This is a genomic window from Rhodococcus sp. Eu-32 (genome assembly GCF_003336925.1).
GTDB classification, from domain to species: Bacteria; Actinomycetota; Actinomycetes; order Mycobacteriales; family Mycobacteriaceae; genus Rhodococcoides; species Rhodococcoides kyotonensis_B.
In genome coordinates this window covers 113,744-575,116 of the sequence record NZ_QGNK01000001.1, presented here as the reverse complement: position 1 = coordinate 575,116, position 461,373 = coordinate 113,744, and the positions used below count along the sequence as shown (strand labels likewise).

The 461,373-nt window shown below is 65.3% G+C and carries 450 protein-coding genes, 4 tRNA genes and 1 riboswitch (2 of these 455 only partly in view); of the genes, 165 read left to right on the top strand and 289 right to left on the bottom strand.

Annotation, left to right across the window (positions count from 1 at the left end):
• The 4 genes from dapD to DK926_RS02845 form a co-directional block, all read left to right on the top strand.
• Window positions 1-403, top strand: partial view of a 2,3,4,5-tetrahydropyridine-2,6-dicarboxylate N-succinyltransferase gene (gene dapD / locus DK926_RS02860; RefSeq protein WP_114328436.1) — the 3' end only. 551 nt of this gene lie to the left of the window's left edge; only the last 403 of its 954 coding nucleotides appear in the window; its start codon lies beyond the left edge, outside the window; its stop codon occupies window positions 401-403.
• A gap of 97 nt (window positions 404-500) precedes the next feature.
• Window positions 501-1,211, top strand: a complete 711-nt coding sequence (locus tag DK926_RS02855; RefSeq protein WP_114328434.1) for a hypothetical protein — start codon at window positions 501-503, stop codon at window positions 1,209-1,211.
• Complete coding sequence (locus DK926_RS02850; RefSeq protein WP_114328432.1) at window positions 1,190-2,557, top strand: cytochrome P450; 1,368 nt, start codon at window positions 1,190-1,192, stop codon at window positions 2,555-2,557. Before DK926_RS02855 ends, DK926_RS02850 begins: the two co-directional genes overlap by 22 nt.
• Window positions 2,554-3,567 carry a GAF domain-containing protein gene (locus DK926_RS02845; protein ID WP_114328430.1) on the top strand — a complete coding sequence of 338 codons (1,014 nt, stop codon included), beginning with the start codon at window positions 2,554-2,556 and terminating at the stop codon, window positions 3,565-3,567. The genes DK926_RS02850 and DK926_RS02845 overlap by 4 nt, the downstream gene beginning before the upstream one ends.
• Here DK926_RS02845 and DK926_RS02840 read toward each other — a convergent pair.
• From DK926_RS02840 to DK926_RS02825, 4 genes are read right to left on the bottom strand one after another with little or no spacing between them, the layout of a single operon-like run.
• Entirely contained in the window at window positions 3,564-4,001 is a 438-nt protein-coding gene (locus tag DK926_RS02840; protein ID WP_068427996.1) for a 6,7-dimethyl-8-ribityllumazine synthase, read from the bottom strand. The genes DK926_RS02845 and DK926_RS02840 overlap by 4 nt on opposite strands.
• 11 nt (window positions 4,002-4,012) lie before the next feature.
• A complete protein-coding gene (locus tag DK926_RS02835; protein WP_068427993.1) occupies window positions 4,013-4,435 on the bottom strand; it encodes a DUF1810 domain-containing protein in 423 nt (140 codons plus the stop codon).
• 2 nt (window positions 4,436-4,437) lie between these two features.
• Window positions 4,438-4,866, bottom strand: coding sequence for a PPOX class F420-dependent oxidoreductase (locus DK926_RS02830; protein ID WP_114328428.1), 429 nt, complete (start codon window positions 4,864-4,866; stop codon window positions 4,438-4,440).
• Window positions 4,867-4,877: 11 nt separating this feature from the next.
• Complete coding sequence (locus tag DK926_RS02825) at window positions 4,878-5,915, bottom strand: MerR family transcriptional regulator (RefSeq protein ID WP_207890717.1); 1,038 nt, start codon at window positions 5,913-5,915, stop codon at window positions 4,878-4,880.
• Between the two features lie 62 nt (window positions 5,916-5,977).
• Here DK926_RS02825 and DK926_RS02820 point away from each other — a divergent pair, with 62 nt between their 5' ends.
• Window positions 5,978-6,571 (top strand): CHAP domain-containing protein, encoded by a 594-nt coding sequence (locus DK926_RS02820; RefSeq protein WP_114328426.1) that lies wholly within the window; start codon window positions 5,978-5,980, stop codon window positions 6,569-6,571.
• Window positions 6,572-6,641: 70 nt separating this feature from the next.
• Here the strand turns inward: DK926_RS02820 and DK926_RS02815 are convergent, their stop codons facing one another.
• Window positions 6,642-8,042, bottom strand: coding sequence for an acyl-CoA synthetase (locus tag DK926_RS02815; RefSeq protein ID WP_207890716.1), 1,401 nt, complete (start codon window positions 8,040-8,042; stop codon window positions 6,642-6,644).
• Between the two features lie 17 nt (window positions 8,043-8,059).
• On the opposite strand from DK926_RS02815, the gene DK926_RS02810 reads away from it, so the two are divergent.
• Entirely contained in the window at window positions 8,060-8,452 is a 393-nt protein-coding gene (locus tag DK926_RS02810; protein ID WP_114328422.1) for a hypothetical protein, read from the top strand.
• Here DK926_RS02810 and DK926_RS02805 read toward each other — a convergent pair.
• The 7 genes from DK926_RS02805 to DK926_RS02775 form a co-directional block, all read right to left on the bottom strand.
• Window positions 8,424-8,801: a MerR family transcriptional regulator gene (locus DK926_RS02805; protein ID WP_207890730.1), complete on the bottom strand. Its 378-nt coding sequence runs from the start codon at window positions 8,799-8,801 to the stop codon at window positions 8,424-8,426. The two genes, DK926_RS02810 and DK926_RS02805, sit on opposite strands and share 29 nt — an antisense overlap.
• Before the next feature lie 15 nt (window positions 8,802-8,816).
• Window positions 8,817-10,307 (bottom strand): SulP family inorganic anion transporter, encoded by a 1,491-nt coding sequence (locus tag DK926_RS02800; protein ID WP_243636601.1) that lies wholly within the window; start codon window positions 10,305-10,307, stop codon window positions 8,817-8,819.
• 48 nt (window positions 10,308-10,355) lie between these two features.
• Entirely contained in the window at window positions 10,356-10,973 is a 618-nt protein-coding gene (locus tag DK926_RS02795) for a LysE family translocator (protein WP_114328418.1), read from the bottom strand.
• Window positions 10,974-11,011: 38 nt separating this feature from the next.
• Complete coding sequence (gene dapC, locus DK926_RS02790; protein ID WP_114328416.1) at window positions 11,012-12,115, bottom strand: succinyldiaminopimelate transaminase; 1,104 nt, start codon at window positions 12,113-12,115, stop codon at window positions 11,012-11,014.
• Window positions 12,116-12,117: 2 nt separating this feature from the next.
• The gene (fdxA, locus tag DK926_RS02785) at window positions 12,118-12,441 is read right to left on the bottom strand and encodes a ferredoxin (RefSeq protein ID WP_068427977.1); all 324 of its coding nucleotides are present in this window, start codon (window positions 12,439-12,441) and stop codon (window positions 12,118-12,120) included.
• A 108-nt stretch (window positions 12,442-12,549) separates the two neighbouring features.
• Window positions 12,550-13,320 carry a hypothetical protein gene (locus DK926_RS02780; RefSeq protein ID WP_243636600.1) on the bottom strand — a complete coding sequence of 257 codons (771 nt, stop codon included), beginning with the start codon at window positions 13,318-13,320 and terminating at the stop codon, window positions 12,550-12,552.
• Window positions 13,320-15,881, bottom strand: coding sequence for a bifunctional FO biosynthesis protein CofGH (locus DK926_RS02775; RefSeq protein ID WP_207890729.1), 2,562 nt, complete (start codon window positions 15,879-15,881; stop codon window positions 13,320-13,322). The genes DK926_RS02780 and DK926_RS02775 overlap by 1 nt, the downstream gene beginning before the upstream one ends.
• Window positions 15,882-15,954: 73 nt before the next feature.
• On the opposite strand from DK926_RS02775, the gene DK926_RS02770 reads away from it, so the two are divergent.
• From DK926_RS02770 to DK926_RS02760, 3 genes are all read left to right on the top strand, one after another.
• Window positions 15,955-16,443, top strand: a complete 489-nt coding sequence (locus DK926_RS02770) for a PH domain-containing protein (RefSeq protein WP_114328413.1) — start codon at window positions 15,955-15,957, stop codon at window positions 16,441-16,443.
• Window positions 16,444-16,505: 62 nt separating this feature from the next.
• Window positions 16,506-17,936, top strand: coding sequence for a PH domain-containing protein (locus tag DK926_RS02765; RefSeq protein WP_114328698.1), 1,431 nt, complete (start codon window positions 16,506-16,508; stop codon window positions 17,934-17,936).
• Window positions 17,924-18,661: a uracil-DNA glycosylase gene (locus tag DK926_RS02760; protein WP_114328411.1), complete on the top strand. Its 738-nt coding sequence runs from the start codon at window positions 17,924-17,926 to the stop codon at window positions 18,659-18,661. Before DK926_RS02765 ends, DK926_RS02760 begins: the two co-directional genes overlap by 13 nt.
• Here the strand turns inward: DK926_RS02760 and DK926_RS02755 are convergent.
• The 5 genes from DK926_RS02755 to typA all read right to left on the bottom strand — a co-directional run bounded on the left by DK926_RS02755 (window position 18,588) and on the right by typA (window position 23,837).
• A complete protein-coding gene (locus DK926_RS02755; RefSeq protein ID WP_114328409.1) occupies window positions 18,588-19,040 on the bottom strand; it encodes a hypothetical protein in 453 nt (150 codons plus the stop codon). The genes DK926_RS02760 and DK926_RS02755 overlap by 74 nt on opposite strands.
• Before the next feature lie 28 nt (window positions 19,041-19,068).
• Window positions 19,069-19,227, bottom strand: a complete 159-nt coding sequence (locus tag DK926_RS26550) for a hypothetical protein (protein WP_165839484.1) — start codon at window positions 19,225-19,227, stop codon at window positions 19,069-19,071.
• Between the two features lie 50 nt (window positions 19,228-19,277).
• A complete protein-coding gene (mshB, locus tag DK926_RS02750; RefSeq protein WP_114328696.1) occupies window positions 19,278-20,162 on the bottom strand; it encodes an N-acetyl-1-D-myo-inositol-2-amino-2-deoxy-alpha-D-glucopyranoside deacetylase in 885 nt (294 codons plus the stop codon).
• Entirely contained in the window at window positions 20,138-21,844 is a 1,707-nt protein-coding gene (locus tag DK926_RS02745; RefSeq protein ID WP_114328407.1) for an ABC transporter family substrate-binding protein, read from the bottom strand. Before DK926_RS02745 ends, mshB begins: the two co-directional genes overlap by 25 nt.
• A gap of 76 nt (window positions 21,845-21,920) precedes the next feature.
• Window positions 21,921-23,837: a translational GTPase TypA gene (gene typA, locus DK926_RS02740; RefSeq protein WP_068427950.1), complete on the bottom strand. Its 1,917-nt coding sequence runs from the start codon at window positions 23,835-23,837 to the stop codon at window positions 21,921-21,923.
• A 190-nt stretch (window positions 23,838-24,027) separates the two neighbouring features.
• Here typA and DK926_RS26545 point away from each other — a divergent pair, with 190 nt between their 5' ends.
• Complete coding sequence (locus DK926_RS26545) at window positions 24,028-24,204, top strand: hypothetical protein (RefSeq protein ID WP_165839483.1); 177 nt, start codon at window positions 24,028-24,030, stop codon at window positions 24,202-24,204.
• On the opposite strand, the gene DK926_RS02730 is transcribed toward DK926_RS26545, so the two are convergent.
• Window positions 24,182-24,580: a (deoxy)nucleoside triphosphate pyrophosphohydrolase gene (locus DK926_RS02730; RefSeq protein ID WP_114328405.1), complete on the bottom strand. Its 399-nt coding sequence runs from the start codon at window positions 24,578-24,580 to the stop codon at window positions 24,182-24,184. The genes DK926_RS26545 and DK926_RS02730 overlap by 23 nt on opposite strands.
• A gap of 14 nt (window positions 24,581-24,594) precedes the next feature.
• On the opposite strand from DK926_RS02730, the gene DK926_RS02725 reads away from it, so the two are divergent.
• The gene (locus tag DK926_RS02725) at window positions 24,595-24,891 is read left to right on the top strand and encodes a 4a-hydroxytetrahydrobiopterin dehydratase (RefSeq protein WP_068427939.1); all 297 of its coding nucleotides are present in this window, start codon (window positions 24,595-24,597) and stop codon (window positions 24,889-24,891) included.
• Here DK926_RS02725 and DK926_RS02720 read toward each other — a convergent pair.
• Window positions 24,833-26,053, bottom strand: a complete 1,221-nt coding sequence (locus DK926_RS02720) for a mannosyltransferase (RefSeq protein ID WP_114328403.1) — start codon at window positions 26,051-26,053, stop codon at window positions 24,833-24,835. The two genes, DK926_RS02725 and DK926_RS02720, sit on opposite strands and share 59 nt — an antisense overlap.
• Window positions 26,054-26,343: 290 nt before the next feature.
• Between DK926_RS02720 and DK926_RS02715 the strand changes: the two genes are divergently transcribed.
• Both DK926_RS02715 and DK926_RS02710 read left to right on the top strand, forming a co-directional pair.
• The gene (locus DK926_RS02715; RefSeq protein WP_114328401.1) at window positions 26,344-27,162 is read left to right on the top strand and encodes a hypothetical protein; all 819 of its coding nucleotides are present in this window, start codon (window positions 26,344-26,346) and stop codon (window positions 27,160-27,162) included.
• Between the two features lie 12 nt (window positions 27,163-27,174).
• Window positions 27,175-28,365 (top strand): MFS transporter, encoded by a 1,191-nt coding sequence (locus DK926_RS02710; RefSeq protein WP_114328399.1) that lies wholly within the window; start codon window positions 27,175-27,177, stop codon window positions 28,363-28,365.
• Between the two features lie 62 nt (window positions 28,366-28,427).
• On the opposite strand, the gene DK926_RS02705 is transcribed toward DK926_RS02710, so the two are convergent.
• Window positions 28,428-29,162, bottom strand: coding sequence for a DUF1906 domain-containing protein (locus DK926_RS02705; RefSeq protein ID WP_114328397.1), 735 nt, complete (start codon window positions 29,160-29,162; stop codon window positions 28,428-28,430).
• A gap of 184 nt (window positions 29,163-29,346) precedes the next feature.
• On the opposite strand from DK926_RS02705, the gene DK926_RS02700 reads away from it, so the two are divergent.
• A complete protein-coding gene (locus tag DK926_RS02700) occupies window positions 29,347-29,925 on the top strand; it encodes a TerD family protein (protein WP_068427926.1) in 579 nt (192 codons plus the stop codon).
• A gap of 108 nt (window positions 29,926-30,033) precedes the next feature.
• The gene (locus DK926_RS02695; RefSeq protein ID WP_114328395.1) at window positions 30,034-30,849 is read left to right on the top strand and encodes a hypothetical protein; all 816 of its coding nucleotides are present in this window, start codon (window positions 30,034-30,036) and stop codon (window positions 30,847-30,849) included.
• A gap of 4 nt (window positions 30,850-30,853) precedes the next feature.
• Here the strand turns inward: DK926_RS02695 and DK926_RS02690 are convergent, their stop codons facing one another.
• Together DK926_RS02690 and DK926_RS02685 are read right to left on the bottom strand one after the other, a co-directional pair.
• Entirely contained in the window at window positions 30,854-31,858 is a 1,005-nt protein-coding gene (locus DK926_RS02690) for an NAD-dependent epimerase/dehydratase family protein (RefSeq protein WP_114328393.1), read from the bottom strand.
• Complete coding sequence (locus DK926_RS02685) at window positions 31,858-33,252, bottom strand: wax ester/triacylglycerol synthase family O-acyltransferase (protein WP_114328391.1); 1,395 nt, start codon at window positions 33,250-33,252, stop codon at window positions 31,858-31,860. The genes DK926_RS02690 and DK926_RS02685 overlap by 1 nt, the downstream gene beginning before the upstream one ends.
• 58 nt (window positions 33,253-33,310) lie before the next feature.
• Between DK926_RS02685 and DK926_RS02680 the strand changes: the two genes are divergently transcribed.
• Window positions 33,311-34,594: a WS/DGAT domain-containing protein gene (locus DK926_RS02680; protein ID WP_114328389.1), complete on the top strand. Its 1,284-nt coding sequence runs from the start codon at window positions 33,311-33,313 to the stop codon at window positions 34,592-34,594.
• Between the two features lie 67 nt (window positions 34,595-34,661).
• Window positions 34,662-35,516, top strand: a complete 855-nt coding sequence (locus DK926_RS02675; protein WP_114328694.1) for a PE-PPE domain-containing protein — start codon at window positions 34,662-34,664, stop codon at window positions 35,514-35,516.
• On the opposite strand, the gene DK926_RS02670 is transcribed toward DK926_RS02675, so the two are convergent.
• From DK926_RS02670 to DK926_RS02650, 5 genes are all read right to left on the bottom strand, one after another.
• A complete protein-coding gene (locus tag DK926_RS02670) occupies window positions 35,505-35,969 on the bottom strand; it encodes an SRPBCC family protein (protein ID WP_068427912.1) in 465 nt (154 codons plus the stop codon). The two genes, DK926_RS02675 and DK926_RS02670, sit on opposite strands and share 12 nt — an antisense overlap.
• 13 nt (window positions 35,970-35,982) lie before the next feature.
• The gene (locus tag DK926_RS02665) at window positions 35,983-36,348 is read right to left on the bottom strand and encodes a VOC family protein (RefSeq protein WP_114328386.1); all 366 of its coding nucleotides are present in this window, start codon (window positions 36,346-36,348) and stop codon (window positions 35,983-35,985) included.
• A 160-nt stretch (window positions 36,349-36,508) separates the two neighbouring features.
• Complete coding sequence (locus tag DK926_RS02660) at window positions 36,509-37,462, bottom strand: alpha/beta hydrolase family protein (protein ID WP_114328384.1); 954 nt, start codon at window positions 37,460-37,462, stop codon at window positions 36,509-36,511.
• A 104-nt stretch (window positions 37,463-37,566) separates the two neighbouring features.
• On the bottom strand, window positions 37,567-39,450 hold the full coding sequence (locus tag DK926_RS02655) for an alpha-amylase family protein (RefSeq protein WP_114328692.1): 1,884 nt from the start codon (window positions 39,448-39,450) through the stop codon (window positions 37,567-37,569).
• Between the two features lie 17 nt (window positions 39,451-39,467).
• Window positions 39,468-40,196, bottom strand: a complete 729-nt coding sequence (locus tag DK926_RS02650; protein WP_114328382.1) for a VOC family protein — start codon at window positions 40,194-40,196, stop codon at window positions 39,468-39,470.
• A gap of 71 nt (window positions 40,197-40,267) precedes the next feature.
• Here DK926_RS02650 and DK926_RS02645 point away from each other — a divergent pair, with 71 nt between their 5' ends.
• Window positions 40,268-41,425, top strand: coding sequence for a winged helix DNA-binding domain-containing protein (locus DK926_RS02645; RefSeq protein WP_114328381.1), 1,158 nt, complete (start codon window positions 40,268-40,270; stop codon window positions 41,423-41,425).
• A gap of 84 nt (window positions 41,426-41,509) precedes the next feature.
• On the top strand, window positions 41,510-42,382 hold the full coding sequence (locus DK926_RS02640) for a helix-turn-helix domain-containing protein (RefSeq protein ID WP_114328379.1): 873 nt from the start codon (window positions 41,510-41,512) through the stop codon (window positions 42,380-42,382).
• A gap of 71 nt (window positions 42,383-42,453) precedes the next feature.
• Here the strand turns inward: DK926_RS02640 and ychF are convergent, their stop codons facing one another.
• Window positions 42,454-43,533: a redox-regulated ATPase YchF gene (gene ychF, locus DK926_RS02635; RefSeq protein WP_114328377.1), complete on the bottom strand. Its 1,080-nt coding sequence runs from the start codon at window positions 43,531-43,533 to the stop codon at window positions 42,454-42,456.
• A 101-nt stretch (window positions 43,534-43,634) separates the two neighbouring features.
• Window positions 43,635-43,967, bottom strand: a complete 333-nt coding sequence (locus DK926_RS02630) for a CD225/dispanin family protein (protein ID WP_068427891.1) — start codon at window positions 43,965-43,967, stop codon at window positions 43,635-43,637.
• A 188-nt stretch (window positions 43,968-44,155) separates the two neighbouring features.
• Here DK926_RS02630 and DK926_RS02625 point away from each other — a divergent pair, with 188 nt between their 5' ends.
• The 5 genes from DK926_RS02625 (at window position 44,156) to DK926_RS02605 (ending at window position 49,895) form a co-directional block, all read left to right on the top strand.
• A complete protein-coding gene (locus tag DK926_RS02625) occupies window positions 44,156-46,441 on the top strand; it encodes a carbon starvation CstA family protein (RefSeq protein WP_114328375.1) in 2,286 nt (761 codons plus the stop codon).
• Window positions 46,434-46,613, top strand: a complete 180-nt coding sequence (locus tag DK926_RS02620; RefSeq protein WP_174551458.1) for a YbdD/YjiX family protein — start codon at window positions 46,434-46,436, stop codon at window positions 46,611-46,613. The genes DK926_RS02625 and DK926_RS02620 overlap by 8 nt, the downstream gene beginning before the upstream one ends.
• Before the next feature lie 57 nt (window positions 46,614-46,670).
• Window positions 46,671-48,116, top strand: a complete 1,446-nt coding sequence (locus DK926_RS02615; RefSeq protein WP_114328373.1) for an AlkA N-terminal domain-containing protein — start codon at window positions 46,671-46,673, stop codon at window positions 48,114-48,116.
• On the top strand, window positions 48,113-48,610 hold the full coding sequence (locus tag DK926_RS02610; RefSeq protein WP_114328371.1) for a methylated-DNA--[protein]-cysteine S-methyltransferase: 498 nt from the start codon (window positions 48,113-48,115) through the stop codon (window positions 48,608-48,610). Before DK926_RS02615 ends, DK926_RS02610 begins: the two co-directional genes overlap by 4 nt.
• A gap of 160 nt (window positions 48,611-48,770) precedes the next feature.
• Complete coding sequence (locus tag DK926_RS02605; protein WP_240930833.1) at window positions 48,771-49,895, top strand: AI-2E family transporter; 1,125 nt, start codon at window positions 48,771-48,773, stop codon at window positions 49,893-49,895.
• On the opposite strand, the gene DK926_RS02600 is transcribed toward DK926_RS02605, so the two are convergent.
• Window positions 49,896-52,889, bottom strand: coding sequence for an SMC family ATPase (locus DK926_RS02600; RefSeq protein ID WP_114328369.1), 2,994 nt, complete (start codon window positions 52,887-52,889; stop codon window positions 49,896-49,898). It abuts the gene before it with no gap.
• Window positions 52,886-54,088 (bottom strand): exonuclease SbcCD subunit D, encoded by a 1,203-nt coding sequence (locus DK926_RS02595; RefSeq protein ID WP_114328690.1) that lies wholly within the window; start codon window positions 54,086-54,088, stop codon window positions 52,886-52,888. Before DK926_RS02595 ends, DK926_RS02600 begins: the two co-directional genes overlap by 4 nt.
• Before the next feature lie 86 nt (window positions 54,089-54,174).
• On the opposite strand from DK926_RS02595, the gene DK926_RS02590 reads away from it, so the two are divergent.
• Both DK926_RS02590 and DK926_RS02585 read left to right on the top strand, forming a co-directional pair.
• Complete coding sequence (locus tag DK926_RS02590) at window positions 54,175-55,341, top strand: DNA recombination protein RmuC (RefSeq protein ID WP_114328688.1); 1,167 nt, start codon at window positions 54,175-54,177, stop codon at window positions 55,339-55,341.
• A 92-nt stretch (window positions 55,342-55,433) separates the two neighbouring features.
• Window positions 55,434-56,237 (top strand): exosortase/archaeosortase family protein, encoded by an 804-nt coding sequence (locus DK926_RS02585; protein WP_243636599.1) that lies wholly within the window; start codon window positions 55,434-55,436, stop codon window positions 56,235-56,237.
• 85 nt (window positions 56,238-56,322) lie between these two features.
• Here the strand turns inward: DK926_RS02585 and DK926_RS02580 are convergent, their stop codons facing one another.
• A complete protein-coding gene (locus DK926_RS02580; RefSeq protein WP_114328366.1) occupies window positions 56,323-57,333 on the bottom strand; it encodes a 4-hydroxy-3-methylbut-2-enyl diphosphate reductase in 1,011 nt (336 codons plus the stop codon).
• Window positions 57,334-57,421: 88 nt separating this feature from the next.
• Between DK926_RS02580 and DK926_RS02575 the strand changes: the two genes are divergently transcribed.
• The 3 genes from DK926_RS02575 to DK926_RS02565 are packed head-to-tail and all read left to right on the top strand — an operon-like array spanning window position 57,422 to window position 59,429.
• Complete coding sequence (locus tag DK926_RS02575) at window positions 57,422-57,979, top strand: lipid droplet-associated protein (protein WP_068427864.1); 558 nt, start codon at window positions 57,422-57,424, stop codon at window positions 57,977-57,979.
• A 44-nt stretch (window positions 57,980-58,023) separates the two neighbouring features.
• Window positions 58,024-59,196: an exodeoxyribonuclease VII large subunit gene (gene xseA / locus DK926_RS02570; protein WP_243636620.1), complete on the top strand. Its 1,173-nt coding sequence runs from the start codon at window positions 58,024-58,026 to the stop codon at window positions 59,194-59,196.
• A gap of 8 nt (window positions 59,197-59,204) precedes the next feature.
• Complete coding sequence (locus tag DK926_RS02565; protein WP_068427857.1) at window positions 59,205-59,429, top strand: exodeoxyribonuclease VII small subunit; 225 nt, start codon at window positions 59,205-59,207, stop codon at window positions 59,427-59,429.
• Here DK926_RS02565 and DK926_RS02560 read toward each other — a convergent pair.
• On the bottom strand, window positions 59,426-59,995 hold the full coding sequence (locus tag DK926_RS02560; RefSeq protein WP_068427853.1) for a DUF4245 domain-containing protein: 570 nt from the start codon (window positions 59,993-59,995) through the stop codon (window positions 59,426-59,428). The two genes, DK926_RS02565 and DK926_RS02560, sit on opposite strands and share 4 nt — an antisense overlap.
• 125 nt (window positions 59,996-60,120) lie before the next feature.
• Between DK926_RS02560 and glpX the strand changes: the two genes are divergently transcribed.
• Both glpX and DK926_RS02550 read left to right on the top strand, forming a co-directional pair.
• Complete coding sequence (glpX, locus tag DK926_RS02555; RefSeq protein ID WP_068427851.1) at window positions 60,121-61,161, top strand: class II fructose-bisphosphatase; 1,041 nt, start codon at window positions 60,121-60,123, stop codon at window positions 61,159-61,161.
• Window positions 61,162-61,204: 43 nt separating this feature from the next.
• Window positions 61,205-62,608, top strand: coding sequence for a class II fumarate hydratase (locus tag DK926_RS02550; RefSeq protein WP_114328362.1), 1,404 nt, complete (start codon window positions 61,205-61,207; stop codon window positions 62,606-62,608).
• 160 nt (window positions 62,609-62,768) lie between these two features.
• On the opposite strand, the gene DK926_RS02545 is transcribed toward DK926_RS02550, so the two are convergent.
• Window positions 62,769-63,626, bottom strand: a complete 858-nt coding sequence (locus tag DK926_RS02545) for an acyl-ACP desaturase (RefSeq protein ID WP_114328360.1) — start codon at window positions 63,624-63,626, stop codon at window positions 62,769-62,771.
• 128 nt (window positions 63,627-63,754) lie between these two features.
• Between DK926_RS02545 and DK926_RS02540 the strand changes: the two genes are divergently transcribed.
• Entirely contained in the window at window positions 63,755-64,168 is a 414-nt protein-coding gene (locus DK926_RS02540; RefSeq protein WP_114328358.1) for a limonene-1,2-epoxide hydrolase family protein, read from the top strand.
• A gap of 30 nt (window positions 64,169-64,198) precedes the next feature.
• Here DK926_RS02540 and DK926_RS02535 read toward each other — a convergent pair whose 3' ends face one another.
• The gene (locus DK926_RS02535) at window positions 64,199-65,524 is read right to left on the bottom strand and encodes a PhoH family protein (protein WP_068427845.1); all 1,326 of its coding nucleotides are present in this window, start codon (window positions 65,522-65,524) and stop codon (window positions 64,199-64,201) included.
• A gap of 432 nt (window positions 65,525-65,956) precedes the next feature.
• On the opposite strand from DK926_RS02535, the gene gdhA reads away from it, so the two are divergent.
• Complete coding sequence (gdhA, locus tag DK926_RS02525; protein WP_114328355.1) at window positions 65,957-67,294, top strand: NADP-specific glutamate dehydrogenase; 1,338 nt, start codon at window positions 65,957-65,959, stop codon at window positions 67,292-67,294.
• Window positions 67,295-67,372: 78 nt separating this feature from the next.
• Here the strand turns inward: gdhA and glyA are convergent, their stop codons facing one another.
• Window positions 67,373-68,656: a serine hydroxymethyltransferase gene (gene glyA / locus DK926_RS02520; protein ID WP_114328353.1), complete on the bottom strand. Its 1,284-nt coding sequence runs from the start codon at window positions 68,654-68,656 to the stop codon at window positions 67,373-67,375.
• A gap of 59 nt (window positions 68,657-68,715) precedes the next feature.
• Entirely contained in the window at window positions 68,716-69,912 is a 1,197-nt protein-coding gene (locus DK926_RS02515; protein WP_114328686.1) for a DUF885 domain-containing protein, read from the bottom strand.
• Window positions 69,913-70,039: 127 nt separating this feature from the next.
• Between DK926_RS02515 and coaA the strand changes: the two genes are divergently transcribed.
• Window positions 70,040-70,963 carry a type I pantothenate kinase gene (gene coaA, locus DK926_RS02510; protein WP_068427837.1) on the top strand — a complete coding sequence of 308 codons (924 nt, stop codon included), beginning with the start codon at window positions 70,040-70,042 and terminating at the stop codon, window positions 70,961-70,963.
• A gap of 44 nt (window positions 70,964-71,007) precedes the next feature.
• Here the strand turns inward: coaA and DK926_RS02505 are convergent, their stop codons facing one another.
• The gene (locus DK926_RS02505; protein WP_068427835.1) at window positions 71,008-71,790 is read right to left on the bottom strand and encodes an isoprenyl transferase; all 783 of its coding nucleotides are present in this window, start codon (window positions 71,788-71,790) and stop codon (window positions 71,008-71,010) included.
• A gap of 127 nt (window positions 71,791-71,917) precedes the next feature.
• Here DK926_RS02505 and DK926_RS02500 point away from each other — a divergent pair, with 127 nt between their 5' ends.
• On the top strand, window positions 71,918-72,583 hold the full coding sequence (locus DK926_RS02500; RefSeq protein WP_114328351.1) for a hemolysin III family protein: 666 nt from the start codon (window positions 71,918-71,920) through the stop codon (window positions 72,581-72,583).
• Here the strand turns inward: DK926_RS02500 and DK926_RS02495 are convergent.
• The 3 genes from DK926_RS02495 to mca are packed head-to-tail and all read right to left on the bottom strand — an operon-like array spanning window position 72,580 to window position 75,722.
• Window positions 72,580-74,589: a thioredoxin domain-containing protein gene (locus DK926_RS02495; RefSeq protein WP_114328349.1), complete on the bottom strand. Its 2,010-nt coding sequence runs from the start codon at window positions 74,587-74,589 to the stop codon at window positions 72,580-72,582. The genes DK926_RS02500 and DK926_RS02495 overlap by 4 nt on opposite strands.
• Window positions 74,590-74,591: 2 nt before the next feature.
• Window positions 74,592-74,846, bottom strand: coding sequence for a hypothetical protein (locus tag DK926_RS02490; protein ID WP_068427830.1), 255 nt, complete (start codon window positions 74,844-74,846; stop codon window positions 74,592-74,594).
• Window positions 74,847-75,722 carry a mycothiol conjugate amidase Mca gene (mca, locus tag DK926_RS02485; RefSeq protein ID WP_207890714.1) on the bottom strand — a complete coding sequence of 292 codons (876 nt, stop codon included), beginning with the start codon at window positions 75,720-75,722 and terminating at the stop codon, window positions 74,847-74,849. It lies immediately after the preceding gene.
• Window positions 75,723-75,839: 117 nt separating this feature from the next.
• Between mca and DK926_RS02480 the strand changes: the two genes are divergently transcribed.
• The 3 genes from DK926_RS02480 to DK926_RS02470 all read left to right on the top strand — a co-directional run bounded on the left by DK926_RS02480 (window position 75,840) and on the right by DK926_RS02470 (window position 78,315).
• Window positions 75,840-76,262 carry a DUF4307 domain-containing protein gene (locus tag DK926_RS02480; protein WP_068427824.1) on the top strand — a complete coding sequence of 141 codons (423 nt, stop codon included), beginning with the start codon at window positions 75,840-75,842 and terminating at the stop codon, window positions 76,260-76,262.
• A gap of 210 nt (window positions 76,263-76,472) precedes the next feature.
• Window positions 76,473-76,967, top strand: a complete 495-nt coding sequence (gene greA / locus DK926_RS02475; protein ID WP_068429008.1) for a transcription elongation factor GreA — start codon at window positions 76,473-76,475, stop codon at window positions 76,965-76,967.
• A 91-nt stretch (window positions 76,968-77,058) separates the two neighbouring features.
• Complete coding sequence (locus DK926_RS02470; RefSeq protein ID WP_114328345.1) at window positions 77,059-78,315, top strand: acyl-CoA thioester hydrolase/BAAT C-terminal domain-containing protein; 1,257 nt, start codon at window positions 77,059-77,061, stop codon at window positions 78,313-78,315.
• Between the two features lie 9 nt (window positions 78,316-78,324).
• On the opposite strand, the gene DK926_RS02465 is transcribed toward DK926_RS02470, so the two are convergent.
• The 3 genes from DK926_RS02465 to ilvA form a co-directional block, all read right to left on the bottom strand.
• On the bottom strand, window positions 78,325-79,116 hold the full coding sequence (locus DK926_RS02465) for an ABC transporter permease (RefSeq protein WP_068427820.1): 792 nt from the start codon (window positions 79,114-79,116) through the stop codon (window positions 78,325-78,327).
• A complete protein-coding gene (locus tag DK926_RS02460) occupies window positions 79,113-80,081 on the bottom strand; it encodes an ATP-binding cassette domain-containing protein (protein WP_114328343.1) in 969 nt (322 codons plus the stop codon). The genes DK926_RS02465 and DK926_RS02460 overlap by 4 nt, the downstream gene beginning before the upstream one ends.
• Before the next feature lie 165 nt (window positions 80,082-80,246).
• On the bottom strand, window positions 80,247-81,461 hold the full coding sequence (ilvA, locus tag DK926_RS02455; RefSeq protein ID WP_114328341.1) for a threonine ammonia-lyase: 1,215 nt from the start codon (window positions 81,459-81,461) through the stop codon (window positions 80,247-80,249).
• Window positions 81,462-81,573: 112 nt separating this feature from the next.
• Between ilvA and DK926_RS02450 the strand changes: the two genes are divergently transcribed.
• From DK926_RS02450 to DK926_RS02430, 5 genes are read left to right on the top strand one after another with little or no spacing between them, the layout of a single operon-like run.
• Entirely contained in the window at window positions 81,574-82,014 is a 441-nt protein-coding gene (locus DK926_RS02450) for an Asp23/Gls24 family envelope stress response protein (RefSeq protein ID WP_068427812.1), read from the top strand.
• On the top strand, window positions 82,011-82,307 hold the full coding sequence (locus DK926_RS02445) for a hypothetical protein (protein ID WP_114328339.1): 297 nt from the start codon (window positions 82,011-82,013) through the stop codon (window positions 82,305-82,307). The genes DK926_RS02450 and DK926_RS02445 overlap by 4 nt, the downstream gene beginning before the upstream one ends.
• The gene (locus DK926_RS02440; protein ID WP_114328337.1) at window positions 82,304-82,483 is read left to right on the top strand and encodes a DUF2273 domain-containing protein; all 180 of its coding nucleotides are present in this window, start codon (window positions 82,304-82,306) and stop codon (window positions 82,481-82,483) included. The genes DK926_RS02445 and DK926_RS02440 overlap by 4 nt, the downstream gene beginning before the upstream one ends.
• Window positions 82,470-83,402, top strand: coding sequence for a DUF6286 domain-containing Asp23/Gls24 family envelope stress response protein (locus tag DK926_RS02435; protein ID WP_114328335.1), 933 nt, complete (start codon window positions 82,470-82,472; stop codon window positions 83,400-83,402). The genes DK926_RS02440 and DK926_RS02435 overlap by 14 nt, the downstream gene beginning before the upstream one ends.
• The gene (locus DK926_RS02430; protein ID WP_243636598.1) at window positions 83,399-83,953 is read left to right on the top strand and encodes a hypothetical protein; all 555 of its coding nucleotides are present in this window, start codon (window positions 83,399-83,401) and stop codon (window positions 83,951-83,953) included. Before DK926_RS02435 ends, DK926_RS02430 begins: the two co-directional genes overlap by 4 nt.
• A gap of 366 nt (window positions 83,954-84,319) precedes the next feature.
• Here DK926_RS02430 and tuf read toward each other — a convergent pair whose 3' ends face one another.
• From tuf to DK926_RS02350, 16 genes are all read right to left on the bottom strand, one after another.
• Window positions 84,320-85,510 (bottom strand): elongation factor Tu, encoded by a 1,191-nt coding sequence (gene tuf / locus DK926_RS02425; protein WP_068427803.1) that lies wholly within the window; start codon window positions 85,508-85,510, stop codon window positions 84,320-84,322.
• Between the two features lie 123 nt (window positions 85,511-85,633).
• On the bottom strand, window positions 85,634-87,736 hold the full coding sequence (gene fusA / locus DK926_RS02420; protein WP_068429005.1) for an elongation factor G: 2,103 nt from the start codon (window positions 87,734-87,736) through the stop codon (window positions 85,634-85,636).
• Window positions 87,737-87,864: 128 nt separating this feature from the next.
• Window positions 87,865-88,335 carry a 30S ribosomal protein S7 gene (gene rpsG, locus DK926_RS02415; RefSeq protein WP_003941856.1) on the bottom strand — a complete coding sequence of 157 codons (471 nt, stop codon included), beginning with the start codon at window positions 88,333-88,335 and terminating at the stop codon, window positions 87,865-87,867.
• Window positions 88,336-88,710, bottom strand: a complete 375-nt coding sequence (gene rpsL, locus DK926_RS02410; RefSeq protein ID WP_008714048.1) for a 30S ribosomal protein S12 — start codon at window positions 88,708-88,710, stop codon at window positions 88,336-88,338.
• Window positions 88,711-88,995: 285 nt separating this feature from the next.
• Complete coding sequence (locus tag DK926_RS02405; protein WP_068427801.1) at window positions 88,996-89,514, bottom strand: DUF3558 domain-containing protein; 519 nt, start codon at window positions 89,512-89,514, stop codon at window positions 88,996-88,998.
• Entirely contained in the window at window positions 89,511-90,026 is a 516-nt protein-coding gene (locus DK926_RS02400) for a DUF3558 domain-containing protein (RefSeq protein ID WP_068427797.1), read from the bottom strand. Before DK926_RS02400 ends, DK926_RS02405 begins: the two co-directional genes overlap by 4 nt.
• A gap of 25 nt (window positions 90,027-90,051) precedes the next feature.
• Complete coding sequence (locus tag DK926_RS02395) at window positions 90,052-91,014, bottom strand: antibiotic biosynthesis monooxygenase (RefSeq protein ID WP_114328333.1); 963 nt, start codon at window positions 91,012-91,014, stop codon at window positions 90,052-90,054.
• Window positions 91,015-92,421, bottom strand: a complete 1,407-nt coding sequence (locus DK926_RS02390) for a guanine deaminase (RefSeq protein WP_207890728.1) — start codon at window positions 92,419-92,421, stop codon at window positions 91,015-91,017.
• A 47-nt stretch (window positions 92,422-92,468) separates the two neighbouring features.
• On the bottom strand, window positions 92,469-93,098 hold the full coding sequence (locus DK926_RS02385; protein WP_114328329.1) for a TetR/AcrR family transcriptional regulator: 630 nt from the start codon (window positions 93,096-93,098) through the stop codon (window positions 92,469-92,471).
• 41 nt (window positions 93,099-93,139) lie between these two features.
• Window positions 93,140-93,901 carry an enoyl-CoA hydratase family protein gene (locus DK926_RS02380; protein ID WP_114328327.1) on the bottom strand — a complete coding sequence of 254 codons (762 nt, stop codon included), beginning with the start codon at window positions 93,899-93,901 and terminating at the stop codon, window positions 93,140-93,142.
• Entirely contained in the window at window positions 93,901-95,061 is a 1,161-nt protein-coding gene (locus DK926_RS02375) for an acyl-CoA dehydrogenase family protein (RefSeq protein ID WP_114328326.1), read from the bottom strand. Before DK926_RS02375 ends, DK926_RS02380 begins: the two co-directional genes overlap by 1 nt.
• Window positions 95,058-97,010, bottom strand: coding sequence for a biotin carboxylase N-terminal domain-containing protein (locus DK926_RS02370; RefSeq protein ID WP_114328683.1), 1,953 nt, complete (start codon window positions 97,008-97,010; stop codon window positions 95,058-95,060). Before DK926_RS02370 ends, DK926_RS02375 begins: the two co-directional genes overlap by 4 nt.
• A gap of 5 nt (window positions 97,011-97,015) precedes the next feature.
• Window positions 97,016-98,614, bottom strand: coding sequence for a carboxyl transferase domain-containing protein (locus tag DK926_RS02365; RefSeq protein ID WP_114328323.1), 1,599 nt, complete (start codon window positions 98,612-98,614; stop codon window positions 97,016-97,018).
• The gene (locus tag DK926_RS02360; protein ID WP_114328321.1) at window positions 98,611-99,759 is read right to left on the bottom strand and encodes an acyl-CoA dehydrogenase family protein; all 1,149 of its coding nucleotides are present in this window, start codon (window positions 99,757-99,759) and stop codon (window positions 98,611-98,613) included. The genes DK926_RS02365 and DK926_RS02360 overlap by 4 nt, the downstream gene beginning before the upstream one ends.
• Window positions 99,756-101,447 carry an acyclic terpene utilization AtuA family protein gene (locus DK926_RS02355; protein WP_114328319.1) on the bottom strand — a complete coding sequence of 564 codons (1,692 nt, stop codon included), beginning with the start codon at window positions 101,445-101,447 and terminating at the stop codon, window positions 99,756-99,758. The genes DK926_RS02360 and DK926_RS02355 overlap by 4 nt, the downstream gene beginning before the upstream one ends.
• Entirely contained in the window at window positions 101,444-102,241 is a 798-nt protein-coding gene (locus DK926_RS02350) for a TIGR03084 family metal-binding protein (RefSeq protein WP_114328317.1), read from the bottom strand. Before DK926_RS02350 ends, DK926_RS02355 begins: the two co-directional genes overlap by 4 nt.
• A 91-nt stretch (window positions 102,242-102,332) precedes the next feature.
• On the opposite strand from DK926_RS02350, the gene DK926_RS02345 reads away from it, so the two are divergent.
• Window positions 102,333-103,376 (top strand): endonuclease/exonuclease/phosphatase family protein, encoded by a 1,044-nt coding sequence (locus DK926_RS02345; protein WP_114328315.1) that lies wholly within the window; start codon window positions 102,333-102,335, stop codon window positions 103,374-103,376.
• A 378-nt stretch (window positions 103,377-103,754) separates the two neighbouring features.
• Window positions 103,755-105,827: an HNH endonuclease signature motif containing protein gene (locus DK926_RS26980; RefSeq protein WP_243636597.1), complete on the top strand. Its 2,073-nt coding sequence runs from the start codon at window positions 103,755-103,757 to the stop codon at window positions 105,825-105,827.
• Between the two features lie 106 nt (window positions 105,828-105,933).
• On the opposite strand, the gene DK926_RS02325 is transcribed toward DK926_RS26980, so the two are convergent.
• Both DK926_RS02325 and DK926_RS02320 read right to left on the bottom strand, forming a co-directional pair.
• The gene (locus DK926_RS02325) at window positions 105,934-107,940 is read right to left on the bottom strand and encodes a glycosyltransferase family 39 protein (protein ID WP_114328681.1); all 2,007 of its coding nucleotides are present in this window, start codon (window positions 107,938-107,940) and stop codon (window positions 105,934-105,936) included.
• Between the two features lie 190 nt (window positions 107,941-108,130).
• Window positions 108,131-108,526, bottom strand: a complete 396-nt coding sequence (locus DK926_RS02320) for a hypothetical protein (RefSeq protein ID WP_114328679.1) — start codon at window positions 108,524-108,526, stop codon at window positions 108,131-108,133.
• 61 nt (window positions 108,527-108,587) lie between these two features.
• Between DK926_RS02320 and DK926_RS02315 the strand changes: the two genes are divergently transcribed.
• Window positions 108,588-108,971: an HTH domain-containing protein gene (locus DK926_RS02315; protein ID WP_243636596.1), complete on the top strand. Its 384-nt coding sequence runs from the start codon at window positions 108,588-108,590 to the stop codon at window positions 108,969-108,971.
• Here the strand turns inward: DK926_RS02315 and DK926_RS02310 are convergent.
• On the bottom strand, window positions 108,952-110,577 hold the full coding sequence (locus tag DK926_RS02310) for an MDR family MFS transporter (RefSeq protein ID WP_114328677.1): 1,626 nt from the start codon (window positions 110,575-110,577) through the stop codon (window positions 108,952-108,954). The two genes, DK926_RS02315 and DK926_RS02310, sit on opposite strands and share 20 nt — an antisense overlap.
• Before the next feature lie 194 nt (window positions 110,578-110,771).
• Between DK926_RS02310 and DK926_RS02305 the strand changes: the two genes are divergently transcribed.
• The gene (locus tag DK926_RS02305) at window positions 110,772-112,289 is read left to right on the top strand and encodes an adenylate/guanylate cyclase domain-containing protein (RefSeq protein WP_114328310.1); all 1,518 of its coding nucleotides are present in this window, start codon (window positions 110,772-110,774) and stop codon (window positions 112,287-112,289) included.
• On the opposite strand, the gene DK926_RS02300 is transcribed toward DK926_RS02305, so the two are convergent.
• Window positions 112,264-113,550: an MFS transporter gene (locus DK926_RS02300; protein ID WP_114328308.1), complete on the bottom strand. Its 1,287-nt coding sequence runs from the start codon at window positions 113,548-113,550 to the stop codon at window positions 112,264-112,266. The genes DK926_RS02305 and DK926_RS02300 overlap by 26 nt on opposite strands.
• 66 nt (window positions 113,551-113,616) lie before the next feature.
• On the opposite strand from DK926_RS02300, the gene aroQ reads away from it, so the two are divergent.
• Genes aroQ through DK926_RS02285 form a run of 3 tightly spaced genes read left to right on the top strand, consistent with a single transcriptional unit; the run spans window position 113,617 to window position 115,411 of the window.
• Window positions 113,617-114,054 (top strand): type II 3-dehydroquinate dehydratase, encoded by a 438-nt coding sequence (gene aroQ / locus DK926_RS02295; RefSeq protein ID WP_207890727.1) that lies wholly within the window; start codon window positions 113,617-113,619, stop codon window positions 114,052-114,054.
• 59 nt (window positions 114,055-114,113) lie between these two features.
• A complete protein-coding gene (locus DK926_RS02290) occupies window positions 114,114-114,845 on the top strand; it encodes a thioredoxin domain-containing protein (protein ID WP_114328304.1) in 732 nt (243 codons plus the stop codon).
• A complete protein-coding gene (locus DK926_RS02285; protein WP_114328302.1) occupies window positions 114,842-115,411 on the top strand; it encodes a vitamin K epoxide reductase family protein in 570 nt (189 codons plus the stop codon). The genes DK926_RS02290 and DK926_RS02285 overlap by 4 nt, the downstream gene beginning before the upstream one ends.
• An 8-nt stretch (window positions 115,412-115,419) precedes the next feature.
• On the opposite strand, the gene DK926_RS02280 is transcribed toward DK926_RS02285, so the two are convergent.
• A complete protein-coding gene (locus tag DK926_RS02280; protein WP_243636595.1) occupies window positions 115,420-115,803 on the bottom strand; it encodes a RidA family protein in 384 nt (127 codons plus the stop codon).
• 192 nt (window positions 115,804-115,995) lie between these two features.
• Between DK926_RS02280 and DK926_RS02275 the strand changes: the two genes are divergently transcribed.
• Window positions 115,996-117,438, top strand: coding sequence for a bifunctional lytic transglycosylase/C40 family peptidase (locus DK926_RS02275; RefSeq protein WP_114328300.1), 1,443 nt, complete (start codon window positions 115,996-115,998; stop codon window positions 117,436-117,438).
• Window positions 117,439-117,467: 29 nt separating this feature from the next.
• Here the strand turns inward: DK926_RS02275 and DK926_RS02270 are convergent, their stop codons facing one another.
• The 6 genes from DK926_RS02270 to DK926_RS02245 are packed head-to-tail and all read right to left on the bottom strand — an operon-like array spanning window position 117,468 to window position 122,788.
• Window positions 117,468-118,070: an energy-coupling factor transporter transmembrane protein EcfT gene (locus DK926_RS02270; protein ID WP_114328298.1), complete on the bottom strand. Its 603-nt coding sequence runs from the start codon at window positions 118,068-118,070 to the stop codon at window positions 117,468-117,470.
• Complete coding sequence (locus tag DK926_RS02265; protein WP_114328675.1) at window positions 118,067-118,747, bottom strand: ABC transporter ATP-binding protein; 681 nt, start codon at window positions 118,745-118,747, stop codon at window positions 118,067-118,069. The genes DK926_RS02270 and DK926_RS02265 overlap by 4 nt, the downstream gene beginning before the upstream one ends.
• Window positions 118,744-119,871: a thiolase family protein gene (locus DK926_RS02260; protein ID WP_114328296.1), complete on the bottom strand. Its 1,128-nt coding sequence runs from the start codon at window positions 119,869-119,871 to the stop codon at window positions 118,744-118,746. Before DK926_RS02260 ends, DK926_RS02265 begins: the two co-directional genes overlap by 4 nt.
• On the bottom strand, window positions 119,868-120,968 hold the full coding sequence (locus DK926_RS02255; protein ID WP_114328294.1) for an AMP-binding protein: 1,101 nt from the start codon (window positions 120,966-120,968) through the stop codon (window positions 119,868-119,870). The genes DK926_RS02260 and DK926_RS02255 overlap by 4 nt, the downstream gene beginning before the upstream one ends.
• Window positions 120,965-121,555, bottom strand: coding sequence for a biotin transporter BioY (locus DK926_RS02250; RefSeq protein WP_243636594.1), 591 nt, complete (start codon window positions 121,553-121,555; stop codon window positions 120,965-120,967). Before DK926_RS02250 ends, DK926_RS02255 begins: the two co-directional genes overlap by 4 nt.
• Window positions 121,556-121,588: 33 nt before the next feature.
• Complete coding sequence (locus DK926_RS02245; protein ID WP_207890713.1) at window positions 121,589-122,788, bottom strand: MFS transporter; 1,200 nt, start codon at window positions 122,786-122,788, stop codon at window positions 121,589-121,591.
• A gap of 74 nt (window positions 122,789-122,862) precedes the next feature.
• Here DK926_RS02245 and DK926_RS02240 point away from each other — a divergent pair, with 74 nt between their 5' ends.
• From DK926_RS02240 to DK926_RS02230, 3 genes are all read left to right on the top strand, one after another.
• Complete coding sequence (locus DK926_RS02240; RefSeq protein WP_114328292.1) at window positions 122,863-123,753, top strand: LysR substrate-binding domain-containing protein; 891 nt, start codon at window positions 122,863-122,865, stop codon at window positions 123,751-123,753.
• Between the two features lie 358 nt (window positions 123,754-124,111).
• Window positions 124,112-124,591 carry a GreA/GreB family elongation factor gene (locus DK926_RS02235; protein ID WP_114328290.1) on the top strand — a complete coding sequence of 160 codons (480 nt, stop codon included), beginning with the start codon at window positions 124,112-124,114 and terminating at the stop codon, window positions 124,589-124,591.
• Window positions 124,497-125,480, top strand: coding sequence for an ANTAR domain-containing protein (locus tag DK926_RS02230; protein WP_114328288.1), 984 nt, complete (start codon window positions 124,497-124,499; stop codon window positions 125,478-125,480). The genes DK926_RS02235 and DK926_RS02230 overlap by 95 nt, the downstream gene beginning before the upstream one ends.
• Window positions 125,481-125,971: 491 nt before the next feature.
• Here DK926_RS02230 and DK926_RS02225 read toward each other — a convergent pair whose 3' ends face one another.
• Complete coding sequence (locus DK926_RS02225) at window positions 125,972-127,249, bottom strand: hypothetical protein (protein WP_125833361.1); 1,278 nt, start codon at window positions 127,247-127,249, stop codon at window positions 125,972-125,974.
• 785 nt (window positions 127,250-128,034) lie between these two features.
• Here DK926_RS02225 and DK926_RS26415 point away from each other — a divergent pair.
• Complete coding sequence (locus tag DK926_RS26415) at window positions 128,035-128,601, top strand: hypothetical protein (RefSeq protein WP_125833360.1); 567 nt, start codon at window positions 128,035-128,037, stop codon at window positions 128,599-128,601.
• A gap of 221 nt (window positions 128,602-128,822) precedes the next feature.
• Window positions 128,823-129,152 carry a hypothetical protein gene (locus DK926_RS02210; RefSeq protein WP_114328280.1) on the top strand — a complete coding sequence of 110 codons (330 nt, stop codon included), beginning with the start codon at window positions 128,823-128,825 and terminating at the stop codon, window positions 129,150-129,152.
• Window positions 129,153-129,217: 65 nt separating this feature from the next.
• Here DK926_RS02210 and DK926_RS02205 read toward each other — a convergent pair whose 3' ends face one another.
• Both DK926_RS02205 and DK926_RS02200 read right to left on the bottom strand, forming a co-directional pair.
• A complete protein-coding gene (locus DK926_RS02205) occupies window positions 129,218-129,676 on the bottom strand; it encodes a hypothetical protein (protein ID WP_114328278.1) in 459 nt (152 codons plus the stop codon).
• Between the two features lie 35 nt (window positions 129,677-129,711).
• Window positions 129,712-129,942 carry a hypothetical protein gene (locus DK926_RS02200; RefSeq protein ID WP_114328276.1) on the bottom strand — a complete coding sequence of 77 codons (231 nt, stop codon included), beginning with the start codon at window positions 129,940-129,942 and terminating at the stop codon, window positions 129,712-129,714.
• 424 nt (window positions 129,943-130,366) lie between these two features.
• Here DK926_RS02200 and DK926_RS02195 point away from each other — a divergent pair, with 424 nt between their 5' ends.
• Window positions 130,367-130,639: a hypothetical protein gene (locus tag DK926_RS02195; protein ID WP_114328274.1), complete on the top strand. Its 273-nt coding sequence runs from the start codon at window positions 130,367-130,369 to the stop codon at window positions 130,637-130,639.
• Between the two features lie 284 nt (window positions 130,640-130,923).
• Here the strand turns inward: DK926_RS02195 and DK926_RS02190 are convergent, their stop codons facing one another.
• On the bottom strand, window positions 130,924-131,511 hold the full coding sequence (locus DK926_RS02190) for a hypothetical protein (RefSeq protein WP_114328272.1): 588 nt from the start codon (window positions 131,509-131,511) through the stop codon (window positions 130,924-130,926).
• A 575-nt stretch (window positions 131,512-132,086) separates the two neighbouring features.
• Between DK926_RS02190 and DK926_RS02185 the strand changes: the two genes are divergently transcribed.
• Both DK926_RS02185 and DK926_RS02175 read left to right on the top strand, forming a co-directional pair.
• Window positions 132,087-132,578, top strand: coding sequence for a DUF2716 domain-containing protein (locus DK926_RS02185; protein ID WP_243636593.1), 492 nt, complete (start codon window positions 132,087-132,089; stop codon window positions 132,576-132,578).
• Window positions 132,579-133,227: 649 nt separating this feature from the next.
• On the top strand, window positions 133,228-133,704 hold the full coding sequence (locus tag DK926_RS02175; RefSeq protein WP_243636619.1) for a hypothetical protein: 477 nt from the start codon (window positions 133,228-133,230) through the stop codon (window positions 133,702-133,704).
• 193 nt (window positions 133,705-133,897) lie between these two features.
• On the opposite strand, the gene DK926_RS02170 is transcribed toward DK926_RS02175, so the two are convergent.
• Together DK926_RS02170 and DK926_RS02165 are read right to left on the bottom strand one after the other, a co-directional pair.
• Window positions 133,898-135,226, bottom strand: a complete 1,329-nt coding sequence (locus tag DK926_RS02170) for a hypothetical protein (protein WP_125833358.1) — start codon at window positions 135,224-135,226, stop codon at window positions 133,898-133,900.
• Window positions 135,227-135,393: 167 nt separating this feature from the next.
• Complete coding sequence (locus DK926_RS02165; RefSeq protein ID WP_114328264.1) at window positions 135,394-136,575, bottom strand: transposase; 1,182 nt, start codon at window positions 136,573-136,575, stop codon at window positions 135,394-135,396.
• Window positions 136,576-136,842: 267 nt separating this feature from the next.
• Here DK926_RS02165 and DK926_RS26410 point away from each other — a divergent pair, with 267 nt between their 5' ends.
• Window positions 136,843-137,025 carry a hypothetical protein gene (locus DK926_RS26410; protein ID WP_125833357.1) on the top strand — a complete coding sequence of 61 codons (183 nt, stop codon included), beginning with the start codon at window positions 136,843-136,845 and terminating at the stop codon, window positions 137,023-137,025.
• Window positions 137,026-137,168: 143 nt separating this feature from the next.
• Here DK926_RS26410 and DK926_RS02155 read toward each other — a convergent pair whose 3' ends face one another.
• Window positions 137,169-138,860: a hypothetical protein gene (locus DK926_RS02155; protein WP_114328668.1), complete on the bottom strand. Its 1,692-nt coding sequence runs from the start codon at window positions 138,858-138,860 to the stop codon at window positions 137,169-137,171.
• 98 nt (window positions 138,861-138,958) lie between these two features.
• Between DK926_RS02155 and DK926_RS02150 the strand changes: the two genes are divergently transcribed.
• Window positions 138,959-139,450, top strand: a complete 492-nt coding sequence (locus DK926_RS02150) for a histidine phosphatase family protein (protein ID WP_114328666.1) — start codon at window positions 138,959-138,961, stop codon at window positions 139,448-139,450.
• Between the two features lies 1 nt (window position 139,451).
• Here the strand turns inward: DK926_RS02150 and DK926_RS02145 are convergent, their stop codons facing one another.
• Entirely contained in the window at window positions 139,452-139,655 is a 204-nt protein-coding gene (locus DK926_RS02145; RefSeq protein ID WP_089251323.1) for a hypothetical protein, read from the bottom strand.
• A gap of 30 nt (window positions 139,656-139,685) precedes the next feature.
• Complete coding sequence (locus DK926_RS02140) at window positions 139,686-140,537, bottom strand: helix-turn-helix transcriptional regulator (RefSeq protein ID WP_114328260.1); 852 nt, start codon at window positions 140,535-140,537, stop codon at window positions 139,686-139,688.
• A 102-nt stretch (window positions 140,538-140,639) separates the two neighbouring features.
• On the opposite strand from DK926_RS02140, the gene DK926_RS02135 reads away from it, so the two are divergent.
• Window positions 140,640-141,635 (top strand): aldo/keto reductase, encoded by a 996-nt coding sequence (locus DK926_RS02135; RefSeq protein ID WP_114328664.1) that lies wholly within the window; start codon window positions 140,640-140,642, stop codon window positions 141,633-141,635.
• Here the strand turns inward: DK926_RS02135 and DK926_RS02130 are convergent.
• Together DK926_RS02130 and DK926_RS02125 are read right to left on the bottom strand one after the other, a co-directional pair.
• A complete protein-coding gene (locus DK926_RS02130) occupies window positions 141,614-142,585 on the bottom strand; it encodes an MsnO8 family LLM class oxidoreductase (RefSeq protein ID WP_114328258.1) in 972 nt (323 codons plus the stop codon). The two genes, DK926_RS02135 and DK926_RS02130, sit on opposite strands and share 22 nt — an antisense overlap.
• Before the next feature lie 41 nt (window positions 142,586-142,626).
• A complete protein-coding gene (locus DK926_RS02125) occupies window positions 142,627-143,130 on the bottom strand; it encodes an SRPBCC family protein (protein ID WP_114328256.1) in 504 nt (167 codons plus the stop codon).
• 145 nt (window positions 143,131-143,275) lie between these two features.
• Here DK926_RS02125 and DK926_RS02120 point away from each other — a divergent pair, with 145 nt between their 5' ends.
• Together DK926_RS02120 and DK926_RS02115 are read left to right on the top strand one after the other, a co-directional pair.
• Window positions 143,276-143,641: a VOC family protein gene (locus DK926_RS02120; protein WP_207890712.1), complete on the top strand. Its 366-nt coding sequence runs from the start codon at window positions 143,276-143,278 to the stop codon at window positions 143,639-143,641.
• Between the two features lie 167 nt (window positions 143,642-143,808).
• Entirely contained in the window at window positions 143,809-145,383 is a 1,575-nt protein-coding gene (locus DK926_RS02115) for a GMC oxidoreductase (protein WP_206030431.1), read from the top strand.
• A 54-nt stretch (window positions 145,384-145,437) separates the two neighbouring features.
• On the opposite strand, the gene DK926_RS02110 is transcribed toward DK926_RS02115, so the two are convergent.
• On the bottom strand, window positions 145,438-147,054 hold the full coding sequence (locus DK926_RS02110; RefSeq protein WP_114328254.1) for an alkaline phosphatase D family protein: 1,617 nt from the start codon (window positions 147,052-147,054) through the stop codon (window positions 145,438-145,440).
• A 110-nt stretch (window positions 147,055-147,164) separates the two neighbouring features.
• Between DK926_RS02110 and DK926_RS02105 the strand changes: the two genes are divergently transcribed.
• On the top strand, window positions 147,165-147,578 hold the full coding sequence (locus DK926_RS02105; protein ID WP_068427724.1) for a VOC family protein: 414 nt from the start codon (window positions 147,165-147,167) through the stop codon (window positions 147,576-147,578).
• Between the two features lie 96 nt (window positions 147,579-147,674).
• Here DK926_RS02105 and DK926_RS02100 read toward each other — a convergent pair whose 3' ends face one another.
• Complete coding sequence (locus tag DK926_RS02100; RefSeq protein WP_068427722.1) at window positions 147,675-151,631, bottom strand: DNA-directed RNA polymerase subunit beta'; 3,957 nt, start codon at window positions 151,629-151,631, stop codon at window positions 147,675-147,677.
• Between the two features lie 97 nt (window positions 151,632-151,728).
• Window positions 151,729-155,235 (bottom strand): DNA-directed RNA polymerase subunit beta, encoded by a 3,507-nt coding sequence (locus DK926_RS02095; RefSeq protein WP_068427720.1) that lies wholly within the window; start codon window positions 155,233-155,235, stop codon window positions 151,729-151,731.
• Between the two features lie 1,051 nt (window positions 155,236-156,286).
• On the opposite strand from DK926_RS02095, the gene DK926_RS02090 reads away from it, so the two are divergent.
• Window positions 156,287-162,733, top strand: coding sequence for a type I polyketide synthase (locus DK926_RS02090; protein WP_114328252.1), 6,447 nt, complete (start codon window positions 156,287-156,289; stop codon window positions 162,731-162,733).
• Entirely contained in the window at window positions 162,730-164,073 is a 1,344-nt protein-coding gene (locus DK926_RS02085; protein ID WP_114328250.1) for an aminotransferase class I/II-fold pyridoxal phosphate-dependent enzyme, read from the top strand. The genes DK926_RS02090 and DK926_RS02085 overlap by 4 nt, the downstream gene beginning before the upstream one ends.
• A 68-nt stretch (window positions 164,074-164,141) precedes the next feature.
• Here the strand turns inward: DK926_RS02085 and DK926_RS02080 are convergent, their stop codons facing one another.
• Window positions 164,142-165,131, bottom strand: a complete 990-nt coding sequence (locus tag DK926_RS02080) for a ketoacyl-ACP synthase III (RefSeq protein WP_114328248.1) — start codon at window positions 165,129-165,131, stop codon at window positions 164,142-164,144.
• Between the two features lie 191 nt (window positions 165,132-165,322).
• Here DK926_RS02080 and DK926_RS02075 point away from each other — a divergent pair, with 191 nt between their 5' ends.
• Together DK926_RS02075 and DK926_RS02070 are read left to right on the top strand one after the other, a co-directional pair.
• Window positions 165,323-167,491: an MMPL family transporter gene (locus DK926_RS02075; RefSeq protein ID WP_207890711.1), complete on the top strand. Its 2,169-nt coding sequence runs from the start codon at window positions 165,323-165,325 to the stop codon at window positions 167,489-167,491.
• Window positions 167,481-168,104 carry an N-acetyltransferase gene (locus tag DK926_RS02070; protein ID WP_068427712.1) on the top strand — a complete coding sequence of 208 codons (624 nt, stop codon included), beginning with the start codon at window positions 167,481-167,483 and terminating at the stop codon, window positions 168,102-168,104. Before DK926_RS02075 ends, DK926_RS02070 begins: the two co-directional genes overlap by 11 nt.
• A 65-nt stretch (window positions 168,105-168,169) precedes the next feature.
• Here the strand turns inward: DK926_RS02070 and DK926_RS02065 are convergent, their stop codons facing one another.
• The 13 genes from DK926_RS02065 to rplJ all read right to left on the bottom strand — a co-directional run bounded on the left by DK926_RS02065 (window position 168,170) and on the right by rplJ (window position 181,266).
• Window positions 168,170-168,955, bottom strand: a complete 786-nt coding sequence (locus DK926_RS02065) for a hypothetical protein (protein WP_114328246.1) — start codon at window positions 168,953-168,955, stop codon at window positions 168,170-168,172.
• Window positions 168,956-169,020: 65 nt separating this feature from the next.
• The gene (locus tag DK926_RS02060; protein ID WP_243636592.1) at window positions 169,021-169,752 is read right to left on the bottom strand and encodes a hypothetical protein; all 732 of its coding nucleotides are present in this window, start codon (window positions 169,750-169,752) and stop codon (window positions 169,021-169,023) included.
• Window positions 169,753-169,793: 41 nt separating this feature from the next.
• Complete coding sequence (locus tag DK926_RS02055; protein ID WP_114328244.1) at window positions 169,794-171,041, bottom strand: MlaD family protein; 1,248 nt, start codon at window positions 171,039-171,041, stop codon at window positions 169,794-169,796.
• Window positions 171,038-172,309 (bottom strand): MCE family protein, encoded by a 1,272-nt coding sequence (locus DK926_RS02050; RefSeq protein WP_165839480.1) that lies wholly within the window; start codon window positions 172,307-172,309, stop codon window positions 171,038-171,040. Before DK926_RS02050 ends, DK926_RS02055 begins: the two co-directional genes overlap by 4 nt.
• A gap of 14 nt (window positions 172,310-172,323) precedes the next feature.
• Complete coding sequence (locus tag DK926_RS02045) at window positions 172,324-173,604, bottom strand: MCE family protein (RefSeq protein ID WP_114328240.1); 1,281 nt, start codon at window positions 173,602-173,604, stop codon at window positions 172,324-172,326.
• Window positions 173,604-174,596: an MCE family protein gene (locus DK926_RS02040; protein ID WP_068427700.1), complete on the bottom strand. Its 993-nt coding sequence runs from the start codon at window positions 174,594-174,596 to the stop codon at window positions 173,604-173,606. The genes DK926_RS02045 and DK926_RS02040 overlap by 1 nt, the downstream gene beginning before the upstream one ends.
• Window positions 174,593-175,660, bottom strand: a complete 1,068-nt coding sequence (locus tag DK926_RS02035) for an MCE family protein (RefSeq protein ID WP_068427698.1) — start codon at window positions 175,658-175,660, stop codon at window positions 174,593-174,595. The genes DK926_RS02040 and DK926_RS02035 overlap by 4 nt, the downstream gene beginning before the upstream one ends.
• Window positions 175,657-177,018 carry an MCE family protein gene (locus tag DK926_RS02030; protein ID WP_114328238.1) on the bottom strand — a complete coding sequence of 454 codons (1,362 nt, stop codon included), beginning with the start codon at window positions 177,016-177,018 and terminating at the stop codon, window positions 175,657-175,659. The genes DK926_RS02035 and DK926_RS02030 overlap by 4 nt, the downstream gene beginning before the upstream one ends.
• On the bottom strand, window positions 177,015-177,875 hold the full coding sequence (locus DK926_RS02025) for an ABC transporter permease (RefSeq protein ID WP_068427695.1): 861 nt from the start codon (window positions 177,873-177,875) through the stop codon (window positions 177,015-177,017). The genes DK926_RS02030 and DK926_RS02025 overlap by 4 nt, the downstream gene beginning before the upstream one ends.
• Before the next feature lie 6 nt (window positions 177,876-177,881).
• Window positions 177,882-178,676, bottom strand: coding sequence for an ABC transporter permease (locus DK926_RS02020; protein ID WP_068427693.1), 795 nt, complete (start codon window positions 178,674-178,676; stop codon window positions 177,882-177,884).
• 5 nt (window positions 178,677-178,681) lie between these two features.
• Window positions 178,682-179,902, bottom strand: coding sequence for an ABC transporter ATP-binding protein (locus DK926_RS02015; RefSeq protein ID WP_279387055.1), 1,221 nt, complete (start codon window positions 179,900-179,902; stop codon window positions 178,682-178,684).
• Between the two features lie 317 nt (window positions 179,903-180,219).
• Complete coding sequence (gene rplL / locus DK926_RS02010) at window positions 180,220-180,609, bottom strand: 50S ribosomal protein L7/L12 (RefSeq protein ID WP_068427691.1); 390 nt, start codon at window positions 180,607-180,609, stop codon at window positions 180,220-180,222.
• An 81-nt stretch (window positions 180,610-180,690) separates the two neighbouring features.
• Entirely contained in the window at window positions 180,691-181,266 is a 576-nt protein-coding gene (rplJ, locus tag DK926_RS02005; RefSeq protein ID WP_068427689.1) for a 50S ribosomal protein L10, read from the bottom strand.
• 429 nt (window positions 181,267-181,695) lie between these two features.
• Here rplJ and DK926_RS02000 point away from each other — a divergent pair, with 429 nt between their 5' ends.
• Together DK926_RS02000 and DK926_RS01995 are read left to right on the top strand one after the other, a co-directional pair.
• Complete coding sequence (locus DK926_RS02000) at window positions 181,696-183,660, top strand: CocE/NonD family hydrolase (RefSeq protein ID WP_114328236.1); 1,965 nt, start codon at window positions 181,696-181,698, stop codon at window positions 183,658-183,660.
• Window positions 183,661-183,672: 12 nt separating this feature from the next.
• Window positions 183,673-184,575, top strand: a complete 903-nt coding sequence (locus DK926_RS01995) for an alpha/beta hydrolase (RefSeq protein WP_114328234.1) — start codon at window positions 183,673-183,675, stop codon at window positions 184,573-184,575.
• 217 nt (window positions 184,576-184,792) lie between these two features.
• On the opposite strand, the gene rplA is transcribed toward DK926_RS01995, so the two are convergent.
• The 11 genes from rplA to DK926_RS01940 all read right to left on the bottom strand — a co-directional run bounded on the left by rplA (window position 184,793) and on the right by DK926_RS01940 (window position 189,532).
• Window positions 184,793-185,512, bottom strand: a complete 720-nt coding sequence (gene rplA / locus DK926_RS01990; protein ID WP_114328232.1) for a 50S ribosomal protein L1 — start codon at window positions 185,510-185,512, stop codon at window positions 184,793-184,795.
• Between the two features lie 80 nt (window positions 185,513-185,592).
• Complete coding sequence (gene rplK, locus DK926_RS01985; protein WP_068099499.1) at window positions 185,593-186,027, bottom strand: 50S ribosomal protein L11; 435 nt, start codon at window positions 186,025-186,027, stop codon at window positions 185,593-185,595.
• 65 nt (window positions 186,028-186,092) lie between these two features.
• Window positions 186,093-186,923 (bottom strand): transcription termination/antitermination protein NusG, encoded by an 831-nt coding sequence (gene nusG / locus DK926_RS01980; protein WP_068429322.1) that lies wholly within the window; start codon window positions 186,921-186,923, stop codon window positions 186,093-186,095.
• Window positions 186,924-186,984: 61 nt separating this feature from the next.
• Window positions 186,985-187,440 (bottom strand): preprotein translocase subunit SecE, encoded by a 456-nt coding sequence (secE, locus tag DK926_RS01975; protein ID WP_114328230.1) that lies wholly within the window; start codon window positions 187,438-187,440, stop codon window positions 186,985-186,987.
• A gap of 65 nt (window positions 187,441-187,505) precedes the next feature.
• Window positions 187,506-187,578: transfer RNA gene (locus DK926_RS01970), tRNA-Trp, on the bottom strand.
• Window positions 187,579-187,736: 158 nt separating this feature from the next.
• Window positions 187,737-188,162: a (3R)-hydroxyacyl-ACP dehydratase subunit HadB gene (hadB, locus tag DK926_RS01965; RefSeq protein WP_068429316.1), complete on the bottom strand. Its 426-nt coding sequence runs from the start codon at window positions 188,160-188,162 to the stop codon at window positions 187,737-187,739.
• Window positions 188,149-188,634: a (3R)-hydroxyacyl-ACP dehydratase subunit HadA gene (gene hadA / locus DK926_RS01960; protein ID WP_174551472.1), complete on the bottom strand. Its 486-nt coding sequence runs from the start codon at window positions 188,632-188,634 to the stop codon at window positions 188,149-188,151. The genes hadB and hadA overlap by 14 nt, the downstream gene beginning before the upstream one ends.
• A gap of 209 nt (window positions 188,635-188,843) precedes the next feature.
• A complete protein-coding gene (gene rpmG, locus DK926_RS01955) occupies window positions 188,844-189,011 on the bottom strand; it encodes a 50S ribosomal protein L33 (protein WP_027498281.1) in 168 nt (55 codons plus the stop codon).
• Between the two features lie 60 nt (window positions 189,012-189,071).
• Window positions 189,072-189,144: transfer RNA gene (locus DK926_RS01950), tRNA-Met, on the bottom strand.
• 81 nt (window positions 189,145-189,225) lie between these two features.
• Window positions 189,226-189,298 (bottom strand) — tRNA-Thr (locus tag DK926_RS01945).
• 151 nt (window positions 189,299-189,449) lie between these two features.
• Window positions 189,450-189,532: transfer RNA gene (locus DK926_RS01940), tRNA-Tyr, on the bottom strand.
• A gap of 155 nt (window positions 189,533-189,687) precedes the next feature.
• Between DK926_RS01940 and DK926_RS01935 the strand changes: the two genes are divergently transcribed.
• Window positions 189,688-190,188 (top strand): YajQ family cyclic di-GMP-binding protein, encoded by a 501-nt coding sequence (locus DK926_RS01935; RefSeq protein ID WP_114328228.1) that lies wholly within the window; start codon window positions 189,688-189,690, stop codon window positions 190,186-190,188.
• A gap of 61 nt (window positions 190,189-190,249) precedes the next feature.
• Here DK926_RS01935 and htpX read toward each other — a convergent pair whose 3' ends face one another.
• A complete protein-coding gene (htpX, locus tag DK926_RS01930) occupies window positions 190,250-191,110 on the bottom strand; it encodes a zinc metalloprotease HtpX (protein WP_068429310.1) in 861 nt (286 codons plus the stop codon).
• A gap of 130 nt (window positions 191,111-191,240) precedes the next feature.
• Window positions 191,241-192,260 (bottom strand): polyprenyl synthetase family protein, encoded by a 1,020-nt coding sequence (locus DK926_RS01925; protein WP_068429308.1) that lies wholly within the window; start codon window positions 192,258-192,260, stop codon window positions 191,241-191,243.
• Between the two features lie 170 nt (window positions 192,261-192,430).
• Here DK926_RS01925 and DK926_RS01920 point away from each other — a divergent pair, with 170 nt between their 5' ends.
• Window positions 192,431-193,654, top strand: a complete 1,224-nt coding sequence (locus DK926_RS01920) for a geranylgeranyl reductase family protein (RefSeq protein WP_114328654.1) — start codon at window positions 192,431-192,433, stop codon at window positions 193,652-193,654.
• 63 nt (window positions 193,655-193,717) lie between these two features.
• Here DK926_RS01920 and DK926_RS01915 read toward each other — a convergent pair whose 3' ends face one another.
• Together DK926_RS01915 and DK926_RS01910 are read right to left on the bottom strand one after the other, a co-directional pair.
• Entirely contained in the window at window positions 193,718-194,410 is a 693-nt protein-coding gene (locus tag DK926_RS01915) for a demethylmenaquinone methyltransferase (RefSeq protein ID WP_114328226.1), read from the bottom strand.
• Window positions 194,411-194,423: 13 nt separating this feature from the next.
• Complete coding sequence (locus DK926_RS01910; protein ID WP_207890710.1) at window positions 194,424-195,560, bottom strand: glycosyltransferase family 1 protein; 1,137 nt, start codon at window positions 195,558-195,560, stop codon at window positions 194,424-194,426.
• 137 nt (window positions 195,561-195,697) lie between these two features.
• On the opposite strand from DK926_RS01910, the gene DK926_RS01905 reads away from it, so the two are divergent.
• Window positions 195,698-196,282 (top strand): TetR/AcrR family transcriptional regulator, encoded by a 585-nt coding sequence (locus DK926_RS01905; RefSeq protein WP_114328222.1) that lies wholly within the window; start codon window positions 195,698-195,700, stop codon window positions 196,280-196,282.
• Between the two features lie 71 nt (window positions 196,283-196,353).
• On the opposite strand, the gene DK926_RS01900 is transcribed toward DK926_RS01905, so the two are convergent.
• Complete coding sequence (locus tag DK926_RS01900; protein WP_114328220.1) at window positions 196,354-197,304, bottom strand: ferritin-like domain-containing protein; 951 nt, start codon at window positions 197,302-197,304, stop codon at window positions 196,354-196,356.
• 104 nt (window positions 197,305-197,408) lie between these two features.
• On the bottom strand, window positions 197,409-197,858 hold the full coding sequence (locus DK926_RS01895) for a DUF3592 domain-containing protein (protein WP_068429299.1): 450 nt from the start codon (window positions 197,856-197,858) through the stop codon (window positions 197,409-197,411).
• A gap of 58 nt (window positions 197,859-197,916) precedes the next feature.
• Between DK926_RS01895 and DK926_RS01890 the strand changes: the two genes are divergently transcribed.
• Window positions 197,917-198,435: a DUF2505 domain-containing protein gene (locus DK926_RS01890; protein WP_068429297.1), complete on the top strand. Its 519-nt coding sequence runs from the start codon at window positions 197,917-197,919 to the stop codon at window positions 198,433-198,435.
• Between the two features lie 40 nt (window positions 198,436-198,475).
• On the opposite strand, the gene DK926_RS01885 is transcribed toward DK926_RS01890, so the two are convergent.
• The 4 genes from DK926_RS01885 to menD all read right to left on the bottom strand — a co-directional run bounded on the left by DK926_RS01885 (window position 198,476) and on the right by menD (window position 204,562).
• Window positions 198,476-199,588, bottom strand: a complete 1,113-nt coding sequence (locus DK926_RS01885; protein ID WP_068429294.1) for an NDMA-dependent alcohol dehydrogenase — start codon at window positions 199,586-199,588, stop codon at window positions 198,476-198,478.
• A 28-nt stretch (window positions 199,589-199,616) separates the two neighbouring features.
• Window positions 199,617-201,116 carry an aldehyde dehydrogenase family protein gene (locus DK926_RS01880; RefSeq protein WP_114328652.1) on the bottom strand — a complete coding sequence of 500 codons (1,500 nt, stop codon included), beginning with the start codon at window positions 201,114-201,116 and terminating at the stop codon, window positions 199,617-199,619.
• A gap of 106 nt (window positions 201,117-201,222) precedes the next feature.
• Window positions 201,223-202,722, bottom strand: a complete 1,500-nt coding sequence (locus DK926_RS01875) for a helix-turn-helix domain-containing protein (protein ID WP_243636591.1) — start codon at window positions 202,720-202,722, stop codon at window positions 201,223-201,225.
• Window positions 202,723-202,951: 229 nt separating this feature from the next.
• Window positions 202,952-204,562: a 2-succinyl-5-enolpyruvyl-6-hydroxy-3-cyclohexene-1-carboxylic-acid synthase gene (gene menD, locus DK926_RS01870; RefSeq protein WP_114328216.1), complete on the bottom strand. Its 1,611-nt coding sequence runs from the start codon at window positions 204,560-204,562 to the stop codon at window positions 202,952-202,954.
• 73 nt (window positions 204,563-204,635) lie between these two features.
• Here menD and DK926_RS01865 point away from each other — a divergent pair, with 73 nt between their 5' ends.
• Window positions 204,636-205,232 (top strand): flavin reductase family protein, encoded by a 597-nt coding sequence (locus tag DK926_RS01865; protein ID WP_068429284.1) that lies wholly within the window; start codon window positions 204,636-204,638, stop codon window positions 205,230-205,232.
• A gap of 34 nt (window positions 205,233-205,266) precedes the next feature.
• Complete coding sequence (locus DK926_RS01860) at window positions 205,267-206,685, top strand: DUF2252 domain-containing protein (protein WP_114328214.1); 1,419 nt, start codon at window positions 205,267-205,269, stop codon at window positions 206,683-206,685.
• 51 nt (window positions 206,686-206,736) lie between these two features.
• On the opposite strand, the gene DK926_RS01855 is transcribed toward DK926_RS01860, so the two are convergent.
• Genes DK926_RS01855 through DK926_RS01845 form a run of 3 tightly spaced genes read right to left on the bottom strand, consistent with a single transcriptional unit; the run spans window position 206,737 to window position 208,831 of the window.
• Complete coding sequence (locus DK926_RS01855; RefSeq protein ID WP_068429278.1) at window positions 206,737-207,183, bottom strand: hypothetical protein; 447 nt, start codon at window positions 207,181-207,183, stop codon at window positions 206,737-206,739.
• A gap of 50 nt (window positions 207,184-207,233) precedes the next feature.
• Entirely contained in the window at window positions 207,234-208,205 is a 972-nt protein-coding gene (locus DK926_RS01850) for an o-succinylbenzoate synthase (RefSeq protein ID WP_114328212.1), read from the bottom strand.
• A complete protein-coding gene (locus tag DK926_RS01845) occupies window positions 208,202-208,831 on the bottom strand; it encodes a PaaI family thioesterase (protein WP_114328210.1) in 630 nt (209 codons plus the stop codon). Before DK926_RS01845 ends, DK926_RS01850 begins: the two co-directional genes overlap by 4 nt.
• 83 nt (window positions 208,832-208,914) lie before the next feature.
• Here DK926_RS01845 and DK926_RS01840 point away from each other — a divergent pair, with 83 nt between their 5' ends.
• From DK926_RS01840 to DK926_RS01830, 3 genes are all read left to right on the top strand, one after another.
• Window positions 208,915-209,808, top strand: a complete 894-nt coding sequence (locus DK926_RS01840) for a 1,4-dihydroxy-2-naphthoyl-CoA synthase (protein WP_114328650.1) — start codon at window positions 208,915-208,917, stop codon at window positions 209,806-209,808.
• Between the two features lie 83 nt (window positions 209,809-209,891).
• Window positions 209,892-210,962 carry a GGDEF domain-containing protein gene (locus DK926_RS01835; RefSeq protein ID WP_243636590.1) on the top strand — a complete coding sequence of 357 codons (1,071 nt, stop codon included), beginning with the start codon at window positions 209,892-209,894 and terminating at the stop codon, window positions 210,960-210,962.
• Between the two features lie 56 nt (window positions 210,963-211,018).
• Entirely contained in the window at window positions 211,019-211,405 is a 387-nt protein-coding gene (locus DK926_RS01830) for a VOC family protein (RefSeq protein WP_068429270.1), read from the top strand.
• On the opposite strand, the gene DK926_RS01825 is transcribed toward DK926_RS01830, so the two are convergent.
• Both DK926_RS01825 and DK926_RS01820 read right to left on the bottom strand, forming a co-directional pair.
• Window positions 211,406-212,677 carry an EAL domain-containing protein gene (locus DK926_RS01825; protein WP_068429267.1) on the bottom strand — a complete coding sequence of 424 codons (1,272 nt, stop codon included), beginning with the start codon at window positions 212,675-212,677 and terminating at the stop codon, window positions 211,406-211,408.
• 69 nt (window positions 212,678-212,746) lie between these two features.
• The gene (locus DK926_RS01820; RefSeq protein ID WP_114328648.1) at window positions 212,747-213,952 is read right to left on the bottom strand and encodes a hypothetical protein; all 1,206 of its coding nucleotides are present in this window, start codon (window positions 213,950-213,952) and stop codon (window positions 212,747-212,749) included.
• Between the two features lie 198 nt (window positions 213,953-214,150).
• Between DK926_RS01820 and DK926_RS01815 the strand changes: the two genes are divergently transcribed.
• Genes DK926_RS01815 through menE form a run of 5 tightly spaced genes read left to right on the top strand, consistent with a single transcriptional unit; the run spans window position 214,151 to window position 217,465 of the window.
• Window positions 214,151-215,317, top strand: coding sequence for an inorganic phosphate transporter (locus DK926_RS01815; RefSeq protein WP_114328206.1), 1,167 nt, complete (start codon window positions 214,151-214,153; stop codon window positions 215,315-215,317).
• A gap of 10 nt (window positions 215,318-215,327) precedes the next feature.
• A complete protein-coding gene (locus tag DK926_RS01810; protein ID WP_114328204.1) occupies window positions 215,328-215,639 on the top strand; it encodes a hypothetical protein in 312 nt (103 codons plus the stop codon).
• A gap of 17 nt (window positions 215,640-215,656) precedes the next feature.
• Window positions 215,657-215,983: a DUF3349 domain-containing protein gene (locus tag DK926_RS01805; protein ID WP_068429254.1), complete on the top strand. Its 327-nt coding sequence runs from the start codon at window positions 215,657-215,659 to the stop codon at window positions 215,981-215,983.
• Complete coding sequence (locus tag DK926_RS01800) at window positions 215,984-216,298, top strand: DUF3349 domain-containing protein (protein ID WP_114328202.1); 315 nt, start codon at window positions 215,984-215,986, stop codon at window positions 216,296-216,298.
• Between the two features lie 9 nt (window positions 216,299-216,307).
• Window positions 216,308-217,465 (top strand): o-succinylbenzoate--CoA ligase, encoded by a 1,158-nt coding sequence (gene menE / locus DK926_RS01795; RefSeq protein ID WP_114328200.1) that lies wholly within the window; start codon window positions 216,308-216,310, stop codon window positions 217,463-217,465.
• A gap of 46 nt (window positions 217,466-217,511) precedes the next feature.
• On the opposite strand, the gene DK926_RS26975 is transcribed toward menE, so the two are convergent.
• Window positions 217,512-219,656: an HNH endonuclease signature motif containing protein gene (locus tag DK926_RS26975; protein ID WP_243636589.1), complete on the bottom strand. Its 2,145-nt coding sequence runs from the start codon at window positions 219,654-219,656 to the stop codon at window positions 217,512-217,514.
• Window positions 219,657-219,819: 163 nt separating this feature from the next.
• Here DK926_RS26975 and DK926_RS01785 point away from each other — a divergent pair, with 163 nt between their 5' ends.
• Window positions 219,820-220,365 carry a hypothetical protein gene (locus DK926_RS01785; RefSeq protein ID WP_114328198.1) on the top strand — a complete coding sequence of 182 codons (546 nt, stop codon included), beginning with the start codon at window positions 219,820-219,822 and terminating at the stop codon, window positions 220,363-220,365.
• Between the two features lie 6 nt (window positions 220,366-220,371).
• On the opposite strand, the gene DK926_RS01780 is transcribed toward DK926_RS01785, so the two are convergent.
• Complete coding sequence (locus tag DK926_RS01780; RefSeq protein ID WP_114328196.1) at window positions 220,372-220,950, bottom strand: TetR/AcrR family transcriptional regulator; 579 nt, start codon at window positions 220,948-220,950, stop codon at window positions 220,372-220,374.
• Between the two features lie 77 nt (window positions 220,951-221,027).
• Between DK926_RS01780 and DK926_RS01775 the strand changes: the two genes are divergently transcribed.
• The 4 genes from DK926_RS01775 (at window position 221,028) to DK926_RS01760 (ending at window position 224,136) form a co-directional block, all read left to right on the top strand.
• Window positions 221,028-221,447, top strand: coding sequence for a VOC family protein (locus tag DK926_RS01775; RefSeq protein WP_068429241.1), 420 nt, complete (start codon window positions 221,028-221,030; stop codon window positions 221,445-221,447).
• 28 nt (window positions 221,448-221,475) lie between these two features.
• Window positions 221,476-222,249, top strand: a complete 774-nt coding sequence (locus DK926_RS01770; RefSeq protein ID WP_114328194.1) for a PIG-L family deacetylase — start codon at window positions 221,476-221,478, stop codon at window positions 222,247-222,249.
• Between the two features lie 118 nt (window positions 222,250-222,367).
• The gene (locus DK926_RS01765; protein ID WP_114328192.1) at window positions 222,368-223,315 is read left to right on the top strand and encodes an ATP-binding cassette domain-containing protein; all 948 of its coding nucleotides are present in this window, start codon (window positions 222,368-222,370) and stop codon (window positions 223,313-223,315) included.
• Window positions 223,312-224,136, top strand: coding sequence for an ABC transporter permease (locus DK926_RS01760; protein WP_114328189.1), 825 nt, complete (start codon window positions 223,312-223,314; stop codon window positions 224,134-224,136). The genes DK926_RS01765 and DK926_RS01760 overlap by 4 nt, the downstream gene beginning before the upstream one ends.
• Window positions 224,137-224,146: 10 nt before the next feature.
• On the opposite strand, the gene DK926_RS01755 is transcribed toward DK926_RS01760, so the two are convergent.
• Window positions 224,147-227,371: a BTAD domain-containing putative transcriptional regulator gene (locus DK926_RS01755; RefSeq protein WP_243636588.1), complete on the bottom strand. Its 3,225-nt coding sequence runs from the start codon at window positions 227,369-227,371 to the stop codon at window positions 224,147-224,149.
• A 162-nt stretch (window positions 227,372-227,533) separates the two neighbouring features.
• Here DK926_RS01755 and DK926_RS01750 point away from each other — a divergent pair, with 162 nt between their 5' ends.
• Both DK926_RS01750 and DK926_RS01745 read left to right on the top strand, forming a co-directional pair.
• Window positions 227,534-228,799, top strand: coding sequence for an Hsp70 family protein (locus DK926_RS01750; RefSeq protein ID WP_114328187.1), 1,266 nt, complete (start codon window positions 227,534-227,536; stop codon window positions 228,797-228,799).
• Window positions 228,800-228,859: 60 nt separating this feature from the next.
• Complete coding sequence (locus tag DK926_RS01745) at window positions 228,860-229,729, top strand: 1,4-dihydroxy-2-naphthoate polyprenyltransferase (RefSeq protein ID WP_114328186.1); 870 nt, start codon at window positions 228,860-228,862, stop codon at window positions 229,727-229,729.
• Here DK926_RS01745 and DK926_RS01740 read toward each other — a convergent pair.
• The gene (locus tag DK926_RS01740) at window positions 229,726-230,106 is read right to left on the bottom strand and encodes a phage holin family protein (protein WP_068429223.1); all 381 of its coding nucleotides are present in this window, start codon (window positions 230,104-230,106) and stop codon (window positions 229,726-229,728) included. The two genes, DK926_RS01745 and DK926_RS01740, sit on opposite strands and share 4 nt — an antisense overlap.
• A gap of 68 nt (window positions 230,107-230,174) precedes the next feature.
• Here DK926_RS01740 and pepN point away from each other — a divergent pair, with 68 nt between their 5' ends.
• The gene (pepN, locus tag DK926_RS01735; protein WP_114328184.1) at window positions 230,175-232,625 is read left to right on the top strand and encodes an aminopeptidase N; all 2,451 of its coding nucleotides are present in this window, start codon (window positions 230,175-230,177) and stop codon (window positions 232,623-232,625) included.
• An 86-nt stretch (window positions 232,626-232,711) separates the two neighbouring features.
• Here the strand turns inward: pepN and DK926_RS01730 are convergent, their stop codons facing one another.
• Window positions 232,712-233,800 (bottom strand): PLP-dependent cysteine synthase family protein, encoded by a 1,089-nt coding sequence (locus DK926_RS01730; RefSeq protein WP_114328182.1) that lies wholly within the window; start codon window positions 233,798-233,800, stop codon window positions 232,712-232,714.
• Complete coding sequence (locus tag DK926_RS01725; protein ID WP_068427461.1) at window positions 233,800-234,120, bottom strand: DUF4229 domain-containing protein; 321 nt, start codon at window positions 234,118-234,120, stop codon at window positions 233,800-233,802. The genes DK926_RS01730 and DK926_RS01725 overlap by 1 nt, the downstream gene beginning before the upstream one ends.
• Before the next feature lie 257 nt (window positions 234,121-234,377).
• Between DK926_RS01725 and DK926_RS01720 the strand changes: the two genes are divergently transcribed.
• Both DK926_RS01720 and DK926_RS01715 read left to right on the top strand, forming a co-directional pair.
• Window positions 234,378-234,590: a BldC family transcriptional regulator gene (locus DK926_RS01720; RefSeq protein WP_068427505.1), complete on the top strand. Its 213-nt coding sequence runs from the start codon at window positions 234,378-234,380 to the stop codon at window positions 234,588-234,590.
• 100 nt (window positions 234,591-234,690) lie between these two features.
• Window positions 234,691-234,891, top strand: coding sequence for a hypothetical protein (locus tag DK926_RS01715; protein ID WP_068427459.1), 201 nt, complete (start codon window positions 234,691-234,693; stop codon window positions 234,889-234,891).
• Window positions 234,892-234,930: 39 nt separating this feature from the next.
• Here the strand turns inward: DK926_RS01715 and DK926_RS01710 are convergent, their stop codons facing one another.
• The 8 genes from DK926_RS01710 to DK926_RS01675 form a co-directional block, all read right to left on the bottom strand.
• Entirely contained in the window at window positions 234,931-235,929 is a 999-nt protein-coding gene (locus DK926_RS01710; RefSeq protein ID WP_243636617.1) for a MinD/ParA family protein, read from the bottom strand.
• A 135-nt stretch (window positions 235,930-236,064) separates the two neighbouring features.
• Window positions 236,065-237,033: a c-type cytochrome biogenesis protein CcsB gene (gene ccsB, locus DK926_RS01705; RefSeq protein ID WP_114328177.1), complete on the bottom strand. Its 969-nt coding sequence runs from the start codon at window positions 237,031-237,033 to the stop codon at window positions 236,065-236,067.
• A gap of 3 nt (window positions 237,034-237,036) precedes the next feature.
• Complete coding sequence (locus tag DK926_RS01700) at window positions 237,037-238,698, bottom strand: cytochrome c biogenesis protein ResB (protein ID WP_114328175.1); 1,662 nt, start codon at window positions 238,696-238,698, stop codon at window positions 237,037-237,039.
• The gene (locus tag DK926_RS01695) at window positions 238,695-239,513 is read right to left on the bottom strand and encodes a cytochrome c biogenesis CcdA family protein (protein WP_114328173.1); all 819 of its coding nucleotides are present in this window, start codon (window positions 239,511-239,513) and stop codon (window positions 238,695-238,697) included. Before DK926_RS01695 ends, DK926_RS01700 begins: the two co-directional genes overlap by 4 nt.
• The gene (locus DK926_RS01690) at window positions 239,510-240,103 is read right to left on the bottom strand and encodes a TlpA disulfide reductase family protein (RefSeq protein WP_068427454.1); all 594 of its coding nucleotides are present in this window, start codon (window positions 240,101-240,103) and stop codon (window positions 239,510-239,512) included. The genes DK926_RS01695 and DK926_RS01690 overlap by 4 nt, the downstream gene beginning before the upstream one ends.
• Window positions 240,096-240,767, bottom strand: a complete 672-nt coding sequence (locus tag DK926_RS01685) for a histidine phosphatase family protein (RefSeq protein WP_068427452.1) — start codon at window positions 240,765-240,767, stop codon at window positions 240,096-240,098. Before DK926_RS01685 ends, DK926_RS01690 begins: the two co-directional genes overlap by 8 nt.
• An 8-nt stretch (window positions 240,768-240,775) precedes the next feature.
• Window positions 240,776-242,098: a glutamate-1-semialdehyde 2,1-aminomutase gene (hemL, locus tag DK926_RS01680; protein WP_114328172.1), complete on the bottom strand. Its 1,323-nt coding sequence runs from the start codon at window positions 242,096-242,098 to the stop codon at window positions 240,776-240,778.
• Window positions 242,099-242,150: 52 nt separating this feature from the next.
• Window positions 242,151-242,597 carry a DUF1707 domain-containing protein gene (locus tag DK926_RS01675; protein WP_243636587.1) on the bottom strand — a complete coding sequence of 149 codons (447 nt, stop codon included), beginning with the start codon at window positions 242,595-242,597 and terminating at the stop codon, window positions 242,151-242,153.
• A 145-nt stretch (window positions 242,598-242,742) separates the two neighbouring features.
• Between DK926_RS01675 and DK926_RS26405 the strand changes: the two genes are divergently transcribed.
• A complete protein-coding gene (locus DK926_RS26405; protein ID WP_125833356.1) occupies window positions 242,743-242,922 on the top strand; it encodes a hypothetical protein in 180 nt (59 codons plus the stop codon).
• A 19-nt stretch (window positions 242,923-242,941) separates the two neighbouring features.
• Here the strand turns inward: DK926_RS26405 and DK926_RS26970 are convergent, their stop codons facing one another.
• The 4 genes from DK926_RS26970 to DK926_RS01655 all read right to left on the bottom strand — a co-directional run bounded on the left by DK926_RS26970 (window position 242,942) and on the right by DK926_RS01655 (window position 246,724).
• On the bottom strand, window positions 242,942-243,514 hold the full coding sequence (locus DK926_RS26970; protein WP_243636586.1) for a hypothetical protein: 573 nt from the start codon (window positions 243,512-243,514) through the stop codon (window positions 242,942-242,944).
• Between the two features lie 114 nt (window positions 243,515-243,628).
• On the bottom strand, window positions 243,629-244,297 hold the full coding sequence (bioD, locus tag DK926_RS01665; protein WP_114328168.1) for a dethiobiotin synthase: 669 nt from the start codon (window positions 244,295-244,297) through the stop codon (window positions 243,629-243,631).
• Window positions 244,294-245,436, bottom strand: coding sequence for an 8-amino-7-oxononanoate synthase (locus DK926_RS01660; protein WP_114328166.1), 1,143 nt, complete (start codon window positions 245,434-245,436; stop codon window positions 244,294-244,296). Before DK926_RS01660 ends, bioD begins: the two co-directional genes overlap by 4 nt.
• A 19-nt stretch (window positions 245,437-245,455) precedes the next feature.
• Entirely contained in the window at window positions 245,456-246,724 is a 1,269-nt protein-coding gene (locus DK926_RS01655; protein WP_114328164.1) for an adenosylmethionine--8-amino-7-oxononanoate transaminase, read from the bottom strand.
• 72 nt (window positions 246,725-246,796) lie between these two features.
• Between DK926_RS01655 and DK926_RS01650 the strand changes: the two genes are divergently transcribed.
• Together DK926_RS01650 and DK926_RS01645 are read left to right on the top strand one after the other, a co-directional pair.
• Window positions 246,797-247,003 carry an inositol 2-dehydrogenase gene (locus tag DK926_RS01650; protein ID WP_068427444.1) on the top strand — a complete coding sequence of 69 codons (207 nt, stop codon included), beginning with the start codon at window positions 246,797-246,799 and terminating at the stop codon, window positions 247,001-247,003.
• 45 nt (window positions 247,004-247,048) lie between these two features.
• Window positions 247,049-249,013, top strand: coding sequence for an acyl-CoA dehydrogenase (locus DK926_RS01645; RefSeq protein WP_114328162.1), 1,965 nt, complete (start codon window positions 247,049-247,051; stop codon window positions 249,011-249,013).
• A 314-nt stretch (window positions 249,014-249,327) separates the two neighbouring features.
• On the opposite strand, the gene DK926_RS01640 is transcribed toward DK926_RS01645, so the two are convergent.
• From DK926_RS01640 to DK926_RS01575, 15 genes are all read right to left on the bottom strand, one after another.
• Window positions 249,328-250,497, bottom strand: coding sequence for a PQQ-dependent sugar dehydrogenase (locus DK926_RS01640; RefSeq protein WP_114328643.1), 1,170 nt, complete (start codon window positions 250,495-250,497; stop codon window positions 249,328-249,330).
• A gap of 92 nt (window positions 250,498-250,589) precedes the next feature.
• A complete protein-coding gene (locus DK926_RS01635) occupies window positions 250,590-250,793 on the bottom strand; it encodes a heavy-metal-associated domain-containing protein (RefSeq protein WP_243636585.1) in 204 nt (67 codons plus the stop codon).
• A 35-nt stretch (window positions 250,794-250,828) separates the two neighbouring features.
• On the bottom strand, window positions 250,829-251,110 hold the full coding sequence (locus DK926_RS01630; protein WP_068427494.1) for a metal-sensitive transcriptional regulator: 282 nt from the start codon (window positions 251,108-251,110) through the stop codon (window positions 250,829-250,831).
• Between the two features lie 16 nt (window positions 251,111-251,126).
• Window positions 251,127-251,375: a hypothetical protein gene (locus tag DK926_RS01625; protein WP_114328160.1), complete on the bottom strand. Its 249-nt coding sequence runs from the start codon at window positions 251,373-251,375 to the stop codon at window positions 251,127-251,129.
• Window positions 251,372-251,848 carry a hypothetical protein gene (locus tag DK926_RS01620; protein ID WP_114328158.1) on the bottom strand — a complete coding sequence of 159 codons (477 nt, stop codon included), beginning with the start codon at window positions 251,846-251,848 and terminating at the stop codon, window positions 251,372-251,374. The genes DK926_RS01625 and DK926_RS01620 overlap by 4 nt, the downstream gene beginning before the upstream one ends.
• Entirely contained in the window at window positions 251,841-252,281 is a 441-nt protein-coding gene (locus DK926_RS01615; RefSeq protein ID WP_114328156.1) for a hypothetical protein, read from the bottom strand. Before DK926_RS01615 ends, DK926_RS01620 begins: the two co-directional genes overlap by 8 nt.
• A 17-nt stretch (window positions 252,282-252,298) precedes the next feature.
• Window positions 252,299-252,478, bottom strand: coding sequence for a hypothetical protein (locus tag DK926_RS01610; RefSeq protein WP_114328154.1), 180 nt, complete (start codon window positions 252,476-252,478; stop codon window positions 252,299-252,301).
• An 86-nt stretch (window positions 252,479-252,564) separates the two neighbouring features.
• Window positions 252,565-252,690 (bottom strand): hypothetical protein, encoded by a 126-nt coding sequence (locus DK926_RS27200; RefSeq protein WP_261768920.1) that lies wholly within the window; start codon window positions 252,688-252,690, stop codon window positions 252,565-252,567.
• Between the two features lie 96 nt (window positions 252,691-252,786).
• Window positions 252,787-253,392: a hypothetical protein gene (locus DK926_RS01605; protein ID WP_068427435.1), complete on the bottom strand. Its 606-nt coding sequence runs from the start codon at window positions 253,390-253,392 to the stop codon at window positions 252,787-252,789.
• Window positions 253,389-254,363, bottom strand: a complete 975-nt coding sequence (gene hemB / locus DK926_RS01600; RefSeq protein WP_114328640.1) for a porphobilinogen synthase — start codon at window positions 254,361-254,363, stop codon at window positions 253,389-253,391. The genes DK926_RS01605 and hemB overlap by 4 nt, the downstream gene beginning before the upstream one ends.
• A 107-nt stretch (window positions 254,364-254,470) precedes the next feature.
• The gene (locus DK926_RS01595; RefSeq protein WP_068427431.1) at window positions 254,471-256,033 is read right to left on the bottom strand and encodes a bifunctional uroporphyrinogen-III C-methyltransferase/uroporphyrinogen-III synthase; all 1,563 of its coding nucleotides are present in this window, start codon (window positions 256,031-256,033) and stop codon (window positions 254,471-254,473) included.
• A 159-nt stretch (window positions 256,034-256,192) separates the two neighbouring features.
• Window positions 256,193-257,170, bottom strand: coding sequence for a hydroxymethylbilane synthase (hemC, locus tag DK926_RS01590; protein ID WP_114328152.1), 978 nt, complete (start codon window positions 257,168-257,170; stop codon window positions 256,193-256,195).
• Complete coding sequence (locus tag DK926_RS01585) at window positions 257,167-258,549, bottom strand: glutamyl-tRNA reductase (protein WP_114328150.1); 1,383 nt, start codon at window positions 258,547-258,549, stop codon at window positions 257,167-257,169. The genes hemC and DK926_RS01585 overlap by 4 nt, the downstream gene beginning before the upstream one ends.
• A complete protein-coding gene (locus DK926_RS01580; RefSeq protein WP_243636616.1) occupies window positions 258,546-259,367 on the bottom strand; it encodes a redox-sensing transcriptional repressor Rex in 822 nt (273 codons plus the stop codon). The genes DK926_RS01585 and DK926_RS01580 overlap by 4 nt, the downstream gene beginning before the upstream one ends.
• A gap of 226 nt (window positions 259,368-259,593) precedes the next feature.
• Window positions 259,594-259,875 (bottom strand): glutaredoxin family protein, encoded by a 282-nt coding sequence (locus tag DK926_RS01575; RefSeq protein WP_114328148.1) that lies wholly within the window; start codon window positions 259,873-259,875, stop codon window positions 259,594-259,596.
• Between the two features lie 288 nt (window positions 259,876-260,163).
• Between DK926_RS01575 and DK926_RS01570 the strand changes: the two genes are divergently transcribed.
• Window positions 260,164-261,093, top strand: coding sequence for an HAD-IB family hydrolase (locus DK926_RS01570; protein WP_068427487.1), 930 nt, complete (start codon window positions 260,164-260,166; stop codon window positions 261,091-261,093).
• On the opposite strand, the gene DK926_RS01565 is transcribed toward DK926_RS01570, so the two are convergent.
• The 11 genes from DK926_RS01565 to DK926_RS01515 form a co-directional block, all read right to left on the bottom strand.
• Entirely contained in the window at window positions 261,090-261,578 is a 489-nt protein-coding gene (locus DK926_RS01565) for a GNAT family N-acetyltransferase (RefSeq protein ID WP_114328146.1), read from the bottom strand. The genes DK926_RS01570 and DK926_RS01565 overlap by 4 nt on opposite strands.
• Before the next feature lie 26 nt (window positions 261,579-261,604).
• A complete protein-coding gene (locus DK926_RS01560; RefSeq protein ID WP_114328144.1) occupies window positions 261,605-262,651 on the bottom strand; it encodes a lysophospholipid acyltransferase family protein in 1,047 nt (348 codons plus the stop codon).
• Window positions 262,648-263,757 (bottom strand): NAD-dependent epimerase/dehydratase family protein, encoded by a 1,110-nt coding sequence (locus tag DK926_RS01555; RefSeq protein WP_165839479.1) that lies wholly within the window; start codon window positions 263,755-263,757, stop codon window positions 262,648-262,650. The genes DK926_RS01560 and DK926_RS01555 overlap by 4 nt, the downstream gene beginning before the upstream one ends.
• 210 nt (window positions 263,758-263,967) lie before the next feature.
• Window positions 263,968-264,069 (bottom strand): AURKAIP1/COX24 domain-containing protein, encoded by a 102-nt coding sequence (locus tag DK926_RS01550; protein WP_003402602.1) that lies wholly within the window; start codon window positions 264,067-264,069, stop codon window positions 263,968-263,970.
• A 262-nt stretch (window positions 264,070-264,331) separates the two neighbouring features.
• A complete protein-coding gene (locus DK926_RS01545; RefSeq protein ID WP_068427418.1) occupies window positions 264,332-264,568 on the bottom strand; it encodes a helix-turn-helix domain-containing protein in 237 nt (78 codons plus the stop codon).
• Window positions 264,569-264,695: 127 nt separating this feature from the next.
• Window positions 264,696-265,511 (bottom strand): pyrroline-5-carboxylate reductase, encoded by an 816-nt coding sequence (gene proC / locus DK926_RS01540; protein ID WP_068427415.1) that lies wholly within the window; start codon window positions 265,509-265,511, stop codon window positions 264,696-264,698.
• Between the two features lie 195 nt (window positions 265,512-265,706).
• Complete coding sequence (locus DK926_RS01535; protein ID WP_114328142.1) at window positions 265,707-266,537, bottom strand: thioesterase family protein; 831 nt, start codon at window positions 266,535-266,537, stop codon at window positions 265,707-265,709.
• Window positions 266,534-267,139 carry a MerR family transcriptional regulator gene (locus DK926_RS01530; RefSeq protein WP_114328637.1) on the bottom strand — a complete coding sequence of 202 codons (606 nt, stop codon included), beginning with the start codon at window positions 267,137-267,139 and terminating at the stop codon, window positions 266,534-266,536. Before DK926_RS01530 ends, DK926_RS01535 begins: the two co-directional genes overlap by 4 nt.
• 68 nt (window positions 267,140-267,207) lie before the next feature.
• A complete protein-coding gene (locus DK926_RS01525) occupies window positions 267,208-268,050 on the bottom strand; it encodes a sugar phosphate isomerase/epimerase (protein WP_114328140.1) in 843 nt (280 codons plus the stop codon).
• Window positions 268,051-268,059: 9 nt separating this feature from the next.
• On the bottom strand, window positions 268,060-269,169 hold the full coding sequence (locus DK926_RS01520; protein ID WP_114328138.1) for a hypothetical protein: 1,110 nt from the start codon (window positions 269,167-269,169) through the stop codon (window positions 268,060-268,062).
• The gene (locus DK926_RS01515) at window positions 269,166-270,119 is read right to left on the bottom strand and encodes a Ppx/GppA phosphatase family protein (protein ID WP_114328136.1); all 954 of its coding nucleotides are present in this window, start codon (window positions 270,117-270,119) and stop codon (window positions 269,166-269,168) included. Before DK926_RS01515 ends, DK926_RS01520 begins: the two co-directional genes overlap by 4 nt.
• Window positions 270,120-270,152: 33 nt before the next feature.
• Here DK926_RS01515 and DK926_RS01510 point away from each other — a divergent pair, with 33 nt between their 5' ends.
• Window positions 270,153-270,953, top strand: a complete 801-nt coding sequence (locus tag DK926_RS01510) for a hypothetical protein (protein ID WP_114328134.1) — start codon at window positions 270,153-270,155, stop codon at window positions 270,951-270,953.
• A 67-nt stretch (window positions 270,954-271,020) separates the two neighbouring features.
• On the opposite strand, the gene DK926_RS01505 is transcribed toward DK926_RS01510, so the two are convergent.
• The 17 genes from DK926_RS01505 to DK926_RS01420 all read right to left on the bottom strand — a co-directional run bounded on the left by DK926_RS01505 (window position 271,021) and on the right by DK926_RS01420 (window position 292,096).
• The gene (locus tag DK926_RS01505) at window positions 271,021-271,710 is read right to left on the bottom strand and encodes a response regulator transcription factor (protein WP_068427402.1); all 690 of its coding nucleotides are present in this window, start codon (window positions 271,708-271,710) and stop codon (window positions 271,021-271,023) included.
• The gene (locus DK926_RS01500; RefSeq protein ID WP_068427401.1) at window positions 271,707-272,876 is read right to left on the bottom strand and encodes an ATP-binding protein; all 1,170 of its coding nucleotides are present in this window, start codon (window positions 272,874-272,876) and stop codon (window positions 271,707-271,709) included. The genes DK926_RS01505 and DK926_RS01500 overlap by 4 nt, the downstream gene beginning before the upstream one ends.
• Before the next feature lie 137 nt (window positions 272,877-273,013).
• Window positions 273,014-273,769, bottom strand: coding sequence for a phosphoglyceromutase (locus tag DK926_RS01495; protein WP_068427400.1), 756 nt, complete (start codon window positions 273,767-273,769; stop codon window positions 273,014-273,016).
• Window positions 273,770-274,006: 237 nt separating this feature from the next.
• Window positions 274,007-275,482 (bottom strand): carboxylesterase family protein, encoded by a 1,476-nt coding sequence (locus DK926_RS01485; RefSeq protein WP_114328132.1) that lies wholly within the window; start codon window positions 275,480-275,482, stop codon window positions 274,007-274,009.
• A 31-nt stretch (window positions 275,483-275,513) separates the two neighbouring features.
• The gene (locus DK926_RS01480; protein WP_114328130.1) at window positions 275,514-276,596 is read right to left on the bottom strand and encodes a HoxN/HupN/NixA family nickel/cobalt transporter; all 1,083 of its coding nucleotides are present in this window, start codon (window positions 276,594-276,596) and stop codon (window positions 275,514-275,516) included.
• Entirely contained in the window at window positions 276,593-278,119 is a 1,527-nt protein-coding gene (locus DK926_RS01475; RefSeq protein ID WP_068427395.1) for a VWA domain-containing protein, read from the bottom strand. Before DK926_RS01475 ends, DK926_RS01480 begins: the two co-directional genes overlap by 4 nt.
• Window positions 278,120-278,125: 6 nt before the next feature.
• Complete coding sequence (locus DK926_RS01470) at window positions 278,126-279,349, bottom strand: MoxR family ATPase (protein WP_243636584.1); 1,224 nt, start codon at window positions 279,347-279,349, stop codon at window positions 278,126-278,128.
• Window positions 279,350-279,435: 86 nt separating this feature from the next.
• The gene (mdo, locus tag DK926_RS01465) at window positions 279,436-280,728 is read right to left on the bottom strand and encodes an NDMA-dependent methanol dehydrogenase (RefSeq protein ID WP_068427390.1); all 1,293 of its coding nucleotides are present in this window, start codon (window positions 280,726-280,728) and stop codon (window positions 279,436-279,438) included.
• 208 nt (window positions 280,729-280,936) lie between these two features.
• Window positions 280,937-282,526: an AMP-binding protein gene (locus DK926_RS01460; protein ID WP_114328127.1), complete on the bottom strand. Its 1,590-nt coding sequence runs from the start codon at window positions 282,524-282,526 to the stop codon at window positions 280,937-280,939.
• A 447-nt stretch (window positions 282,527-282,973) separates the two neighbouring features.
• Complete coding sequence (locus tag DK926_RS01455; RefSeq protein ID WP_114328125.1) at window positions 282,974-284,236, bottom strand: ABC transporter permease; 1,263 nt, start codon at window positions 284,234-284,236, stop codon at window positions 282,974-282,976.
• Window positions 284,233-285,477, bottom strand: a complete 1,245-nt coding sequence (locus DK926_RS01450) for an ABC transporter permease (RefSeq protein ID WP_243636583.1) — start codon at window positions 285,475-285,477, stop codon at window positions 284,233-284,235. The genes DK926_RS01455 and DK926_RS01450 overlap by 4 nt, the downstream gene beginning before the upstream one ends.
• On the bottom strand, window positions 285,470-286,969 hold the full coding sequence (locus tag DK926_RS01445) for an ABC transporter ATP-binding protein (RefSeq protein WP_114328123.1): 1,500 nt from the start codon (window positions 286,967-286,969) through the stop codon (window positions 285,470-285,472). The genes DK926_RS01450 and DK926_RS01445 overlap by 8 nt, the downstream gene beginning before the upstream one ends.
• 14 nt (window positions 286,970-286,983) lie before the next feature.
• Entirely contained in the window at window positions 286,984-288,081 is a 1,098-nt protein-coding gene (locus DK926_RS01440; protein WP_243636582.1) for a BMP family ABC transporter substrate-binding protein, read from the bottom strand.
• 112 nt (window positions 288,082-288,193) lie between these two features.
• On the bottom strand, window positions 288,194-288,694 hold the full coding sequence (locus DK926_RS01435) for a YbjN domain-containing protein (RefSeq protein WP_068427382.1): 501 nt from the start codon (window positions 288,692-288,694) through the stop codon (window positions 288,194-288,196).
• Entirely contained in the window at window positions 288,691-290,031 is a 1,341-nt protein-coding gene (mshA, locus tag DK926_RS01430; protein ID WP_243636581.1) for a D-inositol-3-phosphate glycosyltransferase, read from the bottom strand. Before mshA ends, DK926_RS01435 begins: the two co-directional genes overlap by 4 nt.
• 33 nt (window positions 290,032-290,064) lie before the next feature.
• Window positions 290,065-290,901 carry an alpha/beta hydrolase gene (locus DK926_RS01425; RefSeq protein ID WP_068427477.1) on the bottom strand — a complete coding sequence of 279 codons (837 nt, stop codon included), beginning with the start codon at window positions 290,899-290,901 and terminating at the stop codon, window positions 290,065-290,067.
• 31 nt (window positions 290,902-290,932) lie between these two features.
• On the bottom strand, window positions 290,933-292,096 hold the full coding sequence (locus tag DK926_RS01420; protein ID WP_243636615.1) for an ROK family protein: 1,164 nt from the start codon (window positions 292,094-292,096) through the stop codon (window positions 290,933-290,935).
• Window positions 292,097-292,511: 415 nt separating this feature from the next.
• Here DK926_RS01420 and DK926_RS01415 point away from each other — a divergent pair, with 415 nt between their 5' ends.
• Window positions 292,512-293,267, top strand: a complete 756-nt coding sequence (locus DK926_RS01415) for an SDR family NAD(P)-dependent oxidoreductase (RefSeq protein ID WP_068427378.1) — start codon at window positions 292,512-292,514, stop codon at window positions 293,265-293,267.
• Window positions 293,268-293,327: 60 nt separating this feature from the next.
• Here the strand turns inward: DK926_RS01415 and DK926_RS01410 are convergent, their stop codons facing one another.
• The 3 genes from DK926_RS01410 to DK926_RS01400 all read right to left on the bottom strand — a co-directional run bounded on the left by DK926_RS01410 (window position 293,328) and on the right by DK926_RS01400 (window position 297,347).
• A complete protein-coding gene (locus DK926_RS01410; RefSeq protein WP_207890708.1) occupies window positions 293,328-294,524 on the bottom strand; it encodes an Ig-like domain-containing protein in 1,197 nt (398 codons plus the stop codon).
• A 144-nt stretch (window positions 294,525-294,668) separates the two neighbouring features.
• Window positions 294,669-296,219, bottom strand: a complete 1,551-nt coding sequence (locus DK926_RS01405; RefSeq protein ID WP_114328117.1) for an MBL fold metallo-hydrolase — start codon at window positions 296,217-296,219, stop codon at window positions 294,669-294,671.
• Between the two features lie 72 nt (window positions 296,220-296,291).
• Window positions 296,292-297,347, bottom strand: a complete 1,056-nt coding sequence (locus tag DK926_RS01400; RefSeq protein ID WP_207890707.1) for a UDP-N-acetylmuramate dehydrogenase — start codon at window positions 297,345-297,347, stop codon at window positions 296,292-296,294.
• On the opposite strand from DK926_RS01400, the gene DK926_RS01395 reads away from it, so the two are divergent.
• The 3 genes from DK926_RS01395 to DK926_RS01385 are packed head-to-tail and all read left to right on the top strand — an operon-like array spanning window position 297,334 to window position 299,156.
• Window positions 297,334-297,837, top strand: coding sequence for a DUF2505 domain-containing protein (locus DK926_RS01395; protein WP_114328113.1), 504 nt, complete (start codon window positions 297,334-297,336; stop codon window positions 297,835-297,837). The genes DK926_RS01400 and DK926_RS01395 overlap by 14 nt on opposite strands.
• A gap of 37 nt (window positions 297,838-297,874) precedes the next feature.
• Complete coding sequence (locus tag DK926_RS01390; RefSeq protein WP_068427367.1) at window positions 297,875-298,381, top strand: DUF2505 domain-containing protein; 507 nt, start codon at window positions 297,875-297,877, stop codon at window positions 298,379-298,381.
• A complete protein-coding gene (locus DK926_RS01385) occupies window positions 298,365-299,156 on the top strand; it encodes a class I SAM-dependent methyltransferase (RefSeq protein WP_207890706.1) in 792 nt (263 codons plus the stop codon). The genes DK926_RS01390 and DK926_RS01385 overlap by 17 nt, the downstream gene beginning before the upstream one ends.
• Window positions 299,157-299,169: 13 nt before the next feature.
• Here DK926_RS01385 and DK926_RS01380 read toward each other — a convergent pair whose 3' ends face one another.
• Complete coding sequence (locus DK926_RS01380) at window positions 299,170-299,754, bottom strand: hypothetical protein (RefSeq protein ID WP_068427366.1); 585 nt, start codon at window positions 299,752-299,754, stop codon at window positions 299,170-299,172.
• Between the two features lie 110 nt (window positions 299,755-299,864).
• On the opposite strand from DK926_RS01380, the gene DK926_RS01375 reads away from it, so the two are divergent.
• Window positions 299,865-300,602, top strand: coding sequence for a DUF2993 domain-containing protein (locus tag DK926_RS01375; RefSeq protein ID WP_165839478.1), 738 nt, complete (start codon window positions 299,865-299,867; stop codon window positions 300,600-300,602).
• Between the two features lie 14 nt (window positions 300,603-300,616).
• Here DK926_RS01375 and deoC read toward each other — a convergent pair whose 3' ends face one another.
• Entirely contained in the window at window positions 300,617-301,273 is a 657-nt protein-coding gene (gene deoC, locus DK926_RS01370; RefSeq protein WP_114328110.1) for a deoxyribose-phosphate aldolase, read from the bottom strand.
• A 43-nt stretch (window positions 301,274-301,316) separates the two neighbouring features.
• On the opposite strand from deoC, the gene DK926_RS01365 reads away from it, so the two are divergent.
• Together DK926_RS01365 and purU are read left to right on the top strand one after the other, a co-directional pair.
• Window positions 301,317-302,165, top strand: a complete 849-nt coding sequence (locus DK926_RS01365) for a class I SAM-dependent methyltransferase (protein WP_114328108.1) — start codon at window positions 301,317-301,319, stop codon at window positions 302,163-302,165.
• A gap of 12 nt (window positions 302,166-302,177) precedes the next feature.
• A complete protein-coding gene (gene purU, locus DK926_RS01360) occupies window positions 302,178-303,065 on the top strand; it encodes a formyltetrahydrofolate deformylase (protein ID WP_068427364.1) in 888 nt (295 codons plus the stop codon).
• Window positions 303,066-303,082: 17 nt separating this feature from the next.
• Here the strand turns inward: purU and DK926_RS01355 are convergent, their stop codons facing one another.
• From DK926_RS01355 to DK926_RS01330, 6 genes are all read right to left on the bottom strand, one after another.
• Window positions 303,083-304,120 (bottom strand): alpha/beta hydrolase, encoded by a 1,038-nt coding sequence (locus DK926_RS01355; RefSeq protein ID WP_114328106.1) that lies wholly within the window; start codon window positions 304,118-304,120, stop codon window positions 303,083-303,085.
• Window positions 304,121-304,137: 17 nt separating this feature from the next.
• Window positions 304,138-304,881 (bottom strand): MerR family transcriptional regulator, encoded by a 744-nt coding sequence (locus tag DK926_RS01350; protein WP_114328105.1) that lies wholly within the window; start codon window positions 304,879-304,881, stop codon window positions 304,138-304,140.
• Between the two features lie 58 nt (window positions 304,882-304,939).
• Complete coding sequence (locus DK926_RS01345; protein WP_068429553.1) at window positions 304,940-305,242, bottom strand: DUF2516 family protein; 303 nt, start codon at window positions 305,240-305,242, stop codon at window positions 304,940-304,942.
• A gap of 155 nt (window positions 305,243-305,397) precedes the next feature.
• On the bottom strand, window positions 305,398-306,183 hold the full coding sequence (locus DK926_RS01340) for a heparin-binding hemagglutinin (RefSeq protein ID WP_068429555.1): 786 nt from the start codon (window positions 306,181-306,183) through the stop codon (window positions 305,398-305,400).
• Window positions 306,176-306,733, bottom strand: a complete 558-nt coding sequence (locus DK926_RS01335; protein WP_084423902.1) for a helix-turn-helix transcriptional regulator — start codon at window positions 306,731-306,733, stop codon at window positions 306,176-306,178. The genes DK926_RS01340 and DK926_RS01335 overlap by 8 nt, the downstream gene beginning before the upstream one ends.
• 107 nt (window positions 306,734-306,840) lie before the next feature.
• Window positions 306,841-308,109, bottom strand: a complete 1,269-nt coding sequence (locus tag DK926_RS01330; protein WP_114328102.1) for a DUF445 domain-containing protein — start codon at window positions 308,107-308,109, stop codon at window positions 306,841-306,843.
• Window positions 308,110-308,217: 108 nt separating this feature from the next.
• Here DK926_RS01330 and DK926_RS01325 point away from each other — a divergent pair, with 108 nt between their 5' ends.
• Window positions 308,218-308,955 carry a TetR/AcrR family transcriptional regulator gene (locus tag DK926_RS01325; protein ID WP_114328101.1) on the top strand — a complete coding sequence of 246 codons (738 nt, stop codon included), beginning with the start codon at window positions 308,218-308,220 and terminating at the stop codon, window positions 308,953-308,955.
• A gap of 1 nt (window position 308,956) precedes the next feature.
• Here the strand turns inward: DK926_RS01325 and DK926_RS26540 are convergent, their stop codons facing one another.
• The gene (locus tag DK926_RS26540) at window positions 308,957-309,112 is read right to left on the bottom strand and encodes a hypothetical protein (protein ID WP_165839473.1); all 156 of its coding nucleotides are present in this window, start codon (window positions 309,110-309,112) and stop codon (window positions 308,957-308,959) included.
• Between the two features lie 60 nt (window positions 309,113-309,172).
• On the opposite strand from DK926_RS26540, the gene DK926_RS01320 reads away from it, so the two are divergent.
• From DK926_RS01320 to DK926_RS01310, 3 genes are all read left to right on the top strand, one after another.
• Window positions 309,173-309,733: a type 1 glutamine amidotransferase domain-containing protein gene (locus tag DK926_RS01320; protein ID WP_114328099.1), complete on the top strand. Its 561-nt coding sequence runs from the start codon at window positions 309,173-309,175 to the stop codon at window positions 309,731-309,733.
• A gap of 8 nt (window positions 309,734-309,741) precedes the next feature.
• On the top strand, window positions 309,742-310,725 hold the full coding sequence (locus tag DK926_RS01315) for an iron-siderophore ABC transporter substrate-binding protein (RefSeq protein WP_114328098.1): 984 nt from the start codon (window positions 309,742-309,744) through the stop codon (window positions 310,723-310,725).
• Window positions 310,726-310,948: 223 nt separating this feature from the next.
• The gene (locus tag DK926_RS01310) at window positions 310,949-311,971 is read left to right on the top strand and encodes a lipase family protein (protein ID WP_243636580.1); all 1,023 of its coding nucleotides are present in this window, start codon (window positions 310,949-310,951) and stop codon (window positions 311,969-311,971) included.
• 93 nt (window positions 311,972-312,064) lie between these two features.
• Here the strand turns inward: DK926_RS01310 and DK926_RS01305 are convergent, their stop codons facing one another.
• Window positions 312,065-312,526, bottom strand: a complete 462-nt coding sequence (locus DK926_RS01305) for a PPOX class F420-dependent oxidoreductase (RefSeq protein ID WP_068429522.1) — start codon at window positions 312,524-312,526, stop codon at window positions 312,065-312,067.
• Between the two features lie 32 nt (window positions 312,527-312,558).
• Here DK926_RS01305 and DK926_RS01300 point away from each other — a divergent pair, with 32 nt between their 5' ends.
• Complete coding sequence (locus DK926_RS01300; protein WP_114328094.1) at window positions 312,559-313,431, top strand: polyphosphate kinase 2 family protein; 873 nt, start codon at window positions 312,559-312,561, stop codon at window positions 313,429-313,431.
• A gap of 91 nt (window positions 313,432-313,522) precedes the next feature.
• On the opposite strand, the gene DK926_RS01295 is transcribed toward DK926_RS01300, so the two are convergent.
• The 5 genes from DK926_RS01295 to DK926_RS01275 all read right to left on the bottom strand — a co-directional run bounded on the left by DK926_RS01295 (window position 313,523) and on the right by DK926_RS01275 (window position 318,306).
• Complete coding sequence (locus tag DK926_RS01295) at window positions 313,523-314,563, bottom strand: NAD(P)-dependent alcohol dehydrogenase (protein ID WP_068429478.1); 1,041 nt, start codon at window positions 314,561-314,563, stop codon at window positions 313,523-313,525.
• A 106-nt stretch (window positions 314,564-314,669) separates the two neighbouring features.
• The gene (locus DK926_RS01290) at window positions 314,670-314,945 is read right to left on the bottom strand and encodes a hypothetical protein (protein WP_114328093.1); all 276 of its coding nucleotides are present in this window, start codon (window positions 314,943-314,945) and stop codon (window positions 314,670-314,672) included.
• A 158-nt stretch (window positions 314,946-315,103) separates the two neighbouring features.
• The gene (locus DK926_RS01285) at window positions 315,104-315,979 is read right to left on the bottom strand and encodes a 3-hydroxybutyryl-CoA dehydrogenase (RefSeq protein ID WP_114328091.1); all 876 of its coding nucleotides are present in this window, start codon (window positions 315,977-315,979) and stop codon (window positions 315,104-315,106) included.
• 163 nt (window positions 315,980-316,142) lie between these two features.
• Window positions 316,143-317,432, bottom strand: a complete 1,290-nt coding sequence (aceA, locus tag DK926_RS01280) for an isocitrate lyase (RefSeq protein WP_114328089.1) — start codon at window positions 317,430-317,432, stop codon at window positions 316,143-316,145.
• Window positions 317,433-317,886: 454 nt separating this feature from the next.
• Complete coding sequence (locus tag DK926_RS01275; protein WP_114328087.1) at window positions 317,887-318,306, bottom strand: hypothetical protein; 420 nt, start codon at window positions 318,304-318,306, stop codon at window positions 317,887-317,889.
• Window positions 318,307-318,475: 169 nt separating this feature from the next.
• Between DK926_RS01275 and ramB the strand changes: the two genes are divergently transcribed.
• Together ramB and DK926_RS01265 are read left to right on the top strand one after the other, a co-directional pair.
• Window positions 318,476-319,888, top strand: a complete 1,413-nt coding sequence (ramB, locus tag DK926_RS01270) for an acetate metabolism transcriptional regulator RamB (RefSeq protein ID WP_068429492.1) — start codon at window positions 318,476-318,478, stop codon at window positions 319,886-319,888.
• Window positions 319,889-319,926: 38 nt separating this feature from the next.
• Entirely contained in the window at window positions 319,927-320,766 is an 840-nt protein-coding gene (locus DK926_RS01265) for a hypothetical protein (RefSeq protein WP_243636579.1), read from the top strand.
• Here DK926_RS01265 and DK926_RS01260 read toward each other — a convergent pair.
• Genes DK926_RS01260 through DK926_RS01240 form a run of 5 tightly spaced genes read right to left on the bottom strand, consistent with a single transcriptional unit; the run spans window position 320,753 to window position 324,436 of the window.
• A complete protein-coding gene (locus DK926_RS01260; protein ID WP_114328085.1) occupies window positions 320,753-321,850 on the bottom strand; it encodes an LLM class flavin-dependent oxidoreductase in 1,098 nt (365 codons plus the stop codon). The genes DK926_RS01265 and DK926_RS01260 overlap by 14 nt on opposite strands.
• A 13-nt stretch (window positions 321,851-321,863) precedes the next feature.
• Window positions 321,864-322,685, bottom strand: a complete 822-nt coding sequence (locus tag DK926_RS01255; protein ID WP_114328083.1) for an NADPH-dependent oxidoreductase — start codon at window positions 322,683-322,685, stop codon at window positions 321,864-321,866.
• A gap of 45 nt (window positions 322,686-322,730) precedes the next feature.
• On the bottom strand, window positions 322,731-323,720 hold the full coding sequence (locus tag DK926_RS01250) for an MBL fold metallo-hydrolase (RefSeq protein ID WP_114328081.1): 990 nt from the start codon (window positions 323,718-323,720) through the stop codon (window positions 322,731-322,733).
• 24 nt (window positions 323,721-323,744) lie between these two features.
• A complete protein-coding gene (locus DK926_RS01245; RefSeq protein ID WP_114328079.1) occupies window positions 323,745-324,227 on the bottom strand; it encodes a DUF2029 domain-containing protein in 483 nt (160 codons plus the stop codon).
• Window positions 324,224-324,436 carry a helix-turn-helix transcriptional regulator gene (locus DK926_RS01240; protein WP_068429501.1) on the bottom strand — a complete coding sequence of 71 codons (213 nt, stop codon included), beginning with the start codon at window positions 324,434-324,436 and terminating at the stop codon, window positions 324,224-324,226. Before DK926_RS01240 ends, DK926_RS01245 begins: the two co-directional genes overlap by 4 nt.
• A gap of 263 nt (window positions 324,437-324,699) precedes the next feature.
• On the opposite strand from DK926_RS01240, the gene urtA reads away from it, so the two are divergent.
• The 6 genes from urtA (at window position 324,700) to DK926_RS01210 (ending at window position 330,241) form a co-directional block, all read left to right on the top strand.
• Window positions 324,700-325,974 (top strand): urea ABC transporter substrate-binding protein, encoded by a 1,275-nt coding sequence (urtA, locus tag DK926_RS01235; RefSeq protein WP_114328077.1) that lies wholly within the window; start codon window positions 324,700-324,702, stop codon window positions 325,972-325,974.
• Window positions 325,975-326,066: 92 nt separating this feature from the next.
• On the top strand, window positions 326,067-326,951 hold the full coding sequence (gene urtB / locus DK926_RS01230) for an urea ABC transporter permease subunit UrtB (protein ID WP_068429505.1): 885 nt from the start codon (window positions 326,067-326,069) through the stop codon (window positions 326,949-326,951).
• The gene (urtC, locus tag DK926_RS01225) at window positions 326,948-328,033 is read left to right on the top strand and encodes an urea ABC transporter permease subunit UrtC (RefSeq protein ID WP_114328075.1); all 1,086 of its coding nucleotides are present in this window, start codon (window positions 326,948-326,950) and stop codon (window positions 328,031-328,033) included. Before urtB ends, urtC begins: the two co-directional genes overlap by 4 nt.
• Window positions 328,030-328,860, top strand: a complete 831-nt coding sequence (gene urtD / locus DK926_RS01220) for an urea ABC transporter ATP-binding protein UrtD (RefSeq protein WP_114328073.1) — start codon at window positions 328,030-328,032, stop codon at window positions 328,858-328,860. The genes urtC and urtD overlap by 4 nt, the downstream gene beginning before the upstream one ends.
• Window positions 328,853-329,545: an urea ABC transporter ATP-binding subunit UrtE gene (gene urtE, locus DK926_RS01215; RefSeq protein WP_114328071.1), complete on the top strand. Its 693-nt coding sequence runs from the start codon at window positions 328,853-328,855 to the stop codon at window positions 329,543-329,545. The genes urtD and urtE overlap by 8 nt, the downstream gene beginning before the upstream one ends.
• A gap of 12 nt (window positions 329,546-329,557) precedes the next feature.
• Window positions 329,558-330,241 carry a GntR family transcriptional regulator gene (locus tag DK926_RS01210; RefSeq protein WP_114328069.1) on the top strand — a complete coding sequence of 228 codons (684 nt, stop codon included), beginning with the start codon at window positions 329,558-329,560 and terminating at the stop codon, window positions 330,239-330,241.
• 4 nt (window positions 330,242-330,245) lie between these two features.
• On the opposite strand, the gene DK926_RS01205 is transcribed toward DK926_RS01210, so the two are convergent.
• Window positions 330,246-331,118, bottom strand: coding sequence for an iron-siderophore ABC transporter substrate-binding protein (locus DK926_RS01205; RefSeq protein WP_243636613.1), 873 nt, complete (start codon window positions 331,116-331,118; stop codon window positions 330,246-330,248).
• A gap of 218 nt (window positions 331,119-331,336) precedes the next feature.
• Between DK926_RS01205 and DK926_RS01200 the strand changes: the two genes are divergently transcribed.
• From DK926_RS01200 to DK926_RS01190, 3 genes are read left to right on the top strand one after another with little or no spacing between them, the layout of a single operon-like run.
• On the top strand, window positions 331,337-332,386 hold the full coding sequence (locus DK926_RS01200; protein ID WP_114328067.1) for a M48 family metallopeptidase: 1,050 nt from the start codon (window positions 331,337-331,339) through the stop codon (window positions 332,384-332,386).
• Window positions 332,383-332,721 (top strand): MmcQ/YjbR family DNA-binding protein, encoded by a 339-nt coding sequence (locus DK926_RS01195; protein WP_243636578.1) that lies wholly within the window; start codon window positions 332,383-332,385, stop codon window positions 332,719-332,721. Before DK926_RS01200 ends, DK926_RS01195 begins: the two co-directional genes overlap by 4 nt.
• Before the next feature lie 23 nt (window positions 332,722-332,744).
• Entirely contained in the window at window positions 332,745-333,278 is a 534-nt protein-coding gene (locus tag DK926_RS01190) for a carboxymuconolactone decarboxylase family protein (RefSeq protein WP_114328065.1), read from the top strand.
• Window positions 333,279-333,426: 148 nt separating this feature from the next.
• On the opposite strand, the gene DK926_RS01185 is transcribed toward DK926_RS01190, so the two are convergent.
• From DK926_RS01185 to DK926_RS01175, 3 genes are all read right to left on the bottom strand, one after another.
• A complete protein-coding gene (locus DK926_RS01185) occupies window positions 333,427-335,619 on the bottom strand; it encodes an HNH endonuclease signature motif containing protein (protein ID WP_243636577.1) in 2,193 nt (730 codons plus the stop codon).
• 144 nt (window positions 335,620-335,763) lie between these two features.
• Window positions 335,764-337,167 carry a dihydrolipoyl dehydrogenase gene (gene lpdA / locus DK926_RS01180; RefSeq protein ID WP_114328063.1) on the bottom strand — a complete coding sequence of 468 codons (1,404 nt, stop codon included), beginning with the start codon at window positions 337,165-337,167 and terminating at the stop codon, window positions 335,764-335,766.
• A gap of 74 nt (window positions 337,168-337,241) precedes the next feature.
• Window positions 337,242-337,886 (bottom strand): GAP family protein, encoded by a 645-nt coding sequence (locus DK926_RS01175; protein WP_114328061.1) that lies wholly within the window; start codon window positions 337,884-337,886, stop codon window positions 337,242-337,244.
• Window positions 337,887-337,922: 36 nt separating this feature from the next.
• Here DK926_RS01175 and DK926_RS01170 point away from each other — a divergent pair, with 36 nt between their 5' ends.
• Window positions 337,923-339,953 carry a prolyl oligopeptidase family serine peptidase gene (locus tag DK926_RS01170; protein ID WP_114328059.1) on the top strand — a complete coding sequence of 677 codons (2,031 nt, stop codon included), beginning with the start codon at window positions 337,923-337,925 and terminating at the stop codon, window positions 339,951-339,953.
• Here DK926_RS01170 and DK926_RS01165 read toward each other — a convergent pair.
• The 3 genes from DK926_RS01165 to DK926_RS26535 form a co-directional block, all read right to left on the bottom strand.
• Entirely contained in the window at window positions 339,943-340,782 is an 840-nt protein-coding gene (locus DK926_RS01165) for an alpha/beta fold hydrolase (protein WP_068422314.1), read from the bottom strand. The two genes, DK926_RS01170 and DK926_RS01165, sit on opposite strands and share 11 nt — an antisense overlap.
• Window positions 340,783-341,479: 697 nt before the next feature.
• Window positions 341,480-342,391: a polyphosphate kinase 2 gene (ppk2, locus tag DK926_RS01160; RefSeq protein WP_068422188.1), complete on the bottom strand. Its 912-nt coding sequence runs from the start codon at window positions 342,389-342,391 to the stop codon at window positions 341,480-341,482.
• A 108-nt stretch (window positions 342,392-342,499) separates the two neighbouring features.
• A complete protein-coding gene (locus tag DK926_RS26535) occupies window positions 342,500-342,640 on the bottom strand; it encodes a hypothetical protein (RefSeq protein ID WP_157105213.1) in 141 nt (46 codons plus the stop codon).
• Window positions 342,641-342,843: 203 nt separating this feature from the next.
• Here DK926_RS26535 and DK926_RS01155 point away from each other — a divergent pair, with 203 nt between their 5' ends.
• The 3 genes from DK926_RS01155 (at window position 342,844) to DK926_RS01145 (ending at window position 347,904) form a co-directional block, all read left to right on the top strand.
• Window positions 342,844-343,047 (top strand): PspC domain-containing protein, encoded by a 204-nt coding sequence (locus DK926_RS01155; protein ID WP_068422182.1) that lies wholly within the window; start codon window positions 342,844-342,846, stop codon window positions 343,045-343,047.
• 60 nt (window positions 343,048-343,107) lie between these two features.
• On the top strand, window positions 343,108-346,377 hold the full coding sequence (locus tag DK926_RS01150; RefSeq protein WP_165839477.1) for a BTAD domain-containing putative transcriptional regulator: 3,270 nt from the start codon (window positions 343,108-343,110) through the stop codon (window positions 346,375-346,377).
• A gap of 162 nt (window positions 346,378-346,539) precedes the next feature.
• Window positions 346,540-347,904 (top strand): FAD-binding oxidoreductase, encoded by a 1,365-nt coding sequence (locus DK926_RS01145; RefSeq protein WP_114328055.1) that lies wholly within the window; start codon window positions 346,540-346,542, stop codon window positions 347,902-347,904.
• A 63-nt stretch (window positions 347,905-347,967) separates the two neighbouring features.
• Here DK926_RS01145 and DK926_RS01140 read toward each other — a convergent pair whose 3' ends face one another.
• The gene (locus DK926_RS01140; RefSeq protein WP_114328053.1) at window positions 347,968-349,371 is read right to left on the bottom strand and encodes a glucose-6-phosphate dehydrogenase (NADP(+)); all 1,404 of its coding nucleotides are present in this window, start codon (window positions 349,369-349,371) and stop codon (window positions 347,968-347,970) included.
• A 36-nt stretch (window positions 349,372-349,407) separates the two neighbouring features.
• On the opposite strand from DK926_RS01140, the gene DK926_RS01135 reads away from it, so the two are divergent.
• Window positions 349,408-349,992, top strand: a complete 585-nt coding sequence (locus DK926_RS01135) for a hypothetical protein (RefSeq protein ID WP_114328620.1) — start codon at window positions 349,408-349,410, stop codon at window positions 349,990-349,992.
• Here DK926_RS01135 and DK926_RS01130 read toward each other — a convergent pair.
• From DK926_RS01130 to aspA, 4 genes are all read right to left on the bottom strand, one after another.
• The gene (locus DK926_RS01130) at window positions 349,989-350,561 is read right to left on the bottom strand and encodes an isochorismatase family protein (RefSeq protein ID WP_114328618.1); all 573 of its coding nucleotides are present in this window, start codon (window positions 350,559-350,561) and stop codon (window positions 349,989-349,991) included. The two genes, DK926_RS01135 and DK926_RS01130, sit on opposite strands and share 4 nt — an antisense overlap.
• 96 nt (window positions 350,562-350,657) lie before the next feature.
• On the bottom strand, window positions 350,658-351,518 hold the full coding sequence (locus tag DK926_RS01125; RefSeq protein ID WP_114328051.1) for an asparaginase: 861 nt from the start codon (window positions 351,516-351,518) through the stop codon (window positions 350,658-350,660).
• Between the two features lie 4 nt (window positions 351,519-351,522).
• On the bottom strand, window positions 351,523-352,950 hold the full coding sequence (locus tag DK926_RS01120) for an amino acid permease (protein ID WP_114328049.1): 1,428 nt from the start codon (window positions 352,948-352,950) through the stop codon (window positions 351,523-351,525).
• Between the two features lie 5 nt (window positions 352,951-352,955).
• Window positions 352,956-354,395 carry an aspartate ammonia-lyase gene (gene aspA, locus DK926_RS01115; protein WP_114328047.1) on the bottom strand — a complete coding sequence of 480 codons (1,440 nt, stop codon included), beginning with the start codon at window positions 354,393-354,395 and terminating at the stop codon, window positions 352,956-352,958.
• A 145-nt stretch (window positions 354,396-354,540) separates the two neighbouring features.
• Between aspA and DK926_RS01110 the strand changes: the two genes are divergently transcribed.
• On the top strand, window positions 354,541-355,236 hold the full coding sequence (locus DK926_RS01110) for a FadR/GntR family transcriptional regulator (RefSeq protein ID WP_114328045.1): 696 nt from the start codon (window positions 354,541-354,543) through the stop codon (window positions 355,234-355,236).
• A gap of 6 nt (window positions 355,237-355,242) precedes the next feature.
• Here DK926_RS01110 and ligD read toward each other — a convergent pair whose 3' ends face one another.
• The 3 genes from ligD to DK926_RS01095 all read right to left on the bottom strand — a co-directional run bounded on the left by ligD (window position 355,243) and on the right by DK926_RS01095 (window position 359,164).
• Entirely contained in the window at window positions 355,243-356,190 is a 948-nt protein-coding gene (ligD, locus tag DK926_RS01105; RefSeq protein ID WP_068422165.1) for a non-homologous end-joining DNA ligase, read from the bottom strand.
• Window positions 356,191-356,437: 247 nt separating this feature from the next.
• Window positions 356,438-358,063: a chaperonin GroEL gene (gene groL, locus DK926_RS01100; RefSeq protein ID WP_068422162.1), complete on the bottom strand. Its 1,626-nt coding sequence runs from the start codon at window positions 358,061-358,063 to the stop codon at window positions 356,438-356,440.
• Between the two features lie 225 nt (window positions 358,064-358,288).
• Window positions 358,289-359,164 (bottom strand): DMT family transporter, encoded by an 876-nt coding sequence (locus DK926_RS01095; RefSeq protein ID WP_243636576.1) that lies wholly within the window; start codon window positions 359,162-359,164, stop codon window positions 358,289-358,291.
• 182 nt (window positions 359,165-359,346) lie between these two features.
• On the opposite strand from DK926_RS01095, the gene DK926_RS01090 reads away from it, so the two are divergent.
• Complete coding sequence (locus tag DK926_RS01090; RefSeq protein ID WP_114328041.1) at window positions 359,347-361,218, top strand: BCCT family transporter; 1,872 nt, start codon at window positions 359,347-359,349, stop codon at window positions 361,216-361,218.
• A 128-nt stretch (window positions 361,219-361,346) separates the two neighbouring features.
• Here DK926_RS01090 and DK926_RS01085 read toward each other — a convergent pair whose 3' ends face one another.
• The 6 genes from DK926_RS01085 to DK926_RS01060 are packed head-to-tail and all read right to left on the bottom strand — an operon-like array spanning window position 361,347 to window position 366,467.
• Window positions 361,347-361,934 carry a DJ-1/PfpI family protein gene (locus DK926_RS01085; protein WP_114328039.1) on the bottom strand — a complete coding sequence of 196 codons (588 nt, stop codon included), beginning with the start codon at window positions 361,932-361,934 and terminating at the stop codon, window positions 361,347-361,349.
• A 2-nt stretch (window positions 361,935-361,936) separates the two neighbouring features.
• Window positions 361,937-362,614 carry a GPP34 family phosphoprotein gene (locus DK926_RS01080; RefSeq protein WP_114328037.1) on the bottom strand — a complete coding sequence of 226 codons (678 nt, stop codon included), beginning with the start codon at window positions 362,612-362,614 and terminating at the stop codon, window positions 361,937-361,939.
• Window positions 362,611-363,030 carry a DUF1801 domain-containing protein gene (locus DK926_RS01075; protein ID WP_114328035.1) on the bottom strand — a complete coding sequence of 140 codons (420 nt, stop codon included), beginning with the start codon at window positions 363,028-363,030 and terminating at the stop codon, window positions 362,611-362,613. The genes DK926_RS01080 and DK926_RS01075 overlap by 4 nt, the downstream gene beginning before the upstream one ends.
• Before the next feature lies 1 nt (window position 363,031).
• The gene (locus DK926_RS01070; protein ID WP_068422151.1) at window positions 363,032-363,382 is read right to left on the bottom strand and encodes a UBP-type zinc finger domain-containing protein; all 351 of its coding nucleotides are present in this window, start codon (window positions 363,380-363,382) and stop codon (window positions 363,032-363,034) included.
• A complete protein-coding gene (locus DK926_RS01065) occupies window positions 363,379-364,815 on the bottom strand; it encodes an ATP-binding protein (protein WP_068422146.1) in 1,437 nt (478 codons plus the stop codon). The genes DK926_RS01070 and DK926_RS01065 overlap by 4 nt, the downstream gene beginning before the upstream one ends.
• Window positions 364,812-366,467, bottom strand: coding sequence for an FAD-dependent oxidoreductase (locus DK926_RS01060; protein WP_114328033.1), 1,656 nt, complete (start codon window positions 366,465-366,467; stop codon window positions 364,812-364,814). The genes DK926_RS01065 and DK926_RS01060 overlap by 4 nt, the downstream gene beginning before the upstream one ends.
• A 386-nt stretch (window positions 366,468-366,853) precedes the next feature.
• Here DK926_RS01060 and DK926_RS01055 point away from each other — a divergent pair, with 386 nt between their 5' ends.
• From DK926_RS01055 to DK926_RS01025, 7 genes are all read left to right on the top strand, one after another.
• Window positions 366,854-367,651 (top strand): DUF1206 domain-containing protein, encoded by a 798-nt coding sequence (locus tag DK926_RS01055; protein ID WP_068422137.1) that lies wholly within the window; start codon window positions 366,854-366,856, stop codon window positions 367,649-367,651.
• Between the two features lie 64 nt (window positions 367,652-367,715).
• Entirely contained in the window at window positions 367,716-368,228 is a 513-nt protein-coding gene (locus DK926_RS01050) for a hypothetical protein (RefSeq protein ID WP_114328031.1), read from the top strand.
• Between the two features lie 138 nt (window positions 368,229-368,366).
• On the top strand, window positions 368,367-368,822 hold the full coding sequence (locus tag DK926_RS01045; RefSeq protein ID WP_068422298.1) for an SRPBCC family protein: 456 nt from the start codon (window positions 368,367-368,369) through the stop codon (window positions 368,820-368,822).
• Window positions 368,823-368,898: 76 nt separating this feature from the next.
• A complete protein-coding gene (locus tag DK926_RS01040; protein WP_068422131.1) occupies window positions 368,899-369,168 on the top strand; it encodes a GlsB/YeaQ/YmgE family stress response membrane protein in 270 nt (89 codons plus the stop codon).
• A 103-nt stretch (window positions 369,169-369,271) separates the two neighbouring features.
• Window positions 369,272-369,988 carry a phosphatidylserine decarboxylase gene (locus DK926_RS01035; RefSeq protein WP_114328029.1) on the top strand — a complete coding sequence of 239 codons (717 nt, stop codon included), beginning with the start codon at window positions 369,272-369,274 and terminating at the stop codon, window positions 369,986-369,988.
• An 8-nt stretch (window positions 369,989-369,996) separates the two neighbouring features.
• Complete coding sequence (pssA, locus tag DK926_RS01030; RefSeq protein WP_068422124.1) at window positions 369,997-370,857, top strand: CDP-diacylglycerol--serine O-phosphatidyltransferase; 861 nt, start codon at window positions 369,997-369,999, stop codon at window positions 370,855-370,857.
• On the top strand, window positions 370,854-372,992 hold the full coding sequence (locus DK926_RS01025) for an AAA family ATPase (RefSeq protein WP_114328027.1): 2,139 nt from the start codon (window positions 370,854-370,856) through the stop codon (window positions 372,990-372,992). The genes pssA and DK926_RS01025 overlap by 4 nt, the downstream gene beginning before the upstream one ends.
• Window positions 372,993-373,036: 44 nt before the next feature.
• Here DK926_RS01025 and DK926_RS01020 read toward each other — a convergent pair whose 3' ends face one another.
• Genes DK926_RS01020 through DK926_RS01005 form a run of 4 tightly spaced genes read right to left on the bottom strand, consistent with a single transcriptional unit; the run spans window position 373,037 to window position 375,037 of the window.
• Window positions 373,037-373,789, bottom strand: a complete 753-nt coding sequence (locus DK926_RS01020) for an isocitrate lyase/phosphoenolpyruvate mutase family protein (RefSeq protein ID WP_068422120.1) — start codon at window positions 373,787-373,789, stop codon at window positions 373,037-373,039.
• A gap of 51 nt (window positions 373,790-373,840) precedes the next feature.
• Window positions 373,841-374,236, bottom strand: a complete 396-nt coding sequence (locus DK926_RS01015; protein WP_346764459.1) for an NUDIX domain-containing protein — start codon at window positions 374,234-374,236, stop codon at window positions 373,841-373,843.
• Complete coding sequence (locus DK926_RS01010; RefSeq protein WP_114328025.1) at window positions 374,233-374,703, bottom strand: SRPBCC family protein; 471 nt, start codon at window positions 374,701-374,703, stop codon at window positions 374,233-374,235. Before DK926_RS01010 ends, DK926_RS01015 begins: the two co-directional genes overlap by 4 nt.
• Window positions 374,642-375,037 carry a metalloregulator ArsR/SmtB family transcription factor gene (locus DK926_RS01005; RefSeq protein WP_114328023.1) on the bottom strand — a complete coding sequence of 132 codons (396 nt, stop codon included), beginning with the start codon at window positions 375,035-375,037 and terminating at the stop codon, window positions 374,642-374,644. Before DK926_RS01005 ends, DK926_RS01010 begins: the two co-directional genes overlap by 62 nt.
• Window positions 375,038-375,294: 257 nt before the next feature.
• Between DK926_RS01005 and DK926_RS01000 the strand changes: the two genes are divergently transcribed.
• The 6 genes from DK926_RS01000 to mnhG are packed head-to-tail and all read left to right on the top strand — an operon-like array spanning window position 375,295 to window position 381,640.
• Window positions 375,295-378,138, top strand: a complete 2,844-nt coding sequence (locus tag DK926_RS01000; protein ID WP_068422110.1) for a Na+/H+ antiporter subunit A — start codon at window positions 375,295-375,297, stop codon at window positions 378,136-378,138.
• The gene (locus DK926_RS00995) at window positions 378,135-378,776 is read left to right on the top strand and encodes a Na(+)/H(+) antiporter subunit C (RefSeq protein WP_114328021.1); all 642 of its coding nucleotides are present in this window, start codon (window positions 378,135-378,137) and stop codon (window positions 378,774-378,776) included. The genes DK926_RS01000 and DK926_RS00995 overlap by 4 nt, the downstream gene beginning before the upstream one ends.
• Window positions 378,773-380,413, top strand: coding sequence for a Na+/H+ antiporter subunit D (locus DK926_RS00990; RefSeq protein ID WP_114328019.1), 1,641 nt, complete (start codon window positions 378,773-378,775; stop codon window positions 380,411-380,413). The genes DK926_RS00995 and DK926_RS00990 overlap by 4 nt, the downstream gene beginning before the upstream one ends.
• Window positions 380,410-381,054, top strand: coding sequence for a Na+/H+ antiporter subunit E (locus DK926_RS00985; protein WP_114328017.1), 645 nt, complete (start codon window positions 380,410-380,412; stop codon window positions 381,052-381,054). The genes DK926_RS00990 and DK926_RS00985 overlap by 4 nt, the downstream gene beginning before the upstream one ends.
• Window positions 381,051-381,308, top strand: coding sequence for a monovalent cation/H+ antiporter complex subunit F (locus tag DK926_RS00980; RefSeq protein WP_068422099.1), 258 nt, complete (start codon window positions 381,051-381,053; stop codon window positions 381,306-381,308). The genes DK926_RS00985 and DK926_RS00980 overlap by 4 nt, the downstream gene beginning before the upstream one ends.
• Window positions 381,305-381,640, top strand: a complete 336-nt coding sequence (gene mnhG / locus DK926_RS00975; RefSeq protein WP_114328016.1) for a monovalent cation/H(+) antiporter subunit G — start codon at window positions 381,305-381,307, stop codon at window positions 381,638-381,640. Before DK926_RS00980 ends, mnhG begins: the two co-directional genes overlap by 4 nt.
• Here the strand turns inward: mnhG and DK926_RS00970 are convergent.
• From DK926_RS00970 to DK926_RS00950, 5 genes are all read right to left on the bottom strand, one after another.
• Window positions 381,637-382,893, bottom strand: coding sequence for a phosphatase PAP2 family protein (locus DK926_RS00970; protein ID WP_243636612.1), 1,257 nt, complete (start codon window positions 382,891-382,893; stop codon window positions 381,637-381,639). The two genes, mnhG and DK926_RS00970, sit on opposite strands and share 4 nt — an antisense overlap.
• Window positions 382,894-382,979: 86 nt before the next feature.
• Complete coding sequence (locus DK926_RS00965) at window positions 382,980-384,119, bottom strand: glutamate--cysteine ligase (protein ID WP_207890705.1); 1,140 nt, start codon at window positions 384,117-384,119, stop codon at window positions 382,980-382,982.
• Between the two features lie 15 nt (window positions 384,120-384,134).
• Window positions 384,135-384,827: a superoxide dismutase family protein gene (locus tag DK926_RS00960; protein WP_068422090.1), complete on the bottom strand. Its 693-nt coding sequence runs from the start codon at window positions 384,825-384,827 to the stop codon at window positions 384,135-384,137.
• 88 nt (window positions 384,828-384,915) lie between these two features.
• Window positions 384,916-385,398, bottom strand: a complete 483-nt coding sequence (locus DK926_RS00955; protein WP_243636575.1) for a LytR C-terminal domain-containing protein — start codon at window positions 385,396-385,398, stop codon at window positions 384,916-384,918.
• 42 nt (window positions 385,399-385,440) lie between these two features.
• Window positions 385,441-385,770, bottom strand: a complete 330-nt coding sequence (locus tag DK926_RS00950; RefSeq protein WP_068422084.1) for a DUF3263 domain-containing protein — start codon at window positions 385,768-385,770, stop codon at window positions 385,441-385,443.
• Window positions 385,771-385,982: 212 nt separating this feature from the next.
• On the opposite strand from DK926_RS00950, the gene DK926_RS00945 reads away from it, so the two are divergent.
• From DK926_RS00945 to DK926_RS00935, 3 genes are all read left to right on the top strand, one after another.
• Window positions 385,983-386,573, top strand: coding sequence for a peptide deformylase (locus DK926_RS00945; RefSeq protein ID WP_068422291.1), 591 nt, complete (start codon window positions 385,983-385,985; stop codon window positions 386,571-386,573).
• Between the two features lie 4 nt (window positions 386,574-386,577).
• The gene (locus DK926_RS00940) at window positions 386,578-387,510 is read left to right on the top strand and encodes a GNAT family N-acetyltransferase (protein ID WP_114328010.1); all 933 of its coding nucleotides are present in this window, start codon (window positions 386,578-386,580) and stop codon (window positions 387,508-387,510) included.
• 81 nt (window positions 387,511-387,591) lie between these two features.
• Window positions 387,592-388,392 (top strand): exodeoxyribonuclease III, encoded by an 801-nt coding sequence (locus DK926_RS00935; protein WP_114328612.1) that lies wholly within the window; start codon window positions 387,592-387,594, stop codon window positions 388,390-388,392.
• Between the two features lie 88 nt (window positions 388,393-388,480).
• On the opposite strand, the gene DK926_RS00930 is transcribed toward DK926_RS00935, so the two are convergent.
• Together DK926_RS00930 and DK926_RS00925 are read right to left on the bottom strand one after the other, a co-directional pair.
• On the bottom strand, window positions 388,481-388,804 hold the full coding sequence (locus tag DK926_RS00930) for a GNAT family N-acetyltransferase (RefSeq protein ID WP_068422078.1): 324 nt from the start codon (window positions 388,802-388,804) through the stop codon (window positions 388,481-388,483).
• Window positions 388,805-388,878: 74 nt separating this feature from the next.
• Entirely contained in the window at window positions 388,879-389,211 is a 333-nt protein-coding gene (locus DK926_RS00925) for a GNAT family N-acetyltransferase (protein ID WP_068422076.1), read from the bottom strand.
• Between the two features lie 267 nt (window positions 389,212-389,478).
• Here DK926_RS00925 and thiD point away from each other — a divergent pair, with 267 nt between their 5' ends.
• Window positions 389,479-390,333, top strand: a complete 855-nt coding sequence (gene thiD, locus DK926_RS00920) for a bifunctional hydroxymethylpyrimidine kinase/phosphomethylpyrimidine kinase (RefSeq protein ID WP_068422075.1) — start codon at window positions 389,479-389,481, stop codon at window positions 390,331-390,333.
• Here thiD and DK926_RS00915 read toward each other — a convergent pair.
• The 7 genes from DK926_RS00915 to thiO all read right to left on the bottom strand — a co-directional run bounded on the left by DK926_RS00915 (window position 390,295) and on the right by thiO (window position 396,506).
• Window positions 390,295-391,101, bottom strand: a complete 807-nt coding sequence (locus DK926_RS00915; RefSeq protein ID WP_068422074.1) for an adenylate/guanylate cyclase domain-containing protein — start codon at window positions 391,099-391,101, stop codon at window positions 390,295-390,297. The two genes, thiD and DK926_RS00915, sit on opposite strands and share 39 nt — an antisense overlap.
• Before the next feature lie 32 nt (window positions 391,102-391,133).
• Complete coding sequence (locus DK926_RS00910) at window positions 391,134-392,612, bottom strand: M28 family peptidase (RefSeq protein WP_114328008.1); 1,479 nt, start codon at window positions 392,610-392,612, stop codon at window positions 391,134-391,136.
• A 25-nt stretch (window positions 392,613-392,637) separates the two neighbouring features.
• A complete protein-coding gene (locus DK926_RS00905; protein ID WP_114328006.1) occupies window positions 392,638-393,435 on the bottom strand; it encodes an ABC transporter permease in 798 nt (265 codons plus the stop codon).
• A complete protein-coding gene (locus DK926_RS00900) occupies window positions 393,435-394,379 on the bottom strand; it encodes an ATP-binding cassette domain-containing protein (RefSeq protein ID WP_068422278.1) in 945 nt (314 codons plus the stop codon). Before DK926_RS00900 ends, DK926_RS00905 begins: the two co-directional genes overlap by 1 nt.
• Before the next feature lie 135 nt (window positions 394,380-394,514).
• Complete coding sequence (locus tag DK926_RS00895) at window positions 394,515-395,267, bottom strand: thiazole synthase (RefSeq protein ID WP_068422049.1); 753 nt, start codon at window positions 395,265-395,267, stop codon at window positions 394,515-394,517.
• Window positions 395,260-395,457, bottom strand: a complete 198-nt coding sequence (thiS, locus tag DK926_RS00890) for a sulfur carrier protein ThiS (protein ID WP_068422047.1) — start codon at window positions 395,455-395,457, stop codon at window positions 395,260-395,262. Before thiS ends, DK926_RS00895 begins: the two co-directional genes overlap by 8 nt.
• The gene (gene thiO / locus DK926_RS00885; protein WP_114328004.1) at window positions 395,454-396,506 is read right to left on the bottom strand and encodes a glycine oxidase ThiO; all 1,053 of its coding nucleotides are present in this window, start codon (window positions 396,504-396,506) and stop codon (window positions 395,454-395,456) included. Before thiO ends, thiS begins: the two co-directional genes overlap by 4 nt.
• A riboswitch (TPP riboswitch) is annotated at window positions 396,505-396,617 on the bottom strand. Its footprint overlaps the gene before it by 2 nt.
• Window positions 396,618-396,643: 26 nt before the next feature.
• On the opposite strand from thiO, the gene thiE reads away from it, so the two are divergent.
• Window positions 396,644-397,336, top strand: a complete 693-nt coding sequence (gene thiE, locus DK926_RS00880; RefSeq protein WP_068422043.1) for a thiamine phosphate synthase — start codon at window positions 396,644-396,646, stop codon at window positions 397,334-397,336.
• On the opposite strand, the gene DK926_RS00875 is transcribed toward thiE, so the two are convergent.
• Window positions 397,325-398,173, bottom strand: a complete 849-nt coding sequence (locus DK926_RS00875) for an NUDIX domain-containing protein (protein ID WP_114328002.1) — start codon at window positions 398,171-398,173, stop codon at window positions 397,325-397,327. The genes thiE and DK926_RS00875 overlap by 12 nt on opposite strands.
• 88 nt (window positions 398,174-398,261) lie before the next feature.
• On the opposite strand from DK926_RS00875, the gene DK926_RS00870 reads away from it, so the two are divergent.
• The 3 genes from DK926_RS00870 to DK926_RS00860 all read left to right on the top strand — a co-directional run bounded on the left by DK926_RS00870 (window position 398,262) and on the right by DK926_RS00860 (window position 402,886).
• A complete protein-coding gene (locus DK926_RS00870; protein ID WP_243636574.1) occupies window positions 398,262-399,560 on the top strand; it encodes a hypothetical protein in 1,299 nt (432 codons plus the stop codon).
• Window positions 399,561-399,589: 29 nt separating this feature from the next.
• Window positions 399,590-400,534, top strand: a complete 945-nt coding sequence (locus tag DK926_RS00865; RefSeq protein WP_114328608.1) for a glutamate ABC transporter substrate-binding protein — start codon at window positions 399,590-399,592, stop codon at window positions 400,532-400,534.
• Window positions 400,535-400,597: 63 nt separating this feature from the next.
• Entirely contained in the window at window positions 400,598-402,886 is a 2,289-nt protein-coding gene (locus DK926_RS00860) for a serine/threonine-protein kinase (RefSeq protein ID WP_114328606.1), read from the top strand.
• 71 nt (window positions 402,887-402,957) lie between these two features.
• Here DK926_RS00860 and DK926_RS00855 read toward each other — a convergent pair whose 3' ends face one another.
• Together DK926_RS00855 and pta are read right to left on the bottom strand one after the other, a co-directional pair.
• The gene (locus DK926_RS00855) at window positions 402,958-404,139 is read right to left on the bottom strand and encodes an acetate kinase (protein ID WP_114328001.1); all 1,182 of its coding nucleotides are present in this window, start codon (window positions 404,137-404,139) and stop codon (window positions 402,958-402,960) included.
• A complete protein-coding gene (gene pta / locus DK926_RS00850) occupies window positions 404,136-406,214 on the bottom strand; it encodes a phosphate acetyltransferase (RefSeq protein ID WP_114327999.1) in 2,079 nt (692 codons plus the stop codon). Before pta ends, DK926_RS00855 begins: the two co-directional genes overlap by 4 nt.
• 60 nt (window positions 406,215-406,274) lie before the next feature.
• Between pta and DK926_RS00845 the strand changes: the two genes are divergently transcribed.
• The gene (locus tag DK926_RS00845; RefSeq protein ID WP_068422027.1) at window positions 406,275-406,784 is read left to right on the top strand and encodes a nitroreductase/quinone reductase family protein; all 510 of its coding nucleotides are present in this window, start codon (window positions 406,275-406,277) and stop codon (window positions 406,782-406,784) included.
• Window positions 406,785-406,890: 106 nt separating this feature from the next.
• On the opposite strand, the gene fgd is transcribed toward DK926_RS00845, so the two are convergent.
• On the bottom strand, window positions 406,891-407,904 hold the full coding sequence (fgd, locus tag DK926_RS00840; RefSeq protein ID WP_114327997.1) for a glucose-6-phosphate dehydrogenase (coenzyme-F420): 1,014 nt from the start codon (window positions 407,902-407,904) through the stop codon (window positions 406,891-406,893).
• Window positions 407,905-407,972: 68 nt separating this feature from the next.
• Window positions 407,973-408,356: a DUF202 domain-containing protein gene (locus DK926_RS00835; protein ID WP_114328603.1), complete on the bottom strand. Its 384-nt coding sequence runs from the start codon at window positions 408,354-408,356 to the stop codon at window positions 407,973-407,975.
• A 66-nt stretch (window positions 408,357-408,422) separates the two neighbouring features.
• Between DK926_RS00835 and DK926_RS00830 the strand changes: the two genes are divergently transcribed.
• Window positions 408,423-408,695 carry an ANTAR domain-containing protein gene (locus DK926_RS00830; RefSeq protein WP_114327995.1) on the top strand — a complete coding sequence of 91 codons (273 nt, stop codon included), beginning with the start codon at window positions 408,423-408,425 and terminating at the stop codon, window positions 408,693-408,695.
• 116 nt (window positions 408,696-408,811) lie between these two features.
• On the top strand, window positions 408,812-410,020 hold the full coding sequence (locus tag DK926_RS00825; RefSeq protein ID WP_114327992.1) for an acyl-CoA dehydrogenase family protein: 1,209 nt from the start codon (window positions 408,812-408,814) through the stop codon (window positions 410,018-410,020).
• Window positions 410,021-410,023: 3 nt separating this feature from the next.
• Here the strand turns inward: DK926_RS00825 and DK926_RS00820 are convergent, their stop codons facing one another.
• The 13 genes from DK926_RS00820 to DK926_RS00760 all read right to left on the bottom strand — a co-directional run bounded on the left by DK926_RS00820 (window position 410,024) and on the right by DK926_RS00760 (window position 425,355).
• Entirely contained in the window at window positions 410,024-411,298 is a 1,275-nt protein-coding gene (locus DK926_RS00820; RefSeq protein WP_114327990.1) for an NtaA/DmoA family FMN-dependent monooxygenase, read from the bottom strand.
• A 16-nt stretch (window positions 411,299-411,314) separates the two neighbouring features.
• Window positions 411,315-412,139 carry an LLM class flavin-dependent oxidoreductase gene (locus tag DK926_RS00815; protein ID WP_114327988.1) on the bottom strand — a complete coding sequence of 275 codons (825 nt, stop codon included), beginning with the start codon at window positions 412,137-412,139 and terminating at the stop codon, window positions 411,315-411,317.
• 33 nt (window positions 412,140-412,172) lie between these two features.
• Window positions 412,173-413,939 carry an ABC transporter ATP-binding protein gene (locus tag DK926_RS00810; RefSeq protein WP_125833355.1) on the bottom strand — a complete coding sequence of 589 codons (1,767 nt, stop codon included), beginning with the start codon at window positions 413,937-413,939 and terminating at the stop codon, window positions 412,173-412,175.
• A 13-nt stretch (window positions 413,940-413,952) separates the two neighbouring features.
• Complete coding sequence (locus tag DK926_RS00805) at window positions 413,953-415,776, bottom strand: ABC transporter ATP-binding protein (protein WP_114327984.1); 1,824 nt, start codon at window positions 415,774-415,776, stop codon at window positions 413,953-413,955.
• Between the two features lie 6 nt (window positions 415,777-415,782).
• Entirely contained in the window at window positions 415,783-416,802 is a 1,020-nt protein-coding gene (locus DK926_RS00800; RefSeq protein WP_114327981.1) for an aldo/keto reductase, read from the bottom strand.
• Window positions 416,799-418,142 (bottom strand): LLM class flavin-dependent oxidoreductase, encoded by a 1,344-nt coding sequence (locus DK926_RS00795; RefSeq protein WP_114327979.1) that lies wholly within the window; start codon window positions 418,140-418,142, stop codon window positions 416,799-416,801. The genes DK926_RS00800 and DK926_RS00795 overlap by 4 nt, the downstream gene beginning before the upstream one ends.
• 1 nt (window position 418,143) lies before the next feature.
• The gene (locus tag DK926_RS00790; protein ID WP_114327977.1) at window positions 418,144-419,055 is read right to left on the bottom strand and encodes an LLM class flavin-dependent oxidoreductase; all 912 of its coding nucleotides are present in this window, start codon (window positions 419,053-419,055) and stop codon (window positions 418,144-418,146) included.
• 165 nt (window positions 419,056-419,220) lie between these two features.
• A complete protein-coding gene (locus DK926_RS00785) occupies window positions 419,221-419,541 on the bottom strand; it encodes a rhodanese-like domain-containing protein (protein ID WP_114327975.1) in 321 nt (106 codons plus the stop codon).
• A gap of 101 nt (window positions 419,542-419,642) precedes the next feature.
• Entirely contained in the window at window positions 419,643-420,347 is a 705-nt protein-coding gene (locus DK926_RS00780; RefSeq protein WP_114327973.1) for a GNAT family N-acetyltransferase, read from the bottom strand.
• A 4-nt stretch (window positions 420,348-420,351) separates the two neighbouring features.
• A complete protein-coding gene (gene cysC, locus DK926_RS00775; RefSeq protein WP_114327972.1) occupies window positions 420,352-422,208 on the bottom strand; it encodes an adenylyl-sulfate kinase in 1,857 nt (618 codons plus the stop codon).
• A complete protein-coding gene (gene cysD / locus DK926_RS00770; RefSeq protein WP_114327970.1) occupies window positions 422,208-423,122 on the bottom strand; it encodes a sulfate adenylyltransferase subunit CysD in 915 nt (304 codons plus the stop codon). Before cysD ends, cysC begins: the two co-directional genes overlap by 1 nt.
• Window positions 423,119-423,922 (bottom strand): Stf0 family sulfotransferase, encoded by an 804-nt coding sequence (locus DK926_RS00765; RefSeq protein ID WP_207890702.1) that lies wholly within the window; start codon window positions 423,920-423,922, stop codon window positions 423,119-423,121. Before DK926_RS00765 ends, cysD begins: the two co-directional genes overlap by 4 nt.
• 86 nt (window positions 423,923-424,008) lie before the next feature.
• The gene (locus tag DK926_RS00760) at window positions 424,009-425,355 is read right to left on the bottom strand and encodes a sulfatase (protein ID WP_114327966.1); all 1,347 of its coding nucleotides are present in this window, start codon (window positions 425,353-425,355) and stop codon (window positions 424,009-424,011) included.
• Between the two features lie 34 nt (window positions 425,356-425,389).
• On the opposite strand from DK926_RS00760, the gene DK926_RS27195 reads away from it, so the two are divergent.
• Window positions 425,390-425,512, top strand: coding sequence for a hypothetical protein (locus DK926_RS27195; RefSeq protein ID WP_279387054.1), 123 nt, complete (start codon window positions 425,390-425,392; stop codon window positions 425,510-425,512).
• A complete protein-coding gene (locus DK926_RS00755) occupies window positions 425,512-426,264 on the top strand; it encodes an SUMF1/EgtB/PvdO family nonheme iron enzyme (protein ID WP_243636573.1) in 753 nt (250 codons plus the stop codon). The genes DK926_RS27195 and DK926_RS00755 overlap by 1 nt, the downstream gene beginning before the upstream one ends.
• Here the strand turns inward: DK926_RS00755 and DK926_RS00750 are convergent.
• From DK926_RS00750 to DK926_RS00670, 17 genes are all read right to left on the bottom strand, one after another.
• On the bottom strand, window positions 426,254-426,835 hold the full coding sequence (locus DK926_RS00750) for an FKBP-type peptidyl-prolyl cis-trans isomerase (RefSeq protein WP_207890701.1): 582 nt from the start codon (window positions 426,833-426,835) through the stop codon (window positions 426,254-426,256). The genes DK926_RS00755 and DK926_RS00750 overlap by 11 nt on opposite strands.
• A 25-nt stretch (window positions 426,836-426,860) precedes the next feature.
• Window positions 426,861-428,048, bottom strand: a complete 1,188-nt coding sequence (locus DK926_RS00745) for a PLP-dependent aminotransferase family protein (protein WP_114327962.1) — start codon at window positions 428,046-428,048, stop codon at window positions 426,861-426,863.
• A gap of 45 nt (window positions 428,049-428,093) precedes the next feature.
• Window positions 428,094-429,725: an ABC transporter ATP-binding protein gene (locus DK926_RS00740; protein ID WP_114327960.1), complete on the bottom strand. Its 1,632-nt coding sequence runs from the start codon at window positions 429,723-429,725 to the stop codon at window positions 428,094-428,096.
• Complete coding sequence (locus DK926_RS00735; protein WP_114327958.1) at window positions 429,722-430,585, bottom strand: ABC transporter permease; 864 nt, start codon at window positions 430,583-430,585, stop codon at window positions 429,722-429,724. Before DK926_RS00735 ends, DK926_RS00740 begins: the two co-directional genes overlap by 4 nt.
• On the bottom strand, window positions 430,582-431,565 hold the full coding sequence (locus tag DK926_RS00730) for an ABC transporter permease (RefSeq protein WP_165839475.1): 984 nt from the start codon (window positions 431,563-431,565) through the stop codon (window positions 430,582-430,584). Before DK926_RS00730 ends, DK926_RS00735 begins: the two co-directional genes overlap by 4 nt.
• Window positions 431,562-432,914: an NtaA/DmoA family FMN-dependent monooxygenase gene (locus tag DK926_RS00725; RefSeq protein ID WP_114327954.1), complete on the bottom strand. Its 1,353-nt coding sequence runs from the start codon at window positions 432,912-432,914 to the stop codon at window positions 431,562-431,564. Before DK926_RS00725 ends, DK926_RS00730 begins: the two co-directional genes overlap by 4 nt.
• Window positions 432,911-434,467, bottom strand: coding sequence for an ABC transporter substrate-binding protein (locus tag DK926_RS00720; RefSeq protein ID WP_114327952.1), 1,557 nt, complete (start codon window positions 434,465-434,467; stop codon window positions 432,911-432,913). The genes DK926_RS00725 and DK926_RS00720 overlap by 4 nt, the downstream gene beginning before the upstream one ends.
• A gap of 182 nt (window positions 434,468-434,649) precedes the next feature.
• A complete protein-coding gene (locus DK926_RS00715; RefSeq protein WP_114327950.1) occupies window positions 434,650-435,705 on the bottom strand; it encodes an aldo/keto reductase in 1,056 nt (351 codons plus the stop codon).
• Entirely contained in the window at window positions 435,705-436,742 is a 1,038-nt protein-coding gene (locus tag DK926_RS00710; protein WP_114327948.1) for an aldo/keto reductase, read from the bottom strand. The genes DK926_RS00715 and DK926_RS00710 overlap by 1 nt, the downstream gene beginning before the upstream one ends.
• Before the next feature lie 12 nt (window positions 436,743-436,754).
• The gene (locus DK926_RS00705; RefSeq protein WP_114327946.1) at window positions 436,755-438,071 is read right to left on the bottom strand and encodes an NtaA/DmoA family FMN-dependent monooxygenase; all 1,317 of its coding nucleotides are present in this window, start codon (window positions 438,069-438,071) and stop codon (window positions 436,755-436,757) included.
• Window positions 438,068-439,405, bottom strand: a complete 1,338-nt coding sequence (locus tag DK926_RS00700) for an LLM class flavin-dependent oxidoreductase (RefSeq protein ID WP_114327944.1) — start codon at window positions 439,403-439,405, stop codon at window positions 438,068-438,070. The genes DK926_RS00705 and DK926_RS00700 overlap by 4 nt, the downstream gene beginning before the upstream one ends.
• Window positions 439,402-440,583 carry an acyl-CoA dehydrogenase family protein gene (locus DK926_RS00695; RefSeq protein ID WP_125833354.1) on the bottom strand — a complete coding sequence of 394 codons (1,182 nt, stop codon included), beginning with the start codon at window positions 440,581-440,583 and terminating at the stop codon, window positions 439,402-439,404. Before DK926_RS00695 ends, DK926_RS00700 begins: the two co-directional genes overlap by 4 nt.
• Before the next feature lie 17 nt (window positions 440,584-440,600).
• Window positions 440,601-441,518 carry a LysR family transcriptional regulator gene (locus tag DK926_RS00690; RefSeq protein WP_114327940.1) on the bottom strand — a complete coding sequence of 306 codons (918 nt, stop codon included), beginning with the start codon at window positions 441,516-441,518 and terminating at the stop codon, window positions 440,601-440,603.
• Between the two features lies 1 nt (window position 441,519).
• Complete coding sequence (locus DK926_RS00685) at window positions 441,520-443,190, bottom strand: ABC transporter ATP-binding protein (RefSeq protein WP_114327938.1); 1,671 nt, start codon at window positions 443,188-443,190, stop codon at window positions 441,520-441,522.
• 2 nt (window positions 443,191-443,192) lie between these two features.
• Complete coding sequence (locus DK926_RS00680; protein ID WP_114327937.1) at window positions 443,193-444,080, bottom strand: ABC transporter permease; 888 nt, start codon at window positions 444,078-444,080, stop codon at window positions 443,193-443,195.
• Entirely contained in the window at window positions 444,077-445,054 is a 978-nt protein-coding gene (locus DK926_RS00675; protein ID WP_114327935.1) for an ABC transporter permease, read from the bottom strand. The genes DK926_RS00680 and DK926_RS00675 overlap by 4 nt, the downstream gene beginning before the upstream one ends.
• Before the next feature lie 7 nt (window positions 445,055-445,061).
• Window positions 445,062-446,744, bottom strand: coding sequence for an ABC transporter substrate-binding protein (locus tag DK926_RS00670; protein WP_243636572.1), 1,683 nt, complete (start codon window positions 446,742-446,744; stop codon window positions 445,062-445,064).
• A gap of 352 nt (window positions 446,745-447,096) precedes the next feature.
• On the opposite strand from DK926_RS00670, the gene DK926_RS00665 reads away from it, so the two are divergent.
• Window positions 447,097-447,306 (top strand): dodecin, encoded by a 210-nt coding sequence (locus DK926_RS00665; RefSeq protein WP_114327933.1) that lies wholly within the window; start codon window positions 447,097-447,099, stop codon window positions 447,304-447,306.
• Between the two features lie 61 nt (window positions 447,307-447,367).
• Here the strand turns inward: DK926_RS00665 and DK926_RS00660 are convergent, their stop codons facing one another.
• Entirely contained in the window at window positions 447,368-447,769 is a 402-nt protein-coding gene (locus DK926_RS00660; RefSeq protein WP_114328597.1) for a GNAT family N-acetyltransferase, read from the bottom strand.
• A gap of 80 nt (window positions 447,770-447,849) precedes the next feature.
• Window positions 447,850-449,127 (bottom strand): hypothetical protein, encoded by a 1,278-nt coding sequence (locus DK926_RS00655; RefSeq protein ID WP_114327931.1) that lies wholly within the window; start codon window positions 449,125-449,127, stop codon window positions 447,850-447,852.
• 120 nt (window positions 449,128-449,247) lie between these two features.
• Between DK926_RS00655 and DK926_RS00650 the strand changes: the two genes are divergently transcribed.
• On the top strand, window positions 449,248-449,727 hold the full coding sequence (locus tag DK926_RS00650; RefSeq protein ID WP_114327929.1) for a winged helix-turn-helix domain-containing protein: 480 nt from the start codon (window positions 449,248-449,250) through the stop codon (window positions 449,725-449,727).
• 81 nt (window positions 449,728-449,808) lie between these two features.
• Window positions 449,809-450,570, top strand: coding sequence for a DUF427 domain-containing protein (locus tag DK926_RS00645; RefSeq protein WP_114328595.1), 762 nt, complete (start codon window positions 449,809-449,811; stop codon window positions 450,568-450,570).
• 3 nt (window positions 450,571-450,573) lie between these two features.
• Here the strand turns inward: DK926_RS00645 and DK926_RS00640 are convergent, their stop codons facing one another.
• The 4 genes from DK926_RS00640 to DK926_RS00625 form a co-directional block, all read right to left on the bottom strand.
• Window positions 450,574-451,497, bottom strand: coding sequence for a sulfite exporter TauE/SafE family protein (locus DK926_RS00640; RefSeq protein WP_114327924.1), 924 nt, complete (start codon window positions 451,495-451,497; stop codon window positions 450,574-450,576).
• Window positions 451,498-451,691: 194 nt separating this feature from the next.
• On the bottom strand, window positions 451,692-452,621 hold the full coding sequence (locus tag DK926_RS00635; RefSeq protein WP_114327923.1) for a type IV toxin-antitoxin system AbiEi family antitoxin domain-containing protein: 930 nt from the start codon (window positions 452,619-452,621) through the stop codon (window positions 451,692-451,694).
• Between the two features lie 139 nt (window positions 452,622-452,760).
• Window positions 452,761-453,564, bottom strand: coding sequence for a TauD/TfdA family dioxygenase (locus tag DK926_RS00630; RefSeq protein ID WP_114327922.1), 804 nt, complete (start codon window positions 453,562-453,564; stop codon window positions 452,761-452,763).
• 68 nt (window positions 453,565-453,632) lie between these two features.
• Window positions 453,633-454,229 (bottom strand): ABATE domain-containing protein, encoded by a 597-nt coding sequence (locus DK926_RS00625; protein WP_165839474.1) that lies wholly within the window; start codon window positions 454,227-454,229, stop codon window positions 453,633-453,635.
• A gap of 376 nt (window positions 454,230-454,605) precedes the next feature.
• Between DK926_RS00625 and DK926_RS00620 the strand changes: the two genes are divergently transcribed.
• The 6 genes in view from DK926_RS00620 to DK926_RS00595 are tightly spaced (at most 31 nt apart) and all read left to right on the top strand, a layout consistent with a single transcriptional unit that may run on beyond the window.
• Window positions 454,606-455,685 (top strand): LLM class flavin-dependent oxidoreductase, encoded by a 1,080-nt coding sequence (locus DK926_RS00620; RefSeq protein ID WP_114327920.1) that lies wholly within the window; start codon window positions 454,606-454,608, stop codon window positions 455,683-455,685.
• Window positions 455,682-456,752 carry a 2-dehydropantoate 2-reductase N-terminal domain-containing protein gene (locus DK926_RS00615; RefSeq protein ID WP_114327919.1) on the top strand — a complete coding sequence of 357 codons (1,071 nt, stop codon included), beginning with the start codon at window positions 455,682-455,684 and terminating at the stop codon, window positions 456,750-456,752. Before DK926_RS00620 ends, DK926_RS00615 begins: the two co-directional genes overlap by 4 nt.
• A gap of 31 nt (window positions 456,753-456,783) precedes the next feature.
• A complete protein-coding gene (locus DK926_RS00610; RefSeq protein WP_114327918.1) occupies window positions 456,784-458,400 on the top strand; it encodes an ABC transporter substrate-binding protein in 1,617 nt (538 codons plus the stop codon).
• Window position 458,401: 1 nt separating this feature from the next.
• Window positions 458,402-459,346, top strand: a complete 945-nt coding sequence (locus DK926_RS00605) for an ABC transporter permease (RefSeq protein ID WP_114327917.1) — start codon at window positions 458,402-458,404, stop codon at window positions 459,344-459,346.
• Complete coding sequence (locus DK926_RS00600; protein ID WP_114327916.1) at window positions 459,343-460,218, top strand: ABC transporter permease; 876 nt, start codon at window positions 459,343-459,345, stop codon at window positions 460,216-460,218. The genes DK926_RS00605 and DK926_RS00600 overlap by 4 nt, the downstream gene beginning before the upstream one ends.
• Window positions 460,215-461,373 carry the 5' portion of an ABC transporter ATP-binding protein gene (locus DK926_RS00595; protein ID WP_114327915.1) on the top strand. 434 nt of this gene lie beyond the right edge of the window, so the window shows 1,159 of its 1,593 coding nt (coding positions 1-1,159); the start codon lies at window positions 460,215-460,217; the stop codon falls past the right edge of the window. The genes DK926_RS00600 and DK926_RS00595 overlap by 4 nt, the downstream gene beginning before the upstream one ends.

Below are 461,373 nucleotides of genomic sequence, written 5' to 3'. Positions count from 1 at the left end.
CGTCAACTTCAACGCCGGCACGCTCGGTAGCTCGATGGTCGAGGGCCGTATCTCCGCGGGCGTCGTCGTCGGCGACGGTTCCGACGTCGGTGGCGGCGCATCGATCATGGGCACGTTGTCCGGTGGCGGCAAGAACGTCATCTCGGTCGGCAAGAGCTGCCTGCTCGGCGCCAACAGCGGCCTCGGAATCTCACTCGGCGACGACTGTGTCGTCGAAGCCGGCCTCTACATCACGGCGGGCACGAAGGTCACCGGTCCGGACGGCACCGTCGTCAAGGCCGCGACGCTGACCGAGAAGAGCAACCTGCTGTTCCGTCGGAACTCGGTGTCCGGTGCCGTCGAGGTCGTGCCGTGGAAGGGTACGGGCGTCGAACTGAACGCTGCCCTGCACGCGAACGACTGAAACCGGACATATACTGACCCGGCGCTTCCGCCTGGAAGCTCCCCGCGGCTTGACGCTCGGCCCGGATGTTGCACCGTAGCTGTCGAAGAGGCGCGCAATGAGTGTGATGTTGGTGCTCGGGTCCTGCGGCGGGGCCGGAACCACGACGACGTCGGTCGGTCTGGCCAATGCAATGTCCCTGCAAGGTAATTCGGTCGTGGCCGTCGACGCCACGGTCGGTGGCGGCGATCTCGTCGATCGCGCCGCGGACCACGCCGTCACGGCGGCGACCGTCGAGTCGGGGTACATCGATGTGGACCTGTCCGTCACCAGCACCGGGGCTCAGGTGCTGGGACGGGCGTGGCCGGACGCCGACGACCCCGACTTCGGCCGGCTCGACTGGTATCTGAGCTGCACGGCCGATGCAGCGGTCTACGACTTCGGGCACCGCGGTTTCGAACGCGACAGCGCAAGCCCTCTCCGCAGCCAGCCGTGGGCGGCGTTGGTGCTCGTCGTCCCGGCTCGTCCCGATGCCGTCCGACGGTCCAGAACGGCCCTGCACACGATTCGACTGGCGGCAGGAGCGAAAGCGCTGCGCCGCACCACCGTCGTGGTGTCGCAGTGCGACCCGGGTCCGAGCGTGGTCGGAATCGACGACGTGCGGCGCGGCCTGGACAGCGTGTTCGACGTCCTCGAAGTCCCGTTCGACCCACATCTCGCGTCCGGGTCGACCGTCACCGCAGCAGATCTGTCACCGGCCACAGCGCGTGCCTACGAGCGGATTCTCGCGTCGAACATTCGGTCTGCGTGGGGCACAATGTCGGCGTGAATATACCCAAGCCCCGCTTCCGACTACCGGTGCTCGGTGACATTCTCAGCATCGACGCGGCGAAACCGACCCAGCGCGAACTGAAGATGGCGTCGGAGCTGGGTCCGATATTCGAACGTAAGATCCTCTCGCACAGGCTCGTCGTGGTCAGTGGCGCCGACCTGGTCGCCGAGCTCAACGACGAGTCACGGTTCACGAAGTTCCTCGCACTCCCGCATCGGAAGCTACGCGCGCTGGGCGGCGACGGCTTGTTCACCGCGTTCAACTCCGAGCCCAATTGGGGTGCGGCACATCGAGTTCTGATGCCGGGTTTCAGCCGCGACGCGATGCGGCGATATCACCACGTAATGCAGGACGTGGCCGGGGAACTCGTCGAGCATTGGCGGGCGCGTCCCGACCGGTTCGTCGACGTCACCGCGGATCTGAACAAGCTGACGCTCGAGAACATGGCCCGCGCCGGATTCGGCTACAGTTTCGATTCCTTCGAGCGTGACGACGACGCGTTCGTCGCCGCCATCGTTCGCATTCTCGGGCAGGTGAATCGAACATCGAACGACCTTCCCCTCACTCGGCTGTTCGACAAGAAGTCCCGACTGCAGAACGAGCGCGACATCGAGTACGTGCACGGCGTGGTCGACGACGTCATCGAGAAACGGTTGCTGGACAACGATATTCGTCACGACGACCTGCTCGACCTCATGCTGCACACACCCGATCCCGAGACCGGAGAACTACTGGACCGTGTGAACATCCGTCACCAGGTTCTGACGTTCCTCGTCGCCGGAAACGAAACCACCGCGGGCACACTGGCATTCGCGCTGTACTTCCTGGCGACGCACCCCGACGTCGCAGCCAGGGTGCGGGAGGAGGCCGACAACGCAGCGGACTCGGTGGCCTACGAGGACATCTCGAAGCTGCGCTACATCCGCAGCGTCGTCGACGAGACCCTGAGGCTCTGGCCGTCGGCTCCCGGTTACTTCCGCAAGGCGCGTCAGGACACGTCGTTGGCGGACGGGAAGTACCCCATGAAGGCCGGCGAGTGGGCATTCGTACTGACGCTCGGGCTGCATCGGGATCCGGTCTGGGGTCCGGATGCGGACGTCTTCGACCCGGATCGCTTCTCGTCGGCTCGCGCGAAATCCCGCCCGGCCCACGCGTACAAGCCGTTCGGCACCGGAATGCGCGGCTGCATCGGACGTCAGTTCGCCCTGCACGAATCGGTGCTGACGCTCGCACGACTCGCGCAGTCGTTCGACTTCGAACTCGACGACGGCTACGAGCTGGACATCCAGGAGTCGTTGACGCTCAAACCGCAGAACATGCGCATGAAGGTGCGGCAGCGGTGAGCACGTCACGTCCCGAGTGGATTCTGATCGAAACGCTCGTCCCCGGTGAGATGAACGTCGTCGCCAAAGGTGGTAGCCCGCGACGTTTCGCCGACGCCGTATCCCTGCAACGACTCGCTCCCGACTCGAAGATCGGCGTCGAACCGTTCCTGAAGCGTGCGCTCGAATCTCGTTCGCGCTACGAGGAAGTGGTCGATGTGCGCACGCGAGGCGGCGGGTCGACGAAATTCCGCCTGCTGACGCACCCGGTTCTCGGCCCGACCGGCGCGGTCCATGCGCTGCAACTGTGGATGGGTCCGTCGGACGCCGAGCCGGGCCCACCGCGCATCACGTCGGGAGTCAGCTGGCTGCTGGAGAAAGGCGTCATCGCGCAGACGCTGGAGGCGTCGATGATGTCGGGCGTCGAACCCGACGCGCACGTGCCCGAGCGGACGCCGGCGGAGTACTACGCGAAGTCGATACGGTTCGACGACACCGCGGGCTTGTTCACCCTGTGCCTTGCTCCGACCGCGGGCGGTACCTGGGAAGGCTCGTTCAGCGTGCTGCACGCCGACGGCCGCATCATGCGCTGGCACTGCCATGCCCGCGCGTGTCTGGAACCGGGCGAGGTCGGCGCGCGCGTTCTGTGGCACGACGTCACCGACACCGTCGAACCGGACAAGCCGCTGCTCGACGTGCTCGCCCGGCAACGCGGCATGGAAGCGCTCGGCATCTACCCCGCGTTGCTCGTCCCGGAACGAAGCCTGCTGACGATGTGGCTGTGCGAGAACCCGGCGCCCTGGGTGCAGTGGCGTGACGTGTCGTCGGGCTTCGAAGTGTTCCACGCCGACGATCGGCACATCATCGCGTCGGCACACGAGCGGGTGCAGGGCGGTGGGCACGAACAGATCGTCGTGCGAACCAAGGGCAGCCCGGGCCACGCACCCTGGATCCCGACGCACATGCGCATCTCGTCGTACCCCGGAGACCTGGGACGTCACCTCGCCGTGGTCGACATGTACCTGGACTAGCCGATCGACTTCAGAGAGTCCAGGGTGCGGACGACGGCACGCGCCGCTTCGGCGCCCTTCTTCTCCAGGTGATTCGAGAAGAACTCGATGTGATCGGCATGCTCGTGGAAGTGATGCGGCGTCAGGACGACGGAGAACACCGGCACGTCGGTGTCCAGCTGCACTCTCATGAGTCCGTCGATGACAGCCGTTTCGACGAACTCGTGACGGTAGATACCGCCGTCGACCACCAGCGCCGCGGCGACGATGGCCGAGTAGCGTCCGGTGCGCGCCAGCCGCTGCGCGTGCAGCGGAATTTCGAACGCTCCCGGCACCTCGAAGGTGTCCACGTCGGATCCGAATTCGGCGACGAACCCCTCACGGGCGCGGTCGACGAGCTCCTTGTGCCACGTGGCTTGGACGAAGGCAACGGTTCCAGACTGTTCGGTCGTCATGAACGTCGATGCTAGTCGCCGAGCAGATCGAGAGTTCGCTCGTCCGGCCTGCCGTCGAAATACTTCTCGAGAACATGCGCGAACACCTCGACGTCCGGTCCCGCGGCCGCGAACAACGTGATCGACGAGTGCAGCTTCAGGTTGTCGGGGTAACCGAAGATTTCGTCGACGGTCTTGCCTTGGACCTTCCGGACCAGATTCGACGCCTCCAACAGTCGTGAACCGAGGACGTCGTGCTCCAGATACAACTGGGCCTCGGTCATGTCCGCGATGGCGAAGTGTTGTGCCGTCGGACTGGATCCCAGCCCCGCCAATTGCGGGAACACGAACCACATCCAATGCGACACCTTGCGACCCGCTTTCAGTTCGGCGCGGACATCACGCCACACCGGGTCCTGAGCGTCGACGAACTTCTGAAAGTCGTACTCGGTCATGTCTACCGCTCCCCCGGCATGATCCAGCCGTAGAACTTCTCGACGTCGACATACAGGACGAGCCGCATGTCGGCGACCATCGCGGCCCGATAGTCGTCCCAGTCGGGATGCTCACCCTGAACCTTGCGGTACAGCGCGATGAGCTGTTCGACGGCGTCGTCGTCCGGTTCCGCCGCCACCGCCGACAACCGCGCGGTACCTTCGGCGACGCCGTACGCCGCACCCTGCTCGGCGTTGACGTACAGGCTGACCCGAGGGTCGCGTCGAATGTTCTTCGTCTTCGCCCGCCCGTCGGTGATCGAGATCGCGAACTGCCGCGCGTCGGCGTCGTAGTGGTAGGTGATGTTCGAGATCTGTGGGCGCCCGTCCCGCTTGATCGTCGACAGCGCAGCGAGGTTCGTCTCGGTGAACAGGTTCTCGATGTCGTCCATACGTCCCCACGCTAGCCGCCGACGAGGCTGGGTTCGACAGGCATGGCCGAAGTCAGCAGGTCCCCGTCGTCGGCGGACCGCACCAGAACCGGCATTGCCTCGCCGATGATGTCGAGCATGACATCGGGTCCGAGTCCCGACGCCACCGCCGGATACAGCGTCGTCACCCCGAAGGCCAGTACACACTGCGACCCGGTGACGGCCGCCGGCAGCTCGAGGTCGCCCAGCTCGATGTTGTTCTCCGCCACAACGACTTTCACGTACTCGTTCGGTTGTTCTTCCAGCCCACGGAGAAGCGCTGTCCGTGAGACGACGACCCGTGCCGTGGCGTCGGGCAAGCCGTCGAGCATGGCTCGGTAGTCGGGAAACTGCTCGGCGAGAACGCGGCAGGGCTGGGCGTCCCCGCCGTCGGCCATGAAGTCGACCGCGGACGACCTCATCTCGATGTGCACCCGATGAGTGCGTCGCACGAACGGCAGGGCGGCGCGGAGATCGACCCCGTCCAGGACACCCGTCCACTGTCGGCTCGACTGGACGGGCATGGTCCGCGTCGAGAGGCGGTAGCGATCCGTCGCAGTCAATGTCATTGTCGCCGAGTCGATTTCGAGGAATACACCCGACAGCACCGGGGCTTCGGGGTCGTGAGTCGTCGCGGTGATCACCTGCTCGACGGCGTTCGCGAAGACAGGTCCGTTGACTGTGATCATGAAGCGTTCCTCGTTCTCGATCGCGAAAGTTCTGTGTAGTGCCGCGGCGGTTCGGCCGGCCCGTCGCGCATCGTCGCCGAGCCGAGCCACGTGTCGGTCGATCGCGGCGGGATTCCCGGACAGCACATCGGCGACGGCGTCGAGTGGCATCCCGATGTCGCGCAACTGTCGAATGGTTACGGCGTGGTCGATCTGCGCCGCGGCGTAGTACCGGTATCCGGAGAATTCGTCGACCTCGGCGGGGGTCAACACTCCCGAGTCCGCGTAGAAGCGCAACGCTCCCGGTGTCAGTCCGGTGGTACGTGCGAATACTCCGATGGTCATCAGTTCGGTGTCGGTCACACGAATCATCCTGGGCCTTCGGGTAGGTCGAGAGTCAAGAGACCTCCCGGTACATTCGTCTCATGACCACCACGACACCGCCCCGCAACCGACGCCGCACCGCCGCCTGGCTCACGGGCATCGTGGCTGTCGTGGTCGTGATCGCCGCAGGTGTCCTGTGGTTCGCGCCGAGCCGATACCTCCCCTGGGACACGACGCCGTTCCCCGAGATCGATGCGTCGACCCTGACGCCGCAGCAGGCAACCGTCGTCGAGCTTCTTCGGTCCGAGCACGAGCAGCAACGACCGGGCACGTTCTATTCGGAGGGAGTCGAAGAAGCGTGGTGCGCCAACTTCGTCAGCTGGATCATGCGCGAGGCAGGACAGCCGCTCAGCAATCCGAACTCCGGTAGCTGGCGTATCCCCGGCGTGTACACGCTCACCGAGTACTACCAAGCGCAGGGCACATTCGAGCCGAAGGGCTACTCCCCCAACGTCGGTGACGTCGTCCTCTACGACAACAGCAGCTGGGTCGGACAGCACACCAACATCGTCGTGGCCGTCGACGGAGACACCGCGACGACGGTCGGCGGCAACGAACTCGGCAAGATTCGTGTGCACACCGTCGACGTCCGATCCGATTCCGCGATCGTCGGGTTCGGTCGCCTAGCGAACTGACCGATTGCGCATCGATTGTTCATTTGCCGACCGATACTGGTGCGCAAACGAATAATTCATCGGCAAACAGCTAGCCCAACAGCTTCTTCTGCACCTTGCCCATTGCGTTTCGCGGCAGGGAATCCACGACCCGAACCTCCCTGGGCCGCTTGTGGATCGACAGTTCCGACGCCACCAGGTCGATCAATTCCTGCTCGTCAACGCCACTTCCGACGACAAAGGCGACGATCCGCTGACCGAGATCGTCGTCGGGCACACCCACCACCGCGACCTCGTCGACCGACCCGTGCCCCAGAAGAACCGTCTCGATTTCGCCTGCGCCGACGCGATATCCGCCGGACTTGATCAGGTCGGTCGATGCGCGTCCGACGATGCGATGGAAGCCATCGGGTTCGATCACGGCGACGTCACCGGTGTCGAACCAGCCGTCCTCGATGAAGGACTCGGCCGTCGCGTCCGGGTTGTTCAGGTAGCCGTCGAACAGCATGGGTCCACGCACCTGCAGCGCGCCGATGGACTCCCCGTCGTGCGGCACGACAGAGCCGTCCTCCGCCGCCAAGCGTGTCTCGACGCCGTTCACCGGCAATCCCACCGATCCCGGGCGTCGCTCGCCGTCGAACCGCGTCGACAGCGTGATCAGCGTTTCGCTCATCCCATACCGTTCGACCGGCGCGTGGCCGGTCAACGAACGGATCTTCTCGAACACCGGCACCGGCAGCGGGGCGCTGCCCGACACCAACAATCGTGCGTCCGCCAACGCCCGCGCGGAGTCGGGATCCGCCGCGACGCGCGACCACACCGTCGGGACGCCGAAGTACAGAGTCCCCTTCGCGGCTGCGTACAGCGACGGCGTCGGCTTGCCGGTGTGAATCACCGGGCTGCCCACACGCAAAGGGCCAAGCAACCCGAGGATCAGCCCGTGCACGTGGAACAACGGAAGTCCGTGCACGAGTGTGTCTTTCCACGTCCACTGCCACGCCTCGGCGAGCGCATCGAGGCCTGCGGCGATGGCGTCGCGCGACAGCAACACGCCCTTCGGCGGTCCTGTCGTACCCGAGGTGTAGAGAACGAAGGCGATCGACGACGGGTGCGGATCCGGGTAACTGTGCCACGACCGCGCATGCTGCCGCACAGGGAGAACCTGCAGACCGGCCGTGTCGTCGGGCGCCTCGCCCAGCCACGCCTGAGCGCCCGAATCGAGAAGAATGTGCTCGCGTTCGGCAGGTCCCGCGTCCGGCGGAACCGGTACGACGGTCACTCCCGCGATAAGACATCCGACGACCGCCAGCACGGTCTTCACGGACGGAGTCGCCAGTACGGCAAGGCGTTCGGCCTGCGCGACGCGCTCGGCAACCGACGTCGCAGCACCGAGGATGTCACCACGCGACAGCGAGACGCCGTCGACGGTGACGGCGTCGGGAATGTCCTCCCCGCGCGCGACGGCGAGTGGATTCAATGAACGAAGCAGCACATGGTTACCGTACATACATGGATGCCGACGGAATCGACACCGGCGACTACGCCGAATACCTGACGGTCCCCGCTGGAGAGCTGCGGCCCGGCGTGTATCTGATCGGCACGGACGTCGGTGAGGACGAGGACACCGACGAAGAACTCGACGACGACGAGGACGAGGACGAGGACGAGATCGATCGCACCGCCGACAGTGCACCTCGTCTCGTGTACTCGGTCCAGTCGGACGACTTCTGGACACGGGTCGAACTCGCCGATCTCCGTGCGACGCAGATCTACGAGGAACAGCACGCTCGCAACCCGAACTCGAACGTCGAAGCGAAGCGTTTCACGACGGTCGAGGCGTTCGGCAGTAACGAGCTCGTCTACATCCTGCGTATCAGGCGCGGGGGGTGGGACGTCGGGTAGCGCCGAGCAGCTCGGTCAATTCCTCGGCGTACGACAGCTTTCGGCGCAGGTTCTCGCACGCCGCCTGGGCTTTGGCGTGGCATTCGTCGACGAACGCTTCCGCCTCGGCGACGCCGTCGCCGCCTGCTGCGATGACGTCGAGCGAGTCCAGCAGTCGACGCATCTCGTCGAGCGTGAATTCCAGAGGCTTCATTCGGCGGATGACGATGAGCCGCGTGAGGTCGACCTCGGTGTACAGCCGAAATCCACCCGCGCTGCGTTCCGACGGCGGTACGAGGCCGACGTCGTCGTAGTGACGCAGCGTGCGGATCGACAGCCCGGTGCGCTCGGCGATTTCACCGATCTGCATGAGATCCGGCACCGCTCAGCCTTCCCCACCCAGTCGGCCTGTCAGACGCTCGTGGCGTTCTTTGCTCGGTCCGTGCAGTCCCACGATGGAGACGGCCTTTCCTGCTCGGGCGTACTTGGTCGTCACGGCGTCGAGGGTAGCAACGGTCGACGCGTCCCAGACGTTCGCTTCGGTCAAGTCGATGACGATGTTCGACGGGTCGGCGGAGTAGTCGAACTGGTGGATCAAGTCGTTGCTGGACGCGAAGAAGAGCTGGCCCCGTACGCCGTAGACGCGGGTGTCGGCGTCGGGTCCGGGCAGCTCGACGACCTCGGTGACATGCGCGACGCGTCGCGCGAACAGGATCATCGCGACGACGACACCGACGATGACGCCGTACGCCAGGTTGTCGGTCAGCACCGTCACCGCGACCGTCGCGACCATGACTGCCGTCTCGCTGAGAGGCATGCGACGCAACGTCTTCGGCGCGATGGAGTGCCAGTCGAACGTCGCGAAGCAGACCATGATCATGACGGCCCCGAGTACCGACATCGGGATGCGCGCCACCACGTCGCCGAACACGACGACCAGAAGCAACAGGAACGCTCCCGCCAGGAACGTCGAGATGCGGGTGCGAGCGCCGGAGATCTTCGTGTTGATCATCGTCTGACCGATCAGCGCACAGCCGCCCATCCCGCCGAACGCTCCCGTGACGATGTTTGCGATGCCGAGGCCCGCGCCTTCGCGTGTCTTGCTCGACGGGGTGTCGGTGACGTCGTCGACGAGCTTGGCCGTCAGCAGTGATTCGAGAAGTCCGACGAGGGCCATGGCGAACGCGAACGGCGCGATGATCGTCAGTGTCTCCATGTTCCACGGCACGTCGGGCATGAACAGCGACGGCAACGACGACGGGAGTTCGCCTTCGTCACCGACGTTCGGAACCTGCAGACCGAAGACGATCGTCACGAGCGTCAAGGTGGCGACGGCGAAGAGCGGCGCGGGAATTGCCGTCGTCAACCGGGGAAGGACGATCATGATGACGATCGCGGCGGCAGCGATCGGGAAGACCAGCCACGAGACGTCCACGAAATAGCGAATCTGGGCGATGAAGATGAGGATCGCGAGTGCGTTGACGAAGCCGACCATGACGCTGCGCGGGATGAACCGCATCAACTTCACGGCACCGAAGGCGGTCAACGCGATCTGGATCGCCCCACCGAGCAGAACCGTCGCGACGAGGTAGTCGAGGCCGTACTGCGGAACGATCGGCGCGATGACGAGGGCGACGGATCCCGTTGCCGCAGAGATCATCGCGGTGCGACCGCCGACGATCGCGATGGTGACGGCCATCGTGAAAGCCGAGAACAGTCCGACACTCGGGTCGACGCCGGCGATGATCGAGAACGAGATCGCTTCGGGGATCAACGCCAGTGCGACGACGAGGCCGGCGAGGACCTCGGTCTTCAGTCTTCTCGGGGAACGCAACGCGGACAGAACAGACAGCGTGGTCGACACGTCATGGGGCACGTGGCACCACTCTACCCTCACGTGAGGGTAGAGTGCACGCGGTCGACGTCAGACCGATGACGCCACGGTCCCGACGCCCAGTGCCGCGAGGATTCCGGCACTGACGCGGTCGAGCCAGTCGGTGACCTTGGGCCGACGCAGCAACGCGACCGCGCGCGACGCCGCGATCGAGAACACACCCATCACCAGCGCCGCGACGACGACCTCGACGAGCCCCAGCGTCATCGCACCGCCGAACGTGACGACCGTCAGGAACTGTGGAACGACGGCAAGATAGAAGAGGCCGACCTTCGGATTCAGGGCACACGACAGCACGCCCGCCCCGAACGCGGACCGCATCGACGCCGCGACGGGAACCAGCGGCTCTCCCATCGCCTTGTTCTTCCGACGCGCCATGAAAGCTCGAACGCCCAGGTAGAGCAGGTACAAACCCCCGAGTACCTTGATGACGCGGTAGACCGTCGCCGATTGCTCGACGATCGCAGCGAGCCCCACTGCTACCAGTGCAGCCCACAGGAAACCGCCGATCGAGACGCCCATCGCCGCCGCGATTCCCGGCTTCAGTCCGCCGATGCTGTACCTCAGCACCAGAAACGAGTCCGGTCCCGGCAGGATCGCCAGCAGAAAGCACACACCGGCGAAGCCGAGCAACAGGCTGAAAGTCATGCGGAGAATGAAAGCACCCAGGCAGGGCGAACTTCAAACTAAATAGACAGCCTCGTAGCCGCGGCGCCGATGCGTTCGTCCGAAGCCGTCAGCGCGATACGGACGTGGCTAGCACCGGTCGGACCGTAGAACTCGCCGGGTGCGACGAGGATGCCTCGCTCGGCGAACCAATCGACGGTGTCGCGGCACGGTTCGCCGCGCGTCGCCCACAGGTACAGGCCTGCTTCGGAATGGTCAACAGTGAAGCCCGCGCCGCGGACCGCGTCGAGGAGTTCCTTTCGACGTGCCCGGTAGCGCTCACGCTGCAGGTTCTCGTGCTCGTCGTCCGTCAGCGCGGCAGTCATCGCAGCCTGAATCGGAGTGGGCACGATCATGCCTGCGTGCTTGCGGACCTCGAGCAGGTCCTTCACGAGCACCCGGTCGCCCGCGACGAAACCGGCACGGTAACTCGCCAGATTCGAGGTCTTCGAAAGCGAATGCACCGCAAGAAGATTCGTGTGGTCGCCGTCGCACACACGCGGGTCGAGGATCGAGACGGCCTCGGCCTCCCACGTCAGTCCGAGGTAGCACTCGTCGGACACGACGACCGCGTCGCGTTCACGAGCCCATGCGACGACCTTGCGTAGGTGGTCGATCCCGAGCACCTTGCCGGTCGGATTCGACGGCGAGTTGATGAACACGAGCGACGCACGCTCGGGTCCGAGTCGATTCAGGCCGTCGGCGCGCGTCACGCGAGCGCCGGCCAGGAGGGCGCCGACCTCGTACGTCGGGTACGCGACTTCCGGGATGACGACGAGATCTTCGTCGCCGAGACCGAGCAGCGACGGCAACCAGGCGATCATCTCCTTGGTTCCGATCGCAGGCAGGACCGCCTCGATGTCCAGGCCGGTTACTCCGTACCGACGCTGCAGCGCCGCAACGGCCGCTTCACGGAGCTCGACTGTGCCGATAGTGGTCGGGTATCCGGGCTCGTCCGACACCGATGCCAACGCGTCGCGAATCACCGGGGCGACGGGGTCGACGGGCGTGCCGACTGACAGGTTGACGATGCCGTCGGGATGCGCCTGCGCCTTCTCCTTGGCGCCGGTCAGAGAGTCCCACGGAAAGTCGGGCAGGCCTGAAGCGACCGATATACGAGCCAAGGTCAGTGCTCACCCATGGGAGGAAGTGCCTTGATGAACGGCGGGTCGTAGTCGACCTTGCCGAGCTTGGCTGCGCCGCCGGGCGAACCCAGGTCGTCGAAGAAATCGACGTTCGCGCTGACGTATCCGCTCCACTGCTCCGGCACGTCGTCCTCGTAGAAGATCGCCTCGACGGGGCAAACCGGTTCGCACGCACCACAATCGACGCACTCGTCCGGGTGGATGTACAGCATTCGGTTACCCTCGTAGATGCAGTCCACCGGGCATTCTTCGATGCACGCCTTGTCGAGCACATCGACACACGGTTCCGCAATCGAGTAGGTCACTGCTGCTCTCCCTCCCTTTCCGATAGGTCGACGCCGAGGTGGCACCTCGAACGCCCTGAATATCCTAGTATCGCGTCGTAAAAATCCGACAACCAGCGCAGGGTGTCCTCACTTGCGCGACGACGCGTCCGCATCCGACGTCGTTCGGGGGCCTACGTGCTTCGTCTCGGCGGCGTGGTCGGCGATCCACCGACGTCCCTGTTTCGCCGCTCGCGACAACGCCTCCCGCTCGCCGACGAAGCTGGCCAGGCCGCCTACCACCGGAATCGCGGAGATCACCCGAAACGGCAGCCGGCTGTGCGGACGTTTGGCCAGCTCGCCGGACACGTCACGCAGCACCGCCGCGACGTCCCACATGGCCCGCAGCAGCGCGAACGGTCCGGAGCCCCGAGGGCGTTCCTTGTCCTGGGCGGCGTCGCGTTCGGAGAGATCGATGTCACGTTCGCACAGCACGAACGCCAGCAACCGCACGTGCGTCTCCCGATCGGTCACTCCGCTCTCGCGCGCGACGGCGACGAGAACCATTGCCTGATTGGCGAACCCGAGGAGATCCTGCAGCGGCAACCGGTTGACGAGCACGCCGAATACACCGGGAAAAGCCACGGCGACAGTGTTCAACGCGCCGATCCGCGCGACCCACCACTGCGAGCGCGCGTCGGCACCGAGTTCCTGCCATCCCCGAGTTCCGGGGAAATCGGTGGCGTTCAGCGCCCAGGCCAGTGCATCGAAAGCCTTGTCGACGACGGTGTCATCGGCCGCGGGCGTCCGGAACGTGCGAGCTTTCAAACCCACCGGATCGCGGGTTCCGAGGATGTCGAGAACAGGGTCGATGATGGCGACGGCTCGTGTCAGAGCGGCCGCGACGGTGCGGTCTTCCATCAGACGAGTCCGAGCGCGGGCATGTGCTCGACGCGGTCGTAGGTGGTGGTGCGTTCGCGGGCGGGACGGCCGATACCGTTCGCGATCTCGTGCAATTCCGCGACGGTCTTCTCCGAACCGTTCTCACTGCCTGCCATACGGGAAATGGTCTCTTCCATCAACGTGCCACCGAGATCGTTCGCGCCACCGTTGAGCATCACCTGCGTACCGGTGATACCCAGCTTGACCCAGGAGGTCTGGATACTGTCGATCCGCCCGTGCAACATGATGCGCGCGAGCGCATGCACCGCACGATTGTCCCGATTGGTCGGACCCGGCCGCGAGGCCCCCGCCAGATACAGCGGCGATGACTGATGCACGAACGGCAACGGCACGAACTCGGTGAACCCACCTGTCCGATCCTGAATCTTCTTCAGCACGTTCATGTGCCCGACCCAGTGCGACGGGTTGTCCACGTGCCCGTACATCATCGTCGAGCTCGATCGCAGTCCCACCTCGTGCGCGGTGGTGACCACGTCGATCCACTCCGCTGCAGGCAATTTGCCTTTCGTGAGCACCCAGCGGACCTCGTCGTCGAGGATCTCCGCCGCGGTGCCCGGAATGGTGTCCAAGCCCGCCTCGCGCAGAGCCGTCAGCCACTCACGCACCGACTGCCCACCCCGCGAGGCGCCGTTGACGATCTCCATCGGGGAGAACGCATGCACGTGCATGCTCGGCACCCGCTCCTTCACCGCGCGCACCAGATCCGCATAACCGGTGACGGGAAGTTCGGGGTCGATACCGCCCTGCATGCACACCTCGGTCGCGCCGGCGACATGCGCTTCCCACGCCCGATCCGCCACCTCCGACGTCGACAGCGTGAACGCATCCGCATCACCCTTGCGCTGCGCGAACGCGCAGAATCGGCAGCCGGTGTAGCAGATGTTGGTGAAGTTGATGTTCCGGTTGACCACGTAGGTGACGTCCTCGCCCATCACCTGCTTACGCAGGTCGTCGGCGAGCGCCGCGACCGCATCCATGCCGGCACCCTCGGCCGTCGCCAACGCCAGATACTGCTCGTCACTGCACCCGGCCGGATCGGCTTCGGCCGCCTTCAGCGCCGCCATCAGATCCCGGTCGACGCGTTCGAGCCCGGCCAGATCGCGCACCTGCTCACGAATGGAATCCCAATCACCGAACGCGTTCGCCAGATCGCTCCGGGTGTCGGTGTTACGGCCGTGCGAGTCGATCTCGGTGTTCAGATCGATGCGGCCCGACGACTCCCACTGCTCGTCCGGTTCCTGCCACGGCAGGCCCGACGGCGTCACATCGGCCCGGGCCATCCCGGTCTCCGGATCCGCCAACGCATGCACGTGCGCCGAGATGCGCGGGTCGATCCACGGAGCCCCGGCGAGAACATATTGCGGCTGCGCGGCGGTCCGTTCCACCAGCGTGTATCCGCCGGCCCGGGACAGCTCGGCGAGGGTGTCCAAGTTCGGCCACGGCCGTTCGGGATTGACGTGATCCGGCGTCAGCGGCGACACCCCACCCCAGTCGTCGACGCCCGCCCGCAGCAATGCCGCGGTCTCCTCGGCCTCGACGAGGTTCGGCGGAGCCTGAATCCGCATGGCGGGCCCCATCAGAATCCGGGTCACCGCGATCGTCGCGAGGAATTCCTCCATGCCCGCGTTCGGTGCCGACCGCATCGCAGTGTCGGACTTGGCCAGGAAATTCTGCACGATGATTTCCTGAACGTGCCCGAATGCCTTGTGCACCTTGCGGATTTCCATGATCGACTCGGCACGGTCCCGGATGGTCTCACCGATGCCGACGAGAATGCCCGTCGTGAACGGAATGTTGAGTCGGCCCGCATCGGTCAACGTGCGCAGCCGAACCTCCGGATCCTTGTCCGGGCTACCGTAATGGGCCTGCCCCTTCTCCTCGAACAGCCGGCGCGACGTCGTCTCGAGCATCATGCCCATCGACGGCGCCACGGGCTTGAGCCGCGAGAGTTCCTGCCACGACATCACCCCCGGATTCAGATGCGGCAGAAGACCGGTCTCCTCCAACACCCGAATCGCCATGGCGCGCACGTAATCCAACGTCGAGTCGTAGCCGCGCGAATCGAGCCACTCCTTCGCCTCCGGCCACCGCTCCTCCGGCCGGTCACCGAGGGTGAACAGTGCTTCCTTACACCCGAGTTCGGCGCCTTTGCGTGCGACCTCGACGATCTCGTCCGGGTCCATGAACAACCCGTGCCCCTCGGCCTTCAACTTCCCCGGGACGCTCACGAACGTGCAGTAATGGCACTTGTCGCGGCACAACCGCGTGATCGGGATGAACACCTTCCGCGAATACGAGACCGTCTTTGCACGCCCCGCCGACTCCAACCCCGCATCACGCACCCGCGACGCCGACGCCATCAGATCGACCAGATCCTCACCGCGCGCATGCAACAGCACAGTGGCCTCGTCGACGTTCAAGCTCACCCCGTCACGAGCACGACGCAGCACTCGACGCATGGCGGACGGGGCAGGGGCTTTCTCGTCGTGTCGAACAGGTGCAGCAGGATCAGGCAGCATGGTCACCAGTCGATCATGCTCCTCCGACACGATCGTGTGCCACCGGGAGGTCCCCGAAGCTAGATTCGTAGCCATGATCACGATGACCGACCCGGCGTGGCGGCCGAGTCCCCGTGCGAAGCAGTTGTGGGCGATCAATGCAGCTCTGATGTGGATTCCGGTGTTCGTCGCGCAGATCGTGTGGGCCGTGATCGATGGTCGGTGGACGACGTGGCCACACGTAGCGGCGCTCGCCGTGACCGTCGCGTCGGCCGCCGCGCACATCGTGGGTGTGCCGCTGTGGCGCTACCGGGTGCATCGGTGGGAGATCAGCGAGACCGCCGTCTACACGCTGACGGGATGGTTCGACCAGGAGCGACGCATCGCACCGATTTCGCGGGTTCAGACCGTCGACACCGAACGCGGCCCGATCGACCGCATGCTCGGCCTGGCGACCGTGACCGTGACGACGGCGTCGTCGGCGGGCGCCGTGAAGATCACTGCCCTGGACAAGGACGTCGCGGACAAGACCGTCGCTCGGCTGACCGACATCGCCGGGCGCACACCGGGTGACGCGACGTGACCACCGAGACCGAGCTTCTCGTCGAGGAGGAGCAGAGGCCGTGGCTTCGACTCGACAAGCGCATGCTGCTGGTGCATCCGGTGAACGAGGGCGTCAAGGTTCTACCGGTCCTGCTGGTGTCGTTCGTCGTCGGTAGCCAGAGCGGCAATCACCTGTGGGGACTGATCGTCCTGGCGATCGTGGTCGTCTACGCGATCCTCCGCTGGTTCACCACGAGTTACCGCATCGGCCCGGTACACGTGCAACTTCGGACGGGCGTCTTCCAGAAGAAGGTGCTGTCGGTTCCACGCAGCCGCATCAGGTCGGTGGACATCGAGGCGAACCTGCTGCACCGCGTACTAGGGCTGTCCATCCTGAGAATCGGCACGGGACAGCAAGCAGGCAAGGGCGAGAAGTTCGAACTCGACGCCCTCGACGCGAATGTCGTTCCCGCGCTGAGGGAAGAGCTGCTGCACCGTGTCACCCGCGCCGGCATCGGTCCGGGTGGACCGCCGGTAGTCGAAACCGAGATCGCGCACTGGCAGACGTCGTGGGTGCGGTTCGCACCGTTCTCGTTCACGGGTGTCGTGACGATCGCGGCCGCCGTCGGCGTGCTGTTCCAGTACGGCCTCGGTCAACGGCTCGCCGAATCGTCGGTGATCAGCGACAGCATCGATTCCGCCGAACGACTGGGAATCGTCGTCGTGGTACTCGTCGGGCTGGCGCTCCTGCTGGTCGTCGCGAGCGTGTTCGCCTGCGTCCGCTACCTGATCACGTACGGCAACCTGACCGTCACCGACGACGGAACACGGATGCACGTGAATCACGGTCTGCTGAAGACCCGTTCGACGACACTCGACCGCAAACGGCTCCGCGGGACGTCACTGTCGGAGCCGTTGCTGCTGCGGGCCGTGAACGGCGCCCGGCTGGACGCGATCATGACGGGCGTCAGCGCGGAGAAGAAGGAGTCGTCGCTGCTGCTGCCCCAGGCGCCGGTCGACGAAGCGCTGCGGATGATGACCGTCGTTCTCGGCGAGGCGGGATTGACGTCCGACGCACAGAAGCCGCTGACCCCGCACGGACCGGTCGCGCGGCGTCGGCGCTACACCCGCGCGGTCGGACCCGTCGTCGTCGCGGCAGCCGCACTCGGCGTCGCCGAGGCACTGGGTGCGCCGATTCCGCCGCTCGCATGGGTTGCCGCCGTAGTCCTGCTGGTCGGTGCCGTGTTCGTCGCGTGGGACCGATACCGAGGCCTCGGACACGCACTTCTCCCCGGCTGGCTGATCACTCGGCATGGCTCTCTCGACCGACGGCGTCACAGTCTCGAAGCGGCCGGCATCATCGGCTGGACCGTCCGACAGACGTTCTTCCAGCGGCGAGCAGGCGTCGCCACCATCGTGGCCGCGACGCCTGCCGGCGTCGGCCATTACGAGGTTCTCGACGTCCCTGCGGACCAGGCGTGGTCGATCGTCGAGTCCGTGACACCGGGGGCCGGGGACATATGGGTGCGCTGACTCCCCGGAGCATCGACGAACTCGACGTCGCCGTCTCGTCGTGCCGTGCGTGCCCACGGCTGGTGCGCTGGCGCGAGAAGGTGGCCGCCGAGAAGAAGGCGGAATTCAGGGACCAAACATATTGGGGCAGGCCAGTTCCCGGCTTCGGTCCGGCAGATGCGTCGATGTTGATCGTGGGCCTCGCCCCTGCCGCGCACGGCGCCAACCGCACCGGCCGGATGTTCACCGGCGACCGTGCGGGCGACTTTCTGTACGCCGCGATGTACGAGGTGGGACTCGCGAGCCAACCCACCGCCACGCACGTCGGCGACGGCCTGGAACTGCACGGGGTGCGCATCACGTCACCGGTCCATTGCGCTCCCCCGGCGAACAAGCCGACGATCGACGAACGCGACCGATGCCGGACATGGCTCGACTTCGAACTCGGACTGCTGCGCCCGAACCTGCGCTCCATCGTCGTCCTCGGCGGATTCGGATGGCAGTCGCTGCTGCCCGTTCTACAGCGCAACGGCTGGGACATCCCGCGTCCGAGGCCGAAATTCGGTCACGGGGCAGAGGTCAGTCTGGCGGCACCGTCGGGTCGTTCCGCAGGCTCCACTCCTGGAAGCATCCGGCTGTTCGGGTGCTTCCACGTCAGTCAACGCAACACGTTCACCGGGCTCTTGACCCAGGAGATGACCCAGGACGTGCTGCGGGCTGCGGCGACCCATGCGGGGCTGTCGTGAGCGCCTTCAGCCGCCACGAGAACAACAGAATGCCGGGCGGCACCGCGCCGCCGACCAACAGAAGCGCTGTCCGCCAGTCGGCGAGGAGAAGGACGTCGCCTCCCGGTCCACCGAACATGCACAGCAGGACGCCTACCCCCCACCCGATCAGCGGCGACGCGATCGCCGCCGGCCGCTCGGCCACCTTGCGCGCTGCAAACAGCAACGCGACGTTCGCGACACCGGCCAGCAGCGCACTGACCGGAAACGGGATCGACCCCAGGTAGGTCGGCAGGAACAGCACCGAGAGGAGGCCGCACAGAAAGCCGTCGAAGATCAATACCGCGAGAGTCGCCCTCGAGACGAGTACGACGGCATTGGATGCGGCTTTCGAGATCATGACGCCAATAGTGACGTACGAGCAGGAATCAGGAGACCGGAGGGTATCCCAACGACGTCAGCAGGTTGCTCATGATGTTGGCGAAATCGGTGAGGCCTTGCTGATACAGCATTTCCTGACGCGGGAAGTCCGGCATCAGCGAGTTCACGAACGCGACGATGGCGTCCTGCACTACCCAGTTGTACATGTTCGTGATCCACCCCACATATCGGTGCCGACGTGATGCAGCACATAGTGTCACACGCCGGAGAACAAATCACCTTCGCGTCCCGACGCATCCACGTCACCGAGCTTGCCCCGCACCAGAACGTACTGCTCGTCGGCCAGAATGGGCTGAACGATGTTGTTGGACAGTGCGTACTCGACGCCCGACGGGGCCACCGTCACCTGCGTCGCGTGTGCGTTCAACGCCTCACGCTTCAGATGGAACACGCCGCGCACGTCGAGTGACGTCGTGACGATGTCCTCGGGGACGCTCGGCAGTTCACCCGGCTCGGGCATACGCCACCCGTCCGGAACGTCCTCGATCGCGGCGATGCCGTCGCGCAGCTGATCGGCGCCGGTGACGGTCCAGTAGAACTTCGACGGCGTCCACGGCGCGCCCGCATCCGGATACAGGTCGGATCCGGCGATGTCGAACGCTTCGGTGACGAGCGAGTGGGCCTGCTGGTGATCCGGATGGCCGTAGCCACCCTCCGGGTCGTAGCCGACGACGACGTGCGGCTTGACCGCACGCACGACCGTCAGCATGGCCGTCAGCGCTTCGTCGCGGTCGGCGTTGACGAACGCCCGTGGATTGGCGGCGGCAGCCGTCCCGGCCATGCCGGAGTCACGCCACCGCCCGGCGCCACCGAGGAAGTTCGGGGTCCCTGCGCCGAGAACGTCCAGGGCCCTGTGCAATTCGTGGATACGGTAGCCACCGAGCTGATCTGCCTCGTCGGCGATCAGGTGCGCCCATCGGTCGCCGATGACCTCGCCCTCTTCACCGAGCGAACACGTCAGAACGGTGACCTCGACACCCGCCTGCGCGTAGTGTGCGATGGTTCCGCCCGTCGTGATGGTCTCGTCGTCCGGATGTGCATGAACGAGCAGCAATCTCACTTGGTTCCGGTCCTCATCCATGTCGCTGCGTCGCCGAAGATTCCGACCTCGATCGGACCTGCGAGCGACACACCCTCGACGTCGTTGCCGACGGCAACGACGGACGAATCCTGCGAAATCGGTAGCACGGCCGACAGCGACCACAGCTGCGGCTCGGCTTCGGCTTTCAGTGCATCGACCGAGAGTTCGCCTGCCAGAGCACGATTCATCGAATCGGTCAGTTCTGGCACACACAGCCCGGACGTGTTGCTCGGCGCCACAGCCGGCATGTCGTCGGACGCGGGAATCGGGTCGACGGCGGCGCATCCGAACCTCGACGCCATCACCGTGGCCGCGTCGACGCCGACGCTCGTCCATCCCACGATCGCGTCGACCTGCCCCTCGGTCAGCGCGGTGCCGTAGAGCTCCTCTGCGGGCAGTGGTGTCACGGTCGCCGCGATTCCCGCACCTGCCAACTGATCGGCCGCCGTGTTGGCCACCGCCAACGCAGTGCTGTCACCCTCGACGGCACCGATGACGAATGTCAGTGGCACACCGGCCTTTCCGACGCTCCCGTCCGGAAGCGGTACGTAACCGCTGCGATTCAGCGACGCCAGCGCGGCGTCGCGACCGATCGGAGCGGGTGCAGTCGGCCCGTATCCCGGATCGGACGGGCTCGACAATTGTGCTCGCGCAGGATGATCCGCCGAGCCGCTTCCGGCCGCGACCGTCGACAGCAACGCCGGGTCCAGCAGCCCGAGAATGCCGCGGCGCATTTCGGGATCGGCGAGTTCCGGGGTACGCCCGTTGAGCGTCAGGTCGAGAACGCGCGGCTGGAACCTGATGTCGGTGCGCACACCGGGAATGGCGGCCAGCTGCGCTTGCGTCGCAGAACTGGCCCGAACCTGTGCCACCTGAGCATCTTTCGAGCGCAACGAGTCCGCGAGTTGAGCCGCGGTACCGCCGCGGCGGAGGAGAATCCGATCGGGAAGAGCGGGCTCGTCCCAGAACCGGTCGTTGCGTTCGAGCAGAATCTCGTCGCGACCCTGGTCGACGGATTTTATGTTGAACCGCCCACCCGATACCGGCACGTTGTCGGACAGACCACTCTGGAAACCACCCGGCGAATCCTTCAACAGGTGGCTGGGCAACAGATCGGTGAACAGACGCTGCCAATTCGGGTACGGCTGACGCATCGTCACGTCGACGGTCTTGCCACCGCCCGACGACTGGACGTCCTCGATCAGCGCGTAGCCGGCAGGGTCGACGACGCCTGGCTGCGAGATCATCTGCCGCCACAGGTAGCGGAAGTCCTCGGCGGCGATCGGGGCGCTGTCGGACCACTGCGCTTCGTTGCGGAGCTGATAGCGCACCGTGAACGGATTCTGCGACGTGACCTCCGCCGAGATCAGCAGAGACGGATCCGGCGTCCAGACGGTACGCGTGGGGTCGGCCGGATCGAGCGTCGGCCGGAACGGACTGGGCAGAACCAGCGCGCTGACGGCCGAGTTTGCGGGCGACTGATCCGACAACAGATGGGGATTGAATCCGTTGCCGACGTCGTCGATCGCGACGACGACCTGGTCACCCGTTTCGACGGGCGCGACGGGAGTGGTCGTCGTGGTCGTCGGAGCGCTCTCCACCGGTGGAGGCGGATTGGCGGTGCATGCTGCGAGCGCCAGGGCGACGAGTCCGATGCCCGCGGTGTGCAGTCGCTGCCGCAATATGCCACTCCTTCGTCGTGGCCCGTGCGTGCCCGGTCTCTACCCGACCGAGCACGCACGGGCGCGTCAGCGCACCTTACAGAGCAGCCTTGTCACGCGACTTCGCACGCGAACGCTCGCGTGCACGGTCCGTCTGCGACAGGTGCACCTTGCGGACGCGCACGGCCTCCGGGGTGACCTCGACGCACTCGTCGGCGGCACAGAACTCCATCGCGGCTTCGAGGGTGAGCTCGATCGGCTTCGCCAGTGTCTCCGTGGCGTCGGCCGTCGCGGAGCGCATGTTGGTGAGCTTCTTCTCCTTGGTGACGTTGATGTCGAGGTCTTCGGCGCGCGGGTTGATGCCCACGACCATGCCCTCGTACGTGTCGGCGCCCGGGTCGACGAAGAACGTGCCACGGTCGGCGAGCTGGATCATCGCGAACGGCGTGACCGAGCCGGTGCGGTCGGAGACGAGCGAACCGGTGTGGCGGGCGCGGATCTCGCCTGCCCACGGGCCGTATCCGTGCGAGACGGCGTTGGCGATGCCGGTACCGCGGGTCTCGGTGAGGAAGTCGGTACGGAAGCCGATCAGGCCGCGCGACGGGACGATGAACTCCATGCGGACCCAACCGGTTCCGTGGTTGGTCATCTGAACCATCTTGCCCTTGCGGTTCGCGAGGAGCTGGGTGATGGCACCGAGGTGCTCTTCGGGGGTGTCGATGGTCAGTTCCTCGAACGGCTCGTGCACCTTGCCGTCGACCTGACGGGTGACCACCTGCGGCTTTCCGACGGTCAGCTCGAAGCCTTCGCGACGCATCTGCTCGACGAGGATGGCCAGCGCCAGCTCACCACGGCCCTGCACCTCCCAGGCGTCGGGGCGTCCGATGTCGAGGACCTTGAGCGAGACGTTACCGATGAGCTCGGAATCGAGGCGGCTCTTGACCATGCGTGCGGTCAGCTTGTGGCCCTTGACGCGGCCGACGAGCGGGCTCGTGTTGGTGCCGATGGTGACCGAGATGGCCGGCTGGTCGACGGTGATGGTCGGCAGTGCGACGGCGTTCTCGGGGTCGGCGATGGTGTCACCGATCATGATCTCCGGGATGCCCGCGACGGCGACGATGTCACCGGCGGTTGCCACGTCACCGGGCTCACGGGTGACGCCGACGGTCTTGAGCAGCTCGGTGATCTTGACGTTCTTGACGCCGTCGGCGTGCATCCATGCGACGTTCTGACCCTTGCGCAGCTGGCCGTTGTGGATACGGACGAGCGCGAGGCGACCGAGGAAGTCCGACGCGTCGAGGTTGGTGACGTGCGCCTGCAGCGGCGCGTCCGCGTTGCCCTTGGGGGCGGGAACGTGCTCCATCAGCACGTCGAACAGTACGTCGAGGTTCTCGGTGTCGGGCGCGGCACCGTTCTCGGGCTGGTTCAGCGACGCCTTGCCCTCGCGGCCCGACGCGTACAGAACCGGAAGGTCGAGCAGAGCCTCGGCGGCCTGTGCCGCGTCGTCGTCGAGGTCGGATGCCAGGTCGAGGAGCAGATCCTGCGACTCGGACACGACCTCGTCGATACGTGCGTCGGGACGGTCCGTCTTGTTGACCACGATGATGACCGGCAACGACGCGGCGAGCGCCTTGCGGAGCACGAAGCGGGTCTGCGGCAGCGGGCCCTCGGAGGCATCGACGAGCAGGACGACGCCGTCGACCATGGACAGGCCGCGCTCGACCTCACCACCGAAGTCGGCGTGGCCGGGGGTGTCGATCACGTTGATGACGGTGACGGTGCCGTCGGCGTTGTGGCGGTGAACAGCGGTGTTCTTCGCCAGAATCGTGATGCCCTTTTCCTTCTCGAGGTCACCGGAGTCCATGACTCGGTCCACGAGTTCGGCACGCTCGGCGAACGCTCCCGATTGACGCAACATGGCGTCGACCAGCGTGGTCTTGCCGTGGTCGACGTGTGCAACGATGGCGACGTTGCGGAACGATGTGGTGGTCTCAGTACTGGTGGGGGCGCTCACGCGAAAAATTCTCCTGGGTCGAATGCGGGCTCTTGTTCGCTAGCGGGCTTATGTCGCTAGAGAAGCGCGCTGCACCGCGAGGTTCTCGCGACCGATCGAGTTTACCCGCTGCTACGAGGTGACCCACACCACGCAGTACTCTTGGCCTGAAGTTCACCGGATTGTTCTTCTCGAGCGCGGAGCGAAATACATGGGCAAGGTCAAGGCCAAGGACATCTCGGGTCTGAAGCCCAAGAAGAAATGTTGCCGCAAGAAGACCAGGTGCTTGAAGTGCCCTGTCGTCATCATGCGGATGAAGAAGCTGGAAGATCAGGGTGCGACGGGCAAGGATCTGAAGAAGGGCCTTAAGAAGGCCCGGGCTGCCTGAGCAGCTCGCTCAGTTCCGGTATCCAGGCACGGTCCGCGTCGACCAGATCGATCTCTCCCAGCCCGCGGGCATCGACCCACCGTAGATCCGAATGTTCCAGCGGCACAGGCGTTCCCGAGATCAACTCGACGAGGTAGGCGCGAAGGGTCAGCGCGCCGGACAACTCGACGTCACCCGCGAGCGGCTCCCCCACCGAGGTCTCCACACCCAGTTCCTCGCGCAGCTCGCGCACGAGTGCGTCCTCGGGCTTCTCACCGTCCTCGACCTTGCCTCCCGGCAGTTCCCATCGACCCGCGAGCTCGGCGGGTCGGGATCGCTGGGCCAGCAGAAGCAATCCATTCGAGACCAGTGCGCCTGCAACGACGAGTGTGCCCATGTCACCATCGATTCATGAGTGGGGATGACAAGCTATCGAATTCCGACATCGACGATGCTCTCACCGGTCTTCCGGGATGGACACTCGACGGGCAGGAGATCGTGCGCACCGTCGAGATGCCGACGTTCCCGGCTGCCATCGAGTTCGTCTCGCGCGTGGCCGACGCGGCAGAGGCCGCCGATCACCATCCCGACATCGACATTCGGTGGAGAAAACTCACCTTCAGGTTGTCGACGCATTCCGCGGGCGGCCTCACGAAGAAGGACGTGCATCTCGCTCACGAGATAAACGCACTTCTTCCCGACGATTGATCCGGCCCAGGTAGATCGTCCAGCCGTAGACGAGAAGAGCGCCGACCACGTCGACCGCGCCGAGCCACGCCAACACGCCGGGTCGGGACACGAGCCAGATCGAGTCCTGGAAGAAACTGAGAATCCACGGCACGCCGACGAGCGTCGTCGCCAGCCAGTAGGCGGCGACGAGCTTGGTGCCGAGGCCCTGCCGATCCTGTCCGTGCACCAACCACACGAGCAGCGGCATGACCCAGACCCAATGGTGGGACCACGAGATCGGCGACACCAGCAGACCGAACAGCTGCACCACGACGAGCGTGCCCAGTCGATCGTCAGTACGCAGCGCTCGCCAGGCGAAGAACGCCAGCACAGCGCAGATCGCGACGCCCACGATCCAGACGGGACCGGAGCCGACGTCGTGACCGGCGACGCGGCTCATCGCGCCGCGGAGCGACTGGTTCCACACCGATCCCACCGGGCCGATGCGATCGGCGTCGCCCAGTAGCGTCGTGAAATAGGTACCCGCCTGCTGCCCGAGGATCAGGTAGCTGAGGCCGACGGTCGCACCGAACGCGACGGCGGAGAAGATCGCGGCTTTCCATCTCCTGGTCGCGACGAAATACAGACCGGTGATCGCCGGCGTGAGCTTGATTCCCGCGATGATCCCGACGAGACCGCCTGCCACCCACCACCGCGAACTCCGAATCGCGACGAGTGCACCGAGGGCGAGGAAGACGTTGACCTGCCCGTAGTCGAGTGTCGTGCGGACCGGCTCGGTCCACAGCGCGATGGGCGTCCACAGCATGGCGACGCGTGTCCAGTGCGGAGACTGGGCCGTGTCGTCGCCCAGAACCAATCCGAGGCTGAGCTTGATCAGCAGGAACATCGCCGCCATCGTCGCGAGCTGCCAGCAGACGCCGACGAGGGTGAACGGCAGGTAGTGCAGCGGGAAGAACACCAGCGCCGCGAACGGTGGATACGTGAACGGCAGCGGGAAATCGGGGGTTTCCTCGGAGTACGTGAAGTCGTACAGGTCGTCGCGCAGCAACTCGGCGGAGCCGTCGACGTACACGTGCAGGTCGACGAGATTCATGCCGTTGGGCGTCAGGAACGCCCAGGCGAGTCTCGCGACGACCGACAGCACCAGCAGGATCGGGGCACATCGAACCAGACGGTTCACGTCTTCTCTGCTCCCGTTCGCATCATTCTTCGGCCGCCCCCGTTCGAGACCGACGCGGCGAGCTTATAGGGAACTCGTTCGGGGTTCACAAACGCACGTCACAGGATCGATGCGTTCCGATGCTGCTGGATCACAAATAACATTTGCATCACCAACCACACAGATCACTTCAGTAACAAGCTAGTCTGCGACGGTACGGGGTGGGCGGCACCGGCTGTACAAGGAAGGGTCCGATACATAGAGTGACCCCTCGAGCCAGCAACCGCCTCAGGGCGAAGTTGACGATCAGGATGGGGAAACTAGTGCTTCGTTTCGGGGTATCGCGCAGGGCTGTCACCGCCGTAGCCGTCGCAGCAGCCGCCGCGCTCGCCGTACCGACTTCCGCTTCGGCAGAGCCCGCACCACCCGAGCTGCCCGCACTGATCCTCCCCACTCCGGATCAGCCGCTCCCCGATTACGCAGAGGTCGAGGCGCTCGCGTCGTTCGCACCCGCGATTCTCGGTGCCGCAGCAGGTCCCGCCGACGCGGCCGCAGGCCCGCAGGCCGAAATTCTCGCCCAAGCGCGAGCACTGCTGGCGAACTCGGGACTTCCGGACAACGTCAAGAGCACTCTCGAAGCGGTCATCACGTTCCTCGACGGTTCGGGTGGCGGCGGACCGGAACTGCCGCCGTCCGACGGCCCGGTCATCGCGCAGTTCCTCTACCCCACCCTCGGCAAGGGCTGCATCTCGGACACCGCCGATTCCGTCGGTACCGCGCTCGCCGTCCCCGGCCCTGCGACGCTGCCGCCCCCCGGCCCGGCTGCAGGCCAGGCAGGCTTCGTGTTCACCGCCCTCGGCACTGCTCCGATCGCCGAGAAGCAGGAAGCGCCGCTGACCGCGACGTGGCTCAACCTCGACAACCGACGCAGCGGAACGGTCGATCTCAACGGCGCGTCGCGCATCAACCCCGACGGACCGGCGACGATCTCGGCCATCGCCGACACCGGCCCCGGCCGCGTCCTGTCGGTCATCTCGGGATCGATCACGACGCAGTCGAAGGAAGATCCGTCTGCAGCTCCGCGCACCTGCTCGTTCCTCCCGACGATCGGCACCTTCTTCGTCGCCTAGTACGGTCTGCTCGTGAGCAGACCCTTCGCGTTCGTCGCGACCACCTACGCGTTCGCAGTCGGAATGATGGGCACGACGATGCCCACCCCGGTGTATTCGCTGTATCAGGCCGAGTTCGGATTCTCGGTTCTGGTCATCACGGTCATCTTCGCCGCGTACGCGCTCGGTGTTCTCGCGGCACTGCTCGCATTCGGCCGATGGTCCGACACACTCGGCCGACGGCCCTTGCTCCTCGGCGGCATCGCGTTCGGCATCGTCAGCGCGCTGGTCTTCGTGTTCGCGGGCAATCTCGCTGCACTACTCGTCGGACGTGTGCTGTCGGGGCTGTCCGCGGGCATCTTCGTCGGCACCGCGACGGTGACGCTCGTCGAACTGGTTCCGGACAAATGGAAGGCCAAGGCACCCGCGATCGCGACGGCTGCCAACATCGGCGGTCTCGGCCTCGGCCCGCTCGTCGCAGGCCTCCTGGTGCAGTATCTTCCGGAGCCGACTCATCTGACGTTCGTCGTCGATATCGTGCTGCTGGTGATCGCTGCGGTAGCGGTGTTCCTGGTGCCCGAGACCGTCGACGTACAGCCCGGTGCCACGCCGCACATGCAGCGACTGTCCATCCCCGCCGAGATTCGCGGAACGTTCGCACGCGCGGCGATCGGCGGGTTCGCGGGCTTCGCCGTCCTCGGCCTGTTCAGCGGTGTCTCACCTGGATTCATGACGACGGTCCTCGGCGTCGACAACCACGCCGTGGGAGGAGCCGTCGTGTTCCTGATCTTCGCGGCGTCGGCCGCGGCCCAGATCGGGCTGCGGGGTCTCGACGCGGCGTTCGCTCAGCGCGCCGGCTGCATCGTGCTTCTGGTCGGCGTCGCGGCACTGGGAGCGTCGCTGTTGCTCGCGTCGTTCCCGCTTCTCGTCGTCGCCGCGGTGGTGTGCGGTGTCGGACAAGGCATCACGTTCAGCAAGGGAATGGCCTCGGTCACCGCGGAACTGCCTGCAGGCAGGCGTGCCGAGGTGACGTCGACGTTCTTCGTCGTGCTCTACGTCGCGATATCGATCCCGGTGATCGGCGCGGGTGCCGCGGCGAACGCGTGGGGACTGGTGACGGCAGGCGTCGTGTTCTGCGCCGTGGTGGCGCTCCTGGCCGTCGTCGCGTTTCTACTCCTGACCGTGTCCGGGCGTCAGGACGAGAAGGAATCCGAGAAGAGCTGATAGAAGTAGCCGGCGATCGTGTACAGCACGTCGATGAAGTCCATGATTGTTCCTTTTCTGTCTCAGGCCAGCGACCACTGGCCGTAGTCGGGTTTCAGAACGACGTTGATGTCGACGCCGATTCCGTCGACCTTGTCCTTGTCGATTCTGATCTGTTGCAGATGCGCCTTCGGGTGTCGGAAACCCTTGGGCGTTCCCCAGTTGTGCTGCCAGTACCACTGACCGAGCCCGGCGATGGACGCCAGTTCGATGGTCGGCGAGTTGGCGTAGATTCCGGTGTTCTCCGGGCCGACGACGGACTGCCAGCCGAGGATGTAGGGCGCGATCATCGTCGCGAACTCGATGGCCGTCGGGTTGTCGTCGATGGACGCGTAGATCGGCCGGTTCTCCGGACCGCCTGCGGCACGGTGCAATTCGAGCCCGCGGTTCGCATGCTTCACACCCGCCGCATATGCGCCGCGCCAATCCGACGTCGTTCCTTTGCCGTACTGGTAATTGGAGACGACCTCCAGTCCGGCCTCGGTCAGTGCGTCCGCCTCGTCACGCTTCATCGGTTTGCCCAGCATCCACTCGGCTCCGGGACGACGGTCGGACACGTAGCGCACGGCTCCGAGATGGCCTGCCGCTTTGATGGATTCGGGCGACGGAACACCCGCCGCGTAGTCGATCAACGTTCCCAGGCCGTCGGCATGCGCCGACTGCGCACCCACGGCCGCCAGTCCGACTGCGGCAGCCGACCCCACGGCCGCGTACTTGAACAGATCGCGTCGCGATACGTGCACGGTTTTCCCCCACATTCGGTGTCCCACGGCGTGTCGTCGATCCCGCGGGCATCGACGCTGTTACTTTTTGCAGTTTGCGTATTGCACCACATTCACATCCGTATCGCCAGTCACCTGACTCTCGCCAGCCACATCCGCCTCGTCGGCGATTCCCTTACTGTGGAGACCAACCGGTTCTGCATCACCGAAGGAGAAAGACATGGGCGTCACCCTCGCCAAGGGCGGAAATGTCTCGCTGTCGAAGGAAGCACCGAATCTCACCGCAGTCACGATCGGCCTCGGCTGGGACGTGCGCAGCACGACGGGCGGCGACTTCGACCTCGACGCCAGCGCGATCGGACTGAACTCGAACAAGAGGTCCGTGAACGATCTGTTCTTCGTCTTCTACAACAACCTCCGCTCGCCGGACGGCGCGATCGAGCACACCGGCGACAACCGCACCGGCGAGGGAGAGGGCGACGACGAGAGCATCGACATCGATCTCACCGCCCTGTCGCCCGAGGTCGAGTCCATCGTTTTCCCTGTGTCGATTCACAACGCCGACGCGCTCGGCCAGAACTTCGGTCAGGTCGTCAATGCCTTCATTCGCGTCGTGAACAAGGCGGACGATCGTGAGCTCGCGCGCTTCGATCTCAGCGAGGATGCGTCGACCGAGACGGCAATGGTGTTCGGCGAACTCTACCGTCGCGGTTCGGAGTGGAAGTTCCGCGCGATCGGCCAGGGATATGCGTCGGGCCTCGAAGGAATCGTGCGCGACTACGGCATCAACGTGGGCTGACGCATAACGATTGAACAACCGACGAGTCCTGGACTTGAGAACGAACGAGAACCTGTGGTCCGATCTTCTCATTCGTAACATTCGCCTCATGAGTCACAGGAGTCACACATGTCTCGTCGGTTCAGTCGTGTAGCGGGAACGGTCGCCCTGTCCTGCGCAGCCCTGCTGGCTCTGCCTGCAACTGCGGCAGCGGATCCTGCGCCGGCTGATCCGCTGTCGCAGGCGTTGACGACACTGCAGCAGCAGGGCGCCGCGGCAACCGATCCGGCGCTGGCCGCAGCCACGGCCATCGCCGATTCCCGCACCGACGTGGCCGAGACGACGGACTCGAACCCGCTCGCCGCACTCGACGCCGCCAACGAGATTCTGACGAAGCTCGGCATCACGCCGTTCTTCTACCCGACCGCCTCGATCAACTGCGCTGCAGTGCCGGGCCTCCCGCTCGACATCGCACCGGCCGTCGCAGGCGCGGCGGGTGGACCGTGGCCGAACATCGGGTTGCCGTCCCTCCCCCTTCTGCCTCAGCTGCCCGCGCTGAACGCCGTCGAGAAGGGCGAGACGATGTTCGCGTTCGTACCGGCAGGCATCGTCGACGACTCGGGCGACAAGGCCGGTATGCAGGTCGCATGGTTCAACGTCAACACGCTGAAGGGCGGCTTCGCCGACATGGGCGGCGCGACGAACACCCTCGTCGACTCCATTCTGGCGAACGCGAACCTGGATCCGATCACGACCGAGATCGCTCGCGGTGCGCTGACCAACTTCGTCGCCGGCCTGCCCGCAGCGGGCGCTCGCCTCGCTCCCGTCGAAACCGGTTCGGGCACAGTGCTTGCCGCGGTGTTCGGCAACGTCACGCACAACACCCCGACCGGCGAGAAGAGCTGCTTCTTCTTCCCGACCGTCGGACTCGTCAACGTCGCCTGACGCGTCATAGCCGACCGACCGACCGTAGACCCGCCACCGTCGCCTCGAACGTCTCGTGGGGTAGCCGATACCTCACTCCCAGTTCGGCTTCGGTGGCGGCGTCGTCGGACGGCGGCATCTGCGTGTAGTACTGCATCGCCGCCTCCGACATCGGCGAGCGCGACACCGGTGTCTCGAACGGCACCACCGAACCGAGCAGATCCGTGGCCTTCCCGACCACGCGCAGGGCCGCGTCGGGAACCGGGACGGGCACGACCGTCACACCGGCGACGTCACGCAGAATGCGGGCGATCGCGTCTACCGGCAGTCGTCGTCCACCGGCCATGAAACGCCGTGGCCCACAACCCGGTTCGAGCACGGCCGCGTGCATCGCCGCAAGGTCTCGTACGTCGACGACCAGCCACGCCGCACTACGCCCCGGCAGCACCCGCATTGTCAACGCCGCTTCGACGCCGTCGGCGGCCTCGCCGAACTGATCGCCCGCGGGCGGTCCGAGCACCATGCCCGGGTACGTGATGACGACCGGCGCTCCCCCGTCCTGCATTCCGCGCGCGTAGACGTCGACCTGGGCTTTCGAACGCCCGTACGCGTCCGTGCCGCCGACGACGGGAAGTCCGGCATGCAGCAACTCGAGACCCGGGTGGAACAGCGCGGTGAAACTCGAGACGTGCACGATCGGGTCGAGCCCGAGCATGGCCGCTCCGCCGAGAACGTTCTCCGCGCCCGCGACGTTCGTCGTCAGCACCTCGTCGGCCCGGCTCGGATCGGTCGCGACGACGGCCGCTGCGTGGACGACGCTGTCACATCCGTCGAGTGCACGGACGACGGACTCGCGGTCGGTGATGTCGCCCAACCAGATGTCGTCGGGATCGAGTCCGATGCACGCGGCACTGGTCTCGAGGCGCGCCGGACTGCGGACCAGATACCGGACCTCGTGTCCGGCGTCGACGATCGCTCGGGCCGTCCACGCTCCGACGAAACCCGTCGCTCCGGTCACGAGAACACGCATCAGCCCTCCCCCGCCCGTGTGGCCGCGGCGCCCAGAAGTTCGTCGAGCGACGTCGACATGGCGTCCGCCAGTGCCTGCAGATCGGGCGCCTGTTCACGACACGCGATGATGCCGACGTCCAGGCGGCCGTCGCCGGACATGACGGTGATGTTGAGGCCCGCGCCGTGCATGATCGGCCCGAGCGGGAACAACCCCGTCACTCTCGCTCCCAGGAAGTACAACGGGAGCTGCGGGCCCGGCACGTTCGAGATCACCAGATTGTGGACGACGGGATGCCGCTCCGCGAGGTCGAGCGCGGCGTACGCGCGCATTGCGACGGCAAACGTTGCCGGAGAGGCGATTTGGGCCCAATCCTGCAACAGCGTCGCACCGATTTCACGGTTGTGGTCCTTGCCGACCTCGTGGCTGAAGGAGATCACGCGCAGTCGTTTCACCGGATCGGCGATATCGGTGGCGAGCGAGGCGAACATCGCCGAGACCTGATTGGTGCCCGGCCTGCCGCTGTTCTCGTGCACCGAGACCGGGACGACGCCGACGAGCGATGCATCGGGCAGACCGTCCCGATCATCGAGGTACATACGTAAAGCCCCGGCGCACATTGCCAGTACGACGTCGTTCACCTTGGCTCCGAAGGCGTTTTTCACCGTCTTGACGTCGGCGAGACGCAGACTGGTGAACGCGACGGTTCGGTGCTCGGTCAGCGTGCCGTTGAACATGGTTCGTGGCGCGACGAACGGCGGCGGCATCGCCTCACCACGCCTCGAACGGCCGATCCAGCCGGTCAGAATGCGGACGGTCGCAGGCAGAATGGCCACCATGTGCAGTGGCCTGGTCGCCATCGAGAAGAGCCCTGCCACAGCGAGATCGAATCGATGGGCCGCACCGACGCCCTCGACCGGCTCAGGAGGTGGTGCGTCACGGTCCGGACTGCACAGCTGCGAGATGATGTTGGCCCCGGACACTCCGTCGACGGTGGAATGGTGCATCTTCAGAAAGATCACCATTCTGCCGTCCGCGGTGCCGTCGAGAGCCCACATCTCCCACAGTGGTCTCGATCGGTCGAGTCGCTGGGCCGCGAGATACGCGCAGGCCTCGGCGATCTCGCGATCTCCTCCTGGTTGCGGCAACGTCATGTGATGGAAGTGCCGGTCGAGATCGAAGTCCTCGTCCTCGATCCATACGGGATGATCGAAGTTGAACGCACTGTCGTACAGCTTCTTTCGTAGCGCGGGGATCGCGGCGATTCGACTCGACAGTTCTCGCTTCAGTGAGTCGGCGTCGTACCGGACGTCGTCGTCCGCCGGTTCGAGCTGCACGATCCCGCAGACGTTGAGGGGCTGCGTCGACGTCTCGAGATACAGGAAGCTTGCATCGAGTCCGCTCAACCGCTCCATCGCACCAATACTAGAACCTGTTCCAATTTCACGTCGGCGATTGCGCTATCCTTGGCCGATGCTCGGACGTCTGCACCCGACCGATGCCCAGACGTACTGGATGTCTTCCGTCATCCCGAACGACCAGTTCCTGCTGTTCTGTTTCGAGTCGTCGGCCGCGGCCGACGGGGTGCTGGGCCAGTTGGTCGATGCAGCTCGGGGCATCGACGAGCTGAACCTACGCATCGAGGAGTCGCGTCTCGGTTACCCGCATACGGTCCGAACTCCGGCCGGCGTCGATGGCGTCGTGCACCACGGCTGTCCGGGCGGATGGGATGCATGCCTGTCGGCAGTGGCCGCACTGTTCGCACATCAGGTCGACGCCTCCCGAAAACCATGGCGGATACACCTTTTCGAGAGTGTGTCCGACGCGCCTCGCTGCGCGGGGCCAGCTCTCGTCGTCGTGCTGCAGTTCTCGCATGCCCTCGGCGACGGCCGCGTCGCGTCGGCTCTCGCACGACGCCTGCTCGGCGATCGGGAGCAGCGACCGATATCGATTCCGCCGCACCGGCGACTCGGGCCGGTGGAAATTCTGACGCGAGCCCGTCGAGCCCGGGAGTTCGAGCAGCTTCTTCGTGACGACACTGCGGCGGGTCGGGTGCCACCGCAGGCTCCCGGGCGGCCGAGAACGCGTGTCAACACGGCACCGAGGGGTACGACGTCGGTACGCACGGTCGTACGGAACCGCACCGACCTGGCGCGCGGTCCGATCACCGTCACCGTCGGGGCGCTCACGGCCGTGTCGCTTGCGCTGTCGCGTTACCTCGCGTTGCACGGCGACGCGGTCCCTGCCGAACTCGGCGCCGAAGTGACTCTCGCCAAGAGTGGTGAACGGCACGCGCACAACCACTTTCGCAACGCAGGCGTCGACCTGTTTCCCGATGTCGACGACTTACGCGTCCGGGCGCGACGCATCGCCGAGTCCCTCGATGCCCGACGCGTCCGCGCGGAGCATCCCGCGATGGAAGCGCAGGCCCGTGCGACGGAGATGGTGCCCGCGGTCCTGCTGCGCTGGGGCATCCGACAGTTCGACGCCACCGCCGTGCCCGAGTCGGTCACGGGAAACACCGTCGTCTCCTCCGTTGCGCGCGGACCTGCCGACCTGACACTCGGCGGTGGTCCGGTGCGCTTCACCGCGGGATTTCCTGCACTGTCCCCCGTCATGGGTCTGACGCACGGCGTGCACGGCATCGGCGACGTCGTGACCTTCGGCGTCACGTCGTCGGAATCCGCGGTACCGGACCCTGATACCTATGCGTCACTGCTCGACGAGGCCGTCGACGATGTGGCACGGGCGCTCTGACGGTTGCCAGAGTCTTCTCAGATTCGCGCACGTGCTCGTCTCAGATTCGTCGGCCAGGATCGTGTTCATGACGCAGATGACAGTTCTGGCAGTGGGTGGGACCGGCGAATCGCATCCAGCCGACCATCGCACGGCCGTGACCGGCATTCTGCGCTGCGTCACCGACAATTTGGACAGCCGGTTCACGTCACGGTGGGTCGGCTACCCGGCGTCGTACGGTCCCGTTGCGGTCGGCGGATTGAGCTACGGCCAGAGCACGCAGGCGGGCGTGCGCCGGTTAGTCGCCGCGATCGAGGCAACCGACGGACCCATCGCTCTGATCGGCTATTCGCAAGGATGCTCGGTGGCGCGTGAGGTGCTGGGCCGGATGGCGTCCGGCGAGATCGACACGGGTTCGGTGGTCGCGGCCGGTCTGATCTCCGATCCGCAGCAGCCGGCAGGCGTCGTCGCCGAGTGCGACGGCAGTGGCGTCGCAGGCGCGGGTCCGGGCCTTCCCGACGGCGTGTCCGTGATGTGGGTCGGTCATCCGAAGGACATGATCTGCAACGCCAGCGCCGACAGCTACATTCGCGACATCGCCGACCTGACCCGTTACATGTCTTTTCGTACACTGAAGACCTGGCTGCGCGCGCTGTGGATTCTGCTGCGCAGCAACGGTTTTCAGAACGCAGGCCGCACCCGAGTGTCACCGCGGCAATGGATGCGGGATGTCCGACGCATCCGCACGGCCACCGACGAGCTCAGGGGGTACCTGCCGTGCACACTGACGTGGCACGGCATCACGGTGTCGAACCCGTCCGGCAATCGCCACATCGCCTACGCGACGGAGCCGTTCGACAGCAGCGGCCTGACGGGGTGTCAGATCCTCGCGCAATGGCTGCAGGTACAGGCCACGTTCTGTCAGTACGAGTTAGCTGCTTGACTCGGCCTGGGCCTTCAGCTGAGCGAGCCCCTTCTCGAAATCCTTGCCGACGACCTTGTCCATCGGGAAGACCTTGCCGAGCAGACGGAAGAACAGGTTGTTCTCACCCGTCATGGCCCAGGTGACCTCGGATCCGTTCGGCCCTGGATCGATGGTGAACGTGGTGACGTTGGTGGCCTTGAACGGCTTGGTGAACACCAGATCGAGCTTGACGATCTGTCCCGGCTTGGAGTCGGTGATCGTCATGCTGCCCGCGCCGGCCTTGCGGTTGCCGACCCACGCGTACGACGAGCCCACTCCCCGCTCGGGCCCGGCGTAGCTGCGTTGCAGATCCGGATCTGCACCCTCCCACGGAGACCAACTCTTCCAGTTACGGAAGTTGTCGATCAGTTCGTGGATCTTCTCGGGTGACGCGCTGATGGTGGTGGTGCGCTCGACCAGGAAGGTGCTCATGCGCGAATGATAATCAGTCGCGCCGACACAGGCAGAAGATGTGGCCGACCGGATCGCGGAACACCGCGAATCCCGGATGGTTCTCGTTGCCTTCCAGTTTCGTCGCTCCCAGTCCGAGCACGTACTTCTCGCTCGCTTCCATGTCGTCGACGACGAGATCGAGGTGAATCTTGATGCCGTCCGACGGCCAGTCGAGCGGAGTGAAGTCGGGCGCCTTCTGGAATGCGAGCCGTAGCTCGCCCGGACCTTGCAGTACCGCCCAGCCACCGTCGTTTCTGGCGATCTCCCATCCGAGTACCTGGGCGTAGAACGTGGCGAGCGCTTCGGTGTCGGGGCAGTCGAGGACGGTGTAGTCGACGTCGATCTTGGGTGCGGTCATGGCCTCTACCCTGACGGCATCGATGGTCCGTGGCAACCGTCTATCGGTTGTGGTGTGCCATCGATGCGGAGGCGGCAACCGACCCCAACGCATCGATGGTCCGTAGCAGCCGTCCAACGGTTGCCACGGACCATCGATGCCAGGAATGCCGGCAGAAGTCCTACTGCCCGAACGCCGGTGCGAACGTGGTAAACCAGGCGTCGTGCAGGTGCTCTTCCCAGAAGTTCCACCAGTGTGTGCCGGTGCCCGTGATGCGAACCTCGGGGTTGTTGCCTGTCGCGCGGAGGGCTGCGACGTAGGCGCGGCTGCTGAGGCCCGACGCCGTTTCGAGCGGAACCATCTGCGCGAACTTGACCGGGTCGAACTGGGCACTGACCGGGTTGACGGTCGGATCGGTCAGCGGCGAGCCGGTGCCTGCCGAGACGAAGACCGAGGTGTTGCGCAACGCGCCGACGTTACGCAGCGGGTCGTTGTAACGCCACGCGTCCGACGGCCATGCGCCCCACATGTTGCGAGCGTTGCCGCCCATCTCGCCGACCGAGACCTGGATGCCCTGCGCGTAGCCGGGGCTGCTCGCCGACGGGTAGCCGCTGAACGACGCGACTGCCTTGTAGAAGTCGGGGTGGTGGGCTGCCAGGTTGAGCGCGGACGTACCGCTCATCGACAGGCCCGCGACTGCGTTGTTCACGCCGTCGCTGCCGAACTGCGCAGCCATGACCGGGGGCAGTTCCTGCGTCAGGAAGGTCTCCCACTTGACGACGCCCAGCTTGGGGTCGGGCTGCTGCCAGTCGGTGTAGAACGTTCCGCCACCACCGAACGGGATGACGACGTTGACGTGCTTGTCCGCGAAGAACTGTTCGACGTCGGTCTCGATGAGCCAGCCGTTGTTGTCGTCGGGCGCGCGAAGTCCGTCGAGCAGGTAGATCGTCGGAGCCGGGCCGCCGCCCGCCGCCGTCAGAACCTTGACGGGGATGTCCTTGTTCATCGCGTCGGAGTGCACGTAGACGAGAGTGGAGTCTGCTTGCGCGACGCCCGTACCCACGAACACGGCACCGAACGCGGCGATCAATACGGCCACGAGTCCCAGCAACATGCTGCGGGCACGAGAGAACATCAGCAATCCCTTTTCGTCCGTTCCGACCGACCTTCGGGTGGGAGGGTAACAGGGAAATAACGCGGACGCCTCTCCGTCACCGACGCTGAGCAGGGCTAACGAATCTAGACGATCCACCATGCCGCATACGGCGGGATCCACAGCAGACCGTCGGACTCGACGAGTTCGTGCTGAGACAGCACCTCACGCGGGGCGACTCCGAGTTCACGTAACCGCGCTCCCGGGAACGGCCGATGCTCGCAGGTGACGTTGAACAGCCCGACGAGCGTTCCACTCGGATGCCGACGCGCGATCGCCAGCACACCGTCGTCGACATCGCTCAGCACTTCCACGGGCGCTTCGGCATGCAGCATGGGAAGCCCTGCGCGCACTGCCGCGATGCGGGCGATGCCGTCGAACACTCGCTGTGCGTCGGAACCCTCCTCGACACGACCGGCCCGATCGGTGTCGGTGACGCGCGGCCGGTGAATCCACCGATTGTCGTCCTCGTGTCCCGGCTCGCTCGCCCAGTCCACGTCGCCCGGAGACCCGATCTCGTCGCCACTCCAGACGACGGGGATACCGCCCCACGCGGCAACGATCGCGTGCGCGAGGAAGATTCGCGCGAATGCCCCGTCGGGATCCTTCCGCGACGGCCCGAGCCCGGTCAACCCAGCCGCAGTACCGCTGATGCGTCGATCACCTGTCGCTGGATTGTGCTGGAACACAACGCCTTCGGCCCAGGATCCCTCGAATTCGCCGGAGTACCAATCGGCCAGGAAATGCCGATGCCCCGCGCCGGTGATGCCGCGGCCCGCCGCGTCGCCGTCGTCGATGGCCCATCCGATGTCGTCGTGGCAGCGCACGTAGGTGACCCAGGTGCCGCTCGGCGGCGTCGGCGGCAGTGATCCGAGCGCGTGACGCGCGAGATCGGCGCTGCCCGACGCCAACATCGACCAGACATGCACCATCAGACTGTTGTGATACGCGATGTCGGAGACTTTCCCAGTGTGCCGCCCGAGACCCAGATACGGCAACAGATCTCGCGGCCCGACGATGGCTTCGGCCTTGAACAGTGTGGCGGGCGCGGCGATCCGCGCGGTGGCGCGCAGCGCCTGGGTGATCGCATGAACCTCGGGCTGGTTCTGGCAGTTGGTGCCGAGTCGTTTCCACAGGAATGCGATGGCGTCGAGCCGGAGCACTTCGACGCCGAGGTTCGCCAGATGGATGACGACGTCGGCGAATTCGAGCAGCACCGCCGGGTTGGACCAGTTCAGATCCCACTGCCATTCGTTGAAGGTCGTCCAGACCCACTGCCCGAGTTCGTCGTCGAACGTGAAGTTTCCCGGCGCGAAGTCCGGAAACACTTCCGGCAGCGTGGCCTCGAACGCGTCGGGCGTCGCGCGATCGGGATAGATGTGGAACCAATCACGGTAGGACGCGTCGCCGGCTCGCGCCTTCACCGCCCAGTCGTGTTCACGCGCAACGTGATTGAGCACCAGATCGACGACGAGGCTGATTCCCTTGCCGCGCAACGTCGTCGCAAGATCACGCAGGTCGTCGTTGGTCCCGAGATCCGGTCGCACCGAGCGGTAGTCCATGACGGCATAGCCGCCGTCGTTGTCTCCGGGACGCGGTTTCAGCAGCGGCATCAGATGCAGATAGGTGACGCCGAGGTCGGTGAGGTGACCCAGCCTGTCCCCCATGCCTTTCAACGTCTCCGCATACCGGTCGACGTAGCAGGCGTAGCCGAACATGTCGGGCCGCTGGAACCAGTCGGGCTGCAGCAGACGGCGATCGTCGAGCCGATGCAGATCGTCGGGACGCTGCACGAAACCCCGGGCCGCGACGGTCACCAGCGCGGCAGCCACGTCGTCGGGATCGGAATACAGGGTCGTCACGGCGTCGTGCAGATCCGGCCACCACCGCTCGAGACGGAGTTCGAACGTTGCGCGTCGATGGTCCGGCAGATCCGCAAGGATCCGGCGTGCCGTCTCGGGGAGAGCCACGTCATGAATCATAGGACTTACGGCGCGGTGACGACCCAGGCATGGCCGTCGGGATCGAGGAAGCGCCCCTCTCCGGTGGCCATTCCACCCGCCGCCACGGCTGCATCCACCAGCCACTGCGTGTCCGACGACGTCTCCACGCGAATCCCGAACACGACGCCCCGTGCGTCCGAACCGCCGTCGTCGACGCCGACGTCCTTCGCCAGTGCTTTCCGCTGCATCAGGCCGAGCCGGTAGCCGCCGGGGGCCGGCGCGAAATCGATGTACTTGTTGCCGTAATCGCGGTCCGTGGTGAGGCCGAGCGCCTCGTAGAACGATTTCGACGCCTTGGGTGAGTCGACAGCCAACAGGACCGCGGTCTCGGTCGGGACGGGCGGGTTCTGGGAGGGTCCGGTGTCCTTCTTCGTCGGCGCTGCAACTTTCCAGATCGATCCGTCGGGTGCGCGAAACACCCCGGAGAACGCCCCGAACAGCATCTTCTTGGCGGGCTTCAGGATCTCCGCGCCACCCGCTGCAGCAGCTGCAAGTACCGTCTCGACCTCGGTGGGTTGCTTCACGATGTACGACATCGTGTAGCCGCGGAAGCCCGTCGGCGGGGTCGTAGCGTCGCCGATCAGGATTGCGGCGGTTCCGTGCAGGTCGAGTCTGCCGTCCTTGGCCTCCGCGCCGAGCGCCGATGTGTAGAACGAGTGCGCAGCCGCAGTGTCCGCTGCGTCGAGCGTGATGTCGTCGAGGATGGTCGCCATGCGGATCAGGATAAAAGGGACACGGCTTCGAGTACTTCTCGATTCCTGATCGATGCCGTCACACTGTTCGGGTGAAGATCACCGATGCGCAGCGCCAGGCACGACTCGTCGCACGTCAGTTCGCCGATTCCGGGTCTCCGGAAGACGTGGTTTCCTCGTTGTTCGCTCTGCACGCAACGGACCCCGCGTCGGTGTATCTGTCGGTCCTCGCGCGTGCGCGGTCACTGACCGTCGAGGACGTCCGCGCCGCGATGTACGACCGGCGCTCGCTCGTCCGCATCATGGCCATGCGTCGCACGCTGTTCGTGGTCGCACACGACGACGTGCCGACCGTGCATGCCGCGGCCAGCGTCGGCGTCGCGAAGACGATGCGGGCACGCTTGATCAAGGAGGTGTCGACGCTCCCCACCGAGCCCGTCCTCGACGACGTCGCCGCATGGCTCGCGCAGACCGAAGAAGAGACGATGACGCATCTGCGATCGGTCGGATCCGCGACCGGTGCCGAATTGTCCAGTGCGGTAACGCTGTTGAAGACTGCCATTCTGCCCACGACCGACAAGACCTACGACGTCAAGAGGTACGTCACCTCCCAGGTGCTGACGATGATGGCGGCCGAAGGGAGGATGGTGCGCGTCGAGCCTCGGGGCGCCTGGACATCGCGTCGGCACGCGTGGGCGCCGATCGACGAGTGGTGGCCCGGCGGCATTCCCGACGTCGACGAGGCACAGGCCCGCCGCGATCTCGCACATCGGTGGCTCGAGGTCTTCGGTCCCGCGACGGTGGACGACCTGCAGTGGTGGACCGGGTGGAACAAGACCCAGACACGTGCTGCGCTCGCGGGACTGGACACGGTGGACGTCGCACTGGAAGCGGGTGACGGAATCATGCTGTCGGACACTGCATTCGACGAGGACGCGTCGGGAATCATGCTGTTACCGGCCTTGGATCCGACGCCCATGGGGTGGAAGCACCGCGACTGGTACCTCGGTGAGTACAAGAAACCGCTGTTCGACACGTTCGGCAACATCGGCCCGACGATCTGGTCCGACGGCCGCATCGTCGGCGGTTGGGCAGTCACGCCTGCGGGTGAGGTGGTGACGGAGTTGTTCGAGGACAACGACTCTCGTGCGATCGACGCCGAGGCAGGGCGTATCACCGATCTGCTCGACGGGGCCGCGGTCGTTCCGAGCTTCCCGACGCCGTTCGAGAAGCGCCTGCGCGGGAAGTAGCCGACTGTTCGCGGCGAGAATTGTCGAGAACTGCCGGGCTCGCGCTCCTATCGTTGTCGGCAGAACGAAGGAAGGTGATCGGACGTGCTCGAACGTTGGAACGACGCACTCGCCTACATCGAGGACAATCTTGCGGGCGAGATCGATCCGGAGCAGCTGGCCCGCATCACGCTGACGTCGGAATACCATGTCCGACGCGTCTTCTCGGCCCTTGCCGGCATGTCACTGACTCAGTACATCCGCGCGCGCCGAATGACGTTGGCAACAGCGGACATTCTGAGCGGGAACGGAATTCTCGATGTCGCGGTCAGGTACGGGTACTCGTCGAGCGATGCCTTCGGTCGAGCGTTCCGTCAGATGAACGGCATGACGCCGTCGCAGGCTCGTCGTCCGGGCGCCGTCCTTCGTTCGCAGCAAGCACTGTCGTTTCACCTCACCATCGAAGGACGGAGCACCATGCGATACCGCATCGTCGACCTACCCGAATTCCACATCGTCGGCCGGAGGACCCGAATTCCGTTGGTGTACAGCGGATCGAATCCCGCCATGACGGAGTTCCACCGAACCCTGCCCGAGGGCACCAAGGCACGGCTGAAAGCGTGTGCCGACGTCGAAGAACTCCCTGAAATCCTGTTCGTCAGCACCGCATTCGAATCCGACCGCGCCGACGGCAGTTTGTTCGACTACTACTTCGCCGTCGCGTCGACGACGACGAACCACGACGACTGGGACTCGCTCGCAGTGCCCGCGTCGACGTGGGTGGTGTTCGAAGCGCACAGCGAGAACGAGTTTCAGCTCGCGCTGCAGCAACTGTGGGCCGACGCCTTCGGCGAATGGTTTCCGTCGAACCCGTACGAGGTAGTGCCGGGCCCGGAGATCCTGACGGTCACCCAGGCGAGCGACGACTGGACCTCCGGGACAGGGGAGCTGTGGATTTCCGTGAAACGGAGTTCCTGACGAGAATTCACCCTCCCGTTGTGCGGTTCAGCAGGGATTTCCCGCACAACAGGAGGGTAAATTTCGGACCGTCAGACGTTGAAGCGGAACTCCACGACATCCCCGTCGACCATGACGTAGTCCTTGCCCTCCATGCGCACCTTGCCCGCGGCCTTGGCCGACGCCATGGAGCCCGCTTCGATGAGATCGTCGAAGCTGACGATTTCGGCCTTGATGAAACCGCGCTCGAAGTCGGTGTGGATGACGCCCGCCGCCTGAGGTGCGGTGTCGCCCTGGTGAATCGTCCACGCGCGCGCCTCTTTCGGGCCTGCGGTGAGGTAGGTCTGCAGGCCGAGGGTGTGGAAGCCGGCGCGAGCCAAGGCGTCGAGACCCGGCTCGGTCTGTCCGACGCTCTCCAGCAACTCGGCAGCCGACTCCGCGTCGAGCTCGAGCAATTCCGACTCGATCTTCGCGTCCAGGAAGACCGCATCGGCCGGGGCGACGGACTTGGCCAGCTCGGCAACCTTGACGTCGTCGGTGAGCACGCTCTCGTCGGCGTTGAAGACGTACAGGAACGGCTTGGTCGTCAGGAGCTGGAATTCCTTCAGCAGATCGAAATCCAGCTTGTCCTTCGCCGAGAACAGCGTCTTGCCGTCGTTGAGCACGGCCTGAGCTGCGATCGCGGCGTCGAGCGCGGGCTTGCGATCCTTCTTGATCCGCGCTTCCTTCTCGACGCGCGGGATCGCCTTCTCCAGCGTCTGAAGGTCGGCGATCGCGAGCTCGGTTTCGATGACCTCGATGTCGGCGGACGGGTCGACACGGCCGTCGACGTGCACGACGTCGTCGTCGGCGAACACGCGCACGACCTGGCAGATGGCGTCGGCCTCACGGATGTTCGCGAGGAACTTGTTTCCGAGACCGGCGCCCTCGGAGGCACCCTTGACGATTCCGGCGATGTCGACGAACGACACGAGCGCAGGAACTTCCTTCTCGGAACCGAACACCTCGGCCAGCTTGCCGAGCCGTGGATCGGGCAGCGGAACGACACCGACGTTGGGCTCGATGGTCGCGAACGGGTAGTTCGCAGCCAGCACGTCGTTCTTGGTCAGCGCGTTGAACAGGGTGGACTTGCCGACGTTGGGCAGTCCGACGATTCCGAGGGTGAGGCTCACGGTCTATGGAGTCTACTTCCCTGGTCCAACCAGCCCGACACCCGTCGTGCGCGCGAATGTACAGCCGGCTGTACATTCGCGCGCACGGGTCGCGAAGCGACCTACCAGTTGTTCGACGCGCTGGCCAACGTCGCGAAGAGCACGATGTAGAAGACGACGAACAGAGCCATGAATCCGACCCAGATCCACAGGGCGATCTGACCGAGCTTCTTCGCCCTGTCCGACGCGTACTGCGCCCCCTGGAAATCGCCCATCGCCCATCTCGGGTAGACGTTCGACGAATGCGTGAAGGCCGAGAATGCGAGCGGCCAGAAGAAGATGACCGCGGCCACCGCCCACCCGGCGTTCGTCGGGGGCGGTGGCGGCGGCGTGTACTGCGGGTACGTCTGGCCGGGGTACGACTGGCTTGTATAGGACTGGTTCGGGTCCGTCATGCAGGCACTGTAATACGGGCAAACGACGTTTTCGCGCGCTACATCCCGAACGGTTCGTTTCTGCTGCGAACCATTCGGCGCATCGTCGCCACCTTTGAACGCAGCGGCCTCCGCCCCTTCGCGAACTTGTCACCCGCCAGGTCTACAGTGAGCTCGATCACAAGCACGTCTGCGAGGAGCGCTTTTCGATGACAGCAACCGCGTCCGAAAGTCCACACATCGAGCTGTTGAAGACCGACGACGATCTGCCGCCGGTCGGCGTCGTCGACAAGACCCCGATGACCGCGGCCAAGCGAGTTCTGTTCGTACTCATCGGTTTACTCGGCGGTGTGGCATGGACGATCGTCGCCATCGTCCGCGGTGAGAATCCGAACGCCGTCTGGTTCGTCATCGCCGCGGTGTGCACGTACATCATCGCGTTCCGGTTCTACGCCAGGCTCATCGAGAACAAGATCGTGCATCCGCGCGACGACCGTGCCACTCCCGCGGAGATCCTCGAGAACGGCAAGGACTACATGCCGACGGATCGTCGCGTGTTGTTCGGCCACCACTTCGCGGCCATCGCAGGAGCCGGCCCTCTCGTCGGACCCGTCCTCGCAGCTCAGATGGGCTATCTGCCGGGCACGATGTGGATCATCATCGGCGTCGTCTTCGCGGGTGCAGTGCAGGACTTCCTCGTCCTGTGGATCTCGACGCGTCGCCGCGGCCGCAGCCTCGGTCAGATGGCGCGCGACGAGCTCGGCGTCGTCGGCGGTATCGCCGCGCTGATCGGCGTCTTCGTCATCATGATCATCATCATCGCGGTGCTGGCATTGGTCGTCGTCAACGCACTCGCCGAGAGCCCGTGGGGCGTCTTCTCCATCGCGCTCACCATCCCGATCGCCCTGTTCATGGGCGTCTACCTTCGCTTCCTGCGTCCGGGGAAGGTGTCCGAGGTGTCGATCATCGGCGTCGCACTTCTGCTCTTCGCCATCGTTTCCGGCGGCTGGGTGGCCGAAACCGATTGGGGCGCAGACTGGTTCACGCTGTCCAAGGTCACCGTCGCGTGGTGCCTCATCGCGTACGGGCTCGCCGCGTCGATCCTCCCGGTCTGGCTGCTGCTCGCACCCCGCGACTACCTGTCGACGTTCATGAAGATCGGCACCATCGCCCTTCTCGCGGTCGGCATCCTGATCGCACGTCCCGAGATCCAGATGCCCGCGATGACGTCGTTCGCCACCGAGGGCAACGGACCCGCGTTCTCCGGATCGCTGTTCCCGTTCCTGTTCATCACGATCGCCTGCGGCGCGCTGTCCGGCTTTCACGCTCTGATCTCCTCCGGCACGACGCCGAAGCTGCTCGAGAAGGAAAAGCAGATGCGGATGATCGGCTACGGCGGCATGCTCACCGAGTCGTTCGTCGCGATCATGGCTCTCATCACGGCGTGCGTGCTCGACCAGCACATCTACTTCGCACTCAACGCTCCCGCGACGCTCACTGGCGGCACCCCGGAAACGGCTGCCGACTACGTCAACGGACTCGGCCTCAGCGGCGGTGACATCAGTGCGGGCGAGCTCAGCCAGGCCGCGGCCGACGTCGGCGAGGAATCGATCATCTCTCGCACCGGTGGCGCCCCGACGCTGGCATTCGGCATGTCCGAAGTGCTGCACCAAGTGTTCGGCGGCGAAAGTCTGAAGTCGTTCTGGTACCACTTCGCGATCATGTTCGAGGCGCTCTTCATTCTCACGACGGTCGACGCCGGTACCCGTGTCGCGCGGTTCATGTTGTCCGACAGCATCGGAAACCTGCCCGGTTCGGCGGCCAAGAAGTTCAAGGACCCGTCGTGGCGTCCCGGTGCATGGCTCTGCTCGTTCATCGTCGTCGCGGCATGGGGTGCCATTCTGCTCATGGGCGTCACCGATCCCCTCGGCGGGATCAACACCCTGTTTCCGCTGTTCGGCATCGCGAATCAGTTGCTCGCCGCCATCGCACTGACCGTGGTCCTGACGATCGTCATGAAGCGTCGCTTGTTCAAATGGGCGTGGATTCCCGGTGTTCCGTTGGTGTGGGACCTCATCGTGACGATGACCGCGTCGTACCAGAAGATCTTTTCCGACGTCCCGGCCATCGGCTACTGGGCACAGCATGCGCAGTTCGTCGACGCGAAGAATCAGGGCCTCACCGAATTCGGCACCGCCAAATCCGCCGAGGCGATCGACGCCGTCATCCGCAACACGTTCATCCAGGGCACGTTGTCGATCATCTTTGCGGTGCTCGTACTGATCGTCGCGGTCGTTGGACTTCTGGTGTGCATCAAGGCGGTTCGTGTCGACGACCTGCCTGACAACGAGGAACCGGCCGTCCCCTCGAAGATCTTCGGCCCCTCGGGTTTCATTCCCACCGCGGCCGAGAAGGAAATCCAGAAGGACTGGGACAAGCTGATCGCCGACGGCACCGTCCGCGCTCCCGGCGCCGCACACGCGGGGCATCACTGACATGCGTGGACTCTGGTGGTGGCTCACGTCGGTCATGGGCGACCGTGACTACGAGCGGTTCGTCGCGCACATGCGTCGAACACACCCGGGCGAGCCGATCCCGTCGGAACGCCAGTACTGGCGGGACCGCTACGCGGAAGCCGACGCCAACCCAGGCGCCCGCTGCTGTTGACGCTGATGGCGGATTTCCGCTAGCGGCGACGGTTCCACCGGTGACACAGTGGAACCCATGGAGTTGGACTTCGATCGCTGCTACCGGGCCGTCTCGGCACGGGACACCCGCTTCGACGGGCAGTTCTTCACGGCCGTGCGCACGACGGGCATCTACTGCCGCCCGTCGTGCCCGGCTACCACGCCGAAAGCGAAGAACGTGCAGTTCATGCCGACGGCCGCCGCCGCGCAGCAAGCTGGATTTCGTGCGTGCCGACGCTGCCAGCCCGACGCCACCCCCGGCTCACCGCACTGGAACGTCCATTCCGATCTGACGTCGCGCGCGATGCGGCTGATCTCCGACGGGGCTGTCGAGCGTGGTGGCGTCGACGCGGTCGCGGACGCTCTCGGCTATTCGACGCGACAGTTGACGCGGGTACTCGGTGCCGAGATCGGCGCAGGGCCACTCGCCCTCGCACGAGCCCATCGCGCGCACACGGCCCGCACGTTGATCCAGACGACGGCGATGTCGATGACCGATATCGCCTTCGCCGCAGGATTCTCCAGCGTCCGGCAGTTCAACGACACCGTGCGTGAGGTCTTCGCCGCCAATCCGACGGAATTGCGAACCGAAGCGGAGAAGCGAACGACGTTGTCCAGCAATGGAACCGTCACGCTCCGACTCCCCTACCGCCGCCCGCTCGATCGAACCTGGCTGAACTGGTTCCTGAAAGCACACGTCGTACCGGGTATCGAAGCATGGGACGACGGCGTCTACCGCAAGTCCCTGCGTCTGCCCCACGGCCACGGCATCGTCGGACTGCGTATCGAGGACGGGTACGTCGACACGACGCTCGGCCTGCAGGACATGCGTGACCTGTCCCCTGCCGTCGCGCGCATTCGGCACCTACTGGATCTCGACGCGGACCCCGAGGCCGTCGACGCTGCCCTCGCGGAGGATCCGCACCTGCGTCCGCATGTGGAGGCTCGGCCGGGCATCCGCGCGCTCGGCTGCGCCGACGGTCCGGAACTGTTGCTGCGCACCATGATCGGGCAACAGATTTCGTTGCGTGCCGCCGCGACGCACACTGCGCGACTCGTCGACGCACTCGGCACGCGGATCGAGGATCCGGCGGGCGGTACCGTGACGCGCCTCTTTCCTGATGCCGACGTCATCGCCGAACGTGGTCACGAGGTTCTCACCGGTCCGAAGAACCGGGTCCGAGCGATCATCGGGGTGGCCGACGCGGTGGCGTCGGGCAAGATCGTTCTTCATTCCGCGCGAGCAGCCGACGAGCTCGAACGAGAACTGCTGGCGCTGAGAGGAATTGGACCGTGGACAGCGCGCTACGTCGTCATGCGCCTCCTGGCCGACCCCGATGTGCTGCTGGACACCGATCTCGTCGTCCGTCAGGGCGCCGACGCGCTCGGTGTCTCACTGAAGGATTCGGAGCGTTGGTCGCCGTGGCGCTCGTACGTGTCGATGCATCTCTGGAACGTCGCACTCGAAAGAAGAGGACTATGACCGCGCTTTCCGCCATCACGGACACCCCGATCGGCCCGTTCACCACCATCGTCGACGACGCGGGCGTGGTACTCGCGTCCGGATGGACCGCGACCGTCGACGATCTCGTGCCACTCATCCATCGATCGTTACGACCGGTGGACATCCGGCCGGCCCCCACGCTCGGCAGTGTCACGAAGGCCGTGGACGAGTATCACCGCGGCGATCTGGCAGCTGTCGACGACGTCCCCGTCGCCCAGACGTCCGGTGAATTTCTCGTGCATGCGTGGAAAATCCTCCGTACCGTCCCCGCAGGCTCGCCGGTCACCTATTCCGAATTCGCGGCGATGTCCGGACGCCCCACTGCGATCCGGGGAGCGGCGTCGGCGTGCGCGCGCAATGCTGCGGCACTGTTCGTGCCGTGCCACCGGGTGTTGCGCATCGGCGGCGCGCTCGGCGGATTCCGTTGGGGCCTGCCTGCGAAGGAATGGTTGCTCGCCCACGAGCGGGGTTGACCCTGGCGCAGGTGGGTAGGCGCCTGACCGAAGACATTAGAGTCACACGTGTAGCAACAGTGACTGCAGCCGGGGAAAAGGACTTACCGACGTGACGGAACAGGCAGCGCCCACACCGAGGACCGGGCGCGATCGGGGCGATCTCATCGGCGTCGGCGGAATGTGGCTGGCCAAATGGTCACTCATTCTCGTCTCCGTCGCGGCGGGTGCATGGGTGCTTGGCTGGCTGATCTCGGCGCTGTGGGTCGTCATTCTGCCCGCGCTGCTCGCGATCATCGTCGCGACGGTCCTGTGGCCGCCCACCAAGTGGATGCTGCGCGTCGGCTTCCCTGCCGCGCTTGCCGCAACGCTGTCGCTCGTCGTGTTCTTCCTCGTCATCGGCGGCATCATCACGTTGATCGTGCCGTCGGTCGTCGACTCCGCTCCCGAGTTGGTCGACAAGGCGTCGGCAGGTGTGTCCCAGGTGCAGGACTGGCTGAAGGGCCCGCCGGTCAACTTGCAGGACGAGCAAATCGACAACGCCGTCTCCGCCATCACCTCACGACTGCAGGAGAGCGGCACGGCGATTGCGTCCGGCGTGTTCACGGGAGTGTCCGCTGCAGGTTCGATCCTCGTGACACTCGCACTCGTGCTGGTTCTGACGTTCTTCTTCGTCAAGGACGGCGTGAAGTTCATCCCGTGGTTGCACGGATTCGCCGGCGGTCGCGCCGGAAAGCACCTCGCCGAAATCCTGGCCCGCATGTGGGCGACGCTCGGCGGATTCATTCGCACGCAGGCAATCGTCAGCCTCATCGACGCCTTCTTCATCGGACTGGGACTCGTCATTCTCGGCGTCCCCTTGGCCCTCGTGTTGGCCACGATCACGTTCCTCGGCGGCTTCATCCCGATCGTCGGTGCGTTCGTCGCAGGCGCCCTCGCGGTTCTGGTCGCTCTCGTGGCCAACGGACCGACGACCGCCCTGATCGTGCTGGTCATCATCATCGCGGTGCAGCAACTCGAAGGCAACGTGCTGCAACCGATCCTCCAGAGCCGCAGCATGAACCTGCACCCGGCGATCGTGCTTCTCGCGGTAACCGGCGGCGGTTCGGTGTTCGGCATCATCGGCGCGTTCCTCGCCGTTCCCGCTGCGGCCGTCGCTGCCGTCCTGATCCGCTACGTATCCGAGCAAATTGACGAACGCTCCGTCGAAGCCGACCGCAGCCAACTCGAGGACGAGGCACCCGACACCGAGGACCTCGTCACCGACGAGGACGGCAACAACAAGGACGCGAAGATCGACAAATAGTCAGGACGCCGCGAACAACTCGATTCGCGACCCTACTCGCTCACGGACCACGTGCAGCCTGCTCGGAATGCGTTGCCGCATCTCGTCGACGTGACTGACGATGCCGACGACGCGTCCGCCTGCCCGTAGTTCGTCCAGGACGCCCATCACCGATTCGAGTGTGTCCGCATCGAGTGTGCCGAACCCTTCGTCGATGAACATCGTGTCGAGTACGACGCCGCCCGACTCGGCTGCGACGACGTCGGCCAGGCCGAGGGCGAGTGCGAGCGAGGCGAGGAACGATTCGCCGCCGGACAGCGTCTTCGCAGACCGGACGACGCCTGTGTAGTCGTCACGGATGTCGAGGCCCAATCCTCCACGACGACCGCGCGATTCCGCTTCGTCGGAGTGGACGAACTCGTAGCGCCCACCCGACATGCGATGCAGCCGGATCGACGCCGACTCGGCGACGTCTTCGAGCCGCGACGCCAGCACATACGACCGCAGCGACATCTTGCGCGCGTTCTGCCCGCGACCGGCGACGACGTCGGCAAGTGCGGCGAGTTCGTCGTGCTTGGCACGCATGGGAGCTGCGCGATCGACGGCGGCCCACAGCTGAGCTGTCAACTCCTCGACCTGTTCGGTCTTGCGTCTGCACTCGGCGTGCACGGCGACCGCGGCGTCGAGTTCCTCGGCTGCGCGGACAACCGCTGCCCGTGCCGGCTGGGTGTCGACGGGTTCGGTGCCGATCACAGCGGCGATGGCCGGCTCGGCCAGCACCTGTTCCGCGTGCGCGCGAATGTCGTTGGCAGACAGCAGCCGCTGCTCGATGTCGGCTGCACGCCGAGCGGGGATCACCGCGTGCTCGGCGTCTTCTGCCGAGGCGAACCCCGACTCGGAGACGAGATCGTCGAGTTTGCGGGAGAGCGTTGCTGCGGCGGCTGCGGCATCTGCGGAGGCAACGCGCGCGTCGAGCAACGCGGTCGAGCGACGGATCAGCTGGTCCAAACGATGGGTGCGCTGGTCGATGCTGTCCCCGCCTGCACCGATCGCGGTCGCGACTCTGGCCCGCATCTGCGCGACGGCCTGCACGATCTGCTCCCGCCTCGCGACGAGTGCCGCGGCCTCCGATCGCTGTTCCGCGACGACGGTCGCGATGCGCTGATCCTCCGATCGGAGTTCGTCGAGGCGTGCACGTCGCGGCGCCAACGCATCGGCTTCGCGTCGCGCTGCGGTCAATGCGGTTGTGACCGAGTCGAGTTCGGCTGCGAGGCCTGCACTGTCGCGATCGCCCGACGCCTGAACCAGGCCGTCGATCGTGCGGTGGAGAGTCGCGACCTCTGCGGCGCACGAGTCGACGGTGGCCGCCGTCGCGCGCTCGTTCTTCGCTGCGGCGTCCTCGTCGGCTTCGGTGACGGTGGTCTCGGCACTCTTCGCTGGATTCGGATGGGCCGTCGAGCCGCACACACCGCACGCATCACCGTCGATCAGCGATGCAGCCAGTTCTGCGGCCATGCCCGTCAGGCGGCGCTCCCGCAGGTCCAGCCACAGTTCGCGAGCGTCGTTGTGCGTCGTGCGTGCGGCATCGAGCACCTTCTCCGACTTCGCCAACGCAGCGCGTTTCTTCTTCAGTTCGATCGCCGCGCGTACTGCCTCGGCGACGCGCGCCGATGCACTCTCGAGCGTCGCGATCTCGGCCGATGCGTGCACGGCCGAGTCCACGGCGCGCTCGGCCGTCTCGATAGCCTCGGGCAGCGCGTCACGTGCGCGCTGGAGCTCGTCGATTCGCCGTTCGACGGCGTCGTGCTGCTGCGCCAACTGGTCGGCGATGCGTTCGTCTGCGTCCGCGCGCCGTTCGACGGACCGCAGCTCGTCGAGGACTCCGACCTGGGTTGTCCACTCACGCACGGCACGTGCGACGACAGTGCGCACGGCGGCGAGGTCCGAAGTATCCGAATCATGCTCCGCGAGAACGATTTCCGAGCCTGGCACCGCCGACAGCGAACGACCCGCCTCGACGACCGAGCGCATCGCCTCGGCATGCGCGGCTGTGGCCGTCGCACACTCTTTCGCCAGTGCTGCAACCGGACCGGCGGCCGCGGACAGTTCGACCTCGCGGCGCATCGATTCACGCTCGGCTGCCGTTGCCTGGAATTCCGACAACTGCCGCTGTGCGACGTCGCGTCGCCGCTGCGCTGTTGCCGTGGATTCGAGACGGCCCAGAGCTGCGACGGCAGCGTCGGACGTGGCGCGGGCGGACGCGAGAGCTGTCGCAGCCGATCGAAATGCGTCCCTGCTGTTCTCGAGAATCTCGGTTGCCCATTCGACCGGCTGCCGATCGAGTTGCTCGGGCTCCCCCGCGGCGGTGGAGATCTTGCCGACCAACTTGTCGATCGCGATGGACGACGATTCGAGCTCGGCCGCGCTCAGCCGACGCCGCTCCGCGAACCACTGCTCGACGTCGCCGAATCGAGCGGTGTCGAACAATCGCTCGAGCAGATTGCCGCGCTCGTCGCTGTCCGCGCGCAGAAAACGGGCGAACTCTCCCTGCGGCAGCAACACGACCTGGAAGAACTGGTCTGCGCTCATTCCCAGCGCCGCACCGACTGCCTCGCCGATCTCGTCGAGACGCGTCAGGTTCTGACCACTTCCGTCGAGCCAGGTCAGCGACGCCTTCGCGTTCTGCTTGGTGGTGCCGGTTCCGCGCTTCTTCGCCCGGAAGTACTCGGGACTGCGGACGATCTTGACGCGTCGGCCGCCGAGTGTGGCTTCGAGCGTCACCGACGGCGCGGTGCCGTCCGCCGCGTGATCCGACAGCAGTCTCTTGCCGTCACGGCGCGCGCCGGGAACCGTGCCGTAGAGCGCGAATGCGACCGCGTCGAGAATAGTTGTCTTGCCCGCGCCGGTCCGACCGTGCAGGAGGAACAATCCGTCCGCGCCGAGCGCGTCGAAGTCGACGCACTCGGTCCTGCCGAACGGACCGAAGGCAGTGATCTCGAGCCGGTGGAGCCTCACGCGGAACGCCCGAACAACGCGTCGTGGTCGACGCTGGAATTCTCGTCCTTGGCTACGTCGTCACGCTGCACGGACGCCAAAGCGCGCTCCAGCAAAGCGATTTCGCGCGAGGTCGGCGCGCTGCGCATATCGGCGACGAACGACGTCGCGATGTCGATGTCGGTGCGCCCACGAACTCGGTCACGGTAGGTGAACTCAGACGTGTTCACCGGGCGAACCCATTCGAGATGGACTGCGTGCGGAAAACGAGTACGCAGCGACCGCATGGCATCGACGGGTCGCACCAGATCGGTGAGAACGGCAGACACGTAATGCTTTTCGGCATCTGCGAACTCGTCACTGCTCAGCAGCTCCTCGACGGTGCCCTGAAGTTGACTGAGGCCACGCACGATCGGAAGGTCGACCCGCTCGACGGTACCGAGACCGGCGGCGTCGAGTTCGAGAATCCAGACCGCCTTGCGGTGACTGCGTTCGCCGAACGAGTACGGCAGCGGAGAACCCGAGTAACGCACGCGCTCGCTCAGCGTCTGCGGAGAATGTAGGTGGCCCAGCGCCACATAGTCGACGCCGTCGAACGCCGACGCAGGAGCGGTTTCGACGCCACCCGACGAGATGGTGCGCTCGGATCCGGTCGCTTCACCACCGACGATGAAAGCATGTGCGAGAACGACGGATCGGACAGCGGACCCGTCGGCGCGACGCCGATCCAGATCGGTGCGAACACGGATCATCGCGGCGTCCAGTACCTCCGCGTGCGTGCGCGCCGCGGGAACGTCGAGTTCGAGGCGAGTGGTTTCCGGTTCGAGGTAAGGAATTCCGTAGAACGCGACGGGTCCGAAGTCGTCGTCGAGCACCACCGGCCGGTCGACGTCACCGACGCGCGTCATCAAGTGCAGGCCGCCCGCAGCGGCGAAAGCTGCACCCGCACCGAGGCGGGCGGGCGAATCGTGATTGCCCGACGTGGCCACGATGACCGCGCCTGCCGCTCGAATGGCCTCGAGCCCCCTGTTGCACACCAGCACCGCGTCGGCACTCGGCACCGCGCGGTCGTAGATGTCACCCGGAACGACGACGACGTCGATGCCCTGCGCGGCAACCAGTTCCGCGATCGCGCTCAGCGCCGCAGCCTGGTCGGCGAGCAGATCGACGCCGTGGAACGTGCGTCCGATGTGCCAGTCCGAGGTGTGCAGGATCTTCATGGGAACGACGGTATCGGCTGCCACCGACAAACTTCGGGCGGCGCTCCGAGCCGAACCTGTCGGTGCCCCGGTGCATCATCGTCGCCATGAACGTACTCACCGCACTGGGAATGGCTTTCGCCTTCGCACTCGGCGGCGCGCTCGGCTGGTTGATGCATGCGCAGCGCGTCGGTGATCGTGCCGTCCGTGCCGAGGCTCAGCTGGCCGCGCTGCGCGACAACGAGGCGCTGCTACGTCGCTCGCTCGCGGCCGTCAACGAGGATTCGGCACGCAGGCATTCCGGTGTCATCGGCCAGCAGGTGTCCAGCCTCGTGGAGCCGCTGCACGACGCGGTCGACGCTCTCACCGAGCACGTTCGTCAGGTCGAGCACAACCGCATTCGCGCCTACGCCGGGTTGACCGAACAGGTGTCGGGAATGCACCGCGCATCGGTGGACCTGTCGACGCAGACGTCTCAGTTGGTCACCGCGCTGCGTGCACCGCAGATCCGCGGCCGGTGGGGCGAGATGCAGCTCGAGCGGGTCGTCGAACTCGCCGGAATGGTCAAGCACTGCGATTTCGACACGCAGGTCAGCCGCGAGGGCATTCGACCCGACATGATCGTGCACCTGGCCGGCGGCAGGCAGATCGTCGTCGACGCCAAGGTCCCGTTCGCCGCCTATCTGGACGCGGCGCAGGAACAAGATCCCGACGCGCGCGCCAAGCAGCTGACGCGCCACGCTCGGCACCTGCGCACCCACGTCGATCAGTTGTCGGCGAAGGAATACTGGCGCTCCTTCGAACCGACTCCCGAGTTCGTCGTGCTGTTCGTCCCGGGAGACCCGTTCCTCGATGCTGCGCTCACCTCGGACTCGTCGCTCCTGGAATATGCGTTCACGAGAAACGTGATTCTTGCCACCCCCACCACATTGGTCGCGTTGCTCCGTACGGTTGCTTACTCGTGGAAGCAGGAGTCGCTCGCGGAGGACGCGGCACGCATCCAGCAACTCGGTCGCGAGCTCTACACCCGGCTCGGCACCGTCGCGTCGCATCTGGACAAGCTGGGAGGGCATTTGGGCAAGGCGGTGGAGTCCTTCAACTCGACGGTGTCGTCCGTCGACTCGCGTGTCGGAGTGACTGCCCGCAAACTTCACGAACTCGAGCTCTTCGACGGTGATGTCGTCGAGGTTCGACGCGTCGACGCGCGCCCCAGACTGTCCGATTCGTCGTACCCGAGCCGATCGTTCGGGCACGTCGACGACGCGGTGGGCTGAACAGCCGCTAACCTCGAGGGGTGTCTACCTCCCAACGTGCCCGCTCCGGGGTACCGCTGGATCAGCGTTCAGCCTTCGCGACCGTGCCCGGCGTGCCTGCGTGGGGGGCAGTGGCCATCGCCGGCGGCGCAACTTTCCTCGGCTTCGTCCTCGACGCGGCCCGCGGAACAGAGCTGACCTCTGCGTTCTCCAGCCTGTACATCATCGGTGTCGTCGTCGCGGCGCTACTCGTCCGCTATCGCGGCCTGTTCACCGCCATGGTGCAGGCGCCGCTGATTCTGTTCGTCGCGGTGCCGCTGTCGTACCAGTACTTCACCGAGAATCCCGGGACCAGCCTGAAGGACATCCTTCTCAACGTCGCCATTCCTCTCGTCAACCGATTCCCGGTCATGCTGCTGGGTACGGTGCTGGCGCTCGGCATCGGCGCACTCAGGGTGTTCCTCAAACGACAGAACTCGCACGCGCCCGCAGGTGCGGCCAAGCGCACGATGCGCGACCGCGCCCAGGAAACTCGCGACCGCGCGCGTGAGAACCGGGCTCGCATGGCTCAGGCCAAGCAGCGTCGCTCCGACGCGCCGACGGCGTCCGCGGCTGTTCCTGAGACGCGCTCGCGACGCGCGAATCGCAACGCCCCTGGCCGGAACGCGTCACGCGAACCGCAGCGCGACCACGTCGCGCCGAGAATCGACCGTCCTGCCGCGGATCCGTACCGGCCCGAGCGGGGCTACGCGTCGGACCCTGTTCGTCGCGCTTCACCACGGCCGCAGCAGCCTCGGGTCCCCCGGCCTCCGGAGGTCGACCCGTACTCGGCGCCGAGAACTGCCGCGCCCGTCAGCGCGCACATCCCGCCGCATCCGGTGCCGCAGGTGCGTTACCGGGACCGCGGAGACGCGTAGGACACGTAGGCCCGAAACATCGATGGCCCGCGGCAACCTGTAGACGGTTGCCTCGGGCCATCGATGCGTAGAAGGAGGAAGTGCTTCAGGCCCTCGCCGCTCGCAGTTCGCGCGGAAGCGAGAAGACCAGCGTCTCGTTGGCGGTCGTGACCGGCTGGACGTCGGCGAAGCCGTGTTCGGCGAGCAGATCGATGACGCCCTGGACCAGGATCTCGGGCACCGACGCGCCCGAGGTGATGCCGACGGTCTTGATGCCGTCGAGCCAGGCGGGATCGACTTCCTTGGCGTAGTCGACGAGGTAGCTGGCCTCGGCACCAGCGGTGAGTGCGACCTCGACGAGGCGGACCGAGTTGGACGAGTTCTTCGACCCCACGACGATGACCAGATCGCATTCCGGCGCCATGGCCTTGACCGCGACCTGACGGTTCTGCGTCGCGTAGCAGATGTCGTCGCTGGGCGGATCCTGCAAAGTCGGGAACTTCTCACGCAGTCGCGCAACCGTCGTCATGGTCTCGTCGACGCTCAGCGTGGTCTGAGAAAGCCAGATGACCTTGCTCTCGTCACGGACGGTGACGCCCTCGACCGCGTCGGGACCATCGACGAGCTGGACGTGATCGGGAGCCTCACCCGCGGTGCCCTCGACCTCCTCGTGGCCTTCGTGCCCGATGAGCAGAATGTCGTAGTCGTCACGGGCGAACCGCTTGGCTTCCTGGTGCACCTTGGTGACCAGCGGGCAGGTGGCGTCGATCGTGCGCAGGTTGCGCTCCGCGGCCGACGCGTGCACTGCAGGCGAGACGCCGTGCGCGGAGAACACGAGCAGCGCCCCCTCGGGAACCTGGTCGGTTTCGTCGACGAAGATCGCGCCGCGATCGGCGAGCGTCTCCACGACGTGGCGGTTGTGCACGATCTCCTTGCGGACGTAGACCGGAGCGCCATGCTTTTCCAGTGCTTTCTCCACCGTTTCGACGGCGCGGTCCACTCCTGCGCAGTAGCCACGCGGCTCGGCGAGGAGGACACGCTTGGCACCTGAGTAGGCCGCAGCACCGTCGCCCGCAGGTCGTGCGATACCGAGATTCAAGGGAACAGCCGAAGACATACCAACAGGATACGTGTGGAACGGCGGGCACTCCGCTCCCGAGCATGTCGGCTACCAAATTCATCCGTCTTCAGGCAGTCTGGTGTCCATGACTCGTGTCCCGTTTGCCGCACGCGTGGCCGCAGGTGTGGCCGTGACCGTCGTCGAAGAGGCGCGCAAGCTCCCCAGCACGGCCGTGACACTGCCGATGACCGTCATCAGCGAGATGCTGGCGACGACGATGCGCTTCCAGCAGCAGGTCACAGCCCTGGCGATCAAGGGTGACCAGGCGATTGCAGGCCTCCCCCTCCTCGGCACGCCGGACGAGGAACAGCCGTCGTGGGCGGTGTTCGACGAGGACGACACGAACGGTGAGGTCGACATCCCCGACCACGAACCGCCCGCAGCGACGGGCCGCTTCGCGCTGTATTCGACGCCTCCCGCCGAAGCCACCGAGGAGCCCGAACCCGCGGTGACGGCCGAGAAGCCCGACATCGTCGAACTCGTCGACTACGACACCCTTGCGCTCGCGCAACTCCGTGCCCGCCTGCGCACGTTGTCGCTCGACGACCTGGAGACACTTCTGACGTACGAGAACTCCACCAAGTCTCGCGCTCCGTTCCTGACGATGCTCGAGAACCGAATCACCACAGCGAAAGCCAAGTGACAGCGAGTACAGCCGAACAGCCATGGCCGGTACGCACGGTCGCGATGAAGGTCGCGGGCTGGATCGATCGTCTCGGCAGTATCTGGGTCGAGGGCCAGCTGACGCAGATCAACGCGCGTCCCGGTACGCGCACCGCCTTTCTCGTCCTGCGTGATCCTTCCGCGGACATGTCGCTGTCGGTCACGTGTTCGCCGCAATTGCTCGAACGCTCCCCCGTTCCACTCACGGAGGGCGCACGCGTCATCCTCTACGGCAAGCTGTCGTTCTACACCGGCCGCGGAACGATCTCGTTGCGCGCTACCGACATTCGAACAGTAGGCGTCGGCGAGCTCTTGGCACGCATCGAGAAGTTGCGTGCGTTGCTCGCCGCCGAGGGCCTGTTCGATCCCCGACTGAAGCGACCGCTGCCGTTCCTGCCGAAGCGGATCGGGTTGATCACCGCACGCGCGTCGGCTGCCGAACGCGACGTTCTCACCGTCGCGCAAAGACGGTGGCCTGCAGTGCACTTCGAGGTTCGGCATACACCGGTCCAAGGCCCGACGGCGGTTCCCGCGATTCTCGACGCATTGAAAGACCTCGAGGGCAGCGTCGACGTCATCATCATGGCCCGCGGCGGCGGAAGCGTCGAAGATCTGCTGCCGTTCTCCGACGAGGCTCTGTGTCGCGCGATCTCACGGGCGACGACGCCCATCGTCTCCGCGATCGGGCACGAACCCGACAGCCCTCTGTCGGATCACGTCGCCGATCTGCGTGCTGCGACGCCGACGGATGCGGCCAAACTCGTGGTGCCCGACGCCGTCGCCGAGCAGAATCTCGTCGCCGAACTGCGCGCGAGAACCGCGGCAGCACTGCGCAACTGGGTCGCCCGCGAAGCGCGCGGCATCGAGATGATCCGGCACCGGCCTGCGCTCGCGGACCCCATCGCCGGCATCGATCGACGCGGCGAGGAAATTCAGCGACTCGTCGACGCGGCCCGACGAGACGTGCTGCGCGAACTGGCGAAGCAGGACACCCTCGTCGAACATCTGCGTGCTCGTCTGCAGACGCTGGGACCAGCAGCCACGCTCGCTCGTGGCTACGCCGTCGTGCAGCGTATGGTCGCCGGCGAGGATCCCGAGGTGCTGCGTTCGGTGGACGACGCCCCACCCGGAACACAGATTCGTGTACGTGTGGCCGACGGTGCTGTCACCGCCGCGGTCATGGGCAAAGTTCGATAGGAGAGACCATGAGCGAAACACCCGTCGCGGAGATGGGCTACGAGGCTGCGCGCGACGAACTGGTCGATGTGGTCAAGGTGCTCGAGCAGGGCGGTCTCGACCTGGACGCGTCGCTGGCTCTGTGGGAACGCGGCGAGCAACTCGCGACCCGCTGCGAGGAGCACCTGGCCGGGGCGCGCACCCGCGTCGAGAACGCGCTGGCCCACATCGAGGAGAACGACGCCGACAGCTAGGGCGTCAGCGGCGTGGCGCTCGTCGTCGCGGTCGCGAGCTCGGTGAACTCCTCGTTCGACCCGCTGCCGGTCACGAGCAGGCGCACGTCACCGAGGTCGGTGACCCAGACGGGCTCCTTGTCGCTCTGCTCGTAGACGATCCATTCCTTGCCGTCGATCGACTGCGTGCCCGACGCATAGCGCGGCTCGCCCACGGCGAACGGCACCAGCACGTCCTCGGTCGCATTGGATTGGGTGAGCCTGATGTAGCGCCCGGCGCCGGAGATGAAGCCGACGTTGCTGACGTCGCCGCCCTGGTCGCCGGAGATCGACTGCCGGCTGCCCGAGTTAGGCGTCCAGTCCTCGGGAACCTTCGGGTTGCGGATCGGGAACGAAAGCTCGGACGCGTCGTACTGCAAGGCGGCGTCGACGTCGAAGTTCGGGATCGGCCCCTGCTTGGGACCGCCCGGGCTGAGCGTGCACTGGCTGGCGATCCCGGCGATCAACAGACACGCGATCACGAGCGGGATGAGAGACCACACCATGTCGCGGTTGTTGTTCAGAATCCGGGGTTTGCTGTTCGCCACGCAGTCCAGTATCCCCGCTGCTAGTCAGTGCTCGGTCGGCGCATGCCCTACGTCGCATGACGCGGCTCACGAATGAGATAATCGCGCCTGGGTACGACCCCCATCTACCAGGAGGCTACAAACCGATGACGGCCAGCACCGAGTCCACTCGCGCCATGGCGCCAGACCGCAACCTCGCCCTCGAACTCGTACGTGTGACCGAGGCCGGTGCGCTCGCGTCGGGCCGGTGGGTCGGTCGTGGCGACAAGGAGGGCGGAGACGGAGCAGCCGTCGACGCCATGCGTCAGCTGGTCAGCTCGGTCTCGATGCGCGGCGTCGTCGTCATCGGTGAGGGCGAGAAGGACGAAGCCCCGATGCTCTACAACGGCGAGCAGGTCGGCAACGGCAACGGCCCCGAGGTCGACTTCGCGGTCGACCCCGTCGACGGAACCACGCTGATGGCCAAGGGCATGCCCAACGCCATCTCGGTCCTCGCCGTCGCCGAGCGCGGTGCCATGTTCGACCCGTCGGCCGTCTTCTACATGGAGAAGATCGCCGTCGGCCCCGACTACGCCGATGTCATCGATATCACTGCACCGGTCAAGGAGAACATCGCCCGGATCGCCAAGATCAAGAAGGGCTCCGCTTCCGACGTCACGGTGTGCATCCTGGATCGCCCCCGCCACGCGGATCTCATCCAGCAGGTGCGCGACGCCGGATCCCGCATCCGCCTCATCTCCGACGGTGACGTCGCGGGCGCGATCGCCGCAGCACGTCCCGATTCGGGCACCGACATGCTCATCGGCATCGGCGGTACCCCCGAGGGAATCATCGCCGCCGCCGCGATGCGCTGCATGGACGGTGTGCTCCAGGGCCGCCTCGCCCCGACCGACGACGCCGAGCGCCAGAAGGCCATCGACGCAGGTCACGACCTCGACCGTGTCCTGACGACGCGCGATCTCGTCTCCGGCGAGAACGTCTTCTTCACCGCCACGGGCGTCACCGACGGCGACCTGCTCCGCGGCGTCCGGTACGCGGGCGGCGGCGCGCACACGCAGTCCATCGTCATGCGATCCAAGTCCGGCACCGTACGCATGATCGACGCCTACCACCGTCTCGAGAAGCTCCGCGGCTACAGCTCGGTCGACTTCGACGGCGACGAGAACGCGCACGCACCGTCGTTCTAGGCTGCATCCCAATCCGTGTAACCCGACTGGCAAAGTAAGGCTCATGACGCAGACAGACGATTCGCAGTACCGCATCGAGCACGACACCATGGGAGAGGTACGCGTCCCGATCGACGCGCTGTGGCGTGCTCAGACGCAGCGTGCGGTGGAGAACTTCCCGATCTCCGGCCGTCCGCTCGAGCGCACCCAGATCCGTGCGATGGGCCTGCTGAAGGCAGCCTGCGCGCAGGTCAACAAGGACCTCGGATTGCTCGACGCCGACAAGGCCGACGCCATCGTCGCCGCTGCCACCGAGATCGCCGACGGCAAGCACGACGACCAGTTCCCGATCGACGTCTTCCAGACCGGCTCGGGCACCAGCTCCAACATGAACGCCAACGAGGTCATCGCGTCGATCGCCAAGGCGAACGGCGTCGAGGTTCACCCGAACGACCACGTCAACATGTCGCAGAGCTCCAACGACACCTTCCCGACGGCTACTCACGTCGCCGCCACGGAAGCTGCCGTCACGTCTCTGGTTCCGGCTCTGAAGCACCTGCACGAGGCTCTGGCCGCGAAGGCGACCGAGTGGAAGACCGTCGTGAAGTCCGGTCGCACCCACCTCATGGATGCCGTGCCCGTCACGCTCGGCCAGGAGTTCGGCGGCTACGCCCGTCAGATCGAAGCCGGCATCGAGCGCGTCGAAGCCACCCTCCCGCGTCTGGGCGAACTGCCCATCGGCGGCACCGCCGTCGGCACCGGCCTCAACGCACCCGACGGATTCGGCGCCAAAGTCGTTGCGGAACTGGTCAAGTCGACCGGTATCGACGCACTGACCGCAGCGAAGGACTCCTTCGAGGCACAGGCTGCTCGTGACGGACTCGTCGAGATCTCCGGCGCACTGCGCACCATCGCCGTGTCGCTGACCAAGATCGCCAACGACATTCGCTGGATGGGATCGGGACCGCTCACCGGCCTCGGCGAGATCCAGCTTCCCGATCTGCAGCCCGGTAGCTCGATCATGCCCGGCAAGGTCAATCCTGTTCTGCCCGAGGCTGTTACGCAGGTCGCTGCTCAGGTCGTCGGCAACGATGCCGCCACCGCGTTCGGTGGTGCATCGGGTGCGTTCGAGCTCAACGTCTACATCCCGATGATGGCGCGCAACGTCCTCGAGTCGCTCAAGCTGCTCGCGAACGTGTCGGTTCTGTTCGCCGACAAGTGCATCGTCGGCCTGAAGGCCAACACCGAGCACCTCAAGACGCTCGCCGAGTCGTCGCCGTCCATCGTGACGCCGCTGAACTCCGCGATCGGCTACGAGGAAGCTGCCGCCGTCGCGAAGCAGGCTCTGAAGGAGAAGAAGACGATCCGTCAGACCGTCATCGATCGCGGACTCATCGGCGACAAGCTGAGCGAGGAAGAGCTCGACAAGCGTCTCGACGTCCTGGCCATGGCGAAGGTCAAGGACTAGTAGTCACCCGCCCTCTTTCCGCATCGATGGACCGCGGCATCCGCTAGACGGATGCGGTGGTCCATCGATGTTTTCGGGGACTGTCGGCCCGACAACATCGATGGCCCGTGGCAACCGTCTACAGGTTGCCACGGGCCATCGATGCGTAACAGGGCCGGCGTCAGGCCAGATGCGCCAACTCGTCGCGCGCCTTCTTTCCCTCGTCGCCGAGGTCGTCGCGGCCGAAGACGTTCCAGGTCGCGAGCAGTGGCTTGAACACTTTCTCGCGCTGTTGGTCGTCGTCGTAGATTCCCGCTTCTTTCAGCGCTTCGGTGCTGTTCGCCTTACTGGGCAGGTCGACGACCGGAATGGCGTAGCCGTTGATGCGGTCCGCGACAGCGCGCATCGTCTGGTCCGGTACGACGCCGAATCCCTCGGTGACGATGTTCGCGTAGAAGCGCGACTGCAGGACGTCGTCGGCTGCGATCTTCGTCAGGATCGTCGCGAGCACCTTGTCGCCGCCCAGTGCGACGGTGTTGGTGTTGCGCAGCGCCGCGGCGGACTCGTCGATCGCGAAGTGCGCGACGATGTCGAGCACGTGCAGGCTCGGCGCGGAGTAACCCCGCGTCATCTCCTCCATACGCACGCGCTCGAGCGCGACGGGATCGACCGCACGCGTCAGAACCAGGTAGTCGCGGAGCACGATCGCCTGACGGTTCTCCTCCGACGTCCAGCGACCCGTCCATTTCCACCAGGCACCGAGCCCGGTGAGTGCCCGAGCCAGCTCGCGGTGGTACGCGGGCAGGTTGTCGGCCACGAGCACCCCGACGGTGGCCGAGAGGATCTCGACGTCGCTCAGGTGGGACTGCTCGGGCGACCAGTCCTCACCACCGAGGAACGCGAAGTTCTTGCCCTCGTCCCACGGCGCGAAATCGTGGGGGTGCCAGTCCTCGGCTTCGTCGAGGTGGCGACGCAGGTTCTCTTCCACGGCGGGCTCCAACCGGAGCAACAGGTCGCCGTCCGTCATGTTCGTAGGCATCCGACAACCGTAGCGCCTCGTGGTGGACGACAGATGTCGTGCCCTGGACGTCTGTGAATTGTCCCAACGCCGCTGATAGCGCAGGTCTACGCTCGATTCGTCCGTGAAACGAGGGGGAGGAATTCGCCATGACCGAGACGATGCAGGCCACCGAAATGGTCGAGACCATGCTGCACGCACTACGGGATCGGAAGGTCGACACGGCCGTCGATCTGTTCGACGACGGGATCGTCTGGCACAACGTCGGGCTTCCCAAGGTGCGGGGACGCGACCGCGTCGGCAAGTACATGACGGCGCTCGCGAAACCAGATTGGGGTTTCGACGTCACGATCCACAACATCGCCGCGAACGGAAACATCGTGTTGACCGAACGCACCGACGCGATCATCTACCGGCGCCTGCGCGTCGATTTCTGGGTCTGTGGCACGTTCGAACTGCGCGACGGCAAGATCGCCGTGTGGCGCGATTACGGCGACGTCGCCGACATCTCGAAAGGATTCGCGAAGGGCGCGTTCCGTGCCCTCGTGAGTGGGAATGCATAGAGGGCTATACATTCCCACTCACGGGCGCCGCTAGGCGCCTGCGGGACCGAATTCTTCCAGCATCTCCGTCACCAGCGCGGCGATCGGCGAACGCTCACTGCGCGTGAGGGTGATGTGCGCGAAAAGCGGGTGCCCCTTGAGCTTTTCGATGACCGCGGCGACGCCGTCGTGACGCCCGACGCGCAGGTTGTCGCGCTGCGCAACGTCGTGCGTGAGGACGACGCGTGAGCCGCTGCCCAGTCGCGACAGCACCGTCAACAGGACGTTGCGTTCGAGTGACTGCGCTTCGTCGACGATCACGAACGAATCGTGCAGCGACCGTCCTCGAATGTGGGTGAGCGGCAACACTTCCAGCATTCCGCGGGCGATGACTTCTTCCATCACCTCGGGGCTCGCGAGGCCGTCGAGGGTGTCGAAGACCGCCTGGGCCCACGGACCCATCTTCTCGCTCTCGCTACCGGGGAGGTACCCCAACTCCTGACCGCCCACGGCGTAGAGAGGCCGGAACACAACGACTTTCCGATGTGTGCGACGCTCCAGGACCGCTTCGAGTCCGGCCGTCAGCGCCAGCGCCGACTTTCCGGTACCGGCCTTGCCGCCGAGCGAGACGATACCGACGCTCTCGTCGAGCAGAAGATCGAGCGCCACACGCTGTTCCGCGGACCGGCCGTGCAGGCCGAACGCCTCGCGTTCACCGCGGACGAGCTGAACCTGCTTGTCGGGTGTGACGCGCCCCAACGCGCTCGAACGACCACCGAGCAGACGAACTCCGGTGTGACACGGCATCTCTCGCGCACCGTCGAGATCGATGACACCCTCGGCGAACAGCTGATCGATGTCGCCGGGCTGCACCTCCAGTTCGGCCATACCGGTCCATCCCGACGGCACGACGTCGTGCGCGTGGTACTCGTCGGCACGAAGTCCGACGGCACCGGCTTTGACGCGGAGCGGGATGTCCTTGCTGACCAGCACGACGTCCTTGCCCTCGGCTGCGAGATTGAGTGCGCAGGCGAGGATTCGCGAGTCGTTGGAATCGGTTCGAAATCCCACGGGAAGCACCGACGGATCGGTGTGATTGAGCTCGACTTGCAGTGTGCCGCCGTCGTTTCCGATCGGAACCGGCTGATCGAGACGGCCGTGCTCGACACGGAGATCGTCGAGCATACGTAGGGATTCCCGCGCGAACCATCCCAGTTCGTGGTGATGGCGCTTTCCCTCCAACTCGCTGATGACCACCAGCGGCAGGACCACATTGTGCTCGGCGAACCGGATGACTGCCCACGGGTCCGACAACAGAACCGAGGTATCCAGGACGAAGGTCCGAAGAGGGGCGGAAACGGAGCGTGAAGTGGTCACGTGGGGCTCCTATGTCTCGCGCGGCACCGCGCGGACTGTGTCGCTCGGCCGGTCGGTCTGACGTGTCAGATGACACGAGGACCGGGTGCCGGCCCTCTCGCGCTCACTAGCTCAGTCACGTATCAGAACCTCCCGCACAGACAACTTCCCCGCTGCCTGTTACTGCCGACGGTACAGGCGATTCCGACGATTGGCTCGGCGAGCGAAGGGCGTGTCGATGAACAACGCGTAAACCGATTTCAGCTGCTGTGACGGCGCGAAACGCGCGAAATTCAGGCGAGTCCGCGACGGTGTCGCGGCGCCCGGTGGGCACATTCGTCGTGCGAATGCGGCTGTCTGCATTCATACCATCCCGTCGGCCCCGAACTACCCCACTTCGATACCTGTCATTTGATTTGAAAGGATTACCTAACATACGAAAGGAAGACGATCGTGAACGCCAAGCTGGAGAAAGCACTCGCCGAAGTGGTCCGCCGCAACGCAGGTGAGCCCGAATTCCACCAAGCCGTCACCGAGGTGTTCGAGTCGCTCGCCGTCATCGTGGAGCGCTATCCCGATTACGCCGACGCGGCGCTCATCGAGCGGCTGTGCGAACCGGAGCGACAGATCATCTTCCGTGTTCCGTGGATAGACGACGCAGGCCAGGTCCACGTCAACCGCGGTTTTCGGGTGCAGTACAGCAGCGTCCTCGGACCCTACAAGGGCGGACTGCGCTTCCACCCGAGCGTCAATCTGTCGATCGTCAAGTTCCTCGGCTTCGAGCAGATCTTCAAGAACTCGCTGACCGGGCTCCCGATCGGCGGAGGCAAGGGTGGTGCCGACTTCGATCCGAAGGGGCGTAGCGACTTCGAGGTGCTGCGGTTCTGCCAGTCCTTCATGACCGAGCTGTACCGTCACATCGGCGAGTACACCGACGTGCCTGCCGGCGACATCGGCGTCGGAGGACGCGAGATCGGATACCTCTTCGGCCAGTACAAGAGACTCACCAACACGCACGAATCGGGTGTGCTGACGGGCAAGGGCTTGAGCTGGGGTGGATCCCAAGTCCGCAAGGAGGCAACGGGATACGGCCTCGCCTACTTCGTGTCGAACATGCTCGCCGCCGAGAACGACTCGTTCGACGGCAAACGCGTCACGGTGTCGGGCTCGGGCAACGTCGCGATCTACGCGATCGAGAAGGTCCAGCAACTCGGCGGCCTCGTCGTCGCCTGTTCCGACTCGAACAGCTACGTCGTCGACGAGGACGGCATCGACCTCGACGTACTGAAGGACATCAAAGAGGTTCGGCGCGGGCGACTTTCGGAATACACCGAACAGCGCCCGAACGCTCACGTCATCGAGGGCGGTTCGGTGTGGGACGTCGCGTGCGACGTCGCATTGCCGTGTGCAACGCAGAACGAGCTCGACGACAAAGCCGCCGAGATCCTGGTGCGAGGCGGGACGACGATCGTCGCCGAGGGCGCCAACATGCCGGTGACGCCTCGCGCAACCGCGGTCTTCGAGAAGGCCTCGGTACGTTTCGCACCCGGCAAGGCAGCGAATGCGGGCGGTGTGGCGACGTCGGCGCTGGAGATGCAGCAGAACGCGTCGCGCGACTCGTGGCATTTCGACTACACCGACCAGCGATTGGCGTCGATCATGTCCGACATCTTCGACCGGTGCCGCGACTCCGCCGACGAGTACGGCCGGCCCTACGACTATGCGCTCGGCGCGAACATCGCCGGCTTCACCAAGGTTGCCGACGCCATGATCGCGACCGGCGTGATCTGACCCTCCCCCGACAACATCGATGGGCCGCGGCAACCGTCTACCGGTTGCCGCGGCCCATCGATGCGGAAAGCGGGGCGTCTAGCCCAACAGGCCCCAGTCCTCGAGGCCGTCGTACAGCGGCTTGCTCTGCGCCAGCTTCACGACGCGTTCCTTCAGCGAATCGCTGGCCTCACCGGTTGCGAGGGCGGTGCCGATGATGTCGGCGACCTCGGTGAACTCGGCTTCACCGAAACCACGCGTTGCGAGGGCGGCGGTTCCGATACGCAGACCGGAGGTGACCATCGGCGGGCGCGGGTCGAACGGCACGGCGTTGCGGTTGACGGTGATGCCGACCTCGTGCAGCAGATCCTCGGCCTGCTGGCCGTCGAGCTCGCTGTTACGCAGGTCCACCAACGCCAGGTGAACGTCGGTGCCACCGGTCAGGACCGAGACACCCTTGTCGGCGACGTCTTTGGCGAGCAGACGATCGGCCACCAGCGAGGCGCCCAGCAGTGTGCGCTCCTGACGTTCCTTGAACTCGGGCGTCGACGCGATCTTGAAGGCCACGGCCTTCGCTGCGACGGCGTGCATGAGCGGGCCGCCCTGCTGGCCCGGGAACACGGCCGAGTTGATCTTCTTGGCCCATTCCTTCTTGGCGAGGATCAGGCCGGAACGAGGTCCGCCGAGGGTCTTGTGAACGGTCGAGGACACGACGTCGGCGTAAGGCACGGGCGACGGGTGGAGTCCGGCGGCAACCAGGCCGGCGAAGTGGGCCATGTCGACCCACAGCAGTGCTCCGACCTCGTCGGCGATCGCACGGAACGCCTCGAAGTCCTGGTGACGCGGGTAGGCCGACCAGCCTGCGATGATGACCTGCGGCTTGGACTGGACGGCCTGCTTACGCAGCTCGTCCATGTCGATGCGGTGGTCTTCCTTGCTGACGCCGTAGGACTCGACCTCGTACAGCTTGCCGGAGAAGTTGAGCTTCATGCCGTGCGTGAGGTGGCCGCCGTGGGCGAGATCGAGACCGAGGATCTTGTCGCCCGGGTTGATCAGCGCCATCAGGACGGCGGCGTTGGCCTGCGCACCCGCGTGCGGCTGAACGTTGGCGAACTCGGCGCCGAACAGTTCCTTCGCACGGCTACGCGCGAGATCCTCGACGACGTCGACGTGCTCGCAGCCGCCGTAATAGCGGCGTCCCGGGTAGCCCTCGGCGTACTTGTTGGTCAGAACGCTGCCCTGGGCCTGCAGAACTGCGCGGGGAACGAAGTTCTCCGACGCGATCATCTCCAGGGTGTCGCGCTGACGACCGAGTTCGCCCGCCATCGCCTCGGCGACCTCGGGGTCGAGTTCGGCCAGCGACAGGTTGTTGACGTCGGTCATTTCAAGAATCTCCAAGGGGAACGCAGTGGGATTGGCGTACCCAGTTTAGAAGATGCGGCTCACGCCTCTCGCAGCGCGCTCGGAATCAGGGGCTCGTCGAGAAGCCGTCCGAACAGGGCGGATCGTTCGGTGACCGTTTTGCCCTGATCGAGCCAGCTTCCCAGGAGCTTGTATCCCTCGACGTACGTGCTGATGTAGGCCCTCCACAGCGGCGACGACAGGAACTTCAGGCTCTGACGCGCCCGCTTCGGCGACGCCAGCGACCATTTCTCCAGGTAGGCGGCGACGTCGTCCTGGCTTCGGTGCTGATCGTGCAGCAACAGGGCAGCGTCCTGACGAACCCCGAGCAGCTGGCCCGACGCATTCGCCAGTCGCTCGGCTTTCTCGCCGTCGAAACGCAGACCGAGGTCGGCGTAGATCTCCTGCGCCCACAGACCCCATCCCGGTCCGACGATGGACTTCAGGGCGAGGTCGGCAAGGCCTTCGGCCATCAGGCACTGCGGGGTGTTGACGAGGAACAGCGTCTGCTCGAGCTGGCCCGACGATACGAGACCGGCTTCCTTGCGGCAGTGCTCGGTGTGGTGGCCCGGGTACGCCTCGTGCGCGATGAGGTGCGGCAGGTTCGCCATCTGTTGCTCGAGGTCGGAGTTGATCGCGACGGTCGACTTGTAATCGCCGAGGTAGTAGTTGAAGCCCGACCAGGGCTTGTCGCCGACGACCTCGTACGTGACCTGCTCGGTCTCGGGCAGCGTGTACTCGGCGCGGACCTTGTCACGCAGCGCGCTGGAGAACGCGTCGACACACTCCTGTAGGCGGTCGGCGGGAACGACGTCACTCGCCCGATGCGCGGCCAAACGCTCGGCGAGCGAGCCCGGACCGGCCAGGACCTCGTCCATGCGGCGGTGCGCCTCGCGGTACTCGTCCTGATCGCCCGCCTCGATGCGGACGTCGAAGTAGGCGAACACCTCGTCGACGAACCCGATGTCGTCGCCGGCGAACTTCCGCCCCGAGCATTCGAGCGCACGCAGGTGCACGTCGATGAATTCGGCCCGCTGCGTCGGCAACTCGGTGCCCTGCAGTTCTTCTCGCAGTTCCGCGGCCCGACGCGCCAGCGCGCGCGGTTCGGGAGCGGGGGCGTTCTCGACCTGTCGACGCAGCTCGGGATCGCCGGTGTAGGCATCGACGAAGCCTTCCTCCAGTCGATCGAAGCCGAGACCGAGGACTAGATATTCACGAACAAAACTATCGGCGTTCATGAGATCCGACGATAGGTGAGCCACCCCGGCCGTGCGAGCCGCCGTGGCACCGAGCACAATCTGAGAACATGGGAAGACCCTCGTGCGCCTTTTGCGTACTTTCCGGTACTCGAAAGGCTCACGAGCAGTGAGCGAATCCAGCCCGTACGTCGAGTTCGACCGCAAGCAGTGGCGGACGCTCCGCCAGTCGACGCCGTTGGTGCTCACCGAGGAAGAACTCGTCGGCCTGCGTGGTCTCGGTGAGCAGATCGACCTGGAGGAAGTGGCCGAGGTCTATCTGCCGCTTGCCAGGCTCATTCATCTCCAGGTCGCTGCGCGTCAGCGATTGTTCGCCGCGACGGCCACGTTCCTCGGCGAGAAGCACCCGGATCGGCAGGTGCCGTTCGTCATCGGCGTCGCCGGAAGCGTCGCCGTCGGGAAATCGACGACGGCTCGTGTTCTGCAGGCGTTGCTCGCCCGCTGGGACCACCACCCACGCGTCGACCTCGTCACGACCGACGGATTCCTCTATTCGACGGCCGAACTCATGCGTCGAGGCATCCTGCACCGCAAGGGTTTTCCGGAGAGCTACGATCGCCGCAAACTGCTGCGCTTCGTCACCGAGGTCAAGTCGGGTGCGGAAGAGGTTGCGGCGCCCGTGTATTCGCACGTGTCGTACGACATCGTCAAGGGTCAGCTCCACATGGTTCGGCAGCCCGACATCCTCATCGTCGAGGGGCTGAACGTGCTTCAGACCGGACCGCGCCTGATGGTGTCGGATCTGTTCGACTTCTCCATCTACGTCGACGCGCGCATCGAGGACATCGAGTCCTGGTACGTCAAGCGATTCCTCGCACTGCGTGAGACGTCGTTCGCGGATCCGGATGCGCACTTCCACCACTACGCGAATCTGTCCGATGAGCATGCGCGCATCGCCGCCGAGGATCTGTGGCACTCGATCAACCTGCCGAACCTCGTCGACAACATCCTTCCGACGCGGCCGCGGGCGACGATGGTGTTACGTAAGGACGCCGATCACACGATCAACCGGTTGCGGCTCCGCAAGCTGTAGTCGTGCGCGCGAATGTACAGCGGGCTGTACATTCGCGCGCACGACTAGACCCCGAACCGTCGATGCCGCGCGGCGTAGTCGCGCAGAGCGCGCAGGAAGTCGACGCGTCGGAATTCCGGCCAGTAGGCCTCGGTGAACCAGATTTCCGAGTACGCGCTCTGCCAGAGCAGGAAACCCGACAGCCTCTGCTCCCCCGACGTGCGGATCACGAGGTCCGGATCGGGCTGCCCGGACGTGTACAGGTGTGAGTCGATGGCGTCGACGGTGATCGACTGGACCAGATCCTCCCCGGACACCCCCTCCGAGATCTGTTCGCCGATCAGCGACTGCACGGCGTCGGCGATCTCCTGTCGCCCGCCGTAGCCGACGGCGACGTTGACGTGGGTTCCGGACCGACCTGCGGTGAGGTCGGCGGCTTCCTTGAGACGGCGTGCCGTCGCTGCCGGCAACAGGTCGAGCGTGCCGACTATCTTCACGCCCCAGTTCTGTTCCGGACCACAGATCTCCTCGACGACGTCGGTGATGATCTCGAGCAGAGAATCGAGCTCGTCGGGATCACGTCGCAGATTTTCGGTGGAGAGTAGATAGATGGTGGCCATCTCGATACCTGCCGCGTCGCACCAACCGAGCATCTCGGCGATCTTCAGCGCGCCCATCCGATGTCCGTGTGCGACGTCGGTGAAGCCGTTCTCACGTGCCCAGCGGCGGTTGCCGTCGCACATCACGGCGACGTGACGCGGATGCGCCACACCGTCGAGCTGAGTCAACAGACGTCGCTCGTACACGTTGTAGAGGACGCTGCGCACCTTGGTCGGGAGAATCTTCACCGAGACATCACCACTGCCACATCACCACGGGGGACAACCTTACGCCGACACGGTCGAACTACACGCCGGTACAGTGAGCAGCGAACCTACGGTTGCGTAGGTTCGGGCACGTGAGGAGGTCACGCCGATGACGATGTTCGGAATCGACGAACTGCCGGTCAAGCCGCGTATGCGGGGCTGGATTCACCTGTATGCGTTCGGATTCGCGGTCGTATCCGGAGTCGTGCTGGTCACCCTCGCGTTCACGCTGGTCTCGGTGAGCGCCGGCATCGCAACCGCGGTCTACGCGACGACGGTCTGCGGTGTGTTCGGTGTGAGCGCCACGTACCACCGCGTGCACTGGGACAACCCGACACATCGCATATGGATGAAGCGGGCCGACCATTCGATGATCTTTCTGTTCATCGCCGGCAGTTACACCCCGTTCGCGGTGCTCGGCCTGCCGACCACGACGGGGCGCACGCTGCTGATCGTCGTCTGGGCAGGCGCGCTGGGAGGCGTCGCGCTCAAGATGCTGTGGCCGCATGCGCCCCGGTGGGTCGGCGTTCCGCTCTACCTGCTCCTGGGATGGGCGATCGTTCCGGTCGCTCCGACGCTCATCGAGCACGTCGGCTACGCGCCGTTCGTACTGCTTCTCGTCGGCGGCGTCCTGTACAGCGTCGGCGCCGTTCTGTACGCCACCAAATGGCCCAACCCATGGCCGACGACGTTCGGGCACCACGAGTTCTTCCACGCGGCAACCGTGCTCGCAGCGATCTGCCACCTCGTCGCGGTGTGGCTCGTGGTCTTCTAGCGTCGCAAGGCGGCGATCAGGTCGTCTTCGGTGGTGACGGGCCGATCGCACACGAATCCGCGGCACACGTACGCCGCCTCCCGACCGTCGACGGTCGGTCGATCGGCGAGCAGAGGCGACGAATCGACGACGCCCGAGACGATCGTCGTACCGCCGGGTGCGTACCGGCGCGCCACCTCGAGCAGACGGCCGGACTCGCTGGCAGAGATGGCCACCTGCAACGGGCCTCGCACCGACGCTTCCGCCACCGCGAGCCAGTGGCCGCCCGATCGCGGTGCACGCCCCAGCACGACGGCTGCGCGCGCCAGACCGGCTGCCGCCAGCTCCCCGTACCGCGCCGACTCCGACGGCGGTACCAGCGCCTCGGCCGTCAGCAAGGCCTCGGTGATCGTCGACGCTCCCGACGGGGTCGCGTTGTCGAGGGGGTCTCGCGGACGGGTGACGAGAGTTTCGGCGTCGTCGGCGGTGTCGAACCAGCTGCCGGGGTTGTCCGCGTCGGCGAAGTGAGCGATTGCCGTATCGAGCACGGTGCGCGCGCGGTCGGACCAGACCGGATCCCCGGTGGCCTGGAACAGCGTCTGCGCCGCGACCGCGAGACTCGCGTAGTCCTCGAGCACCCCCGGTGCCTCGCCGACGTGGGATCCGAGCGACGCCCGACGCAGCCGGCCGTTCTCGTCGTGCGTCGCTAAGATCTGTTCGGCGCATTCGACGGCAGCATCGACCCAGTCGCTGCGGCCGAGGCCGGATCCGACTTCGGCGAGGGCGGTGATCGCGAGCCCGTTCCACGCGGTGACGACCTTGTCGTCGCGTCCCGGCTGAGGACGACGGTCGCGTGCGTCCTTCAGCGCTGCGCAGACACGGTCGAAACGTTCGATGTCGTCCGGGTCCTCCGGCAACTGCAGCACCGACATGCCTGCTTCGAACGTGCCCGTGGTGTCCACGACGAACAGGCCCGCGGCCCACACACCGTCCTCGAACCCGAGGACCTCGACGAGCTGTTCGGGTGTCCACGCGTACGTCAGACCTTCGACGCCTTCGGTGTCGGCATCGAGGGCGGATGCGAAACAACCACTGTCGGTGCGTAGTTCGTGCAGCATGAATCCTGCTGTCGCGGTGGCGACGCGCAGGGCCGTCGAATCGCCCGTGACGCGGGCGAGATGACCGTAGAAGCGAAGCAGCAAGGCGTTGTCGTACAGCATCTTCTCGAAGTGCGGGACGACCCATTCCGCGTCGACCGAGTAGCGCGCGAATCCGCCGCCGATCTGGTCGTACATCCCGCCACGAGCCATCGCCGACGCCGTACGCATCACCGTCGCCAGAGCTTCTTCGGACCCGGTGCGTTCGTGATGACGCAGCAGCCCTTCGAGCAACGGTCCCGGTGGAAACTTGGGTGCACCTCCGAAGCCACCCCGGTCGACGTCCTCGTCCCGCAGCACGGCGGCGACGGCGTCGGCGAGCAGGTCGGCGTCGACGGGTCGATCCGACGCCGGTAGCCCGCCCGAGTTCTGCTTCAAGGCCGTGACGACGGCAGCCGACGCGTCGAACACCTCGGTACGACGCGTCCTCCACGTGTCGGCGATGGCCTCGAGCAACTGCGTGAACGACGGGCTACCCGCGCGTGGTTTCGGTGGGTAGTAGGTGCCGCAGTAGAACGGCTCGGTATCCGGCGTCAGGAAGCAGGTCATCGGCCAGCCGCCCTGGCCCGTCATCGCGACCGTCGCGTTCATGTAGACCGCGTCGAGGTCGGGACGTTCCTCGCGATCGACCTTGATGCAGACGAAATGCTCGTTCATGACGGCCGCGGTGGCCTCGTCCTCGAACGACTCGTGTGCCATGACGTGGCACCAATGGCATGCGGAGTATCCGATGGACAGCAGGATCGGCACGTCGCGCTCGCGGGCGGACTCCAGGGCTTCTTCGGACCACTGCTGCCAGTGCACCGGATTGTCGGCGTGCTGCCGCAGGTACGGACTGGTCGAGTCCCCGAGTGCGTTGGCGCCGAGCATCGTCAGCTGTCGCGAGGTTCGGTCTCGGTCCGGTCGGTGTCTCGGACGGCACCGCGGTCGGTGCCCTCGTCGAATTCCCGGTCGGCACCCGGATCGTCCTTTTCGAAGGATTCCGGAAGCTTCTTGATCTGTTTGTTCATCGACCAGATGAGGAACGCGGTGCCGACGAGAAGCGCGACGATGATCACCAGACCGACCGGAGACGACTTACCGAACTCCGGCCCGGTCGGCTGCTGCGCCAAGATGGAGATGATCACTCAGGCGTCCTCGGGATCGATACCGGCGAACAAATCGGTTTCGGGGATCGACGTCTTCACGCGGGTGCGTGCGAGTTCGTATTCCTCGGTAGGCCACAGTTTACGTTGCACGTCGACCGGCACGGCGAAGAACGAACCGTTCGGATCGATCTGCGTGGCATGGGCGCGCAGAGCGTCGTCGCGCTGTTCGAAGTAGTCGCCGACGGTCACCTGCGTGGTGATGCGTTCCATGATCTCGTCGCGATCGGTGGTCCACCGCTTCAGCCAATCGACGAAGGGGCTTTCCTCGCCGCGGTCGATGAACCAGTCGTGGAACAGCTGCATCCTCTTACGCAGGAAGCCGTGCGAGTAGTAGAGCTTGAGCGGCGTCCACGGCTCGCCCGCGTCCGGGAACTTCTCCGGGTCACCCGCCGCCTCGAATGCGGCGACGGACACTTCGTGGCACCGGATGTGGTCGGGGTGCGGGTATCCGCCCTTCTCGTCGTACGTGGTCATCACGTGCGGCTTGAACTCGCGGACGACCTTGACGAGCGCTTCGGTGGATTCCTCGAGCGGGACCAGAGCGAAACACCCCTCGGGCAGCGGCGGCAGCGGGTCACCCTCGGGAAGTCCCGAGTCGACGAATCCGAGCCAGGTCTGCTGCACGCCGAGGATTCGTGCCGCCTCGGCCATCTCCTCGCGTCGCACCTCTTCGATGCGCTCGTGGATTCCGGGAATGTCCATCGCCGGATTGAGGATGTCTCCTCGTTCGCCTCCGGTCAGCGTGACGACGAGAACGTCGTTTCCCTCGGCCGCGTACCGAGCCATCGTCGCCGCGCCCTTGCTCGACTCGTCGTCGGGATGGGCGTGCACAGCCATGAGCCGTAGTCCGGACACGTTCTTTCCTCACCTCAGCGTCGCCTGCTTGGAACCTGCCCCTATAGTTCCACCTGACGCCGACAACACTTGCACCGGCTGCCGAAGAAACAATCCGATCCACCGACGAAGGCTCGAATGACTGCCACGCTCCCCGAAGGCCGGTATCCGAGGTCGACGCACCGCAGTATCGGCCGAGGCGTCAAGCTGGCCGTGATCGCGCTCGCGGTTGTGATCGGACTCGGGGTTGCGTTCGTCGCCTACCAGCGTTTCTCCGTCAAGGACGTCGAAGGAACCGCGCTGGCATTCGATCTGCTCGACGACGAAACGGTGTCGATTCGCTTCAGCGTCACGCGTGCCCACCCCGATCAGGAAGCCGTCTGCATCGTCCGCGCCAGGTCTCGTGACGGATCCGAGACGGGCCGACGCGAGGTACTCGTTCCGGGATCGGCGGACCGCGAGGTCGAGGTGGTCTCCGAGGTCAAGACGTCGCAACCACCGGCCGTCGGCGATGTCTACGGGTGCAGTCTGAATGTTCCGCAATATTTACGCGGAAGCTGACCGAACGCCTGCTCGTGGTAACATCTACCCGTACACGGTTCCGCACTGGGGCCGTGTATTGCTGCATTGACGGTCGATTGAGCGGACCGATCCGGGGGGACTCCGAGAGACAAGAGCCTCGTGGATCGATGCGTTCGTCAGCGCTCGCGCGTCCGTCCGCAGGCACACCAGAAGCCCGCTGCGGCTTCGACTTACAAGGGAGTGATCGAGATGACCGAGACGCAGGTGACCTGGCTCACCCAGGAGTCACATGACAGGCTCAAGAGCGAACTCGACCAACTCATTTCCAATCGTCCGGTCATCGCCGCCGAGATCAACGAGCGACGCGAAGAGGGCGATCTGAAAGAGAACGGCGGATACCACGCTGCGCGCGAGGAGCAGGGCCAGCAGGAAGCTCGCATTCGCCAGCTGCAGGAGCTGTTGAACTCCGCCAAGGTCGGTGAAGCACCTACCCAGTCCGGCGTCGCGCTGCCCGGATCCGTCGTGAAGGTCTACTACGACGGCGACGAGTCCGATACCGAAACGTTCCTCATCGCCACGCGCGAAGAAGGTGCACGCAACGGCAAGCTGGAGGTCTACTCCCCCAGCTCGCCCCTCGGCGGTGCCCTCATCGACGCGAAGGTCGGTGACACCCGTGAGTACACCCTGCCCAACGGCAAGACCATGAAGGTCACGCTGCTCAGCGCGGAGCCATACCACGAGTAAGCCCGCTCCAGCCGAAAGCCCCACCCGCCAGGGTGGGGCTTTTTGCGTTATACGGCCGACACCGGCGCGAGACGCGGCGCACACTTGACCGATGGAGCCCGTATCACTGCAGGTGGACCCGGTTTCCGGGCCCATCGACAGCCCCACGGTCTTTCGTGTTCACGGCGTCCGACCGGGTCTGCCGGTCCACCTCGACGTCGCCACCGTCGACGACGACGGTCACCACTGGGTGTCCCATCAGGACTACGATATCGACGCCGACGGGCGACTGAAGATGGCCGACCCGGACCGCCCGTGGTGGAACATGCAGTTCGTCGACGAAGGCGTCGCACCGGTGACGTTCGTCGGCTCCGAAGCAGGCCTCGACTACCGCGTCTCCGTACACGCTCACGAAGGATCGTCGAGCACGACGATCCGTCGCAGCTGGGGCGACGACGTCGTGCGCGAGGACCACGCCGGCAAGGGGTGGCGTCTGCGTGTCTACCTGCCGGACACGAGCGAGGACGTCACCGCGGGAGTTCTGCTGCTGCCCGGCACGATGGGCGCCCGACCCTCGACGCCGACCGCGGCATTGCTCGCGTCGCACGGTTACGTCAGCGCCGTCCTGTCCTACATGGGAGAACCCGGGCTGCCCGACGGCTTCGAGTCCATTCCGATCGAAGCGGTGGCTGCCGGGATCGCGGCCTTCGCGTCGCACGAACGCGTCGACGCCGACCGCATCGCGCTGCACGCCGCGTCGGTGGGCGCCTCCGTTGCCTTGTCCACCCTTGCCCGCACACCCGAGCTGACCGTGCGCTCGGTCGTCGCGCTCGCGCCGACACACGTCGTTCTTCAAGCGCTGTCCGACACCGGGCCGCCGCCGCGGGCGTCGTCGCTGACCGAGGCGGGTGAACCGTTGCCGTACATGCCGATTCGCGCCGAGAGACTCGTCGGGCAGATCGTGAAGAGGACCGTCGGACGGCTGTTCTCGCCGTCGCCGACGTCGCGCGCGCTGTCATTGCGACCCGCCTACTCCGCAGGCCTGCGCGACGACGAGGCCGTCGCGCGGGCCGTCATTCCGGTGGAGAAGATCGACGCGCCGATGCTCGCGATCGCGGGCGTCGCGGACGCGTCGTATCCGGCGGATCGGATGGCGCGAGCGCTGATTGCGCGACGCCATCGTGACACCGACCGACTTCTCGTGTTGCCGAACGCGGGCCATTTCCTCCGGCCGCCGGCAACGCCGACGACCGTGGACCGCAACAACTTCATCGTGTCCGGAGGCACGCCCGCCGGCACGGCCAAAGGCCAGCGACGGGCGTGGACGGAGACTCTCGACTTCCTGGCGGAAACCCTTGCCACCGAATGAGGTACGAGATCAGGCGGTCAGGGTCCGCTCGTACTTGCGCACCGACAACGGCACGAAGATCACCAGGAACAGCACGACCCAGATCAACGTGTACAGCACCGGGTTCTGCAGCGGCCAGACATCCGGCGGCGGAACCATGGGATTGGTGTTTCCGAACAGTTCACGCACCGCCTGGGTGACGGCCGAGATCGGATTCCACTCCGCGATCGTCTTCAGGACCGTCGGGAAACCGTCGATCGGCACGAACGTGTTGGCGATGAACGTCAGCGGGAAGATCACGATGAACGACGCGTTGTTGAAGATCTCCGGCGACCGCACCGTCAATCCGACGAAGGCCATGACCCACGAGATCGAGTACGCGAACAACAGCAGCAGAACGTACCCGGCGACTGCTTCGAAGAACGACGACGTGATGCGCCACCCGACGATGAGTCCGGTGATCGACATGATCGTGATGGTCACGATGTTGTTGCCGACGTCGGCTGCCGTCCGACCGATCACGACGGCCGACCTGGCCATCGGGAGCGATCGGAACCGGTCCATGACGCCCTTCTGCAGATCCTCCGCGAGCGACGATCCGGTGATCGATGCCCCGAAGATCATGGTCTGTACGAAGATGCCGCCCATGAGGAAGCTCTTGTAGTCGACCCCGGGAACGTCGATGGCACTGCCGAAGACGTACGCGAACAGCAGCACGAACATGATGGGCGACAGCGTCGCGAAGAACAGCAGGTCGGGAACCCGCTTGAGCTTGATCAGGTTTCGCTTGGTGACTATCAGCGAATCGTGTGCGACGGTCATTTCGCTTCCTCCACGGGTGCGTCGGCCTCGGTGACATGGCCGGTGAGCGTGAGAAACACGTCGTCGAGATTGGGCCGTCGCAATCCGACGTCCACCACCTTGACTCCGGCGTCCTTCAGCTGAACGAGAGCGGTGGTCAGGTCGTCGGCGCCGTCGCCCACGGAGACGGCGAGGCGACGCGCCTGCTCGTCGTACACCGGAGTGTCGACGCCGATCGGCGTCAGGATCTGCTCGGCGCGCTCGCGGTCGGCCGGGTCGATGAGCACGAATTCGAGCCGTTCGCCGCCGACCTGTTCCTTGAGCTGATCGGCCGTGCCCCTGGCGATGATCGATCCTTTGTCGAGCACGATGATCGAGTCGGCCAACCGGTCCGCTTCTTCGAGGTACTGCGTGGTCAGCAGAATGGTGGTGCCGTCCTTGACGAGGTCGGCGATGAACTCCCACATGGCAATTCGGCTGCGCGGGTCGAGGCCCGTGGTGGGCTCGTCGAGAAACACGACCTTCGGCCGCCCGATGAGACTGGCCGCGATGTCGAGTCGACGACGCATACCGCCCGAATACTGCTTCGCAGTCCGGTCGCGTGCGTATTCGAGATCGAACCGTTCGAGTAGTTCGTTGGCGCGGCGACGTGCCTCGGCCTTCTTCAGACCGAACAGCCGCCCGACCATCTCGAGATTCTCGTAACCCGTCAGATATTCGTCGACGGCAGCGAACTGGCCCGTGAGTCCGATCGTCTTGCGGACCTCGTTCGGGTGCTCACCCACGTCGACGCCGTGGACGCGCGCGGTGCCCGACGTCGCCTTCAGCAAGGTCGCGAGAATACGAACGGCCGTCGTCTTTCCGGCCCCGTTGGGACCGAGTACGCCGAGGACGGTGCCCTCGGGGACGGTGAAGCTGATCCCGGCGAGCGCGGTGTTCTTCCCGTACTCCAGTACTAGATCTTCGACTTCGATGGCATGTGCCATGGTGTGTAACCCCATTCCTGTGATGCATCCGTACTGCAGACTCGGAACGCGTCGAACATTAATCGGTGCCGCGGACACCTGCTGTCCTGAAGAAGTTTTCTCGTGAACGGCCCCCACGTCGCTCGCACCGCGGTCACCTTACGGTCTCGGACCGACACGCGCGGGCTAAGCGCGAACCGTGTACCCCGCCGATTCGAACGCGTCGAGCATCTCCTGCCGGTGTTCGGGTCCGCGGGTCTCGACGGTCAGCATGACCTCGACCTCGTCGAGCCCGAGTTGCCCGCCGGTGCGTGAATGCACGACGTCGACGACGCTCGCACCGAGATCCTTGACGACGCCGAGCAAGTCGAGCAGACCACCGGGTCGATCCGAGATGGTCACGCGCACAGCAAGATACCGACCCGCGGCGCGCAAACCGTGCGTGATGACGTGCGTCAGCAGCAGTGGGTCGATGTTGCCGCCGGACAGCACGGCGCAGACCGGCCCGTCCAGCGCGAGGTCGTCGCGCGTCATCAGAGCGGCGACGGCAGCGGCACCGGCAGGCTCGACGATGAGCTTGGCGCGTTCGATGCACATCAGCAACGCCCTCGACAGCGCGTCCTCGGAGACGGTCACGATGTCGTCGACCTGATTCACCACATGCTCGAACGGCACACTGCCCGGCAGTCCGACGGCGATACCGTCGGCCATCGTCGACATCGACCCCACCGCGACCGGATGTCCTGCGTCGAGCGAGGCCGGCCATGCCGCGGCACCCTCGGCCTGGACCCCGATGATTCGCACCGACGGCTTGTGCAAGCACATCGCCGCGGTGACACCCGCGAGCAGTCCCCCGCCTCCCGTCGGTACTACGACGGTGCCGACGTCCGGCATCTGCGCTATCAGCTCGGTGCCCAACGTTGCTTGTCCCGCAACGATATCCGCGTGATCGAACGGATGGATCAACACCGCGCCGGTTCGCTCGGCGAACTCGTGCGCGTGGACGAGCGCCTCGTCGACGGTGTGGCCGACGAGTTGCACGTCGGCCCCGTACGCCTTCGTGGCGACGAGTTTCGGCAGCGACACTCCGGTCGGCATGAACACCGTCGACGGAATGCCCAATTCCGTTGCCGCCCAGGCTACTCCTTGCGCGTGATTGCCTGCGCTCGCCGCAACGACCCCGTTACGTCGTTCCGACGCGTCGAGACGTGCGATGCGGTTGTACGCACCGCGGGGCTTGAACGACCCTGTGCGTTGCAGGTTTTCGCATTTGAGACGCACGTCGTGTCCGGTCAGATCGGACAGAATCCGAGACGCGACGACCGGCGTTCGCCGCATCACCGGGCCGAGGAGTGCCTCGGCGTCGGAGATGTCCGCGGCCGTGAGCAGCGACCCGGTCATGCGGGACCCACCGACGACGACACGCAGAAACTCACCACTGCCGCAGTATGCCAGGACGCCCCGACGGCGTTTACGTCGCCGCGTCGGGCCCGAAGTCACTACGATCGAGCGTATGAGTACTGACCCCAGCTTCGCCTCCGCGAGTTCCGCTGCGCTCACCACCACGCAGGGTCGAACGATCATCGCCGACGCCGTCGTCGCGAAGATCGCTGGCATCGCCACGCGCGAGATCAACGGCGTCTACGACGTCGGTGGCGGCACCGCGCGCGTCGTCGGCGCGCTGCGTGACCGCATCCCCGGCGCGCGGGTCAACCACAGCCAGGGCGTCGCGGTCGAGGTCGGTGAGAAACAGGCGGCCATCGACATCGGCATCGTCGCCGAGTACGGCGTCGCGCTGCACGAGCTGGCAGCAGGTATCCGCAGGAACGTCATCACGGCCGTCGAACGGATGACCGGCCTCGAGGTCACCGAAGTCAACATCACCGTCTACGACGTCATGCTGTTCGACGAGGCCGACGCGGCCCTCGAACCTGACGTCCGTCGCGTCCAGTGAGCGTCCTCCAGGAACACGAGCTCGCCGACGCGGTTGCTGCGGCCGCGTTGTCGGTGGCAGGAGTCGTCGCGCTGAACGGCGGTGAGTTCGGGGAGATCGCGACGTATCTGCCCGGACGCAAAGTCGTCGGCGTTCGGATCCATGCGGACGGATGCGACGTCCACATCACCGCCGAATATCCCAGCGACGTGCATGCGGTGGCACGCGGTGTACTCGCGGTCGTGCAGCCACTGATCACGGTGCCGGTGTCGGTGACCGTCGAAGATGTTCGCTTTCCTGGAGACAAGTCATGAACTACACGATCGTCGGACTGCTGACCGGTCTGCTGCTCGCGCTCGCCGGCATCGTCGGCGGGTTCAGTGGTTTCGTACTCGCCCTGTTCCTCGGTGCTGTCGGTGTCGCCGTCGGGGCACACTTCGACGGGCGGCTCGACCTGACGTCGTTGGTGCGCAGCCGTGGCCGTGGTTGACACGGACGGCGCGATCTCGAACGGAGGTCCCGGCAGTCTCGTCATCAAGGATCGAGCCGTAGCGCGTGTCGCCGTCGCCGCCGCGCTGACGGTTCCGTCGGTGGTTCGGCAGGTCGGAGGCATGACCCGGCTCACCGGCCGCGATCTTCCCCGCGCCGATGTGTCCGTCGGCGAGGAATCGGTGTCGGTGAATCTGTACGTCGCGCTCGCGTGGCCGTGCCGCATCTCGGAGGTGGCCGCGTCGGTTCACGACGAGGTCAGCCGCACTCTCGACAGCATCGTCGGGCTCCCCTTGCATCGGCTGAACGTGATGGTCGCGGCAACGACAGTCGGTGACGACGGTGACCACGTCGGCGCGTCCGAGCGTGTCGTCGCCGTACCGAGGCCGCGCCCGCCGACGGCCAGTCCCGCCGCGCTTCCCGTCGCTGTCGTGCTCGCGTTCGCGTTGCTCGGCGTCGCGTTCGTCGCGGGCCGTGAATTCTTGATCGTGCACGACACTTTCGGCGGAGCGCCGTGGATTCACAACAGCATCGATTGGATTGCCCAATTACGTTGGGCACCATGGATGGTCGCGGCGTCGGTTGCATCGATTGTCGTCGGCGTCGTACTCGTCGTGTTGGGACTGAAACCACGAACGAAAACCCATGCGGGCGCGGTATCTCCGACGTCGTCGTCACCGATGGTGTGGCTGCGTCCCACCGATGTCGCCCGCATGTGCAGCGATCGTGCGAGCTCGGTGCCCGAAGTGGACTCCGCGCGCACGACGGTCACGCGCAAGAAGATCATCGTCGACGTGCATCGTGCCGGTGACGGCAACGACGCCCTGAGCAATTCGGTGCGTGAGGCCGTGGCGCCGACACTCGCGGTGCTCGCGGAACCGCGGAAGATTCAGGTTCGGGTGAAGGACGTGCGCTCGTGAAGCGTGTGATGGCGGCAGTCGACCGCATTCTCGCCGTAGTGCTGGGAGTGGCGCTGATGTGCGCGGGAGCGTTCGCGCTCGCCTGGTACTTCGATGTTCCGTGGGCGGTGCAGAGATTCGCCACGTTCGACCGAGACATCTTCGTGTCCATCCCGAATCGGAACTGGTGGGAGGTGGCGCTCGCTGCCACTGCTGCGATCACGGCCGTCGTCGCGCTCGTGCTGCTGATCGGCAACCTGTCTCCGCGCCGAACCGGGACGGTACAGATCGCGTCGGACGAATCCCTCGCCGTCCGGGTCGACCTCGGCGCGCTGGCGCGGGGCGTCGCAGCCGATCTCGCGACGTTCCCGGGCGTCGTGAGCGCTGAGGGTCGGGCCATCGACGATCGTGGTGTCCCGACCCTGGCCGTCACGGTCCACACCACACCGGACGTCGACATCGACGCCTTCACCCGGGTCGCCGAGTCGCGGGCCGAGTTCGTCGCCGACACGTTGGAGAACGCCCCCGTCGCCCTGCGCATGCAGGTGCACGTGGATGCCGGGGTGCGCTAGCGCTCGGACATGCCGACGTGGGGCGTCCGACCACCATCCGCGCAGGTTCCAGCGAACGCGCAAGTTGCAACGTGCGCAGCTGCTGAAAGGTGCGCGCTAACGCTCGGGCATCCCGACGTGGGGCGTCCGACCACCGCCCGCGCAGGTTCCAGCCACCGCGCAGGTTGCAACCTGCGCAGCTGCTGAAAGGGGCGCGGAAAGGGGGTCCGCGGGCGCAAAGTCCGCCCCCTCCGTCGCATGAATGGACCACGGCAACTGTCTATCGGATGCTGCGGGCCATCGATGCCGAAACGAGCACACGAGAACGAGCACACGAAAAAGCGCCCACCCCCCGAAGGGGATGGGCGCTTCTCAGGTGGAGCTAGATCACTTGATGATCTTGGTGACGCGACCGGCGCCGACGGTACGACCGCCCTCGCGGATTGCGAAACGCAGGCCCTCGTCCATGGCGACCGGCTGGATCAGCTGGACGGACATCTCGGTGTTGTCACCGGGCATGACCATCTCGGTGCCCTCGGGGAGGGTAACGACGCCCGTAACGTCCGTGGTACGGAAGTAGAACTGCGGGCGGTAGTTGTTGAAGAACGGCGTGTGGCGGCCACCCTCATCCTTGGACAGGATGTAGGCGTTGCCCTCGAACTCCGTGTGGGGAGTCGTGGTGCCGGGCTTGATGATGACCTGGCCACGCTCGACGTCTTCGCGCTTGATGCCACGAACGAGCAGACCGACGTTGTCGCCAGCCTGGCCCGAGTCGAGCAGCTTGCGGAACATCTCGATACCGGTGACCGTGGTCTTGGTCGATCCGGGGCGGATGCCGACGATCTCGACCTCTTCGTTGACGTTGATCACGCCACGCTCGATACGGCCGGTGACAACGGTTCCACGACCGGTGATGGTGAAGACGTCCTCGACGGGCATGAGGAATGCCTTGTCGGTCTCACGAACCGGGTCCGGGATGGAGTCGTCGACAGCCTGCATGAGCTCTGCAACGCTCTCGGCCCACTTCGGGTCACCCTCGAGTGCCTTCAGTGCGGAGACCTTGACAACCGGTGCGTCCTCGTCGAAGTCCTGCGCAGCGAGAAGCTCGCGGACCTCCATCTCGACGAGCTCGATGATCTCGTCGTCGTCGACCATGTCGGCCTTGTTCAGGGCGACGAGGATGTACGGAACGCCGACCTGCTTGGCGAGGAGCACGTGCTCACGCGTCTGCGGCATCGGGCCGTCGGTTGCTGCCACGACCAGGATCGCGCCGTCCATCTGGGCAGCACCGGTGATCATGTTCTTGATGTAGTCGGCGTGGCCCGGAGCGTCGACGTGCGCGTAGTGGCGCTTGTCGGTCTGGTACTCGACGTGGGAGATGTTGATCGTGATACCACGAGCCTTCTCCTCAGGCGCCTTGTCGATCTCGTCGAAGGCCGAGGCCTCGTTGAGGTCCGGGAACTTGTCGTGCAGAACCTTGGTGATTGCTGCAGTCAGCGTCGTCTTGCCGTGGTCAACGTGACCGATGGTCCCGATGTTGACGTGCGGCTTCGTCCGCTCGAACTTCGCCTTCGCCACTGTGTGTCCTCCTGGACTGTTGGTGCTTGCTTCTTATGCAGCAGTGCGGTTGTCTTCGCAGTTCTTTTGAACTGCTCGGTCGTGCGGTGTTACTGATTCAGCGTGTCCAGCTCGCGGAGAAAACTATTCTCCGGTCGCCTTCGCGATGATCTCCTTGGCGACGTTCGCGGGAACCTCGGCGTAGGAGTCGAACACCATGGAGTAGTTAGCGCGGCCCTGAGTCTTCGACCGAAGGTCTCCGATGTAGCCGAACATCTCCGACAGCGGAACCTGTGCCTTGACGACACGTGCGCCGCTACGTTCCTCCATGGCCTGAATCTGACCACGGCGGGAGTTCAGGTCGCCGATGACCTCACCCATGTAATCCTCGGGGGTCGTGACCTCGACGGCCATGACGGGCTCGAGAATGACCGGGCCGGCCTTCTTTGCAGCTTCCTTGAACGCTTGTGAGCCGGCGACCTTGAAGGCCATTTCCGACGAGTCGACGTCGTGGTACGCGCCGTCGAGCAGCGTGACCTTGACGTTGACGAGCGGGTATCCGGCGAGAACGCCGTACTGCATGGCGTCCTGAGCTCCGGCGTCGACCGAAGGGATGTATTCCCTCGGCACACGACCACCGGTGACCTTGTTCTCGAACTCGTAGGTCGCGCCGTCTTCGCCCTCGAAAGGCTCGAGGCTGATGATGACCTTCGCGAACTGACCCGAGCCACCGGTCTGCTTCTTGTGCGTGTAGTCGAGCTTCTCGACGGTCTTGCGGATGGTCTCGCGGTACGCGACCTGCGGCTTACCGACGTTGGCCTCGACCTTGAACTCACGCTTCATGCGGTCGACCAGGATGTCGAGGTGGAGCTCGCCCATGCCGCCGATGACGGTCTGGCCGGTGTCCTCGTCCAGCTTCACCGAGAAGGTCGGATCCTCTTCGGCGAGCTTCTGGATAGCCGTTCCCAGCTTCTCCTGGTCGCTCTTCGTCTTCGGCTCGATCGACACCTCGATGACCGGGTCCGGGAAGGTCATCGACTCGAGGATGACCTGGTTCTGCGGATCGCAGAGGGTGTCACCCGTCGTCGTGTCCTTCAGACCGATCACGGCGTAGATGTGTCCGGCCGACGCCGACGCGACTGCGTTCTCCTTGTTGGAGTGCATCTGGAAGATCTTGCCCAGACGCTCCTTCTTGCCCTTGGTCGAGTTGATGACCTGAGCGCCGGATTCGACCTTGCCCGAGTAGACGCGGACGTAGGTCAGCTTGCCGAAGAAGGGGTGCGCAGCAATCTTGAACGCGAGAGCCGAGAACGGCTCGTCGGCGGACGGCTTGCGCGTGATGACCTGCTCTTCGTCGCCGACTGCGTGGCCCTGAACCGACTCGACGTCGAGGGGGGACGGCAGGTAGTCGATGACGGCGTCGAGCATGGGCTGAACGCCCTTGTTCTTGAACGCGGAGCCACAGAGAACCGGGTACAGCTCGCTGTTGACGGTCATCTTGCGGATGGCGCCCTTGATCTCCTCGATGGAGAGGTCTTCGCCACCGAAGAACTTCTCGAGCAGAGCTTCGTCGGACTCGGCGACGGTCTCGAGGAGTTCCTGACGGTACTGCTCGGCCTTCTCCTGAAGGTCGGCAGGAATGTCCTGAACCTCGTACTTCTCACCGAGCTTGGTCTCGCCGCTCCAGACCTTCGCCTTCATCTCGACGAGGTCGACGATGCCTTCGAAGTCGTTCTCGGCACCGATGGGGAGCTGGATGACGAGCGGCTTCGCGCCGAGGCGATCCTTGATGGTCTGGACGGTGAAGTAGAAGTCAGCGCCCAGCTTGTCCATCTTGTTGACGAAGCAGATACGCGGAACGTCGTACTTGTCGGCCTGACGCCACACCTGCTCCGACTGCGGCTCGACGCCTTCCTTGCCGTCGAACACGGCAACGGCGCCGTCGAGGACGCGCAGCGAACGCTCGACCTCGACGGTGAAGTCGACGTGGCCGGGGGTGTCGATGATGTTGATCTGGTTCTGGTTCCAGAAGCAGGTCACAGCAGCAGACGTGATCGTGATGCCACGCTCCTGCTCCTGCTCCATCCAGTCGGTGGTCGACGCGCCGTCGTGCGTCTCACCGATCTTGTAGTTCACCCCGGTGTAGAACAGGATGCGTTCGGTAGTGGTGGTTTTACCAGCATCGATGTGGGCCATGATGCCGATGTTGCGGACCTTGTTGAGGTCGGTCAGCACGTCCTGTGCCACGGAATTCATCCCGCCTTGTAAGTCGAAGAAGTGGGGCTGGTCGAGCTCGGAGGTGATGATGCCGACCAGGTACTAGGTCTAACGCCGGAAGGACGTAGAAAGTTTCACTACGTCCTTCCGGCCGGAAGTCACCAGCGGTAGTGCGCGAACGCCTTGTTGGCTTCAGCCATCTTGTGGGTGTCCTCGCGACGCTTCACAGCGGCACCGAGGCCGTTGCTGGCGTCGAGAAGCTCGTTGGCCAGACGCTCGACCATGGTCTTCTCACGACGAGCGCGCGAGAAGGTGACCAGCCAGCGCAGAGCCAGCGTGGTGGAGCGGCCGGGGCGAACCTCGACGGGCACCTGGTAGGTGGCGCCACCGACGCGACGGCTGCGGACCTCGAGGGCCGGCTTGACGTTGTCGAGTGCACGCTTGAGCGTGACGACGGGGTCGGTGCCGGTCTTCTCACGAGCCTGCTCGAGCGCCTGGTAGACGATGCGCTCGGCGGTGGACTTCTTGCCGTCGAGAAGGATCTTGTTGACGAGCTGCGTGACCAGCGGCGATCCGTAGACCGGGTCGTTGATCAGCGGCCGCTTGGGTGCTGGGCCCTTGCGTGGCATTTAGCTCTTCTCCTTCTTGGCGCCGTAACGGCTGCGTGCCTGCTTGCGGTTCTTGACACCCTGGGTGTCGAGCGAGCCGCGGATGATCTTGTAGCGCACACCCGGGAGGTCCTTCACACGACCACCGCGAACGAGCACCATCGAGTGCTCCTGCAGGTTGTGGCCTTCACCGGGGATGTAGGCGGTGACCTCCACCGAGCTGGTCAAGCGCACACGCGCGACCTTACGCAGAGCGGAGTTCGGCTTCTTCGGAGTGGTGGTGTACACGCGAGTGCACACTCCACGACGCTGGGGACTGCCCTTGAGGGCAGCGGTCTTCAGTTTCGCAACCTTGTCGGTGCGACCCTTACGGACCAGCTGGTTGATAGTTGGCATGAACCGGCTTTCTTCGTGTCGCGAGTCTCGTACTTGATCGAGACTCAGGGATCTAGCAGTTGGAGCAAGAGAACACTGCTCCTCACCCAGTGGAACCACCGCGGGTCTCTTGCACCCCGCGGTCGGGTGTGTCGCATACCCCCACACGTGCAGCCTGAGCTCGCTGTCGTATCAGCGGGCGCATGGCTGTACCTCGCATAGGCACACAAACGGACCGGCCAGGCCGGACACGACCCATAACGATACCCGGCGGCGCGGCCTCGGGTCAAAACGACCCAGGTTGTGCTACCGGGCCAGATTGATCGTCAGGTCCATCAACGCCGTCGCGGCCTCGCACGGGTCGGGGTGTGCCGAACCCGGCTGATACTGCACCCACCATCCGACGACACCCGAGTCCGGCGACCCTGCACTGACGCCGCACGACGCGGGGTCACCTGGCGGCTGCACCCGAATTGCCTTGCGGCCCTGCACGGTTATGTCGTCGACGGTGTACTCGAGCTGCTCGTTCGTCCGTCGCTCGACGTCGAGCGAGCCGTTCTCGAACCAGTTGAACGACACCTTCACCGTGCCGGACGGACCCGCGACGTCCCAGCGACAGATCGCTCCGAAGAAGGCGCGGGCGATGGCGTCGCCACCCACGGTCTTCGCGATCTGGTCGTCGGAGACGGCGTCGCATTCGGTGAGCAGTTTGCGTAGATCCGGGTTGCCCGACCCGTCGAACGTCGCCGCGGTCGGGGTGCCCTGCACGGTCGTGCTGCATCCGGCGAGGAGCAACAGGCTCGCGGCGGCCAGAGCGCGCCTCATTGCGCGCGCTCCGCGGTGAGCGTCGCCAACTGTTCGGCGACGTCGCACGGACTGGCCGTCGGCGGTTGATCGCCGTACGTGACGGACCAGTGCATGAAGTCCTTGCCGTACTGCACGCCGACCTCGCACAGATAGTTGTCGGTTGCCGCGGCGAAACCGTCGTGTCCGTCGATTTCGATGTTCTCGGCGGGGCGGCCGATCAGCTCCGAGCCTGCTCGCTCCCGCTCGATGGGGCTGCCGCGGTACCACGAGAAACTGACCGACGGGCCGGTGAAGCCGCCGACCTCCCACTCGCATCCGAGGGAATTGCGGGTGATGGCGGTGAACGCGGGAACGGCGAACGCGCTGCGAACCTCCTCGTCGGTGACCGAACCGCACGCACCGAAGAACGGTCCTGCCGCGCCCGGGTCCTCGCTCGCCGTCGTCGCGGACGGGGCCGCCGCGTCGTCACCTCTGCTGCATCCCGCCGACAGCGCGAGGAGTGCCACGCCGAGAACCACGATCGCTCGCATGTTCAGGCACCTTAGTCGAGGGGTGCTAGTCGAAGTAGTCCCAGAACTGCAGCCACTTCACCGACGCGAACAACGACAGCGTCGCCGCGTACACGGCCATCACCACCAGCGCGCCGACAAGCGAGACCTTGCGCGACGCCCCGTCGATCGGGTCGAGCCATCCACGGAACCAACCGGTCACTGCCGGCATGAAGAAGTACGTCATCAACCCGACGCTGCAGATCTGGCTCAGCCACATCGACAGCCACGGTGGTGCGCCGACGTCGTCGAGCAGAGGTCCGACGAACCGCGACAGCGTCATCACCGTCGGATACAGCACGAGCAGGACGAGCATCGCCGTCTTCCAGTCCGGCGTCACCTTGGCCTGACCGTCCTCGACGCGGACGATCGAGCCGAACGGCGTGCTGTGGGTGATCACCGAGAACTCGCCCGCGAGGTGTCTACGCAGTTCGGGAAGGGCCTTGGACCGGGTGTCGGACTGCATCCACTCGGACAGTTGGCGGTCGGTCCTGAACCGCAGTATCGAGATCCATTCGGTGTCGCTCGGGTCGGCAGGCCCGAGCAGGACCGCACCCTCGAATCCGGAGAAGCCGGAACTCAGCGCGACCAACTCTTCTTGCGACCGGCGGAAGTCGGCCAGACGGCCGTCGGCGACGTCGTGCGCGATGATGCCCACTCCCGTCGACGGCGCATGCCCGTCGACGATCAGCAGGTCCGTGCTGACGCGCGTGTGACCGTCCTTCTCCCCCGCATGCAGCAGCGCGGCGCGGTCGTCGCTGTCGAGCCAGGCGTGCAGGTGCTTCTCGGAATCGAACGACACCGACGACGCCCAATCGAATCCGCTTCCGACCGGAGTGGACACCGTTGCGGTCAAGAAACCAGGGCTCGAGGCGGCAGCCTCGTGCATCGTGCGAGTCCAGGCAGTGAAGCCGTCGTGCTCGCCTTTCGATCGGAACACACTGACGGCAGTCGCCGCGGACTCGGCCATCTAGGTCACGTCGATCCGACGACCCTGCACGTAGACCTCGGTGATTGCAGGTTCGCGCATGGCCATCAGCACTGCGAAGAGCGTCTGGTCACGAGCCATGGTCGGGTCGTCGGACCGCACGCCGTTGTCGATCACGCCCTGCAGCGGTGGCCACGCCCGCGGGTCGACGACGACGAAGTCCGCTTCCTTGCCGTCGTCGAAGTTGCCGATCCGGTCTTCCATGTCGAGCGCCCGCGCGCCGGCCAGGGTTCCGGTGAACAGCATCTCGGCCGGGTGCATCGAGATGCCGTCGTCGCCTGCCTCGGAGATGTGGACCTTGAACGCGTCGCCGAGAACCCGGGTCAGCAGGAATTCGTCACCGCCGCCGAAATCAGAACCGATGGCGACGTTGACGCCGGACGCGATGGTTCGCTTCCACGGCATCGTTCCGGAACCGAGGAACTGCTGTGACGTCGGACAGTGCGAGATCGAGGTGCCCGTCTCGGCCATGCGAGCGAGTTCGACGTCCTGGCAGTGGACCGCGTGCGCGAGGATGCTGCGTCGGCCGAGGAAGCTCTTGCCGCCGACGGCGGATCCGGGAAGGAACTTGCCGTCGTACGTGTCGAGGTAGGAGTCGACCTGGTACATCTCCTTCGTCGTCGCCACTTCACCGGTGCCGGGCCGATCGTTCTCGTTGAGGTGACTGTGGAAGTAGACGCCGCGGTCGCGGACCGAATCGTAGAGCTCACCGAGGTTCTTCAACGTCTCGGTGGTGACCGCCAGTGAGAACCGCGGTACGACGGCCACGTGCAACATCGCCGTGCGGACGTCCCCGGTGTCGGCGGCGTGCCATTTCTCGATCTCCTCGGTGACGAGTCGTACGGCGTCGTCTTCGCTGGTGATCAGGGCTGCGGCCGAGTCGGGTCCGGTGGTCTGCACTCCCCGTCCGCTGACGACGCGCAGGCCTCGACGCCTGGTCTCCTCGAACAGTGCGTCCTGCGCGTGCGGGAAGGCCGAGCCGAACACCATCGCCTGCGTCGTACCGGCCGCGATGCGTCGATCGCAGAACTTCACAGCGGCTTCCCGCGCGAAGTCCGGATCGGCGAACAGGCTTTCCGACGGGAAGATGCACGCGTTCAGCCATTCGAGCAGCTGGCCACCGCCGTAGGCGTCGCCGGCGAAGGTCTGCGGGAAGTGGACGTGCGTGTCGACGAACCCGGGGAAGATGAAGCCCGGGCGGTGGTCGACGACGTTCCAGCTCTCGTGGTCCTCGGGCAATCCGTCGAACGCGCCGCAGTAGACGATGCGTCCGTCACCGTCGACGACGAGCGCCCCGTCCTCCAGGTACTCGAGCGCGTCGGTCGCGCCGTGCACCGTGGGCGATCCGGCGACGTGGAAGATGTGGCCTCTGTGTACCTGGTTCACCAGCGAAGCGAATCACGCCGAGATACGCACCGCTTGCCGAACGGTCGAAATCATCCGTTCAGTACAGCGATTTCACCCTGTCGAATCTTCAACGAGCTGTCGAGGACGCCTGCCCAGGCCCGCACGATCTCTGCGCGACGACGCGAGTCGTCGCTCAGTACGTCGGCAAGTCCGAGGCCGCGCGCAAGATCCAGCGTGGCTTGGACGAGGCGGTGCGTCTGCGGATCGGAGTCGTCGGCACCGAGGTGTGCGACGGCCATTCGGTGCGCGACACGGCCGAACTTCTCCTCCAGAGGTAGAACCCGGGCGCGCATCTCGGGGTCGGCGGCCGCGGCCGTCCACACCTGCAGGGCAGCCTTGAACTGCGGTCCGGTGTAGTACTCGACGAGCCGTTCGACCACGGCCTTCGTCCGCTCCGGGCCCGGCGGCACCGGAGTCGTTTCCGCCTGGGCGTTCTCCATCCGCGTGTCGAACATCGAGTCCAGCGCCGCGGTGATCAGGTCCTCGCGCGTCGGAAAGTGGTGTTGTGTCGCTCCGCGGGAGACTCCCGCGCGTTCTGCGACGACGCCTACCGTCGTCGCCGCCCAGCCGTGTTCCGACAGCGAATCGATCGTCGCCTCGAGAAGCCGCTGGCGCGTGGCTCTACTGCGGTCCTGCTTCGGTTCACGCGCCGTCACCATCTCGTACTACTTCTCTCCCGGTATAGCGGCTGACCATCTGGTCATTCCGCAGGCTTCACTCCCGCCCACGATGGCGGACGCTTCTGCAGAAAGGACATCATCCCCTCCCGCGCTTCGTCCGATGCAAACAGCCTCGCCGAATGGGCCGAGAGCTCCTCGCCGCGGGCGTCGAAACCGGCGACAACAGCCCGCGTGGTCAGCCATTTCGACTCGGCCAGCCCCTGCGGCGACGCCTGTCTCAGCGAATCCAGGATGTCGACGACGGTCGACGCCGGATCCGAGCTGGCCTCGCTGATCAACCCGATCGCTTCCGCCTCGTGTGCCCCGAACTTCTCGCCGGTCAGGAAGTACCGGCTGGCCGCGCGCGAGTCCAGTCGCGGCAACACCGTCAGGGACACGATCGACGCGGCCAGTCCCAGCCGAGCCTCGGTCAGCGCGAAGGTGGCGGCAGTGCCTGCGACGGCGATGTCACACGCGGCGACGAGCCCCATACCTCCGGCACGCACGTGTCCGTCGATCTGTCCGACGACCGGTTTCGGAGTCTCGACGATCAGCCGCAACAGGCCGAGCATCTGCGACGTCCTGCTCTCGACCGACGACCCGGCCTCGGACAGGTCGGCCCCCGCACAGAACGTGCCGCCCGTATGGGTGAGCACGATCGCGCGCACGTCGGGGTCGTCGGCTGCGGCCTTCAGACCGGCTTCGAGCTCGTCGACGAGGATCGTCGACAGGGCGTTGCGGTTGTGCGGGGAATCGAGTGTCAGCGTGGTGACGGAGTTGTCCGTCGAACTGGTGACTGCCATCAGTAACTCTTCGGCAGACCGAGCGAGTGCTGCGACACGAAGTTCAGGATCATCTCGCGACTCACCGGTGCGACGCGGGCGATACGAGCCGCACCGAGCATCGCGGCCAGGCCGTACTCCTCGGTGAGGCCTGCACCGCCGTGCGTCTGGATGGCCTGATCGAGCGCCTTGATACTCGCTTCTGCCGCAGCATATTTCGCCATGTTGGCGGCCTCGGCTGCACCGAAGTCGTCGCCACTGTCGTACAGGACCGCGGCCTTCTGCATCATCAGCTTGGCCAGTTCCAGTTCGATCTTCACCTGCGCGAGTGGATGCGCGATGCCCTGATGCGCACCGATGGGCGACTTCCAGACGGTCCGCTCGTTCGCGTACTTCACGGCCGCATCGATCGCGTAACGCCCCATCCCGACGGCCATCGCCGCACCGAGAATCCGCTCCGGGTTCAGTCCCGCGAACAGTTGCATCAGGGCCGCGTCGGCCTCACCGACGAGAGCGTCCGCGGGCAGTCGAACGTCGTCGAGGAACAGCGTGAACTGGTGATCCGGTTCGATGATGTCCATCTCCATCCGGGTCTTCTGGAAGCCCTCGGAATCGGTCGGGACGATGAACAGCGCCGGCTTCAGCTTGCCGGTCTTGGAATCTTCCGTGCGGGCGACGATCAGAACCGCATCGGCCTGGTCGACGCCGGAGATGTAGATCTTGCTGCCGCGAAGGATCCAGTCGCTTCCATCTCGACGAGCCGTCGTCGTGATCTGGTGCGAGTTCGATCCGGCGTCGGGCTCGGTGATGCCGAACGCCATGATCTTCGACCCGTCGGACAGCGCAGGCAGCCACGCCTGCTTCTGCTCGTCGGTGCCGTACTTGCCGATGATGGTTCCGCAGATGGCAGGGCTGACGACGACCAGCAGCAGACCTGCACCGTGTGCCGCGAGTTCTTCCTGGACGAGCGCGAGCTCGTAGATGCCCGCACCCCCGCCGCCGTACTCCTCCGGTAGGTTGACGCCGAGGAAGCCGAGTTTGCTTGCCTCACCCCACAGTTCGGTCAGTGGTTCGCCCTTGCGAGCCTTCGGCAGGACGTAGTCGACGTAGTTGTAGCGCTTGCCCAGCGACGAGACCGCGGCGCGCAGGCCCTTCTGCTCGTCGGTTTCGATGAAGCTCATTCTTCTCCCTCACTGACAACGGCCAAGACCGTCCCGACTTCCACTTGCTGACCTGCACTGACGTTCAGTTCGGTGAGCACACCGTCCGCGGGTGCAGTCACGGTGTGCTCCATCTTCATGGCCTCGAGCCAGAGGATCGGCTGGCCTGCGGTCACGGTGTCACCCTGTGCTGCAGCAACTCTGACGACGCTGCCCGGCATCGGCGCGAGCAACGAACCTGCCGCGACTTCGTCGGTGGGGTCGACGAAGCGCGGTGTGCGTTCGAGGCGCACCGGGCCGAGTGGAGAATCCACGAAGACGTGCGAGCCGTACGTGCTCACCTGGAAAGTTCGACGGATCTTGTTGTCGTCGAGCACGACTCGGTTCGGCGTGTAGTCGACGAGGGTGACGCCGTCGAGTTGGTCCGTCTTCAGCCCGTAGCGGCCGAGGGTGTATTCGACGGTGATGTCGCCGTACAGTTTTCGCTGCGGTTGCGACGGGAGGTTGCGCCAGCCGCTCGGCAGCCCCTTGTTGACCGTCGCCCTGTCGCGGTTCGATGCCGCATCGGCCAACGCCGCCGCGAGTGCCGACATCCGGACGGCCCGCCCCTGCGCGATCGGCTGGGACAGAATGTCGAGGCCGTGCGTGTCGAAGAAGGCCGTGTCGGTGTCGCCGGCCAGGAACGCAGGGTGCTGCAGGATCGCGACGAGGAGGTCGCGGTTGGTCGTCGGCCCGTGAATGACGGCGCGTGACAGGGACTTCGCGAGAAGGTTCGCGGCCTGACCGCGCGTGGGTGCGTACGAGATGACCTTGGCGAGCATGGGGTCGTAGTGGGTGCTGATCGTGCTGCCACTCTCGACGCCGGAGTCGACGCGGATGCCCGACGCGGTCAGGACTTCGAAGTGCCTGCCGGGGATGTCGAACCGATGGACCGGCCCGCTCTGCGGCTGCCACTCCTGAGCCGGGTCCTCGGCGTAGAGCCTGACCTCGATCGAATGCCCCTGCGCCGACGGCTGTTCCGTGGGCAAAGGGTCCCCTGCCGCGACGCTGATCTGCAAGGCGACGAGGTCGAGTCCCGTCGTACATTCGGTGACGGGGTGCTCGACCTGGAGGCGGGTGTTCATCTCCAGGAAGAAGAAGTTGCCCTTCTCGTCGGCGAGAAACTCGACGGTGCCTGCACCCTCGTAACCGATGGCCTCGGCTGCTTTTCGCGCGGCGTCGAACAATCGGTCCCGCATGCCGTCGATGCGTTCGACGAGTGGCGACGGCGCCTCCTCGACGACCTTCTGGTGCCTGCGCTGGATCGAGCATTCGCGTTCGCCCACGGTCCAGACGGTCCCGTGGCGGTCGGCCATGACCTGCACTTCGATGTGCCGCCCGGTCTCGATGTAGCGTTCGACGAACACCGTCGCATCACCGAACGCAGACAGCGACTCGCGCCCAGCGGCTTCGATCTCCTCGTCGAGCTTCGCGAGTTCGCGGACGACGCGCATGCCGCGGCCACCACCGCCCGCCGAGGCCTTGATGAGCACCGGGAGGTCGGCGTCGGTGACATCCGCCGGAGTCAGACGGTCGAGAACCGGCACCCCGGCGTCGGACATGATCTTCTTCGACTCGACCTTCGAGCCCATGAGTTCGATGGCCTTGACGGGCGGTCCGATCCACGTCAGTCCGGCGTTCTGCACCTGCTGTGCGAAATCGGCGTTCTCGGAGAGGAATCCGTAACCGGGGTGGATGGCGTCGGCGCCGGTCTGGACGGCGGCCGCGATCACGAGCTCACCGCGCAGATAGGTGTCCGCCGACGCGGTGCCGGGCAGATGGACCGCAACGTCGGCATCGCGGACGTGCGGGGCATCCGCGTCGGCGTCGGAGAAGACGGCGACCGTGTCGATGCCTTCCTGACGGCAGGTCGTGAAGACGCGTCGGGCGATTTCGCCGCGGTTGGCTACGAGGACGCTCGTGATGGTCATGTCGCTCACATCCGGAAGACACCGAAGGTATCGGTGCCTTCGATCGGGGCAGAGGCGATGGCCGACAAGCACATTCCCACTACCGTACGGGTGTCACGGGGGTCGATGACGCCGTCGTCGTAGAGGCGTCCGGACAGGAACATCGGGAGCGATTCGGCTTCGATCTGGTTCTCGATCATCGCGCGCAATCCCGCGTCGGCCTCTTCGTCGAATGCCTGACCGCGGGCTTCTGCTGCCGCGCGTCCGACGATGGAGATGACGCCTGCCAGTTGCGCGCCGCCCATGACGGCAGACTTGCTCGACGGCCAGGCGAACAGGAAGCGTGGATCGAATGCTCGGCCGCACATGCCGTAATGCCCCGCACCGTACGACGCGCCGAGCAGGATCGAGATGTGCGGAACCGTCGAGTTGGATACGGCGTTGATCATCATCGAACCGTGCTTGATCATGCCCCCTTCCTCGTATTCCTTGCCCACCATGTATCCGGTTGTGTTGTGCAGGAACAACAGTGGCGTGTTCGACCGGTTGGCTAGCTGGATGAACTGCGTCGCTTTCTGCGATTCCTCGCTGAACAGGACGCCGCGTGCGTTGGCGAGAATACCTATCGGGTAGCCGTGCAGCTCAGCCCATCCGATGACGAGCGAGGAGCCGTACATGGGCTTGAACTCGTCGAAGTCGGAGCCGTCGACGATGCGGGCGATGACCTCGCGCGGGTCGAACGGAATCTTGAGGTCGGTGGGGACGATCCCCAGCAGATCCTCGGGATCCGCGAGCGGCTCGATGACGTCGGCGCGCGGCTCGGGCCCCTTCTTCTTCCAGTTCAGCCGCTTGACGATGCTGCGGCCGATACGGATGGCGTCCTGCTCGTCGACGGCGAAGTAGTCTGCGAGACCGGACTTTCGGGCGTGCATCTCGGCACCGCCCAGGGATTCGTCGTCGGAGTCCTCACCGGTGGCCATCTTCACCAGCGGTGGCCCGGCGAGGAACACCTTGGAGCGTTCCTTGACCATGACGACGTGATCGGACATTCCGGGGATGTACGCGCCGCCCGCGGTCGAGTTGCCGAAGACCAGTGCGATCGTCGGAATCCCTTTCGCGGACAGCTGCGTCAGATCGCGGAACATCCGGCCGCCCGGGATGAAGACTTCCTTCTGGGTGGGCAGGTCCGCTCCGCCTGATTCGACGAGCGAGATCACCGGGAGACGGTTCTGGGTCGCGATGTCGTTGGCGCGGAACCCTTTCTTCAGGGTCCACGGGTTGCTGGCACCGCCGCGCACGGTGGGATCGTTGGCCACGATCAGGCATTCGACTCCACTGACGACACCGATCCCCATGACCGTGCTTGCGCCGACAGGGAATTCACTCCCCCAGGCCGCCAGCGGGCACAGTTCGAGGAATGCGGAATCCTCGTCGATGAGAAGTTCGATGCGCTCGCGCGCCAGCAACTTTCCGCGCTTCTTGTGTCGCTCGACGTATTTCTCGCCGCCGCCGAGGAGCGCCTTCGAGTGCTCGGTGTCGATCTCGGCGAGTTTGGTGTTCATCGCCTCCGTCGCATCGGTGAATTGCTCCGATGCGGTGTCGAGAGTGGACTTCAGCACGCTCATGCCTGATACCCCAATCGTTTCGCTGCCAGTCCGGTCAGGATCTCGGTGGTTCCGCCGCCGATGCCGAGGATGCGCATGTCGCGATACTGGCGTTCGACTTCGCTTTCCCGCATGTAGCCGAGGCCACCGAAGAGTTGCACGGCTTTGTCGGCCACCCACTCCCCGGTTTCGACGGCGGTGTTCTTCGCGAAGCAGACTTCGGCGATCAGGTCGTCGTTGCTGTCGAGCGATCGCTCGACGACGTTGCGGGTGTAGACGCGTGCGATGTCGATCTTGCGCGCCATCTCGGTGACGGTCTTCTGCACGGATTGTCGTGCGATGAGCGGCTTTCCGAACGTCTCACGGTCGCGCACCCACTGCAGCGTCAGGTCGAGGCACCGCTGCGCACTGGCGTAGGCCTGGGCGGCGAGGGCGATACGTTCGGTCAGGAAGGCCTGCGCGATCTGCGCGAACCCGGAATTCTCTGCGCCGACGAGGTTCTCCACGGGCACTCGGGCGTCGGTGAACGACAGTTCCGCGGTGTCCGATGCGCGCCATCCCATCTTGTCGAGCTTGTTCGCGACCTCGAAACCGGGGGTGCCCTTCTCGACGACGAGTAGCGACACCCCGGCGGCACCGTCGCCGCCCGTCCTGACTGCAGTGACGACGAAGTCCGCACGGCAGCCCGACGTGATGTAGGTCTTCGCACCGTTGACGACGTAGTGGTCGCCGTCGCGCACTGCCTTGGTTCGCAGATGTCCGACGTCGGATCCACCGCCGGGTTCGGTGATGGCAAGCGAGCCGATCTTCTCGCCCGCGAGGGTCGGGCGGACCCACTTGTCGATCTGCTCGTCGTTCCGTGCTGCGACCAAGTGCGGCAACGCGATTCCGCTGGTGAACAGCGACGCGAACAAGCCTCCCGACGCACCGGCCTGGTGCATTTCCTCGCAGATGACGACGGCGTCGGCGAGGTCGCCACCGTCACCGCCCACGTCCTCTGGGAAGCCCGCGCCGATCAGGCCCAGTGCTGCGGCCTTCTTGTGCAGTTCGCGCGGTAGTTCACCGTCGGATTCCCACTGGTTCAGGTGCGGCAGAATGTCCTGTTCGACGAAGCCGCGAACGGTCTTCCGGAGCTGCTGCCGCTCCGGCGTCGTCCAGATCGTCATATGTCTCCTTGGAATGCGAGCGTTTCGGGAATGTCGATGTGGCGAGACCGAAGCCACTCGCCGAGCCCTTTGGCCTGAGGATCGAAACGTGCCTGTGACGCAACGCCTTCGCCCAGAATTCCGTCGATGACGAAATTGACGGCTCTGAGGTTCGGCAGAACGTGTCGGGTGACGGTGAGCTCGCGCGTCTCCGGCAGCATCTCTTTCAGCTTCGACTCCGTCAGTGCATGTGCGAGCCAGGCGAATTCGTCGTCGGTGCGCACCCAGACGCCGACGTTGGCGTTACCGCCCTTGTCGCCGCTACGGGCGGCCGCGATGGTGCCGAGCGGGAGGCGGACAGTGGGCTCGGCCGGACGCGTGCCTGGAAGCTCGGGATGATCCAGAGGTGCAAGCTCACGGGTCTCTTCGGCAGGGCGGATGTCGCGCCGCGTACCGTCCGGGAGTACCGCCGTATGCGGCACGGCGGCGATCGGTACGAAGCCGGCCGTGAACACACCGTACGGACCGCCGTTCGACGGCGGGGCCGTCAGCGAGAAGCCGGGGTAGCTCGCGAGTGCGAGTTCGACTGCCACTGCGGAGAATTGGCGGCCGACGACGTTGGGGTCGCTGTCGCGCGCGACGCACCGAAGCACGGCGCTTGCCGTTTCCTCGGTGTCGGCGTCGGGCTTGTCGCTGCGAACGAGGGTCCAGTCGAGCTCTTTCGGCCTCGTCGGCAACCAGGCTTCGAACTGTCGACGGGCGAGTTCGGCTTTCGCGTCGATGTCGAGTCCCGTCAGCACGAACGTGAATTCGTTGCGGAAACCACCGAGCGAGTTGAGCGAGACCTTCAGCGTCGGGGGCGGTGCTTCGCCGGTCACGCCGCTGATGCGGACGCGATTGCTCGATTCCTGTGTCAGTCGGGCCGTGTCGATCCGTGCGGTGACGTCGGGATTCGCGTACCGCCCACCGGTGATCTCGTACAGCAACTGTGCGGTGACGGTGCCGACGCTCACTGCGCCGCCGGTCTTCTCGTGCTTGGTGATGACCGAGGAACCGTCGGCCTCGATCTCGGCGATCGGGAAGCCGGGACGGGACATGTCGGCGATCTCGGTGAAGAAGGAGTAGTTGCCGCCCGTCGCCTGGGTGCCGCATTCGATGACGTGACCGGCGACGACAGCCCCGGCCAAGGCGTCGTAATCGGTTGGTGTCCAACCGAAGTGATGTGCGGCTGGCCCGACGATGACGGACGCGTCGGTGACGCGCCCGGTGACGACGACGTCGGCGCCCGATTTCAGGCATTCGACGATGCCCCACGCGCCGAGATACGCATTGGCGGTCAGTGGCGAGCCGAGGCCGAGTTCCTGTGCGCGCGGCAACAGGTCGTCGCCCTCGACATAGGCTATTTCGGCGCCGAAACCGAGCTTGTCGAGCGCGTCGACGAGCCCTTCGGGATTGAGTCCGCCTGCGTTGGCGACGATCTTGACACCCTTGTCCAGAGCGAGCCCGAGGCAGTCCTCGGCTTGGCGCAGGAAGGTTTTCGCGTAGCCGCGGGTGGCGTCCTTCATCCGGTCGCGGCCGAGAATCAGCATCGTCAGTTCGGCGAGGTAATCGCCTGTCAGATAGTCGAGTTCGCCGCCTTCGAGCATCTCGCGCATCGCCGAGAGACGATCGCCGTAGAAGCCGGAGCAGTTACCGATCCGCACGGTCATCGTTTGTCACGTCCCGATCCAGGTGGGCCCGCGAAGGCCTGAGCGATGGTGAGCCAGTGCTGTGCGTCGTCACCGACGGCCGTGAGATCGAGGTCGTCGCGGTGAGCACGCTGGGTCACCAGAAGGCAGAAGTCCGCCGCCGAGCCGGTGACGCGCTGCGACGCGTCCTCCGGTCCCCAGGTCCAGAGCTCGCCCAAGGGGGAAGTGAGCTCGACCCGGAACGGCTCGGCCGGCGGAGTCTGCTGGTTGACGGCGTAGGCGAAGTCGCGTGTGCGCACCCCGATGTGTGCCACGCCCTTGATGCGGTCGGTCGGCTCCCTGACGATGCCGAGTGCGTCGGCGACGTCCTGGCCGTGTGCCCACGTTTCCATCAATCGGGCTGTCGCCATGGACGCCGCGCTCATGGGCGGGCCGAACCATGGGATCTTCACTCGCGCAGGCACTTTGACGAGCGCATCGGCCATGGCGTGCCTGCGGGTGCGCCAGGTGGTCAGCAGGTCCGGCTTGGCGGCTTCCTCGTCGGCGGCGGCGTCGACGAATCCGGTGGGGTCGGCCCACGCTTGCTTCAGTGCTACGTCGAACTCGGCCGCCGCGTCGGCGTCGCCTGCTGCACCCGACGTCGTCCGCTCGGCGACGTTGTCTGTCCAGGACAGGTGTCCGATCTGGTGAGCGATGGTCCATCCGGCGGCGGGAGTAGGCGTCGACCATTGTTCTTGGTCGAGGTCGGCGACGAGCGCGTCCAGCGCATCGCCTTCCGCGCGGAGGTCATCGACGATCGAGTCGAGGTCGGCCATGTGGACAGCATTCCAGCGGGTTCGTAAAAAAGCAAGCGCGCCTGCTTGTTAATTCACGTGCCGTTCAGATGCAGCCTCTACGGTGCCGGGCATGAGGATTTTCGTCGGTGTTTGTGCTGTTGCCGTGTTGGCCGGGTGCGCGTCGCCCGCCGAGAACGAGGCGTCGACCATCAGGGTTGCGACGTTCAACGCGAGCATGAATCGAAGCGCCGCGGGCGAGTTGGTCGCCGACCTGCAGGGCGACGATACGCAGATACGTGCGGTTGCCGACGTCGTCGGGCAGAACGATCCGGATGTGTTGCTGATCAACGAGTTCGACTATTCGGGTCCCGATGCGGTGAACCTGTTTCGTGATCGGTATCTCGACGGCAAGTACGAATTCTCGTACACGGCGCCCGTGAACACGGGCGTCGACTCGGGGCTGGATCTGGATGTCGACGGCGCCACGGATGGCCCGGGAGATGCCTACGGGTTCGGTCAATTCGCTGGTCAGTACGGAATGGTGGTGTTGTCGAAGTATCCGATCGACACCTCGGGCGTGCGTACGTTCCAGAACTTCCTGTGGAAGGACATGCCGAATTCGCTGTTGCCACGCGACTACTACGGGGACGCGTCGGACGCGTTGCGCCTGTCCAGCAAGTCGCATTGGGATGTACCGGTGGATGTCGACGGCCGGACGCTGCATGTGCTGGCGTCGCATCCGACTCCCCCGTCGTTCGACGGCCCGGAGGATCGCAACGGCAAGCGCAATCACGACGAGATCCGACTGACGGCCGACTACATCTCCGGTGCGGAGTATCTGTACGACGACAACGGAGTTCGTGGCGGATTGGACTCCGGTGCATCGTTCGTCGTGGTGGGTGATCAGAACAGCGATCCGGTCGACGGCGATTCGGTGGCCGGGTCGATTCAGCAACTGTTGGATCACCCTCGAGTTCAGGATCCTGCGCCGACGTCGGAAGCCGGTAGTGGAACGGATACAGCGGATTTCGCCGATCCCGTGCCCGGCGATCTGCGGGTCGACTACGCCTTGCCATCGGACGACCTGACAGTCGCGGGCTCGGGTGTTCACTGGCCTGCCGGGGTGGAACACCCGTCGGACCACAGGTTGGTGTGGGTGGACGTGCAGATCTAGGGTCGCACGACGGCGTATGGCACGTATGCATTCGACGTCTTCTCCTCTCGGACGGCGTCTTCGAGCGCGGCGCCGGTCGACGCCGTGGCCAGACGTCGTCGACGGGGTTCGCGAATTGCGGCCGCCGAGGTCCTCGGCGGATTCGAGCACAGGGTCGGGGATATCCGGGATGTGCCGTAGGGATGTTTGGCGCCCGGGCCCGTTGATGCGTGACCCTGGTTGATGCGTGTCGCGATGCGCGCGGCGCGTTCTTGTCGGTGGCATGTGATAGCGCCTGTTCGATCGTAATGCGCTGCGGCGCAACCAGTTTCCTTGACATCCCGATCTTCGGTGGTATAGTCGAACACAAGTTCGAATCGAGTCGGGGGGCTTGAATCCATGCCGTTCACGGAGCGCAGCGCGTTCGCGAAATACGTCGGACCACAGAAGAAACCGGTCATCGACACCGACCTGTTGGGTGAACTGTCGCAGGTCGCGGTCCTGGAAAACCAGGCCTGCGCACGCAAAGTCGCTCTCGCAGCCCACATGTGGGATTCGTGCATCCACCAAACTATCCAAGTCGGGGACCTGATCACCGACGCCGGCAACTACGCCGCCTCCGAAACCGCGAAAATCCTGGGCTGCTCGAAAACCGTCGCGGACACCTTCGCCGAGATCGGCATGGATTTACGGCTACGACTGCCCGCGATCAAGAAAGCGTTCGACGCCGGCGAACTCGACCTCGCCCGCGTCCGCGCGATCTACCGGGTCACCTCCCCGCTGTCTTTGGATGCCGCCACCCGGATCGAAGCCGAAGTACTACACGCCGCTAGAAGGCTCTCGCCCGGACCATTGGCCACCGAAATAGCCGCCATCATCCAGCGCACCGCACCCGATGAAGTCGCCGAAACACGGGAAGACCTGAAAAAGCTCACCGGAGTGCGCTACCGCGACAAAGACCTGATCGCCACCATCGAAGCAACCCTCGACGCCGCCGACGCCGCCGCCTGCTGGCAATCGATCACCGAAATGGCCGCCACCGTATGCCCGCGCGACCCTCGTACCCGCAGCCAACGCCTCGCCGCCGCCTACACCGCATGCATGCGACGCGAAACCCATCTCGCCTGCACCTGCGACGTCGACGAAGACCACCCCTGCACCGCCAACCGGACCTTGCCCGACCGGCGCGTACCACTGACCTCGATCACCATCGACCTCGCCACCCTCGCCGCGTTGAACGATCTACCCGCCTACCTCGCTGGACACGGGTTGATCGACGCCGCCTACGCCCGCGAACTCGCCGCCAACAGCGACTGGCACATCGTCATCACCGAAGCCAGAAACATCGCCGACGAACTCCACATCACCCTCGACAACACCACCGACACGGCTAACGACGACGACGACGCGACCGCAGAAGACACCGACACCGTGACCGAAAGTGCCGAGCAGGACGCGAACAGCACGAACACTGCCGCCGACGAGGCCGGCGACCAAAACGAACGCAAAGGCGAAGGCGAACGCGAGGAAAACGACGACGACGCTGCCGGAGGAACGGCCGGTCACGACAGCGACGATACCGACACCGACACCGAAAGCGCCGAGCAGGAAGGTGATACCGGGGACGCCGCGACCGAATCCGAGAATGCCCCAGCAGCTACCGGACGCCCGACACCCGTCGATCATCTGACGTTCCACCCACTCGGACGCGGGCGACGCCGACGCGGACTACGCCTGCCGAAACCGGCTGTAGGCGCCGCTCGCGCACAGACCGTCCCCGCCGACACCGGCCCCTACCGCGGCTCCTACACACTCATCGCTGCCCTCGAGAAAGCGATCGCCGCCAACCCTGCTGTCGCCCAAGCGCTCTACCCCGACGGCCACGGCGGATTCATCGAACCACCCGCCGGAGCACTGCAGTACAAGCCCCGCACACAGCTCGCCGACCTGGTCCGCCACCGCGACCGCACCTGCCGATTCCCCGGCTGCGACGTCCCCGCAGCCAGCTGCGAACTCGACCACATCATCCCCTACCTCCACCACGACCCCGCCCGCGGCGGATGGACAATCCTGACCAACCTGCACTGCCTGTGCCGCTACCACCACTCCCTCAAAACCATGGCCGCCTGGCACACCACCATGCTCGCCGGAGCCATCGAACACTGGACATCGAACTCCGGCAGCACCGCCGTCACCCTCCCCGGAAACAGCGTCGGCGCAACCGATCTCACCGGCCACACACTCACACCACACATACCCCGCAAACGCAGACCCACATGCGACACGACATCACCCGAAACGGAACCGACGAAGCCAACGCCCGCCGAGCCCCACAAGACCAGCGAGCCCGACAAGACCGGCGAGGCCGAGAAGGCCAGCGAAACAACCACCCACGATCAACCCACCGACCCCTGGAACGTCGACATCACCGGCAAAGAAAGGGTAGACGCCGATGACCCAGCACCGTTCTGACACAGGCGATCCGACAACGACGATCCCCTGCCCCACCGTGATGGCAGGACAGGGGATCTACGCGTCATGGCCTGAAGTCGCGGGCCATGTCATGGTGCTGCGTGGCTCAGCCGGCGTAGGTGCTGAGGTCGTAGACGGTCGTGCCGTCGACAGTCGTGGCCGTGAAATTAGCAGCCACCCATTCGGCGATTTCGGACGACGTGCTGTCCGAGCTGCCGCCGGGACCGCCCTGTCCGCCCATGCCTCCGCCCTGACCACTCGAGATGTAGTACTTCACCTGATGGTCCGCGACATACGCGATGAACTGGTCGAGCGTCGGAGCAGGGTCACTGCTCCACCCACCGATCGCCATGACGGCCGTATCGGTAGCCAGCTCGTACGTTGCGGCCGACTGCGAACCGTTCACCGCAGCCGACCACGTGGTGTCGGCAGATTCGAGCAACTCGTTCACCGCATCGGACGATTGCGACGACATACCCGGGCCGCCGGACGGAGCGCCGCCGGACGGAATACCCGCCTGGGTGCTGTCGGACATCGACGCGCCGGGCTGCTGACCATCACCCATACCGCTGGGCACCTCACCGCCGGACATCCCACCGGCCGGCATCTCACCGCTCGGCATTTCACCACTGGGCGCCTGACCGTCACTCGGCATCCGCATGCCGCCACCCATGCCGCCGCCCATACCGGTATCGGAGACGGCACCGGTCGGACCAGCGGTCGGGATGGATCCACCATGCGCGGTCGCCGCCGTCGCGATGGCGTACGACGTCCCACCACCGAGTCCTGCCAGCGCCCCGACGATCAGCGCCACAGCCGCCAACTTCCGGATCCGACCGGCCACAAGCCAGAGTGCAGCTCCGACGACCGTGCCCACCAACAAGAGCCATTTCAATGCGGGCAGCCAATCGGCATTGCGGTTCAGCAAAACCCACGACCAGATTCCGGCAGCAAGCATCACCGTCGCCAGACCTGCTCTGCCGCAGATCGATTCACGGCGCAACCACAGTGCGTACCCGCCCGTACCGATCAGACCTGCGATCGCGGGCGCCAGAGCCACCGTGTAGTAGGGATGAATCGTGCCGGACATGTAACTGAAGATCAGGCCCGTCACGAGGAACCAGCCACCCCACAGCACGAGCGAGGCTCGCAGCAGATCCGTCCGCGGCGCACGACCGCGGGCAATCAACCCGAACACCAATGCGATCAGCGCAGCCGGAACGAGCCACGAAATCTCGATACCCATCTCGCTTCCGAACAACCGATCCAGGCCGGTGGCACCGCCGAAACTGGAACCCGCAGCGCCACCGCCCATGCCGCCGCCACCCCCACCACCGTTCCCGCTTCCTCCGAAAATGCGCCCGAGCCCGTTGTAGCCGAGCACCAGATCCATCACGGTGTTGTCCGTCGAACCACCGACGTACGGACGAGCATCGGCAGGCCACAACGCGACCGTCACGACCCACCACCCGGCACCGGCGATCAATGCCGCGGCAGCACCGACGAGATGCAGCAGGCGCGCACGCAGACGTGCCTGTCCCGCAACGAGATACGTCAGTCCGAACGCGGGCAACACCAGCAGGCCTTGCAGCATCTTCGTCAAGAACGCGAATCCCAGTGCGACACCGGCGAACGCGAGCCACATCGCAGCACGACGACCGACCGCAGTCTGCAACGACCGCACGACGAAGTACGCGCCCACCGACATCAGCAGCACCAGCAGCGCGTCGGGATTGTCGAACCGGAACATCAGAGCAGCAGCGGGAATCGTCGCCAATGCAGCACCGGCCAGCAGACCGGCAGTCGGATTCGCGACCCGCTTCACCGCGGCATACACCGTCGCTACCGCGCCGACACCCATGAGCGCTTGCGGGACGAGCAGGCTCGCGCTGGAGAATCCGAAGATCCTCGCGGACAGGCCCATCATCCACAGCGACGCCGGCGGCTTGTCGACGGTGATGAAGTTCGACGAGTCGAGCGAACCGAAGAACCATGCCGTCCAGTCCTTCGAACCCGCCTGCGCCGCCGCGGCATAGAAGGTGTTGGCGTAGCCGCTCGCAGTCAGATTCCACAGATAGAGCACCGCCGTGGCGACGAGCAGCGCGGCCAGCAGAACATGATCGCGGTTCGACGTGAAACGACGCGCGCGGCGGTGCCGAGACGCAGCGCGCGGCTGCGAAGTCGCTCGCGGTGGCAGAAGTGGTGTGGTCACGGTGGTCCTCCATCGACGATGTCTTGCGACCAGAGTGACCCCGCTACTTGCGTCCGGACTGGGAGCACGCTCGAGGAAAGCTGTGAACCGATCACACCCCATCCAGCGGCGTCGACACCGCGATACGACGCATCCCGTCCGCCCCCATGACGACTTGATAGGCGTTGCGTTCGACGCCTACCGGGTCACCATCGGCGCCGAGGTTCTCGAGCAGCAGGTGACCCACCCAGATTCCATCACCTTCGATCTCGGTCACGATGTTCTTCGCGCGCACCGCGTGAATGCCCCGCGAGCGGTAGAACTGTCGACCCTCGGTGAAGAAGTCGCGGGTCTGCTGCGGATCGGTGACGGCCAGACATCCGTGAGGTGACACCGCCAGCGCCGGATAGTTGTAGATGTCGACGAGTCCGTCGATGTCGCCGTCGGACAGGTAGCCGGTGTACCGGGCGAAGAAATTCTCGATCGTCTCTTGTTCGTCGATGCTCATGTTCGGCAACGTACGACGCATTACCGCCACGCCTGTGTCGGGGATCGGAAAGAATTCGTACGTGCCCCGCGACCTGAGCGCCAGCTCCCGTGACAACCACTTGACTCTGCGACGCGTCGCACGCCAGCAACGGCTGATCGAGATCCTGGCGGACTCGCCCATCCCGGCGTCCACGGAAGTGCTTGCCGCGAAGCTCGGCGTCAGCGTCCGGACCGCCGAACGAGATCGCCGACGCCTCGTCGAATCCGGCGTTCCGATCGTCGCTGTCCCAGGCAACGGCGGCGGCAGCCGATTACCCAGGCACGCGCGAGTTCGACCTGTGGACCTGACGTTCGAGGAGATCGCCGCCCTGGTCGCAGCGTTGGCGGCGCTCGGGCCGACCGAGACGGACAGCGCCGCGTCGGCCATGCGAGCCCTGGTGAACGCTATAACTCCTCACCCCTAGCCTCCGCCTCTCGCTCCTGACGCGCGGCCGCGATGCCGGACATCGTCCGCAGCGGCACCTCCTTGACGAATAGCACGAGCACGAATCCGACGACCATCAGAATCGACACCGCCAGGAACACGTAGTCCATCGCGTTCGAGAAACCGATCCGGAACGGCTCGGCCAGAACCGAGTCGATCTTCTGAATGAACGACGAGTCGGTCAGCGCACTCCCCGCGACCGAAGAATCGTGCGTGATCAGTGCGTTCGCGTAGCCGGACTCGAGCGGATCACTGCTGGTGGCAGCCGTCTTCACCGCCTCCTGGAAGTCGGGATCCGAACTGGCCGCCACGAGCGCATCCCCGGTCTTCGGCGTGAGCTGGTTGAACAGCATCGACAGAAACACCGCGACACCCAGCGTCGCCCCGATCTGACGGAAGAAGGTCGCCGCGGACGTCGACACACCCATGTCCTTCGGTGGCATCGCGTTCTGGATCGCCAACGTGAGGGGCTGCATCATCGACCCCAGTCCGATGCCGAACACAGCCATCACGATCATCGTCTGCCACAGCGGGGTGTCCGCACCCACGTAGTGGAACGCGAACATCGCAATCGCCATCAACGCGGTGCCGACGATCGGGAAGATCTTGTATCGACCGGTCTTCGAGATGACGCGACCCGACACGATCGACGCGACCATGAGCGCCCCGACGAGCGGAAGCGTCTGATACCCGGCGAGCGTCGGCGACGAGCCCTTCACGACCTGCAGATACTGCGGCAACAGCGAGATACCACCGAACATCGCCGCACCGGCGATGACACTGACCGCGATGCACAGCGCGAACAGACGGTTCCGGAAGAACCGCATGGGGATGAGGGCGTCGTCGCGCATCTTGATCTCGACCAGAACGAACAGCACGACGCCGACGACACCGATGGCGAAGCAGGTCGACGCACGCGCCGACGTCCATCCCCAGACGCGGCCCTGCTCGGCGACGATCAGCAACGGGACGAGGCCGATGGTCAGCAACACCGCTCCCCACCAGTCGACGCGCGCCTCCCGCCGATATACAGGCAGATTAAGCACCCGCCACACCACGACGAGCGCGATGATGCCGAGCGGAACGTTGATGTAGAAGACCCAGCGCCACCCGGTGATCCCGAGGATCGACGACTGGCCGGCCAACAGGCCACCGATGACGGGACCGAGGACGCTCGAGGTGCCGAACACGGCCAGAAAATAGCCCTGGTACTTCGCTCGCTCACGGGGCGGCACGATGTCACCGATGATGGCCAGCGCCATCGACATCAGACCCCCCGCGCCGAGGCCCTGCACGGCCCGGAACGCAGCGAGCTCGTACATCGACGTCGCGATCCCACACAGCATCGAGCCGACGACGAAGATCGAGATGGCCGTCATGAAGAACGGCTTGCGCCCGTAGAGGTCGGACAGCTTGCCGTACAACGGCGTCGACACCGTCGAGGTGATCAGGTACGCCGTCGTCACCCACGCCAGGATCGAGAACCCGTTGAGGTCGTCGGCGATCGTGCGCACCGACGTCGACACGATCGTCTGGTCCAACGCAGCGAGGAACATGCCGAGCATCAGCCCGGACAGGATCGTCATGATCTCCCGGTGGCTGTACTCGCCGGAATCGGATGCCGTCACGTCAGGTTGGGATACCACGCTTGGTCACACCTTTACGTTTTGTTTGCTTACGTCATGCAACTAAAAGCAGACCACCAGCATGCTCGCGGCCGGATGAGATTGCAAAGAGATTTCACCCGACCGGGCACGTGAGAAGAGCAGAATTCGACACCATGCCCGACAACCAGGTCCAGGTTCGCAGAGTTGCGGCGCACTACGGCATTTCGCTGATCGTCCTCAACGTCGTCGCCGCGGTCCAGGTCGGATTCGTCGTCGCTCTACTGGCCCGATCCGAGTCGACGTCGGTGGCAGGGGTCCTGACCGACCCGGCCTACAGCGCATTCCGCTGGATCGTGCCGCTGGGCATCACGACCGGCGCAGCGGCAGGTGTCCTGCTGATCGTTCCCACTCTGCGCTGGGTCGCGCGCGGGGACGTCCCGACGGCAGGACAGTCCCGGCACGCTGTCCGAACACCGCTGCGTCACACGATCTCCCACCTGGTGATGTGGCTCGTCTTCGGTTTCGCGCTTGCGTTGCTGACCCACGACACCGATCGCGACATCACCGTGCTGATCGTCGTCGGCACGGTCTTCGGCGCCGTGACGACGGCGGGCACGGGCTACCTTCTCACCGAGCGAGCACTCCGCCCGGTGGCCGCGCTCGCGTCGGCGACGGCACCGAGAACGCGGCCGGAATCATCCGTCCTCACCCGCCTCATCGGCACGTGGCTCGTCTGCACGGCGATTCCTGTCGCGGCGATCACGCTCATCGTCGTCGTCCACGCCACCGGTACGCCCTTGAAGATCGAGGCACCCATCGAGCTCCCGATACTGATCGTGTCGGCGATCGCGCTGGCCACCGGCTTGCGCGGGACGATACTCGTCGCCCGGTCGGTGTCGGAGCCCGTCCGTGAAGTGAGCTCGGCCATGACGGAAATCGAAGACGGCAGAACCGACGTCGCGGTCCCGGTCTACGACGCATCCGAGATCGGGACTCTGCAGCGCGGATTCAACAGCATGGCTGCCGGGTTGGCCGAGCGTGAGCGTCTTCGTGACCTGTTCGGTCGACACGTCGGCGCACAGGTCGCCTCGCGCGCGCTCGAGGAGTCGGACTTCCCCCGTGGCGACGTCCGCTACGCGGCGGTGCTGTTCATCGACCTCGTCGGGTCGACGTCTTTCGCCGTCGATCATCCGCCCGAACGCGTCGCCGAAGCATTGAACGAGTTTCTTGCGATCGTCGTCGAAACCGTCGACGACAACCACGGCTTCATCAACAAATTCGAGGGCGACGCGGCACTCGCGATCTTCGGTGCGCCGCAGCCCATCGATGACCCGGCAACGGCTGCGTTGCGCGCCGCACGCAATCTGCGCGTCGCGCTGCAGGCACTCGACTCGATGGATTTCGGAATCGGCGTCGCAGCCGGACAGGTCTTCGCCGGCGACATCGGTGCGAAAACACGCTACGAGTACACCGTCATCGGCGAGCCGGTGAACTGTGCGGCGAGGCTGTCGGACCTGGCGAAGACCGAACCGTCGCGGGTCCTCGTCGCGGCGGATGTCGTCGACGTCGCCGCGGCCGACGAGGCCGAGCAGTGGCATGGCACAGGGCACGTCACGTTGCGGGGACTGGCCGCGCCGACGGCCGTCGCGACGCTCGCGGGAAGCACTACCGGTCGCGAACGCGCTGAATGACCTCCCGCATCGTGTGCGGGTAGATGCCCTCGTCGGCCAGCTGACGACGAGTCTTGCGACGCGTCAGCAACACCCCGATGATCGCGACGATCCACACCGGGTACTGCGCGAGAAAGGCGACGCGGAACGCGTCGAACGTGTAACCGCCCAGCGCCTGCAGAATCCATCCGATCGCGGCGATCACGAGGAGCGACGCCGTGAACCCGCCGATGTTGACCATGCCCTGAGCCGTACCGAGGTTAGCGCTCGGGTTGAAGGTGCGGGCGTAGTCGAACCCGATCATCGACCCGGGACCACCGACCGAGATGACGACCACCAGCAGCACCAGCAGCCACAACGGCGCCGGGCCGGGCAACGCCAGCACGATGCCCCACATCGCGGCATTGCTGACCATGACGGCCAACACCAACCACGACCGACGCATCGGATACCGGCCGGTGAGAATGCCGAGGCAGATTCCCGAGAAGACCGACGACACCACCGAGATCGACAGCAACCCTCCTGCCGTCGACGCCGACAGACCCTGCCCGGACGTCAGGTACGGGATGCCCCACAGCAGCGCGAACACGGTGATCGAGAACTGCGTGCCCATGTGACTGAAGAATCCGAGCCGCGTGCCAGGGCGCTTCCACACCTGGCCGATCGATCCGAACGTCTCCCGCAGGGACGTCGTCGATTCGACGACGTCGGCGCCGGCAGGTGTGTCCCGAATCAGGGACAACGCGAGCACGAAGGCCAACAGGCCGAGCGACGCGGCACTGCCGAACGCGAACGTCCACCCGGGTCCCTGCAGCAGAATCAGGAACGGCACCGCGGACAGAATTTGTCCCGACTGCCCGATCAGACCGGTCAGCTGCGACACGATCGGCACCTGACGCGGAGGGAACCATCGCGGCACCAGCCGCAGCACCGAGATGAACGTCAGGGCGTCACCGATACCGACGAGGGCACGGGCCGCGACGGCCACCGGCAGCGACTCGGTCACGGCCAGCATGACCTGCGCCGTCGTCATCAGAAGCGCACCGAGCGCGATCATCTTGCGCGATCCGACACGGTCCAACAACAGTCCTGCCGGGATCTGCATCGCCGCGTACACGACGACCTGCAGCACGACGAACGACGACAACACCGCTGGGTTGATCGAGAAACGAGACGCCGCTTCGAGACCGGCGACGCCGAAAGCAGTGCGGTGAAGGATGGCGACGATGTACGCGAAGACGCCGACTCCCCACACCACCCACACTGTTTTCACTGTGAACATTCTGCCGGGTGGCCTGTGGAAGGATTCGACCCGGCGGCGCGAGGCGAAGAGAAAGTGAGCAATCCCATGACCGACGGCTACATCCTGGTGCTCAACGGACCGAACCTGAACATGCTCGGCACCCGTCAGCCCGACGTGTACGGTCACGAAACGCTCGACGACGTCGTCGCCCTGTGCGAGAAAACCGCTGCCGCGCACGGACGCACCGTCCGCGCCGAACAGTCGAACCACGAGGGCATGCTCATCGACTGGATCCACGAAGCCCGTGGGAAGGCGTCGGGCATCGTGATCAACCCCGGTGGTCTCACTCACACGTCCGTCGCACTCCGGGATGCGCTCGTCATCCCCGAGGTGCCCATCGTCGAAGTGCACATCAGCAACGTCCACGCACGCGAGGAGTTCCGTCACCACTCGTTCGTCTCCCCCATCGCCAGCGGAGTAGTCGCCGGACTCGGCATCGCGGGCTACGGATACGCCGTCGAGCGGATCGTCGCTCTTACGTAGCGCTCAGGTTCGCGCGCTTATCCTGGCCGAAGGACTTTTTCGGGTGAGCGAGGGAACCAGTGAGCAACAACAGCAAGAAGAAGGCACAGGCAGCCGCTGCCGCTCTGCAGGGCAAGAAGGACAAGCAGCGCCGCACACTGATCCAGATCGGTGTCGCCGTCGTACTGATTGCGCTCATCGCCGTCATCGGATTCTCGATCGCATCGAAGAAGTCCGACGACAGCACCGCAACACCCGCCGCCACCCCGTCGGCAGTCACCTCGGACGGCGCCATCCGCATCGGCGATCCGAACGCGGCCGTCGTCGTCACGGTCGTCGAGGACTTCCAGTGCCCGGCCTGCAAGCAGTTCGAAGCCATCAGCGGTGACACCCTCTCGGACCTCGTCGCCGACAACACCGTCGCGGTCGACTACAAGCCCATCGCGATTCTCGACCGCATGTCGTCGACCAACTACTCCACCCGCGCAGCCAACGCGAGCATGTGTGTCGCGGACGCGGACATCGCCGATTGGCCGGCGTGGCACACGGCCATGTTCGAGCAGCAGCCCGCCGAGGGCGGCAGCGGTCTGACCGACGACGAGCTCGTCGCCATCGCTGCCTCTGCAGGCGCGGACAGTGCCGAGGTGGCCGGCTGCATCACCGACGGCACCTACACCGACTACGTCACCAGCCAGACCCAGCAAGTGCTCGCCGGCGGCGTCACCGGCACCCCGACCGTCTCGGTGAACGGCACCGTGGTCCAGAACCCGACGCCGGACGGCCTGCGCGCGGCCATTTCCGCAGCACAGTGAGACCCGCGAGGGTCACCGCGTGGGTCCTGTCGATCGGCGGCGTCCTCGGACTCCTCGCCGCACTGACACTCACGATCGAGCGGATCAAGCTGCTCGAGGACGCGTCGTACGTGCCGTCGTGCAGCCTGAACCCGGTACTGTCCTGCGGCTCGGTCATGACCACCGAGCAAGCCGCGGTCTTCGGATTTCCCAATCCGATCCTCGGCATCGTCGCATTCTCGATCGTCGTCGTCACCGGCGTTCTGACGCTTGCCAATGTAGAACTGCCGCATTGGTACTGGCTCGGGCTGAGCCTTGGCACGCTCCTCGGCGAGGTGTTCATCCACTGGCTGATCTACCAGAGCCTGTACGAGATCGGCGCACTCTGCCCGTACTGCATGGTCGTCTGGGCCGTGACGATGCCGATCTTCGTCGTGTCGCTGTCGCAACTGGTCGATCGCCAGAACGCAGGCACGGCGGCCAGGCTCCTGCTCGAATGGCGGTGGACGATCCTCGCTGTCTGGTACGCGATCGTCGTCGTCGCAATCGGTATCCGCTTCTCGGATTACTGGGCGACGCTGATCTGACAGGCTTTCTAGAGCACTGCCACAGCGTCGATCTCGATCAGTAATTCGGGCATCGCCAAACGAGCTACTTCGACGACGGTCTGCGCGGGCCGTGTCTGCGGGAACAGCTCACCCAGGATTCTGGTGTACGTATCCAGATTGCCGATGTCGACGAAGTACACCGTCACCTTCACGACGTCGTCCAGCGTGCCGTCTGCGGCTGCGAGGATGAGCCGAATGTTCTCGAAGGCCAGCCTGATCTGCGCCTCGACGTCGTCGATACCGGCGAATCGACCGTCGGCGGTGATCGCCGTCTGTCCCGACAGATATAGGGTGCGCGAGGCGTTCGAGGTGACGACGCACTGCGACAACAACTGCTCACCCGGGTCCCAGACTGTGTCCGGTGACAGCACTTTTCTGGTGATGACGACCCCTCCTTGTGATCGGGGACAACTTTACTGCGAACCCAACACCGGCACGGCCGTACTAGAACTCGTTTCCGTTTCGGCCCGCGAATCATCTCGGCAAGGCATGATGTGTGAGTCAGCTCACGCGAAGGGGTTGGCGTGGCATGTCGGGGAGAGCTCGAGCACCAGGAGTTGTACATGGCAGGCGATCCGATCGCAGTGATAGTTGCCGTCATCGTGTCCGCCGCAGGCGCCGTAGCAGGAACCGATCTTCCCCAACCTGTTCAGGATGCGGCCGAGGATGTGGCTGCCGCAGCGGAGAACAGCGCGCCCGGGCTGACGCAGCAACTCGACGACTTGCTGAAATCGATGCCCGAGCCTGCGCGCGACGCGGCGAGCGCGGCACTCGACAACGGCGCCGCCGCCCTCGAAACCGCCACCGACCCACTGTTGCCCGAGAAGCCCGCCGAGCCGGAGGCGCTGCCGGCGCCGGAAGCCGGGGCCGCCCCGGCACCCGAGCCGCCGGTTCCGGAATCACCCACCCTGCCCACCACGGAATTGGCGGCGAGCGTTCCCGTCGCACCGAGTGCGTTCGCGCCGTCGCTGTTCCCGTCCGGTGCAGGCACGATGCAGTTCGGCTCACTCAGCTTCTCGCTGTCCGACCTCACCAACCAGACCGCGTTCATGCCTGCCGCCGAAGCCGTTCGCCGGGCACTGTTCCCGGGCATGCCCGCGACGTTCACCGGTGTCTCGCTGTCGCCGATCGGTGCGATCACCGCATTCGTCCCCTGGCTGACGCGCGCCGGATCGCTCTGCGAGGGCGTCACGGCCCCGACCATCGCTGCGCTGTACGCCGCGGAGAACGGTTTTCGCTACGGCCCGACGTCACCCGTGTCGAGTTCGGGCGCGCGAGGCCCCGGCCAGTTCATGCCGTCGACGTGGCGCAAGTACGGCAAGGACGCCGACGGCGACGGAGTGGCCGACATCAACGGCATCGCCGACTCGGTCATGGCGTCGGGAAACCTGTTGTGCGACATACATTCTCAGGTATCGAAATGGAAGTCCGACGGACGAGTCCAGGGCGACACACTGGATCTGACGATCGCCGGGTACAACGCAGGCGCCGGGGCCGTGCTTCGATCCGGCGGAATGCCGTCGGGAACACCGGATTACGAGAATCAGACGAAACCGTACGTCGCCAAGATCCGAGCGATGGAACCACAGTTCGCCGCGTTGCTGACGCCGTTCTCGGCGCTCGACCTCGCCGGAATCGGCGGCCGCGTCGTACAGCTCGCCATGGACTACCTCGGCCTGCCCTACGTGTGGGGCGGCGGCAACATCAACGGCCCGTCGGGCGGCGGGTTCGACTGCTCAGGACTGACGTCGTACGCGGTGTACAAGGCATCGAACGGCACGCTGAAACTGCCGCGCACGTCCGAGACTCAGTGGAACGTCGGCACCGAGATTCCGCTGTCGATGGCGCAGCCCGGTGATCTGTTGTTCGGTAACTGGCAATCCGGCGGCCCCGGCCACGTCGCCATCTACATCGGCAACGGTCAGATGGTGCACGCACCCACCACGGGCGACGTCGTCCGAGTCGCACCGGTGTTCGCGGGCATGAAGGCGCGGCACGTGCTCTGAGCAGCTACCTCCCGTCGACGGCGCCGGTGTCAGTCGTCGTCGACGCCGCGGGCCACGAGAGCGTCGCCCATGGCATCTGCGGTCCGCAGTGCCCGCACGAGAACCGGTGTGGCCAGTGCCGTCATCGACCACTGCAGACCGCGCGCCTTCCGTGCCTCCGCGACCTCGTGCACGATCGTGGCGAGCAGCGGAATACACCGGATCGCGAGCGCGAGCATCAGACCGACGCGCTCGGGGTCGACGCCGAACCGTCGTAGCGGCCGCAGTGCGCGGGAGACGGTGTCGAGCATGTCGCTGATCCGCGTCGTCAGCGTGAAGAGTGCGGCCAGCGCGACGGAGATCAGCAACAGCCCGCAGACGACGACGGCACGCTGCCACGACGTGATGATCACCTGGAACACACCGATGATCAGGAGCATCCAGACGATCGGACGTAATTGCGCAACAGCGACTTTCGCCGGAATGCGGGCTATCGCGAACAGTACTGCGACGACCACCGCGACTGCACCGACGGCTACTGGCGTGCGGACCAGGATCGTCGCGGCGAGGATCGCGACGATGAGCAGCACCAGTTTGACGCCCGCAGGCAGTCGGTGCAGCAGCGAGTTCCCCGGTCGATACAGCCCGATCACGCGACGAGCTCTCGATAGGCGGGAACGGCGTCGTCCGGGGTGCCGTCGAAGGCGACGCGACCGTCGTCGATGACGACGACGCGCTCGAAACCGTCGAGCAAGGCCAGCTGATGCGTCACGACGATCACTTGCTGATCCATCGAATTCAGTGCCTCGGCGACGACGCGTGCGTTGCGCAGATCGAGCAACGTCGTCGGCTCGTCGGCGATGACGACCTCGGGATGCCGGATCAGCACGGCACCGATCGCGAGCAACTGCTTCTGCCCACCGGACAGCAGATGCGACGGATGGTCGGCGTGGCCGTCGAGCCGAAAGCGCACCAGAATCTCCCGGACGCGTTCGGCGATCTCGGTCTTGCTCAGCCCGGATCGGCGTAGCGAGAACGCGAGATCCTCGGCGACCGTCGGCATCACGATCTGGGTGTCCGGGTCGGTGAAGACGAAGCCGACCTTCTTGCGGATCTGTGCGCCCTTCTTCGACGCGTCCACGCCGTCGACGGTGACGGTGCCCGACGTCGGAGTCAGCAGACCGTTGATCATCCGCGCCAGCGTCGACTTGCCCGATCCGTTGGTGCCGATGATGCCGACGCGGCGCTCGGTAATCGTCACACTGATGCCGCGCAACACTTCTCGGTCCCCGAACGAATGCCGCACCGAGTCGAACACGATTTCGCTCACCACGCACGCTCCACGATCATCGCAATACCTTGCCCACCGCCGATGGCGCAGGCCGCAAGCCCTACCTCGGGTCCGTCGCCTACAAGCATTCGAGCTGCCAAGCGTACCAACAGAATTGCGCCCGACGCGCCCCACGGATGCCCCATCGCAATGGCCCCTCCCTGCGGGCAGACGATGTTCTCGTCGATGCCGAGGCCGTCCGTCACCGCCAGGACGACCGACGCGAATGCTTCGGTGATCTCGACGATCCCGACGTCCGCCAGCGCGACGCCGGTGCGTCGTAGTACCTTCTCGATCGCAGGCACCGGACCGAGGCCCGGTAGCGCCGGATCCGACCCGGCCACCGCCGAACCCAGAACACGCAGTGCGGGAAGCCCTTTCGCACGCGCTTCGGTCGTCACCGCGAGAGCGGCTGCACCGTCGGAGATTCCGCACGAGTTGCCCGCGGTCGCGGTGCCGTCGGCCCCGAAGCTCGGGCGCAGGCGCGCGAGCCTCTGCTGGGTCATGTTGGGTCGAATTCGCTCGTCGCGAGAGAGGCCGACGATCGGGACGATCTCGTGGGAGAAGTCGGTGGCCGCGGCGCATGCATGCGACCGCGCGGCGTACGCGTCCTGCCGCTCGCGGCTGATTCCGAGCTTGCGCGCGAGATCGTCGGCGGCGACGCCCATGTCCGGGTCGGGAAAGCCGTCGGGCGCGAAGGGAGCACGGGTGTAGCGGACGGGAGTTTCATCGGATGCCGGTGGCCAGAAGCGCCACGGCGCGGTACTGGCCGACTCGACGCCACCGGCCAGGATCAGCTGGTCCTCGCCGCTGCGGACACGCATCGCAGCGTGCATGACGGCGTCGAGGCCCGATCCGCATTGGCGGTCGACGGTCACGCCGGGCACGTCGACGCCGAGTCCGGCGCGCAGGGCCGCGATGCGGGCCGGATCACCGCCCGGGCCCAGGCAGTTGCCGAGCACGACGTCGTCGACCTCGTCGGAGCATCCCGATTCGCGCAGCGACGTCACGACCGCGGACAGCACGGGCGCGGCAAGATTCGTCGTCGTCAGATTCTTGAAACCGTGCCCGGCGTTTCCGATCGGCGTCCGCCACGGCGCAACCAGAACGGGCATCGCAGTCATGACAGCGAGTCTTTCACCCGACCACGCGCGATCTTTCCGCTGCCCGTACGTGGCAACTCGTCGACGACCACCCAGCGGCGTGGAACCGCCTCTTTCTGCAGTCGGCGACGGGCGTGCTGTTTGACCGTGTCGAGGTCGCCGTCCAGCTCGACCACCGCGGTGACCGTCGCGCCGAGCACGTCGTGCGGTGTACCGATCGCGGCAGCTGCTCGGACACCGTCGATGGCGTCGAGAATGCGTTCGACATCCTCGGCGACCACGGTCGTGCCCCCGACGTCGATGACCGCATCGCCGCGGCCGAACACGGCGAGTGTGCCGTCGTCGGACAGCTCGGCCAGGTCGCCGACGCCGACCCACTCGGGCGTTCCGAGCGCGGCGTACGGGCTGCGGACGACGAGCAACCCGTCGTCCACTCGTGCCTCGACGCCGTCGAGAAGCCTCAGCGGTTCGGGCACCCTGCGCGCGGCAACGAGCGACAGCTCGGCGGCGCCGTAGTACTCGATGAGGTCGAGGCCTGCGGCACGCTCCTGCGCGCCGGCGTCGAGTGCGGTTCCGGCGACGACGACGGTCCGCAGCTGTGGGGCGTTGTGCACGAGCCGCCGCAGTACCGCAGGCACGGCGTGCGCGGCCGTCGCGATCTGCTCGTCGTCGGTGACGCACGCACCGATGTGCAACGCGTGGACGGCCGCGAAAAGGTGCATCGTCGCGTGCAGCGGACCGGTGATCAGGACCGTGTCCTCGGGCTTCAGACCCGTGACCGCGGTGAATGCATCGAAGCTGTCGGCCCACGACGCGACGGTGCGTGCCAGTGGCCTGGGGCGTCCGGTCGATCCGGACGTGGCGACGAGCAGCCAAGCTCCAACGGGAATTTCGCGGGACTCGGGCCTCGCATCGGGATTCTCGACGCGTACTGCTCTGCCCCGGCGAGCAGCGGCGAAGACGGCGACGAGGGCCGTCGGAACATCGAGTTCCGACGCGTCGCACACGGGCTCGTCGGGCCACGCGTCGATCGCTGCGTCGAACTCGGCATAGGTGACGGTCCGGCCGGCCCACCTCAGTGCCGGTGCGTCACCTACGCCGCCGAGCACTTCGGTCACGAACGGATCAGGCCCGGGTAGGCGCGGTGCACGCTCTTGGCGACGACGGTAGCGATGACGACCTTCAGCGCATCACCGGGCAGGAATGCGAAGTTGGCGGAGATGGCACCCCAGACTCCGATGTCGGTACGCAGCAGCAGGCCGAACGTGCCGAAGACGTAGATGACGAGGATGCCGCCGAGCGCGTTGATCAGCAGGCCGAGCACGACGGGATACTTCGGCAGAATGCGTGCCGTCAGCAGGCCGATGACCAAGGCGGCGGGAATCCAGCCGATGAGGTACCCGGCGCTGGGTCCGGCGAGAGCGGTCAGACCTGTGCGTCCACCCGACAGCAGGGGTAGGCCGATCAGCGTCAGTGCGATGAACACGACGACGGCCAGCGTCCCCTTGCGGGCACCGAGGATCGCTCCGGCGAGGATGACGCCGAGCGTCTGCAGCGTGATCGGAACACCACTGAAGCCGACGGTGATGGCGCCGGGCAGGCCGAGCGCTGCCAGCAACGCAGCGAATACAGCGATCTGAGCCATGTCACGGGCCGAGATACGGAACTTCGAACCGGCCACTGTCGACTCCTGTGCGCCTGCCATGATCACTCCTCGTGATGCGAACTTGAACGGCGTTCAAGGTAGCAGGTGGGAGCGGCGGTTCGAAAACGACTCGACCACCCACAGCACGAAACCGAGTGCGGGGAACGCGGCACCCAGCGCGCAGACTGCCGGCCATCCCGCCCACGTGTAGACCACGACGGACAGTGCACTGCCGATCGACCCCGCCAGGAAGTAGGTGGTCATGTAGGCCGTGTTGAGTCGGCTGCGGGCGTCGGGTCGTAGCGGGTAGAACAGGCTCTGGTTGCTGATGTGGGTGCCCTGGATGCCGAGATCGAGCAGCGCGACACCTGCCGCCAGAGCGAGAACGTGCTGCTCGCCGACGGCAAGGAGCAGGAAACTGAGCGACGTGACGAGGACGAACAACCCTGTCTGGCGCTGCGCGTAGCCACGATCGGCGAGCCGACCCGCGAACCGCGCCGCCAGCGCACCGGCGACGCCGACCAGCGTGAACAGCCCGATTCGCGCGTCGGACCAGCCATAGGCAGGCCCCGCGAGCAGGAATCCCACCGACGTCCAAAACACGCCGAACGACGCGTAGGTCGTGGTTCCGTACGCGATCCGCCACCGGAGAACGCGCTCCTCGCGTACCAATGCAACGACGGACGCCAGCAGACCCCGGTACGTGAGCGAAGCGTCGGGCGGAACCGGCGGCAGGGTCCGCACCAGCACGTATGCGAGAACCATCAACGACGCCGCGACCACGAAGACAGCCCGCCAACCGCCGACCTGAGCGATGAGACCGGCGACGACCCGCGACAACAGAATGCCCAGCAACAGCCCGGTCATGACGTTGCCGATCACGCGTCCGCGTTCGTCGTCGGTGGCCAACGACGCGGCCAGCGGCACCAGAACCTGACCGACCACGGAGCCCGCACCGGCTATCACGGCTGCGCTGGCCAGGACCTGCCACGATGGTGCTGCTGCCATGACCACGAGGGCCGCGCACGTCACGGTCAGCATGACCGCCAACAGCTTTCTGCGTTCGACGAGGTCACCGAGAGGGACGAGCATCGCCAGCCCCACCGCGTACCCGATCTGGCTCGCAGTGACGACCAGTCCGACATTCGTGGTCGACGCGTGCAGACTCTCGGCGATCGCGTCGACCAATGGCTGCGCGTAATAGCTGTTCGCGACCACGAGGCCGGAAATCAGTGCCATCACTGCGGTCAGGCGTGAGTCCAGTGGCGCGTCGGCAGTTGCACGTGTTCGCATCACTGCATCGTCGCGAGAATCGCTTCATCGATCCAACATATAATTTCTATCGTTTAGTTCGATAGAGTCGAACAATGGAACTGCGACAACTCGAACACTTCGTGGCGGTCGCAGACCTCGAGCACTTCACCAAAGCCGCAGAGCGACTGCACATTTCCCAATCGGCTCTGAGTTCGTCGGTGCGAGCCCTCGAACGTCAGGTGGGCGCGCAGCTCTTCGAGCGCACGACGCGACGCGTCCTGCTGACATCCGCTGGCGCCGTTCTGCTTTCACATGCTCGCCGCATCATCGGCGACGTGGCCGCTGCCCGTGACGATCTCCGAGGCGTGGACAACCTCGAATCGGGATCACTGGCGATCGGTGCCGTGCAGACGTTCACCGCTGTGGACCTCCCCGCCGTCCTCGAAACGTTCCATCAGGATTACCCGAGGGTGCAGGTCGTGCTACGCGAGGCAACCACGACGACGTTGCTGGACGCAGTCGAGGAAGGCTCGCTGGATTGCGCGTTCGTGGCCCTGGATGCGCAACCGGTGCCCACATCTCTTTTCGCACTGCGCACCTACGACGAGCCCCTGACGGCGGTGGTGGGCGCGAACCACCCGCTCGCCGACCGCCGCCGCGTCGCACTGTCGACGCTCGGCGAGTACCCCTACGTCGATTTCGAGGCGGGCGTCGGACTGCAAACCGTGGTCGACGCGTTGTTCGACGATTCGAAAGTGCTGCGCGACATAGCGTTTCGAGTCAGCGACATGCGTCGTCTCCTCGATCTCGTGGAACGCGGGCTGGGCGTCGCGGTCATACCCGTGGCCATCGCGCAGGAACGACCGACTCTGCAGCAGCTCGACATCGACGTCGTCCCCGCGCCTCGGCGATCGTTGGCGCTGGTAAGTCGTACGCGGCGTCCGGTCAATTCGGCTGCACGAGTTTTTCTCGACCGTATCGGCGCACACCGAAATCACGACTAGAAAAACGAAAAGGCCGATTCGCGTGGCCGTTCGACGTCAGCGACTGGCTTTTTATTTTTTCTGCGCTACAGTCAGCATCAAGACTTCGAGTGGAAAGAAGGTGTGGGCCGTGATCCCCGACGTTGCGCAGGTGGGTTAGCGTTTCGGCGCTTCACCACCTCGCGTGCGATCCGCGCATATTCCGACTGGATCGCCTGCAACGCAGATCATTTCGGCCTCGTCCGCTGAACATTTCGGACCATCCTCGTCCGAGGTTGCCCATTTCCGCGTCACTTTTTCAGTTGCAGGGCCAACCTCTCGCGCGACGAAGCATCATTCGCATCGTCGCCCCCAAAAAAACACTGCGCCGGGAGAAAATATGACTGTCATCGACAATGCGCCGATCGGCTCGTCGAATTCGGATGATCTCCGCGACGAGTTGACGGTCTTGATCGAGCGACGAACCGTGCTGTCGCACGACGTCGCAGTACATCGTGCGATGGGAGATCTCGACAACAACGACCCCTACCATCGCGCACTCGAGTCACTGCTCACGGTGGACCGTCGGATGGCCGAGCTGAACGCACTCATCGCCGGCAGCACCACCTGCACGCCGGTAGAGAACGGAACGGCCCACGTCGGTTCCGTCGTCACAGTGCGATTCGGCGACGACGACAACGGCGTCGAGACTTTCACTCTCATGAGTTCCGGCATTCTCGCCGATGCCGGCGTAGGTGATACCTGCTCGTCGACGTCACCATTGGGTGCGGCGTTGGTCGGCAGCAGGGCAGGCGACACACGCACGTACACGCTTCCGACGGGCTCGTCGTGCATGGTGCACGTCGTCGGAATTGCGTGACGTCCTGGTCGTCACCTTTCCGCCGACGATCGCCCTACTGTCCCGAGAAATCATCCCAGCAAACGAGGTGGATGTGACCAGCACATTCGCAGTGCAAACATCTAGGCCGCTCGGACCCGTCGGAAAGTTCTCATTTTCCCTCGCAGACGAGCGATGGCATTGGTCTCCCGACGTGGCCGCGTTGCACGGATACCCCGCCCAGGAAATGGCACCGACCACCGCAATGGTCCTTTCTCACGTTCACCACGCCGACCGCGGCCACGCTTTCGGTGTCATGGCGAAAATGGCCGAATCCACGACGCCGACTTCTCGGAAGATTCGTATTCTCGACACCCGCGGACATTGTCGACACGTCGTGCTGTTGGGTAGCCGAGCTGCGGGTTCGACAGCGGACGACCTGAAAACCTCCGGTCTTTACATCGACATGACCGAAACATACGACCACGATGTCGAACTGGCCGTCGCAGAGCGTGGTCACAGCGTCGGTACGACGCAGCCGCGCATCGATCGAGCTACCGGAATGTTGATGCTGATCTACGGAATTTCCGCCGACCAAGCGCTGAATCTGTTGATGTGGCGCTCGCACGACACCGGTACCGAAATATCCTCTATTGCAACACGATTGCTCGACGCCGTCGGTGAGTGCGGCATGGCGGAGCCACCGTTGCGCGAGCGCTTCGATCATCTGCTCCTCACCGCACACACCCCGCGTCCGTCTCTCATGGACCAACCGACAACAGTTCCAACTATCGAAAGGCCGATCTCGATGGCTGACCGGATGCCAGGAAAATCTCTTCGAAAACCGACGCAGTCACTGAAGGAGAAGCGCGCCGAAAAGCGCGCGAAAGCTCTCGACGATGCCTCGACGACGCGGAAACGTAAGCGTTGACAGCGATCGACCCAGCTATATCGCAGGCTAGGAAGTTGCGAACTCCCGACTGTCCAGGCGCAGAATCGAACGCACTGAACGCAACTTGGTGACTCGCTGACGCGGCTGCGAAACGTACTATACAACAATGCCATTCGCTTAAGAGCGCAAGAATTCGCCGCCGGATTACGGTTCGAAAGTCAACTCGAAAGGACGGGCCTGCCGACAGCGTGCGTTATGGGTAGGTCCAATCGAATTCGTGAAGCGAGGTACTCGTTGATAGGTGGTGCGGTGTCGAGTCGTCTGTGTAAGCTGCGGTGGCCTCTCTTAAAACGTCACACGCTTTTCGTCGGCGCTCTCAGCCCATACAAGATTCGCGAATGTGCGACTGTCGAGCACAGCACGTGCAGTAGTTTGCTGGTAGAGGTGCAGTATTCGAACGTGACATATTCGTCAGGCGGTGCGCGGCCGACGGTTTGCCGCCCGCCGGTGTGCGGTCGACGAACGGGCAGCTAAGAACCGACGCTGGTGCGTTGATCACTGGCTGCATTCGGTCTCGCTGCTGCCACACCGGCGACCATGATCGCCAGGGTCGCGATGAAGATGCCGATTGGCAGTGGTGACAGTGCGGCCACGGCCGGCAGCTGTGGTGGGCTTTCTGCTCCGTTACTCCAGTACAACGTCGCAGGCGCGGCTGGAGCAGACACCGAGAACAGGGCTACCGACAAAGGGATCGTCGACCCGAAGACGGCCGTCTCTGTCCCCTCGGGCACCGACGACGCGGCGCAGTATCCCACCGCGGCAGGCAGCACCACCGCGTACGCGATGGTGGGGATGATGTCGAACGAGGCACTACCGGAAAGCAATCCGCTGATCGTCACCGCTGCCAACAATGCAAATCCCAGCTTTGGGTGCCGCGTCCAGTTGGCCACGCAGATCCCAGCTGAAAGGGCCGCCACACCGACTACGAGGACCCACCATGAGCCCTCGTTCCATGCCAGCCCGCTGACGGACGCCGCTGCGACCCCGAAACCTACCCACACGACGGTGCGGTCGCGTTCGGGGAGCAACCATGTTGCGGTCATCGTCGCAGCAGCGACGATGACTACGCTCAGGATCCACATCGGCGTCGAGGACGTCTTCGACCCCAGGAAGACGTAAATGAGAAAGAAGACGCAGGACACCGCGAGCATGCCAGCGATCACGCGTCTGTCCGGACCAACGACTCCGATGTCGCCGCGAAGAGCTACAAGTGTGATGGCCACAGCGGTGACAACGAGAATGACCGGATGGACGGCGGCATCGACAGGATTGGGGCCTAGCGAGACCATCCACCGGTTCTCATCGAATGGTACGTACTGGTGAATGGCGCCCCAGAAGAGCACGCCACCGAAAACACCGGCCATCAAACACAGCCGCGCCCACCGATCCGACGCCGCCACCAACGCCGACGCAGCCAACAGAAGACCGCTGCCGACAGCCGTTACGGTCACCGCCTGATTTGCCATGATCGAAACCACGGACGGCGCAGCGATGACAGCCGCACCGACTAGTGCGGCCGCAATAGGCAACCATCGCCCACTATTGTTTCGCTGCACAAGAAGCGCGAGTAGTGCCATCACGACAACGACGAACCCAGACCACTGCGGGGTGACGAAGTTCCTGAACCACAGATCGCTCTGCTCGACCTGAGTCGAGTCGTAGCCCAACGACAACTTGGACGCCACCACTGCAACAAAGCTACCCAGCACCACAGCCACTGCGGATCCACAACGAGAGAGAACGTTCACCGGTCGACGTTATCGGATGCCCCCTGGCGCACGCCGAACCACTGCCGCCTCGATCTCGCCGGAGTCGGCGCTTCTGGCCAGAGTTGCCGAGTGGGGTATGCGCAGTGTTTGGAAGGTGTTCCCTTGGCCGAGTGCGCGGCCGCGAACGGGAGTAGCGATAGACACCTCCGGCACGTCGTCGCGATTGGACCCGTTCTCGCACAATCACTTCCAACATTTACCTACCTGGAGGTGAGTACTTCAGGTAGGCGACGACGTTCGAGGCGGGGCTGACAATGGGCCACCTCGTCCGTCACGGACACTCGGGCCGCTGATTGGGACAACGACGAAAGGAACTCTGTGACAGCACATCCGGAAGCAGTGTGGATCGGCATCGACATCGGCTAAGCCGCTCACCACGCAGCCGCGATCGACGACAGCGGTCGGCAATTGTGGTCGATCCGGGTCCACAACAACCAACACGCTATCGAACGCCTCCTCGACAAAGCGCGCGCGACCAACGGCCGCTCAACAGAGCTGCGGTGGGCGGTGGATCTGACTTCACCCGAGCCAGCTTTGCTGCTCGCAGTCCTCGTCGCAGCCGACCAGACGGTTCCCAACGACTCCGGCACCCGGTCTGGAGTCCTACACCGACCCAACCCATCGTCGACACAACGAGGACGGACGTAGCTGTTCCCTCAAAATGAGTTACGATTCGGCGTGCACGTGGGAAACAGCTAGGTAGTGCCATACTCAACCCGATGCTGCCCAGATACGACACGACCGAGGTGTTCATCCTCCAGGGATTGGTCACCGTAGCCGAAGCACAACGCATGCGATCCGCGCGCGAAAATGCCTCAGTAACGCGAGATCTTCGGGACAATCTTCTGATGCACCTGTGTGCCTACCCACTCGGTGAGGCCGCTCCCCGGTCCGGGCTTGCCGAGCTCGAGGTATTCGCTCGCGCGGTCGCCGCCGAAAGTCCGATGTGGGAAAGCGAACTCGATGACCGCGTCGGCCGGCACATGCTCGATGTGGCTGCCAACATCACCCGCGAGACCCGTGCACAAGGACGCTGGGATATGTTGCTGCCGCTCGGTGCACCATCGACCAACAGGTGGCAGGCAGCGATGAATGTTTACACCCGCGTCCTGAGCTCACGAGTGGTCGACGGTTTCCTACATCCCGTCGTCGCGACCGAGTGGTTGTCTACCTGGCCGATCCCTGACGCGTACGACGACTCCTCCATACCTGGAATCCGCATGATTCATTGCGCTACAGCACTGTTCAGTTCATGGAAGTACGATCGTGCGAACCGCGAGGACAGCGAGAGACAGATGACGGACATGTTTTGTGCAGGTACGTGGGAATGATTGCGGGCTGACGAGATTCGGCGCGTTCCGCTTCACCCTATGGAAGGGACTTCGATGTGATCGAGTACCGAAGTAGCTCTGTTGTCCGTACCGACTACCACCAATCCACCATTGTCATCAGGGCGCAGAGGGAACTTGATTTCACCGAGTACCCATAATTTGACCTCGCCGTATTCGCGAACCAAACGGTTGTCGTCTACACGGGATGCCGAGTGGGTCCAGTGAACCAAACCATCGAGATTCATGACGCACCCCCGGTCTACGATGCCGATCTCTGGGAGGACTCGGCCGAGGGTGACATGGAGTACGACGACCCGGATGGAGCGGCCGTCTGGCACTGGAGCCTGGACCAGGCCCTACCCGAGAATCGATCCCTGAAGCTCACCGCTGGAGGCCGGCATCGTTACCGTGTGCGCATCTACGCGCGGGGCCGTGCCATCGAGCACGACGGTCCAGTTCTTAAAAATCCTGTGGAGAACTATCTAATTCAGATGTGGCCTACTTCGGCGCCCCAGCCCGCGCGACAGACCAAGCATTTGTCCGGCGTGTAGATCCTTTCCCGCGCCGGCATCCCGGCCCCTACATTGTGAAGACTGCCGTGGTACTCGCGTTTGTCTCAGCCCCCGAACAGGCGGCGACGTGCTTCGTTTTTCATCCTCGCGTCGTCTGGCCATGTTGTATGACTTTCAGATGCGGCCCTGGGGTGTTTGCCGTTGTCGACGAGCCCCCATCTCAGGACGCCGTCGGTAGCTGTCGGGCGGAAGTTTCGGATGGGTGTCCCCGCTTCCAATGCGTCAGCGTGTGATTCGAGCATCGCGGCAAGGGAAAGCCAGACGGGCCCGCGACTGTCAGTGTCGGCGTGCGCGTAATCGGTGACACAGCCTGATTTCGGCCCTGGTCTGGTGTCGACGAAGTACATGTAGCCGTCTCGGCTCGTGAACGGAATGAACGGCGACAGGAACCAGTTCGCTATTGTTCCTGCATCCTGGCGTTCATACCCGCGTATGTACTTGGCGCCTTGCTCGGCACTCACGGTCGGATCGCTCGCCAGCAGTTCCTGGGTGACGGTAAGCATCCGTTGGCGGGTTTCGTGGATCTCGTCGAGACCAATCAGGTCGTGCGCCGGGAAATGCTTCCGGCGAACGCGCCAGTCTTGGGGTCTTCCCGCTCGATACCGTTCTGGAGCGGGTAGAACTCTCTGAGTTCATCGGTCCACGTTTCTCTGGATGCGGCGATGGCAGCGTCCACCGCCGCAGGTGTCTTGCCCGGGCGGAAGGCCCGTGCCGCAGCCGGGGCATTCGATGCGCACCAGTCGACGATGCGCCCCCATTGAGTTTCCATTGTCACGTCTCGAAACATTACGGGCATCGTCTGGCCACCTGTCCTAGGCGGGATACGTCTTTCGCGTCCTGGGGTCGCGTTCGCTCTGAGTCGGTTCGCCCCACACCGCGAGACGCGAAAGGCAAGATGTCACTATGGATCTCCATCTAACCGGGCGTATCGATCAGGTTCGGCCCCACTGGTTCACCGCGGCCTTCTGGGTGATCCTTCTCGCCTCGATCTACTGCTTGCCTTCCGATCGACGTGGGAATGGTGGCTTCTGCCAGCCGCGCTTGGGGGCGCGGCCAACTACTTCTGGTGGCGGACCCGTCGGCCGCAGAAGCTGCGTTGGTTGTGGGCGACCGCCTGCGGACTCATCGCAGTTGCTGCCCTGATGGTCGCCGGATATGCCTTGCTGAGCCCTTTTTCGATAGACACCGAAAGCGTGGGTGACAACAGAGTCGAATGCGGTTCGGTCATAAACCCGATTCCTGCCGATGAGCTGCGCGAGACCGACGGAACATCGGGCGAGCCCGTGGTCCGAGAGCGGCCGATTCCGCAGAGCGAATTCGTGCGTGTCTGCACCAAGGGAACGAACTTCCGCTCCAGCAGCGGTGTGGGCGCCGCCGTCATCGCCGCGTTGTTTGCGGTTCGGGCAACGGGCCACCTCGTTCGACGGCCGGTCACTGCGTCGAGAAAAGCCGACATAGCCGCCTAGGTCATCGAACTCGATACCGTTCGAAGGTTGTCCTGGAAACTCCGGATCGCAAATGAATCGCACGCGCCCGTACCCGGCGTAGCGGACCGGACCTCGTACAGCAAGCGTGAACCACTCGAGCCCTTGATCGTTCAGCCACTTTCGATTGGACGCGTCGCTACATAGCTCGAAGCTCATGCGGTAATCGTCTCCTGACTGGCCATGTGCGGCAGGCTTCATAAGTGCGCTCAGAGCGCTCATCCGCGATTTGCGCGTGGATCCGCCAGCACGGTCTCGGACCGGAGCTAGGGCCCATCCAGACTAGGTTCTTCCGCCTCCATCAATTCGACGTCCTCCGGGGACAGAATTTCGTTCGGGTCGTAGTCCTTGGTTAGGTTCTCGGTCCCGGTTGATTTAGGAGCTGAGCCGAGGACGATATGCAGACCCAACGCCAATGGCTCGACCAGTTCACGGGAACCAAAGGATTCCGCGAATGCCGCGCCGACCGCGTCAGCAGCGAGGACCTCTCCCAAGATCGACGACGACAGGTCGACATCATTGCCGGCTTCACGAGACGACATCATGCACGACCAGAAGTAGATACTGACAATCGACTGCGCCGCCTCCCACTGGCTTTCCAAGCCAGCGTCGACGGACCGAGCCCGGAGTTGGGCTCGCTTCGCCGCCGCATCCGCCGCCCGCATCGACGGTGCATCGCGAACTTGCTCGACGTACTGTTCGTACCCGTTGCCGGCGAAGTCTCCGACCACCTTGATGACGGAGGACCAACTCGGACCAAGCCACTGATTCAAACTGTCCTCGGTGATTTCGAACGTCGAAATTCGTTGCGCCTCCGCGGCGTAGTACTCCTCGGTGTCACGAACGGGATCCAAACGCGTTTCCGGCCGAGGAGCCGCCACCCACAGTGCTTCAGCAATGGATGCATCCCCGGGGACAGTACTGGCGCGATCTGCCGCTTGATCGGATGAAAGTTGGCCTCGACAGAGATAGTGGGCCCTGGCGAAATTCCGTTGACCAAGAGTAGCTCTCCGGCCGTCTGTGACAGTTTCGTCAGCCGAGTTGGGTAGTCATCTGCTGCGCGGTTCGAACCATTTGCCGTGCAGTTATTTTCGCGAAAGTATGGGCCTCCCGCTGCTTGGACCGATGACTGTTCGGTTTGTTCGCTAGGACTGTCGCCACTACCGCAAGCGGCGATCGCTGACAGAACGACTACACCATAGGCGAGCGTGACGAGCTTCGAGCGACGAAAGTCCATGGACAAAGCCTAGCTTTGTCGCAGGACCATCCTCGAACAGGGAGCATCGATTAGGAAAAGGTGCACTGCACGTGGTTGCAGCGATGAGGACAACGCGCCGACAACGAGAAGCGCCATAACGATGAGCTGGCGACGACCAGGACGACAATGGACTCCAGGTCTCCGCTGCCCGCGGGGTGGTCGGAGCTGGACATGGTTGTGCAGGAACAGTATTGGGAGATCTTCGAGGGTAAGTACGGGTTTCGTCCTGGGATCGACTGCGAGACGTGGCCAGCAATCAAAGAACCGTCTCCATCGATAACCTTCGACGTAAGCGCCGACCCCATCCGCACGAAGTCGTCCGCCGCTGCCCGGGTAGACGCGGTCAACGCCGAAGCCCTGCGGTGCTTCGTCACCGAATTCGCCGACGACCCCACCTTCGTGGTCCTCGACTGGCAACACAGGTGCTACCGCTTCGACGCGAACGCCCACGCCGCCGCAATGGAGCACGCAGAGTGGCGCGTGCCCGTCTACCCGAACGGCGATTACTACATCTTCGGCCGAGACAACTTCAGCGAGGGCACGTTCGGCCACCCTTGGGAACAAACCTTGTGCGTGTACGGACCCCGAATGGTCGCCACGCTCGGCCGCACACTCGCCACCTGGCTCCCCACATTACGCACCAACGGCCACACGACCGACTGACGTCGTTTCGCTCTCCCCGCCGGTCCAATGGGCGTGGCCGAAGCAGCATTGCCCCTGGTCCCGCTCCAGCGCAGAACAGTGCAGACACCGTTCCAGGACGATGACGCATACTCGACCAGAACGCGGACCTCTGTCAGCGATCTTGGCGTCAGCTCGGAGAGAACCCTGAGTGTCCAGCGAGATCCACAACGACGCCAAGCCGACGTAGATCAGCGTGAACCCGATCAGGAAGCCAGCCACTACCGCGCGTCCCCGCCGCGACCGCCACAACAACAACGCCCCTACGCCGTACATAATCGCTGGCGGGACAAGCCACGTCAGCCAGTAAACGATCGGCGGCCCGGGTGCAACCGATCCCCGATCGTTCACGGGCACAACGAAAATCGGCAACAGATCAGGCGCACTACGAACTACCCACGTTGCGCCTAACCGCCCCAGGACACACCCCATCAGCACACCCAGAAATGGAAGAAACGCAGTGAGCGCACCGGAGTCGCTGCAGTTGTCGTCGTTCAACTGCGTCCGGCGCCTTCGAAAGTCATGGACCAAGCTTTTCATCTTCCGAACGGACCGCGCTGCCGCGTGCGCCCTTCACTCGACTGATACATAGACTGACGCGACGATCGAAAGGAAGCGAACTTTGCAAAGCGTGTGGGTGCGACTGCGGAGCGACAGCCTGATCTGGCGGTTTCCCCTCTACGACGGTGCAGGCCAGCCCATGGGCAATCCCGGGTTCGATCCACCCGAGGCCTGGAGGCGTGCGCTCGACGCCGTCGCGCGTGACTTGCAGTGCCTTCGGGTAGGGCGTGAGGTGACGATGCAACGCCTGAGGTGGGAGTTCGCAATTGACCCCAACTACGACGTGACCATCGGTTGGAACGGTGCCGACGACATCGGCGGTTTCGGTCGCGGCGAGGGAATGTCGATGGACGCGTCCTACGCCGACGCTGCCGCATGGGTCGCGGAAGTTGTGCAACACAATCTAGCGGGATACGAATTCGCACAGTGGCCGAGCCGAGGGCGGTATCTGTTGAGGCCACGGGCCGACGAGACCGGTGCACGATGGGTCGACCCGCATGACGGGAGCGTCGTCGGCGATATCGGATCCCTCTGCAGACACCGATAGAGCGAGGCCCGGTGTCCTCTCGTAGCGTTCGAACGTGTTCGACGCATGGAGCGCGAGATGGGTACCCAACTGGCTTCGACGACTTCACCGCGACCCACCTCGACGGCCAGTGGTACGAGCTCATGGCTGTGTGGCACGACTGATCTTTCAACCGCCGATCGACGACCGCACACATTGCCCTCGACGCGAACGGTCAGGACAAAAGCGACGCGACGTCGAGTTCGACTGTCCTGCCGTCCGTTTCGATTCCGCACACACCGAGCCCGGCAATCCAAATGCGGCCTTCCTCATCGACAGTGACATCGGGCCTGGACGTCTTGATCGGCCGAACGGACAACACCGCGAATGTGACTGGATTCAGTACGACGAACAACCATCGCCCGCCTTCTCTCGGCGGGAGCTGATCACCGTCGTCGACGGGCCACCACCCGTGATGTCCATAACCGCTCGGGCGGTGCTGAACAATCCATACATGGTTACCTACCCGCCCGCCCGACAGAAATCGCTGCGCGAGTAACGTCTCGCCCGACCGAGCGTCGATGACGCCGTGGTAGGTAAACACTCGAATGCCGGCGACTGTTCGAACCACGAATAACGCTACGGGGCTCTCGATTTCATGACCTGGACGGTAATAGCCGCTTTGGTCGATCTCGCAAACCTCGACAGTGCGGCGGGGACGTCCCAGCGTCAGCAGCAGGAAACCTGTATCGGTCGGAGCGCAATCGATGACAGGGCGCAGACAGCCGCTAGGCGTCGAAACATTCTGTTGCTCACCACTACTGCTGATGATGACTACGTGGTCTTCGGTGACGACCAGCAACGAACCTTGTCGGGCGGTCGCGAATCGGACGGGACCCAAATCGAATCGGACAACGGACAGAACGCCGTCAACAATGTTGCACCGCAACACGTCCGATCTACCGGCGACCCAGCATCCTGAATAGTCAGCGAACACCCGTCGTGGTCGGGGATCCGCGAGCGCGCTCACCACACCCGCAGGCAGCACGTACTCAGTCGCTGTCGCAGCACCGATCGGATCGACAACACGCACTAAGACCGGCAACTCCCCGTCCAGGAGCCACAGCGTCGATCCAGCGGCGCTGACGGCCGACGGTACGACGCGAGGCCGGATCGGCGCCGGCGGGACGTTGTCAAGGTCGAGGTCGATCACCACTCCCATGTGGTGCCGCCTGGTGTCGCCTGGTTCAGGATCCCGGTCGCCGGGGACGTTGTCGAACCACCGCGGCGACGTCTCGATATCCTCCAACTCGAGCGTATCGGCCGTGCCGTGAATCCAACCCTGATCACCGTAGACCAGCATGCCGAACACGTTGCGAACCCGCGTCACCAGACCGCGCACAGGTTCAGTCCGGCCGGCATGATCGACGAAGAAGCTCCCATTTTCGGCGATCTGCCCGACAACCGGGCGATCTGCCCGCCATGCTGCCGACCATCCGTCGCCCCGAAGTACGGTCTCCCACTGCAAGTGACCATCGGGGTGGCGCAACGGTTCGCGGTCCAACGTGGGGTGCGCGACGGCTCGAATCGACCCGATTCTCGAATCGGTGCCGGGCTCGGCGCGGCGAATGAACTCGAGGCAGATCGCCAACGGCTCCCCCACTGCGGGCGGCCGGACTGATCCGTCCTCAATCAGCCACCCGTCGACCATCACGGTCAACACACGCACAGTCATCGGCCTGGATTCGCTTGTAGGACATCGTCGACCGTGTGGCCGATCCAGCGTTCGTACTGATCGGCGGGGGCCAACTTCGGGAAGAATTCCCGTCGCAGATCGGCAATGATCTTTGGGTAGTCGTAGTCCTGACTCTGCAACAACACTTGGCCCGGGACATCGACCCGTGCTTGTACCTGGGCCAAGGTGTACAGAGCGTTGAACAAAGCCGACAGAGGCTCGCTCCCGCTTGCGTCTGTCAGAGCGTTGACCGAAACCAGCGCGGCCGTCGAAAATTGATCGCCGCTGTCCGACGTTTCCCACAGATGGATGCGGGTGTCGCCGTTGAAGGCGTCCCACACTTTCGTGCTGTGCCGGTCGTCGAACGGGACTGGAAGCGGAGGGCCGTGGTCGAAAGCGTCGAGGCCCTCACGAATCCAATCAATGTCCGCGACACCGGCGATCATGTAGGCCCGCCACGCAGCGATCGTGCGCAGTTTGGGTGCGCGGGCTCGGGCCATGGCGTCGACGAGCATTCGGTCGTGCCCTGCGAATTGTTGAGCGTAGGGCACGCGTGCGATCTTGTCGGTGGGCGGCCGCCCGCCCCAGTCGATAGCGTTTTGCTTGACCGAGCGCGCCATCTGTTCGTAGCCGTACTTGATGTACATGGTTGCGTCCGCGACGGGATCGGGGTCCCACCAGTTTCTGACCTTGTGGACGATGATGTCGTCGTTCCAGGCAGTATCGGTCTTGTGGAGTCGACGCATTGCGGCGGTTTTGGCGACTCTCCAGATCTGAACGAGGTGCGACTCCGTTGGGTCGGTGACGGTCAAGTCCCAGTTTGCATCTCGTCCGCGTCCGCTGACTCGAAAGGTGTTGAGCCCTTTCGGGATCGGTAGCGTCGGGAAGTCCTGGGCGACCTCGCCGCCCATGGTGAGGACTCGGAACGGTTCGCTTACCTTGATTGTGGCTTCTTCGATGACTTCCCACTCGCCGCTGGTGCTGGGGTCACCGGGATCGGTTACAAGTAGCTCGATCGTCACCGATACCGGGCCGTAGGCGACCCCGGTCATGACAGTCACGAAGTTCGGCCCGACTTCGATGACACTGCCGGTCGCGGCCGGCTCGTAGGTCTCTGCGGACGGCGATCCTACGACGAACTGGTGATGATCAGCATGGACAGTTCCGGTGTACGTCACGAAATCGGTCCCGGCAGCGGATTTGTTCCAGCAGTCCGTCGGTTGCTGCCCAGGAACGACCAGGACTCACCGCACGTCTTCATGACCGAAGCTTACGAGATGACCAACGGCGGCATCGGGTCGACAAGTTTCCGCAGTTCCTTTTGATTAGGTTGCTTGGACGTCAGTGGGATCAACACCCGTCGACATGCAATCCCTGGCGTTGTCAGCCTCCGGATCGCACTACGTGCACGCGCAGACGAACTCGTCGGGCGGACCGTGCGCTGCGTGGCAATAGCCCTTCCAGTCGGCGGCCTGGTTGCCACCGCGGCCGGGGTCGGGACAGCATGGCTCTACGACTTCACCACCCGCGTATCGACGACGATCCCGGTCGTCCTTGCGGTGCTGCTGGTTCTCGCCGCGACATTCGCTCTGGCGCGAGTGTGGGCGCGGCGTGTATCGGCCACCTGACTTCGGCCGACAAGGGGCGAGCGCACCTCACTCCGCCAGGCGGCGACGAATTTACCCTCCGATTGTGCGGTTTCGAGGGTCGAAAGCGCACAATTGGAGGGTAGATTTCGCTGACTTCCTATAGACCACGTCCAGTGTCCCAGTCATAGCTCAGGATCGGCCGCGAATCGAGCCAGCTCGGTGCTCACTACCTCCGGGCGGCCGTTGTTCTGAGTCTGCGCCGCCGTCAGCACGTCGAGGTGGTTGTACCCCTGCACGACGATTCGCGTGTCGTTCGGATGGCCCGATGGAGGCAGATCGATTCCGCCGCTTCCCTGCAGCGTGAGGATCGGGTCACGGTCCGCTCCGTCTCGGTGTATCCGATGTTCACTGATCGCGGTGGCGCCCGATTGAGCCAGATCGAACGTCAACGCAGTCGGGAAATACCACTCCGTGAAGTCCAGCGGCGGCTCCGCGAGACTGCGAGCCAGCTGAGTGATGGACGTGACCTCACTGGTGGAATCGGTGTATCGCGCGGTCTGCTCCGAGCCGTCGAGCGCGTCGTAATCGTTCCAGGTGTACACGACGTCAGGATCGCCGAACACCGCCGGTGCAGCTTTGCGCGCATCGCCGAGCGCACTACCGATCACCGGAAGTGACTCCATGCCGGGCAGAGTGGGAAACGACTTGTCCACGACGGGCTGTGCGCCGATGAACCCGACGCTTGCCTGAAGAAAACCGAAAGGCTGGGAATTGTCGTCGAGCAGTGCGCCGAGCACGGCGTCGTTGGTGGCGTTCAGGGTTCGCACCGACGGGCTGCCCGTCGCTGCCGTCGGGGCGTCCTTCGACAGCAGAACCCGCAGTGTCGCATCGATGTTCGTGTTGTGCGGCAGAACGTCGACGAGATCGTTCACGCCGTCGGGATCGATGCTGGCTGCTACGCCCGCCATCGCAAGGAGATTGGTGGTCTCGGGGTTGATGACGGCCGGTAGTCGCAGTACCGGCAGTGCACCGTCGACACGAGCGGCGAGGTCGGCGATCGGATCGGCCACTGCGCGAGGCACTTCCAAGTCCGGAATGCCTCTCAGCAGGGGCGGCGTTCCCGCTTTCACGATGGTGTCGAGCGCGAAATAGCCGGCGCACTGGTTGAACCCGGCGTCATCGAGTGTGCCGGGGTTGCCGTCGAAATCCCACTCGGCGAAGTAGCCCGTCACGAAACCGCCGAGCGAGTGTCCGCCGCACAGCATCTTCTGTTTGCGCATGGCCGGATCCGGCATCTCGATGCGCATCACGTCGTACTGATCCCGCAGCGTCTGTTCGAGTCCCTGGCGCGCGAGCCACGCCGGCGCGTCGCCGTCGACGAAGCCGCCGAATCGTCGACCGTCCACCTCGGCGCCGCCGTAGTAGTAGTCCGACGCGACCGTCAGATCTTTCGCTGCCAGCGCCGCCTGCGTACCGGTGTGGTCCTCCATGCAGTTGGACCGTCGATCCAATGCCCAGAACTCGATATGGGATCCCGCCGCGGCGGCAGCGGACACGGTGTTACGGGCAACGGACTCGAAGGCACCGGCACCCTCGTAGATTCCTGGCTGCGCGACCAGAATGCGGTCTGCTGCGGTCGAATCCGTCGGGCCATCGACCGACCGCCACCGCAGGTACGAGAGGTAGTCGCATTCCGGAGGATGTGGGAGCGCGTCGGGCGGTAGTGGGGCAAGCACCGACACGACGGATCCGACGACGTCGGTGACCGGCGACGACGATTCGATCTGCTCCTCGCTTCGCGAGACGACAGGTTGCGCGACCGCCGGAATGCCTGCCAGTAGCACCACGACCACTACACCGAATACCGTCGACATCGTTCGCACGCGTTGGTCCCCCCGGATTCACTCACCGCTGTTCGACGAGGAGACTCTAGAACGAGGGACCGACATCCGTGCGCGATACGGTGGTACTCATGACGCGAACTTTGGTGCTCATGCGACACGGCAAGTCCGCCTACCCCGACGGGGTGGAAGATTACGACCGCCCCCTCGCCGAGCGTGGCGAGCGCGAAGCGGGACTGGCAGGCCAGTGGATCACCGAGCACTTCGGCGCCGTCGACGCCGTGCTGTGCTCGACGGCAACGCGCACCCGCGAAACACTCGCCGCAACGAAGATCGACGCACCCGTGACCTACGAGGAGCGCATCTACGGGGCGTCGCCGGAGGAGATCATCGACGAGGTGGCACTGACCGACGACTCCGTCTCGACACTGCTCGTCGTCGGCCATGCGCCCGGAATACCGTTCACCGCACTGGAATTGGGCGAAGCCACCGGCTCCGAGGCAGCCATCGAGATCGGTCGCAAGTTTCCGACGTCGGCGATCGCTGTTCTCACCTTCGACACGTCATGGTCGGAGATCGGACGCGGCACCGGCGCGCTGACGCACTTCCACGTGCCGCGCTAGCTCAGCTCTTCAGTTTCGCGACGACGAATCCGACGACGCCGAGCGCGATGAGCAGCAGAAGGGCGGTTCCGAAACCGGCCAGCCACCACACGAGCGCGAAGATCACCAACGCGGGTGCAGCGGCGATCAACGCAATGCCGGGGCTTTCGCGCACCGTCTCGAGTGCGGACTGAGCATGAACGCGGTCGAGCTTCTTGCCTGCCATGTCGAGCACCTCTCCTGCGTCGGATATGTCCTAGTTCTCCACAGTAGCGCGCATCGTCTGGGTGCCGATGACCCTGAGCAGGTCGAACTTCTCGCGGGCATCGGTCCCCGGAAGGGGCGAGTAGACGATGAGATGCTGGCCCTCCTTCTGCGTCGCGAGCGTCTCGCAGTGCACCGCCACGACTCCGACGTCCGCGTGTACGAACCGTTTGATCGCGGACGCCTTGAACGCCACCCGGTGCTCGCTCCAGACCGACTCGAACTCCTCGCTCTCGGCACGTAACCGGGACACGAGTGTCGTCGCCTCGGGATCACCGGCTCGGCGCGCTGCGACGGCCCGCAGATCCGCAACATGCTTGTGCGCCATGCGATCCCAGTCGTCCTCGACGAATCCGCGTCGTGCGTTCGGATCCATGAAGAACCGCCACACCATGTACCTGTCCATGCCGGCGTACTCGGGCACGCCGCCGGACAAGGCGTCGAACATCGTGTTGTAGGCCAGGATTTCGCCGAGATCGGTGACGACGAACGCCGGGGTGTCGTCGAGCTTGGTCAGCAGATGCATCAAACCAGGGCCGACGTGTTTGTCCGCGCCGATCCGTGTCGGAGGCGCCTGCCCGGCCAGGATGTACAGGTGGTCGCGCTCGTCGTCGTCGAAACGCAACGCACGCGCCAGCGAGCTCAGGATCTGCGTCGACGGATGCGGGCCTCTCCCCTGCTCGAGGCGCGTGTAGTAGTCGGTGGACATCCCGGCCAGCAAGGCCACTTCGTCGCGTCGCAACCCCGGTGTTCGACGCCTCACGCCAGGCGCGACACCTACGTCGGCGGGAGTCAGCAGTTCACGGCGTCGACGAAGAAAGTCTGCGAGCTGGTCTCGTTCCACGTCGTTCAGTGTGCTCTTCTCCGGCGCGCCCAGCCAGGGATCGGCAGTCCCACGACAAGCGCTCTCTGCCGGGCGCGCCTGTTCTGGCGAACTGTGGTCGACATGAACAGAACACAACTCGGAACCACAGGACCTACCGTCTCGCGCATCGGCCTCGGGGCCATGGGCATGTCGGGCGCGTACGGCGCGTCGGACGAGGTCGAATCGATCCGCACTATTCATGCCGCCGTCGACGCGGGCATCTCCTTGATCGACACCGGGGACTTCTATGGAGCAGGCCACAACGAGATGCTCATCGGACGGGCGATGAAAGAAAGGAATCGCGACGACGTCACGTTGTCGGTCAAGTTCGGCGCACAGCGCGGTCCCGACGGCAGCTGGCTCGGTTTCGACGGTCGGCCGGAAGGAGTGAAGAGCGCTCTCGGCTATTCGTTGCAGCGCCTCGGCGTCGACCACATCGACATCTACCGCCCCGCGCGACTCGACCCGAACGTGCCGATCGAGGACACCGTCGGCGCGATCAAGGACATGGTCGACGCCGGATACGTGCGTCACATCGGGCTGTCCGAGGTCGGCAGCGCGACGCTACGCCGCGCGGCAGCGGTGCACCCGATCAGCGATTTGCAGATCGAGTATGCATTGATCTCCCGCGGTATCGAGTCCGACATCCTGCCGACCGCCAGGGAACTCGGCATCGGGATCACCGCATACGGGGTGCTGTCTCGCGGGTTGCTCAGCGACACCTTCCGTAGCGAGAAGCCCTTGGCAGCAGACGATTTCCGCGCACACAGTCCGCGTTTCCAAGGAGAGAATCTACGACGTAATCGAGAGTTGATCGAGGTGCTCGCAGCTCTGGCCGACGAGCACGGCGTCACCGTCGCGCAGCTCGCCATTGCGTGGGTACTCGGTCGCGGCGACGACATCGTGCCGGTGATCGGCGCGCGGAATGTCTCACGACTGACCGAAACGATTGCTGCACTCGATATCTCGCTGACACCCGAGGATGTCGCCCGAATCGAGAAGGCCGTGCCTGCCGACGCCGTCGCCGGTGCCCGGTACGCCGAAGCTCAGATGGCTCAGCTCGACAGCGAGGCCTGAACCAGATCCATCAGTGCGGCATCGGCGTCGAACAGGGCTTCTCGGTCGTAGGTCGACGTCGATGCCAGAATCTCGTCGGCGCCGGTTCGATCGATCAACCGATCGAGCTGTGCCGCAACCATGTCCGGCGTTCCGTGAACGCCTGCGGCAATGGACTTCTCGACGCGATCACGCACACGCGTCGGAGCCGCGGCGAGATCGATGTTCGACGCCGGTGTCAGCGGCGGGAATTCGCCCGTCCGTCGCGACTGCGCCATCGCCCATGCCTCGGGGAGCACCAACTCTCGCGCTCTCGACGCCGTTTCGGCGACGGTGATGTCGAGCGACACGATCACCGTCGGCGCAGGGTTGCGCTCGGTGGGACGGAACCGACGTCGGTAGTCGTCGATCGCGGAACCGTCGCCGTACAGGATCGGGCCGCCGACGACGACGGGAAGTCCCGCCTCCGCCGCGACCGCCAACCCCTGCCCTGTCGCGAGCACGTAGACCGGCGGTGACGGCACCGCAGGCCGCACCGTGACCGGACCGGTGCTGTCCAGGTAACTACGCAGTTCGGCGAGGTCATCGGTGAAGGTGTCCGCTGCTCCCGTTCGCAGGGCCCTGCGCACCGGCTCGGTGAATCCCACCGAACGGCCGACCCCCGCGTCGACCCGGCCCGGGTAGAGCACTTCGAGCATCGCGAACTGCTCGGCGACGACGAACGGCTGATGGTTCGGGAGCATGACGCCGCCCGACCCGATCCGGATACTCGACGTCCTGGCACCGATCGCCGCCAACAGCACCGGCGGTGCGCCACTCGCGATCCCGGGGACCCCGTGATGCTCGGCTACCCAGAATCGGTGGTAGCCGAGCTTCTCCGCGTTGACGGCACGGTCGATGGTCGCGTGAAGCGCCGTCGCGTCGGACGAGCCGTCACGGGTTCGGGAGCGATCGAGAAGCGACAGAAGCACGTCAGAGGCAACGAGTTACGCGTCGCGCATATTTCTGGAGGTCAAGCGGGCAGACCCTCACGATCCTCGACGATTGCCGCATCCAACGAGGCCAGAGACCGTTCGAGAAACTCGGTCGGGACGGCAGGCATGCCCCCGATCTGGTCGCGGACGAACGACGGCGTGTCGGTCCAGTCGTAGGTCAACGTGACCCGGGTGCCGTCACCGTCCTCGGCGAGGTCGTAGCGCCACCACCACCCGCCGGCCTCGAGCACCCCGTCGTCGTTCACTGTCGTCGGCAACCACCCGATAGCGCGGTTCGGTTGGAAGACCGTCACGAGATTGTGAATGACGTAGTGGCCCCCTGCCTGCTCGATGTACATGTTCATGGGGAAGACCTGACCGGGGCCTGTGATCGGGGTCGGTTCGATGGCGTCGCGCACCCAATCCGTCGGTTCGGTGCGGTGGTGGTTCGACGGGTCGGCCAGAAAGGCGAACACGGTCGACGGGGGCGCGGAGACGGTGCGGCTGACGGACAGGCGTTCCGGGTCGTTGATGTCGTGCATTTCTCGTTCCTTCTCGTAGGCGTCGTCGCAGGTTCCGACCCGGCGCGAGCGAAAAATTCATCGCCCCGCACACAGAGGACCGAAGCTGTCCGCGATTCGGGTCACACTGAGACCCGTCAGCCGATCGAGACCGAGGAGAGACATCGTGGACATTCGCATCGAACTCATCATGATCCCCGTGACCGACGTGGACCGGGCCAAGAAGTTCTACACCAGCATCGGGTTCGTCGCCGACTACGACGAGCGCCCGACCGACGACATTCGCTACGTGCAACTGACCCCGCCCGGTTCGGCGTGTTCGATCGCCATCGGCGAGAACATCACGAAGGCTGCACCCGGCAGCGTCGAGGGCATGCAGGTCGTCGTCGACAGCGCGCAAGAGGCTTACGAACACCTCACGGCTGCAGGGCTGGAGATCGATCCGGTCGTCGACCAGGGCTGGGGGAAGTTCGTGTACTTCTCCGATCCCGACGGCAACAAGTGGGCGGTGCAGGAGCTACCGAAGGGCTAGTCCGTCCGATCTGCGCTCGACCTGCGAAAACCAGCATTTCCCCGACATACGGTCGCTTTTTGGCAACCGGATAGGGAAGAATGTCCGGCGGGTCGGGGTCGAGCGCAGGGGACGAACACGTGAAACGCAGGCAACTGCTTCAACTGGCAGCAGCGGGACTGGTCGGAATGGCCGCACCGCCGCTGGTATCGGCGTCCCGGGCCGGCGCGATCCCCATCGGCGTCGGCTCGATCCGCAACCTCGTTCCGGAGTTGTTCGCCGATCCCCCGCGACCGCCGGATCACTCGTCCGTCATCGTCGTCGGCTCCGGTTTCGGCGCCAGCGCCGCCGCCCTGAGGCTCGCTCAGGCCGGGCGTCGGGTCACCGTCCTCGAACGCGGCCTGCGCTGGCCACGTGACCCGTGGCGCGACATCTTCACTGCGGACATGACAGCCGACGGCCGTGGTCTGTGGCGTCAGGGATCGTTCACCAACATCACGGGCATGCCCGTGGGGCCCGTCGACCGCTTCGGCGGTGTGCTCGACACGACGCGCTTCGAAAACCTCTCGGTGTGGCGTGGTGCAGCCGTCGGCGGTGGATCCATCGTCTACACCGGCGTCACCATCGCGCCCGACAAGCGCTTCTTCGACATGTCCTTCGGCGGGCGCCTCTCGTACGACGAGATGGCCGCCACGTGGTACCCGAAGGCGCGCTCGATGCTGCTGCCGTCGACAATGCCTGCCGACATCTACAACAGTCCCAACTTCTCGCATTCTCGTACGTGGGACGACCATGCGCGACGCGCCGGTTATTCACCCGAGCCCGTCGACGGCAACTGGAACTGGAACGTCCTCCGTGACGAGATGTCCGGCCGGTCGCGTCCGTCGGCGACCATCGGGGCGAGCACCTTCGGCAACAGCAACGGCGCCAAGCACGACCTGACCCAGAACTACATCCCGCAAGCCGAGGGCACCGGCAACGCACTCATCGCGCACAGCCACGAGGTGGCCGCCATCGGCACCGAATCGGGTGGCCGCTACCGCGTCGAGGTGCGACGCCTCGACCCCGAGGGCAACGTCGTCGAAACCCGCACGCTCACCTGCGATTCGCTGGTCCTCGGCGCAGGATCGATCGGCACGACGGAACTGCTGCTGCGCGCCCAGGCGACGGGCGCACTCGGCAACCTGAACGAGTTCGTCGGCCGCGGTTTCGGCACCAACGGCGACGCGTCGATGACCCGCTCGCTCGGCCCCGCGAACGGCGGACCGCAGGGCGCACCGTGTGCGTCGCGCATCGTCGACGAGTCGGGACTCCCGTTGACGGTCGAGAACTGGTACGTCCCCGGCGTTCCCTGGGACCTCGGGTTCCTCGGCTCACTCGGCATGACTATCGATCCTCTGCGTGCGAACTTCTCGTACAACGCCGCGACCGACTCGATGTCGCTGTCCTGGCCGAAGGGCGGTAGCCGCGACACCGTCGAAGCCCTACGCGCAGTACAGAATCGGATGGCAGCAGCCGGCGGAACCGTCGTCTCGGCCGAACCGTTCACCCGCGATGTCGACGACACCTTCACCGCCCATCCGCTCGGCGGGGCGGTGCTCGGTGACGTCACCGACTCGTACGGCAGGGTCAAGGGCCACGACGGCGTCTACGTCGTCGACGGCGCCCTGATCCCCGGTAGCACGGGTGCGGCCAACCCGTCGCTCACCATCACCGCGTTGGCCGAGCGCAACGTCGCTCGCATCATCGCCGATGGGCGCTGACGCGCCCGTGCGTGGATAGTTGCATCGGGGTCCAACTCTCCACGCACGGGTGCGTCAGCGCAGGTCGATCTCGGGGCTGCCGTCTGGCACGGTGACCGTCGCAGCCGTGCGGACGGCGTTGCCGGGTGTGGAGACCGCGTCGAGAACCCGTACCTCCGAACGCCATTCGCTCGGCGTCAACGAGGCACGCAGATAGCCGCGTCGCGCATTGCCGAACTTCACGTGGGGTGAGCCGTGTGCAATGGCGGCGCCTGTCGTGTCGACGTCGGCACCGTCCTTGCCCGACGCGATCGACGTCGTCGCGATCTCGACGCCCACCACCGGCGACACCTGATCCTGGTAGTCGCGTCGAAGCTCCGAGACGATCGTGCGGTGGATGTCGCCGACGATCGACGCCACGTTGTTCGTTCCGCGGTCGCGTGCACCATCGAGAATGCGGTGGCGCGACGCCTCGTACCCGCTCCAGGGATCCATTCCTACCTTGCGGTCGGCGTCGAGTCCGCGTGCGAGATCCGAGATGACAGTCTGGTGCGCAAGGAAATTCCATTTCGATGGCGAGGAGAAGCCGTCGAGAATCCACTGCTCCTGCTCGGCGCCCGTGATGGTGCGCGACGGGTCCGCGGTCTCGGCGTTCTGCGCATGCTCGCCGTCGCCGTTGGCCTGATCGCTGCGGTACTGGCGGGTGTCGAGGACGGAGAAGTCGACCAGATCGCCGAACGAGAAGCGTCGGTAGACCTTCATGTCAGGGCCTGAAGGTCTCAGATTTCCGCGGACGGGCGTGTTCTCCCACCACGCCTTGAAGGCATCGGCTCTTCGGAGGAGAAATTGTTTTGGATCGTCGTCGTCCTGACTGATCTGCGACGCCCAGTTGTTGTCTACCTCGTGATCGTCGAACGTCGTGACGAACGGAGCCGACGCGTGCGCCGCGGCCAAATTCTCGTCGGCCTTGTACATGGCATAGCGGTCGCGATAGTCGTTGAGCACCATGGTTTCTCGTGCGGCGGAGCCGGGCCGCGCTCTACCTGCGCGCGCTCCCTCGTCCTTGATCGCATACTCGTAGATGTAGTCACCGAGGAAGAACACGACATCGAGATTCGACGACGCCAGATCCTTGTACGCGTCGAAGAATCCGTCTTCCCACTTCTGGCACGACGCCCACGCGAAGTCGAGACGGCCGAGCGACTGACCCGGTGCCGGAGCAGTTTTCGTGCGGCCCACGGTGCTGGAATGTGCACCGACGAGGAATCGGTAGAAGTATTCGCGGGCCGGCTCGAGTCCCTTCACGTCGACGTGGACCGACCAGCCGTCGAATTCCGTAGCCAGCTCGACACCTTGGGTGACGATGCGCCCGAACTTCTCGTCGGCAGCGACCTGCCACTGCACCGGAACGACCCCCGGGTTCATTCCACCCAGCGACGCGAAGGGATCCGTCGCGAGCCGAGTCCACAGGACCACCGAGTCGGGCAACGGGTCACCGGACGCAACACCCAGTCGAAACGGAAAGTCCGGCGGGACAACCGATTGCGCGTTCGCGGCGGGCATTCCAGTCAGCTCAGGAGTGAACGCCAGCGCACCGACCAGTGCGCTCCACGTCAGAAACTGTCGCCGCGTCGAACCCCCGCGTAGGGAGATGTCACGGCCGATGGATACGTCGTTTCCTCGTCTCACCATCGTTCGAGGCTCTCGGACGCCGGTCAACAGGACCCGTCATCGAGGGGACGTGCACATGAACCGATCACGAAGGGCCGTAGTTGTCCGCAATCGACGGCATGCTGTGTTCCATGACCACACCGGACCGCTCAGGATCGCAGATCGACCATCTCAACGTCGGCGTCTCGGACCTTTCCGCGAGCGCCGCCTTCTACGGCGCAGCCCTCGCACCCCTCGGCATCACCGAGATCATGCGGGTTCCCGCGGGCACCGACCAGCTCCCCATGATCGCCTTCGGATGGGCGGACCGAAAACCGTTCTTCTGGATCGTCGACGCCCCAGGTGCGCAGATCGGTCCGCACACCCATCTTGCGTTCACCGCTGCCGACCACGACACCGTCGACGCCTTCCACGTCGCCGCGTTGGCGGCCGGTGCCGTCGAACTGCGACCGCCCGGCCTGCAGCCCGAGTACCACGCGTCGTACTACGGCGCGTTCGTCCGGGATCTCAACGGTATCGACCTCGAAGCGGTTTGCCACCGATAACGCGAAAAGCCCCGCATCTCACAGGATGCGGGGCTCTCGTCGTGAGCGCGAATGTACACCGGGCTATACATTCGCACTCACGTGCGCCGAAGGCGCCTACCGGTATTCGTTGGAGAAACCGTAGTCGTCGAGCGGCACTGCGGCACCGGTGTTCTGGCCGAAGCCGTCCGGGCTGTAGTACTGGTCGTCGTACGACGGCACCGCGTATGCCGCGGCACGTGCCTCTTCGGTCGGCTGCACCTGGATGTTCCGGTACCGGTTGATACCGGTTCCGGCCGGGATGAGCTTACCGATGATGACGTTCTCCTTGAGGCCGATGAGCTTGTCGCTGCGGGTGTTGATGGCCGCATCGGTGAGCACACGAGTGGTCTCCTGGAAGGACGCTGCCGACAGCCACGAATCCGTTGCCAGCGACGCCTTGGTGATACCCATCAGGACCGGACGTCCGGCTGCGGGCTCGCCGCCCTCGGACACGACCCGACGGTTCGACGCCTCGAACTCGCTGCGCTCGGTCAAAGAACCGGGCAGGAACTCGGTGGAGCCGGAGTCGATGATCGTGACGCGACGGAGCATCTGGCGCACGATCGTCTCGATGTGCTTGTCGTGAATCGACACACCCTGCGACCGGTACACCTCCTGGACCTCGTTCACCAGGTGAATCTGAACCTGGCGAGGACCCATCACGCGCAGAACCTCGTGCGGATCGGCAGCACCTTCCATGAGCTGCTGGCCGACCTCGACGTGGTCACCGTCCGCCAGCAGGCGCTCGGTGCCGTCGTCGTGCTTGAAGACGCGCAGACGCTGACGCTTCGAGAGCTTGTCGTAGACAACCTCTTCGCCGCCGTCGTCCGGAATGATGGTGATCTTGTAGAAACGATCGCCGTCCTCGAGCTGGATGCGTCCCGACACGTCCGCGATGGGAGCCTTGCCCTTCGGCACACGTGCCTCGAACAGCTCCTGCACGCGAGGCAGACCACCGGTGATGTCGTCTCCGGCGACACCACCCTGGTGGAACGTACGCATGGTCAGCTGGGTACCGGGCTCACCGATGGACTGTGCGGCGACGATACCGACGGCCTCACCGATGTCGACGAGCTTGCCGGTCGCCATGCTGCGTCCGTAGCACGTGGCGCAGACGCCGGTGCCGGTGGTGCAGGTGAGCACCGAACGGACCTTGACCGTCGTGACGCCTGCCTCGAGCAGAGCATCGATGGCCGGGTCACCCAGGTCGTGTCCACGAGCGACGATGACGTTTCCGTTGTCGTCGGTCGCGTCGGCGGCCAGCGTACGAGCGTAGGTGCTGGTCTCGACGTGAGCGTCACGGATCATCGTGCCGTCGGCGAGCTTCTCGGCGATGGTCGTGGTGATGCCGCGCTCGGTGCCACAGTCGACCTCGCGAACGATGACGTCCTGCGACACGTCGACGAGACGACGCGTCAGGTAGCCCGAGTCGGCGGTACGAAGCGCCGTGTCGGCCAGACCCTTACGAGCACCGTGCGTGTTGATGAAGTACTCGAGGACCGTCAGGCCTTCCTTGAAGGAAGACTTGATCGGACGCGGGATGAACTCACCCTTCGGGTTGGTCACCAGACCCTTCATGCCGGCGAGCGAACGAACCTGAGTCATGTTTCCGGCTGCGCCGGACTTCACGATCATCGGGATCGGGTTGTCGTCGGGGAAGTGCGCCTCCATGGCCTTACCGACCTGCTCGGTCGCGTCCTGCCAGATCTTGACCAGAGCCGAGTTGCGCTCGGCGTGGTCGAGAGCACCACGCTGGTACTTCTTCTCGATCTGGTCTGCCTGGGCCTCGAACGACTCCATGATCTGCGGCTTCTCCGGCGGCACGAGCACGTCGGAGATCGAGATGGTGACGCCCGAACGGGTGGCCCAGTAGAAGCCTGCGTCCTTGAGCTTGTCGACGGTCTGCGCGACGACGATCATCGGGTAGCGCTCGGCGAGATCGTTGATGATCGTGGCCTGACGCTTCTTCGGCATCTGCTCGTTGACGAACGGGTAGTCCGCCGGAAGCAGCTCGTTGAAGATGACGCGTCCGAGGGTGGTCTCGGCGGTCCAGCCGTCGCCACGGTTCCAGCCGTTCGGGAACAGCTCGGCCTCGATGTCGCGCGGCGGACGCTGCTGCGTCAGCCGAACCTTGATCTGCGACTGCACGGTCAGCACGCCACGATCGACGGCCATCTGTGCCTCGGCCGGGCTCGAGTACGTACCGAACTCGGCTGCGTCGGCGCTGGCGTCGACGTGCTCGCCCTTGGCGCCCGGATCGAGGCGCGTCAGGTGGAACAGACCGGTGACCATGTCCAGACGCGGCATGGCGAGCGGACGGCCCGATGCAGGCGACAAGATGTTGTTCGACGACAGCATCAGCACGCGTGCCTCGGCCTGAGCCTCGGCGGACAGCGGCAGGTGCACGGCCATCTGGTCACCGTCGAAGTCGGCGTTGAACGCCTCACAGACGAGCGGGTGCAGCTGGATGGCCTTGCCCTCGACGAGCTGCGGCTCGAACGCCTGGATGCCCAACCGGTGCAGCGTAGGTGCACGGTTCAGCAGCACGGGGTGCTCGCCGATGACCTCTTCGAGGACGTCCCACACCTGGGGACGCTGACGCTCGACCATGCGCTTGGCCGACTTGATGTTCTGCGCGTGGTTCAGATCGACCAGACGCTTCATCACGAACGGCTTGAACAGCTCGAGAGCCATCAGCTTCGGCAGACCACACTGGTGCAGCTTCAGCTGAGGACCGACGACGATGACCGAACGGCCCGAGTAGTCGACGCGCTTACCGAGCAGGTTCTGGCGGAAACGACCCTGCTTGCCCTTGAGCAAGTCGGACAGCGACTTCAGCGGGCGGTTACCCGGTCCGGTGACCGGACGTCCACGACGGCCGTTGTCGAACAGGGCGTCGACCGACTCCTGCAGCATCCGCTTCTCGTTGTTGACGATGATCTCGGGAGCACCGAGGTCGATCAGTCGCTTGAGGCGGTTGTTGCGGTTGATGACGCGGCGGTACAGGTCGTTGAGGTCGGACGTCGCGAAACGCCCACCGTCGAGCTGCACCATCGGACGAAGCTCCGGCGGGATGACCGGGACGGCGTCGAGGACCATGCCCATCGGCGAGTTACGGCCGGCCTGGAACGCTGCGACGACCTTCAGACGCTTCAGTGCGCGAAGCTTCTTCTGGCCCTTGCCGCTGCGGATGGTCTCGCGCAGGATCTCGGCTTCGGCGTCGACGTCGAAGGTCTCCATGAGCTTCTGGATCGACTCGGCACCCATGGCGCCGGTGAAGTACTCGCCGTAGCGGTCGGTGAGCTCGCGGTAGATGAGCTCGTCGACGATGAGCTGCTTCGGAGCCAGCTTGGTAAAGGTGTTCCAGATCTCTTCGAGACGATCCAGTTCACGCTGCGCGCGATCGCGGAGCTGACGCATCTCGCGCTCGCCGCCGTCCTTGACCTTGCGGCGGACATCGGACTTCGCGCCCTCTGCCTCGAGCTCGGCGATGTCGGCTTCGAGCTTCTGCGCGCGAGCCTCGAGATCGGCGTCGCGCTGATCGGCGACAGCCTTCTTCTCGACCTCCATCTCGGCCTCGAGCGTCGAGAGCTCGTTGTGGCGGAGCTCGTCGTCGACCGAGGTGATGACGTAGGCAGCGAAGTAGATGATCTTTTCCAGATCCTTCGGAGCCAGGTCGAGCAGGTAACCGAGGCGCGACGGGACGCCCTTGAAGTACCAGATGTGCGTGACGGGTGCAGCCAGTTCGATGTGGCCCATGCGCTCACGACGCACCTTGGCGCGAGTGACCTCGACGCCGCAGCGCTCACAGATGATGCCCTTGAAGCGGACGCGCTTGTACTTGCCGCAGTAGCACTCCCAGTCCCGGGTGGGGCCGAAGATCTTCTCGCAGAAGAGGCCGTCCTTCTCGGGCTTGAGCGTGCGGTAGTTGATGGTCTCCGGCTTCTTGACCTCGCCGTAAGACCAGTTACGGATGTCGTCCGCCGTGGCCAAGCCAATGCGGAGTTCATCGAAGAAGTTGACGTCGAGCACGTAACTTCCTTTCCCCGTGATGGGTGTTGTACTGCCGAATCGAAAACAAGAACTAACGCCCCCGGGCCCGCGTCACTGCAGGCCCGGGGACCAAGAACTACTGGGCGAGGTCGTCGACCGTGGCAGCTTCGTTGCGGGAAAGGTTGATTCCCAGGTTGGCTGCCGCACGCTCGAGATCTTCGTCGTCGCCGTCGGCCATCGTGATGGCTGCGCCGTCCGAGGACAGCACCTCCACGTTGAGGCACAGCGACTGGAGCTCCTTGAGGAGCACCTTGAAGGACTCGGGAATGCCGGGTTCGGGGATGTTCTCGCCCTTGACGATGGCCTCGTACACCTTCACGCGACCGACCACGTCGTCGGACTTGATGGTCAGAAGCTCCTGCAGCGTGTATGCCGCACCGTAGGCCTGCATGGCCCAGCACTCCATCTCACCGAAGCGCTGACCACCGAACTGGGCCTTACCACCGAGGGGCTGCTGCGTGATCATCGAGTACGGACCGGTCGAACGAGCGTGGATCTTGTCGTCGACCAAGTGGTGCAGCTTGATGATGTACATGTAGCCCACCGACACCGGGTACGGGAACGGCTCGCCGGAGCGGCCGTCGAACAGCGTGGCCTTGCCGTCGGGGCCGACCATCTGCTCGCCGTCACGGTTCGGGATGGTGCTCTCGAGCAGACCAGCGAGCTGGTGCTCCTTGGCGCCGTCGAACACCGGGGTGGCGATGTTGCTGTCGGCCGGAGCCGCCAGCATCTCCTCCGGAAGGCGGTCGGCCCAATCGGGCTTCGTGCCGTCCGCGGCGATCTGCACGTTCCATCCGGTCTTGCCGATCCACCCGAGGTGGGTCTCCAGAACCTGACCGATGTTCATACGACGCGGAACACCGTGCGTGTTCAGGATGATGTCGATCGGGGTGCCGTCGGGCAGGAACGGCATGTCCTCCTGCGGGAGAATCTTGCCGATGACGCCCTTGTTTCCGTGGCGGCCTGCGAGCTTGTCGCCGTCCTGGATCTTGCGCTTCTGGGCGACGTACACGCGCACGAGCTCGTTGACGCCGGGAGGCAGATCGTCGTCGTCCTCGCGCGAGAACACGCGAATGCCGATGACCTTTCCGCTCTCACCGTGAGGAACCTTCAGCGACGTGTCGCGAACCTCGCGAGCCTTCTCACCGAAGATGGCGCGCAGCAGACGCTCTTCCGGGGTCAGCTCGGTCTCGCCCTTCGGCGTGACCTTTCCGACCAGCACGTCGCCGTCACGAACCTCGGCACCGATACGGATGATGCCGCGCTCGTCGAGGTCGGCGAGGACCTCGTCGGAGACGTTCGGGATGTCACGAGTGATCTCCTCGGCACCGAGCTTGGTGTCGCGGGCGTCGATCTCGTGCTCTTCGATGTGGATCGAGGTGAGAACGTCCTCTTCCACGAGGCGCTGCGACAGGATGATCGCGTCCTCGTAGTTGTGGCCTTCCCACGGCATGATCGCGAGCAGCAGGTTCTTGCCGAGCGCCATCTCACCGTTCTCGGTGCAGGGACCGTCGGCGAGGACCTGGCCGGCCTCGACGCGCTGACCCTCGTCCACGATCGGACGCTGGTTGGCACACGTGCCCTGGTTCGAGCGCGCGAACTTGCGCATGCGGTACGTCTTGCGGCTGCCGTCGTCGGCCATGACCGTGACGTAGTCCGCGGACACCTCTTCGACGACGCCCGTCTTGTCGGTGATGACGACGTCACCGGCGTCGACGGCTGCGCGGAGCTCCATGCCGGTACCGACGATCGGCGACTCGCTGCGCACCAGCGGGACCGCCTGACGCTGCATGTTCGCGCCCATGAGGGCACGGTTGGCGTCGTCGTGCTCGAGGAACGGAATCATCGCGGTGGCGACGGACACCATCTGGCGCGGCGAGACGTCCATGTAGTCGATGTCGGCGGACGAGACGAACTCGACCTCTCCACCCTTACGACGGACGAGAATCTTGTCCTCGACGAAACGACCCTGATCGTCGACGAGCGAGTTCGCCTGCGCGAGCGTGTGGCGATCCTCTTCGTCGGCCGTCAGGTAGTCGACCTCGTCGGTGACCTGGCCGTCGACGACCTTGCGGTACGGCGTCTCGATGAAGCCGAACGGGTTGACCCGCGCGTACACCGAGAGCGAACCGATCAGACCGATGTTCGGACCCTCGGGGGTCTCGATCGGGCACATGCGGCCGTAGTGCGACGGGTGGACGTCACGAACCTCGAGGCCCGCGCGCTCACGCGACAGACCACCGGGGCCGAGAGCCGACAGACGACGCTTGTGCGTCAGACCCGACAGCGGGTTGTTCTGGTCCATGAACTGCGACAGCTGGGACGTTCCGAAGAACTCCTTGATCGCAGCCACGACGGGACGGATGTTGATCAGGGTCTGCGGCGTGATCGCCTCGACGTCCTGAGTGGTCATCCGCTCGCGTACGACGCGCTCCATGCGGGACAGGCCGACGCGGATCTGGTTCTGGATCAGCTCGCCGACCGTGCGGAGACGACGGTTGCCGAAGTGGTCGATGTCGTCGACCTCGACGGGAACCTCGACGCCGCCGGGAGCCGTCATCGAGGTCTCACCTGCGTGCAGACGCACGAGGTACTCGATGGTCGCGACGATGTCTTCCTCGGTGAGGGTCGACGCGACGATCGGCTGGCCGGAGTTCAGGCCGAGCTTCTTGTTGATCTTGTAGCGGCCCACGCGAGCGAGGTCGTAGCGCTTGTCCTTGAAGAACAGGTTCTCCAGGAGCGTCTGCGCGCTCTCCTTCGTGGGGGGCTCGCCCGGACGCAGCTTGCGGTAGATGTCGAGGAGTGCCTCGTCGGTACCGGCGGTGTTGTCCTTCTCGAGCGTGGCCATCAGGATCTCGGAGAAGCCGAAGCGCTCCGTGATCTGCTCGGTGGTCCAGCCGAGAGCCTTCAGCAGCACGGTGACCGGCTGACGACGCTTACGGTCGATACGAACACCCACGGTGTCGCGCTTGTCGACGTCGAACTCGAGCCACGCACCACGGCCGGGGATGACCTTGACGCTGTGCAGGTCCTTCTCCGTCGTCTTGTCGACCGTGTGGTCGAAGTAGACGCCGGGGGAACGAACGAGCTGCGAGACGACGACACGCTCGGTGCCGTTGATGATGAACGTGCCCTTGTCGGTCATCATGGGGAAATCACCCATGAACACCGTCTGGCTCTTGATCTCACCGGTGTTGTTGTTGATGAACTCGGCAGTGACGAACAGCGGAGCCGCGTACGTCATGTCCTTGTCCTTGCACTCGTCCTGCGAGGCCTTGACCTCGTCGAATCGAGGATCGGAGAAGGAAAGAGACATCGAGCCCGAGAAGTCCTCGATCGGAGAGAGCTCCGTCAGGATGTCCTCGAGACCACCGGTGACTTCACCGTCACCGCGCGCGGCGGCACGGTCGCGCCAGGACTGCGCGCCTACCAGCCATTCGAAAGAGTCCGTCTGTACATCGAGGAGACCGGGTACCTCCAACGGTTCGCGGATGTTCGCGAACGAAACCCTCCTCGGGGCTCCCGGTGTTCCGACAACTGCCTTGGTCTGGCTAGAGACTGCCAAGATGCGTCCTTCCAGCACCTCACGCGGGCCGCTCGTGCAGTGCGACCGCCGCTGTATCTGCTTGCTATATGTGGGGCGAATTCACTGGTCACAACCAAGACCGAATCCCCACTGCAATCTCTTCGAAGTTCGACTTCGCAGACACAGCAATCGAGAGGTGGACAGGAGGCAGCCAGCGCAACGTCCAAAGGTACCCCACATCGGCGCAGAGCGCAACAGGGGCATCAAAAGTAGCACCCGAGATGTGAACCTGCGTGGCGCTCGGCGGCGGCGTGTCGCGGGTCTGCGAGATCGGTCCTCCCGATCGCTGCGGGGTGCTTCCGGGACAAGAGTGACCCCTCGCCGCGCCCGCGTCAAGAGGGACAGCCCCGCGTGGCGCAAAACCGGCGGGTCTCGGGGCCGGTCCGGTTCTCGTGCGCGCGGGTTTCCAGGGGAACGCAGCCGCGCAGGTTCCAGCCCGCGCGCACGTTGCAACCCGCGCATTCGCTGCAACGTGCGCGGCATGGAACGCGGGGCCCGGGGATCACAGCCGCGCAGGTTCCAGCCCGCGCGCACGTTGCAACCCGCGCATTCGCTGCAACGTGCGCGGTCCGGGACGCGAGGCCCGCCCGGGAACGCGGCCGCGCAGGTTTCAGCCTGCGGGGCGCGGGGCCCACCCAGCCGCTCACCCCGGACGCACACACGGGTGCGTTCGCGCCGACCAAGCCGCGTTACACCGTTCGCACTCACTGTAAATCTGTAACGACCCACGGCGCCGGAATGGTCGGATTTCGTTGCGCCGCAACAGTTCCTGCGCTTCGAACGAAAACTATTGCCTGGCAACGCTATTCACAACGATACCGACCACGGCAGAACCGTCCCACCCCCAGGCAAAGTTCAATCTTGTACTTTGCCAACGCGTATCGAGACAACGAGCGCCGCACCATCATTCCTATGGCGGTTCGGTGAAGAGTCTGGTTGTATTCACCCGACTCGGGGAGTTCGCTGCCTTCACGAGCGCTGTAGGTATCGGGGGACGGACGGGGCTCACATCTCTGGTGGGCCGCCGCACAGTAGTCGGGGGAGATTGATGGTCGAGATTGCACTTGTCGGTATCGGATGCCGATTCCCGGGCGGGGTTCACGACGGGCAGAGTTTCTGGGAGTTCATGATCTCGAAGGGCGACGGCATCGTCGACATCCCTTCCGACCGGTGGAACGCCGATCGGTTCTACGACCCCGATCCCGAGGCGCCGGGGCGCATGTACACCCGTCGCGGCGGGTTTCTGACGCAGTCGCTGTGGGATTTCGATCCCGAATTCTTCGGCATCTCCCCACGTGAGGCGTCGGTGACCGATCCGCAGCAGCGTCTGCTGCTCGAAGTCGCATGGGAAGCCCTGGACGACGCGGGGCACGCGGGCCGCATCACGGGCGCTCCGATCGGCGTCTACGTCGGCGGATTCACCAACGACTCGGCCGGGCTTCGTGGTGCGCCGTCGGTGCGCCCGTTCATCAATGCGCACAGTGCCACCAGCTCGTCGCACACGTTGCTGTCGAACCGCATCTCGTACGCGTTGGATCTGGTCGGTCCGTCGATGACGATCGACACGGCCTGCTCGTCGTCGCTCGTCGCGATGCACGAGGCCGTCCGCGCCCTCGACCGCGGAGAATGCGACATGGCGCTCGTCGGCGGCGTCAACACGATGATCCGGCCCGAGACGTTCGTCTCGATGTGCAAGGGCCGCTTCCTCGCGTTCGACGGCCGATCCAAGTCGTTCGACGCCACCGCCGACGGGTACGGCCGCGGTGAGGGTGCGGGCATGGTGCTGCTCCGGCCGCTCGCCGATGCGGTGCGCGACGGCGACCGGATCTACTCGGTGATCCGCGGATCCGGCGTCAACCAGGACGGGCGCACGATCGCCATCCCCGTCCCCAACCCGGTGTCTCAGCGCAGCCTCGCCGAACGGGTCTGCGCTGAGGCCGGTATCGACCCCAGTGAGGTCGGATACGTCGAGGCACACGGAACGGGCACGGCCGTCGGCGATCCGTTGGAGGTCGAGGCACTCGGCGGCGCCTACGGCACGGTGCCCGGCCGTACGACTCCGCTCGTCGTCGGGTCCATCAAGGCGTCGATCGGCCATACCGAGGCAGCCGCCGGCATCGCGAGCGTCATCAAGAGCGCCCTGTCGATCCACCACAGAACCATCGCGCCGCAGGCCTGGCTCGAGACGCTCAACCCTGCAATTCCGTTCGACGAACTGCACATTCGCATTCCACTCGATCCCGAGCCGTTCCCCGACGCGTACGCCAGGCCCGTCGTCGCCATCAACGGCTTCGGTTACGGCGGCACCAACGCGCACGTCATCATGCACGACGCGCCCACCGCGGCCGCGTCGACGCCTCGGGTGTCCGGTCCCCCCACCTTCTCGCCGCGTGTCTTCCCACTGTCCGCCCGCACCGACGCCGCCGTCCGCGAGGTCGCGGCGACTCTCGCCGACCGTCTGCAGTCCCTTGTCGAAGCCGCCCCGGATGCCGCCGACGACATCGTGCGAGCATTCACCGCGGCGGCGTGGACGCGTCGGGCACATCACCCCGTCCGCGCGTCGATCAGCTTCACCGATGCCTCCACCCTGCTCGACGGTCTCCGCGAATTCGCCTCGGGCACCGGCAAGTCCGCGCACACCGTCGACGGTGGCGGCGCACCTGTGTTCGTCTTCAGCGGCATGGGACCGCAGTGGTGGGGCATGGCGCGCGACCTGCTGAACGAGGGCGGCGTCTTCGCCGACGAAGCCCGGATCATCGACGACACGTTCACCGAGATCGCCGGTTGGTCGATCATCGAGGAACTGAGCCGCGACGAGGAGTCGTCGCGCGTCACCGACACCGAAGTCGCGCAGCCCGCGAACTTTCTGGTGCAGGTTGCGCTCGTCGCCGAACTACGCTCGAGGGGAATCGAACCCGACACCGTCGTCGGCCACAGCGTCGGCGAAGTCAGCGCCGCCTACATCAGTGGCGCACTGAGTCTGCACGACGCTCTCCTCGTCAGCTGCCATCGCGCACGGCTGCAAGCCACCACGGCCGGAAGCGGATCGATGCTGGCCGTCGGACTGTCGGAGGCCGACGCCCTTGCCCGGCTCGCCGAGGCAGGCGACGACATGGTCTCGCACGTGTCCGTCGCGGCCGTCAACAGCCCGACCGCGGTGACGCTCGCCGGCGACGTCGACCACCTCACGTCATTGGCCGAATCCCTCACCGCAGCAGGTATATTCGCCAAACGTCTGCACGTCGAGGTGCCGTACCACAGCCATCTGATGGATCCGATTCTCGGCGAGGTGTCGTCGGCTCTCGCATCCCTGGATCCGCACGTTCCCGAGCTGACGCTCTATTCGACCGTCACCGCCGAACGCGTCACGGGCGCACACTGGGACGCCGCCTACTGGTGCGACAACGTCCGCAAACCGGTGCGGTTCGCCGACACGATCGCCGCACTGATCGCGCAGGGCCGACGTCTGTTCCTCGAAGTGGGGCCGCACCCCGTCCTGTCGGGCAACATCCGCGAGATCCTGATTCGCTCGAGTGATCCCGGCACGTCGATCGGCACGCTCGTCCGCAAACAGAACGACGGCGAGAGCCTGTCTGCGACCGTGGCCGGCCTGTACGCCGCAGGCGCGTTCGACGGACACATCTTCGCCCCCGGCGACGCCATCGCGTCGCCGCACGTCGACCTCCCCGCATACCCGTGGCAGCGCACGCACGTGTGGAACGAGGACGATGCCTCGGTCGCCGACCGATTCGGCACGAACACCGTCTACCCGATGCTTGGTGACCGGACCGCCGCGGCCGCGTCGGAATGGACTGTCGAACTGGCGGTTTCGCAGCTGCCGTGGCTACGCGACCACGTCGTCGACGGTCTCGTGCTGCTACCGGGAACCGCATATCTCGACGCGGCCCTCAGCGCGGCCGCGGTGCGGTCGAACCGGCCCGAGGTCGGCCTCGAACACGTCGAGTTCGTCGCTCCCCTCGTCGTCGACACGCACGACGTGCCCGTGCTGCAGGTCGCCGTCGAGGACAGCACCCGTCGTTTCGTCATCCGCTCGCGGCCCGCGTCGTCGACGAGCTGGACGCTCCACGCGACCGGTCGCCTCGTCGAAGGGCATTTCGATGCACCGTTCGTCGCGGCGGATACTCCCGACGTCGAACACGAGATCACCGGGCAGGCTCTGTATCCGCTGCTGGATGCGGCAGGGCTGCAGTACGGGCCGGCATTCCAGGGCATCGAGTCGGCACGGATCGGCGCCGACATCGTCGTCGCATCCATCGACGCAGCCGCGCAGGCCGGCTCCGGCCATCTCGTCCACCCGGCCGTTCTCGACACGGCCCTGCAATGCGTTGCGACGCTCGCACATCCGTCGGGAGTCACCGGAGCCGTCGTGCCGGCGGCACTGGGGACGGTGCGACGCTACGGCCCGATCCCCGACCACGCGACCGTCGTCGTCCGGCGCACGTCGACCGATCCGATGCGCGCCGACATCGCCGTCACCGACGACGAGGGACGTGCCGCGGTGACGATGAACGGCGTCGAATTCCGTCCCATCGCACCGCCGCAGAGCCTGCACGCGCAGATGTCGTCGGTGTTCTACGAACCGGTGTGGGAGCTTCGGGACAACCGCGATCCCGGCGCCGTTCTCCCCGAGCAGGCCCGCGACTTCGCGCTCGTCGTCGTACTGGGTCAGGCCGACGCGTCGACGACCACGCGAGTCGACGCGATCGCTGCGTCGCGTCGGAATTCATCGGTCCTGCACGCGGATTCGACGACGCATCACAACCTGGTGGCCGCCCTCCGCGAGGCGCTGTCGGTGGACGGCGTCGACCACGTCACCGTCGTCGCGGTGGCCGGCCGCTTCGCCGACCCGGCCGACTCGGTCGCGTCGCTGCTCGTCGTCGCGCGCGCTGTCCACCTCGCGATCTACGGCGACGAGACCGGGCCAGCCGTCGATCCCGGAACGCTGTCGACAGCCGTCGTCACCCAGCGGGCGTTCTGCATGCCGGGCGACATCGACGGCGCCGACCTGACCCACGCGGGACTCGTCGGCGCGAGGCGCTCGCTGCGGAACGAGCAGTCCGCCGCGGGCTGGCGGCTTATCGACATTGAGCCCTCGACCACGGAGTCCGAACTCGTCACCGAGACGTTCGCGTCCGGATCGTTCGCTTCCGATGTCGCCGACGAGGTCGCACTGCGGCAGACCTCGCGCTGGGTGATCACGTTGAAGAGCAACCTGGACGAGCACCTCGCGGTCCGGGAGCAACCCACCGTCCTGCGCGACCGTGAACAATCGTTCGCGGTCGAGGTACCGAAGTCGAAGCTGCTGTCGGACCTGGCCTTTCGCGTGCACGACCGTCGCGCTCCCGGGCCGGGTGAGGTCGAGGTGCGCATGGAGACGATCGGCCTCAACTACAAGGATCCGCTGAAGGTCATGGGAGTGCTGACCGACAAGGAACTCGACGGCACCTATTTCGGGACGCGACTCGGACTCGAAGGCGCGGGCGTCGTCACCCGCGTCGGACCGGGCGTCACCGAGGTCGCTCCCGGTGATCAGATGGGCGTGTGTGCCCGGGACATGATGCGTCGCTACGTCACCGTCGGCATCGACGAAGGCGGCACGATGCCCATTCCCGACGGCTGGGAAGCGGGCTGGTGCTCGTCGATCCTGCCGTTTCTCTGTGCGCACTACGGCCTCGTTCACCTGGCGCGCGTGCAACCCGGTGAGACGGTTCTCGTACACGGCGCCGCAGGCGGCATGGGACTCGCGGCCGTTCAGGTCGCACGAGCGCTCGGCGCGAGGGTCATCGGAACGGCAGGCACGGACGAGCGTCGGGAGGTGGCCCGCGATGCAGGCGCGCACGAGGTGCTGGCGTCGCGGTCGCTGAACTATTCCGAGGACGTCATGACACTCACCGACGGTCTGGGCGTCGACGTCGTGTTCAACTCGTCTCCCGGCGAAATCATGGCCCAGAACCTGCATGTAGCAGCCGAATTCGCGCGAATCGTCGAGATCGGCAAGGCGGACATCTACTTCGGCGGTGTCATGGACCTGAAACCGTTCGACAAGAACCTGACGTTCTACGCGGTCGACATGGATCGCATGTTCAACTTCAAGCCCGATCTGGCCCGGCAGGTCACCCGCGAGGTCGTCGACAAGATGAAGGTAGGCGACTACGTGCACCTGCCGTACACGACCTACCGGCTCGATCAGGTCGGCGAGGCGTTCGACGCCGTCGTCAGATCGAGCCACACGGGTCGCGTCGTGCTCAGCCTCGACGAGGACGCACCCGTCGTGAAGCCCCGAATTCCGACGGTCGACATCGATCCCGACGCCACCTACCTGATCACCGGCGGCTTCGGCGCCTTCGGTTCCGCCGTCGCGCGGTGGCTCGTCGACTCCGGTGCCCGTCATCTCGTTCTTGTCGGACGCAATGGCGCGACGACGGATCGGGCCCGCGAGAATCTCGAATCGTTCTCGGCTGCAGGCGTTTCCGTCAGCGAAGAACTCGTCGACATCGCCGACTACGACGCGGTTGCCTCGATGATCGGCCGAATCGACGACGCGCATCCACTCCGCGGTGTCTTCCACACGGCAGGCGTGGTCAACAACCACCCGGTCGCCGACATCGACCAGGACTCGCTGCGCAGCGTGTTCCTCCCTAAAGTCAGCGGTGCGGTGAACATGGATCGCGTGCTCGAGGAGGCGCACGTCGACCCGGACATCTTCGTGATGTTCTCGTCGATGAGCAGTCTCACCGGCGGCGCTCCCCAGGTGTCGTACTCGGCGGCCAACTCGGTGCTCGACGCTCTCTCGTGGTCGCGTCGGAACCGGGGAAAGTCCGCGTTCACCGTCAGCTGGGGATCGATGGGCGGTGGCGGGATGGCCGAAGCCAAGCCGGAAGTGGTGCGTTATCTCGAGATGCTCGGGTTCAGGAACATCGACATGGACGTCGCCACGCTGTACCTACGCGAAGCCCTGACCCTCGACATCCCACACGTCGCCCTCGTCGGCATCGACTGGGAGCAGTGGGGCGTCGCCAACCCGGCATCGGCCAACATCCCGAGGTTCGCTGCACACATCGCGGCGGCCAGCACTTCAGGCTCGGGAATCTCGGCGTTGCAGGCCGAGATCCTCGCCCTGCCGGAAGAGCAGCGCGCGGAGGTCATGACGTTCGTCCTCGCCGAGCAGTTGGCCGTCGTGATGGGGATCGACGCCGATGCAGTCGACGTCCAGACGCCGTTGCCCGAGCTGGGACTGGACTCACTGATGGCCGTCGAATTCGCGGCGCGCGTCGGCAAAGCCGTCGGCCTCGAACTGTCGGTGCTCGAATTCGGCCGGGGACATGGGCTCTCGGCCATCGGCGCGAAGCTCGCCGCGACGCTCACCGCGCGGGCGGAAGGCGAGGCGGCACCGGCACCGTCGCCCATCGCGGTCGACGTCATGCCTGCACCGGACACCGACGCCGCGCACGAGCCCGTCGGGACCGCATCGTGACCGCCGACTCCCGCGAGATCGCGAGGCAGTTGCTCGCACGCACCGGCTATTCGACGGTACAGGTGACCGAGACTGCCGAGTCGACACCGACGGCACCGCGAACCCCACAACCGAGCAGTGTCGCGGCCCCCGGTGACCGTGGCCTGCTGGCGCACCCGGACATCGTTGCCACCGTCGCGCAGTTCGACGGCGTGGATCGGATGTTCGACAGTCTGAACGTGCCGAACCCGCTGTACCTGCCGCACCACGGCACGAGCGGACCCACGATCCGCCAGCTCGACCGCGACATGATCAATTTCGGATGCTTCAACTACCTCGGGCTCAGCGCCGACAAGCGGGTCGCGGAGGCGTCGAAAGCGGCGATCGACGAGTACGGCACGTCGGTGTCGGCCAGCCGCATCGTGTCCGGGCAGATCCCGCTGTACGCCGAGTTCGAACGTCGCATCGCCGAGACGTACGACGTCGACGACGCCGTCATCACGACGAGCGGATACCTGACCAATGCAGCCGCCGTCGGATATCTGCTGGGCCAGGGCGATCTCGCGGTCTGCGACGCCCTGGTGCACAGCAGTATCGTGTCCGGTACCGAATGGGCGGGGTGTCGGCGAATCTCGTTCCGACACAACGATCCTGCTGCATTGGAAGCGATCTTGAAGATGTCGCGCGGCAGCTTCAGGCGTGCGATGGTCGTTCTGGAAAGCCACTACAGCATGGACGGCGACGTCGCGCTGCTCCCCCCGCTGATCGACGTGGCACGCAAGTACGACTGCGCGGTGATGATCGACGAGGCACATTCGTTCGGCGTCCTCGGCGAACACGGCCACGGCATCCGCGAGCTGTACGGCCTCCCCGGTGACGCCGTCGACGTCTGGATGGGCACGATGTCCAAGGCATTGGGCAGCGTCGGCGGATTTCTCGCCGGCTCACGCGAACTGATTCGTGCGTTCAAGTACTCCGCACCCGGTCTCAGCATGTTCGCGACTGCACCTGCTCCGGCGTCGATCGCCGCCGCACTTGCCGCGCTCGACATCGTCGACCGCGAGCCGGAACGCGTTGCTCGACTGCGGGACAACGCGTCGTACGCCTTCGCGCAGAGCCAAGCCCTCGGATTCCGCACCGGCCTCGCCGAGGGCACGCCGATTCTGCCGATCATCGTCGGCGACACGCAGAAGGCGGTGCTGGCCGGAGTCGGCCTGCTGCAGGCGGGCATCAACGCGAATTCGATCACCTACCCATCGGTGCCTCTCGGCGAGGAGCGCCTGCGGTTCTTCGTCTCGAGCGAACACACGCGCGAGCAGATCGACACCGCGTTGACGACGGTTGCGGAGATTCTCGGGTAGGCGCCTTCGGCGCACGTGCGTGCGAATGTATAGCCCGCTGTACATTCGCACGCACGAGGGCGAAGCCCCTAGTGAATCAGAACGATTGCGCCCCAGATGAATCCGGCACCGATGGTCGCGATGACGGTCACCTTTCCCTGGCTCGTGAGCTTCGCGCGCTCGAGCTCGGCAAGAACCGTGAAAATACCGGCCGCGCCGGTGTTTCCGAGTCTGTCCACCGTGATGGGCGCCTTCTCCCGTGGCATGCCGAGCGTGTCGACGACGGTCTCGATGATGGTGCGATTGGCCTGATGGAGAACGAGATGATCGACGTCGTCGAGCGTCAGCCCGGCGTCGTCGACGGCCTTGCGCACCACCGCAGGCAGCAGCACCGTCGCCAGTTTCCACACTCGTCGACCGTCCATGTACACGAAGTGTCGGCCGTCCGCGACGGCGTCGGCAGTGAGAGGATGACGCGATCCCCCGCCGCTGATACCGACGGACATGTCCAGTTCCGATTCGATGGTCGACGACCTGATGCCCCTCGCGGGATCCGTCTCCGCGGTTACGAGCGCACCGCCTGCCGCGTCGCCGAAGAATATGCGCGTCGTCCGATCGTTCGGATTCGTCTGGCGCGACAGCACTTCGACCGCGAGCACCAGGATGTTTCGGTAACGATCTCCGATCATCGACGCGGCCAGTTCCAGCCCGAGCAGCCCGCCGGAACACGCCGCCTGCGTCAGATCGATGGGAACGGCCCGGACCGCGCCGAGTCCCTGAGCCACGGTCAGCGCCGTCGACGGGAACGGCTGATCCGGATTCACTGTCGCCAACACGATCGCATCCAGATCCATTGCCGCAAGCCCGCTCTGGTGCAGTACGGACCTCGCGGCCCTCAGCGCCAGGTCGGATGCCGCGGCACCGTCCTCGAGAAATCGTCGTGCCTCGATGCCGGTCCTTACTCTGATCCACTCGTCGCTCGAATCGACCGTGGCACACAGCTCGGCGTTGTCCACCACTCGGTCCGGGAGTGCGTCGGCGAAATGACGGACCGCCACCGAAGAATTTCTGGTATTCATACTTCTCCACATCGTAGGCGCGGAAGTTGAACGCTTGATCATGGTGCGGTGCGAAAAGTGCAGCAGCGGAACATATTGCGCGGCTGCACGATAACATCGCACGGACTTCGTCGACAGTGTCGCCCGCGTCGGACGATCGGTGTACTCTCGCGTTCATTCAAGGCCGTTTCGCGGTCACCCGGGGGGGCTTCATGACACGTGGCGATCGAACGGCGCGTCCGAACACGTTCGCGCAATTCGTGGTTCGCCGTGCTCGATTCGTGGTCGCCACATGCGTCACCTTCATCGTCGTCGCAGGCGTGTGGGGCGTCGGCGTGCTGAGCCAGCTCAGCGTGGGCGGATACTCGGACCCGGGCAGCGAGGCGGCGAAGGTCGACCGGATCGTCGAGGCGCAGTTCGGTCGTCAGGTGCCGGACGTCGCCGTTCTGTACACGCCGACCGACGGCCGCACCGTCGAGAACATCCGCGGCGCAGTCGAGCAGAACCTGGCGGGCATCGACTCCTCGCTCCTCGCTCGCGATCCGGTGACGTACTGGAACATGCCGCCGACCATCGCCCAGGGCTTGACGTCGTTCGACGGACGATCCGCGCTGGCCGTCCTGACGATGACCGGCGACGAGGACGCACGAGTCAAGACGTTCGTCGACATTCGAGACGACCTGCAGATCGACGGCGTCGACGTGCAGTTCGGCGGGTTCTCGACCATCGCCGACGCGTACAACACCGAGGCGCGGTCCGATCTCGTCCGAGCCGAGACCATCACGTTCCCGATCCTGATGGTGTTGCTGCTCGTCATCTTCGGTGGCGTCACCGCCGCCGCCGTCCCACTGTGCATCGGCGGTCTCAGCATCCTGGCGTCCCTTGCCGTCATGCGAGTGCTGTCCCAGTTCACCGAGGTGAGCATCTTCGCCACGAACATCGCGAGCCTCGTCGGCCTCGGCATGGCCGTCGACTACAGCTTGTTCGTCCTGACGAGATTCAGGGAGGAGCTACGACGCGGCGCCGCCGTCGACCAGGCCGTGTATCGCACGATGGCCACGGCAGGTCGCACCGTCGCGTTCTCGGCGCTGCTGCTCGTGTGCGGTTTCGTCGGCATGCTGATCTTCCCGCAGGCGATGATTCGGTCACTCGGTTTCGGCGGAATGGCTGCGGTCGCGGTGTCGGCGTTCGTGTCGCTGACGGCCCTGCCCGCCACACTCGCAGTGCTCGGGCCACGTATCGATTCGTTGAGTTGGCGTAGAGGCGCAGCCGAACGCGGTGACGCTCGCGCCGAACGGTTCTGGGGTTCGGTGGCCGAGCGCGTGATGCGACGGCCCGCCGTCGTCGCGGTCTCGATTCTCGCGTTCCTCGGGCTGCTCGCGGCGCCGATCTTCGGCGTCGCACTCGGCGACCTCGACCACAAGGGACTACCCTCCGACGCGCCTGCCCGCATCGCGACCGACAAGCTGTTCGCCGACTTCCCTCTCGCCAACTCGGGCGTCACGGTGATGGTCCAGTCCGACAACGGTTCTCCCCCGGACGCCCTCGTCGTGCAGCAACTGGCCGCCGAGATGGGACGCGTCGACGGCATCGCGGCCGCCATACCGTCGGGCAGCGCCGAGAACTACGGGGTCATCAGGGCCATCCTGACCTCACCGGACCGCACCGAGGGCGCACTCGACACCGTGTCCCGCCTTCGCGACATCGAGGCGCCGGACGGCACCGTGATCCGCATCGGCGGAGCGACAGCGTTGAGCCAGGACGGCATCTCGTCGATCTACGACACCATTCCGTGGATGTTCGCGATCATGATCGCTGCGACGTTCGTCGTCACGACGGCCGCGTTTCGCTCGATCGTGTTGTCCACCAAAGCAATCGTCATGGCAATACTCAGCCTGGCCGCGACGTTCGGCGTGCTGACCTGGGTGTTCCACGACGGCCACGGGGCAAGGATCGTCGGGATCACACCGGCGCCGCTGCAAGCCACCATGAGCATCCTCATCATGGCCGTCGTGTTCGGATTGTCCACGGACTACGAGATCTTCCTGCTGTCCCGCATCGTCGAAGCGCACGACGCAGGCGCGAGTACGCGTGACGCAGTGAGAATCGGCGCCGCACGCACCGGCCGCGTCGTCACGGCAGCCGCACTGCTGCTCATCACCGTCACCGCATTCTTCTCGTTGTCCGAACTCGCGATGATGCGCCTCGTCGGAATCGGCATCATCGTCGGACTGATACTCGACGCCACCGTCGTACGCATGTTGCTCGTCCCCGCAACGGTCAAGCTGATAGGCGAGGCCAACTGGTGGCTGCACCCGAAAAAACTTGTGCACGAGGCTGTTTCGACCCCATTGGAAAAGGACAACGAGAATGTCGGTTGAGATCAGGTACGCCACGAAAGCAGACATCCGAGAGATGTCCGAAGTAATGGCCCGTGCATTCCAGGTCGAGGATCCGGTCAGCGGGTACTTCTTCCCGAACGACCGCACACGGCCGAAGAAGCAACGACGCATGATGTCCGCGTTGATCCGTCATCGGTATCTGCCCATCGACGGGGCCGAGGTCGCGACCATCGACGGCAGGATCGTCGGCGTCAGCCTCTGGTATCCGCACGACTCACCGCCGGAACCGTGGTGGCGCAAGGCAATCAGCGGACCGCACCTGTTGTGGGCCATGGGACGCGGCGTCCGACCCGGCATCCAGATGGACAGGACGCTGCTCGCCGGAGCCCCCGACGACCAGGCCGTCCTGTGGGTGTATCTGGGAATCGAGCCGTCACTGCATCGTTCGGGCGTCGGACGGGCATTGACGAGCTCCATCTTCGAGCGAATGGACCACGAACGTCGCATCACCTACGGGATCTGCAAGGAGGGAAACATTCCCTTCTGGACCGCAATGGGTTTCGAACCGGTAGGCACGACGACCATCGGGCCGAAAGGTCCGCTCGTGTACCGCATGAACCGCCCGCCCGCGCAGGTGACGAGCGGGCCGTAGCCGGCTCGCCTTCCGTCGTGGCGGCTGCGAGGAGATCATCAACCGGTTCGGGCTGCTGATACCGCTTACTGATCGGAGATGGCAGAAAGAATCCACTTACCGTCGGTCTTCTCCATGTTCACGACGATGGGCCCCTCGGCATTTCCCTGCGCGACGCCCGCTTGCGTGGCACTGACATTGAGCAGTGCGACGATCTCGGCGTGATCGGGTTCGAGGCGCGTGACGCCGATATCGGAGATGTCGGCCTGCGTTGCGGTCTGAGTCTGGCGCACAGCCGATTTCGTCGTGTCGGCCACTCGGTCGAACTCGGCGAGCATGTCGGGGTTGAGGACGGCGCGGGCCTTGTCGAAGTCCTCGTCGATCGTCGCGTCGCTGTAGGTGTAGAGCGTCTTCAATGCGTCCGTCGCCGCAGCGGTGACCTCGGACGTCGCGTTCTGGTCGACCCACGCCGAATTGTCGACGTCCGCACCGGGCTTCAGCGCAGCAACGACGGCGACAGCACCGAACACGACGGCAGCGACCCCCACTGCGACAACCGGCGTCCAGCTGGTCCGCGCTGCAGGAGTCTCGGAAGCGGCAGGCTCATCGGGAGCGGCCGGTCCGGCGGGAGCGGCAGGTCCCTCGGGAGCGGGCGGTTCTGCGGGAGCCTCGGGTTCAGGCGCGGCGGCGTCGGGCTTCGCAGCCTTCGAAAGGTCTACCGGCGTGGTGGAATCCGAGGTCGCCGTGGTGTCCTGAGTCGCTGCGTCGGACGCGACGGCGTCGGGCTCGGTTCTGCGATTGCTGCCCGCCACCTTCTTCCGAGCCTTGCTGGTGGTGTTGGGGGGAACGATTTTCCGGCGCTGTGGAGGCACTGCGGACAACTCCTCGTAGTTCTATCGAAAAATGCCACTATCCGACGGTCAGGGCAGGACGGACGTCACTGCCCACCGGTCGCGTCGGGAGCGGGCGTCGGCTCCGCGGTCGCGGACGGCACCGCATTCGGGTCGGCAGGCTCAGTGGTCGGGGCGGGCGCTCCGTTCGGATCGAGCGGCAACCCGCTGGAGTCCGTTTCTGCGCCCGACGCGTCGAGCGCGATGCGAGTGCCGACCGGATCGACCTTGTTGGCCTTCCACGTGCCGTCGACGTCTTCCATGAACAGCCGCATCGTCAGCTTGACCTTCTGCGCGGGACGGTCGGGCCACGTCGTCGTCGCGGCGATGACGACCAGCGCGGTGGCTGTGCCCTCGTCGGCGCTGAGTTCGGTCAGGGTCGAGTGCATCAACTCGGCCGAACTCTTCGCTCCCGACGTGCGGACCGTGTCGTCGATCGACGACCGTGTCGCTTCCAGATCGTTCAGCATCGTGTCGCCGGTGATGGACGACTTCATGTCGTCGAACGACTGATCGATGTTGGCTGCGTCCACGGTGTTGAGGTTGATCGCCACCTGCTGGGCACCGGTGAGCGCCGAGTCGCGGGTGTCGGCAACCGACTTGTCGGACCGCGCGTTCATGTACCCGATTCCGAACCACACGGCCGCCACAAGAGCGACGATCGCGACGACGGATACGCCGATCAGAACCGGAGTTCTGTTGCTCTTGCGGCCGACATTTTCGCTCGATGGCCCAGGAGCGTCGGAAGTCGGCTCCTGGGCTTCGGTGTTTGACGTCACACTGACACCCTACTACTCGGTAACTTCGTCACCCGATCCGCTTACTTCGGAGTGACACCGATCAGCGGTGCGAGCTGCGTCGCAATCGGATTCAGGTTGAGCTTGTCCGGATCGACCTTCGGCTTCGAATCCCACGGCTGCGGGGTATCGGGGTCGGCGAAGACGATGCGGTTGGAACTACGAACACCCGTCACGCTGCCCTGAGGCGTCGTGCAGTTGGCCTGCAGGTTCAGCGGGTAGTTGTCCTCGGTCATGTCGAAGTTCGGGTTCTTCGCCTTCTCCTCCGCGAGGATCGCCTGGGTGCCCTCGTAGCCGACCGTGCACGGCGGCGGGTTGTTCGTCTCGAGCAGCAGACCCTGATGGATCGTGCCGTCGCCCGGTGTCAGCGTGCTCGATCCAGCGGCCAACGCGGGCAGGAAGATCAGCAGCGGCTGCAACGCGAGCGTGCGCGGCGCGGCAAGCTCGGTGACCTCGTTGAGGTTGTTCAGATCGGTCGTCAAGGCCGGACCGCCCTCGTCGATCAACGCACCGATCTGATCGCTGGCGGCAGTGCCGGTGTTGATCAGGCGTCGAATGTCCGGGTCGTTGCTGCGCAGCTGGGCCGTCACGTTGTTCAGGTCGGTGCTGAACTGACGGATCGCCGACGCCTGATCCGACTGGGTGTCGAGGACCGTGCGGCTGTCCCGAACGAGCGCGAGAGTCTGGGGCAACGCCTCGTCACCGGACTGCGTGAGGGTGTTCAGCGAGTCCAGGAGGACCTGCAGATCGTCGCCCTTGCCGTTCAATGCCGTGCCCAGCTCCTGGACGACGGTTGTCAGATTCTGCAACGGAACGGAACTGACGAGACTGTCCGCACTCGCGAGCACGTTCTCGACCGGAACGGGCGTTGCCGTATCCGCCTCGACGATGACCGAACCGCTCTCGAGGTAGGGACCCTCGTCGCTGGTCGGCTGCAGGTCTACGTACTGCTCACCGATCGCGGAACGGTTGGCCACGACGGCCTTCGCCGACGACGGAATGTCCGGCCCGCCGTTGTTCAACAGCAGTTCGACGTTCACGCCGTCCGACGTCAGCGACAATGCACCGACCGTTCCGACGGGCACACCGCGGTACGTCACCTCGGCGTTGGTGAAGATGCCGCCCGAATCCGCGAACTGCGCATTGACGTCGTACTGCCCGAAGCCGAGCAGATTGTCGATTCGGACGTACTTTCCACCGACGTACACGATGCCGAGCACCGCGACGGCGATGAATGCGAACAGCTGAATCCTGACCAGCCGCGATCTCACTGTCCACCTCCGAATTGTTCGAGCAGGTCGTTCAACGGAGCGAACGGAGTCGGTTCGTTCACGGGCGAGTCCACCGGTTCGGTTCCTGGCGCGACCGGAACTCCCGGCGGCGGCGACGGATTAGGAATGATCGGCGGCAACGGCAGCAGCGAGATCGTCGGCCATCCCGGGCGCGGTCCGTTGCCGTTGTAGTACGGGTTCGACGGATCGACCAGCGGCAGCGTGTCACCGTATTTCGGCGGGATGTAGACCGGATCGCCTTCTCCCACACCGAGATTGCGCAGCGTGGTGCCGATCGACAGATCGAGCGACAGGTACAGATTCGCCGAATCGCCCTGTGTGATCTGCTCGATGCCGTCGGGGAACGGGAGGGTCGGGATGAGCGGCAGCGTCGTGACGATGTCCTCGCTCGACTCGGCGAGCGCCTGCAACGTCGGCCGCAGCGCACGCAGATCGGCGATCAGGTTGTCCTTGGACCGATTGATCACGTCGGTGCCGACGGCGCCGAGTCGATCCAGCTGGCCGAGCATCTGCGTCAACTGCGGACGCTGCTGTTCGAGAACGTCCGTCGCGATCGGAAGGTCCGACAGCACACGATCGATCTTCTCGGTCTGGCCGCTGACCTCGGTCGTCAGAACGTCGAGACCGTCGAGCGCCCGGGTGATGTCGTCGCGCTGCTCTTCGAGGCCACCGATGAGGGTGTTCGCCTGTTCCAGCAGACTGCGTGTCTTGCCCTCGCGACCGTCGAACGCAGCACTCAGTTCCTTGACGACCGGAGCGAGCTGGCCGACGCCACCGCCGTTGAGGACCATCGACAACGCGCCGAGCACCTGCTCGATGTTCGTCGTCGAGCGCGTCCGATCCAGCGGGATCGTGTCGCCGTCCTGCAGTTTCTGCGGATCGGCGTCACCCGCAGGCACCGTCAGCTGAACGAACTTCTCACCGAGGATCGACGTCTGCTCCACTGCGGCAAGCGCATTGGCGGGCAGATCCACCGAATTGTCGACGATGACGTTCACGTTCGCGGTCCATTCACCGTTCGGCACCGAGATGGAATCGACTCGGCCGACCTCGACACCGTCGACCTTCACCGTCGACTGCGGGACCAAGTCGAGCACGTCCTGGAACTGAATGGTCAGATGCATCGGGTTGCTTCCGGTGTCCGCGCCACCGGGCAGCGGAATGCCGTAGACGCCCTGCGAACACGCCGTCGCCGACAAGCCGACGACCGTCGCACCGGCGAGCACGACGAGTGGGCGCGTACGCATGACCGACCTCCCCATCACTGTCCCCCTCCGAGCGACTGCTGCAAACCGGGCAGCGTGTTGTTCTCGCCGAGACGCGGCGACACGGTACCGGGCACCGTTCCCGGCACGACGGCGTTCTGTTCGGTCGTACCGCTGAGCACACCGAACGGCAGAACGACGCCCGAATCCCGCACGGGCCCTTGAATCAAGGTCGTGAATTCGCTGCATCGATCGATGATCGGCTGGATCTGCGCACCGAGTTGCTCGAAGCGCGGATCTCCCGGCACCAGTTTGCCGAGGTCGATCAGCCGGCACACCGTGCCCAACGGGTCCTGCGTCTCGTTCTGCAGGTTGGCGCGGGACGCCAGCGTTCCCGATTCGGCGTCGTACGCGTTGACGAGGTTACTGATCGCGAGCGGAAGCAGCGTCAGCGTCTCCACCAGCGATTCCTTGCCGTCGGCCAACGTCTGCGTCGGCTGAACGAGACCATCGGCGGCCTGCACCAGCTGATCTCGATTGTCCGCGACGAATCCGGCGACGTCACCGAGCGTGATGGACAGCTGGTTCAGCGCCGCGCCGAGATCCTCGCGTTCTCCGTTCAGGAAGCTCGTGAGATCCGACAACTGATTGTTGAAGTTTCGGACCTGTTGATCGTTCGCGGCGAGCGCCGACACGAACGTCTGCAGGTTCTTGACCGTGTCGAACAGGTCGCCGCGCGACTCGTTGAGTGTGCGCGACGCCTCGGACAGCTGAGTGATGCTGTCGCCCAACGCTTCTCCGTTGCCATCGAGGTTCGCAGCACCGGTGTTGACCAGATCGGTCAGCGCGCCGTCCTTGTTGGCACCCTCGGGGCCGAGAGCCGTCGAGAGTTCGTCGATGCTCGCGTAGATCTGGTCGACCTCGACGGGAGTTGCCGTGCGATCGCGCGGAATGACCGCGCCGGAGGCCATCGTGTCGCCACCGCTGTACGCGGGTGCGAGCTGAATGTACCTGTCGGACACCAGAGACGGCGTGATCTGCGCTGCCTTCGCGTCTGCCGGGATGTCGATGCCGCGCTTCACGCGCATCTGGACCTCGACCTGGTCGCCCTGAGGGGTGACCGAGGTGACCTCACCGACCGCGACACCGAGCACACGGACATCCGAGCCCTCGTAGATGCCGACCGACTTGTCGAAGTACGCGGTGATGTTCGTGGCGCCGGCGCGCGTGAACAGCCACCACAGACCGGCTGCGACGACCAACGCGACGATCACGACGGCTGCGATGACGCCCTTGCCGATGCCGGACGTCTTCTGTTTCTGTGCGGTGTCGGTCATCAGTTGCCCCCGAGATCGCGTGCGGGCTGACGGTAGCCGGGAATGAGCGGCAGACCGGGCGGCGTCAGGTTGGCGAGGGTGATGTCGAGCCACCGGCCGTTCGCCGTGACGTTGGCGTACAAGCGCACGAACGGCGCATAGAGCTCGAGCGCCCTGGACAGGGAGTCGTTGTTCGCGTTCAGAATGTCGATGACTCCGTTCAACTGCTGAAGCATCGGGTTGATCTGCTGCTCGTTGTCGCGAACCAATCCGGTGAGTTCCGTGGACAGCCGCTGCGTGCCTGTCAGCAGTTGTGAGATCGACTGCTGCCTGTTGTTGAGTTCTTCGAGCAACGGGCCGGCGTCGGCGATGAGGCGGTTGAATTCTTGGTTACGGTCGGCCAGCACCTTCGAGGTCTTGCCGGTTGCCTCGAACAGCCTCTGCAACTCGGCATCTCGACTTGCGATGGTCTGCGACAGCCGGCTGACACCGTCGAGCGATGCGCGGATGTCGTCCGGCGTCTCCGAGAACGCCTGCGACAGCGTCTGGAAGCTCGACGCCAACTGGTCGGTGTCGATGTCGGTGATGGTGCGCGCCGCGTCGGAGAACGCGTCGATGACGTCGTACGGAGATGTCGTGCGCTCGAGCGGAATCGGATCCTTCGGCTTCAAGACCTCGTCGCCGCGCGGATCGATGGCCAGGTACTTCTGGCCGAGCAGCGTCTTGATCTGGATCGAAGCCGACGAGTTGTTGCCGATCCACGCGTCCTGCACGCGGAACTGGACGTTCACCTTGTCGCCGGCGAGATCGACGGAATCGACCTTGCCGACCTTGACGCCCGCGATGCGCACTTCGTTGCCGGGCTTGAGACCTGCGGCCTCGGAGAACTCCGCGGTGTACACCGACCCTGCACCCAGGATGGGCAGACGGTCGAGGAAGAACACGGCGACGGTCGCGAGCAGCACGATCATGATGCCGAGCGCACCGGCCACTACCGGGCTACGCTTTTTCATCCCTGGATCCCCCCAGCCTTGCACCGCTCGGCCGCGTTCGTGTACAGCGGTTGATTCACAGTCGGCAGTCCCGTCGGCAGGTTCAAGTTCGGCGAAGTGCCCGGCCCGGCCTGAATGTCGATGCCGCACAGGTAAAACGTGAACCACGATCCCTGCTGCGCGGTGCGAATCAGTTTGTCGAGCTTCTTCGGCAGTGTCTGGATGACCTTCGTCAGGTCCTCCTCGCGGTTGTTCAGCGTCGTCGCAAGCGTGTTCAACGACGCGATCGATCCCTGGATCGCGGGTCGCGTCGGCTCCAGCAGATCCGAGGTCGCGTCCGTCAGACCGGCCAGCGACGTGACGGCGGACCCGACGACGTCACGATCGGCCGACAATCCCGACACGAGCTGCTGCGTGTTGACGATCAGCGAATCCAGATCCTTGTCGTGCTGGTTCACCGTCTCCAACACAGTGTTCAGGTTGGTGATGACGGCCCCGATGACCCGATCCTTGTCCGCGACCGTGTTGGTCAGGCTCGCGGTGCTGCGCACCAGGTCCGAGATCGTGCCCGCCTCGCCCTGGAACACCTGGATGATCTGGTACGACAGCTTGTTCACGTCGTCGGCGTTGAGCGTCGTGAACAGCGGCCGGAAACCGTCGAACAGCGTCGTCAGATTGACGGCGGGCTTGGTCTGCGAGAGCGGAATCTCCCCGCCCGGGTTCAGCTTTCCGCCCTGCTCTCCGGAGCCCTGTTCGAGGGCGATGTAGCGCTGCCCCACCAGGTTGCGGTATCGCAGGTTCGCAGTGACGGTCGACGGGAGGTAGTCGCGACCGTTGACACTGAACTCGACGCGTGCTTCGCGTTCGTTGACGATTTCGATGTTCTTGACGTCACCGACGCGAACACCGGCGATACGAACCTCGTCGCCCTTGTTGAGCGACGCGACGTCGCTGAAGATCGCGCTGTACTTCTCGCCGCCTCCACCGCTGATGTTCGCGATCGAGAACGCGAGCGTGGCGGTCGCCAGGATGGTCACCACCGCGAACACGATCAGTTTGACGAGTGGAGCTGCAAGTCCTCTCATTTGATGGTCACCTCCGCTCCCCTCAGTGCGGGCGCTCCGAGAGTCGTCGTCCACGACGGGATCTCACCTGGAGCCACTCCCCCGGCCTCGCCGTAGATCACGGCGAGGGTGTCACGCTCGAAATCGGACCCTTCGTACCCCGCAGGCGTCGCCTGGCCGTCGGTACCCGTCGCCGCGGGCACGCCCGACAGCTGCGGTGCGGGAAGTTCGGGGATCTCCTGCGGTCCTGGGTTTCTCGACGGCACCTGGTAGGACCCGTCGTTGGCCGATCCGCCCGGGTACTGCGGGAAGAACTCGCCCGCATCGGTGTTCGCCGGGGTGTAGCACTTCGGTCCGCGGTTGTCGAAGAGACGCGGCTCGTCCTGGTTGGGCAGGTAACGGCCCTTCGGGTTGACGAACGACGCGGTCACGTTGATACCCCGATACTCGTCTCCGACGCCGATGACTTTCTGCGCCTCGGCGACGGTCGGAACGAACTGCGAGAACGTGCACCCGAACGACGGCGAGTACTTGGCCAAAAGTTCCAGTGCCTCACGCGAATTCGCTGCGATGTTGATCAGGTTGTTCGAATTGGCCTGCAGGAAGTCCGCTGTCGTTCCGCTGGTGGATGTCAGCGTCGCGATCAACGTGTCGACTGCTGGACGCTGCTCGACGAACGTGTTGCCGGTGACACTCAGGTTCTCGAGCGCGTCCACCAGTTGGGGGGCAGCGTCGGAGTAGGTCTGCGAGAAGTCGGCGAGACCACGCAGGTCTTCCTGAATGTTCGGCAACTCGGTGTTCAAGCTCCCGAAGATGCGTTCGAGCCGATCGATCGTCATGCCGAGTTCGGCACCGCGGCCACTCAATCCCTGCGCCAACGCACCGAGCGTGTTGGCCAGGTCCTGAGGCGGAATGGCTTCGAGCAGCGGCAGCAGGTTGTCCAGCAGCTGGCCCACCTCGATGGCGTCGCCGCTCGTGTCCTGGCGCAGCACGGTGCCGTTCGTGATGGGCGACGCCGTGTCTCCTTCCGGGACGATCAGCGACACGTAGCGCTCACCGAACAGCGTCTTCGGCAGCAGACGCGCCGTCGTGTTCGACGGGATCAGCTCCGCCTTGTCCGGATCGATCGCCAGATGCGCGGTGACGACGCCGTCGACGGTCGACGCCGAGCGCACCTCACCCACGATCAACCCACGTACCTTCACGTCCGCGTTGGCTGGCAGGGCGTTGCCCACCGAGTCGGTGATCAGATCGATGCTGACGACCTTCTTGAACGTCTTGTTGTACGACGTGATGGACCACCCGAGGAAAAGGATGAGAACCAAGAAGAATGCGAGACCCAACAGAAGTCGCCTGAGGCGAGACGGCGAGTCGATCATCCTGCAACCCTCACTGTGGTGGTGGTTCCCCAGATGGCAAGACTGAGGAAGAAGTCCAGAACAGCGACCGTCACGATGGCGGTCCTCACGGCACGACCCACGGCGACACCGACTCCGGCAGGTCCGCCCGAAGCATGGAACCCGTAGTAGCAGTGGATCATGATCAGCACGAAGGCGAAGATCAACACCTTCAGGAACGAATAGAGAACGTCCTCGGGCGGTAGGAACAGATTGAAGTAATGGTCGTACGATCCGCCCGACTGTCCGTTGAAGATCGTGCTGATGCCGCGAGAGGCGATGTACGACGCCAGCAGACCGACGATGTAGAGCGGGATGACCGCGATGAATCCGGCGATCATGCGCGTCGTCACGAGGAACGGAACACTTGGCACCGCCATGACCTCGAGCGCGTCGATCTCCTCGGAGATCCGCATGGCACCGAGCTGCGCGGTGAATCCGGCGCCGACCGTCGCCGACAACGCCAGACCGGCGACGACGGGCGCGATCTCACGGGTGTTGATGTACGCCGACAAGAAGCCGGTGAGCACCGAGCTGCCGAGCTGTTCGAGCGCTGCGTAACCCTGCAGGCCGACGACGACACCCGTTGCGCCGGACATCATCACGATGACGCCGATGGTGCCGCCGATGACGGCAAGCGCGCCGCTACCGAAGGTGACCTCGGCGAGCAGACGGAGTGTTTCCTTCTTGTAGTGGATCAGCGTGCGCGGGATCCATCCGATGGCTCGCGCGTAGAACGACATCTGTTCGCCCGCGCTGTCGAGCACGGTCAGCGGCGCGTTCGCAATTCGCTTCGCGCGCATGAGAGTACGGTCGCCACGACCTTTGGCGATGGTCATTGCGGGTCAGCTTCCCTTCGCCGGCACGACCTGGAGATACACCAGGGTGAGAATGAGGTTGGCAAAGAACAGCAACAGGAACGTGATGACGACCGTCTGATTCACTGCCTCACCGACCCCCTTCGGGCCGGGATTCGGGTTGAGACCCTTGTACGACGCGATGATTCCCGCGATCAGGCCGAAGATGGCGGCCTTCAACTCGGCGACGTAGAGGTCGGGCAACTGCGCGAGCGCCGAGAAGGACGCCAGGTACGCGCCGGGAGTTCCGCCCTGCAGAACGACGTTGAAGAAGTAGCCGCCCGCGATGCCGACGACGGACACGAGACCGTTCAGCAGCAGGGCCACGAGAATCATCGCGAGGACACGAGGAACGACGAGGCGCTGGATCGGATCGATACCGAGCACCCGCATCGCGTCGATTTCCTCGCGGATGGTGCGCGACCCGAGGTCTGCCGTCACAGCCGACCCGGCGGCGCCGGCGATCAGCAGTGCCGTCACGATCGGGCTGCCCTGCTGGATGACGGCGAGCACGCTGGCTGCGCCGGTGAACGACTCGGCTCCGAGCTGCTTGATCAACGAGCCGGTCTGCAGCGACACGACGGCACCGAACGGAATGGCGACGAGTGCCGTCGGCAGGATCGTGACGCTGGCGATGAACCATGCCTGCTCGATGAACTCGCGAAGCTGGAACGGGCGCCTGAACGTGTTGCGGACGACGTCCACCAACAATTCGACGATATTTCCGGCCTGCGTCAGTGCTGCGCTAGCCGGTGCGAGCGCGGATTTCTTGGAACCCCCCATAGCCCTTACTGTCCCCGCCCCTGCGACGAGCCGCGGCCCTGGTCGCTGTATCCGGTGTCGTAGCCCGAGTTGTCGTAGCCGGTCTGCTCGTACCCGGAATTGTCGTAGCCCGCTTGCTGGTCGTATCCCGCTTGCTCGTAGCCGGTCTGGTCGTACTGCTGCTGGTAACCGGAGCCGTCGTCGTAGCTCTGTCCTGCATAGGCGGGAACCTGCTGAGACGAGTTGGTGGCGTCGAGGTCTTCCTGGATGGCGACCTGCGCGCTGTGCGGCAGCGTGTGCATGATGCGTCGCACCCTTTCCTGCCGGCGAGCAACGGCCTGGCGAACCGGCGTCCCGGGCGTCGCCTTCATCTGCGGCACGATTCCTTCGACGTCGTCGACGCCGCCCGCATGGTGTCCGGCGTCGACGAGCGCCTGCTCGTGCGCCATCTGCGCCTCGTCCTTCTCCTCGGACATGCCGATGGGGCCGATCATCGTGCCGTTCAAGAACTGCTTGACGACGGGTTCCTCGCTGGTCAACAGGACCTCACGGGGACCGAACATGACCAACTGGCGACGGAACAGCATGCCGATGTTGTCCGGCACCGTCCGCGCGAGGTTGATGTTGTGGGACACGATGAGAATGGTCGCATCGATCTCGGCGTTGATGTCGATCAACGTCTGCGAGATGTACGTGGTGCGCACCGGGTCGAGACCGGAATCCGGCTCGTCGACGAGGATGATCTCGGGATCGAGCACGAGGGCACGGGCCAGACCTGCGCGCTTGCGCATACCGCCGGAGATCTCACCGGGAAGCTTGTCCTCGGCGCCGACGAGACCCGTCAGTTCCAGCTTCTCCATCACGATCTTGCGGATGTCGGATTCGCTCTTCTTGGTGTGCTCGCGAAGCGGGAACGCGACGTTGTCGTACAGATTCATCGACCCGAACAGAGCGCCGTCCTGGAACAGCACGCCGAACAGCTTGCGGATCTCGTAGAGCTCACGCGACGAGCACTGCAGGATGTCGGTTCCGTCGATGAAGATCTTGCCCTGCTCGGGCCGCAGCAGACCGATCAGGGACTTCAGGAACACCGACTTGCCGGTGCCGGACGGCCCGAGGAGTGCACTGACCTCTCCCGACGGCAGCGTCAGCGATACGTCCTGCCAAATCTTCTGAACACCGAAAGACTTGGTCAGACCCTCGACCGAAACCTCGACTCCCACGCTGACCTCCAAGTTCGTACACATCACCGGATGTGGGCCCGGTCACTCTATCGCATACGAGTGTCCGCACCGACACAGGAGCTTACTGCCCAGTAATAAAATCCCCGAGGCGGGCCGAGATCCTGAGCTTAGTGTGACTCATGTCACTGAGACACGCGTACGACTCGCCGGATTTGTGACGAAAACCAACTTGTCGGCACTGTGACAGACCACAGAATATGGCGCTTCCGACCGCTCCGCATCGACAAGACGCTGCACGGACGAAAGAAAGAGGGCCACCTCCCGCACGGGAGGTGGCCCTCTTTCGATGAAGCGACAGACCGTGATCGGCCCGGCAAGAATTACTTGACGGTGATCTTGGCGCCGGCTGCTTCCAGCTTCTCCTTGGCAGCGTCGGCTGCGTCCTTGGCAACCTTCTCCAGGATGGCCTTCGGAGCGCTCTCGACGAGGTCCTTGGCTTCCTTCAGGCCGAGGCCGGAAACGACCTCACGGACGACCTTGATGACCTGGATCTTCTTGTCGCCGGCCGACTCGAGGACGACGTCGAACTCGTCCTGCTCCTCGGCAGCGTCAGCGCCACCGGCAGCCGGAGCGCCTGCAGCGGCGACGGCGACGGGAGCAGCTGCGGTGACCTCGAAGGTCTCCTCGAATGCCTTCACGAACTCGCTGAGCTCGAGGAGGGTGAGCTCCTTGAACTGGTCGAGCAATTCTTCGGTGCTGAGCTTCGCCATGGTGGCGGTCCTTCCTTTAGTACCGAGTCGCTGATCCGCGACACAGGTGGTGGTGTGTAGCTGTTCGCTGAAAAGTGCGGATCAGCTTTCGGCGGGAGCGTCTGCTTCTGCCGGTGCCTCGGCAGCGGCAGACGCCGGTGCCTCGGTGGCCTTCTTGTCTGCCAATGCCTGGGCCAGACGTGCAACCTGCGACGCCGGAGCGTTGAACAGGCCGGCAGCCTTCGACAGGTTGCCCTTCATGGCACCTGCAAGCTTTGCCAGCAAGATCTCGCGGGACTCGAGGTCCGCGATCTTGTTGATCTCGTCCACGGACAGCGTCGCGCCGTCCATGTAGCCGCCCTTGACGACCAAGGCCTTGTTGTCCTTTGCGAACGCCTTGATGGCCTTCGCAGCGTCGACCGGCTCGCCCTTGATGAATGCAATGGCGGTCGGTCCGACGAACAACTCGTCCAGCCCGGTGATGCCGGCTTCGGCAGCAGCGCGCTTGACCAGGGTGTTCTTGGCGACGGAGTACGTGGCACCTTCGCCGAGCGCACGCCGGAGCTGAGTCAGACCGGACACCGACAGGCCACGGTATTCCGTGACGACGGCAGCCGTCGAACCCTTGAACTGTTCGGTGATCTCGGATACTGCCGAGACCTTTTCGGGCTTTGCCATACTTCGCCTCCTCTCGTGGGAAGTAATGTCGATCGCGAGAGGTCCGGCAGAAACGACGAACGCCCCGGCGCAAGAAGCACACGGGGCGTAGACATGAGAACAGCGTCGCGAAGACGCCGTCGAACAGGTCCCTTACCTCGTCCTCCTGCGTGGGCCGTCCGAGAAACTCGGACCTTCAACCGCATTCCCTGGAGAAGGCGGTGACCAACGGTCTTGGGTAGAACTCGATTGGGTGGACCGGATGCATTCCACATCCGAACCGTCGGCAACAGTACCTCGAGCAGTGCCACAACGCCAAAACGGCCCGACAGTGCGCCTCACCGTTCCGGATGTGACTGCCCACCAAGTTTGCCCGAGCGTTGCTGTCAGCTGCGCACAACAATCGCCGCTCACAGGACAACCGAGCATTTTGACGGTTCAATCGGATACATGACGGCAGCGCAGCCACGTCCCCTCCTGCGTCCTGGGCACGCCCAGGAGCGAGTACGCGACCCCAGCGGTGGCGACGCAGCGACCGCGTGGCGCAACCTCGTCGAGGCACCGCCCCGTTACCCCGAGATCGCACGAGCGTCGAACGTTCCGATCACGATGAGCGACGGGACCGTTCTACGGGCGGACGTCTTTCGCCCCGCCGATGTCGCGGGAGATGCCGTCGCGACCCCGCTTCCGGTGGTTCTGAACATCACGCCGTACAACAAGGGCCTCGTGACGGGCATCGATGCGCTTCTCGGGACGCCCGTGCTGGGTCGAGCACTCCGTGGGCTCTCGCGCCGACTCGACCTCAGCGGCACCCCCTTCGAAGGGATCACGGAAATAACCCGCATCGTCGACGGCGGTGCAGCCGATCTGTTGTCGGTCAATCGTCACCTGATCCGCAGCGGGTACGTCCAGGTCATCGTCGACGCACGAGGCACCGGGTCGTCGGCAGGCAAGTGGGACGTTCTCGGCGATCGAGAGCAGCTGGATTCCATCGAGATCATCGAATGGAGTGCCTCCCAGCCGTGGAGCAACGGCCGCGTCGGAATGACGGGCATCTCGTACTCGGCGATCAACGCACTGCAGGCCGCAGCGAAGAGGCCGAACGGGCTCGAGGCGGTGTTCGCCGTCGAAGGATCGGTCGACATCGTTCGTGAGATCTTCGCGACCGGCGGTGCGCCGTCCTTCTTCATACCGCTGTGGTTGACGACCGTGAACGGGCTCAAATGGGTGCCGTCGCTGCAGGGCCTCGACGTCGTGACCTGGCTTCGAGATCGCGCGTCCTCCCCCGCCACCCACATGCTCGACCTCGCGAGAGGATTCCTGACCGGCGGCGACACGAGAATCTACGACGACCCCTACTACGACAACATCGACGCCGACATCGAACAGATCGACGTGCCCACCTTCGTCTACGGATGCTGGCACGACATCTTCGGAGGCTCGGCCCCCGACATCTACAACCGGCTCGCGCTCGAACGCGGCCACAAACAGCTTCTCGTCGGCGACGGCTATCACGGCAATCCGGGCATCGGTTTCGGACGACCCGGGTTCCCACCTCGTCTCGACGTGCTCGAACGCGCCTGGTTCGATCGTTGGCTTCGCGACGAGGACAACGGAATCGAGAAGTACGGTCCGGTCACTCTCCGCAGTCAGGGCGGTACGTGGACTGCGCACGGGCGATTTCCAGCTCCTCACGCGCAGCCGACGCGGCTCTACCTCTCTGCCGAGACGTCCGGCGTCGCCGCGCATGCGGTAGCCGACGGCAGTCTCGTCGGCACGCCCGACGGATCCAGCGGAGTCTTCACCGTTCGTCCGTCTCTTCGCCCGACGGTGTCTCGTGACACGACGCAGGTGTTGGCCGGGATCACCGCGGTGTTCGGCGGCGGATTCACCTACGACAATCGCTTCGCGGAAGGCGCCGCCGTCACGTTCACCACCGGCCCTGCCCACGCGGACACGGTCGTCTCCGGGCCGATGAATCTGCACATGCAGGTCGTGTGCCATGCGCGAGAAGCGTTGTGGGCCATCATGGTCTGCGACGTCGCACCCGACGGCACCTCGACGGTCATCACGAACGGTGCGCTGTTGACATCCCGTCGGGCCATCGACGACGAGAAGTCCCTCTTCGCGCCGAACGGGGACTACACCAAGCCGCACCACCCGTTGACCGAGGCCTCCATGCTGGAAGTGCCCGTGGGCGAGCCGGTGATTCTCGACATCGACCTGCTGACGACCGAGGCCGTCGTTCGGGTCGGTCACCGCCTCCGCGTCGACGTATTCGCCACCGACGCACCACGATTCATGCCGATACTCCCCGACCTGCTGCGCACGAGGGGCCGCAGACAGGACGTCGTTCTCGACGCCGACGAGCCCAGCTTCCTCGTCGTCCCGCTGCTCGGCACCCCCGGTTGGTGAAAGAAGGTCATCGTGCAGACCCGAACCGGCTTCGCGCCGTCGAACTCGCTCGACATCGCGTACGAGGACATGGGCAACCCCGACGATCCCGCCGTGCTGATGATCATGGGTCTCAGCGCGCAGATGACGTTGTGGCCCAACGAGTTCTGCGAACGCATCGTCGACATGGGTTTCCGAGTGATCCGGTTCGACAACCGCGACATCGGATTGTCGACCAAGATGGACGGAATGCGCATCCAGGGTTCGGCGCTGCTACGACTGCTGCGAACCGGACTCGGCGCACCGAGCACCGTGCCCTACACGCTGCTGGACATGACAGCCGACGCAATCGGGTTGCTCGATTACCTCGACATCGACAAAGTGCACGTCGTCGGAGCATCGATGGGCGGGATGATCGCGCAGATTCTGTCGGGGCTGTACCCGGATCGAGTGCTCAGCACCGCGATCATCTTCTCCAGCACCAACGAAGCGTTTCTACCGCCGCCCGATCCGCGCGCCCTGATCCCGCTCATGAAGGGGCCAGGGCCAGGAGCGTCGCGCGAAGAGATCGTTCGGCACTCCGCGAACACGCGGCGCATCATCGGCAGCCCGGCCTACCCGACGCCGATGGACGAACTCCTCGAGACCGCGGGCCAGATGTACGACCGCAACTACTGTCCCGTAGGCGCACTACGTCAGATGGCTGCGGTCACAGGCACGGGAAGCCTGCGGCGCTACACCACGCAGATCGCAGGGCCGACCGTCGTCGTCCACGGCCGCGCCGATCGGCTGATGCGTCCCACCGGTGGAAAAGCCGTCGCCCGAGCGGCGAAGAATTCCAGGCTGCACCTCATCGACGGAATGGGCCACGACCTCCCGCGGCCTCTGTGGGACGAGATTCTCGGGGAACTGTCGTCGAACTTCGGGCGGGTCTGAGCTCTCCGTCCCTCCGACCGAATGTCACATCCGGTCACTCTGAGTGACCATTGGACGCCCTCGCTCCGGACCGGCCGCGACTCTCCAGGTGACCGAAGGACGCCCTCGCTCACTCTGAGTGACCGAAGGACGCCCTCGGTCCGACCGCCGCCGCCCCCCGGATACGACGAAAGCCGACCCCCATGAATGGGAGTCGGCTTTCGTAAGTCGAGCTGGATCAGGCCTCGACGTCGTCCGACAGCAGGTTACGCGTGCGGTTCGGGTCGACGGGGATGCCAGGTCCGGTCGTCGTCGAGACGGTGACCTTCTTGACGTAGCGGCCCTTTGCCGACGACGGCTTCGCGCGGAGGATCTCGTCGAGAGCGGCGCCGTAGTTCTCCACCAGCTTGGCGTCGTCGAACGATGCCTTGCCGATGACGAAGTGCAGGTTGGCCTGCTTGTCGACGCGGAAGTTGATCTTTCCGCCCTTGATGTCGTTGACGGCCTTGGTCACGTCGTTGGTGACCGTGCCCGTCTTCGGGTTCGGCATGAGGCCACGCGGTCCGAGGACGCGGGCGATACGGCCGACCTTGGCCATCTGGTCCGGGGTCGCGATCGCGGCGTCGAAGTCCAGGAACCCGCCCTGGATGCGCTCGATCAGATCCTCGGCGCCGACGACGTCGGCTCCTGCTGCTTCGGCCTCCACAGCCTTCTCACCAGCGGCGAAAACGATGACCCGAGCGGTCTTGCCGGTGCCGTGGGGAAGGTTGACGGTGCCGCGCACCATCTGGTCGGCCTTGCGAGGGTCGACGCCGAGACGAACGGCGACCTCGACGGTTGCGTCGAACTTGCTCGACGCGGTGTCCTTGGCCAACTTCGCTGCCTGAAGCGGCGAGTACAGGTTGTCTGTGTCGACCTTTGCGGCCTGCTCGAGGTAGGCCTTGCTGCGCTTTGCCATGTCTTACTGTCCAATCGTGAGTTCAGTGTGGTTGACGGGCCTGGCCGGCCCTACCACGGGGGTACTGCTGCGGCTGAGGATCAGCCTTCGACCGTGATGCCCATCGAGCGAGCGGTGCCGGCGATGATCTTCGCGGCCTGGTCGATGTCGTTGGCGTTGAGGTCTTCCTGCTTGGTCTTGGCGATCTCGCGCACCTGGTCCATGGTGACCTTGGCGACCTTGGTCTTGTGCGGCTCGCCGGAGCCCTTGGCAACGCCTGCAGCCTTGAGCAGCAGCTTGGCGGCCGGAGGGGTCTTCAGCTTGAAGTCGAAGGTCCGGTCTTCGTAGACCGAGATCTCCACCGGCACGACGTTTCCGCGCTGCGACTCGGTCGCGGCGTTGTACGCCTTGCAGAACTCCATGATGTTGACGCCGTGCTGACCCAGCGCGGGGCCGACGGGAGGAGCAGGGTTGGCCTGTCCTGCCTGGATCTGAAGCTTGATGATCCCGGCTAGCTTCTTCTTCTTCGGGGGCATTTCTTTTTCCTTGTATTCGCTCGGGTTTCTTGCGGTTACTACTGCAAGTTCTGTGGTTCGGCCCGCTAGATCTTGGCGACCTGCGTGAAGCCGAGCTCGACCGGAGTTTCACGGCCGAAGATGGAGACCAGCACCTTGAGCTTCTGCTGTTCGGCGTTGACCTCGCTGATGCTGGCCGGGAGCGTCGCGAACGGGCCGTCCATGACGGTGACCGACTCGCCGACCTCGAAGTCGACCTCGATGGTCGGCTTCGCCGTGGTCTCCGCGGCGGTGGCATCGGTGGTGGCGCCTGCAGCCTTGGCTTCCTTCTTCTCGCCCTGCTGCGGCATGAGGAACTTGACGACCTCGTTGATCGTCAGCGGCGACGGACGCGACGTGGCGCCGACGAATCCGGTGACACCGGGCGTGTTGCGCACCGCGCCCCACGACTCGTCGTTCAGGTCCATGCGCACCAGAATGTAGCCGGGCAGCACCTTGCGGTTGACCTGCTTGCGCTGGCCGTTCTTGATCTCGGTGACCTCTTCGGTCGGAACCTCGACCTGGAAGATGTAGTCGCCGACGTCGAGGTTCTGGACGCGGGTCTCGAGGTTGGCCTTCACCTTGTTCTCGTAACCGGCGTACGAGTGGATGACGTACCAGTCACCGGGGGCGCGTCGCAGCGCAGCCTTCAGCTCGGCAACGGGGTCTTCGACCTCGTCGGCCTCGGAGGCCAGTCCTTCGGCGACCGCGTCGTCGGCCTGCGCGTCATCGGCGCCCTCTGCCTCGACGGCGTCGGCGATGGCCTCGTCGGTCTCGCGGTCCTGAGCGGCCTGCTCCGCTTCGAGGCCCTGGTGGGTCGCCTCGACATCGGCGTCGAATGCGGCCACTTCGGTGGCGTCGTTGTGCGGCGTGCTCACAGCAGGCACCCTTTCTCTCGTTCAGTACGTGGGTCGATCATGTTCTGCTCACCCATACCGGTCAGCCGAACAGCCATTCGACGCCCTGAGTGAACGCCAAATCCAGGCCGCTGATGAACGCGACCATGAATGCCACGAACACGAGCACGACGCTTGTGTAGGTGACCATTTGCTTGCGATTGGGCCAGATGACCTTGCGCAGCTCGGCAACGACCTCGCGGAGGAACTTGCGCAGACGCTTGAAGATGTTCATGCGCTTCGGCTCACGCGGCTTGTCGGAGCGAGTCGCGACCTTGGTGACCGACGACGCGGCGGCCGGCGTCTTCTCGACCGATGCGGCGCGCGTCCGGCGCGTGGTGCGCTTTCCGGTCGGGCGGGCCGAGGCTTCGGAACCGGCAGCGCCCGATCGGGATGCAGCTGCCTCGTCGGTGGCGGACGCAGTGTCGTCGGATGTCGACGAGTCCGACGCGGAAACATCTTCCGACGTCTCGTCGCGCTTACCGCGCTCCTCGCTCACCGTCGTTCCTCTCAGTAGCCGAAATTGTCGATACCCTCGCCGGAGCGAGGGATGTACAACGTGGGCAGGGGCGACAGGACTTGAACCTGCAACCTACGGTTTTGGAGACCGTTGCTCTACCAATTGAGCTACGCCCCTTCGGTTCGATCCGCACTGGATCGGACCGTCCTGCGGTCACACAACATACGCGCTACCCCTACAACTCTCCAAAGGAGAACTCAGGCAGCGCGCAGCGCTGAACAACCACAGAAATCTCAGTGTACTGCACAGGCTATGAAAGTTTGAAATCCACCTGGTCAGGCCAGGCGAACGGTGGCCGTCGCGCGTCCGAAGATCTTCTTGCCCTCGGACTTGGCCGTGATCGCGATGACCGCCGACTTCGTTTCCGCGTCGACAGACTTGATCTTGCCGGAGTACTCGACCGACGCAGCGGAGTCCGCAGGCACGTAGACCGAGCTCGTGAAACGCACGTTGTATTCGGTGACGGCACCGGGATCACCGAGCCACGACGTGACGAAGCCCGCTCCGAGACCCATCGTCAACATGCCATGGGCGATGACGTTGTCCAGGCCTGCGAGCTTGACGACCTCGTCGCTCCAGTGGATCGGGTTCGGGTCACCGGAGACGCCGGCGTAGTTGACCAGATCGCCACGCGTGAGTTTGACGACGCGCTCGGGGAGCTCGTCGCCCACGGACACGTCCGCGAAATTACGAAGCGCCATGCATGATCACTTCCTTCACTGCGTGGGCGATGTTTTCGTCGACTTCTCCACCGGTGCGCGCGACCAGCGTGGTCCACGTGGTCTGCACCAGCTCGCCGTTCTGATCGGTCACGATGTTCTTCGTCGTGATGATGTCGCTGCCGCTCATCTGACGGAACGATTCGAGAAAGACCTCGCAGCTGAGCTCGTCGCCCACCTGGATCGGCTTGTGAAACTGCAGACGCTGGTCGGTCTGGAGAATCTGGCTCGGGTCGTACCCGGTGATGAACTCTTTGAACATCCGCGATTGCGCGATGATGCCGACGAGCGAGATGAAGGTGAGCGGCGCGATCAGCCCGTCGTAGCCGAAGCTCTTCGCTGCCTCTTCGTCGTGGTGAGCAGGGTGCCAGTCCTGGACGGCACGCGCGTACTCACGCACTTTCTCCCGGCCTACCTCGTACGGTTGATCCACCTTGTAGTGGTGGCCGACCATCGCGGCGGCGTGCGCAGCGGGATCCTGCGGAACTTCTGAATTGTGCGACGGCGCAACAGGTTGCGCCGTCGCTGTCACGCGGAAATCGGTTTCGGTCACGCGAAATTCGTACCTTTTCTACCCAGGACGCAAAATCCGTTAGGGCGAAGAAGTAAGCCTAACGCGCGGCGTCGACTTCGAACGAGAACCTGCAGCCGAGTGGCTCGCTGCTAGCGAGACTCGCGGTGAGCGCGATGCGTGCCGCAGTTGGAGCAGAACTTCTTCAGCTCGATGCGGTCGGGATCGTTGCGGCGGTTCTTCTTCGTGATGTAGTTACGGTGCTTGCAAACCTCGCAGGCCAAGGTGATCTTGGGCCGCACATCGGTGGAGGAGGCCACTGGATGCCTACTTTCAGGTAACGCTGATCCGGAGAATCAGGACTGTGCATTCTTCTTGTGTAGCGGTGACCGGACTTGAACCGGCGACGCAACGATTATGAGTCGTTTGCTCTACCAACTGAGCTACACCGCCTCAGGTTGCTCACCCCTACACCTTCTCACTGCCGAGGCGGACTCGGTAGTGAATCGTCTGGGCGAACCATCCAATCCAGCGAGCCCCCTAACGGAATCGAACCGTTGACCTTTTCCTTACCATGGAAACGCTCTGCCGACTGAGCTAAGGGGGCGTGGCATCTGTTCACGGTTTCCCGTGCGCCGAAGCCTTCAAGAGGTTACACAGTTCGAACGCCGACTACCAAATTACGTGGTCAGCGGGCTCGCTGCACTTCCTTTTCACGGAGAAACCCCAGCGAGCGAACTCGCTGGGGTCCCTTCGGGTGGCAGATGTAGGATTCGAACCTACGTAGGCATAAGCCGACGGATTTACAGTCCGCTCCCATTGGCCGCTCGGGCAATCTGCCGGGTGTACGTCGAAGATTCATGCTCTCTTCGATGCGCTGAAAAGAATACAACGACTGTGCCCCCAGAACGCAAACCGGGTGGATAGCGGGGGTGCGGAGCGGCTAACGTCGGGTGCGCAGCACGTGAACATTCGATACGACACAGGAGTTCCTCAGTGGCAGATTCTTCCTTCGACATCGTCAGCAAGGTCGACCGGCAAGAGGTCGACAACGCTCTCGGTCAGGCTGCGAAGGAGTTGGCGACCCGCTTCGACTTCCGTGGTTCGGGCACCACCATCGAGTGGTCCGGCAGCGGGGAGTCGGAGGTGATCGTCATCACCTCCGAGTCCGAGGAGAAGGTGAAGGCAGCCCTCGACGTGTTCAAGGAGAAGCTGATCCGTCGTGACGTCTCGCTGAAGGCGTTCGAGACCAACGACCCTGCCCCGTCGGGCAAGGTGTGGAAGGTCACCGGAAAACTCGTCCAGGGCATCACGAGCGAGAACGCGAAGAAGATCTCCAAGAAGATCCGCGACGACGGCCCCAAAGGCGTCAAGGCTCAGATCCAGGGAGACGAGCTGCGCGTCAGCAGCAAGAAGCGCGACGATCTGCAGGCCGTCCAGCAGCTGCTGAAGGCCGAGGACTTCGGTATCGCGCTGCAGTTCGTCAACTACCGGTAGGCGCTACGCACCCGTGAGTGCGAATGTATAGCCCAGTACGCATTCGCACTCACGTGCGGCGTCAGCCGCCTCTGGCCATCCGTTCCAGCCTCTCGATGCGGTCGGCCATGGGCGGGTGCGTCGAGAACAGCTTCCCGACGCGGTCGCCCACGCGGAACGGGTTGGCGATCATCAGGTGCGACTCGGACGCCAGACGTGGCTCGGGCGGCAGCGGTGCAGCCTGCACGCCTCGCTCCAACTTCCGTAGCGCCGATGCCAGTGCCAACGGGTCGCCGGTCAGCTCGGCGCCGGACTGGTCGGCCTGATACTCCCGCGACCGCGACACAGCCAGTTTCACGACGGTCGCCGCAATCGGTCCCAGCAGCGAGACCAGCAGCAGCGCGATGGGATTGGCCCCGTTGTTGCCGCGTCCGCCGAACATCGACGCGAACATGGCGAAGTTCGCCAAACCCGAGATGACCGCGGCCATCGCGCCGGCGACGGACGAGATCAGAATGTCGCGGTTGTAGACGTGCGACAGCTCGTGACCCAGTACGGCACGGAGTTCACGTTCGTCGAGGATCTGCAGGATGCCCGTCGTGCAGCAGACGGCCGCGTTGCGGGGGTTGCGGCCGGTCGCGAAGGCATTGGGATTGTTGGTCGGGCTGATGTACAGCGCGGGCATCGGCTGATGAGCGGTGGTGGCCAGTTCGCGGACGATCCGGTACATCGCCGGCTGTTCGACCTCGGTGACCGGCTGCGCGTGCATCGACCGCAGCGCGAGCTTGGCGCTGTTGAAGTACGCCCATCCGTTCACGCCGACCGCGAGGGCGACCGACGCGAGCAGAATCCCCGGACTGTTGAACAGCGACCCGATGAACACGATGAGCGCCGACATGCCCACGAGCAGCCCGAAAGTCTTTGCCCCGTTCGCGAAGCTCATTGGTCGCCACTTCCTTCGTTTCGACGTTCCCTCAACCGAGAAACGACCGCGACACCTGTCGAGGTTCCCGCGTCAGCCCTTCCGAAACGAGATGTCAGCCCAGCTGCGCCCGATCCCACCACTGACTGCGTCAGCCCACCCGTTCCACGGTGTAGTCGACGAGCCGGCCCAGCGCGTCGTTCGCAGGCCCCGAGGGCAGCGTCGCGAGTTCGGCATGCGCCTTGGCGGCGAAATCGGACAGCGTCGCCTTGGCCTTCGCCATCCCGGGCGAGCGATCGAGCAGGGCCAACGCCTCGGTGACGGCGTCGTCGTCGGTGACGGGCCCGTCCAGAAGCTCGCGCAGCCTGTCGCCGTCGGGACCCTCCTCGCGGAGCGCGTAGAGAACGGGCAGCGTGTGCACGCCTTCACGCAGGTCGGTGCCGGGCGTCTTGCCCGACTGCGCGGACACCGACGAGATGTCGATGATGTCGTCGGAGATCTGGAACGCGGTGCCGACGGCGTCGCCCAGTCGCTCGAGCGAGGCGACGTGGTCGGCGTCGCCACCGGAGAACGTGCCGCCGAAACGTCCGCAGGCCGCGATCAGCGACCCGGTCTTCTCCCAGACGACCCGCAGATAGTGTGCGACGGGATCCTGATCCTTCTTGACGCCGATCGTCTCGCGCATCTGACCGGTGACGAGTTCGGCGAACGTGTCGGCGATGATGCGCACGGCCTCGGGACCGAGCGTCGACACCAGACGTGACGCGTGTGCGAACAGGTAGTCGCCTGCCAGGATCGCGACGCTGTTGCCCCAGCGCGCGTTGGCGCTCTCGGCGCCGCGTCGCATGGACGCCTCGTCCATGACGTCGTCGTGATACAGCGTCGCGAGATGAACGAGTTCGACGACGGTGGCCGCGGTCACCACCGATTCGTCCGACGCGTTCGGTCCCAACTGCGCGGTCAGCACGGTGAAGAGCGGACGGAACCGCTTGCCACCCGCCTTCGCGAGATGAAGGGCGGCCTCGGTCAGGAAGTCCTCGCCGTCGGAGAGTTCCGAGATCATCAGACTCTCGACGTTCTCCAGTCCTGCGGCCACGGTTCGTGCAAGCTCTGGATCGACCAGATCGACCCCGGCAACGACCGTCGTTCCAGTCGTGTCGTCTGTGCTCACAGTTGTTGGTCCTGTCCTCTTCGTCGTCCGCGGATTCTCGGCGTCTCTCGACGTACCTCGTTCTACCGTAGTGAACCTAGTGGGTGACATGGTTGGAAGGTGTCGTAGCCCATGACGGAAGGTTCGGTTCGGTCGACGAGGGCCGTCGCGCCGCTGCTTTACTGGAAGGCGTGAACGCTCCCCTTTTTACCGACGTTCTCGTCGTCGGAGCCGGCCCGGCCGGCTCCGCTGCTGCCGCGTGGGCTGCCCGCGCCGGCAGGGACGTCGTCCTCGCCGACGCCGCCACCTTCCCTCGCGACAAGACGTGCGGCGACGGTCTGACCCCGCGGGCGATGGCCGAGCTCGATCGGCTGGGTCTCGGCGAATGGGTGCGCGGTCGGGCCGAGAACCGCGGTCTGCGGTTGACGGGATTCGGGCAGGAGTTGCAGCTCGAATGGCCGGGCGGGTCGTTGCCTGCCGTCGGCAGCGCGGTCCCCCGAACGGAACTCGACGACAGAATACGCAGCGCCGCAATCGAATCCGGCGCAACGATGCTCGAAGGCGCGAAAGCCATCGACGTCCGGCGTGACGGAAACGCGGTCACGGCAGTCGTGTTCGCCGACGGCCGCGAGATTCGGTGCACCAGGGTGATCGTCGCCGACGGTGTCCGCTCCCCCCTCGGCAAGAAGCTCGGTCGAGAGTGGCATCGGGACACCACGTTCGGCGTCGCCGCTCGGGCGTACATCGGCTCGGAACGCTCGTCGGATCCGTGGATCTCGTCGCATCTCGAACTGCGCGACGGCGACGGAACACTCCAGCCCGGTTACGGCTGGATCTTCCCGCTCGGCACCGGCGAGGTGAACATCGGCGTCGGCACACTCGCGACCGCCAAGCGCCCAGGACCCGGCGCGCTGCGGCCGCTGCTGGATCTGTACACGTCGCAGCGTCGCGACGACTGGAAACTGACCGGCGACCTCCGAGCCGTCGCGTCGGCGCTGCTGCCGATGGGCGGAGCGGTCTCGAACGTCGCAGGCCCCAACTGGGCGATCATCGGCGACGCGGCCGCGTGCGTGAATCCGCTCAACGGCGAGGGCATCGACTACGGCCTCGAGGGCGGGCGCCTGGTCGTCGACATCCTGGACGAGGCCGACCTCACCGAGGTGTGGCCGAAGATTCTGCGCGAGCACTACGGTCAGGCGTTCTCGATCGCGCGACGCCTCGCCGGTCTACTGACGGTGCCGCGGTTTCTGCCCGCCACCGGTCCGATCGGAATGCGGTCGCGCGCACTGATGACCGTCGCCGTCCGCGTCATGGGAAACCTTGTCACCGAGGCGGATTCGGACCTCGTCGCACGCGCGTGGCGCGCGTCGGGCAGTGCGTCGCTGAAGATCGACGAACGCCCGCCGTTCGCGTGATGCGGCTGCGCCACCCGTGCGCGGAAAGTCGGCCCCTGGGCCAACTTTCCGCGCACGGGCGCGCTAGCGCACTGCGCGATGCAGCGCGACGACCCCTCCGGTGAGGTTGCGCCACTGGACGTTCGACCACCCACAGTCGGCGATCGTGCGCGCCAGCTCCTCCTGCGTCGGCCACGCGCGGATCGATTCCGCGAGGTAGACGTACGCATCCGGGTTGCTGGACACCGCACGGGCGACGGCGGGAAGCGCCTTCATCAGGTACTCCATGTACACCGTGCGGAACGGCGCGAAGACCGGCGTCGAGAACTCGCAGACGACGAGCCGACCACCGGGCTTGGTGACGCGGGCGATCTCCCGCAGGCCTGCCCGGAAGTCCGAGACGTTGCGCAGCCCGAACGAGATGGTGGCCGCGTCGAAACTGGCATCGGCGTACGGCAGGTGCATCGCGTCGCCTGCGACCATCGGCACGGGCCGTCCGGAACCCGCGTGCAGCATGCCTTTCGAGAAATCGGTGGCGACGCACCACGCGCCGCTGCGCGCGAGCTCGACCGTCGACACTCCGGTACCCGCGGCGAGGTCGAGGACCTTCTCCCCCGGCTTCAGGTTCAGCGCGGCCCGAGTGAGCTTGCGCCAACTCCGATCCTGGCCGAACGACAGCACGGTGTTGGTGATGTCGTAACGGCGAGCGACGCCGTCGAACATCGACGCGACCTCGTGTGGGTCCTTCTCGAGCGTTGCACGCGAACTTGTTGGCACGTCTCGAGCTTACTCATGCAGTGCGCAGCGTCCTGCGACGTTCCCAGCCGAGAACGTCGTCGTAGTGTCCGAGCAGTTCGTCGCAGATCGCAGGCCACGTGCGGTGGAGTACCGACTTGCGCGCCGCCTCACCGAAGCGTGCGCGAGTCACCGGCGATCGCAGCGCGGCGACGGCACTCGGCAGCAGCTCGGCGAACCGGTCGACGGGAAGCAGATAGCCGTTGCGGCAGTGCGTGATCAAATCGCGCGGACCTCCGGCGTCGGGACCGATGACCGGGATGCCGCTGGCGAGTGCTTCCTGGACCGCCTGACAGAACGTCTCGTGCTCGCCCGGGTGCACGAAGACGTCGAAGCTGGCATACGCCTGCGCGAGTTCGTCTCCCCCTAGCTGACCCAGGAAGATCGCCGACGGCATCAGCTTCTCCAACGCGGGCCGTTCCGGACCGTCACCGACGACGACGAGTTGCACGTCGTCGGCGATGGACGCGAGACGCTCGACGTGCTTCTCCGGGGCGAGCCTGCCGACGAATCCGACGATCAGCTTGCCGTCGGGCGACCAACGTCGACGCAGCGTTTCGCGTCGCGCCGAGGGGGCGAATCGGACGGCGTCGACGCCTCGCGCCCACCGGTGGACCCGCGGGACGCCGTGGTGTTCGAGCGCTTCGACAGCCGACGACGACGGCGCCAACGTCCGTGCGGCGCCGCGATGCACGCGACGCGTCCAACGCCACGCGGCCTTGGATGTCAGACCGAGGCCGTAGCTTTCGGCGAATCCGGCGACGTCGGTCTGGTACACGGCCACCGCGGGAACACCGATGCGGTTGGCCGCGGCCAGTCCGCCTGCACCGAGCAGGAAGGGGGACGCGAGATGAACGACGTCGGGCTCGAACGCCCGGATCGTGGCCGTCAGACCGGGTCCGGGAACACCGACAGGGAGGGAGCTGACCTTGGGGACCATCACCGCAGGTACACGGTTGACGGGGACGCGGCCGTGTTCGACGTCGGCCCGCGGCTTGCCTGCGGGATTGTCCGGCGCGACGACCATGGCGTCGTGTCCGCCTCGCTCCAGGTGTTCGAGCACTCGGAGAATCGAGTTGGTGACGCCGTTCATGTTGGGCAGGAACGATTCCGCAACGATGGCTACTCGCACGTTCCTCAGTGTGAGGAGCGTCTCGGGCCAGCCGGCTTCGGCGACGTTACGGGCGAGCGAAGTTCACACGAATGCTTCCGTCGCGTCGCGCCGACATAGTTACTGGTTCGTCCACCGCGGAACCGTAGACTGCCGGCATGAAGGCCGAGACTTCGGAGAAGACGACACCGCGGCCGTCGGCGTCGGACACGCGGGCGCGCATCCTCACCGCGGCGAACGAACAGTTCTACGCGAACGGGATTCGCGCGACGAGCGCGGACAAGATCATCGAGCAGGTCGGCATCACGAAGGTGACGTTCTATCGCCACTTTCGCACCAAGAGCGATCTCGTCGTCGCCTATCTGGAAGGGCAGGCAGCAGCAGAACGCGCGTGGCTGACGAGCATTCGCCGCGACGGCGATCCGGCCGGTTCGCTTAGTGCTTTGGCCGCCGGAATCGGGGCCGCGAGCTGCAGGCCGGGCTTTCGAGGATGTGCGTTCATCAACGCCGCAGCGGAGTTCGCCGATCCCGCCGACCCGGTTCGCGTGGCCGTCGACGCGCACCGACAGTGGATTCTGCAGTACTTCGCCGCGCTCGCTGCCGACGCCGGTGTCTCCGAGGTCGAATCCGCAGCACGACAGCTGATGATGTTGCGCGACGGGGCGATGGTGAACGGCTATCTCGGACAATCCGATTCGGTGGCGTCCGCGCTGGAAGCGGCGTTCGTGTCGGTCATCGCGTAGGCCGGCCGAAGAAGACGACGGTGCGGATGCGACCGACGGGCCGCATCCGCACCGGACATCCGTCCGAGCAGTCAGTCGACCCCGACGATGTCCTTCGCCAGTGCGGCGAGACGCGTCTGCGCAGCCGAGACGACGCCCTGACGATTCTTGGTCGCCTCTTCGAACGCGACGATCGTTCTGATGTCGTCCGGGTCCGTCAGCTCCTTGATCTCCGCGACGGCGTCGTTCACGTTGAGCGTGTCGTAGTCGTCGATCGGCAGGTCTCCTGGTTCGAGCGCCGTGCCCGTCCGCACCGAGTGCAGTGCTTCGGCGACGGAATCCGCACCTTCGTCGCGGACGACGTCCTCGGCTGCTTCGAGTGCCGCGTCGCCACCGGCCGACACTGCTCGGGCTGCGATGGTGCCCGCGTGGGCGCCCCTCCCGAGCAACTCCCCGAGGCGGCTCGGGGTCGTGCGCGCGACGTCGACGGCGTAGTCCAGTCCGCGTGCGGACCAGGTGGCAGGTGTATTCACAAGCTTGACGGCGCTGCCTGCCGCCGCCTGCAGCGGAGTCCGTCGGAGAGCCGCGGGGCCACCGAGGGCCTCCTCGGCCAGTACCGTCTGCAGCCAGTCGACGGTCGCGCTGTGCGCGGTGATCAGGCGTTCGGCCAGACGCACCGCCGACGGGACGTCGTCCGCCGTCGCGAGCGCCTTGATGTACTTGGCGCGGCCGAGCAGCTGCTGTTCCAACGCCAGGTCGCCGAGAAGTGCCTCGTCGAACGGCTGCGCCTGCTCGGCGACGGTCTTGAACAGCGCGAGCGTGCGCCCGAGGAACGGTGCGACGACGTCGGGCAGTCCGCCGAGGTCACGCAGAGTCGTCTCGATCTCCGCCGCCCGCTTCCGACCGTTCTCGGCGTTCTGACGTAATTCCGTGCGCACCGCGTCCGTGCGCGCCTGGGCCACGCGTGTTTCCGCGACCTGGATCTCGGTGTTCGTGAGTTGTAGTACGGCCCGCAACTGCGCGAGCAACGTGGATGAAGTCATCGCAAAAGCTCCTTCGGTCGTTGGGTCGTTCTCGTTTCGACGTGTCACCGGGACACGGGCGCTGCGTTACCCACGAGTAGCGAACCCAAACATCGAAGTGCGGCTCAGACGGCCAGGTGCTGCCGCTCGCGTCGTCGCAGCAGGAGCAGCACGGGAACCGCGACGGCCCAGGTCACGACGACGACCGAGCCCGCGGGAACGATGGCGACGGAGGCGTCGCGGCCGGAGACCCGCACGAGATCCGGATCGGACTTGGCGTATTCGACGTCGATGCGCTGGCCGGCGATCAGATTGGTCGGGTACAGCACTCCGAGCTGCGGGTTGTGCGTGACGCCGTCGGGAGTGACGAAGCTGACGGCCGAACGCAGCTTGCCGGCGGAGAGGACCTCGGCCGTGGCAGTGCCTTCGTCGGAGGTGATGGTGCGGTCGTTCTTCCAGGCGGCGACGACCAGCAGCACGGCCAACACCGAGATCCCGGTCGCCACGACGATCACGCAGATTCGTGCCCGACGCCACGCCTGCGACCTGCCGTCGTCGCTGTCCCTGGATGCCACGACGGTAGACGTTACTCAGGGGCGCCGACGGGCGTCTGCTCCGGTAGCCTCTGCTGCTATGTCGCGCGACTTCGAGTTCACGGTCTCGTCGGAACACTCTCCCGAGGAGGTCTACGAGGCTCTGAACAGCGAAGAGCAGTGGCTCGCCCGGTTCGAGCGGGCGCAGAAGACCGACGGCTACGAGCTGACCAGACACGATCACGGCGGTCTGACCGTCGACATCACCGACGAAGTCGGCACGTCGGAGCTACCCGGGTTCGTCAAGAAGGTCGTCCGAGGCCGGTTGCTCGTCACTCGAACCGATTCGTGGGGCCCGTTCGACGGCGACCGCGCCGACGGCACCCTGGCCGGGGGCGCGACGGCCATCCCGGCGTCGGTGAACGGAACCATGTCGTTGCGCCCGGACGGCACCGGCTCGATCATCACGGTCAAGGGCACGTCGACCGTCAAGATTCCGCTCATCGGCGGCAAGATCGAGTCGCTCATCAACGACATGGTCCGAGACATGGTCGAGCAGGAAACCCAGGAGACACACGACTGGGCGGCCGAGCGAGAACAGCAGGAAGGCCAGGACTGATCGGGCCGGCAGCGGACGCGCTGCCGGCCCGATCGTCGAACTACGCGTCGTGCACGATCACGCCGCGGATGTTCTTGCCGTCGCGCAGGTCCTGGTATCCCTGGTTGACGTCCTCGAGGCTGTACTTGCTGGTGATGAGCTCGTCCAGTTTCAACTGACCCGCGTCGTAGAGACGCAGCAGCCGGACGATGTCGTACTGCGGGTTCATCGATCCGAACAGCGTTCCCTTGATGGTCTTCTGATTCAGCGTCAGATCGGTGCCGGACACGTGCACCGTCAGCTTCGTCGGATCCGCCAACCCGGTGATGACGACGGTTCCGCCCTTGCCGATCGCCGCGGTGGCTGCGCTGACGACGTCCTCGTCGACGGTTCCGACGAGGATCAGCGCGGCGTCGGCTCCCTGCCCCCACGTCAGCTCGTTCAGTTTCTCGGCGGCGCTCTCGGCGTCGGCGAAGGCATGCGTCGCACCGAACTTCAGCGCGGTCTCGCGCTTGAGCGCAACCGGGTCGACGACCACGACGTACTTGCATCCCGCCGCGACCGCGCCCTGCACCGCGTTGATGCCGAGGCCGCCGATTCCGTAGATGATCGCGGTGTCGCCGGCTCGGAGGTTGCCCGCGTTGACGGCGGTTCCCCATCCCGACGGCACCCCGCATCCGACGAGCACGGCAGTCTCGAGCGGCAGCCAGTCGTCGACCTTGACCACGGAGTGCTGGGAGATCGTCGCCCGCTCGGCGAACGTGCCCAGCATGCACATCGCACCGAAATCCGTTCCCTTGGAATGAAATCGGAACGAACCGTCGGGCATCGAGCCCTCGAGAATGGTGGCGCCCATGTCGCACAGGTTCTGTCGACCCGTCGCGCAATAGCGACACGTCCCGCAGTTGGGGATGAAACTGCAGACGACGTGGTCCCCCGGCTTGACCTTGGTCACGCCCGGTCCGACTTCTTCGATGATGCCCGATCCCTCGTGGCCGCCCACGATCGGGAAGCGTGGAGGCAGATCACCGTCGGTCAGGTGCAGATCCGAATGACACAGCCCCGCTGCCGTGTACTTGATCAACACCTCACCGGGACCGGGTCCGTCGAGTTCGAGCTCCATCAGTTCGAACGGCTTGCCTGCTTCGAGAAGTACTGCTGCTGTGGTCTTCACGTTCTTGTCCCGTCGGTCGAAGAGAAATTCAGAGGGCGATGTTCACTGCTTTGGTTTGTGTGTAGAGATCGATGGCCGACGCGCCGAGCTCGCGACCCCAACCGGACTGCTTGAATCCGCCGAACGGCATGGCGGTGTCGAAGCCGTTGTACTGGTTGATCCAGACCGAGCCGGCCTTGAGCCGCTTCGCCGTCCTGTGCGCTTTCGAGATGTCGCGCGTCCAGATGCCAGCGGCCAGGCCGTAGATCGAATCGTTGGCCGCGGCGATGGGGCCGTCGTCGGCCGAGAACGGAAGTGCCGCAACGACGGGCCCGAAGATCTCCTCCTGCACGATCGAGTACGACGGATCGACGTCGACGAACACGGTCGGCTCGACGAAGTATCCCTTGTCGCCCCAACGCTTTCCACCGGTCAGCGCACGTGCGCCGTCGGCAATGCCCGCATGGAGGTAGCCGGTCACCTTGTCGAACTGCTCCTGCGAGATCAACGGGCCGAGCTGGGTGGTGGGGTCGAGGCCGGGTCCGATCTTGACCTGGCTCGCCGCGTGCGCGACTGCCTCGGTGAACTTCTCGAAGATCGAGTCCTCGACGTACAGGCGTGTGCCCGCAACGCAGCACTGTCCGTGGTTGAACAGCCACGCGTTCAGCGAACCTTCCACTGCCGCATCGAAATCCGCGTCCGCGTACACGATGTTCGGGCTCTTCCCGCCGAGTTCGAGCGTCACCTTCTTCAGGTTGCCCTTGGCCGCGTCGACGATCTTCTTGCCGACTTCGGTCGAACCCGTGAACGCCACCTTGTCGACGTCGTCGTGCCCGGACAGTGCCGCTCCCGCGTCACCGAAGCCGGTCACGACGTTGACGACTCCCGGTGGGAAGCCCGCTTCCTCGAAGACCTCGGCCAGCAGCAGAGCCGTCAGCGGTGTCTGCTCGGCCGGCTTCAGGACGACGGTGTTGCCCGCTGCCAATGCCGGTGCCAGCTTCCACGAGGCCATGAGGATCGGGAAGTTCCACGGGATGATCAGGCCGCACACTCCGATCGCCTCGCGCAGTGTGTAGGCGTGGAATTCACCGCCCGGCGCGAAGGGCATCGAGACGTTGACCGTGCTGCCCTCGATCTTCGTCGCCCAGCCCGCGTAATAGCGGAAAACGTCTGCGGCCCAAGCGACGTCGACAGCACTGGCGATGACGGCGGACTTTCCGTTGTCCAGCGCTTCCAGCTGTCCGAACTCGTCGGCGCGTTCGCTGAGTATGTCGCCGACTCGCCAGATGAGTCGTTCGCGTTCGTTGGCTTTCATGCGCGACCACGGCCCGTCCTCGAACGCCCGACGCGCTGCCCGCACCGCGCGGTCGATGTCCTCGGCCTCGCCGTGGGCGACGTCGGTCAACTTCTCGCTGTCGGCGGGGTTGTACGTCGCGAACGTCCGACCGGACGCCGCGTCGACGAACTGTCCGTCGATGTACAGCTTCTTCGGTCCTGCGAGGAAGTGTCGTGCCTCGCTCGGGATGGGGTGGTCTGCAACGGCCGTCATCGAACGCTCCTTCATATGGTCGATCACTCATGTGATGCAGGCCATATTTCCGTCGTGTGCGGCTGTGTAACTGTTCGATCTTCGAACACACCACACGGGCCGTCCGTCAGCAGGTCACGTCGAGCGCGCGCATCCGCGCGTAGAGGGTGCTGCGACTGATGCCGAGCTGCATGCTGGCGTGAGACTTGTTGCCGCCGCACGTTTTCAGAGCGTCGATGATCGCCGTCCGTTCGGCTTGCTCTCGACCGCCGAGTCGTGACGCGCGCGTACTCGACCGATAATCCTCGGGGAGATCGGCGACGTCGATACGGTCCGACGACCGGGCGTCGGCCGCGCTGGTCAGCACCACCTTCAGTTCGGCGAAGTTGCCCGGCCAGTGCGCCGACGCGAGTGCGTCGAGTGCGCTGGGCGCCAACCGAACTCCGGGTGCCACGTCGTCGAGCACCGTTCGAGCGAGGTCGGCCATCTCGGGTCGACGCTCACGCAGCGGAGTGAGATGCAGTCTGTTCGGACACCGACTGACGAGCGCGGCCGTCGCCGTCGGCAGGTGCGACATGGGTGCGCCGGTCAGCACGACACGGTGCCCGTCGCTCGGGGTCGACACGAGGTCGGTGAGGATCGGCAGCAGCGTTTCCGGCACCAGTTCGACGTTCTCGACGACGATGACCCCCGGTTCGCGTCCGGCGTCGACGAGCCTGCGCGTCCAGTCGTCGACACCGTCGAACGCGATCGACGTCGCGTTGTGCCAGCTCACCGGGCCCTCGCCTGCGACCTCCGCCGCGGCGGTGGTCCGACCCGACCCCGGCTCACCACTGATCGACAGAGCACCGGCGTCGGTACGGGCGAGTCGGACGTCGTGCTCGTAACGCTGTCGACGCGACGAGTGCTCGCTGCGCCGAATCGGTGATCGTTGCTTGTCGGCGAACACGGTGAACAGGGCACCGCCGTCGGCGCCTGCCACACGGTCGGCCTTGACCTTCGCCCGTATTCCCGACGCGAGGTCGACGGCGACGACGCGGCTGCCGTCGGCACCCAGATCCAACGCGAGCTCACGCAAGGTGGCGTGATCCTCGGTGTCGAGCACGTCCATCGCGGTTCGGTTGGTCAGCAGGAAGTCGTCGCTGATGGCTGCCACCGCGACGTGTTTGTGGTGCGAGATGCGCTGAAAGGCGTCGACGAGCCGTCGTTCGGACGCTTTCGAGCCCTCGAGCAACCGTGCCTCGATGTCCGACGCGGCTCTCGCCAGGAACGGGGCGAACAGCGGATTGGCATGTGCCGCAACGCCGGTCATGTCCAAAATACCTTCGACGCGCTTCGTGACCGGATGGATCACCGGGTGGCCGTAACAGCTGAGGCCCTTGAAGCTCTCCAGAAAGTGTTCGTCACCGTGGATGACCATGCTTCGCCCGGTCTCGAGTGGCGTGCCGACCGCGTTGGTCCCGGCCGAGTCCTCTCCCAGCAGCGCGCCGTCGAACACTCCGAGACGCTCGACGGCACGGCGGATCGTCCCGTCGGCGTACACGGAGGCGACGACGCGGCAGTCGCGGTCGGCAAGCAGCACGCAGAACCCGGTGCCCGCGATCTGTTGCCCGACTTGTTCGAGCACCGGCGCGGCGGCGCGCAGCAGCCTGCTGTCGACCTCGACCTGGACATCGACGGCGACCGTCGCCGACGGGTCGACACCGCTGAGAAGCGACCGCTTCCACGACAGTGCGATCTCGGGGCGGACCGGGTGCTGTTCGATAGCGACGATCGTGGCACCTCCGACGTTCCTACTGTGTTCCAGATCATAGTCTCGCGTAGGAGTGACCCGGAACTGTTCGGAATTCGTACAGCTAGAGGCGCGCCCTGATCCCCGCGTGCAGTTCGCGCAGGCCGGAGCGTTCGGTCGTCACTTCGAGCACCCTGATCTGATCCGCGCTGTCCTGGAGGGCGGTGGCGAGCTGGGCTGTGTCCACACTCCTGTGCTCGATCCGATATGCCGCGCACAGCGCCGCGAGATCCATGCCGTGCGGCGTGCCGAACACGCGCTCGAATGCGCCCGCGTACTGCGGATCGCCCTGCTCGAGCAGTTCGAAGATGCCGCCGCCGTCGTCGTTGGCCACGACGATCGTCAGATCCTTCGGCCGCGGCTCGCCGGACCCGATCAACAGGCCTGACGCGTCGTGCAGGAACGTCAGGTCGCCGAGCAGCGCGATCGTGCGCCCACCCCGGGACAACGCCGCGCCGACGGCCGTCGACACGGTTCCGTCGATGCCCGCGACGCCGCGGTTGGACAGCACACGCACGCCGGGCGCGGGATAGCTGACCAGGGCCGCGTCGCGCACGGGGTTGGAGGCGCCGAGCAGCAGCTGGTCGCCGTCGCGCAAGGACGACATGACCGTCGCGGCCACGTGCAGACCCGTCGGCTTCGGGTGCGACGCGAGCTGGTCGCGGACCGCAAGATCGGCCTTGGCCGACAGCGTCCGGCAGCGTTCGATCCACGCGTCCCGCGGGGTGCCCGACACGACCGCACGCGTGCCCGTCGCGAGGACGTTGCCGGAGACGTCGGGCCAGCGCGGACCCGTCGTCAGAGCGAAGACGTCGACAGCCGGATCCGCGAGGAGGGCCGACACCGGTCGGTGCAGCGTCGGCCGTCCGGTGATGATCGCCTGCCGCGGCTTCAGCTGAGACAGAGCCATCGGGTGCAGCGGGAGACCGTGCAGCGGCGCGGTCGGCTCGGCGACGGTCGGCAGACCTGCGAGCTCGGGGCGCAGCGCCGCACCGTGACCGGACACGACGATCGTGTCGACAGACAGATCGATGTCGACGGGAACGTCGAGAGTCGCCTGCTGCGTCGTCGTCCATGCGGCGCCGCCGTCGCGACCTTCGGGCGCGGGTGTGGGGTCGGCGAGATCCGGCACGAGCGGCTCACGCAGCGGGATGTCGAAATGCACCGGGCCCGCGTTCCCGGATCGCGTGCCACGGGCCGCGGCGAGGACGCGGCACACCGCGCTACGCCACTGGCTGTTCTGGCCTGCGTCGTCCTCGGCGAGGCCGAGGCTGATCGTCGCGCGCACCTGGCTGCCGAACAGACCGAGCTGCTCGATGGTCTGGTTCGCGCCGGTTCCGAGCATCTCGTACGGCCGGTTCGCGCTCAGCACGATCAGCGGGACGCGCGCGTAGTTGGCCTCGAGGACCGCGGGACCGAGATTCGCGACGGCCGTGCCAGACGTCATGACGACCGGAACCGGACGGCCACTGCCCATGATCAAGCCGATCGCGAGGAAGCCCGCGGTCCGCTCGTCGATGCGCATGTGCAGACTCAGACGGCCCTCGGCGTCGGCTTCCTGCAGCGCGAACGCCAGCGGCGCGTTCCGGGAGCCTGGGCACAACACGACGTCGCGGACGCCGCCGCGTACGAGTTCGTCGACGACGGCGGCAGCCTGAGCAGTGGATGGGTTCACTACTTCAGATTGTCAGATTCTCGGGTGGAGGCGTAGGTCGGCCCGAGTGCGTGGTCTTTGACAGGATGGATCGGTGCGAACAGTCTTCGATGCGGCCGAGTTGCCGTCCCGCGCCTTCTATCCCCTGCTCACGGCGTCTGTCGTACCGCGTCCCATCGCGTGGGTGTCGACGGTGTCGGCCGACGGCGTGGCCAATCTCGCGCCCTACAGCTTCTTCTCGGTGTCGTCGGCGAACCCGCCTGTCGTGCAATTCACGTCCGTCGGCCGCAAGGACAGCCTGCGGAACATCGAGGCGACGGGCGAGTTCGTGATCAACCTGGCCACCGAGCCGTTGCTCGAACAGGTCAACGCCTCGTCCGCCGGCTACGACCACGGTGTCAGTGAGCTGGACGAGCTCGGCATCGCGAGCGAACCGAGCGAGAGAGTCAAGGCGCCCCGCGTCGCGGCATCACCGATCGCGATCGAGGCGACCCTTCACCGGGTCGTCGAGGTCGGTAACTCGTTCGTCGTGATGGGCGACGTCGTCGCGGTGGCCGTCCGTCCCGAGTTCCTCGCTGCCGACGGGCTGCCGTCGTTCGAGGCGATCGCTCCGCTGAGCCGACTCGGGCGTACCGAGTGGGGACTGCCGCCCGCGGTGACGTCGATCGAGCGTCCCGGCACCCCTTCCTGACGCGCAGGCCGACGCTCGGTTTTACAGTTCATCCATGCACGAAGCTCGACACGGCCACACCGTCGTCCCCGACATCGTCGACGTCGACGGCAGATCGTTCGCCACTCTCCGGGCCCGACCGGTTCCGCGCGAGGAGCGCTATCGGCTCGGAAAAAGCCTGCGCGACAAGGTGTCTCGTGAGTCGATGGGCAACTGGGCACCGCCCGCGAACCGACTCGATCCGATCCGTCAGATCGAGTTCTCGCACGACGGGCGCATCGACTGGCTGATCCCTGTCCGCGTCGAGCGGATGGTCGAATCGCCGTACGGGTTCCTGCGTGGAACCGCGATCGTCATGGCACGCGACGTCGCGATGCTGCCGTCGACGGGAATCACGCCCGTCGTCAGCGGTGACTCGCACCTCGGTAACTTCGGCTTCTACGCCTCCCCCGAACGCGATCTGGTCATCGACCTCAACGACTTCGACGAGGCCCACCCCGGCGCGTGGGAATGGGATCTACGACGCCTCGTCGCCAGCATCTGGGTGGCGGGCCGGCAGAACGGACGCACCGAGCAGCAGTGCGAGGAAGCCGTCGTCGCGTGTGTTCGGGCGTATCGCATCGAGGTGTCGCGTCTGGCGGACGAGCCGCTGATGTCGCGCTCGTTCCAGCGTCTGACCGCCGACAAGCTCGAGGCCGACGCCACCGAGGGTTCGCTGCGCAAGGAGATCAAACGGGCGACCAAGAAGGCCAGGCGACGCACGAGCGACCGCGTGCTGCCGCAGTTCACCGAGGAGCACGAGGGCAAGCGGCGGCTCGTCGAGGAGCCGCCGATCACCACGCGGATCTCGGCGCGCGACGAGGAGCTGCTCGCCGAGGGACTCGACGAGTATCTGACGACGCTGTCTCCGCACTGGCGGCGAGTGCTCGGCGGATACACGTTGATCGACGTCGCGCATCGGGTCGTGGGCGTCGGCAGTGTCGGGCTGCGCGCCTATGTCGCGCTGCTGGAGGGTTCGAGTCCCGACGACGTCGTGTTCCTGCAGCTCAAGCAGGCCAGGCGTTCGGTGCTGGCGCCGTACGTGCACGGTGAGTCGGCGTGGCACGCGCATCAGGGGCAACGCGTCGTCGAATATCAGCAGGATCTGCAGACGGTGAGCGACCCTCTGCTGGGGTGGACGACGATCGACGGACGTCAGTACTACGTGCGGCAGTTCAGGAACATGAAGGGCACGATCGACCTCGGATCGATCGATGCGCCTGCGCTCGTGGACTATGCGGGCGTCGTCGGCCGGCTGTTGGCGAAAGGGCACGCCCGTACGAGTGGGGCGTCGATGATCGCGGGTTACCTGGGCACGTCCGATGCGGTGGACGTCGCGTTGAGCAGGTTCGCACGGTTGTACGCGGATCAGACCGAGGCCGACCATGCGTTGCTGGTCGAGGCTGTGCGGGCGGGCCGCTTCGCAGCCACGTGAGTGCCAATGTATAGCGGGCTATACATTGGCACTCACGTGCGCCGAAGGCGCCTATCCGGCGTACTTGGTGACCAGTGCGCCCAGACGCGGGAGCGCCTCGGCGACGTTCTTCTGCGCCGAACCGCGCAGGCTGCCGTAGAACTTCTTCACGACGCCCTTGTCGGTCTCCTCGATGCGCGAGTCGGTGACCGACAGCAGCGCGTTCGAGACCTGGTCGGAGTTCGCGACGAGGTAGTCGGCGAACGTTCCTGCCGGCGCAGCGTTGTAGGACTGCCAGAACGGCTCGAGCTGCGTGACGAAGTCGGGCCACAGCGCTTCCACGGCCCGCTCGATGTACGACGGTCCGACCTTCTTGACGGCACCGTAGCCGCCCTTGACGGCGAGGCCGCTTGCGCCCTTCTTGTCCGACACCTCGGCGTCGATCAGCTCGATGACGTCGGCGAGCAGCACGTCGCGCTTCGACTCGTCGAGCAACGATTCCTTCAGAGCAGCAACCACTTCGACTTTCCTCCCGGGTAATAACAGGTCAGTACGTAACCGCCGGAAGGTTACCGCAGGTGCGTGTAGGTCCGCCGAAGTCGCTGGTGCCACCACCTGGTTCGCTCGTCGGATGCGGCGAGTGCGCGCAACCGTTCGGGGGCGGGTTCGACGGGTCCGGCCGGGAGGGTTCCGTCGACCAGTTCGGCCCCGTCCGCGACGTCCGTTTCCAGCAGGCTTCCGGTGCCGAGTCCACACGCGAACTCGAGCCGTGGAATCGCCGACGCGGCCGCGAGTCCCGACGCCATCCCGACGGCCGAATCGAGTGCGCTGGAGACGACGACGGGCACGCCGTACTCGCCGAGTTCACCGGCCAGCTCGAGCAGCGCTCGCATACCGCCCAGCGGGGCGACCTTGAGCACTGCGACGTCCGCTCCCCCGGCCCGCACGACGCGCAGCGGATCCTCGGCGCGCCTGATGCTCTCGTCGGCGGCGATGCGCACTCCGGGCAGCCTCCTGCGGACCTCGACGAGCTCGGGAACCGTCGCACAGGGTTGTTCGGCGTATTCGAGGTCTCCGTCCTCGGTCAGCAACGTGAGGGCTTCGACGGCCTGGTCGACGGTCCATCCGCCGTTGGCGTCGACGCGCACCCGCGGGATCTCGGCGCGCACTGCCCGGACGCGTTCGACGTCGTCGGCCAGCGTCTGTCCTTTTTCTGCGACCTTCACCTTCGCGGTGTCGACGCCGGGGTATCGCGCGAGAATGCCGGGCACCTCGGCCGCGGAGACGGCAGGCACGGTCGCGTTCACGCGCACTCTTGCGCGATAGGGCTCGGGTGGCCCGTCCCATGCAGCTTCGATCGCCGAACGCAGCCACGGCGCCGACTCCAAGTCGTCGTACTCGACGAACGGCGAGAACTCGCCCCACCCGCCCGGTCCGCGAATCAGCATGACCTCGCGCGTGGTGATGCCGCGAAACTTCGTCCGCATCGGCAACGACAGAACAGCAGACTCGGAGAGCAGTTCGTCGATGGACGGAATCACGGTTGGCCCTTCAACAGCTGGACCATGAGAGCCTCGCAGTCGGCGAGGACCGTGCCCTCGCGGTCTTTCAGCACCGCGCTGATGAACGTCTTGCGACCTTCCACCTTGTCGACGCTGCCCTCGACGACGAGCTCGGTGTCGAGCGGCGTGATCTTTCTGTAGTTGATGTGCAGGTACGCAGTACGGCTGATCGGACGGCCGTACGCATGCTGGATCATGCCGAACAGGTCGTCGAACAGCAGCGGGAGCGTCCCGCCGTGCGCAGCGCCGTTGCCGCCGAGGTGATAGCGCCGGAACATGCCACGGCTACGGACACCTTCGGCGTCGAACTTCTCGACGGTCCACGGCAGCATCAGCAGCGAGCCGCGTCCCGGCAGCGACAGGACGCGGCCTGCAGGCTGCTCGCCTTCGGGTACCGCGAACGGCTTCAACAAGTCGATCAAAGCTTCGACGCGTTCGGCGGCGTCCTCGGTCACCTCGGGCGTCGGCGCCGTGCTGACCGCCAGATCCTGCAGCGTCCTGAGGGCGTCGACGAGTCTGCCGTACTCGGGCCCGACCTCCGCGGGGGTGTACCGAGGGAATCCGCCGTGGTGCTCGTAGTCGTCCTTACCTGCACTGTCCGTCATCGTTGCACCGTATCTCTCCTCGAATCGCACAATTGTCAGGCGTACCGGTTCCGACGTCGGCAGGTGGCTCTATCGTGAACTGGGTGACCTTCAACCCTGCTCTGTGGCAACCCGTTCCCGGCTTCGAGGATCTCACCGACATCACGTACCACCGTCATGTCACCGACGACACGGTGCGCGTGGCGTTCGATCGGCCCGAGGTCAGAAACGCTTTCCGGCCGCACACCGTCGACGAGCTGTACCGGACGCTCGAGCACGCGCGCGTCAGCTCCGACGTCGGCACCGTGCTCCTCACCGGTAACGGTCCCGCCCCCAAGGACGGAGTGTGGTCGTTCTGCTCGGGCGGAGATCAGCGCATCCGTGGACGCAGCGGCTACCAGTACGCAGAAGGCGAAACTGCAGACACCGTCGACAAAGCACGGGCGGGCCGACTGCACATCCTCGAGGTTCAGCGCCTGATCCGATTCATGCCCAAGGTCGTCATCTGTCTCGTCAACGGATGGGCCGCAGGCGGCGGACACAGCCTCCACGTCGTGTGCGATCTGACCCTTGCGAGCCGGGAACACGCGCGGTTCAAGCAGACCGACGCCGACGTCGGCAGCTTCGACGGCGGTTACGGCAGTGCGTATCTCGCGAAGATGGTGGGCCAGAAGTTCGCTCGCGAGATATTCTTCCTCGGCGAGGTGTACACGGCCGAGGAGATGCACACCATGGGCGCCGTCAACCGCGTCGTCGATCACGACGAACTCGAGAACGTGGCCATCGATTGGGCGAAGAAGATCAACTCGAAGTCGCCGCAGGCTCAGCGAATGCTCAAGTACGCGTTCAATCTTCAGGACGACGGGCTGGTCGGACAGCAATTGTTCGCCGGTGAGGCGACGCGCCTGGCGTACATGACGGACGAAGCCGTCGAGGGCCGTGACTCGTTCCTGCAGAAGCGCGACCCGGACTGGTCGCCGTTCCCGCGCTACTTCTGAGCCCGGGCGCCGCATTGTCCCTCTCTCGTGACCCCCTCACACGCCGTCGGAGCGAACGCCCCGGCGGCGCGTGGGAGTCCGTGGTGGAGTGGTTCGTTCAGTCTCACGACTACGAATGGATGACCGAGTTCCAGAACACGCATCCGTCGGGCCGGATCGTCCGGGCCATCGTCGCGCTGTCGATGCTCAACATCAGCCTGATGGCGTTTCTCAGCTTGTTCGCCGAGGGCGGGCCGACGGGCACCGCAGCAACGGTGCTGACGCTGACACTGAGCACCGCCAACATCGTCATCGCTGCGATGTGGCTGCTGCTTCCGTTCCCCGGCAAGAAAGGCGTCGTCGCGTTCGCGCTGTATGCGGACCTCGGCGTCGCCGCCGAGCTCAGTGTCTTCGATTGGCACAACGCGTTGTTGGGGTGCGTCCTGTTCTCCGTCATCGGCGCGTTCGTGACGTTCTTCCTCAGCCCGCGCTGGGTCGTCGCGCACCTGGTGTTCGCGTCGGTGACGACGCTGACGTTCGCGACGGCGCTCTGGCTCCGCGGCGACGTCGATCCGATCACGCTGCTCGTGCAGACCAACGTCGTCCTTCTCGGCATCATGAGCGTGCCCGTCACGTCGCACATCTTCTTGACGACGTTGTCCGCCGACGCCCGCAGTTCGGTCCTCGACCCGCTGACCGGCTTGCTCAACCGTCGCGGCCTCGACAACGGACTTGCGGTTCTGTGGGAGCAGGGACGACAGGAAGGTCGGTGCGCGGCGATCATCGTCGTCGACATCGACAGGTTCAAGTCCGTGAACGACGTCTACGGGCACGACGAGGGCGACGCCGTGATCTGCCGCGTCGCCGAACGCCTCACCGCGCACGTCGCGCGCTACGGCATTCTGGGACGCACCGGCGGTGAGGAGTACCTGGCGGCGGTCGTCACCTCCCGGTTGCACATCGACGCGCTGATCCACGGAATTCGGCGCGCGCTGCACGGCGAGAACGACGCGGTTCCGGTGACGGTCAGCGTGGGGGCCGCAATTCTGTACGCCGATTCCGACTTGTGGACCAACGGCGCGGACACCGTCGAAACCGCGTCGCGCGTGGCGGATTCGATGATGTACAAGGCGAAGGCTGCAGGCGGAAACCGCGTGGCGACGCAGTTGATCTGACCTGTGCACGCGTCGGATCACCGCGTGATGTCCGAATCCTGTGGTATCGATGTGTCGTGGAGATTCTGAGCGGTCGAACCATCCTGCGTCCCGCCGACTACGACCGCACGCTCGCGTTCTACCGCGACGACCTCGGACTTGCCGTGCACCGCGAGTACGGCGCGGGGACGGTCTTCTTCGCGGGCCAGAGCCTCATCGAGGTCGCGGCTCACGGCGGTTCGTCGACGCCGAGCACGTTCGACGGTGCCCTGTGGCTCCAGGTTCGTGACATCGAGGCCGCGGCCGCCGAGCTGCGCGAGCGTGGCGTCGCGGTCGATCGGGATCCGAAGCAGGAGTCGTGGGGTCTGATCGAGATGTGGCTGCGCGATCCCGACGGCGTTCCGATCGTTCTCGTCGAGATCCCGTCGGATCATCCGTTGCGACGCGACGTGCGCGGCGACTGACTACAGATTCAGCGAGCGCCGCACCGCGCTCGCCGACAGCGGCCTCGACCACAGAAAGCCTTGCGCCAGAGTGCATCCGAGGTCGAGCGCGATGTCCGCCTGCTCCCGCGTCTCGACGCCTTCGATGATCATCGACATCTCGAGATCCTGCGCGACGACCGACAACGCGCGCAGCAGCGCGCGGCCACGCTCGGTGTCGACGAACTTGGTGAGCTGGCCGTCGATCTTGATGCCGTCGGGCTCGAGCGTCACCAGGCGTTCGAGCGAGGACCACCCCGATCCGAAGTCGTCGAGCAGCACACGGAACCCGAGGGCATGCACGTCCTCGATGTGACGGCGAATCAACGGGCCGTCGCTGACCGACGTCGTTTCCGTCAACTCCAACGAAATCATGGACGGCGACACCGACGACGTGGCGACCGAGCTCTGCAGTTGCGCGACCGCGTCGGGGTGCTTGAGATGACGACCGGACAGGTTGACGCTCAGCCGCAGGTCGGGGCGCACGGTATGCCACTTCTCGGCTTCGTTCACCGCCTGCCGCATCACGGCGAGGTCGACGTCGATGATCAGCTCGGTGGATTCGGCGAACGGCACGAAGTCCGCGGGGGCGACGAGCCCTTTCGTGGGGTGGTGCCAGCGCGCCAACGCCTCGAACCCCACGGTCTTCTCGGTGCGCATGTCGACGATGGGCTGGAACCACGGCACCATCTGTCCGGCATCCAGCGCTCCGGTCAGGTCGTGGTCGCTGTCGAGTCGCGTGGGGCTCGACCCGACGCGTCGGTGCAGGTCGAGCTGTTCTTCGAGGATCGACGCGAACTGCTCCAGTTCCTGGAACTGCCCGTCGCTGAAGTCGCGCGGCATTCGGTCGAGCAGACACAGCGTTCCGATCACCAGACCTTCGCGACCACGCAGCGGCACCGACGCGTATGCGGCGACGCCGACCTCGTCGAGGATGCCTCGCTGGCGAACCGTCGCGTCGATGCGGTTGCGGGCGACGACGGCCGGCTTCTCGGTGCGGACGACGTCGTCGCACAGGGTCGTCGATCGATCGACGGTCGACACGGGAGGGCCGCCGATGTTCACGAGGGTGTACTGGGTGTTCTCGTCGAGAACGTTCAGCTGCGCGATCGCGAATCCGACGCTGCGCGCAGCCAGTTCCACGGTCGACCGCAAGGCGAGCGTCGTCGCTTCGAGGTCGAGGTATCGACGTGCCGAGTCGCTCTGACGTCGCGCCTGCGACCGTCGGTTCGGTTCGACGGCATCGTGTTCCACTGCGCCTCCCGATGACGGTCCCACCCGTCGGATGGGACAGGCAGCTGTCAGCTTAGCGGCGGCCTCCGATCAGAGAGCGGGAAGCCGAGTATGGAGGAGCCGGTGTCGGAGCACGGCCGCAGCCAGCCGCATCGCGTCCGACGACGGGGTGTCCGTCTCACGCGGCGACCCGAGCGTGACGAGGTCGACGAGGACGGCGTCGGCGTCCGGATCGGGATCGGTGGTCCATCCCTCCGACCGCAACAGTGCGGTGGTCAACATGGTGGTGCCGTGGGGCCACTGCCCACGGGCGACCTCGGCCACCATCACCTCGGCGGCGATGGTGTCCGGGTGGTAGTCGGTACCGATCAATCGACTGACGACGGTGGCCCACATCCGATCGGCGCTGATGCCGCGGGCACGCGTCGTCGGCACGAGCCGACCATGGTGTTTGCGGACGAGTCCGAGCCGCTGCAACAGACGTCCGGACACATCGGACAGATCGGCGTCGACGTCGACACCCTCCCCGACCTGGGCGAGCAGGCCTTCGAGCCGTCGGACACATCCGTAGGCAGGCTCACCGGCGTCGTGCAGCGGCTGGGCGAGATCCCGATACAGCTCGGCGCGCGGCGGACTGTATCGAGTCCAGAGCTCGAGACGGTGATCGAGCAGTTGCTCGAGGAGAACGCCACCCGCACGCTCGGACCGCAGTACCGAGTCGGTGATGCCGCGCCGTCGCGAGGCGAGAGTGGTGTCACGCAGAGGCGCGCCGCCGAGCCGTTTCGGTGCGAATTCGCCTGCGACCGTTGCGACTTCGAGTGTTTCGCCGATCAGGTCGACCATCGCCCGCTCTGGGCCGACGGGCGTTTCCTGCCACGTGACGAGTTCGGTGTTCTCCGCACCGATACCCGACCGCGCCACGGCGTCGGACAAGAGCTGCTGCCACGTTTCGTCGTCGGAATGCAGCAGCGTTCGGGTGCTCTCGCCGCGCGCGATGTCGGCGTAGCGGGCGTGACCGAGTCGATCGAGCAGGTCGGCGAGCGCCTGTGCGACCTCCCAGGCACGACCCGCGTCGTCGACCAGAACCCGAAGATGCAGCCACAGGAACGACTGCACCGAACTCTGCGTCGGACCTGCGGCGGGCGAGACGAGACGCAGGCCCTCCCAGCCGGTTCGAGCGTCGGCAGCCGTCGCGGGATCCACCGAATCCAGGTACGACAACGCGGCCGCGACGGCCTCGTCCACACCGTGCCCGCCGCTGGGTAACCCACCGCTCGGAGCGTCGTCGAAATCCATGCTTTCCACTGTTCCACAGCGGTCCGACAGTGTCGCTCGAGCCGACGTTCGAAGCCGAGTGACGGGGGTCGCACGCAAATCGGACATATAAGGCAAAAGTGTGAACGAAAGGTGAACGGAAGGGGTCCTGCAGAAACCCGAAAAGAACACTTCGAACGAAATTATCGCTTTCGGCAGGACCGGCCCCACACTTTTCTCGTGAGCGCAGAATTCCTCGTCCTTCTGGTGGTCGTCGTGACGGCTCTGGCCTTCGACTTCACCAACGGTTTCCACGACACCGCCAACGCCATGGCGACGTCGATCGCAACAGGGGCACTGAAGCCCAAGGTTGCGGTCACCCTGTCCGCCGTCCTGAATCTGGTCGGCGCTTTCCTTTCCGTAGAGGTCGCAGCCACGGTCGCGAAGGGCATCGTGAACCTGGGCGACACCGGAGGTCAGGCACTGCTGACCATCATCTTCGCCGGACTCGTCGGCGGCATTCTGTGGAACCTCGCGACCTGGCTGCTGGGCATTCCGTCCAGCTCGTCGCACGCTCTCTTCGGTGGACTGATCGGCGCCACCATCGCCGGCCTCGGCACCTCGGGTGTCGTCTGGGACGGCGTGTGGAGCAAGATCGTCCTCCCCGCGGTGCTCGCACCCGTCGTCGCAGGCCTCGTGGCCACCGTCGGTACGTGGGTCATCTACCGCATCACCAACGGCGTCCCCGAGAAGTCGAAGGAACGCGGATTCCGCTGGGGCCAGATCGGATCGGCGTCGCTGGTCTCGCTCGCTCACGGCACCAACGACGCGCAGAAGACGATGGGCGTCATCTTCTTGGCCCTCGTCGCGTACGGCACCGTCACCCCCGACTCGGAGATGCCTCTCTGGGTGAAGGTCACCTGCGCTCTCGCGATCGCACTCGGCACCTACCTCGGTGGTTGGCGCGTCATCCGCACCCTCGGCAAGGGTCTCGTCGAGATCGCGTCGCCGCAGGGTATGGCAGCCGAATCCTCCTCGGCCGCGATCATTCTCACGTCGAGCCACCTCGGACTCCCGTTGTCGACGACGCAGGTCGCGACCGGCTCGATCCTCGGGTCGGGACTCGGCAAGCCGGGCGCGGCAGTGCGCTGGGGCGTCGCCGGACGCATGGCCGTCGCCTGGGTTGTCACTCTGCCGTCGGCCGCCATCGTCGGCGCGATCTGCTGGTTCCTCGCCGACGTCATCGGCGGACTGCCCGGCATCCTCGTCGTCTTCGCGATCCTCGTCGCGCTGGCAGCCTTCATGTACATCCGCTCGCGCCGCCAGCCGATCGACCCGAACAACGTCAACGACGAGTGGGACGGCGGACTGGTTCCGGCCGACGCCAAGACGACCACAACGGTTTAGGACACACACAATGGAAACGCTCAAGCACACGCTCGACTCGCTGTGGCAGGTCGTCCTCGTCGGACTTCTCCTCGGTGCGGGTCTGCCTGCCATCTTCGCCGTCGGGCTCAAAGCACTGTCCATCGGTGAAGCGCGCGACGACGGTTCGATGACCGCTACCGCTTCGTCGGGTCTTTCAGCAGGCTCCACCACTGCACGTCCGGTAGTCGCCACCGCGGCAGCAGCTCTCTGCTTCGCCGTCGTGATCGTCGCCATCGTCGCCGGAATTCTCTTCATCATGAAGGACTTCCTGGACAGCACCTTCGGTATCTCCGTCTTCTGATCAGAAGGACACCTTCCATGACCGAGACAAGCACGTTTCCCGGCTCCGTCCTGAACTGGCTTCGCGCCGGCTACCCGGAGGGAGTTCCGCCCAAGGATCGTTTCCCGCTCGTCGCGTTGCTGCGCAAGGCCGAACTGACCGATGCGCAGGTGCACGAGGTCGTTCTGTCCCTCGTCTCCCCCGTCGGCGGTGCGCTTCAGGACGGCGCGATCTCGAACGAGGAGATCAGCACGTACATCCGCGAGCTCGTCGACCACGAGCCCACCGCCGACGACATCACGCGTGTGTCGGCTCGGCTCGCCGCCGGTGGCTGGCCGCTCGCCGATCCCGCGTCGCTGAAGTAGATGGCAGTGCCTCAGTTCTTGGCCTCGATCCTCGGGTGGCTTCGCGTGGGCTATCCGGAGGGTGTGCCCGATTCGGATTACGTGCCGCTGTTCGCGCTCTTGGCACGTCGTCTGTCGGACGACGAGGTCCAGGCGGTGATGGACGCGCTCATCGCCGACGGTCAGATCCCAGCGGACAAGGCGGGCATCGCGGTGACGATCACGAAGGTGACCAACGAGATGCCGCGGGAAGAGGACATCGCCCGCGTCCGTGCCAACCTCGCCAAGGGTGGGTGGCCGCTTGCCGACCCGTTCACGATCGAGCCGCCGGAATAGGCTTGCGATGTGAACTTGCTCGAAGAATTGAAGATTCCCACCGGTGAAGCCGCGGCAGATCTCCTGCCGCGGCTTCGCTCGGTTCTGGACGGCAGCTCCCCTGCGGTCCTGCCCGTCCCCGCTGCCGACGAGCGGGAAACCGCCAGGCTGCGCGACGCCCTCGCGCCGGGCACCGAGATCGACGACGCGGCTGCGTTGGTCGTCGCCACCTCCGGGACGACGGGAACACCGAAGGGCGCGATGCTGTCGGCGTCGGCGCTGCGGGCCAGTGGAACAGCAACGTACGACCGGCTGGGTGGGCCCGGTTCGTGGTTGCTGGCGTTGCCCGCCCATCACATCGCCGGGATGCAGGTGCTGCTGCGTAGCGCGCTCGCCGGAACCGATCCGGTGATTCTCGACGTCGCGGCCGGCTTCGATCCGTCGTTGCTTCCCGGTGCCGTCGCGCGGATGTCCGGGCGTCGATACACGTCGCTGGTGCCGACGCAGCTGGTCAAGGTGCTCGACGATACCGCGGCGACGGAGGCATTGGCGTCGTTCGACGCCGTCCTGCTCGGAGGTGCGGCTACGCCGGTTCCGTTGCGGGAGAGAGCAAGTGCGGCCGGAATACGGCTGGTTCGTACGTACGGCATGAGTGAGACCGCGGGCGGCTGCGTCTACGACGGTGTGCCGTTGGACGGAGTGACCGTTCGCCTCGACGACGGCCGCGTCGTGCTCGGTGGCGCGACCGTGGCACTCGGGTATCGCGGCATGCCGGATCATCCCGCGTTCGCCGAGCCGGGATGGTTCCGTACCGACGACGCCGGCCTTCTGGCCGACGGCGTGCTGTCGATCCAGGGCAGGCTCGACGAGGCCATCTCGACCGGCGGTCTGACGGTCGTGCCGCAGGTGGTCGAGGCAGCGCTGGTGACACACCCGCTCGTGCGTGAATGCGCGGTTCTCGGCCTGCCCGACGAGCGGCTGGGCCAGCGCGTCGTGGCTGCGGTCGTCGCGTCCGGGCCGGTGACGCTGGAGTCGTTGCGCGAGTATGTGATTCGGACGCTCGATCCGACTGCCGCGCCGCGTGAGCTTTTTCTGGTCGACGCATTGCCCGTGCGTGGGCCGGGCAAAATGGACCGCGCGGGTCTGCGCAAACAGCTGCTGGACGACCCTCGCCACCGAGGCGCGTAACGCCGACGCCGCACGGCGGCAACGATATTGGCGGTCCGCGGTCTGCTCAGAACGGTGCAGGGTCATCGGCGTCCACCCTTCCTTTACCGGTGATATCGACGTTCCAGGGGTCGGTGGGTTGATCGTGGGTGGTTGTCTCGCTGGCCTTCTCGGCCTCGCTGGTCTTCTCTGTCGCGTTGGTCTTGTCGGGCTCGACGGGCGGTGGGGCTGTCGATTCCGGTTCGGCGGGTTCTTCTTTGCATGTGGGTCTGCGTTTGCGGGGTATGTGTGGTGTGAGTGTGTGGCCGGTGAGATCGGTTGCGCCGACGCTGCTTCCGGGGAGGGTGACGGCGGTGCTGTCGGAGTTCGATGTCCAGTGTTCGATGGCTCCGGCGAGCATGGTGGTGTGCCAGGCGCCCATGGTTTTGAGGGAGTGGTGGTAGCGGCACAGGCAGTGCAGGTTGGTCAGGATCGTCCATCCGCCGCGGGCGGGGTCGTGGTGGAGGTAGGGGATGATGTGGTCGAGTTCGCAGCTGGCTGCGGGGACGTCGCAGCCGGGGAATCGGCAGGTGCGGTCGCGGTGGCGGACCAGGTCGGCGAGCTGTGTGCGCGGCTTGTACTGCAGTGCTCCGGCGGGTGGTTCGATGAATCCGCCGTGGCCGTCGGGGTAGAGCGCTTGGGCGACTGCGGGGTTGGCGGCGATCGCTTTCTCGAGCGCGGCGATGAGCGTGTAGGAGCCGCGGTAGGGTCCGGGGTTGTTGGGGACGGTCTGTGCGCGAGTGGCGCCTGCAGCGGGTTTCGGTAGGTTCAGTCCGCGTCGGCGTCGCCCGCGTCCGAGGGGGTGGAACGTCAGATGGTTCACGGGTGTCGAGCCTCCGGTCGCTGCGGGGTGATTTCCTGATTCGGCCGCGGCGTCCCCGGTGTCATCTTTCGGCTCGGCGCTTTGTTGGCCGACCGTTCCTTTGGCCGCGTCACTGTGGTTTTCGTCGACCTGGTCGTCGGTCTGGGCCGCAGGGATTTCACTCTCCGCGGTCTCGGTGGTCTCGCTATGGTGACCAGCTCCGCCCTCGGCCGCGTCGCTGTCGTCTTCTTCGCGTTCGTCTTCGTCGCCGGTGTCATCGGCGGCAGTGTTCGTGCTGTTCGCGTCCTGCTCTGCGCCTTTGGTGTCGGTGTCGGTGTCGGTGTCTTCCGCGGTCGCGGCGTCGTCGTCGTTGGCCGTGTCGTTGGCCGTGTTGTTGTCGAGGGTGATGTGGAGTTCGTCGGCGATGTTTCTGGCTTCGGTGATGACGATCTGCCAGTCGCTGTTGGCGGCGAGTTCGCGGGCGTAGGCGGCGTCGATCAACCCGTGTCCGGCGAGGTAGGCGGGTAGATCGTTAAACGCGGCGAGGGTGGCGAGGTCGATGGTGATCGACGTCAACGGCACCCGCCGATCCGGCAGCACACGGTTGGCGGTGCAGGGGTGGTCTTCGTCGACCTCGCAAGTACACGCCAGATGGGTTTCGCGTCGTATGCACGCGGTGTAGGCGGCAGCGAGGCGTTGGCTGCGGGTGCGGGGGTCGCGCGGGCATAGGGTGGCGGCCATTTCGGTGATCGATTGCCAGCAGGCGGCGGCGTCGGCGGCGTCGAGGGTTGCTTCGATGGTGGCGATGAGGTCTTTGTCGCGGTAGCGCACTCCGGTGAGTTTTTTCAGATCTTCGCGCACTTCGGCGACTTCGTCGGGTGCGGTGCGTTGGATTATCGCGGCGATCTCGGTGGCCAGCGGTCCGGGCGACAGACGACGGGCTGCCTGCAACACTTCGGCTTCGATCCGGGTGGCGGCATCCAGCGACAGCGGGGAGGTGACTCGGTAGATCGCACGGACGCGGGCGAGGTCGAGTTCGCCGGCGTCGAACGCTTTCTTGATCGCGGGCAGGCGTAGGCGTAGGTCCATGCCGATTTCGGCGAAGGTGTCTGCGACGGTTTTCGAGCAGCCCAGGATTTTCGCGGTTTCGGAGGCGGCGTAGTTACCTGCGTCGGTGATCAAATCCCCGACTTGGATGGTTTGATGGATGCACGAATCCCACATGTGGGCTGCGAGAGCGACTTTGCGTGCGCATGCCTGGTTTTCCAGGACCGCGACCTGCGACAGTTCACCCAACAGGGCGGTGTCGATGACCGGTTTCTTCTGTGGTCCGACGTATTTCGCGAACGCGCTGCGCTCCGTGAACGGCATGGATTCAAGCCCCCCGACTCGATTCGAACTTATGTTCGACTATATCGGATGGGCCGGGCCTTGGCAAGGGCGAATATGCTGCGAGACAACACTTTACGAAACGAGTCGCCCTACCAGATGCCACCGACAACAAGAACACGCACGACCTACTACCGTTCCACTCGTGGAGAATTCGCAGACAAAGGCACTGGTCGCAGCCCTGACCGCTACCGGCGCCTGCGTGGGCCTCGGCGCAGCAGTGGTGTGGCGTTCGGCGGTACCGCACGGCACAGACGCCGTCGACTACTTCTCTCGAGTCCGGCCATCATGGTTCCCGGCAACCCTCTACCTGGTTGCCGGGGGTGTCGCCGTCGCGCTGCTCCTGTCGTCGTTTCTCATCGACGCAGGCTTACGCATCAGTTCCGATCGCCACCGCTCGCGTATCGGGTTGTTCGTACTTCTGCTCACATTCGGTGCAGCCCTGGGTACGGGAGCAGCCGCCCTGTGGACGATATGGCCACCCCAGCCCGTCGATCACTGGGACGACGCCGAGCGATTGGTCGAATTCGGTTGGACTGCAATCACCTTCGCTGATGACGACGTTTCGACGTCGTTCCGTCCGACCATCGCCCACCCCTGGGTCATCTTTCCCGCCGGAGGTGCCGCGATCGCGGGCCTACTGGCGCTGTCGCTGAGCCTTCGCGACCTACGCCTCACCGGCCGAGACTGAGCGACGTCACGTCCGCAACGCCCCCAGCAACCGGTCGAGCATCGCGTGCGCATCCCGACGATCCTGCGGGCCTGCGTCGGCCCTTGCCAACCACAGTGCAGCCTCGTTCATCGCCCCCGACAACATGACCGCAGCAGGGTCGGCCGACGCGCCGGACAACCCGAGCAACTCCGCCAAGCCCTCCCGCAGAAGCCTGCCCGAATGCCGGGCGTCGGACTCCCGCCACGTCGCCCACCCGAGAACCGCAGGTCCGTCGACCAGCAGGATCTGTCGATGCGCGTCGGAACACGCGGCGTCGACGAATGCGTGACAGCCGTCGACCAACTGACCCCAGTCCGTGTCCGCGCGTGACGCGGCGTCCGACACCGCGTCGGCGACACGCTCGGCGACCAGATCGAGCACCGCCGCGAAAAGGCCGTTCTTGCTTTTGAAATGGTGATACACCGCGCCACGCGTCACACCCGATCGAGCCGCGACGTCTTCGAGGCCGACGCCGGAAAATCCCGACTCCGCGAACATCTCACGCGCAACGTCGAGCAAGTGCGCTGTCGTGACGGCACTCTGCTCCTTCTTCGTCGGACTCATCGTTTCCTCCCTTGATACGTACACAGTGTATGTGTAGCCTCAAACACATACACAGTGTACGTATCTATAGGAGGTTCATGATGCTCAGCAGCTTCTACCCAGTTCTGATGACCCACGACGTACGCGCCACGGCGTCGTTCTACGTCGAAACGCTGCAATTCGAGACGACATTCGACAGCGACTGGTACGTCAGCCTCAGACGCGACCCGAATTTCGAACTCGCCATCCTGGACGCGTCGCACGAGACGATTCCACCCGCACTTCGCCACCCGTCCCGCGGAACGCTTCTCAATTTGGAAGTCGACGACGTGGACGCCGAATACGACCGCCTCGTGGTGCGCGGCGGTGCCACGCTTCTGCTCGACATCCGCAGCGAGGATTTCGGTCAACGACACTTCATCATCGCTGCACCGGACGGCGTCGGACTGGACATCATCACGAACATCGCCCCGACCGCGGAGTTCGCCGACAGTTACGCACCCGCAGCCACGAAATAATCGACGGGGCGTGCAAGCATGTCCCTTCATGAGCACACTTGTCTGCTTTCACGCCCATCCCGACGACGAGGTCTTCAACACCGGCGGCGTCATGCGCCTCGCGGCCGACGCGGGGCATCGGGTCGTGCTGGTCACCGCGACCGATGGTGCCCTCGGCGAGTTTCCCGACGGCATTCTCGCCGAGGGCGAGACCCTGGCCGAACGTCGCAAGACCGAGCTTGCGACATCTGCGGGCATCCTCGGTGCGGATCGAGTCGTCATGCTGCACTACGCCGATTCCGGTATGGCCGGAACACCCGAGAACGACGCGCCCGACGCATTCTGCAACGTCGACGTCGAGGAGGCAGCAGGCAAGCTCGCCGCCGTACTCGACGAGGAGAACGCCGACGTCCTGACGATTTACGACCCCAACGGCGGGTACGGGCACCCCGATCACATCCAGGTGCACTACGTCGGCGCGAGGGCCGCGGAACTGGCCGGCACGAAGAACGTCTACGAGACGACAGCCAACCGGGACCACATGAAGAAACTCGTCGAGCTCAACCCGAACTGGGCCGACGAGGACAACTCGCTCGACCTCGACACGTTCGGGCTGCCCGAGTCGGAAATCACCACCGTCGTCGACGTCAGCACGGTCATGGATGCCAAGCGCAACGCCATGCTGGCGCACGAGACGCAGGTCGGTGACTTCGGGCCGTTCCTGCAGATGCCCGTCGACATGCTGCAGGCCGCGTTCGGGCGTGAGTGGTTCAGACGCGTCGGCGGCGGCCCCAGTCTGACGGAAACGGAACTTCCGCTGTAGTGCGCCTGGCGGCGCTCGTGCGTGAATAGTTGGAGCGGAGGCCAACTTTCCGCGCACGGGTGTGACGCGCATGTCCCGTGCAAGCGTCGTGCAAGCGGACGGGTGCACTGTTCGTGGCATGACACCAGCTATCGAGGTAGTGGACCTCGTCAAGATGTTCGGCTCGCACCGCGCCGTGGACGGCGTATCCCTGACGGTTCCCGCAGGCGCCGTGTACGGCGTTCTCGGGCCGAACGGTGCAGGCAAGACCACGACCGTTCGCATGCTCGCCACTCTCCTGCGTCCCGACGGCGGCGCGGCGCGCATCTTCGGCCACGACGTCATGTCCGACGCGACCGCCGTGCGCTCGCTCGTCGGCGTCACCGGCCAGTACGCCTCCGTCGACGAGGATCTGTCGGCGACCGAGAACCTCGTCGTCTTCTCCCGGCTCCTCGGCCTCGGCCGAAAAGAGAGCCGCCGCAAGGCCTCCGAGCTGCTCGAGGAGTTCGGACTCACCGAGGCCGCGAGCCGTCCGCTGAAGAATTTCTCCGGCGGTATGCGTCGTCGACTCGATCTCGCGGCCAGCCTCATCTCCTCCCCTCCCCTGCTGTTCCTCGACGAACCGACCACCGGTCTCGACCCACGCACCCGCGCGCAGATGTGGGAGACGATTCGCCGACTCGTCGCCCAGGGCTCCACCGTTCTGCTGACGACGCAGTACCTCGACGAGGCCGATCAGTTGTGTGACCGGATCGCCGTCATCGACCGCGGCAAGGTCATCGCCGACGGCACCGCGGACGAGCTCAAGGCGTCGGTCGGCATCTCGTCGCTGCAGCTGACACTCGCCGACGGCACACAGTTCGACGCGGCCCGGTCCATCGTCGCCGCTCAGCTCGGCGTCGAGGTGTCGGCGTCCGCCGAATCCGGCCGTCTCACCGCACCGATGACCGACCCGTCGCACACTCCCGAGATCTTGATTCGGCTACGCGAGCACGGCATAGCCGTCGACGAAATCACCGTCTCCAAGCCCAGCCTGGACGAGGTCTTCATGACCATCACCGGACACGACACGATCGAGGCCGCATGACCACGACACTCACCGAATCCGAACCCGCACAACGACAACTGAACCCGCAGCGCACCATCTCGCTTCGACAGTCCGTCGCCCACTCGCTGACCATGGCGTATCGCGGACTGCTCAAGTTCAAGCACAACCCGGAACAACTGTTCGACGTCGTCTTCCAGCCGGTCATCTTCACCTTGATGTTCGCCTACATCTTCGGCGGCGCGATCAGCGGAAACGTCGACGCGTACCTGCCGCTGATCATTCCGGGCATTCTCGCGCAGACGGTCATCACGACCTCAGTCGTCACCGGCACACAGCTGCGTGAAGACATGGACAAGGGCGTGTTCGATCGCTTCAAATCGCTTCCCATTGCCCGTATCTCACCGCTGGCCGGGGCACTGACCGCCGACGTCGTGCGCTACTTCATCGCCACCGTCATCACGTTCGGCACCGGCTACGCAATGGGCTACCGACCCGGCGGCGGAGCACTCGGCATCCTCGCCGCAGGCGCACTGGTGATCTTCTGCGCATGGGCCATCAGCTGGATCTTCGCCCTGATGGGCGTCCTGATGAGCAAAGCCTCGTCGGTACAGGGGGTGTCGATGATGATCCTGTTCCCGTTGACGTTCCTGTCCAACGCATTCGTGCCCGTCGACACGATGCCGGGCTGGCTGCAGACGTTCGTCGGCGTCAACCCGGTTTCACACCTCGTGACGGCTGTTCGCGAACTGTCCAACGACGGGCACGTCGGAATCCACGTCCTGTGGTCGATTCTCGGCGCGGTGATCGTCGTCGCGGTCGTCGCACCACTGACCGTCAGGGCGTACATGCGCAAGGCGTGACGTTCCCGGGTCAGGACCGAAGCAGCTCGAGTATCCTCTCGAGCGCTTCGGTTCTCGTCGTCTTCGCGACACGGGCAACCTGGTCGTCGACGACGGCGTCGCCGAGAACGCGTCGTGCCGCGTCGAGATGCAACTGGGGACGCATGGTCGAGTAGTCGTGTCGTGCATGCACTTTCACCGACAACACCAGGAGCTCGACGCCTCGTCCGGGGTCACGCCCGGAGTGGACGTCGAACGATCCGACGGCACAGGCGACCGATCCCAACTGCGGCAGGTCGCGGAACTCGTTGGTTCCGAGCCGTCGTAGTGCGACCTCGGTCAGAACGACGACGGTGTCGGCGATGCGGTCGACAGCACCGTGCAGCACGTGAGCCGCGACGGATGCGGCGGCGAGCAGCGTCAGATACGGGTCGGTGGGTACGTCGGCCGAGAAGCCGGCGATCTCGGTGGAGCGACGGTACAGCGCGAGACCGGATTCGATGTTTCCCTGCGCCAGGTCGGCCTCCGCACGCGTGGCGGTGATCGACGCCAGACGCTGATCCTGTTGGTCGGCATCCGAGCTGATCGACGACTCACCGTCCACGCTCATCGCAGCGACGTCGTCGATCAGTTTGCGGCCCTCGGCAATTCGACCGTCGGCGATGAGCGCAGCGCCGGCGAACCCGCGCATCTGTGCGCTCTCGTCGAACGAATGCAGACGCCACAGCAGATCGGCTGCGCGCGCATAGTGCGACACGGCGAGATCTGCTCGGCCCGACTGTCCGTGAATACTTCCGAGACTCTGCGACGCCGACGCGGCGGCCCACGTGTCACCGCGGTCGACGGCGAGTGCATAGGCGACGTCCGCGTCGCGCGCGGCAAGGTGCAGGTAGCCGAAGTTCTCGGCGAGCCCCGCTCGAACCATTCGTGCTGCGCAGCGACGCGCGGGCTCGTCGGCCCGGACAGCATGGGCCAGTCGTCGTGGGAGACCTCGACCGTCGGTACGTCCGACCAGGACCTCCGCGACGAACCGCAGGCCCGGCTCGACACCGGACCGCGCACGTAGGCTGCGGCGCAATCGAGTTCGAACTCGTGCCGCATCCCGGACCTGACCGCCGCGCCCGACGTGCGCCAGGAGCACGACGTGGGCGAGCACGGGAGAATCGTCGTCGACATTCACGACCGCAGGTGCGTCCGTCATCCGCGGCGCCCAGTTCAGCACCTCGGTGTGCGCGCCGCGCAGCGACCAGAAGAAGGCGAGCGCCGCGAACACCGTGTACGCCTGCGGCCACCGCTCGTCGTCGACTGCATGGCGCAGCACGTCGACCAGGTTGTCGTGGTCGGCTTCGAGCATGCGGATCACCGAGACCTGGTCCGGCGTGCGAAAACCCGCGACCGCAGTGCGCGCGACGGCAGTCCCCCACGCGAGCAGTCGTGCGCCGACCTGCGCGGCCTCGTCCTCGCGCAGTTGTTCCTCACCGAATTCCCGGACCGTCTCGAGCATGTGGTAGCGCACGTGCTCGTTCTCGTCGACGACGGTCAGCAACGATTGGTTCACGAGCCCGTCCAACGCATCGGCGACGTCGTCGACGCCCGCGAACCCGGCGACACGCTCGGCAGCGTCGACGGTGAATCCCGCTGGGAAACGACACAATCGGGCCAGCGTACGTTGTTGCGGCGGCTCCAGCAGATTCCAGCTCCATTCGATGACCGCATGCAACGTCCGGTGCCGCACGGGACGGGTGCGATCGGTGCTGCGCAGCAACGCGAATCGATGCTCGAGTCTCGCATTGATGTCCGCGACGGTGAGGGTGCGCACGCGGGCCGCAGCTAGTTCGATGGCGAGAGGCAACCCGTCGAGCGTGCGACACAGGCGATCCACCTCGATCGGGTCGAACGACGCCGCCGGCCGCACCGCCCGCGCTCGGGACACGAACAATTGCGCTGCCGGAGAGTCGATTCCACCGGCGACCAGAGGCGGAAGCGGGTACGCGGATTCCGACGTGATCGACATCGGAGACCGGGAGGTGGCCAGCACCGTCAAAGACGCACTGGCACCGATCAATTCGTCGACGATCTCCGCCACGTCGTCGATCAGATGTTCGCAGTTGTCGAGAATCAGCACTACCGCCCGACCGGACAACGCCTCCCGCAGACGCTCCCCCGCGGTCCGTACACGACCACCTCCGATGCCGCCGATCTTCAGATCCGTCTCGCTCAGCCCGAGCGTTCCACTGATGGCGGCCACGACGTCCTGGCCGCGACGCAACGACGCGAGCTCGACGAGCACCACCGGCACCGATGACGACGCGCGCGAGCCGATTTCGTGAGCAAGACGCGTCTTACCGCTTCCGCCCGGTCCGACGATGGTGGTCACCCGAGCCCGAGTCATCAGCGATTCGATCGCGGCGATGTCGCGCTCGCGACCGATCAACACGTTCGGCGCGGCACGCAACCCCACCGCGACGGGGGTGCGCGGCACGCTCGCCGACAGAATTTCGGCGTTGAGGTCGACGAGCATGGGCGACGGGTCGGTTCCCAGACGGTCGGCGAGGTTCTCCCGCAGCTCGGCGAACACCGCGAGAGCCTCGTTCGATCGGCCGAGGCCGTGCAGGCATCGCATGAGATCGGCAGCAGCACGCTCGTCCAGCGCATCCCGTGCCGCGACGCGGCGAGCCGGCGACAAGGCCCGCTCGAAGTTGCGCAGCCCGAGCAGAGCCTCGATCTCGATCGCGTCGAGCGCATCCGACGCGGCGTCCGCACGTGCTTTCAGGTCGTCGCCGACGGTTCCGTCCGGAAGATCGGAGGCAGGCTCGCCTCGCCACAGCGCGCGAGCCTGCCCGACCAGGTCGAGAGCCGCGTCGACATTGCCGGACGCGAGGTGACCGCGAGCCTGCCCGACGCGGGTTTCCGCGCACGTCAGGTCCAGCTGTTCCGGCGTCAGTACCAAGCGGTACCCGGCGGGGCTGCTCGACAGAGTGTTCGGCGGCAGGACGGCCCGAAGCCGAGAGACCTGGGTCTGCAGCGCGTTCTTCGGGGCCCGCGGGGGCGCGTCGGGCCACACGTCGTCCAGGAGCGCGCCGACGCTCCGGCTGTGCCCCGGCGCGCACGCCAACGCGACGAGCAGGGCCCGTGCCCTGGCGCCGGGAATGGACACGAGTTGCCCGTCGACCCGGGTGCTGACAGCACCGAGCACGCCCACGTCGATCCTGACGGCGGGGGCGTCGACGTCGACTGCGCGAGTATCCAGAGGCACCGATCGACATCGTAGGTGAGTGTGCCGACACGATCCCACATTCAGCCCCTGGTCGGTTATCGATCATAAAACAAACCGAAAGACGGTATAGTGCGACGGGGGTCACCAGGACGCGCAGGTGGAGGAACTGCCGAATCGGGGAGTTGGAGGGCGCGAGAAGCAATGGTGTCGATAGGAATGTCGATGGGCGCGAGCGGCATTCGTGCCGTGCGCACGGCCGACGGCGTGTCCTTCTCGGCCGAATGGTTTCCGTCTGCGGCCGACCTTCCCGACGCCGACGACGTCGCGCACGCCATCCGGACCATCGTCGACCGCTCCGACCCACCGCACTCGCTCGGCGTCGCGTTCCCCGACCCCAGTTACTCCGCAGCACTGAAAGCGGCGCTCGTCGAGGAGTACGTCTCGGAGGTCCACATCATCTCCGAGATCGCGGGCACCCTCGAACAGCTTCGGGCCGACCCCGATTTCCGATACCGCACGGTGGCGATCTACGACCTGGGCGCCACCGGCCTGGACATGACCGTCGCCGATACCGACAGCGGCACGGTCTATGCCGCGACGAGGTCGCAGGAGCTCAGCGGCGACGTCCTCGATCTCGCGGTGCGCGACTACCTCATGACGCTCGACATCCTGGCTACTCCGCGCACTCCCGACGAGGAAGCGGGACTGCTTGCGTTCAGCCGCGAGATCAAGGAAGCGTTGTCGACGCACGAGGCAACCCAGACGTCCGACGGCGCCTTCCGACTGATGGACCGGCGGATGTTCGAGATCTGCATCATGCGGGCGGTCGAGCGGTCCGCCATCGCGCTGCGCGATCTCGCGGAGATGTCGGAGATTCCGCCGGAAGCCGTCGTCGCGATCGGAGGCGGGGCCCGGATCCCGCTGATCGAGGACATTCTCGGGCGCTACCTGCAGCTTCCCGTCGTCAGGCCCGACGCACCGGACTTGATCGCGTCGCGAGGCGCAGCGCTGTACGCGACACGTGTCGACGGCGTGCGCAACTCGGCCGCGCCCCCTGCCAGGCGCAGCGCAAAATCGCTGCTGACGCCGCTGCTGCGCTTCGGTCTGCCGTCCGTCGTCGCATTCGGGTTGTTGTCGTGGGTCATGTGGCCGTCGCCGGAGGCGGAATCGACGATGACCCGCGTTCCTGCTCCTGCCGTCGACACGTCGTCGACGCCGACGGCGCCCGTCACCGCGACACAGCTGCTGACCACCCTCCCGCCACCTGCTCCGGTCGTCGAGAACACCCCCACGATCGAGGCGCCCCCCGCCGATTCGCAGGCGTCTGCGCCGAGTGTGCCGCGCTACGACACCGGTGGGTACGTCGAACCCGCTGCCCCGCCGCCACCTCCCCCGCCGTTCCAGTTGCCGCGCATCGAGTTGCCACAGATTCATCTACCCGTTCTGCCGCCGTTGCGTTTTCCCTAGGTTCTCCGCGTCTCGACACCTCCCGAGACAGACCTGGACGGCATGCGCAAAGATCGATGAATGGCCACCACAGCGCAATGGATCGAAGGCGCCCGTCCGCGGACGTTGCCGAATGCAATCGCCCCCGTACTCGTCGGAACGGGCGCGGCCGCATCGCTCGACGCGGCGGTGTGGTGGAAAGCGCTGCTCGCGCTCGTCGTGAGCCTGGCGCTGATCATCGGCGTCAACTACGCCAACGACTACTCCGACGGCATTCGCGGCACCGACGACGAACGCGTCGGACCGCTCCGGCTCGTGGGATCGAAGTTGGCGTCGCCCGGCTCGGTGAAAGCCGCGGCGATCGGATGTTTCGTCGTCGGCGGTGTCGCGGGACTGGTTCTCGCGGCGACGACGGCCTGGTGGCTCGTGGTCGTCGGCGCGGTCTGCATCGCGGGCGCCTGGTACTACACGGGCGGCACGAAGCCGTACGGCTACGCGGGACTCGGCGAAATCGCCGTGTTCGTTTTCTTCGGACTGGTCGCGGTGTTGGGCACGCAGTTCGTGCAGGCGGACCGCGTCGACTGGGTCGGTCTGGTCGCGGCGATCGCCGTCGGGTCGTTCTCGAGTGCAGTACTCGTCGCCAACAATCTGCGGGACATCGACACAGATCCGGATTCGGGAAAGCTCACGCTCGCAGTCAAATTGGGCGACACGCGGACACGACTGCTCCACCTTGCGCTGATGGTGGTGCCGTTCGCCGTCACCGTGGCTCTCACTGCCCGGACGCCGTGGGCGCTCGTCGCGCTCATCGCTCTGCCGCTGGCGGCACGGGCCAACAAGCCGGTGCGGTCCGGGCAGACAGGATTTGCGCTGATCCCCGCGCTACGCGACTCCGGCCTGGCCATGCTCGTCTGGGGCCTGACGACCGGAGCCGCACTGGCGTTCGCCTAACGGCGTTCCGGGACGAACGCTCCCAGCAGCCAGTTGACGATCGAGATGATCAGCGCACCCCAGAAGGCCGCGCCGAACGTGGCGATCGTCAAGCCGTACTCGGTAGCGGACGAGATCCACGCCGTCAGCATCAGCATGAGCGCGTTGATGACGAGGGTGAACAGGCCGAGGGTCACGATGAGCAGCGGGAGCGACAACAGCTTCACCAACGGCTTGACGAACGCGTTGACGATCGTGAACACCGCAGCGATCCCGGCCAGGACGAGCAGGTCCCAGGCGGTCCCCCGCCCCGAACTCGATACGGCGATCCCGGACACCCACTGGGCGGCCAGCCAGATCGCGACTGCATTGATCACGAGCCGTACGAGAAATGTCATGCGAGCCACCCTACGTGCGTGCGAATGTACAGCCGGCTATACATTCGCGCGCACGTAAGGTTTCACCCATGAGCACCGCGAACCTGACCCGGACCGAAACCCGCCGCCGCTCTCGCCACATCGACAACGTCACCTATCGCGTCGAACTCGATCTGCGCGGCGCCGTCGGCGACTCGGCGACCACGTTCGGTACGCGCACGACCATCACGTTCGACGCCTCGACACCCGCCACCTGGCTCGACTTCATCGGCGCCGAGGTCAGGTCGGTCACCCTCGACGGTGCCGAAATCCCGGTCGAGTACGACGGTGCGCGCATCCAACTGGTCGGACTCGGCAAATCCAACACCGTCGTCGTCGACGCGGTGGGACGCTACAGCCGGACGGGCGAGGGCCTGCATCGCTTCGTCGATCCCGTCGACAACGAGGTCTACCTGTACACGCAGTACGAACCCGCCGACGCACGACGGGTCTTCGCGAACTTCGAACAGCCGGACATCAAGGCGCCGTTCACGTTCCAGGTACAGGCCCCGGAGAACTGGGAGACCCTGTCCAACCGAACCGGCACCACGAACGGATCGACGACGACGTTCGAGCCGACGCTCCCGATCTCCACGTACATCACCGCGATCGCCGCCGGCCCGTACCATCGCGCCGAATCGGTATGGCAGCGCGGCGATCTCACCGTCGAGCTCGGGGCGCTGTGCAGAAAGTCCCTCGCCGACAATTTCGATCCCGACGACATCTTCGAGATCACGAAGCAGGGCCTCGACTTCTTCCACGAGAAGTTCGACTTCCCCTACCCGTTCGGCAAGTACGACCAGATCTTCGTTCCCGAGTACAACCTCGGCGCCATGGAGAACCCGGGACTCGTGACCTTCACCGAGTCGTACGTATTCCGTTCCGCCGCAACCGAAGCGCAGTACGAGCAGCGCGCCAACACGATCCTGCACGAGATGGCACACATGTGGTTCGGCGACCTCGTGACGATGGAGTGGTGGGACGACCTGTGGCTCAAGGAGTCGTTCGCCGACTTCATGGGCGCATACTCATCCGCACACGCCACGCGTTTCACCGACGCGTGGGTCAGCTTCGCGAACCGCCGCAAGGCATGGGCATATCTGCAGGACCAGCTTCCGACGACGCATCCCATCGTCGCCGACATCCCGGACCTCGAAGCCGCGAAGCTGAACTTCGACGGCATCACCTACGCCAAGGGCGCCAGCGTTCTCAAGCAACTCGCCGCATACGTCGGCGAAGATGCGTTCTTCGAGGCGTCACGACGCTACTTCGCCGAATTCGCCTACGGGAACACCACTCTCGCCGATCTGCTGACGCACGCGTCCGCGGCATCCGGGCGGAACCTCGAGGACTGGTCCGCGGCGTGGCTGCAGACGACGGGCGTCTCGACGCTGACCTACACCGGCACGGGCGTCGAGCAGACCGACCCGCGACCGCATCGCATCGCCGTCGGCCTGTACGACGCGGACGTCGACGGCACCATCGTGCGCACGTCGCGTCGCGAGATCGACCTGGTCGACGCGTTCACACCGATCGAACTCCCCAGCGCCGCACTGGTTCTCCTGAACGACGACGATCTCACCTACGCGAAGATCCGATTCGACGACCGTTCGCTCGACACCATCCGTACGTCGCTGGGAAGCGTCGTCGATCCCCTCGCGCGCGGGTTGATCTGGTCGGCACTGTGGAACGCGACGCGTGATGCGCAGCTCGACCCACGCACCTACCTCGATATCGCGTCGCGCTTCGCTGCATCGGAGAGCAAGGTCGGCGTTCTGGCGGCGGTCGTCGCCAACGCTCAGTACGCGATCGATCACTACCTCGCCGATTCTGCTGCGGCAGCCAATGATTGGCTCGCCACGTGCTGGTCACAGCTCGAAACCGCGGACCCGGGCAGCGACGCTCAGATCGTCTGGCTGCGCGCCGTCGCCGCCGCCGCGTCACGCTCCGACGTGCGACCCGGGCAGCTCGACCGCGTTCTCGACGGCACTCTGCCGATCGAAGGAATCGACCTCGATCCCGAACAGCGATGGATGCTGCTGAAGGCCGTCAGCGCCCGCGGAAACGCATCGCCGACGCGTCTCGACGCCGAATTGCAGACGGACGGAACGGCGTCGAGTCGTAACTCGCATCGCGCCGCGATGGCCGCGATGCCGAACGCCGACGCCAAGGCCACGGCGTGGTCGGATCTGTTCGACTCCGACGAACTGTCCAACGACGCGGTCGACGCGGCCGTGTGGGGATTCCGAGCCGGCGGCCGTCGCGATCTGCTCGAACCGTACGACGAACGCTACTTCGCCTCGATCGCCGATCTGTGGTCGGCGCGCAGTATCGAGATCGCCCGACGCCTCGTCGTGGGCCTGTTCCCGCAGCAGGATTCGACCGACGCCGCCGACGCCTGGCTCGCCGCGCACGAATGGGCGCCCGCCGCGCTGCGGCGCCTGGTCGTCGAACAGCGTGATTACCTCGCGCGCGCGTTGACGGTGCAGCGGGCGTTCTGAGCCCGTGACCGCGCAGGTTGCAGCGCACGCGCACGTTGCAACCTGCGCACCTGCTGGAACCTGCGCGGCGGCCGGCCGACCACGACCTAGACCCTGAACTCCCCGGTCCGAGCGAACCCCTCCAACGTCGCCGTCGGGCCGGTCAGGTCCATCCCCTGCCCTGCTACCCAGTCGTCGTCGAAATACGTTCCGGCATAGCGCTCTCCGCCGTCGCACAGCAGTGTGACGACGCTGCCCTTCTTTCCGGCGGCGATCATGTCGGAGATCAGGCCGAAGGCTCCCCAGAGGTTGGTTCCGGTGGAGCCGCCGACGCGTCGGCCGAGCACCGTCGAGGCGTGCCGGGCGGCGGCGACGGATGCAGCGTCGGGAACGGCGATCATTCGGTCGATGACCTGACCGACGAACGACGGTTCGACGATGGGCCGTCCGATTCCCTCGATGCGCGACGGTTTGCCGGTCGAGAAACCCGCATCACCGGTCTCGTAGCCACCGATGAACGCCGAGTTCTCGGGATCGACGACGGCCAGACGCGTCGCATGACGCCGGTAACGGATGTAGCGGCCGATCGTGGCGCTCGTCCCGCCGGTGCCCGCTCCGACGACGATCCACGTGGGGATCGGCGACTCTTCCCTGCCGAGCTGGTCGAAGATCGATTCGGCGATGTTGTTGTTGCCGCGCCAGTCCGTTGCGCGCTCGGCGTGCGTGAACTGGTCCATGTAGTGCGAGTGCGGCTCGGCCGCCAGCCGGTGCGCCTCGGTGTACATCGACGCGGGGTCGTCGACGAAATGGCAACGCCCGCCGTGGGATTCGATCAGGGCGATCTTCGCGGGGCTCGTGCTGCGCGGCATGACGGCGACGAATTTAAGACCGAGCAGCCGCGCGAAGTACGCCTCGCTGACGGCCGTCGACCCGGACGACGCTTCGATGACCGTCGTGTTCTCGGTGACCCAGCCGTTGCAGATCGCGTACAGGAACAACGACCGTGCCAGCCGGTGCTTGAGGCTGCCGGTGATGTGGGTCGACTCGTCCTTCAGGTAGAGCTGCACGCCCCACGCGCCCGGCAGCGGGTACCGCAGCAGGTGCGTGTCCGCGCTTCGTTGCGCGTCGGCGTCGATCAGCCGGACCGCGTTGTCGACCCACTCACGCGACACCGAGTGGTCGACGACGCGCGACACTACTGTCCGTCCTCGCCGCGCAGCTTCGCTTGCAGTTCGGCGCGGGCTCGGCGACGGCCCTCGTCGACCCCTGCGATGGATTCGTTGACGCGGATGCGGAGCGATTTGAACAGCACCAGCGACAACGGTAACGAAATGAGGACGGCGAACACCGCAGCGACGAGAACGGGCACCTCGACACCGACGAGGAGACCGATGCCGATGATCGCGGCCGCGATGACAACGACGAGCAACAGCCGGGCTCCCGAGTAAAGCGCGACGTCACGGAACAGTTGTCCCTTGGTCGCGGTGGGCACGGGCTTGGCATTGCGTTCGTTCACAAACCCCAGGTTACCGCCCCGACCGCACCCGATTCGGACCGCCTGACTTATCCGATTTGTCTATTACCTCCCCTTTACCAACTTTAGATCAGTCGAGTACCTAGGGGTTCGAGTGCCACCATGGAGCCCGACATCGAAAGTTGTTTCATTCACGTCACGGCAACGGCCGACGACGAGCAGCGAGAACGACCGGTTTCCGCGCCGTCGTCAGGGACACCGACGCTGCCGTGACACAGCATGCAGGAGGACACGACAAGATGAGCGCACCAACACTGCACAAGGCTCAGGACGCACTGCTCACCCCGGGACAGGTAGCCGCGCTCTTCCACGTCGATCCGAAGACCGTGACCCGCTGGGCACATGCAGGACGACTCGGATCGCTTCGCACTCCAGGAGGCCACCGTCGCTTCCGCGAGGCCGAGGTGATGCAGCTGCTGACCTCCCTCACCACCGAGGCCGGCCACCGGTAGGTCGCCGTTCGACGCAGGCGCCGAATTCTCAGGAAACTGCGAGCCGCGTAGGGTGCCAACGGCTACCCTGCGCGGCTACCCTCGTATGAGGAGGTGCGTCGTGATCTATCTTTTGGCGTTGATCGGTTTGATTGCAGTGATCGTGTTGTTCTGGAAGGCGTTCGGACCCACGCGTCAGGCGCCCGCAGGCAAGGTGATCGGCCCTGACGACGACCCTGAATTCCTGTGGCGCATGAACCGTGACGCGAAGCGTTCCGGCAAGGACGGCCCGGATACCAGCTCACCGGAACCGACCGAATAGACCTGCGGGACAACCGAAGAACACAGACCAGCCCGGCGCTCACGCGCGGGCTGGTCTCGTCTTACCGCCGCTCGACTCGTCTGTCTCGCGCGTTCGCTCGACGTCCCCCGGCCGATTGCTCGGGAATCCGGCCGCGACGGCGGCAGCGAGTTCCAGCAGAGCGTGCCTCGTGCCGCGACGCAGCCGCTTCACGTCGATCTCGGCGCCTTCCTCGAGATGCGGGTCGAAGGGAACGATCACGACCTGTCTGCATCGCTGCTCGAAATGTTCGACGACCTTCTGTACATCCACCTTCCCCGCCCGCGGCCGGACAGCATTGACGACCGCAACCGACGAACGCACGAGTTCCCGATGCCCGTGCGCGTCGAGCCAGTCCAACGTGGCCGACGCGCTGCGAGCTCCGTCCACCGAACTGGAGCTGACGACGACGAGCGCGTCGGACCCGGCGAGGATTCTGTCCATCGCCGAGTGCATCAACCCGGTTCCGCAATCGGTGAGCACGATGTTGTAGAACTTCTCGAGCAACGTGACGGTGCGGTCGTAGTCGCTGCCGCTGAACGCGTCGGACACTGCCGGGTCGGAATCCGACGCGAGCACCTCGAGCCGATACCGATTCTGTGAGGTGTACGCGCGGACGTCGCTGTACCGACGCAGATCGTCGATGTCTCGCAACAAGTTTCGTACCGTCGCGGGAGTCTCCGTCGGCACCTTCTGACTCAGCGTGCCGCGGTCCGGGTTGGCGTCGACGGCGATCACGCGGTCGCCGCGGATGCTCGCGAACGTCGAGCCGAGCGTCGCCGTCGTCGTGGTCTTCCCGACGCCACCCTTGAGGCTGAGGACCGAGACCCGGTAGCAGCCGACGAGGTGGCGGTCGACCTGCTCGGTCAGGCGAAGCCGTCGTTCGTCACGGGCGCTGTTGCCGACGTCGACGCGTCGGCCGGTGGCCTCGTACAGCCACCGACGCCACCCCGAATACGGCGGCGGTGAGGCCTTCTTGATCAGCAGGGCGTTGGTCAGATCGAGCGCCGACGCCTGCACGACGGGCGGCAGGCGTTCCGGCTCGGGTGCGGCAGGTTCCCCCGAGCCCACCGCTTGCCACGACGTCGTCTTCCGTTCGGCCACGAGCGATCCCCCATCGCTGTCGACTGCTCCCCCGACGCCGGAGGGTACCAGCTAGTTCAGACCGGCATACGAGTGAAGACCCGAGACGACCATGTTGATGATGAAGAGGTTGAACAGCATGGCGATGAATCCGGCGACGTTGATCCAGGCCGCACGGGTGTTACGCCATCCCGACGTCGCACGGGCATGCAGGTACGCCGCGTAGACGATCCAGGTGATGAACGACATCGTCTCCTTGGGGTCCCAGCCCCAGAAGCGGCCCCACGCCGCCTCGGCCCAGATGGCGCCGAGAATGACGCCCGCACCGAACAGTGGGAACGCGACGATGGTGGTCTTGTACGCCAGCCGGTCGAGTGCCTGGGCGTCCGGAAGCTTGGATGCGAAACGGCCCCAGAAGCCGGTGCCTTCCTGTCCGGGCTCGTTCCGGATGCGGAGCAGAAAGAGCACGCTGGCCACACCCGACACCAGGAAGATGCCGCTGCCGACGCTGACGATGGTGACGTGGATCGGCAGCCAGTACGACCGAAGCGCGGGAACGACGGGTGCCGCGTCGGCGTAGAGCTTGGTCGCCGCCAGGAACATCAGAACGATGACCGGAGCGAGCACGAACACCAGCATCGGACGCATGGACCGCTTGCGCAGCAGCAGAATCGACGTCAGGGTCGCGGCCGCGGTAGCCATCGCGACGAATTCGTACATGTTGCCGAGCGGGAAGCGATCGGTGGCGAAACCACGCAGCACGACCGACGCCGCGTGCAGCGCCAATGCCGGGAACAGCAGTGCGTAGCCCATGCCCGCGAGTCGGTCGGACATCGGGCGCTTCGGAGTCTCGACTACACGGCCGGGCACATCTTTAGCCGTGACAGGTGCACCACTGCCGACCAGTTCACGCGCCTGCGCCTTCGACGCCTTCATCGATGCGTACTGCGCGGTGAGCAGGATGAACGCAAGCACGTAGATCGTGAACGCGGATTCGAAGCACAGATCGCTGTAGTGCGCGAGTGTCTCGTTGATCGGCATCGGTCAGTTCTCCTGGTTGGTCCGGTCAGCGGTGGGCCGGTCTGCAGTGGACACGTCACCGATCAGCTTCTCGCAGAGCCTGTCGAACTCGTCTCCCCAGCCCGCCTGATCGGTACGGGCGAGCCCGCCAAGCTCTACTACAGTACGTCGTGTATCGGGTTCCGTGGTGAGCCGGACCCAGACGCGACGTCGTTTGACGATCAGCGAGACCAGCAGGCCACCCATCATCGTCAGCGCGAACACGAGCACCCACGTCTGCGCGGGGTCGTGCGAGACCTGCAGGTTCACGAATTCCTCGGCGCCGTCGAAGCGGACGGTCGTGCCGTCGGAAAGCGTCGACGTCTCCCCCGGCTTCAGGTTCACTCGATCCTGCTTGACGAGCCTGCCCTGATTGATCATTTCCTTGTTCAGCGAGAACAACGACTGCGGATAGCCGGTGTCCAGACCCGTGTCGCCCTTGTAGATGTCGACGGCGACGGCCGGATCCGTCATGGCCGGGTAGCTCGACGACAACAGGTTGCCGTGGAAGAACGCCGTCGGCGCGAACAGTCCCTCGATCGCGATCTGATTCTTGCGACGCTCGGTCGCGTCGGGATAAAGGCCGCCGGGCGGGTCGATCCGCAGCACGCCGCTGGAGAGGAACGTCGTCGCGTCCGTCGGCTGCCACTGGATGGTCTCGGTGCGCGTCTCGCCGTTCGGGAACGTCACCGTGAACGTCGGCGCGTACCCGTGACCCTGCAGGTAGACACGGTCGCCAGCGACGCGCAACGGGTGGTTGACCTGCAGCGTGTCGTCGCGCCAGACGTTGTTCGTCAGGTCGTCGCCCGCCTGATATTCGATGTTCGACGTGAACATCTCGGCCTGGCCGTTGTCGAGGTAGTCGGCCTTGAAGTCCTTGACGCGGATGCACAGCGGCTCGAGGCCGGTGCCGTCGACGAGCTGGCCGGCACGGAACCCGTCGTAGATCGCGGGCGACGTGCTGCAGAATCCGGGGCCGTCGTTGGCGATGACGACGACGTTGCCTTCGTAGCCGAGGAGTTTGCCGAGCGCGATCGCGGCGAGCAGTCCGACGAGCGACAGGTGAAAGACGAGGTTGCCGAACTCGCGCAGGTAGCCCCTCTCGGCCGAGAGAGTCACGTTGTCGCCAGAACCCCTGCGAGCGACCCGCCACCCACGCAGCTGCGCCGCGACCTTGTCGGCGGTGTTCTCCGCCGACTCGTCGGTCGTGTAGGTGCGGTGGTGAGGCAGACGCGCAAGATTGCGAGGCGTCGGAACGGGCTTGGTGCGCAATGCGCGTCCGTGTTCGACGCACCGCGGCACGATACAGCCGACGAGCGAGATGAACAGCAACGCGTAGATCGCGGTGAACCAGAAGCTGGAGAAGACGTCGAACAGTTCGAGCTTGTCCATCAGCGGGCCGAGAATCGGCCTGGCTGCGATGTACTCGTCGACCTTGCCCGAGTTCAGGCTTCGCTGCGGAACCAGCGCGCCGGGAATGGCCGCGAACGCGAGGAGGAACAGCAGAACCAGCGCGGTGCGCATGCTGGTGAGACTGCGCCAGGTGTTCCGCACCAACGCGAGTGCGCGTCCACCCGCGGACTGACGCGGCGGGTTCTGCGACGGCTCGGTGTCGAGGTCCGTCGTATCGCTGGTCGTGTAACTCATATGGGAAGCACCACGTCGGACACGAAGGCGTCGCGGACCCAGCCCACGAACACGTCCCACGCACCCGTGACGAGTGCAATTCCTACTGCTATCAACATGATTCCGCCGAACACCTGTATCTGTCGTGCATGGGTGCGAAGCCAACCGACTCCGCGAAGAGCGCTGGCCGAACCGAACGCGAGAATCACGAACGGCAGACCGAGTCCGAGGCAGTAAGCGACGATCAGCACGACGCCTCGTGCAGCCGTCGCACCCTCGGTTCCCGCTGCGAGCGAGATGACACCTGCGAGCGTCGGTCCGAGGCACGGCGTCCACCCGAGCGCGAACACACCACCGAGGAGGGGTGCACCGACGAGGCTGCCGATTCGACGCGGCTCGAACCGGACGTCGCGCTGCAGCGCAGGCACGAGACCGATGAACACCAGGCCCATCGCGATGGTGACGACACCGCCGATGCGCATCAGCAGTTCACGGTTGACCGACAGCACCGAGATGGCACCGAACACCGTCGCCGTGGCCAGCACGAACACGACGGTGAAGCCGAGCACGAACAGTCCGGCGGCACCGGCGACCCGTAGCTTCGCCGACGTCCGGACCTTCGTCGTCGCGGCTTCCGACGCGGTCACCGCGGGCGCGTCGGCGCCGACGACACCCGCGAGGTACGACAGGTAGCCCGGTACGAGCGGTACGACGCACGGCGACGCGAACGACACCAGACCGGCGAGCAGGCAGACGCCGAGCGCGAGGACGAGAGGGCCCGTCGACGCCGTCGTCTGGAACGTCTCGCCTATCCCTGCCAGATGGACCGTGCTCACTGCTGACCTGACTCCTCGCCCGCGACTCGTTCGACGACGGGCTGCAGATCCTCGGCGAGGAGCTCACGCAGGAACACCGCGGCGACGCGGTGCTGCTTGTCGAGCACGATCGTGGTCGGAACGACCGACGTCGGGATACCACCGAGCGCGGACAACGTGCGCATCGGCGGGTCGTAGATCGACGGGTACGTCACCTTGTTGTCGATGACGAAGTCCTGAGCCTTGTCCTGGGCGTTGTCGCGAACGTTGATACCGAGAAACTGGACGCCGAGATCCTTGGTGCTCTCGAAGACCTGCTCGAGGTCGTCCGCCTCGCCGCGGCACGGTCCACACCACTGGCCCCACACGTTGAGCACGACGGCTTTGCCCTCGTAGTCGTCGAGCGAGGTGGTCTTGCCCTCCTCCATCAGGTCGGGGCCGGACAGCTCACCGATGGTGCCTCGATCCGACGGCGGATCGTAGTAGATCTCGGTCTGCCCACCGGGCGAGACGAAGTCGAACGTGCCACCCGTCGCGACCGCGTCGGTGCCCGTCGCGCAGCCCGCGGTGACGGCGACGACAGCAAGAGCAGAGGCCAGAACCTTACGCACCGGAGACCCTTGGATCGCTGGCACCGGCAGGCTCGGAGTAGACGATGTCGACGAGCGTGTCGCCTTCGTAGACGAGCGACGTCAGCGACGCGAGCCCGCACTGACGGTGCCGCGGGTCGTGCCACAGACGATCGCCCTGGAGGAAGCGTCGCAACGTCCAGACCGGGAGCTGATGGCTGACGCAGACCGCCTCGTGTCCGACGGCCGCGACGCGTGCCGCGTTGACGGCAGCGAGCATGCGATGCGCGATCTGCAGGTACGGCTCGCCCCACGACGGGGTGAACGGGTCGCGCAGCTTCCACCAGTGGCGGGGCCGACGCAGCGCGCCGTCGCCGACGGAGACGCGCAGACCCTCGAAGTCGTTTCCGGCCTCGATCAGGTTCGCGTCCTCGGCGATCGTCAGGCCGTGGGCCTGCGCGATCGGCGCCGCGGTCTCCTGTGCGCGCTGCAGTGGCGATGCCACGACGTGGGTGATGTCGTGGCCGGCGAGAGCGCGGGCCACCGCAGCAGCCTGCGACTGGCCCGTGACGGACAGCCGGAAACCGGGCAGGCGTCCGTACAGGATGCCCTTCGGGTTGTGCACTTCCCCGTGTCGCAGAACATGCACGATGGTCCGCGTCGCCTGATGCGGATGGGTCTCGCTGGAGTCGGATGTGCTGGGCACAGGGCTGCTCACTTGGTTCCTGCTTCTGCTCGGGCCGCTGCGCGGGCTGCATGGGGAAGGGCTTCGGCGATGATCTCGAACGCGGCGTCGTCGAGTGCCGCAGACACGAACCACGCTTCGAACGCGCTCGGCGGCGGGTAGACCCCGCGGGCGAGCAGCTCATGGAAGAAGGCCGGATAGCGCCACGTCTCCGCAGCCTTGGCGCCCGCGTAGTCGGTGACGGGACCGTCCGAGAAGAACACGCTCACCATAGTGCCTGCGAACTGCACGTGATGACGAACGCCTGCCTCGGTCAACGCGTCGCCGAGCAGGCCGCCGAGACGCTCGGAATTCTTCTGCAGCTTCTCGTAGACGGCCGCGTCGGCCAGCTGCAGGCTCGCCAGGCCCGCCGCAACGGCGACGGGATTACCGGACAACGTGCCCGCCTGGTAGACCGGTCCGGCGGGTGCCAGGTAAGCCATGACGTCGGCGCGTCCTCCGAAGGCCGCGGCAGGCAGACCACCGCTCATGACCTTGCCGAAGGTGTAGAGGTCACCGGCGATGCCGTCGATGCCGTACCACCCGGCGGCGCTGACGCGGAAGCCCGTCATCACCTCGTCCATGATCAACAGCGCGCCGTTGTCCGTGGCCAGGCGTCGAAGACCGGCGTTGAAGCCGGGGACAGGCGGGACCGCGCCCATGTTGCCTGCCGCGGCCTCGGTGATGATGCACGCGATCTGGTCCGGGTTCTCGGCGAAGACCGCTTCGACGGCCGCGAGGTCGTTGTAGGGAACGACGATGGTGTCCGACGCCTGTGCGCCGGTGACGCCGGGCGACGTCGGCAGCCCGAACGTGGCGAGGCCGGATCCGGCGTCGGCGAGCAACGCGTCGACGTGTCCGTGGTAGCAGCCGGAGAACTTGACGATCTTGGTGCGGCCGGTGAATCCACGCGCCAACCGGACGGCGCTCATCGTCGCCTCTGTGCCGGAATTCACAAGCCGAACCTGGTCGACGGGGCCCACGCGGCGCACGATTTCCTCCGCGAGCGCGATTTCACGCTCGGTCGGTGCGCCGAAGGACAGGCCGGTCGCCGCGGCCTTCTGAACGGCGTCGACGACGGCCGGATGTGCATGCCCGTGGATCATCGGACCCCACGAGCAGATGAGGTCGACGTACTTGTTTCCGTCGGCGTCCGTCATCGTGTATCCGCTGGCCTCGGTGATGAACCGAGGAGTTCCACCCACCGAGTGGAATGCGCGCACCGGGGAGTTCACACCACCGGGGATGACAGCGCTCGCGCGCTCGAAGAGCTGGGCCGAAACTTCGGGCTCGTAGCCGGGGGAAACAGTCACGAAACCCAGTGTCCCAGGTTTGCCGATCTCGCCAACTACAGGGCGTAATAATTCAGCGCTTCTCGTCCTCGTCGTCGTCCTTGTCGTCCGGAAAGAAGATCATCGCGACGAGGATCAACGCCCAGATGCCCAGCGGCCACCCGGGCCAGTACCCGTTCAATTCGCCTTCGGAGATCGACTGGAACCCCCAGATCCCGGTCATGATGACGGCGCCGCCGAACCACCAGCGCCACTCGTCGAAGTACTCTCGCCATTCCTTGGAGCTCGTCGACTCGGCGGGCGGATCGGCAGGCTTCTCGACGGGAAGATCGTCGGTGAGTCGGGCGAGCTCGCCGCGCGTCGACGATGTCCAGACGGCGTCGAGCCGCTGCTCGTACTCGGCCATCGTCAGTCGTCCCTCGGCCATGGCCGTACCGAGAAACCTGGCCGTGTCCTCACGTTCGGCAGTTCCGACGCGAATCCGGTCGGCCCTGCCGTCGAACCTCTCCATATCGCTCATGACGCGCCCTTCGATCGAGAAACGCACTGTCCGAAATGTCAGGTTACCGAGACCTGGCTACGTCCGGCTGCCGAGAGTAGTTTGGGATGAGTCGGCGATACGCATGTCGTGTCGCACAGGCGGACCGTGTCGGGAGGTCATCGACGTGACTACATCACAGAAGTCGATCGCCGAAATGAGTTCGGACGATCTCTGCGACTTGTACGACAAGCTGAGAAGCGAAGTACGAGAAGCCATTCAGACGAACGCACCCGCCGAACTCGTTCTCCGTGCGGAGAACGAGCTGCGGCGGGTGGGCAATCAGTTGCGGCGACGCGGCCTCTAGGTCGGACCCGGTCCGTGCATCACTGGGGCCGGCGATGCTCGCCGACGTGATTCGGGTCGACGACGTGATTCCGATCGGTCCGACCGGTGTCGACATGCCTGCCGTCGGGGCCGGCGGGGTTGTGCTGCGCGGCGGGGTTCTGCTGCGCGGCGGGGTTCTGTGCTGTGTGATCGCGGCCGTGGTGTTCCTGAACCCGGTGTTCCTGGGTCCCGTGTTCCTGGGTCCTGTGTTCCTGGCCCCGGCCTCCGGTCTTCACGTCCGGGTCGACCTTGTTCGCGCGGGCGAATTCGGCGTCGAGCTCGTCGCGTGACGTTGCAGCATCGCCCTGGTGTTCCTGGGCCTGCAGCGAGAGCCTGCGCGCCTCGGCGGCCTTGGCTTCCGCGTCGGCCTCGGCGCGACGTGCCTTTGCCGCACTTTCGTCGGCGATGGCCTGCTGACGTTCCACGTCGGTGGCCCGCTCGGCGGCCTTCTCACGGATGCGATTCGCTTCGGCCCGTTTGGCCGATTGCTGTTTACGAGACAGCGCCAGTGCGAGTGCGACGACGATCAGAACGACGACGACCGCAATGATGATCCAGACTGCTGTGTTCATGTCCGCTCCCCAACCTAGTAGTCGTGGGTGCGGATACCCGGCGCAGCGTTCGACAAACGGAAGCGGCTGCGCCAGAGGCGGCTGCGCCGCACGTGCGCGCGAATGTGCAGCCCGCTATGCATTCGCACGCACGGGGCGTAGCCACCCTGGGGCGTCGGCGACGAAGCTCTCGCGGGTGCGCGATCCTGCGCCCGCAGGCACGCGGCCGATCAGGGGCACGCCGGTGACGTCGGGAAGTTCGGCGAGGTTGGTGACAGCAGCGAGATCGGGGTCCGCCGGCCAGGAGCCGATGATCAGCCCCGCGCAGTGGACGCCGGCTGCGGCAAGAGCATCCGTCGTGAGCTGCGAATGGTTCAGCGTGCCGAGCCCGGCGCTGCATACGACGACGACCGATGCGTTCAGGCGCCGAGCGACATCCAGCAGCGTGAAGTCGCCGAACCGGACGAGGAGGCCGCCTGCCCCTTCGACGAGCACGAGGTCGCCGTCGATCGCGTCGATGCCCGCCGCCACGTCGTCGAGAGCCAGCTCGGGCAGCCCGGCGCGACGCGCAGCGACGTTCGGAGCGAGCGGATCCGGATAGCGGGCGAATTCGTGCAGCCGGTCGACGCCCGTGAGCCGTTCGATCTCGGCCAAGTCCCCCGGCTCACCTGGAAGCACACCGGTCTGCGCAGGTTTGCACACCGCAACCGACTTGCCCGACGCCTGAGCCGTCGCCGCCAGGGCCGCAGTGACCACGGTCTTTCCGACATCCGTCGACGTCCCGGTCACGATCAGAACCGTCATGCCGCTGCTCGATCGAGCACCGACCCGAGGACCTGCGCGACGCGATCCAGCTCGTCGTCGGTCAACGTCGCACGTGCGGTCAGCCGCAGCCTCGACGTCCCCGCCGGGACCGACGGTGGCCGGAAGCAGCCGACGTGCACGCCCTGTTCGCGCGCGTCGCCGGCAGCGCGGACCGCTGTGTCCGGGTCGCCGAGGACGACGGACACCACGGCCGACTGCGAGTGCGGGACGCCCGCGATATCGGCGAGACGGTCGGCGCGCTCGCGCACCGCGGCGGCTCGTTCGGGCTCGTTCCTCAGCACGGTCAATGCCGCCGACGCCGCCCCGACGGCTGCAGGCGCGAGCCCGGTGTCGAAGACGAACGGCCGTGCGGTGTCGATCAGATGGTCCCGGACGGCAGCCGGGCCGAGCACGACGCCTCCCTGCGACGCAAGCGATTTCGACAACGTGGCCGTGACGACGATGTCCGGCGCCCCGTCGAGGCCTTGCTCCTCGACGTACCCACGACCGCCCGTTCCGCGCACGCCGAGCCCGTGGGCTTCGTCCACGACGAGCAGCGCCTCGTGCGCTCTGCACAGCCGGTGCAGTTCGCCGAGTGGGGCGAGCTCACCGTCGGCGCTGAACACCGAGTCGGTGACGACGAGGGCGCGCTCCTCGGAACGCTCCCGAAGCAGGTGTTCGACGCGCGCCAGGTCCGTGCGGGCGTAAATCTCGACGCGCGCCCTCGACAACCGGCAGGCGTCGACGAGCGATGCATGGGAGTGTGCGTCGGACAACACGAGCGACCCGCGGCCCGACAATGCGGTGACTGCCGCCAGATTCGCGGTGTAGCCGGACGAGAAAACGAGCGCGGACTCCGCGCCCATGAACGTCGACAGGGCGTTCTCGAGTTGGTCGTGCAGCGTGGTGGTGCCGGTGACCAGGCGCGATCCCGTCGCACCGGTTCCGAACGCTCGCGTTGCCGCACAGGCCGCATCGACGACGTCGGGATGCCGCACGAGACCGAGGTAGTCGTTCGATGCGAGGTCGATCATCCGATCGGCGGTCGTACGCGCACGAAGCACGCGGTGCAGCCCCGAGTTCCGTCGGTGCTGTGCCGCGTCGGTCAGCCAGTCGAGTGTCGCCACGCGAGCGACCATACTTGAACGGTGTTCAAGTTCAAACCGTCGACGCGACCGCCACCATCGCCCTCGTGATGGCGTCGACGTCGTTTCCGCTGCACACGTACGGCGGCATGGCGTAGACGAGCTTGCCGAACGGGCGCAGCCACACGCCCTCCCGGGTCGCCGCGTCGGTGGCGCGTTGCATGTCGACGGGTTCGTGCATCTCGACGACGCCGATGCCGCCGAGGACGCGGACGTCGGCGACGGCATCGAGGGTGCGGGCGGGCTCGAGACCACGCCGAAGGGCGGACTCGAGGGCCGCGACCTCGCCCTGCCAGTCGCGTCCCAGCAGTAGCTCGACGGCCGCGACCGCCACCGCACACGCGAGCGGATTGCCCATGAACGTCGGGCCGTGCATCAGTCCGCCTGCCTCGCCCGCGCTGATCGCAGCAGCCACGTCCGCGGTGCACAGCGTCGCCGCCAACGTCATGTATCCGCCGGTCAGAGCCTTGCCGACGCACATCACGTCCGGTGTCACGGACACGTGGTCCGCAGCGAACAACGCGCCGGTGCGGCCGAACCCGGTGGCGATCTCGTCGAACACCAGCAGCACACCGTGCTCGTCGGCCATGCGCCGGAGTTCGGTGAGATAACGCGGATCGTGGAAGCGCATCCCGCCCGCCCCCTGCACGACGGGTTCGACGACGATCGCGGCGATCTCGTCGGCCCGCGCCGCGAGGATGGTCTCGAACTCGACGACGTAGTCGGCGTCGAACTCGCGCGGCGGCGACGGCGCGAAGATCTGCTGCGTCAGCACGTTCGTCCACAGCGCGTGCATACCGCCGTCGGGATCGCAGATGCTCATCGGCGCGAACGTGTCGCCGTGATAACCCCCGCGCCACGTGAGCAGCCGGTTCTTGCCGGGCCGACCGCACGCACGCCAGTACTGGATACACATCTTGACCGCGACCTCGACCGACACCGAACCCGAATCCGCGAAGAACACTTTCTCCAGACCGTGCGGGGTGATGGCGACCAACAGCTCGGCCAGACGCGCCGCCGGGTGGTGGGTCAGGCCGCCGAACATGACGTGAGACATCCGGCCCAACTGGTCCCGGGCGGCCGCGTCGAGAACGGGGTGGCGGTAGCCGTGGACGGCCGCCCACCACGAGCTCATGCCGTCGATCAACTCGGTGCCGTCGGCGAGCCGCAGCCGAACCCCGTCCGCACTCTCGACGACGAGCGGGGTCGTCGAGCTGGGGAATCCGCCATACGGATGCCACACGTGGTCGGCATCGATCCGAAGTATCCGTGAAGTATCGATGGTCCGACACCCTACGTAACCGCCCGCGAATCGTGTAACGCCCGTGTTACCACTGCATTACACTCGGCGTGCATGGAGGCACAACACGAACCCGCGCGGTACTCCTGGCCGGATGGTTTCCGGGAACACCTCATCCGCGAACTCGACGGTTTCAGCCCCATCGTGACCCGAGCCATCGAGGACGGCGGCGCGTCGCTGTTTCACGACGGTCCGTACGGGCGTAGCAGCTTCTGGTCGCGTGTGCGCGCGTTCGGCCGCGAATACCTGTGGCCGTCCTGATCTCGAAGTAGGTTTATTGGACCGCGCGACAGGTTACCGTCGAGTATGGCAACCACCTCGGAGCATCTGCGTAACACATTGGACGGTCGCTGGCGCGACGTGAAGAACGAGGCCCGCGCACAACTCGTCCGGGACGAGTTCCGCCCGCACTACACACCCAACACCGTCATCGCGCGGACGAAGGCGCTCGAGCAACTGAAGCTGCTCGCGCAGCACGGCGCAGCCGACGACGGTTTCAAGAAGGAACACGGCGGCACCGGCGACGTCGGCGCAGCCGTCACGATGATCGAGATGCTCGCCATGTCCGACCTGTCGCTCATGGTCAAGGCAGGTGTCCAGTGGGGCCTGTTCGGCGGCGCGATCGAGAACCTGGGCACCGAACGCCACCACGAAGCGTATGTCCGACGCCTCATCGACCTCGATCTGCTCGGCTGCTTCGCGATGACCGAGACCGGCCACGGCAGCGACGTGCAGTCGCTCGAGACGACGGCCACCTACGATCGCGAGACGGGCGAATTCGTCGTCCACTCGCCGACTCCGTCGTCGCGCAAGGACTACATCGGCGGCGCCGCCGAAACCGCCACCGTCGCAGCAGTGTTCGCGCAACTGATCACCGCCGGTCCGGGTGAGGAGCCGGAAAGCCATGGCGTCCACTGTTTCTTCGTGCCGCTGCGCGACGAGAACGGCGACGACCTACCGGGCGTCACGACCTCGGACTGCCAGTACAAGGGCGGTCTGCCCGGTGTCGACAACGGCCGCATCATGTTCGACCACGTCCGTATCCCCCGCGACAACCTGCTGAACAAGTACGCCGACGTCGCCGAGGACGGCACCTACTCGTCACCGATCGAGAATCCCAGCCGACGCTTCTTCACGATGCTCGGCACGCTCATCCGCGGACGCGTCACCGTCGGCGGCAGTGCGGCAGCGGCGGCACGCGTCGCACTGGACATCGCGACGAGATACGCCCTGCAGCGCAGGCAGTTCTCGGCGCCGAAGTCCGACGAGGAAGTGCTGATCATGGACTACCTCGTCCATCAGCGCCGACTGTTCCCACTGATCGCGAAGTCGTACGCATTGCAGTTCGCGCAGAACGAACTGGTCGCCAAACTGCACGAGCTGCAGACGGCCGACAACCCCGACGCCGAGGAGCAGCGCGAACTTGAATCTCGCGCAGCAGGATTGAAGGCCGCCAACACCTGGCACGCCACCAAGGCGATCCAGGAAGCACGCGAAGCATGCGGCGGCGCAGGCTATCTCGCCGAGAACCGCTTGATCTCGCTCAAGGCGGACACCGACGTGTTCACGACGTTCGAAGGGGACAACCACGTTCTGACGCAGCTCGTCGCGAAGGAGCTCCTCACCGCGTACGCCGACGACGTCAAGAGCATGAGCCCCGTCGAATGGGTGCGGTTCGCGGCCGAGTTCGCGGGCGATCGCGTCGTGAAACGTACTGCGGCACAAACGATCATGCAGACGATCCTCGACAGCCGGCAGGACAACGAGGAAGAGGGTTCGCTGTTCAACCGCGGCACCCAGGTCAAGATGTTCGAAGACCGCGAGGACTACCTGCTGTCCACCGTCGCCCGCCGTCTGCAGGGCAAGGCGAAGGAAATGAGCGCGTTCGACGCGTTCAACTCGGTCCAGGATCACGTGCTGCACGCGGCCAGCGCGCACATCGACCGCATCATCCTCGAAGCGTTCGTCGCCGGAATCTCGTCGTGTGAGGACGAGACGGCGAAGGAAATCCTCGAGCAGGTGTGCGACCTGTACGCGCTGTCGGTCATCGACGAGGACAAGGCGTGGTTCATCGAGCACCGCTACCTGTCCACCGAACGCTCGAAGGCCGTGACCCGCGGAATCAACGAGCGCTGCCGAACTCTGCGCCCGCACGCCGTCGAACTCGTCGACGGCCTCGGGGTGCCGGAACAGCTCCTCGGTGCAGCGATGCTCGGGCACCCGCAAGCGGGTACCGACGAAGAGGAAGCCGCGAACCCCAGCAAGGCCTGACGCTGCGCAGGCATTCCGGCCCGTGCCCACGTTCGGCCCCTGACCCCCGCCCGGGTCCGGACGCCCGCCCGGGTCCGGACCCCCGTTCGGGACCGGACCCCCGCTCGGGACCGGATGACGCCCTCGGTCACTCTGAGTGACCGAGGGCGTCATTCGCTCACCTGGCGTCCCGCAAGATTCCGGAGCGAGGGCGTCCAACGGTCACTCAGAGTGACCGAACGTCACCTTCGGTCCGAAAACCCCGGGCGGTCCGAAAGCCCCGGCCGGTCCGAAACCCCCGGACGGTCCGAAACCCCCGGACGGTCCGAAATCCCCTAGGAGCTCGGCGTGACGCGCAGGACCCGGTCTCCGTTTCCGTTGTCCGTTGTCAACAGGAACGATCCGTCGGCCAGCGGCTCCATCGACCGGAGTCGTCCGTACTCCCCTTCGAGTGCGACGGCTTCCTGCGCGACCTGGGTGCCGTCGTCGGTGAGCTTCAGGAACACCAGCTTCTGTCCCTGCTGGCTCGAGATGACTGCCGCACCGGCCCACTCACCCCAGGCCGAACCGTCGACGAAGGCGAGGTCGGGGGTCGCGATGGTCGGCTCGCCCGAACTCCAGACTGCTCCGATCGCCCCGGGGACGCGTTCCGGGTCGGTCATCGGCACCGACTCGTCGTAGATCAACGGGTTTCGGTCGGGCTTGTAGCCGTAGTTCCCGCCGGCGACCAACAGGTTCAGCTCGTCGTCGCGGGTCGTTCCCTGCTCCACTTCGTACAGTCGATCGGTTCCCGGTTGGAACGCCAGACCCTGCACGTTGCGGTGACCGAGCGTGTACACGCGCCCTGGCGCATCGGCGGCCGCCGAACCGTCGGCATTCACGTGAAGAACTTTGCCGCCCAACGAGTTTCGATCCTGGGGAACGCTGGGCGACGCCGTGTCACCGGTCCCGATGAAAAGAGTGCCGTCGGGCGCAGCCAGAATTCGACAGCCTCCGTGCCGACCGGTTGCAGCGACGGGGACGTCGTCGATGACGGTCTGCGTGCGGGTCAGGGTGGTCCACTCCGGATCGACGGTCCAGCGAAAGACTGCGATGCTGTTCCCACCATCGCCCGCACTGCCGGGCATCGCGCTGCCGGTTCCCAGCCCTTCGCCTTCGACACCCTGACACGTGTACAGCGCACGGGACTCCGAGAAGTCCTGTGCCAGTTCGATTCCCATCAGACCGGTCTCACCCTGCGCATACAGGTCGTCGAGGTCCGCGGCCAGATCGGCGACGGTTCCGTCAGGTCGTTTGACGACGAAACGCCCGCTGCGCTCCCCGGTGAGAATTGCGCCGTCGGGCGCCACGACCACGTCCCAGGGCTTGTTCAACCCGTCGAGCTCGGTGGTCACCTGCAGTTCGGGCAGGTCAGGGCTGGGCTGGGCGCCCGCCCCCGACGAACAGGCGAGCGTCAGACAGACGCTCGCCGCGAGAACTCCGGTACCGGTCAGCGCTTTGTTCACGAACACTCCTCGACAGGGGTCGAATCAGGCTCATGACAGATACCACAGTAATCAGTAGGTAAACCGGACTTCGCCGAAACGAACGCCGCTGCTCACGATACGAGCGTGTAACCGGCTTCCGTGACGGCCGCGGCCACTGCCGAACTCTCGATTGCGTTGTCGCTGAACACCACGACGTTGCCCGTCGCGACGTCGACCTGCACGTCGGTGACACCCGCCAGTTCGGAAATCTCCTCGGAAACCGAAGCGGCACAATGCTGGCAGGTCATTCCCTCGACGACGTAACTGCTTTGCACTCCAACAACCTTCTCTCCGCTTGCTTTCGCACGAATCAGGAACGGACGAGGCGAGCGATGGCGTCGGACGCCTCTTTCACCTTCGCATCCGCCTCAGGGCCACCCTTCTTGGCGGCCTCGACGACGCAACCCGCCAGGTGAGCGTCGAGCAGCTTGATCGAGACGGACTGCAACGCCTTGGTGGCGGCGGACACCTGGGTGAGGACGTCGATGCAATACCGGTCCTCGGCGACCATGCGCGAGATTCCGGCGATCTGACCCTCGATACGACGGAGCCTCTTCAAGAGGTCGTCCTGCTCGGTCGAGTAGCTGCTCATGCCGACCACCATACCCCTACCGGGTATGGGAACGCACCCACGACCACCGGCGAACCGCGTCGACGACCAGCAGACCTGCCACGACGACGCACACCGTGGCGATGGTGATCCACGACCCGGAGTACTGCGTGGAGGTGTAGGCCGGAGCGCCGTCGGGAACCGCGGCGTACCGATACACGTCGACGCCCACGTTCCAGCACACGACGGCAACGATCACGGCGACGACTGCTCCCACTGCCTCGAATGCGGTCACTGCTCTGCTCACACGATCTCCTTCTTGGCGTGCTCGAGGCCCGCTCGCAACCCGTCGTCGTCCTTGGCCCACGCCTGCACCAAGGCACCCCCGACCAGACGCAGCCCGATCGGGTGGCGTCGACGCGGCACACCGTGCAACTCGCCGAGCACGCGCGCGGTTTCCCACTTCTTCGGCTCGTAGTCGCCGTCCGCATAGTCGGCGGGTGGCAGGATCGCGTCGATGTCCGAGATGTCCAGCACTTCGGTTCCCTGCCGAAGCGCCGTGGGCGTGAGTTCGACACTGACGTGCCGACGCGCGGCCGTGACCTGCACGTACGTGAAGCCGACGAGCACGAGGGCGAAGATCCCGAGCGGGACCCAGTGCACGACCGGGCCGGTCAGGAGTTCGACGATCAGTACGGCGATGCAGAACAGCGGACCCCACAGCAACGCCCGCCACCGCGCCCCCGGCTCGGTGAACAGCACAGGACCGGGTTCAGTCACCGTGGAACCACCGACGCGCCGGCGGGCGGTAGACGAGCATGCACGCCGCGAGCAACACGAGTGCGATGGCCAGAAGTTCCTGGAACGCCCCGACCGCGAGCACGCCGAACACCAGCACCAGCGCGGCGAACCCCGACAGTGCGACGAGAATTCGCCGCACCATCGCGTGGCCGGCACGCACCGGTCCGGCGAGGAAACCCAGGGTCAAACCGAGTACCGCGCAGACCACTCCGATGACCCGAACGAACGACAGATACGAATCGATGTCTGCGGCGCTGTTGCCCTGCGATTCGAGAGCGGACCGCAGTTGGTCGACGGGAGCCGTCAGCGTCAGCAGGGCGACGAGAACGAGCAGGATAGCGGCCACCAGCCACAACACGTATGCGGCAGTGACGACTCCGGGCCGTGCACCGGCGGGAACACTGGTACTCACACGTACATACTGCCTGTTCAGCCCGTGACGAGCGCAGGCACCACGATGATCAGCGCGACGAGAATGCCGAGCGCCACCACCAGTCCGATGAGCAGCAGTTCACGACTGGTGCTGTGGGGACATTTCACTGTCGTGGTGTGCCTGGCGGAGTCGGCAGGAACGACCCAGCTGGACCGTCCTTCGGCGTCGAACTGCATGGGACTCCCCCTCGCACATCGCTGTGACGGCAATCACCGTACACCTGCACGAGTGCTCCGCGGAAGCGCCGAGGCGAGGGCGTGCGTCAGCCGGCGGTGAAGCCCAGGGCCATGATGAAGACAGCGACCGACACCGCTGCGAGAAGCCCCAACAGCGCCCAGACGGGCCTGCCGCGTTCCTCGTCCTCGCGTCGAATTTCCGGTTGTGTCATCGCACTGGATCCGATCACTCGAAGTTCATTTACGAGTGATGCTAGTCACATGGTGCGCATGTGACGCATGAGACACGCGGGACTGACCGAACTACGTCAGCGAAATGGTTTCGGCGTACGCGACGCCAGGAAGTATTCGTTCGACTCCCTGCGGTGCATCAGGTAGATCGCGCCCGCGGCCAGCACACCCTGCAGAATGCCCGCGACACCCAGGACGATCGCCATGGCGCCGTCGTTCGCGCCGAATCCGAACAACTGCGGGACGGTCAGCACAACGGTGGCCGTTCCGATCATCGTCAACACCATGCGGGCCCACATCCGACCCGTGCGCATCTTGTTCACCCAGTACAGGAACAACGCGGCGAATCCGGCCGCGATCAACACCATCACGACGAGTGCCGCGATCAGGTAGTTCTCGGCGGTGTCGAGCGTCAGCGGGATGGACGCGTCCTGCGCCTTGATGTCGTCGACGAGTTGCTGCGCGAACACCGAGCGCTCCCCGTACACGACGACCAGCGTCGCCAACAGGTTGATCGTGCCGAGCAGCGCCACGCCCCACCAGAGGTGACGGGCAGTCTCGACGTCGACCGGCGCGGGCCTCGGCTTCGGTTCCAACGGAGGTGGACCGTGCTCGGCTTCCCAACGTGCCCAATCGGGCTCGGGTGGCTGATGGCCGTTCTCCGGGTTCCAAGGAGTACTCACAGCCAGCCCGCCGCTTCCGTTGCCCAGTACGTCAACACGATGTCCGCACCTGCGCGGCGGATACTCGTCAGTGATTCCAGAATCGCGGCGTCACGGTCGATCCACCCGTTCTGCGCAGCCGCGGTGATCATCGAATACTCACCCGAGATCTGGTATGCGGCAACGGGAACCGGAGACATGTTCGCGACGTCGCGCAGAATGTCGAGGTAGGACATGGCGGGTTTGACCATCACCATGTCGGCGCCTTCGGCGAGATCGAGTTCGACCTCGTACGTCGCTTCGCGACGGTTCGCCGAATCCTGTTGATAGGTACGGCGATCGCCCTGCAACGATGACCCGACGGCCTCGCGGAACGGTCCGTAGAACGCCGACGCGTACTTCGCCGAGTACGCCAGCTGGCCGACGTCGTGATGCCCGGCCGCGTCGAGCCCGGCACGAATCGCCGCGACCTGACCGTCCATCATTCCGCTCGGGCCGAGCAGGTGTGCACCCGAATCCGCTTGCGCGACAGCCATGTCGACGTATCGGGTGAGCGTCGCGTCGTTGTCGACGGCACCGCTCTCGGTCAGCACTCCACAGTGGCCGTGGTCGGTGAATTCGTCGAGGCACGTGTCGGCCATGATGACGGTGGCGTCACCGAGATCCGACTTCAGCCGTCGCAGACCGCGATTGAGGATTCCCTGCGGATCGGTGGCGCCGGAACCGTCGGCGTCCTTGTCCTCGGGCCGGGGAACGCCGAACAGCATCACGCCGCCGACGCCCGCAGCCACCGCTTCCTCGGCGGCCTTGCTCAGCGAATCGAGCGTGTGCTGGTAGACGCCCGGCATCGACGTGATCTCACGGGGAGCATCGATGCCGTCGGCGACGAACATCGGTAGAACGAGATGCCGTGGCTGCAGCGAGGTTTCGGCGACGAGTCGGCGGATCGCCGGCGTGCGACGCAGTCGGCGGGGGCGGTCTACTGGGAACACGATGGAATGCCTCACTTCGTTCGGCTCGCGCGTGGGAATGTGGGACCGACAGGAGCGGAGCCTGCGGAGTGACCCGAAGGCACTACACATTCCCACGCACATGCGCGTTAGCGCCTGCGACTCTTCTTCCGCGGAGGAGGCAACGCGCCCTCGGCGCGGAGGCGAGCTGCGTGCTCGGCCAGCGCCTCGATGAGCGGTCCCACCTGCGCGGTCTCGGGCTGCACGTCGACGCGCAGTCCGAATTCGACTGCGGTCTCGGCAGTCTTGGGCCCGATGCACGCGACGAGCGTGCGTGCATGCGGCTTTCCGGCGATACCGACGAGGTTGCGCACCGTCGAACTCGACGTGAAGCAGACGGCGTCGAATCCACCGGTCTTGATCATCTCGCGGGTCTCGGCCGGCGGCGGCGCGGCGCGCACGGTGCGGTACGCGGTGACGTCGTCGATCTCCCAGCCGCGTTCACGCAGACCCTCGGCGAGCGTCTCGGTCGCAATGTCGGCGCGCGGCAACAGAACCCGATTGACCGGGTCGAAGACCTCGTCGTACGGCGGGAAGTCCTCGAGCAGTCCGAGGGACGACTGATCACCGGACGGCAGCAGTTCGGGGTTGATGCCGAACGAGCGGACCTTGGCGGCGGTTGCTTCGCCGACGCACGCGATCTTGACGCCCGAGAACGCACGCGCGTCCAGGCCGAACTCCTCGAACTTCTCCCACACGGCGCGCACGGCGTTGGTGGAGGTGAAGACGACCCACTGGTAACGGCCGTCGACCAGTCCCTTGACCGAACGCTCCATCTGCGCCGGGCTACGAGGCGGCTCGACGGCGATGGTCGGAACCTCGATCGGGATGGCTCCGTGGGTGACGAGCCGATCGCTCATCTCGCCTGCCTGGTCCTTGGTCCGCGGCACCAGCACGGTCCAGCCGTACAGTGCGCGAGATTCCCACCAGGACATCTTGTTTCGGCCGGAGACGACCTTGCCGACGGTCACGACGAGTGAGCCGACGAGTTCGCTGCCCGCGTCGTTGAGCGTCGCGAGCGTTGCCTCGACGGTGCGCTGCTGACGCGTCGTGCCGCGGACGGTGATCGCGGCGGGAGTCTGCGGTGCGAGTCCGTGCTCGACGAGCGCGCTCGCCGTCTCGGCCAGGTGACCGGACGTCGCGTGCAGCACGAGCGGGCCGGGAGCAGCGGCGAGCGCAGCCCAGTCGACCTCACCGCGCACGTCGGCTTCGGTGTGTCCCGATCCGAGGGCCATGCCGGCGTAGCTCGGCACGGCGGATCCGGACGGCAGACCGGGGAGCACCTCGAACTGCACGTGAGTGCGGGCGACCGCGGTGACCTCGGCAATGACGGAATCCGCGGTCAGCGGGTCGCCGGACACGAGGCGGATGACGTCGTGGCCGTTCTTGGCCTCGGTCAGCAAGGTCTTGGCGACCTCGGCGGGCTCGCCGAGTGCGGGACGGACGTCGACGCCGTTCTCACCGGTTTCCGGATCGCGCGGCAGGTCGTTGCCGACGAGTGCGATGACGCCCTGGTCGACGTCGGGATCGGTGAAGGCGAGTTCAGCGGCTCCGAGCACCTCGCGTGCTCGAACGGTGAGCAGAGCCGGGTCGCCCGGCCCCGACCCCACGAACAGGATCCGTCCGTTGGCGTTCTTGCGGACTGGGCTCATCGGTTGTTCTCCAGTGCTGTCTTGTGCGGGTAGTGCAGTTCGATCGGGGTTGCCGAGCCCCGTTTCGGTATCAAGCGCGCGGTCGCGATGGATTCGCCGCGTACCGGGGGCCGTGAGGCCCTGCGTTTGGCACGTCCGCGTGTGGGTGCAGTGATCGACCTAGACATGCGGTGTTCCTCCGGATGCGGCGGGCTCGGTGACATCGACGAGGTCGCGTGCGCCGAGATCGAGCAGCTCGCGGGCCAGGTCACGGCCGAGTTCCTCGGCATTGTGAGTCGATCCGACGATCGAGGCCCTGATGGTGTCGCTGCCGTCGATCGCCGCGACGCAACCGCGAACCGACAGTTCGTCGAACACGCGTCCGTCCTCGTCGATGGATTCGACGACCTCGGCGATCGCACCGACGGGGGCGGTACAGCCTGCTTCGAGTTCGGCGAGCAGTCCACGCTCGGCCAGCACGGCCGCGCGGGTGTTCGGATCGTCGAGCGTGCCGATGGCTTCGGCGAGTTCGGTGTCGCCCGCGCGGCATTCGACGGCGAGCGCACCCTGTGCGGGCGCCGGAAGCAGCTGCACCGGATCGAGCGATTCGGTGACGACGTCCAGCCTTCCGATGCGGGACAGCCCGGCACGGGCGACGACGACGGCGTCGAGCTCGCCGGACGCGACCTTGCCGATGCGGGTATCGAGGTTGCCGCGCAGCGGGAGGATGTCGAGTCCCTGGCCGAGTGCGCGCAACTGCGCTGCTCGACGCGGTGCCGACGTTCCGACCTTCGCGCCGGTCGGCAGTTCTCCCAGTACGAGCCCGTCACGTGCGACGAGTGCGTCGCGGGGATCTTCGCGCGGCGGAATCGCGGCGATGACGAAGCGCTCGTCGGGTGCCGTCGGGAGGTCCTTGTAGGAGTGCACGGCGACGTCGACCTTGCCGTCCGTCAACGCCTCGCGCAGCGCCGCGGTGAACACACCGACGCCGATCTCCTGAACCGGTGCCGCCGACAGGTCCCCTGCCGTCTTCACGATGACCAGCTCGGCGTCGAGGCCTGCGGCGATCAAGCCCTGCCGCACCGTCTCGGCCTGCGTCGTCGCGAGCAGGCTTCCTCGCGTTCCGACACGTACTACTCGCTTGTCCGTCCCGGTCACTCCGACGTTCCCTTCCGGGCATCGGTACGGCTGGCGGTGAAGTCGTCCACGAGTTCCATTCCGTTGATCTCGATCGGGCTGGCGACAGCCTCGACCGTTCCTGGGCTGAGCTCGAACAGCTCACGCAGTGCCGCGGCGTACGAGTCGCCGCCGGGGGTGGTCGCGAGCTGCTTGACCCGCACGGTGGGCGAGTGCAGAAGCTTGTCGACGACGCGTCGCACCGTCCTGGCGACCTCGTCGCGCTGCGGCGAATCGAGGCCGGGCAGGCGCGACTCGAGGCGCAGGAGTTCGCCTTCGACGACCTCGGCGGCGCGCTGGCGCAGAGCGGTGACGGTCGGAGTGACCTCGGCCAGGCGCTGGCCCGCAAGGTATCCGGACAGCTCGGAGGAGACGATCTCGCGGGCCGCGGCCGCGTCGGTGGACGCAGCTCCTGCCGCAGGGTCGCGCTGCAGCGACTCCATGTCGAAGATGTCGACGCCGGGCAGTCCGGCGACGGCGTGGTCGACGTCGCGAGGCAGTCCGAGGTCGCAGATGGCAAGCGTTCGACCCGGTTCACGCTGTGCGAGAGCGAGGTGCGCGTCCGCGAGCGAGACGACGGCGCCGACCGCGCCGGTACAGGTGACGAGGATGTCCGCGTCGGCCAGCGCGGCAGGCAGCTCGTCGAGGTCCATGGCCACGGCCGACACTCCCGCGGACGTCGCGGTCTCGGCGAGGTGGTCGGCACGCACACGGGTGCGGTTGACGACGATCAGCCGACCGATTCCGGCGCGTCCCAAGTGCGCGACGGCCAGTCCGCCCATCGCACCCGCACCGAGGACGACGGCCGTCCGGCCGGCGAGGGAGCCGTCGAACAGGGCGGCAGCGCGATCGAGCGCCACCGAGACGACCGACGCACCCGCCGAGTCGATGCCCGTCTCCGAATGGACCCGTTTGCCGACGCGCAACGCCTGCTGCGCGAGCTCGTGCAACACGCGTCCCGACGCTTGCTGGCTGTCCGACGCGGCATACGCCGTCCGGATCTGGCCGAGAATCTGCTGCTCGCCGATGACCATGGAGTCCAGGCCGCTGGCCACCGCGAACAGGTGCTCGACGGCGGCTTCGCTGTAGCGCACGTACGCGTGCTTGGTGAGCTCGGGGACCTGCAGTCCGGAGTGTTCGGCGAGAATCTCGCCGACCGAGGCGAGTGCCCCGTGGAACGCGTCGACCACTGCGTAGATCTCGACGCGGTTGCACGTCGAGACCACCATGACCTCGGAGATGTTCCCGCCGGCCATGAGCTTGTCGGTCAGCTTGGGACGGTCCGTGTCCGTGATCGCGACACGCTCGAGGACTGCGACGGGAGCGCTACGGTGCGAAATCCCGACGAGAAGGACACTCACGGTGCAATCACCGATCCATTTCTTGTGTTACTGCTGGTAGAACCCGGGGAACTGATGACGCCGGCCGCAACTCCGGCTCCGGGCAGACCGCCCGGCGACACTCTCGGGCCCCGGCTACGTCCCAACCGAGGCGTCGTGGGTAGATCCGGTGCGCCGTGGGCAGCTTCCCTGCGGGAGCTGTTGAACGACAGGACCTGCATTTCGACGGCCAGGTCGACGCGTCGTACTTCCACACGGTCCGGGACGTCGAGTTCCACCGGGGAGAAGCTGAGGATGCACTCGACTCCCCCGGCGACGAACGCCGACGCGACGGCCTGGGCTGCGTCGTCCGGCGTCGCGATGACTCCGATGGTGGCCTCGAGCTCACGGCATCCGACCTCGAGAGTGTCGACGTGCCTGACCTGCAGGCCATCGATGTCCAGGCCGACGCGGGCCGGATCGACGTCGAACAGTCCGACCATCGAGAAGCCGCGACGGCCGAATCCGCCGTACCGCGCGAGGGCCTGTCCGAGATTGCCGACTCCGACGAGGACGACCTTGTGGCCGCGGTCGAGTCCGAGGGCGCTTTCGATCTTGGCGCGTAGGCGCATGACGTCGTATCCGACTCCGCGCACGCCGTTGGGTCCGAGGAAGGACAGGTCCTTGCGCAGTTTCGCCGATCCCACGCCCGCGGCGTTGGCGAGTTCTTCGCTGGAAACGATGAGGACGCCGTCGTCGGCGAGGATTCCGAGGACCCGCAAGTAGGTCGCCAATCGGGTCACCGTAGCCTGGGGGATGACGCGTTCGGAACCGACGGATCGCTCGACCGGGGCCGGCACAACCGGGCGCTCTCGGGTCACGTTCCTGGCTCCTCGTCCGACCGGCCGCGACGGCCGTTCTTCACGCTGATCCTGCTGATGCTCATGGTGGCGTCCGGCAGGGTTCGTTCCCCGCTGAACTCGCAGGAATCCCTCCTGCGCCTCAACCACGGTAACTGCTTGTGAACGAATGAACAAAGTCGCTGGATCCGTGCTAGAGGTGCCCTCACCTGCAAAGCGAGAGCAATCACACGTTCTTAGGGTGTCCTCGCGCAACCAGATCGGCGCGCAATCGGAGCTCGTCGACCTCCCAGTAACTGTGCTCACGGCCGTCGAGAAGGACGACGGGAACGCGGTCTCCGTACTCCGCGCGCAGGTCAGGCCTGGTCGCCGCGGCCTCGTCGACGTCGATCGTGTCGACGGTGAGCCCGTGCTCGGCGCACAACGCGGTCAGAACATCGAGAGCGTCGGCGCAGGTGTGGCAGCCCGCGCGGGTGAGAAGGACCACGGACGTGCGTTCGGATTCCATGCCCCTACTGTTTCACCGGCACCGCTCGAGACGAACGTCACACCGCGTCCTGCCCTCCGTGGTACGTCATCCGCCTGCAGGACGCTCGGTCGGTGACGGTCCCACGGTCTAGGGTTGTGGGTAGCGCTCGAGCAGGGAGGTACGCCGAAGATGATCGACGGGGGTTCCGAGACGCCTGGCACCGATTCGTCCGATGCCGACACGTCCAAGGCAACCGAGTCCGACGCCGCGTCACCCGAGACGGCTGCCGAACTCGACCTGCCTGTGTCCGACGTGCCGGACGCCGACATGCTCGAGACGTCCGACCCGGAGACCGACAAACGGCGCAAACGTCGCTTTCGGAATCCGCTCGGTCCGACCGACGCACAGGTTCGCGCCAGCGTCGCAGGTGAGGCCAGCGCCGACGCCGCCATCGCGTTGCAGATCGAGGGCGGCAACACCGTTCCCCTCGACCTGACCGCCGCGGCGTTCTTCGACGTCGACAACACGATGGTCCAGGGTGCGTCGATCATCCATTTCGCCCGTGGCCTTGCAGCGCGCAAGTACTTCACCAGTGGCGACCTGGCCCAATTCGCTTGGCAGCAAATCAAATTCAGAGTGAGCGGCAAGGAGAACAGCGACGACGTCGCGAGCGGCCGCGAGAAGGCTCTGTCGTTCATCACGGGCCGGTCGACCGCCGAACTCGCACGACTCGGCGAGGAAATCTACGACGAGCTCATCGCCGACAAGATCTGGCCTGGCACCGCAGCGCTCGCCCAGATGCACCTCGACGCCGGCCAGCAGGTCTGGCTCGTGACGGCGACCCCGCTCGAACTTGCGCAGATCATCGCCGAGCGTCTCGGCCTGACGGGTGCGTTGGGTACCGTCGCCGAGAGCAAGGACGGCATCTTCACGGGTCGGCTCGTCGGCGACATCCTGCACGGGCTCGGCAAAGCGCATGCGGTCCGCACGCTCGCCATTCGCGAGGGCCTCAATCTCAAACGGTGCACGGCGTACTCGGACAGCCACAACGACGTGCCGATGTTGTCCCTCGTCGGCACTGCCGTCGCCGTCAATCCCGACGCCGACCTGCGCGAGCTGGCGAAGAACCGCGGCTGGGAGATTCGCGACTTCCGCACCGGCCGCAAGGCGGCGAAGATCGGCGTCCCGACGGCGCTGGCTCTCGGCGCGGTCGGCGGCGGGCTCGCGGCAGTCCTGGGCCGACGGAAAGCCGCCTAGAGCGTCAACTGCATCAGCGTCAGATCCAGCCACCGGTCGAACTTGACGCCGACCTGCGGCATCTGCCCGACGGTCACGAAGCCGAACTTCTCGTGCAGTGCGATGGACGTCGAGTTGAGCGATTCGATGACGCCGACGAGCACATGCACTCCGGCGTCACGAGCACGTGCGATCAGCTCCGTCATCAACGCACTCGCGACGCCTCGCCGGTGAAAGTCGCCCTGCACGTAAACCGAATGCTCCATCGTGAGCCGGTAGCCGCTCTTGGGCCGCCACTGCGCGTACGACGCGTATCCGGCGACCCGGCCGTCGATCACCGCCGTCAGGACGGGGTAGCCGGCGCGTATTCGACCGTCGAGCCACTCCATCCGGTCGTCGAGACCGACTTCCGTCTCGTCCCAGATCGCCGTCGTGTTCCTGATGGCGTCGTTGTGGATCTCGAGGATCGACGGAAGGTCTTCGGTCACGGTGTCGCGAATGAGCACCGGGACGACTTTACGGGTCTTACGGGTCAGCCGAGGAAGACGTTCCTGCGCTTGGCGAGCAGCCGGTACAGGGTGTGCTGGATGGTCTCGCGCACGTGGTCGGTGAGCTCGAACAACACCATCGGATCTTCCGACGCCTGGGCGTCGTACGCGTCGGTCGGGATCGGCTTGCCGAACTCGATGTACCACTTCGACGGCAGCGGAATCAGCCCGAGCGGGCCGAGGTGCGGGAAGAACGGCGTGACCGGGAAATACGGCATACCCATCAACCGCGCAAGCGGGGCGATGTCGCCGATCTTGGGATAGATCTCCTCGGAGCCGACGATCGAGCACGGCACGATCGGAGCACCTGCACGTAGTGCGGCCGAGACGAATCCACCGCGCCCGAAGCGTTGCAGCTTGTATCGCTCGCTGAACGGCTTGCCGATTCCCTTGAAGCCTTCCGGGAACACGGCGGCGACCTCACCCATCCGCAGCAGGCGTTCCGCATCGGGATTGCACGCGAGCGTGTGGCCCGCTTTGCGCGCGATGGTCCCGACGCCCGGCATCTCGAATGCCATGTCCGCGGCCAACATTCGCAACGGGCGACGCTGCGGGTGATGGTCTCGGACGGCGACGGACGCCATGAGCGCGTCGATGGGAATGACACCGGCATGGTTGGCGACGACGAGCGCACCGCCGTCGTCGGGGATGTTCTCGATGCCCTTGATCTCGACGCGGAACCACTTGTCGAACAGCGGCCGCAGCAAGGGAAGCCAGACCGCGTCGGCGAAGTGCGGGTCGTATCCGAACTCGTCGACCGAGTACTCACCGGCCAGCCGTCGGCGGACGAACTCGGCGGTGCCCGCGATCTGCTCGACCAGTTTGTCCTTGACGGCGTCGACCGGCGACGGCTCCGGCGCCTCGGTGGGCATCGGCAGTGCCGGCGTCGGCGTGATCAGCGGGGTGGGCGGCGACGGCTCGGTGTACGACGACGGATGCCTGCTGCGGCCCTGATCGGCATGGCCGGCGGGACGCACGGAACGCCCCGACCCACCGCCGTGCAGTGGAATTACCTTGGCCACGTCCGTCACCCTTCCCGTCCTGAATCCGTTGTGGCCAAAGCTCTCCGTGATACGCCTGCTCCCGTCTCGACCGCCGCGAGCAACCGCTTCTCCACCGTGTCGACCCAGTCGACTCCCAGTACGGGCCGCAGTGCGGCGCCCCGGACGAAGTCGTCGAACGCCTGAACCGTGGTCCACCGCGGCTCGAAACCGAGGTCCGACCGCATACGCGTCGTGTCGAGCCCGCAGCCGAAGTGGAAATAGTCGAGTTGCTCGGTCGTGAACTCGCGCATCATCCCGCCCATCAATGCGCGACCCACGCTCTTGAACAACGCGAACGGCACGGGCACTTCGATGCGTCCTGCGCGACGGATTGCCTGCGACAGCATGATCGTGCCGTCCGCACCGACGTTGAAGGTGCCTGCGGGACCGCTGACAGTGGCCCGCTCGAGCGCCGCGAGCGCGTCTTCCTCGTGCAGCAGCTGCATGCGCGCGTCGCGCCCGATGATGCTCGGAATGACGGGTGACGTCATGTATCGCGAGATGGTTCCGTTGAGCCTCGGCCCGATCAGCGGCGCCATCCGCAGGATCGACACGGCGATGTCGGGGCGACGACGACCCAGACCGCGGAGATAGCCCTCGATGTCGATCGTGTCGCGGGCGAACGCACCCTTCGGTGGGCGCCTGGCACTCATTTCCTCGGTGAACTTGGCCGGGTCCTTGGCGCTGCATCCGTACACGGACGACGACGACCGAAGCACGACCTTCTGCACCGTCGGCGACTTCTGACATACCGCGAACAACTGCATCGCGCCGATGACGTTGAGATCCTTCATCGTGGCGCGGCCGCCGGACTTGGGCGGCTTGGTGATGGTCGCCGCGTGCACGACGGTGTCGACGGACGCGTTGCGGATGACCTTTCCGATGAGCGGGTTACGGATGTCCGCACGAACGAATTCCGCCCGGCCCATGCGTCGCAGCAGATCCTTGCTCGGTGAACGGGCGTCGACGGCGATGACTCGTTCGATCGACGGATTCTGCGCGAGACGCGTGACGAGATATCCACCCAGGAACCGGCTCGCCCCCGTGACGAGAGCCACTTTCGGCGCTGCCACGCCGCGGTCGATCGAGTTCACCGACACCCCCGTCCCTGGCCGCAGTCTGCTCTACGCGGGTCCTCCCGCAGGCTCCACTCTCAGCAGCCTACTGGAATACCGAGAAGATGCGAGCGCTCACGAAAAGGCACCCTGTGCAGGAAGAATGTATGTGCGGACAACCTGACCGCAGAGCTTCTGCGAAAACAAAAGAGCCCGTCACCGGACGGTGACGGGCTCTTCGGCGAAGCTTTACTTACCGAGTTTCCTGCGCTGCACTCGGGTACGACGAAGCAACTTGCGGTGCTTCTTCTTCGACATGCGCTTGCGACGCTTCTTGATCACTGAACCCATGGCGGGTATCCCTCACGTTCTTCTCTTGCGTTTCGCGCACGCGAAGTTGCGTACGCCTACCTGGCGCCTCGAACTCCCCCGGCACCCTGTCTGACACGACAAGTTGCCGGCGAAGCCGTCGATTCACCGAGCTGGCGCTCGGGCCTCGTTGTTCGCGGCCCGTTGCAACGGCAGCGACTGGCACGACGGATGTCGATCTTACCGGTGGATCCATCGATCCACGAAACCGGCCCGACTTCCGCCCGTAAGCCGCTGTTCTCCGTCAGCCCGCGTCGAAGTACGACGTCTCGAGGTAGTCGTGTACCGCCTTCGCGTGAACACGGAACGACCGACCTACTCGAACTGCAGGCAGTTCTCCGCTGTGCACCAGCCGGTACACAGTCATCTTGGACACCCTCATCAGCGTCGCCACCTCGGCGACCGTGAGGAATTGCGTTCCAGCTACGGCTGGCTGACCATCCGAGGACGAAACCTTGGACGGCTTGTTTGCAGGCGCCATCAATCCACATACCTCCGGCACGTCTCGCGCGGCAGGCTTCCCCTCCTGCCGAACAGACACGCACGTGCTACCCGTGAGCTTAACGTGACTCGTGAGGTTACTGCGACGGGTGTCGGTAAGAGAATTTCTATTCGGGTGTGATGCCCATCTCAGTGGCCCGGTCGTTCGCGGCGCCCAGAGCATCGAAAAACGCAGCTCGGAGGCCACCTTGCTCCAATTTTCGGACTGCAGCAGCCGTCGTGCCACCGGGCGAAGTGACGGCATATCGAAGTTCTGTCGGCGTTTCGTCCGAACGATCGAGCATTGCCGCCGATCCGACCATCGTCTGAACCACCAGCGCCGACGCGACGTCGCGCGTCAGCCCGAGACCGACACCGGCGTCGATCATGGCTTCGGCGACCAGGAAGAAATAGGCCGGTCCCGAGCCGGACACCGCGGTGACGGCGTCGAGCTGGTTCTCCTTGACGGTGACGACCTTGCCGACGGACGACAGAATGCCGCGGACGAGTTCCAGATGCTCGGCCTTCGCGTAGCGGCCAGGTGCCAGGACGCTGACGCCCTCGCCGACGAGCATCGGCGTGTTCGGCATGACACGGATGACAGGGAAACCGGCAGGGAGCTTCGGCTCGAACTTGACGGTCGGAACACCGGCGATCAGAGACACGATCAGCTGCTCACGTTCGCCGTCCAGGTCGGTCTTCGCGATCTCGGTGACGACGGCCTCGGCGTCGCCCGGCTTGACGGCAAGCACGATCACGTCGGCGTTCTCCGACGCCTCGGAGATGGTCGTCGTCAGAATTCCGTACGTCGACGCCAGCTCTGCGGCCCGCGCCTCGAACTTCTCGGCCACCACCAGGTCACGGACCGCGTGACCCGACTCGAGGAGACCCGCGATCAGCGCCTCGCCGATCCGGCCACCTCCGATTACTGCAATTCTCGTCATGGTCGTAAGCCTGCCACGATGTGGCTGCGCCACCCGTGTGTGGGTAGTTGGTCTCTGTTCCGACTATCCGCGCACGGCGGGAGTGGAGCCTGCAGGAACGACCCGATTGCGGCGGGAGTGGAGCCTGCAGGAACGACCCGATTTCGGCGGGAGTGGAGCCTGCAGGAACGACCGGGTTTCGGCGCCGAAGGCGCCCTATCGCGGGACCATCGCCAGCTGCCTGCTCTGTACGACGACGGCGCCCGTCGAGTCCAGGACGAGGTGATCTTCCTCGAACCATGTCCCACCGATGACCGTGCTGCTCGCGGCCACTCGCAGCCACCCGGGCGCGGGAGCTCGCCGCAGATAGGCCGTCAGCTGAACCGTCGGCGCCCACCCGAACATGCCGCGGTTCATCGTGACCGGTGCGCAGATGTCGCCCGTCATGAGCGCGAACAGCACCGCGGTGTCGACGTCTGCCTCGTCGTCGGGACGCGGACGTACCCACATCCGGACCTCCGGCTCGCCCTGCTGGCCGGTCAAGAAATGAGCGGACGACGGATCGATCCGCATCTCGCAGCCCTGCGCGAGGTGCACGATCGACGCCATCGGATGGTCACCACCGATCGCCTGGGTCTCGGCAGGCGGCTCCGCGGGCATCGACGCGAGCGACGACGCCACCTCGTGGCGCGGCGCGTCGGTGTCCGGACGTCCCAGCGTGACGACGGCCCGGACGGCGACGCGTCCGCCCTGGCTCAGCTCGACGTCGACGTGGCTGACCTGCTTGCCGCGCTTGCGGACGATCGTCGCCAGGTCGACCCCACCCGGATCGGGCGCGTTCAGATAGCTGGCGCTGACCGCGAGCGGCTGTAGGTCGTCGCCCGCCAGTTGTGCCTTGGCTGCGGCGGCGCAGGTGGCGAGCAACGTACCGCCGTGCACTTTCGGACCGATCGTCCAGGTGGAGTCGATCACCGCGGCGAACGTGCCCTCGGTGTCGCCGAGGTCGATCGTCGTGACCGTCGTTGCGGTTCGGAACGGGCTGGTCATTGTTCTGGCCTTTCGAGTGCCGAGGCGATGTCGTGGTGGGCGAGGCGCCGCAGTGCCGTGATGACGGGTTCGTAGACGGCCGTTCCGATCACCGCGTATTCGACGGCGGCTTCCACGGAGTCCGGCATGAGCGAGAGGTCGTAGTCGGCGATACCGCGGATATGGCGTCCGTACACCTCGAGACGCTCGTCGGTCATCGGAATGCCGACTTCCTCGGCCGCCCGGAGCGCCCGTTCGAGCTGGGCGACCGCGACGAATCTGGGGTCGTAGACCTGTCCCAGCTTCTCCAACGCCGCCTTCGCTCGCGGGTAGTCGGGGACGTCGACGTCGTAAGGCGGCAGTTCGGCGATTGCGCGTCCCAACGTCTCGAACAGAGACGCCTTCGGGTGCTCGATCAGGCGCAGCACTGTCCCGATTCGATCGATCGAGAGTCCGGCGCCGGCCAGCGCCTTGATCAACGCGAGCCGCTCCACGTGCTCGTCGCCGTACGTCGACTGCGTGGCACTCGTCGACTTCCCCGGCATCAGCAGGCCTTCGCGAAGGTAGTACTTCACCGTGGCCAGCGGGACACCCGAGGTGGCCACCAGCTCCGACACGCGCACGAGAACCCTTCCCACCAGTTGGATACTTGAACTATCCAACCGACCCTATCGCATGGTCTCCCGATCGATCAGCGCAGGTGACGGCGCGCGAACGCCAGAGCCTGGCCGAGCATCGACGACCGTTCCTGCAGCGTCCTCGCGTTCTGAGTGTTGATCTCGACGACGGCCTGACCGCGGAAGCCGCGTCGCATCAGCTCGGCACACACCTCGACGCACGGCTGCTCACCGTGCCCCGGGATCAGATGTTCGTCGATCGACGCACCACGCCCGTCGGCCAGATGCAGATGCGCGAGGCCGTCGCCCATGCGGTTCATGAGGTCGACCGCGTCGGCGCCCGCGGTCGCGGTGTGCGACAGATCGAGCGTGTAGTGGGCGTGACCGGAATCGGTCGGATCGTACGACGGGGCGAACGCCGACAACGCCGCGCCGGGCCCGCCACGTTTGCGCAGCCGAGCCGCCGATCCTTCCTTGCGGCCGAAGAAGCGGTCGGCACGCATCGGGAACATGTTCTCGACCGCCACGATGACGTCGGAACCCATCTCGAGATCCGCGACTTGGTCGGAGAAGCCGTCGGCGTAGCGCTTCTGCCATCGGAACGGCGGGTGCACGACGACGGTGGCAGCGCCCAGCTTCTCTGCCGCCTGCACCGATCGCTCGAGCTTCGCCACCGGATCCGAACCCCACACGCGCTGCGAGATCAGCAGGCAGGGCGCATGAATCGCCTGCACCGGCACCCCGTACTTACGCGACAACGCGGCGACGCCTTCGACGTCCTGGCTGATCGACTCGGCCCACACCATCAGCTCGATGCCGTCGTAGCCGAGTTCGGCGGCGAACCGGAACGCAGCCTCGGTGTCCTGCGGATACACCGAAGCGGTGGACAGTCCGACGGCAACCTCAGGCGCGCTCATGACGCCTTGTCAGCCGGTACTCAGTTGGAACGCGAGCGGCCCGAGCGTCACGAACACCCCGACCGCGATCGCGATGACCATGCTGATCATGTCGTCCGTTCGTCGCAAAATGCGCACGACGGCGACCAGTCCGACGATCACCAGCACGGCCAGGATCAGTGCGACCCACGGAAGCATGTCCCACAGCTTCTCGAAGCCCTTGAACAGCAGCGCGCCGACGACGATCGCGACGACGCCCTGACCCGCGAGAACGAGCCACTGCTTGGCGGCGTCCTTCTTGGCCGGGGTCGTGGGGGCGTCGGAGTCGCCGGAATCGTCCGTGACCGCATCGGTGATCTCGGTGACCGCGTCGTCGGAATTGGAGGTGCGCGAGGGGTTCTTCTCGTCCTTGTCGACGGCGTCCTTGTCGACGCCGTCCGCGGGACGCTCGACCGCAGGCATCGCGCGAGTGACCGGCTTCGCCGTCGTCGACGTGGTGTCGGCCTTCGCCTCGGGCGTCGAAGCGACCTCGGGCTTCGGCGCGACAGCGGGCCTCGGCGCGACGACGGGCTTCTGCGCGACGGCCGGTTTCGGCCGGGCCTGGGTTTCCGACGTCCCGTCGGTCCTGGCCGTGACGTCGGTCTTGGGCTCGGCGTCACGCTCGGCTCGATCGGACCGGTTGCGCTGGACGAACCCAGTTGACCGCGAGCGCGACGTGATCGGAACCGGTCGCTGAGACGGGACGGACCCGTACGGCCGTCGCTCGTTCTCGTCGTGCGCCTTGTTCATCAGGTCGCCTGCGGCGGTGGTCGAACCGGACAGCAGTTCCGGCTCGGGTTGCGCGCGCTTCGGTTCGGAAGGCTTGGACTCAGCAGGCTTGGACTCAGCGGCCTTGGAGGCTGCCGGTGTCGGCTTCGGGGCCGCCTCGGGCTCCGGAGTGATGACGGGGGCCTCACCCGCGGTCGGTTCGTCGCGGACGACGGGGATCTCGCCGGTGAGTTCCGCGACCGAGATGCCGCCCTTCACACCGCGCCGACGTCGGCCGCCCGTGCTGAAGTTGCCCTTCTGCCCGTTACGCGCGAGGAGTTCGGCGACGGAAATCTGCCCGGTGTCCTCCGGGTTCGTGTTGTTCTCGGTCACGTCGTGCTCACCACCAGATCGCCGTCCGTTTCGGTGTCCAGCTTCCGCAAAATCAAACCTTCCCTGAGCGCCCACGGACAGATCTCGATCGTATCGATCGACAAAGCCCGCATGCTCGCCTCTGCTACGAGCGCCCCGGCCACCAATTGCGGTGAGCGGTCGGCGCTGACTCCTTCCAATTCTGCACGGTCCGCCGCGGTCATCCGCGATATGAACGCTATGAGTTGCCTGAGACCGTTCGCCGTCAACGTCCGCGGCACCCGCGGGCCTGCCGCCGACGGTGCCGCACCCGTCAACCGCGCGAGCGAACGGAAGGTCTTCGACGTCGCGACCACTCGGTCGGGCTCTCCTGCGCCGAGCAGCTCCTTGGCCGGTGTCGCGAGTTCCGCGTCGAGCCAGTCACGCAGGACGGCGACGCGCCGCTTGCCGGGCGGGTCGGCGTCGAGCCAATCCCGCGTCAGACGGCCTGCACCGAGCGGCAGCGAGAACGCGACGTCCGGATCCTCGTCGCTCCCTGACGTCAGTTCGAGCGAGCCGCCACCGATGTCGATGTTCAGAATGCGTCCTGCGCTCCACCCGAACCAGCGTCGAACCGCGAGGAACGTGAGACGAGCCTCGTCGACGCCGGACAGCGTCTGCAGATCGACGCCCGTCTCGTTCTTCACGCGGGCAAGGACGACGTCGCAGTTGTGCGCGTCGCGGACCGCGGAGGTGGCGAACGCCATCAACTCCTCGCACCCGGACTTCTCGGCGATCGCTGCGAAGTCGCCTACCTCGTTCACCAGGCGTTCTGCACCGGCCGCGGTGATGTTGCCGTCGGCGTCGGTGTTCTCCGAGAGCCGGAGCGTCGCCTTCGACGAACTCATCGGAGTGGGGTGACCACCACGATGTGCATCCACCACCAGTAGATGCACGGTGTTGCTTCCGACGTCGAGCACCCCTAATCGCACACAACCACGGTACTGGGTCTAGCGTCGTCACTTGTGACAGCAGGTAGCAAGCAGCCGACCTTTGCTGCAGAAGTCGATCTGGATTTCCCCCGCGAGTGGGTGGAATTCCCCGACCCGGACAACTCCGAACACATCATCGCGGCGGACCTGACGTGGTTGCTGTCGAACTGGACTTGCGTGTTCGGCACGCCCGCCTGCCAGGGAACCGTCGCGGGCCGCCCCGACGACGGATGCTGTTCGCATGGCGCGTTCCTGTCCGACGACGACGACAAGAAGAAGCTCGACGAGTCGGTGAAGTTGCTCACCGCCGAGGACTGGCAGTTCATGGAGAAGGGCCTGGGCAAGAAGGGCTACGTCGAGTACGACGACCTGAACGACGAGGAATCGCTGCGCACCCGGCGCTACAAGGGCGCGTGCATCTTCCAGAACCGGCCGGGATTCGCCGGTGGAATCGGCTGCGCGCTGCACTCGATGGCGTTGAGGAAGGGCATCGAGCCGCTGACGGTGAAGCCCGACGTCTGCTGGCAGCTCCCCATCCGTCGCACCCAGGACTGGGAAACGCGTCCCGACGGCACCGAGATCCTGAAGACGACGATCGGCGAGTACGACCGTCGCGGCTGGGGCGAGGGTGGACACGACCTGGCGTGGTACTGCTCCGGCTCCCCCGACGCGCACGTCGGCAGCAAGCAGGTGTTCGAGTCGTACAAGCCCGAGCTGACCGAACTGCTCGGCAAGGCGGCGTACGACGAGTTGGCGTCGCTGTGCAGGCGTCGTCGCGGACTCGGGCTCATCGCCGTCCATCCGGCGACGCGTGAGGCGCAGCGGACGAAATAGGGGCCTTCGGCCCACGTGCGTGAAAATACATAGCGGGCTATACATTCCCACGCACGTGGGCGAAGCCCTACCCCTCGAGCTTGTAGCCCAGACCGCGGACCGTGACGAGATGCTCTGGCTTGGCGGGATCGGATTCGATCTTCGACCTCAGACGCTTGACGTGCACGTCGAGGGTCTTGGTGTCGCCGACGTAGTCCGCGCCCCACACCCGATCGATCAACTGGCCACGCGTCAGCACGCGGCCGGAGTTACGCAACAGGTACTCCAGCAGGTCGAATTCCTTCAGCGGCAACGTGATCTGCTCGTTGTCGACCATCACCACATGCCGCTCGACGTCCATGCGCACCGGGCCTGCTTCGAGCACGCCGGTGTCGGCCGCGCCGTCGATGTCGGCGTCACTGCCGCGTCGCAGTACGGCACGAATCCGCGCGATCAGCTCGCGAGCCGAGTACGGCTTGGTGACGTAGTCGTCGGCGCCGAGTTCGAGACCGACGACCTTGTCGATCTCGCTGTCCCGCGCCGTCACCATGATCACCGGAACACCCGACCGTGCACGCAGCTGCTTGCACACGTCGGTACCGCTCATACCGGGAAGCATGAGGTCGAGCAGAACGATGTCGGCGCCCGCACGATCGAATTCCGCGAGAGCCGAGGGTCCGTCACCGGCGACCGTCGCCTCGAAACCCTCCTTACGGAGCAGAAAGGCCAAAGGATCGGCCAACGATTCCTCGTCCTCGACGATCAGCACGTTGGTCACTGTTTCTCTCTTTCCGTCGACCCGGGGTCGTCTTCCTCGAAATAGGCGGGGATCTGAAGGGTGAAAGTCGATCCGGTGCCGAGCTTGCTCCACAGCGAGATGCTCCCGTTGTGGTTGGCTGCGACGTGTTTGGCGATGGCCAGGCCGAGGCCCGTCCCGCCGGTTGCCCGCGAACGCGCTTTGTCGACGCGGAAGAATCGTTCGAAGACCCGTTCCTGGTCTTCCTTGGCGATGCCGATGCCGCGGTCGGTGACGGCGAAGGCGACGGACTGGCCGCGTAGCGCGCGGCTGACCGACACCGGCGAGCCGTCGGGCGAGTAGGCGATGGCGTTCTGGATGAGATTGGCGAGGGCCGTCACCAGCAGCGCCTGATCGCCCAGCACCTCGAGGCCGCTGGGGTGGTCGGTCGTGACGGTGATGCCGGCGTTCTCGGCGGCGAGCTTGGACCGGTCGAGCGCGGCGGCCACGACGCTGTCGACGTCGACGACCTCGAGATCCGGCAGCTTCTCCGCCCCTTGCAGCCGAGACAGCGCGATCAACTCGGTCACCATGTTGCCGAGCCGCTTCGATTCCGCGACGACCTTTCCACCGAAGTGGCGTACCGAGTCCGGGTCGTCGGCGGATTCGAGAAGCGCCTCGGCGAGCAGACTCATCGCACCGACGGGCGTCTTCAGTTCGTGGCTGACGTTCGCGACGAAGTCCCGACGCGTCGCCTCCATCCGGACCTGCTCGGAATCGTCGTCGGCGAACAGGACGACGAAGCGACTGTCCTCCTTGCTGAGGAGACGTGCGACGGCTTTGACTGCGATCCTGTCGCGTCCGGTGCGTGGGTTCTTGGCGGTCAGATCGATCTCGACGGACTGCCCGTCTTCGAGAACTTTTTGCGCCGCCTCCCACGCCCGATCGTCGATGAGGCGATTACGCACGAGGCCCAACTCCTCGGCCCGCGGATTGAACAGGACTACGTCGTGGAACTTGTCGACGACCGCGATCCCGCTCTCCGACGCCAACACGATCAGGTCCAGAACCTGGGACATCGTCAAGCCCGACGACGCTCGTCGCCGCTCCGAATGTCGCGTGTTGATGTACGGGATGAGAACACCGCCGACGAGGTATCCACCGAACGCTGCAGACAATGCCAGCAGGACGGCCGATGCAACACTCACACCGGAATCGTACGTTCGATGGACAGCTCACATACGCAGGGTGCAGGCATTTCCCTGGTCGTCACAGCCCTCGTCGACGATGTTCTTCGTTCGTTCACCTATTGTTCCGGAGAAACGGACTCCCGGAGCGGATCCTGCTACTTGGCACCCTGGTTCGCGACGGCGGCAGCGCCGGCGGCTGCGGCCTCGGGGTCGAGGTAGGTGCCACCCGGGTTCGACGGCACGAGCTTGCCGTCGCCGCCCTCGAAGTCGTACTGCAGCGGGATGCCCGTCGGAATGTTCAGCGCGGCGATATCGGCGTCGGAAATCTCGTCGAGGTACTTCACGAGTGCGCGAAGCGAGTTGCCGTGAGCGGCGACGAGGACGTTCTTGCCCGCGCGCAGCTCGGCGACGATGGTCTCCTCGAAGTACGGAATGAGCCGGTCGACGACGTCCTTCAGGCATTCCGTCAGTGGGACGCTGTCCAGATCGGAGTACCGGGCGTCGGCATCCTGGCTGTATTCGCTGCCTGCCTCGATCGGCGGCGGAGGGGTGTCGTAGCTACGACGCCACAGCATGAACTGCTCGTCGCCGTACTTGTCCTTGGTCTCGGCCTTGTTCAGACCCTGCAGAGCGCCGTAGTGCCGTTCGTTGAGTCGCCAATCGCGGACGACGGGGATCCAGTGGCGATCGGCCGCGTCGAGCGCGATGTTCGCCGTGCTGATCGCCCGGCGCAGCAGTGACGTGTACAGCACGTCGGGAAGCACGCCGGATTCTGCGAGCAGTTCGCCTGCGCGCTTGCCCTCGGCCTCGCCCTTCTCCGTCAGGCGGACATCGACCCACCCGGTGAACTGGTTGGATGCGTTCCATTCACTCTCGCCGTGGCGGAGCAGAATCAAGGTTCCGATACTCATGCGGCCAGTTTCTCACGCGGGCGCCCAGCTCTCGCGGTCGCCGATCCACGTTCAGGCGTCGACAGGCTTTCGCGCCACCAGCACAGCCACCATCACCACGGCCGTCAGGGTGATGGGAATCGGTATGACCGGGTCGAGAAGCACCAGCACAGCGCCCACCGGCACGACTGTGGAGGCGCCTCCGGCGCACGTGCGCGGGAATGTGTAGCGGGCTATACATTCCCACGCACGGACGCGTCAGCGCACCCCCGCCCAGACCTCGCGCGTCGAAGGACGCGGGTCGTCGACGACCGACGACTGTTCGCCGAACATCATGACCGAGCGGTCGTCGCCGTAGCGGACCCATCCGGGGTCACCGTCGCGCACGAAGTCGACCCAGGCCCGGTGCATCTCGTCCGCGAGCTTCTGCGGAGGGTTCGCGCCGGTGATGCGCGCGGTCTCGGGCTTGCCCAGCACGTCGAACACGAACGGGATCTCGAGCGCGTGACAGGCGCCGAGATTTCCGTCGAACAGCGTTGAGCGCCAAGCGAATTCGTAGACGAACGCCCGCCCGCCCCGCGATTCGACGACGCGGAGCGCCGGGATCCGAAAGAACCAGTCCGTCATCACTGCGATCAGCAGCTCGCCGGGAGAGGCGTCGGGTAGCTGCGCGCGGTAGGCGTCGACCGCGGTGTCGACGTCGACGCCGTACGCGCCGAGCAGCAGCCGAATCCGGTCCTCGTTCACGTAGCCGGTCACACCTGCGGGCACGAGGAAGAACGCGAACTCCTCACTGGTGGTCCCGATCAGAATTTCGACGTCCACGCCCGCACCCCCGGCGATGCGCGCATACGGCAACTCCGGCACCACGTCACCGTCGATATACGGCTCGAACGGCATGACGTTGAACGCGAGTTCGCCCCACGCACCCGTCGGCGCCTCGGCCGAGATTCGATCGCCGAGTTCGCGCTGGGCGTCGACGAACTGCTCGACCGGGACGGACGCCAGTCCCTCGGCCGTCGGCTGCACTCCGACGGCCTGAGCCAGTGCTTCCGCCACCTTGGACGCCGTCGGCTCCGAGATCACGTGGTGTCCGGCACCGCTCTGCAGGATTGCGCGCTGGAACAGCCCTTCCGCACGCGGCATCGACACCAGCGTCCCGACGCTCATGGCCCCGGCCGATTCTCCGGCGACCGTCACCCTCCCCGGATCACCTCCGAACGCCGAAATGTTGTCGCGTACCCATTCCAAAGCCGCAACCTGGTCCAGCAGGCCCCGGTTCGCGGGCGCGCCCTCGATGCGCGCGAATCCGTCGGCGCCGAGTCGGTAGTTGATCGCCACCGCGACGACGCCGTCGCGGGCGAACGCCGAACCGTCGTAGATCGGCACGGCGTTGCTGCCGTTGACGAACGCGCCGCCGTGAATCCAGACGAACACGGGCAGGCCGGACTCCTCGGTGCCCGGCGTCCAGACGTTCAGGTTGAGGCACTCGTCGCCGGGCACGACCGGCTCGACGAGGATCTCGCTGGTCGGCGGCCGGTAGCCGATCTTGGGTGCGGTGGCGCCGAGCGTCGTCGCGTCGCGTACGCCGTCCCACGTCGGAGTGGCCGTCGGCGCCGCGAAGCGCAACGGTCCGAACGGAGCTTCCGCGTACGGAATTCCGAGGAACGAGGTGACCGCTCCGTCACGCTGCCCGCGCAACCGGCCCTGAGCTATGTCGAGAGTGACGTCCATGAACCTTTACTACCCGATTCAGGGTCCCGCACTACTCGATTCTCGCGACCTTGTAGTAGACCAATGCACCGATCCACACGGCGAAGAACGTGCCGACGACGAACTGCCCGGCGAGATTCAGATCGATCGACGCGAGGAAATCCCACGGCTGCCCGGTCAGCCCGAGTTCGTCGCCGAGCAGAGACAGCAGCTGCACCGACCCGATGACGACGGCGACGAAGATCGACAGCGACGTCATCGTGATGTTGTAGTAGATCTTTCGTATCGGGGTGACGAACGCCCAGCCGTACGCCTTGGACATGAAGATCCCGTCGATGGTGTCCATCGTCGTCATGCCTGCGGCGAAGATGATGGGCAACGCGATGATCGCGAGCGGCGGCAACCCTCCTGCCATCGCCGTCGTCCCGGCGACGGCGAGAAGCCCGACCTGGGTGGCCGTGTCGAATCCGAGCCCGAACAGCAGGCCGAGCGGGTACATCTGCCAGGAGTCCTTGATGAACCGGTCGTAGCGTCCGCGGAAGATGCGGTTCAGCAGCCCACGTTTCGCGAGCAACTCGTCGAGGTGTTCCTCCGAGTACTCCCCTGCCCTCGCCCGTCGCCACACCCGCACGATCCCGGCGAGGACGGCGAGGTTGAGCACCGCGATAAGGAGCAGGAATCCGCCCGACACGAGCGTGCCTATGATGCCTCCGACGCCCGCGAACGCATCTTGGAACGCAGTGGCTTTCGCGGCCACCACGGCGATCGCTGCGACGAACACGAACACGACCGTCGAATGTCCGAGAGAGAAGAACAGCCCGACGGCCAACGGCCGCTTGCCTTTCTGCAACAGGAATCGCGTCGTGTCGTCGATCGCCGCTATGTGGTCGGCATCGAATGCGTGACGCATCCCGAGTGTGTAGGCGAGTACTCCGGCACCTGCGTAGACGAGAGTGCCGTCGGCGCCGGTCAATTCGTGAATGCGTGGGATCGCGTTGTAGTGCGCGAACAATCCCCATCCCACGACGTGCAGACCGGCGATGAACACGAACATCCCGACCAGGCGCGGAATCTCGTCGCGCGTGAACCGACTACGCCGGTCCGAGGTGGCCGCGGGCCTGTCCAGAGTCGTCATCGTCCCACCTGTTCCGTCGCGAGCGCGTCGGCGGTGCTCGTCAGTCCCGTCAGGTCCCGTACGACGCGCACACGCTGGCAATGTTCGGCATAGAGCGGCAAGTCACACGAGCCGAGCCCCCACGAGTACCGCGGTTCGGGTGTCAGCCAGATCGTTTCTCTTGCGCGACGCGTGATCTCGGCGAACGCCTCGACATTGGGATCGAGACCGTTCGATCGTCCGTCCGCCAGAACCACCACGGTCGTACGACGACTCACCGCGTTGCCGTGCTCGTCGAGAAATTGCCCGAACGCATTTCCGTGATCGGAGTTGCCGTCGACGTCGAGCACGTCACCGCCGAACACCAACCCCAACGCATGTTCGACGCTGTGGTCGGCGAACAGATCGGTGATCTCCACCAGTTCGGAGACGAATGCGAAGGTTCGCACCTGACTGACCAAGTCCTGCAGGCCATGTACGAGATGGAGGGTGAACCGGGCGGTGGCGCGGACCGACAGGCTGACGTCCGTCAGCAGTAGCAGCCGTGGTTTGTCCTCGCTGCGCTGCACGGTCACGGGCCGGAACGGGACACCGTCGTACCGCATGTTTCGACGCATCGTCCGGCCCGAGTCGACGCGTCCGCGCGCGCCTGCTTTTCGGCGATGTGTCAGCGCACCGTGCAGCGATTGGGTCAGCCTCCGCAGCGATTCTTCCAGTTCGGCCCGCTCGTGCTCGCCGACGTGATCGACCTTCGCGACGCGGTCCTCACGGCCCTCGACGACGGTGTTCTCCAATGCCAGAAGCGATTCCAGATGATGTTTGAGCGCAGCAGGCAGGTTGGCCAACACACCTGCGAGACGTTCACGCAGCGCCGTCGCTTCGTCGAGCACGTCACCTTGCACGTCGTCGGGTAGGTCGTCGAGCCAGCCGAACAGGGCATCCTCCTCCGCGACCGACAGATCCGCGTCGACCTTGGTGCCGGTCGACGTCGAGATCTTGCCGGGTACGCCTGCACCCTTCAGGTGATCCGTCTCGATCTGGATGCGTTCGCCCTGACCGAGATTGTCGGTCGAATCCTTGCTGAACACGATCTCGTCGGTCATCGCGGCGAGGTCGATCTTGTTCGCCTCCTGATGCAGGTTGTACTGCGTCGCGAGGTCGTCCGGATCGAAGAACTCGCGGATGTCCGACGGCGCCCCGTGTTCGTGCCCCTGCTCGGGGAGGTTGCCGGGCTCCTCGCTGAGAGTGAAGGATTCGAGCAGTCCGTCGTCGGACAGGTCGTCGTGACCGTGTCCGTGTCCGCGTTGACCGTCGTCCTTCTGCACCTTCACCAGCGCGAAGAACAGGTCGAAGACCTCCTCGAACACCGGGTCCGAGTCGCGATCCTTGACCAGCGCGACGCGCAGCGCCTCGCGCAGAAGCCGACGATCGGCGAGCAATCCCGGCTGCGCAGCTGCTTCCATCGCGTCGAGCATCTCGGGCACCGAGATCCTCATGCCGCGCAGCCGGAGCAACCGCACGAAGCGGTGCAGACTCTGCTCCACGGTGACTCAGGCCTTCCGGTTCTTCTTGCTGCCGAACCCGTTCGCGAACGAGCGGCTGCCCTGCGTCCTCGGCACGTCCTTGGCCGGCGACGGCGTCGATGCCGTCGAGCCTCCGTAGTAGTTTCCGTGGCGGCCGGGCTCGTCCTTCGACGCGCGGATCGCACGACCGTCTGGACCCGAATCATCGTCCCCCACAACGGACAAGGGCTCCTCGTGACCATGCCCATGACCGTGCCCATGACCGTGACCGTGACCATGGCCGTGATCGAGATCGATGACGGCGTTCGGATCGACGAGACGCGGAATCGCAGCGGTCGCCTTGCGCACGTCCTTGTCGTACTTGACGACGACCGACACCGTGTCGTTCAGCAGCTTGGCGGTCAGCTCGCTCGCACCGAGGACCGCGAGAGTCCTGGCCCAGTCCACGGTTTCGGAGATGCTGGGCGACTTGCGCAGTTCCAGGTCACGCAATCCACGCACGACGTCGACCAACTGGCCGGCGAGGGCACCCGACAAACCGGTGTCCTTCGACACCACGATCTCGAGTTCACGCTGGGCCGACGGGTAGTCGAGGAAGCTGTGCAGGCAACGACGTTTCAGAGCCGCCGAGAGATCGCGGGTGTTGTTCGACGTCAGAATCACGTACGGGGCGACCGTCGCGGTGAACGTGCCGAGCTCGGGAACCGAGATCTGGTTCTCCGCAAGCAATTCCAGCAGAACCGCTTCGAGCGCCTCGTCGGCACGATCGACCTCGTCGATCAGCAGGACGACGGGTTCCTCGGAACGAATGGCCTCGAGCAGCGGGCGAGGCGCCAGGAAGCGCTCGGAGAAGAACACACTGTCCTGCGCGGCAATGCGATCGACTGCCTCACCCAGAGTCTCGGTGTCGGCGACGAGCTGGCCGATCTTCTCCTTCAGCACCTGGGTGTACAGCAGCTGCTTGCCGTAGTCCCACTCGTAGAGCGCTTTGGTCTCGTCCTGGCCCTCGTAGCACTGCAACCGCAGCAGTCGACGCCCGGTCACCGCGGCGAGAGTCTTTGCCAGCTCGGTCTTTCCGACGCCGGCCGGCCCTTCCAACAGCACAGGCTTGTCGAGCCTGGTCTGGAGGAACACCGTCGTCGCAAGGCGTTCGTCGGCGATGTAGCCTGCGTCGCCGAATCGGCTGACGACGTCGGCGACGGAGTCGAAATCTGGCCCTGCCGAAGCATCGATGGGCGTCGGGACTGACACGGTGCGTTCCTTCCGAGAAGAGTGTCCGACCCGCTCCCGCCCGCAGCAAGGGGTTCCGCGGGCGGGAGCGAGGATCGAGGGAGAGATCAGCCGATCAGGTCGTCCAGATCTCCGTGCACGGAGTGCTCGACGACGGGGCGGACCGTCTCGAACGTGCATTCCTTCAGGTTGCCCGGGGTGCAGGCGTCACCGAGGACGTGGTGGGTGATTCGGTCGATGTCCTTGTCGTCACCGACGATCTTCGGCGAGTTCTCGTAGTACTTCGTCGGGCCCTGGCCGAGACGGTTCTTGCTGTAGCTGTTCTGGTCGACGTCGGCGAACTTCTCCGGAATGCCGACGTCGCGCAGCAACTGGATCGCTGCTTCGAGCGCGGCGTGCGATGCACGCTGGTCGGACATGCCGTGGGTGTCGATGCCCATGGCGACGGCGATGTCGGCGAACTTGCGGTAGTCGGCCGTCATGTTGAACGCCCACACTCGCGGCAGCGCAATGGCGTTGTTCAGTCCGTGGTGCGTGTCGTAGAACGCGCTGACGGCGTGGCTGATCGAGTGGATGATGCCGAGGCCGCCGGAGTTGAACGCCTGGGCTGCGATGTACTGCGCGTACATCATGCCCTCGCGGCCCGGCAGGTCCTCACCGTTCCACGTCGCCGCGCGGAGATTGGCCACCGTCATCCGAATGGCATGCAGCGCATTGCCTTTCGACGGCTCGAAGTTCAGGCGCGAGACGTACGGCTCGCTCGCGTGCGCGAGAACGTCGAAGCCACACTGTGCGGTGTAGTCGGTCGGGCAGCTGTAGTACAGGACCGGATCGTCGATCGCGAGCGTCGTCACGGACGCGTCGTCGAAGGCGACGTACTTGTGCGGGTTGTCGGGGTCGGTCGTCGTATCGGTGATGACGTACGCCCACGACGTCTCGGAACCTGTTCCTGCCGTGGTGGATACGGCGATGTGCGGCGGGTTCTTCGGGTTCTCGCTCTTGTTGAAGCCCTCGAACTCGTTGACGCTACGTCCGTCGTGTGCGACGGAGATACGAGCGCCCTTGCACGCGTCGTGCGCGGAGCCGCCACCGATGGACACGAAACTGTCGCACTTGTTCTCGGTGTACATCGCCACGGCGTCCATGACGTTGTAGTCCTTGGGGTTGGACTCCACCTTGTCGTACACGACGACCTCGAGGCCGTGGTAGCGCATCGACTCGACGATGTTGTGCACGATGTCGGTTCCGCGCAGGCCGGACGTCATCACGAGGGTCTTCTTGAATCCGAGCTTGAGTGCCTCCGGACCGATCATCTCGTGCGCGCCGGGGCCCATCATGGCGCGTGGGAACGGGTGGAACTCCTTGATGGGGAACGGCTTGAGTAGGTCGTCGACCTGCATGGAAGGATCCTCTCCGCGAAACGGAAAACGTCTGATGGTCTCGCAACGCGGTTCGAGCCACGGTGCTGAGAACGACGCTAAATCCGAGAGTGCAGAGGTGTCAGTCACTTTCCGGCGAGACTGTTCCGTAAGTCACGAGAAGGCCCCTATGAGACAGGAAGGCCGCCTACCCGATCGGGTAGGCGGCCTGACGAGAGCTCGACCTGTCCTATTTCGTGGTCTCGGCGGCCCGCAGATCCTTACGGAGGATCTTGCCTGCAGCCGACTTCGGGACGATGTCGATGAACTCGACCTTGCGGACCTTCTTGTGCGGCGACACGCGCTCGGCGACGAACGCGATGACCGCGTCCTCGTCGATGGTCGCGTCGGCCTGGCGTACGACGAACGCCTTCGGAACCTCTTCGCCCTCCTCGTCGAGGACACCGATGACCGCAGCGTCGGCGATCTCCGGATGCGTCAACAGCAGAGCCTCCAGCTCGGCCGGCGGCACCTGGTAGCCCTTGTACTTGATGAGCTCCTTGAGCCGGTCGACGATGTAGACGACGCCTTCGGCGTCGACGACGGCGATGTCACCGGTGTGCAGGAAGCCGTCGTCGTCGAGGGTGTCGGCGGTGGCGGTGGGGTTGTTGAGGTAGCCGGCCATGACGTTCGGGCCCTGCACCCACAGCTCACCGGGCTTGGACAGCCCTTCGGACGGAAGATCCACTTCCTCGCCCGTCTCCGGGTCGACGAGCTTGTTGACGGTGTTCGCGAGCGGCAGACCCACCGAGCTGAGCGCCATGTCGTCGCGGTCGAACGGGATGGCGTGGCTGACGGGGCTGAGCTCGCTCATGCCGTAGCCCTGACGCACGCGCGTGTCCAGACGCTTCGCGACGGCTTTGCCCAGTTCTTCGTCGAGCGGCGCGGCACCGGAGAAGATGGTGTGCACGCTCGACAGGTCGTACTGATCGACGAGCGGGTGCTTGGCCAGCGCGACGGCGACGGGCGGGGCGATGAACAGGTAGGTCAGCTTGTGCTCCTGGATGAGCTTCAAGAACTCGACGAGGTCGAACTTGGGCATCGTCACCAGGTGCGCGCGCAGCTTCAGCGCGATGTTGAGCAGCACGGTGAGGCCGTAGATGTGGAAGAACGGCAGCAGCGCCAGGATCGCGTCGTTCGTGTCGATGCCGACGCGCGGCTCCATCTGAGCGACGTTGGCGACGAGGTTGCGGTGCGTCAGGATGACGCCCTTCGGCACGCCCGTGGTGCCGGACGAGTACGGCAGTACCGCCACCTGCGTCGCCGGGTCGAAGGAGACCTCCGGGGCGGGAGCGCCTTCGGCGAGCAGGTCGCGCAGGCTCGGGTGCCCTTCGGCGCCGTCGAGCACGATGACGTGGTCGTCTGGGATGCCGACCTTCTCGGCTGCCGCCTTCGCCTGCGGGTACAGCGGCGAGACCGTGAACAGGAACTTGGCACCCGATCCGGTGAGCTGCTTCGCGATGTCCTCTGCCGTGTACAGAGCGTTGATGGTGGTGGCGGTGCCACCCGCGCGCAGAATGCCGTGCAGCACCGACGCGAACGCGGGGACGTTCGGCGAGTGCAGTCCGACGACGTCACCCAGTCCGAGGCCCCGTGCCGCGAGGGCGCCGGCGATGCCGTCGATCTGCCCGATCAGAGCCCGGTACGTGGTGACGGCTCCCGACGACCCGTCGATCAATGCAGGCTTCTCGAGATCGTCGTCCGAGATGGATCCGAACAGGTAGTCGTAGACGCTCAGATTCGGAATCTCGACATCGGGAAAGGGGCTCTTGAAGCTCATGACTCTCCTTCGAAACGTGCATCGGCAACTTGTCAGAACACTACAGTGAAAGCCGTCACAACGGACATGAGCCCTACTGGGGAGTCAGGTTCGGATCTCCTGTCGACCATTGCGCACGGCCCGGCGATGTGGCAGCCACTCGCGATGCAGGTCGGACCCCATCGGCTGTCTGGCAGGCTGCCAGGTTCACCGCGCTTCCTGGCAGCTCGGTTCGGGAGTGCTCACGAACCCCGGGATTTGCTTGAATTACCCGGCGCCGCAGCTAGTTTCGTTCTGGTCAGAAACAAACACGACAACAGGAGAAGATCCGTGTTCAACGATTTCCACAACAACTTCGTGCAGCCCTTCCAGCAGTGGGCGCCGCAGCTTCCGGACTGGTTCGCCTGGTTGCGTTTCGGACGCTGATGCGCAAGTGACGGTGGGGCCCGTGCATGCGGGCCCCACCGCTCAGGACTTCACGTACGGCTTACCGGCCGCTGCTGGACCACGTACGTGTCCGACGAGTCCGGCGACCGCGAAGATCGTCACCACGTACGGCAGCATCAACATGAACTCGCTCGGCACCGGCGAGCCGATGATTCCCAACACGTTCTGCAGATTCGACGCGAAACCGAACAGCAAGGCCGCCAACGTGGCTCGCACCGGATCCCATCGTCCGAAGATGACCGCGGCGAGGGCGATGTAGCCCGCACCTGCCGTCATCTCCTTGCCGAACGCGCCCACGGATCCGAGCGTGAAGTACGCGCCGCCCAGCCCCGCGATGGCGCCGGCGAGGCACACGTTCCAGAATCGCGTCCGCGCAACATCGATACCGACGGTGTCGGCGGCCTGCGGATGCTCGCCGACGGCACGTAGCCGCAGTCCCCACTTGGTGCGGAACAGGCCGAACCAGACGAATGCGACGACGACGTACATCAGATAGACGATCAGCGTCTGCCGAAACAGCACCGGCCCGATCACCGGGATCTGCGACAGCACCGGAATCTCGATGCGCCCGAATCGAGGTGGCGAGTTGAGCGCCTCGGTGTTCTTCGTGAGCACCACCGAGTACAGGAAACTCGTCAGCCCCACGACCAGCACGTTGAGCACGACGCCGACGATCACCTGGTTGACGAAGTACTTGATCGAGAACATCGCCAGCAGCGACGCGGTCAGCGCCCCTGCGGCCAATGCCGCGAGCAGCGCGACGTACGTCGACCCGGTGATCGAGGCGACGACAGCGCTGACGAACGCCCCCGACAGCAACTGCCCTTCGATGGCGATGTTGATGACACCGACGCGTTCGGAGATCACGCCGCCCATCGCACCGAAGATGAGGGGCGTGCTGAGCGCGACCGCACCGATGAGCAACCCGGGCACCGGAACCGTTGCACCTGCAGCAGCCCACGTCAGGAATCCGACGACGAACAGCACCGCATAGACGCCGAGCAGCCAGAGCGGGGTCCTCGTGCGCTGCACTGCATTCCACGTGGCATAGGCAGTGATCAGGGTGAGTACGACGAACACGGCGATTCCGGTTCCCGACGTCGGCAGCCCTACCGCCGGGAGTGCGAAGAAGTCGTTCTCGCTCGCGAGAGCGAAGGTCGTCGTACCCGACTTGCCACGAAACACGAACAGCACCAACGCGAGAAGCGTGACGACGCCGAGGATGCCGGGCACCTTCCAGCTGCGGGCGGGTGCCAGAACGTCGGGTTCTTTCACGGTGGTCACAGTGCCGCCACCTTCGCGGTATCCGCCCGTGCCGCGACCTCGGCGCCCGGCGGTGGTAGTCGGAACACCGCTCGAACCAGCGGCGGCGCGGCGATGAACAGCACGATGACGGACTGCACGACGAGCACGATGTCGATCGGGATACCCTCGGCGGCCTGCATCGCGAAGCCACCTGCCTTGAACGCGCCGAACAGAATTCCGGCGAAGAACACACCCCACGGCTTCGATCGGCCGAGCAGTGCGACGGTGATGGCGTCGAATCCGATTCCGGCGTCGATGTCCGCGCCGAATCCGGTGGTGACCGTGCCCAGTACCTGCGCGACGCCTGCGAGACCGACGAGAGCACCGGACAGCACCATCGCGTACAGGTACATCCGGTTGACGTCGATACCCGCAATCTTCGACGCGTGCGGATTCTCACCGACGGCACGGAACCTGAATCCGAGCGACGACCGCTCGAGCAACCACCAGACACCGACGGTGACGATCACGACCAGCAGGAATCCCAGATGCAGCGAGTACCTGTCTCCGAACAGCTTGGGGAACACCGCCGTCGACTCCATCGCCGCCGTCTTCGGGTTGTTCTGGCCGGGCGCCTGCAGCGTGCCCGGGGTCCTGAGCAGGTAGGCGACGAGATAGAACGCGACGTAGTTCAGCATGATCGTCACGATCACCTCGTGAGCGCCGGTGCGCGCCTTCAGAACTCCGGCGATACCGCCCCACACCGCACCGCCGACGACGCCCGCGACGATCGCGAGGACGAGGTGCAGCCCGGCGGGAAGTTGCAGCGAGAACCCGACCCAGCCCGCGCATGCTGCGGCGATGAGCATCTGTCCGCGACCACCGATGTTGAACATGCCGACGCGAAACGCAAGCGCCACACCGAGACCGGCGACTATCAACGGTGTCGCGAACGTCAGTGTCTCGGTGAGCGGCTTGATGCCGTTCTCGAATCCCGGGCGTCGGAAGTTGTAGACCGATCCCTGGAACAGCGACGAATACGCGCCGGACACCGCATCCCAGATCGCGGTGAGCATGTCCGTCGGCCGCGCGAAGAAGTAGCCTGCGGACTCCTGCACCTGCTCGTCGGTAACGGCGATGAGCACGGCGCCGACCACGATCGCGAGCACGACCGCGAACACGGAGATGATCGCGCTCCCGGTGAAAATCTGCCGTAGGACCACGTGAGCACGCGACGGCTCCTGCGGCGCCTGCTTTTCCGACGCACCTGCGTCAGCCATGTTCTCCACCCATCATCAATCCCAGAACTTCGCGTGACGTGTCGGCCGGAACGATGCCGACGATCCGTCCGCGATACATGACGGCGATGCGATCGGCGAGTGCTGCGACCTCGTCGAGTTCGCTGGACACGACGATCACCGGCACGCCCGCGTCGCGCGTCGCGACGATGCGTTTGTGCACGAACTCGATAGAGCCGACGTCGATACCACGCGTCGGCTGCGAGGCCACGAAAAGCCGCAGCTCCCTGCTCAATTCGCGGGCGAGCACGACCTTCTGCTGGTTACCGCCGGACAGCCGGCCGACGGCGGTGCCGATACTCGGGGTTCGTACGTCGAATTCCTCGACCTTCTCGGCGGCGAACGCGTCGAGAAAGTCGCGGCGTATCGCACCGCGACGCACGAACGGCTCTCCGGTCGATCGGTCGAGCATCAGGTTCTCGGCGATCGAGAATTCGCCGACGAGGCCATGAACGGTGCGATCCTCGGGAACGAATCCGACGCCGGCACCGAGTACGTCGTGGACCGACGACCCGACGAGCGAGACGCCGTCGAGGACGATCTCGCCGGTGAGACGTTCACGGGCGCCGAGCAGAGCCTCGACGAACTCGCTCTGGCCGTTCCCCTGGACACCGGCGATCGCAAGAATCTCTCCGGACCGGACGTCGAGGCTGACGTCGTCGACCACCGTGTGGCCGCCGGCGTCGAAAACGGTCAGATTCTTGATCGACAGTGCAGCGTCGCCCGGCGTCGCCGGTGCCTTCGACACGGTCAGCTGCACGTCGCGACCGACCATGAGCGCGGCCAGTTCCGCATTCGACGCCGTGGGCTCGGCCTCGCCGACGACCTTGCCGAGCCGGATGACGGTGATCCGGTCGGCCACCTCGCGCACCTCACGCAGCTTGTGCGTGATGAACACGATCGTGGTTCCCGACGCGGCGAGCTCGCGCATGATGCGCATGAGGTCGTCGGTTTCCTGCGGGGTGAGAACGGCCGTCGGCTCGTCGAACACGAGCACTTTCGCGTCGCGACTGAGGGCTTTGATGATCTCGACGCGCTGTTGCACGCCGACGGGGAGCTCGTCGACGCGCGCGTCGGGGTCGAGGTCGAACCCGAAGCGTCCCGATATCTCGCGGACGAGCGCGCGTGCCGCGTCGAGATCGAGACGTCCGCCGCTCCTGGTGGTCTCGTGGCCGAGGATGATGTTCTCGGCCACGGTGAACACCGGAATCAGCATGAAGTGCTGGTGCACCATGCCGATACCGGCGTTCATGGCCTCGCCGGGTCCGGCGAAATGCTGCTCGACGCCGTCGAGCAGAATGTCACCCTCCTCGGCCCGATAGAGACCACTGAGCACGTTCATCAGCGTCGATTTGCCTGCGCCGTTCTCGCCGAGCAGGCAATGGATCTCGCCCGGCTCCACGACGAGGTCGATGGAATCGTTGGCGACGAGCGATCCGAAACGCTTGGTGATGCCGCGTAGTTCGAGCTTCATTGCTTACGTGGTACTTACTTGGGCGACGACGGCGACTCGACGGTGATGGAGCCGTCGACGATGCCTGCCTTGATCGCGTCGAGTTCACCCTGCAGTGCCGGATCGACCTGCGACTCGTAGTCGTGGAACGGCGCGATGCCGACGCCGTCGTTCTCGAGCGTTCCGACGTAGGGCGCGTTGTCGAACGATCCCCCACCGGAATTGGCGACGACCTCGTCCACGCTGGGCTTGAGGCCCTTCGTGACCGACGTCAGCAGCAGGTCGCCGACCGACGGATCCGATTCGTAGACATCGGCGTCGGCGCCGATCAGGGCGATGGGACGCGACGAGTCACGGATGGCCTGCGCGGCACTCTGATAGATCGGGCCGCCGACCGGGAAGATGACGTCCGCGTTCTGGTCGATCAGGCCCTGCGCGGTGTTCTTGGCGACCGCGTTGGCCTCGAATCCGCCGGTGAACGAACCGTTCTGGGACGGAACGTCCCACCCGATGACGCGCACGTCGCGGTTCTTCTGCTCGTTGAAGTAGTTGACTCCGTCGGCGAAGCCGTCCATGAAGATGGTGACCGTCGGCAGCTGCGAACCACCGAACGTGCCGACGATGCCGGTCTTGGAGAAGCTGGCTGCGGCGTACCCCGCGAGAAATGCGGACTGCGCGGCGTCGTAGGTCAGCGGCTTGACGTTCGGCAGGTCGATCGACGAATCGTCGATGATAGCGAAATCGATGTCCGTGTTCGCCTCGGCGGCGGACTTGGTGGCGTCGGCTAGATCGAAGCCGACGGTGAGGATCAGGTTGCAGCCCTGATCGATCAGGTTCGAGATGTTGGGGTTGTAGTCCGTCGGCGACGCCGACTCGACGGTGATCGGCTCGACACCGAGCGAGTCCGAGGCCTCCACCAGGCCTTCGTAGCCGAGCTGGTTGAACGACTTGTCGTCGAAGCCACCCGCGTCGGAGACCATGCACGGCTTGAAATCGCCGGAGGCACTCCCGTCTGAATCCGAGCCGCTGTCGTCGGGTGCTGAGCCACATCCGGCGACGAGTGCGACGGCGCCGAGCGACGCGACGCCGCCGAATGCCAGTCTCCGAGTACGTGAACGGATGCCGACGGTCAAGACTTCCTCCATGGATCGTGCAGTGCGGTGTTCGTTGCTATGTCTGATTCGGGACGCTACTCGCCGCCCGTGAAGTCCGCACCATTTCACATCCGACCCGAGACTTCGTCGGCTATTCCTCGATCAGGTGCTCGAACGCCTTCAGGTTCGCCAACGATTCCCCGCGCGACACACGCCACGCCCACTCACGTTTGATCGATTCCGCGAAACCGAGTTCGAGCAGAACGTTGAAGTCACCGTCTGCGGCTTCGAGTACCTGCCCCAGCACGCGGTCAATCTCGTCGCCCGTCACGGCGTGCGTCGAGATACGGCCGACCAGATAGATGTCGCCGATCTTGTCGATCGTGTAGTGCACGCCGTAGAGCCTGCGGTTGCGCCGAAGCAGATACTTGTACACGCCTTCGAAGTTCTCGTCGGGCTTACGGCACACGAACGCTTCGACGCGCACACCGTGGTTGCCGACGGTCAGCATCGTCGTCGTCTTCAGCTTGCGCTCGCCCGGGAGTTCGACGACGAACGAATTGTCGTCCTTGCGTTGATATTCGAGCTCCCGCTCCTTCAACATCGCATCGATCGATGCGGCGGTGTCCTTCGGCGACTGCGCTTCGCTCATGCCTTGACCACTCCTCGTCGTAGCTTCGACAGACCGCGCGTGCGGCGCGGCGAGAACTCGCTGGGCGCTTCACCCAAGGCGAAGTGGAACTGCGCGGCTCGATAGCTCTCGAGCAGTCCCTCGGCCGTGTGCTCCCACGAGAATTCGGACGCGTGCCGAGGCGCGGCAGACGCCATGCGCGCCAACGCGTCTCGATCGCGAAGCATGTCACCGAGCGCACGCGCCCAGTCGTCCGTCCGGTGCCCCTGCACCAGAACGCCCGTCTCACCGGACCGCACAGCGACCCCGAGTCCACCGACGTCGGCCGCGATGACCGGAGTGCCACACGCCTGCGCCTCGATCGCGACGAGGCCGAAGGATTCGTTGTAGCTCGGCACCGCAACGACATTCGCGGCCCGATAGATCTGCGCCAGCACGTTCGACGGCTGCGGCTGCAGGAACGTCACCCGGGTCGAAATTCCGAGCTCGTCGGCGAGCTCGATGAGACTGTCCGGCCGGTCGAGCCCGCTCCCCGACGGACCGCCGACGACCAGAATGCGAAGTGGCAGTTCGGGTTCCCGCGCGCACAGTTCCGCCGCAGCCTTCAGCAACACGTCGGGCGCCTTCAACGGCTGGATCCGACCCACGAACGCGACGACGGTTTCACGTGGATCGATACCCAGGTGCGCTCGCGCCGCGAGCATGTCGCCCGGGTGATACTGATGCAGATCGGCGCCGGGAGCGACGACGTCGACCGCGTCGGCGGATGCACCGTAGATCTCGATGAGCTGCTTGGCTTCCTCGGAGGTGTTGGCGATCAGCCGATCCGCCTCCGCGACGACCTGCTGCTCACCGATCTGCCGAGCGGGCGGTTCGGGAGAATCGCCTGCCGCGAGCGACGCGTTCTTGACGGCCGCCAACGTATGAGCGGTGTGGACGAGCGGGACGCCCCACCTGTCGCGAGCCAGCCACCCGACCTGACCCGAGAGCCAGTAATGAGAGTGAACGAGGTCGTAGTAACCGGCGTCGTGACGCGCTTCCTCGCGCAGAACACCTGCGGCGAACGCGCAGAGCTGCGTCGGGAGATCCTGCTTGTCGAGGCCCTCGAACGGCCCGGCGACGATGTTGCGCACCAGCACGCCCGGCGCCGCTTCGCGCACCGGCTCGTCGGACGACGACGTCGCGCGGGTGAAGATCTCGACCTGCACACCGCGTTTCGCCAGCTCCTTGGCCGACTGCAGCACGTACACGTTCATGCCGCCCGCGTCGCCCATACCGGGCTGCGCCAGCGGGGACGTATGCAGCGACAGCACGGCAACCCGGTTCAGCTGGCGTCCACTCACCGCTCCAGTCTGCACGCCTCCACAGTACGGACGTCCACAGACCCCGCGTTACAGCCCGTCCACGAAGGCCGAGACATCGCTCAGGAACCGTTCGGGGTCGGCGACGAACGGGCCGTGGTCGACCCCGTCCCAGTACGACTCCGTCACCGTCGGTATCAGCGACGCGGCGTGACGGCCGGCGGACACGTCGACGACGGTGTCCTCCGTACCGTGCAGCACGAGGGCGGGCACGTCCAGGGTGCGCAGCAGTTCGTCGTTCGACGCGGCGCGGTCGAACAGCGCGGCCCGCACCCGAGGCGGCGTCGCGAGCGTCAGCCCGAACAGCGCCTGCGCCTGCGCACCCTTTCCGTCGACCGGGCCGGTCAGAGCGTTGCCGAAACTGCCCAACGCGCGAATCGCGACCCGCGGTTCCTCGGCCATCGCGTCGGGAATCGCTGCCCGCATGGACGTCCCGACGCGTCCGCCCTTCTCACCCCGCCCGATGCTCGTGATCGCGCCGACGAGGACGATGCCGGACACGGCGTCGGTGCCGTGCACGGAAAGGTAGTCGCAGATGACGAGCCCGCCGTACGACCAGCCGAGAAGAACGGCGTCGGACGTGATTCCTTCCGCGGTCAGTACGGCGTCGACGTCGCCCGCCCAGATCTTCGAGTCGTCGTAGCCGCTCGTCGGTGCGTCCGAGTAGCCGTGACCGCGGAGGTCGACGGCGATGACCCGGTACGTCGCGGCCAGCTCGGTGAGCACCGAGTCGCCCCAGCAGGCCGACGACTGCGCCCACCCGTGCAGCAGCACGAGCGGTCGGCCCGATGGAGCGCCCGACACGCGGTAGACGATGTTGGTCCCGTCGATTCCGGTGGCCTGACGCACCGGTCCTCTCGTTGCCATGGTCGACATCATGACAGTGAGGTCCGTCGGATCAGGCAGCGGCACGTCTCATCGATGCGAGCGGATCCGAGTACACCGAGCTGAGCGAGACGACCGCCGCCGCGTACTCCTGTACCTTGTTTCCGAAGCCGGTGACTCGAATATCCTTGCGCGGCAACGTCGACGTGCGTCCGAACGCTTCGGCGACGTGCGGCAGACCGGCCTCGTACTCGGTGAAGGCCTGGCCACCGAGCACGACGCGATCCGGGTTGAACAGATCGCGCAGCAGACCCACGGTGCGGCCGAGGATCTCCGCACGTTCGACGAGAATGTCCCGCGCACCCGCCGAACCGTCGTGCGCCGCCCGGTACAGACCGGCGACGGAAGCACCGGAAGCGAGCACTCCGCGTTCGATCGCTGCGGCGAGCACCGCGCGATCGCTGACGGATGCTTCGAGGCATCCGCGATTCCCGCACTCGCACAGCGCATTCGAGCCGGTGGGCAGATGCGCGATGGAACCGGGACCGGTCGACGGCGTGTGCACACGACCGTCGATCGTCAACGCGATACCGGCGGTTTCACGCGCATAGAAGAACAGGCTCGTCCCCGTCGGCGCGGCGTCGGCTCGGGCGGGCGTCAGCAACAGCTCCGACGCGGCCATCGCCTCGACGTGACCGGACACCGAGACCGGCAGACCCATTCCGCCGCCGACGATGGTGCCGACCTGCGCGTTCTCCCAGCCGAGGCGGGGATGGTCGACCGATCCGGTGGCCGCGTCGACACGACCACCGAGCGCGACGCCGACCCACAGCGGGGTGCGACGGTGCCACCGAGCAGCGAATGCGGACGCACTGCGGGTGATCGCACGCAGCGCGACCTCGGCAGGCCCGCCCGGAGTGGGGATCTCGACCGCACCGAGAATGCGACCGCGCAGATCACCGACGACGATGCCGGTGACGAGGGCGCCGATGTGGATGCCCACCGTCGAGAAGGGCTCGTGATTGACCTCGAACGGCACCCGCGGACGGCCGATGGCGCCCGACGTCGTCAGGTCGCCGCGTTCGCGGAGCAACCCTGCACCGAGCAGCGACGCCACCTGCCTGTTGACCGTGGCGATGCTCAAACCTGTTGCGCGAGCGGCGACGTCGCGCGAAATAGGACCGCGAGCCGACGCGAGGCGCAGCACCGAGGCTGCGGGACTGTCGGCGATGCGCAGGTCGGGAGCGACAACCTGAACCCTGTTGTTCTGCGTCGGTCGCTGAGCACCGGGCGTGGAACGGGTACCCCGGCGAGACGCAGCGGGAGACGTTTTCGGAAGAGTGGCAAGTGACACGTGTTTCGTCCTCGGCAATAGACCCGTACGACAAGGAACGGGTGGTGCATGAATCGGTCAGAGCAGCGCAGAAACGAGAATGCGAGCACGCCGTCGCACAGAACTAGCGACGGACTTCGAAACCGAGACAACACAGTTCGCGAGGAAGCGGCAGCCGAGAACCCAGGGCAGCGGTCACGTACGTGACGCGCAGAGCTGGCGTGTGGCTGGCGGACATGACCGCCAAATTAGCACTTCTGCGGCCGATCACCAATCCTCGCCCCGCGAGCGGCAGACGCCTGAGACTAGAATTCGGCACATGACATTGTCCGAACAAATCTCGTCCGACGCCCGTGTCGCCGTTGTCACCGGAGCCAGCTCGGGCATCGGTGAGGCCGCCGCTCGCCAACTGGCCGAGCAGGGCTACCACGTCGTGATCGGGGCGCGTCGCGTCGACCGCCTCGAGAAGCTTGCCGCCGAAATCGGTGGCACCGCACTGCAATTGGACGTCACCGACGAAGACTCCGTCGCAGCGTTCACCGCCGTGATTCCCCGCGTGCACGTGTTGATCAACAACGCGGGTGGCGCCAAGGGCCTCGCCCCCGTCATCGACGCCGACCTCGACGACTGGCGCTGGATGTGGGAGACCAACGTGCTCGGCACGCTGCGCGTCACGAAGGCTCTGCTGCCCAAGCTGATCGAATCGGGCGACGGCCTTGTGGTCACCATCACGTCGGTCGCGGCCTTCGAGGCGTACGACAACGGCTCGGGCTACACGTCCGCGAAGCATGCTCAGGCGGTGCTGCACCGCACGTTGCGCGGCGAACTGCTCGGCAAGCCGGTGCGGCTCACCGAGATCGCGCCCGGTGCCGTCGAGACCGAGTTCTCGCTCGTGCGTTTCGACGGCGACGAGTCCAAGGCCGACGCCGTCTACCAGGGCATCACGCCGCTGGTGGCCAAGGACATCGCCGAGGTCATCGGCTTCGTGGCGTCGCGCCCGTCGCACGTCAACCTCGACCAGATCATCATCAAGCCGCGGGATCAGGCCAGCCCGGGGCGGTTCCACCGGACGTAGGCGCCTTCGGCGCACGTGCGTGCGAATGTACAGCGGGCTGTACATTCGCACGCACGGGTGCTACGCCGCACCCATGGACTCCCAGGTCGGCCAGTCGATCGCCCAGTCGTACAGATCGCCGTCGGCAGCGGACAGGTCGATCGACGTTCCCGTCACCTCGACCGGATCGCCGTACATCGCCGTCCCGAAGTACTGCTGCGCATCCTCGGTCGACAGATTGATACACCCGTTCGTCACGTTCGACGCGCCCTGCACACCCGTCGTCAACGGGTTCGCGTGGATGAACTCACCGTTGTTGGAGATTCGCACCGCCCAGCGTTCGCGGACGTTCTCGTAGAACGGCGGGTTCGACATCAGGAAGTCCTCGTGCTTCTCGGTCACGACGTGGATGCCGCTGCGCGTGACGTTGCGCGTCTCGTTGCCCTCGCCGTAGCTGACCGGGATGTCCATGATGGTTTCGCCGTCGCGCACCACCTGCATGCGGTGGCTGGTGGCCTCCGCCTTGACGATCTGACTGCGGCCGATGGTGAAGTCGAGGGTCACGTCGTCGGCACCGTAGGCACCGCCGCCGTAGTCGACCCCGTACAGATTCGCCTGCACCGACACCGTCGTGCCCGGAGCCCAGTAGTTCGTCGGACGCCAGTGCACGCGCGAGCCGTTGTCGTCCGGGAACCACGCCCATGCACCGGGCGTCGGCGGGTTGGTCGTCACCGTCAACCGCTGTTCGACGGCCGCCTTGTCCTCGATCGACTGGTCGAACTGCAGAATGATCGGCGCTGCGATGCCGACCTCCTGGCCGTCGCCGATGTTCGTGCTCACCGACGTACGACTGTCCGGTTCGACGGTCGTGAAGCTGCCTTCGACGTCGACGGTCTTGCCGTCGGTACCGATCGCTTCACCCGCCCACGTGTATTCCGATCCGTAACCGAGTGGCTCGGTGATCGTGTACGACGCCTTGTCCGGTGCCAGCGCACCCTGGACGACCTTCCCGGAGGGGTTCGTCAGCGTGACCTCGTTCAGGGTTCCGTTCGCGACGGACACCGAGATCGGGGCGATCGGACTGACGTCCTCGGCCCCATCGGTCGGGTTCTGAGTTACCTTCGCGACCGGCGGCGCCTCCGTCGTCGACGCGGCACTTCCGGTGGATCCTCCGTCGGAACCGATGGTGCACCCTGCGACGAGCGCCGCCAGTGCCGCGATCGCTGTGATCAACCACAACAACCGAGTCCGATTTGTCCGTTCAACCTGCTCATGCACGTTTTCCAACGTACTCGGGGACTTTCGACGGATACGCATCGAGACGGGGGCTGCGGTCCGATTCACACCGAATTCACGGCTGCAACCGGACATTTCGCGCAAACAGTCGGCAAACGCACGCGCGTCGGCGTGACCAGCGCGGCGCTACAGCTTGGTCGACCGCAACTCGTGACCGCGCGACGTCAGGCAACGACCCGTGTCGAGGTTCCAGTCCCAGCCGTGCAGGTTGCACGTGAGTTTGTTGCCCTCGACGATGCCGAACTTGGACAGGTCGGCCTTCAGGTGCGGGCAGCGACGCTGAATCTCGTAGCCGTCCTTGACGATCGTGGCGCTGTCGTCGTGTGCCTCGGCGAACCAGCCGTCGGCGTACGCGATGCGCTCGTCCGTCAGGCATTTGAAGAACGTGTACAGGAACTCGTTGTACCCGCCGACCCGTCGAGCACGGAACCGGGTGGACAGGAAGATCGAGTTGACCCAGTCCGGTTCCTTGTCGCGCACTACGGTACGCACCAGCTCCGCCGGGATCGTGAAGCTGTACCGGAACCGCTCCTTCAGCAGCGGCTCACGCACGATCCGCTTCGGAAAATCGAGTACGACGGTTTCTGCGCCGAGCATCAGCCCGACCGGGTAGCCGATGCCGTCGCAGATCTGATCGGTCTGAATCATGATGGGCTCGAACAACTCTCGCAGCGGTTCGAGCAGCGGTTCGCCGTCCGCCGACGCCCACGCCGCCTTCTCGGCCGCGATGACGCCTGCCTGACGCTGCGCGTAGTCCTCGATGTACTGCGCTTTGCCGGTGGTGAAGATGGCTTCGACTTCCGGGGTCGGGATCGGATGCTCGTGCGAGACGAGATCGCTGCCCTTGAACGTCGACGTCGTGCCCGGAATCTGCAGCAGTCCCTTGTCGTGCCCGTTGCGTCGCATCTGATCCAGGAAGACCATCTGGTCCGGGAAGATGTTGGACTTCTCGTCGTACACGTCGTTGAGGAACCGCAGTTCGTCGTCGAGGAAGCACGGCGGGCCCGCCGACGGCACGACCCACGTGGCACCGATCTGCTCGATGTACTGACGCGCACGGTCCATCTGACGCTGACGCTTCTGCTCGCCGAACGACTTCTTCGCGCGCTCGACCATGTCGTAGACCATCGGATACCAGATGGCCCCGGAGTACTGCAGCATGTGGACGTCGACGTGCCCGAACTGTTCGGTCAGCACGTCGAGATCGACGGGACGGGCGTCGTTCATGTTGAACGCGACGGTCTCGCCGTCGGACACGACGAGGCCCGAGTCACCGATCGGACCGTCCGCGGGCGCACGCAGGGCGATGATCATGATGTCGAGATCGCCCTTGGGACCGGACAGACGGTGCTTGACCGAGTCGGTCGTCTCGAAGAACTTGTGGAAGCCGAGCTTCTCGAGCTCGTGCTTCAGGTCCGGCACCGGGTAGTCGGGCAGCAGGACGGTCGCGTCCTTGTTGACGTGATCGGCCAGGTTCTTCGGATCGAAGTGGTCCTTGTGCAGGTGCGAGACGTACAGGTAGTCGCAGTTTCCGAGCGCGTCCCAGTCGAGCTGCGAGTTGTCCGGGAACGGAAACCACGAGGTGAAGTAGGCAGGATTCACCCACGGGTCGCACAGGATGCTGCCCGCATCGGTCCGAATGTGGAACCCCGCGTGCCCGACGCTGGTGACCTGCACTGAAAACTCCTTACAACGCTGACGTACGAAGACTCCATGGTAGGCGCTCGAACCGACACGACCGCCCGGGAATCAGGCGAGCGAGCAGCCGACCAGATCGCATTCGGGCACGAGTGTGATCCCGAACTCTGCCTCGACCCCGTCGCGGATGTGCGACGCCAGAGCCATCACGTCGGCCGTCGTCGCGCCGCCGCGGTTGGTAATGGCGAGCACGTGTTTCGTCGACAGCGCCGCGGTGCCGTTGCCGAACTCGGTGCCGTAGCCGTGCGCGAAGCCGGCGTTCTGGATGAGCCATGCGGCGTGGATCTTGATTCCCGACGGATCCGGGTACTGCGGAGCGCGCGACGCGCTCGAAGGAACCTCGGCCAGCACGGGATTCAGGAAGAAGGAGCCGACGCTCCACGTGTCGTGGTCGGACGCGTCGAGCACCATGCCCTTCTGGCGACGAAGATCGAGCACCGCCTCGCGCACGTCCTTGGCGGCGACGGTGTCCCCGATGGTGACGCCGAGCCGGTCCGCCAACCCCGCGTACCGCACGGGATCCGACGACCCCGAACGCCGCAGCCGCATCGTCGTGTCGAGGATGACGTACCGCGTCGAATGCTTGAAGACCGACTGACGGTGCAGCCCGAAGCCGCATCGCTCGGGACCCCAGACCGACGTCTCGCCCGTCTCGCGGTCGTACACGGTCAACGACTCGAGCACGTCGGACGTGACGGTCCCGTACGCGCCGACGTTCTGCACCGGCGTCGCACCCGACAGACCGGGGATGCCCGACAGCGCTTCCAGTCCGGCGAGGCCCTCGTCCAACGAACGGGCGACGACGCCGTCCCACCGCTCCCCAGCAGCGACCCACATCGAGTCGCCGTCGACCCTCACGCCCGACGTCTCGACCTTCACGACGAGGCCGTCGAAGCCGTCGTCGGAGACGACCAGGTTGGATCCACCGCCGACCAGCAGCACCGGGGTTCCCGACGCGTCGGCGTCACGCACGAGGGAGACGAGCTCGTCGGATGTCGACGCGACGGCGAATGCGCGAGCCGGGCCACCGACGCGCATCGTGGTGAGACCTGAAATTGCGGTAGGCACGGGAGCCCAGGGTACCCTCCCGCGTATGCCTCGCCCCATCGCGCACAGCGCGTCCGTTCCCGCATCTGTCGACAAGGTGCACGCCGCACTCGTCTCCGAGCAGTACTGGAAGGACCGCATCGCCGAGATCGGTGGACCCGGCGCCCAACTCGTCAGCGCCACCACGCTCAACGGCACCATCAGTGTCGTGATCTCGCAGTCGATCCCCGAGGAAGAACTGCCCGCCGCGGTCACCGCATTCAAGAAGGGGCCGCTCGTCATCGAACGCACCGAATCGTGGGGCCCGTTCGGCGGCAACCGTGCAGAGGGCAAATTCGGCGCGACGGTCGACGGCGCACCCGCGTCGATCTCCGGCACCACCCTTCTCGAGGGCGACGAGACGTCGTCGACGATGTCGCTGTCGGGAACGACCGAGGTCAAGATCCCGCTGTTCGGCAGCAAGATCGAGGCGATGATCAGCGAGCAGGTCCTTTCTCTGATCGACAACGAGCACGACTACACCGGCAACTGGATAGCGAAGAACCTGTAGCAGACCTACTCGGGAACTGCCGGTACCCTGGTCCGCTATGGCGCGCCGCATGAACTACTCAGCCCGGTTCACCTACTCCCCCGAGCAGGTGTACGCCGCTCTGTCCAGCCGCGATCACTGGGACGCTCGTATCGAGGAGATGAAGAAGTACTCCCACAACGAGCTGAAGAGCTTCGAGGTCTCGAGCGACGGGATCGACGTCGTGATGCACCACATCATCCCGAGGACCGAACTGCCCGACATCGCGCAGACCGTGATGAAGAAGGACATGGTCATCACGCGCAACGTGCACTTCGATCCGTTCACGGCGGAGAACACCGAGGGCCATTACGACGCGTCCATTCCGGCCGGCCCCGGCAGCCTCAAGGGCACGACGTCGCTGTTCGCCACCGAGACCGGATCGACGCTGCGCACCTCGTCCGAGGCCAAGGTGTTCCTGCCGTTCGTCGGCGGGAAGCTCGAACAGCTGATGCTGGTCAACCTGCGCGACCTCTGGCGTGGCGAGGGTGAAGTGACGGCCGACTGGCTTGCCAAGAACAACTAGTTCCGCCAAGCCACAGGGCGTCATCACCCGCGGCACCACCGGAATCAACCGGCTCCGACGCAGCGATCGCTGGCTGACGCACAGCCCCCTGGTCCGGCGTGTCCTGACGGATGCGCAGGACCCGCTCGTCGTCGATCTCGGGTACGGCGCCCGCCCCGACACGACCCTCGAACTCGCCCGACGCCTTCGCACTGTCCGGCCCGATCTGCGCGTTACCGGTCTCGAGATCGACCCGGCCCGCGTCGTCGAACCGACCGAGAACGTGCACTTCGCGCGCGGCGGGTTCGAGCTGGCCGGGCTGCGACCGAACCTCGTGCGCGCGTTCAACGTGCTGCGGCAGTACCCCGAGGACGCTGTTCCCGGCGCGTGGGCCCGCATCCTGTCCGCTCTCGCGCCCGGCGGTCTCCTGCTCGACGGCACATGCGACGAGCTCGGGCGTCGCTGCGCGTGGGTTCTGCTCGACGCCGGGGGACCGCTGTCACTGACGATCGCGTGGGATCCGTTCACCGTCGACAAGCCGTCGGACATCGCCGAGAGGCTCCCGAAAGCACTCATCCACCGCAACGTTCCCGGCGAGCCGATCCACGCGCTGCTGCAGGCCGCGGACCGAGCATGGTCGACGGCTTCTCCCCTCGCCCCCTTCGGCCCTCGGGTGCGGTGGCGTGCGGCGTTGGCCGGACTGAGTCGCGATGGTCTACCCGTCGTCGTGAATCGGCGTCGCATGCGCGACAACGTGCTGACGGTCCCGTGGGACTGTGTACGGCCGAACTCTTAGATACAGGCCCATCTCACGTACAAGCGGACAACGCCAGTTCGACGCGCTCGGCCACCCGGTCGGTTCCGTTCGTGGCCTCGGCGTACAACACCGACGGGTCGACGCGTCCGATCGCGACGGCATCGCCGACGACTTCGTCGAGCGTGATCTGCGAGATTCCGCCCGCGGCGAGGTCGAGGACCGTCCGCACCGGCGTCGTCATACGGAACGTGCCGGTGGACTCGATGTCGTGCGGTGTCAGCTGCAACCGGTGCACTGCGAGGCGCGTGTCCGCGAGGCGCAGATTGGTGTACGCCGACACGTGCACGAACTGCGGGTGCAGATGTCCGAACCCGTGCAGCTCGGCGGCGCTCTGGTGCGAGATGACGGCGTCGCCGCCGAACCATGCACACCACATCGCGAAGTGTTCGAGATCGTTGTGCGGCCAGTCCGACAACCTGCACAGGTTGCGTTCGACCTTCGTCCAGTCTCCCGCAACGATATTGGCGTGCATCGAGGCGTGTTCGTATCCGAGATCCTCGGCCTGTTCGATGGTGAAGTATCCGTCCTGACTCGCAGCCAGGCGACGCAATTCGAGGGCGCTCGGACGTGTGGTCATGCCGTCAAGAGTACGACAGCATGTGTTGCACATCACAAGATTCGATGCACTTCACCCTCCGCGCGGTGATTCACAGAGCTCTTTCAGAATTGTGCGGAAGACTGCTGCGAATGACACGAAGCAAAGCTCCTCTGATTGCGCTGCTCGTCGTTCTGGTACTCGTCGCGGCCTTGCTGGGCGGCGAACTGTACTTCCGTCAGCAGATCAAGTCGTGCCTGGCCGGACAGCTCGAAAGCGAGATCGGCAGTTCCGTCGACGTCGGCATCGGGTGGAAGCCGGTCCTGCTGTCGCTCGTCGACAAGAAGGTCTCGTCGGTCACCGTCGACAGCAAGGACGCCCGGTTCGGCCCGGCCGAGGGCATGAACGTGCACGCCGAGGTCAACGACGTCGACCTCCAGCAGAACGGTGACAGCAACGGAACCATCGGCAGCTCGAGCGCCGACATCGACTGGTCCACCGACGGCATCGCCAAGACCCTGCAGTCGCAGGGCATCGGCGCGCTCGTGTCCGGGGTGACGGCGGATCAGTCGGCGGGCACCTTGTCGTTCGCCGTGGCAGGCCTCGCCCAGCTGACCGTCAAGCCGCAGATCAGCGGCGATCAGGTCCAAGTCAAGACCGTGAACGCGTCGATCCTGGGGCTCGGCATTCCGACCGACCTCGTCGACAGCATCGTCGGCGTGCTGACCGACAGCCTGCAGCAGTACCCGCTCGACATGAAGCCGACGTCGCTCACCGTCAGCGACAACGCGATCGATCTGCGGCTCGAGGGCGGCCAGTACACGATGCCCGCCGCGCAGCCCGGTCAGACGGCCCCGCAGCAGCCGGAGGCGTGCAGCACGTTCACCTGACCGGGCCCCGAAAGCTAGGCCTGCAGGCCGTCCAGCACGGCCCGCGTGCCGGACAGTCCGAGGCGCGTGGCACCCGCGTCGATCATCGCCAGGGCGGCATCCGTCGTTCGGATGCCGCCACTGGCCTTGACGCCCAACCGACCGCCGACGGTCTCGGCCATCAGCCGCACGGCCTCCACGCTCGCACCTCCGGCCGGGTGGAACCCCGTCGACGTCTTGACGAAGTTCGCGCCCGCTCGTTCGGCGGCACGGCACGTCTCGACGATCGCCTCGTCCGACAGCGCGGCCGACTCGATGATCACCTTCAGCACCGGTGTCGGTCCGATCGCCTCACGGACGGTGAGAATGTCGGACAGCACCGCGTTGTAGTCGCCGGCAACAGCTGCGCCGACGTCGATGACCATGTCGATTTCCGTTGCACCCTGGTCGACGGCGAGGCGCGCCTCGGACCCCTTGACGAGCGAATGATGTTTGCCCGACGGGAATCCCGCGACAGCCGCGACGACGAGGCCCTCCGCCCGGACGGGCAGCATCGACGGCGACACGCACACAGCGAGGACGCCGAGCTCCAGTCCTTCCGTGACGAGCGCGGCGACGTCGTCGGGCGTCGCTTCGGGCTTGAGCAGCGTGTGATCGATCATGCGGGCCAGGGAAGCGCGAGTGACAGACATAAGACCACCCAACCACAGCGTCGCCCGTCCTAAGCTCGGGGACATGTCCCATTCTCGCGCGGCCGGAACCGCCGACACCTTCAACTCCACCAGCCGTGAATTCGATCTGATCACCCCTCTCGTCTGGGGTCCCGCAGGCCAAGCCCTGTCGTTCGCTCTGGATCTCGCGGCAGGTGAATCGGTGCTCGACGTCTGCGCAGGCACGGGCGCGTCGGCGATTCCAGCGGCGCAGGCGGTCGGTCCCGACGGCATCGTCCATGCCATCGATCTCGCCGACGACCTGCTCGAGGTCGGTCGCCTGAAGGCCACATCGGCCGCCCTGCGGAACATCGACTTCGTCTGCGCCGACGCCACCGAGTGGGAGGCTCCGAGCACGATCGACGCCGGATACGACGCGTTGGCCTGCAGTTACGGCATCTTCTTCCTCCCGGACATGGACATCACGTTCTCACGCCTGGTGAGCCTGGTTCGGCTCGGAGGACGCGTCGGCGTCACGGTGTGGCGCAAGGGTGCGGTCAAGGAGTTCGGCGACGCGTACTTCGAGGTCATCGCGCGCCACTCCCCCGGCGACGGGCACACCGGCCCGCTGTCGCGACAGGGATACGAGTCCAACCCGCTGCGCGGCATCGAGACCGCGGACACGCTGGCGGCGTGGCTCGAAGCACAGCGGTGCGAGTCGGTTCAGGTTCGGGAGCTGTCCAATCACGTCCCCGCCACCGAGGAGTTCGTCTGGAACCTCGTGCTGGGCAGCGGTTTTCGCGGTGCACTGGCCGACTTCGACGACGCGACCCGCGAGAGAGTCCGCACCGAATTCCTCGAACTACTGACCGCTCGCGGCATCGATTCGGTCGATGCGACGACACTGGTGGCAACCGGGGTCAGGACCGCCTGAGAGAATCGACGCATGAGTTCAGCTGGTGTCGCCGACGACCGTCGGTACGTTCTGTCCCTCGGATGCCCCGACCGCACGGGCATCGTCGCCAAGATCTCGACGTTCCTCGCCGAGGTCGGCGGATGGATCGTCGAAGCCGCGTACCACGCCGATCCGGACACGGGATGGTTCTTCACTCGTCAGGCCGTGCGTGCGTCGTCCGTCGACATGAGCATCGAGGAACTGCGCGCCCGGTTCGAGTCCGTCGCAGCCGAGATCGGCCCGGAAACCGAATGGACTCTGGAGGATTCGGGCCAACGCAAACGCGTCGTCATCCTCGTCAGCAAGGAAGCGCACTGCCTGCACGACCTGCTCGGGCGCGCAGCCGGAGGCGAACTCCCCGCCGAGGTCTCGGCTGTCATCGGCAACCACAAGTCACTCGAACCGGTCGCCCGCGCGCACGGCATCCGATTCCACCACGTCGAATTCCCGAAGGATCCGGCCGAGCGCGGACCGGCGTTCGACGAGGTTCGCGAGCTCGTCGATTCGTACGACCCGCACGCCGTCGTGCTCGCTCGGTTCATGCAGGTCCTGCCGGAAGAGCTGTGCGAGCACTGGGCGGGCAAGGCCCTCAACATTCATCACAGCTTCCTGCCGTCGTTCGTCGGCGCTCGCCCGTACCACCAGGCGTTCGCGCGCGGCGTGAAACTGATCGGCGCGACGTGCCACTACGTCACCGCCGAACTCGACGCGGGTCCGATCGTCGAACAGGACGTCATCCGCGTCGACCACTCCGACGAGGTCGCCGACATGGTCCGACAGGGCCGTGACATCGAGAAGCTCGTGCTCTCCCGCGGGCTGCGCTGGCACCTCGAGGATCGTGTCCTCGTGCACGGCAAGAAAACGGTGGTCTTCAGCTAGGGCGCTCCGCACCCGCACTACAGACTGCGCAACCGCAGGATCTCGGAGTTGACGTCGTCGATGGCCTCGACCGAGCTCATGTGTCCGACACCCGGCACTTCGATGTACTTGCTGAGATGGTCGTGCGATTCCAACGCCTCGGCGAGCCGGCGGGCATGCACGGGTGGGGTCAGCCGGTCGGCCGTGCCCACGAGTACCGTCGTCGGCACGCTCATGTTTGCCAACGCCTCGTAGATGTCGAGGTCGCTGAGCGCCGCACCCCAGATTCCGCGGGTACGCGGGGCACATTCGAGGACGATCTTCTCGCAGAACGCCACCTCGGCAGGCGTCGCACTCGGCGCCATCGAGACGTACTTGATCGCCTGACGCGTCACCGGCGACGGCCGAAGCGGCACCGCGGACTTCAGCACGACACGACCGACAGGCACCGGAACCCGTGGGAAGCGAGTCGGCAGCGGAATGACGGTCGTCTCGCGAACGAGACTGTCGGTCGCCGTGCTCGCCAAGAGCACCGCGCTGACGAGAGAGTCGACCTGCTCGGGGTAGCGACCGGCCCATGCCATGACCGACATACCGCCCATGCTGTGGCCGACCAGTACGGCCTTGTTGTCCTCGGTGACGGTCGCGGCGAGCACGTCGGCAAGGTCGTCGGCCAGGACGTCCGGTCCGAGAAGCCTGGTCCCGACGTCGCTGCGTCCGTGACCACGCTGGTCGTACACGATCACCTTGTACTTCTCCGCGAACGCGTTGATCTGCGGCGCCCAGAAGTCGGCAGAGCACGTCCAGCCGTGGCTGAAGACGATCGGTTGCGCATCGTGATCGCCGTAGACCCGCACGTGTAGTTCGGCACCGTCGTCGGTGACGACAGGAACGATGCGCGGTTCGAAGGTGGGTACGTGGAGCAGTTCGTCGGGCTTCGACACCGCGCCCGCCTCCGACGGACCCTCGGCCGTCAGCCCGCTTCGACGACGAACCAGTACTGTCCCGATCCCTGCCGCTGCCGCAAGTCCCGCGACTCCGACGAGTGCGCCTCGGGCAGCTCTCCGTGTGACCACGAACCGTCTCCTTCTTCTCAACTCGCCTGGCCGTCTGCCGGCCCTGCGCTTCCCCCGAACTTCGTGACGATGTCTTCCATGGTCAACGTGATCCGGCGGTCCATTGCTTCCGCGAACAACGCAGTGACCGTGCGGTGTGCGAGAGGCCTCAACCTGTTGACCAGTTCGGCGACGTCCGCGACCGCACGAGCATCGGTGTCGAACGGATCTTGGCCGTCGGATACGAATCTGTCTGTGATCAACGCAACAAAGCGGCCCGCTACATCGTCGAGATCGCGTCGCACACCTTCGGCCTCGTCCAACGTGTGAGCGACCGGAATACCGGCTTCGGCCAGCAGCCTCGCTGCCTCGACGAGCAGCGGATTGTCGATGCGGTAGCCGTCGCCGTCGGCGGCGATGACCCCCAGCTCGACGCCACGCTGCAGGTCCGCGTCGGAGATGGCCCCGGCGAACACCGCATCCATGTCGGCGCGGCTGAGATGCCGAACATCGCTGCCGACGCTCTTGCCGCCGGCCAGCACGTCCTCGACGCGCATGCCGTACTGGGCCGCGGTCAGGAGCTCACTGATCGTCGCGAACGTGTACCCGCGGTTCAGCATGCTCGAGATGAGCGACAACCGAGCGAGGTGCGACTCGTTGTACCAGCCAGTCCGGCCTTCTCTACGCGGAGGCGGCAGCAGTCCACGATCCTGGTACACGCGCACGTTCCGCACACTGACACCGGCGCGACGCGCCAGATCGTCGACGCGATACTCGATCATGCGTAGACGATAAGCGGCGCCTCACCGAAACCATGCACGGACGCCCGTGCACGGCCTTCTACCAGCGAGGACCGCGCTGAACGGCATCCACCTTGGGCCGGACGTCGACGAGGTAGACACACACCGCCACGACGCCGAGCAGACCGATGAAATTGATCGCGCCGAACAGGAACACAACCAGCAGAGCGACGATCAGAATGCCCAGCCAGACGGGCTTGGTGAGCTTGTCGACGGCCGTGAACGCGTCAGGGCGCTGACGAGCAGCGTGAAACACCGCGTACGCGGCACCGGCCAACGCGATGAGGCGAAGGACGAGAAGAATCAGACCGGTGAGACTGTCGACAGCTGGCACGTCGCCCATACTACGCAAAACGCCCCTCGCTCCGCTCGACCGCAGGCAAAACGCCCCTCGCCCCGCTCGACCGCAGGCAAAACGCCCCTCGCCCCGCCCGCCCCCAGGCAAATCGCCCGTCACTCCCCCTCGAGAGTGACGGGCGATTCGGTGAGGCACCGGCGTCAGCTGGTGGTCTTCTTGGCCGGAGCCTTCTTGGCGGGTGCTGCAGTCTTCTTCGCAGCGGTCGCCGGGGTTGCCTTCTTGGCAGCAGGCGCGGTCTTCTTCAGCGGTGCGTCCTGGTTGGCGCGAGTCTTGGACTCGACCTTGCCCGCGACTCCGCTGACCTTCTGCGACGCGTCGGTAGCGGCTTCCTTCGCGTTGTCGCCTGCCTCGTCGATCTCCTCGGCCAGGTCCTCGGCGGTGTCGCGAACCTTGTCCGACGCGATGCCTGCGAGTGCGGCGGCACGCTCACCGACGGCGCGCGTCTGCGAGGCGACGGTACCCAGCGCCTGCTCGGTGAGGTCGACGACGTCGTTGGCGGCGGCGTTCGCACGGCCGAGGCCCTCTTCGACGGCCGGAGTCCGGCGGATGCGCTCGACGGTCTCCTCACCACGCTCGGCGAGAGACGTGTACAGATCGGAGGCGACCTTCAGGTACGCCTCGGCGACCTTGCGCAGTTCGTCCGGGGTGAAGCGTTCGCGCAGCTCGGCGATCTCGTCGGGAAGCTCGGCCGGCAGGTTCGCGAGACGCTCGCGCAGGGATTCGACACCCTCGGTGACGTCTTCGGAGAAGTCCGCCAGGCGGGCACGCGCAGTGTCGACCCGGTCGGTCACCTCGGTGCCGCGGACCTCGGCCCGCGAGCGCACCTGAGCCACCACGTCGGCCACGGCTTGCACGACCGCGTCGCCTGCGCCGACAGCCGCATAGAGAGGCGTCTTGACGTTGTCTAGGTTCCTTGCATCAGTCATGGGGAAACTCCTGTATGGGTGATTCTGGTTCCGATTGCAGATCTGGTTCGGCCGACGCCCGGGTATCGACCGAGACGTCGTTCGCCGTGCGTGTTTGCTCGTTCTCGCGACGAAACGAGTCGTAGATCTCGATCAGCACGTGCTTCTGCCGTTCGGTGATCTCCGGGTCTCCGAGCAACGCATCTCGAACTGGACCGTGTGGTCGTTCCTCCAAGAACCCGGCCCGTACGTACAACGCTTCCGATGACACGCGCAGACCCTTGGCGATCTGCCCGAGCACCTCGGCGGATGGTTTGCGCAACCCTCGCTCGATCTGGCTCAGATACGGGTTGCTCACCCCCGCCCTCGACGCGAGTTGCCGCAGAGATACCTGCGCCGCTTCCCGCTGCGAGCGGATGTAACTACCGATGTCCGACGCGGCCGTACTGACGACGGTGGCGACCAGGTCGCCTGCCTCGGCCACGACATCGGTCGCCTCGGACACCTTGGCGACAATGCTCTGATTGTCGACGCGGGATTCGTCGCCCTGGGCTTCGTTGTCGGAATTCATGTTCACCGCTCGTTCCTGGCTCGAAACTTGTGGTTTCGGTGTACTGGTCCGACGTTACCCAAGGGTGCTAACTATTGCAAGCACTTCTGCTAGCGGCCGTGCGCGCACTAGAAGAGCAGATTCGATACCGAGTAGATGGCGAGACCGGCGATGGATCCGACGACGGTGCCGTTGATCCGGATGAACTGAAGATCGCGACCGACTTGCAGTTCGATCTTGCGGCTGGCTTCGTCGGCATCCCAGCGCGCGACGGTGTCCGTGATGATCGTGGTGATCTCGTCGGCGTAGTTCTTCGCGATGTGTCGGGCCCCGGCCTCCAGCCAACCGTCGACCTTGCCGCGCAGTTCGTGATCGTCGCGAATGCGTGCGCCCCAGCTCTGGATGTTCTCGCTGAACTTGCGACGCAGTGTGCTCGACGGGTCGTCGACGGATTCGACGATGAGCCTCTTCGCGACGTTCCAGGTGGCCGCGGCCAGCCCGGTGATTTCCTCACGTCCCATGATCTGAGCCTTGAGCGACTCGGCCTTCTCGATGGTCGCCGGGTCGTGCTGCAGGTCGTGGGCGTAGTCGACGAGAAACTTGTTCGCCGCCAATCGAATCTCGTGGTCGGGATTGGCTCGAATCTTCCACGTGAACTCGACGAGCTCCTTGTAGATCTTCTCGCCGAGCAGCGTGTCGACGAACTTCGGCGACCACGTCGGGGAGTCACGCGAGACGACGCGATCGATCGTCTCCTGACTGCCGAGCGCCCACTGATGCGCGCGTTCGGCGAGCATGTCGATCAACGGCATCTGCCGGTTGTCGGCGATCAATTCCTCGAGCACGCGGCCGATCGGCGGCCCCCACTGCGGATCGGCGAGTCGTCGCACGATGGTGTTGTCGATGATCTGCGTGATGTCCTCGTCGTTGAGCACCTCGACGACGCCGTGCAGAACCGTCGCGGATTCGGCGGCGACCCGTTCGGCGTTCTCGGGTTCGGCGAGCCAGGTGCCGAGCCGCAGCGGAATCTGCGCGGACTGCACCTTCTCCGACACCACGTCCGGCGCGAGGAAGTTGCTGCCGACGAACGACGACAGACTGGATCCGAGCTGGTCCTTCTTCTTCCTGATGATCGCCGTGTGCGGAATCGGAATCCCCAGCGGGTGCTTGAACAGCGCCGTCACGGCGAACCAGTCGGCGAGCGCACCGACCATGCCCGCTTCCGACGCCGCCCGCACGTACCCGACCCACGCGCCTGCGCCGCGCGATTCCTGCCAGCGGCATACCAGGTAGATCACCGTCGCGAACACGAGGAAGCCCGTCGCGACCGCCTTCATCTTGCGGAGGTCGCGACGTTTGGTCGCGTCGTCGAATTTCGTCAGCTGCACTCTCGCCATTGTGCCCTCGCCCCAGCGGAGCCGCGTCGACGTGGCGGATGCGTGGAACCGTAGGCGGACGCCTAAGCTGTGTCGAACGAACATACGATCGGGATACGGCGGACACACGTGGCGAGAAATGCGACATCGGCGGCCAAGGAGGAGTCGGCCTCGGCGGCCAAGGAAGCCCCCAAGGCCGAGAAGTCCGACGGGCGGAAGCGACGCTGGCGTGAGCACAAGATCGCGCGTCGAGAAGAGTTGGTCGACGGCACCCTCGCCGCGATTCGGCTTCGCGGCCGCGACATCGGAATGGACGAGATCGCGTCGGAGATCGGCATCTCGAAAACCGTGCTGTATCGGTACTTCACCGACAAGAACGATCTGACGAACGCGACCATGAGCCGTTACGTCGAGACCACGTTGGCGCCGCGCATCTACAGCGCCATCTCCGAGGAACTCGACGAATACGAGCTGACGCGGGCCGTCATCGCGGCCTACGTCGAGACGGTGGCCACGGACCCCGAGGTCTACCTGTACGTCATGGCCAACAGCGCCGGACCCAACCGCGACGTCGTCGCCGATTCCGAACGCATGATCGCCGAGTTGCTGGCGACGGTCCTCGGCGAGCGTCTGCGCAGTCGCGAGATGGATTCCGGTGGTTCGGTGCCGTGGGCGTTCGCGATCGTCGGTGCGGTGCAGCTGGCCACGCACTGGTGGATCTCGAACAAGTCGATGTCGGCCGAGGATCTGATCGACTACCTGTGCATGATGACGTGGGGCGGCATCCACGGCGTCGCGATGTCCGACGGTTCGCCCGCCAAGTTCAAGTCGCAGCCACACCCGCTGATCGTCGAGGACGAGGGCTGACCTACTCGGGCCGGTCGTCCTCGGGGTCGATCGGTACCTCGATGGACTGCTCGACGACGTCGGCCGGATCGGCCTCGGTGGGCAGTTCGCCCGCACCGGGCTCCTCGACGTCGGGATCGGGTAGTTCCGTGGTCGGATCGGTGAAGTCATCGGCCATGAGAGACAGCGTACCCATTCGACCCGTTTGAGACCGTCGTACGACGGTCATCCGTCACGCATGAGCAACTCACCGCTGAACGGCCTCAACGTAGCAATTCTCGCAACCGACGGAGTCGAGGAAGTAGAACTGGTACAGCCTCGTGATGCAGTCCAGAAAGCCGGTGCCACAACAACTCTCGTGGCACTGACACACGGCGACATCCAGGCGATGAACAACGACGTCGAAGCCGGCAACACGTTCGGTGTCGACCGTGTCGTCGCCGACGTCTCCCCGGACGACTTCGATGCCCTGATCCTCCCCGGCGGCACCACCAACCCCGACAAACTGCGCACCGACTCCGCTGCCGTCGATTTCGTACGACGGTTCGTCGGATCGGGCAAACCCGTCGGCGTCATCTGCCACGGACCGTGGACGCTCGTCGAAGCAGACGTCGTGCGGGGTCGCACATTGACGTCGTACCCGAGCATCCGAACGGACATCCGCAACGCGGGTGGGACCGTCGTCGATCAGGAGGTCGTCGTCGACAACGGCCTCGTATCGAGCCGCAACCCCGATGACCTGCCCGCGTTCTGCGAGGCGATCGTCGACCAGTTCTCGAAAGCCGCGTCGGTAGGTTAGCGTTGCCTATGCGCAAACTTGGAGCTTCGACGTTCTTCGCCCTGGCGGCTGCGGTCACGCTGGTCACCGCCACGGCATGCAGCAACAGCAGTGACGACGGGTCCTCGGATTCCGCCGCCGAGGCCACCGTCGACACGATCTTCGGTGAGGTGTCGGTTCCGGCCGATCCGCAGCGGGTCGTCGCGCTCGGTTGGTCCGACGCCGAGACCGCGCTCGCTCTCGGCGTGCAACCGGTCGGAACGAGCGACTGGCTCGGCGTCGGTGGAGACGGACTCGGTCCGTGGGTCGACGAGTCGTACGACACCGCGCCGACCATGCTCGACACCTACGATCTCGACGTCGAATCCGTTGCAGCACTGAACCCCGATCTGATCCTGTGGACGCGCAGTACTAACGACAAGGCCGTCTACGACCAGCTGTCCGCACTCGCTCCGACCGTCGCCGCCCCTCCTGGCACCGACATCGCCTACGGCACAACGTGGGACGGGCAGATGCAGCTCGTCGCCGATGCCCTCGGCAAGTCCGACGAGGGCAAGCAGCTCATCGACGACACCAACGCCGACTTCGACGCGGCCGTGTCGGCCAATCCGGAGTTCGCGGGCAAGACCGTCGCAGTCGGCACGCTGTACAGCGGTCAGCTCGGCGCTTACGTCGAGGGTGACACCCGTGTCGAGTTCATGAAGAAGCTCGGGTTCGTCAACTCACCGACGATTCAGTCGCAGGCGAAGGACGGTTCGTTCACCATCGACCTGTCCGCCGAGAACGTCGGTCAGCTCGACGCCGACCTGACGGTCATGTTCCCGATCTTCACCACCGCGGACGAGATCACGAACAACCCCGGCATCCAGGGACTTCCGTCGGCTCGCGACGGCCGCCTCGTGGTGCTGGGCGACCAGAACCTCAGCAACGCCTTCTCGAGCGGTTCGGTGCAGGGAACCCAGTACGCCATCGAGAACGCGGTTCCGCTGTTCGCTGCTCCGCTGGCCGGCTGACGTGCGGCTTCGCCACCCGTGCGCGCTTGGTTGGCCCAGGATGCAACTATCCGCGCACGGGTGGCGAGGGGCGCTGGCTTGTGCGTGCGCCGTACTGGTCGGCGCGTGCTCGACTTCGGTCGTCGAGCCTCCCGCCTATTCGACGACGCCACCCACCGCATCCGCGTCGGCGCTCGCGGCCAGGGGAACCGTTCTGTCCAGCACGACGGACACCGGGTTCGACATGGCTGCACTCCCTTCCGGAACGACGGCTGCGACATTCGTCTACAACTCGATCTCGGGCGTCACCGGCGAATCGACCGAAGTGACCGGCGCACTGTTCGTTCCGTCCGGTCCAGCGCAGGTCGGGGGACGTCCCGTCGTCGCCTATGCGCACGGCACCGTCGGAATCGAACCGGGATGCGCGCCGACGGAAACCGCGGATCTGGCGGGCGACACCGCTGCCGTCGCACGGTTTCTCGAGCAGGGCTACGCGGTGGTCTACACCGACTATCAGGGCCTGAGCAGCCGCGTCGACGCGCCCGCCCATCCCTACCTCGAGCCGCGCACCGCAGCGTTCGACGTCATCGACTCGGTGCGTGCCGTGCGCTATCTCGACCCGTCGTTGTCGACGCGTTGGCTCGCCGCCGGAACGTCCCAGGGCGGTCACGCCGCCTGGGCCGCAAACGAATTCGACGACAGCTACGGTGACGGACTGGATCTCGTCGGTGCTGCCGTCGTCGTACCGGCCCTCGATATCTCCCCCGTCGTCGACCGAGCGCAGGAGGCGACGCTGTCCGAGGGGCAACGCGCCCTGTATCCGATGATCGTCGAAGGCGCGGCAGCGGTCGACCCGGCGATCGAACCGGACGATCACCTGCACGGCGTGATCGGCGAGAAGTCGTCGGCGCTGATCTCGTGCGGCCCGGGTAGCGCACCTGCCCGGGTCATCGCGGACCAGCAGTGGCAGCCCGGAAACTTCAAGTCCTCGAACAGCGATGCGGCACAACAGCTTACGGGTCGACTACAGGAATATTCGCTCCCGAAAGCGGCCTCGTCCGCACCGATTCTCGCGGTGTACGGCGGCGCCGACGACGTGGTGCTGCCCGCATGGACCGAAGTCGCACTCGGGCGGGCATGCGGTTTCGGCGACACCGTCCTGCGGGTTCGCGCCGAAGGACAGGGTCACACCCTCACGCCTGGTGCGGAACTGGACGCATGGATCGCGGACCGGTTCGCCGGGCGTCCTGCGCCGGACAACTGCTAGCCCGCCGGGCTCTGCCGGTCCGCGGACCGAATGTGGCTTTCCGGTCACTCTGAGTGACCGAATGTGACATTCGGTCCGTACAGGCCCTCGTATCTAGACCCTTCCCGGAGGGAAACCGCCCTCGGCGACGGGACCCCAGGACTCGATGGTGATGCGTATCAACGACTTTCCCTGCTTGACCATGGCCTGACGGTATTCGTCCCAGTCCGAGTGTTCGCCTGCGATGCTTCGGAAGTACTCGACGAGCGGTTCGACCGAGTCCGGCAGATCGATGACTTCGGCGGTGCCGTCGACCTGGACGTACGCGTCGTTCCACTCGTCGGAATGGATGCACAGTGTCACGGCCGAGTTGCGCCGGATGTTCACGACTTTCGCCCGCTCGGGATACGTCGCGATGACGATGCGCCCCTCCGAGTCGAGGCCGGACGTGACGGGCGAGACCTGCAGGCCGCCGTCGCGCTTGTGGGTGATGAGCGTCGAATGATGGCGCTTCGCGACGAATTCGAGAAGGCGATCGCGATCGACGGAATCTGCGGAAGCAAGTTTCGGAGCCATGAATCCCACAGTAGTGGGGCTAGGCTCGGCCGATGGCCAAGCATTCGAAGAACGCCCACGAGTCCCTCTGGTCGACGCCTGCCGTCGAGGCCCTCCGCGCGACGGACTCGACGCGCATCGACGATCTCGATTGCTCGTCGACTCCAGGTTTCGACGGAAAGAAGGTCGAGGGTCAGCAGTTGCTCGCCGAGCGCGGTGAGGTGCTGTCGTCGTTGCAGGAGAAGCTGTACGCCAACGGCCGGACGGGCGATCTTCGCTCGATCCTGTTGGTCCTGCAGGGCATGGACACTGCGGGCAAGGGTGGAATGGTCCGGCACGTCCTGGGAATGGTCGACCCGCAAGGCGTCGACCTCGCGTCGTTCGGTGTGCCGACCAAGGAAGAACGCGAGCACCACTACCTGTGGCGCATTCGCAAGGAACTCCCTCGCGGCGGGCGGATCGGGGTGTTCGACCGGTCGCACTACGAGGATGTTCTCGTCGTCGCAGTGCACGATCTGGTGCCGCGGCAGGTGTGGGAGCCGCGGTTCGACGAGATCAACGCGTTCGAGAAGGAGTTGACCGACGAGGGCACGCACATCGTCAAGGTCGCACTGTTCGTCTCACCAGAGGAGCAGCGGCGACGGCTCCAGGAGCGTCTCGATCGGCCGGACAAGCACTGGAAGTACAACCCGGGCGACGTCACCGAGCGAGGCTTCCTGCCGCAGTACCGGACGGCGTACCAGCGCGTCGTGGATCGAACGAACACGGACTACGCGCCGTGGTACGTGATCCCGGCCGACAAGAAGTGGTACAGCAGGCTCGCGGTCACGGAGCTGTTGATCGACGCTCTGCAGACGCTCGAATTGGATTGGCCGAAGGCCGATTTCGACGTCGAGCTGGAGAAGAAACGTCTGGCGGAGAGCTGACCCATGTGCACGGAAATACATGGCAGCAGGAGTGGAGCCCGCGGAACGACCATGAAGCGTCGTGTATTTCCGTGCACATGGCACTAGCGCCCTAGAACGTCTTCGCGTCGATGACGAAGCGGTAGCGGACGTCGCTCTTCAGCACGCGCTCGTAGGCCTCGTTGATCTTGTCGGCCGGAATGGTTTCGATCTCGGCGCCGATCTTGTGCTCGGCGCAGAAGTCGAGCATCTCCTGGGTCTCGGGGATACCGCCGACCATCGACCCTGCGAGGCTACGACGGTTCGCGGCGAGAGTGAAGCCTCGAACCTCGATGGGCTCGCTCGGCAGGCCGAGGATGACGAGCGAGCCGTTGATCGCCAGCAACGACATGTGGCGGTCCATGTCGATCTTCGCCGACACGGTGTTGATGATCAGGTCGAACTGGCCACGCAGCTTCTTGAACGTCGCCTTATCGGAGGTGGCGTAGTAGTGGTCGGCACCGAGACGCCTGCCGTCTTCTTCCTTGCTCAGCGTCTGGCTGAGCACGGTGACCTCGGCGCCCATCGCGTGAGCGATCTTCACGCCGACGTGTCCGAGTCCGCCCATTCCGATGATGGCGACCTTCTTGCCCGGGCCTGCACCCCAGTGCTTCAGCGGCGAGTACAGCGTGATGCCTGCGCACAGCAGCGGCGCGGCGACGTCGAGCTCGATGCCGTCGGGAATGCGGAGCACGAAGCCCTCGGTGACGACGATCTGCGTCGAGTATCCACCCTGCGTGATGGAACCGTCGGGAAGCTTGGAGTTGTAGGTCGCGATCACGCCCTCGAAGCAGTACTGCTCTTCTCCGGCGAGGCACGCGTCGCACTTGCCGCAGGAATCGACGAAACAGCCGACTCCGACGCGATCTCCGACCTTGTGCTTTGTGACGTCGGATCCGACCTCGGCGACGATGCCGGCGATCTCGTGTCCGGGAACGACGGGGTAGCTGGTGCCACCCCACTCGTTGCGGGCGGTGTGAATGTCGGAGTGACAGATGCCGGCGAACTTGACGTCGATGAGGACGTCGTTCGGACCGAGTTCCCTGCGCTCGATGGTGACCTTCTCGAGCGGGGCATCGGCAGCGGTCGCTGTGTACGCGGTAGCGGAAGTCATGAATACATTGCTACAGGCGCATCGATACCTGTGCAAACGATCCAACCCGCTCGACCAGGCTATTCCCCGGCCGAACGAGTCGATCGCAACAGCTTCGGCCCTCGACCTAGCTGTTTCGAGCCACGTTGTAGCCCAGCCACCCGACGTATGCGCCGAGCCCGACGAGACCCAGCTTGCGCGTCTGCGGGAGCGCGATGGCGGTACCCACGGCGAGTTCGGTGGCACCGTTGCGGCTGATCCAGCTGCGCGTGTCCTTCGGGAACGGCAGCTTGGTGATGCCTTCGAACGCCTCCGGAACCACGAAGTGCGCGGCACCCGTGGCAGCCAGCCCGATTCCCACGACCTTCGGCAGGAATCCACCCGACTTGGTCGACTTGCTCATCCTCGATGCCCCCTGTCTGCACGTCGGCGCATATCGCGCCGTTGGAAACGATTCACGACGATTCGAACTTACGCAGCGACGGTTCCAGTTACCAGTAGGCGACGCCGCGGCGAACCCCTCGATCGCCGCGTCGTCGCTCGGCGGAGACGCGGTGCGACTCAGCGCGCCACGCGCCCGTTCTCGTACTGGTAGAAACCCGCGCCGGTCTTCTTGCCCATCAACCCGGCTTCGACCATCCGCAGCAGAAGCGGTGGGGCAGAGTAGAGCGGTTCCTTGAATTCCGTGTACATCGAGTCGGCGATGGACTTGATGGTGTCGAGGCCGACGAGATCGGCCAGAGTCAACGGCCCCATCGGGTGCGCGAGCCCCAGTACGGTCGCTTTGTCGATGTCTTCTTTGGTGGCGAAACCGGATTCGACCATCCGAATGGCCGAGAGCAGGTAAGGCACCAACAGCGCGTTGACGACGAACCCGGACCTGTCGGCGGATCGGACGACCTGCTTTCCGAGCATGTCGGCGGCGAATCCTTCGGCTCGCTCGGCCACGGAATCGCTCGTCTTCAGAGTGGTGACGAGCTCCACGAGCGGGAGCACCGGCACCGGGTTGAAGAAATGCATCCCGACGACGCGATCGGGTGCTTTCGTCGCGATGCCCAATTTCATGATCGGGATCGACGAGGTGTTCGACGCGAGCACTGCGTTCGGGTCCGCCACCACCGAGTCGAGCTCGGCGAAGATGTCGGCTTTGATCTTCTCGTCTTCGACCACCGCTTCCACGACGAGCTGGCGATCGGCGAAATCACCGAGTTCGGACGTGAACCGCAGCCGGAACGCGCACTGCTGCCGTTCACGCTCGGTGATCTTGCCGCTACTGACACCACGGTCCAACGACCGCAGGACGCGCGTGCGTCCTGCGGTCGTCAGCTCGCGTGTGGGCTCGTAGACCAGCACGTCGGCGTGGGCACGTGCGCAGACTTCGGCAATTCCTGCCCCCATCTGCCCGGCACCTACGACGCCTACTCGCTCAACAGTCACAGCTCTATCCTTCGTATCTCGTCGCTGGGCAACAGCTACAGGCGAGAAAGGGGGTAACTCTGCTGGGGAACGCCCAGAACAGATCCGTACGAGTCAGGCGGCCCGCAGCGAAACGCTGGGACCGCCTGACTGGTGCGCTGCAGATCCGGGGAGGCGGACTGGATCAGTGGAACTGGCCCTCTTCGGTGGAGCCCTTCAGTGCAGCCGTCGAGGTGTTCGGGTCGACCGTGGTGGCGATCGAGTCGAAGTAGCCCGCGCCGACCTCACGCTGGTGCTTGATGGCGGTGAAGCCACGCTCCGCGGCGGCCTTGAACTCGCGCTCCTGCAGGTCGACGAAGGCGGTCATGCCCTCGCGTGCGTAGCCGTGGGCCAGGTCGAACATGCCGTAGTTGAGCGAGTGGAAGCCGGCGAGGGTGATGAACTGGAACTTGAATCCCATTGCGCCGAGCTCCTTCTGGAACTTCGCGATGGTCGCGTCGTCCAGGTGAGCCTTCCAGTTGAACGACGGCGAGCAGTTGTACGCGAGGAGCTGGTCCGGGAACTCGGAGCGAACCGACTCGGCGAACTTCTTCGCGACCTCGAGATCCGGGACGCCGGTCTCCATCCAGATGAGGTCGGCGTACGGAGCGTATGCCTTCGCGCGAGCGATGCAGGGCTCGATGCCGTTCTTGACGCCGAAGAAGCCCTCGGCCGTGCGGGTGCCGTCGAGGAATTCCTGGTCGCGCTCGTCGACGTCGGAGGTGATGAGGGTTGCAGCCTCGGCGTCGGTGCGGGCGATGACGACGGTCGGCACGTCGGCGACGTCGGCAGCCAGACGGGCGGAGGTCAGCGTGCGGATGTGCTGCTGGGTCGGGATGAGCACCTTGCCACCGAGGTGGCCGCACTTCTTCTCCGACGCGAGCTGGTCCTCCCAGTGCGAGCCGGCGACACCGGACGCGATCATGGCCTTCTGCAGCTCGTAGACGTTGAGGGCGCCACCGAAACCGGCTTCGCCGTCGGCGACGATCGGTGCGAGCCAGTTGTCGACGGAGGTGTCACCCTCGACACGGGCGATCTCGTCGGCGCGCAGCAGCGCGTTGTTGATGCGGCGCACGACCTGCGGGACCGAGTTGGCCGGGTAGAGGCTCTGGTCCGGGTACGTGTGGCCGGAGAGGTTGGCGTCGCCTGCGACCTGCCAACCGGAGAGGTAGATGGCCTTGAGGCCTGCGCGGACCTGCTGAACGGCCTGGTTGCCGGTCAGTGCGCCCAGCGAGTTGATGTAGTCCTCGTTGTTCACGAGATCCCACAGGATTTCGGAGCCGCGACGAGCAAGGGTCGCTTCCTCGACGACGGAGCCCTGCAGCTTGGAAACCTGCTCGGCGGTGTAGTTGCGCGTCACGCCCTTCCAGCGAGGGTTGGTGTCCCAATCCTTCTGGATCTCTTCGGTGGTTCTCGGGGTGCCGGTGGTCGACATCGTCAGCTCCAGTCTTTTCTGATCTGATCGGGCCGCTCGTGCGTATGTTTCTTCACACCGTTGCAAGGCCCTGCGGGTGTTCTTCAAAACAATGGCACACCCCAAAAGCGCACGTCCACCTGTTACGAGTGCCAATCTTGGCTAGCTTTTCACAACACCTTGCTAACGTTGCGAAGAATTAACCGAAGTCGCGCCCACCCGTTCGGAGGGCTTCCCTACTGGCCAGTAGGAAGAAAGCGCAGTTCATGAACGCAATTTACGAAAAGGTCCGTCGGATCCAACAGGACAATCGTACGGTTTGAGCAAAATCTTCTGAATCGAACCAGCAGTTAGCAACTGTGACTGGAATCACATGCGCCGTACCTCTCGAACCGGACACGACCCCGCGCCACATACGACTACGCCGCCTCGCTCGGGTCCGAGCAAGGCGGCGTGCGGGGGCGGTCGAACGACGTCAGTGACTCACTCGAACACGGGCACGAGCGGTACCCGACGACGCAACCACAGTGCTGGGAATGCGCGAGACGGACGTCCCGCGGGCACTGTCGAGGACTCCGAGCACTCCCATTGCCGCGATCAGAAGGCCGCCGACGACCGCGAACATGTCCGTCACCATCAGGCCGGACGGGAACGTGAGCACGACCGGAGACAGTGCCAACATCACCCCGAGAGCGAGGTGGGCCCAGTGACTCGATCTCGATGCACTCGACATCGCCCACAATGCCGTGCCGGCCGACACCATGCCCAGTACGAGGATGGCTCCGGACACTCCGGCGTTGCCCTCGACGGGAAGCCAGATCGTCGACACCACGAGTACGACGCCTACCGCCAGAACCACTGCGTCGCGCGATACCTCACGAAGATTCTCGGACATGTGATTCGCCTTCCTTACTTAGACACCCAAACTTCTTTAGCCATGCAAACGAGCATGTATCCGGTATACGCCCCTCCGAAGCGGTCCACTGCGTTGGACTCCGGATCGTGACCCACCAGACGTTCGCGAACGTTGTTAAGCCCGGTCTTCGCAGGCGTAACCTGGGTGAATGCCCAAGACGTTCGTGGGTGCACGGCTGCGACAGCTGCGCACGGAGCGCAAGATGAGCCAGGTCGCGCTGGCCGGACATCTCGAGATCTCGGCGAGCTACCTCAACCAGATCGAACACGACGTCAGGCCCTTGACGGTCCCCGTCCTGCTTCGGATCTCCGAGGTGTTCGGTGTGGACACGTCGTTCTTCTCGTCCGAGGACGACACCAGACTCGTGGCCGAACTCCGCGAGGTGGCTCTCGACCAGAACATGGGCATCGCCGCCGATTCGCACGAGATCGCGCAGATGGTCTCGTCGCACCCTCAACTGGCGAGGGCGATGGTGACCATGCACCGGCGCTACCGCAATACGACGGCTCAGCTGGCCGCCGCGACCGAAGAGCGCTTCTCCGACGGCAGCGGGAGCGGCTCGATCAGCAAGCCGCACGAGGAAGTGCGTGACTACTTCTACGAGCGGCAGAACTACCTCCACGAATTGGACACTGCCGCCGAGGAATTGACGTCGCGCATTCGTTTCCACCGCGCCGACGTCGGGAACGAGATCGCGAAACGTCTGCAGAACGTGCACGAGGTGCAGATCGTCAATCGCATCGATCTCGGCGAGAACGTTCTGCACCGGTTCGACCCCGAGAGCAGGCTGCTGGAGATCTCCCCTCACCTGTCCGGCGGTCAGAGAGTGTTCAAGTTCGCCGCCGAACTGGCCTATCTCGAGTGCGGCGACCTGCTCGATCGGATGGTCGAGGAGGGCAACTTCACCAGCGAGGCGTCGAGGAAGCTCGCGATTCTCGGATTCGCCAACTACTTCGCCGCCGCGACCGTGCTGCCCTATCACCAGTTTCACGACGTCGCCGAGGAGTTTCGGTACGACATCGAGCGTCTGTCGGCCTTCTTCTCGGTCAGTTACGAGACCGTGTGCCACAGACTTTCGACGCTGCAGCGACCCAAGGTTCGTGGAGTCCCGTTCTCCTTCGTCCGGGTCGATCGCGCGGGCAACATGTCGAAGCGTCAATCGGCGACGGGTTTTCACTTCTCGTCGAGCGGCGGCACGTGCCCGCTGTGGAACGTGTACGAAACGTTCGCGTACCCCGGAAAGATCATGACGCAGATCGCCGAGATGCCCGACGGCCGCAGCTATCTGTGGATCGCGCGCACCGTCGAGCGTCGCGCTGCTCGGTACGGACAACCGAGCAAAACGTTCGCGATCGGACTCGGGTGCGAGCTTCGACATGCGAGCCGACTCGTCTACGCCGACGGCCTCGACATCCACGGCTCGGCCGTCGCAACGCCGATCGGTGCCGGTTGCCGGGTGTGCGAACGAGCCAACTGCCCGCAACGAGCCTTTCCGCCGTTGGGGAAAGAACTCGACATCGACGAGCACCGCAGCTCCGTCTCGCCGTACCTCGTTCGATAAATCACCCACCGTCTCACCTTCCCGGAAACGACCGGGCGGTGGACGATCGGATGATGGACGCCACCCCCGCAGCGCGACGCAGCCCGATCGACGCGTTTCTCGAGTCTCCGCTGTCCGGACTCGCCCCGTGGATCGCGATGTCGCTCATCGTCGGGCCCGGGAGGTTCGAGGAAGCCGCGAGCATCGCGCTCGGGATGTCGGTGCTCTTACTCGTCCTCGGGCATAGGCGGGGGTGGAGCTTGCGGAACGACCCGGATCGACGCGGTGGCCGGGTCAAGACGATGGAGTGGTTCGACGTCGCCTACTTCGCGGTCATCGCCGTCATCGGACTGTTCGCGAGCGACCGAGTGATCTCCTGGATGGAGCTGTGGTCCGGCGAGATGACCAACATCGCGCTCGTCGTTTTCGCGTTCGGCTCGATTCTGCTGCGCAATCCGTTCACGATCGAGTACGCGAAAGAGCAAGCACCGGAGGAAGTCTGGGACACTCCGCTCTTCCGCAAGATCAACTATCGGATCACACTCGCGTGGGCGCTGGCTTTCGCGTTCTCCGCGCTGGCAGGCCTGTACGGGGTGATCGTGCTGCACACGTCGGACAACTTCTGGACCGGGTGGATCCTGCAGATCGGGGCCCTACTCTTCGCCGTCGCCTTCACCGAGTGGTACCCCGACGCCGCACAGCCGTCGGAACCAGGACCTCCCCTGCTCGCATTGTTCGACTGGATTCCCGCATACGTCGGCATCGTCGGCGTGGCACTGTTGATCACCGAAGCCGGTCCGACCTATCTGGGTATCGCCCTGATAGTGGTGGGCGTGGTCGGGTTCCTGGCCGTTCGCCGCTCAGCTCGGGCCAGGAAGAGCGCCGTCACTCCGCAGTGAATCCCTTCGCTCGATCCTTGTCCTCCGGTCCCCACAGCGTCGTCGACACCTCCGCCTTGACCAGCGGGATCACTTCTTCGGCGAAGCGCCGCATCGTATCCTTCTGCCGTTCGACGTCGAGAACGTGGTTGATCGACACCGACTGGAAGTCGTGACCGTAACTGTCGTGGTAGTCGAGTATCTTCTCAGCGACGCGCTCGGGCGACCCCACGAGCGCAGGACCACGTTCGACGGCTTCCTCGATGGTCCTGAAACTCGTGACCTTCCCTCTCGCCTTCGGGTCGTGCTTGCGTCTGTCCTGTTGCGCGACGATCCCCTCGTAGATGGGCCGGAATTCTTCGATCGCCTTCTCGGTCGTGTCCGCGAGAAACAGTCCGCCCGAACCAGATCCGACGTACGCTTTGTCCGGGTCATGCCCGTGTGCACGGTATTGCTCGCGGTAGCGGTCGATCAGAACCTTGTAGTTCTCGCGGGGCTGCAACGCATTCGCCGTGACGATCGGGTCGCCCCACTTGGCCGCCAGATCGACCGCTTCGACCGACGTCGCCGACCCGTGCCAGATCCGGAACGGACCGTCGAACGGGCGAGGCAAGGTGGTGGCGTCGACCAGTGAATATCGATGCTGTCCGGTCCACGTCACGTTCTCTTCGCGAATGAGCCGACGCAGCAGTTCGTAGTTCTCGGTGAGATATTCGTACTGTTTGCCGATGTCGAGGCCGAACAACGGGTACTGCATCGCCTCGTTGCCTTTGCCGATCACGATTTCGAGCCGGCCTCGGCTGAGCTGATCGATCGTCGAGTAGTCCTCGGCAAGTCGCACCGGATCCAGCACTGCGATGACGGAGACGCCCGTCGACAGCAGGATGCGCGAGGTCGCCTGCGTGATCGCGCCGAGAATGACCGTCGGCGACGACGACAGGACGTCACCGGCGTGGCGTTCACCGACCGAATACGAGTCGAAGCCCAGTTCTTCGGCGAGTACGGCCATGTCGACGACGCGGTTCAGTCGATCGGACGGGTGAACTTCCTCTCCGGTGACGGGATGAGGCGGGTTGAAGACGATGTCGAGTATCTGAAAACGCATGTGCCACTTCTCCCTATCGGGACGGCCAGCCGCGGGATGCCAGCGCGTCGCGAATTCTGTCTCGACCTTTCAGGGACGACGCGTCGCGCAGGCGGCTCAGAACTGCTGTCGTCCACTGCGATTCGCGACCCTGCTCCCGGTTGTACTCTGCGAGACGTTCGTCGTAGACGGCAATGCCTGCGTCGGCCGCGTCGGAGTCGTAGGTGTCGTGATGCAGCACCGCCGACAACGGCAGTCGCGGTTTGATGCCTGCAGAGTCGCCGTCGGGACGTCCGATAGCCAGACCGAACACGGGAAACGCCCCGGGCGGCAAGCCGAGTTCGTCGGATATCGCTTCCGGGTTGTTGCGCACCGCGCCTACGTACACGGTTCCCAAGCCGAGCGATTCCGCGGCGACGACGGCGTTCTGCGCGGCGAGCGCGGCGTCGATGAACCCGAGCAGGGTGCTTTCGAGGTAATCGGCGCCCCCGAGCGGAACGTCGTGTCTTTCTGCCAACCGTCGAGCGCGTCCGAGATCGGCGACGAAGACGAGGAAGACCGGCGCCTGAGCGATGAATCCCTGATCGCCTGCCAGCGACGCCAATCGCGATTTGCGTGCCGTTTCACGGACCGCGACGACACTCCACGCCTGCAGATTCGACGAGGTCGGCGCGGACTGCGCTGCCGCCGCGATGGTCTCGAGCGTGGCGGTGTCGATCGGCTCCGGCGAGAAGTTGCGCACCGAGTGGTGGCGCAGCAGCACGTCGAGCGTGTCGTTGCTGTGCGCAAGTTCGGTCAGGTCAGGGTTCCGGTAACGCCGATAGACCGGGGCGGCATTCGTGGGCGCAGAAGTCACTCGTTCGATGATTCTCCGATCTCTAGTCTCTGCCCAGACTTCGACTCAGCGTGATTGTTTCTCCCGCAGAAGCGCTCCCGCGTCGGCGAATGCTTTCGCTCGTCGCGCGATGGTCGGCGGCGCCGCCGGCTCCCCCTGCCACAGCCGAAACAACGTCGACATGCTCAGCACGAGACGTTCGGGCGAGTCCCATGCGCTGAATCGCTTGAATTCGCTCGATCGCAGCATGTTTCGAGCGGCCTGCGTCGCACCGAGGCCCGCGTCGAAATGTTCACGACCCGCCTCGCTCACCCACATCCAGTAGTCGTGCACGGCCTGAATTTCCGCGGCGCCGCACAGTGGTCCGTGTCCGGGAACGTACACCGCAGCGTCGAGCGACAACAGATGTTCCAGCGCGGCCGTCCAGTTCTCGAGCGGCCCGTGCCACAGGATGGGCGTCGACCCGACGAAGAGCAAGTCACCGGCGAACACGACACCCGCGTCGGGGACGTGCACGATCAGATCCCCCGCGGTATGCGCGGGCCCGAGGTAGCGGAGTTGCACCTCGCGGCCGCCGACGTCGATACGATCGGTGACCTCGAAGGTGTGGTCGGGCATGCGCGGCGTCTTGCGAGGAAACTGTGCACCGCCGCGCACGCGGTTCATGTAGCTGCCCATGTGTCCTGCGGGACCGGGTATCCAACTGGTGAGAGCACCCAGCGATGCGAACGCATGCACCGCAGACGGAGGGGTCTCCTCCTTCATCGCATGCAGTGACGCCGCGCTCGTCGTGATCCGCGCGTCCACGGGGACGGTGTCGTTGCCCCACCAGTGATCACCGTCGGAATGGGTGTTGACGACCTCGGTGATCGGCGTAGCGCCGGTGAGCGAGGCCGTGTCGTCGGCGATCCGTCGAGCCTCACGCGTGTCCCATACCGTGTCGACCACCATCGCCGCGGTCCCGGGGTCCACGACCAATCCCGTGTTCGCCTGCCCCCAGCTCCCCGGTTCCCACAGGAAGGCCCATACGTCGTCGGCGATCTGCTGCGCAGTCATGTCGACGACGGTACAGGTGGGCCCTCAGACTTCCTCGTTCTCGAACTTCGCATTTCGACGCGTCATCCGCCAGATCACGATTCCGACGAGTCCTCCCCCGGCGACGGCCCCGACGACCCCGCCTGCCCAGGAACTGGCGTCGGAGAACGTCTCCGGTTGCAGTTTCACGAGCGTCGAGACGTAACCGAACACAAGTAGCGCCGCCACCACGAGCCCGCGCACACGGTTGACCTTCGCCGCGGTGTAGAGATTGACGCGTCGGGCTGCCGAATAGGCGATGGTGAGCAGGTTGATCACCGTGAGCGTCACCAGAATCCCCAGCGACACCCGGGCGCCCGTACTCCCCGAAACCCACGGTAGGACGGCAGCGCCGATCAGCGAAGCCCACTGGAACAGTTGAAAACCTATGGCGGAGGCTTCGTTCCACACATCACGCTGGCGTTCGTCGTCGTAGAATTCGTCGTCGAGGTCGCCGACGAAACGCATGGCTCTCGTGAACGCACTCATGATTCCTCCAGATCGAACAGGGTCTCGACGGTTGTTCCCAGTGCCCGTGCAAGTTTCAGCGCCAAATACACACTCGGCGCGTAATCACCGCCTTCGACGGAGACGATGCTCTGCCTGCTGACGCCGCAGGCCTTTCCGAGCTCCGCCTGCGTCAGCCGTGCCGCCTTGCGGTGGTCGCGCACCGAATTGGTTCTCGATGCGGTGGTCATGCGTAAAAGTCAAGCGGACTTGTCACAGGATGTCAACCCTACTTGTCATCGGCGGAAATTTACCCTCCTGTTGTGCGGTCCGGGGCGCAGAAACCGCACAACAGGAGGGTAAATCCGGGCCGGATCGGGCGTCGGAACGGTTGTTTACAGCCACGTAATCCACGAAACGAAGAAGTCACCGCGCAACATATCGGCGCAATACTTCCCCTTTACTGTTCCCAATCGCGAATACAACTCCGTATACAAGCGAAAGGGCGTCCGCGATGCCTGCTCTTCCTTCCAGCAAGTTCGCCACCCGGGCGCTGGTCGTTCCGGCCGCGCTGGCGATGGTCGGCTTGACTCTCACCGCGTGCGGCAGCCGGGCGAGTGACACGGCGTCGAGCGACGGTGGCTCCGCTGCGCAGTCCTGCGTCGACACTTCCGGTGACACGATCAAGGTCGGGTCGCTGAACTCGCTGTCCGGCACGATGGCCATCAGCGAAGTGACGGTGCGTGATTCGATCGCACTGGCCGTCGAGCAGATCAACGCGTCCGGCGGTGTGCTCGGTAAGCAGATTCAGGTCGTGTCGGAGGACGGAGCGTCCGAGCCCACCGTGTTCGCCGAGAAGGCCGAGAAGCTGATCAGCAGCGACTGTGTCGCAGCAGTTTTCGGCGGCTGGACGTCGTCGTCGCGCAAGGCGATGCTGCCGGTCTTCGAAGACAACGATGCACTCCTCTACTACCCCGTTCAGTACGAGGGTCTGGAGGCGTCGGACAACATCTTCTACACGGGTGCGACGACGAACCAGCAGATCATCCCCGCGCTCGACTACCTGAAGGAACAGGGCAAGACCTCGCTCTACCTCGTCGGTAGCGACTACGTTTTCCCGCAGACCGCCAACCGGGAGATCAAGGCGTACGCGGCGGCGAACGGCATCGAGATCAAGGGCGAGGACTACACCCCGCTCGGCTCGACCGACTTCTCGACCATCGTCAACAAGGTGCGCGCGGCCGACGCCGACGCCGTGTTCAACACGTTGAACGGCGACTCGAACGTCGCCTTCTTCCGCGAGTACACCAACGCCGGACTGAATGCCGCTGACATGCCGGTCATTTCGGTGTCGATCGCAGAGGAAGAGGTCGCGGGCATCGGCGCACAGAACATCGCGGGCCAGCTGACGGCGTGGAACTACTACCAGACCGTCGACACCCCGGAGAACACGACGTTCGTCGCCGATTACAAGGCCAAGTACGGCGCCGACAAGCCGACGTCCGATCCGATGGAAGCCGCGTACACGTCGGTCTACCTGTGGAAGAACACCGTCGAGAAGGCAAACTCGTTCGCGGTGAACGACATTCAGGACGCAGCCGACGGCGTCAGCTTCGCCGCACCCGAAGGCGAGGTCGTGATCGACGGCGACAACCACCACATCTCGAAGACTGCGCGCATCGGTGAGATCCGCCCCGACGGCCTGATCTACACCGTCTGGGAGTCGCCGGCTCCGATCGAGCCCGACCCGTTCCTGGAGACCTACGACTGGGCCGCCGACCTCAACTGATACTGCGGCTGCGCCCCCGTGCGCGCGAATGTGTAGCGGGCTATACATTCGCGCGCACGTGCGGCGAAGCCGCCTCCCCGAAGGAGCCACACATGGATGTCGTTGTCGGGCAGCTGTTCACCGGCCTGTCGATCGGTTCTATCCTCTTGCTCGCCGCACTGGGACTGTCGCTGACGTTCGGCCAGATGGGCGTCATCAACATGGCACATGGTGAGTTCATCATGGCCGGTTCGTACACCGCGTACGTCGTACAGCAAGTCATCTCCGCCGGCGGTGCGTCGCTGTTCATCTCGTTGATCGTCGGATTCCTCGTCGGCGGCGCCATGGGCGTTCTGCTCGAGGTCACGTTGATCCGACGCATGTATCACCGTCCGTTGGACACGCTGCTCGTCACGTTCGGCGTCGGATTGATTCTTCAGCAGCTCGCCCGGGACATCTTCGGTGCTCCTGCCGTCAACGTCGTCTCGCCCGGCTGGCTGTCGGGCGGCGTCGACATCCTGGGGGCCGTCGTCCCGAAGACCCGCATCTTCATTCTCGTCCTCGCCGTCGTGTGCGTCGTCGCACTGTCGTTCGCACTCAAGACCACCCCGATGGGTCGACGCATCCGCGCGGTCGTCCAGAACCGCGATCTCGCGGAGACGTCGGGCATCTCCAGCCGTACGACGGACATCTCGACGTTCTTCATCGGCTCCGGCCTCGCCGGTATCGCGGGTGTCGCACTGACTCTCATCGGATCGACGAGTTCGACTGTCGGACAAAGCTATCTGATCGACGCGTTCCTCGTGGTCGTCGTCGGCGGCCTCGGCCAGATCAAGGGCGCGGTGATCGCCGCGTTCACCCTCGGCATCGTCAACTCGTTCATCGAGTACAACACGACGGCCTCGATCGCCAAGGTCGTCCTGTTCGTCCTCATCGTGATCTTCCTCCAGGTCCGCCCCCAGGGACTGTTCGCGGTCAAGACAAGGAGTTTGGTGTGAGTACCTTCGTCCAGAAACGTGGCGCCTGGCTGGGGTTCGCCGTCGCCGCCATTCTCCTGTTCGCCGTCGCTCCCGCTGTCCTCAGCGACTTCCGACTGAACCTGCTCGGCAAGTTCATCTGTTACGCGATCGTCGCCGTCGGCATCGGATTGGCCTGGGGCCGAGGCGGAATGCTGACGCTCGGCCAGGGCGTCTTCTTCGGCCTCGGCGCGTACATCATGGCGATGCACCTGAAGATCGCCGACGCCGACCTTCGCGGTGACGCAGTGCCGGACTTCATGTCCATCGCGGGCATCCGCGAACTGCCGTCGTACTGGGTTCCGTTCCAGTCGCCACTGGTGACCATCCTCGGAATCCTCTTCGTTCCCGGTCTGGTCGCGCTCGTCCTCGGACTCGGTGTGTTCAAGCGTCGCGTCAAGGGCGCGTACTTCGCGATCCTGAGCCAGGCACTCGCCGCCGCGTTCGCCATCCTCCTCATCGGGCAGCAGAGCACCGGAGGTTCGAACGGTCTCAACCGTTTCCGCACTTTCTTCGGATTCAATCTCAATGATCCGGCCAACAAGCAGATGCTGTTCTTCATCGCGGCGGGTGTGCTGCTCGCAGTCGTCGCGATCACCCGCCAGTTGATGTACTCGCGCTACGGGGAATTGCTCGTCGCGGTCCGCGACCAGGAGGAGCGCGTCCGCTTCCTCGGATACGACCCGGCCAACATCAAGATCGTCGCGTACGTCACCGCGGCATTCTTCGCGGGTCTCGCAGGCGCACTGTTCGTTCCGATCGTCGGCATCGTCTCCCCCAACGACGTCGGTATCGTCCCGTCCATCGCGTTCCTCATCGGCGTCGCGATCGGTGGCCGCACCACGCTGCTCGGCCCCGTCCTCGGCGCGCTCGGTGTCGCGTGGGCACAGACCACGCTGTCCGAGCAGTTTCCGTCCGGGTGGACGTACGCGCAGGGTCTGTTGTTCATCGTCGTCGTCGGATTCTTCCCGGCGGGCGTCGCGGGCTTGTTCGCACTGAGGCGTCGCAAGAAAGCCGACGAAGCATCCGTCGTCGACGTCGAAGAGAAGGAGCTGGTCAAATGATCCACACCGACAGTCACCAGCCGACGTTCGGCGGCAACGCCGGCATGTCGAGCCAGTACCTCGAAGTGCGTGGCCTGACGGTCAGCTTCGACGGCTTCAAGGCCAACACCGACGTGAATCTCACGCTGATGCAGGGTGATCTGCGGTTTCTCATCGGCCCGAACGGCGCAGGCAAGACCACGCTGATCGACGCCATCACCGGGCTGGTTCCGGCGACGGGATCGGTCACGAAGTCGGGCGTCGAGCTGATCGGGAAGAAGGTTCATCAGATCGCACGCCTCGGTGTCGGACGAACGTTCCAGACCGCCAGCATCTTCGAGCAGCTCACCGTCCTGCAGAACCTCGACATCGCGGCCGGCGCCGGGCGGTCATGGTCGACGATGCTGCGCAAGCGCAAGGCCGTCAGCGCCGAGATCGAACAAGCGCTGGAGACGATCGGCCTGAAAGAGCACCGCGACAAGCCCGCCGGAATCCTCGCGCACGGCCAGAAGCAGTGGCTCGAGATCGGAATGTTGTTGGTACAGAACGCCGATGTACTTCTGCTCGACGAGCCCGTCGCCGGCATGAGTCACGAGGAACGCGAGGAAACCGGCGAACTGCTTCGGCGAATCGGCGGTGAGCGCACGGTGGTCGTCGTCGAACACGACATGGATTTCATGCGCGCGTTCGCCACCTCCGTCACCGTTCTCGCGGGTGGTCGTGTTCTCTCCGAGGGCACCGTCGCCGAGGTCCAAGCGGATCCGAAAGTCCAGGAGGTCTATCTCGGCACCGCCGCGGCGGGCGAGGAACTCGACCAGATCGCAGAAGAAGGGGCAGGAGATGCTTGAACTCGTCGACGTACGAACAGGTTACGGCCGCAGCGAAGTGATCCACGGCGCGTCGCTGACCGTCCCCGCCGACGGTGTCGCTGCCGTCATGGGGCACAACGGCGCAGGCAAGACGACGCTTCTGCGCGCTGCGGTCGGCCTGCTGAAGGTCGGCTCCGGCAAGATCATGTTCGACGGGGCCGACGTCACGGCCCTGCGGCCGAGCGCTCGCGTCGCCCGCGGGCTCGCGTACGTCCCCCAGGGGCAACAGTCGTTCGGGCAACTCACCACAGCCGAGAACCTGCAGGTCGTCGCCGACGGCCGTAAGCGCGGCAAAGCCCTGATCGACGAGGCGCTCGACCTGTTCCCGGCACTGAAGGATCTGCTCACCCGTCGCGCAGGGCTGCTGTCCGGTGGGCAGCGACAGCAGCTCGCGATCGCGCGCGCCCTCATCACCGAGCCGAAGATGCTCATTCTCGACGAGCCGACCGAGGGCATTCAGCCGTCCGTCGTCGCCGAGATCGAACGCACCATCCTCAAGCTCACCCGTCGCGGCGGTCTCGGAGTTCTCCTGGTGGAGCAGCACATCGGGTTCGCACTCGAGTCGGCGCAGCAGTACTACATCCTCGAAGCCGGCCGCATCACGTCGTCCGGCACCGGTGGTAGCGACTCCGAGGCCGACGTGCGTGCGGCGATGGCGATCTGATCGCGACTGCCCATGCCACGCAGGGACCTTCGCGAGAAGGTGTATCTCTCGCTGCGACGCGACCTCGTCTCCGGCGCGATCCCGGCAACCGAACGGCTCGGGGAGGAACGACTCGCAGAGCTCTACGGCGTCTCACGTACACCCGTGCGTGAGGCGCTCGCACGGCTTCTGGCCGACGGCCTCGTCATGCGCGGCGACGACGGGCTGTACCCCTATCGCCCGCACGTCGGTGACCTCGCCGACCTGTACGAACTGCGAACGACGTTGGAAATGCAAGGAATCGCGCGCGTCGCCGCCGGGTCGGTCCCACACGACCCGCACATGCTCGGACCGGTCGTCGAACAGTGGAAGCGCTTGCGCACCACGCCGCCCGAACCGGACGTCGACTTCGTCACCCAGGACGAGCTGTTCCACGTCACACTGCTGAGGTCGGCGGGAAACCGAGCACTCGCCGACGCTCTCGAGACGGTCAACGCCCGGATCCGGCCGGTCCGCATGTTCGGCTATGTCGCACGCGACAGTGTCGTCGACACCATCGACGAGCACATCGCCATCGGTGAAGCGGTGTTGGCAGGGAAATTCGACGCGTCCCGGGCATTGTTGTCGTCGCACATCGACCTGTCGCAGAACGTCGTCATCGATCGCGCTACCCAAGCGCTGTCGATGGCGAGATTCGCACTGTCCGTTCAGAATTGACCGTTCAGTTCTGCTCGGTCAGTATCCGGTCGATGTCGTCGAGCACTGCCTGTCCGCCCTTGGGCCCGACGCCGGTGATCCAGAAGGACTGATCGACGGCGTGCGGGTTGGGTAGTGCCGCAGCATTTTCCGTGACCGCCGACGGAATCGCCGCTGGGTCAGCCGGATTCGTCGCGGTGACGACGATCAGATCGGCCCGAGCCTGCGCGGCGAGCTCCGGCGACAGGTCGACGGAGATCTCGTCGGCCCACTCCGGGCGCGGCGGCGTCGTGAAGCCCGCACATTCGAGTGTGCTGCCTGCGAACGACAGCGGACCGTAGAGCGTCAGCTGGTCGTTCCGCGGGCGGATGAGCTGCGCGGTCTTGCCTGCCGTGTCGTGCTTCGCTGCGATGTCGTCGCACCGCTCCGCATAGTCGCCGAGCAGGGCCTCGGCTTCGCCCTCGCGTCCCAGCGTGCGCCCGACGAGACGGACGTTCTCCTGCCACGGATCGGACTGCGACGCCATGTACACCGTCGGTGCAATCGCCGCGAGCTGCTCGTAGTACTCGCCGTGCCGCGTTTCGGTTCCCAGGATCAGGTCGGGCTGCAGCGCAGCGATCGACTCGATCCGCGGTTCGGCGACGGTACCGATCGGCGTGATGTCCGCAGCCTCCGCACCGAGGTACGCGGGCACACCCGTCGTTTCGCTCAGCACCGCGGTTCCCACCGGGATCACCCCGAGTGCGACGGCCGTGTCGAGCTCGACCGGTTCGAGCGTCACGACACGCAGCGGCGACGCAGGTACTTCGGTCGTCCCACGAGCATGGTCGACGACGCGAGTGCTGCTCTCACTGTCGGACTGCGCCTCGCCCGCGTCTGCCGACGAACAGGCCGTCATCAGCGTTGTCATCGCTGCAGTCGCGATGACGATCGCGAATGCTCGTAAGTGCGTTGTCGAACTTGCCACGTTCAATCCTTCGTTCATCGACCGGTTTCGGGATGTAGGTTAGCCTAAGCATTACCCCTGCAGCGCTTCATGCCTGCCGTGCGACGTCTTTACTGATACTTTGAACGACGAATTATGTTCGTTGACACCCGTGACGCTGGGAGAATGGCTTGACGGCAGCACCGGATCGCACGCGCATCGAGTTCCCCGACATCAGTTCTCGGGCGTGGGAACACCCCTCCGACCGAGCAGCGCTGGTCACATTGCGCACGCTCAAGGGCTTCGACACGGTTCTCCGCACACTGTCCGGGCTACTGCAGGAACGTCAGCACCGACTGATGTATCTGGCGACGTCGGTGCGCGTCGACAGCAGACAGTTCAAGGATCTCGACGATCTGCGCGCCGACTGCGTCGAGATTTTCGGCGCCGCCGAGACTCCCGAGATGTTCGTGCTGCAGTCGCCTGCGGTCAACGCGTTCACGATCGGTATGGACCGGCCGTTCATCGTCGTCACGACGGGTCTGCTCGACATCCTCACCTACGAGGAACAGCGATTCGTCGTCGGACACGAACTGGGTCACGCTCTGTCCGGCCATGCTGTGTACCGCACCATTCTCATGCACCTGATGCGTCTGGCCGGAACGATCGGCTGGATCCCGGTGGGCGGCTGGGCACTTCGCGCGATCATCGCCGGACTCATGGAATGGCAACGCAAATCGGAACTTTCGGGTGACCGAGCCGGATTGCTGTGCGGGCAGGACGTGCACACCGCGTTGCGAGTGCAACTCAAACTTGCGGGCGGCGCGCGGATCAGCGAAATCGACATCGACGCGTTCCTCGCGCAGGCAGCCGAGTACGAGGCCAGCGGCGACCTGCGCGATGGCGTGCTGAAGCTGCTCAACATCGAACTGCTGTCGCACCCGTTCTCGGTTCTTCGTGCAGCAGAGCTGAAGAAGTGGGTCGACAGCGGTGAATATGCGGCCGTCCTTCGTGGGGAGTATCCGCGCAAGTCGCAGGACCACGAGGCAAAGGTCGGTGACGAGTTCCGCTCTGCAGCCAAGAGTTACAAGCAGAGCTTCGACACGTCCGAAGACCCGCTGATCAGGACCCTGCGTGACCTCGGCAGTGGTTTCACCGGAGCCGTCGACGCCGTCGGGAACGGAATCGGTGACGTCGCGTCGGACATCAAGAATCGCTTCGATCACTGGCGCAAGTCGTGACGACGTCCGGACGCGTGCACGCGCAATGCGCCGCGCTGCCGGACGCCGAGCTCACCCACCCATTCGGCCCCGAGACATCGGTCTACAAGACCGGCGGGAAGATTTTCGCCGTGCTCGGGGCCGGTGACGACGGCAACGACAGACTGACACTGAAGTGCGCGCCCGAGCACGCGGAGGTGCTCGTCGGCGAACACACGCACATCGTGCCCGGCTATCACATGAACAAGCGTCACTGGGTCACCATTCGGCTCGACGGCGATGTGCCCGACGGTCTCGTCGAGGATCTGATCGACGAGTCACACGCTCTCGTTCACAGGAAACGTGGTGCGCGGTAGGCGTCGCAGGTAGCGTCGGGCCGATGAGCACACCTCGGATTCCGACCGGTTCTTTCAAGCAACTCGGCCCAATCAACTGGGTGTTGTGTCGCGTCCTGTCGAAAGTCGCCGGGACGCCCGATGCGCATCTGTTCAGTACGGTCGGTCGCGCCAAAGGGCTGTTCCGGGGTTGGCTGATCTTCAGTGGTCGAATGATGCCGGGTGGCCGAATTCCGCCCAAGGAAACGGAATTGGTGATCAACCGGATCGCGTATCTGCGCGACTGCGGTTACGAGATGGATCATCACAGCCGTATCGGCCGCCGCTTCGGCGTGACGGCAGAGCTGCTGGCTCTCGTGCACGAGGGTCCGACAGCCGAGGGTCTCAGCCCCAAGCACCGTGTCATTCTTGCCGCGACGGACGAATTGCTCGACACCAAGGATCTGTCCGACCCGACATGGAAGGCACTGTCGCAGGAGTTCGACGAGCGGCAGATGATCGAATTCCTGTTCCTCGTCGCGCAATACGACGGTCTCGCAACGACTATCGGGACCCTGCGCGTGGAACGGGATTTTTGACCGGAGCTCGCTCACCCTGACGTTCCGACGGCACGTCTGTAGGCGGCACACGTCGGGCTTCATGTGTGCCGCTGGGCGCGGATGTAGATGTCGGTCGGCTCAGCTGGGGCGGGCTGTCCTGCAGCGCACCACCCCAGCCGCCGCCGAATCAGGCGGCCGGTGGATCGGCCTCCCCACCAGCCGAACCCGGTCCGTCCGGAGATTCTCTACCGCCCGACACCCCGGCCGCCGGCTGCCCCTCGGATGTTCCCTCATCGGACCGGGTGTCGTGATCGTCGCGAATGTCATCGAAAAGCTCGGGCTCGGGCTGGAGGGGCTCGGGCTGGCAGGTCGCGGACTGAAGGGTCTCGGGCTGGCAGGTAGCGGACTGGAGGGTCTCAGGCTGGACGGTCTCGGGCTGGCAGGCCGCGCGCGTATCCGCCTCGGACACAAGCACACCCGACGCAGGGCTGTCCGGCGCAGGGCTATCCGGCGCGGGCATGTCCGGTAGCGGAACCTCCGGGCAGGGATAGATGTACTCGTTCGGGTGATGAAAATGATTGACCCGCCCCCTCCGGCTCGGATCGATCGACGCCGGCGCATGCCACAACGTACGCCCCGCATACCGATGCCCAGGACCAGCCTTCGTCGTCGCCCACCCATGCTCCCCGGACCCGACAAGCCGATGATGCTGATCGCAGCCGAACGTCAAATCCTCGATATCGGTATTACCGCCATCAGCCCACTCACGCACGTGATGCACCTGCGACCACGTCGCCGGACGAGTACAACCAGGAAAACTGCACCCACGATCCGCCGCGATCAACACGATCCGCTGATCCTCCGACGCAATCCGCTTGGTCCGCCGCAACTGCAACGGCCGCTCCTGTTCATCGAACAACACCAGATAGTGATGCGCGTGCGAGGCCATCCGAATGGCATCCCGCATCTTCACCAACGACCCCGTCGCCGTCACCGCATGACCAGTACCAGCCTCGAGATCCTTCCACGACATCGACACCACCGCCGTCACCGGCAACCCCCGATGCCGACCCATCTGCCCCGACGCCAACATCTGCCGAAACACCATCTTCACCGCATCATGCTGACGCCGACCCCTACCCCGCCGATCCCGACCCGCCCGCTCAGACTCCTCAGCCTCAGCGCTCCCCGCAGCAGCCTCAGCGCTCCCCGCAGCAGCCTCACCGTTCACCGCAGCAGCGTCATCCTCAGCATCCGCCCCAGTTTCGGCCTCGGCGACCGGCGGCTCGAACAAGCTCGACTCCGCACCGGCCGAATCCGGCTCAGTTACTGCACCATTCGACTCCGGGCTGTCCGTGTCGGTAGTGGCATCGCCGTCGCTCACGGGATCATCAGCATCATCGACCACCGGCGAAATATCGGCACTGTTGCACTGCCCCGGCTTGGCCCACTTGGCCAACACTGCCTCCAAATACGCCCGGAACTCCGCATCGACAACCATCCGCACCTTCGACAACCCATCCGGGCCCTGCTCGTCCAACCGCACATAACAGCGATCGGCCACCCGCTCCGGACTCTCGTCCTCCCCATCCGGATCGAGCACGTCATACAACCGGCCCGCCGCCGCCTTGAAATGATCCGGACCCAAATCCCGTGCCAACTGGGCCAATTGCCCCTCCGCACGCTCCCGAGTCTCGATATCGACCTTCTGCCCCAGCCGGCGAAAGAATTTCCGCACGATCTGCTGATGCTCCTCCCCGATCACCCCGTCCTCACCAGCCCGCGAGGTATTCGGCAACAAGGGCTCCAACCGTTCCCCCGTCATCGACGTCCGCTCCCCGAACTCCTTCGCCAACAACACCCGCTGCCCCGCCGCCTCACGCGAAATCCGCAGCAACACCGCCAACGCCTCTGGCGTCGACCCCCATATCTCGTCCAACCCACCCCCGCCGATCAGATCCGCGATCCAGGTATGGCCGTAGGAGAACAACATTCGTTGCACCACCTCCACCCGCACCAACAACGCGCGCCGATCCGCATCGCCCATCCCGAACGTCTGCACCCGACCAAGCAACTCCGCAGCCGACTCCAACGACTCCAGCACCGACGCCAAGAACGCAGGCCCGATCACCGGCACACCACCACCAGCCGCGGAGCCCCCACCAGCATCAGCGCCCGATCGATCACCACCGCCGACACCATCCGGAAACGACACACCCTCCGCCTCCGCGTCGGACACATACCACTCCGGCACCGACGGCACCTCCGACGACCAATCAACGCCCCCACCAACAACATTCACCGAAACCGCCCCCATCGACTCGTCCCCCACGACTATGAGCCACACCATAGCCGCACCCACCGACAAGATGTAGAACACCAGTTCGAGTGACCGTAACCAGCAGCGCCACAATCGGTTACGGATTCAACTGTTGGATCACTGCCCATGCGCTTCGGACGCCCCCAGAAAACACGAACGGCGACAACCACCGAAGTGGTTGTCGCCGTTCGCAGAAGAGCTTGATCAGAAGTTGATCATGTGTCCCGCGAGACCGTGGATCGCTTCCTGCAGAGCCTCCGACAACGTCGGGTGCGTGTGGACGTTGCGCGCCAACTCGTTGACCGTCAGGTCCCACTTCTGCGCCAACGTGAGCTCGGGCAGCAGCTCGGAGACATCGGGGCCGATGAGGTGTCCGCCGATGAGCTCGCCGTACTGGTTGTCCGAGATCAGCTTGACGAAGCCGGTGGCGTCACCGAGTCCGTGTGCCTTGCCGTTGGCGGCGAACGGGAAGTTCGCGACCTTGATGTCACGACCCTCGGCGCGAGCCTGTTCCTCGGTCAGACCGAAGCTGGCGACCTGCGGCTGGCAGAACGTCGCGCGCGGCATCATGCGGTAATCGTCGATCGGCAGCGTCTCGGCTCCACCGATCGTCTCCGCTGCGACGACGCCCTGCGCCTCCGCGACATGCGCGAGCTGCAGCTTGGCTGTCACGTCGCCGATGGCGTAGATGTGCGGCACGTTGGTCTGCATGGTCGAGGTGATGCCGATGGCACCGCGGTCGGTCAGCGCGACGCCGGTGTTCTCGAGACCGTAGCCCTCCACGCGCGGCGCGAAGCCGACGGACTGCATGACCTTGTCGACGGTGACGGTCTCGACGTCACCGGACTTGTTGTTCTTGATCGACACGGTCACCTTGGAGCCGTCGTCGTCGATCGACTGCACGGCAGCGCCGGTCATCACCTTCACGCCGAGCTTCTTGTACTGCTTCTCGATTTCCTTCGAGACGTCGGCGTCCTCGTTGGGGAGCGCGCGATCGAGGAACTCGACGATGGTGACGTCGACTCCGTAGTTCTTCAGGACGTAGCCGAACTCCATGCCGATGGCGCCCGCACCGACGATGAGGATCGATCCGGGCAGGTCCCGGGTCATGATCTGCTCTTCGTAGGTGACGACGTTCTTGCTCAGCTCGGTGCCGGGCAGCAGCTTGGTGGTGCTACCGGTGGCGATGATCGCGTTGTCGAACGTGACCGTCTCCGTGCCGCCCTTGCTGAGCTCGACCTCGATCGTGTTGGCGTCGGTGAACGTACCGAGGCCGTCGTACTCGGGGATCTTGTTCTTCTTCATCAAGAAGTGGATGCCCTTGACGCGTCCCTCGGCCACCTTGCGGCTGCGGTCGAATGCGGCACCGAAGTCGAAGCTCGCCTCTCCCGAGATACCGAAGAGCTTGGCCTCTTTGGTGAACAGGTGCGCCAGCTCGGCGTTACGGAGAAGAGCCTTCGACGGGATGCAGCCGACGTTCAGGCACACACCACCCCAGTACTTCTTCTCGATGATGGCGGTGCTCAGGCCCAGTTGTGCCGCGCGGATAGCAGCGACGTACCCACCGGGGCCGGCTCCGAGGACAACGACGTCATAGTGTGAGGTCACGAGTCCCCAGGGTAGTCCCGTCGTGTATCACTGTCTCGAGATGGTCCCGTTACTCACGGGTAGCCCCCACGACCTCATACCGACATTCCACCTTTGACGATCAACACCACCGACACCGTACCGAGCACCACGGAGATGATCGTCGAACTGTGCTTGACAAGCCATTCCCGCCAGGACCGTTGCATCGCTTCGGCTTTCGCGCCTGCCATCGCGAGCACGACCAGCGGTGCGACGACTCCGAGCGTCGCGACCAGCACCCAGAGGACGGCGGCACCGACCGCTTCGGGTCCGTGCAGTTCGAGCAGCGTCAACTCCGCGACCGCGACGGTCACCAACGCGTAGTTCGGCACCCACAATCCGAGCAGGAACGCCGCGACGACGCCGACGCGGTCGAGCGCGCTGAGCCATTTCGGTGTCGTCGGTTCGTGTCGTCGCCGACGAATCCAGAGCACGAGTACGAACAGCGCAAGCAGGAACCCGACGACCAGTTCGACCCACGCCACGAGATGTCCGGTGGACTTCGCTCGCGGACCGGGAGGCAGCAACGTCGCAGCGAGAATCATGACGACAGCCAGGGCGAGAACGTATCCGGCCGCATACGCGGCGACTTTCACCGGGCCGCGATCGGTGGCCGCGAGGAGGAACGCGGGCACGAGGGACCACGGCCACACCATGACGACCAGACCCACGAGTGCGAACGTCAGCGCATGGCCCGTCATCTTCGGAGACAGTACTCGCGCAGGTAGAAATGACGCATGAGCAACACCGAAGACCCGTACCTGTGGCTAGAGAAGGTCACCGACGACGCGGCCCTGGACTGGGTGCGCACCCGCAACGCGGCAACCACCGAGTTCATGAAGAGCGACGAGTTCGACGCCATCGAGGCGCGCGTTCGCGAAGTCTTCGACACCGACGCCCGCATTCCGTACGCGCGTCGCCGCGGCGATTATCTCTACAACTTCTGGCGCGACGCGACCCACGTGCGCGGGCTGTGGCGTCGGACCACGATGGAGGAGTACCGCAAGGACTCCCCCGAATGGGACGTCCTGCTCGACCTCGATGCCGTCGCCGACGCCGAAGGCGAGAACTGGGTCTGGAGCGGCGCGCAGGTTCTGCGCCCGGACCAGAAGATTGCGCTGGTGACGCTGTCTCGCGGCGGCGCCGACGCGACCGTCGTGCGTGAATTCGACCTGGAGACAAGGGCTTTCCGCAACGCGGACGACGGCGGCTACTACGTCGCCGAAGCGAAGACCGACATCGGTTACATCGATTCCGACGCCGTCTACATCGGTACCGATTTCGGCGACGGCTCGCTCACCGACTCCGGGTACCCGCGGATCGCGAAGCGGTGGCAGCGCGGCACCGAACTGTCCGAGGCGACGACCGTGTTCGAGGGCAAGCCGTCGGACATCTCGATCTCTGCATGGCACGACCGGACTCCCGGATTCGAACGCGACTTCGTCCAGCGCGCCACCGACTTCTACAACGCCGAGCTCTACGTGCTGAAGAGCGACGAACTCGTCCTCGTCGACGTGCCGACGGACGCGACGGCGTCTATCCACAAGGATTGGCTGCTCGTCCGCACGATGACGGACTGGACCGTCGGCGACACGACGTACTCGGCGGGCGCACTGCTCGCCACGAACTTCGACGCGTTCGTGCGCGGTGGACGTGATCTGACGGTCCTGTTCGCGCCGGACGAGCACCGCTCGCTGCATCAGTGGGCGTGGACCGAGAATCACCTGCTGGTCGTCACGCTCGTCGACGTCGCCACCGAGGTACGGGTCTACACGCCGGGCGACGACGGCTGGAGCGACCGACCGATGACCGGTCTGCCCGAGCTGACGTCGATCGAGATCGTCGGCACGGATTCGGAGGAGAACGGCGACGAGTTCTTCCTGTCGTCGAGCGGCTACCTCACGCCCGCGACGCTGCTGTACGGCACGGTCGGGGGAGAAATCGAGGCGCTGAAGCAGGCGCCGTCCTTTTTCGACACCACCGGTTTGGCCGTCGCCCAGCATTTTGCGACGTCCGACGACGGCACGAAAATTCCATACTTCGTCGTGCGCCGCGACAATGCAGCGCCAGGACCTACCCTGCTCTACGGCTACGGCGGCTTCGAGATCTCGATGACGCCGTCGTACAGCGGCGCGACGGGCCTCGCATGGCTGGAACGAGGCGGCACGTACGTCGTCGCCAATATCCGCGGTGGCGGTGAGTACGGCCCCGAGTGGCACACACAGGTCCTGCGCGCCGGTCGGCACAAGGTCCACGAAGACTTCGCGGCTGTCGCCCGGGATCTCGTCGAACGTGGCATCACGACGCATCGGCAGCTCGGCGCCCAGGGCGGCAGCAACGGCGGTCTGCTGATGGGCATCATGCTGACGAAGTACCCCGAGCTGTTCGGAGCCATCGTCTGCCAGGTGCCGCTACTGGACATGAAGCGCTACCACCTGCTGCTGGCCGGAGCATCGTGGGTGGCCGAGTACGGCAACCCCGACGATCCCGACGAGTGGGCGTTCATCTCCGAATACTCGCCCTACCAGGACGTCGTCGGACCCGAGGACAAGAAATATCCGCCGATCCTGATCGCGACGTCGACGCGGGACGACCGGGTCCATCCCGGCCACGCCCGCAAGATGGCCGCACGCCTCGAGGAGGTGGGCCAGGACGTTCGCTACTTCGAGAACATCGAGGGCGGCCACGGCGGTGCCGCAGACAACGCTCAGATGGCGTTCAAGACGACGCTCGCGTTTCAGTTCCTGTGGACGACCCTCAACGCTTGAACCACTCGACCACCTCGGCGACGACCGAGCCCGGCTGACGGATCCATTCGATATGACCACGCGGTGACTCCAGATGCCGTGTGGTGATATCGGCGCGCGGAAACTTCTGCAGCAGGTTGTCCATGGAACTCCGGGGGGCCATGTCGTCGCCGGCCAGCGTGACGGCGAGGATCGGCAGCTTCAGCCTGCCGATCCTCTCCTCGTAGTCGATGTCGGCGCCCGACGGCTCGATCCTGCCGGTGCGTGCGAACCGCGACCAGTCGTCGATCAACACCTTCGACTGACGGCCGAAGCCGCCGATGTCGATACGATCCCCTGGCCAGAAACCCGCGATGCTGCTGGTCAGCGACATGGCCGCCGCACCGACGAACAGCGAAGCACCTCGCGCGACGCCGAAACCGCGGTGGTACGGCGATCCCGATGCCACCAGGATCAAGCCGCCGAGACGGCCACGGATGCGCGACGCGTACAGTGACGCGAGTTGCCCGCCCATGCTGTGGCCGAGCGCGTACGGCGTCGCGTCGGGAAATCGCTCCCGGACCACTTCGAAGACCGCGGGGAAATCGACCGAGACGAGTTCCTGATAGCCGTACCTGCTGGCGCTGCTGGGCTTGGGCCTACTGTCACCCTGGCCACGTAGATCGGCGAGCGCGACGTGCATGCCCTCGTCCGCCAGCCGCTCGGCGAACAGCTGGTAGTAGCCGGCCGGGATACCGAGACCCGGCAGCACGACGACGACGGGAACATCCCACTTGGGAGGGACTGCGGACTCGAACAGTCTTACCGGGACGACGTCGCCGCCGGGCATCTGAATCGGAACGGTCTCCACGACCGCCAAGACTAAGGCCTACACGAACGAACGTCGGCCGGGGCCAACCTGTGCGGTTGGCCCCGGCCGACGTAGGAGGCTTGAAGCAGACGTTGACTCAGCCCGCTGGCGTCTCGGGTGCTTCTGCGCTGCCGGAGAACAGCAATGCGAGCAGGGCGAGCAGGCCGGAGGTGTCGAGTTCGCTGGACATGAAATGAGCTCCTTCTATTCGAGGGTTCTATTCCGATGGAGTGACGATCACGAAACAATCACTGCCACTTACGTTTCTATCAAGCGAATCGAAACTCCGCCAGGGGATCGGCGATAAAAGTCCAAAAGCAGCAAAGCGTCGACCAAACCAGAAAACAGCTTCTACAAAAATGAACGAGGCGCCGCGACTCGAGTGAGTCGCGGCGCCTCGTTCGAACCTGGCCGGAGCCCTATCAGGCAGCGCTGCCCGAGGTCAGAGCACCGACGATCTGGTCGACGATTGCGTCGACGATTCCGTCGTAGACGCCGGAAACGATGTCACCAAGGAAGGTTGCTGCGGAACCCATGAATTACTCCTCCAGTCGAACTGCTCGGTCGCCACGTCACGACCCTCCTCCTTCTTACCTCATATGCATCGACGAGGTAACAGCGGGACCATGAAATCGGGAAATAAACCTGATTTGCCGACATTTCGACGACGGATTCGCGGCGACCGGTTAGGAGAGGATCATTCTCCGATCACGTCACGCGCACGTCCGACCAACAACGGGTCTGTTTCCCCGACGACTTCCTGATCCTTGTTTGCGTAATCGAACTTGTTCAGAACGAAGCGCATCGCGTTGAGCCGGGCGCGCTTCTTGTCGTTGCTCTTCACGATGGTCCAGGGTGCGACGTCGGTATCGGTGGCACGGAAGTTCTCCTCCTTCGCCGCCGTGTAGGCATCCCACTTGTCCAGCGAGGCCAGGTCCATCGGCGACAGCTTCCACTGCCGGACCGGGTCGACCTGACGGATGGCGAAGCGCGTGCGCTGCTCGAGCTGGGACACCGAGAACCAGAACTTGGTGAGGCTGATCCCGTCGTCGACGAGCATTTGTTCGAAGAGCGGCGCCTGCCGAACGAATCTCGCATGCTGGTCTTCGTCGCAGAATCCCATCACACGCTCGACGCCTGCACGGTTGTACCAGGAGCGGTCGAACATGACTATCTCGCCGGCAGCGGGAAGGTGCTGAATGTAGCGCTGGAAGTACCACTCCGTGGACTCGCGCGCCGACGGCTTCTCCAGCGCGACGACGCGTGCGCCGCGCGGGTTCATGTGTTCCATGAAGCGCTTGATGGTGCCGCCTTTGCCTGCGGCGTCGCGACCTTCGAACACGATGACGTGGCGTCGGCCGGTCTCCTTGGTCCACATCTGGAGCTTGAGCAGTTCGATCTGAAGCAACCGCTTCTGCATTTCGTACTCGGCGCGGGACATGCGCTCGTCGTAGGGATAACCCTCGCGCCAGGTGTCGACGACTCGCCCGTCGGGGACCGTCAGCAGGATGGGATCGTCGTCGTCGCTGTCGTCGACGACGAAACCGCTGGTATCCGTGAGGTCCACGGCTGCGTCGAGATTGCCGACCGAGCTGAAATCGTGAGTCATGGGCCGAAAGCTAGCCCCCGGCGGCAACAAGATGGTGACAAGAAGGTGAACTCGCCTCGTGCGCCCTCTGCGGTTTCGCCGGTCACGCAGAAGGCGCACGGAGAGCAATTACGAGCTGGATCCGGCGCTTCCGGTTCCGTCTCCGAGGAGGCCGCTGAGGATAGCGCCCAGGCCTGCGCCTGCAGCAGCGTCGTCGCCCGTGCCGCCGAGAAGTCCGCCGAGCACTGCGCCGAGGAGAGTTCCGAGCATGAGAAAAGTCCTTTCGAAGGTGATGAGCAGTCGAACGAGCACACACTATCCGGCGAAACCCGCTGCGTCCTAGCTGGTTTCGGAAAAAGGCCGTACGGTTGTTTCGGGCCGGATTCCATGCTTACGGTCGGTGAAGACTTCGGGGTCGAGATGGGGGAAATTCCCGATGTGCCGGGAGGTCTCCGCCGAGCAGACTCTTATCCATGACATACACCAACGCCCCGAAAGAGTTCGTCCGCTCCGATTCGCAGAAGATGGTCGCCGGTGTCTGCGGCGGCGTCGCCGAGTACTTCGGCATCGACGTCAATCTCGTTCGCGTGCTGACGGTGATCGGCGCCTTCGTGTCCTTCGGCACCGTCGCCCTCGTCTACCTCGCGGCCTGGATGCTCATGCCCGAGCGATCCTGAGGTGCCCGCGGGCGAACTGCTGGGCGCCCCGGGATGGATGCCGTTAACCTACCGATCATCATGATTCAGCCAGCAGTGACGATTCGCGCCTTCGGGCCGATCCGTGCGGACGTCGACGGGCGGCCCGTCTCGTTGGGCAGCCGCGGCCAGCGCACCGTGCTCACGCGCCTGGTACTGGCGCGTCGACGCGTCGTCAGCACGGACCTACTGATCGAGGATCTGTGGGCGGGCGATCCGCCGCCGAGGGCGCTCGGCGCGCTGCAGGTGCACGTCTCGAATCTGCGGCGCGTGCTCGAACCGAACCGTCCGCCGCGCTCGCCCGCGACCGTGCTGATCAGCGCGCCTCCGGGATACGCGCTGACCCTGCCCGACGAGGCCGTCGACGTCTGGCAGTTCGAGCATCTCGTCGACCGGACCGACCACTACACCGACGCGTTGGCCCTGTGGACCGACGGCCCGTATCGGGAGGTTTCCGACGCCGCATGGGCCGCGTCGGAAGTCACCCGACTCGAAGATCTCCGTCGCACCGCGGTCGAACGCCGAGCCGCCGACATGATCGCCCGCGGCAACCACGCTGCCGTCGTCAGCGATCTCGAATCCGTGATCGCCCTCGCGCCCGACCGGGAGGAATCCGTCCGACTCCTCGCCCTCGCGCTGTACCGAGGCGGCAGGCAATCCGACGCGCTCGCCGTGCTCCGGCGTTCCCGCGACTATCTGGCCGACGAGTTCGGGATCGATCCCGACCCGACACTTCGCACCCTGGAATCGGACATCCTGGCGCACAGCGTGGACGAGGTGCAGGTCGAGGAGGTTCATGCCGTCGTCTCGCCGGTCGTTCCCGCTGAACGCTCGACCTCGCAGGCCGATCCGGAGGTCGCCAACGGTCGACCGGACGATCTCGCGGCGCTCGTCGCGGCAGCGGACACGGCGGCCGCGTCGGGACTCGGGATCGCGTGGATCGGCGGCGAGGCAGGCGAAGGCAAGAGCACGTTGGCGTCGATGCTGAGTGCCGAACTGCGGCAACGACAGTGGAAGATCGGCTGGGGTCGCTGCCCCGAGGTCGACGGCGCCCCTCCCGGGTGGGCGTGGAGCGAGATCCTGCAGTCGCTCGCGAACGTCGCGGGCATGGACGACGACATCCGCGACAAGCTGGCCCCGATCCTTCCACGTTCATCGGAAATCGATACAGCACAACCATTCTGGCTCGGTAAATGGGTTGCGGACTACCTCTGCCGACTCGCCGAGTCGTCGCCCGTTCTCGTGGTCCTCGACGACGTCCACCGCGGTGACGCTTTGACGCTGTCGGTGCTGCGGCAAGTCGCGACGGACGCACGCGGGGCACACATCCTGATCGTCGCAACGTACCGATCGTCGGAGATCACCGAAGATCTCACGTCCGCGTGGGCGACGCTGCTCGACGTGCCGAGCACACGACTCGAACTCGCGGGCTTGCCGCCGGACCGAATGGCTGCCGTCGCAGCTGATTTCGGTCTTGCCGATCCGAGTCCGGACACACTGGCACTGCTCGCGACGCGCACCGAAGGCAACCCGCTGTTCCTGCGCGAGCTCGTCCGCCTCATCGTGTCCGAAGGCGCGCCTGCCGCACGCGAAGCCATCCCGACCGGCATCGGAGAAGTATTGCGCCGCAGGCTTTCCCGGCTTCCCGAGCACACGGTCACCACCCTGCGACGGCTGTCCGTACTCGGCCGCGAATCCGACCTCGACACACTCCTCGAGATGACCAAGGTCGACGAAGACCAACTGCTCGACGATCTCGAACCCGCGGTGCTGGCAGGCTTGTTGACCGAACGCGCCGTCGATCGACTGCAGTTCACCCACGCACTCGTCCGCGACACGCTGTACCTCGACCTGCCCAAGTTGCGACGCAGGCGACTGCACGCGCAGGCGTATTCGGTGCTGCGCGATCGCGTGCCGGAAGATCTCGCCCTCCTCGCGCATCACGCCGCACTCGGCGCGACCTCGACGACAGCCATCGAGTCGACGCACGTCATCGCCGCCGCCGCGCACCGAGCGGAGTCACTGTCGTCGCACAAAGATGCTCTCTCGCTATGGAATTCCGCACTGGAGACGCTCGATCTCGACCCGATGGCACCGGCCACCGAACGACTCGCCCTGCTGATCAGGGTCGTCGCATCGCTCGCACGGGCGGCGAACACCCGGGAAGCACGGGTGCGTCGGCAAGAGGCGATCGACATCGCGTGGGCACTCGACGACCGTCGCGCGCTGCTCGACGCCGTGACGTCGTGGCGCGCACCCGTCATCTGGCACATTCGCGAAGGCATCGCCGACGAGGGAATTCTGCGCCACGTGAACGCGCTTCTCGCCGATCCCGATGTGGGAGAAGCCGATCGGACTCGTCTCCTGGTCACGTCGGTGTTCGAGATCGAAGGTCTCGACTCCGCGACCGCCAGCAAACAGGCCGTCGACGCGGTCGCACTGGCCGAGCGGCTGGGAGACCCCGAACTGCTGTGCCTGGCCTTGAATGCGTTCGGCTACATTGCATTCGGACCCGATCACGACGGCGAACGCGTCGCACGTGCCGAGCAGCTGCTCGCCGTCGCCACCGACATCGGCTCGGCCGAATACCAAGCGCTCGCCCACTTCCAGCTGTTCCTCGCGTGCAACGCCGTCGTCGACCTCGAAGGGGCCCGGTCGCACGTGCGTGACGCCATCCAACTCGCCAGTGGTGCTGCCCTGACACAGTTGCTCGGCGTGTTGACGATCTTCGGTGGCCTCGTCGATGTGCTCGCCGGTCGATACGGAGTCGCCGCCGCCCGCTACGAAGCCGTCGCCGACTACATGGACGAGCAGGGCACGTCGCACGGATTCGAGATCCGCTACATCGGACGCCTGGCAACCGCCATCGCAACCGACTCGTACGACGGCATCCTCGACGACTTCGCGACGCTCGACGGCGACCTCCCCGTCCGCATTCACAACCCGTGGGTGCTGGCGCTGGCACGCAGCGGCAACATGAGCCGTGCACGGGAGATCTGGGCTCGAACCGAGCCGTACCAGCGGGACTACTACTGGCGCGGGATGACGGCCGTGCGAGCGCTCGCTGCCGCCGCCCTGGGCGACACCGACGTGTGCCGCGAGTGCTACGACGAATTGCTGCCGTTCGCAGGCACCTTCGCGGGCGTCGACAGCGGGTCCCTGTACTGCGGTGCCGTCGACTCGGCACTCGCTGCCACCGCCGACGTTCTCGGGATGCACGACGCGGCCGCCGACCATCGCGTCGCCGCCGAGCGTCTCGTTGCGTCGACGAAGAATTTGCTGGCCGATCCTCAGTGGATGGACGCTCGCTGATCGCTGTTCATCCGAACGGGTGAATTTGCGTTCTTCCGCTGGTCCAGCCCGGCGTCGACCCCGATGATCGACTCGGTCCAAGAGTTCTCCAAGTCGACTGCAATCCCCCGGTGGTCAGCTGTGCTCACACCACACCAGCCCAGAGAAGGACGAGCGAACACGATGACCACCACCGAATCCAACGCCGTACCCACCGAACTGAACCTCGCGACCCGCGGCCTCGTGCTGGAGCCCGGCTCGGCCGACTACGTCGTCGAGGTATCCGGCTTCAACGTCGCCGTCGATCACCAACCGGCCGCGGTCCTCGTCGCAGCCGATGCCGACGACGTCGCCGCAGCAGTGCGCGTCGCCGCGCGGGCCGGGATGAAGATCGCGGTCAAGTGCACCGGCCACAGCGCCGTTGCCGCCGGTCCGGACACGATTCTGATCAGCACCCGCGCGCTGGAGACGCTGACGATCGACCATCACGGGCGAACCGCCACGATCGGCGCGGGCGTCGTCTGGCAGCAGGTTCTCGACGCGGCCGCGCCCTACGGCCTCGCCGGACTCGCCGGCTCCTCGACGACCGTCGGCGCTGTCGGATACACCCTCGGAGGCGGACTCAGCCCGATCGCTCGGACGTACGGCTTCGCCGCAGATCACGTCCGCAGCATCGAGGTCGTCACCGCCGACGGAGTCGTGCGCCGAGCGGACGAGCACCAGAACGCCGACCTGTTCTGGGCGTTGCGCGGCGGGGGTGCCGCATTCGGCATCGTGACCGAGATCGTCGTCGACCTGTTCCCGATCCAGACCGTCCTCGGCGGCGGGATCTTCTTCGACATCGCCGACGCTCCTGCCGTCGTCCAGGCGTGGCGGTCGTGGGTTCCGACGCTCCCCGATTCCGTGACGACGTCGGTCGCCGTGCTGCATCTGCCACCCGTCCCGGAACTGCCGGAACCGTTGCGCGGCCGGACCGTCCTGCATCTGCGGTATGCGCACGTCAGCTCGACCGAGGACGGGTACGCCCTGCTGGCCCCGATGCGAGGCGTCGCTCAGCCGGTCATGGACACCGTCGGCGAGATCCCCTTCGCTGCGATCGCCGCCGTGCACATGGACCCGACCGATCCGATGCCCGCGATGGAACGCGGGCTGCTGCTGACCGAACTCACCGACGACGCGGCCGAAACCTTCCTCGGCGCAGCCGAACTACCGCTCGCCGTCGCCGAACTGCGTGCGATGGGCGGTGCGCTGGGTCGTCGGCCGGCGAGTGCGAATGCCGTCGCCGGACGCGACGCCGCGTTCAACCTGTTCGCCGTCGGTGTCCTCGTCCCGCCGATCGCCGACGCCGTCCCCGCCGCTCTCGACGGGTTCGTCGATCGGTTCGAGCCGTGGAGCTGCGGCGCATTCGTCAACATGGCGGGCGCAGCCACCGGCCTCCCGGCCGACCGGGTGCGCAGCGCATGGTCCGCCGACACCCGGGACCGTCTGGAGTCGATCCGAGCCGAGGTCGATCCGCAGGGAGTCTTCTCGGCGGCCTCGCGCTGGTAGTGCGGCTACGCCGCCCGTGCGCGGAAAGTTGGCCCAGGGTGCAACTTTCCGCGCACGGGTGCGTCAGCGCACCAGCCACCCGCACGGCGACGCCAGGTCATCGGCGCTCTCGGGGCCCATCGTCCCGGGAGCGTACTTCTCGACGCTCGGCGGGTTGTCCAGCAGCGGCGCTGCGACCTTCCACACCTGCGCGAGACCGTCGGGACGGGTGAACAACGAGCGATCACCGTTCAGCACGTCCAGGATGAGACGCGAGTACGGCGACAGTGGTTCCGCGTCGGGAACGCACTTGAGCGGCAACGACAGATGCCCGACCGACAGGTCGAAGTCCGGGCCCGGTTCCTTCACCGTCATCGACATGTCGATCGCTCCGTTGCCGGACAGGTCGAACGACAGGACGGTGCCGTCGTCGGGGATCCCGGTCAGCGGGCTGTTCGGGGGCTTACGGAACACCAGCGACACACGTTGTGCACTGACGCCCAACATCTTTCCGGTGCGGAGCAGGAACGGCACGCCGCGCCAGCGATCGGTGTCGACCCACAGCTTGGCCGCGACGAACGTGTCGACGGTGGAATCGTCCGCGACGCCCTCGACGTCGCGATAGCCGTCGTACTGGCCGAGGACGACCTCCGAGGTGTCGATCGGCCGGAACGACCCGATCACGGTCTCGCGTGCCGACTGCAGATCCTCGGCACTCATCGATGCGGGCGGTTCTATCGCGACCTCCGCTGCAACCTGGAACAGATGCGTCACCAGCATGTCCAGCACGGCGCCGGTCTCGTCGTAGAACTCGGCGCGATCGTCGATGTTCAGCGTCTCGGGGACGTCGATCTGCACCTGCTCGACATGCCGGGAATTCCAGATGCCGTCGACCATGCCGTTCGCGAACCGCAGAACGTGCAGATTCTGCGTAGCTTCCTTACCGAGGAAGTGGTCGATCCGGTAGACCTGCTTCTCGTCGAGCACGCCGTGGACGACCTTGTCGAGCTCCTCGAAATTCTTCTGCGACGTCCCGAACGGCTTCTCGTAGACGACGCGCGCGCCCTCGGCCAGGCCCTGCGCGCCGAGCGCCTTCGTGTAGTCCTCGAACGTGGTCGGGGGCAGGGCGATGTAGTGCACCAGCTGGGCGTCGTCGCCGACGTCCTTGCGGGCGGCCTCGATCACGTCGGGTAGCGCGCCCGGATCGTCGACGGTGAATCCCTTGCCTGCGAACCGAATTCGTTTGGAGAACGCATCCCAGTGATCGGTGCCGGACCCGAACTCGTCCAGTGCGTCGTGCACGTGGTCGCGGAACTCCTCGTCGGACGTGTCGTGCCGGCCGTTGCCGATCAGCACCCATTTCTCGGGAAGAAGGCCCCCCGCATGCAGCTCGTAGAACGACGGCAGCACCATCCGCTTGGCAAGGTCACCGGTCGCACCGAACAGGACGAAGATCGTGGGTTGCACAGACGCCATGTGGTCCATCATGCACCCGTCGGCGAAAACGTGGTTACAGTCGGGCCGATGGAAAGATCACGGTTTCACGGGGAAATCTACGGGGTAGGTACCGAATCCGGTGTGCGGATCGTCGTCGGCCACTGGACGGATTCTCCACTGGGAGAGTTCACGGACATCATGGTCGAGTTTCCCGACGGCCGCAGACTCCTTCTGGCACCGTCGGACGCCGTGCGCGAATTCGTCACGTCCACTTACACGTTCGACGACACACTCATCACGCCGGTGACGTTCGGACCGGAGATCACGGCCGGCCCCTTGACGCTGCGCGTGGTTGTCGGTGGTGTCACGCCCCTCGGACGATTGTTGCGCGTGATCCCGTCGGCGGTGTCGACTGCACCGTGGTTCTGCGCCCTCACGGACCCGATCGCCCGCGTCGTTCTGCGTGGGGTGCGTACCCGCGGCAGCGCAGGCAACGGTCGACGCGAGTACTACGGTGCCCGCGATCAACACCGCATCACCGCGGCATCCGCGTCGTGGAACGGGGAGGACCTGGGCGCACTGACGCCCGTCGATCCTCCCGTCACCTTCGGCTTCGGCAGCACACCCACCTCGCCGTCCGTCACCACCATCACGACGACGATCGACTCCTAGACCAGGTCTGCCCCGGCCTCGGCCAGTTCTTTCAAAGAGGCCTTCGAGGACTGGGCGGCCACCCCCGCCACGTACTCGGTCAGCACGCGCACCGACAGCCCCGCATCGATCGCGTCGAGCGCCGACGCCCGCACGCAGTAGTCCGTCGCGATGCCCACGACGTCGATGTCGGAGACCTCGTTCTGCTTCAGAATGTCCGTCAGCGACGTACCGTTCTCGGCCACACCCTCGAACGCCGAATACGACGGCTTCCCCTGCCCCTTGAACACGTGAAAGTCCACCGACCCCGTGGACAGATCGGGGTGGTACTCGGCGCCTTCCGTACCCGCGACACAGTGCACCGGCCAGGTCGTCGTGAAGTTCGGGGCCTCGTCCGTCGCGAAGTGTCCCCCGTTGTCGCTGTCGGCGTCGTGCCAGTCGCGCGAAGCCACGATGACGTCGTACTCGTCGCCTTCCCGGGCGAGGAGCGTGCTCACCTTTCGGGCGACGTGCGCACCGCCGTCGACACCGAGCGCGCCGCCCTCGGTGAAGTCGTTCTGAACATCGACGATCAACAAAGCTCGAGTCATGGTGTCCAGTATCCCCGCGGACGGCGAGGGGTGCATGATGCTCCCTAACTCCACGAAATCCGCGGGATCCCGCGGATTTCGTGGAGTTAGGGAGCGTTATACCCGGGTAGCGATCTGCGCCGCCAGCAGTACCCGCGCCTGACCGGCCCGGAGCACCGGCGAGAACACGGCACCCGCGTCGACGAGGTCAGCCCCGCCTCCCCCGCCGCCGTAGCTCGGCTCGATCTCGCCGACGGGCACGCGCGTGGTCACGACGACCGGAACTCCCTCGGCCGTGCAGGCTTTCACCGCCGCGACCACATCCGCATTCGTGTTCCCCGAGCCGAGCGCCTGCAGCACGATGCCCTGGGTGCCCGCGGCGCGGTACGCGTCGATGGCCACCGCGTCGACACCCGGGTAGAGCGCGACGATGTCGACGCGAACGCCGGCAATCGCACTGCGCGGCAGCACGGTTCGGGGTTCGGCCGAACTGGCGAACGCGTCGAGCTCGGACGTGTGGCACTTCCACAACCCCCGCGCGGGCAGCGTGCGTCCGCCGAACACCACGAGAACCCCACGGCCTCGGTTCGCCGAATCCGTCACAGCACGCACGGCTGCATCGACATTCGCCGGCCCGTCGGGGTCGGGATGATCGGACGTGCGCTGAGCCCCGGTGAACACGACCGGGCGCGGGTCGTCGTGGAACAGATCGACGAGAAGGGAGCTCTCCTCCATGGTGTCCGTGCCGTGCAGGACGACGACGCCGTCGCACTCCGTATCCTCCAGCGCCTCGGCAACCGCGTCGACGATGCGGTCCATGTCCGCGAAGTCGAAACTCGAGCTGTCCTTGGACATCAGGTCGACGACCTTCACCTCGGCGGCGAGGTCGAACCGCGCTGCGCCGGGGCGGCTGACGCCGTTCTCGTCACGGCTGCTGGCGATCGTGCCACCCGTGGTCAGGAGGGCGATGTAAGACAAGCGGTCATACCTCTCGATCTTCTGCAAGTGTGCGAATTCGGTTGCGGCACAGGAACCAGCCGGCAACGAGAAGAGGCGCGATGAACAGGATGGACGCGATGGTCCACGTGCCGACCGGCTTGTCGAACGCCATCAGAATCAGCACGGCGAGCAGGAAGCCCAGTGTCGCAATGCCCGTGTAGGGCGCACCGAACATGCGGAACTTCGGCCGCTCCAGAGTGCCGCGGCGCGCGAGCCACCACAGTTTCAGCTGGCACATGACGATGACACCCCACGCGCTGATGATACCGAGAGCAGCCAGATTCAAGACGATCTCGAACGCCTGCGCAGGCACGGCCGCGTTCAGTCCGACGCCGGCGAGCGCGACGAGTGCCGTCAACGCGATGCCGCCGTACGGCACACCTGCCTTGTTCATTCGTGCGGCGAACTTCGGCGCCGACCCGGCGACCGCCATCGAATGCAGAATGCGGCCCGTCGAATACAGTCCGGCGTTCAGCGAGGACAGCGCCGCCGTGAGGACGACGAGGTTCATGATCGCGTCGGCGCCCTGCACGTCGATCGCACCGAAGAACGTGACGAAGGGGCTCTCCCCCGCGTGATATGCGTTGTAGGGCAACAGAAGCGACAGCAACAGAACCGATCCGACGTAGAACACGAGAATGCGCACGATGACCGTGTTGATGGCCTTCGGGATGACCTTCTCCGGCTCGGCCGTCTCACCGGCTGCGGTTCCGACCAATTCGATCGACGCGTACGCGAACACGACACCCTGGATGACGACGATCGCAGGAAGCAACCCGTTGGGAATCAATCCGCCGTTGTCGGTGATGACGTTCAGGCCGGGTGACTGCCCGTCGATCGGCGTTCCGAACAGCACGTAGTACACACCGACGGCCAGGAACGTCACCAGGGCAATGACTTTGACCAGTGCGAACCAGAATTCGAGCTCGCCGAACACCTTGACCGACACCAGGTTCAAGCCGAGCACGAGCACCAGCCCGATCAGCGCGAACACCCACTGGTCGACGTGTCCGAGCGGTGCCCAGTACTTCTTGAAGAAGTTCATGTACAGCGCGACGGCGGTGACGTCGACGACCGCTGTCATCGCCCAGTTCATCCAGTACAGCCAGCCGGCCGCGAATGCCATCTTCTCACCGAAGAATTCGCGTGCGTACGACACGAAGCTGCCCGACGACGGCCTGTGCATGACGAGTTCGCCGAGCGCCCGCAGGATCAGGAACGCGAAGAATCCACACAGGGCGTACACGAGGACCAGCGCGGGGCCTGCATCGTGCAGGCGTCCACCGGCGCCCATGAACAGACCGGTGCCGATGGCGCCACCGATCGCGATCATTTGAATCTGGCGTGGTGTCAGTGACTTTCGATAACCGAGTTCTTCCTCGACTATCGGTCTCGTGTTGTCGACGGTCATGGGTCCTACCTTGTCGAGGTTGCTGGGGCGTCGGCGTGCTCGGTCGGCACGACGCGGAGGTTGGCGAGATGTTCGGGGCTGAGCAGGCGATCGAGTTCGTCGCGGGCGAGCAGTTTCTTCTCGAGCACGAGGTCGACGACATTGCGCCCGGTCAGCAGGGCTTCCTTGGCGATTGCCGTCGACTCGACGTACCCGAGGTACGGGCTGAGTGCGGTCACGAGCCCTATGGAGTTCTCGACGCGGTCACGCAGCAGGTCGGCGTTGGCGGTGATCCCGTCGACGCATCGCGTGGCGACGGTGCGGCACGCCGCACCGAGGTGGGCCATGCCCTCCGACAACGACTTCACGATGATCGGCTCGAATGCGTTGAGCTGCAACTGTCCTGCCTCGGCGGCCATCGTGATGGTGACGTCGTGACCGATCACCTCGTAGGCGACCTGGTTGAGAACCTCCGGGATCACCGGGTTCACCTTGCCGGGCATGATCGACGACCCTGCCTGCATCGCAGGGAGATTGATCTCGTTGAGCCCGGCGCGCGGACCCGACGACAGCAGACGCAGGTCGTTGCAGATCTTCGACAGCTTCACCGCGACGCGCTTCAGCACGCCGGACAGGTGCACGAACTGGCCGACGTCCTGCGTCGCTTCGATCAGATCGGTCGCCGTGACGAGCGGAAGCCCGGTCTTGCGTCGCAGATGCTCGCAGGCCGACGCCGTGTATCCGACGGGCGCGTTCAAGCCGGTTCCGATGGCCGTCGCACCGAGGTTGATCTCGCCGACGAGCAGCGCGGCTTCTTCCAGCCGCGAGCAGTCCTCGTCGATCATGATCGCGTAGGTGCCGAACTCCTGGCCGAGCGTCATCGGTACCGCGTCCTGCAGCTGCGTCCGCCCCATCTTCACGACGGTGGCGAACTCGACGGCCTTGCGCTGGAACGCGTCGCGCAGGAATTTCAGCGACTCGATCAGTTCGTGAACCGCGTAGATGGTCGCGATGTTGACGGCCGTCGGATAGACGTCGTTGGTGGACTGACTGGCGTTGACGTGCTCGTTCGGGTGCAGATGGGAGTAGTCGCCGCGGGCATACCCGAGGATTTCGAGGGCGCGGTTGGCGATCACCTCGTTGGCGTTCATGTTGGTCGACGTGCCCGCGCCGCCCTGGATGACGTCGACGACGAACTGCTCGTGCAGCTTGCCGTCGAGAATTTCCTGGCACGCCTGACGGATGGCATTGCCGCGAGTGGCGTCGAGGATGCCGAGTTCTTCGTTGGCGGCCGCCGCTGCCCATTTGACGGCAGCGAGACCCCGGATGAGGTGGCCGTTCGTGTTGATGGCGCGACCGGTGATCGGAAAGTTCTCCAGCGCTCGCAGGGTGTGGATGCCCCAGTAGCTCTCGTCGGGTATCTCGCGCTCGCCGAGAAGGTCCTTCTCGACACGGGTGACCGCCACTGCATGCTCCTTGGTTTGTCCGGCTGTCTGACAGGTTAGAGTGTGAACCAAGCCACGCAACGCGTCAACCCACGTTTTATGGTCATTCCGGAGGCTCCACTCCCGCCGTTTGACTCCCGATCAGCGAGAAGGGGACTATTCAGACATGAGCCTGTCGGACAGCTGGGCGGTCAGTCAGCCGACCGCAACGAGGATGAGCGCCGCCGAAGCAGTGTTCGCAGATCTGCGCGACGCCATCGTGTCGGGCCAACTCGAGATCGGCGACAAACTCCCCGCCGAATCCGCACTGGCCGCTCGCCATGGCGTCAGCCGCTCGGTCATCCGTGAGGCACTGCGATCCTGCACCGCGCTCGGACTGACCGAAACCAAAACGGGCAGAGGCACTTTCGTCGTACGCGACCGCGTCACCGGAGACCTTGACATCGGCAACTACGAAGCACGGGAACTTATGGAGGCTCGGCCGCACGTCGAGATTCCGTCCGCGGGCTGGGCCGCCGAACGTCGCACCGACGAGGACCTGCAGATCCTCACGGACCTGACCGACCGCATGCGGCGCGAGGACAACCACCAGGCCTGGGTCGCGCTCGACGGCCAATTTCACACAGCCATCGCCCGCGCGGGAAAGAACCGCGTCTTCGAGGCCATCATCGTCGACATCCGCGGCGCACTGACCCGGCAGTCCGAGACTCTCAACCTCGTTGCCCGACGACGGGAGATGTCCAACATCGAGCACGACGCCATCGTCGCCGGCATCCGTTCCGGCAACTATCAGGAGGCAGCCGACGCCATGGCCGCGCACCTCGACGCCGTTCGGGGAGCTGTCCAATCGTTGGGTTCCTAGGTCGACTCAGTCTTCGGGTTCCGACAGCCCCTCCCGCTCGTCTCGCTCCGCCCATTCGATCAACGGGTCGAGCGAGAAGACCGCGTCGTCGATGCCCGCGTGCAGATCCCCGAGCTTCTCGAAGCGCTTCGGCACCGTGAAGATCGTGAACTCGCGCGGATCGACGTCGGGAATCTCGTCCCACTCGATCGGCGTCGACACCGTCGCCTGCTGATTGCCCCGAACCGAGTACGCGCTGGCGATGGTGTGATCGCGTGCGTTCTGGTTGTAGTCCACGAAAAGCTTTGCGGGGTCACGATCCTTACGCCACCACACCGTCGTCACGTCGTCGGCAGCCCGACGCTCGACTTCCCGCGCGAAAGCCAGTGCGGCCCTGCGCACATCCTTGAATCCGTAGTCCGGCCGAATGCGTACGTAGATGTGAAGCCCATGTCCGCCAGAGGTTTTCGGCCATCCGACGGCGCCGATCTCGTCCAACACCTCGTGCACGACGCCGGCGACTCGTCGAACCCGGTCGAACGGGCAGTCCGGCATGGGATCGAGGTCGATGCGCCACTCGTCGGGGCTCTCCACGTCGGCTCGACGGCTGTTCCACGGGTGGAACTCGACGGTCGACATCTGAACCGCCCACGCGACGTGCGCTAGTTCGGTGACGCACAGTTCGTCGGCAGTTCGGTTGTAGCGAGGGAACTTCACGCGCACGGTCTCGAGCCACGGCGGCGCACCGTTCGGCACCCGCTTCTGGTGCACCTTGTCCCCGGCGAGCCCCTTCGGGAAGCGGTGCATCATGCACGGCCGCTCTCTGAGTGCGCGGACGATTCCGTCGCCGACGCTCAGGTAATACTCGACCAGGTCGAGCTTCGTCGCCCCGCTCTCCGGGAAGTACACCCGGTCGGGGTTCGAGACGCGAACAGTCCGCTCGCCCACCTCGAGTTCGATAGCGTCCGATGCCATACCGCGAGCCTAGGTGCGATCGGCCGAGTTTCGCGCACCTTCCAGCGCACGCGCACGTTGCAACCCGCGCACTTGCTGCACCCTGCGCACGCAGCACCCCCGGCCGAGCACCCACACCAACCGCGCACCTTCCAGCCCACGCGCACGTTGCAACCCGCGCACTTGCTTCAACCTGCGCGCGGCGCTCGGAGACGAAAAAGCCCGGCCCCTCCGAAGAGGAACCGGGCTTTTCAACGTGGGAACGGACTCAGAAGTCCATGCCGCCCATGCCACCGGTCGGGTCGCCGACGGGCGCTCCGGCCTTCTCGGGCTTGTCGGCGACGACGGCCTCGGTCGTCAGGAACAGAGCCGCGATGGACGCTGCGTTCTGCAGTGCCGAGCGGGTGACCTTGACCGGGTCGTTGATGCCTGCAGCGAGTAGGTCCTCGTACTCGTTGGTCGCGGCGTTGAGGCCGTGGCCGGACGGGAGGTTGCGGACCTTCTCTGCGACGACGCCGGGCTCGAGGCCTGCGTTGAACGCGATCTGCTTCAGCGGTGCTTCGAGGGCGACGCGAACGATGTTCACGCCGGTTGCCTCGTCGCCGTCCAGCTTGAGCGAGTCGACTGCGGGCGAAGCCTGCAGCAGTGCGACGCCACCACCGGCGACGATGCCCTCTTCGACGGCTGCCTTCGCGTTGCGCACTGCGTCTTCGATGCGGTGCTTGCGCTCCTTGAGCTCGACCTCGGTCGCAGCTCCGGCCTTGATGACTGCAACGCCACCGGCCAGCTTGGCCAGGCGCTCCTGCAGCTTCTCGCGGTCGTAGTCGGAGTCGGAGTTCTCGATCTCGGCGCGGATCTGGCTGACGCGTCCGGCGATGGCGTCGGAGTCGCCCGCGCCTTCGACGATGGTGGTCTCGTCCTTGGTGACGACGACCTTGCGTGCCTGGCCGAGGAGCTCGAGGCCTGCGGTCTCCAGCGAGAGGCCGACCTCTTCGCTGATGACCTCGCCGCCCGTGAGGATGGCGATGTCGGCGAGCTGAGCCTTGCGGCGGTCACCGAAGCCGGGAGCCTTGACGGCAACGGACTTGAAGGTGCCGCGGATCTTGTTGACCACGAGGGTGGAGAGAGCTTCGCCCTCGACGTCCTCGGCGACGATCAGCAGCGGCTTGCCGGACTGGATGACCTTCTCCAGCAGCGGCAGCAGGTCCTTGACCGTGGAAACCTTGGAGCTGACGAGCAGGATGTACGCGTCTTCGAGGACGGCTTCCTGACGCTCTGCATCGGTGGCGAAGTACGCCGAGATGTAGCCCTTGTCGAAGCGCATGCCCTCGGTGAGCTCGAGCTGCAGGCCGAAGGTGTTGGACTCCTCGACCGTGATGACGCCTTCCTTGCCGACCTTGTCCATGGCCTCGGCGATGAGCTCGCCGATGGACGCGTCGCCTGCGGAGATACCAGCGGTAGCAGCGATCTGCTCCTTGGTGTCGATCTCCTTGGCGGAGGACAGCAGCGACTCGGTGACGGCTGCGACAGCCTTCTCGATGCCGCGCTTCAGGCCGAGCGGGTTGGCGCCGGCTGCGACGTTGCGCAGACCTTCGCGAACCAGGGCCTGGGCGAGAACGGTAGCGGTGGTGGTGCCGTCACCTGCGACGTCGTCGGTCTTCTTGGCGACCTCCTTGACGAGCTCGGCACCGATCTTCTCGTAGGGATCTTCGAGCTCGATCTCCTTGGCGATGGAGACACCATCGTTGGTGATCGTGGGAGCTCCCCACTTCTTCTCGAGCACGACGTTGCGACCCTTGGGGCCCAACGTCACCTTTACTGCATCGGCGAGGGCGTTGAGGCCTCGCTCGAGGCCACGGCGTGCCTCTTCGTCGAACGCGATGATCTTGGCCATTGCGAAGTGATCCTCCGGATTGGGGGTGACACGCAGAGCGACCGGGTGCCAGTCGCTCCATCTGCACTTGCTCGGCCGAGTTCGGTGCCCGCGACGGACGACCAGGGGTGTCGATGATTCCCAGCCTCACCGTCCCGACCTGGCACTCACAAGGCGCGAGTGCCAAAGCCATTTCTAGCACTCGACCATGGCGAGTGCAAGGTCGCCGACGCGGGGGAACCGCAGCTACGGCCCAACCGGAACCGACGTCTCTCCCTGCGCCGACGACCTGGCAAGCGCTACCGTCGCGGCGATCATCGCCGACAACGCCACGACGAGCACGACGGCGACGTCGCGGTCGGCGTCGAGATATTCGCCGAGAACCAGAAACCCGAGCGCCGACGCGACGACGGGTTCCATGACGGTCGTCGCCGGGAGCGATGCCTGCAGCGCCCCCGCTTGGAACGCCGATTGCTGCAACGAGATCGCGCACACGGCCACGACGATCAGCGCGTACAACTCGATCGACGTCAGCAACGGGACCGCGCCACGAGATACGAGATGCACGACGCCTTTCGTCAGCACGGCCGCCACACCGAACAGCGCGCCGCCGGCCGATCCGAGAAGTACGGCGCGACGCGATCCCGTACTGCGCTGCGCGGCGAACACGCACAGCGCCACGAATGGAATGCCGACGAGACAGATCACCACCCAGTGCCGCGCCTCGGCCCGTTCGATGCCGGGCTTCGGGTCGCCCACGACGACGAGAATCGCGACCGACGCCGTCAGGATCGCGGCCCACAGCCATTCCGCACCCGAGATCGCGCGATGGGAGAATCGGGCACCGAGCGGCAACGCGAAGAGCAGAGACAGAACCAACAGCGGCTGCACCAACAGCAACGATCCCAGCCCGAGCGCGGCGGCCTGAAGCGCGTAGCCGCCGATGCCGACGACCGTTCCCACCCACCAGACCGGCCGCTTCACCAGCGTCGTTATGGGGCCGAGGACGCCGACGTCCTCGAGGGGAACTTCAGCCGCAGTGCGTTGGCGAACGACCGTTCCGATCGCGATGCACAGAGCGGCACCTAGCGCCAGGACCACCACGAGAAGTGTTTGCGGCACGCTACGAAACAGTAGTGCGCGAGCTGTTCGCCTGCATTCCATCGGTCCGTTATGGTGTTTACCGGCACTTGACCCAAATTAGAGATAAGCACGAGAACCCGAGAGTGGTCGGCCCGGCATGGTTGCGACCTCGCATCGGCCGCCGTCCACGATTCGCATACGAAATTGTGAGGACGGAAAACTTGAATTCCCCGAAGAAGCCCAACGTCGTCACGGAAGCGTGGAACGGGCTTCGAAAACCCGTCTTCATCCCGGCTTCCGTCATCATCTTCGTGATGATCGCGTTCACCGTCGTCTTCGCCGGAACCGCCGAGGACGCGTTCGACTCTCTCAACAAGGCGATCACGGACGGCGTCGGCTGGTGGTACATCCTCGCCGCCACCGGATTCGTCGTGTTCGCGGTGTACTGCGGCGTGAGTCGGGTGGGCAACATTCGCCTCGGCCGCGACGACGAGAAGCCCGAGTTCGGTGTGCTGTCGTGGTTCGCGATGTTGTTCAGCGCAGGAATGGGCATCGGCCTCGTCTTCTACGGTGTGGCAGAACCGTTGTCGCACTACGTGGTTCCGCCCGAAGCCGGTGGCATCGCCGGATCGACCGACGCGGCAGCCAATCAAGCCATGGAGTTGACGCTCTTCCACTGGGGTCTGCATGCGTGGGCGATCTACGTCGTGGTCGGTCTCGGACTCGCGTACATGACGTATCGCAAAGGTCGTCCCCTCTCCATCCGGTGGCTCCTCGAGCCCCTGCTCGGCCGCGAACGAATCGAAGGCGTCATCGGTCATGCGATCGATGTCGTGGCCATCGTCGGCACACTGTTCGGCGTCGCCACGTCTCTGGGCTTCGGCGTTCAACAGATCTCTGCAGGGCTCGACTACCTCGGCTGGGTCGAGACCGACAACTGGCTCGTCGTCGGGCTCATCGTCGTCGTCACGGGACTCGCGACGTTCTCCGTCGTGTCCGGCGTGACCAAGGGGCTCAAGTGGCTGTCGAACATCAACATGGGTCTCGCTGCCAGCCTCGCGCTTTTCGTCCTCCTCCTCGGTCCGACTCTGTTCCTGATGAAGTCCTGGGTTCAGAACCTCGGCGGCTACGTGCAGGCGTTGCCCGAACTGATGCTTCGCACATCGCCTTTCGCCGACGACGGATGGGCGGGAGCATGGACCATCTTCTACTGGGGCTGGTGGATGAGCTGGGCACCGTTCGTCGGCATGTTCATCGCCCGTATCTCACGAGGCCGCACCATCCGTGAGTTCGTGTTCGGCGTGCTCCTGGCACCGACGATCATCGGCTCGCTGTGGTTCACGATCTTCGGCGACGCAGGCATCCTGCGTCAGCGCAACGACGGCGACCTTCTCGTCGACGGTGCAGTCGACACCAACACGACTCTCTTCCAGTTGCTCGGCGGTCTGCCTCTCGGCATCGTGACGAGCGTCCTGGCGATATTCGTCATCGTCTTCTTCTTCGTCACGTCCTCGGACTCCGGATCTCTGGTGATCGACATCCTGTCCACCGGAGGCGATCTCGAGACACCCAAGGTGACCCGCGTGTACTGGTCCGTTCTCGAAGGCATCGTCGCCGCGGTGCTACTACTCATCGGCGGGGCCGGTTCGTTGACCGCGCTGCAGACCATGTCGATCGCGACAGCGGTTCCGTTCTCGGTCGTCCTCGTGCTTGCGTGCGTGTCGATGCTCAAGGCATTCCGGTACGACGTCGCCACGACGCCGCGCTACGTCCGCGTGACCCAGACCAACACCGCCTCCGAGAACGGCGACGGCTCCGGTAACGGCGCTGCTGCGAAACGACCTCGTGGAGGCGGCATTTCGTCGACCTTCTCCGGTCTCGGACCATCCACCGTCGGTCTCACGACGCCGACCGGCGGAACCGTCGTGCTCGCCGTGCACGAGGTGCCGACGGAAGCGCTGGAGGTCCACCCGGAGACCGGCGCGGTCGAATACTCCGGCGACGACGGTCTCGTCGACCCGCTGCGCGGCGAGGTATTCGACACCCAGGAGTTCGCGGAGTCGCAGGAGGGGCAGACTCAGTCGAATTCGTGAGTTCCCGAACGACGAAGGGGCCCAGCATCAGCCGGGCCCCTTCGTCATCTCTCTATGTGGTCACTGTTTTCCTGGCCGTCGCCATCGCCGCCTTGGTCTTGCGCCTGCTGCCTACTGACTGCTTGACGTCAGGGCGTCCACTCGTACTGCATCTGGCGCGCAGTACGAGTGGCAACGTCTGCACTTACGAGGCGACCGACGAGGTGTAACGCCAGATCGAGGCCTGCGCTGATGCCGGCCGACGTCGCGACGTCTCCGTGATCGATGAACCGAACTTGTTCGCGCACATCAAGATTCGGGAAACTCCGTCGAAGCTCGTCGATGTCCTCCCAGTGTGTCGTGACCGGCCGTTCGTCGAGCACTCCCGCCGCTGCCAGCAGAAATACGCCTGTACAGACGGATGCGGTCACTTCCGCTGCAGCCGAACGGCTCTCGATCCACGTCACGGCGGCCACCGGCACATCGTCGACGACACCACCCGGCACGAGTACGACGTCGAATCTCCGGTTGTCGGCAATCGTCGTATCGACGGCAATTCTCATTCCCCCGCGCGCACGGACCGGTTCCTCATCGACACCCACGAGGACGACATCGAACGCCGGATCGCCGCCGTCGCGCGTGGTGATGCGGTTGGCCACGGAGAAGACCTCGAACGGTCCGCACGCGTCGAGCACTTCGACGTCGTCGAACATCAGAATCGCCAGCGAACGCGTCATGGCTAGGACGCCCCGGTCGCAACGATGGACGGAACGATGACCGCCGCCATCACCGCGGCGTTGACGTCCTGCACCGCCTTGCGGACCGCCGCGCCGGCCCAGTCACCCTCGGCGATCTCCTTGGCGCGTTTCTTCGCTGCCTTCTTGTCGACGCCCGGCAGCACCTTGTGTATCGCGTCGACGGCCGACAGAAGTGAGATCAATGCCGAAATCGGCGCGGTCGGGGTGGTGCCGTCGACGATCGCGCTGCCGATCCACTGACGAAGCCGGTTCTCGTGCGTCGTATCCCGAGCGGGCCAGGTGGTCGTCGGAAACAGTCCGAGCACGTTCTTGCGTTCTTCGATGACCGAACCCTGCGCTGCGAGACGAGATCCCAGTTCCTTGTTCAGGTTTCGCTGCAGCTTCTCGATGACCTTCTGCGGCTTCGGTGGAGTCTTCTGCGTACCCACGAACGCATGTGCGCGGGCAAGCAACTCGTCCTGCGGCGGCGGGCCGGACACGACCAGCCGGCCATCCCTGACCTGCTCGCCCTTGCCCGTGAGACGCACCGCCCCACTCATCGCGAGCTCGAGCACCACTGCACCGGCCAGCACCCTCGGGAACTTGGTGCTGTCGACGATCGGTCTGCCGGACACATCGTCGACCAGAAGCACGAACACGTCCTCCGCGATGAGCGTCATGTCCCGAGAGTACCGATCACGTAGGGATAGGACACCTCGATCATCTTCTCCAGCACGGCGGTATCGACGTCGGCGAGCTTGTTGACGTACAGACACCCCGCGCCCGCCTTGTGCTTGCCCAGCTGCTCCAGCATGGCCTTCGCCCTGGGTGCGTACGTGAGGCCGTACAGCGCGAGCGACGTCTTTCGCGGCGAGAAGCCGACGGCCAACGAATCTCCCTCGCGCCCACTGGCATACGTGTAGTGATACTCGCCGTAACCGACCATCGACGGCCCCCACATGACAGCAGGCTCGCCGGTGACGCGAGACATGATGTCGTGCAGCGCAAGGCCGTCGGCACGCCGCACGGGATGTTCGACGGCCTGCAGCCATGCGAGCGCGTCGACGTCCGTCGCCACGGTCTTGTTCTCACCCATGTCAGTTGAGGTATCGCTGCCAGTCCGACGGCACCAGGTCCGCAGGGCCAGGCGTCGACTGATCCAGTGGATGATGTTGCGGCGGAGCCAGTTCCGGTCCGTCGTACATCGTCTCGTCGGCGTAGCTGTAGTACCAGGTCTCCCCCGGTTCGTAGCTGCGGATGAATTGGTGGCCGGTGCTCTCGGCGTGCTTGCTCGCATGCTGCGACGGTGAGGAGTCGCAGCACCCGATGTGGCCGCACTGCGCGCAGCGCCGCAGGTGAAACCACCATCCGCTCGCTTCGGAACATTCGAGACACCCTGGCCCCGACGGTGCGACCTCGGTGTCGATTCCGGGAATGTGTTCGCTCATCGATCCTCCTCTGGCGCTGCTGCAGGCTCGATCGGGAGCCTGACGACGAATCGGGTGTCACCGGGAACGGACTGCACGGACAGGTCGCCTCGATGTTTCTTGACGACGATGCGCCATGAGATGTCGAGTCCGAGTCCGGTCCCCTCCCCCACGGGTTTCGTGGTGAAGAACGGTTCGAAGATTCGAGACTGAATATCCTCCGGCACACCGGAACCCGTGTCGCACACCTCGACCAGCACCTGATCGTGGTCGCGACGCGTCCGTACCGTCAACGTGCCCTCGCCTGCCATCGCTTGTACCGCGTTGTCGATCAGGTTGGTCCACACCTGGTTCAGCTCGGCGGCGTACGCGGGGATCGGCGGGACCGATGCGTCGTAGTCCTTGACCACGGTGATGTCGTCACCGATCTTGCGCGCCAACATCACCAACGTGCTGTCGAGCAGATCACGAATGTCGACGGTCTGGTACGGCGCCCGATCCATCTGCGAATACTGTTTCGCAGCACCGACCAACGTCGACACACGCGTTGTCGAGTCGGCTATCTCGTTCATCAGCAACTCGGTCTCGACGGTGTAGTTGAGCCATCGAATCGCGCCTTCGAGTAGCTGCGAATCGTCCACGGTCGCAACGACTTTGTCGAGCCACGCCACGTCGAGGCCCGCCTGCACGAACGTCGGCGCGATGTCCCAGCCACCCGAGATGTCGTGATCGTCGAACCAGTCGCCCAGCTCGTCCTCGCGGTCCGACGCCTCGAGCGGCGACAGCTTGGGAGCCTTCGCGACCAGTTCGACGGCTTCCTCCTGCAGTCCGACGAGCGACGTCAACGAGCCGGGGTCCAGTGAACCGTTGGCGATCATCTTCAGCTTCTGCCGCATGTGTGCGACGCGATCGCGCAGCGCCGACGTCGCACGTACGGCCGCCGCGGCCGGGTTGTTCAGCTCGTGCGTCAGTCCCGCGGACAGCGAGCCGAGCGCAAGCAGACGCTCTCGCTGTTCGACGATCTGCTTGGTGTTGCGGCTTCCGAAGAACAGTCCTTCCAGCAGGTGCAAAGCCATCGGAAACCACTCGGAGACGATCTCGGCGAAGCAGTCCGCATCGAGCACGAAGAACCTCGACCGCTCGGTGACCCGCATGGAACCCGGGTACACCTGCGGCACCCGGTCACGGAGATAGGCCTGCCATGCACCCGCGTACACACCGCGCTGCGACGTCCGGTTGATGACAAGATCCTCGCCGCCGGACAGCTTCGACAGCACCAGCGATCCCTCGATCAGTACGTAGAAGCACGTGGCCGGATCGCCTTCGGCGAACACCGGGCCGGGCTCGATGATCTCGACGTGCCCTTCCTGGCACAGTCGCTCCAGCTGGTCGTCGGTCAGATGCTCGAACAGGAACAGCGTCTTCAGCTCGTCCGGAGAGCACTGGGCGGTCATGGGTTCGCCAGATATCTGTGCACGAGCATGACGGCCATCGCTCCTTCTCCTACCGCCGACGCGACGCGTTTCGCCGAGTCGGACCGTACGTCGCCCGCCGCGAAGACGCCGGGAACGCTCGTCTCCAGGTGGTGCGGAAGCCGCTCGCGGTCCCACCCGCTCGGGGCTTTGCCGTCGACCACCAGGTCGGGGCCCGTCACGACGAAACCGTGTTCGTCACGCTCGACGAAGCCGTCGAGCCAGTCGGTGCGCGGTGCAGCGCCGATGAACAGGAACAGGTACTGCGCGGGAACGGTTTCGTCCGTGTCGGTGACGCGGTCGTGCAGCGTGATCGATTCGAGGTGATCGTCGCCGCCGACACCGACGACTTCGGTGCACGTGCGCACCGTGATCTTCGGGTTCTCCTCGATCTGCTTGATCAGGTAGTACGACATCGACGCCTCGAGCGACTGCCCACGAATCAGAATGGTCACCGATTTCGCGCCGCGTGCCAGATACACCGCAGCCTGGCCTGCCGAGTTCGCACCGCCGACGATGTAGACGTCCTGCTCGGCGCAGCGCGTGGCTTCCGTCATCGCCGAACCGTAGAAGACGCCGCGGCCCGTGAAATTCTCGATACCCGGCGTCGTCAACTGCCGATACGCGACGCCCGTCGACAAGATGACCGTCTGCGCATCGATGCTGCTGCCGTCGGCGAAACGAACCGTCCGGGCAGCGCCGTTCGCTTCCAACGAGACGACGTCCTGCGTCGTCACCACCTCGGCGCCGAACTTCAATGCCTGCCGACGCGCCCGCTCGGCCAGTTGAGCGCCGGAGACTCCGTCGGGAAATCCGAGGTAGTTCTCGATGCGCGAACTCTGGCCGGCCTGACCACCCGTCGCGGTGCGCTCGATGAGCGTCGTGCGCAGTCCTTCCGACGCCCCGTACAGGGCAGCACCCAATCCGGCGGGACCACCACCGATGACGACGAGGTCGTAGAACGCGTTCGACGGTGTGGTCGTCAATCCGAGGTGAGCGCCGAGTTCGGCGTCGGTCGGCGAACAGAGCGCCTTACCTTCGGCTGTGACGACGACCGGACACACCGTGTCGTCGACACCCGCCGACGTCAACAGGCGGGCACCTTCGGGTTCGTCGGCCATATACCAGCGATACGGCAGCTGATTGCGAGCCAGGAATTCGCGAACCTCCGACGACCGTGCCGACCAGCGATGGCCGATGATCCGTGTCTCCTCCACCGGCCGGTGGTTCGACGACGCCCATGCCTCCAGCTGGGCGTCGAGCACCGGGTAGAGCTTCTCCTCGGGCGGGTCCCACGGCTTGAGCAGGTAGTAGTCGAGGTCGATGACGTTGATCGCCTCGATGGCCGCGTCCGTGTCGGCATACGCCGTGAGCAGCACGCGACGCGCATAGGGGTACAGGTCCATCGCCTGTTCGAGGAACTCCATGCCGTTCATCTGCGGCATGCGATAGTCGGCCAACAGCACCGCGACGGGCTGACCGCGCAGCTTCAGTTCCTTCAATGCATCGAGCGCCTGCGCTCCGGACTCGGCCCGGATGATGCGGTACTTCTCGCCGTAGTGACGGCGCAGATCGCGTGCGACGGATCGGGAGACCCCCGGGTCGTCGTCCACGCTGAGAATTGCAGGCTTCATGACCCTCCAGAACAGCCGGTTCGTTACGCACCGATTATGCCGTTCCGGAGTGGTCAGCGCCGAGGACTTACACCAGCCCTCGTCTGACCATGTCGATCTCGCGAGGAGTCAAGAGGCGTTCGAGCTTCTCACTCGGCCACGTACGGGGACTTCCGGTCATACGCGCGGACTCCAGAAGCGGCACTCCCGCCCTGGAACGACGCAAGATCGTTGGAAAGTTCACGATCGATCACTCCGAACAACTTCTGATTGGCCTGAATTTCTCGTTCGTTCTATCGACCAGTGTTCGCCTCGTGTTACCGGAAAGCTCGTAGGCGCGCGGAGCGTGTTTGAACATGTCGTCGGCTGGGGTACGCCGCGCACCACACGGATTCGGGGGCTGAAATATGAACACGAACGCAAGTAACGCGGCCGAGCGCGTACAACAGAACAGCGCATTCGAAAAGGCTGCTCGCTGCGGCCACTTCGTCAGCGGCTTACTGCACATCCTCATCGGTTACATCGCGATCAGACTCGCGTTCGGGCAGGGAGGCAACGCCGACCAGTCCGGTGCACTCGCGGAGCTCGGCAGCAAACCCGGCGGGTCCATCGCACTGTGGATCGCGTTCGTCGCGTTCGTCGCGCTCGCGTTGTGGCGGATCGTCGAGGCGATCGTCGGCAAGAAGTCGGACGCCGACGAGGGCAGCGCGATGGACCGCTTCAAGGCCGCGTCGCTCGCCGTCGTCTACATCGCGTTCGCATGGTCCACGTTCGGCTTCGCGCGCGGATCCGGCAAATCGAGCGGCGAACAGAACGCCTCGACCACCGCACGACTGATGGAGAACGGCTTCGGAAAGTTCGTGCTGATCGTCGTCGGACTCGTGATCATCGGCGTCGGTGGCTACCACGTCTACAAGGGAGTGTCGAAGAACTTCCTCGACGACCTCGAGGGCCACACCGGCAAAGGCGTCGAACGTCTCGGGATCGCCGGATACGCGGCGAAGGGAATCGCGCTCGTCGGAACGGGTGCGCTCGTGATCGTCGCCGTCTTCACCTCCGATCCCAGCAAGGCGACCGGCGTCGACGGTGCCGTCAAGACTCTGGGTGAACAGCCCTTCGGCCAGGTTCTGTTGGTCCTCGCCGGCGTCGGCATCGCGCTGTACGGGTTGTACGCATTCGTGCTCGCACGGCACGCGAAGATGTAGCCTCCAAGTCGATTCCAAGCCTCACCGGTCATCGTGTTCTCACACGAGATACGAGGAGACCACAATGGGTTTGTTCGACATGTTCACCGGCACGAAGCGTCCGTCCGCAGACACTCCGGCCCGCAGACCTGACGAGGTGTACGCCGCACTGATGGCCGTCAACCGTCCGAGCGCGCCGTTCGTCATCCGCGACGGATCGGCCGAGGGCGTCGACCTCGTCGCGGAGTGGCGCATCGTCGACGCGCGCTGGTACGAGATCTTCGCCAAGTCGTCACTGTCGAAAGTCTTTCGCATTCTGCTGAAGCTCGACCCGGCTACCGACGAGGTGCGCGGTGTGGACGAGGAGTGGGCCGTCGAATGGCGAGCAGGGGTGCCTTCGTTGACCGCGTCCGCGGAGAAGTTCCGAGGCCAGAAGTCGTCCGTCCAGTTCGGAACGGCCTACGCGTTCACCGAGCAGCTCGAGTACGGGCAGGTGTACAACTACCGCTTCTCGACCGGTGAGCTGAAGAAGCCGATCCAGGACGCCGTCCTCGCGTGCGGTTGGACGTACAAGGGCGTGGCATTCGGGAAGCTCTGACGCCGGGTGGGTGTGGTGTCCCACTTGTCCGGCTGTCAGCAGGTTTTCCTGATCTGCGGCGGACGACTGGGACATCCTGCCCACACCTCGGGGAAGTGTGTGTGACTATAGGTAGCACCAACCCTGATGGAGGAACGCGTGAGCAAGACCCTCGAAGCCAGCATCGACGTCGACGCCAGCCCGGACAAGGTGTGGGCGATCGTCTCAGACCTGAAGCGCATGGGTGAGTGGAGCCCGCAGTGCAAGCTGATGAAGGTGTTCGGCGGCGATGTCCGCAAGGGCACGACCACACTGAACGTCAACAAGAAGGGCCTGCTCGTTTGGCCTACGACGTCGAAGGTCGTCGACTTCGAGCCGAACAAGTCGATCGCGTTCCGCGTCAACGAGAACAAGACCATCTGGTCGTACACCCTGACCCCGAAGGACGGCGGTACCACCGTCGTCGAGAAGCGTGAAGCACCGACGGGAACCAGCGCGGTCTCGACGTTCCTCGTGAAGAACGTGCTCGGCGGAATCGAGCAATTCGACGTCGAACTCGTCGACGGCATGAACCGGACCCTGCAGCGCATCAAGACGGAGAGCGAACGAAGCTAAGTCAAGGTTTCAACCGGCGACCACCCGGGCACCCCCTGTGAGCAATACCCACGGCACACACAAGAGGGGGCACCACATGTTGGGCCTAGGAATCATCGGCTGGATCATCATCGGCGGACTCGCCGGCTGGATCGGTAGCAAGATCATGAAGACGGATGCATCGATGGGCATTCTGTTGAACATCGTCGTCGGCATCATCGGCGGCCTGATCGGCGGTTGGCTACTCAAGGCTTTCGGCGTCGACGTCGAAGGCGGCGGACTCATCTTCAGCTTCCTGACCTGCCTGCTCGGAGCAGTGATCCTGCTGTTCCTGGTCAAGCTCGTCACCGGCCGATCGAGGGTCTGACCCACAGCGCACACGCAGCTGCCGGGGCATCTCACGTACTCTGTGAGGCCCCGGCAGCTGTCGTTTCGTCGGGCCCTGAACACGCACGAGAAGAAGGAGCGAAGTGGCACGCCGTCCCACCCCGATCGGTCAGGAACAGCGCACCGGCGCAGCACACTTCGTCGAGTTGATTCGTGACACCGTCCCGCCGATGCACCCCGCAGGACTTCCGTTCGTCGCAGGCCCGCTGGCCGTGGCCGCTCTCGGACGCAGGCACAAGTGGGTGCGTCGCGCAGGCCTGACCGCCGCCGGTGCGTGCGCCACGTTCTTCCGCCATCCCGGCCGCGTCCCGCCGAATCGACCGGGCGTCGTCGTGGCCCCGGCCGACGGCTTGATCACGCTCGTCGACACCGCGGTTCCGCCGGCCGAGCTCGATCTCGGTACGACGCCGGTGCCGCGCGTCAGCATCTTCCTGTCCGTCCTCGACGTGCACGTTCAGCGTGTTCCGGTCGGTGGCGAGGTCATCGAGGTCGTGCATCGACGCGGCCAGTTCAAGTCCGCCGACCTCGCCGAGGCGAGCGAAGTGAACGAGCGCAACAGCATGCACATTCGTACGCCGTCGGGCCACGACGTCGGCGTCGTACAGATCGCCGGTCTGATCGCCCGCCGCATCGTCAACAACGCGAAGGTCGGCGACACGTTGACCATCGGCGACACGTACGGATTGATCCGATTCGGATCTCGCCTCGACACGTACTTCCCCGCGGGCACCGAGTTGCTCGTCGAGCGCGGTCAGCGCGCAGTCGGGGCCGAAACCGTGCTTGCCGAACTCCCCCGATAGTCGGTGCGATGATCACCAGACGAGCGCGACCTCCCGCTGCTGTTCGACTCCTGCCGTCGGTGGTGACGATTCTGGCGTTGTGCGCCGGATTGTCCGCGCTGAAGTTCGCGCTCGACGGCGAACTCGGTGTCGCGCTGGCGATGATCGGCGCCGCGGCGATTCTCGACGCCCTCGATGGGCGAATCGCCCGCCTGCTCGACGCCACCAGCAAGATCGGCGCCGAGCTCGACTCGCTTGCCGACGCCATCTCCTTCGGTGTCGCACCCGCCCTGGTGCTGTACGTGACGCTGCTCGAAGGCAGCAGCGCCGGCTGGATCATCGCGCTGATCTACGTCGTCGCGATGGTCCTGCGCCTGGCTCGCTTCAACACCCTGCTCGACGACGACAACACACCGGCCTACGCCCGCGAGTACTTCACCGGCGTGCCGGCTCCCGCGGGCGCCCTCATCGTGTTGGCTCCGATCGCGGCGTTCCAGGAATGGGGCGACGGATGGTGGGCGTCGTTCTACGTCGTCGTCGGGTGGACGCTCTTCACAGCGGGGCTGGCGGTCAGCCGCATCCCGACGCTCGCGCTCAAGACGGTGTCCGTTCCTCCCCGCATGGCCGCCGCGCTGCTCATCCTCGTCGCGCTCGCAGCCGCAGCGTTGATCACCTACCCGCTCATCCTGCTGATGGTCCTGGTGCTCGTCTACCTGATCCACATTCCGTTCGCCGTGCGCTCGCAGCGATGGGTCGCGGCGCGTCCCTACGCGTGGGAGGCGAAACCCGCCGAGCGCCGCGCCGAGCGTCGTGCGATCCGACGCGCCCCCGGTAACACGCGTCGCTCCGCAGCCCGGTTGGGTCTGCGTCGACCCCGAGGGCCGCAGTGACGGCCCCGGAGCTGGTCCTCACGGCACGACTCAACACTTCGGCGGCCGACGCCAGACGCGGCGTCGTTCGGCTGCACCCGGAGGTACTGGCCGCGCTCGGAATCCGCGAATGGGACGCCATCGCGGTGATCGGTGCGCGTCGCACGGCCGCGGTCGCCGGTCGCGCGCCGGACGGAACGCCGCCCCGAACGGCCCTGCTCGACGACGTCACCCTGTCGAACGCGGGCATCAAGGAAGACGGTTCCATCGCCGTCGCACCGGTAACGGTCTACGGCGCGAAGACGGTGACGGTCAGCGGTTCGGCGCTGGCGACGGGCTCGATCTCCGAGACGACGTTGCGCCAATCGCTGCTCGGCAAGGTTGTCACCGTCGGCGATACGGTTTCGCTCCTGCCCCGCGACCTCGGCCCGGGCACGAGCACCACTGCCGCGACGCTGGCACTCTCTCGAACCTTCGGCTTCACGTGGACGAGCGAACTGCTGACGGTGTCGAGCACGTCGCCGTCGGGTCCGGTCAGCGTGCAACCGAACACGGCGGTCAGCTGGGGCGAAGCACCGGCGTCCACACCCACCACTGCACGCGACACCCCGGCCGCGCTGCCGGTCACCGAACTGGTCGGGGTGTCCGCACAGCAGGCGAAGCTGTCCGAATGGCTGCGTCTGGCCCTCGACGAGTCGGAGTTGCTCGCGCGGCTCGGTGCGTCGGCGCACCTCGGCGTCCTGATCACCGGACCCGCGGGCGTCGGAAAGTCCACGCTCGCCCGCGCGGTCCTCGCCGGTCGTACCGTCGCAGAACTCGACGGCCCGTCCATCGGCGCGTTGGACGCGTCCGCGCGTGTCGACGCCGTCTCCTCGGCGATCGACGGTCTCGCCGGCTCGGGCGTCCTGCTGATCACCGACATCGATGCCCTGTTGCCCGCCACGGCCGAACCCGCGTCGACCCTCGTGCTCGATCAGCTCCGCCGCGCGGTGGACACTGCAGGCTTGGCGTTCGTCGCCACGACCGCACATCCCGAGGCCACCGATTCTCGACTCCGCGCGCAGGATCTCTGCGACCGCGAACTGACGCTCTCGCTTCCCGACGCCGCAGGACGGTCCGCCCTGCTCGAACACCTGTTGCGCACGGCGCCGACCGACGGACTCTCCCTCGGCGAGATAGCCGCCAGGACACCGGGTTTCGTAGTCGCCGATCTGGCTGCTCTGGTCCGAGAAGCTGCGTTGCGGGCCGCGTCGCGGGCGAGCTCCGAGGGGTCGGACCCGCAGCTCGTTCAATCGGATCTGCTGGGCGCCCTCGATGTCATTCGTCCACTGTCTCGTTCCGGCGCAGAGGAATTGGCGATCGGCAGCCTCACCCTCGACGACGTCGGCGACATGGTCGAGACGAAACAGGCGCTCACCGAAGCCGTGCTGTGGCCGCTGCGGCATCCGGATTCGTTCTCCCGCTTGGGAATCGAGCCGCCCCGAGGCGTGCTGCTGTACGGTCCTCCCGGCTGCGGCAAGACGTTCCTCGTGCGCGCGCTGGCAAGTTCGGGCCAGCTGAGCGTCCATTCCGTCAAGGGCGCCGAGCTGATGGACAAGTGGGTCGGGTCGTCGGAAAAGGCTGTGCGCGAGCTGTTTCAGCGTGCGCGCGACTCGGCGCCGTCACTGATCTTCCTCGACGAGGTCGACGCACTGGCACCTCGACGCGGGCAGACCAGCGATTCCGGCGTCGGCGATCGCGTCGTCGCGGCACTGCTGACCGAACTGGACGGCGTCGAACCGCTACGTGACGTCGTCGTGCTCGGGGCGACCAATCGACCGGACCTGATCGACCCGGCACTGCTGCGTCCAGGCAGGCTCGAACGCCTCGTGTTCGTCCCGCCGCCCGACGCGGAGGCGCGAGCCGACATCCTGCGTGCGTCGAGCAAATCCGTGCCGCTGTCCGACGACGTCGACCTCGATCTGCTCGCCACCGACCTCGACGGCTACTCGGCCGCCGACTGTTCCGCGCTCCTGCGAGAGGCCGCGCTGACGGCCATGCGCCGCTCGTTGGATGCCGCGTTCGTCACGGCCGACGACGTCGAGACCGCACGAAAAACGGTGCGCCCCTCGCTCGATCCCGAGCAAGTGGCGCACCTGGAGGCCTACGGGTCGTGAGTGCGAATGTACAGCGGGCTGTACATTCGCACGCACGGGGCGCGTCAGCGCCAGCGCGCCAACAACTTCGACGCCTCACCGGCGAGTGCACCCTGGAACAGCGGGCCGAAACTGATGCGCCCCACGCCGAGTGACGCGAAGTGCGAGAGGTCGCCGTCGGCCGGGTTGGCAATTGCGTTGACCGGCAACGGAAGGCCCTCGACGAGACGCTTGTAGTCGTCGTCGCTGTGGAAGCCGACCGGGTACAACGAGTCCGCCCCGGCGGCCGCGGCGAGCTTCATCCGCTCGATGGCGCGCTCGACCCGATCGCTCTCGTCACCCACCTGCTTGACGAACAGATCGGTGCGCGCGTTCAACACCACGTGCACGTCGGTTGCGTCCGACGCCGCACGCAGGGCACCGACGAAGTCCGCATGCTCCTGCGCCTCACGCAGACGACCACCTTCGCTGTGCACGGTGTCCTCGATGTTCAGGCCTACTGCACCGGCCGAGATCAAGCCGTCGATCAGACGCTTCGGATCTTCGCCGTATCCCGACTCGATGTCCACGGACAGCGGAACGTCGACGGCCGCGGTGATCTGCGAGATGCGCGCGAGCAACTCGTCGAAGGTGATGCCCTCGTTGTCCGGCTTACCGATCGAATCGGACACCGGGTGGCTTCCGACGGTCAGCGCAGTGAATCCCGCGTCGACGGCGAGCTTTGCCGACCACGCGTCCCACACCGTGGGGAGAACGACCGGGTCACCCGGCTTGTGGAGTTCGAGGAGGGTTGTTGCCTTCTGCGCCAAGCTCGACATTGAAGCTCCTAAAGGTTGGGAGAACGTGCGTTCTCCCACACCGTACCTGCTTCAGTCGATCAGATCGAGCTTCTTCATGTGGTCGAACACCATGAGCGAGCCGGGAGCGACGTCGGGCATCGCCGCGTACTCGTCCCGCGTGAAGTATCTGATCTCGGCGATCTCACTGGTCGGCACCGGCTCGGAACCCAGCTCGGCGACGAAGCAATGAATCTCGAGCGGGGTTCCGGACGGATGTCCCCACGCGTCGCAGGCGAAGACGCCGAGGAACCGGGCGTCGACGACGTCGGCATCCAACTCCTCGCGTATCTCCCGATGCAGAGCCTGCTCGGGCGTCTCACCGGGGTCGATCTTCCCGCCTGCCATGTAGAACGCAGTTTTCCCGGTCGAGCGCGCCTGGAGCATTCGACGGTCTCTCACATACGCCAACCCAGCGGTACGAATCACGAAAGCAAGGTATCCAATCTCTCGTACCCCTCGGTGACGCCCTTCTCCATACCGCTCTGGGCCATGCCGTCGCGCGCCTCGATCGACGGGAAGGTGCTCTGCCCTTCGATGCGAGTGCGTCCGTCGCCGAGATCGACGAAGGTGATCGACTCGATACTGACGACGTCGGGAACGTCCTCGTACTCGAACGTCTGAATCACGAAGTCGTTCTTACGCACGACGTGGAAGACACCGTTGAAGGCGAACGTCGCCCCCTCCGGGTCGGTGTGCACGTAGCGGTAACGGCCTCCCGTCGAGAAGTCGTAGATGTCGAGCTTCATGTCGTAGCCGTTCGGTCCGAGCCACTGCACCACGAGCTCGGGATCTCGGTAGGCGCGAAAAACTGCGTCGACGGGCGCGTCGAACTCACGCGTGATCGTGATGAACGGGACGCCGTCGGGCACGGTGATGGTCACGGGATTGGTCATTGCCCTTGTCCTTGTCGTTGGCCAGCAGTGCATCGAGCTTCCTGAACTGCTGTTCGTGGATGATGCGGTATTTGTCGATCCATGCGGTCAGCTCCTCGAGGCGCGCCGAGTCCAGATGAACCGGACGACGCTGCGCGTCGCGTGACCGGGTCACGAGCCCTGCAGCCTCGAGAACCTGAATGTGCCGTGATACGGCTTGCTTGCTGATCTCGAACGGTTCGGCGAGATCGTTCACCGTCAACGGCCCACGACTGAGTCGGGCGACGATGGCACGCCGAACCGGATCGGCGAGCGCCATGAACGCCCCGTCGAGCCTGTCGTCCGTGGCGCTCATAATCAACCAACTCCTTTATCAATCTGTACGTTGATTACGTTAGGCGCCGACGCCCTCGCCGTCAACAGGTCTGTCCTTTTTGCACCAGTCGAGAGCCGCGCGGCCACGCAAAGTAATATGGGAGCCAACCCATACTCGCCGGCCGAGCACACGGCTCGCGAGCTTGATTTCTCGTTTTGTTCGCCTACTCGACGCCGCCCAACGACCACCGCGTCACCCGCCGAGGGTGACGCGACCCGAGACGACGGAGTACCTTTTTGCTCGCTATTTTGATTGCGCACACGGTCGCGGCCGTGCTCGCTCCGCTTCTGGTTCGCTGGTGGGGCCGTAACGCATTCTTCCCACTCGCGCTCGTTCCGCTCGTCAGTCTGGTCTGGGTCGTCGCGAACTGGAACACCGAACAGTTCCTCAGCATCGAGTGGGCCCCCGGCCTGTCGATGAACGTCGACATGCGCTTCGACTCACTGGCCGCGATCATGTCGGTGCTTGTCCTCGGGATCGGCGCGCTCATTCTGCTCTACTGCGCCCGCTATTTCGAGGACGACGAGCCGCGCCTCGGCATCTTCGCCGCCGAGATGGTCGCGTTCTCCGGTGCCATGTTCGGTCTCATCACCAGCGACAACATGCTGGTCCTGTACACCTTCTGGGAAATCACGACCGTCCTGTCGTTCCTGCTGGTCGGCCACTATGCCGAACGTGCCTCGTCACGCCGTGCCGCGACGCAGGCCCTCCTGGTCACCACCGCCGGTGGCCTCGCGATGCTCGTCGGCATCATCGTCCTGGGTCAGGTCGCCGGCAGCTACAACCTGTCCGACGTCGTCGCCGACGCCCCGTCGGGATGGCTGCCCGGCGTCGCGATCGTCCTGATCCTGATCGGTGCGTTGTCGAAATCGGCCATCGTTCCGATGCACTTCTGGCTGCCGGGCGCGATGGCGGCACCGACGCCCGTCAGTGGTTATCTGCATGCCGCGGCCATGGTCAAGGCCGGTATCTATCTCGTCGCACGGATGGCGCCCGGCTTCGCCGACTCCGGGCCGTGGCGCGCCACGGTCATCTCGCTCGGACTGCTGTCGATGATCCTGGCCGGCTGGCGAGCGCTGCGCGCGTTCGACCTCAAACTGGTCCTCGCGTTCGGCACCGTCAGTCAGCTCGGATTTCTGATGGTCCTCGTCGGGATCGGTACCGAGAAGGCGATGCTGGCGGGTCTGACGATGGTCGTCGCGCACGCGATGTTCAAGGCCACGCTGTTCATGGTCGTCGGCATCATCGACCACACGACCGGCACCCGCGACATCCGTAAGCTCGCCCACCTCGGCAAGAAGGCCCCGTGGTTGGCCGTCATCGCCGCGCTGGCTGCCGCCAGCATGGCGGGTCTGCCGCCGTTCCTCGGATTCGTCGGCAAGGAAGCGGCGCTGTCCGCGGTGATCGAGACGCCGGTTCTGAACCCGACCGTCAGCGTGCTCGTCGTCACCGGCCTGGTCGTCGGTTCCATCCTCACCGTGACCTACAGCATCCGCTTCGTGTGGGGAGCGTTCGGCCGCAAGCAGCTCAAGCGCCCGAGCCCGGCCGTCAAGAACATGCACGCGCCGACGGCCCTCTTCATGGCGGCGCCTGCATTCCTCGCGGTGCTCGGTCTGGTGTCGGGCATCTTCTCGCCGGTCGTCGACACCCTTGTCAGCCCGTACGCGCGCACGCTCGACGCATACGGCCAGGCGTCGTACCACCTGTCGCTGTGGCACGGATTCAACCTGCCGCTGGGTCTGACGGTCATCGTCGTGGTCGGCGGTGTGTCCCTCTTCATCGCGCACCGCATGGTCAACCGCCTGAAGTTCGAGCACCCGCCACTCGGCAACGCCGACCGCGTCTACGACTCGGTTCTGAAGTCGATGGACACCATCTCGCTCCGACTGACCGGCACCACGCAGCGCGGTTCGCTCCCTCTGACGCAGGGAACCATCCTGCTCACGCTGGTTCTGCTGCCGATGCTGCTGCTCGCGTTCGGACGCGAACCGGGTCTGAACTTCGTCTGGTTCGACACTCCGCTGCAGGTCATCGTCTCGCTCATCATGATTTCCGGCGCCCTCGGCGCGACGGTGATGCGCAACCGTCTGGCCAGCGTCATCCTCGTCGGACTCACCGGGTACGGCTGCGGCGTCATCTTCGCCGTCCACGGCGCACCCGACCTGGCGCTGACGCAGTTCCTCGTCGAGACGCTGACGCTCGTCGTCTTCGTGCTCGTGCTGCGCAAGCTGCCCGCCGAGGTCGACGACCGTGGCTCGGCCGGTTCACGCCTCCCGCGGGCGGCGCTGGCCATCGCCGTCGGCGTCACCGTCACCGTTCTCGGCGCGTTCGCGATGAACGCGCGCAGCGCGGAGCCGATCTCGCTGCAACTCCCCGACGCGGCCTACTACCTCGGCGACGGTAAGAACATCGTCAACGTGCTGCTGGTCGACATTCGTGCGTGGGACACCCTCGGCGAGATCTCGGTGCTCCTCGTCGCCGCGACCGGCGTCGCGAGCCTCGTGTTCCGCAACCGTCGCTTCGGCAGCGCACCGCGGGTGTCCGACGCCCCGGCCACGCAGTCCGACGGTGGCGTCGGCACCGATACGACGTGGCTTCTCGGCGGCGACCTGATCGATCCGCGGCACCGCTCGCTGATCCTCGAGGTCACGACGCGTCTGATCTTCCCGACGATCATGGTGCTGTCGGTGTACTTCTTCTTCTCCGGCCACAACGCGCCGGGAGGCGGATTCGCGGGCGGCCTGACGGCAGGTCTGGCTCTCGTTCTCCGTTACCTCGCCGGTGGTCGGTACGAACTCGGCGAAGCTGTGCCGATCGACGCGGGCAAGATCCTCGGCCTCGGTCTGATCTTCGCGTCGGGCACCGCGATCGCGTCGATGTTCCTGGGCGCGCCCGCGTTGTCGTCGGCGACGATCGAGCTGACGCTCCCGGTGCTCGGTGACATCAAGTTGGTCACCGCGCTGTTCTTCGACCTCGGCGTGTACCTCATCGTGGTCGGTCTCGTACTCGACGTACTCCGAAGTCTCGGTGCACGTCTCGACGCACAGGTGGAGATGCAGAGCCAGGTGAACGCCCGATGACCGCGAACCTCGGAATGCTGATCGTCGTCGGCATCCTCGTCGCGACGGGGGTGTACCTTCTTCTCGAACGCTCGATCACCAAGATGCTGCTCGGACTTCTGTTGTTCGGCAACGGAATCAACATCCTCCTGCTGACGGTGGGAGGCCCGGCGGGGACCCCGCCGATCGTCGGGCGCACCACGTCGATTCACGACACGATGGCAGATCCCTTGGCGCAGGCCATGATTCTGACCGCAATCGTCATCACGATGGGTATCGCAGCGTTCGTCCTGGCGCTCGCGTATCGCTCCTTCACGCTCAACACGAAGGACGACGTCGAGAACGACCCCGAGGACACCAAGGTCTCCAAGCGCCGGTCGATGGCCGAGATGCCCGACCGCGACCGGTCCGACGACCCCGTCACCGGCGAGCCGAGTTTCGGCGGCGACGCGTTCGACTCCGACGGCAACCCGATCCCGATCGAGGACCTCAAGAATCTCGAGGATCTCGAATGCTACGAGGATCTGCACGACGGTGACTTCGACGACGACGACGAACCCGAGATGAAAGGCCTCGACGGAATCGACAGCGCAGAAGAAGACCGAACCGCAGAACGCAGCGGTCAGAAGACGAAGCGGAAGAAGGGAGGCGCGAAATGACCATCCCCGCCGGCGCCATCTCCGCCCTCACTCCCCTACCCGTCCTCATCCCGCTCTTCGCTGCCGCACTGACCCTGATCGCGGGTCGTCGTCCGCGGGTACAACGGTTCATCACCGTCGTCGCACTGACGGCCGTCGTCGTCGTGTCCGCCCTGCTGCTGTTCCTGGCCGACCGCGACGGCACGTTCGCGCTTCAGGTCGGTGGCTGGGAGTCGCCGATCGGCATCTCGCTCGTCGTCGATCGTCTGTCGGCGTTGATGCTGCTGGTCAGCGCGATCGTGCTGCTGGCCGTCATGGTCTACTCGATCGGTCAGGGTATTCGCGACGGCAACGAGAACCAGCCCGTTTCGATCTTCCTACCGACGTATCTCGCACTGAGCGCAGGCGTCTGCAACGCGTTCCTCGCCGGTGACCTCTTCAACCTGTTCGTCGGATTCGAAGTCCTGCTGGCCGCGTCGTTCGTGTTGCTGACTCTCGGTGCGAGCGCCGACCGCGTGCGAGCCGGTGTCTCCTACGTCATGGTGTCGATGGTGTCGTCGCTGATCTTTCTGTTCGGCATCGCACTGGTCTACGCGGCGACGGGCACGCTGAATCTCGCACACATGGCCACCCGCCTCGACGACGTGCCGTCGGGTACGAAGACTGCGATCTTCGCGGTTCTTCTCGTCGCATTCGGTATCAAGGCCGCGGTCTTCCCTCTGTCGACGTGGCTTCCCGACTCCTACCCCACGGCACCTGCGCCGGTGACCGCGGTGTTCGCCGGCTTGCTCACCAAGGTGGGTGTGTACGCGATCATTCGCGCGCACACGCTGCTCTTCCCGGACGGCAGCCTCGACAACGTGCTCATGGTGTGTGGTCTGTTGACGATGCTCGTCGGAATCTTCGGCTCGATCGCGCAGAGCGACATCAAACGACTGCTGTCGTTCACCCTCGTCAGTCACATCGGCTACATGGTGTTCGGTGTCGCGTTGTCGACGCAGTCGGGTCTGTCCGGCGCGATCTACTACGTCGCCCACCACATCATCGTGCAGACGACGCTGTTCCTGATCGTCGGACTGATCGAACGTCAGGCCGGGTCGTCGTCACTGCGACGGCTCGGTGGACTCGCCGCTGCGAGCCCGGTTCTCGCGATCATCTTCCTGATTCCGGCACTGAATCTCGGTGGGATCCCGCCGTTCTCGGGCTTCATCGGAAAGGTCGCCCTGCTGCAGGCCGGTAGCGCTCAGGGCAGTGCGCTGGCGTGGATCCTCGTCGCGGGCGGCACGGTGACGAGCCTCCTGACGCTGTACGTCATGGCCCGCGTCTGGACGAAGGCGTTCTGGCGTGCGCGCGCAGATGCTCCGGAAGGAGACCTCGCGGACAACAGCCCGTCGGCGCTGCTCGACGACTCGAGCGACATCCAGCTCGCCGACCGCGAGGACGTCGGCCGCATGCCCGCGTTCATGCTCATTCCGACGATCGGTCTGGTGATCGTCGGCCTCGCGCTGACGGTGTTCGCAGGCCGGATCATCGACATCAGCGACCGCGCTGCCGCGGACCTACGCGATCGCTCGGTGTACATCGACGCGGTCCGTGGCGCCGAGTTCCTCGGGGACAAGACGATGGATCAGGTCGCGGGAGAAGAGGCAGGCCGATGACATTCCTCAACCGCTTCGTACTGCTTCGACTGTGGATCCTCGCGTGGCTTACGGCCGTCTGGGTGTTGTTGTGGGGCAACGTCAGTCCCGCGAACATCCTCGGCGGCATCGCCGTCGGAGTCCTCATCATGGTGCTGCTGCCGCTGCCGAAGGTTCCGGTCGAGGGTCGCGTCCACGTGTGGTCCCTGATCAAACTCACCGCGTGGTTCTTCTACTACGCCGCCGAGTCGAGTGTGAACGTCGCATGGCTCGCGGTGCGGCCGAAACCGCCCCCGGTCACCGGCGTGCTGCGGTGCCGTATCGCTATCAAGTCGGACCTCGTGCTGACACTGTTCGTCGACGCGATGAATCTGGTGCCGGGAACGATGGTGCTCGAGATCGACCAGACCCGCAGGTTGCTGTACGTGCACGTCCTCGACATGGGCAGCCAGAAGGCCGTCGACTCGTTCTACGCGTACGTACGACATCTGGAGAAACTCTTCATCGCCGGTTTCGAGCGTGACTCCGACTGGAAGCCGAGTCCGCTGCACTTCCAGGAGTACGAGCGCTACCACGGCGTTCTCGGCGACGACGTGACGACGTACCGCGAAGGCCGAGACGACAAGAAGACCGACGACGAGCGAAAGGGGAACTGGTCGTGACGATCGTTCTCGCCATCGCCGGCATCCTGCTGGTCGCGGCCGCCGTCGTCACGGCGTACCGCCTGCTCGACGGCCCGAGCACCCTCGACCGACTCGTCGCGATGGACACCATCCTCGCGGTGTCGATGTGCGGACTCGCGGTGTGGTCGGTGTACAGCAAGGACACGACGATCGTCCCCTCGATCGTCGCACTGTCGCTGGTCAGCTTCATCGGCTCGGTCAGCGTCGCACGATTCCGGGTGAGGGACGAATGAACACGCTGTTGGAAGTGATCTCGGCGATCCTGATTCTGCTCGGCGCGACGCTCGCGTTCACCGCTGCAGTCGGCATCGTCCGTTTCCCGGACACACTGTCGCGCATGCACGCGGCGACCAAGCCTCAGGTCGTCGGCCTACTGCTCGTGCTGGCGGGTGCCGTCATCGAACTGCGGGGCAACGTCGACATCTGGATGCTCGTGCTCGTCGGCATCTTCACTCTCGTGACCGCACCTGTCATCGCGCACGTCGTCGGCCGTGTCGCCTATCGAGAACAGCGCGGACGCGACGGGCTGCTCATCGTCAACGAGATGGAGTCGGACGGAGACTAGGCCGGCCGCCCCACGTGGCCAGCGTCGTTCCCACCGGCGGCGAAGAACGTCGCGTAGAACATGCCGACGACGGCGCCCATCAGCACGAGGATCAGCGGACCGAACAGCTCGGGATAGTTGCCGAACTGCACGGCCAGGTAGCGGTAGCTCAGCAGAAGCACGACCATGATCGTCGTCCCGAACGCAACGATCCGCACCCGAGCGCGGTCCCATCCACGTTCCGGGTCGCGCAGGATCGACTCGAGCGTCAGACACAGTACGACGCCTGCAACGAGGTCGACGCCGTAGTGGTAGCCGAATCCGAGCGTCGCCGCGAGGGTGCAGACGAGCCATGCGCTTCCACCGAGCCGCAACCACCACGGGCCGCGTCGGGAATGCACGAAGAGCGCGAGTGCCCATGCGGTGTGCAGGCTCGGCATGCAGTTGCGCGGCGTCTCGCCGTCGAATCCGATGGCCGACGGGGTGCCGTCGAAGGGCACGACCGTCGGCCAGAAGTTGCCGAGTTGGAAGCCGTCGCCATCCGGGCCGAACGCGAACACCGGACCGACCACGGGAAACAGAATGTAGAAGATCGGGCCGACGATGCCGATCAGCAGGAACGTGCGAACCAGATAGTGCGACGGCCACGCCCCGGTGGTCACGCCCCGGAGCTGGTAGATCGCGATCGCAATGGCGGCGACGGGCAGCTGGATGTAGACCCAGTGCAGCACCGCGTAGACGCCGGGTCCGAGCTCGGCGAGTGCGCTTCCTACGAGCCACGACGGGTTGCCGAGCGCGTGATCGGCGAGCTGGGCGTATTCGTCGAGAACGTAGGGTCGCACGATCGTCGTGATCTGCAGCCACACGTCGCCGATCTTGGTCGCCAGGATCAGCAGACCCCCGAGGCACGCAGCTTTCAGTCCGCGCGGATCACGACGTGCGACGGCGTACAGCGCGAGACCGGTGAGCACGATGACGGCACCGTTGCCGACCGAGAACGGCAGTCCCGCGTCGAGTCGTACGACGACCCCGACGAGATCGATGGCCACCGCGCTCGCCAACGCCCAGACGCGGACGCGAGCCGCGACCCCGACCAACGCGAGAGCGAGCCCGCCCCACGGGACCGCCATCGATTTGGGAGTGCCGACGAAGTCGTTCACGATGCTCGGCAATGGACCGGAAAAACCGTAGCGCGACGCCACGAGTTGCAGCGACAACAACGACACCGCGACGACGGCAGCACCGATCGCGAAGGGACGCAGGGACCCCGACATCTGCGAGCCCGTGAGGGCGCGCTCTTCTCCCTGGAGCACGCCGTTCATAGTAAACGGTCGGTGAACGGCGGATTACATCGAAACCGTCAGGCGTTCAGGTCCGTGACCAGCGACCGGACGACGGACTTCAGATCCCCGCCCGCGTCCGACGCGACGCGTCGCTGCCGTTGGTACGACGCGCCGAGACGGGGAATGTCGGCTACCGACGCCAGCTCGTCGGCGCACCCCAGGCGCTTGGCCGTCGGCGCCAACTTGTCGAGAAGGTCGTTCAGATCGTCGGTGACCAGTCGCTCGTTGCTGTCGGCGTCGAGAATGATCTCGGCGTCGAGCCCGTATCGGGCCGCACGCCACTTGTTCTCCTGCACGTGCCACGGCGGGATGCTCGGAAGGTCTTCTCCCGCTTCGAGTCTGGTGTCGAGGTCGACGATCAGGCAGTGCGTCAGCGCGACGAGAGCGGCCAGCTCGCGCCTGGTGGACACACCGTCACAGACCCTGACCTCGATGGTTCCCCATTTCGGCGCCGGGCGAATGTCCCAGTGCATGCCACCGAGCTGTTCGATGACGCCGGTCTTCATCTGGTCCCGTACGAAGCCTTCGAACTGACCCCAGTTCTCGAACTGGAACGGCAGACCGGCCGTCGGCAGCTGCTGGAACATCAGCGCCCTGTTGCTCGCGTATCCGGTGTCCGAACCCGCCCAGATCGGCGACGACGCGGACAGCGCCAACAGGTGGGGATACTGCAGCAGCAGCGAATTGAGAATCGGGAAGACCTTGTGCGGAGACGACACACCGACGTGGACGTGCACACCCCAGATGAGCATCTGCCGACCCCACCACTGGGTACGTGCGATCAGCTCGTCGTAACTCGGCGATCGCGTCAGCACCTGGGTCGACCATTCGGCGAACGGGTGCGTCCCCGCGCAGACCAGATCGATACCCAGCGGATCTGCCGCTCTCCGAACGAGATTCAGCGACTCGTCCAGATCGCCCATCGCTTCGCCGACGTTGTCACACACCCCGGTGACGAGTTCGACTGTGTTGCGCAGCAATTCCTTCGTGACTCGAGGCGTCTCGGCCCCGGCCAGCTCGGTGACACCGTCCATGACGGCGGCCGCCGAGTTGACCAGGTCCAGAGAGTCCTTGTCCACCAACGCTATTTCCCACTCGACTCCGAGAGTGGGGCGTGCCGAGCTGTTGAACGGAATCGCAGGTGGTGCGCCCGGCACGCTCGGAGAGTTCACCTACTGCAGAACTGCGCAGGCGGCGCGGCCGCCGGCGTCACCGGTCATCAACGTGTTCATGTCGGGAACCGCAGCGCCGTCGGGCAGCGTGTAGCGGGTCGGAATGTTCGCGAAGTTGTCGGCACCTTCGTGGATGATGACCGCGCGGCCACCGTCGGCACGCAGGTCGTCGAGCGTGACGGCGTCGGTCGTCGTGACCAGGGTGCCGGTTCCGTCCTGTCCGATCTGCAGCGACGTCAGGTCACCGCTCGCGGGGTGCTCGGTGCGGCCGTCGACCTGAAGGTGACCGCCGGCGGACAGGAAGTTGCCCGGCTCTCCGCCTGTCGGAGCGGTCGAGTTCGGCTCGCACTTGCCGACGGTGTGGATGTGCAGGCCGTGGAAGCCCGGCGTCATGTTCTCGGCTTCGACGGTGACGACCAGATGGTCGCCCTCCTCGACGAAGGACACCGTGCCGACCGTGGTGCCCGACGCGTTCTCGAACTCGGCTTCGACGGTGCTCTCCGGATTGTCGGCAGCGACGCCGTGTCCGCTCGGATCCTCGTGTCCGGTCCATACCGGAGGAGTGGTTCCCGGAACGTCGGAGGGCGTCTCGGGGGCGCTGCAGGCAGTCAGGCCGAATGCCGCGACAGCGACGATCGGGGTAGCGAAACGCCAGGAGCGCATCTTCGATCGAGCTGTACTTGTCGGTGCCATGGGAGAAGCTCCTTCGTGGGGCCGGCGTTACGGTTGCGTCGATCTTAACTATGCCCCGTAGTAGTAACCGACCACGGGTTGTCAGCTGTTACTGCGTCACCATGACGATCACGCCGTCGCCGAATTCGCTGAGTGTCGCCGGGCGTGCTTGCGTGGTTGCGCCGAGTTGCTGGGCGATCTGTTGAGCCGCAGCCTGCTCGCCGGGGCCGGTTCCGTAGTAGACCGTCGTCGAGGGGATCTGAGAGGCGGCGTAGTTGCCGGTTTCGGCAATGGTCCAGCCGTCGGACGTCAGGGTTGCTGCGGTGTCGGCCGCCAGGCCGGACACGTCGCTGTTGTTGAGCACTCGCACGTCGACGTCGGCCGGGTCCACCGACGTGGGGGCGGGCGCCGCCGCCGACGTGGGGGCCGCGGCCTGCTCGCTGGTCGTCGGTTCGGACGCTGTGTCTTCGCTGTCGTCCGAACCGGTCAAAGACAGTGCACCGATTGCCGCGAACAGAATCGCGAGCGAGATCAACACCATTGCCAGAGCGCGGAGCGGAGGACCGGACGATTCCGGGTTAGGACTGCTCACACCCGAAGACACTAGTTGATAGCAATCGCGGGCCTACGCACGTCAGATCTCGAAGCCGAGCCTGCGAGCCGCGCGGGCCTTCTGCCTACTTGCCCGCAGACGACGGAGTCGCTTGACCAACATCGGATCCGCGGCAAGAGCTTCCGGACGATCGACGAGCGCGTTCAGCACCTGGTAGTAGCGGGTGGCGGACATCGAGAACAGTTCCTTGATGGCGTCTTCCTTCGCGCCCGCGTACTTCCACCACTGACGCTCGAAGGACAGGATGTCGTGCTCGCGACGGGTAAGGCCGTCGTCGCCCACCTCGTTGGGGTTCTTCGCATCGCCGGACTGCTGAGACTGGTTCGAGTCACGCGCTGCAGCGCCGTCCATCTCACTCCTCGACTTCTCGGACCCGCATCTGCGGAGTCGTTTCGCGGCCGAACATCCCGGCCCACTCGACCCGCACGAATTACACACGTGTGGTTCGCGATCATTCAACCACGCTGAGCACCGCCTACCGTGCGCGCGGCGCACGCGCGGCGCGTCGTACCCGGTTCACCGCGTGCACGGTCACGACCGGCCCGCCACTATTGTTGGTCAACATGGCAATTCTCCCCATCCGGATCGTCGGCGACCCGGTGCTGCACACCCCGACCGAAAAGGTCACCAAGACTCCCGCCGAACTCGCCGAACTCTTCGCGGACATGTACGAGACGCTCGACGCCGCGAACGGAGTCGGGCTTGCCGCGAACCAGGTCGGCGTACCGCTGAGACTGTTCATCTACGACTGCCCCGACCAGGGCCCGGACGGGAAGATGATCCGCCGGAAGGGTGAGGTCGTCAACCCGGTGCTGGAGACGTCGGCCATTCCCGAGACGATGCCCGATCCCGAGGACGACGACGAGGGCTGCCTCTCGGTTCCCGGCGAGCAGTTCCCGACGGGTCGCGCCGACTGGGCACGGGTCACGGGCACCGACGCCAAGGGCGACCCCGTCGACATCGAAGGCACCGGCTTCTTCGCGCGGATGCTGCAGCACGAGGTCGGCCACCTGGACGGATTCCTGTACGTCGACGTGCTCATCGGCCGCAACGCACGCGCGGCGAAGAAGGCGATCAAACGCGCCGGCTGGGGCAAGCCGGGTCTGTCGTGGGTTCCGGGAACCGTCGAGGACCCCTTCGGCCACGAGGACTGACCCCGTGGGTCCACGGGTCGCGCTGCGCTACCTGCTGCCGTCCGGACAGAGCCACCCGATGACGGACGTCATCGGTGAACTCGTGGAGCACGACGAATCCGTCGTCGCGGTACGGGCGTCGGACGGCCGGGTCGTGCGGGTGACGCCTGACCGCGTCGTCGCGTTGAAGGAGCTGGGCCCTCGACCGATTCGGACGTCGGAGATCAGGGGGCTCGAGCGGGCCGCAGCCGACGGGTGGCCGGGCGTCGAACAGGCATGGATCGACGGATGGCTGCTGCGGGCCGGGCACGGTTTCACGGGCCGGGCGAACTCGGCGGTACCGGTCGAACCGTCGGCGTCGATGGAATCGCTTTCTCGGATAGTGCAGTGGTTCCACGCCCGCCTGCTGCCTCCGACGCTGCTGCTCCCGGACCGGCTCGGCGCGGTGCCGCCGGGATGGTCGACGCGCGACGAGACGCTCGTCATGGCGGCCGACATCTCGCAGGTGCCGCTTCCCACCGACTCGGTGTCGGTGATCGCGGATGCTCCCGACGAGGACTGGCTCGGGTTGTATCGGTACCGCGGCCGCCGGCTTCCGAGCCGCGCACTCGACGTCATCTCGTCGGTGCGGGACGGCGTGCTCGGCTTCGGCCGTATCGGCTCGGCGGCGAGCACGATGCTCGCCATCGGGCGGGCCGCGGTGACGGATGCTCCCGACGGCAGGCGCTGGGTCGGTCTGACGGCCGTCGAGGTCGCGCCCGCGCATCGACGCAACGGGCTCGGGACGCGGATGTGCGGCGAGCTCGTAGCGTGGGGGCGCGACCAAGGTGCCACGCACGCCTACCTGCAGGTTTCCGCCGAGAACACCGGTGCGATCGCGATGTACCAGGGACTCGGATTCCTTGAGCATCATCGGTATCGGTATGCGGCTGCGCCACCCGTGCGTGCGAATGTATAGCGGGTAGGAGCGTAGCCAGCGGAGCGACCAGAGGGCGCTGCACATTCGCACGCACGGGTGCGAGCGCCTAAGGTGACGGCCGTGCGATTGGCTACCTGGAACGTGAACTCCGTCCGCTCTCGACAGGATCGGATCGTCGACTGGCTCGGCCGGTCCGACGTCGACGTGTTGGCGATGCAGGAAACCAAGTGCAAGGACGCGCAGTTCCCGTACGAGCGGTTCTCCGAGATCGGCTACGAGGTCGCGCACGTCGGGCTCAGCCAGTGGAACGGCGTCGCGATCTGCTCGCGCATCGGTCTCGACGACGTGCGGATCGGCTTCGAGGATCAGCCCGGTTTCAGCAAGGATCCCGAGGTCGAGGCAGTCGTCGAGGCACGTGCCATCGGGGCCACGTGTGGCGGCGTTCAGGTGTGGAGCCTCTACGTCCCCAACGGTCGCGAGCTCGCCGACCCGCACTACACCTACAAGCTCGAGTGGCTGGCCAAACTGCGCGCCGACGCCCAGGCCTGGGTCACCGCGGATCCTCAGGCGCAGATTGCTCTCGTCGGTGACTGGAACATCGCGCCCACCGACGACGACGTCTGGGATCCGGCTCTGTTCGAGGGCAAGACGCACACGTCACAGGCCGAGCGCGACGCCTTCGAGGCATTCACCGAAGCCGGGTTCACCGAAGTCACGCGGCAATTCACGCCCGAACCGAAGACCTTCACCTATTGGGACTACACGCAGCTGCGGTTCCCGAAGAAGCAGGGGCTGCGCATCGACATGGCGTTGACCTCGCCTGCGCTCGCGGCTCGCGTCAGTGGCGCCTTCATCGACCGCGAGGAACGCAAGGGCAAGGGCGCCAGCGATCACGCGCCGGTCGTCGTCGACATCTCCTGACGCGTCGGCGCCGAACGGACCGAGGGCGCCCCTGAGTCACTCCACGTGACCGAATGTCACCCTCGGTCCGGAAGCAGCCAATCTCAGATCATTCGGCCACGAGATCCAGGAACTCCGGATTCCGCGCGAGGTAGCGGCGGACGTACGTGCAGATGGGGACTATCCGCCATCCGCGGTCTCGCGCAGTGTTCAGCGCGCCGCGTACGAGAACGCCTGCCCAGCCGCGGTCGCCGAACTCCTCTTTGACGACGGTGTGCATGAACGCCACCGCATCGTCGTCCGCGTCGCGGTACCCGAGGATGCCGACCAGCTCGTCGCCGACGAACAGATCGAAACGGTTGTGCGCGCAGTTGTCCTCGATACGCACTGCCGCGGCGACGGCCGCCTGCGACGTCAAGTCCATGTGATCCATGTCACTACTAGACCAGTAGCTCGACATCTCGTCGACCGGACGGAGCGATTCGACGCCACGCCGAGTCGCAACCGTTACTTGTCGACAGGAACCATGAGGTCGGAGTACTCGGGGTTCGCCGAGACGAATCGCTGCACGTACGTACAGACCGGCTTCACCTTCCAGCCGTAGGACCGCGCGTTGTCGAGCGAACGACGCACGAGGATCGCGGCGAGACCCTGATGCCCGAAATCTTCCGTGACGACGGTATGCATGAACGAGACGACACACGCGCGAGAACCGCGCTTTGCCGGACCTTCGAACTCGTAGAAGCCGACGATCCCTACCAGATCGCCGTTGAGCCTGAGTTCGAAACGGTTTTGATCCCTGTTTATGGAAACGTCAGCGCTGGGACTGCTCGCAAGCACGGGTCACCTCCTTTACCGAGGGTGATGTGTGTGTTGAATTCGTCGTAACCAATATGTGACCTGCACCACTATTAAACAGTGCAGCGGGTGCCTTGTCACCCGTTTGTAGGAACAAACCTTCGGTGCCGTAGGTCCGCAACATAGATGCAACGTTCGGGCTGGTAACGCTCATAGCGGTTCACCATCGGCATTGTGATGCAACAACATTCATGCCGACGCATGCATCTGTCGTAGACGTTGAGACCGCGGCCGGTACTGTTTTCACTCGTGAAGTTCCTACCGCTGACCCCCCACGGCGCGACGCCCGTCCGCGCGCTCACGATCGCTGGAACGGACTCGGGCGGAGGCGCGGGAATCCAGGCGGACAGCCGCACGATGGCCATGTGCGGCGTCCATGCGTGCGTCGCCGTCGCCGCGGTGACGGTGCAGAACACGGTCGGCGTCAGCGGGTTCCACGAGATTCCTCCGACGGTCGTCGCCGATCAGATCCGGACCGTCGTGGGCGACATCGGCGTCGGCGCTGCGAAGACGGGAATGCTGGCGTCGTCGGCCATCATCGAAGCAGTGACCGCGACGTGCACCGAGGTCGGCATCGGCAACGCCGGCTCGATCCCGCTCGTCGTCGACCCGGTGTGCGCGTCGATGCACGGCGACCCCCTACTCCACGAGGAAGCTCTCGACGCCGTTCGGCACACCCTCTTCCCGATCGCGACCATCGTGACGCCCAACCTCGACGAGGTCCGATTGATCACCGGCATCGAGGTGGTCGACGACGCATCGGCCCATCGTGCGGCGGAGGCCTTGCATGCGCTGGGTGCGCGGTATGCCCTCGTGAAGGGTGGACATCTGCGCACGTCCGAGCAGAGCACCGACATCTTGTTCGACGGCAACGAGTTCCTCGAGTTCACGAGCCCGCGCATCGACACCGGAAACGATCACGGTGGCGGCGACACTCTCGCTGCGGCGATCGCGAGCGCGCTGGCCAACGGTTACTCGATTCCCGACGCCGTCGCGTTCGGCAAGGAGTGGGTCACCCGCTGCCTGGCCGCGTCGTACGACCTGGGCGCGGGCCACGGCCCGGTGTCACCGCTCTGGCGTCTGCACGAGTCGCAGGATTCGTAGGTCCTCGGGTACGCCGTTCAGCTTCGGCGCGAAGAATCCGCGACGGTAGGGCCGCGCGGTCAGGCCGAGGTCGTCGAGCGTGCCGGGCGGCATGCTGTCGAGCGATCGCTGCGAGATCATCAGATTGCCGTTGCCGCCGGTCTCCATGACGCGGGAGGCGATCGTGACGTCGACGCCGAGCCAGTCCGATCCGATCTGCCGCGGATTTCCGGTGTGAATGCCTGCCCGCATGATCGGTGTGTAGCCGTCGACGTCGACGTAGGTCAGCGCCCTCCGAGCAGCCGCGACGGCGTACAGCGCTTTCTCGGGTCGGTAGAAGACGGCCATCAAGCCATCGCCCATCCGCTTCACGACGCGGCCCTGATGGGTTTCGATCGCCGGCTCGATCGCCTTCGACACCTGCCGCAACAGCGTCAGCGTGTCGCTGTCTCCTGCGACGAGCGACCACGACGAGAACCCGACGAGGTCGGTGAACACGATGGTGACGTCGTGCTCCCCGCGACCTCGACCTGCTCGTTCGAGGAGAGCCTGCCACAGCTGAAGCGCACCGAGCCCGACCTCACGGGATGCACCGGGCTCGTCGTCCAGAAACCGATCGGCGACGCGTGCAACGGCGAGCGCCGAGCCCGGACCCGCCATCGACAGCGGGTCCCCGAACGACGGGTCTCCGGGCAGCACGTTCCGGATTCGTCGCACCGCGTCGACGATCACAGGACTGCGATCGACCGCGCGAACCCGGTCGATCGTCGACGTCCAGTACGAAGGCACGGATTCGAGCGTAACCGACGGTCACATGTACTTCACTCCCCCGAACGCGCCTCCGTGCGTGCGGCACCGACGGGAACGCCGTCCGGGCCCTCGACGGATTGGGCGTAGGTGCCGATGCCGAACGCCACTGCGGACGCGTTCTCGGCGAGCGCAGCGCGATCGACGTTAACGAGGGTGTCCTCGGCGGTGTGGTAGTTCTGGTCGAACGTCTCGTCGGCCGTACCGCCCCACTTCGCGGCCTGCTCCGGAGTCTTCTTCTCGTCCGCGCCGCTGAACACTCCGCCTGCCGGAATGCCGACCTCGATGAACGGGCCGTAATCGGATCGGCCGTCGAAGTCGGTGCCGTCGGCGGCGATGCCCTCCTGCTCGAGACGCTGCAGGAAGACCCGCTCGATGGCGTCGGATCCGGGTGGTCCGGCGGGCGCGCCGACCTGGTCCGAGTCGTCACCGTCGTAGGCGAGGTAGCCGGCGTTGTGCGAGCCGATCATGTCGAAGTTGAGGTACAGCGCGATGTTCTGCTTGTCCTCGTCGCTGAGACCCTCGACGTACTTCGTGGATCCGACGAGACCCAGTTCTTCCGCGCCCCAGAACGTGAATCGCACGGCGTTGGTGACGTCGGGTTCGCTGCCCATCCGCAGCGCCGTCTCGAGAACCGCAGCGGTTCCGGATCCGTTGTCGTTGATGCCGGGGCCTTCCGGCACGCTGTCGAGGTGCGCTCCCGCGACGACGACGTTCGCCGTGTCCCCGGTCTTCGTCTGCGCAATGATGTTGCGGCTCTTGGTCGTGGTCGTCTCGGTGTCGAGCGTCAACGTCAACTCGGGTGCCGACGCGACCGCCGCGCCGTCCTCCTGCCCGACGCCGCCGGCAGGGATGCGCGCGATGTCCGAACCGCCGAGCGTCGCGCCGTCGAGCGGGCCCGGCTCGTTGTTGACCACGACGATCGCCGACGCACCGAGATCGGCTGCGACAGTCTGCTTCTGGCCGAACGGACAGACGCCACGATCGACCACGACGACGGCGCCCTTGGGATCGAGTCCGTCGTAATCCGTTGCCTCGCAACCGGGTGAGTCGTCCTTGGGTGCAGCGACGACTCGGGCCGTCACACCGCCGTCCGGCGTCGAGGGTGAGTACTGCAACGCGCTCACCGGGATCTCCTGCCCGCCTGCCGACAGGGTCTGCGTCGTCGCCTCGAATTGGTCGAACTCGAATTCCGGTGTCTCCACCTCGAATCCAGCGGATTCCAACTGGTCGACGACGTAGTCGACGCTCGCGTCGTAACCCGGCGTGCCCGCGGCTCGATTCCCGTTGTTGTCGACGGCAATTCGTTCGAGCTGTTCGAGGTGCCCCACCACTGCGTCGCCGGTGACGGCGTCGGCCAGACCTGGACCGTCCGGCGTCGCGACCGGGGTGGGTGCAGAACTGGCCGGTGGCTCGTCCCCCGAGGAGGACGAACAACCGGCCAGTACGAGCGCTCCGACTGCGACGCTTGCGAGAAGGGTCATCCGCTGCATGGATGCACCCTAGCCGCAACCTACGTCACGCGTCTCGGCGATTGGTCACGAACAGTGCGGCGCCGAAGACGATCGCGGTGAACGCGATGAAGTAGATCAGGCTTCCCCACGGTCCCCAGTGATAGTCGACTCCGCCGGCCTGGCCGAGGAAATGATTCGCGTTCCCGAAGGGGAGGAAGGGCTGAATTGCGCGGCCGAACGATCCGAACAGTCCGAAGAGCGACTCCACGAGCAGCGGCCACAGAAGAAGCAGCGCGATGGCTCCCGCCGATTGGCGAAGCAGCGCACCGACACCGACGGCGACGAACACCTGCAGAAACGCGAGGATCGCTGTTCCGTAGATGACCCGCCACGTTCCGTCGACGTCGAAGCTCAGCAACGCACCGGCGTCGGGACCTGCGACGGCCTTGCCGACGTAGAACGCCAGAATGCCGAGCACGAAGGACAGGACGAATCCGAACACACCGATCAACGACGCCTTCGCGACGAGCACCGAGGCACGGTTCGGGATGGCCTGGAACGTCGTGCGAATGATGCCGAAGCGGTACTCGCTGGTGACCGTCAGCGCCGCAAGGATCATGAGAACCATGACTCCCATACCGCCGACGCCGCTACCGACCACCTCGAACACGGTGGGCAGGTACGGGTCGAAGTCGGGCGTGTTACCGCTTGCCACTTCGTTCTCGTAGGACTGCATGCCGAGTTTGGCGGCGAGTCCGACGAAGAACGCCAGGCCGAGTCCGAGCACGATGATGGCGACGGTGCACCACCACGGCGATTTCGTCGACGTGATCTTGATGCGTTCTGCTGCAAGAACTCCCATTACAGTGCACCTCCCATGGCGTCGGTGCCTTCACCGTGATACTGGACGTCTTGTCCGGTGAGCTTCATGAACGCCTCTTCCAAAGATCCTCGCTGCGAGGACAATTCGTGTAGAACGATGCCGTTGCGGCCGGCGATGTCTCCGATGGCGTCGGTCGTCGAATTCGTGACGACGAGCGACGGCTGCAGCTCGCCCTTGTCCGCAGGTTCGCGCACCGTCAGTCCGGCGGACGTCAGTGCACTGCGAAGAGCATCGAGCTGCGGGCTTCGGACGCGTACCGACGCCTCGGACGCATGGTTGATGAAGTCCTGGACCGACGTGTCCGCCACCAGACGTCCGCGGCCAATGACGACGAGATGCTCTGCGGTCTGGGCCATCTCGGACAGCAGGTGACTCGACACGAGGACGGTACGTCCCTCGGCGGCAAGGCGCTGCATGAACTTTCGAATCCAGACGATGCCCTCGGGGTCGAGACCGTTGACGGGCTCGTCGAACAACAGGACCTTCGGGTCACCGAGCAGTGCGCCTGCGAGACCGAGCCGCTGCGACATGCCGAGCGAGAAGCCGCCTGCGTTCTTCTTCGCGACCTCGGAGAGACCGACGAGCCGCAGCACTTCCTCGACGCGCGACTTCGGGATGCCGTTCGACGCGGCCATCCACTCGAGATGCGCGCGGGCCGAACGATTGGGGTGCACCCACTTGGCGTCGAGAAGTGCTCCGACGGTACGCAGTGGCTGCGTGAGTTGGTTGTAGGGCTTGCCCTCGATGAGGGCCGTGCCGCTGGTCGGACGGTCCAACCCGAGGATCATCCGCATGGTCGTCGACTTGCCAGCCCCGTTGGGGCCGAGAAAGCCTGTCACGATGCCCGGCTTCACCGTGAAGGTCAGATCGTCGACCGCTTTGGTGGCACCGTACTGCTTGGTCAGTCCCGTTACTTCGATCATGCGGACCACTGTCCCTCATGCGGGCCTGACCGCGCATCGGTCTGGGGTCGCGATGTGGGTCATCCTTTCGGATGATGGCGGCTCCTACGTGCGTGCGAATGTATAGCGGGCTATACATTCGCACGCACGTAGGACTCACATCGGCGAACTCGCCTGCGCCCAGAATCGCTTCGGGATCCGCCCGGCCCGACGGGCCTGAAATCCCGCTGCGACAGCGTGCTTCATCGCCGACGCCATGAGCGCCGGATCTTTCGCGCGTGTGACTGCCGTCGCGAGGAGGACTGCGTCGCAACCCAATTCCATTGCCAGCGCCGCGTCGCTCGCGGTACCGATGCCCGCGTCGAGAATTACCGGCACCCCTGCCGCGTCGACGATCATCTCGATGTTGTGCGGGTTCGAGATGCCGAGGCCGGTTCCGATCGGCGCACCCAGCGGCATGACGGCGACGCATCCGACGTCCTCCAGCCTGCGCGCCAGCACCGGATCGTCGGTCGTGTACGGGAGCACGTTGAATCCGTCGTCGACCAGTTGTTCTGCGGCCTTGACCAATTCGATCGCGTCGGGCAGCAGGGTGCGCTCGTCGGCGATCACTTCGAGCTTCACCCAGTCGGTGTCGAGCGCTTCCCGGCCGAGCTGCGCCGTCAGCACCGCCTCCGCCGCACCGCGGCATCCGGCCGTGTTGGGCAGCGGCGCGATGTCGAGCTTGCGCAACAGATCCAGCACACCGGTGCCTCCGGCGGCGTCGACGCGTCGCATCGCGACCGTGGTCAGTTCGGTCCCGGAGGCGACGAGGGCCTCCTCCAGCACCGTCAGATTCGCGGCCCCACCCGTGCCCATGATGAGGCGGGAATCGAACGCCTTGTCGGCAATCTTCAGTGACTCAGCCACCCTGCACCGCCGTCAGAACCTCGATGTTGCAACCCTTTTCGACGGTTGTGGCGTCCCATCGGCTCTTCGGCAGCACGACGCCGTCGACCGCGACGGCGATGCCCTTCTCCGGCATGGACAGTCGCGTCAGCAACTGCGTCATGGTCAGCTGCTCGGTCAGCTCGTGGTCCTGCCCGTTGACGGTGATCATTGTTTCCTACCTATCTCGAATCGGGCTGGATCTGCAGCCTTCGCTTCGGGGAGTGCGTCGCCTGCGAGTAGTGCGGCGACGGCGTCTGCGGTGATGGGGGTCAGCAGAATTCCGTTGCGGCCGTGGCCCGATGCGACGATGACGCGCTCGGAGATCCGGCCGATGACGGGAAGACCGTCGGGACTCATCGGTCGTAGTCCGGCTGCGGCTTCGTACAGTTCGTATTCGCCGATGCTGGGCATGAGGCGTTCGGCGTCGGCGATGAGGTCGCGTACGCCCGCGACGGTGACCTGGGTGTCGCGTCCGGATTCGTACTGGGTGGCGCCGACGACCAGGCCGTCGCCGCGCGGGACGAGGTAGATCGGCCGTCCGTGGACGCTGCCGCGGATGGTCCTGCTCGGAGCTTCGACGGCACTCGACCTGCGACGCAAGCGCAGGATCTCGCCTTTCACCGCACGGACGGGCACGTCGGGAAGCAGCGATGCCGTCCTGTCTCCCGCCGCGACGACGATCTGATCGGCGTCCAGCGCGTCCATGTCGGTGACGGCTTCGGCGACGAACTCGACCGCTGTTGCAGCCTTCTGCAGCGCCGCGACGAGCAACCGATTGTCGACGGCGAGTTCGGTGGGTGCGAGCAGCCCGAGGCGAATGTTCTGCGCCAGCGACGGGTCCAGCTCGCGCACCTGGGCGCGGCTCAACACGTCGAGCCGATGTCCCTGCTCCCCGACGAATTCGGCGATGGTCCGCAGGTCTGCGGCATCGGCGGCGTCGAGCGCGACGGTCAGCGATCCCGTCGACGAGAAGACGTCGCCCGGGAGTGAACGCGCGAACTCCGGCCACCGCGCCAGCGAGTGCGCCCCGAGCTCGAGCAGGTCGTGTTCGCCTGGCCACCCTTCGGACAGCGGCGCGAGCATGCCGCCCGCGACCCAGGACGCTCCGGTTCCGACGGCCGGGTCGTACAGGCGCACCGACCAGCCGTCGCGTGCCGCGCGGACCGCCACGGCCAGGCCGATGACACCGCCGCCGACGACTGCCAGGGACTTGGACATTCTGTTCCACCTCACTCCCTGCGCCGGCATGATCCGGTTCAGGTATTGACGGTAAGGACCGGCGTGTCCACTCTCAGCCCTGCGAACCCCAGGACTCCCGTGTATCTACGTACTCCCGACAGACTACCGTTTGCAGAGTGCATCCCTACGAGAGTCCCCAGAACCAGACGGCGCGCGAGCGTTTGGCATCGGCTCGCCTCTACCTGTGCACCGACGCCAGGCGCGAGAAGGGCGATCTCGCCCAGTTCGCGGAAGCGGCCTTGTCGGGTGGCGTCGACATCATTCAGCTTCGCGACAAGAACTCGGCGGGCGAGCGCGAGTTCGGTCCGCTCGAAGCGAAGGACGAACTCGCCGCGCTGGCGATTCTGTCCGCCGCCACCAAGCGTCACGGCGCGCTTCTGGCCGTGAACGACCGCGCCGACCTCGCGTTGGCGTCGGGCGCCGATGTCCTGCATCTCGGCCAGGGCGACCTGCCGGTGCACTACGCGCGCGAGATCCTCGGTCCCGACGTCGTCATCGGCCGGTCGACGCAGAATCGCAACCAGGCTTCCCTGGCCGCGATCGAGGACGGCGTCGACTACTTCGCGACGGGCCCCGTGTGGGCGACGCCGACGAAGCCGAACCGTTCCGCGGCTGGCCTCGAACTCGTGCGCAGTACCGCCGAATCGGCTCCGGCGCGTCCGTGGTTCGCGATCGGCGGAGTCGACGCGACCAACGTCGACGAAGTCCTCGAGGCGGGCTGCGAGCGAATCGTCGTCGTTCGGGCCATCACTCAGGCACGGGATCCCCAGGCCGCGGCGCGAGAACTGGCGTCGAAGCTACGACGCTGATCCCAACCACGCCAGCACCGTCGACGGGGCCAGCACGTGCACCGACGTGGGCACGCGTTGTCGAAGACCCCGGTCGGCGGTGACGAGCGCGGTCAGGCTGTCGGCCGCCTCGGCCCGGCGGGCGAGTTCGTCGTCGCCGCTACCCGGCGCATGAATGACGGGGACGCGGGCGTCGTCGAACGCCGCGTTACGCGCCTCGCCTTCGAGGACGGCGTCGATGCGCGTCAACCAGCCGAAGTCGCCGCCCGGTAGTTCGACGGTCCTCGGCACGGCGTCGGCGAGCGACGTCAGCAGCTCGCCGGTGGCGCCGCTGCGGTCGCGCCACCAGCCGTTCGGGCGCGAGCCGAGTACGTTGGCCGTGTCGAGCAGGATGCGGAGCGGCGTCGTACGGAGCGTCGGCCAGGCGATCTCGAAGCCGGGGTGTAGCGGCAGCCGATCGACCATGTCCTCGGGAACCCAACGCAGTTCGGTACTTTCACCGTTCGGCGTCGTCTCGAGCTGACCCGGGGCATCTGCGACGACGGTCGTGTACGTCCATCCGCTGTCGGCGCGTGCGGTGACCTTCTCACCGCGCACGTGCACGAAATCGGCTGCGATCGCCGCTTCTTCCTCCGCTTCGCGGACCGCGGCGTGCACGGTGGTCTCGTGACTGTCGCGTGCTCCGCCCGGCAACGCCCATGTTCCGCCCTGGTGCGACCACAGCGCGCGGTGTTGCAGCAGCACGGTCGGCGTCCCGTCGGCAGCAGGAGCGCGCAACAACAAACCCGCGGCGCCGTGCCTGCCCCAGTGCCGCGTGCCGTTCTCGCCTACAACCCACCCGTCGCCGTCGCCGCGCATACGACACACCTTAGGTGAACCGACATGCAGTGTGTTCACGGTCCGAGTACGCGCGCTCACTGCTGCTTATATGCTCGACTCTGTGACTGTGGTCGGCACTACACCCTCTGCTGCCGTACCTCCCACGACTGCAGCCTCGGCCGCGAGCAGCGATCCGCGGCGGGACCTGCAGCGGCTGGTGCGTTCGACGCCCGTGCGCATGATCGCGTTCGGCGTCGTGCTGATCGTGGCTTTCGTCGCCACCGGCCTCGTCACGTCGGTCACCGTCTCCGATCGCGCGCGCACTCTCGACACTTTGCTCGTCCGCACCGAGCCTCTCGCCAATTCGGCCCAGAACCTGTACGGCGCTTTGTCGGTCGCCGACGCGGCCGCGTCGACCGCCTTTCTCGCAGGAGGTCTCGAACCGCAGGAGACCCGCGACCGCTACACACGGGCGATCGGCGACGCGGGGGCCGAGCTGATTCGGGCATCCAACGGTCTCGGCGACTCCGACGACGACGCGCGCACGGTGCTGATGGAGATCGCCGCGGGTCTGCCCGTGTACACCGGACTCGTCGAGACGGCCAGGACGAACAACCGCGTAGGCAATCCCGTCGGCGCCGCGTACCTTGGTGAAGCCTCGAATCAGATGCAGACGGTTCTGCTTCCGCGCGCCGAGCGCCTGTACACCGAGCAATCCGCCCGCGTTGCGACCGACCAGGAGCGATTCATCCGTCCGCCGTTGTTCGCGATCGCGTTGGTCGTTCTCTGCCTCGTCCTTCTCGTGCTCGCCCAGATCTTTCTGGCGGGGCGCACCAACCGAACGTTCAACTGGGGCTTCCTCGGGGCGACGGCGACGATGACCGTTCTGCTGGGATGGATGCTGGTCGGCGGAATCGTCTCGTCGACGGCCACCGACCGTGCTCTCGATCGCGGCGTCGCGCCGTTGCAGAGTCTGACCTCCGGTTTCATCCTCGCCCAACAGGCACGTGCCGACGAGACCCTCGACCTGGTGCGCCGCGGGAGCAGCCGGGGCTACGACGCCGAATTCACCACCAACACAGACAAATTGACGACTTTGTTCGCCGACGATCCGGACATCTCCGCCACGCTGACCGCATGGAAGGCCTCGCACGCCCGAATCGCCGACGCTCTCGACACCGGCGACTTCGCGACCGCTGTCCTCATCACGACGGGGAGCGGAGTCCAGGATTCGTCGACCCAGTTCCGTGCACTCGACAGCAAACTGGTCGACGGCATCGAGCAGGCTCGAATCGAGTTACGTGGCAACGTCATTCGTGCGAAGTCGGCACTGGCGGGCATGGCGTCCGGCGCGGTGGCGCTGACGATCGTCGCTGCTGCTGCCGTCGCCGCCGGCATCGCACCGAGACTGCGGGAGTACCTGTGAAATCCTCTGTCGCAGTAGCCGTTCTGTTCATGATCGCGGTGCTCACGGCCGGATGCACGACGGAGCCGCCCATCCCGGAGGTACCGGACGTCGAATACTCCGGCACACCGTTTCCCGACGGCGCAGGGCCCGCATCCGCCACGCAGGACCCGGGTCCCCAGGACGTGCAGTGCTCCAGACCGACTGCGAGCCTTCGTCCGACACCGGCAGGCACCGTGCCTGCTCCCCCCGCCCCGACGGTCGACGCCATTCGCGAACGCGGGCGTCTTATCGTCGGTCTCGACACGGGCAGCAACCTCTTCTCCTTCCTCGAGCCGATGGACGGCAAACTCGTCGGCTTCGACGTCGACATCGCCCGCGAGATCGCGCGAGACCTGTTCGGCGATCCCGACCGCATCGACTTCCGCATCCTGACGTCCGCGGAACGCATCGAGGCACTGCAGAACTCGACGGTCGACGTCGTCGTCAAGACGATGACCATCACGTGTGCACGCAAGGAGCAGGTGTCGTTCTCGACCGTCTACTTCCAGGCTCAGCATCGTGTGCTGGCGGTGCGGAACTCGGGAATCAACGGCGTCGCCGACCTCGCGAACAAGCGGGTGTGCGCGGTGGACGGTACGACGTCGCTGCGTCGTCTCGAACGCATCGTTCCGACCGCGCAGATCGTCACGGCAGCGATGTGGTCGGATTGCCTTGTCGTACTGCAACAACGGCAGGTCGACGCCATCAGCACCGACGACACGATCCTCGCGGGTCTCGCCGCGCAGGACCCGTATCTCGAACTCGTCGGAACCAGCCTGAGCCCGGAGGCGTACGGCGTCGGCATCAAGAAGGAGAGCGACGACTTGGTCCGGTTCGTCAACGGCACGCTCGAACGCATTCGCGCCGACGGCACCTGGAACCGCCTGTATTCGCGCTGGCTCACGGTCATGGGTACCTCGCCCGGTCCGCCGTCCCCGTCGTACGTGGACTGAGCAGGGCACATGAACGCACGCGATCCGGAAACCCCCACCGGGCCGGCAACAGCCCCAGCGGCGATGACCGCCGCATCCGAACGTACTCAGGCTGCCGAACTAACGCAGGCTTCGGAACGCACCCAGGCGGCCGAGAGAACGCAGGCCGCCGAACGGACTCAGGCCGCGGTCATGGCTCGGTCGTCGCGCTCGTCGCGCACCTCGGGGCGGACGCGGTCGGGACGCACCAACGGAATTCGCCGACGGCTCGGCGCCGGGCTGGTCGACGTCCCTCGCGTCGATCCGGTCGATCCCGCCACGGCGGTCATGAAGGACCCGACGGTTCCACAGAAGAAGCGGTTCTGCTGGAAGTGCAACTCACCGGTCGGCCGCAGCTCGGCAGGTGATCCCGATCAGGAATCGGGTACGTGCCCGCATTGCGGTGCGCACTACGACTTCTCACCGCTGCTCGAGCCGGGCGATCTGGTCGTCGGCCAGTACGAGGTGCAGGGTTGCATCGCGCACGGTGGCCTGGGCTGGATCTATCTCGCGATCGACCGCAACGTCAGCGACCGCTGGGTCGTCCTGAAAGGTTTGCTGCATTTCGGCGACGACGAGGCGCATGCCGTCGCGGTCGCCGAGCGACAGTTCCTCGCCGAGGTGGCGCATCCGGGCGTCGTGAAGATCTACAACTTCGTCGAACAGCCCCGCGGCGACGGAACCAAGGTCGGCTTCATCGTCATGGAGTACGTCGGTGGGCGATCGCTGCGCGACATACTGTCCGCACGTGACGATCACGAGCGTATGCCGGTCGAGCAGGCCATCGCGTACGTCCTGGAAGTGCTGCCCGCGTTGTCGTATCTGCATTCGATCGGTCTGGTCTACAACGACCTCAAACCCGAGAACATCATGGTGACCGACGATCAGATCAAGCTGATCGATCTCGGTGCCGTCGCGGGTATCGAGGACTACGGATACCTGTACGGCACCGCCGGCTACCAGGCTCCGGAGATCGTCAAGACCGGGCCGACGATCGCATCCGACATCTACACGGTGGGAAGAACTCTCGCGGTCCTGACACTCGAGATGCCGTCGACCGGTGGGCGTTACGACCCCGGCATTCCGTCACCCGACGATCACGAACTGCTGCGCACGTATCCGTCGTTCCACCGATTGTTGATGCGCGCCACCAATCCGGATCCGACAAGGCGCTTCGCGACGGCCGATGTGCTGGCCAGCCAAGCCACCGGTGTTCTGCGAGAAATCCTCGCGCAGCAGACCGGAACCGAGCGACCCGGCCTGTCCACCGCGTTCAGTCCTCCGCGCACGGTGTTCGGCACCGAGGAATCCGTCGGTCGGACCGATACGTACGTCGACGGCAAACTTCGCGGTGACAAGCTCGGTGCGCGAGAAGTCGTGTCGGCGTTGCCCGTTCCGCTCGTCGACCCGACCGATCCCAGTGCACCGCTGTTGGCCGCCGCCGTGCACAGCGAGCCGCAGCAGACTCTCGACTCGCTGGCGCACGCTCGTCGTAACGGCATCGAACGCTTCGCCGACGGCTCCACCGGTGGTCTCGAGATCACTCTGGCCGAGGTGAAGGCGCACATCGACCTCGGCGACGTGGCGACCGCGAATTCGGTGCTGTCACAGGTCAAGACCGGCGACGAGGACCCCTGGCGAGTGCAGTGGTACTCGGGACTGCTCGCTCTGCTCCGGGGCGAACTCGTCTCAGCGCACCGACATTTCGAGAAGGTGCTCGACGCCATGCCGGGCGAACTCGCGCCGAAGATCGCTCTGGCCGCGAGTGCCGAACTCGTCGTCGAGAACAATCCGAACCTGGAGGCCGACGAACGCGACATGTGGCGCGACCGGGCGGAGTCGTACTACCGCGTCGTCTGGCGGACCAGCCGGGCGGTCGTCAGCTGTGCGTTCGGTCTGGCCCGCCAGCTCGCCTACCGGGGCGAGACGGACGCCGCGGTGGCCACCCTGGACCAGGTGCCGATCAGTTCGCGGCACTATTCGGTGGCCAGGATGACGTCCATCTTGACCTTGCTGATGGACCGGCCGTCGAAAGACCTGCAGGAGGAGGACTTCCGCGAGGCTGCGCGCCGCGTCGGGGCACTTCCCCGCAGCGAGGCCCGCGCGCTGCAGATGCGGACCCTCGTCCTGGCGATGGCGATGGACTGGATTCGGTCCGGTCACGCATCCGAGGCCGAACGCGAGCCCATCCTCGGGGTGCACTTCACCGACACCGGGCTCGCGAAGGGCACCGAGAAAGGCCTACGAGCATTGGCGCGCAACGCGACCGACCGCGCTCATCGGTTCACGCTGGTCGACCTCGCGAACGCGATCCGGCCTCGGTCGCGGTTCTGACCCTGAGCCTGCGGAACGACCATGTGCGTGGGAATGTACAGCCGGCTGTACATTCGCACGCACGGGTCGCGTCAGCGACTCCTGACCAGGACATCTGTCGCGCGGGCGATGGCGAGTTCCTCGTTGGTCGGCACGACCAACACCGTCACCGCTGATCCGTCCGTCGAGATCACCCGAGCGACTTTGCCGCGCTGCGCATTTCGTTCCGGATCGATCTCGATACCGAAGCCCTGGAGATTCGCGAGCGCATCCGCTCGGACCTGCGACGCGTTCTCGCCCACGCCTGCGGTGAAGGTGATGACGTCGAGGTGCCCGAGGTCGACCATGTAGGCACCGATGTATTTGCGTAACCGGTGGATGTAGACGTCGTAGGCCAGGGCCGCGTCGCCGTCCCCGTCGTCGATACGCTGTTGCAGTGCACGGAAGTCGTTGATGCCGGACATCCCCTTGAGCCCGGACCTGCGGTTCAGCAGTTCGTCGATGGCGTCGACGTCCATGTCGGCGCTGCGGCGCAGGTGCATCACGATTCCGGGATCGATGTCGCCGCTGCGTGTCCCCATGACGAGCCCTTCGAGCGGCGTCAGCCCCATCGACGTGTCGATCGGCTCCCCTGCCCTGATCGCCGACGCGGACGCCCCGTTGCCGAGGTGCAGGACGATCTGGTCGAGCCCCTCCCTGCCGAGAAACTTCTCGACCTGCTGCGACACGTATTCGTGCGACGTTCCGTGGAAGCCGTAGCGCCGAATTCCATACTGGCGAGCGGTGTCTCGATCGATCGCATAGGTCGACGCGGCTGCGGGCAGCCCGTGGAAGAACGCCGTGTCGAACACTGCGACGTGCGGTACGTCGGGCAACTGACGCCTGGCGACCGCGATGCCGAGCACGTTCGGCGGATTGTGTAGCGGCGCCAGGCTGCTCAGCTCGTCGATCTGCTTCAGGACCGCGTCGTCGACGACCGTCGGCCGGTAGAACACTTCGCCGCCGTGTACGACGCGATGCCCGACGGCAGTGACGCTGTCATGGAGGTCGACGCCCGCGTCGGCCAGCATGTCGAACGCGATCTGCAGACCCTTGGCGTGATCCGGGATCTCGAGGCGCTTCTCGGACTTGTCGCCGGAAAGATCGAGTACGACGCGGCCCTCGGTCTCACCGATCTGCTCGACGAGACCGGTTGCGACGGCGGTTCCGTCCTCCGGTTTCACGAGCTGGAACTTGATGGACGAGGAGCCGGAGTTGACGACGAGAACGGTCATGCTTCTTCCGACCCCTGGGCTTGGATGGCGGTGATGGCGACGGTGTTGACGATGTCCTCGACGAGTGCGCCGCGCGAGAGGTCGTTGACGGGTTTCGCCAGACCCTGCAGCACCGGCCCGACGGCGACGGCTCCCGCGCTACGCTGTACCGCCTTGTACGTGTTGTTGCCGGTGTTGAGGTCCGGGAAGATGAACACCGTTGCGCGTCCGGCCACCTCGGAGTCGGGGAGCTTGGACTTCGCGACCGACGGCTCGATGGCCGCGTCGTACTGAATGGGTCCTTCCACCAACAGTTCCGGGCTGCGTTCGCGGACGAGCTTCGTCGCCTCGCGCACCTTGTCCACGTCGGCGCCCGATCCGGAGTCACCGGTCGAGTACGACAGCATCGCGACGCGCGGGTCGATGCCGAACTGCGCCGACGTCTGCGCCGACGAGATCGCGATGTCGGCCAGCTGCTCCGCCGTCGGATCCGGGACGATCGCGCAATCGCCGTATGCGAGAACACGATCGGACAGGCACATCAGGAAGATGCTGGACACGGTGTTCACGCCGGCTGCGGTCTTGATGATCTCGAACGACGGCCGAATGGTGTGCGCCGTCGTGTGCGCGGCGCCGGACACCATGCCGTCGGCAATTCCCTTGTGCACCATCATGGTTCCGAAGTACGAGATGTCGGTCATGATCTCGCGAGCACGTTCGATCGTCATGCCCTTGTGCTTACGAATCTCGGTGTAGTCGGCGGCGAACTGCTCGGCGTGATCGGAGGTTTTCGGGTCGAGGACGGCGACGCCGTCGAGCGAGACGCCGAGTTCGGCTGCGCGCCTGCGGATCGGCCCCTCTTCGCCGAGGATCGTCAGTTCCGCGACCTGGCGCTGCAGCAGTCGACCGGCCGCACGCAGGATTCGGTCGTCGTTGCCCTCCGGGAGCACGATGTGTTTGCGGTCCGCTCTGGCACGTTGAATGAGCTGGTACTCGAACATCTGCGGCGTCATGATCGACGGGATGCTGAGCTCGAGGCTGTCGAGCAGTGCCTGGGCGTCGACGCGCTGTTCCATCAGACTGAGGGCGGTGTCCACCTTGCGCTGCGAGCCGACGGCGACGCGTCCACGTGCTTTCGCGGCTGCCGACGCGGTGTCGAACGTGCCGAGGTCCGTGGTCAGGATCGGCAGACGCGGCCCGAGGCCTGCGACGAGTCGCCCGATAGCCGGGTGCGGTTCGATTCCTCCGTTCATGATGATCCCGGCGAGGGACGGAAAGCCCTCTGCCTCATGCGCATTGACGAGCGCGAGCAACACGTCCGATCGGTCGCCGGGCGCGATGACGACGACGCCTTCGGTGAGTCGTTCGAGGATGTGCTCCGCCGTCATACCGCCGACCATGACGCGGAGTGCCTCACGCTGCATCAATTCGGAGTCGCCGCTGTAGAGCGTGCCGTCGACGGCGTCGAGAAGTTCGGCCATGGTCGGTGCGACGAGCAAGGGAATCTCCGGCAGACTCCACGCAGGCACGCCGAGCGGTTCGAGTGCGGCGGTGACGTCGTCGAGGCGGTCGGGGTCGCATCGGTTCGCGACGATGGCGACCAGATGCGCGTGATTGGCGCGAAGCTCGGACTGGCTCAGCTGCGCCAGCTGCACGATCTCGTCCGGCGACCTCTCCGATCCGCGCAGCGACAACAGCACGGGCGCACCGAGATTCGCGGCGATACGAGCATTGAAGCTCAGTTCGCTCGGGCTGCCGACGTCGGTGTAGTCGCTGCCGACGATCACGACCGCGTCGCACTGCGCGGCGACGTCGTGGAAGCGCGAGACGATCTCGCCGAGGGCCGCGTCGGGATCGGCATGTACTTCCTCGTACGTGACGCCGAGAGACTGCTCGTACGAGAGATCCGCCGTCGTGTGATCGACGAGCAGTTCGAGAATGTAGTCGGGCTCGTCCGTCGAACGCGCAATAGGGCGGAAGACGCCGACGCGGGCCGCCGACGCGCACAACATCTGCAGCACGCCCAGCGCGATGGTCGATTTACCGGTGTCGCCCTCCGGAGAGGCGATGTAGATGCTCGATGCTCGCTCGGCCATGCCAGCCAGAGTAGCGGGTGAGTAGTTGACAGAAGGTGACCTGCCGTAGTCGGATCTGTCATGGCCGAATCACCGTTTCCCGACGTCCGCTGGGGCAGCGAGAACAGCATCATTCGTAAGCCTGCGATCGCGTTCGCCGCGACGAAGCCCGGGTCATGGGTCATCCGGAACCTCGCAGGCATCGACCGGAGACTTCTCGAGCGCACCGACGGGAAGTACACGATCCTCGGGCCCATCGCCGCGCCCGTCGTCTTGCTGACGACGACAGGTCGAAAGTCGGGGGCGCCGCGGACCTCACCGCTGCTGTACTACCGGGAGGGCGACACGCTGTACGTCGTCGGCAGCAACTTCGGGCAACAGCATCACCCGGCCTGGACGTCGAACCTGCTCGCCGATCCGCATGCGTCCGTCGCGATCGGGGGCAAGAGAATTCCCGTCACGGCCACACCCGTTCTCGGGGACGAGAAAGTGCGGATCTACGACGCGTTCAACGACATGGTCCGGGTGTACGGCGAATACAAGACCCGGACCGATCGGGAAATGCGGATGTTTGCGTTGACTGCGGACTGACCGCCATCGCTTGCCCCCGGATCGGCATCGATGGTCCGCGGCAACTGTCTATCGGATGCCGTGGACCATCGATGCCGACAGGAGAGCCGTCGAAAGCTCGCAAAAACTACCCCAGCTTGCGCAACCGCGGCGCCAGGTCGCGCTCGAACAACTCCAGGAACCGCTTCTGGTCGTGACCCGGCGCGTGGAACACGAGGTGGTTGAGCCCGGCGTCGGTGTACTGCTTGACCTTCTCGACCGCCTCGTCCGGATCCGACGCCACGATCCACCGCTTCGCCACCTGCTCGATCGGCAATTCGTCGGCCGCCTTCTCCATCTCGATCGGGTCGTCGATCGAATGCTTCTGCTCCGGCGTCAGCGACAACGGCGCCCAGAAGCGGGTGTTCTCCAAAGCCAGATCCGGATCGGTGTCGTACGAAATCTTGATCTCGATCATCTTGTCGATCTCACCGGCGTCGCGCTCGGCCTTGCCCGCACCCTCTTCGACGGCAGGCAGCAGCTTGTCGGTGTAGAGCTCCATGCCCTTGCCCGACGTGCAGATGAACCCGTCTCCTGCGCGGCCTGCGTACCGTGCCACCACCGGACCACCCGCGGCGATGTACACCGGAATGCCGCCCTCGGGCACGTCGTAGATCGATGCACCCTTCGTCGTGTAGTACTCGCCCTCGAAGTCGACGCGGTCGCCGAGCCACAGCTCGCGCATCAACCGCACCGACTCCCGCAGCCGGGCGAAGCGCTCCTTGAACTCCGGCCACTCGCCGGTGAACCCGGTCGCGATCTCGTTGAGCGCCTCACCGGTACCGACACCGAGCATGATGCGCCCCGGGTACAGGCAGCCCATCGTCGCGAAAGCCTGCGCGATCACCGACGGGTTGTACCGGAACGTCGGGGTCAGCACCGATGTGCCCAACTGAATCCGCTCGGTGCGCTCACCGACCGCCGTCATCCACGCCAACGAGAACGGCGCATGCCCACCCTCGTGACGCCACGGCTGGAAATGATCGCTGACGGTCGCCGAGTCCATTCCGTGCTGCTCGGCCAACACACCGAGTTCGACGAGCTCCCGCGGACCGAACTGCTCCGCCGACGCCTTGTACCCGAGCTTCAACGCCTGTGCCACGCTCTACTCCCTCGTCATTAGTCATCAGTCACTTCGATTGTGCACGCCGAGTCCGCCGAGTCCTCTGCTTACTCGATTCCGAGCACCGTGATGACGGCCGCGAGGATCGCGATTCCACCGATCCCGACGGCGAACAGCCACAGTTCCTTCGCCTCGGGCATCGGCGCGCCCTCTTCCAGCGCCTTGCGCACCTGCAGCCAGCGACGCAGGCCGACCATGGCCGCCGACGCAGCCATGAGGATGAGGACGAGTCCCAATCCGGTGCGCACCCAGCCAGTGCTGAAGTCCGGGACCAGGTGCACGATGGCGATGCCACCGGCCATCAGACCCAGTGACGTGCGCATCCACGCGAGGAACGTGCGTTCGCTGGCGAGGGTGAAACGTTCGTCCGGACGGGTCGACGGATCATCGGTCACGGAACCAACAATAACGATCAGGCCGATTCGAACCATGGTCACTACTGCCGCGACGCTTCACACTCGAATCGGATGTAAACCCCGAGACGAAAGAAGCAGCCCATGTCCGACTCTCCGCGCACCCAAATCGATATCGGCGTCGGGATCTTGGTCGGACTGTGTGGCTATACGCCCGACCAGGCGTTCGCCGAACTCACCGCATTCGCCCACCGTCACAAGGTCGGATTGATCTCGACGACCAAAGCACTGACGTTGTTGGCTCAGGCCGCACCCGCGTCGGCAGGCATCGACGACGCCGCCACCGAAGCAGCTCGACAGAGCTGGCAGTCGATTCTCCGACGCGCCGACCCGGAAATCACCGCACAAGCGGCCTGAGCCTGCCTCCGAACAGACCGAATGTGGCTTTCCGGTCACTCTGAGTGACCGGAAAGCCACATTCGGTCCTCATCCATGTCCCCACGGTCGCGCCACGCCGACAAAGAAAGTATTCGATGACCTCCACACTCACGTCCATGCCCGCACCGGCGTCCGCCGAATTGGCGTCGTTGGTCGCCCTGATCGCAGCCGACGCCCGCAGGCGCCGCGCCGACGGCGGACACGAACCACCCACTGTGGCAATCGCTCTGGTCAAGGAGCACCGTCTCGGTGCGGTCCGAGTGCCGACCGAACTCGGCGGCGGCGGTTACACACTCGCTCAGTTCTTCGACCTGGTGGTCGACCTCGCCGAGGCTGATCCGGATGTGCCGCACATCCTGCGTGTTCACTTCTCGTTCGTCGAGGACATCCTGCGCGTACCGTCGTCGGACAACAAGCTGAAGTGGCTCCCACACGTACTGGAGGGAAAGCTGTTCGGCGGTGCCAACTCCGAACTCAGCTCGCACAACGCCGGCGGCAAAACGTACGACAGCATACTGACGCCCACAGCCACCGGATACCTCGTCGACGGCGTCAAGTTCTACAGCACCGGATCGTTGTATTCGGACTACATCCGTGTGTCGGGCAATCTGCCCGACGGTGAAGTCCTGTCGGCTATCGTGCCTGCCCACGCCGACGGCGTCGAGCATCGGGACGACTGGGACGGAATCGGTCAGCGCCATACCGGTAGCGGTACGACGGTGTTCACTGCGGTGCACGTCGACGCCGAGGACACGTTACCGTTCCGAAACGAGCCGATCGAGCGTCGTCCCCGCAGTTCTCTCGTTCAGTTGACCCTGCACGCCATCGCGGCGGGAATTCTACGTTCGGTCACGGCCGACGCGGCCGAGTTGCTGCGCACCAGGAAGCGAACGTTCACGTTCGCCGCCGCCGAGACCCCTCGCGAGGACCCGCAACTTCTCGAGATCATCGGACGCCTGACGTCGGCGGCGTTCGTCGCAGAAGCGGCCGTTGCCAAAGCTGCGGCGGCACAGGACATCGCGACGGACGCGGCGCGTACGACCGGCGTCGACAGGGCACTCGAGGAGCGCGCATCCATCGCGGCGGCGAAGACCAAGGTGGCCGTCGAAGATCTGGCCCTGAGCGCTGCAGGTCGTCTGTTCGAGGTGGGCGGTGCGTCGGCGACGAGGCAGGGACAGTCTCTCGACATCCACTGGCGGAATCTCCGTACCCTGTTCTCGCACAACCCGACAGCGTACAAGGCCCGGGTGCTCGGCGACATCGTCGTGAACGACGCCGAGCTGCCCGAGACCGGCTTCTTCTGACCGTCAGCCTGCGCGATCGAGGCTGCTCACCGACGAGAACCGTTCACGCAGAGTGGATTCTGCATACTCGCGTCGGAACAGCCCTCGATCGCGCAGGATGGGCACCACGTGATCGACGAAATCCTCCAGCCCGGACGGAAATACGTCCGGCATCAAATTGAATCCGTCCGCCGCACCGCCGCGGAACCATTCCTCGATGGTATCGGCGATGTCTTCCGGGGAACCCACCGCTATACGGTGACCGCCACCACTGAACTGCTGCACGGCTTCTCGGACGGTCGCTCGGCTTTCTCGAATCGACCGCACGATCGACTCCCGAAATCCCATCGATGCAGTGAACGCGTCGGGCGAGATGTCGGCGAGCGCGTCGTCCGGGACGCGGTCGTCGGGATCGAGACCTCGCAGGTCGTACGCCAGCACCGTCGACAGGCGGTCGAGGGAATAAGACTCGGGCAGAGAGCTTTCCAGACTTTCGAAGCGTCGGTGTGCCTCCTCGCGAGTCTTCGCCAGCACGGTGATCAATCCGGGCAGTATCGCGACGTCGTCGCGTGACCGGCCGTGCCGGCGCGCATCGTCCTTCACCTGCCGGTAGTGCTGAACGCCTGCATCGAGCGTCATCTCCGCACTGAATACCGCGTTCGCGGTTCGCGCTGCGAGCTCCCGGCCCTGGGGAGACCCGCCTGCCTGCACGATCAGAGGGTGTCCCTGGGGTGACGGGCCGAGCGGCAATAGTCCGTCGACATCGAAGAACTCGCCGTGGTGTGACACGGATTCTCGTGATCCGGCACTACGCCACAGAGCCAGAACCACGTCGACGAACTCGGAGGCACGCCGGTACCGGACACTGCGCTCGGGGTAGTCTTCCACACCGAAATTCTGCCCCGCCTGCGGCGAATAGGTCGTGACGACGTTCCATGCTGCACGGCCCTCGCTCAGGTGATCCAGCGTCAGGAGGCGATGGGCGAGTTCGACCGGATCGTTGAACGTCGTCGACAGTGTTCCGATAACTCCGAGATGTGTTGTCTCGGCAGCGACGAGCGACAGAATCGCCGATGGCTCGAGAGCTCGCGAGGGCTTCAGACGTGGATCTTCGCGCAGGGCGGGTCCGTCGGCGAGGAACAGCGCATCGAGGGTGCCGTGTTCGGCCAGACGAGCCATGTCGGCGAAGTACCCCGGCTCTACGAACGCCGTCGGAGACAGGCCTGAGTTCTGCCAGGCTGCCGCGTGGATCCCGATGTCGAGAACGTTGATGTTCAGTACGACGTGCTCGGATGACATGTAAGTCCCTTCTCGATCAGATGAACGCGGGCCTGCGAGTCGACAGGTCCGGCTCTGCCGGTAGGTCGACGCCGAGGTATTGCCGCAAGGTGGTCTTGTCGGTACGAGCTTTGACGACGCCACGCGCCACGAGGTTCGGCAGGACGCGGATCCAGAGGTCGACATCGTCGATCTCGACTACCAGTCCCGCGACACCGGATGCGATCGCGTCGTCTATCCCGTCGACGGCGACCACAGCAACTCCGTCGGCCCCGACGCGAACGTCGGAGCTGCCCGGACCGAACACGACGGGTTCACCCTGCGGGGTCGTCGGAACAGTGAGCGGGCCTGCGGTGGTGAAAATTCCGTCGTGATCGGCGTGCCGAATTCTCTCGGCGCGAGTGAAGACGTTCGACTCGACGTCACCGACCACAGCGTCCGCAGGCCATGTGCGCCACAGTGCGCGTACCGCGATCACCGCGTCCTCGGTGCGGTCCCGGGGTGGCGCCGAGGTCCACGAACTTGCCTCTCCGAGCCCGAGTTCCGTTTCGTCGTCGTGTTCGCGAACCCACCACCCGACGCGCCCCTGCGTCAGATGGTCGAGCGACGCTGTGCGTCGCGCGATGTTGTACGGGTGGTCACGCTGCACGGCAGCCTCGACGACGAGTCCAAGTCCCGAAGTGCGTCGTGCCAGAAAGCCCGCGATCGTACTGGGTTCGTACCCGAGGCTTTTCGTCCCGAGCACGACGAAACCTGTTGCGGAACGATCGAGTCTTTCTGCGGCGTGGACGAGGCCCCGAATCGTCAGCGAGGACCCGCGTCCGAGACGCACGCCGACGGGTACGGGATTTCGGTTCGACATTGTGCGTCCTCTCCGTAGGTTGCACTCGTGAGGCTACGGAGTGAGCGGTCGACGAAACACCCTTGCGATCACCGAGATTCGAGGTGTCAGAGGGTGTTCATCGAGGTCCACGCGTCGAACATCGACGCGTACCGGCCCCCCCGACGCCACCAGTTCGGCGTGCGTGCCCTGTTCGGCGAGTTTCCCGCCGTCGAACAGCAGAATTCTGTCGGCGTTCTCGGCCGTGATCATGCGATGCGCGATGGTCACCGTCGTCCGCCCCTTCGTCAGGCGTAGCAGTGCACGTTGCACGCGAACGTCGGTCGCGGGATCGACCCCGCTCGTGGCTTCGTCGAGTACTAGTAGATCCGGCTCGACGAGCGCAGTCCTTGCCAACGCGACGAGCTGCCGCTCCCCCGCCGACAGTGCCGCACCGTGCGCACCCACTCGCGTGTCCAACCCGGCGGGCAGGCTGCTGATCCAGTCGTCGAGCCCGAGGTCTCGCACGGTGTCCATGACGTCGGAAGGCCCGGCATCCGGGCGGGCGACCGCGATGTTCTCTGCGATCGTCCGGTCGAACAGGAATGCGTCCCGCGGCACGATCGCGACCCGCCGCGCCAACGACGCCGGTGCGACGCGTGAGAGGTTCACCGACGCGAGGGACACGACGCCTTCGGTCGGCGACAACTGTCGGGTCAGCAGTTTCGCGAACGTCGACTTGCCGGACCCTGTATGTCCCACGACGGCAACATGCTCGTGGGCGTCGATGTGGAGCTCCGGAACCTCGAGCGCTGTCGTTCGTGCGTCGTACCCGAAACGGACGCCGGACAGATGTATTCCGATGCCACCTTCCGGCAGTGCGACGCCGTCGTCGTCGGAGACCGTGTCGACAGACTCGGCCAGCAGCTCCCGGACCCGACGCCACCCCGCGACGGCACTCTGCGCCTCGCCCAGCATGGACACGGTGAACTGCATCGGCCGGACGAAGAACGTGATCAAGAACAGGAATGCGACCAACTGGCCCGCGGTGAGATCGATCCAGCCCAGTATGCCCGCGCCGGCGGCAGCACCTGCGACCACGACGGCGCTGGTGATCACTCCGCTGGCTGCCTCGCCGAGCGACGCGTTGACGTTCAACGGAAGTTGCGTGTTCATCTGTGCGGCGCGGGTTCGTTCGACGAGGGTCCCCACGCGGGCTTCGTAGTTGTCACCCGCCCCGAATGCGCGGATCATCTCGGCGCCGTTCACGAGGTCGGACATTCCGTCGTACAGCGCACCGACCTCGATTCGCACCACGTCGAATCGTCGTGCGACGACGCGTTGGATCGACCGCATGAGTACGACGGCGACGCCCGTGACAGCGATGACGAGTACCGCAAGCGGCCAGCTGAAGACGAACATGACGGTTGCCGCGACGACCATCTGAGATACGTTGATCACCAGCGTGATTCCACCTGCCCGCGTGAACTGCGAGATGGTGTCGATGTCACCGGTCAGTCTGGCGACGAGGGTGCCGGTGCCGATCCTGCCGACCGACGCAGGTGACAGCCGGAACATGTGCTCGAAGGCGCGCTCACGCTGTGCGGCAAGAGCCGTCTCGACGGATCTGACGAGCCTGCGGTTGAGCAGGCACGATGACGTGCCCGCGACCGCCACTGCCGCTGCACCCACGAGCACGGAATGGACGAGAACGCTGGTGCGGTCCTGCGCCGACGCGTCGAGCAGCGCGTGGTCGAGCGCGTACTGGACCGTGAGCGGCACGACGATTCGCCCGCTCGCCGCGACGACCGCGAGCACGGACGTCAGCCACCACCGACTCACAGCCACCACCGGCTCACAACGGATCCACGTACGCGTCGACGATGTCGCGGTAGCGCCTGCTCCGCGCGTTCAGTTCGTCGGGAGTGCCGACGTCGGCGATCACACCGTCGTCGAGCAGAACGACCCGCTCTGCCAGTGCGACGGTGGTCTTACGCGACGCGCTCATGACGAGGGTCGACGCCCTCTGCCCTGGCTGTCCGGTCAGCAGTTCGCGGCGGATGTTCCCCAGAACCGCAGCTTCGACCGTCGGGTCCAGCGCGCTGGTGGCGTCGTCGAGCACGATGAGCGACGGCCGTCCCACGAGGGCTCTCGCCAGCGCGATGCGCTGACGTTGTCCCCCGCTGAGGCTGCGGCCTGCGCGCCCGACCCGCTCGTCGAGACCGTCCGCCTGGGCGCTCACGAATTCATCTGCAGCACAGATCTTCAGCGCCCACCAGATGCGGTCGTCGTCGATGTCTCGTCCCATCGCGATGTTGTCGCGGATACTGGCGTCGAACAGAAAGGCGGTCTGCTGGGCGATGGCGACGCGGCGGTCGGTCTCCGATCCGTGCAGATCGCCGACGTTCGTTCCGTCGTATCGGACATGCCCGTCATCGAGGTCAGCGAGACGCGCGACGACGTTCAACAGCGTCGTCTTGCCCGACCCGGTTGCGCCGACGACGGCTACGACGTCACCTGCCGAGAAATCCAGGTCGACAGGGCCCAATGTCGGTCTCGCGCACCCACTCTCGTACGAGTACGAGCCGCCGTGGATACTGACCGGAATCGCGCCGTCGGTCGACAGCACCGCGTCGCCCTGCGTCGGATACTCGGCGGCATCCAGAACGTCTCGTACACGGTCGTGGCCGACGACACCGAGCGGCAACAGGCCGAGGAACCGCCCGATCAGGCTCAGTGGCAGCGCCATCGTCAGGAACAGGTAGATGACCTCGACGAGCACTCCGACGGTGAGCGCTCCGGAGTCGACGCGTGCGGCACCCACGACGAGTACGACGAGAACCGTTGCGGTGGGGGCGAGTTCGATGACGGGATCGAACACCGCGTTGACATCGGCCATGCGAATGTTGCTGTGCTGTAGCGCCTTCGAGGCATTCCGGAACCGACTCGTCTCCGCCTGCGCGATCCCGAGCGTGCGAATGACCTGCTCACCGCGCACGCTCTCGTCGGCAACGGTACTGACATCTGCCCGTGCGCGCTGTGCGTCGCGAGCCCGCGGCGCAGTGACACGCTGATACATGACATTCGCGGCGACCACGAACGCCATCAACGCAACCGCCGCGACCGCGAGGTACAGGTCCGAACGGGCGATGTTCATCAGCGCGAACACCAACATCGACACGGAACCCATCGCGAAGGCGAAGAACTGCATCGGCTGCCACAGAGCATCGACGTCGGACACCGCGTTCGACAGCAACTGGCCCGTCGAATGTGTGCGATGCCACGGCACTCCGAGCCGGGTGTACTGCCGGACCAAGTCCCGACGGGTGGTTGCCTGGTTCCCGAACTGCACGACGGCCGCCGCGTACGAGCGCACGATGATCGTCGTGACACGCAGCAGCGACACACCGGATACGAACCCGACTGCGAGCAACCACGTTGCCGCGCTCGGTGATTGCCCGTCGAACGCAGGCAGGATCAGATGATCGGTCGCCCAGCCGATGGCGACGGCACTGAGGACCATCGTGGCGCCGTTGACGACGCCGGCCAGGATCGAGACGGGCGTCGCGATCGGGTAGCCGCGACTTCCACGCATCATCGCCGACAGCCCGGTGCGGAAGATACGTGGATTGTCCGCCGCCCCGAGGTCGGCGGCGCGCGCGGCCAGAGGAGAACCCATGCGCCGCTATTTCTTCGGCCGCAGTGCCGTCCCGTGAATTCCGTACTCGTCGATGCGTGCGAGATCGTCGTCGGTCAGTTCCGGGAATTCGGTGGCGGCAAGGTTGTGCTCGAGCTGCGTGGTCGAACTCGCGCCGATGAGAGCCGTCGTCACCTCGGGTCGGCGCAATACCCACTGAAGTGCCAATTGCGGCAGCGACTGTCCACGAGATTCGGCGATCTTGTTCAGAAATCCGGCGCGGGTGATGTACTCGTCGGAGATGTCGTCGGCGGAGAGGAACGCGCTCGACGCGGCCCGCGAATCCTTCGGCACCTGCCCATTCAGATACTTGTCTGTCAGCAGGCCCTGCGCGAGTGGCGAGAACGCGACGACGCCTGTGCCGTCCTGAGTTGCGATGTCCAGCTGCCCGTCTCGCTCGACGGTGCGATCGAAGATCGAGTAGCGGGACTGATGGACGAGCAGCGGAGTGCCGAGTCGTTCCGCGATGACGGCCGCGTCGTGCGCACGTTCGGCGGTGTAGTTGGAAATGCCGATGTAGTGCGCTTTGCCCTGCTGTACCGCCGACGCAAGCGCGGCGATCGTTTCCTCGAGAGGGGTATCGAGGTCGGGGCTGTGCGAGTAGAAGATGTCGACGTGATCGACACCCAGGTCACGCAGGCTGATGTCCAGAGAGTCGAGCAGTGTCTTGCGTGAACCGCCCTTCAGGTATGGGCTCTTGCCGATCGGGTTGCCTGCCTTCGACGCAATCAGGATTTCGTCGCGGTAGCGGCCGAGATCAGTCGCGAGAACGCGGCCGAACACCTTCTCGGCCGCGCGGAACGGCGGGCCGTAGCGATTCGCGAGGTCGAAGTGCGTGATGCCGAGATCGAATGCGCGCAGGATGATCTCGCGCTGCGTCTCGAAGCTCCTGTTGTCACCGAAGTTCTGCCAGAGCCCGAGCGAGAACTGAGGCAGTTGCAACCCGCTCTTCCCGCTTCTGCGGAACTGCGCGTCGTCGTATCGGGTGTCTGCTGCTGAGTAGGTCATGATGCTTTCTCTTTGGCTGTGGTCTGTTCCTCCAGACCGAGGTGTCCGCGCAGTGTCGTCGCCGTGTATTCGGTGCGGTAGACGCCGCGTTCCTGCAGTGCCGGAACGAGCTTGTCGACCAGGTCGTTCACGGAGTCACGCACGTGGTACGGGTTGATGTTGAAGCCGTCGACCACGCGGTGGCGGACCAGATCGGCCCACCTGTCGACGACGGCAGCGGGTGTGCCCGAGTGGAAACGCGACGCAGGCGATACCTCGAGGACGAGTTCGCGGATGGACAAGCTCTTGTCCTCGGCCAACTTTCGCCACTGCGCGATTTGCTCGAGCTTGCCGGTCCTCGCCGAGATGGCGAGCGTGCCGCGAGACGGGTCGAGTTCCTCGTCAACAGGATCGATGTCCGGCAGCGGACCTTCGGGATCGTACGACGACAGGTCCTTGCCCCAGTAATGCTCGAGGAAGGCGATGGCGCGCACGCCGTTGTGCGCGTTGCCGCGTAACCAGCGCACCTTCTCCTCGGCCTCGCCGGCAGTGTCGCCCAGTACGACGGTCACGCCCGGCAGAATCTTGACGGCATCTGCAGCGCGGCCGTATGCGGCGGTGCGTGCGCGCAGATCGCGTGCGTAGGCGACGGCGTCGTCGAACGCGTGATTGGCGGAGAACACGACGTCGGCGTGACGGGCCGCGAGGTCGCGGCCACCCGACGAGTCCCCGGCCTGGAACAGCACCGGCCTCCCCTGTGCACTCTGCGGAAGACTGTTCTGCGAGGCGGCTTCGACGAGATCGGTATGCGACGCCACCGGCTCACCCGACCAGTACTGCTTGGCAAGTGCGACGACCTGCGTCGCACGTTCGTAGCGTCGCTCGTGTTCGAGCCATCCGCCCCGGCGGAAGTTCTCACCGGTCCAGGCGTTGTCGGTGGTCACGATGTTCCAGCCGGCCCGCCCCTCCGAGAGAGCGTCGAGACTGGCCAGGCGACGCGCGAGCTCGACCGGAAGGTTGTACGTCGCGTTCTGAGTGGCGACGAGCCCGATACGGTCGGTCACCGCGGCGAGCGCCGACAGCTGCACGATCGCATCCGGGCGACCGGCGATGTCCGTCGACAGAATCGCGCCTCGGTTCTCGCGTACGCGCTGACCGTCACCGAGGAAGAACGCGTCGAACAAGCCTCGTTCGAGGGTCTGCGCGACCTCGACGAAAGTGTCTGTCGCAACCTGGTCCGGTGCGTTGGGGTCTTCCCACACCGTCTGCGCGCCGATGCCCGGATAGAAAACACCCAGGTGAATCTGCGCGTTCTCGTCGTAGGCAGCACCCGTGTCGGGGTGACGGTCGATCGTCGCCATATCAGTTGTTCTCCTTCGCTGCCGCATACCGGCTGACGGGCCGGGGCAGGCCGAGGTTCTCTCGCAGGGTGCGCCCCACGGTGGGCGCGCGCAGCAGACCTGCGTCGGCGAGTTTCGGAACGGTGCCGTCCAGCAACCGGCGAAGAGCCTCCGCACCGGTCGGACGGAAGAGCAACCCGTCGACGATGTCGACGACAGGCGCGACGTTCACATCCGCGTCGACATCCAGGAAGACGAGAGGCGCTCCGTCGGTTCTGGCGTCGTCGATCTGATCGACGTCCCCGACCACGGCGACATCGAGCAGGTCGGTCACACCGAGTGCGACGTCGCCCACGACGACGAGCTGGCCCTGCGGAGGACGCGGCGTGATCAACGGACCGACGATGTCGAAGAACTCGCCCTCGAAGCGGACGTGGTGCACCTTGTCGGGATCGAGATATCTGCCCGACGCGGCGTCGCGAATCACCGCATCGTCCTCCCACGAATCCCACAGGCGGCGAGAGACGTCGATGACGTCGCGAATCTCCTGTCGGATCGAATCCGGTTTGCGTACAACAGATCCCACGGCCTCGTGTGCCGCTGCACTGTTGTCGGCGCCGACGACCCACGCGCCGCGACCGTGCGATGTATGGTCCATGCTCGCGAGTTGTGTTGCGAGGAAGAACGGTTCGGTGGTCAGCGTGTGCACCGTCGGTGCAAGACCGATCGTGTTCGTGCTGCTCGACACGAACGCCGCGCGCGTTCCTGCGTCGAGCGTATCGCCCGGATTCTCGGTGAACGTGACGAGGGTGAACCCGGCAACTTCCGCCGCGGCCACCGAATCCCGCAGTACGCGAGACGAGTGGTCCCGGCCGTCCAGCTCCAGCGCGAGGAACAGTCCGGGGTGGTCGTCCGACTCAGCGGTGGTCGACAAGATGGTTCAGCCTTTCGTGCGTCGAATTGACCGAATGTGGCTTTTCGGTCACTCAGAGTGACCGGAGGAGGCATTCGCTCCGGTCCCGTCCGCGGCCGGCCCCGAACGAGGGTGACAATCAGTCACTCTGAGTGACCGGAGGAAAAATTGGGTAACTACCGACGATCAGGACACCGTCGGCAGACCCTGCTCCTTCCAGGCCGGGAAGCCACCGTCGATGTGGGAGACGTTGGTGTAGCCGAGCTCCTTCAGCTCGTCGACGACCGGCCCCGAGCCCTTGACCGAACCGCAGAACACGACGATCGGCTCGCTACGGTCGGAATTCTCATCACCGAACTGGGCCTGAACATCGGCCTTGTCGACGACGATCGCGCCGGCGATGGTGCCGAACTCGATGCGCGACTTCTCACTGCGCACGTCGATCAGCTTCGCGTCGGCTGCGGCCGCGTCGGCCGGACTGATCAACGACGCTTCGTTCGAGCTCATGGAGGCACTCCCACTTTCGATAGACCGATTCGGTCCCCAACCTTTCCCTATCGACGAGATAGGGAAAAGAGATCGGATCAGCGTGAATCGAAGGGAATACGTCAGGCGGGAGTGCGCACGAGGGTCAGCTGGGATTCCTGGCGTAGCTCGAATCCGATCGACAGGTACAGCCGAATCGCGTTCGTATTCGCTGCCGACGCGTGCAGAAACGGCTTCTCGCCGCGTTCGCGGATCACGTGCCCGACGGCTCGGACCAGGTCGGTCGCGAGACCTCGCCCACGGTAAGCGGGGTCGGTGCACACGGCGCTGATCTCGGTCCAGCCCGCCGGATGCATCCGCTCCCCGGCCATTGCAACAAGAACAGACCCGTCGCGCACGCCCAGATAGGTGCCGAGTTCGAACGTCCGCGGGAGGAACGGTCCCGGCTTGGTGCGTTCGACGAGGTCGAGCATGTCCGGCACGTCGTCGGCACCCAGCACGATCGCACCCGGATACGGCCGCGTCTCGAGGTGTGTACCGACGAGCTGCACCAGACCGAACTGGTCGATCACATCCCAGCCGGCAGGAACCTGATGGCCGACGCCTCGCAGCGACACGATTTCGCCGCGCCCGAACAGGGCGACGATGTCGTCCCAGTCCCCTGCCTCGATGACAGGCGGGTGGCCGAGGAACGGCGCAACCTCCGGATCGAATCGAAAGACCCGCCCCGATCCCGACACCCGTGCGAACCGCGCATGTGCGCCCAACAGGGATCCCCTGATCGGGTCGTCCAGCGGATGGATGTCGTCGACGTACTGCGTGCTCACTGCTCTACTCCGTTCGTTCCTCCAGCACATCCAACACCTGCCGCACCAACTCGTCGATGTCGGCACCCGTGGTGTCGATGGTGAGGTCCGGGTTCTCCGGGGGCTCGTAGGGCGCGTCGACGCCGGTCAGGCCTTTGAGCTCCCCGGCCCTGGCGCGGGCGTACAGGCCTTTGGGGTCGCGACGCTCGCACTCGGCGAGCGGGGTACTGACGGCGACCTCGACGAACGTCAGGCCGGCAGCATCGTTCAGAGCACGGGCAATCGCTCGATCCGATTCGAGCGGCGACACCAGCGACGCGATCGCGACGACGCCTGCATCGGCGAGCAACCGTGTCAGATGCCCGACGCGTCGGATGTTCTCGGCTCGGTCGCCTGGCGTGAAGCCGAGGTCGTCGGACAGTCCGTGACGCACATTGTCACCGTCCAGAAGGTATGCGGCACGGCCCGATTCGACCAGCGCACGCTCCAGCGCCACGGCGACGGTCGATTTCCCGGACGCGGGCAGCCCGGTGAACCACACCGTCGCACCGCTCTGGCCCGTCGAACTCCACCGGTGCGCGCGGTCCAGCGCCGACGGATGCCATTTGATGTCGTTGCGAGTCTGTGCACCGGGTTTGACCTCGCGCGCCTCACCGATCGTGCCCGCGCCGACGGTGTCGTTGGACGTCTCGTCGATCAAGATGAACGCTCCGGCGTCGCGGTTGCCGAAATACGGGTCGGCGACGATCACCGACGACGTCCGCAGCGTCACCTTGCCGATGTCGTTGAGCGTCAGCTCGACCGGTGCGTCCTGTTCGTCGAGCGTCTCCGGATCCAGCCTGGTGTGCAACGCCTGCACGGTCGCGCGCACGTTCGACGCAGTGTGCTTCAACGCGACTCGATCCCCCGCACGCAGCGGCGTCTCGCCGAACCAGCAGACCGTCGCGTCGACTTCACGCGCCAGAACCGGCACATGTGCGCGGTCGTCACCGCTGACGAGAACGTCACCTCGTCCGATGTCGATGTCATCGGCCAGCGACAGCGAAACCGACAGTGGTGCAACGGCTATCGACCGCGAGTCGTCGAGTGTGTCCAGTGCGGTCACGGTACTGCGCGATCCCGACGGCAATGCGACCACGGTGTCACCGACCTGCAACGTTCCTGCCGACAGTCGGCCCGTGTAGCGTCGCCGCTCCTCTCCCGACGGACGCGACACCCACTGAATCGGAAGTCGGATCTCCTCGGGAACCGCTGCAGGCGCGGACAACTCGATGTTCTCGAGGTGCTCGAGCAGAGTCGGCCCGGTGTACCACGGCGTGTTCTCGGAGCGATGCACGACGTTGTCGCCGTCTTTCGCCGCGAGCGGAACGACGGTCAATTCGACGCCACCGAGTCGGTGTGCGAGCTTCTGCAGCTCGGCCTCGACTTCGCGGAATCTATCCTCGTCGTAGTCGATCAGGTCGATTTTGTTGACCGCAGCCACCAGATGTTCGACGCCCAGCAGCGTCGAGATTCGCGCATGTCGCCGCGTCTGCCGCAGGACGCCCGCCCGCGCGTCGACGAGCAGTACCGCCACATCCGCGGTGGACGCGCCGGTGAACATGTTGCGGGTGTACCGCTCGTGACCTGGCGTGTCGGCCAGGATGTAGCTGCGCGACTGCGTCGAGAAGAATCGGTATGCGACGTCGATCGTGATGCCCTGCTCCTGCTCGGCGCGCAGGCCGTCGGACAGCGCAGCGAGGTCCGGGACGCCGTCGCGCATGACGGCCTCGAGGTGGTCGAGCGGCAAGCTGTCGGTGTCGAACATCAAACGCCCGATCAGTGTGCTCTTGCCGTCGTCGACGGATCCTGCGGTTGCGAGCCTCAGTAGCTGCCGTGCCATCAGAAGTACCCCTCGCGTTTGCGATCTTCCATCGCGGCCACCGAAGTCCGGTCGTCGGCACGCGTCTCTCCTCGTTCGGACACGGTGGCGGCCGAAAGCTCGCCGATGACGCCCGTGATGTCCACCGCCCGCGACCGCACGGCGCCGGTGATCGTCAGGTCGCCGACGGTCCGGTAGCGCACCCATTCCCTCGACGCCTTCTCGGCCTCGGACGGCGCAGTGAACTCCGACGTCGCGAGCAGGATTCCGTCGCGCTCGAACACCTCGCGCTCGTGCGCGAAGTAGATGGTGGGCAGTTCGAGCTGTTCGAGTTCGATGTAGCGCCAGATGTCGAGTTCGGTCCAGTTGCTGAGCGGGAACACACGGACCTGCTCGCCGCGTCGGATACGCCCGTTGTACAACGACCACGGTTCGGCCCGCTGCACTCGAGGATCCCACTGCCCGAACGCATCTCGGAAGCTCAGCACGCGCTCTTTCGCACGCGCACGTTCCTCGTCCCGACGCGCTCCACCGAACGCGGCATCGAACCGGCCCGCTTCCAGCGCGTCGAGCAACGTACGCGTCTGCAACCGGTTTCGCGACGCGTTGGGTCCGCCGATCTCGGTCGCCCGCCCACGGTCGATCGATTCCTGAACCGAGGCCACGATGAGCTTGTGCCCTGCGGAGGAGATCCTGCGATCACGGAACGAGATGACCTCGGGGAAATTGTGGCCGGTGTCGACATGCATCACCGGGAACGGCAGCGGTGACGGTCGAAACGCCTTCTCCGCCAATCGAAGCAGAACGATCGAGTCCTTGCCTGCGGAAAACAGCAGTACGGGCCGTTCCAGTTCGGCGACGACCTCGCGAATGATGTGCACCGCTTCGGCCTCGAGAATCCGCAGTTCGTCGACCTGTGTGACGTCGGTGCTCATACCGCCACCCTCTCGTCACGGAATCGCTGAACCCAGTCGTTCGACCGTCCGTTGCTCTGACGCTCCAACGCAGGAGGCGGGGCGAGCGACGGATCGAGCCCGAGGGCGGTCAGCACCCTGGCGACCTCGACCGAGGTGTCGGCCGCGAGCTGGTGGTAGTCGATCTCGAGTGGCGTCACGCCTGCGTCGGCGAACCATGTCTGCCACTGCTGTTCCTGCTCCTCGAGAATCGCATACAAATGAGCGATGCCGTCGGCGTTGTATTCGGCCCGCTCGTCGATTTCGGGAGCGGCATGTCCGCGCCACACCTGGGTCTGCACGGCGCGCCACATCGACACAGCCTGGGCGACGCGATCCTGGCGCGACACGTGCACGAACAGCACGTCCTCACCGACGACGTCACCGATCGCGGACAGCAGATCAGTTCCGGACCTGCCGGTCAATCCGTCGGCACGGTCGATCAGCAGCGGCGTCTGATTCCACATCAGCTTCCCACCCCAGACGCCGTTCGCGGAGCGACCCGCATCGAGAATGCGGCGACGCCACTGCTCGCTCGTCTCGGTCGACGGCGTCCCGGGCGTCAGCGGCGCGAGCAGCCGGAGCACGTTCTCGTCGGTGACACCCTCGAACCACTGACGTGGTTGCGGCGCCAGCGATGTGCTCGGTAGGTACTGGAAGAACTCCTCGGGTTCGCCTGCCTGGCCCGTGGCGCGCAACGATTCGACGAGCAGCGTGCTCCCGCTGCGTTGCGTTGCCAGGACCAGATAGGACCGGCTCCTCCCCTGCACATGATCGCTCATGGTGCAGATACTAGACACACGTCAATAGCTCTGCACACCAGGCTTTTTCGATCTCGATGCGTCGAACTATTGCGTTTTCGGTTGCTCTATGTATCCCGGTCGAGCGCAACTCCGCGTTCGGCGCTCAACGGCGACCGCGACGTCGGTTTCAGACCGTGCGTGACGATGTAGTCGTGGGTGTACCGGTCCGAGATGCGCGATCCCACGAAATCCGATGGAATCACATCCCCCGTCTCCTCCCGCCAGGTGTGCAGCCGGAGCGCCAGATCCTCGGCGATGGAACGATATTCGTCGTCGTCGTAAAGGTTCACCGTTTCACCGGGATCGGTGCGCAGATCGTACAGTTCGTACCTCGGACGCGGGCCTCGAACGGATTCCGCGACGGCCTGGCCCGACGGACTTTCCTCTATGTCCCACGGCAGATCCAGCGCAGGCCGGTCCGTGTAGTTCTCGATATAGCTGAAATCCTTGGTTCGCACCGCGCGTATCGGGTCGAACGAATCGTGATAGGTCTTCGACGTGAAGACCTCGTCCCGCGCCGGGCTGCGCTCACCCACCAGGTTCTTGGCGTGCGACATCCCCTCGACATCCTCCGGCACCGGCACACCGAGCAACTCGAGCAGCGTCGGGACCAGGTCGACGCCGCTGAACAGGTCGTCGTAGACGCGGGGCGCTATAGAGCGTCCAGCAGGCGGGCGCACGATCAGCGCGATACCGGTGCCCGGCTCGTACAGGGTCGACTTCGCCCGTGGAAACGCAGGCCCGTGGTCGGTCATGAACACGACCCACGTCGTGCGATCGAGGCCGGTTTCCGTCAGCGTGTCGAGCAGTTCGCCGACAGCCGCGTCGGCGACAGTGATCGATCCGTGGAACTCTGCGAGGTCGTCACGCACCTCGGGCGTATCGGGGAGATAGTCGGGAATGTCGATGGCCGACGCGTCGTCGGGCGCGTAACGGTCGGCCGGGTACGGCCGGTGCGTCTCGAAGAACCCCGCGGTCAGGAAGAACGGTTCGCTGCGATCCTCTCGTAGCCACGCGTCGGACTTCTGCACGACGTACTCGCAGAACGAGTTGGAGACGTCGAAATGATCGAAGCCAAGTCGCGTCGGAAACGATGTCTCGTGCTGCATTCCGAACAATGTTGTCTGCCATCCGGATTCGCCGAGCAACGACGGCAGCGTGCGCACGTCCGGTCGGTATTCCCATCCGTGGTGGGCCAATCCGACGAGGCCGTTGCTGTGGGGGTAGCGGCCAGTGAACAACGATCCTCGCGACGGGGAACACAGCGGCGCCGTCGCATGCGCATGGGTGAAAAGAATGCCTTCCGACGCCAACGCATCGAGTCGCGGACTCGTCACGGACCGATGCCCGTAGGCGCCCAGATGACGACCCAGATCGTGCCAGTGAATCAGAAGGACGTTCTCTTTCGTCATTCCTATTGCCTAGCACATAGGTAGGAATGGCAGCATGAACACATGGCAGGAGGATGTTGCACACCGGATCGGGGCGGTTCCTGCGATCGTCGCGTCACTGTTCGATCCGATGGCCCGACACCCACGCTCGTTCGGATTCCTGCAGGCACGTTCCTGATGGGATCCGAGGATCCGACGGCCTACGCGCTGGATCTCGAAGGCCCGGTACGCGAAGTCGACGTCGATGCGTTCTCCATCTCGGCCACCACCGTGACGGTCGCCGGGTGGGCCGACTTCGTTCGCGCGACGGGCTACGTCTCGGACGCCGAGCGGTACGGAGACTCCCTGGTCTTCGCGGGGGCCTTGCCCACAGACGACGACTCCCCTGCGGTCCCGGCGACGCCGTGGTGGCGCGTCGTCACCGGCGCGTCGTGGCGCAGGCCCGCAGGTCCGGCGTCGGCAGTGGACGCCGTCCGAGACCTCCCGGACCATCCCGTAACGCACGTGTCCAGGCGTGACGCCGAGGCCTACTGCACGTGGACCGGAACTGCACTGCCGTCCGAGGAACAGTGGGAGTACGCGGCCCGCGGCGGCCTCGTCCAGCAGCCGTTTCCGTGGGGTGGTGACGAGGACTTCAGTCGCATGAACACCTGGCACGGCAATTTTCCCGGTAACCACAGCGACTCGATCTTCACCGAGCCTGCGCAGTCGTACGAGCCCAATGCCTACGGGTTGTACCACTGCACCGGCAACGTCTGGGAATGGACAACCGGGATGTTCGACGCGGCCCGCCGCGACCACCGCGCCGTGATACGCGGCGGTTCGCACCTCTGTCACGAGAGTTACTGCCGTCGATACCGCACGTCGGCGCGCTCGGGCGCCAGCGAGGACACGTCGAGCAGCCACACAGGATTTCGAGTTATCCGGTGACCTCGAGGATGTCCAGGACGAAGACGAGGCTGTCGCCTGCTTCGATTCCGGCACGCGGCTGCCCGTCGGGGTAACCGTCGGCCGACGTCATCGCGACGGCGACCTTCGACCCGACGGTCTGGCCTGCGATGGCTTTCTGGAAGCCGGTGACGACACCGGTCAGCGGAAACTCGGCGGGTGCGCCACGCTCGTAACTGCTGTCGAAGACGGACCCGTCGCGGCCGTTGACGCCCATGTAGCAGACCGAGACCTGGGCGGTGTCCTCCACCACGGGGCCCGATCCTTCGCTCAGGGTGTGCACCTGCGTTTCGGACACCGAGAAGGGCGCCTCGACTTGCACCGATGGCGTCGCCGAGTCCGTCGAACCGATCACGGCGATGCTGCCGGTGTCACCATCCAGAGTCCACTGGGGATCACCCGCGTCGTCCGGTGCGGCTGTCGGGCAGGACGTGGTGGAGAGTGCCGAACCGGCGTCGGCGGGCTCGGACGACTCCGAACCGCAGGCCGTGAGCACAAGGGCGAGTGCGGCCCCGGCGACGATTCCGGACAACGACAGGCGAGAGGTATTCACGCCAGAAAGGCTACAGCGGCCGGCTTCATGCCCTGAATGCCTCCGCGAACCGGTTCGCCCCCGTCACCAGGTTCTCGACGCTCTGATTGCTGAAGCCGAGGCGCGCGCTACCGAGGTACCCGACGGGTCCGGTCGGATCGAAGTAGCGGCCGAGCGAGAAGTCGACACCCAGCGCCCGTGCACGCGTCTGGACGTCGGCGAGATCGACGTCCGGGTCGGCGGCCGTGAGCCACAGGAAGATTCCACCCTCCGGGCGGACGATCCGAAGCTGACCGGGCAGGGCCGATTCCAGCGTGTCCACGAGCACAGACGAACGCTCTCGGTACAGATCTCGGCCGCCTGCCACGATGCGGTCGAACGTGCCGTCGGAATGCAGCAGGTTCGCGACGGCCGTCTGCGTCACGAGCGACGTGTGCTGGTCCTGGGTGCTCCTGATCCTCGACAGCGCGGGAAGCAGCCACTCGGGCGAGGCAATCCACCCGAGACGCAGGCCGGGTCCGAGCGTCTTGGAGAACGTGTTCGCGCGAATCACGTTGTCGCTGCCGAGATCGAAGTCGTCCACAGCCGTACCGCCGAACCGCAGTTCCTTGTACGGGTTGTCCGAGACGATGAGGAAGCCGTACTGCTCGGCCAGGGCGACGAGTCGTGTGCGTGCCTGCGCCGACAGCGTGCTGCCGGTCGGGTTCTGGAAGTCGGGGATGACGTAGAAGAGCTTCGGACGAGCTCCTGCACGCAGTTGTTCCTCGAAACCGTCCAGATCCAGGCCGTTCTCGGAGGTCTGCACGGGGAGGAACGTCGCACCGTAGTAGCTGGCCTCACGGAGTGCGAGCGGGAACGTGGGGCTCTCGACTGCGACGACGTCGCCGGGTTCGAGGATGGCGTCGAAGATCAGATTCAGCGCGTGCAGCGCACCGTTGGTGACCAGAATGCGGTCGGGGTCGACGCCTTCGCGTGCGCCGATCCACTCACGGAGCGGAGCGATTCCAGGCAGCACCGAATAGTGCAGTGCTGCGGGAGACTTCAACGCACCGGCGAATGCGTCCGCGAGCTCGGTGGTCGGCAGCGCCTCGTCGGCGGGAACTCCCCCGAGCAAACGAACGGTGTTCTCCGCCAACCCCGTAGGAGCGGGTCCGAATCCTCCCGCCAGCTGGCGGTCGGTGCCCCGCGCAGAGAGCAGGGAGTGCAGGTCGGTCCGGACAGCTTCGATGGTCATCTGTGTTCCTCTCGATGTGTGTGAGTTCTGGCGTCGCCAGTGATGTCAGGCGAACACGGTCGGCAACGCCGCACCCGATCCGGGAATGGAGTCGAGGAGGGCCTTGGTGTAGTCGTGCCGCGGATTCGTGTAGACCTCGTCGGTAGCACCTTGTTCGACGATCGTGCCGTGCCGGAGCACCACGACGTCGTCGCACAGATATCTCACCACGGCCAGGTCGTGCGAGATCAGCACGAGCGTCAATCCCCGCTCCGCCCGAAGTCGTTGCAGCAGGCGGAGAATGCGCGCCTGCACCGACAGGTCGAGTGCGGACACCGGTTCGTCCGCGACGATCAGCGACGGCTCGTTGGCGAGTGCGCGCGCAATGCCGACTCTCTGACGCTGCCCGCCCGACAGCTCGTATGGTCGCCTCGTGCGGAACGACGTCGGTAGTTCGACCTCGTCGAGCAGTGAGCGCACCCGTGCGTCGATCGTCGCACCCGTCAGGTCGACGCCGTTGTGGCGCAGTGGTTCCGAGATCGACTGTTCGACGGTGAATCTCGGGTTCAACGACCCGTACGGGTCCTGGAACACGTACTGGACTTCCCGACGCCACCGCGAGTGCTCCGCCGATCCGAGGCCTCGGATCTCCCTGCCGTCGTACGAGATCGAACCCGAATCGGGCCGGTCCAACCCCACGATCTGCCGCGCGAGTGTGGTCTTGCCCGAACCCGATTCGCCGACGATGCCGAGTGCTTGGCCGCGAAACACGTTCAGCGTCACACCATCGAGGGCGACGTGCGAGACCCTCCGCAACTTTCCGGGCTGAGAAACCGAGAACGCCCTGCGCAGGTCACGGGCCTCGACGAGGGGCCGCTCCCGATCGGCTACGACGGTCTGAACCGGTCGCACCAACTGTCCTGGCGTCGCCGACAGCAACGTCCGTGTGTAGGTTTCGCGCGGCGTAGACAGCACCTCGCGCGTGACGCCCGACTCGACGACGACGCCGTTGTTCATCACGTTGACTCGCGCCGTGCGGTCTGCGATGACCCCGATGTCGTGGCTCACCAACAGCACGGCGAGACCGAATTCGATCTTCAACCGATCGATCAGATCCAGGACCTGCGCCTGGACGCTGGCGTCGAGAGCAGTCGTCGGTTCGTCCGCGATCAGCAGTTTCGGAGATCTCGCCAACGCCGCCGCGATGACGACGCGTTGGTTCAAACCTCCGGACAATTCGTGCGGGAACGCCGAAAGCGTCTTGCCCACATGGGCAATGCCGACGGCGTCGAGCAGTTCCGCGGCACGGGCGCGTCGGGCACGTGCCGACCCCACCGTCTTCGGAACCGCCTCGACGATCTGGGTGGAGATGGTCAGCCGCGGGTTCAGCGATGCCGTCGGGTTCTGGAACACGACACCGACGTCGGCGCTCGTGACGCGCCGCCGCGAACGCGCATCCAGCTCCGTGATGTCCGTACCCGCGACCACCACGCGGCCGGACTCGATCCGCGCTGCGCGAGGGAGAAGATCCACGACTCCAAGGGCCGTCATGGTCTTACCGGATCCGGATTCACCGACGAGGCCGACGGTTTCGCCTGCGTGGACGTCGAGCGACACACCCCGTACGACGGTGGTGCGGCCGTCGTCGTTCCCGACCGACACGTGAAGATCGTCGACGGTCAGCACTGCCTGCGTCATGTGCGCGCTCCGAATCTGTCGGCCAAGGCGTCGCCGATGAGCTGGAAGCTCACCACCGCCAGAATGAGGACTGCGCCGGGGAACAACGCGACCCACGGGGCCGAGTCGAGACGTGCCTGCCCCTGCGCCACCATGGCTCCCCAGTCGGCCGTGGGAGGTTGCACGCCGAGCCCGAGAAATCCGAGGCTGGACTCGAGCAGCAGAATGGCCGACGCGTTCAGTGTGAAGGCCACGACAAACAGCGGAAGAACGCTCGGGAGCAGATGCCTCAACGCGATCTGCAGCCTACCGAGGCCCGAAAGCCGTGCGGCTTCGATGTACGGCTGCCCCACCACCGACTGCGCGTGACCCCGGATGACTCGGAACGTGAGTACCCATGAACCCGCCACGAGCACGATGAGCAACGGCCCGATCGAGTTGCCGACGAACGACAAAATCACGAGAGCGAGCACGATCGTCGGAATTGCGAGTTGAATGTCGGCCAACCCACCCGCGACGACGTCGGTCCAGCCCCCGAACAACGCGCCGGCCAGTCCGAGCGCGACGCCGACCGACGCGGCTATGACGCTGGCGATCAAGGTGACCGACAACGCCGTTCTACCTCCGTACAGGACGCGGCTCAGCTGGTCACGACCCAGATCGTCGGTGCCGAACCAGTGTGATCCGCTGGGAGGCTGGAGCACAGCGCTCAAATCCTGTTCGAGCGGTGAGTACGCGACGAGTACCGGCGCGAGCAAGGACGCCACGACGAGTACCCCCAGGATCACCACTCCGACAATCCCTGTGCCGGAGAACTTTCGACGCGAACGACGCGAGACGGAGTCACCGGGCAGGTCCAGCTCGAGTGCAGATGCGGTCATGACGAGATCCTTGGATCGAAGACGACGGAGAGGACGTCGACCAGAAGGTTGATGACGACGAACCCGATGGCGATGACCAGAACGCACGCGATGACGAGCGGGTAGTCCCGATTCTGTACCGCGTTGATGGACAACTGCCCGACGCCTGGCCACGAGAAAATCGACTCCGTGATGACTGCACCGCCCAGCAGTACCCCCGCTTGGATACCCAGAACGTTGAAGGTGGAGCCGAGTGAATTGCCGACGATGTGGCGCAGTGTCAACCTCACCTGCCCGATCCCCTTCGATCGGGCCGTTCTGACATGGTCGGATTCCAGCACGTCCACGACGGCTGTGCGGAAGACACGAGCGATCGTCGGGACGAAGTAGATTCCCAGCGTCACGGCAGGAAGGACGAGGTGCGCCAGGGAACCGGAACCTCTCGGCGGCAGGATGTTCCACGTCACCGAGAACAACAGGACCAGGAGCAGAGCCAGGAAGAAGCCTGGGATGGCGTCCAATGCAGTCGCCACACTGACTGGCAGCTTCCGCAGCAGCGGTGACGAACTCGTCGCCGACACGTAGCCGATCGCACCGCCGATGACGATGCCGAACAACAATGCGGCCACCCCGAGTGTGATACTCGGGGCCAATCGGGACACGACGATTCCCATCGGATCGCTCTCGTAGCGAATCGATTCCGGGAAGTTTCCGGACAGCACTGCGCCGAAAAAGCGCACGTACTGCTCGTAGATCGGTCGGTCGAAACCGTACAGCCTGGTCACACGTTCGAGTTCACCTGCGGGCGCATCCGGCGCGATCAGCATGACAGCCGGATTTCCGGTCGAGTACAACGCGAAGAAGACCAGAGTGATTGCGCCCCATATCGCAACCAGACCGGTGGCAGCGCGGCGGAGCACGTAACGACCGCCGACGGGAACCCGTACGACTCGACGCGACAGCGCCGCCGACGCCGGTGTCTGCGCCTCGACGGCAGTCATCGTCGTCCGTCCGTCCATTTCGTACCTGTGATGTTGCCGCGGAGCGTCGTGTCGCTGTACTCCGTTCGAAAGACCCCGCGTCGCTGCAGTTCGGGGACCACGGCACGTGCGAAGTCGTCGAACGCTCCGGGAAAGTGCGTCGGCGACAGCACATACCCGTCGACCGCTTCCGCCTCGAACAGATGAATCAGCTGATCGGCGATTTCCGAGGGATTGCCGACGATCTGCGGCGTGAATTCGCTGGCGGAGAAAGTCTTCGCGACGTCACCGAGCGTCAAGCCGCCGTCGAGCGACTCACCGGAACCCGCCGCAAGCTTACGGAGGTTGTACAGCAACCGAACTCCAGCGTTCTCGTCGGTGCTGCGCGCACTGACGGCTTCGGTGAACGTGGTATCGGGAGACAGCCCTGTGAAGTCGGTCCGAACGAAGTGACTCAGGAAAGTGATCGCCGCGTCGGTGTCCAACAGCGACGTCAGATACTTCTGGCGGGCCCGTGCGATCTCGGTGGTTTCTCCGACGATCGGCTGAACCGCCGCGATCAGTTTGATGCTGTCGGGATCGCGGCCTGCCTCGGCTGCCAACCGACGCAGATCGTTGCGCTTGGCTCGGAGATCTTCCTCGTTGTTCTCGATCGCGAACACGAGTTCCGCCCACTTGCCACCGAACTGTCTGCCTCGCGGCGAATCGCCTGCTTGGATCAGGACGGGCTTCCCCTGCGGGGACGGTGGTAGCGTGAGCGGCCCTTTCACCTGGACGTACTTACCCTGGTAGTCGGGGGTCTCGACTTTGTCCGGATCGACGAATACACCGGATTCCTTGTCGACGACCAACGCGTCGTTCTGCCACGAATCCCATAGTGCAACAGTTGCTTCGACGACCTCGTCGCCCCGGTCGTACAGTTCTTCCCGTTCCAGTTCCTCGACGAAAGGGAAATTGGCATACGTGGGGGCCCCGCGACTCATGATGATGTTCCACGCCACGCGTCCGCCGCTGAACTGATCGAGGCTGCCGAGAGTGCGCGCCAGATGGTAGGGAGCAGTGAACGACGCAGACAGCGTCACGCCGATGCCGAGATGACGTGTCGCTCCTGCGATGACCGACGCCAACTGCGTCGGATCGTGTTTGATCGCGTTGCTGAGTCCGTACCGCGCGAATGCCGGGTTGTAGGCGAGGGTCTCCGGAATGAACGCCATGTCGAACTTCGCACGCTCCAACGTGCGCGCGGCGTCTTCGAACAGCGCCCGGTCGTTGAAGTCTCGCTCCGAGTACGGGTGACGCCATGCGCCGGCGAAGTGATTGCCGGGGAACAGGATGTAACCGGCCAGGAAGATCTGTCGGTCGCTGCTCACTTCTTCGTCACCTGCTGCGCGTAGAGGTATCGAGTCGTTCGCGAGGGCCACTCGATATCACTCGCGATGACCGACGTGAACGTGCCAGGCCACAGGAACACCGTGTGAGCGCGGTCGTGGTAGAGCTGTGCTGCCTGATCCGCCAACTGCCGCGCGGATTGTTCGTCGGTGGCGGCCTGCAGGCGATTGACGACGTCGTCGAACTCCGGGTCGGTGATGTTGCTCTGCTTGTACCGGGATTTGCTGGTGAAAGGGTCGAAGACGGCCCAGGAATCCTTGTACTGTCCACCCCAGCCGATGTACACGAGATCAGCAGCCGCCGCGCTCTCCTGGTTCTGGCGAGAAAGCCATGCGGGGAACGGAGTTTCGGTGATGTTGATCGTGATCCCGACGTCTGCCGCCTGTTGTGCCACGGCCTGACCGATCGCAGCGCCTGCCGCGTACGTCCCCGCGGGAACATCCAACTCCAGCACGACGCCGGACGCGTACCCCGCCTCCGCGAGCAACTGGCGTGCCTTGTCCGGGTCGTACGGGTATTCGCGAACAGCCGGGTTCGTCTCGTAGAACGGCGGTGCGATTACTTGACCCTGCGATGGTTCGACTGCTCCACCGAGCAGGCCGTCGATGATCGATTGCTTGTCGACGGCGTAGTTCAGTGCCTGACGTACGCGGACATCCGCAAGCGGTCCGCCCTTGTTCTCGTTGATCGAAATGACCTGCACCCAGGACGAATCGGACAACGTGGTGTCGTAGTCGGGGTTCGATTCGAACTGGCCGATGCTGAGGGGATCGAGGTTCAGCGCAATGTCCACCTCGCCAGCCTGCACCGCGGACACACGCGCGGATTCGGCTGCGAGAACCTTGTATTCGGCGTTCTCGAACGACGGCTGCTCACCCCAGTAGTTCGGGTTCGCCGTCAGCTTCGCGCCGTTCTCCAGGTCGATCGAGGTCAACGTGTACGGGCCGGTGCCCAACGCCTCGGTGTTCAGGTTCCCAGTCTGCCAGAACTGCGGCGTCGTCAGGTAGATGTTCCACAGCCGCGACGGCAGATCGATTGCGGGTGACTTCAGATCGAACGTGACGACCCCAGGCTCGTCCGTGCTGACGGATGCCACGTAGATCTTGAACTGCGCACCCAGCTGGCTCTTCGTCTCCGGGTCCAACAGCTCCTGGAAGTTCCAGACGACGTCCTCCGCCGTCAACGGTGTGCCGTCGGAGAACTCGACGCCGTCGCGGATGTCGAACTTCCACTGCAAGGGGCCTGTGTTCTCCCAGCTCTCGGCGAGTCTCGGGTGTACCGAGCCATCCGGATCGAGGTACGTGAGCGCTTCGTAGACCGTGCCCTTCACGGAGCCGTCGCTGTCCGGCGAACCACCGTTGTGCGGGTTCAGCCCTGTCAGCTGCCGGGAGAGAGCAAGAGTCAGCGTCCGATCACTGCTGTCACCACCGGAGGTCGTCTCGGATCCGCCGAGAGCCGAGCCGCACGAACTGAGCGTCAGAGCGGCCGTCAGCACGACCGCAGGGATCGCCCATCGCCGTAGTGTGCGTGTCATCGAAAGTCTTTCTGTTCTGGCCGTACCCGTCGACGGGCAGGACTCGAAGGATCATCCTCGACGCATCGGTGCGGGATGGATATGGTTCGAATCATCGTGATGCCAATAGCTTTCGTTGCGCCAGCAGACGAGTGGCCCCTCCCACGCAAATGCATATGCATTTGCGTACGGGCGGTACCGATTCAGGCCGTGACAGTCCTGCGCAACGCGGGGTTCGCGATGGCATCACGAATGATCCCGGTGTCCCGCTCGGTGAACACCGTTCCCGGAGGGATGATCTCGTCGATCTTGTCGAGGATGTCCGACGACAGCACTACATCTGCTGCACCCAGCTGACTCTCCAGATGCTCCAGCGTCCGCGGCCCGATGATCGCCGACGATACGTCGGGGTGACTCAGCACGAAACCGAGTGCGAGGTGGATCAGGCTGAGTCCGCTCTCCTCGGCGAGGACGGCCAGCGCGTCGGCAGCCCGCAGCTTGTCGGCGTTGTGCGGTGCATCCACGTCGAAGCGACCCGGAATCAGATCCGCTCGTCGCGATTCCGGCTGCCCGGCGCCGAGCCGGTACTTCCCTGACAACCATCCCGCAGCCAGCGGTCCGTAAGTCAGCACACCGAGCCCGTAGCTGCGGGCGATCGGGAGCGTCTCACGTTCGATACCGCGGATGAGCAGCGAGTACGGAACCTGTTCACTGACAGGGCGTTCCAGCTTGTGCTTCTCTGCCGACCACTGCGCCTCGATAAGTTCGCCCGGTGAGAAGACCGAGGTGCCGTAGTACCGGATCTTGCCCTGGTGTACCAAATCGTCGAGGGCACCGACGGTTTCATCGATATCGGTCTGGGCTTCCGGGCGGTGCACCTGATAGAGATCGAGGTGATCGGTACCCAGACGACGCAGGCTGTCCTCCACCGCGCGGGTGATCCACCACCGAGAGTTGCCCTGGTGCAAGGGGTTTCCGTCGACGTTGCCGTGGAACTTGCTCGCCAGGATGACGTCGTCACGCCTGTTCTTCGATCCGAGGCCTTTGAGTGCCTTTCCGACGATCTCCTCGGACTCACCCTTCGAATAGACGTCCGCGGTGTCGACGGTGTTGATGCCCGCGTCGAGCGCACGGTGAATGATCCGAATGCTGTCCTCGTGCGAGCTGTTGCCCCGGGCTCCGAAATTCATGGTGCCGAGCGTGAACGGGCTGACCTTCAGGCCGGTACGGCCGAACAGTCGGAGGTCGGTCAGAGACATCAGTTGGTCCTCACGAATCGCCGGGTGGAGGCGTCGGTCAACGACGGCGGCAGGTAACCCTCGTCGGCCGGGCTGATGGTGCGGCCGGGTGCGACGATCTCGTCGATGCGATCGAGAATGTCGCTGCTCAGCGTCACGTCGACGGCACCGAGCTGGCCTTCGAGGTGCTCCAGAGTGCGCGGGCCGATGATGACCGAGCTGACGGCTGGATGCTGCAGAACGAACGCGAGAGACAGATGCACGAGCGACAGGCCCGCGTCGTCGGCGAGCTTGACCAGTTCCTCCGCGGCCGCCCGCTTGATCTTGTTGGCCTCCAGAGCGGGATCGTGCCGGTGCGCCTGCCGCTCGATGCGCGACGACACGACCGCGTCGTTCTCGCCCGGGCGGTAGCGTCCGGACAGCCATCCGCCGGCGAGCGGGCTCCAGGTCAGAACGCCGAGACCGTACTTCTGGGCAATGGGGAGCGTCGATCGCTCCGCACCGCGCGCGAGGATCGAGTACGGCGGCTGCTCGGACACGGGCCGCTGCAGGCCACGCCGCTCGGCCACCCACTGCGCCTCGACGAGCTGATGCGGCTCGAACGTCGTCGTGCCGAAGTAGCGAATCTTGCCGTGCCGCACCAGATCTGTCAGCGCGCTGAGCGTCTCGTCGATGTCGGTGTTCGGATCCGGTCGGTGCACCTGATACAGATCGAGGTGGTCGGTTCCCAAGCGACGCAGGCTGTCCTCGACGGCACGCGTGATCCATCGTCGCGAGTTGCCGCTTCGGTTCGGCCCTTGCCCGATCTGCGCGTGAAATTTGCTCGCCAGGAACACCTCGTCGCGGCGGCCCTTCAACGCCTTTCCGACGATCTCCTCGTTCTCGCCCTGTGAGTAGACGTCGGCGGTGTCGACGACGTTGATGCCCGCGTCGAGCGCGCGGTGGATGATGCGTGCCGCGTCGTCGTGGTCCTGATTGGCCCAGGCCCCGAAGTTCATGGCGCCGAGCGTCAAGGGGCTGACCTGCACTCCGGTGCGGCCGAGATAACGGTAGGTCACTTCTCTCTCTTTCTATCGGGTGGCAAAGGTATTCGCAGGCTCGGCGAGTCCGAGGTGGCCACGCAACGTGGTGGAGTCGTACTCGGTGCGGAACAGTCCACGGCGCTGCAGCACAGGAACGACCTCGTCGACGAAGTTCTCGAGCGACGTCGGCAGCACGGCAGGAACGATCGTGAAACCGTCGACGTGCCCTGTGGCCGACCAGGTCTCGATGTGGTCGGCGACGGATTCGGGCGTGCCGGTGACCACGCGGTGGCCACCCAGGAACTGCGACAACAATTCTCGTACCGTCGCGCCGGTGGTCGCTGCATAGCGTGTGAGCGTGTCGAAGAACCCCTGCGGACCGTTGCGGTCCGCAGGCAGCTTCAGATGCCGTTCGTCAAGCGGTGCGTCGATGTCCAGGTCGTCCGGTTCGAATCCGAGCCAGCGTGCGAACGTAACGAATGCGTCGTGCTCGGGGTGCAAGCGTGCCTGCAGGTCGTCGAACTTACCGCGCGCTTCCGCCTCGGTGGATCCGACGATCGGAACCAGGCCCGGCAGGATCTTGACGTCGGAGCGGTCACGACCTGCCAGCGACGCCGCACGACCGACCGCGTCGGAGAACGTCGCGGCACCCTCCAATCCGAACTGCGTCCCATAGATGACCTCGGCGTACCTGGCTGCGAACTCGATACCTTGCGGAGACGACCCTGCTTGTACGAGAACAGGTCTGCCCTGTGGAGATCGGACGACGTTCAACGGTCCGTGCACGGAGTAGAACTCGCCGTCGTGGCCGAGCGGGTGAACCTTGTCGTGATCGGCGAACCAGCCCGCACCTTGATCACCGACAAGAGCGTCGCCCTCCCAGCTGTCCCACAAGCCGAGGACGATATCGACGAATTCCGCTGCGCGTCGGTACCTTTCGCCCCGGCCCGGCAGATGGTCGATTCCGAAGTTCCGACCTGCCCTGTGCTCGAACGTCGTGACCGCGTTCCACGCGGCCCGTCCACCGCTGACATGATCGAGCGACAGGATGCGGCGAGCGAGGTTGTAGGGCTTGTTCAACGACGTCGAAGCCGTGGGAATCAAGCCGATGCGCGACGTGGACACCGCGATGGCAGTGGTCAGCAACGTCGGGTCCAGTGTGGCCGTCGGTGCACGGAGAATCCCTGGCTGTTGGACGGGTATGTCCGGAAACAACAAGCCGTCGAGCAGACCTCGTTCGGCGACGGCGGCCGCACGCACGTAGTGGTCCAGGTCGACGAAGGCGTCGGGGGCAAGCGACGGATCGAGCCAGGCCGCGGGGTGGTAGCCCGTTCCCCCGATGTTGACCAGAAAGTGCAGACTCACGACGCCACCCGCCGTGCACCCCGCGCGAAGGACGGTACCGACAGGCCCAGGTTCTCGCGCAGTGTGGAACCGGTGTATTCCGTGCGAAAGCGCCTACGTCGCTGCAGTTCCGGCACGACGTGGTCAGCGAAGTCGTCGAACCCGCTCGGGAGCACGTCGGGCATCAGGTTGAATCCGTCGGCGATACCGACGTCGACCCATTCGAGGATCGAATCGGCGATCTGTTCCGGAGTTCCGACCACGATGCGGTGTCCGGCGCCACCACCCAAGCGCCGCAACAACTGTCGCACGGTCAGATTCTCGCGCCGTGCGAGTCCGAGCGCGATGCGATAGAAGGTCTGCGACCCACCGGCGGAGTCCGGGTCACGCAGCAGATCCCACGGCAACGGACCGTCGAGCTTCAACGCCTCGGCAGGCACGCCCAGTTGTCCGGCCAGACGATCGAGTGCGTACTGGGGCGGCACGAGTTCGTCGAGCAGCTCCCGTCGCTCCTTCGCCTCCTTCTCGGTGCTGCCGATCACCGTCGACAGACCGGGAAGTATCACCACCTGACTCGGATCGCGGCCCAACGCGGCAGCTCGGCGCTTCACGTCCTGGTAGTACTCCCGAGCCTCGTCGATCGTCTGCGCGGCACTGAACACGACCTCGCCGACGCGTGCAGCCAGGGCACGGCCGTCCTTCGACGCACCTGCCTGCACGACGACCGGTTCCCCCTGCGGCGACCGAGGCACGTTCAGAGCGCCCGCGACCTGAAAGTGCTCGCCGACGAAATCGGCGTCGTGAATCTTCGAGGTGTCGACGAACGTGTGCGACGACCTGTCGCCGACGAGCGCGTCCGGCTCCCAGCTGTTCCACAGCGTCCGCACGACCTCGACGAACTCTGCCGCCCGTCGATAGCGGTCACCGTGATCCGGCTCCTCGGTCAGCCCGAAATTGCGTGCCGCGGCGACACCTGCCGTCGTCACGACGTTGAATCCCGAACGCCCCCTGCTGAGTACGTCGAGCGTGGCGAGTCTGCGAGCCACGTCGTAGGGATCGTTGTACGACGACGACAGCGTGCCGATCAGACCGATCTTCGACGTCGAGGCCGCGATCGCCGCGAGAACGACCGTCGGTTCCAGACTGTTGAACGGCCGGTGCCGAATGTCCTCGCCGAGGACAGGACCGTCGGCGAGAAACACCGCGTCGAGCTTGGCCTCCTCTGCCTTGCGAGCGATGTTCACGTAGTGCGAAATGCCGAACGACGCGAGCGGATCCGTGCCGGGGAACCGCCAACTGCCGCCGAACACACCGAGATTGAGGATGTTGACGTTCAGATGCACCTGCCGCGTCATGCCGAGGCTCCTGCATCGAGAGCCGCCCGGCCCAACGCCGCGAGAACGAAATCGCTCTGCGGAAAGTGCACACGCCCGACCATCGCGTTGCGGTGATGGCGCTCCAGTGGATTCGACCGCGACAGACCGGGATTGCCCGTCAGATCCAGCGCCGACTCGGTGATTCGGATGGCCGTCGTCGTCGCGACATGCTTCGCGAGACCCGGCAACGACGTGTCGCCGTCGTCCAGCGCTTCGACCGCCTGACGCAGCAGCGCCCGTGACGTCTGCAGCGATGCTTCGATCTCTCCGACTCGGTCGTGGAAGCGCGGAACGGTGGCCAGCGACGCGCCCAACGCCGTCGGAACCCGGGTGTGCAGGTACCGCACCAGCCAGTCGCGGGTCGCGATCGACACCCCGTTGTAGTTGGCCGCGAGCAACAGTGGCAGCGCCTGTCGTCCCGCACCCCGCAGTTTCGCCGTCCCGTCCCGCGGATCTCGGATGTCGACGAGGCGACTACCGGGCACGCGAGTGCCCTCGAACAGCACGCTCTGGGTGTCCGACCCGCGTAAACCGAGGTGGTCCCACGTCGGCAGCACCGTCCACCCGGGTGTGTCGTTGTCCAGTAGGAACGTCGCGACGCGGGGGTTCTCCTCGGTGGTGCTGGCCGTGACGGTAATCCAGCGCAGCCCGGAGATGCCAGTTCCGTACGCCTTCTCCCCGGTGATGACCCAGGAACCGTCGTCCTGCAACTCGGCTGTCGTGGCCGGGATGCCGCCACGTGACAGGCTCCCGAGGTCGCGTTCGACGGCGAGCCCGTTGATGAGTGCGCCGTCGGACACTGCGGTACGGAACACGGCCTCCTTCAGCTCGGCCGGCCACGGGCTGTCGTCGCGCTGGAGTGCCAGGTGGTTCGTGTAGTTCCACTGCAGGATCAGGCCGACGGAAGGGTCTGCGGCACCGACTCTTTCGATGACCTCGACGGCGTCGGCGACAGATGCGCCCAGCCCGCCGTATCGGGTGGGGACCGTCAGTGCCTGGGCGCCGATCTCATGCAGGCGAGCGAACGCCTCGTGCGGGAATTCACCGGTGCGATCATGCAGTTCGGCGCGCGATGCGATGAAACCCAGCACGTCGGTGAATCGATCCTCGTCCAGCAGCGTTCCCGACGAGCGGCGTACTTCCGTCTCGATACTCATCAATTCTCCTTCACTGATCACGATGCGAGGCCCGCAAGGCCCACACCGGGTCGTACGTGCTGCTGAAATTCGCGCACGGCAGCCGCGACGGCCGGACGCTCCACCGAGGCTTGCCGATAGGTGACTCCGATACGCCTGGCCCCGTCGACGATCGGCGCGACGACGAGATGACGCAGCCGGTCCGGAACCGAGATCTGAGGAACGATCGTGGCCCCGAAGCCTCGATCGACCATCTCGGCCATCATCGAGAAACTGCCCGTACGATGGCCGATCCGCGGCGTGAATCCTGCTTGGCGACAGGAGAACATGACCGACGAGATCGACGGTGCTCCGTCGTGAGCTGCGATCCAGTCCGCGTCGGCGAGTGCGGCGAGTCCCTCTATCGCGACCCGGTCGCGCCACGCAGGCGGGGCGAGCAACACCAGGGGGTCGCTGAACAGGTAGTCCGACGTCATTCCCGAGGGCAGGTCCGTCGCACCAAACGAGTAGGTATAAGTGACCGCCAGGTCGACGTCCTGCTGACGCACCGCGGGCACCGAATCCACCGGCATGGATTCGACGAGACGTACCCGTAGTTCGGGGTGGTCGACGCCCAATTTCGCCGCCACCGGCAGCGCCAACTCCGACATGGCTGTGTGGAAGCACGCGATCGTCAGCACACCGGTGATCGTGTCTCCTGTTGCGGCGACCGCACTTTCGGCCTCCTCCAGTGCCGCCAGGATCCGTGCCGTGTGGTCGACGAGCACACGACCCGCACCGGTCAGCCGCAGCACACGGCCGTCCCGCCGCGTCAACGCCGAACCCACCTCCTCTTCCAGGATTCGAAGTTGCTGCGACACAGCCGATGTCGTGATCCCGTGCTGCTCGGACACGGCGGTCATGGTGCCGCGATCGGCGAGATCGCGGAGCAGCACGAGCCTGCGCACGTCGTACACGTCAGGTCACCACCGCGGCAGTAGCACTGTGCCCGCCCGGGACTGCATCGAGAAGCGATCGTGTGTACGCGTCCGCCGGAGCCGAGAAGACGTCGGCGACGGTGCCCGCTTCGACGACCCGCCCCGACCGCATCACCGTCACGTCGTCGGCGACGAGGCGTACGACGCTCAGATCGTGCGTGATGAACAGATACGCCAATCCGAGCTCGGCCTGGAGATCGACGAGCAGCTGCAGGATTTGCGCCTGCACCGACACGTCGAGCGCCGACACCGCCTCGTCGAGCACGAGCAACCTCGGATCGGCCGCGAGTGCCCGGGCGATCGCGACGCGCTGACGTTGCCCACCGGACAGTTCGGCGGCCCTTCGGTGCAGATACGACCCGTCGAGTGCGACCGACGCCAACAACTGTTCGACGCGTTCGCGCCGCGCGGCCTTGTCTTTCACCGTTCCGAACGCGATGAGCGGCTCGGCAACGATCTGTTCGACGCTGAACTTCGGGTCCAGCGACGAGAACGGGTTCTGGTAGACGAGCTGGATCTCGCGGCGATACGGCCGCAGCGCGCGGTGCCGCAATCCGGTGAGAACCCCGTCGACGTCGCGGCCGTGGAAGGTGACGATGCCTTCATCTGGCGCGGCCAACCCGACGGCAATGCGTGCCAGCGTCGACTTGCCTGCCCCCGATTCACCGACGATGGCATGTGTCGTGCCCGCCCGAACCGTCAGGGACGCGTCGTCGACTGCTGTGAACGCGGACCCTCTCCCGGCGTCGAACGTCTTCGTGACGTGATCGATCTCGAGGACACTGGCGCTGCGGTCGACCGCGACGGCGTCCCGTGTGGCGTCGAGTCGCGCTGTTCTGAACGTCGGCGCGGCCGCGAACAGCCGCTGTGTGTACTCGTTCGTCGGCGCACCCAGCACCGTCGCCGTCGGACCGTGCTCGACGATCGCACCGTCCTTCATGACGACGACACGGTCGGCTCGGTCCGCCGCAACACCCAGATCGTGTGTGACGAGCAGGATTCCGAGCCCGAGTGTGTCGCGCAGATGTGCGAGGTGGTCGAGAATGAGCTTCTGGACGGTGACGTCGAGCGCCGACGTCGGTTCGTCCGCGATCAGCAATTTCGGGTCGCTCGCCAACGCGACGGCGATGAGCACACGCTGCTTCATTCCACCCGACAGTTCGTGTGGGTACTGCTCGTAGATGCGCGCGACGTCCTTCAATCCTGCCAGTCGCAGCTTCTCGAGCACGAGCTCTCTGGCCTGTGCGGATTCGACCCTGCGGTGCAACCGAATTGCCTCGAGCACCTGCGCCCCTACGCGTTTGACGGGGTTCAGCGATGTGCCTGGATCCTGTGGTACGAAGCCGACGAACGGGCCGCGCAACTGCGCCAGGCGCTTGTCCCGCCATCCGGTGGTGTCGAGGCCACCGAGGAGAATGCGACCCGATTCGATCGTCGCCGACGACGGCAACAGCCGAAGTGCCGCGTGCACCGTCGTACTCTTTCCGGATCCCGATTCCCCCACGACAGCAACGAATTCGCCGTGGTGAACGGTGAGATCGAGCCCGCGTACGGCCTGCTTGGTGCGCCGACCGGTGTACGCGACCTTCAGATTCTCGATCTCGAGCAGCGGCGCGGTGGCGTCGACGACGACATCTCTTTTCCCCGCCATGGTCACTCTCCCCACGTCTTGCTGATCCGGTTGGTCGCGAGAACAACTGCGGCGATGACGATTCCGGGGAAGATCGCAATCCACGGGTAGGTCGCGAGGTAGTCGCGTCCTTCCGACACCGCAAGTCCCCACTCGGGTTGCGGCGGCGGCGCGCCGTAGCCGAGGAATCCGAGTGCCGCGACTGCGAGGATGGCGGAACCGCATTCGAGTGCGGCGAGCGAGAACACCGCGGCTCTCGAGTTCGGCAGAACGTGACGGAACACTACGCGTCCGAAGCCCGCGCCTGACCCGTATGCCGCCTCGACGTACTCGCTGCGGGCGACCTTCAGGACTTCGGACCTCATGACGCGCGCGAACGCGGCGATCGCGGTGATGCCGACCGCGAACGCGACCTCGAGAGTGCCGTACCCCAAGGCCGTGACGACGGTCATCGCGAGCAGCAGCCCCGGAATGGCAAGCAGCACATCGACGAAGCGCATGACGATCGCATCCGTGCGGCCACCGATGAATCCACTGAGCAGTCCGATCACCGACCCGACGATCAGGCCGACGAGTACCGCGAGCAGTGTCGCGGACAACGTGGTCGACGTCCCGTGGATGACGCGCGCAAGCAGGTCACGTCCTAGGCGATCGGCACCGAACGGGTGGGCGAGGCTCGGTGGGGCGAAGCTGGCGTCGATGTCGCTGTCGTACGGGCTCTTCGACGTGAACAATCCCGGCACGAACGCCCAGGCGATCACGGTGCCGACGACGATCCACGACAGCACCAACCCCGGTGCGGCCAGCGCCCTGCGCAACAATGAATCTCGAGCCCGCTCCGGTGCGACCGGTGATGCCTGCGGTTTCTCGAGTGTGGCGTCGTCGAGCACACGTACGTCGAGTGTGGTCACAGCGCTGCCTCCTTGACATGGACGGGCCTGGTCTCGATTCCGGCTTGGGCCTTCAGCCGCGGATCGAGCAGAGGGTAGATCACGTCTACGACGAAATTGACGACGACGAACACCAGCGCTGCGAACACGACGATGGCTTGCACCAACGGCACATCCTGTGTGCGCACGGCACTTTCGGCGAGCCTGCCGAGGCCGGACCTGGAGAAGATGGTCTCGACGATCACCGCACCCGCAAGAAGATTTCCGACGACAACACCCGCGATCGTCAGAGCAGGCAGGCTCGCGTTCTTGAGGACCTCACGGGTCAGGAGCCAGAACCTGGTGCCACCCTTGGCTGCGGACACCGTCACGTACGGAGCCTGCAGTCCGAGCGTGATGTTCTTCAGCAACAGTTGTGCGATGGGTGCCGACACCGGAATCGCCAGGGTGACAGCCGGAAGCACGAGGGACACGAGTCCGCTGTTGCCCATCGGAGGGAACCATCGCAGTTGGAACGAGAAGATCTGCAACAGAACGAGTCCGACGAGGAACACCGGAACGGACACACCGGCGGCGGGCACGACCGCGATCAGATTCGCGAGCCACCGATGCCGTGTGTACGACGCGGTCAGCGCCACCACGAACGCGATGACGATCGCTATCGCGAGTGCTGCACCTGCAAGGACGACGGTCTGCGGCAGCACCGCCATGATCATCGACCACGCGCTCTCACCGGTGCGCACGGACTGACCGAAGTCACCGTGCGCGGCGGCGAGCAGGCGATCGAAGTACTGGACGATCAGCGGATCGTTCAGCCCGAGCGACTGCCGCACCGCCTCTTGCTGTTCCAGCGAAATCGACGCGGTGTCGTTCGGATCGAACATCACGTCGACCGTGTCGTAGGGCAAGACCCATAACAGCACGAACGTGATCGAGTACGCCGCCCAGATGACGAAGACGGACTGCCCGAGCTTCGCGAGAACGTAGCGCGTCATGTCATCCTCACTTCGGGTCGATCCACGTGTCGTAGAAGACGTTGCGCGACTGTGCCTCGTACTCGACGTTGTGGACGCTCGGGCTGGCCGCGGTGACTTGCGCCGGGTTGTACACGGGCACGCTGAGCACGTACTTGTTCAGCAGGAAGTCCTGAGCGGTCGCGGCGGCGTCGGCCCGCTTCTGCGGATCGAGCGTGGCGCTGACTGCGGCGAGCGTGTCGACGGACTCCTGATAGATCGGGTTGTCCTTCTGGATACGCGAGGTGTTCGTGTACAGCGGCGAGTACAGCTGTTCGAGGACCGAAACGTCACCGCGACTGGTGTTGGCCGCAACTATGTTCCACGTGTTCTGCTGCTTGGACGCGGCCGTGTAGTCCGGAATAGGGAGCAGGTTGAGCTCCAGGTCGATCCCGATCTCTTTTAGATTCTGCTGAATCAGTTCATACGCGGGCTTGTTGATGACGAGGTTGTTGATCCCGAGAAGCTTGACGGTCAGCTTCTGCCCGTCCTTCTCGCGGACGCCGTCGGAGCCTTCCTTCCACCCCGCGTCGTCGAGAATCTGCTCGGCCTTCTCCTGATCCTCGGTCAGATCCGAGCTGAAGTCCTTCCACCCGGGAACACGCTCGGACAGAACGGACGTCGAGATCTTGTAGCTATCCGTCAGGACCGTCTTCTGCAGTGCGTCGCGGCTCCAACCGAGCTTGATCGCTTCACGTACGGCCTGGTCGTTCGTCGGGAACTGATCGGTCTTGAAGTCGAATGCGATGTCGCGCCCCGGAATCGCCTGCGGAACGATGCGGAACCCGGCCGCGGCCAACGGCTGCTCGTCGGTGGAGTTGACGTCGAGAATCGCGTCGACGTCGCCCGACTGCAACGCACCCGTGCGCACACTCGCCTCCGGGATGACGTCGATCTCGACCTTGTCGAGGTAGGCATCACCGTTGTGCTTCCGGCTGGCAGGCGCCCAGTTGTAACCCTCGCGCTTGGTCAACACGGTCTTCTGCTGGTACACGTGCTCGGTCACCGTGAACGGGCCCGTCGTGACGATGTTCTGCGGGAGCGCGCGGTCGGCCTTGTTCAGCTGCAGCGTCGAATGGCCGACGATGCCGGAGAAGTAGTGCGAAAGAGCCTGCAGGAAACCGGCGCTCGGACGGTCGAACGTCACCTTCGCCGTGTACGGATCGAGTGCAACGGTGTTCTGGTACCCGACCCAATACGCGGTGACGGCCGGAATGCTCAACGCTTCGTTGCCGCGTCCGAGAATGTCGAAGTTCTCGACCACCGAATTCGCGTCGAACTTGGTTCCGTCGTTGAACGTGACGTCGTCACGCAGATGGAACGTGAATTGCGTCAGGTCGTCGTTGATCTCCCATGACGTCGCGAGCCACGGCTCGATCGCGCCGGTCTCCGGATTTTGGTAGGTCAATTTGTCTGCGGTGTTGCTCGTGATCAGCGACTCGGGATACGAACTGCCCGAATGAGGATCGAGGTTAGCGGGAGCGTCCAGCAGTGCGAACTTCAGAGTTCCACCGGAGACGGGGTCGCCGGCGTCGTCGGTCGGGCTCGCGACCGTGGATGCGGCGCAGCCGACAAGCAGCAGAGACGCTGCGGTGAGGGCAGTGATCAGCGGGGCAACGCGCCGTGAACGGGGCGGCCTGGACAGGGACGAGCGAACGCGCCGAAGCGACATCGTGACAGCACTCCTCGGGAAAGAACGGGAAAGGGATTGCGAAGACGGAGAACTCAGGCCTGACGACAGGAGAGCGCCCGACAACAAGCACGACACACCGTCATCGAACGCTCCTTCCTCGTCGCCGGCTCGACATCTGCAGTAGCGCTTCATGATTCGTCAAGAAAATCTGAACCGTCGCGCCGATGTCGTCATTGTTCACTTCACGCTGATGCACGAGTGTGCTCTGCGCGCCGCGGTTCGACCACCATTCGAATCACGATGATTCTTCGAATCGGTTTCGAAATGCTGCGGAAGGGAGAACCATCGAGGCGGACGAAGAACTACACCGAATTCGAGCAAAGGAGACTCAGTGAGCGACAACATCTACCGGGTGACGGAGATCGTCGGAACGTCGACGGAGGGCACGGACGACGCGGTCCGCAAGGCAATTGCTCGCGCGAACGAAACGTTGACGAACCTCGACTGGTTCGAGGTCGTGGAGACGCGAGGTCACATCGAGAACGGGGCAGTTGCCCACTACCAGGTGACCCTCAAGGTCGGTTTCAAGCTCGAGGGGTAGGAGCTTCGCCCATGTGCACGAAAATACATAGCCCGCTATGTATTTTCGTGCACATGCGGCGTCAGCCGAACACCTTCTCGAAGCAGTTCGAGAACGGCATGGCTTCGTACGGCGAAAAGATAGGGATTCGCGTGTAACCGCTCTTCTCGTACAGGCGCACCGCGTCGGGCTGCCGGTCGCCCGTCTGCAGGATCAGCCGCGGCAGCCCCTGCTCACGGGCGGCGTCCTCGACGGCTCGCAGCAACGCCGACGACACCCCCGATCCGCGGTGATCGGCGCGGACGAACATGCGCTTGAGCTCGAGGTCCGGCCCGTTCCATCGCACGGCCGCGTGCCCGACTGCCTGGGAGTCGCGGTAGACGACGAACGTGCGAAACACCGTCTCGGGTGCGACGGCGTTGGCCTGTGTGCGAGCCAGGTCGGCAGCGCGATCGGCGTAGCGTGGGCCGACTTCGGCGACCATCGCGGCCCGCAGAGACTCTGCATCGGGATGATCCCAGTCCACGACGACGGTGGTGAGAGGGCCTGTCGAGGTCACTTCGGTCAAGAGTTCCAGCGCTTTCCGTGTTCGGCGTGTGTTCGTAAGTACGCGCCGGGGGCGAAATGGGTGTCGTAGAAATCGAGGTCGATGTTCTGCGCCTGCAAATACATCAGCACGTGCACGGTCGGCACCGTACCCGGTAGTTTCCCGAACGTATCGTAGATGTACGACGCTTCGATCGTGATGAGCTCCTGCACGGCCGATGCCGGGAGCGCCGCCGAACGCACGGCCCGAGTGTCCGTCCACGGCCCCGGTGTGTCGGGGTGAAAAGGCCCGCCGGGGCCGTACTTTCGCACAATGTACTTCTCGACGCCGTCAGCCACGGTTGCGACGTGTGGCGGCGTGAGCGTCTCGAAGTAGCCGTCGAGTCCGGTGGCGTTGGGGAACGGCCATCGTGGGTCGGCGTCGGATCTGAATCCCAGCCCTGGTGCCCTCGGATCACCCGAGCCGCCGAGCACCGACAAGCGGTCGAGGCCGTCGAACATCCAGCCGCCCAGGCCGAGCGCTTGCAACAGCAGGACGCCGTTGTGTGTCGCCGTCGCCAGTTCGGCACTGGCCTCGGTCAACGTGTACTGCTCGACGAACGACAACGGCACCGGGTCGTCGAAATGCGCCAGGTGGGAGAAGGCGTCGACACCCGGTATCGGTCGGTCGTTCACGTCGTCGAACACGACGTATCCGTTTGCCGCGAAGAACGACAAGTTGGCGACGAGATGCTCGGAGAGATCGGCGACGGGAAAGGCGAGCAAGCTGCCCGGATGGTTCGCGATCCAGGTGTTGTGGCCTTCCATGTACGGTTCCTCACGCGGCAGTTCGAGTCGCGAATCAGACAGCCGGACATAGTGATTCGCCGTGTGGTTCAGCCACTCCTCGAGATCGAAGTCTTCTTCGAGCGGCGGTAGATCGCGTGTCGGCAACAGGTAGGTTCCCGAGTCGTCGGTGAAGAACAGCTGGCTCGTGTGGAAGCCCGCAGCCGACGGGAACGTGCGCCCGACCGCGCTGCCCGAGTAGTTCGGAAACTTCGGCGCGTACCCGCCGTGCCTCGTGATGCCGTAGTGCCAGCCGGTCACTCCACCGACGACCGACAGGACGAGGGCGCGTTCCACCTCGGTCAGCGGTGTGACCGGATGCTTGCTCGTGAATGCCAGCGGTCCGTCGGGAATCTTCCCACCCAGCGGGAAGCGTCGGGACCGGCGGCCGGCAATGGCGTCGAGCAGTGGGAACGACGCCGCGTCGGCCAGTGCTTCGCGTTGCGCGTCCGTGATGCTGAGCCGGGCCATGACCTCCCCCCTCCTCGCAGTCTCGCCCGAGTCCATCACCGGTATCGCCGGTAAGTCAACGGTTGGAATCAGGACGCGGAAAACCCTGGTCGGACGGCACATCTCGAGGTTCGATGTGCCATGCCCACCGAACCGACTGTCGTACTGCACATCTCGGATTTGGGCACCGGCTCGCTCGACGGGGTCGGCGCCGAGAGTCTGCATCAGTTGGCGGAGACGCTCAGGCACGTGACGCGGTCGTACGCCCCCGACGCCGGTGTTCTGGCGCGATTCGACATCGAGGTGTCCGACGTGGATTGCCCGCTGGTCGTCGATCTCCCGGCGCGCGACGTCGTGTTGTCGGGGCGCAGCATCGGCCTCAGCCATACCGAGTTCGAAATTTTCGCGCAGCTCGTGTCCTATCCCCGGGTGGTCGTCGGTCGTCGCGAATTCGCTGTCACCGGGTCGGGCCGGAGCGTCGACGTACATCTGTCACGCATACGCACCAAGCTGGGCAGCTTCGGATCGACGATCGCCACAGTGCGTGGCGCCGGCTACCGCTTCGACCCGACCGAGGCCATACGCGTCGTCGACGACCCGGTGAGGTTGCGGTCGGCCTGAGTCGGGGTAGTTATGTCACCAAGATCGACTTCGTGGAACGATGGACGTTCCCCGTCGGACATGGTGACGTAGGAGGTAATGATGGCACCGGCCACCAGCCATACCGGGATTACTGCGGCGAATGGTGCAGTCTCCATCGAGCCGAATGCGAGACGTGTCCGTGCCTACTTCGCGGGCGAGGTCATCGCCGACACAACCGAGTCGATCTACCTCTTCGAGCAGGGGCATCTGCCCGCGTACTACATCCCGTGGACGGACGTACGCAACAAATTCCTCGAGGCTTCCCGCACCTCGACAGTGTGCCCACGGAAGGGCACCGCCGAGTACCGCACCATCGTTGTCGGTGACCGACGTTCCGAGGACGCCTTGTGGACGTACCCCGAACCGCTGGACGACGCCCTCGATCTGAGCGACTACGTGTCGTTCTACTGGGATCGCGTCGACGCCTGGTTCGAGGAGGACGAGGAAGTCTTCGTTCATCCGCGCGACCCGTACGTGCGGGTGGATGTGTTGCCGTCATCGCGGCACATCGAGGTGTACATCGGTGACGTGCTGGTCGCGAAAAGTCATAGGCCCAAGATCCTGTTCGAGACCGGTTTGCCGCCTCGGTACTACATCCCACGGATCGACGTGAAGAACTGGCTTTTCACGTCGTCCCCGACGACGACGGCTTGCCCGTACAAGGGCACCGCGTCGTACGTGTCGGTTCCGGACGGGCCGGCAGACGTCGCCTGGTTCTATCCACAGACGACGCCCGCCGCGTCCGGCATCGAGAACCATCTGTCGTTCTATGTCGACAGGGGTGCTCGCCTGGTGGTCGACGGGGTGGTGATCGGGAGCTGACTGTCAGACAGCCACTGCATTCTTGTTCGCCTCCTCGGTGAGGTGATCAGCGGATTCGGTGTCGCGGTCCTGTAGGTACGCCCTCAACGAGTAGGCGAAGCACCCGGCCCACGCGAGAACGATGACACCGTAGGCGACGGTCTGCAGGGTGCCGCCGATTTCGAACCAGCCGCTGCGGAACAGGCTGCGGGTGTTGGTCAGGACGATGATGCCGCCGACCGAGGCACCGAGCAGTCTGGGCGGAACGTGGCGGACGAGCCAGGCGGCGAGCGGCGCGGCAATCACACCACCGGCGAGAATGGCCAACACCCATCCGACGTTGATTCCCTGCGACCCGAGGCTGAACAGGAAGCCGAGGCTTGCCGCCAGGGCGATGACGAATTCACTCGTATCGATCGACCCGATGACCTTGCGTGGCTCCAACCGGCCGCTCGCGAGGATGGCCGGCGTGCCGACCGGCCCCCAGCCTCCACCGCCTGTGGCGTCGACGAAGCCCGCAAGCAATCCGAGCGGCGCGAGGAAGCGCTTACGCAGCGGCTTGCCCAGGTGGCCACGCGGAATGCCCTGAAAGGTGAACCGAGTGAGAATGTAGATGCCGAGCGCCAGCAGGATGATCGCCATGATCGGAGCCGCGCTCTCGGTGGACAGGTTCGACAACACCGTCGCTCCGACGAAGGCGCCGACCGCACCCGGGAGCGCAATACGACGCACGACCTTCCAATCGACGTTGCCGAATTTCCAGTGCGAGATCCCGGATATGAGCGTCGTGCCGATCTCGGCCAGATGCACCGTCGCCGACGCGGTGGCCGGGTTGGTGCCGATGGCGAGCAGAAGCGTCGTCGTCGTGACTCCGTATGCCATGCCGAGTGCACCGTCGACCAGTTGGGCCGCGAGCCCGACCAATCCGATGAGGATGATTGTTTTCACGCAAGTTCTCCGCTGTGTGAGATCCGATTCTGGGGGCGGGTCAGATCGAGCCCGGACACGACTGGCGGTTCATGTGCACCCGATCAATGGAAGACAACGCCGGCATGTTCGTCAAGGGTTGAAATCAGCGAATCAAGTGAAGATTTACTCCGCTATTTGGAATTCGAACCCACTGCAGGGGGTTCGAATTCCAATCAGGGGAGTCGATTGTTGTAAAACGCCCCGCCGGGCGCGGCATGTCTGGCCGCACGACCGAACGCGGCTTCTATGCGCGCCCGCAGAATCTGATGTGCCTCGAGTTCATCCCAGTCCCAGCGCACGACTGTCCAACCGAGGTCGATGAGGCGGTTCTCACGATTCTTCTCTGCGATAACCTCTTTGGCGACCCTCGACCGATACTTGACTTTGCCGTCGAACTCACCGACAACACCTTTCTCGGGCCACAGAAAGTCCACGCGAGCGACGAACCTGCCGTTGTCGTCGTATACCCATTGGTTCGACAACGGGGGCGAGATGCCTATATCACCGAGTAGTAGACGACTCCGCGACTCGCCGATGCTCTCGCTTTGCGCCGACATCAATCCGACTGCACGTCGCGCCCGTCCGATGCCAGTCCTGCCCAGCGCGGACTTCAAAGCAGCATCGAGTTCGGCTGTGGTGGTCAAGCGGTGGTGCAATGCGTAATCTCCGACGCATATCGACTGCTCCAACGGCGATGACCGCGCCACATCGATGATCGTCCGCGCGGGTTTCGTAACCCGCAATCCATCGACAGTCGTGCACTCGTCGGGCGTGACTGCCGTTCCGTGCAATACTCGCCGACGCCCCTTCTTGCTGGCATAACTTCGACCGATTGTCAGATTGACCTTGTCCAAGGGTAGTTTCCACACATCCATCCCGTGCAGCACTGCTGCCGAGACGTGACTCAGAACAGCCTGAGCACCGGAGTCCTGGTACACAGCCCGTGCCAGCATCGAATGTTGCTCAGTAGCTGTCATTTTCGCATACAGATCGGCGCGGATGTAATATCCGCGCCGGATAGCGATGATCTGGCGCGCGGCACGCCCTCGACGTAGATCGTCGTCGGTGTAGCCGGCGGCGAGTGCCTCTGCGCGTGTGAACATACCTGGCTGGTCGAAGTCCATGTCGTCTTGGACGCACCAGACTGTTGAATGGATCCCCCATTCACCGAAAAAACTCCCCCATTCGGAATTCGAACCCTCTGCAGGGCGTTCGAATCCCGAATTGGGGAGCAAAATCGGCTCAGACAGTGACCTCCGGAGAAGCCGCCAACACCTTCCGATACCGACGCGGCCCGACGCCGTAGTCGTCGATCGCGTAGTGCCACGTCGCGAGGTTGTTCCACAGAACGAAATCACCTGCATTCCAACCGAACCGGATGGTGTAGTTCGGCGACGACGCATGCTCGAGCAGGAATGCCAACAGCGCTGCGCTCTCCCCTGCCGTCACGCCCTCGAGGTGACGCGCTCCGGTACTGATGAACAACCCCTTGCGTCCGTTGCGGTCCTGCCGCACGACGGGATGCGCGATGGTCTGCTTCACCTCACCGCGCTCTGCCCCCTGCGCATAGTGCACGGCGTTGGAGTCGTACACGGCGCTGACATTCTCGAGCAGGACCTTCACCGGCTCGGACAAGCCGTCGTACGCGGCTTGAAGATCCGCCCACAACGTATGCCCGCCGAGTTCCGAGACCTCCTCGTAGACAAGCGATTCGATCGAGAACGGAGGATTCCGCCAAACGCCGCCGATGTGCCAGTGACTGGCCTTGCCTGTGCTCTGCACGTTGTACGGGTAGACGAGCGGGTGCTCGTCGTGACGAATTGCCGTCGGGTGATCGAACGGCTCGTCGAATATGCGTACCGCTTCTACCTGCTCTGCGGGTGTCAAATTCGCACCCCGGAACACGAGGACCTTGTGCTCGTCGAACTCTCGCCGTAGCGCGACCCTCGTGTCGTCGTCGATCGGGTTCTTCAGGTCGATATCGGAAATTTCCGCGCCGAACAGTGGGCCGGCGCGACGGACTCGGTAGCTCAGTGTGGCTGTCATTCCCTGACGCTAGAACCGGCGTTCATGGGCCGAAAGAGTTGGAATCAGCGTGGTTGCAACTGAACACCTCACGCCGGGCCGCTGTGTCGCTTTCGGTATGTCGCGGAGCTGGCCTTCTCGCCGCACGCAGCCATCGAGCACCACCGCCGCACACCTTGGCGCGACCTGTCGACGAAGTACAACGAGCAGTCGTGACCCAGGCACCGGCGGATTCGGTCGTGATACTTGCCCGAGAACAACTCGACGGCGTCGCGCGCGACGATCGCCAACACCTGATCCACCGGAACCGGCGCCGACGGGTGCACGGAAAGCCCGTCGTAGTCGAGCTTCGGGAACGGAACACCCCGTTGGGCGGCCTCGTTCAGAATTTCCACGTCCGTGGGGACCGGCCTCGTCTCGTCCACCCTGGCCCGCGTCAAGCGGTTTATGGCCTCACGTAGAACACGCGCTCGCTCTACAGCTGACTCGTCGATGGGGTCCTTCGCAGCCGGGAGTCCCGAGACCCACAGCCACGTCTGCAGACTCTCACCGTCGGTGATCATCTCGCGGTCGTTCATGTCTCGCTTGGCGACGGTAGCCACGAAATCGAGGCTGATTCTGCCGGAACGGAACGGGAAGCCCAGTCTGCGCTGATCCTTGGTCTCGGTGACCGGCGGCCGCGACATCGTGCCCTCCTGTTTCCTCGAAGTTCTCCGATCACCGTAGACCAGTACGCCGACGCTCCGAATTAAAATCATGTTGAGCAGAACACACCTGAGTGAGGGCCTTGACAGGTCACGCGCCGACCGCGTTGGGTGATGGGCATGACATCAACCGGGTGGGCTCTCACCCGCCGACGCGTCGTGGACTTCATGACGCTCGTCGGCGCGTGTTGTCGCTGACGGCACCCGGCCCCGACCCGGCCCTCATCCCCGCCGCCTGACAGCAAGCCACGCAGGACATAGGCACGCCGTCGACTCCCGGTCCGTCGAACTCCGCTCCTCCGCGCCGCTTCGCCCGTGCGAAGCACTCTTCATGCACCCCCACCCCGAAGGATCAGCCATGCCTGTCGAATTCATCAGCGCCAGCTACGTCAACGATTCGACCGAACTGAACCCGACGTCGAGCAAGGGCATCGACCCGAAGTTCCTCGTCCGCTACGCACGCGCGCTCGACGACGCAGGGTTCGACTACACCCTGCTGCCGTACGGCTCATCGGGATGGGACCCGTTCAGCGTCGCCGCGGCGGTCAGCCAGCACACCGAGCGCGTGCGGCCGATCGTCGCCCTGCGCCCGAACACGATGTACCCCACCGTCGCCGCGAAAGCGCTCGCCACGCTCGACCAATTGAGCGGCGGCCGGGCCACCGTGCACATCATCTCGGGCGGCAACACCATCGAACAGGCACGTGAGGGTGACCGCCTGGACAAGGTGGCACGCTACGAGCGGTCGGCCGAATACATCGAGATCATGCGACGCGCGTGGGCGTCGGAAAAGCCGTTCGATCACGCAGGCACCCACTACAGCTTCGAGAACTTTCACTCCGAGATCCGTCCGCTGGCCGGGACCATCCCGGTTTCGGTAGGCGGCTCGTCGGAGGACGCGTACCGCGTCGGCGGTGCGCTCGGCGACATCTTCGGCCTGTGGGGCGAGCCTCTCGCGGAGACGAAGCAGCAGATGGACGCCGTCTTCGAGCAGGCACGCCTCGCCGGCCGCACCGACCGACCCCGCATCTGGGTGACGTTCCGACCGATCATCGCTCCCACCGAGGAACTCGCGTGGGAGCGAGCCCACCGCACACTCGCGAAGCTCGACGGAAATGGTTCCGCCGCAGCGGTTGCCGCCGACGGCGGCGTGCAGAACGTCGGATCCCAGCGCCTCCTCGACATCGCGGCACGCGGCGAACTGCACGACCGTGCTCTGTGGACGCCCGTCGCCACCGCGACCGGTGGCCGCGGCGCCTCGACGGCCCTCGTCGGAACGCCGGAGACCGTCGCCGCTGCGATCCTCGATTACATCGACCTCGGCGCCGAACTCATCTCCATCCGTGGCTACGACAACCTCAACGACGCCATCGACTACGGCCGTTACGTCCTCCCGATCGTCCGCCAGGAGCTTGCCAGCCGCGAGCGTGCCGCGTGACGCGTTACATCGTGATCGGCGGAGGCGCGGTCGGGGCCTCTCTCGCAGCACAATTCGACGCTGCCGGTATCGACTACGTCCTCGTCGCCCGCGGCGAGAGCTACCACAAACTATCGTCCGACGGCCTGCGGTACATCCGACCCGCCGGCGAGAAGACCCTGCACCTGAACGTCGTCGCAGGGCCTGACGACGTGGCCTTACGCCCGGACGACGTCCTCGTCCTCGCAGTCAAGGCTCAGCAAGCCGAACGTGCGATCACCGACTGGGCCTGGCGACCGATCGGCAGCGAAACCGGAACGAACGGTATTGCAGCACATACGCTTCCGATCCTCACCTTCCAGAACGGTATCGACACCGAGCGAATCGCATTGCGCCGCTTCGCCACCGTGTACGGTGTGTCGATCTGGATCCCCGGCACCCACGTCGAACCGGGAACCGTCATCGCAGCCGGAACACCGGCCGTCGGCCTCGTATGGGTAGGCCGGTATCCGACGGGCACCGACGAGCTCGCGAGCGAAATCGCATCCGATCTGACACGCGCCGGGTTCCCGACCCAGGTCGTGCCCGACGTGATGCGATGGAAGACAACCAAACTCATCACCAACCTGCTCAATGCCGTCGACCTCTTCGAGGCAACCGACGACGAGGTGAAACAGGCACAGGCAGTCCTGGAGCGCGAAGCGTTCGCTGCGCTCGACGCAGCCGGACTCACCCGCGCCGATCCGTCGACCGAGTCCACCAACGACCGCACGCAGCTCCAGATCGCGCCACTGCCCGGACAGAGTTCCGCGCACAAGTCGACATGGCAGAGCGTCGCACGCGGTTCCGGCTCCGTCGAAACCGATTATCTCAACGGCGAGATCTCCCTCCTCGGCCGCTTGCACGGCATCCCGACCCCGGCCAACGACCAACTGCAGGCCGCGCTCGGACAACTGATCTCGGGCGGCGACGCTCCCGGTTCCCGCCGCCTCGCCGACGTCCTGCCCGCACTGAGCAACTCGTTCCTGCAGGCTCCACTCCCAGCCACCGGGTCGTTCCCGCAGGCTCCACTCCCACCTACCCACTGATCGTTCGACCCGCACTCGAAAGGCACCCCCGATGACCCCCAGAATGTCGCGACGCCGCGCGTCCGCGTTCGCTGCGATTCCTGCTCTCTCGATCGCACTCGCCGCTTGTAGTGGCACCGGCACCACTGCAGCCGAGGGTGAAGCCCAGACGGGCGGCGAGTTGAACGTCGGACTCAACTCGTCCATCGCATGCCTCGACCCGCACCAGAACGCCACCAACGTCACGATCTTCGTCGCGCGCAACATCACCGACAGCCTCATCGACCAAGATCCGGAGACCGGCGACTTCTCGCCGTGGCTCGCGTCGGCATGGACGATCAACGACGACGCCACCGCGTTCACGTTCGACTTGAAGCCCGACATCACGTTCAGCGACGGAACCCCTCTGACGCCCGAGGTCGTCAAGGCGAACTTCGACAGCATCGTCGCCGACGGCCCTGCAATCTCGCCGCTCGCGAACAACTACCTTGCCGGGTACGCGGGCAGCACCGTAGTCGACGAGGACACCGTCGAGGTAACCTTCTCTGCACCCAACATCCAATTCCTGCAAGGCGCGTCGACGGTCACGCTCGGCATCCTGTCCCCCGCGACTCTCGAGGTCGCACCCGGCGATCGCTGCCAGGGCAACCTGGCGGGTCTCGGCCCGTTCGACATCTCGTCGTTCAACGCACAGCAGGAAGTCGTGTTGTCCAAGCGTTCCGGATACAACTGGGGCTCGGATCTGCGTGAACACACCGGCGAAGCGCACCTCGACACCATCAACTTCCGCGTCGTTCCCGAGGCGAGCGTCCGCTCCGGCCAGCTCCGTTCGGGCGAACTCGACATCGACACGATCCCGCTGACGGAGAACGTTCCGACGTTCGAGGACAACGGTTTCTACGTCGTCGGCCGCCCCTACCCCGGCCTCGGTGTCACGCTGATCCCAAACCTGCAACGCCCGCTGATGCAGGACATCAACGTTCGCAAGGCAGTTCTGCAAGGCATCGACCGCGAGGAGATTGTCTCCGGCGTCATGACCGAGTACGACAAGGTTCCCGAGGGTCTCATTACGTCGGTTACCCCTCTGTTCGAGCCTGTCGACGGCGTCGCCTACGACCCGGAAGGCACGAAATCCATTCTGGAACAGTCGGGTTGGTCCCTGGGCGCCGACGGTATCCGCGTCAAGGACGGTCAACGCCTGACCATCGTCGCGCCGTTCCAGTTGGCGTCGCGCCAGTCGGCTCCCGCAATGGAACTCGTGCAATCGCAACTTGCCGAGATCGGCATCGACCTGCAGATCCGTCCGCTCGACGCCGGAGAGTTGACCGCGACGCAAACCACCGGCGACTACGACCTCTGGTACACCCCGTTCCACCGCAGCGAGCCCGACGCGATGCGCTCGATCCTCGGACAGTCGGCGCAGAACGTCGGACGCGCACCCGAACCGCGCCCCGTCGACGCACTGTTGAACGCGCAATTCGGCGACCCTAATCAGGATTCGCGCAAGCAGACCGTGACCGAAGCGGATCAGGAGCTCATCGACCAGGCCTACGGCATCCCGCTGTTCGAACTGGCCGGAGTGATGACGCTGTCGGACCGCGTCGGCGGCTTCGCATTCGAGGCGTCGTCACGACTCAACCTGTACGACACCTGGGTCGCGAGCAGCTGACATGGCCGGTTACGTACGGAAACGACTGCTCCAGGCCGTCCTGGTGCTGTGGGGAGCGTTCACCCTGTCGTTCTTCCTGCTCTACTTTCTTCCCAGTGACGCGATCTCGATCAAACTGACTGCAGGCGGCGACAACTCGTTGTCGCCCGAGCAGATCGCCGAGATCAGGGCCGAGTACGGCTACGACCGCCCTGCGGTCCTGCAGTACCTCGACCAGCTGTGGAAGACGGTGACCGGAGATCTCGGCCGTTCGCTCGACAGCGGCGCGACGGTGACGTCGCTGATCGCGTCCGCGCTCCCGCAGACGCTTCTGCTGTCGGGTATCGCGTTGGTGGTCGGCGTCGCTGTCGGGCTCGTGCTCGGCAGCATCGCCTCCCACCTGCCCAGCGAGCGGTGGCGTGAGGCCCTCCTCGCGTTACCGCCGCTCGGTATCTCGATTCCGACGTTCGCTGTCGGCCTCATCCTGATCCAGGTGGTGTCGTTCCAGTGGCGGCTCGTGCCGTCGGGCGGTAACAAGACGTGGGATTCGCTCGTATTGCCGGCGATCACGTTGTCGCTTCCCGTCATCGCGATCGTCACGCAGGTGTTCGCGAAAAGCCTCGACGACGTACTGCGTCAGGGCTACATCGACACCGCGCGCGGTATCGGTGCAGGCCCAGCCCGCATTCACTTCCACCACGCGATCCGCAACGCAATCGGCCCCACCCTCAGCATGGCCGGGGTCATCGGCGGCGGATTGCTCGCAGGCACGGTCGTCGTCGAAACCGTTTTCTCTCGTGAAGGCATCGGCCGCTTGACGGTCGACGCCGTGACCGGTCAGGACCTGCCCGTGGTGCAAGCAGTGGTGCTGTTGTCCGCGGCGACGTTCGTCGTCATCAATCTCGTCGTCGATCTCCTCGGCCCCGTCCTCGACCGTCGCGTCGTGTTCACCAGGATGTCCCGATGACCGCCGGTGTGGCAGACGAGGTGCTCGTCGGATCGACAGTCGCGACGCCGAAGTCGCGGTCGCGGTCGCAGTGGACCCGGCCGACCGTCGTCGTCGCTCTGCTGATCGCGCTGGCCGCCGTCGTCGCGGCGTTCTTCCCTCAGCTGTTCACCAGCCAGCTCCCCAACGTCGGCGAGATCACCGACAAGCTGCAAGGTCCGAGCGCCGCACACTGGTTCGGCACCGACCACCTCGGCCGCGACGTCTACACCCGTGTGATCTATGGATCCGAACTGTCGCTGAAGGCGACGGTCGTTGCAGTGTCGATCGCCTTCGGCGTCGGGTCGATCCTCGGCATCACCGCCGGTTACCTCGGCGGCTGGGTCGACGACGTCGTCATGCGCGTCGTCGACGTCCTCCTCGCAATCCCGACGCTTCTGCTCGCGCTCGCGATCGTCGCGAGCCTCGGTTTCGGCATCATGAACGTTGCCGTCGCCGTCGGATTCGCCAGCGTCGCATCGTTCGCACGAATCACCCGCGGGGAGGCTGCGAGGGTACGCACATCTCCTTACGTCGAAGCCTCCAGGCTGTCCGGCGGACGTCCCGTGTGGGTTCTCGGTAGGCACGTCCTGCCGAACAGCATCGGACCGGCGCTCGTGTTGTCGACGCTCGAACTCGGCAGCGCAGTACTGGCAGTGTCGGCGTTGAGTTTCCTCGGCTACGGCGAGCCACCTCCGACGCCGGAGTGGGGCAAGATCGTCGCCGAAGGACGCGACTACCTGTCCACGGCATGGTGGATCGTCGTGATCCCCAGTGCCGTCATCGCCGCGGTCGTGCTGTCGACGAACCGTCTGTCGCGCGCACTCGACGCGGCATCGAAGGGAGACCGATGACCCCGCTTCTCGACGTGCGCTCACTGAGCGTCGAATACAAGTCTCGTGGTGTCTGGCAACCCGCGGTCTCGGACGTCTCGTTCGCCGTCGACGAGGGAGAGACGGTCGCGATCGTCGGCGAATCCGGCTCGGGCAAATCGACGACGGCGTCGGCCGTGCTTGGAATGCTCGCATCGAACGCGCGCATCACAGCGGGCGAGGTGCTCTACCGCGGCCGGTCGATCACCGCGATGTCCGAGCGCGAGCGACGCGGTTTGCGCGGCAGGGGAATCGGCTACGTACCGCAGGATCCGGGTAGCTCGCTGGACCCGACGATGCGGATCGGCAACCAGGTCGCCGAGTCGCTGGTCTTGCATAAGCTCGCCGACAAGAGGACGGCGGCCGCGTCGGCCATCGATCTGCTCGACAAGGTGGGCATCGACCGACCCTACGTGCGTGCGCGCCAATTCCCGCACGAACTGTCCGGCGGCATGCGCCAACGCGTCCTCATCGCGATCGCCCTCATCGGCGGCGCAGACCTGCTGATCGCCGACGAACCGACGAGCGCACTCGACGCGACCGTGAGCCGACGCGTCCTCGACCACGTCGCGAGCCTGGCTGCGGAGCGCAACCTGGCCACGGTGCTGATCACGCACGACCTGGCACTCGCCGTCGAACGCGCGGACCGGGTCGTCGTCATGCAGGGCGGCCGTATCGTCGAAGTCTCACGCGCACAGGATGTTCTCGACAACCCGACCGACGACTACACCCGCATGCTGGTGTCGAAGGCTCCCAGCCTCAGCACGCATCCGCTGGTCGAACCCCGGCGGCCCGCCACCGACACTCTGCTGACGGTCGAGAACGTAACCCGTTCGTTCGGCGCCGTCACCGCGGTCGCGGACGTGTCGGTCACCCTGGACCGCGGCCGCACACTCGGACTGCTGGGCGAATCCGGATCCGGCAAGTCCACGACGGCTCGCATCGTCGTGGGCGTGGAGAAGCCGGACAGCGGTCGCGTCGTCGTCGCCGGCGTGGACATCTCGACGCTGCGTGGGGCAGCACTGCGCGCGGCACGTAAAGACATCGCGATGGTGTACCAAAATCCGTTCACCTCGCTCGACCCCCGCATGCGCGTCGAGCAGATCATCGCCGAACCGTTGCGGGTGTTCCGCGAAG

What these genes read in the sequence shown, in the direction of transcription:
- DK926_RS02855 (WP_114328434.1), top strand. Translation starts at nt 501, where the DNA reads ATGAGTGTGATGTTGGTGCTCGGGTCCTGCGGCGGGGCCGGAACCACG.
- DK926_RS02840 (WP_068427996.1), bottom strand. Translation starts at nt 4,001, where the DNA reads ATGACGACCGAACAGTCTGGAACCGTTGCCTTCGTCCAAGCCACGTGG.
- DK926_RS02835 (WP_068427993.1), bottom strand. Translation starts at nt 4,435, where the DNA reads ATGACCGAGTACGACTTTCAGAAGTTCGTCGACGCTCAGGACCCGGTG.
- DK926_RS02830 (WP_114328428.1), bottom strand. Translation starts at nt 4,866, where the DNA reads ATGGACGACATCGAGAACCTGTTCACCGAGACGAACCTCGCTGCGCTG.
- DK926_RS02820 (WP_114328426.1), top strand. Translation starts at nt 5,978, where the DNA reads ATGACCACCACGACACCGCCCCGCAACCGACGCCGCACCGCCGCCTGG.
- DK926_RS02810 (WP_114328422.1), top strand. Translation starts at nt 8,060, where the DNA reads ATGGATGCCGACGGAATCGACACCGGCGACTACGCCGAATACCTGACG.
- DK926_RS02805 (WP_207890730.1), bottom strand. Translation starts at nt 8,801, where the DNA reads ATGCAGATCGGTGAAATCGCCGAGCGCACCGGGCTGTCGATCCGCACG.
- DK926_RS02795 (WP_114328418.1), bottom strand. Translation starts at nt 10,973, where the DNA reads ATGACTTTCAGCCTGTTGCTCGGCTTCGCCGGTGTGTGCTTTCTGCTG.
- DK926_RS02780 (WP_243636600.1), bottom strand. Translation starts at nt 13,320, where the DNA reads ATGGAAGACCGCACCGTCGCGGCCGCTCTGACACGAGCCGTCGCCATC.
- DK926_RS02775 (WP_207890729.1), bottom strand. Translation starts at nt 15,881, where the DNA reads ATGCTGCCTGATCCTGCTGCACCTGTTCGACACGACGAGAAAGCCCCT.
- DK926_RS02770 (WP_114328413.1), top strand. Translation starts at nt 15,955, where the DNA reads ATGATCACGATGACCGACCCGGCGTGGCGGCCGAGTCCCCGTGCGAAG.
- DK926_RS02765 (WP_114328698.1), top strand. Translation starts at nt 16,506, where the DNA reads ATGCTGCTGGTGCATCCGGTGAACGAGGGCGTCAAGGTTCTACCGGTC.
- DK926_RS02760 (WP_114328411.1), top strand. Translation starts at nt 17,924, where the DNA reads ATGGGTGCGCTGACTCCCCGGAGCATCGACGAACTCGACGTCGCCGTC.
- DK926_RS02755 (WP_114328409.1), bottom strand. Translation starts at nt 19,040, where the DNA reads ATGATCTCGAAAGCCGCATCCAATGCCGTCGTACTCGTCTCGAGGGCG.
- DK926_RS26550 (WP_165839484.1), bottom strand. Translation starts at nt 19,227, where the DNA reads ATGTACAACTGGGTAGTGCAGGACGCCATCGTCGCGTTCGTGAACTCG.
- mshB (WP_114328696.1), bottom strand. Translation starts at nt 20,162, where the DNA reads ATGGATGAGGACCGGAACCAAGTGAGATTGCTGCTCGTTCATGCACAT.
- DK926_RS26545 (WP_165839483.1), top strand. Translation starts at nt 24,028, where the DNA reads ATGGGCAAGGTCAAGGCCAAGGACATCTCGGGTCTGAAGCCCAAGAAG.
- DK926_RS02730 (WP_114328405.1), bottom strand. Translation starts at nt 24,580, where the DNA reads ATGGGCACACTCGTCGTTGCAGGCGCACTGGTCTCGAATGGATTGCTT.
- DK926_RS02725 (WP_068427939.1), top strand. Translation starts at nt 24,595, where the DNA reads ATGAGTGGGGATGACAAGCTATCGAATTCCGACATCGACGATGCTCTC.
- DK926_RS02715 (WP_114328401.1), top strand. Translation starts at nt 26,344, where the DNA reads ATGGGGAAACTAGTGCTTCGTTTCGGGGTATCGCGCAGGGCTGTCACC.
- DK926_RS02705 (WP_114328397.1), bottom strand. Translation starts at nt 29,162, where the DNA reads ATGTGGGGGAAAACCGTGCACGTATCGCGACGCGATCTGTTCAAGTAC.
- DK926_RS02700 (WP_068427926.1), top strand. Translation starts at nt 29,347, where the DNA reads ATGGGCGTCACCCTCGCCAAGGGCGGAAATGTCTCGCTGTCGAAGGAA.
- DK926_RS02695 (WP_114328395.1), top strand. Translation starts at nt 30,034, where the DNA reads ATGTCTCGTCGGTTCAGTCGTGTAGCGGGAACGGTCGCCCTGTCCTGC.
- DK926_RS02690 (WP_114328393.1), bottom strand. Translation starts at nt 31,858, where the DNA reads ATGCGTGTTCTCGTGACCGGAGCGACGGGTTTCGTCGGAGCGTGGACG.
- DK926_RS02685 (WP_114328391.1), bottom strand. Translation starts at nt 33,252, where the DNA reads ATGGAGCGGTTGAGCGGACTCGATGCAAGCTTCCTGTATCTCGAGACG.
- DK926_RS02680 (WP_114328389.1), top strand. Translation starts at nt 33,311, where the DNA reads ATGCTCGGACGTCTGCACCCGACCGATGCCCAGACGTACTGGATGTCT.
- DK926_RS02675 (WP_114328694.1), top strand. Translation starts at nt 34,662, where the DNA reads ATGACGCAGATGACAGTTCTGGCAGTGGGTGGGACCGGCGAATCGCAT.
- DK926_RS02670 (WP_068427912.1), bottom strand. Translation starts at nt 35,969, where the DNA reads ATGAGCACCTTCCTGGTCGAGCGCACCACCACCATCAGCGCGTCACCC.
- DK926_RS02665 (WP_114328386.1), bottom strand. Translation starts at nt 36,348, where the DNA reads ATGACCGCACCCAAGATCGACGTCGACTACACCGTCCTCGACTGCCCC.
- DK926_RS02660 (WP_114328384.1), bottom strand. Translation starts at nt 37,462, where the DNA reads ATGTTCTCTCGTGCCCGCAGCATGTTGCTGGGACTCGTGGCCGTATTG.
- DK926_RS02650 (WP_114328382.1), bottom strand. Translation starts at nt 40,196, where the DNA reads ATGGCGACCATCCTCGACGACATCACGCTCGACGCAGCGGACACTGCG.
- DK926_RS02630 (WP_068427891.1), bottom strand. Translation starts at nt 43,967, where the DNA reads ATGACGGACCCGAACCAGTCCTATACAAGCCAGTCGTACCCCGGCCAG.
- DK926_RS02625 (WP_114328375.1), top strand. Translation starts at nt 44,156, where the DNA reads ATGACAGCAACCGCGTCCGAAAGTCCACACATCGAGCTGTTGAAGACC.
- DK926_RS02615 (WP_114328373.1), top strand. Translation starts at nt 46,671, where the DNA reads ATGGAGTTGGACTTCGATCGCTGCTACCGGGCCGTCTCGGCACGGGAC.
- DK926_RS02610 (WP_114328371.1), top strand. Translation starts at nt 48,113, where the DNA reads ATGACCGCGCTTTCCGCCATCACGGACACCCCGATCGGCCCGTTCACC.
- DK926_RS02605 (WP_240930833.1), top strand. Translation starts at nt 48,771, where the DNA reads ATGTGGCTGGCCAAATGGTCACTCATTCTCGTCTCCGTCGCGGCGGGT.
- DK926_RS02595 (WP_114328690.1), bottom strand. Translation starts at nt 54,088, where the DNA reads ATGAAGATCCTGCACACCTCGGACTGGCACATCGGACGCACGTTCCAC.
- DK926_RS02590 (WP_114328688.1), top strand. Translation starts at nt 54,175, where the DNA reads ATGAACGTACTCACCGCACTGGGAATGGCTTTCGCCTTCGCACTCGGC.
- DK926_RS02580 (WP_114328366.1), bottom strand. Translation starts at nt 57,333, where the DNA reads ATGTCTTCGGCTGTTCCCTTGAATCTCGGTATCGCACGACCTGCGGGC.
- DK926_RS02575 (WP_068427864.1), top strand. Translation starts at nt 57,422, where the DNA reads ATGACTCGTGTCCCGTTTGCCGCACGCGTGGCCGCAGGTGTGGCCGTG.
- xseA (WP_243636620.1), top strand. Translation starts at nt 58,024, where the DNA reads ATGAAGGTCGCGGGCTGGATCGATCGTCTCGGCAGTATCTGGGTCGAG.
- DK926_RS02565 (WP_068427857.1), top strand. Translation starts at nt 59,205, where the DNA reads ATGAGCGAAACACCCGTCGCGGAGATGGGCTACGAGGCTGCGCGCGAC.
- glpX (WP_068427851.1), top strand. Translation starts at nt 60,121, where the DNA reads ATGACGGCCAGCACCGAGTCCACTCGCGCCATGGCGCCAGACCGCAAC.
- DK926_RS02550 (WP_114328362.1), top strand. Translation starts at nt 61,205, where the DNA reads ATGACGCAGACAGACGATTCGCAGTACCGCATCGAGCACGACACCATG.
- DK926_RS02545 (WP_114328360.1), bottom strand. Translation starts at nt 63,626, where the DNA reads ATGCCTACGAACATGACGGACGGCGACCTGTTGCTCCGGTTGGAGCCC.
- DK926_RS02540 (WP_114328358.1), top strand. Translation starts at nt 63,755, where the DNA reads ATGACCGAGACGATGCAGGCCACCGAAATGGTCGAGACCATGCTGCAC.
- glyA (WP_114328353.1), bottom strand. Translation starts at nt 68,656, where the DNA reads ATGACCGACGTCAACAACCTGTCGCTGGCCGAACTCGACCCCGAGGTC.
- DK926_RS02515 (WP_114328686.1), bottom strand. Translation starts at nt 69,912, where the DNA reads ATGAACGCCGATAGTTTTGTTCGTGAATATCTAGTCCTCGGTCTCGGC.
- DK926_RS02500 (WP_114328351.1), top strand. Translation starts at nt 71,918, where the DNA reads ATGACGATGTTCGGAATCGACGAACTGCCGGTCAAGCCGCGTATGCGG.
- DK926_RS02495 (WP_114328349.1), bottom strand. Translation starts at nt 74,589, where the DNA reads ATGCTCGGCGCCAACGCACTCGGGGACTCGACCAGTCCGTACCTGCGG.
- DK926_RS02480 (WP_068427824.1), top strand. Translation starts at nt 75,840, where the DNA reads ATGACTGCCACGCTCCCCGAAGGCCGGTATCCGAGGTCGACGCACCGC.
- greA (WP_068429008.1), top strand. Translation starts at nt 76,473, where the DNA reads ATGACCGAGACGCAGGTGACCTGGCTCACCCAGGAGTCACATGACAGG.
- DK926_RS02470 (WP_114328345.1), top strand. Translation starts at nt 77,059, where the DNA reads ATGGAGCCCGTATCACTGCAGGTGGACCCGGTTTCCGGGCCCATCGAC.
- DK926_RS02465 (WP_068427820.1), bottom strand. Translation starts at nt 79,116, where the DNA reads ATGACCGTCGCACACGATTCGCTGATAGTCACCAAGCGAAACCTGATC.
- DK926_RS02460 (WP_114328343.1), bottom strand. Translation starts at nt 80,081, where the DNA reads ATGGCACATGCCATCGAAGTCGAAGATCTAGTACTGGAGTACGGGAAG.
- ilvA (WP_114328341.1), bottom strand. Translation starts at nt 81,461, where the DNA reads ATGACCGGGTCGCTGCTCACGGCCGCGGACATCTCCGACGCCGAGGCA.
- DK926_RS02450 (WP_068427812.1), top strand. Translation starts at nt 81,574, where the DNA reads ATGAGTACTGACCCCAGCTTCGCCTCCGCGAGTTCCGCTGCGCTCACC.
- DK926_RS02440 (WP_114328337.1), top strand. Translation starts at nt 82,304, where the DNA reads ATGAACTACACGATCGTCGGACTGCTGACCGGTCTGCTGCTCGCGCTC.
- rpsG (WP_003941856.1), bottom strand. Translation starts at nt 88,335, where the DNA reads ATGCCACGCAAGGGCCCAGCACCCAAGCGGCCGCTGATCAACGACCCG.
- rpsL (WP_008714048.1), bottom strand. Translation starts at nt 88,710, where the DNA reads ATGCCAACTATCAACCAGCTGGTCCGTAAGGGTCGCACCGACAAGGTT.
- DK926_RS02405 (WP_068427801.1), bottom strand. Translation starts at nt 89,514, where the DNA reads ATGAGGCGCGCTCTGGCCGCCGCGAGCCTGTTGCTCCTCGCCGGATGC.
- DK926_RS02400 (WP_068427797.1), bottom strand. Translation starts at nt 90,026, where the DNA reads ATGCGAGCGATCGTGGTTCTCGGCGTGGCACTCCTCGCGCTGTCGGCG.
- DK926_RS02395 (WP_114328333.1), bottom strand. Translation starts at nt 91,014, where the DNA reads ATGGCCGAGTCCGCGGCGACTGCCGTCAGTGTGTTCCGATCGAAAGGC.
- DK926_RS02385 (WP_114328329.1), bottom strand. Translation starts at nt 93,098, where the DNA reads ATGGTGACGGCGCGTGAACCGAAGCAGGACCGCAGTAGAGCCACGCGC.
- DK926_RS02380 (WP_114328327.1), bottom strand. Translation starts at nt 93,901, where the DNA reads ATGGCAGTCACCAGTTCGACGGACAACTCCGTCACCACGCTGACACTC.
- DK926_RS02375 (WP_114328326.1), bottom strand. Translation starts at nt 95,061, where the DNA reads ATGAGCTTCATCGAAACCGACGAGCAGAAGGGCCTGCGCGCCGCGGTC.
- DK926_RS02370 (WP_114328683.1), bottom strand. Translation starts at nt 97,010, where the DNA reads ATGACCATCACGAGCGTCCTCGTAGCCAACCGCGGCGAAATCGCCCGA.
- DK926_RS02365 (WP_114328323.1), bottom strand. Translation starts at nt 98,614, where the DNA reads ATGAGCGTGCTGAAGTCCACTCTCGACACCGCATCGGAGCAATTCACC.
- DK926_RS02360 (WP_114328321.1), bottom strand. Translation starts at nt 99,759, where the DNA reads ATGACGATCTGGACGACGCCGGAGCGGCAGCAGCTCCGGAAGACCGTT.
- DK926_RS02355 (WP_114328319.1), bottom strand. Translation starts at nt 101,447, where the DNA reads ATGACCGTGCGGATCGGTAACTGCTCCGGCTTCTACGGCGATCGTCTC.
- DK926_RS02350 (WP_114328317.1), bottom strand. Translation starts at nt 102,241, where the DNA reads ATGGCCGACCTCGACTCGATCGTCGATGACCTCCGCGCGGAAGGCGAT.
- DK926_RS02345 (WP_114328315.1), top strand. Translation starts at nt 102,333, where the DNA reads ATGAGGATTTTCGTCGGTGTTTGTGCTGTTGCCGTGTTGGCCGGGTGC.
- DK926_RS26980 (WP_243636597.1), top strand. Translation starts at nt 103,755, where the DNA reads ATGCCGTTCACGGAGCGCAGCGCGTTCGCGAAATACGTCGGACCACAG.
- DK926_RS02320 (WP_114328679.1), bottom strand. Translation starts at nt 108,526, where the DNA reads ATGAGCATCGACGAACAAGAGACGATCGAGAATTTCTTCGCCCGGTAC.
- DK926_RS02310 (WP_114328677.1), bottom strand. Translation starts at nt 110,577, where the DNA reads ATGACGATCCTGTCCGGGCTGATGCTCGGCATGTTCCTCGCTGCGTTG.
- DK926_RS02305 (WP_114328310.1), top strand. Translation starts at nt 110,772, where the DNA reads ATGCCCGACAACCAGGTCCAGGTTCGCAGAGTTGCGGCGCACTACGGC.
- DK926_RS02300 (WP_114328308.1), bottom strand. Translation starts at nt 113,550, where the DNA reads ATGTTCACAGTGAAAACAGTGTGGGTGGTGTGGGGAGTCGGCGTCTTC.
- aroQ (WP_207890727.1), top strand. Translation starts at nt 113,617, where the DNA reads ATGACCGACGGCTACATCCTGGTGCTCAACGGACCGAACCTGAACATG.
- DK926_RS02275 (WP_114328300.1), top strand. Translation starts at nt 115,996, where the DNA reads ATGGCAGGCGATCCGATCGCAGTGATAGTTGCCGTCATCGTGTCCGCC.
- DK926_RS02260 (WP_114328296.1), bottom strand. Translation starts at nt 119,871, where the DNA reads ATGACTGCGATGCCCGTTCTGGTTGCGCCGTGGCGGACGCCGATCGGA.
- DK926_RS02250 (WP_243636594.1), bottom strand. Translation starts at nt 121,555, where the DNA reads ATGGCAGGCGCACAGGAGTCGACAGTGGCCGGTTCGAAGTTCCGTATC.
- DK926_RS02245 (WP_207890713.1), bottom strand. Translation starts at nt 122,788, where the DNA reads ATGCGAACACGTGCAACTGCCGACGCGCCACTGGACTCACGCCTGACC.
- DK926_RS02240 (WP_114328292.1), top strand. Translation starts at nt 122,863, where the DNA reads ATGGAACTGCGACAACTCGAACACTTCGTGGCGGTCGCAGACCTCGAG.
- DK926_RS02235 (WP_114328290.1), top strand. Translation starts at nt 124,112, where the DNA reads ATGACTGTCATCGACAATGCGCCGATCGGCTCGTCGAATTCGGATGAT.
- DK926_RS02205 (WP_114328278.1), bottom strand. Translation starts at nt 129,676, where the DNA reads ATGCTTACCGTCACCCAGGAACTGCTGGCGAGCGATCCGACCGTGAGT.
- DK926_RS02200 (WP_114328276.1), bottom strand. Translation starts at nt 129,942, where the DNA reads ATGGAAACTCAATGGGGGCGCATCGTCGACTGGTGCGCATCGAATGCC.
- DK926_RS02185 (WP_243636593.1), top strand. Translation starts at nt 132,087, where the DNA reads ATGGTTGTGCAGGAACAGTATTGGGAGATCTTCGAGGGTAAGTACGGG.
- DK926_RS02155 (WP_114328668.1), bottom strand. Translation starts at nt 138,860, where the DNA reads ATGTCGACGGTATTCGGTGTAGTGGTCGTGGTGCTACTGGCAGGCATT.
- DK926_RS02150 (WP_114328666.1), top strand. Translation starts at nt 138,959, where the DNA reads ATGACGCGAACTTTGGTGCTCATGCGACACGGCAAGTCCGCCTACCCC.
- DK926_RS02145 (WP_089251323.1), bottom strand. Translation starts at nt 139,655, where the DNA reads ATGGCAGGCAAGAAGCTCGACCGCGTTCATGCTCAGTCCGCACTCGAG.
- DK926_RS02135 (WP_114328664.1), top strand. Translation starts at nt 140,640, where the DNA reads ATGAACAGAACACAACTCGGAACCACAGGACCTACCGTCTCGCGCATC.
- DK926_RS02125 (WP_114328256.1), bottom strand. Translation starts at nt 143,130, where the DNA reads ATGCACGACATCAACGACCCGGAACGCCTGTCCGTCAGCCGCACCGTC.
- DK926_RS02115 (WP_206030431.1), top strand. Translation starts at nt 143,809, where the DNA reads ATGGCCGCACCGCCGCTGGTATCGGCGTCCCGGGCCGGCGCGATCCCC.
- DK926_RS02110 (WP_114328254.1), bottom strand. Translation starts at nt 147,054, where the DNA reads ATGGTGAGACGAGGAAACGACGTATCCATCGGCCGTGACATCTCCCTA.
- DK926_RS02105 (WP_068427724.1), top strand. Translation starts at nt 147,165, where the DNA reads ATGACCACACCGGACCGCTCAGGATCGCAGATCGACCATCTCAACGTC.
- DK926_RS02090 (WP_114328252.1), top strand. Translation starts at nt 156,287, where the DNA reads ATGGTCGAGATTGCACTTGTCGGTATCGGATGCCGATTCCCGGGCGGG.
- DK926_RS02080 (WP_114328248.1), bottom strand. Translation starts at nt 165,131, where the DNA reads ATGAATACCAGAAATTCTTCGGTGGCGGTCCGTCATTTCGCCGACGCA.
- DK926_RS02075 (WP_207890711.1), top strand. Translation starts at nt 165,323, where the DNA reads ATGACACGTGGCGATCGAACGGCGCGTCCGAACACGTTCGCGCAATTC.
- DK926_RS02070 (WP_068427712.1), top strand. Translation starts at nt 167,481, where the DNA reads ATGTCGGTTGAGATCAGGTACGCCACGAAAGCAGACATCCGAGAGATG.
- DK926_RS02050 (WP_165839480.1), bottom strand. Translation starts at nt 172,309, where the DNA reads ATGCGTACGCGCCCACTCGTCGTGCTCGCCGGTGCGACGGTCGTCGGC.
- DK926_RS02045 (WP_114328240.1), bottom strand. Translation starts at nt 173,604, where the DNA reads ATGACCGACACCGCACAGAAACAGAAGACGTCCGGCATCGGCAAGGGC.
- DK926_RS02040 (WP_068427700.1), bottom strand. Translation starts at nt 174,596, where the DNA reads ATGAAAAAGCGTAGCCCGGTAGTGGCCGGTGCGCTCGGCATCATGATC.
- DK926_RS02035 (WP_068427698.1), bottom strand. Translation starts at nt 175,660, where the DNA reads ATGAGAGGACTTGCAGCTCCACTCGTCAAACTGATCGTGTTCGCGGTG.
- DK926_RS02030 (WP_114328238.1), bottom strand. Translation starts at nt 177,018, where the DNA reads ATGATCGACTCGCCGTCTCGCCTCAGGCGACTTCTGTTGGGTCTCGCA.
- DK926_RS02025 (WP_068427695.1), bottom strand. Translation starts at nt 177,875, where the DNA reads ATGACCATCGCCAAAGGTCGTGGCGACCGTACTCTCATGCGCGCGAAG.
- DK926_RS02020 (WP_068427693.1), bottom strand. Translation starts at nt 178,676, where the DNA reads ATGGGGGGTTCCAAGAAATCCGCGCTCGCACCGGCTAGCGCAGCACTG.
- DK926_RS02015 (WP_279387055.1), bottom strand. Translation starts at nt 179,902, where the DNA reads ATGTGTACGAACTTGGAGGTCAGCGTGGGAGTCGAGGTTTCGGTCGAG.
- rplL (WP_068427691.1), bottom strand. Translation starts at nt 180,609, where the DNA reads ATGGCGAAGCTCAGCACCGAAGAATTGCTCGACCAGTTCAAGGAGCTC.
- rplJ (WP_068427689.1), bottom strand. Translation starts at nt 181,266, where the DNA reads ATGGCAAAGCCCGAAAAGGTCTCGGCAGTATCCGAGATCACCGAACAG.
- DK926_RS02000 (WP_114328236.1), top strand. Translation starts at nt 181,696, where the DNA reads ATGACGGCAGCGCAGCCACGTCCCCTCCTGCGTCCTGGGCACGCCCAG.
- rplA (WP_114328232.1), bottom strand. Translation starts at nt 185,512, where the DNA reads ATGGCAAAGCGCAGCAAGGCCTACCTCGAGCAGGCCGCAAAGGTCGAC.
- rplK (WP_068099499.1), bottom strand. Translation starts at nt 186,027, where the DNA reads ATGCCCCCGAAGAAGAAGAAGCTAGCCGGGATCATCAAGCTTCAGATC.
- hadB (WP_068429316.1), bottom strand. Translation starts at nt 188,162, where the DNA reads ATGGCGCTTCGTAATTTCGCGGACGTGTCCGTGGGCGACGAGCTCCCC.
- hadA (WP_174551472.1), bottom strand. Translation starts at nt 188,634, where the DNA reads ATGGTCGGCCACCACTACAAGGTGGATCAACCGTACGAGGTAGGCCGG.
- htpX (WP_068429310.1), bottom strand. Translation starts at nt 191,110, where the DNA reads ATGAGCTTCGCGAACGGGGCAAAGACTTTCGGGCTGCTCGTGGGCATG.
- DK926_RS01905 (WP_114328222.1), top strand. Translation starts at nt 195,698, where the DNA reads ATGAAGGCCGAGACTTCGGAGAAGACGACACCGCGGCCGTCGGCGTCG.
- DK926_RS01900 (WP_114328220.1), bottom strand. Translation starts at nt 197,304, where the DNA reads ATGACTTCATCCACGTTGCTCGCGCAGTTGCGGGCCGTACTACAACTC.
- DK926_RS01890 (WP_068429297.1), top strand. Translation starts at nt 197,917, where the DNA reads ATGTCGCGCGACTTCGAGTTCACGGTCTCGTCGGAACACTCTCCCGAG.
- DK926_RS01880 (WP_114328652.1), bottom strand. Translation starts at nt 201,116, where the DNA reads ATGACGGCCGTTGCAGACCACCCCATCCCGAGCGAGGCACGACACTTC.
- DK926_RS01860 (WP_114328214.1), top strand. Translation starts at nt 205,267, where the DNA reads ATGCACGAAGCTCGACACGGCCACACCGTCGTCCCCGACATCGTCGAC.
- DK926_RS01845 (WP_114328210.1), bottom strand. Translation starts at nt 208,831, where the DNA reads ATGACGGACAGTGCAGGTAAGGACGACTACGAGCACCACGGCGGATTC.
- DK926_RS01820 (WP_114328648.1), bottom strand. Translation starts at nt 213,952, where the DNA reads ATGGATTTCGACGACGCTCCGAGCGGTGGGTTACCCAGCGGCGGGCAC.
- DK926_RS01810 (WP_114328204.1), top strand. Translation starts at nt 215,328, where the DNA reads ATGGAAACGCTCAAGCACACGCTCGACTCGCTGTGGCAGGTCGTCCTC.
- DK926_RS01805 (WP_068429254.1), top strand. Translation starts at nt 215,657, where the DNA reads ATGACCGAGACAAGCACGTTTCCCGGCTCCGTCCTGAACTGGCTTCGC.
- DK926_RS01800 (WP_114328202.1), top strand. Translation starts at nt 215,984, where the DNA reads ATGGCAGTGCCTCAGTTCTTGGCCTCGATCCTCGGGTGGCTTCGCGTG.
- DK926_RS26975 (WP_243636589.1), bottom strand. Translation starts at nt 219,656, where the DNA reads ATGCCGTTCACGGAGCGCAGCGCGTTCGCGAAATACGTCGGACCACAG.
- DK926_RS01780 (WP_114328196.1), bottom strand. Translation starts at nt 220,950, where the DNA reads ATGAGTCCGACGAAGAAGGAGCAGAGTGCCGTCACGACAGCGCACTTG.
- DK926_RS01775 (WP_068429241.1), top strand. Translation starts at nt 221,028, where the DNA reads ATGATGCTCAGCAGCTTCTACCCAGTTCTGATGACCCACGACGTACGC.
- DK926_RS01770 (WP_114328194.1), top strand. Translation starts at nt 221,476, where the DNA reads ATGAGCACACTTGTCTGCTTTCACGCCCATCCCGACGACGAGGTCTTC.
- DK926_RS01765 (WP_114328192.1), top strand. Translation starts at nt 222,368, where the DNA reads ATGACACCAGCTATCGAGGTAGTGGACCTCGTCAAGATGTTCGGCTCG.
- DK926_RS01760 (WP_114328189.1), top strand. Translation starts at nt 223,312, where the DNA reads ATGACCACGACACTCACCGAATCCGAACCCGCACAACGACAACTGAAC.
- DK926_RS01750 (WP_114328187.1), top strand. Translation starts at nt 227,534, where the DNA reads ATGGTGTCGATAGGAATGTCGATGGGCGCGAGCGGCATTCGTGCCGTG.
- DK926_RS01745 (WP_114328186.1), top strand. Translation starts at nt 228,860, where the DNA reads ATGGCCACCACAGCGCAATGGATCGAAGGCGCCCGTCCGCGGACGTTG.
- DK926_RS01740 (WP_068429223.1), bottom strand. Translation starts at nt 230,106, where the DNA reads ATGACATTTCTCGTACGGCTCGTGATCAATGCAGTCGCGATCTGGCTG.
- pepN (WP_114328184.1), top strand. Translation starts at nt 230,175, where the DNA reads ATGAGCACCGCGAACCTGACCCGGACCGAAACCCGCCGCCGCTCTCGC.
- DK926_RS01720 (WP_068427505.1), top strand. Translation starts at nt 234,378, where the DNA reads ATGAGCGCACCAACACTGCACAAGGCTCAGGACGCACTGCTCACCCCG.
- ccsB (WP_114328177.1), bottom strand. Translation starts at nt 237,033, where the DNA reads ATGCCGATCAACGAGACACTCGCGCACTACAGCGATCTGTGCTTCGAA.
- DK926_RS01700 (WP_114328175.1), bottom strand. Translation starts at nt 238,698, where the DNA reads ATGAGTTACACGACCAGCGATACGACGGACCTCGACACCGAGCCGTCG.
- DK926_RS01675 (WP_243636587.1), bottom strand. Translation starts at nt 242,597, where the DNA reads ATGAGCGATATGGAGAGGTTCGACGGCAGGGCCGACCGGATTCGCGTC.
- DK926_RS26970 (WP_243636586.1), bottom strand. Translation starts at nt 243,514, where the DNA reads ATGAACACAGCAGTCTGGATCATCATTGCGGTCGTCGTCGTTCTGATC.
- bioD (WP_114328168.1), bottom strand. Translation starts at nt 244,297, where the DNA reads ATGACGGTTCTGATCGTGACCGGGACGTCGACGGATGTCGGAAAGACC.
- DK926_RS01660 (WP_114328166.1), bottom strand. Translation starts at nt 245,436, where the DNA reads ATGGTCGCTCGCGTGGCGACACTCGACTGGCTGACCGACGCGGCACAG.
- DK926_RS01650 (WP_068427444.1), top strand. Translation starts at nt 246,797, where the DNA reads ATGGAGGCACAACACGAACCCGCGCGGTACTCCTGGCCGGATGGTTTC.
- DK926_RS01645 (WP_114328162.1), top strand. Translation starts at nt 247,049, where the DNA reads ATGGCAACCACCTCGGAGCATCTGCGTAACACATTGGACGGTCGCTGG.
- DK926_RS01630 (WP_068427494.1), bottom strand. Translation starts at nt 251,110, where the DNA reads ATGAGCAGCTACTCGACCGAGCAGGACGACCTCTTGAAGAGGCTCCGT.
- DK926_RS01610 (WP_114328154.1), bottom strand. Translation starts at nt 252,478, where the DNA reads ATGCAGTTCGACGCCGAAGGACGGTCCAGCTGGGTCGTTCCTGCCGAC.
- DK926_RS27200 (WP_261768920.1), bottom strand. Translation starts at nt 252,690, where the DNA reads ATGACACAACCGGAAATTCGACGCGAGGACGAGGAACGCGGCAGGCCC.
- DK926_RS01595 (WP_068427431.1), bottom strand. Translation starts at nt 256,033, where the DNA reads ATGAGCCCAGTCCGCAAGAACGCCAACGGACGGATCCTGTTCGTGGGG.
- DK926_RS01575 (WP_114328148.1), bottom strand. Translation starts at nt 259,875, where the DNA reads ATGGAATCCGAACGCACGTCCGTGGTCCTTCTCACCCGCGCGGGCTGC.
- DK926_RS01570 (WP_068427487.1), top strand. Translation starts at nt 260,164, where the DNA reads ATGCTCGAGACGTCCGACCCGGAGACCGACAAACGGCGCAAACGTCGC.
- DK926_RS01550 (WP_003402602.1), bottom strand. Translation starts at nt 264,069, where the DNA reads ATGGGTTCAGTGATCAAGAAGCGTCGCAAGCGCATGTCGAAGAAGAAG.
- DK926_RS01545 (WP_068427418.1), bottom strand. Translation starts at nt 264,568, where the DNA reads ATGGCGCCTGCAAACAAGCCGTCCAAGGTTTCGTCCTCGGATGGTCAG.
- proC (WP_068427415.1), bottom strand. Translation starts at nt 265,511, where the DNA reads ATGACGAGAATTGCAGTAATCGGAGGTGGCCGGATCGGCGAGGCGCTG.
- DK926_RS01535 (WP_114328142.1), bottom strand. Translation starts at nt 266,537, where the DNA reads ATGACCAGCCCGTTCCGAACCGCAACGACGGTCACGACGATCGACCTC.
- DK926_RS01525 (WP_114328140.1), bottom strand. Translation starts at nt 268,050, where the DNA reads ATGAGCGCGCCTGAGGTTGCCGTCGGACTGTCCACCGCTTCGGTGTAT.
- DK926_RS01495 (WP_068427400.1), bottom strand. Translation starts at nt 273,769, where the DNA reads ATGAGTATCGGAACCTTGATTCTGCTCCGCCACGGCGAGAGTGAATGG.
- DK926_RS01485 (WP_114328132.1), bottom strand. Translation starts at nt 275,482, where the DNA reads ATGGACGTCACTCTCGACATAGCTCAGGGCCGGTTGCGCGGGCAGCGT.
- DK926_RS01480 (WP_114328130.1), bottom strand. Translation starts at nt 276,596, where the DNA reads ATGACGACTCTGGACAGGCCCGCGGCCACCTCGGACCGGCGTAGTCGG.
- mdo (WP_068427390.1), bottom strand. Translation starts at nt 280,728, where the DNA reads ATGCAGGTCGACGACCTACTCAAGCCGTTCCCCATCAAGGAGTTCCAC.
- DK926_RS01460 (WP_114328127.1), bottom strand. Translation starts at nt 282,526, where the DNA reads ATGAGCTTCAAGAGCCCCTTTCCCGATGTCGAGATTCCGAATCTGAGC.
- DK926_RS01450 (WP_243636583.1), bottom strand. Translation starts at nt 285,477, where the DNA reads ATGGCTGACGCAGGTGCGTCGGAAAAGCAGGCGCCGCAGGAGCCGTCG.
- DK926_RS01445 (WP_114328123.1), bottom strand. Translation starts at nt 286,969, where the DNA reads ATGAAGCTCGAACTACGCGGCATCACCAAGCGTTTCGGATCGCTCGTC.
- DK926_RS01435 (WP_068427382.1), bottom strand. Translation starts at nt 288,694, where the DNA reads ATGAGCGAAGCGCAGTCGCCGAAGGACACCGCCGCATCGATCGATGCG.
- DK926_RS01425 (WP_068427477.1), bottom strand. Translation starts at nt 290,901, where the DNA reads ATGGCAACGAGAGGACCGGTGCGTCAGGCCACCGGAATCGACGGGACC.
- DK926_RS01415 (WP_068427378.1), top strand. Translation starts at nt 292,512, where the DNA reads ATGACATTGTCCGAACAAATCTCGTCCGACGCCCGTGTCGCCGTTGTC.
- DK926_RS01395 (WP_114328113.1), top strand. Translation starts at nt 297,334, where the DNA reads ATGCCTCGCCCCATCGCGCACAGCGCGTCCGTTCCCGCATCTGTCGAC.
- DK926_RS01400 (WP_207890707.1), bottom strand. Translation starts at nt 297,347, where the DNA reads ATGGGGCGAGGCATACGCGGGAGGGTACCCTGGGCTCCCGTGCCTACC.
- DK926_RS01390 (WP_068427367.1), top strand. Translation starts at nt 297,875, where the DNA reads ATGGCGCGCCGCATGAACTACTCAGCCCGGTTCACCTACTCCCCCGAG.
- DK926_RS01380 (WP_068427366.1), bottom strand. Translation starts at nt 299,754, where the DNA reads ATGACCACACGTCCGAGCGCCCTCGAATTGCGTCGCCTGGCTGCGAGT.
- DK926_RS01375 (WP_165839478.1), top strand. Translation starts at nt 299,865, where the DNA reads ATGACACGAAGCAAAGCTCCTCTGATTGCGCTGCTCGTCGTTCTGGTA.
- deoC (WP_114328110.1), bottom strand. Translation starts at nt 301,273, where the DNA reads ATGTCTGTCACTCGCGCTTCCCTGGCCCGCATGATCGATCACACGCTG.
- DK926_RS01365 (WP_114328108.1), top strand. Translation starts at nt 301,317, where the DNA reads ATGTCCCATTCTCGCGCGGCCGGAACCGCCGACACCTTCAACTCCACC.
- purU (WP_068427364.1), top strand. Translation starts at nt 302,178, where the DNA reads ATGAGTTCAGCTGGTGTCGCCGACGACCGTCGGTACGTTCTGTCCCTC.
- DK926_RS01350 (WP_114328105.1), bottom strand. Translation starts at nt 304,881, where the DNA reads ATGATCGAGTATCGCGTCGACGATCTGGCGCGTCGCGCCGGTGTCAGT.
- DK926_RS01345 (WP_068429553.1), bottom strand. Translation starts at nt 305,242, where the DNA reads ATGGGCGACGTGCCAGCTGTCGACAGTCTCACCGGTCTGATTCTTCTC.
- DK926_RS01340 (WP_068429555.1), bottom strand. Translation starts at nt 306,183, where the DNA reads ATGACTGATGCAAGGAACCTAGACAACGTCAAGACGCCTCTCTATGCG.
- DK926_RS01335 (WP_084423902.1), bottom strand. Translation starts at nt 306,733, where the DNA reads ATGAATTCCGACAACGAAGCCCAGGGCGACGAATCCCGCGTCGACAAT.
- DK926_RS01330 (WP_114328102.1), bottom strand. Translation starts at nt 308,109, where the DNA reads ATGGCGAGAGTGCAGCTGACGAAATTCGACGACGCGACCAAACGTCGC.
- DK926_RS26540 (WP_165839473.1), bottom strand. Translation starts at nt 309,112, where the DNA reads ATGGCCGATGACTTCACCGATCCGACCACGGAACTACCCGATCCCGAC.
- DK926_RS01320 (WP_114328099.1), top strand. Translation starts at nt 309,173, where the DNA reads ATGAGCAACTCACCGCTGAACGGCCTCAACGTAGCAATTCTCGCAACC.
- DK926_RS01315 (WP_114328098.1), top strand. Translation starts at nt 309,742, where the DNA reads ATGCGCAAACTTGGAGCTTCGACGTTCTTCGCCCTGGCGGCTGCGGTC.
- DK926_RS01310 (WP_243636580.1), top strand. Translation starts at nt 310,949, where the DNA reads ATGGCTGCACTCCCTTCCGGAACGACGGCTGCGACATTCGTCTACAAC.
- DK926_RS01305 (WP_068429522.1), bottom strand. Translation starts at nt 312,526, where the DNA reads ATGGCTCCGAAACTTGCTTCCGCAGATTCCGTCGATCGCGATCGCCTT.
- DK926_RS01300 (WP_114328094.1), top strand. Translation starts at nt 312,559, where the DNA reads ATGGCCAAGCATTCGAAGAACGCCCACGAGTCCCTCTGGTCGACGCCT.
- DK926_RS01295 (WP_068429478.1), bottom strand. Translation starts at nt 314,563, where the DNA reads ATGACTTCCGCTACCGCGTACACAGCGACCGCTGCCGATGCCCCGCTC.
- DK926_RS01290 (WP_114328093.1), bottom strand. Translation starts at nt 314,945, where the DNA reads ATGAGCAAGTCGACCAAGTCGGGTGGATTCCTGCCGAAGGTCGTGGGA.
- aceA (WP_114328089.1), bottom strand. Translation starts at nt 317,432, where the DNA reads ATGTCGACCACCGGCACCCCGAGAACCACCGAAGAGATCCAGAAGGAT.
- DK926_RS01275 (WP_114328087.1), bottom strand. Translation starts at nt 318,306, where the DNA reads ATGTCCGAGAATCTTCGTGAGGTATCGCGCGACGCAGTGGTTCTGGCG.
- ramB (WP_068429492.1), top strand. Translation starts at nt 318,476, where the DNA reads ATGCCCAAGACGTTCGTGGGTGCACGGCTGCGACAGCTGCGCACGGAG.
- DK926_RS01260 (WP_114328085.1), bottom strand. Translation starts at nt 321,850, where the DNA reads ATGCGTTTTCAGATACTCGACATCGTCTTCAACCCGCCTCATCCCGTC.
- DK926_RS01250 (WP_114328081.1), bottom strand. Translation starts at nt 323,720, where the DNA reads ATGACTGCGCAGCAGATCGCCGACGACGTATGGGCCTTCCTGTGGGAA.
- DK926_RS01245 (WP_114328079.1), bottom strand. Translation starts at nt 324,227, where the DNA reads ATGAGTGCGTTCACGAGAGCCATGCGTTTCGTCGGCGACCTCGACGAC.
- DK926_RS01240 (WP_068429501.1), bottom strand. Translation starts at nt 324,436, where the DNA reads ATGACCACCGCATCGAGAACCAATTCGGTGCGCGACCACCGCAAGGCG.
- urtA (WP_114328077.1), top strand. Translation starts at nt 324,700, where the DNA reads ATGCCTGCTCTTCCTTCCAGCAAGTTCGCCACCCGGGCGCTGGTCGTT.
- urtB (WP_068429505.1), top strand. Translation starts at nt 326,067, where the DNA reads ATGGATGTCGTTGTCGGGCAGCTGTTCACCGGCCTGTCGATCGGTTCT.
- urtD (WP_114328073.1), top strand. Translation starts at nt 328,030, where the DNA reads ATGATCCACACCGACAGTCACCAGCCGACGTTCGGCGGCAACGCCGGC.
- urtE (WP_114328071.1), top strand. Translation starts at nt 328,853, where the DNA reads ATGCTTGAACTCGTCGACGTACGAACAGGTTACGGCCGCAGCGAAGTG.
- DK926_RS01210 (WP_114328069.1), top strand. Translation starts at nt 329,558, where the DNA reads ATGCCACGCAGGGACCTTCGCGAGAAGGTGTATCTCTCGCTGCGACGC.
- DK926_RS01205 (WP_243636613.1), bottom strand. Translation starts at nt 331,118, where the DNA reads ATGACGGCCTGTTCGTCGGCAGACGCGGGCGAGGCGCAGTCCGACAGT.
- DK926_RS01190 (WP_114328065.1), top strand. Translation starts at nt 332,745, where the DNA reads ATGAGCACACCTCGGATTCCGACCGGTTCTTTCAAGCAACTCGGCCCA.
- DK926_RS01175 (WP_114328061.1), bottom strand. Translation starts at nt 337,886, where the DNA reads ATGACGGGCCATGCGCTGACGTTCGCACTCGTGGGTCTGGTCGTCATG.
- DK926_RS01170 (WP_114328059.1), top strand. Translation starts at nt 337,923, where the DNA reads ATGAGCAACACCGAAGACCCGTACCTGTGGCTAGAGAAGGTCACCGAC.
- ppk2 (WP_068422188.1), bottom strand. Translation starts at nt 342,391, where the DNA reads ATGACTCACGATTTCAGCTCGGTCGGCAATCTCGACGCAGCCGTGGAC.
- DK926_RS26535 (WP_157105213.1), bottom strand. Translation starts at nt 342,640, where the DNA reads ATGCTCGGAACTCTCCTCGGCGCAGTGCTCGGCGGACTTCTCGGCGGC.
- DK926_RS01155 (WP_068422182.1), top strand. Translation starts at nt 342,844, where the DNA reads ATGACATACACCAACGCCCCGAAAGAGTTCGTCCGCTCCGATTCGCAG.
- DK926_RS01150 (WP_165839477.1), top strand. Translation starts at nt 343,108, where the DNA reads ATGATTCAGCCAGCAGTGACGATTCGCGCCTTCGGGCCGATCCGTGCG.
- DK926_RS01145 (WP_114328055.1), top strand. Translation starts at nt 346,540, where the DNA reads ATGACCACCACCGAATCCAACGCCGTACCCACCGAACTGAACCTCGCG.
- DK926_RS01140 (WP_114328053.1), bottom strand. Translation starts at nt 349,371, where the DNA reads ATGATGGACCACATGGCGTCTGTGCAACCCACGATCTTCGTCCTGTTC.
- DK926_RS01135 (WP_114328620.1), top strand. Translation starts at nt 349,408, where the DNA reads ATGGAAAGATCACGGTTTCACGGGGAAATCTACGGGGTAGGTACCGAA.
- DK926_RS01130 (WP_114328618.1), bottom strand. Translation starts at nt 350,561, where the DNA reads ATGACTCGAGCTTTGTTGATCGTCGATGTTCAGAACGACTTCACCGAG.
- DK926_RS01120 (WP_114328049.1), bottom strand. Translation starts at nt 352,950, where the DNA reads ATGACCGTCGACAACACGAGACCGATAGTCGAGGAAGAACTCGGTTAT.
- DK926_RS01110 (WP_114328045.1), top strand. Translation starts at nt 354,541, where the DNA reads ATGAGCCTGTCGGACAGCTGGGCGGTCAGTCAGCCGACCGCAACGAGG.
- ligD (WP_068422165.1), bottom strand. Translation starts at nt 356,190, where the DNA reads ATGGCATCGGACGCTATCGAACTCGAGGTGGGCGAGCGGACTGTTCGC.
- groL (WP_068422162.1), bottom strand. Translation starts at nt 358,063, where the DNA reads ATGGCCAAGATCATCGCGTTCGACGAAGAGGCACGCCGTGGCCTCGAG.
- DK926_RS01085 (WP_114328039.1), bottom strand. Translation starts at nt 361,934, where the DNA reads ATGACGCGTTCGCTGGCGATTCTGATGTTCGACGACGTCGAAGTGCTC.
- DK926_RS01080 (WP_114328037.1), bottom strand. Translation starts at nt 362,614, where the DNA reads ATGACGCTCATCGCGGAGGACGTGTTCGTGCTTCTGGTCGACGATGTG.
- DK926_RS01075 (WP_114328035.1), bottom strand. Translation starts at nt 363,030, where the DNA reads ATGGGTGAGAACAAGACCGTGGCGACGGACGTCGACGCGCTCGCATGG.
- DK926_RS01070 (WP_068422151.1), bottom strand. Translation starts at nt 363,382, where the DNA reads ATGAGCGAACACATTCCCGGAATCGACACCGAGGTCGCACCGTCGGGG.
- DK926_RS01065 (WP_068422146.1), bottom strand. Translation starts at nt 364,815, where the DNA reads ATGACCGCCCAGTGCTCTCCGGACGAGCTGAAGACGCTGTTCCTGTTC.
- DK926_RS01060 (WP_114328033.1), bottom strand. Translation starts at nt 366,467, where the DNA reads ATGAAGCCTGCAATTCTCAGCGTGGACGACGACCCGGGGGTCTCCCGA.
- DK926_RS01055 (WP_068422137.1), top strand. Translation starts at nt 366,854, where the DNA reads ATGAACACGAACGCAAGTAACGCGGCCGAGCGCGTACAACAGAACAGC.
- DK926_RS01050 (WP_114328031.1), top strand. Translation starts at nt 367,716, where the DNA reads ATGGGTTTGTTCGACATGTTCACCGGCACGAAGCGTCCGTCCGCAGAC.
- DK926_RS01040 (WP_068422131.1), top strand. Translation starts at nt 368,899, where the DNA reads ATGTTGGGCCTAGGAATCATCGGCTGGATCATCATCGGCGGACTCGCC.
- pssA (WP_068422124.1), top strand. Translation starts at nt 369,997, where the DNA reads ATGATCACCAGACGAGCGCGACCTCCCGCTGCTGTTCGACTCCTGCCG.
- DK926_RS01020 (WP_068422120.1), bottom strand. Translation starts at nt 373,789, where the DNA reads ATGTCGAGCTTGGCGCAGAAGGCAACAACCCTCCTCGAACTCCACAAG.
- DK926_RS01010 (WP_114328025.1), bottom strand. Translation starts at nt 374,703, where the DNA reads ATGACCAATCCCGTGACCATCACCGTGCCCGACGGCGTCCCGTTCATC.
- DK926_RS01005 (WP_114328023.1), bottom strand. Translation starts at nt 375,037, where the DNA reads ATGAGCGCCACGGACGACAGGCTCGACGGGGCGTTCATGGCGCTCGCC.
- DK926_RS00995 (WP_114328021.1), top strand. Translation starts at nt 378,135, where the DNA reads ATGACCGCGAACCTCGGAATGCTGATCGTCGTCGGCATCCTCGTCGCG.
- DK926_RS00990 (WP_114328019.1), top strand. Translation starts at nt 378,773, where the DNA reads ATGACCATCCCCGCCGGCGCCATCTCCGCCCTCACTCCCCTACCCGTC.
- DK926_RS00985 (WP_114328017.1), top strand. Translation starts at nt 380,410, where the DNA reads ATGACATTCCTCAACCGCTTCGTACTGCTTCGACTGTGGATCCTCGCG.
- mnhG (WP_114328016.1), top strand. Translation starts at nt 381,305, where the DNA reads ATGAACACGCTGTTGGAAGTGATCTCGGCGATCCTGATTCTGCTCGGC.
- DK926_RS00970 (WP_243636612.1), bottom strand. Translation starts at nt 382,893, where the DNA reads ATGTCGGGGTCCCTGCGTCCCTTCGCGATCGGTGCTGCCGTCGTCGCG.
- DK926_RS00960 (WP_068422090.1), bottom strand. Translation starts at nt 384,827, where the DNA reads ATGGCACCGACAAGTACAGCTCGATCGAAGATGCGCTCCTGGCGTTTC.
- DK926_RS00950 (WP_068422084.1), bottom strand. Translation starts at nt 385,770, where the DNA reads ATGGACGGCGCTGCAGCGCGTGACTCGAACCAGTCTCAGCAGTCCGGC.
- DK926_RS00945 (WP_068422291.1), top strand. Translation starts at nt 385,983, where the DNA reads ATGGCAATTCTCCCCATCCGGATCGTCGGCGACCCGGTGCTGCACACC.
- DK926_RS00930 (WP_068422078.1), bottom strand. Translation starts at nt 388,804, where the DNA reads ATGGATCACATGGACTTGACGTCGCAGGCGGCCGTCGCCGCGGCAGTG.
- DK926_RS00910 (WP_114328008.1), bottom strand. Translation starts at nt 392,612, where the DNA reads ATGCAGCGGATGACCCTTCTCGCAAGCGTCGCAGTCGGAGCGCTCGTA.
- DK926_RS00905 (WP_114328006.1), bottom strand. Translation starts at nt 393,435, where the DNA reads ATGGGAGTTCTTGCAGCAGAACGCATCAAGATCACGTCGACGAAATCG.
- DK926_RS00900 (WP_068422278.1), bottom strand. Translation starts at nt 394,379, where the DNA reads ATGATCGAAGTAACGGGACTGACCAAGCAGTACGGTGCCACCAAAGCG.
- thiS (WP_068422047.1), bottom strand. Translation starts at nt 395,457, where the DNA reads ATGATCACCGTCAACGGGCAGGACCACGAGCTGACCGAGCAGCTGACC.
- thiO (WP_114328004.1), bottom strand. Translation starts at nt 396,506, where the DNA reads ATGTCCAAGTCCCTGGCAGTCGTCGGCGGCGGTGTCATCGGCCTGGCC.
- DK926_RS00875 (WP_114328002.1), bottom strand. Translation starts at nt 398,173, where the DNA reads ATGCGCGGCGACGGCGACGGGTGGGTTGTAGGCGAGAACGGCACGCGG.
- DK926_RS00865 (WP_114328608.1), top strand. Translation starts at nt 399,590, where the DNA reads ATGATCGCGGTGCTCACGGCCGGATGCACGACGGAGCCGCCCATCCCG.
- DK926_RS00860 (WP_114328606.1), top strand. Translation starts at nt 400,598, where the DNA reads ATGACCGCCGCATCCGAACGTACTCAGGCTGCCGAACTAACGCAGGCT.
- DK926_RS00855 (WP_114328001.1), bottom strand. Translation starts at nt 404,139, where the DNA reads ATGACCGTTCTCGTCGTCAACTCCGGCTCCTCGTCCATCAAGTTCCAG.
- pta (WP_114327999.1), bottom strand. Translation starts at nt 406,214, where the DNA reads ATGGCCGAGCGAGCATCGAGCATCTACATCGCCTCTCCGGAGGGCGAC.
- DK926_RS00845 (WP_068422027.1), top strand. Translation starts at nt 406,275, where the DNA reads ATGGCCGAATCACCGTTTCCCGACGTCCGCTGGGGCAGCGAGAACAGC.
- DK926_RS00835 (WP_114328603.1), bottom strand. Translation starts at nt 408,356, where the DNA reads ATGGTTCGAATCGGCCTGATCGTTATTGTTGGTTCCGTGACCGATGAT.
- DK926_RS00830 (WP_114327995.1), top strand. Translation starts at nt 408,423, where the DNA reads ATGTCCGACTCTCCGCGCACCCAAATCGATATCGGCGTCGGGATCTTG.
- DK926_RS00825 (WP_114327992.1), top strand. Translation starts at nt 408,812, where the DNA reads ATGACCTCCACACTCACGTCCATGCCCGCACCGGCGTCCGCCGAATTG.
- DK926_RS00820 (WP_114327990.1), bottom strand. Translation starts at nt 411,298, where the DNA reads ATGTCATCCGAGCACGTCGTACTGAACATCAACGTTCTCGACATCGGG.
- DK926_RS00815 (WP_114327988.1), bottom strand. Translation starts at nt 412,139, where the DNA reads ATGTCGAACCGAAATCCCGTACCCGTCGGCGTGCGTCTCGGACGCGGG.
- DK926_RS00805 (WP_114327984.1), bottom strand. Translation starts at nt 415,776, where the DNA reads ATGGGTTCTCCTCTGGCCGCGCGCGCCGCCGACCTCGGGGCGGCGGAC.
- DK926_RS00800 (WP_114327981.1), bottom strand. Translation starts at nt 416,802, where the DNA reads ATGACCTACTCAGCAGCAGACACCCGATACGACGACGCGCAGTTCCGC.
- DK926_RS00795 (WP_114327979.1), bottom strand. Translation starts at nt 418,142, where the DNA reads ATGGCGACGATCGACCGTCACCCCGACACGGGTGCTGCCTACGACGAG.
- DK926_RS00785 (WP_114327975.1), bottom strand. Translation starts at nt 419,541, where the DNA reads ATGAGCTCGAACGAAGCGTCGTTGATCAGTCCGGCCGACGCGGCCGCA.
- cysC (WP_114327972.1), bottom strand. Translation starts at nt 422,208, where the DNA reads ATGGCACGGCAGCTACTGAGGCTCGCAACCGCAGGATCCGTCGACGAC.
- cysD (WP_114327970.1), bottom strand. Translation starts at nt 423,122, where the DNA reads ATGAGCACCGACGTCACACAGGTCGACGAACTGCGGATTCTCGAGGCC.
- DK926_RS00765 (WP_207890702.1), bottom strand. Translation starts at nt 423,922, where the DNA reads ATGAGCGATCATGTGCAGGGGAGGAGCCGGTCCTATCTGGTCCTGGCA.
- DK926_RS00760 (WP_114327966.1), bottom strand. Translation starts at nt 425,355, where the DNA reads ATGACGAAAGAGAACGTCCTTCTGATTCACTGGCACGATCTGGGTCGT.
- DK926_RS27195 (WP_279387054.1), top strand. Translation starts at nt 425,390, where the DNA reads ATGAACACATGGCAGGAGGATGTTGCACACCGGATCGGGGCGGTTCCT.
- DK926_RS00755 (WP_243636573.1), top strand. Translation starts at nt 425,512, where the DNA reads ATGGGATCCGAGGATCCGACGGCCTACGCGCTGGATCTCGAAGGCCCG.
- DK926_RS00745 (WP_114327962.1), bottom strand. Translation starts at nt 428,048, where the DNA reads ATGACCATCGAAGCTGTCCGGACCGACCTGCACTCCCTGCTCTCTGCG.
- DK926_RS00740 (WP_114327960.1), bottom strand. Translation starts at nt 429,725, where the DNA reads ATGACGCAGGCAGTGCTGACCGTCGACGATCTTCACGTGTCGGTCGGG.
- DK926_RS00735 (WP_114327958.1), bottom strand. Translation starts at nt 430,585, where the DNA reads ATGACCGCATCTGCACTCGAGCTGGACCTGCCCGGTGACTCCGTCTCG.
- DK926_RS00730 (WP_165839475.1), bottom strand. Translation starts at nt 431,565, where the DNA reads ATGACTGCCGTCGAGGCGCAGACACCGGCGTCGGCGGCGCTGTCGCGT.
- DK926_RS00720 (WP_114327952.1), bottom strand. Translation starts at nt 434,467, where the DNA reads ATGACACGCACACTACGGCGATGGGCGATCCCTGCGGTCGTGCTGACG.
- DK926_RS00715 (WP_114327950.1), bottom strand. Translation starts at nt 435,705, where the DNA reads ATGTCTCTGACCGACCTCCGACTGTTCGGCCGTACCGGCCTGAAGGTC.
- DK926_RS00700 (WP_114327944.1), bottom strand. Translation starts at nt 439,405, where the DNA reads ATGACGCGGCAGGTGCATCTGAACGTCAACATCCTCAATCTCGGTGTG.
- DK926_RS00695 (WP_125833354.1), bottom strand. Translation starts at nt 440,583, where the DNA reads ATGAGTATCGAGACGGAAGTACGCCGCTCGTCGGGAACGCTGCTGGAC.
- DK926_RS00685 (WP_114327938.1), bottom strand. Translation starts at nt 443,190, where the DNA reads ATGGCGGGGAAAAGAGATGTCGTCGTCGACGCCACCGCGCCGCTGCTC.
- DK926_RS00675 (WP_114327935.1), bottom strand. Translation starts at nt 445,054, where the DNA reads ATGACGCGCTACGTTCTCGCGAAGCTCGGGCAGTCCGTCTTCGTCATC.
- DK926_RS00670 (WP_243636572.1), bottom strand. Translation starts at nt 446,744, where the DNA reads ATGTCGCTTCGGCGCGTTCGCTCGTCCCTGTCCAGGCCGCCCCGTTCA.
- DK926_RS00660 (WP_114328597.1), bottom strand. Translation starts at nt 447,769, where the DNA reads ATGGTCGCCGAAGTCGGCCCACGCTACGCCGATCGCGCTGCCGACCTG.
- DK926_RS00655 (WP_114327931.1), bottom strand. Translation starts at nt 449,127, where the DNA reads ATGGCCCGGCTCAGCATCACGGACGCGCAACGCGAAGCACTGGCCGAC.
- DK926_RS00650 (WP_114327929.1), top strand. Translation starts at nt 449,248, where the DNA reads ATGCCCACCGAACCGACTGTCGTACTGCACATCTCGGATTTGGGCACC.
- DK926_RS00645 (WP_114328595.1), top strand. Translation starts at nt 449,809, where the DNA reads ATGGCACCGGCCACCAGCCATACCGGGATTACTGCGGCGAATGGTGCA.
- DK926_RS00635 (WP_114327923.1), bottom strand. Translation starts at nt 452,621, where the DNA reads ATGTTCACACGCGCAGAGGCACTCGCCGCCGGCTACACCGACGACGAT.
- DK926_RS00630 (WP_114327922.1), bottom strand. Translation starts at nt 453,564, where the DNA reads ATGACAGCCACACTGAGCTACCGAGTCCGTCGCGCCGGCCCACTGTTC.
- DK926_RS00625 (WP_165839474.1), bottom strand. Translation starts at nt 454,229, where the DNA reads ATGTCGCGGCCGCCGGTCACCGAGACCAAGGATCAGCGCAGACTGGGC.
- DK926_RS00620 (WP_114327920.1), top strand. Translation starts at nt 454,606, where the DNA reads ATGCCTGTCGAATTCATCAGCGCCAGCTACGTCAACGATTCGACCGAA.
- DK926_RS00610 (WP_114327918.1), top strand. Translation starts at nt 456,784, where the DNA reads ATGACCCCCAGAATGTCGCGACGCCGCGCGTCCGCGTTCGCTGCGATT.
- DK926_RS00605 (WP_114327917.1), top strand. Translation starts at nt 458,402, where the DNA reads ATGGCCGGTTACGTACGGAAACGACTGCTCCAGGCCGTCCTGGTGCTG.
- DK926_RS00600 (WP_114327916.1), top strand. Translation starts at nt 459,343, where the DNA reads ATGACCGCCGGTGTGGCAGACGAGGTGCTCGTCGGATCGACAGTCGCG.